The sequence below is a fragment of the Paenibacillus sp. J22P277 genome (genome assembly GCF_059383675.1).
This window is the reverse complement of sequence record NZ_JBXENS010000001.1, coordinates 630097-1031283: the sequence shown is the minus strand read 5'-3', so window position 1 is coordinate 1031283 and position 401187 is coordinate 630097. Positions and strand designations below refer to the sequence as shown.

The following is a 401187-nucleotide window of genomic DNA, read 5'->3' as shown; positions in this document are numbered from 1 at the left end:
GCGCTGAAAGCATCTAAGCGTGAAGCCCCCCTCAAGATGAGATTTCCCAGTATGTAAGACCCCTTGAAGACGACGAGGTTGATAGGTTCGAGGTGGAAGCGCGGCAACGTGTGGAGCTGACGAATACTAATCGGTCGAGGGCTTATCCAAGCACATTCGGCATGCAGCTAAGCAAGAGACCTTCGCAAAGGTTCGTATCCAGTTTTCAGGGTGGAATTATATTTGTAAAGAGTAGAGCATTGGTTCATGAACCAGTGCTCTACTCTTTTTTATGCATATGCGGATGTATATTCAAAATTATGAAGTTAAAAAATCGAAATATTAAAGATTGGTAGGAAGCGATAGCATGAGCATAAAGATGCGAGTTCAATTAGGTCGTTTGACCTGTATTTATGCTGCGGCTAGTACTTCAGCATATATTTAGCAGTTTTTAGGGAAAATTGATGAAACATTCGTTGATAAAATCTTAATAATCAAGTAGAATCAAGCACGGTAATATATCTGAAAATTTGTCTTATTATGACTAGTTTAATAATTTAAATCGTTTTACGAGATATTAAAATATGTTTGCTAGTATATGGGCATTTTTTACAGATGCTTTCATATAATTATAACTTAACTTTTAGGAGGTAAGACATGTATTTTCGTAAGGTTGCCAGAATCGCCATTTCATTATCGCTTGGAATCGTAGTAGCTTTCTCTTCCTTGTTCGGCAGCCCTACCTTTGCATCTCCAATGTCGGGGATAAGCACGGATCCGGTGGATGCGCATTCAAATTCGGTCGTGCAGGATGTATCGGCAGCTCAATTCGAGAGGCTGACCCCAAGCGAAAGCAACATTTCGTTCGCTTTATCGGAAAAAAACCATGGCTTAACGGTAGAAGCGAAATACAAAGACGGTTCCACAAAAGACGTGACGTCGCAAGGCGTCTGGACGTCGCTGAATCCTGAGATCGCCGCGGTGGAACGCGGCATCATTACGGCCAAATCTGCTGGTTCGACGGAAGTTCGTTTGAACCTTGGCGATGCCGTCGTCAATGTGCCCGTCACGGTTACCTCCGCGACTGGCGCACCGGCAGCGGCGGAACCGACGGAACCGACGCTCGTTACGTTCCTCCTCTCCACGTTGAACGTATTCGTGGAAGCGGATACGAACTATCCGGTTCATCTGCAAGGGACGTTCTCGGACGGGGCAACGAGGGATATCACGGCTGATGCCACTTGGAGCACGGACGACCTTGAAGTCGCGACCGTGTCGCATGGCATGATCAAGGGCGTCAAAGCCGGCGCATCGACATTCATCAAAGTGAAATACGGCGATCTGCCGACGCTGTCGATCGCGGTAACCGTTCAGAAGGAACCGATTCCGCTCCAATCATTCGGCCTCCTGCTTTCGGAAGACGTATTGAAGATCATGGAGACCGATGCCCCGCACAAGATTTACGCAGATCTGGAATATCCCGATCAGGATCGGTACGAAGTGACGAATCTGGGCAAATGGTATTCAAGTGACGAATCAATCGCCACCGTCGACCAGAACGGCGTCATTACGCCGGTCGGCAAAGGCATGACGTATATTTATTTTGAGTATAAGTATACGGCTCCGAGCGGCAAAGAAGGCGAGGATGACTACGATGACGGTCTGCTCGTCACGAGCATTCAAGTCTTCGTCGGCGGCCCGTTCAAGCTGGAGCGCTTTACGCCGGACATGATGGAGCAGTTGGAACTCGACGCCCCACTCACGCTCTCCCCGAGGAGCTATCAGGAAATTACGATCATGGGCGTCTACTCCGAGGATCCTAGGTCCGGCCAGAATTATAACGCCGACGACGTTACGGGCGATATCGAATGGACAGTCGGGGATAAATCCATCGCGACGATCAACGATGCGGGCCGCATCTTCGCAGGCGCAAAGGAAGGCACGACGACCATTACCGGCCATTATTTATCGCTTGAGCCCTTCACGTTCGAAGTGACGGTGACGAAGGAAGCGGCTGCAAGCGCGATTCTGAATTTGGTGGCAGAGCCGACCTTCGTGGAAATAACGGACGGGAAACCCGTCCAGGCACCGGCCATTAAAGCCATTTACAATGACGGCACGGTCAAAGACGTCACCTCCGAAATCGCCAATGCGGATTGGCTCGCGTCCGATGCATCGGTTGCCTACCGGAGCGACAACGGCACCGTCGTCGCGGAATCCGCGGGCTCGGCCGTTATCGGTGCGGTCTACAACGATGAAATCGCCATTATCCCGGTTATCGTGAAGCAAGCGGCTCCGAAGACGGCTGCCTCCATCGCCGTTACTCCGGGTTCGCTGAACTTGCAAATCGGAAAGCGTGAATCGCTGACGGTCGAAGCGGTGATGGAAGGCGGAGAGAAGGCGGATAAAACGCTGGCCGCGTCGTATCGCTCGGCCAACCCTCAGGTAGTCTCCGTCAACCGGAAAGGCGAGATCGTCGCAGTCGGAAAAGGAACGGCAGCCATCGAGGTCTCGTACGGCGGACAGCTGCAAACGGTAACGATCGAGGTGGGCGCAGCCGAAGGCATGCCGACCGAACAGCCGGAAACGCCGAAGCAGATCACGGACGTAACCGTAAGCGAGCCGCAAATTACGCTTGACGTGACGGCTGGTCCTCGCGCGGTATCCGTGCAGGTTGCCTATAATGACGGCACGAGCGCGGATGTGACGGCGCAGGGCAAGTGGTCGACGCAGGATGCCGGCGTGGTTACGGTCAAGGATGGCGTTTTGACGCCGGTAGCCCCAGGTTCGACCCGCGTGCATCTGGTGCTGGACGGCGCTGTCGTCGCCGTACGGGTAACGGTTAAGGAAGGCGACTACTCCTCCAACGTCAGAGTGGCGGACGAAGGCGCGGCAGCGGAACCGACGGTCGATGCGCTGCTGTTGTCGACGACGAAGATTATCGTGGCAAAAGACGCTCAATACCCGGTCCAACTCCTTGCCGTCAAGAGCGATGGCACAACGGAGGACGTGAGCGATCAGGCGCAATGGTCGGTCTACGATACGGAAATTGCCGACGTCGTGAAGGACAACGGCGCGGTCAGCATCCTCGGGAAATCGACCGGAAATGAGAATCCGGAAGGCGGATATCAGAAATTCGGCAGAACGACGCTCTCCGTCGCTTACGGCGATTTTACGCCGACGATCGTGAACGTCTCGGTAACCGAGAAGCCGGATGAGCCCGACGTGCTCGACATCGGCTTCCGGACATCCGAATATGAGTGGTACTTCGACGGAGCATCGTTCAGGTTCTACAAAGGGCAAAACCCGTACGAGCTGAAGCCGTTCGCTTTGGATACGACGGGCGAAACCTTCCCTACGGAAGGAGGAACGTGGACGTTCTCGCAACCAGGCGTCGTTGAGGTCAATGCGGACAGCGCCTTCGAAGCCTTAGGAACCGGCGAAACCGATGCCGTGTTCACCTATGAGCGTTTCGGCATTGCATACACGCGCACGCTGCATTTCGAGGTCGTAGACTTGCAAGGCATCGAAGCCGATGCGGATCAAGAGGACGATGCCTATCCGATCGACGTTCATCCGCAGGGCTCATCGCTTGTCGCTTTGAATGAAACGTATAAGGATAAAGACGGCCAATCGCATACCGATCCCCTATCCGGGTTCGTCAATTGGCAGATCGATGATCCTGATCTCGTCGCCGTGTACGACGAGCAGCCTTATGTTCGCTTTGTAGCCGGGACGAAGGAAGGCACGACGCGGGTGACCGGCGAGTACTTCGGCCATACGATCTCCTTCGACGTGACCGTGACCAATAATCCGATCAAGCCGAAAATGATGACGCTCGTCGCGGATCCGACGTATTACGTATTCGATGACGCCGACGATCAGCCGGTCGTTCCGGTCATCAAAGCGATCTATAGCGACGCAACCGTTCAAACGCTGAACAATACGGAGCTTGAATGGTTCAGCGGCGATCCGACGATCGCGGATCTTACGGAAGACGGCAAAATTACGCGGACGAACCGCAAAGGCGGAACGAACGTCATCGGTCAATATAAAGGAGTGCCGGTTAGGGTACCGGTCATCGCGACCTATTCGGATGCGACTCCGGTGGCTACCGATTTGAACATTACGCCGAATCTGACGTCCTTGACGGCCGGCAGCACGCAGCAATTAACGGCAACGGCGACCATGAGCGATCTGAGCAAACCTGACGTGACGGATCTCGCGATGTTCGAATCGAAGAATCCGGACGTTGCGACCGTAAGCGAGGAAGGTCTCGTTACGGCCGTCAAACCAGGTACGGCAAAATTGCGCGTCTACTACTGGGGCTTTAACGAATACCTGACTGTTACGGTTACGCAAGCCAGCCCGGGCGGCGGTTCGGGACCGATCGTAACGCCGCCGGCGCCTCCGGTAACGGATCCGGATCAGGATACGCCGCCAGTCATCACGCCGTCGCCGGACACGCCGGTGCTGGATGCTTCCGTGGACAGGGCAACGGTGAAAGCGAACCTCGCCAAAGCTTTGGCGGATACGACGCCGGTGACTTTCAGCGACGTTCCGGCAAACTCCTGGAGCGCTTCCGCCATTGCTCTGGCGGCGAAGGCCGGATTCGTGAAAGGCTATGCGGACGGTTCATTTCTGCCGAAGAAGAACGTGACGCGCGCGGAATTTGCCTCAATGCTCGCGAAAGCGCTGGGCCTGAGCAATGCGGCACAGGTAGCATTCACGGACGTGAAAGACGATCATTGGGCGCATGGCGCGATCAGCGCGCTAGAATCGCTGGGCTTCATTAACGGCTACGGCGACGGAAGCTTCAAGCCGAACCAATCCATCACGCGTGCGGAGATGATCACGATTCTGGCCCGAGTCATCGATTTCGGCAAAGCCGCAGGCGTCAGTCCGTTTACGGACGCGAACGGACACTGGGCAGCTCCGGCGATCGCAGCCTTGACGGAAGCGGGCGTCGTGAAGGGCAAAGGAGCGAATAGCTTCGCGCCGAACGCGAACGCGACGCGCGAAGAGGCGGTTGTCCTCATTTTGCGGGCGCTGGAAGCGAGCTTGGATTTGGAGCTTGTCGAATAACCGAGCGGTTACGCCGTATTTGTTCCCGCTCATAAGCGGAAGCAGCCGAGTTTGACGGACTTATTTTGACTCAGAGCCGTCAAGTCAGACTGCGGGGCGAGAGTGCGGCAATTGCAATCGAATAGGCATGCTCGCGCAAGCCCGATTTTTCGGAAGAATCCCCTGACGGTAGACAGCGCCGAAAGAGTTCATGGTATGATGGACTCAGCGCTGCCATCCGCAGGGGATTTTTTCATAGTGTCTATTGAGAGAGGAAGAATCGGGAGGGATAACCTATGACACGAATAAAAGAGTTGAGCGATGGCGACGATTTTGTCGGTTTTTATTTGATTAAGGAAAGCGAAGTCAAGCAGACGAACACGACGCCGCCGAAGGAATTCATGAACCTGACGCTGTCCGACGCAAGCGGACAAGTGCCCGCGAAGCTATGGGATGCAGCCGAGAATGACAAGGAAAACTTCAAAGCGCTGACGCTCGTGAAGGTGCAGGGGATCGTCCAGCTGTACCGCGAGAAATTGCAGGTCAAGATCAACCGCATCCGCAAAACGACGGAGGCGGACGGCGTAACGCTTACCGACTTCGTTCGCGCGGCGCCGGTCGAACCGGAGACGCTCGTTGCTCGCATCCAAGAGGCGAAGGATAGCATCGCGGACGCGGAAATTCGCGCGATCGTGGCGTATTGCCTCAATAAGACGGGCGATCGGCTGATCCATTCGCCGGCAGCGAAATCGCATCATCACGCTTATTATGCCGGGCTTGCATACCATATCGCGCGAATGCTGGAATTGGGGGCATTTATTTGCGCGCAGCGGCCGTTCCTGAATGCGGACCTAGTCAAAGCTGGCATTATCCTGCACGACATCGCGAAGCCGGAGGAAATGGTGTCCGAGCTCGGGATCGTTTCGGATTACAGTCATACGGGGAAATTAATCGGCCATATCTCGCTCGCATCCCTTTGGATCGCGGAAGCAGCGATGCATATCGGCATCGCGACGGACTCGGAGCGCGTCATGGCGCTGCAGCATCTGGTGCTGTCGCATCATAATTTGGGCGAATGGGGCAGCCCCGTTCAGCCGCAGATAGCGGAGGCGGTCGCGCTTCATTATATCGATTCCCTGGACGCGAAGCTGCAGATGATCGAGGACGCGCTGGACACGACGGCGGAGCACGATGAATGGACGGCGCCGGTCCGGGGGTTGGAGAACAAGGCGTTTTATCGATTGAAGCTGTGATCGGGTAAGCACCCGGACATGCCGTTGCCCTCGATACGATTAAAGGGTAAAATGGATTCCGACGAAAGGGGAGTATGGCATGATACGATTCGGCATCATCGGAACGAACTGGATTACGGACGAATTTATCGAGGCGGCGCGGGAAACGAAAGCGTTCGCGCTGGCTGCCGTGTATTCGCGGACCTCGGAGCGGGCGGAAGCTTTTGCGTCCAAGCACGGCATCCCGCTGACCTTTACGGATATCGGGGAGATGGCGGCAAGCAGCGAGGTTGACGCGGTCTATATCGCTTCGCCGACGTCGCTCCATGCGGAGCAGGCGATAATCTGCATGAACGCGGGCAAGCATGTGCTGTGCGAGAAGCCGGCCGCATCGAACTCGCGCGAGCTGGAAGCCGTGATCAAAACGGCGCGCGAGCGGGGCGTCGTCTTCATGGAAGCGATGAAGAGCTCGTTTATGCCGGGCTTCGAGGCGATTCGGGAGCTGCTGCCGTCGCTTGGACCGATCCGCCGTTATACGGCAAGCTACTGCCAATATTCCTCGCGTTACGACAAGTACAAGGCCGGCGAGGTGTTGAACGCGTTCAAGCCGGAGTTCTCCAATGGCGCGCTTATGGATCTCGGCGTATACTGCCTCTATCCGCTTATTCTGCTGTTCGGCAAGCCGGAGCGCATTGCCGCCAGCGGTACGATGCTAGCGTCGGGCGTAGATGGCCAAGGCAGCATTGTCGCGGGCTACAAGGAGATGGAGGCGACGATAACCTACTCCAAAATTTCCAATTCCGCGCTGCCCGCGGAAATTCAAGGCGAAGACGGGACGATGACGATCGACGCCATCAATTTGCCGCGTAAGCTGACGATTCGTTACCGCGACGGACGCGTGGAAGAAGTCGACGCGCCGGAACAAGGTCTCGTCATGAGCTACGAGACGCGGGCATTCATTGCGGCAATCGAAGACGGAGCAAGGGAGTCGTCGATCAATACGCTCGCCAATTCGCTGGCCGTCATGAACGTGCTGGATGAAGCGAGAAGGCAGCAGGGACTTGTATTCCCGGCAGACCGCTAATTCGGCGTTCGGTCAGGACTTGAGCCTATAACTGGCGAGGCTTAAATGAAAAGGGTTTGAAAGACACAAAACGCTGCAGCTGCGCGGAATCGATTCCGTGCGGCTGCAGCGTTTTTGCTTACGATGAATTTAAACGCGGAACGTAAGACCTTTAGCGTAAGTTAGCGAGACGCGTTATGCAGGTGCACCATGTGCGGCGAACGCTATTCGGGCGTTGGCTGGGAGCTGAGGCGAGAATTACTGCGTGCGTTTGTAATGCGCCGGCGTGCCTCCGGCGAATTTCTTGAACATGCGGTAGAAATGCGGCAGGCTCTCGAAGCCGCAAGAGGCGGCGATTTCCGCGACGGTGCGGTCGGACTCGCCCAGCAGCTCCTTGGCACGCATGATGCGTTTGGCGATCATGTATTCGGTGACGCCCAGGCCGGTGTACTGCTTGAACATCCGAGAGAAGTACGAAGGGCTGACGGAGGCGTGGGAAGCCAGCGACGTTAAGCTGATCGTGTCGGCCAAGCGGCTGTCGATTTCATTCAGCGCGTTCTGGAGCCAGACCGGCCGGGAATCGTTATGCGATTGGCGCATCACGCCAGGGTTGATCTTGCGGTTCATGTGCAGCAGGATGGTTTGCAGCAGAAGCAGAATGGCTTGCCGGAATCCCGGTTGTTTGGCCGCGATCTCCCCTTGCATGTCGTCGAAAATCCCTTCCAGCCGCGAGCGTTCCGCCGGGAGAAGCTCCAGCCTGTAGCTGCGGCTCGATCTGGCCGTATCGAAGCATTGCAGGAAGGAGAAGGAATCCATGCCGATCGCGGATGCCTGCACGTACTGGCCGCTGAAGAACACGACCGAGGACGTGATGGGCGCGTCGGAATGCGGGAGCGTCTTATGGATGGTATTGCCGGGAATGAGATAGAGGTCGCCCGCCTGCATTTCGTAGAACGATTGGTTGATGAAGAAAGAACCGGCGCCGCTATGGACGTATATGATCTCGTGCCAGTCGTGCAAATGGTCGGGGAGCTCCGCCTGGAGGTGCTTCGTGTTGCGCAGCGCGAGCTCGATCGGAAGCGCGGCGTCGGATGAAAATTGCTTGCGCATGGGATTCATCCGATTCACCTCCTTTATTCACTGGTAAGCGCTTAAATCTGTACAAGAAAAGGTATACTTTCAGCGATTATGGCAATTTAGATTCTGTTTCTTACGATCTATAATGAAACTATAACGGACAGCGATTCGAATGTCCATATGTTGAACAAAGGAATGGTGAACAGGGTGGGTCATATCATCAGTACCGGCGCGGACGCGCTTTATATGGATGAACGCGATCATGTAGTGACGGCGCTTCGGGAAATCATGGCAGGCGAAACGATCAAATACCGGAATGCGGCGGGCATTCAAGACGTCACCGTATCGAACGATATTCCATTCGGCCATAAAGTCGCGGTCGCGGCGGTCGAGACCGGCGCGGATGTGCGCAAATACGGCGAGGTCATCGGACGCGCCGTGACGCCGATCGCGGTCGGGCAGCATGTGCATGTGCATAATATCGAAGGCATCCGCGGACGCGGGGACCTCGGCGCGAAGGAGACGAACTAATATGGAACGTACATTCAAGGGCTATGAACGGCCGAACGGCGATATCGGAATCCGCAATCATTTGCTTATCATTCCGACGGTCATCTGTTCCAATCAAGTGTGCAGCCGCATCATGCAGATGGTGCCTGGCGCCGTGGCGATTCCCCATCAACATGGCTGCAGCCAGATCGGCTCGGACAAAGACCGGACGTTCGACATGCTGGCGGGCACCGGGAAGAACCCGAACGTTGGCGCGGTCCTCATCATCAGTCTCGGATGCGAAGTCGTGGATCCTATCGCGCTGGCGGAAGATATCCGGTCGACGGGCAAACCGGTCGAAGTGTTCGACATCCAATCCGTCGGCGGCTCGGTGAAAGCGATCTCGCATGGCGCTGAGCTGGCAAAACGATTAATGGCGGATCTCGCGAAGCAGGAAAAGGTGCCGGTACCGTTGAATAAATTGAAGGTTGCCGTTAAATGCGGCGGCTCGGACGCGACTTCCGGCTTGGCTTCGAACCCGGCGCTCGGCGCGGCCGCGGATTCGCTGATCGCGGAAGGCGGCTCTATCGTCATCGGCGAAACGACGGAAATCATCGGTGCCGAGCATCTGCTGGCGGAGCGCTGCGTAACCGCGGAAATTTCCGATAAGCTCTACTACATCGTCGACCGTTTCGAGAAAGAAGTCGAGCGGATGGGTGCGGATATGCGCGGCGGCAATCCAAGCCCAGGCAACATCGCGGGCGGCTTGTCCACCATCGAAGAGAAATCGCTGGGCTGCATCAGCAAATGCGGAAAAGCGCCGATCCAAGGCGTGATTGAATACGCGGAGCGCATTCCGGATCATGGGTTGTACTTCATGGATTCGCCGGGCAACGACATCGAATGCGTATCCGGCATGGCGGCCGGCGGCGCGCATATCGTCTGCTTCACGACGGGTCGGGGTACGCCGACGGGCGCGGCGGTGGTGCCGGTCATCAAAATCACGGGCAACAAAATGATGTTCGAGCGCATGGAAGACAATATGGATATCGACGTCAGCGATATGTTGGAGGGCAGTGCCAGTCTGGAACAGGCCGGCGAGCGGATCTGGCAGGAAATCGTCGAAGTCGCGGAAGGCAAATGGACGAAGGCGGAAGTGCTGGGACATACGGAATTCAGCATTAACCGAATTGGTCCAAGCTTGTAAAAGATGTCGGAGGTGCTACCCTGCATGGGCGCGGTGAAGAGCGATTGGCTAGACCTGGACTATCGTCCGGCCTTGCCGCAAAATAAAGAAATGGGCATCGGCATCATCGGTGCAGGCGAAATCGTGGAGGCGTGCCATCTGCCGGCTTACGAGATGGGCGGCCTGCGCGTCGTCGGCATTTATGATCTTAATCGGGAACGCGCGGAGCAACTGGCCGCGAAATTCGGCATTGCCAAGGTATATCGGGACATGGATGAGCTGCTGTCGGATCCCGCGGTGCGCATCGTGGACCTGGCCGTGCCGGCGAAGGTACAGCCGGGCATCGCGGAGCGCGCGGCTGCGGCCGGCAAGCATATTCTCTGCCAGAAGCCGCTCGCGGAGTCGTATTCCGAAGCGGTGCGCATCGCAAATGCTTGCGCGAAGCATGGCATCAAGGGCGCGGTGAACCAACAAATGCGCTGGTCGCCGAGCATTCGGGCCAGCCATACGATCATTCAGCGGGGCTGGCTGGGCGAGTTGCTGCAGGCGACGATTCAAGTGAACGTGATGCAGGATTTTGCCAACTGGGGCTGGCTGCGGACGATGCCGACGCTGGAATTCATGTACCACAGCATTCATTATATCGATGCGATTCGGTTCCTGTTCGGCACGCCGGAATATATCTATGCGGATGGGGCGAAGTTTCCGGGGCAGCGAACGATCGGCGAGACGCGCACGCTATTGCACATCAAGTTTCCCGGCGAAGCGCGCGGCTTGATCCACGATAACCACAATCACATCGCGGGCGAGGATGACTGGTACGCGACTTATCGTTTCGAAGGAACGAAAGGCATCATCAAAGGCACGAACGGCTCGCTGTACAATTATCCGGTCGGCCGCGAGGATACGCTGAGCTTTCATACGAAGGCAATTCACGAGGATTATTGGTTCCAGCCGCGGCTGCACGGCAAATGGTTCCCGCATGCGTTCATGGGCACGATGGGCGAGCTGATGCGGGCCATCGAAGAAGACCGCGAGCCGGAGAACAGCGTGGCGGATAACCTCAAGACCATGCAGATGGTGTTCGGCGCCTACTTGTCGATGAAAGAAAATCGGCCGGTTACGCTGGAGGAGATCGCGAACCAATCATAGTTCAATTCGTTGGGAATAGGGAGCGCGCTGCGCTTCCTTTTTTTGTTGGGACGGAAGAATGCATTCCCGGTCACGTTATAGGCGAGGCATGGCTTTCGTGGCTTATGCTCATAGCCTGGCTTACTATGGTGCATGCTAAAGTTTGGAAACGGAATTGAAACATTTTCATAACAAGGCTCGTTTAGAGGGTGTAGCTTTGCATTCAAGACATACTGGAGATGAACTCGATGAACAAGAAACCATCCGTCAAACTGCTTGCGTTTACGGCGCTGTTGGCTGGCGCCATGATGCTGTCCGCTTGCTCCAATGGCAATAACAATGCGACGAACGATTCCAACTCCGCACCGCAAAACAATGCGACGCCACCGGCGGATTCGACGAATACCGGGAATAATCAAACGGATCCCGGTAATTCCGGCGATGCTGCGGATAACGGCGGCAGCAATGCGAATGGTAATGCTTCGAATGAACCGGCCGACAATACCGGTAACACCGGCACGGGCAATACGTCGTCGCCTTCGAACTCGGACAGTCAAACCGCCAGTGATATCAAGGCGATGCTGACGCTGGCCAAGGAAGGCGAAGTCAAGGGAATCCCATTTGCGGCGGACAAAGGCCTAATCGACGATGTCGAGAAGGATTGGGGCAAAGCCGACAAAACGGACTTTGCCGGCAAAGGTATCTATTCGACCTATGCGAAGAAAAACGCTGTCATCGGCGCCAATAAGGGCAGTCAAATCTTCGATGTCCGGTCCAACGCGCCCGAGCTGCAAAAGCTGACCTTGAAGCAAATCGAAGCCGCGCTGGGCAAGGCGACGAAGGTGACGAAGAACGGCAGCGACACCGTCTACACCTATGAAGCGAGCAAAACCTTTGAGCTGCGCTTCATCATCTCGGCCGATACGGGCAAAGTGGATCATATCTCGGTGTACGCGCCTGCGGATGCCGTGAACAATATGGCCGGATAAGCAGCAAGTTTAGGGTACCGCTTGACCTTGTACAAGAAGCTGCGGCGTTTACATTTATTTCTAGTCATGGTGAAGCTGATTTTCGAATACGAACCGAAAGCATCGGGAGATTTCTTCGTCCATTTGGGCGGGGGGTCTCCTTTTTCGCGTGGCAGGTTATGTCTATCGGACTAGTCCGCAGTTTCCAGTATTTAGCTGGACTGCTATACTGAAAGGGTGATTACGCGTTGATGATCGAGTTAGAAAAACACGACGAGTATCGGCTTGCCGTCAGGTTCTCGTATGATTCGGGGATCGTGGAGACGATCCGCGCCATCTCGGGACGAAGCTGGAATCCGGAGCTGCGCGTGTGGTTGATTCCGTATACCGTGCGCGCCATGGAGGAGCTGAAGGAACGATTTCAGCGAGCGGATGTCGAGATCGAGGCGAGTCTATGGGAGGAGTGCCAGACGCTGCGAGAATGGGCGTGTGCGGAGCCGAAGGTAAGGGATGGCGTGCCGCTTAGATGGACGGTCGATTATGAGCATCGCCTTCGGCAAGCATTGGCGGTCAAGGGGTACAGCCTGAGGACGATCAAGGCGTACTGCAGTCAGGTATCGTGTTACTACCGTTACCTTGCCGAACATCGTCTGCAGGAAGGCGATCAGGCGGTACAGTCGTATACGCTGTATATGTTGGAACGGAGCTGCTCCCATTCGCATATCAATCAGGCGATCAGCGCGATCAAGTTTTATACGGGGCGTGTGCTTGGCGATTCGGCGGGAACGCCATACGTTAGCCGGACACACCCGCACCACCTAACCGCATGGCGGCCGGACCCTTCGGGTCCTTAAGGTGGTGGGGAGTCGTGAATGCAAGGAACGTTACATGCCTTCGTGAAATGAGAAGTTTTAACAAGCCTTCTCAGATCATCATTGCGTTTGGCAGTGATTATTTCTTTACAGATTTTATAAATAACAAGACCAAAGTGACCTTTCAAGTCGTGTTCCCATACTCTTATCAACGTCCAGTTTAGATCTTTGTAATAAAGAGTAACTTCTTCATCTCTTGCAATGTTTCTAGTGATTTTCTTGTTCCAGTAGTCTGTGTTTTTAACGGGAAGTTTAAAATGATTGTCGCAACCATGCCAAAAGCAAGAATCAATAAAGATCACGATTCTATACTTTTTAATTGCGATGTCTGGTTTTCCATAAAGAGTCAATACATTCTTACGGAATCTAAAACCGTTTCTCCAAAGAATTTTCGATACCGATTGTTCTAGTTTTGTATTCCTTCCCCGTACTCGGCTCATCATCTTACTTCGTTGTTCCGAGAATAAATTATCATTCAATAATATCCCTCCAAATATTTTATTGAGAACATACGTTCTGTCGATTATATCACGAACGAATATTTAAGCTATTAGTGGAATTGATAGTAACTCAGAAAAGTCACGAATGTCAGATAACACCGTATTCACGCTGCACCGCTATTGCTCCTTTGGTCCGGCCGAGCAATAAGAAGCAGGTTCAATAGGAGTATTTTAGTAGTAAGGAGCAGTTCAGCCGGATTACCTTGCACTGTCTAACCGCGTCGCGGCCTTTCCCTTCGGTCACTGACGACAGTGAGGTTCGTGAACACAAAAATGCTAGATGAAATAGTGAGCGATTTTAATCCATAATGATCGGAGGCTCTTCAATGAGTGTAGATTGGTACAATGCTATAGCCTTGCGAAACGGCGGTTACAGATCCAATGCTATTTTCACAATAGAAGGTGTGTCTCCAGAGCAGATTTTTGAAGAAGAACTCGTAAGCATGTTACCTAAGTTTGAATCGGTACTTGACGCGGGCTGCGGTCACGGTGACTTCACGTTAAAGATGTCTAAATACACAAAGTCGTTAATCGGTTTTGATAATTCATCGGAAATGATTAAGCTTGCAAAGCAGCTTCGGGTAGAGAGTCATCAAGTAAACATTGTATTTATTGAAGCCAGTACAAAAACAGAATTACCCTTTACCGATGACCAATTTGATTTAATCTATGATCGGCGAGGCCCGACTTCAATCATCAATCATCCCTGGATTTTAAAATCAGGAGGTACTATTTTTGGCATACATTCAGGTGCATTAGAGGTAGTGAAGGAAAGATTGCATCAGAATCATTTTATTAATATTGAAATTAGGGAATTCAACAAATCGAAATACATATTTGAAGATGCAAAAGAGTTTACCAAGTTTTTATCGGGGGTACCTGGTAACCCGGATTACTCAAAACCAGAATATGCCGAGGAGCTTAACTTGAAGATTAATCAACAAACAGTCGATGGAAGAATTGAATTAAAGGAATACAAGTATATATGGAAGGCTAATAAACCATAAGGGGACTTCAAGGAGTCAGCTACTTCATCTGATACCGTATTCCCGCTGCGGGTTATTCGGCCGGATACAGCCCTCCACCTAATCACAGCACGGGAGCCCTTCGGGCATAAGGTGGAGGGGATGTCGTGAATACAAGAGCGTTAGGTGAAATTAACGAAATAGTAATCATGAATTAATAGAAGCATCATAATTATATGAATAATAAAACGTAGATTCTTGAAGTTATTAATAAGAACTCTAATTGGAGTGAATTATGAGCGTATCTTCGGAATGTAGATCAGGCGATGGAATATATGTTATTGAAGGTTTTGTCTCCAAGGTGGTTTTTACGAATGAAGAACTTATGGATACTGAAAACTCATTGGAAATGGATACTGGAGATAAAGTGATTTATTTAGATTGGTTTAATAAAAACATTGGAGAAAATTTATTTACAGTTATCAGATATAGAGATAAGAATGGTAATGACTTAGAGGCTCTAGAAACCTTTTTTGTAACGGAAGAAGTATGGAATGGGCTAGTTGAATGTAACTCAGGAATTCAGCGACATCCCCGTGAGCCTAAGCCTTAGATCCGCCCACTACGGTTTCAAATGACCTTCAGTTTACTTTATTTGGATAGGGAACCCTCAATTATCTCTCAAGCAATCATTTTTAATAGGCCAAATTCTTTACTTATGGTTAGACAGTATGTAGAGCGTGGAGATGTCGTTTGGAATTTTCCAGGCGGAGGAATCGAAGATGGAGAAAGTCCAGAACAAGCTTGTGTAAGGGAAGTAGCAGAAGAGACCGGCTTTCAAATTAAGATTATCGAGCTCTTATGTAAAAAAAAAGAAAAATATACATACCGTGCTGAAATCATCGGCGGAACGTTGAAAACTGAATTTAATGAACCATATAACGAGGACATAATTGATGTTCAATGGATTAATATGAGAGATGCTAACTACTTTGATAAAGTAACGAGCCCAGTAAGAGATGAATTTATAAGAAGATTCGAAGGAGTCCCAGATATCAGCTAACACGATATTCATGCTTTGGGGCATTCAGTCCTCGGTCCGGCCAAAGATATTCGGGAAAGCGGGAGCAGTTGGACAATTACTGCGAGCCTATGTCTGACGACCTGGTAGCTACGGCTCACTTAAGGCTCTCGGGTTCGTGTATCCAACAACATTATGTGAATACATATCAAAAACTTATTCACCTATCAATCAGAAAGAGGGATATTACTATGATGTTACAAGAGTTATTTAAAGATAAACCAACAGAGGCATGGAAACAAAGAATGATAGAATTCGAAGATGATCTTTTTACACCTGAACGATTAAATCTAAGTGATAAGGCCATTGATAATTACTTAAATCAATTGATGTCTATACAAGGAATCAAGGAGCAAGAGAAAATAATTAATCTTGTAGAAGAAATAGTACTCTCCTTCAATCATTTGAATGAAGAAAACGACTATTTCATTGAAACGATGGAACGAGAGGAATTGGCTGAATTCATAGAAAAAGCAGCTAAACTAGCTGGATTAGAAGTAGAAGAAGGTCAAGATATAACAGAAGCGTGGAGAGAGTGGTAACATTTTTTTCGCATAAAGCAATTTCGGTTCTTGATTACAAGCACGTTAGGCGAAACGCGAAAATACTAAAGGAACGTGTATATGATCATTCATTTGAACCAGACGAAAGCGAATCTTAAAAAAGTTATCGAATTTAGTTGGCTTCGTGAGATAAAGCGATCTTAATTAAGCGCTCACCCGTGAAAGAATATAAACAACTAGAAGTGCTTTATTAGGCTTACGATTGCGTTGGAGTTGGAACAAAACCTTGCAGCAAGCGTATAAGGAACCGTGTTACTTGAAACGCTGGTTATTCGCCGCATGTGCATATCAGCAACGCCTACTATGAATCGGAAGGGATGCCCGAACATGCAAAGAGTCGATGTCACGTATTGTTTGATTGCCGATTCCTCAAAGACGAAGGTGTTGATGGTTAAGAACGTCGACAATGACAGCTGGTCGCTTCCGGGCGGAGCGGTGGAGCAGGATGAAACATTGGAGCAAGCAGCCGTGCGCGAAGTAAAGGAAGAGACCGGGCTGGAGGTTGAACTTTTCGGAATCGTGGCTGTCAACGAATGCAAGTTTCAGAAATCGGGCAACCATGCGCTGTTTATCGTTTTCCGGGCAGAAATTATCGGCGGCGTAGAAACAATCGCGCGGCCGAACGAAATCGCGGCAATCGCCTGGATGGATTTGCATGAGGCTGAGGGGCATATGCCATTTTATCAAGACGGTTTTCGGCAGCTTATCGATGGAAATGAAATCGCGTATGTAAACGAAGGCACGAAGTAAGCGAACCGATTTCAACCCACTATCCCAGCAAGACCAAGGAGCCATCATGATATTATCCCTAAAGCGCTTAATCGCCTATTGGCTGGATTTTGTCTTCCTCGCCGTCGTGCTTGTCGGCGTGCAGTTGCTGCTCTATACCGTAACGTCCGGTTTTCCGTTCGATTACTTCGACAAGGGCTTTGAAATCGAGAGCTGGGTCGTGCTGTCGATGTCGCTGCCGGTATGGGCGTATTTTATCTACTTCGAGAAGGCAAGACGGCAAACGCTCGGCAAACGATTACTGAAATTGGCGATCGTCGATGAACGGAAACCAACGCTGAGTTTCGTCCAAGCGTTAGGCAGAACCTTCGTCCGCTTATTGCCGTGGGAGTTAACGCATCTCATTATATTGGTGCCGGATCCGTGGTGGGATGTCGAGGAGCCCTCCAATCAGGCATTGATTTTCATCCCGAATCTGTTGATCCTCGCGTACATCGTGGTCCTGTTTGCCAATAAAGGCCATAGGGGGATTCACGATTACGTTGCCAGGACGAAAGTGAAGGAACTTTAGGTGCTCGGAGGATCTCATAGCCGTCCTAACGATCAGAGAGGTGAAAGGCATACATTGACTACCAACATGAAATCGCTAATTCGGCAATACTCGTTACTCGTGGTGGCGGGAACCATCATTGCGTCGGGATTGGCAACGGTCATTATTTCAACTGCAAAAGATCATTCCATCAACGAACGCGTTTATTTGAATTCGGAAACTGTAACGGAAATCGACCTTAAGCACGAACAGCAAGCACGATACCGTTCCAATCGCTCCGAATACTTCCTTGAGTTATACAACGAACAGCCGAAAAGGCGAGTCTTTCTCCAGCTTTCAGGTAAACCGGGCTGACCGTTATACGATCGACGTGGGTACGCAATCGCAGCCGTATTCTCCGGCCAAGTTGACATTGGCTGCCGATTTCAGCAAGGAGCTCCTGGCATCATTCAAGACGTTCGGCATATTTACCCTCACCGCCGTTCCCTTTGCCTTGGCAGGATTCATCTTGTATCGGAGAGAAGACAAGAAGCGGAGCTCAAGGTTCGCGCAGAACTAATAATCCCCTATCATAATGGAGAGAATTCCGTCGATTCGGTTCAAGCCGCCTTGGAAAACCGCATCGGGTTGTTTCCGAACCATCGTTCGCGGGATGGAGCGCAAGGCGGCGATGTCTCGCAGCACGGTTTCCTCCGAAAGGCTCGTTTAACGAAAATCGCACTTACAAGGAGAAATGAGCTTGGTTATCTTGGTACCGACAACAAGAGAAAACTGGCAGGCTGCTTTGCGCCTGCACGTACATGCGCAGCAAGTCGATTACGTGCCTTCGGTCGCGGTATCGCTGGCCAAGGTGACCATTCGTCCGGACGGCGATGCCTATGCATACGCGCCGTTCTGCGTTTATGCCTTCGACCAAACGTTGGTCGGATTCGTCATGGTGACGGCGGATGAGACAACCTCCTGGTCCTATTGGCTGAACGGGTTCATGATCGACGCCGCGCAGCAGGGCAAAGGTTACGGATTGGCGACCATGAATGCGGTGATCGGTTATATACGTGCCCGATATCCGCAAAGCGAATGCTTGAACTTGACGGTAAAACCGGAAAATGCGGCTGCCCGAAAGCTCTACGAAAAATGCGGCTTCAAGCAAACGGGAGAGGTGCACGAGGGCGAGCTTGTTTATCGGCTGGTCTTGCGGCCGGGCTCAAGCAGCTCCCAGTAAATCATGTCCGCCTCTGTTCCGATCTGCTTCATGCCCAACTTAAGACTAGGGGATATCGGTGTAATAAAGATGCTTAAGAAAGCAGGTGACGCAGTGAGCGGCGTACATGCCGGAATACTCGGTCTTTGCGTTGGGGATGCGCTTGGCGTCCCGGCGGAGTTCCGATCCAGAGAAACGCTGAGCGGTTCGCCGATCATGGAGATGATCGGTTACGGTTCGCACAACCAACCTCCGGGAACTTGGTCTGACGATAGTTCGCTTACGTTTTGTCTGATGGACAGCATGAATAAGTGCCAAGGGATCGATCTCTATCACCTTGCGGATGCGTTCACGGGCTGGCTTCTGCGAAATGAATGGACACCTCATGGGAGCGTGTTCGATGTCGGGATGGCGACCGCGGCCGCCATCGAGAAATTGCACGAGGAAATGATCCGTCCGGATCTGGCCGGCGGGCAGGATGAGTTCAGCAATGGCAACGGATCCTTGATGCGCATATTGCCGCTTGCCTATTATTTGCGGGCGAAGCCGCTCGAAGAGCGGATGACGGCGATTGCCCGGGTATCCTCCGTCACGCACCGTCACCCGGTGTCGATTGTGGCATGCTTCATCTACGTTGAGATTGCAATCCTCCTGCAGCAAGGAATCGCATTGGAGGAAAGTATCGCAAGGACCAAGGACGCGATCGCGGCGCTACCGTTCGAGGACGTGCATAAGGCACGATTCAGCCGGATCTTCGCGGCTGATTTCGCTCGTCTAAACGAACAAGACATTCAATCCTCGGGCTACGTGGTACATACGTTGGAAGCGAGCCTGTGGTGCTTGCTCACGACGAGCAGCTACGCCGAGGCCGTTCTGATAGCGGTCAATCTCGGCGAAGATACGGACACCACCGGCGCGGTAACGGGGGGCTTGGCAGGCTTGATGTATGGAGTTGACGGCATTCCCGGCAAATGGATCGATCTATTGGCAAGGAAGCGGGATATTCTCGCACTGTGTGACCGATTTGAAGCACTGATCGCGCGTTGAACTGAAAAAGGGCAGCGCGGCCGCTGCCCTTGGATTCCGATTAGCGTTTCCGCTGCAATAACAAATAGCCGCTAATGGTGGATGTTTTTTTGCTGAAGACGATTTTAAACCCGATATCGTTATCCAACAAGCAGGCTAACGCGGCGCTAAGCAGCGTACCGGCCGTTAAATGAGACGTGCAAGGTCTGGAACTGCCGATCACGCGCGAGGCCGTGATCCTGCGGGCGGAACCGGAGACAAGCGGATTTCTGGACCAACTGATCAAGACGAGATCCGTTTGTTGAACAGCTTTTGTACGAGCCATTCGTATCACCTCGTTTCTATCAGACTTCTCTATAATAGATGAAGAATCGATAGAGAGTGTGCGTGCGAAATCCATGAAACAAGCTGCTGCCGAAAAAAAATATTAGCCAAGCCCGGGCTGTGAATACCGTTCGTGATACCGCCAATGCGCGATAAGGAGGAGGTTTCTCTTTCGGCATTCCGGCGTTTTTTTTAATGCTGGTTCAATTGGAATGGTATATACTACCATATATATTGTTTTTATGGTTGGCGGCAGGAGGCCGAAAAGAATGCCATTTGTCGCTATCCAATATGCGAAAGTTCGGAGGTTATGGGGATGGGCGATCTGGCCTCCAACGCATTGGGCGCGATCGAGCTGCTGGCGGCAACGCATGGGAAACCGGGACGGGAAGTCAGAGACAATCCCTCGTTGACGGAGGAATTGGAGGAGTGGTTGGCGGATCATTCCGGGAAAGGCGATCACTTGCTGGCCAAAGCGATCGAGGTGATCGGGAAAATCAAGCACGGCTCCGAATTGCAAGAACTCTGGGAAGAAACCGAGGATTACGGGAATTGGCTCGGCGTGGTGGAAGATCTGGAACGCAGGCTGCGGTCGTAAACCACAATTCGGATCCGGGTCAGGGGCGTTGGAATCCAGCCTGAGGCCGCTCAGCGTATCTTTAATTGATGACGGGTCGATTTCGTGAAATCGGAAATATTTGGTCATGCTAAGAATGACTTTGCGCATGCGCCGCCTATGCAAAGAACGAGGTATAATAGGGATGAGATCATGAAGGGAGTGAGACCATGATTATTCGGGAAACGGAACAAGCGTTCATCATGACCCATCAGCATGAGCATGCGCGGTTGTCGGGCGATATCGCCAAACGATTCCATGCGCATTTGTTCATGGACGAGACCCGGATCGCGGAAGCGCTGCATGCCGTGTACGAGCATGATCGCGGGTGGATCGCGATGGACGATACGCCGATTTGGAATGACGGGCACTCCGCTCCGTTTACGTTCATGGATTATCCGCTGCTGCCCAAGCTCTTATGCTATCGGCAGGGCATCGACGAAGTGGAAGAAGGGCACGATTATGCGGCCTTGTTATGCAGCCTCCATTATTCGACGTTCGAGGTTATCCAGACCTCCCGGCAAGCGGAAGTCGTACGATTTCATGACCATGAGACAGCCAGACAGGATCGGATCCGGGCAAGGCTGGCTCCGCTGGACGAGGATGTGATCCAGCGCCAGCTGCGCATATTGAAGCTTTGCGACGGCTTGTCGCTCTACGTGTGCCTGAACGAGCCCGGAGCCGCGAAGGAGAACGAGCATCCGTGGTATAAGGACGGGTTCGACATTACGTTGGTCCCGGGCGAACGCTATAGCGCGAACTGGCTGAACGAGCATGAAATTCGCGTCGTGCCGTCTTTGTTCGAGCAAGCTTTTACGGCTACGCTCGCTCAGAAGCAGGTACCGAAAGCGCGCATTCAGCGCGTAGGTCTCCATGCGGCCTATCAGGAGACGGAGTGGACGGAGCAACAGGTGACTTTCACGGCAATTTAGAACGAAGGAGCGACTGCATGGAACTCGCATTCGGCGATTATCTGATCTCGGACCGCAAGGAAAAGCTCGATCGCACCGTCATCCTGGACTACCTGGCCAGAAGCTACTGGGCGAACGAGCGGGCTCCGGAACGGATCTTGAGCTCGATCGAAGCCTCGGTGTGCTACGGCGTCTATCATCGGGATCATCAGGTAGGATTCGCCCGCATCGTGACGGACGGCGCGACGATGTTCTACCTGTGCGACGTGTTCGTGCTGGAGGCGCATCAAGGCAGCGGACTGGGGAAGAAGCTGATCGAAACGATCGTGCACGCCCCGGAGTATGAATGGATGACAGGGATACTGGGCACGAAGGATGCGCATGGCCTCTACGAGAAATACGGCTTCGAGTCGATTCCCGGACGGTTCATGCGGCGCATGGCACAGGCAGTACCATCAGAAAACAGAGGTGATCGCAATGAACGCTAAACAACTGGCGGCCGAAGAAGCCGTCACCCATATCGAAGACGGCATGATCGTCGGACTCGGAACCGGCTCGACGTCGTACTTCGCCATCCTCGGGTTGGCGGCGCGGATGAAGGAAGGGCTTCGCATCCAAGCGGTGGCCAGCTCGCAGGGCTCCGAGGATCTGGCGAAGCAGCTTGGCATTCCGATCCTGCCGTTCTCCGATGTCGAAGCCATCGACGTGACGATCGACGGCGCCGACGAGGTGGACGAAGGCTTCAATCTGATCAAAGGCGGGGGCGGGGCGCTGCTGCGGGAGAAGATCCTGGCGGCGAATAGCCGGAAATTCATCGTCATCGTGGACGACTCGAAGCTGGTTCGCCGGCTGGGCGCGTTTTCGCTGCCCGTGGAGATCATCCCCTTTGCGTACGAGCTGACGATGCGGAATTTGGCGGCGCTAGACTGCAAGCCGACGCTTCGCAGCTCCGAAGGGAAGACTTTCGTGACGGATAACGGCAACTACATCGCCGATTGCGCGTTCGGCGTAATCGAAAACCCGGCGGAGTTGAGCAGCCGATTGAAATCGATTCCCGGCGTCGTGGAGCACGGCTTGTTCGTGAAGATGACCGAAACCGTCATCGTCGGCAGCGGCGAGGGCACGATCGCCTACCTGTAAGCGAACGGATTATGGATTCCCGAAAGGAAGCGGCGGCCATGGACCCGAACAGCGAGCAGATGCGTTTATTCTCGACCAGATCGTCATGAAGCCGCAAATCGCGATATTGGATCTTGGCTGCGGTCACGGGTACGATTTGTTCCAGCTCTCTCGTTCGGCGGATGCCGACAGCCGGTTAATGGGCTCATAGCGAGTATATCTATATATACATCCCAGAAGCAGAGCCGCGCATGAGCGGCTTTCTTCATCTGCTTAGGCGGGAAACCGCTTGCATGGCGTCGGCTCGAAACGGAGAGGGGGCGGTGCAGCGATGGATCAGCGTATCCAGACGTTGCTGGAAGGCGCGGTGCGACTGCTGCGGGAAGAACTATCCGCCGGTTTGACCGGTATCTATGCGCACGGATCGTTGGCGATGGGATGTTTCAACCCGACGCGCAGCGACATCGATCTGCTGGCCGTCGTCCGCGAACCGAGCGCGCGGCATACATACAGACGAATTGCGGAGAAGCTGCTCCGGCTGGAGGAAGAACAGCCTGTCGGAGCGGGCATCGAGCTGAGCATCGTGCTGCAAACGTATGCGGCGGCATTCGTGCATCCGACTCCGTTCGAGTTCCACTACTCCGCGCAGCACCGGAGCCGGTACAAGGAAGATTCGGATTACGTATGCGGCGGGACGGAGGATCCTGATCTGGCCGCTCATTTCGCCGTGACGTATAGCCGAGGAATCGCGCTCTGGGGCCAGCCGGTTCGGGAATTGTTCCGGCCGATCGACGGGCGGTATTTCCGCGAATCGGTACTGTCGGACGTAAGGGAGGCGGCAGCCGGCATTACGCGCAATCCCGTCTATTACGTGCTGAATTTATGCCGGACGCTGCAGTACGTGCGGGAATCGGCGATCTCCTCCAAGCGCGAAGGCGGCGAGTGGGCTGCGTCCCTCGTGCCCCGGGATTTCCGCGATCTCATCGATAGCAGCCTGGCGGTCTATCGCGGCGAGCGCGCGGAGTTGGCGATCGACGAGGAGGGGCTCCTTTCCTTTGCGGCATACATGCTAAGGGAGATCGGCCGGAAAACGACCATCAATGAGGAGTTGAACGAATGAAGGCCTATGAATGGGATGAGCGGATCGCCTATCTGCGCAATACGCGCTGGTTATTCTACAACGACGATTACCTGGAGTTTCTGGTTCGCGGCGTCTGGAAGATCGACAAGCCCGTCAAGCTGGTCGATTACGGCTGCGGCTACGGCTATCTTGGGCTGAAGCTGCTGCCGATGCTGCCGGAAGGCTCGAGCTACACGGGCATCGATAAGGGCATGCGGCTGCTCGGCGAAGCGAGAGAGCTGTTCTCGCGTCTGCCTTATCCGTCCGCGTTCATCGAAGGGGATATCGAAGCGATCGAGGTGGAGCGCGCATACGACATCGCCCTGAGCCATGCCTTTCTGCTCCACATGACCGAACCGGAGCGGATCCTCCGGAAGATGATGAACAGCGTCGTGAATGGCGGACGCGTTATTTGCTTCGAGCCGCACTGGATCGGCTGCATGGCTAACTTTGCGTTGGAAGGCGCCGAGCAGTCTGCCATCATCCCGCTGGGCGTGCTGCAGAAGCTGTATGAGACCGATGCGGCGCGAACCGGCAAGGACGGCAACATCGGGATGCGGCTGCCGATCCTGATGAGTCAAATGGGAATGAAGCAGGTTGGCTGCAGAGTAAGCGACCGGGTGAATTTTCTCGATCAGCATATGGATCCCGAAGGCAAAGAAGCGCTTTACTTCGCGTTGCGGGAAGGCGGCTTCGCTCAAGAGCCGGCTGATCTTGTCGAGATGATCGCGCGATTAAGGCAGCGGGGGCTGGATGAGGAAGAGGCTGCCGAGCAAGCGGAAGCGGAGCGCCGCCTGGCGGAAATCTTCACGTCGTCGTCCTGGCTGACGGGCGCCGACAATATGATGATCTCATTCGGAATCGTGGAGGTTTGACGGATATGGACGAAATCATTGCCTATTACAACGCATTCGACGAGTGGGGCAGGCTTGACCGCGAACCGCTGGAATACCAAGTCAATCTCCATCATATCGTAAATAACCTTCCGGAACGGGGCCGAGTGTTGGATAACGGGGCCGGACCGGGCAAATACGCGATGGCGCTCGCCAAGCTCGGCTATCGGGTGACGCTGACCGACTTGACGCCGAGACTCGTGGAGGTCGCGCGGCAGAAAGCCCATGAGCTGGCGCTGTCGCAGCAATTCGACGGCTTTTACCCGGCCGATGCCCGGGATCTAAGCCGATTCCCCGACGCGCATTTCGATGCTTCGCTGATGCTGGGGCCGCTCTATCATCTGCAGGAGGAAGCGTGCCGAGAGCGTGCCGTCTCCGAATTGTTTCGCGTGACGAAGCCGGGCGGCCTCGTATTCGTCGCCTTCATGTCGCGAACGCGGTTTCTGGCGACGTCCCTCAAGTTCCCGGAAGCGTGGAAACCGAATCACACGGCGGAGGGCATCCGCGGGTTTCTGGAGACGGGCGCCTTCAACCACGCCGATGCCGGACGGTTCACCGGAGCCTATTATTTCGACATTGACGCGATCAAGCCGTTCATGGAAGCGCACGGCTTCCGCACCGAGAAATTGATCGGCTCGGGCAGCATTGCGGGGGCGCTGGATCCGGAGCAATGGGCGTATTGGCGGCAGCGGGGCGACGAGGAATACGACGCGATCATGCAGCTGGTCCTGAAGGAGTCCGAGAATCCGTATATACTCGGCCATTCGTCCCATCTCTTGTATATCGGACGGAAAGCGTAGCACTCAGCGTCCGCGGGAAACGCGGGAAACATGGGCAGAAGCCATCGAACTCATCATCGAGTCGATGGCTTTTTTGGCGTGCTGTCATCAGGCCAGGATCAATTATGCCATGATTACGGTGAAGGCATTCATGTATTTGCGTCCGACCGACCAAGCAGAACGAAGCGCGGTTTATCGGCGCTCGACTGGGATGACGAGGGACAGGCGAGTAACTATCATTCGACGGCATTCGGCGCAATCCGGGTGTCCTGCCGTTCCCATAATCGCCGGGCGATCGCGATTTCATCCCGATTCCAGCAAAACCGGCTAATTTGAACATCCTCGCCGGTACAGGCACTTCTAGGCCTGCGCCTACATAGAATGAAGAACAGTCTCGAAAAGTCGGGGAGGCCGTGAATCCTGCCCGGCCATTACATCTTGGGGGTGGCCGTATTATGCCTGGATTTTTTGCCGCAGTCGCGCTGTTCATTAAACAATTGTCGCTTCTTGTCTCCTATGTCAAAAACAATGCTTTTCCCCAGCCGCTGCAAGAAGAAGAGGAGCTCCGGCACCTGCAGTTAATGGCTGAGGGGAATCAACACTCGCGGAATTTGCTGATCGAGCATAACTTGAGATTGGTCGCGCATATCGTCAAAAAATTCGACAATACGGGCGAAGGACTCGAAGACCTGATTTCCATCGGGACAATCGGACTGATCAAGGCGATCGAGAGCTTCCAGACGGGAAAAGGGACGAAGCTCGCGACGTTCGCGGCGCGCTGCATCGAGAACGAAATTCTGATGCATCTCCGGTCGCTCAAGAAAACGCGCAAGGACGTATCTCTGCACGATCCGATCGGAACGGACAAAGAAGGCAACGAAATCACGCTTATCGATATCCTGGGGACGGAAGCCGACGAGGTCGCGGATCGGGTGCAGCTGAAAATTGAGAAGAGCAAAATCTATAAAAATTTAGATATATTGGATGAACGCGAAAAGGAAGTCGTGGTCGGCCGGTTCGGCCTCATCACCGGCGGGGAAGAGCGGACGCAGCGGGAGATCGCGAAGGAGCTCGGCATCTCGCGTTCGTACGTTTCACGGATCGAGAAGCGGGCGCTGATGAAGCTATATCATGAGTTTTATAAGGTGAAGAAATAAGAGATTGTTGAATGTACTAAAAAAGTCGGCGATGCCGGCTTTTTTTGCATAGTTCTGTCATTAAAGCAAAACGATCATATCCTGCTGAAACAAAAAGGATTATAAACTCAATAAAATGTTCCTGTGTCGAGAGGGCATTGAATGCAAAAATTGAATTTCGCGTATCGAATACGGCATTCGAAGAAACACCCCATTCTGGAACCACTCTTCCATTTCCTTCAAAGATGATTGAAAATCTTCACCTATTCCGTCACCGAGTAATGTAGTCAAATACCTGAAGAATTGTTCCTTTTTCCGAATTCGGCCTCGTTTCCGCGAAAAAATAAAGCGGTTACAATGATTTCAGATGGTCGCGACATCAAGATTCACTGATAGAAGGGGGTCAGTATGAAGGGGCTTTTCAATTTGATAGTGCTTTGTTTTGTCTTCTCCGGGACCGGGATCCTAAGCTCATGCGCGGCCGATAATGCGGTATCCGCGGTACAGGCTACCGAGCTGACCGATGAGCTCGTTATCCTTAATTACTATGATTGGACGGACGAGAAGCCCTACATGGATCAAGTAATAAACGCTTTCGAGAAGAAATATCCGACGATTAAAGTTAAGACCAGCTACGTACCAGGCAACGATTATATCCAAAAAATGCTGGTGAATTTATCAACTGGCGAGAATATGGATGTTTTCGCGACGCAAAGCACCTCCAATCTAGCGGAATATACGTCCAAACAGGTGCTAGAACCGTTGGACGACGTCGCGAAATCGCCGGAACTGTCCGGTATAGCGGAATCGATTGGACAGCTTCGATCCGGCGACCATATTTATGGCCTTCCGTATCGAACAAGCAAATGGGTGCTGTACTACAACAAGGATTTGTTTGATCAAGCAGGTGTTGCCTATCCGGATGGAACGTGGACATGGGAACACTACGCAGAAATCGCAAAGAAGCTGACAAGCGGCAACGGGGAGAATAAGATTTACGGCTCCATGAGTTACCAATCCGACAACACGTGGTGGAGGGTGTTGGCAAACATCGAAGGGGCAAATAACCCCCTTCATTCCGAAGAGCTTCCGACATTCAAACGGATTTTGGAGTATTATTACGACTTAACCTATGAAGCCGGTGCCCAGCAGCCGTTCATCGAGTTGGTCGGTAATGCGGGTGCCGACTATACAGCACGCTTCCTTCAAGGGAGCGCCGCGATGATGTGGAACGGGGACTGGGCCGTTCAAATGCTGAATGAGGGGATTCGGCAGAAAGACATGCAGCTCCGTTACGATATTGCGCCGCTGCCATATTGGAATGGTTCGGAGCAGGCTACGACAGGCTCGTTTGCCGTTGTCCTGGTGAACAATCAGACGACCAAAATGGCCGCAGCCAAGCTGCTTGCGGAATTCATCGCTTCCGAAGAAGCAGCGAAAATCATTGCGGGCAGCGGACTTTTGACACCGTGGAGCACCGACGCCGTGAAGCAAGCCTACCTGTCTAAAGTGACTATGCCCGAACATGCGGGCGTTTTTTCGAACAATATCAAGGTCATGAGTCAAGTGCCAATGGATCCGCTGTACAATCAAGCGAGCAATATCTTAAAAGATGAAGCTTCCTTGTACTTGCTGCAGAAGCAATCGCTCGAGAAAACCATGACAAACGTAGAGATTCGCAACAAGAAAGAAATCAAGTAACGGATACGTGACGACTTCATTCGCAAACCTCCCATATCTTCTCCAGCAAGAACCTTATAACTCATACGGCATAACAGATTGAAAGCGAATACATCAGGGGCAGCTGTCGCAATCGAATCTGATAAAAAATAATCGAATTTCTGAAATACCATAGATAATTGAGGAGGAATCCCTGAACATGTTGAAAAAAACCTTCGCTGTCGTTATGTGCGTGCTGATCGTGTGCGCCATAGCGCCTGCCGCTTTCGCAACGAACTATTATTATCCTTCCTACCCTGGGCCGGCCAAAGCTCAGCCGCCGGCAGGACGCGAATATTTCCCGACTGACATCTCTAAGCTGCCAAGCTCGGATGGATTGCCCGATCTGTTCAAATTCTTGGATACGTCCAAAGGTACGAACGGGTATGTGACGACTCCGGTCGAGTGGGATCAGCGCCGCGCGGAGCTCTCGGATTTGCTGCAATATTATTATTACGGCAAGAAGATGGATACAGCGAAAGAGGACGTCACTTTTAGCGGCAACCTGGGCACGAGCAATGCATCATTGACGGTTACCGTTCAAAATCCAGCGAATGGGAAATCCGGCAGCTACAATGTCACCGGCATTTACGTTCCGACTTATAAAGAAGGCGTAGCGGATGCCGACCTGAAGAACGGCGAGACGAACATCGCGCCTCCGTATCCATTCGTCATCGGCGTGGGCGGCGGCGTATCCGCCAACATGCGTAATACCTTCTTGCGTCACGGGTATGCCGTGATGAACAATCCAACCGGGACGATCTTTAGCGATAACGCGAGCCGAACCGGCGTATATACAACGCTGTATCCATTCAATCGGGATACGTATGAAGGGGATTCGGCTGCATTAATGGCGTGGGCGTGGGGCATTTCCCGTACCATCGATGCACTTGAGAACGGTGCGTATAAAGGCTTGATCGACCCGTCGCGCTCGGTCGTCACCGGTGTATCCCGTAACGGCAAAGCGGCTGCGCTGGCCGGCGCGTTCGATCAGCGCATCAGTATTGTCGTGCCGGTGGATCCCGGGCAGGGCGGCATCGCCTCCATGCGCTATACGTCCGAAGGCCGGATCTACAATTACAACGTGCCGAATAGCGCGAATGGGGCGCCTAATGCCTCCTCCAGCAATTCCAATATGAACCGCAGTTACTTCCGCAACGAGAAGCCGACTAATACGATGTCTCCCGGCGGCGATCATTGGCTCGACACCAAGGCCGAGGAGTTCCGCTTTGAGCTGGACAAGCTGCCGTTCGACTCGCATGCGCTCGCGGCCTTGGTCGCTCCGCGTCCGCTCCTGACTTTCACGGGCGAGGGCTTCGACTGGCTGAGTTCTCCATCGAACATACTCGCGACCGTCGCCGCCAAAGAAGTTTACGAGTTCCTCGGTAAGGGCGACAACATCGGCGTCTTCGTCCATGACGGTGCGCATGCCTTCCAGGATCGTGACCATGCCTACATGCTGGCGATGATGGACCGCGAATTCCATGGCGGCAAATATGGCGACCCGCTTAAGGTCGAAGGACCGGATACGCTCGGCGTAACCGTCAACCCGCCGATTCGTCCCGCAGCAACATACAGCGGCGTCTGGGAAATGTCCGCTTATCCGTTCGAGGTAGATAGCTCCTACATGCAATGGTCCCGTCCGAACAAATATACGCTTTACAGCACCAACGAGATGGTGACAGCGGGTTATCCCGCCACGATCAAGGCGTATTCCAATGCGCCGCAAGTGATGTTGAACACCGGCGAGGGTGTTTATACCGCCGATGTCGTCGGGGGAGTCGCTACCTTTAACCTCAATGCCGAGAAGACTGTACCGGGCAGGTACACGTTATCCTCAATCGGCAAGGCCAAGGATACCCAGACGGTCTATCTCCAAAGCTACGATCTGACGGGCATTCTTCGCACCAGCATTACGGGTGACGATACCGGCGATCAGCGCTGGGTCTTCGGCTTCACGAGCAAGGTCGACCAGCAAGCGATGAAGATATTCGCCAACGACGTAGCGGTGCCGACCAGCGTGAATGAATCGGAGGAGCCCGGTTGGATTCTATCGTACGGCGCTTCCATCAACACCGGTTATACAAGCGCCGACGCCGACAACAGCAACAAGCATGCATTCTTCCAGGAAAATGTGCCAGGTTTCCCGGTCAGCTACGCAGCGGGCTCAAACAGGGTTGTGCGGCTGGAGGACGTCAAGCTCGAATCGCTGCCCGGGTTCGATTTTCAATTCTCGTATGACTTGAACAAGGCGAAGGCGATCTTCCCGCCATCCTGGCCGTCCACCAACATCAAGATCGGTCCGAGTCCGAACTGGCCGCTGTATCCGAACAAGAACACTGACACTGGCAACAGGCCTGAATCGCTGCCTTGGCCGACGACCAAGCTCGGCGAGGTGAGCTTCAATCCGAAGAACGCGGTAATCACTCCGGATACCAAGAGCGTGACCTTCGGCTTCGCGAATCCGATGGATCCACAGAACTTCGGATTCGGCACGAATTTCGCCGAAGATTATACCCTCGACTGGAGCGAGAACAATACGATCGTCACGATCGGCTTCGATAAGCCGGTAACAGCGGACAGCCAATTCATCTTTGCCCGGCTGCAGGACGCGGCGGGTAATGTCAATGTACGCCCTTATGTTTTCGATCTCGCACCGAAGGCCGCCACTGGCATCACGATTACGCCACCTACCAAGGTGGATTACAAGGTTGGCGAGCACCTCGACTTGACCGGTCTTGTGGTAACCGCCAGCTTCGAAGACGGAACATCCAAGCCGGTAAGCGATTATGAGCTCGACGTGAAGGACGGCGCGCTGGTGCAGAAGAGCGGCACCATCACGGCAACAGTCAGCTACGCCGGATTTACCGAGAAGTTCGCTCTCAAGGCCACGCTGCCGGACAGCATCGTCTACACGGTCAATGTGCCGGCGAACGTCATCGTCAACAGCAAAGATAAGGAAACGCCGGTTAAATTCACGCTTGACGCGCAGAATTATGCCGGACTGCAAGGCTTCAACGCCACGGTTAAATACGACGCGGATCTGACGTTCGTCGGCGCAGTCGGCAAGTCCGGCATATCGGTCGTCGACGCGAAGAACGACACGAGCAAGAAGGAAATTCACCTCGCCGTTGCCAAGCTCGGTTCTCCGATCGCCGCAGGCGAGAATCTGCTCAACCTGCTCGATCTGAATTTCACGGTTCCCGTAGGCTATGTCGGCGACGTGAGCGCTGAAGTGACCATCGACTTTGCGAGCAACGGCAAGAACGAAATGGCCGTGACCCCGCTCAATAACAAAGCAACGGTCGCGGTAGGTTCCTATATGGTTTTGACCTACGATATCAACAATGATAAGGTCGTCGATTGGAACGACTTCTATGCCATAGCAGGCTATTATGGCGCATCGAGCCTCGACAGCAACTGGCGCGAAAACGCGTATCGCGGCGATTACAGCGGGGACGGCAAGATTGGCATTGATGATCTGCTGCTCTTCATTCAGGTACTGAACGATAACAACATCGGTTTCTAAAAGTAAGACCCGTCAACTCTATGAAGGACAGATCGTGCGAGGCGTCGGAAGCACTCTGCTTCTGACGTCTCTGGCACGCTTGGGAGGAAAATGCCATGAGCGTTTTGGGGAAATTGCGCCATGTTTTATTGATTTCATCTTCGCTGGTCCTCCTGCTTGGCATCTTCGCCCTGCCGGTGCGCGCTGCCATCCCCGTGAGTGCGGAGAATTCCGCCATCCCGGTGAATGTGGAGTCAGCCCTGAATGAAATCACGATCATCATTTCGCTTGCAGAGAAGGAGAAGTATGCCGGCGTGGAGATGTCCGTCGAACTTTCGGACGGCTTGACGTATCTCAGCCATGAGATGGATGCGGGCTTTACGGGCTTGTATCAATACAACGGCACCCGGCATCTGATCGGCGGCATGACGACCGAAGGGAAGAATGCTTTCTCCGGCAAGGTCGAAGTTTGTGTGTTGAAAGTCCGCTATACGGGCAATGAGAGCGAGACTATCTCGATCACCCCGGCAGTGACCCGCTATGACAGCGCGGGCAAGCCGGTGTCCACGCCGAAGAAAGTGCAGACCGTCCAGATCTCCCGCCCGGTCGGCGAATCGGGCGGAGACGCCTCTATCGGTTCGAGTACTGGCACCGGGCGTCCAATTATCCTCGACCAGGACAACCCGGACCTGGAAGTATCGATCGACGCGGATGATCTGACCGCTTCTTCTACCAGCTTCACGGACATCGGCGGACATTGGGCAGAAGGCTACATCCGTTCGTTAGAAGCGCAGAAATACGTAACCGGTGTCGGCAACGGCAGGTTCAACCCCAATGCGGTCCTCACCCGCGCGCAATACGTGCAAATGCTCTACAACGCGTTCGGTGGCGGTGCTCAGCTGGGCGGCAGCTTGGCGTTCAATGACGCCGTGCCGGGCCAATGGTATAGCAATGCCATCGCTTGGGCGCAGGTCAACGACATCGTCGGTGGCTACAATGACAAACGGTTTGGTCCGAACGATCCGATTAAGCGGCAGGATATCATGGTCATTACGGAGCGATTGGCGACCGCGAACAACATTTACCTGAAGACAGGTAAACAGATCATCACGTTCTCGGACGATCGTTTGATCTCCGGCTATGCAAGAGAAGCAGTGTATGCCATGCAGGACGCGACCATTGTGGCCGGCAAGGCAAATAATATGTTTGATCCACTCGGCAACGCCACTCGCGCCGAAGCGGCGAAGATGCTCTACTTGATTCTACACAAAGCAGACAAGATTGATCCGGCATACGAAATTCGTACTTAATGATGCCCTAACAATCCCCGGCCACTAATGGCCGGGGATGTATTGGTTTGGATAGAGGTGCTTATACAGAAATCAACGACGTGGAACCGACAGGGATTAATGCTCATTTAACTCATCATCTCCTATGCTACAATGATAAACATAGTATGCTAGGATCCGAATACCCATTAGGGGGTGCTCTAAGTTTGTCGGCGTTGCGAAGATATTGGGAGTCGCGCACGTTCAAGAAAAAAATGATTCTGACGTTCATGCCGCTTGTGCTTTTTCCAATGCTGTTCCTGACTGTGTTATCCAGTTGGATCTATAGCAATCAAATGAGAAAGAGCATGGAGAGCAACGTGAATAACACGGTCCAGTTGGTCAATAACCATTTGGACACGTACCTGGACGAGCTTACCCGGCTGTCCGTTCTGCCCTACTACAACAGCGCGATTTTGAACATCATGCAGGAAACGGGAACCATCAGCGATACGGATTTTAAACAGATTCAAAGCCTGCTGACCCAAGCGATCCGTAATCCTCGTGAAGATTTGCAAAGCGTTTCCATTTACCGAAGAGACGGGCAGGTGTTCTCCAGCTCTATCTACAACGCGGACATCAACTACGCGTATGATTTTAAGAACTCACCTTGGTATAAGAAAGCGATCGCGGCGAACGGCAAAGTCGTCTTCACCGGTAAAATAAACGATACGCGAATTGCGAACCGGCCGGAACCGGCTTTCTCGGTCGTCCGCGCGATCAAAATTTACAATGGGCCGATACTCGGGGTTATTATCATCGATGTGAATTTCACAGGACTTGAAAGCGTCTTCAAGCGCGTGGAACTGGGCGAGGATTCGAACATTATCGTATTGGACGACCGGCAGCAGATCATTTACAGCAAGAACGACCGGTACGTTCACCTGCAGCCGAGATTGACCGCCTTGACCGACCAAGTGCAAGACATAAAGGCCGGCACCGAATCCTTGATCGTCAATCATATTGATTCGGCCAATACAGGGTGGAAAATCGTGGGGATCGTCTCCGAAGCCGAGATGAACAAAGGGACGGCGATTCTTTACAAATCGATCCTTACGGTATCGGCCATTCTATTTCTCGTTATCGTCATCGTATCCGTACTGTTCTCCGACACGATCACGAAACCGTTGAAAGCGCTTCGATCTTTAATGGGGAAAGTGGAGAAGGGCGACTTCAACGTCTCCTATCAAGCGCTGAACGGCAACCTGGAGATGAGCCTGGTCGGACGGGCGTTCAATAAAATGAACCAGAAAATCGATGAGCTGATCAATCAGGTGCTGGAAATCCGCTTCAAGCAAAAGGAGGCGGAGCTGAACACGCTCAAGCTGCAAATCCGGCCGCATTTTCTGTTCAACAACCTGGAGGCGATTCGGGCGTTGGCGGAAATGGGGGATCGCAAGGGGATCGTGGAGATCACTTCGGCACTCGGGGGCATGCTGCGATACAGTCTGAACAAACAAGACTCGAAAGTCGAGCTTCGCGACGAGATCCGGCAGATTCAGAATTATTTGCGCATCGAGCAGATCCGCTCGGGAGACGCGCTGGTCGTCGAATACGACCTCGACGAGGCGCTCCTTACGTGCATGACGATCCCGATTCTGCTTCAGCCAGTCGTCGAGAACTGCATCCATCACGGCTTCGACCAGTCGATTGGGCCGAAGATGATCCGGATTGCGGTTCAACCGTATGAGGACGGGATCCGGATCACGGTAGCGGATAGCGGTACGGGTATGGCACCGGGCGAGCTGTCCAAGCTGCTTGCTTATTTGGCGGATGAGACGAACGAACTGACGTTCAGTACCTCCGGAATCGGACTGAAAAACCTGCATGCCCGGATTCAATTGGAGTACGGGACGCTGTATGGATTAACGCTGTTAAGCGGGGACGGGGCGGGTATGACGGTTCAAATCCGAATTCCGCGCATGGAACTGCGCACTAATAGCCGATAGAAAGGGGAGCTAAATGCATGCTGCGCTTATTGATTGTTGATGACGAATGGCTGATTCGAAAAGGCATCGTGCGTATGGTGGAGCGATTAAGCGCTGAGTGGACGATCGAAGAAGCGGCGAACGGAGTAGAAGCGATCGATCGGATTAAGCAAGGGGCGTTCGATTTGATCTTTTGCGATATCAAGATGCCCGGACGGGACGGTATCGATACGTTGGATGAGCTGACGCGGTTGGGATACCGAATTCCGGTTGTCTTCCTGACCGGGTACGACGAATTCGCACTGATGCAAAGTGCGCTGCGCCTGAGGGCGTACGATTATTTGCTGAAGCCGGTTCACGATAACGATATCCTTGCCGTGTTCGCGAATTTCAAGAAGGATTTTCTGAGCATCACCATGCGTTCCGACGCGCAGCATGCCAAGCTTCAGCAATTCGAATTCCACTTGCTGAACGCGCTGGAAGCCTTCGACGCCGAACGGGTTGCCGGCTCAATCGCTGAGGGTCAGGTACTGTTAGGCGGGCGTATGACCATGTCGGAGTACGTGGATGAGATTCGCCGCATCGCAAACCACTTCTTCAGCAAACACCGGATCCACGGGTTCGATAAGGATTTGCGCTTAACCTCGAACGACGTGAGTAATTTATCTGCCGTCCAGCATGCGATCCGCATCCGGTTCACGCATATCAAAGGTGTGGAAGCGAAGGAAAGCAGCGACAATAAAATCATTCGATTGGTGAAAGACTATATCAAGAAGCATTTGCAGCATCCGCTCACGCTCGCGGAAGTAGCGGACTACGTGCATTTCAATCCTACTTATTTCAGTGAATATTTTAAGGAGAAGAGCGGCGAAACCTTCATTCAGTACGTGACCCGGATGAAGATTGAACAAGCCAAAACCATGCTGGCAGATCCTACCCTCAAGATCACGTACGTATCCGAATATTTGGGTTACAAGGACCCGAGGTCCTTCAGCAAAATGTTCAAAATCTTCCTTGGCATGACACCGACTGAATACCGTAACCTACAGACTTGACCCGCCAAACGAATAATTGAACGCAGCCTTCCGGACGGGACCCGAGGGCTGTTTGTTGTCTTGCGGCCGTAGGTGAATTGCCGAAGAATAGTTCCCTTTTCCGAAAGTTAAATCGTTTTCAAAGACTCGGGCCATCGCTAAAATGAAGCGTAGATGGTCGCGACATCGAATCTATCGACGGGGGTTTACCAGCATGAAACGAAATAAATATTTGCTGCTAGGCGCACTTGTTACCGTTTTCAGCACCGGCTTATTGACCGCTTGTTCATCGAACGACGCGGATCCCGGTCAAGCTTCTAACACGAATTCCGCAGACGCGAATACTAACGCCGAAACCAACGCCAACACCAACACGAAGACCGGTGCGGACTCCGATAAGCCCGTCACGCTCAATTTCTTTGACTGGACTGACGAGCAGCCTTACATGGATCAAATATTAAGCGCTTTCCAGCAGAAATATCCAAACATTAAAGTCAATGCCAGTTACGTGCCGAGCAGCGACTACATCCAGAAAATTCTCGTAAATCTATCGACAGGCGGCGGCGACATGGACGTATTCGCCACGCAATCCACCTCCAATCTTGCGGAATACGTATCCAAACAAGTGCTCGAGCCGCTGGATGATATCACAGGCTCGCCGGATCTTGCCGGTATCAGCGATCCGATCGGGCAGCTTAAATACGACGACCATATCTTTGGTCTTCCGTACCGGACCAGCAAATGGGTGCTCTATTACAACAAAGATCTGTTCGATAAAGCCGGAATCACCTATCCGGATGGCTCCTGGACATGGAATCAATATGAAGACGCTGCCAAAAAGCTGACGAGCGGGAGTGGTCAAAACAAGACATACGGCTCCATGAGCTATCAATCCGACAATACCTGGTGGCGTGTACTGGCTAATATCGAGGGTGCGAATAATCCGCTGAACTCCGAGGAGCTGCCGAAATTCAAGCAGGTGATGGAGTACTACTATAATCTGACCTACACGGATGGAGCACAGCAACCGTTCGGAGAACTCGTCGGCAACGCGGGTGCCGATTACGCGGGACGATTCCTGCAGGGAACCACTGCCATGATGTGGAACGGTGACTGGGCTGTCCAGCAACTGAACGACGCCATTCAGCAGAAAGGCGTGAAGCTGAACTACGACATCGCTCCGCTTCCGCACTGGCAGGATTCGGAACCGGCCACGACGGGCTCCTTTGCCGTCGTCATGGTAAACAAGGAAACGGACAACATGGATGCTTCGAAGAAGCTTGCAACCTTCATCGCTTCCGAGGAAGCGGCCAAAATCATTGCAGGAAACGGGCTGCTGACGCCATGGAGCTCCGATGCCGTGAAGCAGGCATTCCTCACTAAAGTGACGACGCCGGAACATGCAGGCATCTTCTCCGACAATACCAAGGTGGTGAGCCAAGTGCCGATGGATGCGCTTTACAATCAAGGCATGAACATTATGAAGGAAGAGTCTTCCCTTTATCTACTGAAGAAACAGTCGCTCGATAAGACGATGCAGAATATCCAGGATCGCATCAAGAAAGAAGTCAAGTGATAAGCTAAATTGCTGCGCAGGCTCCCTGCCCGGCCGCGGGCGGGGAGCTTTACTAAGCCGCATCCATACGGGGAAGAGAGGGAAAACATGCTCCGCTTCAAACAATACAGTATTGCGTACTTGTTCCTGGCGCCGAGTCTGATCGGTTTGCTCGTGTTTATCTTATATCCGATACTCGATTCGCTCTATTTGAGCTTTACGAAGTGGGACGGACTTACGCCGATTAAGTTCATTGGATTGGATAACTATCGGGATTTGCTGACGGACGAGACGTTCGGCATTTCATTGCGAAATAATATCTATTACACGGCCGTCACCGTACCGCTTACCATTGTGCTTTCGATTCTGCTCGCGCTTGTAATGAATGTTAAAGTGCGGGGGATTAAAGCGTTCCGCGTCCTCTATTTCTTTCCGAATATTACGGCTTCCATCGCCGTCGGCATTATTTGGGCCGCGATGTTCACGCAGTATGGGCCGATTAATACGATTTTGCGTTTCTTCGGTGTCAGCGATCCGCCGATTTGGCTGGCTTCAACCTCTTTGGCGCTGCCAGCGGTTATGATGGTCAGCATCTGGAAAAGCGTTGGATACAGTGCCGTCATTCTGTTCGCCGGGCTGCAGGGCGTGCCCCGTCAACTGTATGAAGCAGCCGAGCTCGACGGAGCGAACCGGTTTAAACAATTCCTGCATGTGACGCTCCCAGGTTTGTCGCCGGTTATTTTCTTCAGCACGGTGACAGGGATTATCGGCTCGTTCCAGGTCTTCGATACGGTCATGGCGATGACGCAAGGCGGCCCGGGAAGATCGACGAACGTGCTCGTCTACTACATTTACAACACGGCCTTCCAGAACTATCGCTTCGGAGCGGCCTCGGCAATGTCCTACGTCTTGTTCGTGATTATACTGATCCTGACGCTGATTCAGCTGAGAGTCCAAAAGCGTTGGGTCACCTACTAGAGAAAGGAGCGCCATATTGTGGAGCTGATAGCGAGCAATAATTCCAAGACGGCCGGCCTTGGCAGGAAACAGGTTCTCAAGAACACGTGGACGTATATCTTGCTTCTGCTTGTATGCATCGTTACCGTGCTGCCCTTTGTATGGATGCTGTCGGGCTCGCTTAAAAATCAGGCGACGATCTTCCAGCATTCCATGCAGCTCATTCCCGCGAAGGCGTTATGGTCGAACTATGGCGACGTGTGGAAAAAAATCCCTTTTGGGACGTTCTATTGGAACACAATCAAAATATCGGTCCTATCAACAGCCGGATCGCTCATCTCCGCATCGCTTGCGGCGTATGCCTTCGCAAAGCTGAAATTTCCGGGGAGCAACAAATTGTTTATGCTCTATCTGGCGACGATGATGATTCCAGGACAGGCAATTATGATTCCGCAATTCCGAATCATGAATAATCTGCACCTTGTGAATACGCACTGGGCATTAATCCTCCTCCATTTATTCAGCCCGTACGGCGTGTTTCTGCTGCGGCAATTTTTCATTCAGCTGCCGCATGACTTGAATGAGTCCGCCCGCATCGACGGCTGCTCGGAATTAGGGATCTTCTTCCGGATCGTGCTGCCTCTGGCCAAGCCGGCGCTCGTGACGCTCGGTATATTCAGCCTTCTCGGTTCATGGAATGATTTTCTCCAGCCCTTGATTTACTTGAGCAAAGAAAAGCTGTACACGATTCAAATGGGAATCCGCTATTTTCAGCAGGTGAACGGGACGGATTATCCGCTGATTTTGGCCGCAACGACCATGTCCCTTGTACCGATCATCCTTGTCTATTTGTTCGCCCAGCGGTACTTCATCGAAGGAATCGCCGTGACCGGCACCAAAGGCTAAGCGCAGAAAAGGAGAAGCTAATCCGTGAATCAGAAAATATTGTTTAACGACGGCTGGGACTTTGCCAAAAGCGGGCTGGATGCCGCGAATTGGGCCGGATTGACGTTCGAACCGGTGGATCTCCCCCATGATTGGCTCATCTATGACGCGTCGAACCTGTACGAGAACGGCATCGGATGGTACCGCAAGCGGTATGAGCGCGTGAATGACGCGAACAGGGTCCTGTTAAGCTTCGACGGCGTTTATATGGATTCTACGCTCTACGTGAACGGTCAATGGATTGGGGAATGGAAATACGGATATTCCTCGTTCGAGCATGATATCACGGACGCGCTCGTGGAGGGTGGTAACGAAATTCTGCTGAAGGTCGTGCACCAAAGCCCGAACAGCCGGTGGTACTCGGGCGCCGGCATCTATCGAAACGTCTGGCTGAAGACAAGAGCGCGCAATCATATCGCGACGGACGGCGTCTATATTGCCATGAGACGTGCAGGAGATCATTGGCTGGTCGAGGTCGAGACCGAATTGAATCTGTTCGAAGACGCACGGCTCACCCATACGATTCTGTACAAAGACGAAGCGATAGCTGCTGTCACTGGGCTTATTGCAGCGGAACGGGAACCGATCGTTCATGATCGTCAGACGCTGCAGGTTGCCGATCCGCTGTTATGGAGTACGGCTGAGCCGCATCTGTACCGACTCGTAACCGAGCTTCAACTGGTCGCGTCTGAGAACCAAGACGAGAACATTGAGCCGGCGGTCATCGAGGCCGTCGAACAACGAATCGGGTTCCGGGAGATTGCGCGAACCCCCGATCAAGGGTTCCGCTTAAACGGCCGGCGCATGAAGTTGAACGGCGTCTGCGAGCATCACGATCTCGGGGCATTGGGGGCGGCGTTCAACAAGGAAGCGCTGCGCCGACGGTTTGGGATCCTGAAGGACATGGGCGTCAATGCGATCCGCACGGCCCACAACATGCCGGCGCCGGAACTGATGGATTTGGCGGACGAGATGGGCTTCCTCGTTGTCTCGGAAGCCTTCGACATGTGGGAGCGGCCGAAGACCCGCTACGATTACGCGCGTTTCTTCCGGGACTGGGCGCGGCTCGATGTACGGAGCTGGGTCAGACGGGACCGTAATCGTCCGAGCCTGCTGATGTGGAGCATCGGGAACGAGATCTATGATACCCATGCCGATGAGAAAGGGCAGGCGCTCACGCGCATGCTGATGGACGAAGTACGCAAGCACGATCCGCTGGGCAACGCCTGCGTGACGATCGGCTCGAATTACATGCCGTGGGAGAACGCGCAGCGCTGCGCGGAAATCGTGAAGGTCGTCGGCTATAATTACGCCGAGAAGTATTACGCTGCTCATCATGCGGCGCATCCGGATTGGATCATCTACGGCAGCGAGACCGCCTCCGTCGTCCAAAGTCGGGGCATCTACCATTTTCCGTTCGACAAATCCATCCTGGCGGACGACGACGAGCAGTGCTCCGCGCTCGGCAACAGTGCGACGAGCTGGGGGGCTAAGTCGGCGGAAGCCTGCATTCTCGCGGAGCGCGATATGCCGTTCTCGCTTGGCCAATTCATCTGGACCGGGTTTGATTATATCGGCGAACCGACGCCGTACCATACGAAGAATTCGTACTTCGGCCAGATCGACACGGCCACGTTCAAGAAGGATTCCTATTTTGTCTACCAAGCAGCTTGGACGGATTACAAGACGAGTCCGATGGTTCATATATTCCCGTACTGGGATTTCAATCCGGGCCAGATGGTCGACGTTCGGGTATGCTCGAATGCGCCGAAGATCGAATTGTTCTGCAATGGCGTCTCGAAGGGAACCTTCGATATCGATCATGCGCATGGCACGCAGCTGGTCGGCTGGTGGAAGCTTCCGTACGAAGCAGGGGAATTAAAGGCGATCGCCTATGACGAGGACGGCCATGTTATTGCAAGTGAGGTGAAGCAATCCTTTGGAGATGCGAAGGCGATTCGGCTGCAGGCGGACAAGGATACGCTTCGCGCCGATGGCACGGACTTGATCTTCGTGGAGATCGGCATGTCGGACGAAGCCGGCCATTCGGTCGAGAATGCCAACAACCGCGTGCTCGTCGAGGTGACGGGAGCTGGCCGCCTGCTCGGTCTCGATAATGGAGACAGCACCGATTACGACCCCTACAAGGGTGTAAGCCGGCGGTTATTCAGCGGCAAACTTATGGCGATCATTGGGGCAACGAAGGTTCCGGGAAAACTTCGGATCGACGTTTCCTCTGAAGGTATGGAAGACCGATCGGCGGAATTCGAGTCGCTTCCGGCCGATGCGGAAGCCTTGCAGGGAATCGCGGCGACCGCGAGCAACCGTGCACTTCCAGGCGTTATGGGCAGCCTGCGGGAAATTCCTCTGCGAAAGATGGAGCTCCTCTGCACGAACGGACAGATGTTCGATGCCACAAGAAGAGAGATGACGGTGCGCGCGAAGCTGTACCCTGCGGATACGTCGTATCCGGACGTAGAGTGGCGAGTCGTGAACGAGACCGGCATTACGTCCAACATCGCCACGGTCGAAGCGAATGGACTCGAAGCGAAGATTACCGCGCTTGGCGACGGGGAATTCCGTGTTCGCTGCATGAGCAAGAACGGCACGGACAAGACGAAGCTCATCTCCCAGTTGGAATTTACGGCGGTCGGACTCGGCACGGCGTATAAAGATCCGTACGGGTTCGTCTCCGCAGGGCTGTACGATTACAGCAAAGGCGAAGTCGGGAACGGCAATGAAAGAGGCGTAGCAACCAGCAGGGACGGCGAGACACAAGTGGGCTTCCGCGATCTCGACTTTGGCTCGTACGGCTCGGACAGCATCACCATTCCGATCTTCGCCCTAAGCAGCGAGCCATACGAGATGCAGATATGGGAAGGCATGCCCGGCGAAGCAAACAGCGAGCTGCTCGCGGATGTGATCTACCAGAAGGAATCCAAATGGAATGTGTACCAGGAAGAGACGTATACACTGTCCAAACGGCTTCGCGGCATCGCGTCGATTTGTTTCGTTCTCCGGAAGAAGGTGCATATTAAAGGGTTTACGTTCGAAGCTCGGAACAGAGTCTTCGGGCGCATCGGCGCCGCGGAATGCGACCGCATATACGGGGATTTGTTCACGATCGCGGAGCATGGCGTGGAAGGAATCGGGAACAATGTATCCCTGGTCTTCGACGAGATGGATTTTACGTCCGATGGGGCATCGAAGCTCGTCATCCTGGGCCATTCGCCGATCGCCAGCAATTCGATCCATGTCCGGTTCCAGGGCCAGGACGGCGAAAGCGTGCAGCTGATCGAATTCACGCGGTCCGCCGGCTATGAAGAACGCGTCTTCGAGCTGACGCCCGTCGCCGGGAAACAAGACGTCACCTTCGTGTTCTTGCCGGGCAGCCAATTCGATTTTGGCTGGTTCCAATTTGTGAAATAAGGCGAAGCAGCATTCTAATAAAAAGTAGGCGAGACTGAATATGAAAATGGTGTTCCGCTGGTTTGGAGAAGGCAACGATACCGTGACGTTGAAGCAAATCAGACAGATTCCCGGGGTGGAGGGGATCGTCTGGGCGCTGCACGACGTTCCGGCGGGCGATGAATGGCCAATGGATAAGATTCTGGAGATCACGCAAGCCGCCAATCGAGCCGGTTTGCATACGAAGGTCGTTGAAAGTGTCAACATACACGAAGCTATCAAGCTGGGGTTGCCGAGTCGCGACCGCTATATCGACAATTACAAAAAGACGATTGCCAAATTGGCGCAGGTCGGCGTAAAGGTCATCTGCTATAATTTCATGCCGGTATTCGATTGGGTGCGCACCGATCTTCACAAAGAAATGGAAGATGGGTCCACGGCTTTGTTCTATGAGCATCAGAAGGTGGATATTATGAATCCCTTGGAACAAGCGGAATGCATTAACGCGAATAAAAGCTTCACGATGCCGGGCTGGGAGCCGGAGCGAATGGCGCGCTTGACCGAACTTTTCGAAGCCTATCGAGGCATCACGGAAGAGCAGCTGTGGTCGAACGCCGGCTATTTTCTGAATGAGATCATTCCATTCGCTGCCCGGCACGACATTGTCATGGCCATACATCCGGACGACCCACCGTGGCCGATCTTCGGATTGCCGCGATTAATGACGAATCAAGCGAACATTCGGCGCTACCTCGGGCTCGTGGACAGTCCCTATAACGGGCTTACGATGTGCAGCGGATCGCTCGGGGCTAACCCGGCTAACGACATCGTCTCCATCGTGAACGAGTTCGCGGACCGGATCCCGTTCGCGCATATCCGGAACGTGCGCGTGTACGAGAACGGCGATTTTATCGAAACTTCGCATCGTACGAGCGACGGAACCGTGGATATCACCGGCATCGTCGGCGCTTTGGAGCGGACCGGCTTTGCGGGCTTCTGCCGTCCGGATCACGGGAGGCATATCTGGGACGAACAATGCAGACCTGGATACGGACTGTATGATCGCGCGCTTGGCATTATGTACTTATGGGGACTATGGGACGCTTCTCGGCGAAGAGAAAGGAAGGTCGAATCGTAATGCCGGATCTTGCACGATTTCCATCATTGAACGGCAAAATCGCCGTGATTACCGGCGGGGCGGGCGTATTATGCCGCGTCATGGCCATCGAGCTCGCCAGACAAGGCGCGCGGATCGCGATTTTGAACCGATCCCTCGATAAAGGGCAGGAGGTCGCGGATGCGATCTTGCAAGCCGGCGGAGAAGCAGTCGCTTTATCTTGCGACGTAACCGTTGAAGCGAGCGTCCGGCATGCCGCCGATGCGATCCTGGAGCTGCTGGGCCCGTGCGACATGCTGATCAACGGTGCCGGCGGGAACCATCCGAGCGCGAATACGACCAACGAGACGTTCCGGCTAGAGGATCTGTCCGCGCCGAACGTTCAATCCTTCTTCGATCTGAGCGTCGCGGGCTTTCGGGACGTGCTTGACCTGAACTTCGTCGGCACGCTGATTCCGACTCAACTCTTCGCCAAGCAGATGCTCAGCAGGCAAGGCGCGACGATCATTAATATCTCCTCCATGAGCGCGCCGTCCCCAATGACGAAAGTGCCGGCTTACAGCGCCGCCAAAGCGGCGATCGATAACTTCACGAAGTGGCTCGCGGTGCATTTGGCCGATAGCGGCATTCGCGTGAATGCGATTGCGCCGGGCTTCTTTCTGACCGCACAGAACAAAAAGCTGTTACTGAACGAGGACGGCACGCTTACCGAACGCTCCGGCAAAATCATCAGCCACACGCCGATGCGTCGCTTCGGCAAGCCGGAGGACCTGCTTGGCACGCTATTATGGCTGGCCGACGATACGCTGTCTGGATTCGTCACCGGTTCAACAATTCCCGTGGATGGGGGATTTATGGCTTATTCTGGCGTTTGAGTAATCGCTTCATCCGATTCCCAAGGAGGATACCCGCATGATAAAAGTTGCGATGATCGACACAGGATCGATTTCGAACGCACATATCGAAGCATACTTCATGTTCGGCAGTTGCTGCGAAGTCGTGCCCGTCGCCAGTATTTTCGTGGAGAAAGCGCAGCAGCAATTCGTGAATCACGGATTGCGTTATACCGCGCTGCTGCATGGAGATGTCGACTTGGTGTCCGTCTGCATGCCGCCTTCGGCTCACGCGGTCGTCCATCATGGAGAAAAGCAGCAGCTGATTTTCCAAGGCGTCAAAGCCAGGGTATCCACGCCGTGGAAGGTTACCGCCTCGTTTGCGCATTCGAATGGTTTTCCGTACGCCAACGATACGTTGATCGAAGAGATTCGGCAGTATTACGATTCGATTCCGGATGTCGTTAATGAAGGTCACGCTGGACAGATCGGTAATATGCTCATGGCGATCGAGTCGGTCTCGCCAGTCCAGATCGACGGCGAACAGGGAAGCTCGCGATGGAATTGATCATCGGCATCTATAAGGCGGACAGCCTCGGCCAGAACGTGACATTCCCTATCGGACCGGAAGCTCCCTTCTACACGAGCGGCGGGATGCAGCGAAACGCGATGCATTTCTACGAGCAGAAAGTGTCCGTTGACCATTTCGATAACAATACGATAGCGATCGGCAGCGATTACGCGAACCAAGAGCATTCCTTGAATGGGGGGTCCCGGCAATGACGACGGTTCAAGATGTCTTGAACAAGCTGACGGAGCCGGTCGGTCGGCTCGAACAAACGGTGGACGGGCTGGAATCCGGCGATCCGTCCTTAGTGGTGACGGGGATCGTGACCGCGTTCATGGCGACGCAGGAGGTGATCGAACAAGCGCTTGCTGTCGGTGCGAATCTGATTATTGCGCATGAGGGGACATTCTACAGTCACCGCGACAGAGGCGAATCCCTACGACATGATCCTGTTTACCGGCGCAAACGAGCGCTTATCGAGGAGTCCGGTATCGCGATCTACCGGTTTCACGATGGTTTGCATCGCTACCAGCCTGACGGCATTATGACAGGATTGCTTCAGGAATTGGGCTGGACCACCGATGTGATCGAACATCGTCCGACCGCGGCCATTGTCGCGATTCCGGCGATGACGGTACTTGAAGTCGCCGAATGGGCGAAACGCAAGCTGGACATTCCCTATGTGCGCGTTGTCGGGGACATATCCATGCCTTGCGCCCGTATTGGATTGTTGGCGGGGTACAGAGGAGGAGGCGACTTGTCCATCCCACTGTTCGAGCAAGCGAACGTGGACTTGGTCATTGCCGGCGAGGGACCGGAATGGGAAACGCCGGAATATGTGCGGGATGCCGTGCATCAGCGCAGACGGAAGGCTTTGATTATGCTCGGCCATGCCCAGAGCGAAGAACCCGGCATGAAGGGTTTGACTAAACGGATCGAAACCGGGTTTCCCGAGACTCCGGTTCGTTTTATTTCCGGAAAGCATGCCTTTCGATTGGTTTGATGTTTCGCGTTGATGATAACTAACAAGGTTTCAGGAGGAATTAGGAATGAGTACATCCGCATTATTTCATAACAAGAACGCTTATCGGGCCTGGCTCGGTTATCACCGAATAGCCCCGGGGGAGCGATATGATCAGTACAGGTTATACAGCCGCATCGTCCTAACGGAACAAGACGAAACGATTGGCACGGCAGCAGCCGAACTGTCCCGAGGGATCGAGGGACTCCTTGGCATCTCTGCCTCGCTGTCGGCCAATAGTGAAGGAGGTGCCTGCATCGTACTCGGAACCTTCGGTCGAAACCCGATGATCGATCAAATCTACCCCGTAGGCGCGCGTGCAGCGGTATGTGCGGAAGGGTATGTTATCAAAACGGACATGACCTTGCGTTGCATTGCAATAGGTGCATCTTCCTCAGCGGGCCTCATATACGGCGTATTCCACTTGCTTCGGCTCCTAAGCGCCGGCATCGATATCGACGCGTTGAATATCGCGGAGAATCCGGTAAACCGGCTGCGGATGATTAATCAATGGGACAATATGGACGGAAGCGTGGAACGGGGATATGCCGGACGGTCGATTTTTTTCGCGGACAACCGGATTACCGCGGATACGGAACGAGTTCGGGATTATGCGAGATTGCTCGCTTCATCCGGTATCAATGCCATTTCCATTAACAACGTGAACGTTCATCAAGTTGAGTCCATGCTGGTGACTGCGAAATTCCTGCCTGATGTTGCGAAGTTGGCCGGCATATTCCGTGCGTACGGCATCCGATTGTTTCTGAGCGTCAATTATGCCAGCCCACTTGAAATCGGCGGACTGCCTACGGCCGATCCGCTCGATGCCGCCGTTCGCGAATGGTGGCGCGCCCAAGCAGCCGAGGTATATACGGCGATTCCCGATTTCGGCGGTTTCCTGGTCAAAGCGGATTCGGAGAATCGGCCAGGACCTTTTACATACGGCCGCGATCACGCGGACGGGTCAAATATGCTGGCCGAAGCGCTCAAGCCATATGGCGGCGTCGTGATCTGGCGTTGTTTCGTATATAACTGCAAGCAGGATTGGCGCGATCGCAAAACGGACCGGGCGCGGGCGGCCTATGATCATTTCAAGCCCCTCGACGGAAAATTCATGGACAACGTCATTCTGCAGGTGAAGAACGGGCCGATCGACTTTCAAGTGCGGGAGCCAGTATCTCCATTGCTTGGCGCGATGGAAGCGACGAACCAGATGATCGAGTTCCAGATTACGCAGGAATATACCGGCCAGCAGCGGCATGTCTGCTATCTTGTTCCGCAGTGGAAGGAAGTCCTCGACTTCGATACGTTGATCAAGGGCGAAGGCTCCAGTATCAAACGCATCGTCGACGGCTCTTTTCACGGTAACCCGCAAAGCGGCTTCGCCGCCGTCTCCAATATCGGCAATGACGAAAATTGGACAGGGCATCTGCTGGCGCAAGCGAACTTGTACGGGTACGGTCGGCTGGCCTGGAATCCGGAGCTGTCCGCCGAAACAATCGCCGAAGAATGGATACGCTTGACTTTCGGCGGTGATGAACGGCTTGTTCATACGGTCCGGGATATCTTGATGGATTCATTGGGTATCTACGAGTCCTACACGGCACCGCTCGGGATAGGTTTCATGGTCAATCCCGATCATCATTACGGGCCTAATGTGGACGGGTACGAGTATTCAATGTGGGGCACCTATCATTTCGCCGATTGCCATGGCATCGGCGTGGATCGGACGAATGCATCCGGCACGGGCTACGCCGCCCAGTATGCCGGCGCGAATTTCGAGCGGTACGAGTCGTCGGCGAGCTGTCCGGACGAGCTGCTGCTATTCTTCCATCACGTCCCATATACGCATCGTCTTCAATCCGGCAAGACAGTCATTCAATCGATTTACGACACGCATTTCGAAGGCGCGGAACGGGCCGAGAGCTTGAAAGCGTCTTGGGACCTCCTCGAGGGCAGTATGGAACAGGAGCTGCATCGGCAGGTAAGGGACCGTCTCGCGGAGCAGGCCGAGCATGCGAAGGAGTGGCGCGACCGGATCAATACCTATTTCTTCCGTAAAAGCGGTATCGCCGATCAAGCAAGAAGACGCATCTATTAACTTGTATCACTTTGGGAAGAAGTGCCGAAAAGTCGTTCTAAAATATTTCACCCATTCCTTGCTGTTTTGCTGCACGTGTTGTGTTACAACGCGCCTGTTTTTGTGCATTCTTTCAGCATCGGGCACGAAGAACAGATTCGGGGGTTAGACTTGTACTGGTGGGAGCCTTCATGGTATGTGGTCGAATACGTTAATTCGTGTTTCTGCGGGTAAATTTAGGCGTTACAATTTAGTATCATATTTAAATCGCCATTTTGCAATTGTTGCAAAGTCGTTAGCAGTCAATCATGAACTCCTACGGTTAATTAAGGGTATGGATTTAATTTGAAAGACGATTTATCTTTCATAAAGTAGGCTAAGTCCTTGATATTCAAGGGCTTCTTCGCTTTGGAGCATAAGTTTGCCACTGTAATTTTGAAGCATAAGCATACCTAGACTCCGAACTTATGGGTTAAGTAACACAAGTCTAAACCCAGATGGAAGACATAAAGGTTTCCCATCACGGCAGCAAGACATCGACCTTCGTCGAATTGAGTTGCCGATTCAAACACTTCCGTTTCAACATCGGGTTGTGTTCACAATGTCAAAAAATTCGACAATACGGGCGAAGGACTCGAGGACCTGATTTCCATCGGAACGATCGGGCTGATCAAGGCCATCGAGAGCTTCCAAACGGGAAAAGGCACGAAGCTCGCGACGTTCGCGGCGCGCTGCATCGAGAACGAAATTCTGATGCATCTCCGGTCGCTCAAGAAAACGCGAAAGGACGTATCGCTGCACGATCCGATCGGAACGGACAAAGAAGGCAACGAAATTACGCTCATCGATATCCTCGGGACGGAAGCCGACGAGGTCGCGGACCGGGTTCAATTGAAGATTGAAAAGAGTAAAATCTATAAAAATTTAGATATATTGGATGATCGCGAGAAGGAAGTCGTGGTCGGTCGGTTCGGCCTTATCACCGGCGGGGAAGAACGGACGCAGCGTGAGATCGCGAAGGAGCTCGGCATCAGCCGCTCGTACGTGTCGCGGATCGAGAAGCGGGCGCTGATGAAGCTGTATCATGAGTTTTATAAGGTGAAGAAATGAACGTCAGAAGTGGTTCTTCCAAAGGATCAACAATTTTTATGTTAAAAGGGACAAATTAAGCCTACAGGGGACTCGCAATAGAGCGATGTCTCCTTTTTTCGGTACCGATTGTTTACGCGTTTTTTAGCAAGCGGCCGATTCCATATGCAATCTCGGAATAGAAATTCTCGCACATTGTTCGCCTATACTGAAGCGCGCCTTTAACGGCGGACAGGATCGTAATCGCCAATGCGCGCGTATCGATTGCGGGATCCGTCATTTTCACGGCTACGATTTCATTGAGGATCGAAAGTTCCAATTGACAGATCGCTTGGATTTTCTGCTTCAGCGCTTCCGGCAGCTGTCCGTAGTCAGCCTGCAAGGAAGATACCGGGCAAATATCCTGCTCCGCGTACCGCTCGGTTTGCAGGTAACAAAAGAGATCAGCTTTTCCTCTGCCGCTTCGGCGATCGTTTAATAAACGCCATAAATTCGTTCAGCCGTTGGTAAAGCTATCGGTTACGGCAAGACCAAGGTCTTCCTTCTTTTCGAAATGATAGTGAATGCCGGCTTTCGAAACTCCGAAATGTTTAGAGATATCGTCGCCAAACGAGTGTCCGGGTTTAATAGATTATATTAACGGATTTTTAATGTTAGAAATATTGACATAGAAATAGTGAGTAGCTATACTCAAGTAGTTGCATTTGAACTTACCGGCCGGTTAGTCAGTAACAGAACAAAAGGATTCCACACCAAGAAGGAGCCTACAAGAAGATGAGTAATCAAAGCAAAGCAGATGTGATGTACCGGAATCTCAACAAAGACAATACGTACTTATTTCTTAGCGATGTAAATTCAATCTTGGTAAGCGGCGAGGATACGAACGGAGAGTTTTGCGTCGTGCATTGTTCCGTTAAGAAAGATGATGGGCCTCCGCTGCATGTGCATGAGAAAGAAGATGAATCTTTTTATGTTCTGGATGGAGAAATCGAGATGACGCTCGGTAAGGAGACGATTTCGGTCAAAGCCGGCGAATACGTGTTCGCGCCTCGCGGCATTTCGCACACGTTCAAGGTGAAATCAGACAAAGCCAAGTTTCTGGTTACCGCCTATCCTGCGGGATTCGATTCTTTCGTGAAGGAACTAGGCGTTCCTTATGTGGAAGGGATGGAGGCTCATGTAGAGCCGCCTACTCCCGAAGCCATGCAGAATCTGCTGGCAGTTTCCAAAAAGTATCATATTACTTATCCCGGTCTTTAACCTAGAGCAAATATCCCAACTAAGGTTGCCTGGCGGTCATGACCGTGAATGAAAAATGGACTCGGTTAAACGGGCCAATTAACCAATAAGCCATGCTGTAATTGAATCAGTGAAGGAGCTCCAGGGTGGATATCGTAACGATCGTTTTGCAAGGTCTTTTAAGCTTAGTTTTTCTGTTGGCGGGATTCAGTAAAATCTCGGGTTCGAAAATGCAAATCGACGCGTTTAATCATTATAGATTGCCTCAATGGTTCCGTGTAGTTACGGGACTTATCCAATTGGTGGGAGTAGTGGCACTGGCAATCGGATTCTGGGAACCTAGCTGGACTGCGGCAGGAGTTTTGTTGTTAGGCGTTACGATGCTTGGCGGCATCCTCACGCACGTTCGCGTGAAAGATACGGTTCAACAAACGCTTCCCGCTATCGTATTAGCAGTACTCCTTGTCATTCTTTTCTTCATTTAATTGCCCGATTTAACCGCTTTTCCCGGTTTCTAACGAGCAACTATTCTCAGGAGAGGTACCTCTCTCCATAAGGTAGTCTTTTCTGTTACTTCTACTGGTTTAACGCGGGTCACGATTTCACATCAAGAAGGAGCCTACGCAACGATGAGTAATCAAAGCATAGCAGGTATGATGTACCGGAATATCAACAAAGACAATACGTACCTATTTCTTAGCGACGTAAATTCCATCTTGGTGAGCGGCGAGGATACGAATGGAGAGTTTTGCGTCGTGCATTGTTCCGTCAAGAAAGATGATGGGCCTCCGCTGCATTTGCATGAAAAGGAAGATGAATCTTTTTACGTTCTGGATGGAGAAATCGAGATGACGCTCGGTAAGGAGACGATTTCGGTGAAAGCCGGCGAATACGTGTTCGCGCCTCGCGGCATTCCGCACACGTTCAAGGTGAAATCAGACAAAGCCAAGTTTCTGGTTACCGCCTATCCTGCGGGATTCGATTCGTTCGTCAAGGAGCTAGGCGTTCCTTATGTGGAAGGCATGGAGGCTCATGTAGAGCCGCCTACTCCCGAAGCCATGCAGCATCTGCTAGCAGTTTCCAAAAAGTATCATATTACTTATCCGGGTCTTTAGTTGTTAGAGCAAATGTCCTGAATCAAGGCAGCCTGACGGCCAATACCCCGTGAATATAAAATGTACTCGGCCTGTTAAGCGATTTGTTCCTTTATGGGACTGTCAGCCACAGGCCGATGATCTTCAGCCTTGGGGATGAATCGGTAGATCGGTAACAATTAGAACGCGAGAAATCTTAACATATCATACAGCAACATGCTAGTGTACGAGAGTGAAGGCTATATCGATGTTCCTGGAGGGAAAGTTTGGTATATCCGAATGGGATCGGGAAGCAAGACGCCTCTTGTCGTCCTTCATGGAGGACCAGGAATCACGCATGATTCGTTAACGGTTCTTCAGGCTCTGGCCGATGAAAGGCCTGTTATTTTTTATGATCAGCTCGGCTCGGCTCGGGGAATTCAGATCGCCCCACCGATCCTTCCTTGTGGAATACAGAGCGGTTTGTAGATGAGTTAGACTGCCTATTGACTGAACTTCGTTTAAACGAGTTTCATCTCCTAGGACATTCGTGGGGAACCATGCTTGCCGCAGCCTATATACTGGACCGACAGCCAACCGGCATTCGCAGCGTCATTTTTTCGAGCCCGTGCCTTAGTGCTGAACGATGGAAAAAGGATGCTGACGTCCTTCTGTCAAGGATGTCTGAAGACGACCAGAGGATCATTGCTAATAGCGAGGCACAAGGCACAACCGATTCGGATGAATATAAGAAAGCGATAAACGAATATTACAAAAGACATCTCATTCGTATGGAACCGATACCATCCATTGTTACGGAGAGTCTGGCAAAAGGGAATACAGATGTTTATATGACCATGTGGGGACCTTCTGAATTCAGCCCGACTGGCAATTTGAAGACGTTTGATTGCACGCCTCACCTTCATAGGATCAACATTCCTTCAATTTTCGTATGCGGACGACATGACGAAGCTACGCCGGAATCGACGCGGTATTATCAATCTCTGGCACCCAACTCCGCTTTGCATATTTTCGAGAACAGCTCGCATAGCAGCTATTTAGAAGAGACAGATGAATATATAGCTGTAATAAGAAGGTTTCTAGCGGATAAATAGGTTGAAACGCCAGAATGAATGAAAGAAAATCATATTATAAGCGAGGACTAACCATGACCGCAATTCCTGAGAAGATCAAGCAAAACATGATTAATATAATGGAACAATTGGCCAATGTCTGCCCACGTATCGTTCTGGAACGGACGCCGCAGGCAATCCGAATCGAGTCTGACCTCTCTCATCCTTTGTACAACCGCGTCATTGCTTATCAAGCGGCGATGTCCGAAAACGCCTTGGACGATATTGGGAAGTTGGCGGATTATTATCGTGGAACCAAGGTCCCGTTCAGTTGGCTGACCTGGTCCCATGACGACGGCGTCGCCGATTTGACGCAGGCGCTGGAGGCGGTCGGGCTTGAAAAGGTCGAAGATATGTCCGGCATGTCGCTTTCGCTGAGCGATTGGACGTACAATGCACCCGCGATTCCAGGCTTCGTCATCGAACCGATCCAAGTTCCATCAGAAATGAAATGGTTCCAGGATATCGTACCGCCTGTATTTGAATTGACAGGAGAGGCAGGCGATGTCTTCGTGCAGATCTGTGAAGCTGCCGCTTTCGGCGAGAACGCCGTATTCCGGCATTATGTTGGCTTCTTGGACGGCGAGCCCGCCGGAGCAGTGACTGCTTTCCACGACGGGGAGACGATCGGGATTTACAACGTGGCCACGCTGGAAACCTATCGGCGTAGAGGCCTCGGAAGCGCATTGACGGCGCATGCCGTACGTGAAGGACAAGCTGCCGGCGGAAGGCTTGCCGTTCTGCAGGCGAGCAAGATGGCACAAGGTGTGTATCAGTCGATCGGTTTTAGCGACGATATCACGATCAGTGTCTACTTGGGGTAACATATTTCGGCGAGTCTCACGGCCCATAACCGAAACGTAACTCGGTCTGTTAAGCCATTTGTTCCTCGGTGGAACTAGTGGCCACAGTCCGGTGATTTTCAGTATCGGCTTCCATGAAAGACGAATACAAAGCCCTTCCAAGTCATGCCCATTCACTAATTGCGATCGTTGATACCGAACAACGCACAACTATGAACAACAGACGCAAGAGGCTACTTCATTGCATCCGATGATACGAATGGTCAAACCCTACGCGATACTAAGTACGCTGCTTTTGCTTTATTCCGTCTTATACGTGTCGCCTGCTTCGGCTGAAAATAAGGTTGCATCCGTCATGCCGACCGTAATGATCGAGGAAAACAACAGCACAGTAGGGGCTGTCGTTCATTTCTCGTCCAAAGGTTTGGAACCGAACGCGCCGGTCAAGCTGCAGTGGGAAACCGAGCAGGGCAGTTATGACACTCAAGGTATTTATAGCTTAATCGGCCCGTCCTACAAGCTTGAAGGGCATACGATGACGATGGGCACGACCGACAGTACGGGCAGCTGGAACGGAAGCTTTGCCGTGCCGAAAGGCTTCGGAGGCGACCATACGATTTACGTGCGCCAGAACAACAAAAAAGTTGCCCAAACGAACGTGTTCGTTGCTCCGACCTTCCGTTTGTTCCCGGAGTCCGGACCTGTCGGCTCGGAAATTACGGTACAGGCTGAGGGCATCAGCTACGCGACCATGGAGAGCAACTGGCAGTTGTCCTACGACAACAAGATGACGGGACTCATCTCCGCCGTGTCCACGAACGGGAGCGCGACCGCGAAGATACGAGCCGCTGGTCCCGCCGGCAAGCATTCGATCACCATCTGGCATGGTTATTTAGGTATGCCGTATATCAACTATACGGAAGCTCCGAATTCCTATCTGCCGGTGCCCAGCTTTACGTATACCGTTACGGATGAAGCGCCGATCGTCCGTAACGAAGTCGAAGCGCAGCCGATAGCCGCCGGGGGCGGCGTGCATATGCCGTCGCTAACGAACAAAGTAGGCGTCAAGGCGGCATTGAGCCGATCCATCGGCCATGTCGGGGATTCGGCGACGTTGAAGGCGAGCGGATTGCCCGCAGGCAAACAAGCGGATGTGGTCTGGCATACCATGGAGGGCAGCCGGATTACGGGATTGGGCTTCGCGGAGAAGACGAGATCGCTCGGAACGGCTCGCACGGATGGCAGCGGCAGTTTGAGCTATGCCTTTCCGATCCCGGACGATCTAGGAGGCGTGCCGCATCGGATCGAACTGAAGGTCGGAGGCCTTGCGTATGCGGAGGTATATCTGGCGATTGCGCCATCAATCACCAAAATCACGCCATCTTCCGGACCGGCAGGGACCGAGATGACCATCCAAATCAAAGGCGTCGGTTGGACGGAATACGACAACGCGTACTACCTGGACTACGATAATGCCTATCTGGGGTACATGTGCGGGTTCAACAGCCAGGGGACGGTAACGTTTACGGTTACGGCTACCGGCGAGCCCGGTTACCATATCCTCGATCTCTATCCGGGCATTTACCGGGGCAAGCAAGCCGATCCGGACGTATACCTCGCACCGCAGTTGACCTACGGCGCAGATCATCCGGGTTCGGCGATACCCGCTATTCGAATGGGCTTCACGCTTACCGAGTAGAGGTTGGTTATGCGGGAAGACGAATACGCGTACGTTGAGGGGAGAGTAAACGCGTTCCGGGATCAAGTTCTGGCCGTTCGAGATCATCATGGCCAGAATTTGGGCTGATTCATCACGTAGAGTGTAAAACAAAAAAGACTGCAAATGGCAGCCCTTACTTTGTTTGCTCTTACATTGTGTACTCTTGCTAGTTTTTTAAAAGACGATTGATTCCATACATGATATCGGGAATAAAATTGTCGCGCATTGCGCGGTTGTACTGCAGTGCTCCCTTGATTGCAGACAAGATTGTGATCGCCAAGGCGCGCGTATTAATGGCAGGATCAACGATTCCTTCAGCAACAATATCATCGATAATCGAAAGTTCTAATTCACCTATCTCTTGCAGTTTTTGTCTCATCGATTCCGGAAGCAGTTCAAAATCAGACTGTAAGGAAGAGGTCGGACATATGTCATACTCTGCAAACTGTCTGGATTGGGTAACGCAATAGTGAGTTAATTTCTCTTCAATCGACTGAGATGAAAGTTGAATAACAGACTTAAAGTCGACCAACCCTCGATAAAGTTGATCTATTACGGCAAGGCCTAGATCTTCCTTTTTCCCGAAATGATAGTGAATGCTTGCTTTTGTAAGGCTGAAATGTTTTGAAATCTCGTCAAAAGTAAAGTTCGCGTATCCTTTTTTTCGAATCAGCGATGCTGCCAGATCTATGATTTGCGTTTTTCTGTTTTCCATGTAGCAATTATTGCCTACTGGTATACAAGAGTCAAGTGCTATCTATATGAAATGTATCCAAAGAATCCCGTTAGAAATGAACTGAAAGAGGGAATATGCATGACTACATCTGATTTTCAAGCCTCCATGGGTGCACTGGCTACGCACGAGGTCGATATTGATGGTATCCGACAAGTGTATCATATTGCGGGGGAAGGACCGGTTTGTCTCGTTCATGCAGGAGGCCCTGGTTTTCATTGGGGCTACATGCGCATGCCGCTGTTGGAAAAATCCATGACCGTTATCTATTTGGAGCCCGTAGGCACAGGGAATTCCGATAACCTTCCTGACGGAGATTACAACATGTCGAAGTACGCCTACTTCGCACATAAAGTAGCCGAGCACGTAGGAGCGCATCAGCCATTTTTCCTGGGTCACTCGCATGGAGGTTTTGTAGGTCTTCAATTTGCACTTGATTATCCGGATGAACTCGGCGGACTTATCCTCTACAGCTCGGCTCCTTGCATGAATCAAGAACTTGGCATGGAGCAGGTTCAACAACTCGAGATTTTCACGCAGCGTTGGCCGGATCTTCCTGAAGCTCAGGATGCGAAGCAGTCATGGATGGATATGATTACGGGCAAAGCGACGGATAGAGAAGCGATCTTAAAAGTTTTAAGGCGCTTGATGCCTGCATTCTTCGGTAACTTTTGGAAACTTCCCGAAGGATTCAACGCGTGGCAGGAGGGATTGAATTTCTCCGTCGATCCGAATCGCAAGCCGTATATGTGGGATGTTCGCGCTGTCTTGGATACCATTCAAACCAACACCTTGATCCTCGTAGGCGAGTACGATTTTAACTGCGGACCGCGGTGGGCCGAGGAGATGGATGAGAAAATCCCGGCTTCGCAGCTCGTGATGTTCGAACAAGGCGGGCATATGAATCATGTGGAGACGCCCCAAGCGTTTGTAAAAGCAGTGAATGATTTTGTTTCCCAAACCTTAAAATAACGACTAAGTTACTCATGATTATAAAATGCGCTCTTTACATTAATAAATGAACCGCGCCCCTTTTAGTGAACATTTGAAACTTTAGTAGTTGAACAATGTCAATGACAAGGGGCGCGATACAACTTTTTAATGGTTGGAAGGGGATATGTCATGGTTACAATTCGAATAGCATCACATGCCGATACCGAGCAAATTAGAGAAGTTGCCTTCGAGACTTGGACATCGGCTTATCGAGAAAGCCTTTCAACGGATTTTATTAGTCAATATCTCAATAAGGCGTTTTCGATTTCGAATATACGCCAGATCATCGACGGCGATACGGACTTAGGGAAGTCATCGTTTCTAGTGGCTGAAAACTCTAACCGTATAGTAGGTTATGCGCAATTAATCCAACTAAGTAAAGCTGAATATGAACTATATAGAATTTATATAAAACCGGAATCGCAAAAACAAGGAATCGGTACAACGTTTTTAAGTGAATTTTTTGGAATGATGCAATCGGGGAATACTTTAACCGTTATTGTCAAAAAGGATAATGAAATAGGAAGAGCATTCTATGCAAAGAATGGCTTTAAGGAAATTGAAGAGCGTACGTTAACGCTTGAAGGTAAGCAAATGGCCGTTATAAAATACGAATTAATAATAAAATGATTACGTAATCCGCCATTCAAAAGTTTGCCTTCAATCATCGCGGTCTTGATCGAGAGGAGGAGAGCGAAAATGATTAATAAAAAGAAAGCCATCTTGGAGAACATGATCCAAACGTTTGAACGTTTGGGCAGCAACAGTCCTTACGCGAAATTTTCTCGTGACGAAAACTGCGCAAGAATCGAAAGTGAGTTGCCGTTAACGATTTTCAATCGCGTATTCGATTATAAAGCGCCTAATGACGATAAGATCGATGCAACCAGACAGGTGAAATCCATTATCGATTCCTATCGCGAACGTGGCGTGAAATGCGTCTGGCATACATATTCCCATATGCAGGACGAACTCCTTAACGAAACATTGAAATCCCGCGGATTCCTATCGGGCGGTACCATGTCCGGCATGGCGGTTGATCTGGAAGAGAAAGCGATTAACCAATCTCATGTGCCGGGATTGAGAATCGCGATCGTTCACACGGATGAAGAGCTCGAGATGTTCAAACGGGTGTTCGTGGCGGAATACGGGCTCCCGGACGAATTGGCCAGTGCATTTACCGAAGCTTTTGCATATGATCCGGAAGGACGGATGCGGTATTTTCTGGCTTATTTGAACGACGCGCCGGTAGGAACGGCCATGACGTTCAGCACAGGCGAAGTGACAGGCATATACACGGTCGCGACATCGAAGGAATTCCGTGCAAGAGGTATCGGCGGCGCACTTGTAGGTCATGCTTTGCACGACATGCAGGCTGCGGGAGCAAAGTTAGCCATTTTACAGGCTAGTTCCATGGAACAGACCATTTACCGCAAACATGGATTTGAAGAAGAGCTGACGATTAACTTATTCGTTTGACATAACATGAAGGATTGCGATCATTACGCACTGAAGCTTGAGGAATCAGCTTTTTTTATGTTGCAGTAACGAGGAAATTTTTGGATTGAGGATCACATCAAGTCGACTTGCAAAAGCCCCCTGGTCTGCCTGCATATTTCTGTTTTATTGGGGGAAATTAACGCCAATCCCCGATATAGGAGGCCTACAAATGGCAAAAAATTCGTTAGTCGTACCTCAAGCATCGCACGCGCTTGATCAGCTCAAATTTGAAATTGCTCAAGAGCTTGGCATTCAGCTTTCTCCTGATGGCTATAACGGAAATTTAACAACCTATAATGCCGGCAAGATAGGTGGTTCGATTACTCGCAGATTGGTTCAAATTGCTGAACAAAGCCTCGGTGGAGCACAAAGCTTTCGATAAGACGTAAAAACAGGACAGCTATAGCCGTCCTGTTTTTTGCGTCCCGTGGCACATCCTTCACGACTGGCGGCGGAAGAATCGATAACCCGATAAATTCCCCATAGATCCTCGCAACTACAGCATTCGGAATGCTGGCTCCCGGATTATGATAAAATGGCAATAGGGAACAAAACGAATAATGAGATGCGCACTAGCTGACAGCTCATTTGAGAGGGGACATATGCGATGAAATTAAAAGTCGTACTCGTTGGAACGAAAGGCTGGGCCGATGCTCATGCCAAGGCGTATCAAGCAAGCGACAGCATCGAACTTGTCGGGATTTGCGGGCATTCGAATACGGAAAGATTGAAAGCGCTTGCCGACCGTTATGAAATTGCTGCCCGATCATTGGATTTGGCAGCATTGCTGCAGGAGACGAGTCCCGATATCGTAGACATTGTCAGCAGCGCCGACGCACGCCTGGAGCTGATAAAGGTGGCCGTCCGGTTTCCAAGCGTAAAGCTGATCAATATCGAGAAGCCGCTGGCGTTAACCCCGTCGGAAGCCTATGAAATCGAGGTGCTTTGCAACGCAAACGGCAAGCTGGCGTTGGTCAATCATCAACATAAATATTTGCCGGCTTGGCGTAAGGCACAGCAATTGCTGCGCGCAGGCGCGATCGGCGAGATCGAGTTTATTCGTGCTTCCACCAAGGTCAACATCATGGAGCAAGGCTCGCACCTGATTGATATGGTTATGTATTTTAACGACTTTAGTCCCATCCGATGGGTGATGGGGCAGGCCGGTCCGTACGAGGGCAAGGATAACTCTTCGATCGTAGCGCCGGACGAGGCGATGGCTTCGATTTTATTTTCCAACGGCGTAAGGGCTACCGTTGAATGCGGCGCTTTCGCACGATCGCTCAAAGGCGAAACGAATCCGTTTTATCATATCGGAGTCGATTTGTACGGCTCAGAAGGACATCTGAAGATCGCGCTCAATCAAACATTGGAAAGGAGAAATTACATAACGGGCGAGCATACGATCGAAAAGTCGAGCTGGGATGATCATCACTTGAATGCTTTGATCGATTATATCAATTCCTTTCCCGAATACTTGGCGAATCCGCAGGCCGGTCACATCTGCGACTTGGCCCATGCGATGTTATCATACCAAGTCATTATGGCAATCTATCATACTGCTGAATACGGTGGCAAGGTTGAATTGCCGCATCGGTTCGAGGACAGTATTATCGAGCAATTCGCCGTCAAGGCAAACCGGTGAAAACCTTGCTCATTTCTGCTAGGAGCCCCATTCATGACTTTGAGAAGCTAATTTTTTCGAAGAATGGCTTTTTCGTTGCTATCGTCATGTATTCCTTTGAATCCGCGTTTTGCGCGGATTTTTTGTTTCAGTAAGCATTTCATGGGTGTTTACCTAGACTAGGGTCACTTCTCTTTTTGATAAAATCGTCTTACTTTCGCACGATTGCCGCAATCGGCCATTGAACACCAGCGGCGGCTCCGGTTCCGGCTCGTATCGAAGAATAACCATCCGCAAGGGTCTCCCTCACATTGTTTGACTCGCTCCAGCTCGTTTTTGGAAACGAGTAATTCTAAAGCAGATTGGATAATCGGGGGAAACATAATGTCCAAGTTTTTCTCGGAATGCTTGAACTTCAAAGCGTAATGATCTTTTTCATAAATGACTTGCAAATTTTGATAGAAGTGCCTCACAGATTCATTGAAACGTTCAAGGTCTGGCTGGTGGGGCGATAATTTCTTTGAAACGGACTTGAAAATTCGATACATGACTTCCCGCATTTCGATTGCCTGCCTTAGAACATCTCCCGCTTCAGACGGCTTCTCTTCAGCATGCAAAAGAAGAGCTTTTGCTTGTTGTCCGGTAAGGACCTCCGCATGGATACACCAGTCTACCAATTTGGCGTAACTCGTAAACCAATCCCGCCGTTTCTCGGCACTTTCCCGCCAACTGACGGTATTGATGAAATCCATACACAAACGTTCTCCGACCATCATATAAGGGTTCGTTTCCAACATGATCAAAACTCCTTTGCTATAACCATCATAATGTATATTGACAGTTAAAAACAACTCGGTTAATCTATAACCACCAAGTGTTATTTTGGTGGTTATCAAAAAATCAGGAGGTACTGAGATGGACAATCCGATGTTGGTAGCTGTTAAAACATTGTTAAAGGAAACATTTGATGGACCCGAAGAAAACGCAAGCTGGTACACGGAAGCAAGGCCTGGTAGCGGTTTATTCGGAACGCTTGAAAAATTATCGGCAGAAGATGCTTCGATACCTGCCAATGGCACGACAATTGCCGCTCAAACGGATCATATCCGTTATTACTTATGGGCTGCTAATTCCGACTTAAATGGAGAAGAGCCTAAAAAGGACTGGAAAGCATCATGGAACATTACAAACGTTGATAAAAACGCATGGGTACGATTTAATGACGAACTTCAACAAAAATACATAACACTGCTTAATAAGATAGATTCACTTGACTCCTTAGATGAACAGACATTGACGGGTCTGTTGGGAGCGATAGCTCACTCCGCCTACCATCTCGGTTCGATACGTCAGATGATCAAAGCGATCAAAGTCCCAAGCCAAACCAAGCCTTAAAAAAAAGCTATCGAACGGAGATCTATGGAAACGTTGAACATTCGCCAGATTCAACCATATGAAATTACGGAATTTTCCTCAATTGGTAATCAAACCGATGAAGCAGAACAGATACAGAGCTATTTGGAAAGAATGATTGGACTCGGATCGATACGTCTAGAGTGGTGTTATGTCATGGAAGAAGACGGTCACGCGTGCGGACGCATCGCCTTCTGGACGATGCCAAAAGTAGGGAAACCGTTAGCGATGGTTTTGTTGGAGATACCGTGGGATCAAGAGAATTATATCTCTCTGGGAACTGCGTTATTGGAGAGAACCATACCGATTATGAAGACGTATGGCGCAATTAATATCGAGCATATGTTGGATACTCCTCCCGTTTACCCTCAGTTTCAAAGACATGCCGAGAAACGGATCAATTTTCTTTCTCACTTGGGATTTCGTGAAATTCGGGAAACCACGCGCTTTGAAAGGAATGCAGACCAAATAACCACTGTTGATCACGCCAACTCGTTATCGTTCCTTGCGTTGTCTGAAGTTGGAGAAGATGCTTTTGTCGAGGCCATCATGAAAGTTTCCTTGCTAACGCTTGATCAACGAATCAATGATGAGCGCAATGAATTGGGAGCAAGACAGCATGCTGTTCAGTTGTTTGAAGAGCTGAAAGAGATGGAGTATGAACCGGAGTGGTGGCAGCTTGCGTACAATACGGACGGACAGCTCGTGGGCTTTGTTATGCCAGCCAAAGCCCCTGCTTTCTCGACGATTGCCTATATCGGCGTCGTTCCAGAGCAGCGTGGGAGAGGCTATATCGATCCTCTTCTGAATCAAGGTACTTCCATCTTACTTGCGGCGGGTGAAACTTTGATTCGCGCAGATACGGATGTCAGCAATTTCCCGATGGCCCAAGCATTCTTACGGTCCGGGTACACACAGGTTTCAACACGTAAAGAGTTCAAGTTGAAGCTTTGGAAATGATACATATATCTGCAAATGTTTATATTAATAAGCTGACGACACGATATTGACGAGGTTGCTGACGACCAGCGGAAGCGAGAAGCCGTAACATGAATGCTGCCGAACTAAACGGTTTTTATTTTGTGAACCGACCGCTCATTCTTTGTGAGTGTTTGGTAGAACACTATGGGCAACTAGGAATAGGATAGGCTATTCAATTCAAGGTACTGGCAGAAGTGCGGAGACGAAGCAGCATAATAGCAGCCTATGGGCAAGTGGATATATGCAAACAGGCGACACCAGGCTACCGACAAAATACGGTAGCCTGTTCAACTCCTAAGGGAGAACGTGAGTTTAAAAACGAACCCACGAAACTAACCTATCTTAATTCGGATACTGAATAAAGGAATTCTATCCCTTGTCGGCTTCGGCTCGTTCGGGTTCACGGGAAGTACTGTTAAGGAAAATCACTTCGGCTGTCTCTCTAACACTTCGGTACTCTTACCGGAGAAATACGGGACCATTAAAGCGCAGACAAGCGCTAACAACATTAAACCAATAAACGTTCCTCCATGAATCTCCTTTACCGATAAGGCCAATATTAGCAATAGTATTTTGGAAGCATTCAAGAAGCCTTCTCGCCATAAAAAAATATGAGCTTGTTGAATTACGGTTTGCTTCGTAATCATTCTGAATTGTCTCGTGTTCCAAATCGTCCCGAAATAAAACATACCGATGGTCGTTAAAATGTTTGAAATGATAAGCAGGGGTGCCTTTGGTAACAACGGCAGAAGAATACCCACCGAAACAAAAATCATGCCGATGGCGAGCCAAGTCGCTTCACGGACCTTCAAACGCTTATACAAGAACATAGCCCCCATGGCGAAGCAGGCATTCAGTACATTCAATATTGCAATAACCAATTTGTCTTCTGATACGGTAAACGTAAACACTAACGAAAACAAAACCTGAAACTGCAGAAATATGCCTGTTGCTATAAAGGACGGAACCATCCAACGCAGACTGCTGCTGGAGAACACCAGCCGAAATTGAATGCCGCGGAATAGTCGCTCCGATTGCCCGGCGAGGGTAATGGAAGGAATATAAAATGAAACGGTCAGTAAGAGCGCGACAAACAACATTAATAGCAGAAACGAGCCAGAGTAACCAATCCACTTGATAATCAGAGCAAAGGCGATCGGATTAATGATGGAGACGAGCTGGTTAATAATATTGGCTAGCGAGAAATAGTGCTCGAAATCCTTCCCTTTCCCATACATGCTCAATGTAATGTTCTGCGTTACGGCATACAATCCCCACATGATACCGATTGGAATGGCGATAATCGCGATCCATAGAAGCCTGTTATCCAGTTCCAGTACCGATAAAAGCAGGAAAACGATTGCTCCGCAGAGCGCATTTATTCGAATCAATACACGGGTCGAGAAGTTGGTTAGCAATTTGTAACCACCCGCAAATCCAAATGTCCACGCGATAAACATGATTAGATTGAACCATACCACCTCGGAGATACTGTTGTACTTTTCCCAAATAAATAAATTGACGAATATACCAATGTAGTTGAATATAACTACTGATACAGCATTCATGAGCAGTAACCGTTTCATTTGACTGCTTATAAGCATTTCTTTTAGCCGCCTTCTAGAAGTTTGAGCCGGACTTACCTCAGCACTTGGGTGTTAACCCTTTACAGCCCCGTTGAAAATGCCGCCCACCATATTCCGCTGAAACAAGATGAAAAACAAAATGGAAGGAATCATGATAATTGCTATTCCGGCAAATACAAGGGTATCGTTCGATCCCTCATTGGCGGTTAGCATCGTGATGCCTACTTGTACCGTGCGCATTTCCGTCTTGGTAGTAACGAGCAACGGCCATAAGTACGTGTTCCACACGCCGACAAACGATGACAAGCCGAGCGAAATTATAATGGGCAAAGAAACGGGGATACAGATTCTGGAATAGAACCGGAAGTCGCCGCAGCCATCCAGAAACGCGGCTTCCCGCAACGTGTTGGACACCGTTTTGAAGTATTGGCGAAACATGAATACCTGCGTGGCGGATACGAAGAACACAATCATAATGCCAAGGTAGCTATTTAACAGATGCAGCTTGCTGACGGTAATGAAGTTAGAGATCAGCAAGGATTCCGACGGCGTCATCATCGTGCCAAGAATAAAGAAAAATAGAAAATTGCTTCCGGGAAACTTTAAAAAGGCAAAGGCATAGGCAGCCAAGCTGGATAGGATGAGTCGTACTACCGTAACGACAAGCGCGATGAACAATGAATTCCACATGAAGCGCAAAATCTGGGTTTCGAACAAAACGGTGCGGAAATTGTCCCAATAGGCAAAGCTTTGCGGCAGGATCGAAGGTGGGATCGTGCTGAACTCGCTTTCGGTTTTGAATCCGGCCATGATGGCGTAAAATATGGGAAATATGACAATCAAACCGAGCAGCAGTTTGAGGACAGCTGTCATGTACGGTTTAAAATTTCGACTGTACGTCATTCGTACACCACCCCTTTTTTCTCATACAGAAAGTTGATCAACAGGAAGATAAACGTGAGGATGAAGGCGCAAATGCTTGCCGTGCTTGCGAGCGAGTAATTAACGCTTCGGAACCCGGATGTGTAAATATAATAGATCAGCGTCGACGTAGCCCCAAGCGGACCGCCTTTCGTTAAGATCATAACAGGGGCGACCATCGTTAACCCGACGATGATCTGAATGCATAAAACAAAGAATAAGGTTGGCGATATCAGAGGAAGCGTAATACGGAACGTTTTCGTCCAATAGCCGGCTCCGTCCATTTCGGCCGATTCCAATATATCCTGCGGAACATTGCGCACCGCGGCCAGCATGAGCAGGAAGTCGAAGCCCATATGGGTCCAGACCATCGGGATGACAAGCGAAGGGAGCGCCCACGTCTGGTCGTTCAGCCAATTGATATCGGTTGTATTCTGAAACAAGCCAAGCAGGTTAAGCAAGTAATTCAAAAGCCCTGTGCGATCAAAAAAATGTTCGAAGATTAAACAACTCACCGCCATGGAAACTCCCATCGGAATGGAATACAACAGCTGATTGGTTCTGGAAAAGAGACTCTTTGGAGCAGCAATTAATGCAAGCAGCAATGGACAGATAATGGCAAACGGAACATACATAGCCGTAAATTTCAATGTAACGAGCAGCGCGTTTACGAATTCCTGCCTGCCGAACAGGTTCATATAATTATCCAATCCGACGAACCTGATTATTTTGCCTTGTGCATTGACGCTGGATAAGCTGTAGATGAAGGTGCGCAAGAATGGAAAGTAATCGAATACGAGGATAAACGGGATGATTGGCAGGACGAACAAATAGGCCTTCAACATATCTTTTCTGCGCTTGCTCTTGCTGGTTACCGTGTGAGGCAACGATGGAATACGACTGCTAATTGGTGAAGACACAAATTTGGCCATGAGACGAGAACCCTCCGAACATTTTTAATAGGCGGTCATAGGCCAACCAAATTTGGACCGCTCCAAAAATAACCTGCAGCCTTCCAATATTCAACGAATTTGACATTAAAACCAATTATGAACCATTAAACAAACCAGCCTGACAACACTAAGCTATATTACATTACACTAAAAAAAGTTGTCAATTGGACGGACGAGATTTAACATGGAGATAATGCTCAGCTAACAGTTCGCATGAGACGGCAGTATATATTGTAAATAGTTATGAATAGCTGGATATTGGATTGGAGGCTTTTATGGGTGTCACGATTATGGATATAGCCATGGAGGCTGGCGTGTCCAAAAGCACGGTTTCATTGGTCATTAACGGGAGCAATCTAGTCAAGCTGGAAACGAGATACAAGGTACTGCAAGCCATCCATAAACTGGGCTATGTACCTAATATGGTTGCGCGGGCACTGACTACTAGCAAAAAAGGGACATTCGGGTTGATCTTCGTAACCTCCGGAGAGGAAAACTTGTCCTACGGATTCGATGCGATTCCCGAAACACTGCTTTTCGACGTCAGCTACGGCATCAATGAAGGATTGAAAAATACGGATTACACGTTACTTACAGAACGTTTCTCCATGCGCGACAAGCTGCCGAACATTGTCAAGAACAAACGTGTAGACGGTGTATTTATCATTGGGGGCTTGTTCGACAGTCAATTTATCGAGAGTCTCCGAAAGGAAGACATCTACGTCGTCATTATCGGCCGCACCTATGAGGGAGTCGATTCCGTTTCCGTCAATGCGTACCAGGTTGGTTATCTTGCCGCCAAGCATTTGCTGGAGAAGGGACACGACAATATTGCGTTTGTAAACGGACCCCGAGATAACGTGAATTCCCTGGAAAAACTGGCGGGCTTTACCGCAGCCTTCAACGAGGAGGGCCATCCGGAAGAGAAAAAAATGCATGTTATCCATTCTGCGTATACCGGCAAGGGCGGCTTCGAAGCGATGAGCGAGTTGTGGGAGAAGGGAATCCGGCCGAATGCGGCTTTTGGCGGAAGCGATGGGATCACGATGGGTATTATTCGATATTTGTACAAGCAAGGCGTGCGAATACCTGAAGATATTTCCGTTATGGGTTACGAAGAATCGATCATTACCGCGCATTCGCCATTGGCGTTGACCATCATCGACGGACATAAGAGACAGCTGGGCGAAGTGGCATGCCTTGCGATGCTGAATCGTATGCATAATAAGAATGCCCAAGAGGTTTCTTTAAAGCTTGAACCCACATTAATGGCGCGTAATTCGGTAAGGGATTTAAATATTCACCGCCAGATGTAAGTTTTTGGCGGTGAAATTCATAATTTGTTTACTTCCAGTTAATCCAAATCGGTTTATTCTAAGCAAGCAATAATGATAAGTTGAATAAGAGCGAACGGGAATAACCATTTTTTTCGGGAAAATTTAAACCGTTCCAAAAACTAAAAAAGATTTAGGTAGGAGGTCTGACCTTGCGTTTGGCAACCATGACAAGCTTGTTTAGGGAACGAATAGAAGAAGACAAGCACATCGGATATGAGGAGTCCATCCAAAGATGCAAGAATGCCGGTTTTTCCGTACTGGACCTCAACATGTGCGCGATGATTCACAATAAAACCGAATTGAACGGTCCGGATTGGGAAGTCGCGCTTTACCGAATGAAAGAAGCAGCCGAGAAGGCCGACGTGGAATTTTGCCAGTCGCATCCGCCCTACTTGCCTGGGAAACCCTACCTTGCCGGTTCGGAAGAGGAAGCCTTCTTTAACGAGATTACCCGCCGTTCTTTAATCGCGAGCAGCGTTCTGGGCGTGAAGGCGGCCGTCTTTCATCCCTTAACGGAAATGGGCTTGGATGAGCATGGCATGGAAGCCAACCTCCGGCTGAATCATCGATTTTATGATCCCATTATGGAGCAAGCCGCGAAGTTGAATGTCGATTTGGCATTTGAAAACATGTTCGACGCCAATCATCGGCGTTTCGGAACGACAGCCGAAGAGTTGATCGAATTGGCGGACTCCTACAACGATCCTCGCGTCGGCGTATGTTGGGATATCGGACATGCTAACAGAGTCTATTCAAGTCAGCTTCGCCCGATTCGATTGTTAGGCAAGCGGATTATCGCGTTGCATGTCGATGACAACCAGGGTCTGGCGGATGATCATTTCCTTCCTTTCCTTGGGAATATCGACTGGAAATCCATTATGCCGCTCTGGAACGAAATTGGGTACAAGGGCGATTTCGTCTACGAGATTAAGATGAATAACGGTATGCCGGACCAATTGAAGGATGTTACGGCTGGCTACTCTTATCAGGTCGGACAATATTTACTTTCGCTGGCGAACTGATTGAGAGAAATTTTATAGTTGAGAGCTAAACAGAAAACAAATAGGAGTGGAGATCGAATCATGTATAACAAGTTGAAAATTTCATTCATGTCAATTCTATGCTTTTCCGTTATTACGGCATGCTCTGCAAACCAGGAACAAGAAGCTGCGCCGGCGCAGGGACAAGAATCTACGGCGGGGTCGGATGCGCTGTCCCAAGAAAGCTTGCTGCCGAGCGCTCCTGTTAAGGTTGTTTTTTGGCACTCCATGACGGGTGCGGCCGCGGAGAATATTGACAGTACGGCCAAAGCCTACAATGAAACGATCGGCAAGGAGAAGGGCATCACGATTACGCCGGTTTTTCAGGGTACCTATGACGAAGCATCGACCAAGCTGGCGGCTGTTCTTCGATCGGGTTCGCAGGAAGAATTACCGGATATTATGCAGCTCAGCTCTAAAGGGATTTTCGATGTGAAGGATTCAAAATATATCGTTCCTGTCCAGCGCTTTATCGATCAGGATAAGTCCGGATTGAACGCAAGCGATTTGAACCCGAATGCGGTGCAATACGCCATGTACAATGACAAGATGCTCGGATTGCCGTTCTCGAATTCGTCCATCATGTTGTACTACAACAAGGACCAGTTCCGCAGCGCAGGACTCGATCCGGAGAATCCGCCGAAAACATTGGCGGACCTGGCAAAAACGGTAGAGGCGCTTACCGTGAAGAAAGGCGACAAGATCGAGCGTTACGGGATTAGCGCACAACTGCGTTTCTTCTTGCTCGGGACGTGGATTCCGATGCAGGGCGAGAATAAATATATCTTTGATAAGGAAGAAGGGCGGACCGGTACGCCGACCGCAATGACGATGACGAGCGACGGCACGTTGAAAACATTGTTGACCGAATGGCAGAAGGTGCTCGCAACCGGAGGGGCAGAATTTACGGATCCGGCGCCTACGGAAGGGTTTCAGTCCGGGTTGTATTCCATGATTCCGGCGTCTACGGCATCGATGGGCGGATTTAAGAAGAATATTATCGACGCAGGCAAGTTTGACCTGGGGGTTGCAGAATTGCCGCGCGTTAACTCGACGAGCACAAGCGGTACCGGTATCGGCGGCTCTGCCGTATATCTTTTTGACCGGGCCAATAAAGATAGCTTGCTGGGAGCATGGGATTACTTGAAATACCTGGCAACCCCGGAGGTGTCCGCGAAATGGTTTATGAACACAGGCTATTATCCGATGAATACCAAAGCGATGGAGCTGACTGAAACGAAGGACTTTTTGGAGAAAAATCCGCAGTTTAATATCATCAAGACGATTAGCAACAATTCGAAAGATTACAAGAAATATTTGGAGCCGTGGATTCCATCCTTCACGGACGTCGATCACATCGTACAGGATGAAATTATCCGGTTCAGTGAAGGCAGTCAAGATATAGACAAGACGATTGAAAATATTGACTCCAAATCGAAACAGATGCTTGACGACTGGCTTCAAGCGAATCCGCAGTAGCTGGTTGAGAATGTCCGGCACAGAATGGGAGTCGAGCGTAATGCACAACGGGCAATTGACTTTTTTCGGCGGGGTAGGTGAGTCGGGAGGCGTACAGGTTCTTTACGGAAAAGGCGAACAGGCTGTTTTCTTCGATTTCGGCGTCGAGCACGGCAGCCTGCTGTTCCCCAAACAGCTGACGCTGTACGAACCTGTAGGAGCAACGCCCGGCCGCGAGCTGCGGCAGTTCTTGCTTGGCGGAATGACCGCCCCGTTGCTTGAGCTGTATGACCCGAAGCATATCAAGCAACTGGATATGGCTAAGGTACGCCGTTCTTGGGGCGACAGCGATTTTCCTCATTACGAGGGGATTAGTTTGTTTATCGGACATATGCATACGGATCATATGGCCGTTCTTCCTTATGCCAACCCGGATATTCCCGTCTATATGAATCACGACGCTCATTCCCTGTACCGGGGAATGGTTGCGGGGGGCCATTCTCCGGATACTGCGGCACGTATTACGGCGTGCGACGATTTGAGCGTTGTCGATTTCGGCGAATTCACGATGCAGATCGTCGAGATGGACCATAATGCTACCGGGGCGGCGGGTATTATTATAGACGGCGGCGACCACAAAATCGCTTATACGGGAGATTGGCGGAATCAAGGCAAGCATCCGGAGCGGATCGACCGGTTCATCGAGCTTTGCCGTGATAAGCGGATCGACCTGTTAATTACGGAAGGAACGCGTCTTACAGCGGACCAGTCTGCCGTGCTCTCCAACCAAATGACGGAAGTCGAGCTGTTATCCCGGTATGCCGATATCGTGGATGGAGCGGGAGGACTCGTTTACCTGCAAATGTCGCCGCGGGATCTGGAGCGAATGGCCGACATGATTGCCATTGCGGCAGAGAAAGGGCGAACAGTCGTCATGGAGGCTTCCCATGCCGTCATCTGGCATAGGGCAAATCGGGAGTGCCTGCGCATTTTGGAAGGGCACCCCGCGCTTGGCTCGGATATTCTAATCGTCGACGCGACAGTAACGGACAGGATGCAGGTGCCATACAAGACGATTTCCTTGGAGGAAATGGCCGAGCGGAAAAACCAATATGTCTACTTTTACAAATTTCCCGATCTTGCCCATATGATTGAACTGGAAACGCTTGGCGATTTGCAGGGGCGTTCGCATTTCATTCAATCCGATTATAGCGTTAAACTCGATCATGCGGATGTGGCGAAATATTTGAAAGCTTTCGCGATTACCGGCCATTCGTTGTGCAACGGCGGGCACGCGCATCCCGAAGCCATCGCCGATATGATCGAGCGTATAGCTCCTAAAGCGGTTATCACACTGCACAGCCGCCATCCAAGGTCGCAAAATGCGAGAGGAATTAACGCGTATTTTCCGCAAAAGGGAGAGACGGCGGAGGTGGCTTCGATCCTTGCTTCCGCCCTCAGCGCAAGGAAATAAAGATATCTATGGGAGAGGAAAGACGATGACCTCGATTACTTTCGTCAGGCACGGCATTACCGATCACAATATGGAGAAGAGAGCACAGGGCCATACGCAAAATCCGCTGAATGAAACGGGGAGAGCGCAAGCGGCGTTAGTTGCCGAACGGCTCTCCGAAGAGCAGTGGGACGTCTTCATCTCAAGCGATTTAAAAAGAGCCCGAGAAACGGCGGAAATTATTTCTGCTGCAATCGGCAAGCCGGTCGACTTCTTCGATGTGCGGCTGCGCGAAATGGATAGAGGGAAAATCGCCGACACGATTGAAGAGGAACGGGTTGCGCGATGGGGAGAGAACTGGAACGAGCTCGATATGGGCCAGGAAACCCATGAGGCCATGCGTGCGCGCGGAATCGACTTCGTTCGGGATATAGCTTCGCGGTATGCCGGCCGGAGGGTGCTTGTCGTCACGCACGGTTATTTCCTTGGACAAACCCTAAAGGAATTAATGAAGGACGAATCAACCGGTAACGAATTGCGCAATGCGTCCGTCACGACGATCAGTAGTAACGGCGAGAAGTCGGAGTATTTGCTTTATGATTGTGTCAGACACTTGTCTGAGCATTAATACCGAAACCCGATTAAAGGAAGGGTGAAGTGATACCCGGCTCTTGTTGCATACGGGGAAGCAAACATTCGGCTTCGTTTTTCGAGTTATCCTAATATAGAGGAGAGTATTAGTATGATAACAAAATTGCGAATGAAAATGGCAGTGGTTGTCCTATTTTGCATGGGTTTGCTGATGTTAAATGAAACCTCGTTTGCAGCTGCTCCTGCTGAAGCTGGCGTTTATTTTATCAACCTTGGCGAAAAGGGAAATGCCACCCTCATAAAAACAATCAGCGGTACTACGGCAAGCTATGGGTTGGTTGACACGGGAACGAGCGGAGATTACGCAACTTATGTACAGCCCTACTTAACCTCCGTACTTGGATCGACAAAATTGTCTTTTATAGCCTTCTCGCATGTACATGCAGACCATGCAGGCGGTGCCGAAGCTGCGATCGCTAGTTTTGCGGATGCAAACACGACACTTTATATAAAGGACGTAGCAGATTCCGCTTCGACGTATTCCGGTGAATCTAGTATCGGCACTAGAGCGAATACGATCATAGCTGCAGCGAAAGCTAAAAACATGGCTATCGGTAAAATAAAGCCATATGAAGCCTTCGACAATGATGTTGGATCCCTATCGGAGCTTAGAGGTTTATCCGCTGACAAATTCAAGGCGAAAATCGAGAGGTTTACTAAAAACGCACAAGGCAGTTATGTATCCGTTGGCGTATATGATACGGTCACGTTCGGTAAATTTACAATGACGTGGTTCAATGGAAACAATTGGAATCACGAGTCTGTAATCGAGCAGTTGTCAAATAAATGGGATGAGAACTTGAACGCAGCAACGTTGTTGTTAAAGTGCACGACAAGTACTGGAACAAATTTTCGAACCTACTTGGGCGCTGACGTAGGGGAGAACAGCAATCAAAATTATTCTTACGAAGTCGGGGAAAAAATACAAGAAGTCGTAGGAAATGTAAGCGTTTATCAGGTTGCGCATCATGGTTTCTATTATAGTCTCATGCCGGACTCGATCGCCGGCACCATCAATCCTAAGTATGCGATCGTTACGAACAGCTATAATGACATCGTGAATACTTATTATGATAACCATAGTATAACGAACCCGACTTCTGCCGATTTGTCGGATGCCACCAGCACGCTGAAGGAAACTTTGAATAGTACAGCTCTGCAAAAAATGTACTTTTTAAGCGGAAAAGGCGGCGGAACGGATAATAGGATCATTGATGACTTGAAAGCAAATAATTATGCCCTGCTTAATTGGACCGGATCAACAATCAAATCGGGAAATGTAAATGTTGAATTTGGCGGTACGGATCTCACGATAACCCAACCATAGCGTATCGTACAGCTAGCGCATTATAGCCGGATGATTATTGACCATCCCCCGCTTGAGGAGAACGACTCTTTCGCTGCAGGCGAATAACGGCGTATGGCAAAAAGGCATGGGACTGCCCTTCGAGGTTCTCATGCCTTTCTGTTCGTTCAGCTCCTTCTGACATCCTATCGGAAAGCGATAGGGCTGAAGGGTTTACTTTAACATTTTGTTGAATTATATGAATTATCCGTATGGATACCCGCATGTACGGCGGTCTGAGAGGATAGGGGGTCTAGCCGACCCCTCCTGCTCAATTCACCGCAAGTAGAAGAAGGAGCTAGAGAATATGAAGAGACGTTTTCGGCAGTATCTTTCTTGTCTATTGGCACTATTAAGTATTTTTACGTTGCTGCAACCGACGTCCGCATGGGCTGAGGAACCCGATAACGGATCGACTGCACAGACGATATGGCTTTCCGAGATATTCCCTAACGACATTGCTCGTAATGCCACGTACACGGGACTTAGTGGCGCAACCATCGATAGCATGGATTATATCGAGATTTACAACGCTTCGGACTCCGAGTTGGATTTCGGGGCGAACTACAACCTTGTTTATACCGATTTGGATACAGCTAGTACAGTAGACAAGATCCTCGCTTTCAATGAAACCGAGTTGAAAATTCCGCCCAAAACGCCTGCCGTGTTCTGGGTGCGGCGCGTTGATCTGGAGAATAAAGGGAAGACGATGCCCGACGAGGCTGCTTTCCGCGCAAGCACGGGGGTTCCGGATGGGGTGCCCGTCTTTTCCGTTAATAATCAGACGGCTCTAAAAAATTCAACCGCCAGGTTGGCTATCGTTGCGAAAAGCAATAATGCAACGGTGTCCGCCTTTACCTACGTCACAGATGACGCGGGCACGACGGAGGGCTCGAGCGTCCATCTCCGTGCCATGGAGGGACAACCTAACTGTGTTGCCATTGCCACGCAGGCTCCCGCATCAGCCGGCCGGGTGAGCGATGAGCAAATGACGGTCCAGCCCAAGCCGAATGTCACGCCGGGAACCGTCGGCCGTACGAGCGAAAGCGCGGCAACCGTGACGTTTACTTCTCACGTTTCCGGTACCTATTACTACGAGGTCGTCGCTGACGGCGCCCCCGCCCCGACAATCGATACTTCCGGCAGCGGTACGGCCATCGAAGCAAATTCCGAGGCGACGATAGCGCTGACGACGCTTACCGATAGCAGTGCCAAGGCTATCTATATTGTTCTGAAGGACTCGTCGAATACGGTCAGTGAGCCGCTGAAGATGGACATTGATGCCTACACGGCGGCTGGAAGCCCGGTGCTCTTCCTGACGGAGATTATGCCCAATGACATTGCGCGCAACAATGACTATACAGGACTCAGCGGCGCGACCATCGACAGCGAGGACTACATCGAGATCTACAACGCATCGGACTTTGATGTGGACTTCGGAGCAAACTACGACCTGGTCTATACCGATTTGGATACGGCGAACGTTGTGGACAAGGCGTTTACTTATAATGAAACCGAGTTGACTATTCCGGCAAATTCGCCGGCTGTATTCTGGGTTCGGCGCGTCGATCTGGAGAACAAAGGGAAAACGATGCCCGACGAGGCTGCTTTCCGTGCAAGCAACGGGATTCCGGATGGCGTGCCCGTCTTTTCGGTCAAGAATCAGACGGCGCTAAGAAATACGAAGGCTAAATTAGCCATCGTTGCGAAAAGCAATAACGCAGCGGTATCTTCCTACACTTACGTTTCGGCCGATGCAGGCGCGACGGAAGGTTCCAGCGTTCATCTTCAGGCGGCGGAGGGACAGGCCGAAGCCCTTTCCATCGCTACGCAGGACCCTCCCACCGCTGGTCGGGTAACCGATGATCAGAAGACGGTCAAATCAGATCCCGGAGTTACTCCCGTGCTGACGCCGCTTTTTGAACCTGGTCAATACGACACGATCCAGGAGGGAAAGGATCTCAGCATTCCTTATGGTTATGAGGATTCGACCGGCGTCAAGAGTTTTGTGATCTATTACCGTACGAATGAATCGAGCCCTTGGAGTTCGCTGGCGGGTAACTCGTTTAATATACGGACACCGGGAAGATTCTACGTTGAAATCGGCGCCGACCGTTATCTGAATAGCGATTACATCGAATATTATCTGGAAGCCAAGAACACGTTCCGCTCGGCGGTTACGCCTGTTCACAGAGTCGCCGTAATCAGCAACGACGATTTTTCGGGCTTGCGTTCGAACCTGTCCGAGGGTGAAACGGTCTCGGGCACCGTCGATGTCGTGGGAAGAGCAGGCGACGATGCTGCCGTAGGCATCAGTATCGACGGCACGCCAGTGGACAGTACCCGCAGACTCGAGCAGGGCGCTTATTTTGCCCTGGACATCAGCGGGCTGGACGGCCCCAAAGACGCGATTACCGCAAACGGTAAGCTGGTACAGGTATTCTCGCGCTGGTATGACATTTTGCCCTCCCGCGCGATTATGATAGACAACAATCTCTTTGCGTTTAATCAAAACGGTGACGCAGACGTGACCATCCGCGTCAACGCAGGTACTGAAATTGACGCATTGGATAGTACTCCAGGCACGCCTACCGATAACTTCAATGTAACGAATTTCTCCTTGGTGCTGCCCAACGGTACGGTTGTACATCCGGACGGCCCGGTCAAGACATCGGATCTCGTAACGCTGAACAGCAGCAAGCGTTATGTCGAGCTGCATTTCACCGTTCCAAGCGGATCCATGAATGCAAACGGAACAGTCTGGGATACCAAGTCGGTTTCGGACGGAAATCATACCATCACCATCAATTCCGGCAACGACAGCCAAGACATTCAAGTGCAGGTGGACAACACGGCGCCCGTGATCAGTGCCAATGTTCCGGAGCAAATTGCCGGTGCCTATACGTTTGTACCTCAGTATGCGGATGCTTCGGACGTCATGACGGATTCACTGACGCTTGAACTGGATGGGGCGTCACTGAGCGGAACAAGCTTTAACGGCTCTGCACTCGCCCCAGGGACCCACACGCTGAAAGCTTCCGTGCAGGACGCTTCGGGGAATATCGGAACGAAAACGTGGACCTTCTCGTCCAGTAAAAATTATCCTGCATTTGCCGATATATCCTCGTCGGACGTGGATGCCGATTCGGCAACGCTGACGGCTGCCCTGAGCGGCGGAGACGGCGCGGAAGTTTCCTTCCACGAGGCGCAAGCGCTGACCGTGGGCAACGGGATAACCGTTTATCAGGGCCAAGGCGACGGTACGGCCAACGCCGAGTCCGGTACCCTCGGCGAGGTTACCAGCGACAACGGAAAACTTCCCTATCAGATGTACGCCTTCGACGTGCAGGATGCAGATACCTCGCTTCGTGTCTCTCTTGAAGCCAGCACGGATTATGGCAAGGACGTACGGCTCTATGTGCGCAGCCGCGCAGCCGATCAGTGGATTCCGCTAACTTCAACTTATGAGGATGGTAAGGTCACTGCGGTATTCGCGACCGGCGACTATATCGCGGACGGAAAAGTCTATGTGCTCGCCCAAGGAAGAGGCGGCGAGATGCTGCCGACCACTCGCGCTGATCATGCCAGTACGGTTGCCAACAATTATGTTTGGGATGGCACTGCCGAGCCGGATCAGTACGATTTCTCTATCGCCTGGGAGTCCGATACGCAGTATTACTCGGAGAGCTACCCTGCGAACTTTGCCATTCTCAATACCTATATTGCCGACAATAAGGATCGCGTGGACACTCGTTATGTCGTGCACACCGGCGATGTCGTGGATGACATCGACGAGATCTATCAATGGGAGCGTGCCGATGAATATATGAAAATACTCGAGGATGCCAAATTGCCGTACGGCGTCCTTGCAGGTAACCATGACATTGCCAACCATAACGCCAAGTATCTGAATTACAAGACGTATTTCGGGGCCGACCGCTTCAAGGACAGCACCGTCTACGGGGGGACCTACAACAATAATCTCGGCCACTATGATCTCGTCACTGCCGGTGGTCAAGACCTGATCTTCGTGTATATGAGTTATGATTTCGATCAAGGTGCCGCTGCCTGGATGAACAAGGTACTGGCGGAATACCCGGACCGTATCGCCGTTCTGGCCTTCCACAATTACTTGGGTGCGACCGCGGATTTGGACGATGCCGGTGTCTACTGGCAAAATCAGGTGGTCGCCAAGAACCCCAACGTGAAGCTGATCGTGGGCGGACATTATCACGGAGCCTCCATCAACGTCACGGCGTTCGATGACAATGGAGACGGAGACAAAGAGCGCGCGGTCTATCAGATTCTCACGGATTACCAGACCGGAGAACAGGGCGGGAACGCCTACTTCAAGACCCTTTATTTTGATCTTGCGAACGGTAAGATCTACATGAATTCCTATTCTCCGAAGTTGAATGACTATAATTACTTCGATACGCCAAAATTGAGCTCGTATGGCGTTGGCGCGAAAGCATACGCCGAGGATATATACGAGCTTAGCCTGGATTTTGACACGGCACCGAAAAAGCTGACGGTGAGCGCCATGGACGCCGTCCTGTTCGACAACGCTGCCCTCGGTACGACGGCAGCCGTTAACGCCTCGGCTTCCGTCGCACTGGACAACCTTGCTTCAGGAACAAAGCATACCTGGTTTGCCGTAGCGGCCAACTCCGCTGGGAATGCTTACAGCGGGCTTGATTCCTTTACCACGACAACGGAAGAAGGCGAATCCGATACGACGGCGCCGACACTGACTGCCGGAAACGTGAGTCGTACCAGCGACGGTGCCGCAACGGTAAAGTTTACTTCCAATGAAGCCGGGACCTATTACGACGAAGTCGTGAGCGATGGAGCCGCCGCGCCGACCATCGACACGACAGGTAACGGTACAGCCTACCAAGCCAATTCGGAGGTAGCGATTTCGCTCGCCAACCTTGCTGCAGGCGCGAACGATATCTACATCGTGGCGAAGGACGCGGCAGGCAACAAGAGCCTTGTTCTGAAGCTCGACATCCCGGCCTACTCTTCTCCATCCGGCGGTAATAACGGCGGCTCGGGAGGCAACACCAATACCACTCCGTCCCAAGCCGTGGAGATCAGTACGTCCGGAAATACGGATACGATCAGCTACACGTTGTCCGGTTCCACCGATAACTCCGGCAAGGTAAGCGGCAGCGTCGATAACAATGCGGCTTCCGCGCTGGTAGATGGCGCCAAAGCGGCAGAGCAAGCAGGCAGAAAGGCCAACGTAAAGCTCAAGCTGAAACCGACTACGGCCACTTTGGCGGAAATTACAATACCGAAGGGTTCGTTCAGCAAGCTTGCCACCGACACGGCGGCCGAACTGACGGTAGATGCCGGAATCGGAATCGTGACGTTCGACGCAACCGCGGTAGATGCGATAAACTCGGCATCTTCCAGCGGGGATATCAAAATCAGCGTTGCCAAAGCGGACACTTCGGGTATGCCAGAGGGCACGAAAGCCCAAATCGGCAGCAGGCCGGTTTATGATTTCACGGTCACCTCGGGCGCAGCGGCGATCTCCAACTTCGGAGGCGGGAAAGCATACATCAGTCTGCCGTATACCCTCTCGCCTAGCGAGGACCACAACGCCGTTGTCGTCTTCTACATCAGCGACAGCGGTGAGCTGCAGACCGTTCTTGGCAAATACAATCCAAAAACCGGCATGGCGGAATTTACGACCACGCACTTCTTGAAATATGTCATTGGCTACAACAAAGTGAACTTCAGCGACGTGGCAGAGACAGCTTGGTACCACGACGCTGTAACCTTCACTGCAGCTCGCGGAATCACCACCGGCATAGGCAATGGCAGCTACGGCCCTGGCGCGACGCTGACGAGAGGCCAGTTCCTTGTCATGCTGATGCGCGCTTACGGGATCGCTGCCGAAGAGAAGTCCACAGATAACTTCTCCGATGCGGGCAACACGTACTACACGAATTACCTGGCGGCGGCCAAGCGTCTGGGCATCACAACCGGCGTGGGCGACAATCGGTTTGCGCCTGACAGCCAGATCACCCGGCAGGATATGTTCACGCTGCTCTACCGTGCGCTCGATATGCTGCGCGAATTGCCCGTGACAACCGGCAGCACGACCACAAGCGATTTCGTCGATGCTGGACAAGTCTCGAATTACGCCAAGACTGCGATGAGCACGCTGATCAAAGTCGGGGTCATTTCAGGAAGCGGCGGAAAGCTTAACCCGACAGGTACCGCTACCCGCGCCGAAATGGCTCAGGTACTGTACAACTTGTTATCGGTCTAGAAAAGAATCTAACCCATCACGTAAACCACACCAAAAAGAACATTACTTAAACGGTCTTAGTCCTGAATGCCAGGGATTGAGGCCGTTTAGTTTTGTCTACATTGAAAACCACATAAAAGTCAAATCGCCCCACACGGTGCATCCTTACGCGTCTGTCTAGAGAGGGGCACCAACATGACGAAGAGAGATCCCCGGGTGCGGTCGTTCTGACGCCGCGCGATAACCTCGTTCTTTATTTAGTTAACTTCAAGTAACTAGATATAATATTTTTCACTTCTTCTCATGTCATGTTGAATTCTCTATAATCGAAATTGTCAAATAATCGGAGATCGCCGACGAATGGTTGGGCTCGGGAAAGAAGACGTCGACATTCGCATGGAAGCAGAAGGGATGATACGAATGAAATATCGTAAACTTGGCAAGAACGGCCCTGAACTGTCCGTTATCGGGTTCGGGTCCTGGGCAATCGGGGGAGGCGGCTGGGCCAGCGCTTGGGGCGACCAGGACGATGAACTTTCGGTGGAAAGCGTGCGCGTCGCGTTGGATAGCGGGATCAACTTCTATGATACGGCGGCCGTTTACGGGCTTGGTCATTCCGAGGAAGTCATCGGGAAAGCGTTAAAGGGCGACCGCGACAAAGTCGTGCTGGCGACCAAATGCGGCCTCGTTTGGGACGAGAACAAAACCGTCTCCAAGAACGGTACCTACGACTCCATCCTCCGCGAAGCAGAGGCATCGCTGCGACGCCTTGGAACCGACTATATCGATTTATACCAGATGCACTGGCCGGATACGGATACGAACGCGCCAGCCGAAGAAACCATGCGCGCGATGGACAGGCTGGTGCAAGACGGCAAGGTGCGTTACGTAGGGGTGAGCAATTATACGGTTCCTTTATTGGAAGCATCGCTTGCCGTGAGGCATGTAGATGCGCTGCAGCCGCCTTATTCCATCCTGAGGCCGGCTGTCGAAAAAGAGATTTTGCCCTTCTGCCTGAAGGAAGGAATCGGTGTCGTGGCCTACAGCCCGCTGACTTCGGGACTGCTGTCCGGCAATTATACGTACGACACCAAATTCTCGAATGACGATTGGCGTTCCCGCAACGCCGCGCATTCGGGGGAAGGACTAAGGAAAAACGTAGACCGCGTCGAGAAGTTGAAACTCATCGCGAGCCGGTACGGCATGACCATGCCGCAGCTTGCCATCGCATACGATCTCGCTCATCCGGCCTTGACCAGCGCCATTGTAGGCGTTCGCAAGCCAAGCCATATCTTGAGCGTTCTGTCCGCCGTCGATGCGTCGTTGGATGAAGCAACCCTCGCGGAAATCCGCAAAATAGCCCTTGAATAAGAAAGCGGGTGCTTTCGATTCGATAATGATGCACATCATTCGTGACGTTCGCACGTTTATTTCGATCCCCGGAGCGAGAAAGCTGCTCGCGATTCTATTTTTCTACGGGCTTGGAACAGGCATCTTGGCACCGATGAACGCCGTATATCTTGACGAGAGCATCGGGCTTTCCAAAGAACAAATCGTTGCCGTCTTCGCCGTATCGCTGTTCTGCAACGTAGTCATTACGATTACGGTCGGCTGGATCAGCGACCGTCTGAAGAACAAGAAGCGGCTCCCGCTGCTGGCCGCAATTCTTTGCATGATCGGGCTGTTCATTTACATGAATGCTTCCGGTTTTCGGAGCGCGCTCCTCGGAATGACGATCGCCGTGGCGCCGTCCGGATTGATCATGGGCCAGTTGTTCGGCATGGCCAGAAATCATTTTTCCCGTCGCGCCGGCGACATTGTGGAGATGGCCCAGCTATGGCTCCGCGCCTCTTTCAGCGTAGGATTTTTTATGGGACTGCTGCTTGGCGCGAACATCTTCCTCCTCGCGACGTTTAACGGCGTATTGTGGGGAAACATGGCGGGCTATGCCTGTCTGGCGGTTCTGCTGCTGTCGTATGAAGAAACGACGGACGTGCCGGGAGCGAAGCCGCCGTCGAATGGAGAACCGTTCTCCCTTGTTATGCTGGTTGCGCTGCTGCTGCTCTCTTGCGCCGATGCCGTACGAGGATTATATTTGCAGCTCGTCGTGTTGAAGCTGTTCGGTAAACCTGAGATCATGTCGTACATTTGGAGCACCCAGGCGGTATTCGAGCTGCTATTCATGACGCTGGGCGGATATTGGGCGGCACGGTACGGCAGCAAGAAGATTATGTTCCTTGCGGGGTGTTTCGCGCTCGCCGCTTATTTAACGTATACGAGAAGTTCCTCGCTTCTCGTCTTCTTTGCCGTGCAGCCGTTGTACTCGTTTTTTGTATCGATCCTGTACGGCGTAGCGATGGGCTACGTGCAGCGGATGTTTTTGAGCCGGACGGGCTTCGGGGCAAGCTTGTACGTGTTCATATCGCAGACGGCTTCGTTAATCGGATATTTCTTGCCGTTGTTCATTCACGGGATAACGCCCAACATATTCTTCATCCCCAGTGCTTTGGTTGCGCTATCCTTAGTGATTATTGGCGCGGTGCTGTACCGGGAAAGAGGAGCGAGCAGCAGGCGTTCGATGGATGCTGCCGGTTAGCGCTCCGGTAGCGCGAGGCTCGACGGAATTTCCGCGCGGATCCAGGTTCAAGCAAGATTGCGTTTCTAATCGTATAGGAGGAATTTGTCATGCGATATCGGAATTTGGGGACCAGCGGGTTGGAAGTTTCGGTGCTGGGGTTGGGTACGAATGCATTCGGCGGGCGCGCGGATAAAGATACCTCGATTCGAGTGCTGCACCATGCGGTTGACAACGGGATTACGTTCATCGATACCGCGAATATTTATACCGGCACAAAGTCGGAAGAGATCATCGGCGAAGCGTTCGAGGGACGGCGTCAAGACGTGCTCCTTGCGACCAAAGTGGGCATAAAGCTCGGAGAAGGTCCGAACACCAGAGGCGCCTCGCGCCAGCATATTCTAAAGGAAGTCGAAGGAAGCTTGCAGCGTTTACGGACGGATTACATCGATCTGTACCAGATCCACGTTTTTGATCCGAAGACGCCGCTTGACGAAACGCTCCGTGCGTTGGACGATCTCGTAACATCGGGAAAAGTGAGGTACGTGGGGGCTTCGAATTATGCCGCTTGGCAGCTGATGAAATCCCTCGCCATTAGCGAAAGTCAACGTCTGATCAAATATGCGTCCGTTCAACCCGGTTACTCGCTGGCCGATCGCGGCGTCGAAAGGGAGTTGATTCCGTTTTGCGTAGATCAGGGAATCGGACTCATTCCTTATTTCCCGCTGGCTGGAGGAATTCTAACCGGCAAATATTCGGGCGGTTCCGTGCCAAGCGGATCGCAGTTGGACAAGAACCCTAATTTTGCGCGCAGATTGGTTTCCGCCCGCGTTCAGTTGGGTGAACGGGTAACGAAAATCGCCGCGGAGCTTGGAACTTCGGCTACGGCGCTCTCGCTGGCTTGGTTGATGCACCAGCCGGCGGTAAGCACGGTCATCGCCGGAGCGACTCGCGAAACGCAGATTGACGAGAATCTGAAGGCAGTACACCTCGAGCTTGACGATGACGTGCTGAAATCGCTTGATGAAGTAAGCAAGGATTTTATCTACTCGCCTCCATTTTGAAGCTGATTGCATAGCTCAAGACCTCCGAATAGAGCGTGCTATATCGTTACTGGCCGCATAGATCCAGGAGCAGAGGAAGGGTACGCCCGCATTAGGGAAGGGGCAATTTCAGCCCGCAGGAGACACGCGATAAAGCGATGTCTCCTTTTATTTGCACTTTATCTATAGCGGAAGCACGAGCCGATCGGCAGTAGGTTACATCCGTTATCCATTTTTGTTTGGCGCGGTTGCATGAAAGTCGCGATTCAGCACGTGATTAGGCGTTGTATTGACAATCGCACAGTATTTCGATAGGATTTAGAATAAAACTGACTGACTAATCAATCGGGTTTAAGGAGTGGGGCTAACTGAACAAAGAGCAGGATCCTAAGACGAACAGCGAGCGAAGAAGAAACTTCTTGGAGATCGCGCTGCGGCTCTTCGCAAAGCATGGTTACCATTCGACCAAGATTTCCGACATCGTTGCCGAAGCAGGCGTGGCGCAAGGAACATTTTATTGGCACTTTAAAAGCAAAGAAGCCATCGCGCTCGAGATCGTAGCGGACGGACGCAGTCAACTGCTGGATGTTATCGCGCAAGGCTACCGCCAAGAGACGGGCACTGTTGCGGATATGGTTCAGGCATCGGAGGCGCTGCTGGCCCGGCTGTTTCGATTTGCCGCAGCCCATCGTTATTTCATGGAGCTGCTGCTTCAAGGAGCGGCCGGCACGGAACCGCCGATTCGATTGGCGATCGGAGAAACCCGCGCTGCCTTGGAGAATGCCTTTCATCAGAACATCCAACGCGCGGTTGAGCTCGGCATGCTGCCTTCCAGTATCGATACCGAGATGCGCGCCGCGTTGCTCACGAGCCTGATCGAGGGCGTCATCTCGCGGTGGCTGCTCGACGTCGGCATGCCGAACAACGGCATGGCTTCGAAGACGGCCGAACGGTTGGCGTACGAAACCGTTCAATTCGAGTTCTTCGGACTGCTTGGCATCTAAAAAACGGTACTTAGGGATGGTTAAACGTAACTTTGGGCAATGTATACAAAAATATAGAGGAGAGAAATTCCAATGCTGCATCAATCCAAAAAAACACGGTTTCTTGTTCTATCCGCCGTCTTGCTTCTCGTACTGGCAATAGCAGGGTGCGGCTCCAAGTCCAATGATTCGCAGGAGCCGTCGAATTCTTCGCCGACCAACCAGTCCGGTAGCACGGCGCCGGCTGACGAGACCAAGAATTTGCTGGACCAGATCAAGGCTTCGGGCGTGATGAAGGTCGGTCTGATGGGCACTTACGCGCCTTATAACTTCTTGAACGACAAGAAAGAAATCGACGGTTTCGACGCCGACATTGCCAAAGACGTCGCTAAGCGTCTAGGCGTTAAAGCGGAGTTCGCCCCGCAAGAGTTTTCCGGCTTGATCCCGAGTCTGCAGGCAAGCAAGATCGATGCGATCATCAGCCAAGTCACGATCACGGACGACCGCAAGAAACAGATCGACTTTACGCAGCCCTACATCACCAATGAAGTCAAAATCATCGTTCGCCAAGCGAACGGCGACATTACGAAGCTGGATGATTTCAAAGGCAAAAATATCGGCGTCGGCCTCGGCACGAATGACGAGACTTATCTGCGCAACGAAGTGCTTCCGAAAGTGGGTAAATTCACGATTAAGACCTACGACGACGTGATCACCTCCTTGCAGGATCTGAACGCCGGCCGTATCGATGCCACGATCAACAATCTTTACGCGCTAAAGCCGATCGTGGACAAAAACGGCTTCAAAATCAAAGCCGTCGGGACGGCGATCAAGTCCGACCAAGCCGGCATTGCCGTTCGCAAAAACAACCCTGAATTTTTGGCCGCGCTGGATAAGGCGCTCGCGGATATGCAGGCTGACGGCACGTACAATACCATTTTCAAAAAATGGTTCGGCGAGGAGCCGCCGGCGAAGTAACCGGCGGAGCGGGCAGGGGCCGTGGCGATGACGCCAATGCCTTTGCGCGACGATACAAGCGAAAATAAAGGGGAACTTCATTCATATGAATCTGGTAGGGGACAACCTCTTCTTCTTGTTGAAAGGCGCCTACTACACCTTGCTGATCACGGTCATCTCGATGTGCTTCGGGCTTATGATCGGCATCGTGGTCGCGGTAGCCCGGCTGAAGGGGAATCGACCGATCCGTTGGTTGGCGCGTTGTTATGTTTCCGTTATCCGGGGAACGCCTGCTTTGGTGCAAATATTAGTGGTGTATTACGGTCTGGTGGACTACGGAATCACCCTTGGACCGCTGACCGCAGCTTGCGCGGCACTTAGCGTGAATGTCGGCGCTTACCTGTCCGAGACATTCCGGGGCGCGATACTTGCCGTCCCTAAAGGGCAGACCGAGGCGGCCTATGCATCCGGCATGTCATCCTGGCAGACGCTGCGGCGAATCATCTTTCCTCAAGCCGCGCGCGTGGCGATCGCGCCGATCGGCAACACCTTTATCGGCATGCTGAAAGAAACCGCGCTTGTCTCCGTGATTACGGTAACGGAATTGGTGCGCTCCGCCCAGCTGTTGATTGCCCAGTATTTTGTCAATATGCCCTTTTATTTGGGAATCGGGGCCATGTATTGGGTCATGAGCACCGTGTTTTCATGGATACTCGGGACGATCGAGAAGCGGTTGTCCAGAGCTTACTAAGATCGAGGTGTAAACCGTAACATGATACAAACGTCGGGACTATCTAAATCCTTTCATGATTTGAACGTATTGAAAGGCATCGACCTGCGGATCGCTGCACAGGAGATCGTCGTATTGCTTGGACCGAGCGGCTCAGGCAAAAGCACGTTGCTTCGTTGTCTGAACGGGTTGGAGGAGCCGAGCGGCGGATCTCTCGAAGTGAACGGCATCCGCGTGGATGCGGATATGCCGGCAAGCAAGAAGCGGGCAAGCTTTCGGGAAATTCGTCGGGACACCGGAATGGTGTTTCAGCAGTTCAATCTGTATCCGCACAAAACCGTGCTTGGCAACGTCATCGAATCCTTGCTCATCGTCAAGAAGCTGCCGCGATCCGAGGCAGAAAGCATCGGCATGCGGCTGCTGGAACGAGTCGGCTTGGCGGATAAGCGGGATCAATATCCTTCCCGGTTGTCCGGCGGCCAGCAGCAGCGCGTCGCCATCGCGCGCGCGCTGGCGACGGAGCCGTCCGTGATGTTATTCGACGAGCCGACCTCCGCGCTTGATCCGGAGCTGGTCGGCGAAGTTCTGGCGGTCATGCGCGAGTTGGCAAGGGAAGGGATGACGATGGCGGTCGTGACGCACGAGATGAAGTTCGCCCGCCAAGTTGCGAACCGGGTCCTCTTCATGGACGGCGGCATTATCGTCGAGGAGCAGGCTCCGGAGGCGTTTTTCCAACATCCGCAAACGGAGAGAGCCCGGAAATTCTTGAATCAGTTGAATGAACGTTGATCGTTCCGACATGAAGGATCCTTAATTATCTTACAAGAGAAAGTAGGTTAAACACACATGAAGGTTATGACTACGTGGAACGGTAAACGATTGTTCACGTCCGTCGGGGCGTCCGGCTATCCGGTCGAAATGGATGCGACGCCTGCCTACGGCGGCGACGGCAAGGGCGCTACTCCGATGGAGCTGGTGCTGGCCGGCTTGGCTGGCTGCATCGGCATCGATGTCACGATGATTTTGGATCAATTTCTCGGCTCGATCCGGAGCATCGAAATCGAGGCTGACGGCACTCGGAAGGAAACAACGCCGTCGGGCTTCACTGCCATCGAGCTGATCTTTCGCGTGGACGGCGACATCCCGGATTATCGGGTGTGGAAGGCGATTGAAATGGGGAAAGAAAAGTATTGCGCGGTGTCGGATTCATTGAGCGCCGAGATTCGGTTCAAGCTCATCCTCAACGGGGTTGAAACACCGAAACCCTAAGCGCGGGAACGAATGGGCGGGAAATGGAAGAGGCTTAAGAAATGCGTATCGATATGACGTCGATACGCATTTTTTGCATTCACGTCGACGTAGTCCCGCGCCACATGCCGGAACATAGCATGTATGTCGCTTAAGGAATTGCTTCATGATCAGCGACTTCAAATTGCGAAATCCCTTACGCCATGAGAATCGGAACGGCAAGCGTTACGATTAATCCGCCACATTCGTTTGGCTGCAAGGTTAGGGATTCATCCGCGTTAAAGAATAGGCGAAGCCGCAGCAGTACGTTCGCGAGTCCAATATGCTCCTCCTTCGGGGAAGCAGACGCATCGTCATCGTCAAGCCGCTCTTGGAAGCTTGACCATCCGTTCAGGCTCCATACCGATTCCGTTGTCCGAAACCTGAAAGCGGAGAATGCCTTCGACCGACCGATTGCACCTCACCTTGATCGTAATGAGTTGGCCAGCGAGCTAAGTCCGCGATTACGCTGGATGGAAAAATGGCTAGTTTTTCATCCGATAGTAAATGGATCACTTCCGATCAAGCACGAGAGGACAACAAGGCTCTGCCTAATGCCCCCTGTTTTTAGCAGGAACCGGGATTGAGAAAATGAGCGACGCGATTGAACTTTCGGATGTAAGCGTTCATTCACTGGGCAAAGATTTTAAATTTACCGGGTATCCATTGTTTAAAGATGATAACATGACGATTCTCGCTCATGGCAATCAACGCTTGGAACCGCGCTAGTATCGGGTTCAAGAGCGTGCCGGGTTCTGCCGATGCAGCATACGGATTGACGAAAGCAGGTTTGAGCTAGCGGTGGCAAATGTTGCTGTAAGTGAAACAACACCTAATCAAGGAGCCTTTTTTAGAGGCTCCTTTTTGATGCGTCCGCTTTCTCCTCATTATGTTTTCACGGCATGGACAGGATGTCTTTTCTACTGACTTATGGCTTAATAGGGAGGAGAACATCCTGGGAGGGAGATGCAACTTGAACGTATTCGGTTTTTGGCGACGATCGATTTTTATCCGGCTCGTCCTTACCTTCTTGATTATCATGGTGCCGCTGTTCGGCATCGGCATCAGCATGTACAGGTGGGGCGTAACCGCCATCAAACGGGAAATGCTCCACACGCGAGCAGCGCAAATGTCGTATTACCTGGATAAGCTCGAGAAAGAGATTCAAGGACTCAAGCTGGTGCAGTCCGGCACGCTTTACAACGATGATATCAATCTGCTGGCTAATAACGTACCGTTCATGGACAATTACGAGCGCGGCTATTATTTAAACAAGCTGCAGCAGCGGCTGAGCGCGATCAGGAACGGCAGCAATTTCATTCAAAATGTAATCGCTATCATCCCGTCTATAAAGCGGACGATTCCCGCGGAAGGAAGCATCGGGGAGCTGCAGGATGCGGATCTGAACCGGATGGCCTACTTCGACAACACGACGCCCTCGCAGTTGATCTATACCCACGAACAATTGCTGCTTAACGCTTATTTCCCTCCGAACTACAACAAGAAGAGCCCGCAGCCCTTATATGCCGTGCTGATCAAGCTTTCGCTGCCTCGGCTCAAGGAGTCGCTGCAGCAATTCAACGCGAACGCGAACAGCGGCTCGTTCCTGATGGACGCGCGCAAGCAGCTGCTGATATCGGACAATCCGGCATCGCCGACGCAAGACCGCATCCGCGCACTGGCAGGCCGCTCCGACGGCAGCGGCAGCGGCTCGATCAAGACGAACGGAGAGCGGGTGCTCTATATTTACGACACTTCGGCCTATTTGGGCTTGACCTTGGTCAGCTACGTTCCGGAAAGCTCGCTGTTCGCAGGCTTGGGCAAATACGAATTATTGTTCTGGCTGCTGTCCATCGCCGTGTTCTTGATCATCATCCTGTTCTCGCTGACGATTCTCCGCTTTATTCGCATTCCGCTTTACACGCTGATCAGAGGCTTCAAACGGCTGGAGAACGGAGACATGGATTTCTCGATCGGGCACCGCATGGAAGACGAGTTCGGTTTTCTGTATGACCGGTTTAATTCGATGCTCGGGCGGCTGCGATCGCTGATCGACCAGAACTATAAGCAGACCATCATGGTGCAGCGCGCGGAACTGAAGCAGCTGCAGGCTCAGATTAATCCGCATTTTCTCTACAACAGCTTCTTTATTCTGTATACGATGACCAAACGGGGCGAATACGAGGAGCTCATGAAATTCCAACTCCAGCTCGGCGAGTATTTCCAATTCGTCACGCGGAACGCATCGGATGAAGTCACGCTGGAACAGGAGGTCACGCACGCGCGAACGTATTGCGACATCCAGTCCAGGCGATTCTTCAACCGAATACGGATCGCGTTCGACGAACTGCCGCCGGACTATGCGAACGTCATCGTGCCGCGTTTAATTCTTCAGCCTATTATTGAGAACGCTTTCGAGCATGGGCTGGAGCATCTGGAAGAGAACGGCCTGCTGTGCGTTCGTTTCCTTCCGGAGCAGGGGGCGCTGCTCATCGAAGTCGCGAACAACGGAGCGCCGATGACGGAAGAGCAGCTCTGCAAGCTGGCGTCCGATCTCGAATCGGACGGGCAGGCGGAAGCGACGGGCCTGATCAACATCCATCGGCGGATCAGGCTGCTGCTTGGCAGCGGAAGCGGGCTTCGGATCGCAAGCGGCGCGTTCGGCGTCACGGTCACCATAAGGCTGGAGATGCCTGTCGACACTAGTACATTGAGCAAGGGGGATCCCGATGTATACGCTATTGATCGTCGATGACGAACCGATTATCGCAGAAGGATTGTACGAAGAATTCAAAGACGGCGGCGAATGGGAAATGGACGTGCATCGCGTCTATTCCGGAAAGGGGGCGCTCGAGCTGCTCTGCCGGATGAAGATCGATATCATCATTTCCGACATCCGCATGCCGGGCTTGGATGGCATCGGCTTGTTGAACCGCGTAAAGAGCAGCTGGCCGTCGTGCCGCGTGATCTTCTTGACGGGGTATAAAGAATTCGATTACGCCCACCGCGCGATGGAATACGGCGTCGTCCGGTATATTCTGAAGACGGAAGGCTATGGCAAGGTCAGGGAGGCGGTTGAGCAAACAATAGCGGAGATGGAGCGGTCGCTTCGCTCCGAGGCGCTGGTCGCCGAGGCGGAAGAGCGGCTTCAAGCGTGGAATGAGATGGCGATGCAGGACCTGCTGGCAGCCGCGCTGCGCGGAGAGATGGAAGCCGGCCCCGGCATGACGGAACAATTGGCCGGGATGGGCTTGCCGCTTCATCCCGCGAAGCCGGTCTGGCTGGCTGTCAGCCGATTCGACGCGCCTTTCCCTTCGGTTCCGTCCGGGTATATGGCCAGGAAGGCAGCGGTCGAGACGCTCCGCCTCATTGCCGAACAATATTTCGAGCCGCTCGTGGCCAGCATCATGACCGCCTCCTCCGGTTCCAATCTAATGGTATGGCTCATGCAGGCGAAACAGGCGGCGGGCTGCGAGCCTGAGCGGTCCGAACTTAAGCAGGAGCGAGCCGGACTGTTCATTCGCGAAACGCTGGAAACGATTCAACGGGCAGCTAAGGAGACGATCGGGCGCACGGTTTCATTCGCGGTCAGCACGGAGGCTGTCGCCTGGGAGCGGATTGCAGAAGCGAATCAATCGCTCGCGCATCTCCTGGATCATCGCTGGTGCGAAGGCACGGAGATGCTGCGCACCGACAAGCAAGAGGATCGTTCCCAGGATATCGTGGCCAAGGTCAAAGCCTATGTCGAGGCGCATCTGCACGAAGACATCTCGCTGGTCAGGCTCGCGGATCTCGTGCACTTCAATCCGACGTACCTGTCAAGGTTCTTCAAGCAGCAAACGGGACTTAACTTGTCCGAATTCATCCAGAACGTCCGGTTGGAGCGGGCCAAGCAGCAGCTCGCCGGTTCCGAAACCCGCATCAACGACATCGCGGCTTCGCTCGGGTACGGCTCCGCTTCGAATTTCGCCCGTTCCTTCAAGAAGCTGACGGGACTTGCGCCGCAAGAATTCCGGGATGCCCATTACAGGTAAACAAATGAATTCCCTGTAAAGAAATGATGGTATGAAAGCGCTTCATACCTTTTTATAATGGAAACACAGTGGCCGCTGTAAATAATGACCAAAAAGGGGAGCGCGCATGAATAAGAAAGTATCGCCCGCTAAACTACTCCATATTCCTGTTCTGACGGCAGCCGTTCTGGCGCTTTCGGCCTGCGGCGGCAACGCGGCATCGAACAACGAAAGCAATACATCCGCGCAAGTCAACCAACCGGCGAACAATAATTCGGGAGCAGCAAACACCCCGAAGACGGATGACGCGACCGGCATCTACAATCCTCCCATTACGGTCACTTCGGTCATGGGCTTAAGCGATCAGGTGCAGAAAGCCGTCGCCATCCAATCGGACGTGGTCACCAACAATATATGGACCCGCAGCTACGAGAAGGATTTGGGCATTAAGGTCAACTATCTGTGGACGGTACCGGGGGCGCAGATGGAGCAAAAGATGAACGTGGCCATATCCGCCAACGATTTGCCGGACATTATCCCTGCCAACGCGCGCCAATTCAAGATGCTGGTCGACAGCGGCGTGGCCATGGACATTACGAAGCTGTTCGATCAATCCGCCTCCGATTTCACGAAGCAAATGATGGATGCCGACAAGCATATCGGCCTGGATCAGGCAACCGTGGACGGCAAACTAATGGGTCTCCCGGCGTTGAACGGGGCGATCGACGGTGCGTCGATGCTTTGGATTCGAGCCGATTGGTTGAAAAATCTCGGCCTCGAGCCGCCGAAGACGATGGACGACGTTATGAAGATCGCGGAGGCGTTCACGAAGAATGATCCGGATCAAAACGGCGCGAACGATACGTTCGGTCTCGGGCTTCTGAAGGACCTGCTTGGGGGATTCGCCACGCTCGACGGCTTCTTCGAAAGCTATCACGGCTATGCGAACGGGTGGATCGATGACGGAACGGGCAATTTGGTCTTCGGCGGCGTACAGCCGCAAATCAAGACCGCGCTCGGCAAGTTGGCGGAGATGTACAAGAACGGCTACATCGACCAGGAATTCTCGGTCAAGGACTCCGCGAAGGTCGCGGAATCGGTAACGGCCGGCAAGGTGGGCATGATGTTTGGCCAGCATTTTCTCCCGTTCTACCCGCTGCAGGACGCAAAGAACAAGGATCCGAACGCGGATTGGCAGGCATTCCCGATCGTCTCCGCGGACGGCGCCGCCGCCAAGCCGATGATCAACGGCTCCGCGGGCACGTTCTACGTCGTCAACAAAAACATGAAAAATCCGGAAGCGGCGATCAAGCTGTACAACTATTTTTATGATAAAGATCCGGCGCTCAGCCCGAACTTCGATCCTGCCTATCACGGCAAGAACGGCGAGCAGGATACGAAGCCGGATCAGAACTTCTCGTTGGCTACGATGACGTCGTTCTACCCGCAGCAGAACCTCTTCATCCATCAGAGCGTGAACAAGTTCTTCAAGGATAATGACCAGTCGGTAAAGGACAATTACTGGGTGAAGGACAACGTGGATCAGATCGAGCAGTACAAAGCCGGCGACAACAAGCTGTGGAGCGCCTACGCTTGGTCGGGTCCCGACAACAGCGCATTCAACGTCATCGATTATTACAACACGAACAATCTGTTCATGCAGAACGGCTACATCAAGGCCGATACGGAATCGGCCACGCAAAAGGGAGCGACGCTCAACCAGATGCGCGACGAGACGTTCACGAAGATCATCATGGGCAAAGCTCCGGTCGACGAGTTCGACGCCTACGTGACCAAATGGAAAAAGCTCGGCGGGGACGACATTACCAAAGAAGTCAACGCGGCCAAGTAAGACAGCGCGACACGGCAAGCAAACGATAAGGCGGCTGGTTGAAGGGATAGGCGCATGCGTCCGTCAACCGGCCATTATCAGATAGGAGTGTAAAAGGGATGGCGATTAGACAATCCGCGGCCCGCGCAGACGACGACACCAAACGTACGCGCGCCGCAGCGAAATTCAGGCAACAGCTTCCGATGCACCTCATGCTGCTCCCGTGCATCGTGCTGGTCGCGGTCTTCAGCTACTACCCGATGGCGGGCATACTGATCGCGTTTCAAAACTACAATCCGACGAAAGGGTTCTGGGATTCCAAATTCGTCGGCTTCGACAACTTCGATTACGTCTATGCGATGCCGGAGACGATGCAGGTGCTCTGGAACACGATCTTCATCGCGCTGCTCAAAATCGTATTTGGGCTGCTTGTCCCGGTCGTATTCGCGATCTTGCTCGATATGATTCGCCGCAGCTTCGTGAAGCGCTCCATTCAGACGCTGATCTATATCCCGCACTTCTTGTCTTGGGTCATTCTGTCGGGGATATTGGTCGATATTTTGTCTCCGACCGATGGCATCATCAACTTCATGCTGAAGGGCATCGGACTCGAGCCTGTCTTCTTCCTGGCGAACGAGAAATTGTTCCCGTATATTCTGGTCGTCAGCGACGTCTGGAAGGAATTCGGCTACGGGACGATCATTTATTTGGCGGCGATCACGTCGATTAACAGCACGCTCTACGAAGCGGCCGTCATGGACGGCGCAAGCCGATTCCGCCAAGTGCTGCACGTAACGATTCCGGGCATCATGCCGATCGTCGTGCTGATGGCGACGCTCAGTCTCGGCAACGTGCTGAACGCCGGCTTCGAGCAGGTGTTCAACCTGTACAGCCCCGTCGTTTACAAGAGCGGCGATATTCTGGACACCTTCGTCTACCGGATCGGCTTACTAAACAGCCAGTACGGCGTGGCCACCGCGGTCGGGCTTTTCAAATCGGTCGTGTCGTTCGCCTTCATCGTCACGGGCTACAAGCTTGCCTCTAAATTCGCAGGTTACCGCATATTCTGACAAAGGGGCGAATCAAATGCATCACCGGACATTCGGCGGAAAGATATTCGAAAGCGCCAACTATGTCTTCCTTGTCGCCTGCGCGCTGATTTGCATTTTCCCGATCATCCACGTGCTCGCCGTATCCTTCAGCGGCAGTACCGCGGCTGCGGCCGGGCAGGTTACGCTTTGGCCGATCGACATCAATCTGAGCTCCTACAAATACGCGCTCAACAGTCCGCAGTTTCTCGACTCGTTCCTCGTGACGCTGAAACGCGTCGTGCTCGGCCTCGCGGTCAATATGCTGCTGACCGTCTTCGCGGCCTATCCGCTGTCGAAGGAACGGGGGGAGCTTTACGGGCGGAACGTTTATTCGTGGTACCTGTTCGTCACGATCATATTCAGCGGCGGACTGATTCCTTGGTACATGACGATCAAACAGCTCGGCCTGATGGACTCGGTATGGGCGCTGATCCTGCCGGGAGCGGTTCCCGTATTCAACGTTCTCATCCTATTGAACTTCTTCCGCCAGCTTCCGAAGGAAATCGGCGAATCGGCCTTCATGGACGGCGCGGGCCACTGGACGATTCTAACCCGCATTTACTTGCCGCTCTCGAAGCCCGCGCTCGCAACGCTCGTGCTGTTCACCTGCGTGAGCCATTGGAACTCCTGGTTCGACGGGCTTATTCTGATGAGCTCGCCGCATCACTATCCGCTGCAATCTTATTTGCAGACGATTATCGTCAATCGCGACATGTCGCTGTTCACGACCGCCACGCCGGAAGAGCTCAAGATGCTGTCCCAGGTATCCGACCGGACGCTCAAGTCGGCGCAGATCTTCATTGCCGCCGCTCCGATTCTGGCGGTGTATCCCTTCCTGCAGAAGTATTTCATGAAGGGCATCGTCATGGGCAGCGTGAAAGGATGATGCTATTTGGACTATTCCGATCTACCGCAAAACGATTTCAGGAGGGTTTCGATTGGAGCATGCACAAGCTTATGATGTAGCCGCTTACGTATGGCCGGCCTATACGGGCGAAGAGCCGAGAACTCGTATGTTCTGGCCTGAAGGCATCGGGGAATGGCAGTCGGTGAAGAACGCCGTGAAGAAGTTTCCGGAGCATGATTGGCCGAGGAAGCCGCTCTGGGGCTATGTGAACGAAGCGGATCCGTACGTGATGGAAATGCAAATCGACGCCGCGGCAGACCATGGAGTCAACGTGTTCATCTACGATTGGTATTGGTACGACAAGCGGCCGTTCCTCGAGCAATGCTTGAATAACGGCTACTTGAAAGCGCGAAACAACGACAGGGTGAAGTTCTACTTAATGTGGGCGAATCACGACGTTAACCATACCTGGGATATAAGGCTTTCCCATATGCAGGACACGATTATCTGGGAGGCGTCGGTCGATCGACCCGAATTCGAACGGATCGCGAACCGGTTGATCACCGAATACTTCAAGCATCCGTCGTACTACACGATCGACGGAAAGCCGGTATTCATAATTTACGATTTGGCAAATTTAATGAAGGGCTTGGGAGGAGCCGAAGCCACGAAGGATGCATTCCGCTGGTTCCGGGAGCGAGCTGTCGAGGAAGGGCTTCCGGGTCTTCATTTGCAATTGACCTTGTGGAGCGAGAGGAGCTTCAATCTAAGCGGCGTCGACAGCGGCAAAAGGGCAACGACGAGCGAAGTTGTCGCGCTGCTTGGCTTCGACAGCCTGTCTCACTATCAATACGTGCATTTTGCCAATATCGACAGAGATTACGAGGACATTATGATGGATGTCGTTCGGGAATGGCAGCGCATCGACCAAACGTACGACATTCCGTATTTCCCGCATGTGTCGATCGGCTGGGACAACAATCCGCGGTTCCGGGAGTTCAGGCCAGGCATCATGAGGAATAATACGCCGGCCAACGTGCAGAAGGCGTTCCAGTTAGCTAAGGAGTATGCCGACAAGCACCCGGGCCAGCCGCCGCTGATCACGGTCAATAGCTGGAACGAATGGACGGAGACGAGTTACCTGCAGCCGGATGACTTGCATGGGTACGGCTATCTCGAGGCCGTGAAGCAGACCTTTCGCAAGTAACGCGCAGCCGCAAGCCGAGAAACCGGCGATCCGATAAACAGCTTACAGGGGACTCGCTATGGAGCGATGTCTCCTTTTTTTGTACTTTATCGTTATTGTGGCGGAAAAAACGGCACCGCAATCGAAGCGAAATTATAAGAAAGTACTGTGGCAAGTGGCATGCGCCCGAGCACCAGCGCGATAAAGGCAACGACTAGCGGGATAAGGACAGATCCAGCAGAACGAACAACCGCAGCATTAATTTTAGAGTGCATTGCTTACTTGAAAAATATAAAATAAATTCATTTATGTACGTTCTATTATTTTGTAATTGGTGTTTTATCTAATTAACTTATAAACTGCATTCATGCGGTAATTGCTTACTAGGAGAGGCTTTTGCTAAACATGACATGTTAGATCGGATTGGAGGAAACCAGGACAATAGTAGGCGGTACTTAAGGCGAATCCCTGAATCCGCCGGCGGTGAAAACAGATAACAAGGCCGGCCTATCGTACAAGAAGATTGGCAGAACGCTTCTGCTGACGCCTATATGATTGAGGTGTCCGCGGCTGGCGTGAATTGGACGCAAATCTACTCTACGGTGAGCGGCGACGGCGGAATCGACAATATTCTCTTCAACGGAGTCATGGGGGAAATAGATGATGAACATTTTGTTGCTAGTACACTTAATCGCGGTTTGCGCCTGGGTAGGCGGTGGGATTTACGAGCGTTTCTTCGTCTTGAAAGCAGTCGATCATGCAAAGGGAACTAACTATGAAGCCCTCATGGTACAAATCATGCTTAAAGCAGTGCCTTACTTTAAAGTTGTAACCGCCTTGCTCATCCTGTCCGGCCTTGCCATGACATTAATTATGGCTCAAGGATCTTTCGGTTGGTTCGTTCATTGGAGCTGGCTATCTCTTAAAACGTATATTATGATCGCGATCATGGTGTTTGGGTACGCCTTTATTAATCCGCCTCTAAACAAAGTCGCCGCGCAAATCAAATTGGCCATTGAGAAGGATCAAATAGTAACGGATGAAACGCGCGCTGCGGTCCGACGAACCGGGGTCTTGCTGGACATCGCTCACCTTGGCGTAATCGTCAATTTGATTCTAGGCGTTACGAAGATCTTTTGATCCACGACGTGTCGCTATAAACTGCATTCATGCGGTAACTTTCGAAATACAGGCAGACATTCCAACGCTATCGTTTTAGCCTTTCAGGAAGGCCATTACACGACTAGAGAGGGTACGAATTCATGAGCAAAATAATCATTATCCACGATAAACCTAAAGATACTGAAAGATTCGAGAAACATTACTTTGATGTTCATATTCCGCTTGCTAAAAAACTCCCGAAGGTGACCGGGGTATCCTTGCATCGCGTCGTTGGCGCCCAGCATACGGAAAATGAGCCGTACCTGGTCGTCGAGGTTGAATTTATGAACAACGAGGACCTTCAAGCAGCGATGGTAAGCCCGGAAGGACAAGCGGTATCCCAAGATGTCACGAATTTTATTCCTTTTCTGAATCGTCGTCCCACTATCCTTATTTTGGAGTGAAAAAGAATTCCGCATGCTTGTAATTTCGGGTGTCCAAACCGGACTTAGTGCTACAGCATTAACTCGGCAGATTAGTCCCGACAGCATGAAGGATGTAAGCCGTTATCCATCGCGATGGCGGCTTTTTACGTTCCCCCGGGACTATACCATACCTTCTTGAAACCAGAAACCTTGAGCAATCAAGGTTTTTCGTATTTGAGAGCAACGGGCGGAGCCAAGCCCAGCAGGTTCGATTCAACAGAAATGTGCGCTCTGACTATCTCGGCGACGGTGATTCATACATAGATTACTATAATAGAGGGGGTGTCAGCATGACGAAAGTCGGCGTTGTCATGCCGGTTTATTATCAAAATGAAGCTTATATCCGATTGGCGATCCATACGATGCGCAATCAAGTTTATCGAAGCTTTACCTTCCTGATTGTCATCGACGGAGCGCCCGAGCTGCTGCCGCTTATTCAGGCGTGCACCGCCGGAGATGAACGGGTAACGATCGTTTCCTATCCGGTCAACCAAGGCGTCGCGTTTGCGCTTAATTACGGATTCGAGATCTTGATGGACCAAGGTTACGATTACTTGACATGGGTATCGACGGACAACGTCTATTACCCGCAGTTTTTGGGCACGTTAGTGAACGCGATGGACCGGACGGGGCCCGATGTCGGCATCGTGTACAGCAGCTTTAATCAAATCTTCGAAAACGGCGAGCCCGCGCATACGCCGGAGTTTCTCCGCACGCTGCACAGCTGGCAGAATCGTCCGAAGGAGGCACTGCTCGATGGCTGCATCATCGGCCCTTCCTTTATTCACCGTGCGGAGTATTGCCGTCTCGTGGACGGATATCGCTTCAAATACATTCAAGACTATGATTATTGGCTGCGGATGACCGATAATTGCGACATTAAGTACGTGCCTGTCGAGCTGATGGATTATCGGATTAATTCCCCATACAGCTTGTCTACGCACATCGCGAACGATATCTCGAAGCACCGTTTGTGCTGGAACGAGGTTCACCGGGCCCATTACGAAACGCGCCAGAGGCGAAGCATACCGCTTTTGTTCAGCGCATTGTTCGTCGTGAGACCGGGCGAAGTGGCGAATGCTCATACCGCGATCGGTAACATCATCGACCAGTACGAAACCAACTGCGAGCTGATCATCGTCAGCCTGACCACGCAGAACGAAATCGAAGAGATCATGGAAGCGTTCCACGACCCGCGCGTGCGAATCTTGTATTATGTTAATCATTCGATCAACTACGCCTTGCACAAGGCACTTAGGAGAGCCAAGGCGGAGTGGTGCATCATCTTCGACAGCGCGCATGCGCCGGCGGATGCGACATTCATTCGTGCCATGAAAGAATCGAACCTCTTGGATGCGGGATCGACGTCATCCGTCTTCAATTACAATGGGGAAATCACGACATCGGGAACGATTGCACATCTGTATCAAACCATGACCGTTCGCGCAAGGATGCAGGCGTTTATACAAGCTTCGTTATAGGCTGCCTCGAGATCAAGCAAGCGATAGGCAAGACCGCGGCCGTCATTGGAAACCGCATGGTTACATTTCTTGCTAACGATTTCCCGTCTTCCGTTATAGCAAAAGCAAACAAGGTTGCCGCAATCGGACATCCTTGTTTGACGTTTGTGGGTAAATATAAAGATTTGGGGGGGAGTTGGGCATTCGCATCAAGTACCGCCCAGCAGAATAAACTTCAAAAAGATGAGAAATGTCTCAACGATAAAATCAACCGAACCTACTAATCATGGTGTTCAGCCTTAATAAAGGAGGGCATGCACCTATGGGAAGATTGCGGGGTTCCCCGGGGCCGCCCGGCCAACAGGGGCCGAGAGGCCCGCGAGGTCCAAGAGGTCCGCAAGGACCGATGGGCCCGCAAGGCGGCGTTAGTCATCCGTGTCCAACGGGACCTCAGGGCGTAACTGGTCCAACTGGAACCATTGGAGCGACCGGAACCACGGGGGCGACTGGCGCAACGGGAGAGATCGGAGTTACAGGTGCAACCGGGGTGACCGGAGCAACGGGCGTAACGGGAGCCACAGGCGCAACCGGAGGCGCAACTGGTGTAACCGGAGCAACGGGCGTAACGGGAGTAACAGGTGCCACTGGTGTAACCGGAGCAACGGGCGCAACGGGAGCCACAGGCGCAACCGGAGGCGCAACTGGTGTAACCGGCGCAACGGGAGTAACAGGCGCAACTGGTGTAACCGGAGCAACAGGCGTAACGGGAGTAACAGGTGCAACGGGAGCCACAGGCGCAACGGGAGCCACAGGCGCAACTGGGGAAACCGGAGCAACTGGTGTAACAGGAGTCACAGGTGCCACCGGCGCGACAGGCGCAACGGGAGTAACAGGAGTAACAGGAGTAACAGGAGTAACAGGAGTAACAGGCGCGACAGGCGCAACGGGAGCCACAGGCGCAACGGGAGCCACAGGCGCAACGGGAGCCACAGGCGCAACTGGGGAAACCGGAGCCAAAGGAGCAACGGGAGCCACAGGCGCAACGGGAGCCACAGGAGCAACGGGAGCCACAGGCGCAACTGGGGAAACCGGAGCAACGGGAGCAACGGGAGCAACGGGAGCCACAGGCGCAACTGGGGAAACCGGAGCAACTGGTGTAACCGGAGTAACAGGTGCCACCGGCGCGACAGGAGCAACTGGGGAAACAGGCGCAAAGGGAGCCACAGGCGCAACTGGGGAAACCGGAGCAACGGGAGCAACGGGAGCCACAGGTGCGACAGGCACAACGGGAGCCACCGGCGCAACTGGTGTAACCGGAGCAACAGGTGCCACCGGCGCGACAGGAGCAACTGGGGAAACAGGCGCAACGGGAGCCACAGGAGCAACTGGGGAAACCGGAGCAACAGGTGCCACCGGCGCGACAGGAGCAACTGGGGAAACAGGCGCAACGGGAGCCACAGGCGCTACTGGGGAAACCGGAGCAACGGGAGCAACGGGAGCAACGGGAGCCACAGGCGCAACTGGGGAAACCGGAGCAACGGGAGCAACGGGAGCCACAGGTGCGACAGGCACAACGGGAGCCACCGGCGCAACTGGTGTAACCGGAGCCACAGGTGCCACCGGCGCGACAGGAGCAACTGGGGAAACAGGCGCAACGGGAGCCACAGGCGCAACTGGGGAAACCGGAGCAACGGGAGCCACAGGTGCGACAGGCGCAACGGGAGCCACAGGCTCAACTGGGGAAACCGGAGCAACGGGAGCAACGGGAGCCACAGGCGCAACTGGGGAAACCGGAGCAACTGGTGTAACAGGAGTCACAGGTGCCACCGGCGCGACAGGCGCAACAGGCGCAACGGGAGCCACAGGCTCAACTGGGGAAACCGGAGCAACTGGTGTAACTGGCGCGACCGGAAGCGTATTAGGTTTTGCGGATTTTTTTGCCTTGATGCCGCCAGATAATGCGGCAACGGTAGCCCCGGGTACAGACGTCAGTTTTCCGCAAGATGGACCTACTAGCGGGGGCGCGATCGTTCGCACCGGTCCCAGTACATTTAACCTGACTGCGATCGGGACTTATATGGTCTTGTTTCAGGTGAGCGTTGACGAAGCGGGTCAACTGATATTGACGATAAATGGTGTGGATTTAGCCTATACGGTGGTAGGGCGAGCAACAGGTACTTCGCAAATCGTAGGAATGGCTCTCGTTCAAACAACTGTCCTCAATTCCATCCTCACCTTGCGAAATCCAACCGGCAATTCAACTGCATTAACGATTACTCCTGTTGCAGGAGGAACAAGGCCTGTCTCCGCGCATTTTGTGATCACGCGACTTGCATAAGCAATTGAATCAAACAACTTCTTGTCCTTTTTGAAAGACAAGAAGTTGTATTGTTGTGCGCTGATGTACAGTCACAGATATTTTTTTTCTTCTAACGGTGCTGTAGGAAATCTGCTCAGCTTGTCGACGCTTGAATTATGCGGACTTTCCATTTATGCGTATCTCCACTTCGCCTCAGCGATCCCCGCTCCCATGCCTCAACGGGGCGAGGTCGTTCGTTCCTTTCTTCGTGTTATGCTCGAACGCCGTGATCGAACTTCGCACGCAAGCGGTTGGCATCTTCCCTAGGCGGAAACCCAAACATGCGGACATATTCTCGGCTAAACTGTGATGCGCTTTCATAGCCGAGGCGGAAAGCCACGTCTGCGGCATCCGCGGACTCGGATAATAAGAGATGCCGTGCTTCCTGCAAGCGCAGCCGTTTTTGATACTGGAGGGGGCTCATAGCGGTCACTTCTTTGAAGTGTCGGTGGAACGTAGACACGCTCATCCTTGCAGTCTCTGCAAGCTCCTCGATTCGTAACGATTTATCGAAATTGGCGATAATGAGTTCGATGGCATCCCTGATTCGATAAGTACTGCTTCCTTCCATTGCCATTTGTGCCAACGCGGCGCCGTATTGCCCTTGCAGCAGCTTGTATAGGATTTCCTTGGTGTAGATGGGGGCCAAGTACGGTATGTCGCGGGGCTGTTCCAGCAATCGGACCAACCGCAATAAAGCATCCAGGAGCTCGTATTCGATCTGGCCGACGTACATCGCGCGGGCAACGTTTTCATGCCGGTCGATTTGTATGTCTGCGTCGTTCAACACCGCTAAAATTTGATTTTGAGTCATTTCCAACCTCAAACTCAAATACGGAGCATCGGAGGAAGCGAGGACAATTTGGCCGACTACCGGTAAATCCATGGTTGAAATCAGATAATCGGAAGGACCATATTCGAATCGCTCCTGCGCCAAAAAGATCTCTTTCGAGCCTTGGGCAATAAAACAGAAGGCCGGTTTGTAAACGCTGTGTACCGGCTCGGTTGTGTTAGAACGGCGAATCATAAACAAAGAAGGGATTATGGTTTCAGAAGCGCCCTCCTGAACAGAATGCTTTTCGATTCGTTTGGCGAGTTCATCCCGCAGCCGTTCATTTGAACTAGTCATCAGATTCCTCCACCTCGATTCTATTTTCGTTTCATTATAAGGCAACATTCGTTCATGCGTAAGTTGCCAGCGAGAGAATAAGGCAAGGATTTGCAACAAACGGGATAACGGCCTGCTGTTCAATTGCCGCATAATATAAATGGAATTAAGGTGCAACAATAGCAATCCTACGGAACAATAAGCAGGAAATCCATGTGCATGGGGCTTAGCGTAAATCTATTAGCAAATCACATTAAAAAAATGGAGGATTCTATATGCAAAAAGTTACTTTGAACAATGGTGTGGAAATGCCCGTACTCGGTTTTGGCGTTTTTCAGATTTCGAATCAAAATGAATGTGAACAAAGCGTTTATGACGCTATTATGGCAGGCTATCGGTCGATTGATACCGCGGCTTCGTATTTAAATGAAGAAGCAGTAGGAAGGGGGATAAAACGCAGTGGCGTGCCTAGAGAGGAATTATTCATCACTACGAAACTCTGGGTTCAGGATACCGGTTATGAGCGCACGAGAAAAGCCTTTGAAAAATCCCTAAAAAGATTGCAATTGGATTATTTGGACTTGTATTTAATTCATCAACCCTATGGAGATGTGCATGGTTCTTGGCGCGCGATGGAGGAATTAAATCGTGAAGGCAAGATCCGTGCGATTGGTGTAAGCAACTTTCATGAGGATCGTCTGATCGATTTGATTATTCATAATGAAATCGTTCCTGCCGTAAACCAGGTCGAAACGCACCCTTTCAACCAACAAATTGAAAATGCGAATTTCATGAAAGAGAATAAGGTTCAAATCGAATCCTGGGCGCCATTCGCCGAAGGGAAAAATAATTTGTTCCAGAATGAGATCTTGGTAGCCATAGCGGAGAAGGTGAATAAATCCGTTGCTCAGGTGGTCTTGCGTTGGCTGGCTCAAAGAGAAGTCGTCGTGATTCCCAAATCCGTTCGCAAAGAAAGAATCATCGAAAACTTCAATATCTTTGATTTTGAATTGAGCCAAGCGGATATGGAGTCCATTGCGGCCTTAGATACGAAACAGAGTTTGTTCTTTTCGCATCGCGACCCTGAAATGGTGAAATGGCTCGGTAACCGTAAACTGGATATCTAATTCTGTGGCTAATCATCAATAGAAAGCAGGTTGTAAGCTTGAAAAATGAGCAGTTAAGTCATAGCACAATCTTTCCATTGGGACAAAAAGTAGAACAATACTTTACTGGAGATGCCTACTTGCAAATGGTGTTTACCGATCCGACGCCGCTCAATACCGCCATCGGGAATGTAACCTTTGCTCCAGGAGCTCGCAATAATTGGCACTCTCATCATGCCGGGCAAGTGTTATTAGTTACCGGCGGTGAGGGATGGTATCAAGAAGAAGGAAAACCGGCCCAATTACTTAAACTAGGTGATGTGGTAAATATCCCGGCCAAGGTAAAACATTGGCATGGTGCGACGAAGAGTAGTTGGTTTGTGCATCTGGCACTGACTCCAGGGCAGACGGACTGGTTAGAACCCGTAACCGATGAAGAATATCTCAATCTGTAGTGAATGAAATCACAGCGCGGAATTGGCATCCATGATTCGGTTGAATGCAGTTAGCCAGGAGGTCATTATGAGAACGCTTAACGGTATCGGCTATTCCCGGGACGAGCTGTTATGCTCGAGTCAATCTATCAGAAGCGTTGTCGAAGAGGCGGTAGTCGATGGAGAAAAGATCATACGTATTCATACTGCATGGCAGTTGGAGAACGGCTCGATCTTGCTCTACGAATATTCGTCCAGAAACCATCCCACAAGCAGTTTTTGCTTATATGATTCTCTAGATGAATATAACGAACTATGTGCTGATCTCTATTGGGTTATGATGAATGGCGTGTATAAGTATTAATGCCAAAGGAGCGAATTACTTGATGGAATACGTAAAACTCGGAAATACCGGCTTGGACGTATCGCGGCTTTGTCTTGGCTGTATGGGCTTTGGCGATGCAGCACGCTGGACTCATCCATGGGTACAAAACGAGGAGCAAAGTCGTCAGGTTATTAAGAAGGCACTCGATCTTGGGATTAATTTTTTCGATACGGCAAACGTGTATTCGGCAGGAACCAGCGAGGAATATGTTGGACGCGCCCTGAAGGAATACGCGAATCGGGATGAAGTTGTCATCGCGACGAAGGTGCATTTCCGCATGCACGAAGGACCGAACGGAGCCGGGCTTTCCCGCAAGGCGATCATGAGCGAGATCGATAAGAGCTTGAAGCGGCTGGAGACCGATTACGTGGATTTGTATCAAATTCACCGCTGGGATTATCATACGCCGATCGAAGAAACGATGGAGGCGCTTCATGATGTCGTGCGTGCGGGAAAGGCCAGATATATCGGCGCTTCCGCCATGTTTGCATGGCAGTTCCAAAAGGCGCTGCATATTGCCGAGAGGCACGGATGGACGCGATTCGTGTCGATGCAAAATCACTATAACCTCATCTATCGGGAGGAGGAGCGCGAAATGATGCCGCTCTGCAAGTCGGAAGGCATCGGCGTTATTCCCTATAGCCCGCTTGCATCCGGCCGCTTGACGCGCGAGTGGGCGGAGACGACGAACCGTTCGGAAACCGATCAAGTGCAGAAGTCGAAATACGATGCATTTGCGGAGGCGGATCGAGCGATCGTGGAGCAGGTTGCGGCGATTGCGGAACAACGCGGTGTCTCTCGCGTGCAAGTCGCGCTTGCTTGGATGCTGCAGAAAGCGCCCGTTACCGCGCCGATTATCGGTGCCACGAAAGAATCCCATCTCGAGAGCGCGGTCACCGCACTCGATGTCAAGCTAACCCCAGAAGAGATGGCGTCACTGGAGAAGCCTTATGTGCCCCATGCCGTTGTAGGTGCGATTTAATAATCCTCCTCGGGTAAGTGCATTGAAGAAATGATGGGCAACGTACAGATGCAAGTAACAAAAAGAGGCTGGGATCGTTCCAATGGGAACATCCTCAAGCCTCTTTATTATGTCAATGCCAAAGCAGTCTGCTTAAGTTTAATAATGAACTCGGAATGTTCGGCTGTATCGGGCGCATCTTTCATCGACACGACCGTCAATGCGGCTAGGATCTACGCCGTGCAGCGCGCGGTACCGCTAATGGACGCATCGGCCAACGTGATTTCGCCCGGTGTCGTGGAGACGGATTCCGTGCGGTTCTACGCCAAGGGTACCTTCGATACCTTTAAAGCGAACGTGATCGGCCGCACGCCGCTCGGACGCCTGACGCAGCCGGAAGACGTAGCCCATGTCGCGCTGTTCCTGGGATGAACCGATTACTGTTACGACGGTAGTCGGTTTTTTTGTTATTCATTGACGTCGGTTTGTGTTCAGATCGTCAAGAAATTCGACAACACGGGCGAAGGACTCGAGGACCCGGCTTTCATCGGAACGATGGAAAAATAAACTAGGCGTTTGTGCTCAATTATTGTCTAATTAACAATCATCAAACAAAACTGAACTATGCTATTACTGCATTCAAATAAATCGAAAGAAGTGTGAGTAAAGTTGAAAAAAAAGTTGCTTATATCTACTATGATTGCACTAACAATGTTGTTTTGTCTGGCTTACGGTGCATGGGCCGCGTCTAATCCGCAACTTAGCGACAGCTTGGAACAAGCGAAACAGGATAATCACGGACAGTCGAAGAAAATAACCTCTTTGGGATTTTCGTCTAACGTAAGAGCCTCCGACACCTTTTCCTTTCAGACATCTTCTACGATCGATCTATTGAATATTACGAGCGACAGCGTTCCTCCTTATATTTCTATCCATGACGGAAGGGATGATATAGATCTGTCTAATGCTAAAATCAGTGTACTGAAAGGCATAGATGGAATCGCCTATTCGATAACGAATTTGCCTGCGGTCGATCACGCCAAATCCTACACGTTGCAAATTCGTCATTCTTCGATAACTTTAAAAAAGGCCGCTTTCAAGCCGAAAAGTTCTTCCAACACGGAGCTTAGGGTGCTGAATAACGCCATTCACCTATCAAGCATCGACAACGCACATCGTACGATTTATATGATCCCTCAGTATCATGTTGAACAATTGCTTGCCGAAATTGACTCAACGGACAATTCGATTCAACATTATTCGGTTACGGATCGTTCGGGTACCGAAAAAAGGTTATCTGATGAGATCGTGAATAATGATCGATTAACTGTAGTTGCTGAAGATGGAACATCCAAACCGTTCACGATCCAACTAACAACTTTAAAAGCAAACCTGCAGCAATATACGGAAGGTCAAACGCAAGATATAATATTAGAATATTCGATTAATAAAACCACTCCGGAAAGAAAATATTTATACGGAACGTTAACCTTTCATTTGCCGGATGGAATAACGGCTTCCTCTACGGATACGTTCGATTTAATCGGCCGTGGCTTCGTGCAATTAAACGATACTGCTATCGCTTCTGCAAAAGACTATAACCATTCGGGAAGAAACTGGGTTAGAGATATAAATTCAAATGAAGATTTGCGAACAAAAGTGGCCATAACGGACGGTGGAAAAACGGTTTCTATAAAGAATACGGATTTTAGCGCATACAATGGCGTTGATGTTACGCTTGTTTTGAAAAACAAAACAATTCCAAAACGAGGCGGAACGTTCAGTGCAACTTTTAGCGGCAAGGCTTACTCGGGAACACCTCGCGAAGCGGATTATAAGGAATCAGGAACGGCAAACTTCAATGTAACTTCTAATGGAACGCATTTAGTCAGAAAAGCTGCCGATGTCTCCTATAACACCCCGACAACTGTTGTACTGGAAGCTGATTCCATGAAGAAACAAGCAAGCGTTTATGCAAGTTTAGACAGAGGTTTAACTTGGGTGAATACAGGAGCAGAATTAAAATCGCAACAAGCGATCCTTTCGAACCTATTACCGGAGACCAACTATTACTTTAAGCTAGCGACATCCGATGGAAGTTCAAACATGGTGAGCTATTATTCAGGTAAATATGACGTAACGAATTTTGGTGCTGTTGCTGACGCAAAAGTATTGGCCAGCGCGGGTGACATTATTAATTATACCGGATCCGATAATTCTGCTGCCATCAATGCAGCCATTGTTGCAGCAAGCAAAAACGGCGGCGGAACGGTTTACTTCAAAGGAGACTCGAATTTTGCCTCTAACAGCATTCATTTAAGAAGCAACGTCTATTTATATTTTGACAAGAACGCTCAACTTATCGCCTTGGACCATATCGACGCAAGAGAAGCTCCTTTAAATTATCCTTTCGCATTGGGGCAGGATGACGGTCATGGCTATTGGGAAGACGCTCTTTTGTGGGGCGTTCGCGTAGAGAATATCAAAATTATCGGGAATTCGGCCAAAATTTACGGAAATATGAATTTATATACGGGTTATAGCGATCCTTATGTTGCCGGTAGCGGAACCAAAACCATGTCGTTCAAACTATCTAAAAATATCGAGATTGGCGGAACGGATGAGGATCATGTTTTAACCATTGAACAAGGCGGCTGGTTTTCTATACTAACGACTGGCTGCGATAACATTAGGGTTCAAAATATAGTATTGCCTAACTCCACTTCCGGTCGTCAAAGAGACACGTTCAACTTTATGCAAGATAACGACGCATCCGCTTATAACATTACAACTTTGAAATCCAGTAATGACGTGGCAAAATTAGGAAGCGATTTTTCTTTAGGATTCATTAGACACGTTTCCAATAACGATATTGAAAAAATCGTGGCCGGTGATATCGCAGGCGGAAATGTGTTTCAGTTAGGCTCGGAAACCGTTGGAGACATTGAAAATATAACTGCGAAAAATTTAACGTTAACAACGAATGCGAATAAAACCGGCGTGGCCATCTGGGTTAACGACGGGTCAAACGTAAGCAACGTAACCTTGTCGGATTTGCATTTAGAAAACACCTCCGGCGGCATTGCTTTCGGCGTGTCTCCTCGTTTTGAAGGCGCCGGGCTTGACGAAGACGGAAGTCTTCAAACGGCAAGGCTGCCGCTTGGAATAAGAAGACCCGGTTCGATTTCAAATGTAACGGTGGATGGGGCCGTTTTATCCAAGAACGCCGGAGGAGACGGAGCGTTCCCGATCGTGATTCAAGGCTATAAACGTTTTCCAAGCACCGGAGCCGCGGGCCAAGTCGACGTTGGTTCGGTCGGAACGATCGTGGATGGAGAGACGTATCCCGTTCGCAACATCACGATTAAAAACCTTGAGCTGACGGCGTCCTTTAATCCTGCCAAACCTGCTTCCAAGCCCGTTCTATCCAACACGACGGCAGTGATAGCCGAAGCCAAGAATGGGGGGAACTATCGAACATCGTCCTATGCGAATGCGAGTTCATTCCCTGCATATGGCATACTCATGAAATATGTCGATCATGTCACGATTCAAGACAGTTCTATAAAATACGAAGACAATTTAAGAAATGACCGATTTGCGATTGTCGTTGATAATGGAACGGACGTTAATTTAAGCAACCTAACGATACTACAAGGCGGGTTAATCGGCAGTGCGGTGCAAGTTAGAGGCATTTCAAGTTACCATTTTAACAATCTAGCGATTAAAGCGTTCAATAAAACCTATCTAACACAAACGGCAACCGTGCTTCCTGATGCAAATGGCAGTACCGATTTCGATAGTTCCGTGCAGGCAAATTTATCGCAATCCTACGTTTCCCCAGGCATCGTCTCTGACGCAGCTGTAGATATTGCGTATACAAGCACGCATATTAATGCCATTTCAGGCCATGCGATCGACATTAAAGCCGGAACTACGGTTGCGAATGTTTTGGACGAGTTAATATCCTTGAATGGCGTCCAAACGATTTCGGTTGTCGATGGTGGCGGTAACGCGGTTGCTCCAACCGAAGTTATTACAACAGATCATCGTCTTAACGTGATTTCGGCCGATGGAACCAATACGGTTGTCTTAGCATTCTCGATCGATGGTGCCGTTACCTCTGGCACAGACGACCGTGTATCACTGCATGAAGCCGCTTAAGCGCAATCGTTGGAAAACAATCCCTTGGACGGCTCGGGTTGTTTAGGAGGCCGCTGAAAAGGCCACTAAAAGGAGCAAGCTCTCGAATGTTGAGGAGCTTGCTCCTTCTTTGTTGTATACGGAATGGTATACGGGAGAGTGGGTGAAGGGATGATTCAACGAACATGCTGCGTTAGCGCTTCAGGAAACATTCATGTCCGTGATGCTTGGAATATAAAGGGGGGGCTGAGTGTGGAGACAAGAACGTCAAAAAAGCCGCATGAATGCGGCTTTTTCGCGGAGATTTACTGTATCACCAACTAAGATGCCTCTTAGCGCCCAACGTGTCGGTAATATCGATCGTCAGATGGCGGATGCTCAACCGATCGCGCTTGTAAGCATGGCCTTGATCGTCAACGAATTTGGCGAGCGGGACGCTGGATTTGCCCGAGGTCATCATCGCTGCTTCATAGGTGTACTTGCCGTCAATGATAAGCTTTGCATTGTACCATATAAATCCGGTTTCGTTTTGGACAATCACATGGTTGTTCGTCAGGGCAATGTCGGCAATCGGAATCGAGCTTTTCGGAGCCGGGACGCATCCGGTCATTAACAAGACGAGAACAACGACCAGCAAACATGAGGCAACATTACGCCTTATTGGTTTTCTTAGGCAATTCGGCACGTTCGTGAGCATCATCAACGTTCCTCTCCATTGGATTCAACAGACAGGCCGAGGTCAAAAAACAGATTGGGCGCGCCGGGGTGGCCGCGATGGACTTCAACCGCAATTTCATTGGTCCCCTTCACAAGCTTGTTTAAATGGGCCTTGAGATCAATTCTCCGATAGAAGGTAAATTCATTCGGAAACGCAAGCGAGGATTCGGTCAGGATCCCGGTAACAATGGCGTCCCGGGATACTTCCTGTCCGTTCAGATATACGACGTAACCGTCTTCGAAGGCGATATTCAAATCTAAATTAGACAGTTCCTGCGGATCGCCATTAAATTCAAACGACTTGCGGAAATAATAGGTCGGGGACGGCACGACCTCTAATTTGGTTTGAAGATAGGCCTTCAGTTCCTTGTTATTCGTAAATCCCAAAGGAGCCCTGCCGGTTTTCCAGTCGGAATCCTCGTAATCCGGACTGCGCCAATCGTCAGCAGGCAGAGGAACCGGTTCCGTGTGGGTGGTTTCAATAATCGGTCCTTCTCCCACTAAGTCTACCCCTTCCGGTATGGTGGATTTGATCGAATCGTCACCGGCGTGATAATGCCATAAAGATTGAATGCCCACGAGCGGAATTTCCTTTTTTTCCTTTAATGTGGCAAGGTCCCACGAAGCCAGGTTATCCGCGTCCAGTTCCAGTTGATCCACGATCTGTCCCTGCTCGTTTTCCGCTTTGATGGTCAACGCATTTTCATTCGCTTCCATTACCGTAATAACGGGCGTTTCCTTCATCTTGGCCAAGCCCCATTTGTCCCAGTCCTCGTATCCGGAGGGCTGATAATCGGAAGGCTCCTGGGAAACGCCTACATGCAGTACGTAGACGGTATCGCGGACGAATACCGCGTTAATACCGGCCGTCCTGAGCGCCTTCCACACCTCGGGAAGTTTCGGATCTTCGCTTAGCCAGGCAAGGGCGAAGGTTTGTTTACTTCCGCTCATCGTCTTGCGGATCCATTCCAACTGCTTGTCTCCCGCATCGCTTAACCGGCCTGCGTTCAGGAAGAAGAGCTTGGCGTTTCCTTGCTTAATCGCGTAAACGGATTTCCCGTAACCCGGAAGCGACTCGGTAGGCACGTGGGGATACGCTTGGTCGAAGTCCTGTTCCGTCGCAGAACCGTCATAGACGGGGTAGAGCTGGAACGATCGCGCTTCCGGATGATCCTGCAGCAGCTGGTTGGAGGCAGCGAAATACGAGATGTCCCGGAATTGCTTGATCCATCCCCCGATGTCCCCGTCCTGCTGGTTGAAATATCCAAACCGAAACGACGTGGAGGATGCGGCGGATGACTTGTATCCCTCCATGGGTACCCTTGTCCAATAGAAGGAACAAAACAGAATGCCAATTAACACGAGCAGCGATAAAGAAAGCTTATATTTGTATAAGGCTGCCATAAGCTTAACCCTCTCCTCCCGGTAACGTGTTCGGCAAGGAAGGCCACCACAAGATGGTGTGGTAGACGGTCGGCCAGAGAATGATCAGATTGACAATAAAGGCAACCGCAAATCCGATCGTCCAAGGCTTCAGCTTGACCTCGATCCGCCCGAGCGTCCAGTGGAGTATCGCCCATGTGCCCAACCAGACGACCAGTCCCGCCGTTTCTTTGCCGGTATAAGGACCGATGGCCCACCAAGAGGGGATCCAAGAACCCCAATTCAGCAAGATCGGATTAGCCTGAAGCGGGTTGTAATAGCTCCACAAGTGAGAGAGCGTTGTCGCTGCAATACCGAGCCATACGGAAAGCAGGATAGCGGCGATTTCGCCCGTTTTTCGTTGTTTTGTTTCTTTCACCTTTTGTTCTCTCCCTATCATGTTGAAAATCATGCCATTTTCAGTTTCGTCAAGCCGAGCCCGCATACAAGTCCGATCAGTAAACAGATCCAGAACAGCGTGATCAGTAAAGCAATGATTCCGCTAATTGCCGAGCCCGGTTCGAGCTGATGGCGAAACCGGCGCAATAAGAAGGCCGCCGCGATTCCCAAGGGGAGCGGGTACAGCGAGACGAATTCTTTATATTCCATGACGATTAAATGGACTTCGGGGCTGCGGTACATCAGCCACTGCTGGGGACCATCCGGTCCTCGGTAAGCGATGTAAAGCCAATTGCCGAAGATGATCGTAACCAGAACCAGGATGTTCGTGAGCCAGAGTACCCATTCCAGTGTGACCGCTGCTCCTTTCTTGCCCCGCAGCATGGGATAGGTCAAATGAAGCACTTGGCAACTCATGATCACGGTGATGGTTGCGCCTAATCCGTGCAGAACCGCCTCCAGCTTATGATTGCTGAATCCAATGACATTAAACAACGGGATCGATAAAAAAAGCAGCGCGGCTACGCTCGCTTGCGTAACCGCAAAATCTCTTGCATTGAATATTGATTTCATCGACAGTCCATCTCTTTCGTAAGGGATTATGATGTCGATAATTGTAAAGAAGAAGTATCAGAGGAATGTTAATGCCAGTTAAGGAAATTGCAAACGCTATCGAAACGAGTCACTTTTTATGGCCGGGCGAGGCGACGTCGATGCTTAAAATTAGCTTAATACAAAGTTAATTTTATCTTAATTTTTCAAAGGATAGATTGCGAGTATAATGGCTAGGGCAGTTGGCAGCAGGTTATTAGGTATATTTTGGGAATTCCGCAATTCTTTACATGGCACGAAGAGAAAGAGAGATACGTGCTGGCAGATCTATTGGCGTGTCGATATCGGCGGAGTAAGGAGGGCGATTTTGTTAGTTTGGATTGATTAGGGAGGATGCCGTACTGGGGGGTTCCAAGGCCGACTGCTAATGAAAGAGAATGGGGAGATGACATGAAGGTGAAGTTGAAAGCCAAATGGAAAGGTTTAACATTGGCTGTGTTTGTATGTACGATTCTGTTCTCCATCGGGATTTTAAACGTCTCGGCTGAAAGCACGATCATTAAGGGGCCGTATTTGCTGTACACGGGATCAAACAGCGCGATGAGCGTCCTTTGGCAGACGAGCGATAGCCAACCGAATACGATCAAGTGGGGGACCGACACCACATATGCGTTAGGTGAAAAGTCCGTCGAAACATACGGTACCGACAACCAGCATAAGATCGACCTCACCGAATTGCAGCCGGCTACCAAGTATTACTACGAGGTAGATGGCCAGGCCGGTTCGTTCGTCACCGCGCCTGCGGCTGACGCTACTTCCGTGAAATTGCTTTCCTACGGCGACAGTCGTACCCAACCGGCTTACCAGGAGAAGGTTGCCGCCTTGGCACGGGAGGCTTATACCGCCGACCCATCCTACCAGACGCTTCTCCTGAACAGCGGGGATATTGCTTCGAGCGACTCCGAGAGCAACTGGACCGCTCAATACTTCATGAATGATAAGACCGCTTATCCGGCGTTGAGTGCTCTCCAGGCCGAGGTTCCGATGATGGGGGCAAGAGGCAACCATGAGGGCGTAGGTTCGGTCTACGAGAAGTACTTCCCTTATCCATACGTGGATAACTTCTACTGGTCGTTCGATTACGGTCCGGTCCATGTCTCGGTACTGGACGAGTATGCGGACTTTAAGCCCGGATCGGCGCAGTATAACTGGCTGATCAACGACCTTGCGACCACGACCAAGCCGTGGAAAATCGTCATGGGTCATCAACCGGCTTGGGGTGCCGGTACGCATGAGAACAATACGGACCTCCAAGAATATATCCATCCTATCCTGAAGCAGTTCGGGGTACCGTTGTATCTGAACGGACACAACCATAACTATGCCCGTGCCGAGGTCGACGGCATCGAGTACCTCACCTCCGGCGGCGGCGGCGCTCCGACGTATCAAGTGGACCCGACTTGGCCGAACATCGTCAAGGCCGATGCGTCGTATTTCTTAACCGAGTTCGATGTGAACGGGGATACGATGAACGTGACCTCCCGTCGGATCGACGGCACGGATATCGAGACCATAACGGTTCACAATACGCAGGTTCAATTGGACATTTCCAAATTAACCATGACGGCGGACAAAGATACGTTGCAAACGGCTACTCCCGAAAGCAACATTAAGCTCGGTCTGGCCGCTGTCGACAGCAAAGACGCCACTGTGGATCTTACTGGTGCCCTCGTGAAATATTACACGGACAAGCCGGACAGACTGTCCATTGCGGCAGACGGAACCGTGTCGCTCAAGAACAAACCTGTATTTAACGAATCCGCTCAGGTTTGGGCCGAGATCTATGACGGCAGCAAGTTGGTTAAGAGTAACAAAGTGACTGTCAATATCCATAATCCGGATGGGCTGGCACAAGCAACACTAACAACGGATCGCGGTTCGTTGTCGAGCAGCGCTTCGGCCAAGCTTAGCTTATCGGGGAAAGACAATGTGGAAGCCGCTATGGACCTTTCTTCGGCTACCGTCAGCTATAAGACAAGCTTGGAAAATATCTTGTCCATTTCCGCTGACGGCACTGTAACTGTGAAAAATACGCCGGTTCGTACGACCGCCGTAACCATTCAGGCAGCAGTTACCGTCGAAGGAATAACAGTCGATAGTAATACGGTATCCATCATTGTCGGCCCTTCATCGGGCGATGATGACCAAGTACTCGTAGCGCCAATCAAAGGCCAATACGACGATACGGAAGAACTTGCGGATGGAACGTTGGATTTGGAAAGTTCCGATCTGGAAATCGTAACGGAAGATTCCAACCAACAGATCTTGCTCCGATTTGCTGAACTGGCTATTCCCAAAGGGGCGAAGATTCTTGACGCCTATATCCAGTTCTCCGTTGACGAGCCCGATAAGAACACAGATCCGTTTGACGTGAATATTTATGCGGAGGACGTTGCAAATTCACAATTGCAAGATCCGCCGAACGTCTCGTCGCGGGTGAAGACGAAGGATTCCGTAAACTGGAAGGATATTCCTAAGTGGACGGTAGAGCATGAAGCCGGTCCAGACCAGCAAACGCCTAACGTTGCATCCTTGGTCCAGGACATCGTAAATAAGGATGAATGGGTCGAAGGGAATACATTGGGCTTCATTCTGACCGGTCAAGGCACGAGAACTGCCGAGTCCTTTGAAGGCGCAGGCGACAATGCAGACCAAATTCCACAACTTCATGTCATCTACACAGTTGCCGATACGACGGATCCGGATGACGGCGGCAACGGCGATGGCAACGGCAACGACAACGGCAATGGCAATGGTGGTTATATCCCGCCTGTGACCGACGGCAATACAACGCCTCCGGACAATGGCAGCGGCACGCCGACCGACCCGGGCACGCCTGTCATCCCTGCCAACCCGTTCACAGACGTCGATTCGCATTACGATTGGGCGAAAGACGCTATTTCGGTGCTGGCCGACAAAGGCATCATCAACGGCACCTCAGCCACGTCTTTCGAGCCTAGCAAGCAAATCACGCGAGCTGACTTCATGGAAATGCTCGTCCGCATGCTGGACCTGAAGGCGGATGTCACGTCCAACTTCAGCGACGTGAAGGCGAACGACTACTACTATCAAGCGCTTGGTATCGTCAAGGCGCTCGGCATCGCGAACGGCTTGGGCGACAACAAGTTCAATCCTCGCGATTTCATCTCGCGTCAGGACATGATGGTTCTTATGAGCCGGGCAATGGACGTCACCGGCAAGCTGGACCTAAGCGGCACGACGGCAGACTTGAAAGGCTTCAAAGACACGGCGAAGGTTGCGCCTTATGCAGTCAAAGCCGTGGAAGAATTGGTCAATGCCGGTATCGTGAAAGGCAGCAGCTCGTTGCTGAACCCGACGGGTCAAGCGACGAGAGCGGAAACCGCGCAAATGATCTATACTCTCTATCTGATGTTGCAGGAGAAAGGCAGCCTTTAAGACATCTGGGGCAGCGGGGCGTGTCACACGCCCTGCATATCTCCGAAACGGGCTGTCAAAAAGATAAGCTATTCTCCATCGTAGGATGGATGGTTTACCTCAAACATAGGTAATTAAAAATGGCGGCGTTAGGGAATGAATCCTTTCACCGCCATTTCTTTATTCCTGCGGCATGGTTGCTTTCAATCGTGCTACATCTCAGTTTTTACGAGAAAACAACATAAACTTTATGTTCGCCATACATACCTTTCATATAATTAATTGGTTAATAATCAATTCAGTCTGGTTTCCGTACTGCCAAGAGGTCAAGGGTCGGAGTGTTCCTTTCGGCCACGGCATAACTTACAGAAGAAAAGAGTGCATCGTATGCATTGGCAAGGAATCAAAAAACTAGCGGCATTGATCCTGGTCCTCGTCTTATTACTTTGCGGAGTGACCCCCGCGTTTGCTCACGACATGTATCTAGGAAGCTCCAAATGGGCCTTTGGCAAGGATCGTATTCTGTCTACAATCGAGCTCGACCCCGAGTTATTCCAGCAAATAAAAGGGATCAAGGAACTTGGATTTGACCTGGACCATCTGACTGATGACCAGCTCCATGAAATGACAACCAAGGTCATCCAACCCTATATCAACGAGAAGCTATCGGTTTCCATCAATGACCGGTCATATCCAGAAAAGGTGGTTAAAATTGAGCGGGAAGGTACAACGTGGATAATATGGCTGAAAGTAAGTGATCTGGATTTTAATTGGCAAGAAAACAAGGTGAAAATTGCTTATCATCTATTATTTGAAGAAACCAATAATCAACATGCGAATATTGGCTATATTTATTATACCGATGCCGATGACGATTCGGTGCAAGCGGTCTTCGATAAGACTCCGCCGGATTTGCAAAACATATTCGATTCCAACAATACTGTATGGGATTTCTCTGATAAAACCGCGGCAATTGTGTCTGATATCGCCACTTATGTAGGACTCGGCATCATACATTTCCTAACCGGGTATGATCACATCGCGTTCTTGATTGCTTTAATCGTGATCGGTTTATCCACAAGGGAAACCATAAAAATCATCGCGACATTTACTGTGGCGCACAGCATTACTTTGCTGCTGGCGGCCATGCATGTTGTCAATCTGAACCCGAAGTATGTCGGAAGCGTCATTGCGCTTTCCATCTGTTATATTGCGGCGGAAAACCTGTTGTCAAAACAGGTCAATTATCGATTGCTGTTCACCTTTATGTTCGGCCTGGTTCATGGATTCGGTTTTGCCAGTGTCCTTCAGGAATATGTCGCAAACAAATCGAATCTTGTTCGCTCGGTGGTCTCGTTTAATGTCGGCGTAGAAGTTGGACAACTGTTGATCTTATTAGTCACGCTGCCTCTGCTTTACTTGATAAGGAAAAAGTTCTCTCTCAGAAGAGTAACCATCGTAACATCCGCGGCCATTTTTATTGTTGGTTTCGTCTGGTTCGTCGATCGGCTATTCAATTTGCAACTGGTCCCATTCTAAGCAAGCAGGAAGCGAGAAATCCATGAAGAAGAATCGCGCAACTTATTTCTTTGCAATTATCATGATGATAGGCATGGTCTTCATTATGATTTCTGGTACCTGCATGGCTCAAAGCAGTTCCGCCGTTGACGAAACGGAATACCGCACTAGAGCGAACGAACTCGTTGCCGCTAAAAATTATGAGCAGGCGGCAACGGTTTTGGAGGAACTGTTGGCCAAGAATCCGGACCTGAATGATGAAATCGTGTACAAGCAGTTAACTCATATCTACGACGATTACCTATTTGATTTCGATAAGGCATTGAGCTTTTATACGATGTATCTCAACCGTTTCCCGAATGGTACATTTTCCAAAGACTTTCGAGACAGAATAGCATATCTCGAGGAGAGACGTTCTGAATGGCAAGCATTGCGGGATTTTAGAGGCGTTCAGTCAGAAGAAGACAATATGACCATTCAAGATAGGCTGGCGAAAGTCGAAACCATTCTTTCGAAGAATGAAGACGCATCGATAGCGCCCGAAATGCATATCTACTTGGCTAACGAATATTTTGAAGCTGCCGAATATCAAGCCGCAAGCGAGCATGCGGAAAGCTATATAGCCAGCTTTGGCAAGGCAACCATGACAAATACAGACCAAGCGTTGGCCCTGCGGTTATATGCTGACATTCTCGTGAAGCAACATCATTTTGGCAAGGCTATTCGGGCCTTGGATCAGGCAATAGCATTGGCAAGTCCGGGAGAAAACTTTAATTATGCCGTGAAAAAAAGCGAAATCATAAACCATAGGAACATGATGGTTGGCTTTATCTGTTGTCTTATCTATTATTTAGCCGTAGTCGTTTTGCTTTTTCCGGCCAAATTTTGGAGATCCTTCAATGTGGGCAATTACTTCGATCGACTTGCCAAGCCTATTTTCCTTCTTGCCCTGGTTTCACTTGGCCCTGTTTTAATCCTGAAGATCATGCAAGAGCCGGAAGCGGACCCGCGGTTTTTCTTTTGGCTGTCGGGCTTATCGGTCCTCTCCATTATCCTAATCAAGCTTCTTGCTCCGCTGTCACGAAAAACCGGCAGATTGGTTTTCATATCGATGAGTGGTTTGCATATGGCCGCCGCTTTGTTCATGGCATATTACCTGACTGTGTACAGCGGGAGAAAAATCATCATGAATACTGCAATAGAGGCAGATGTAGATCCCTTGAGTTCCGCATTCATCCTCTTACTATGGAGTTCAGCTATTGCAACTTTATTCATCTATATGATTAATAGTTTTGTCTATTCAAAAGCAAAAGGAAATGATTGATCTTTTAAAATCTTGGGAGGGTTCATGGAAATGATGTCTGCATTCATCTCGTTCTTCAGATTAGGCGTAGAACATATTTTAACGGGTTATGACCATTTGTTATTTATTTTCTCGCTGTTGATTGCAAGGCAAACGATTAAACAATACGCGTCGGTTATCACGGCATTTACCATCGCGCACTGTATAACGTTGACCTTGACCGTGCTCGACATTATTGACGTGCCGTCGAGTATCGTCGAACCGGCGATCGCCCTTAGCATCTGTTATGTCGCGATTGAAAATATTTTCAAAAAAGACGTGAGAAAACGCTGGATGATTACGTTTGTATTTGGTTTAATTCACGGCATGGGGTTCGCCGATTTATTAAAGGGCATGAATCTTGCAAAAAACGATCTGGCTTTAAATATTTTTAGTTTCAATCTGGGAATAGAGGTCGCCCAGCTAGGGATTCTCGCGATATTGCTGCCTATTCTCTTCTTTATTCATAAATGGAAGTATTCCGTGAGAGTCGTCAATCTCTGTTCGGCGATCGCGTTTGTATTGGGCGGTTTGTGGTTAACCGAACGAATATTCTTTTAAGAGTCCCGGACGTAGGCAGATCCGTGACGAAGGTAGCGAATCTACAGAAGCAAACACTTCCACAATGATTGCTGCTGCATTCACTTGATCCGTACCAGTTTTTTTCATTTTTCCGTCTGGACGTCGGGTGAATAATAATCGACTGACGATCGTGCAGCATGCGCCTGATCCCGCTATCGTTTCCATGAAAAGCAGAAGCACCGCGTAATTCGCGGTGCTTCTGCGCGTTATTTTTCTGGGTTCAAATAGCCTCTCGTATACTGAACGCTGCCGTCGAGTCCAATCTTTACGCCCTTCACGTACGGCTTGCTGAGCAGCGATCGCGCGTCTCTAATTTTCAATCGTCAAGACCAACACAATGATGATCATGACGATGGCGATCAGGTTGATCCCCCGGAGCATCCACGTCGATTTTTTCCAAATCGTCAACAGCGATGCAACAATGAAAATCAACGTTACTACATTCCATGTCCAAATAGCGTTCATGTAATCAGCCTCCAAAGTACAGACACTTATTTAGACAACGAGTTAGTATTCAACCGTTCGATTAAATTTTGAATCCGCGTACGGGTAAACGGGCTATAAATAGTTTCAATAACTTATGCTGACCCGTTATGTGATAAGATTCTTCTTGTAGGCGGAACGATTCGAATCTATTCCTTACGTTCAACGAACACTAAACTATAGCCGCGTGGCCACCGGACACAATCTTTCTTTCTGCTAACCATCCGTTTATGGGCACTGATTTGTGTGCAACGGCATGGCTTTTCGTGTCATGTTTACCGGAATGTGAAGTTTCTCAGATTGTAGAGAAATCCTCGTTTATCCATAAACGATGGATTTCTTTTTTGCATTTTTTATGGCTGCGCTTGAAAACGCACGGTTCGTCGGCAAGCGTGCATCGACAAAGAGAAAGTATGAAACGGAGGCGATTTGAAAATGATATGGTAAGGTTTTGTCCGTCTGCATCGATGATAAAGGAGGGAATTGTGCGTAGGATGAATCTGGAGAATTTGTATTCATTCTTAACGGTCGCGTTTGAAGGAAGCATAAGTAAAGCATCCAAAAAATTACATATCACGCAACCGACCTTGAGCATAAGGCTTCGCAAATTGGAAACAGAACTTGGATTTACGCTTCTGGATCGCAACTGGAGCGGCATACGATTGACCGACGAAGGACAGTACTTCGCGTACGTCGCCACTCAGTGCGTGCAGGACCTTAACACGGCGGTGTCCTATTTTAATCAAATCTCGCAAACAACAGGATCGGAAATCAGCCAAATACTAAGCGAAAAGCGGTTGATAATCGGCACTGAAGAAATGCTCGTACCGTTTCTTATCGAGCGAGTCATACCTGAAATTCGCCGCCATTTCCCTGAATTGAATTGTCACTATATATCAAGGCCCTTGCAGCCGATGCTGGATTTACTTGGAAACGGAGGGATGGATGTCGCCATATTCATCTGGCAGGAGGAAGGACCGCCCGTACGCTCTTACCCGTTGGCGATGGACCGATTGGCATTGTTTTACGATGCTGCGCATTACGGCGAAATAGAGAAAGATTTTAGCAATGCCGTCCTGTTCAAGGACGTGCCGTTCGTATTATGCGAGCGTTATGCGATGAAGATTTACGACAAGCTAAAATTGGCATGGCAAGCCATGTTCGGACAAATTCCCGAGCGGTTTCACCTCGCGAATGAAATGTCGACGTTGATGGGAATGCTCGCCAGCGGTCAAGGCTATTCGATCATGCCCGCCTTAAGCGGCATCCTGCTGCCGCATCAATATCCCCGACTGCGCATGGTTCCACTCGCGGAAACAATCGAGATCCCGATTCATATCGCCTTTTCCGATTCCGATGCATACGCAACCGTCATTGACTATCTGAAACAGATTTTACTCGACGATCGCAAGTTCCAGATGCCCGGTAACATTTAAACCCTCAAATAGGAGTGATCGAAATGAAGCATGTGATGCAAGGCAGATATACGGTCGAAATGGATAAATCCTTTGTTGTTTTCATCATCGGCATGCGAATCAACCGTTACTTGGCCGTTCACAAGTGGATACCGGTATCCAAAGCCATGCGCGCGATGATCATAGAGTTGACGCAAAATCCCGAAACCGGATTTTTATCCGCGGAGCTGTCCAGGAACGGGAGAATCTTGACCGTCATTCAGTATTGGAGAAGCTACGATCAGCTCGAGAAATACGCGCGCGGAGAACTGCACTTAAAGACTTGGGATTCGTATAACAAAACCATCAGCGCAAACGGGGCGGTAGGCATTTTCCATGAAACCTACAGGGTTGAGCTTGGAGATTTCGAGTGCGTGTATAACAATATGCCCAAGTTCGGATTGGGCAAGGCAGGGAATCATATTCCGGTATCCAGAAATATGCAAACCTCGAGAAGTCGATTGGGCAAAGCGCGTGGTTCCGCCGATTCAGAAAAATGAGTGTTTCCCCGTCTTCGCCGTCACCCTCCACATTTTGCCCAATCCCTCGATGTAATCGCTATGAACGAACAAGCTCTCCCGCAACGCGCACCGTGCCTCCAAGCATACCGAAGCGGTTTATAAATAATCTTATATGCATCCTATGATTTCGTAATTTGTTGAATAGGAGAGAAAACCTTACAATAAATTCATGTGAAAATTCTGTTAATTTATAATTCTACATAATTGCGATAAAAAATCTTGGGCGATGAGCGGCCAACTCGACTTCCTCGTCGCCGTAGCGAGGGCAATCATTCGCTCGAGCATCGCGAAAGCTGATTCCGACAGAACTCGGTAATCGGCTTTATTTATCTCTTATGCCTGCAATCGAAACAGAATTCTATGGCTTACCCGTCTTGATATGTACATTCCGGTATTGGAGTGATTCATATAAATAAGCTGTCGGAGGTAGGTTCATGTCATTTCGAAAAGCTGCTAGACGCATTATCTCATCATTCCTCGTCGTTGCTCTAATTGGTTCGCTCTTCAGCAGCTTGGTTCATGCTTCCTCGGATATCGGAATAGGCATTGAACCGCCAAATCCGACCCAACAGGAACACAATGTACTGTCGGCGCAGTTCGACACGCTTACGCCAAGCGAGAGCAAAGTAACGCTCGCCTTAGGCGAAGGCACGCATGACGTAACCGTCGAAGCGAAGTACAAAGACGGTTCGATCAAGGATGTCACGACGCAAGGGGCATGGACATCCTCCGACCCGGCAGTCGCCGTGGTGGCGGATGGCAAGATTACGGCTGTCGCGGTCGGGACCGCGCAGGTTCTGCTGAATCTTAAAGACGCCGTCGTGAAAATCGCGGTTCAGGTCACGGCTGCTCCGGAAGCCGAAACGCCGGAAGAAGCGGGGGCGGACAAGCCCACGTTCGTTGCTTTTTTCCTAACGACGTTGAACTTGGCCGTAGAAACGGACACTATCTATCCGGTCAAATTGAGAGGGACTTACTCGGACGGCCAAACGATCGATATTACGGATGACGCCGTGTGGACTTCGGAAGATCCCACGGTGGCGACAGTCCAGAAAGGTATCATAAAAGGGCTGAAGACGGGCGCGGCGACTTCGATCAAGGTGAAATACGGCGATCTGCCCACGTTATCGATTTCGGTCATGGTGCAGAAGGATCGCATTATTAATGACATGACCGAGGGCCTGCGATTGACGAGCAACCTGCTTAAGCTCCTCGTGACGGATGCACCGTATAAGCTGTATGCGGATCTGTCCTTTACCGACAAGGATCTGTTCGATATCACGGCATTCGGCCGCTGGTATTCGTCGGACGAGAAGGTTGCGAGGGTGGACGCGAACGGCGTCGTTACGCCCGTAGGCAAGGGGAAAGCTTATATCTATTTCGAATACAAAGTGACCGCTCCGGTCGGAACGCCAGGGGAAGAGGGGTACGATGACGGGCTGGGCATCGATGCGGCGCTTGTCTTTGTCGGCGGTCCAATCAAGCTGGTACGCACGGATTATCAAGGGTTTACGGTGCCGCTGGATGATCCGGTCGTCCTGCATTCGCGTTCCTACCAAGAGACAAGCATTCAGGGGGTCTATGACGAGGGCCTCAGAGGCGAAAATACCGTGGATGAGATCACGAGCGACATCGAATGGACGGTTGAAGACAAGTCCATCGCCACGATTGCGAATTACGGGCGCATCTACGCGGGTTCTAAGGAAGGCACGACTACGATCAGGGGCACGTATTTGGATTATAAAATCGAATTCAAAGTCACGGTATCGGATGCCGTGAAGGCTCCGCTGCTCAATCTGGTAGCCGAGCCGGACCACTACACCATTACTGACGGCAAGCCGGTCGGATTGCCGGCGATCAAGGCGATCTACAGCGACGGTCTGGTGGAGGATATTACGGATCAGCTAAGCGAATCCGATTGGGCGATTTCGGACCCGACTGTCGCGAATCTGTCGGGTAATGGCGAAGTCGTCGCGGAGTCGGTAGGCTCTGCGATTCTGAGAGGCACTTATTACGGTTGGCCGGTCTATATTCCCGTTATCGTCAAGCAAGCCGATCAACGAAAGTCGGCTGCGTTAGACGTGGCGACCGCTGCGCTCGATCTCCAAGCCGGAGCAGAGCATCAGCTTCAAGTAGAGGCCACGCTCGACGATCAAACGAAACTCGATAAGACGCAGGTGTCTTCATACACGTCGAAGGATCCGCAGGTTGCTGTTGTTTCCGATCATGGCGTCGTGCGGGCAGTCAGTGCGGGTACGACGACGATCGACGTTGGATATGGAGGACAGTCGACGTCCGTTACGGTGAATGTCGCCGGCACGCAAGCATCGGTGCTTCCTGAAGCGCCCGCGTCAATCACGAGCTTGAAGGTCAGCGAACCGGACGTCATGCTGGAAGCGGGAAGCGGCGCGCATGCGGTTACCGTGCAAGCCGGCTATCAAGACGGAACGACGGCCGACGTGACGACGAAAGGCGCTTGGACGACGAAGGACGCGAGCGTTGTTCAGGTGGACGACGGCGTGCTTACGCCAGTCGGGCCGGGTTCAACTTCCGTGCAGCTGGCGTTGGATGGCGCGATTGTTATCGTACGCGTTGCCGTGCGGGACGGAGACGTGTCATCCAATGTTCGTATCCCGGATCAAAGCGCGGAAGCAGCTGATCCGACGACTGTCGCGCTGCTGGTGTCCACGACGAACGTCAGAATCGAGAAGGGCGAGTTGTTCCCTGTTCAACTGCTGGCCGTCAAGAGCGACGGTACGACAGCGGATGTCAGTACTGAAGCCGCATGGTCATCCTACGATCCGACGATCGCGGATGTGGCGGAAGACGATGGCAAGATGAATATCGTCGGCGTTTCCACGGGTACCGACTATACGGAAATTCCGAAGCGCGGGAAAACCACCGTTTCGATCGCCTATGGCAATTTTCCAACGCTTCAACTGAATGTATCGGTAACGGAGAAGCGGGATGAACTTGATCTTGTCGCAACGCAATTCATCGATCCTCAATCCGAAGGATCAGGCATTTATGCTTCGGGAGACACGATCAGACTGTACGACGGTCAGCCGTACTTGCTGGAACCGGTTGCCATGGATTCGGAAGGCGGAGCCGTTCAAGATTTGGGCGGCGCGTGGAGCTTTGATAAGCCCAATGTAGCGAAGGCGAATCCGGACGGGTCATTGGAAGGCATCGCGTCCGGGGATGTGACGGCTACGTACACCTATGTCCATTACGGGATTACGTATCAAGCAACATTGCAGCTGCAAGTGGTTGATTTGCAGCGAATCGAGGCTGACGCGGCATTCGTGGCGGAGGGCCATTACAAGGTGGAAATCAATCCTCAACTATCCTCATTCATTCAACTGGAGGAAGTCTATCTTGACGAGCTGTCCAACGAACATAAAGAGGACCTCGACCGTTTCATCCAATGGACGGTCGGCGACGATAGCATCCTGGGCTTATTGTATGATTACAACGTGCCTAACGATGTGAGATTCATAGCGGGCACGACAGAGGGCACGACGACTGTAGCGGGCGAGTACAACGGAAAGACGATTCAATTCGACGTTACCGTTACGAAAAATCCGATCCAACCGAAATTGTTGAAGCTGAGCGCGGATCCAACCTACTTCATATTGAATAAAAAAGAAGACGAAGGCACTCCGGTCATCAAAGGTATCTATAGCGATGGTACCGTTACCGCGATGAATAATGAAGATCTGCAATGGCAAGTCGGTAACCCGCTTATTGCCGATTTCAACGAGGAGGGCAAGCTGCACGGGACGTATTACAAAGGCGGAACGGTCTTGAATGCCATCTATCAAGGCGAGGCGGAGCGAATTCCTGTTATCGTGACGTATTCCGATGCGCCGCCGCTAACGACTTCGCTCGATATTACGCCTCTACTAACGGCCTTGCAGGTAGGCCAGGAGAAGCAATTAACGGCGACGCAAACGCTTAGCGACTCCACGACCGAAGACGTTACGCAATATGCTTATTTCCAATCGAAAAATCCGGAAGTAGCCACGGTTACGAAGGATGGGAAAGTGACGGGGATCAAACCCGGCACGGCCAAAATAACCGTATTCTATAACGGATTTACGGAGCGATTGAATGTCGAGGTAGCGGCTGGCGGCTCTTCCGGTCCGATTACGGCGGATCCTGGCCCTGCACCGGCCCCGGAACCAGAACCAACGCCAACGCCAACGCCGGAACCATCGCCGGCTCATCCCGTTGTGAGTAAAGCAGTGGATGCTGTCGCAGTGAAGGCGAAGCTGGAGCAGGCACTGGCGGATCCCGCTGCGGTAAGCTACGGCGACGTATCTCCTTCCTCATGGAGTTCCGATGCAATCAAGCTGGCGACCAAGATCGGATTCGTGAAAGGGTACGAGGACGGCTCCTTCCATCCGAAGGCATCCATCACCCGCGCGGAGTTCGCATCGATGCTTGCTAATGCCTTAGGACTTCAAGCAGACGCAGATACTGCAACGTTTGCCGATGTGGAGAAGCATTGGGCGTTAAAATCGATCCAGGCTTTGAAATCCTATGGTTTCATTAATGGCTACGGAGATGGCACGTTTAGGCCAAACCAACCGATTACGCGGGCTGAGATCGTTACGATTCTCGCGAAAGTCATTGATTTTGGCCAAGCCGCCGGGGCAAGCTCTTTCAAAGATGTGGACAACCATTGGGCGGTTAAGAATATCGAGGCTGTTGCCGAGGCCGGCGTCGTGAAAGGCAGGAACGATCATACATTCGCGCCAAATGAGCAAGCCTCTCGTGAAGAATCGGTTACGCTGATTTTGCGCGCACTTTCCGTTAGTCTCGGACTTCATCTCGAAGCGTAAGCAGCGGATTCAGCTTTCTGACAGAGGGATATGGAGCTTTTCGCGTATGCTAGCCAGCTGGGCGTGACCGATGCACCGTTCTACGTAAACTTGAACATAAAATAATAAGCAAGAAATGGCCGAGCCAACAATAACGTAACCTTCGATGTCACTCATCGAAGGTTTTTTTTCGTCGCTAAGGCTGTCGCCAATTAATTTTCGCGTAGGTTACATAGCAGTTCGGGAGCGTTTCCGGAGGAGCTGGCTAAAAAACGCAGCCGAGGAGTGGTTGAACGCAACTGTGGGCAATTTATACAAAAATACAGAGGAGAGAAATCCAAATGCTGCATCCATCCCAAAAAACGCGGTTTCTTGTTATGTCCGCCGCCTTGCTTCTCGTACTGGCAATGACGGGCTGCGGGTCCAAATCCAATGATTCGCAGGAGCCGTCGAATTCTTCACCGACCAACCAATCCGGCGGCACGGCGCCGGCTGACGGGAGCAAGGATCTACTGAGCCAGATCAAGGCTTCGGGCGTGCTTAAGGTCGGTCTGATGGGAACTTACGCGCCTTATAATTTCTTGAACGACAAGAAAGAAATCGACGGTTTCGACGCCGACATTGCCAAAGACGTCGCGAAGCGCCTGGGCGTTAAAGCGGAGTTCGCCCCGCAAGAGTTTTCCGGCTTGATCCCGAGCCTGCAGGCAAGCAAGATCGATGCGATCATCAGCCAGGTGACGATCACGGACGAACGCAAGAAGCAGATCGACTTTACGCAGCCCTACATCACCAACGAAGTTAAAATCATCGTTCGCCAAGCGAATGACGACATTACGAAGCTGGATGATTTCAAAGGCAAAAATATCGGCGTCGGCCTCGGCACGAACGACGAGACGTACCTGCGCACCGAAGTGCTTCCGAAGGTGGGTAAATTCACGATTAAAACCTACGATGACGTGATCACCTCCTTGCAGGATCTGAACGCCGGCCGCATCGATGCCACGATCAACAACCTATACGCGCTAAAGCCGATCGTGGACAAAAACGGGTTCAAAATCAAAGCCGTCGGGACGGCGATCAAGTCCGACCAAGCCGGCATTGCCGTTCGCAAGGACAACCCGGAATTGTTGGCCGCGCTGGATAAGGCGCTCGCGGACATGCAGGCTGACGGCACGTACAACACCATTTTCAAGAAATGGTTCGGCGAGGAGCCGCCGGCGAAGTAACCGGGGGAGCGGGCAGGGGCCGTGGCGGTGACGCGCCATGGCAGCTCCGCGACTAGACAGCGAAAACAAAGGGGAACTTCAATCATATGAATCTGGTAGGGGACAACCTCTTCTTCTTGTTGAAAGGCGCCTGCTACACCTTGCTGATCACGGTCATCTCGATGTGCTTCGGGCTTATGATCGGCATCGTGGTCGCGGTAGCCCGGCTGAAGGGGAATCGCCCGATCCGTTGGTTGGCGCGCGGTTATGTTTCCGTTATCCGGGGAACGCCTGCTTTGGTGCAAATATTAGTGGTGTATTACGGGCTGGTGGACTACGGAATCACTCTCGGACCGCTGACCGCGGCTTGCGCGGCACTCAGCGTGAATGTCGGCGCTTACCTGTCCGAGACATTCCGGGGGGCGATACTTGCCGTCCCGAGGGGGCAGACCGAAGCGGCCTATGCATCCGGCATGTCGTCCTGGCAGACGCTGCGGCGAATCATCTTCCCGCAAGCCGCGCGCGTGGCGATCGCGCCGATCGGCAACACCTTTGTCGGCATGCTGAAAGAAACCGCGCTTGTCTCCGTGATCACGGTAACGGAATTGGTGCGCTCCGCGCAGCTGTTGATTGCCCAGTATTTCGTCAATATGCCCTTTTAATTGGGAATCGGGGCCATGTATTGGGTCATGAGCACCGTGTTTTCATGGCTGCTCGGGACGATCGAGAAGCGGTTGTCCAGAGCTTACTAAGATCGAGGTGTAAACCGTAACATGATACAAACGTCGGGACTATCTAAATCCTTTCATGATTTGAACGTATTGAAAGGCATCGACCTGCGGATCGCTGCACAGGAGATCGTCGTATTGCTTGGACCGAGCGGCTCAGGCAAAAGCACGTTGCTTCGTTGTCTGAACGGGTTGGAGGAGCCGAGCGGCGGATCGCTCGAAGTGAACGGCATCCGCGTGGATGCGGATATGCCGGCAAGCAAGAAGCGGGCAAGCTTTCGGGAAATTCGCCGGGACACCGGAATGGTGTTTCAGCAGTTCAATCTGTATCCGCACAAAACCGTGCTTGGCAACGTCATCGAATCCTTGCTCATCGTCAAGAAGCTGCCGCGATCCGAGGCAGAAAGCATCGGCATGCGGCTGCTGGAACGAGTCGGCTTGGCGGATAAGCGGGATCAATATCCTTCCCGGTTGTCCGGCGGCCAGCAGCAGCGCGTCGCCATCGCGCGCGCGCTGGCGACGGAGCCGTCCGTGATGTTATTCGACGAGCCGACCTCCGCGCTTGATCCGGAGCTGGTCGGCGAGGTGCTGGCCGTCATGCGCGAGCTGGCAAGGGAAGGGATGACGATGGCGATCGTGACGCACGAGATGAAGTTCGCCCGCCAAGTTGCGAACCGGGTCCTCTTCATGGACGGCGGCATCATCGTCGAGGAGCAGGCTCCGGAGGCGTTTTTCCAACATCCGCAAACGGAGAGAGCCCGGAAATTCTTGAATCAGTTGAATGAACGCTGATCGTTCTGGTCAGAAGGAACTGAATTATCTACCAACAGAAAGTGGGTCAACTCGCATGAAAGTAATGACGACGTGGAAAGGCAAACGATTGTTCACGTCCGTCGGCGCGTCCGGTTTTCCGGTCGAGATGGATGCGACGCCCGCCTACGGCGGCGACGGCAAGGGCGCTACCCCGATGGAGCTGGTGCTGGCCGGCTTGGCTGGCTGCATCGGCATCGATGTCACGATGATATTGGATCAATTCCTCGGCTCGATCCGGAGCATCGACATCGAGGCCGACGGCACGCGGAAGGAAACGACGCCGTCCGGCTTCACCGCCATCGAGCTGCTCTTTCGCGTGGAGGGCGACATCCCGGATTATCGGATATGGAAGGCGATTGAGATGGGGAAAGAGAAGTACTGCGCGGTGTCGGATTCCTTGAGCGCCGAGATTCGGTTCAAGCTCATCCTCAATGGGGTTGAAACACCGAAAGGCTAAGCGGCGCAACGAAAGGAATGGAAGAAGCTTGAAAAATGCGTATCGATATGCCATCGATACGCATTTTTTTTGCATTCGCCTCAACTTAGTCTCGGAATGTTCCGCCGTTTATGGAAGCCGGCCAATGCCGGCTTTTTTTGATGTTCAGGCTTGGAGACGATTGAAAATCGCAATAAAAAGATTTTTTATGGATGACGCGCTGCAGGTTAAATAATTTTATGCCTGGGATTGGCGCGGAAAGGCGGCCGATGACGTATGAGCTGCTGGATTCCGCGATGCCCGAATCGATCTTGCTGCTTGAAAGTAAAAATAAATTTATGAATGACATGAACGTTTGTTATTTATTTAATGAAAGAAATTAGACGCGGATGAAGCCAGGCGATATGAGGCTGTCATGGAAACTGGGCTGGAATCGCGGGATATTTTGATGATTGGCATGAAATGCGCTTATGGATTGCTTCTGTATTCATAACATGGTTTATGAAAACGAAAGTACTATCGTGAAGCGATCAAAACGAAGGGAACATCAACTTGAAACCGCGATAATCGCTCTTGTTAAGAGCGAAGTGCAAGGATTTCTTTTGATACATATAACTAAGCATGTGAGGTAAAGACAGGTGCCGCTTGAAAGTTTAAAAAATGAAACTTATTGACGCTATGAAAATTGGGGCTATATAATCCTCTCAGTAATTAGGCGCTTTTTGTCAGTTTTAATCACATAAACCTGACGCATGAGCCGCAAGCCTTCGGATGCGCTGGGCCCGGAACGCGATACGTTGCGCAACGCGCCGTTACCGACCGACGAGAAAGCCATTTGCACGCTGATTCTTCTCGGTACGATTGAATTCTATAGCGAAGGAAGTGACGAGGCTTGACCAAGAAAAACAGAAAAATGACGGCATCATTAATCGCCGCAATGCTGGCATTCGGTTTAGTATCGCCGGCGCTAGCCATGCAATCTCACGATCGAACGCACGATCCGCTTAGGAAAAGCCAGATGAAGCAGGTAGAAGTTGAACGCAACCAAGAGGAATCCATTGACCCGGATATGAACGCTGAGCCGCAAGAACCGCCGATATCCGTCGGGCAGCCCGAATATGCCGGCTTGCTGCCCGCGTTGCCGGAGTATGCCCCGGACCAAGTCATCGTGAAATACAAGTCGGAAGCCTCCTCGCGCGTCAATTCGGTATCTGCGCAAATTACAGGCTCGAGTCCGTTGCCGGTTCCGAATGCGGAGCTGCTGCAGCTCGGGGAGAATGCCGACGTACATAACGTTATCGAAGAATTGTTGAAGGATCCGAACGTGCTCTACGCAGAACCGAATTACATGGTGCCTAACGCGCTCGGCCCTCAGACTTCCCGGCGCATGGATGAATCGGCACAAGCGTCGACATCGGCAGCCATCTCTTCCGATTCGGCCGATACGGCGGACGGCAGGGTACCGCAGTTCCCGAACGATCCGCTCTTTAACGAGCAGTGGGGCTTGCACAATACCGGCCAGGCCTTGAAGGATGGCACGGTTCCCGGCGGTACGCCGGATATGGACATGGATTTGCCGGAAGCTTGGGGCATCACCAAGGGCAGCGGGAATGTAACGATCGCAATCATTGGCGGCGGCGCGAAGATTGATGTCTCGGACTTGGATGGGCAGATCTGGGAGAATAAGGGCGAAATTCCGGACAACGGAGTAGACGACGACGGCAACGGACTTATAGATGACCTCAACGGTTGGGACTTCGCGAACGGGGATCATTCCTTGTTCGATACGAGCGACAGCTATTCGGACGCATACGGTACGGTAGCGGCCGGCCAAATCGCAGCGAAGTGGAATAACGATGAAGGCATTGCCGGCGTCGCGCCTGACGTTAAAGTAATGCCGCTCAAGGTGATGACGAAAAAAGGCGGCCGGTATACGGATATCGTGGAAGCGATTCATTACGCGGAAGAAAACCGCGTTAAGATCGCGATGTTCAGCTTTGTCTACACGTACAAAAGCAGATACGTCGAAGAGGCGATCAATGCTTCTCGAATGTTGTTCGTGGCTCCGTCAGGGGATCGTATCAACAATAACATACTGAACATTGACGTGAATCCTGTCTATCCGGCTTCCTATGCGAGCCCCAATCTATTAACGGTCTCCGGTGCCAACATACTAGGCAATCCATCGGACCTTGCGGCGATCGGCAAGGAATCCATCGATGTCTCGGCGCCTTCGGAATTGATCGCATCTACGAATCTAGGCATCGACTTCGGATATGCAGCCCAAATCGATAACCCCGGCAAGTACAAAGCGTTCTTCAGCAGCATCGGATTCGAGGAGATTCCCGACGATCAGCCTGAATACGCAACGCAGCGGCAGGATATGTTTAATCTCTCGATGGACTATTTGAAAGAGGGTATGAAAGACGAAAACGGCGATGCCATACCGACAGTGCTGCTCGTTAATGACAGCGTGCGCGATAATGGCGGCGGAGGCGTTAGCGGCAGCGATTCAGGCATCGGTATTCCCGGTGAATCACCGGATCAGCAAATCTATGAACAGCTGCTTACGAACGCGAACTATGCCTATGACACCTTCACGACGGAGAGCATGACGGCTGATGGACCTTCGCTCAGTAAATTGCAGGGGTACGACATCGTGATTTGGTTTACCGGTGCGGCAGGCGACCGCGACAGCGATGTTCTCGTTAACGCAAAGGATCAAGCCAACTTGACCGCCTATTTAAACGGCCATGGACATTTGCTGCTTACGGGGCAGAACTCGCTGGATGCCATTGCGGATTCCAACTTCGCCATAGACGTTCTGGGTGTTCAAATTGCCGGCGAAGGCGGTTGGATATCCAAAGGTTGGGGCGTTCCAGGCACGATTTTCGATGGTCAGACGTATAGACTGCCGGACGTTTCATTATATATCGACACCATCGTAAGCAGTAAACCGGAAATGACGACGATTAACCTGAAAAACAGCAGCGGTGACTATGCGTACGCACAGGGGACTATATTTGCCGCGGCTTATGCGGCCGGCGTGGCGGGACTCGTTCAAAGCGTCTACCCGGACATGAGCGCGTTGGACGTGAAGCAGCGCATCATGACGAGCGGCAAGACCATGCCGCGTACCAATTATTCATTCTCGGCGACCGGGAAGTTCATTAGCGCCTACCGTGCCCTTTGGAACAAGGACATTCCGGGCATGAGCTTGATCGATCCCTCTATCTCGAACAAGCTGGATAGCAAGCAAGATCCGAATCACGTATATGCCATCGAGCTGCACGCCGGCGAAGAAGTGACGCTGTCACTTACAGGGGATGCAGGCACGGATTTCGATCTCGTCTTGTACGATCCTTCGGCAACGACCGTAGCCGGCAAGGAAGGCGCCGTCGCCTATTCCGAGAAGCCGGGCACATCCGCCGAATCGATCACGTACCGTGCAGCGCAATCGGGCACTTATTATATCAATGTCTTCGCCGTTGCAGGCGCAGGGCAATACACGCTGAACGTGGATAATGGCAATTCATCCGTTGTGCTCGAGGACAGCGACCCATCCCTGACTTACGAGGGCGATTGGCAGACGGTAACCGGAGCGGATTACTCGAACGGCTCCATCAAACAGCTGACCGGACAGGGTTCCGTCAAATTCGGCTTCAGGGGCAATTTGTTTGAATGGATTGGCGCGACAAACGAAAATCAAGGAAACGCAGAGGTTTACATCGATGGCATTCAAGCGGGTTTTGTGAATTTATATAGCAAGCAGCCGAAATTTAGGCAGTCCTTATTTAGACAAGTACTCGCGAATGGCCATCACGCCGTTGAGATTCGGACGATCAGTTATGGAGAAGAAAAATTCTGGGCGTTTAACGTGGATGCCTTCAAGGTATCCAGCTTCCTATCGCCGACGGCTAAATCTTCCACGCAAGCCGGTCCATGGGTCATTCAATACGACGCGAAATACGCCGACGGTTCGCAGCTCTATACGACGACGCCGGGCAGCTACTCGGAATATCCTTTCCATGGCACGAAAGTGACGCTGTGGTCTTCGCGGGGCAACAACCGCGGTAAAGTGAACGTGATGATCGACGGCCGTTCCGTAACGCCAGCGCCGATCGATCTGTACAGCGAGAAGCCGCAGGATCAGGTGCCTGTCTTCACCTCCGGCGATCTATCGGACGGACAGCACACGATCAGGATCATGCACGCAGGCGATGCGAATCCGAAGTCCAGCAACCGTATGGTCACGATCGAAGGTTTGGAAATCGAAAATTTAAAATAGCGGCAACAGCCTTATATTATGATCCGAAATGAGGTAACTGAACGTGAAACGATCACCGCTTAAAAAACCGCTTTCGATCGCAACGGTCTCGTTGTTGGCCGGAAGTCTCGCATTTCCGAATCTTCCCGTCGCGAATGCCGTTCATGGAGAGAAATCATTCATTACGCAAGCGAGCATCCAGGAGGCTGGCCGTTTATTGAACGAGGCTGGCCCGGAAGCAAGAAGTTCCGCTTCGGCTCCCGGCGCAGCTTACGTGGCCGATAGCATCAATACGGCTTCAAGGAACGAGATTCGCGTCATTATTCAGCTGAGCGGCGAACCGATTGCCGTCGGGCAATATGCGGCCCGGCTTGGCTACAAGGCGTTGGCGGCGGAATCTACGGAGGCGGCCGTGCAATCCGAGCAGGACAAGTTCGTGCGCGGCGCGCAGTCGAATCGGATTCCGATGAAGATCGAACGAAAGTTCAACACGGTACTGAACGGGATGGAGGTCACGGTTCGCGCCGACCAGATCCCGATGCTGGCCAAGCTGCCGGGCGTGAAATCCATACATCCGAACGTGATCTATTATCCGGCCGACCTGCCCGAAAGCTATCAAACGGCGACAGGATCTACGGCTATCGATACGGTCCCGCTGAAGCAGATCGGCGTTCTGGATGCTTGGGAACGCGGATTGACGGGCAAGAACTTGAAGGTCGGCGTTATCGATACGGGGATCGACTACTTGCATCCCGACCTCGCGGGCAATTACGTCGAAGGCGGCTACGATGCGATCAATCAGGACGACGATCCCTATGAGGACCTACCGACGGATATTTCCGAAGGGTCGTACCACGGCACTCATGTATCCGGTACGATAGCGGGTACGGCATCTAACCCGAACGCCAATCTCGTGCAGAAGGGCGTTGCTTATCAAGCTAGCTTATATGCCTATAAAGTGCTGGGGCCGGATGGTGGTACTTCCGCCCAAGTCATCGATGGAATCGAGCATGCCGTAGAGGATAAGATGGACGTGATTAACCTTTCGCTGGGAAGCGACCTGGAGAAGGATCCGGCTTCCCCCGACGCCATTGCGGTGAACAACGCCGTTCTTGCCGGCGTGGTCGCGGTGGTGGCCAATGGCAACGCTGGCACGGGACAGCAGTACTACTATTCCATGGGTTCGCCGGCCTCAGCTCAATTGGCGATATCCGTAGGCGCGGTTACGAGCGACGGCGTTCGCGTATCGGGCGGCGTACGCAGCGAAGTCGGCTCGATGACGAAAGATGCGCGCTTAAGCTTGATGGCTTGGAAGACGGAAGAAGAGAACTTCAACGAAATGTTCGGCACGGGTCCGATTCAAGGCGTGTACGCCGGACTCGGCGATAAATACAGTTATTCGGATTTGGGTCTTGCCGATGATGCGGTAGCCGGTAAAGTCGTTTTCGTTTCACGAGGCATCTATTCCTTCGACGAGAAAGTGAAGGAAGCAGCCAAACGCGGCGCGAAGGCCGTCATCGTCTTCAACGGCGATGCGATTCAAAATGCGCAACAGCTATTCGAGCCTAATCTAGCAGACGATATCCCCGGTCGAAACGGTCCGATAGGTCCGATCGCTTTCTTGGGAGATACGTATGATTATGTGCCGACCTTCGACATGCCCGGTCAGATGGGGCGCGCGCTGGCTCGCGAATTGCGCGACAATCCCGGTCAAACCTTTCGGTTTACGATGCAGCAAGACTTCGGATTTTCGGATCTGGCCGGAGATCGGATGGCGGATTTCAGCTCCCGCGGTCCGAACTCCGACGGCGATTACGGAATCAAGCCGGATCTGACGGCTCCGGGCGTTCAAATCTTCTCGACCGTGCCCGGTTATGGCGCGAACTATGATAAAGCTTACTCGAAGTTGAGCGGCACGAGCATGGCGACGCCGCATGTCGCAGGCCTCGCATTGCTTATCAAACAAGCGCATCCGGATTGGACGCCGACGGACATTCGCGCGGCGCTTGCCAATACCGCGGAGACGCTTTCGAATGAAGAGGGTACGCAATACGATGTCTACTCGCAGGGCGCGGGACGCGTCAACGTAATCAGGGCGATCGATACGCGTGCCGTTATTGAATCGCTCGATAGCATGACGATCTACGACAATCAGATGAACGCGACCGAAATTCCAAGCGAAGCGAGCAACGTGAGCTTCGGCATGCTGCAGCCTGGCGCGGAGGCGGTGAAGAAGCCGCTCGGCGTCAAGAATTTATCCGATTCATCCGTTACCTATAATGCCAAGATCGTTATGCATCCAACGGTTACTTCCGACCCGCATGACCCCATACCGACGCCGGATCCTGGCGCGATCGCGGTCAAACTGGAAGGGCTTTCGGGTAATCGCGTCCAAATCGGCGCAGCCGACAGCTTGGCATTCAATCTTAGCGCAGCGGCAAGCTCGAAAGCGAAAGCCGGCGTGTACGAGGGCGAGGTTCTGCTGGAAAGCGCCGGCCGACCTTCTCTGCGCTTGCCGTTCGTCATTCACGTCGGCAAAGAATCGGAAGACAACGATTTCATGATCCAGGATTTTGCGATCAGCAGTACGCAGGTGTCCAAGGATGCGCCGATCGATATTACGGCTTCCTTGCCGTCAGGCAAAGTGAATCATCTATTAGCGGCAATATACGATATGAATAACCGATTTTTAGGTATTCTGGCCGAATCTTTCGACATGGACGAAGAGACGGATGCATTAAATCCGCTTCCGTCGGATTTTTTCCTTTCCGGATTCTCGGGTTCTTATAATGAAGGCATTTTCTTGGATACAGGCAATAATGCGATCCGCCAGCTTCCGGAAGGCCGATACAAGGTCGTCCTGATCGGGTCCGTCTATAACAAGGACTTGGAGCTAGTCGATCAGAGCGCGGCCTTCAAGACATTCTACATGAGCGAAGAACCTGGCGCGGGAACGCCGGACCCGGGATCGGGAACGGGAACGGGGCCATATCCGAACTTGCCGGGACCGGTCCATCCGGCCTATAACGAGGAAGTTGCTTCGTCAGTCATGGAGAGCGGACAGGCAACCATCGAGCTTGACGCTCAAACGAGTTTGAAAAATTCGCAATTGTCCGTATTCGTTAAGGATGAAGATCTGCAAGCTGCGCTGCAAGTGGCGAAGTCGTCCGTTGCGCTGCTAATCGGATCGGCTTCCGACGAAGCGAATGCCGCTCAATTGACGCTTCGCGAGGATCAAGTCGGAAAATTAAAAGAAGCGGCTCTGACGGGCGCGATTGTCTTCGCGTGGAATGAGGCGGCAATTGCCTTGCCGTTATCGGCAATCGGACAAGCCGCAGCCGGCTCGGATCTCGTCTTGACGATTAAGCAGGACGATGAAGGCAAAGCCGAGTTTGAGAAGCAAGCGAAAGGCGCGGACGTTCTTGGAACGCCGTATGTCTTCGAAGCGAGCGCAGTAAGCAGCGGCGTGTCAACGCCGTTGAAACTGAAAGCGGACGAAGCGGCGGCAAGCTCGTTCCTCGTCGAAGGAGGAATCGACGCAAGTCATGCCGGCGCGCTGTATCTGGAGAACGGCATAGTCAATCCGGTTCCTGCGAGGATGACGACAACGGCTGGCGGCGCATCCCTCGTGACGATTCGTCGTCCGGGCTTTTCTGCTTATGCTGCCGCCATCGGACAAGTGGCGTTTACGGATATCGACAAGTCCTGGGCGAAGGATCAAATTCAATCGCTTGCGGCGAAATTCCTGGTGAATGGTACGTCTGCGAGTACGTTCTCCCCAAAAGCGAACGTTACGCGCGCGCAGTTCGCGTCCATGCTCGTTCGTGCGCTTGGTTTATCGGCGCAAACGGCGGCGGCTCCATTTGCCGACGCGAAGAGCGGTGACTGGTTCGCTTCCGACGTGGCGACGGCATATGCGGCCGGGCTTGTTATGGGCGAGAATGGCGTATTCAAACCGAATGCAATCATAACGCGCCAAGATCTGAGCGTCATGCTGGCAAGGTCATTGAAGCTCGCCGGCTTGCAGACGCCGACTTCAAGCGATTCGCATGCCTATGCCGACGCCGCGAAGTTTGGCGCATATGCGAAGGAAAGCATTCGAATCGTCACCGATGCAGGTCTGATGAAGGGCGTTGAAACGAAGGGGAGCTATTACTTCCATCCATCCGATCCGACTACGCGCGAAGCGGCCGCGAAAGTCATCCATGACCTGCTTCAAGCTTCGAATCGTATTCAATAGTCGGTTCGTTCGGCAGACTTCTTGACATGCGAAAGCCCCCTATTAGGGGGCTTTCCGTCGTAGCAGGCCAGCCAGTCTACTCTGGCTGGCCGTTTTTATGCTCGCTTTACGTACTGCGCATTGGAGATAGCCGGGAGAACGCGGGCATGCCTTGGGCCTATCAGAATTCCTGCGCGGTCGGACGCAGAACGATTTCGTTGACATCGACTTCCACCGGCTGTTCGATGGCATAGGCGATGGCCCGCGCCACCGCGCTGGCCGGAATGGCGGTTTTGTAGAGATCCATCACGGAGTTCGTCGACGTGCCGGTGGTGTTGAACTTCAGGTCGCTTTCTACGCCTCCGGGTTCAATAGACGTGACCCGGACCTTGTCTCCGACTTCATGGCGCAGGCCTTCGGAAATCGCGCGCACCGCGAATTTCGTGCCTGAATAGACGGTGCCTCCCGGGGAAAATCCTTTTATCCCCGCAACGGAGACAGACTTGAACTGCACCTTATCGACCACATCGAGCGCTTAGGCGCCGGCCTTGCCGCCGGCCTTCGTGATCTGCGCAACCACTTCATCGAGCTTGTCCTTCCGGCGCGCGGCCACCGCCACGATCGCTCCCTTGGATGCGAGCAGGCGCGCGGCTTCCGCTCCGATACCGGTGCCGCCGCCCGTAATCAGCACGACCTTGTTTTCGATGCCGTCGGTCGTGATATATCTCCTCCGTGAATGTAGTGGACACCGCCCCATCGAAGCCTCGGGAAGCCGATGTACATCCTGAACCGCGATTCTAAAGACTTGCGCAATAAGACGGCCAAATGGATGTCCGATAAAGCTAGGTTACTCAGGGAGTGCCGGGATTATTAGTTGCGCGAGGCATTCCATCATGAATAGTGGCTATACGACCAATGTCAACTTGCGATGTTGATCCGTAGATCCTGTCCGATCTGCATCAAGGCGGTTGAAGTTGTTTACATTATGGTTTGTCGGATGCGGGCTGCGTTTCTAGACCACTCAAGGAGGAGTTCAAATCAATGAAGAGCGCTAATCAATGTATAGGAGCCATGTTAGGTGCAGCGATCCTGATCTGCGGAACGACAGGATGCGCGCAATCGACTAACCGGAATGCCGCGAATAACGAGGTTCAAAAAAGCGCTGCCTACTCGGATTCAAAACCGATTATAAAGGCGGCGGCAACGACCACGGGCCAGGAACGTTTAACCTTCGTGCTCGTGCATGGTTCTTGGGCGGACGCGAGCTATTGGAACAATACCGCTGCGGCATTGAGAAAAGCAGGCCATACGGTATACGTGCCGGAATATGCCGGCCACGGTAAATTGTATAATCCTTCCGTGAAGCACGAAGCGATCGTGAAGTCCGTTACGGACTACATGACGTCCAAAAAATTGAAAAATGTCGTCCTTGTCGGGCACAGCTTCGGAGGCACCGTCATTCAGAAAGTTGCTGAGCAGGTACCGGATCGGATCACCCGCTTGGTCTTTTTCGATGCTTTCGTGCCGCTTGACGGGCAGAGCGTGAGCGACCAATTCCCGCCGGAGCTGCAAAAGGTGTTCGGGCAATTAGCCGAAACATCCGGAAATGGCACCATTAAGCTGCCGTTCTCGTCGTTCAGGGAAGGCTTTGTCAATACGGCAAGTTATGCGCTTGCCCAAACCATCTATAAAAGCGCAAAACCCGAACCGGCCGCTCCGCTTGTGCAGAAGCTCGACCTTAAGAAATTTTATAGCTTGAATATCCCTAAGAGTTATCTCTTTCTAACTTCGGATACGGTTACGCCGCAAGGGGAGCGTTATGGGTTCCATCCTGCCCAATCCGGCCATTTGGGGCAATTTCGGCTGATTGTCGGGGAAGGCGATCATATGACGACGGCGTATGCGCAGCCGGATTACTTAGCCAGAAAACTATTCGAGGCAGGCAGAAAATAATCGCTTTAGGAGGCATGACCATGACAATACGCATTCTAATGGTACTTACAAGCTCAGACCGAATGATCGATACCGAGCAAACAGGGTTATGGCTGTCAGAATTCGCCGAGCCCTTCGCCGCCTTTTCAAAACAAGGCTACGAGGTCACGATCGCAAGCATATTGGGCGGACAAGTGCCGGTCGATCCTCGAAGCTTGAAGGGTGCGCCCCAGAAGGTGCTCGATGCAGCCGTCCATTTACAACATACCGTCAAACTCGACAGTGTTGACGCTAGCGAATCTTATGACGCGGTGTTTATCCCTGGCGGACATGGGTGCATGTTCGACATGCCCGATCACGAGCTGCTTCAATCCATCCTTCGCGCCTTTTATGAGTCGGGAAGAGTGGTGGCCGCCGTATGTCACGGGCCGGCGGCCCTCGTGGGGGCGACACTTTCGGATGGCACGCCGCTGGTCCGCGGGAAGACGATCGCAACGTTTACCGATGAGGAGGAGCGGGAGACCACGCTGGATCGATATATGCCGTTCCTGTTGGAGAACAAGCTTCGCCAGTTAGGCGCCAACATTGTATTAACGCCCAACTGGACGAGCAACGTTCAAGTCGACGGTCATCTCATCACGGGTCAAAATCCGCAATCGGCCCAACGCGCGGCTGAAGAAGTCATTCGCAAACTAGCGCTAATGAGAGAGGATAAAAATGGCATCGCCGTTATGTGACAAAGTTACGGTTCCGAATCCCATGATGTGATAAGATCGGCGCATGAGACCAAGAATGGCCGAGATACAGCCGACCGTTCTTGGTTAGTTGGCTTTCCGCGTAAGGTCATGCATCTTCATAAAAGGCAGAGGGGACAGTCGGAAGATTGCTTTCCCGGCAGGGATAACCGATAGTCATGGGGGGATGAAGATGAGGATCGAATGGTTGGAGGCATTTCTGCAAACGGCCGAGACCCGTAGCCTTACGAAGGCTAGCGAACGCCTGCATATCAGCCAGCCTGCGCTGAGCAAGCAAATCCGGAATCTGGAGACGGATTTGGGGGCCCCGCTATTATTGCGTTCGTCCAGAGGCGTCACGCTAACGCCGGCCGGGCGAATGCTGCTGGATAGCAGCAAAACGATCACAAACGAAATAAACGCGCTTCGCCGGGAGATTGCATCGATTCAGGACGAAGTTAAGGCGGATTTCGCGATCGGTTCCTGGCCGAGCGTGGCAACGCTCTTTCTGCCCAACCGGCTTGCGGGCAATCAACAGGGCCAATCTTTAGAAATAAACATACGCGTGTATTATAGTTTTCACGACTTGCTGAAAAACGTGGAGCACGGTACGCTCGATGCTGCGCTATTCGATGACAGGGGAGTGAAGCATTCATTCTACGCTTCGCCTCTTTTTACGGAGGAGTTCTTGTTGTTCGTTAACGTCGATCACGCTCTATTCGGATGCAAAAAAGGGGTATCGTTCGAAGAGATCAAGAATGAAGCCTTTTTGATGCTGCCTGAAGGCTGCGATGCAAGGGAACTGGTCCAAGACGAGTTTTCCGCAAGAGGCGAGAAGTTAAAGCTGACCACGGAAGTCGAGTTGGGACAAAGCATCATGGAATTGATACAAGCCAACGAAGGAATATCCATTCTGCCTGCCATGTTTGTTCATCAGATGAAGGATCCCGTGAAGGCGATACCGATTTTGAATTTTGGGTTGACCCGTCAAATCTCGATCATTGCGCGCGAAGAGGCTGTCAGCAGACAGTTGGCAGACTTCATCATTAATCAGTAAACTGACGAGTCGTCTCCGGCGATCCAACGGATGAAGGATCATTCATAAAAAAACGAATGGCTTACCGTGAATTTGTTTATGCATAGGACGTGTTATAAAAGCAAAAAATACGCCGTGTGATAGGGCTGCGCATGGCATCAGTCGTTCACAAGACGAATCATACCGGATATTTATTTGAAAATTAGGGGGCATTCAAGTGATCACGCAGCTGTCAGCAGCCCAAAAAATTATGAAGGGCTGGAAAATGCACCACAACAGCTCGATTGAACTCGTGGCTAAACTGCCCGATTCCGGCGACAATTGGCGTCCGTGGGAAGGCGGTTGGACTACGCTGGAGCTGGTGCATCATCTCGCCTGGACGCCCGAGTTCTTTTTCGCCCAGATCGAGAAGCGCGACATGAACATCCCGCCGGTTCCTTCGACGCTGCCGGAAGCGCGCGAGCTGGTCAAACGTCTCACCGAGGTCACGGAGCAGAAACTGGCGTCCTACTCCGATTCCGACCTTCAACAAATTGCCACGATCGACATCAACGGCGTCGACGTCACGGAGCCGGTCGAAGAAATGTGCCATCGCCTGGTCGCGCACGAAGCTCATCACAAAGGGCAGCTTTTCGTCTATGCTCGCGAGCTTGGCGTGACCGATATCCCGTTCTACGTGGACTTGAACGTCAAATAAGAATCAAGAAATGGCTTATCCAGCAACGACAACGAAACCTTCGATGCATGCATCGAAGGTTTTTATCGCTGCTTAGGTTGTCGCCAACTAGTTTAAAAATGTTTGTTCGCCTGGATGAAGTTCTTGTTCGGGAGGAGGGGATCCGTTCGCGAATTCGCCAGGCTCGAGGTTCGCGGATTCATTGGCATATGAGGGTCGAACCTGCTCTTGAACACATGCCATCACATAATCCGCAACCTCGGTGAACCCTTTTTGGGCGATAATCCAATGCGAACGATTTGGGAATGCCGCAAAATCCGTCGATGCGCCGGATGTTTGATCATAGAGCCCGAAATTTTTCCTCACCATCGCGGCCGGCACGATATGGTCTTCCTCGCCTGCCACGATGAGCAGCGGCCCCCGATTGCCGTTCTTGAAGTTGACGGTAAGCTGGCTCTCGGCATGGAAAGCGGCAAGCGCGCTTTGAAAAAAGATTTTGGTTGTTTCGGGGACCGAGTAAGCGAACGCTTGTTTTTGCTCTTCTAAAGGCATGTTGTTTACGAAAGCGTATTGGAATTGCTCGAACGTCAAGGCAACGGTCTTTTTCCAAGGCTTGAACAGGATGGATGCCACCGATTTTCTTGCCGTTTTGTATCCCCCGGCGTTAATGCCTTTAGGTGCGGCAGGATCAATCGCGATTCCGGCCAAGCCTAGGTTGCGATCCATTAGGATCTGCGTGATTAAACCTCCGAACGAATGCCCGATCAGGATGGGCTTCTCGGGCAATGCTTCGATCAGCTTCGCGTGATGGGCAACGATGTCTTCCAGACCGAGCTTTCCGAGCTCCTCGGCAGGGTGATTTCGAAGCTCCTCGATGCTGCGATCATGGTGAGGCCAGGCGGGAGCGATCGACGCATATCCTGCTTGCAGAAAATAGTCCCTCATCGGCGACCAGCTATCCGGAGTCATAAAAGCGCCATGGATAAAGACAATAAGCGGCTTCTTCGATTGATTCGCAACGATACTCATGCTTGTATCCTCCTTCTGCATGCACGCTTTACTTGCAGCATGTCCTTTCCAACATCAAAGCAGATGGCTAAGAAAATAAAGGTAGGCGTAGCATGTGCAAAATTTGCTTCTTTTATTTGCGAGGATGGTTGTCGCGCTTTGGAACGACGGCTTTTTTTGCGTTGCGAAAATCTCATAAACGGACAGATGATAGTCGCATAAATTTATTTATCATATATAAGCAATTTTGTAATTTGTTTCAGGCAACGAACGGGCATAGAATTACGGTTGATAGTCGCTCCATTCCAGATTGCGAGGAGGTTATCGCGTTTCGACCAAGGATGGGCTTCTTTTTTGTTCCAGTCGTCGCACGTCGTTTAATCATGCGTCATGTTCATAAGATCATTCATCGTTCGGGGGAGAGGTAAAGTTGAAAAGAAATTTGCTTCGCGGTTCCGTTCTTACCATGTCCGCCCTGCTGCTAGCCTTCGGGGCAGTACCCGCTTCCTATGCGGAAACCGGCAATAGTTCCTCTTCCGCTGGAGCATCATCGCCGCAGCAATCCAGGAAGAGCGAGTGGCCGACCGGCGAATCGCCCGCAAGCCGCGCCATCCAATTGCCGCCGAAAGCAGAAGTGCCGAAGGGAAGGAGCAAAACCGATCAAGCCTCCTCGGGAACGGGAACAGAACCGCCCGCGGAAAGATTGATCGCGGATCGTCAAATTATCGTGAAATACAAGCCGGGCGTGAATCGAGAGTCCCTTCGGAGCAAGATGGCGTTAACGCTGAAGGCCAACCTCCCCCTGATCGGCGCGGACGTGGTCGAAGCCGGCAAGGATACAGACCTCGACCGAATTATGGGCGAGCTTAAAAATGATCCGAATGTTCTCTACGCGGAGCCGAATTATAAATTGTTCCCGAACGCGGAGCCGGACGATGCGCTCTTCGGTCAGCAGTGGGGGTTGGACAATACCGGCCAAGCCGTAGGCTCCCCTTTCCCGCAACCGGGCGCGGTTGACGTTGACATCGATGCGCCGGAAGCTTGGATGCTTACGCAGGGCGACCGCAATCTCGTGGTGGCCGTCATCGATAAGGGCGTTGATATTGCCCACCCCGATTTGGCTCGAAATATTTGGACCAACCCGAATGAAATCGCGGATAACGGCATAGACGACGATCAGAACGGCTATATCGACGACGTGCACGGCTGGGATTTCTACAATAAAGACGACACCGTTTACGACGAGCAAGACGGCGACGAGCATGGCACGCACGTTTCCGGAACGCTAGCGGCGTCTATGAACAATGGAATAGGCGTGGCGGGCGTTGCTCCAAATGTACAGATTATGCCGTTAAAGTTTATCGGCCCGGAATACGGAGACACGGCCGATGCCATTCAAGCGATTGAATACGCCGCTCGGATGGGCGTAAAGATCTCTAACAACAGCTGGAGCGGCGGCGCTTACAGCCAAGCATTAAAAGACGCCATTGACGGCTCCGGCATGTTATTCGTTGCTTCGGCGGGCAACGACGGTTCTAATAACGACGAACATCCGGTTTATCCGGCGGCTTTTGACAGTCCCAATATTTTGACCGTTGCATCCGTCGATAACGCGGGTTATCTGTCGGGATTCTCGAATTACGGCAAGGAAAGCGTCGATATTGCAGCGCCGGGCTCCGACATTCTAAGTACGGTTCCGGTTAAAGATCTGGGCTATGCAGCCGAGATTAACAACGGTACCTATAAGGCGATTTTCAATGGATTCGGTTATGAGAATATTCCGGATCTTGCCGAACGCCAGGATGCCTTCGATCGGGCGATGCATTATTTCGAGGATAGCAATAACCCGAAGCCGTCCATTCTTCTCGTGGAAGACGACCAGGCGGATACGGGCGTCAGCTTCTTGGCCGACTATCAGACTCTGCTGGACAATGCCGGCTATGATTACGAGACTGTCGTGGTCAACACGGATCAGCCGGGCCCCGACCTGGCAACGCTGCAAAAGTATGATAGCGTCGTATGGTTTACGGGCTATGCCATGGGCTCCAACGAGAAGGTGCTGACAGATAGCGATCAGGCGAATATAGCGGCGTACCTGAACGGCGGCGGAAACTGGCTGCTCTCCGGACAAGATGCGATTTGGAAGCTGGAGGACAGCCCGCTCGTCCGCGATATGCTTCATATCGAATGGATAGGCGAAGGCGCGAATCCAATCGCGAACGGCGTACCGGGAACCATTTACGAGGATCGTTCGTATACGCTCGCCCCTGTCGATTTCATGGACCATATCACGTCGACCGACCCCGCGATCACGACGGTCGATATGCATTTCGTGCAGCAATACGGGTATATGAGCGGCACTTCCCAAGCGGCTCCGCATGTTGCTGGCGCTGCCGCGCTCGTGCTTTCGCAAGACCCGACGCTTGGCCCGATCGCCGTCAAACAGCGATTAATGAATAGCGGAACGCCTCTAAATACGTTAACGGGTTCCGTTGCGAGCGGCAGACTGTTGAATGCGTACAATGCGCTGTCCGACGACGAGCTTCCGGGAACGTCGTTCGTATCGGGGCAAGTAACCAATAATCTCGATAAGGATACGGATAAAGATGACGTATATGCCGTAGAGCTGCATAAAGGCGAGGATTTCGGCGTTTCGTTAACGGGTGCCGAAGGTACGGACTTCGATCTCTATCTATACTCGCCTGAAGCGGAGACGGTAAAGAGCAACGAGGGTCTGCTGGCGTTCTCCGAGAACAAGGGCACTTCGAATGAATCCTTGACGTTCGCGGTTCCGGAGACGGGCACTTATTATGTGGATGTATTCGCATTCGGCGGCAAAGGAGCCTACACGCTAAACGTGCAGTCCGGCAATGGCCCCGGCAGATATGAAGAGAATCATAAGGCGCTGCAATTCACGGGCGATTGGAGCGCGGATTCGAATTCCGCATTCTCCGGTCAATCCGAGAAACAGATCGATGCAAAGGGAGCAAGCGCAGAGCTTGCCTTTGTCGGCAGCCAAGTGGAGTGGAAGGGTTCGAAGAACGCCCAGCAGGGAATTGCGGACGTCTATATTGACGGATTGCTTGCAGCCTCTCCGTCGCTCTACAGCGAGAAGGATCTCCATCAGCAATCTCTATTCAAGAAATCGCTTCCTTACGGCCGACATGTGATAACGATCAAATGGACAGGCATTCGGGACGCGGCGTCCAAGAAGTCCAATACGACGTTTATCAATGTCGATTCGATCATCGTCACGCAGTGGGTGCAGGACGGTCATGCCGCCATTACGTATCATGGCATGTGGACAACTGTCGCCAGCACGAAGTATGCGGGAGGAACGGCCAGAAATACGAATGCAACGGGCAACTATGCCGAGATCGCGTTCTTCGGAACGAATGTCGTGCTGCTGTCTCAGACGGCGCCTAATCGAGGAAAAGCCAACCTTTATATCGATGGGCAGCTCGTTACTTCGTCGCCGATCGATATGTACGGCGATGCGAATCGTTACCAAGTGCCGGTATTCGTTTCTTCCACGCTGAATCCGGGCGAGCACAAGTTGAAAATCGTCAACCTCGGCGAGAAGAACGCGAAATCAAAAGGCACTTATATTTCGATTGATGCGCTGGTCGTTACGAAATAAGGGAGAAAAGGGGAAGCCATCTTGAAATCAACAGGGTTTAAGACATCGGCAGCCGCGCTGGCCGCTTCTGTTCTGTTATCCACGGTTTGGGCGAGCGGGGCGTTTGCGGAGGCGCGGGGTTCCGCCGTGCCGGGCATGCTCGATCCGCTCAAAATACATGCTGCCATCGAAGCGTACCAAGACCGGCAGCAGCCGTCTGCGTCTTCATCTTCATCCGCAGTATATGTTTCGCCGAGCATCAACACGGATTCTTCCGATACCATTCGAGTGATCGTGCAGCTGAATAAGCAGCCCGGAGCGCTGGGGAAATTCGCGGCCAAGCAGGGCGATCGCGCCGCGGCCGCGGAATTCACGGAGCAAGCCGTACAAGCGCAGCAAGCAGGGTTCCTAAGCGCTGCCGCCGCAAAAGGCATCCGTCTGAACGTGAATTACAAATACGATACGGTGCTCAACGGAATGGAAATCTCCATCCCGGCCAATCAAATCCCGCAATTGGCGGGGATAGCGGGCGTGAAGTCCGTGTATCCCAATGCGACGTATTATCCGCTCAGCACGAGCGATGCGTCTCCGCTCGATGTCGTCCGTTCGAACTATGATAGCGTCCCGCTTAAACAAATCGGCGTTACCGATGCTTGGGAGCAAGGCATAACCGGCAAAGGACCGGACGGCGAGCACCCGCTTAAGGTCGGCGTCATCGATACGGGCGTCGATTACAAGCATCCGGATCTGGTCGGTGCGTACAAGGGCGGGTACGATTCGTTCAATCAAGACGATGATCCTTATGAAGATCCCCCTCGTCACGACGAGGATTACGAGTTCGAAGGCACGTATCACGGCACGCACGTAGCGGGCACGATCGTCGGGCGCGCAGCGAATGCGGATTCGGAGATGGTTCAGAAAGGCGTCGCCTACGACGCGGATTTGTACGCCTATAAAGTGCTTGGCTGGGACCGCGCATCGAATAACGTCTACGGCTCCTCCGCGCAAATCATCGACGGCATCGAGCATGCGGTAGACGACGGCATGGACGTCATCAATTTGTCGTTGGGCTCGGATAACGAGAAGGATCCGGATTCGCCGGACGCCATTGCGATCAACAATGCCGTGCTGGCCGATGTTACGGCCGTAGTCGCCAATGGGAATGCGGCCCTTGACGGCCACTATTACTATTCCATGGGCTCTCCCGCGGGTGCGCAGCTGGCAATTTCGGTTGCCGCGGCTTCAAGCACGAGCACCCATTATGAAGCAACCGCGAAGAGCTCGTTCTCTTCCTCGCTTACCTACCCGCTTAGTCTCATGGGGTGGAAAACGAACCAGGAAGATTTCCGGACACTGCTCGGCACGGGCGAGGTGAACGCCGTTTACGCAGCTTTAGGCAAGGAAACGGACTATGACAAGCTCGATGTCAAAGGGAAAATCGTCTTCGTCTCTCGCGGCGACAACACGTTCGTCGATAAAATCGCCAATGCCCGAGCGCACGGAGCCAAAGCGATTATTATCTTTAACGGCATCGATAAAACGGTGAACAAGGTAACGGTTCCGGATCTGACCGATCACATCGACCAGCGCGACGGCTTTATCGGTCCGGATGCTTTTCAGGGGGACAATTTGAATTTCATTCCGACCTTCGATATGTCCGGCAAAGAAGGGCGGGCCTTGGCCAGACAGCTTCTGGCCAATCCGAACGCGCCGCTTACCTTCACTTTCGGGAGCGAATACAAGCAATCCGTCGCAGCCGGCGACCATATCGCGGGATTCAGCTCCCGCGGTCCGAATGCGGATGGAAACTTCGGCATCAAGCCCGACTTAAGCGCGCCCGGCGTGAATATTCTCTCGACTTGGCCGGCTTACGGTAAACAACATCCGGAAGCCAGCTATAAGGAAGCCTACAACCGCATCAGCGGAACGAGCATGGCCACGCCGCATGTTGCGGGACTCGCGCTTCTGATGAAACAGAAGCACCCGAGCTGGAGCCCGGAGGATATCCGCGCGGCACTTGCCAACACGGCGGAAACGATAAAGGATGAAAAAGACACGCTGTACGACGTCTATTCGCAAGGCGCGGGAAGAGTGAACGTGATGAGCGCGCTGGCAACGCCGGCGCTCTTGCAATCGCTGGACCCCATTACGATTTACGATAATGAGATGAAGCCGATCGTTATGCAAAGCCTGGCCGGCAGCGTAAGCTTCGGCATGGTGGACCCGGCGTCGAACGCCGGCGTGTCCAAGCCGCTGCAGCTCAAAAATACGTCTGGCCAGCCGGTGACGTATCAGGCTAAAATCGTGATACATCCAAGCGTAACTTCGGATCCGAGCCATCCGATCCCGACGCCGGACGCGGGAAATATCGCGATGAGTCTCACGGATAATAAGCAACAACCCTTGACTCAACTCACCGTTTCCGCAAACGCGGCAGTTCCGTTTGAGCTGAACGCGGTTCCCAAGGCCAATGCGCCGCACGGGGTTTACGAGGGAGAAGTGCTTCTGCAAAGCAGCGGTTTGCCGTCCCTGCACCTGCCGTTCGTCATTCATATCGGCGAAGATTCCGATCAGAACGATTTCGGCGTAAAAAACGTCACGATATCCGCGCCGAAGCTGACTGACGACAACCCGTCGATCGACGTATCGGCAGACGTTACCGCCGAGGGAATGAACTATTATGAGCTGGAAGTGGTCGGCCTTGACGGCGAATCCTTAGGGGTTGTTGCCGAAATGTACGATTACGACGCGGAGACCCATCTCTACAAGACGCTGCCCGCGGGCAAAATCACCTTTACCGACGTGGATGGCAGCGTCCTGGACGGCCAGTTGAACGAGGATGGCACGCATGCGGCTAAGGCTTTGCCGAATGGATTGTACAAAGTGAGCGTCAATGCCGCGCATTTGAGCGATGATCGATGGTCCGTCGATGCGCTTTACTCCGGATATAAAGCCTTTTATATAGAGGTAGGACCGGATTCGGGCGGAGGAACGCCGGATTTGCCCGATGCGCCAATCGGAGAAACGCCCGGGGGGACTGCAGGCCCGGCTCCGGTAGACGATTCCGCTCAGCAAGCGGTACTCCCTGAACCTGCGAGCGCAATGATCGAGCAGGGAGAAACTCCTATCGGCATTCATGCCGATATCGCCGACCAACAAGGCAAACCTGCTATCGCCGTGATTACGGATCAAGATTTGCGGCAAGCGATGATGCAAGCGAAGAAGGAATCGACTGCAATCGTCATTATGGCGTCGACGACGGACGGCAGCGGGCTGCAGCTGCAGCTTACCGAGGAACAGGTGACAGAGCTCCAGCAAGCCGTAACAGGCAGCTCGATTGTCTTCTCTTGGAACGATGGCGCCGAATCGCTGCCGATTTCCATGCTGAAGGAGCTGCCGCCCGGAAGCGGCCTTTCGCTGACGATGACCAAAACCGCGGACGGCAGCAAGTTCACGGACGCCGTTGGAGGGGCGACCTTAATCGGAAGCCCGTATGCGTTCGAAGCTGCAAGCGTCAGTAATGGCGTATCAACGACTCTCAAGCTGCCGGCCGCGCAGTCGATCAAAAGCTCGTTCCTCGTGGACCGGCAGATTGCGGCAGGCACGGCAGGCGCGCTATGCGAAAAAGACGGACAAGTAAGCGCGGCGCCGGCTCGCTTCACGGCTGCCAAAGACGGCGCAACGCTGGTGACGATTACGCGTGCGGGCTTCTCGACCTATGCGGCGGCCCTTCGCCAAGTGACCTTCAACGATACCCGGAACTCTTGGGCGCAAAATCAAATTCAGACCCTGGCGAATGCCTTTATGCTAAACGGAACGTCACTGCATGCCTTCTCGCCCAAAAACCATGTCACGCGCGCGCAATTCGCGTCGATGCTCGTGCGTGCGCTCGGCCTGCCGAAGGGTTCGTCTTCCGCTTCGTTCGAAGACGTGCCTAGCCAGGCTTGGTATGCGCAGGATATCGAAGCCGCGTATTCGGCGGGTCTGATAACCGGCAGCGAAGGACGATTCAGGCCTAATGCCGACATTACGCGACAAGATCTGGCCGTTGTTCTGGGACGGGCGAGCGAGCTTCTCCATCTGACGCTGCCGGATAACGCGTCCGATAAGTCCTACGCCGACCATGCGCAAATCGCATCTTACGCGAAGGCAAGCGTTCAGCAAGCCGAAGTGCTCGGTCTTATGAACGGCAGTCTCGAGCAGGGAAGCAGCTACTTCCACCCGACGGAAGCAACAACGCGCGAAGCTGCGGCTAAAGTGTTGTTTGACCTGCTCAAGCAGTCGAAATTGATCTAAATCGCCGCTTCGGCAAGAGGTTTCGTTATTGTGTCCAATAATAAAGCAAAAACCACATCGTTCAGGATGTGGTTTTTGCTGCTCGCCGCAAGCGCTGCGCGATTGCTACCTTTTAGCGATGAGTACCGGTTTAGAGCAGGATGGCGACGTCTTTTTCCAGCTGCGTCGGCTTCTCGGCGGAACCGAACCGTCTCAGCACGTTGCCATTGCGGTCGACAAGAAATTTGGTGAAGTTCCATTTGATCGATTTCGAGCCGAGCACGCCGGGGGCAGCTTGCTTCAGGTATTGAAACAAGGGATGGGCGTTGTCGCCGTTTACTTCGGTTTTCTCGAACAGCGGGAAAGAGACGCCGTAGTTGATCTCGCAAAAGCTATGGATGTCATCGTTCGCGCGTTTCTCGCCGTTGCCGAACTGGTTCGTAGGGAATCCCAAAATCTCCAAGCCTTCTTTCTGGTACTTGGCGTTCAGCGCCTGAAGCTCTTTGTATTGGGGCGTGAACATGCAATTGCTGGCCGTATTGACGATCAGCAATACTTTGCCTTGGTACTCGCGAAGCGATTTGGATTCGCCTTTGACGGTCGTGACTTCAAAATCGTAAATAGACATGGTGGATCATCTTCTCCATTTATATGGTTTAAAATTAAGTTTTGCACTATATATCTCACAGCTATGAGTATACATGCGGATTGTGATTTGGTCAATTATATTTTACACAATATAGTATGGTGAAATTTTACCGACAATGGATAATCCGTCAGCGATCGATCGTCGGTTAGTGTATTTTATTCAGTTCTACAGATAAAGGAACTGAGAATCGAAGAGACACTTCTGCGATCAGTGCCTCTTTTCTTAAGATGAATGCAGGTCGCGTCTCATTAAAAGGATAAATTTCATAATAGCCATATCGAAATTTCCTTATTTGTCTTGGAGCTGTCACTACGGATAAAATGCATGAAATGATCCTTGCAAATTCATGATGAAGGAGAGTCCATGCCATGAACTACGAACATTATTTCCGGGCGAACAGGGAGAAGCATCTCGCCGAGCTGAAGGAGGTGCTCGCCATCCCGAGCGTTTCCTGCCTATCCGAACATTCGCCCGACATGGTGCGGGCAGCCGAATGGCTCGCGAACAAGATGACCGAGGCAGGTCTCGAACATGTGCGCCTTCACCGGACGAACGGGCATCCGATCGTTACGGCGGACTACCTGCACGCGCCAGGGAAGCCGACGGTGCTCGTATACGGGCATTACGACGTGCAGCCGGCTGATCCGCTAGATCTGTGGATAACCCCGCCATTCGAGCCGGACATTCGGGACGGCAAACTATACGCGCGCGGGGCGACGGACGACAAGGGACAATTATTCCTTCATATCAAAGCGATCGAAGCGATGTTAAAGCAAGAGGGGGAGCTGCCGGTCAACATCAAGCTATGCATAGAGGGCGAAGAGGAGATTACGAGTCCGAGCTTGCTTCATTTTCTCGAGACGAACCGAGAGCTGCTGGCGGCCGATGTTGCGGTCGTCTCGGATACGCCGTTTCTGGACAGGGGCAAGCCGTCCATCACGACCGGTCTTCGCGGCATCTGTTCGCTGGAGGTGACCGTGAATACGGCAAATACCGATCTGCACTCCGGTCTCTACGGTGGCGGGGTTCCGAACGCGCTGCATGCGCTTGTGTCGCTGCTGGCCACCCTTCACGACGAGCGCGGCAAAGTGGCGGTCGAGGGTTTCTATGACGGCGTGCCGGACATCTCGCCGCTGATGAAGTCGGAATTCGCGAAGCTGAACCACGACGAGGAGCAGCTGCGGAAGAGCCTGGGGCTGGATGCCTTGTACGGCGAGGAGGGCTTCTCATTCGTGGAGCGGATCGGAGCAAGGCCGACGCTTGAGCTTAACGGCGTGTACGGCGGCTTCCAGGGCGAGGGCATGAAGACGGTCATCCCGAGAGAAGCGCGTGCCAAGATCACATGCCGCCTCGTCGGCGATCAAGACCCCCAAAACATGCTCGACAACATCACGCGTCATCTGAAGCGGCATATTCGGCCTGGCGCGAAGCTTTCCGTTCAGAACGGGGTGAAGATACGCGCGTACGACATCGATCCTTCCGAGCGAATGCTCCAATTGGCGGCGGACGCCTACGAGGAAGTTTATGGCGCGCGTGCCCTGTTCACGAAAGACGGCGGCGGTATCCCGATCGTAGAGGCGTTCGCCCGCGTGTTGGGAGCGCCGGTCGTCCTGATGGGCTTCGGCTTGCCGGATGAGAAATTGCATGCGCCGAATGAGCATTTCAACCTGGAGAACTTCGATAAAGGGCTCCTGACGATCGTTTCGTTTTTGAAAAAGCTATAAAGCCGGCGAATGCCGACAAGAAATTTCGAATGCCCCTGTCCTGCGCAGGGGCATATTTTAATAGGGTTTTAGTAGCGCGGAGACGGGAGCGCGTATGCCGCTTCGGGAGATGCGTATTCATAGAACACGGGGAGCTTGAGCCGATCAGGCTCTTTTTTGTGGACAATACGTAAAGAAAAGATTTTATGGATGAAAGCTTATTCCATAAATTTTTTTATTCAAATCGCGAGCGGGCGATGACTTGGAAACTCGCGGATTCGACGTTTTTCGATGGTGCTAGATTGCATGCGAAAAGAAAGAATTTTTATGGACGTAGCGGTAAATCATCAATTAATTTATGGAATCGACGTCCGGCGACAACGGGGGTAGTCATGACAAGCAGGGAGCTGTCTCTTCTAATGATTGATGGAGCCCGACCGCGATTCTATGGAGGAACCTCAATGACGAAGCGGATTCGCAGCGTTCCGTCTCGTGGATTTGTATCCGAAGTCCTATGAACCACGGCGATGCTATCCATAAATAATATTATGCAAGAACGATAGTTTCAAAATAAAAATGATAGAAGATAGAGAGTGACTTGAAGATCGGAAAGCAAGCGACGTATCATTTTGCAGCCCACTGAAAAGGTGAAAATTTAAGAAAAATTTAGCATGCAAATACGAAAAAACATATCTTTGCATGTCAGAAATCTCGCGATCGCCGTTAAAAGTTTAAAAAAATAAACATATTGACGCTATGAAAATCAGAGATTTATAATCCTCTCAGAAATCAGGCAGACATTGTTAGATTTGGTGACATGAGCCTGAGATCGCGGCCGGCGCGCCTTCGCTCGGATGGCAGGGGGCGGAACGCGATTCGCGAAGCACCGCCGTTACATACCAACGATATCCGAGGTGGTGCTTTGACGTCATGATTCGGCTTATCCATCGCTAGACCCATTTCCCGCGAGAGACGGCATGCGATCCCGGGTGATTGCGCACCAAAGACCTCGCAATCATCGCATCGTCGAGGCGTCTCTCCACTGCAACATCGAACTAAATTGGCGAAGGAAGTGACAAGGCTTGAACAGGAAAACGAAAAAAACCGCATCGGCTATTTTCTCCTTATTGCTGGCATTCGGCGTCGTTACGCCCGCATTGGCCAAGCAAGCCCCGCAGCAGGATCCGCTAAGAAAGAGCCAATGGATCACCGAGCATGCGGTACAACAACCCGCTTCTAATGATTCGAAGCCATCCGCCGAAGCGCAAGCGCAGGCTTACGCAGCGCTACCGCCGCTGGCAGGCGCGCTTCCCGAGTACGCGCCTGGCCGCGTCATCGTGAAGTATCGTTCGGCAGAGGCATCCGTCCAGGCAGAATCGCTGTCCGCGCAAATTGCAAGCGTCAGCCCCTTGTCCGTATCGAATGCGGAGCTGCTGAAGCTGGCTGACGGCGCCGATGTCTATAGCGTCATTCAAGAGCTGCTGAAGGATCCGAACGTACTGTACGCGGAGCCGGATTATAAGGTATCTTCCGCGGCCGTTCCGCTTTTCAAACCGGCAGATGCTGCCGCATCAGGCTCTGCATCTGCAGCGGGATACGCCGCCGCGCCGGTCTCCGCAGCGGGAGACGCAGCAGCGCTTGCCGCCGCGTCCGCGCAGGCGAGCGGTTCCCCGGCATTGCCGAACGATCCCTTGTTCGGCGAGCAGTGGGGGCTGCACAACACCGGACAAGCCCTCAATGACGGCACGGTCCATGCCGCCGTACCCGATATGGACATGGACCTGCCGGAAGCTTGGGAGATTACCCAGGGCAGCAGGGACGTCACCGTCGCGGTCATCGGCAACGGCACCAATACCGAAATTCCCGATCTGATCGGTCAAATCTGGACCAACGGCAAGGAAACGCCGGGCAACGGCATCGATGACGACGGCGACGGACTGATCGACGACGTGAACGGCTGGGACTTCGCGCACGACGACAATTCGGTGTTCGACACGAGCGACGGCTTCAATGACACGTACGGCACGACGGTCGCCGGTGAAATTGCCGCTGCAATGAACAATAACGAGGGCATCGCCGGCGTCGCGCCGAACGTGAAGGTCATGCCGCTCAAGGTCATCTCGCCTGACGGCGGCTACTTCACGGATATCGTGGACGCCATTCATTATGCCGAGGCGCATGGAGCGAAGATCGCCACGCTCGGCATGGCGTACGGCTACAAGAGCAGGCTGGTCGAAGACGCCATCAATGCCTCCCCTATGTTGTTCGTGGCCCCGGCCGGCGACAGCAACGGCAGACAGATCTTGAATACGGACGTGACGCCGATTTATCCGGCTGCCTATTCCAGTCCGAACATCCTGTCGGTGACCGGCGTTGGCGCTTCGGGCGTTCCGTCCTTGCTTGCCGCAATCGGCCAAACCTCCGTCGATGTCTCGGCGCCGTCCGAGTTGATCCTCTCGACGACGGCCGGCATCGATGCGGGCTATGCCGCCCAGATCGATAACGGTACCTATAAAGCCTACTATCACGGTATCGGCTTCGAGGAAATTCCGGAGAACGACCCGCAGTATGTCGGTCAACGCCAGGATATGTTCGATCGCGCCATGAACTACCTCAAGCCGGAAGGCGTCGACGCGCCGAAGATTCTGCTCGTGAACGACAGCGAACGCGGCGGCGGCGACGGCGGCGGCGGAATCGGAATTCCCGGCCTCGATTGGGACAACAACAATCCTTCGACCGTCTATCCGGCGCTGCTGCAGCAAGCAGGCTATGCCTACGATACGTTCACGACGCAGGACGAGGGCGCGGACGGTCCGCCGCTTGAGATGCTGCAACAATATGACGTCGTTATCTGGTTCACGGGAGGAACAGCCATTACCGGAACGACTCCCTTGATCACCGCTCAAGATCAAGCCGATTTGACCGACTATCTGAACGGCGGCGGACATCTCATGCTGACCGGACAGGACGCCATCGACCAAATCGCGACATCCCCGTTCGTGCAGGACGTATTGGGCTTGACGCTTGCCGCGGAAGGCGGGTGGCTGGCCAAAACTTGGGGCGCTCCCGGCACGATCTACGAGGGACAGACCTATCGATTGATGGACATCTCGCTGTTTGCCGATATCGTCATCAGCAACAAGCCGGAGATGACCACCGTCAACCTGAAGAACAGCTTCGGCAAATATTCGTATGTTCAAGGCACGCTTTATGCCGCCGCGTATGCCGCCGGAGTAGCCGGTCTAGTGCAAAGCCAGTATCCGGACATGAGCGCGCTCGACGTGAAGCAGCGCATCATGACAAGCGGCAAGACGATTGGATACGGCGGCAAAACAAGCACGGCGAGCGGCAAGCTCATCAGCGCGTACCGCGCGCTCTGGAACAAGGATATTCCGGGCATGACGCTGATCGATCCGTCCATCGGCGGCAAGCTTGATCATGCGAACGATCCGAACCATGTTTATTCCGTCGAATTAAGCGCCGGCGAGGAAGCGACCTTCACGCTGACGGGGGATGCGGGCACGGATTTCGATCTTATCCTGTACGATGCTTCCGCGACGACGGTCGCGAGCAACGAGGGAGCGGTCGCGTATTCCGAGAAGCCGGGTACGTCCGCCGAATCGATCACCTACCGCGCGCCCAAGAAAGGCACGTACTACATTAATATTTATGCCGTCAATGGCGCCGGCAGCTATAAGCTGAACGTCGACTACGGCAATGCGTCGACCTTGCTGGAGGACGACGATTCGTCGCTGACCTACGAGGGCGATTGGAAGACGGTAACGGATGCCTCTTATTCGGGCGGCACCATGAAGCAGCTAACCGGCAAAGGCTCCGTCAAGTTCGGCTTCCGCGGCAATCTGTTCGAATGGATCGGTATGAAGGATGACATGCAAGGCGGCTCCGAGATCTGGATCGACGGCTTGCAGGCGGGCACTCCCAATCTGAAGAGCGAGACGTCGCAGACGAAGCAGTCCTTGTTCAAAATGGTGCTTCAGAACGGTCATCATGACGTTGAAATCCGTTCCGCAAGCCGGGATGGCGGGGATAACCCGGTCCTGTCAATCAACGTGGACGCGTTCGTGTTCTCCAGCTTGCTATCGCCGACGGCCAAATCCGCGAATTACACCGGTCCGTGGGCGATCAAATACGGCAAGCAATATCCGGACGGCTCCGAGACCTACACGACGACGGCCGGCAGCGCCGCCGAGTTCAGCTTCGCGGGCACGAAGGTTACGCTCTGGTCGACGACGAACAGCAACCGCGGCATGGTGAACATCTATATCGACGGCCGTTCCGTAACGCCGACGCCGGTCGATCTATACAGCGACACGCTCCGCTATCAGGTGCCGGTCTTCACGTCGGGCGAGCTCGCCGCCGGCCTGCACAAGATCAAGATCGTGCATGCGGGCGCTGCAAATCCGAAGTCGAAGGGCAGCATCGTCACCATAGACGGTTTGGATGTTCTGAATTTGAGCTAACTCCGAGAGGCTATTAATCTGATCCGAAATGGGGAACCCGAACGTGAATCGATCACTTCTCAAGAAATCATTGTCGCTCGCGACGGTCTCGCTGCTGGCCGGGAGTCTCGCCGTCCCTAACCTGCCCGCAGCGCACGCCGCTCCGCTGAATAAAACCTTCGTCACCAAGGAAAGCCTGCAGGCGGTAACCCGCCTGCTGCAAGCGGCCAGGCCGGAAGCGGCAAGCAGCGCGGTTCCGGGCGAACCATACGTGGCCGAAGACATCAACACCCGATCGGCGGGCGAAATCAACGTCATCGTTCAATTCAGCGGCCAACCTGCGGCAGTGGGGCGGTACGCGGGCAAGCTTGGCTTCAAGAAGCTTGCGGCGGAATCGACCGAAGCGGCCGTGAAGTCCGAGCAGGATGCCTTCGTCCGCAGCGCGCAGACGAGCAGCGTTCCCTTCAAGATCGACCGCCGCTTCGACACCGTCCTGAACGGGATGGAGATCACGATCCGCGCGGACCAAATCCCGCAGCTGGCGAAGCTGCCGGGCGTGAAGTCCATTCATAAGAACATTCATTACTATCCGGCCGAGCTGCCGGACAGCTATCAAGCCGCTGCCGCAGGATCGTCCGCGATCGATACGGTGCCGCTTGAGCAGATCGGCGTCACGAAGGCATGGGAGCGGGGCATTACGGGCAAGGGCTTGAAGGTCGGCGTCATCGATACGGGCATCGACTACCTGCATCCCGATCTTGCGGGGAATTACGAAGAAGGCGGCTACGACGCCGTCAACCAGGACGATGACCCGTACGAGGATTTGCCGACGAAAGGCTACGAAGGCTCTCATCACGGCACGCACGTATCGGGCACGATCGCCGGGACGGCTTCGAACACGACGGCCGAGCATGTGCAGAAGGGCGTCGCTTATGATGCCAAGCTGTTCGCCTACAAGGTGCTGGGGCCGGAAGGCGGCACGTCCGCCATGGTCATCGACGGGATCGAACATGCCGTCGAAGACAAGATGGACGTCATTAACCTCTCCCTGGGCAGCGACCTGGAGAAGGATCCGAATTCGCCCGACGCCATCGCGGTTAACAATGCCGTGCTGGCAGGCGTCGTAGCTGTCGTCGCGAACGGCAACGCAGGGGCGGGAGACCAATATTATTATTCCATGGGCTCGCCGGCGGCGGCGCAGCTGGCCATATCCGTCGGCGCGGCCACGAGCGACAGCATCCGCGTAGGGGGAGGCGTGCGCAGCGAAGCCGGCTCCCTGGCGGACGAAGCGCATATGGAGTTGATGAGCTGGACGACGGACAAGGAGAACTTTAACGAGATGTTCGGCGACGGCCCGATCGAGGGCGTCTACGTCGGTCTCGGGTCGAATGACGAGTATAAGGACTTGGGACTCGACTCGGCGGACCTGTCGAACAAGATCGTATTCATCTCCCGGGGGATTCTCACGTTCGACGAGAAAGTGAGAAATGCCGCCAAGCACGGCGCGAAGGCCGCCGTCATCTTCAACGGCGACTCCGTCGACCCGCAGATCGCCGTCCCCGACCTGTCGGAGGACATACCGTCCCGCAACGGACCGATCGGACCGATCGCATTCCTCGGCGACAGTTACGACTATATCCCGACGTTCGACATGGCGGGAACGACCGGGCGCGCGCTGGCTCGCGAGCTGAAGGCGCACCCGAACGAAACGCTGCAGTTCACGATGAAGAACGATTTCAAGCAGGTACCCTTGGCGGGCGACCGCATGGCGGACTTCAGCTCGCGTGGCCCGAACTCGGACGGCAACTACGGCATCAAGCCGGACCTGAGCGCGCCAGGCGTGCAGATCTTCTCCACGGTGCCGGCCTACGGTGCGGCTAATCCGGACGCGAGCTACGACAAGGCTTATGCCAAGATGAGCGGCACGAGCATGGCGACGCCGCATGTGGCCGGACTCGCCTTGCTGATCAAGCAGGCGCATCCGACATGGACGCCGACCGATATTCGCGCGGCGCTGGCGAATACGGCGAAAGAGCTCGTCGACGAGAACGGCACGCCGTACGACGTGTATTCGCAAGGCGCGGGGCGCGTTGACGTCATGAACGCGATCGACACGCGCGCCATCATCGAATCGCTGGACGACATTACGATTTACGACGATAAAATGGAACCGACGGTCATTCCGAGCGAAGCGAGCAGCGTCAGCTTCGGCATGCTGAAGCCCGGCGCCGATGCGGAGAGCAAGCCGCTGCGCGTCAAGAATCTATCGAACGCGTCCGTCGCTTACGACGCCAAGGTGGTCATGCATCCGTCGGTAACGTCCGATCCGAATGATCCGATTCCGACGCCGGACACCGGCGCGATCACGGCGAAGCTGAACGGTCTTGCAGGCAATCGAATCACGGTCGGCGCGAACGGCGTCTTCGAATTCAACCTGTCCGCGGCTGTCGGCGCGCAGGCGAAGGATGGCGTGTACGAGGGCGAAGTATTGCTCCAGGGCAATGGGCTTCCTTCCCTGCACCTGCCGTTCGTCATTCACGTCGGCAAATCGTCCGAGGACAACGACTTCCCGATCCAGAACATCGCGCTCAGCAATACGATCGTGTCCAAGGATGCGCCGATCGACATAACCGCGTCGCTGGCGCCGCTTCCGAAGGGCAAAATCAATCACATGTACGCGGCGATCTACGATATGAACGACGAGCCGATCGGCGTCTTGGCCGAATATTTCGACCTCGACGAAGACACGGAGCTGCTGAAGCCGCTCCCGTCCGACTTCGTCGTACCGGAATTCGACGGTTCGTATAATGTCGGCGTCTTCCTGAATGACGGCAACCTTTATAACGAGCAGCTTCCGGAGGGACGTTACAAGATCGTTCTCATCGGCTCGCTATACGATGAGAATTACGAGGTCGTCGATCAAAGCGCTGCGTTCAGAACGTTCTACGTGAGCGGAGAAACGGGCAGCACGCCGCCGCCGACGGATCCGGGCTCGTATCCGAGCTTCCCGATCACGCCAAACGACGCGGCGTACAATAAAGATGTCGCCGCTTCCGTCATCGAGAAAGGACAAACGGGCATCGCAATCGAGGCGCAATCGAGCCTGGATGGCACGCAATTGTCCGTGTCCGTGAAGGACGCTGACCTTGCAGCGGCGCTGAAAGACGCGAAGCCGCCCGTTGCGCTGACGATCGGATCGGCTTCCAAGGATGCTTCGTCCGCGAAGCTCGCGATCACGGCCGCGCAGGCGAAACAGCTGAAGGACGCGGCGCTTGCGGGCACCATCGTCTTCGCTTGGAACGACGCTTCCGTTTCCCTGCCGCTATCGGCATTGAGCTCGGTTGCCGAAGGCGCGGACATTGTCATCGCAATCAAGCAGGATGACGACAGCAAGTCGGAGTTCGCGAAACAACTGAAGGACGCTTCTATTCTCGGAACGCCTTACGTCTTCGAGGTAAATAGCGTGAAAGGCACGGATTACGAGCCGCTTGCGTTGAAAGCCGGCGAAGCCGCGGCAAGATCGTTCCTGATCGACAAAGGCGTCGATACGAGCGGAGCGGGCGCGCTCTACCTCGACGGCGGCAAGGTATATCCGGTGCCGGCTAACATCACGAAAACCAGCGACGGATCGTCCATCGTGACCGTGCGCAGACCTGGCTTCTCGACGTACGCGGCGGCAACGAGACATGTCTCGTTTACCGATATCGACAAGTCCTGGGCACGCGCGGATATCCAATCGCTCGCGGACAAGTTCCTGCTGAACGGCACGTCCGAGCATGTCTTCTCGCCGAAATCGAACGTGACCCGCGCGCAATTCGCGTCCATGCTCGTCCGGACGCTGGGCTTGCGGGCGCAAACGGTTGCTGCTCCGTTCGGCGACGTCGCGAACGGCGATTGGTTCGCCTCCGACGTGGCAACGGCCTATGCAGCCGGACTCGTCACGGGCGCGGACGGCCTGTTCAAGCCGAACGCCGCCATTACCCGCCAAGATCTGACGGTCATGCTGGCGAGAGCGGTCAAGCTCATCGGCCTGCAGGCGCCTGCCGCGAGCGGACCGAGCGCTTATGCCGATGCCGCGAAGTTCAGCGGCTACGCGAAAGCGAGCATTCAACTCGTCACCGACGCCGGACTGATGAAGGGCGTCGAATCGAAAGACGGCTTCTACTTCCAGCCGGCCGATGCGACGACGCGCGAAGCCGCGGCCAAAGTATTGCACGACCTGCTTCAAACCGCTGGGCGCATTCAAGAGTAGGATCAACGCGACGAAAGGCCGCCCGAGCATGTCTCGGCGGCCTTTTTCGTGCGTTCTGATTATTCGATGCGAATCCTTTCATCAGCGAGGGGGAGTCCGATGGCATGGATCCTCCGTCATCTATTCGCTTGCATCGCATTCGCGAATAGTCCAAGAAAAGAGCAAGCGCCTCGAAAATCGAGAGCTTGCTCCTTTGTATTGGACGGATAGCCATCGGCAAGGTTGAGACGGTCTTGGCTTAATTAGCCGCAGGAGCCGCCGCCGCCACCGCCGCCGCATGGGTTTCGTCCTAGCACATAGTACGCAACCGCAAGGAACGCGGCAAGCGTGGAATAGTAATGATCATTGATCGTAATCCCGTAGTAGTTTCCATTGGCCTGTTGGATGGCCCAGTCGGTGATGGTAGCCCAGTTATTCTCGATCGCGGCCGGCGTTTCTCCGATCGGAGCATTCGTACCATACAGCAGATTATTATAAATGACATTGCGAATGACTTGGAAGCGCGCAGCCTCCGCCAAGGCGCCGATTATGCGGACCATGTTGTGGCCGACGGTATTGCGCGATTGAGCGTTCCGATTAAGATAATCGTGCATGTCCGAGAGATTCCAGACGGTATTCCACAGCTGATCATTCGTGTATTCATTGGCCGCACGCGCCTCGGGCGAACCTTCGGGCATTGTTGCATAATTGCCGTTCCAGGGAAGATAGGTTACCTGATTGGCAGTGAGCCCAAGATCATTTCTGGCATGGTAGGCAAGCGTCTGATCATTGTAGAAGTAGTAATCGCCCTGCGGTGTCCAGTAGCCGAACGCGTAGAGCGTGTCCGCCCACAAGTAGACCGTGACCAGGTAGTTCGGAAATCCTGCCACGTTGTAGCCATTGAAGATCTGCACCTCGATGATCCGGTGCGTAGTCGTGGTTAATTGCACGCCGTTCTGCAGCGTTCTGCCTAAGGCAGCATTCCTGATTTGCTGGATAACGCTCGCATATCTGGCAGCGTTCGTTTCCCGTTGCCAGTTAGAGTCGCCGTTCAGACCACTTACGTCCCATTTAATGATTCGTTTATCTCCTGCTTGCGCATTCGCGACCGATGGTTTCCAAACGCTCAGCAGCGGCCATAACAGCAGCGCGACCGAAAACCAGATTCCAATCTTGCGATATATAGTTGGCATTTATTAATTCCTTCCTGTACCTGGCATTGTGAATTTAATTCGGCGTATACCTTTTGTATCCGTGAATCGAGCTTTCCCGCGGCTTTTGCACCTGATCCGAATACAAGCCTGCAAATGAATGCGCACATTGAGCAACGCGCCCGAATGCGCCGTACCACCACCTCCTTTACTGGTCTCCTCCAAACGGGGGAAAATCGCTCGAAGGATCAGCAAGTCTCGGCTATATGCAATGCCTCTTCGCCGATTGCCGGCGCAGGAGCGGGCTTCGCAGCCTCAAGTGAAATCCATCACATACGGCTCTGCAGAATCTCGAAGTCTTGCCGTTGCGAATGGGTATTGCCATTGTAGGTTGTGGAAATGCAGAAAACAAATAACAAAATAACCGGTGAAAGATAATTGATTTTATGGATCCAGTGGAATATTTTTCACTAGTTCCTATGATCTAGGACATATGGCGGTAGTTGCGGCGGCGGTTACTGACTTTCGCCGCAAGGGACAGGAGATATAAAAAAGATTATAAATTCAATTATATTAAGTCTATTATTTTATAATTGGCGGTTTAATTGATTTCCTAATAAACTATGTTCATGCGGTTGTTGCTTACTAGGAAAGGCTTTCCGCAATTCATGACATGGTAGGTTGGATGATTGTTTTCTGTTGCGAGTCGCAAATTAATATCGATTGGAGGAAACCACGGCATAACCCCCATCGCACCAAGTGGCTCGTATTCGTTCGAGCGATTCGGCTGCTCGTTTACGGGAATTCCAACGGGGTACGATTGCTAGATAAACACAAAGAAACGACAGCCGGTTAAAGGCTGTCGTTTCTTTATGCGCCGATATAGTCCGGGATACGCGGGCAGTTGATCTCCATCCGAACGCCTCGGATCCATATAGGCCGTCGTAGCTAATGAACATAACGACGGAAATTTTTCGTCCGGCGTACGAGCCTGCAGTGCCGCATATAGCGGTGCGTGCTTTTTTTCTGCGTATGACGGCTCCAATTCTTGCTGCGGATGCAGACATAATGCCGTTTGGAGACGGAATAAACGCGATAACCTCGGCGAACGCAGCGCGAGAGCCATCTGGCATCCGTGCCGGATTTCCGGTTAGCGGGGAATTTGACCCTGCGCCACACCGACTTGCGAAATACCAGCGTGCCGCCTTTGACCTTGCGCTTGTATTTTCGTTCGCCGCCTCTGCGGAATACCATCAACGCCCGCTTGGCTTTGAAATAAAGGTAAGCGGTATGCTTGCCGACGATGGATGATTTCCCGCGCTTGATCGCGCGAGCCGCCTCTCGCAGAAACCTTGGGCCGTAGTAATCGTCGTCGTCGAACTTGGCGATGAAGCCGTTGTCCGCTTTGTTGATCGCGTAATTCAGGCATTTGCCGAGCCTGTATTTCTGCGGCAGCTGGTACACGGTGATTTCGCCAGTCGGGTATTGACTGGCCCGTTCCTTATAGACCGCAATGTCCATGTTGTTGTTGTTCAGGACGATGATCATCTTTTTGTTTCTCCAGAGCTGGCGATCGTAATTTTCGAACACGTTATCGATGCAGGAGGACCTCATCGTGCACGCGATCACGGTAATCATCTAATCCTCATCTCCTTTCGAGGCAGGTCGAAGCTTGGCCGCGTGCCCTCGGTTCCTTGGGTCGTTGTCTGCCATAGGCATTCACACTATGATATGAGCGGACTTCCCGGCGGGGCACGGCGCTGATTGCCAAGACCAAGTAATCGTGCCGGGGCATGATGTGATAACCTGACATGAGAATCACATTATCAAAAAAAATATCTGACTATTAATCAAATAATTAATGTAACTAAACCTGACTTATAAACTATTTTTCATAAATATATTTATATGATCCATAAAATAATAAATGGATTGACGCTTTTTAATTGAAAAATATATAATTCTATCGAAATTTGGAAGAATATATTGTGTTATATTATCTGACGCGATAGGGGATCTGCTTGTCGTTATTTTTCGTTTATCGGAGCACGATTAGCAACCAGGGCATCATCCAAGGTACGGAGGTGGTTGGATTACAAATAAAAGACGAAGCGGGCTCTCGGAGATTCGGGGGAATCTAGTGATTGCTCATTCCCGCATCTCTCACTCGCGCGATATGGATTCACGACAGCCTATGCTGTCATACAACACGCATTGAAGGAGCGAAGGATTTGAAAAGAATAGCAGCGATACGATCTATCGCGATGTTGCTGTCCGCGTCTATGGCGATGGGCCTCTTCCCTATTATGCTGCATGCGGACACGGCACCGCACGCGACCGCGCAATCCGCGGGACCGATTACGCAAGGCCAAGTTCCGCGCCTTAGCTTGCCGGAGATGCCCGCGAGCCAGCGGATTATCGTCAAATACAAGGCTGGCGCCGACCGCGCCAGCGTCCGCGCGGCATCCGCGGAAGTCCGAATCGATCCGCTCTCTAAGTTCGGCATGGAGGTGCTTGACCTGGCGCCCGGCGAGAATGTCGCCAGCGTAGTCGCAAGCCTTAACGCGAATCCGGACGTGCTCTACGCCGAACCGGACGTAAAGATTCGCAAGCACGTCTCCTTGAAGCCGAGGCCAAGCGACGCTTCGCCGGGCGCGAACGCCGCCGATCCGGCAAGCGGCCCGAGCGCAGAGCCGCCTGCGGCGCCGCTTTCGTCCGCGGCTCCGGGGCCGGCGTCGCAAGCGAAGTCGCCCGCAACGCCAGCTCTGCCGAAGGAAGCGCCGGAGGCGGCCCTCTCGGCCGTTATCCCGTCTTATCCGAACGATCCGCTATTCCCCCCCCAATGGGCCTTGCACGACGATGGTCAGCTCATTGACGGTTCGTACGGCGGTTATAACGTCGACATCGACGCTCCGGAAGCATGGAGCATCACGAAAGGAACGCCCGATACGGTCGTCGCGATCCTGGATACGGGCGTGGACGTCGAGCATCCCGACCTCGCCGCCAACATCTGGACCAACCCCGGCGAGATTCCCGGCAACGGCGTCGACGACGACGGCAACGGCTTTGTCGACGACGTGCGGGGCTGGAACTTCTACGGCAACGACAACGCGCCGTATAACATCTACGACGACGATTTCTACGGCACGCAAATCGCCGGATTGATCGCGGCCTCCGGCGATAACGGCACCGGCATTTCCGGCGCGGCGCCAGGCGTGAAGATCATGCCGCTCAAAGTGATGGGACTGGACGGCGGTTACGTCTCGGACGCTTTGCACGCGATCGATTACGCCGAACGCATGGGCGCGAAAATCTCGAACATCAGCTGGTCGACGGAATCGTACAGCCATGCGCTCAAGGATGCGATCGACGCCTCGGACATGCTCTTCGTCGCGAGCGCGGGCGAAGAACAAGTAAACATCAACAAGGACGATTTTCCCGAATATCCGGCGGCCTATGACAGCGACAACGTGTTGTCGGTCGCCGGTCTCAACATGCAAGGCGGCTTCGATAACGCCTACGGCTTCAAATCCGTCGATCTTGCCGCGCCGAGCGCCAAAGTGATGACGACCATTCCTACGCGCAATCCAGGCGTCGGGGCCGAGATCGATACCGGCTCCTACAAAGCGATCTACAATCAAATGGGCTTCGAGGCCATGTGGACCGGAGACGCTTCGTTAATCGAGAACCACAGGGACGGGTTCAATCGGGCGCTGAATTATCTAGGCAAGGAGGACGGAAGTCCGTCGACCATCCTGTTGGTCGACGATGAAGATGTTCCCGAGCAAAGCCAGTACAGCGTGCTTGGGAAGTACAAAAGCCATTTGGACGCGGCTGGCGCCGCATACGATATCGTCAAGGTCCCTCAAGGCGCCGACGGCCCTTCGCTCGACATGATGAACTCCTATGACATGGTGATTTGGTTTACCGGCTACTTCGGTTTCGGTTCTTCGCAGGATGGGCGGCCGGCGACCGCGCTGCGTAATTTGGACCAAGCCAATTTAACGTCGTACTTGCAGGGCGGCGGCCGTCTGATGCTGTCCGGAGACGGAGCGCTGATCAATATCGAAAATAGCGATTTCGTAAGGAATGTGCTGCATTTGGATTTCGTGCGCTACGACTTTTACCGCGGCGACTGGGACATCAGCCGCTGGCGTGCTGCCGAAGGAGAGGCCGGCACGATCTACGAAGGCCAGCGCTACGATATTTCGGCCGTTGCCTTCGCGGATTACAAGTCCAATGACGAAACCGTGACGCATGTGAATTTGTCGGTTGCGATGGACGATTACGATTATGATTACGGCGCGTACTTGGCTCCAGCGTATGCATCCGGGGTCGCCGCGCTCGTGCTCAGCCAGGATAAGTCGCTCGACGCGAAGTCGGTCAAGGAGCGGCTGATCTTATCCGGCAAGCATCTCGACACGCTGTGGTCTCAAGACGACGAGGATTACATGAACAACGGCCGCATGGTCGACGCGCTGCGGGCGGTCAGCGACGACGACGCTCCCGGCAAGCAACTGATGCCGCTGCAGACGGATTCGCTCGATCAGGCTTCCGGCGATCTGCAGGACATCTATTACGTGCACCTGAACGCAGGCGATAAGCTGGATCTCTCGCTTGCGGGGCAAGCCGGGTCCAACTTTATGCTGGCGCTCTATAACCCCGAGCTGAAGTCGATCACCGATTGGGACGCGCAAGACAAAGTGCTTGGAACGGCCATGGCGAGCGGCGGCACGCCGGCAACGATTGCCTATCAAGCCGACAAGACCGGCGATTATTACGTGGCCGTCCTCTTCGTAGGCAGCTCCGGTGCCTACACGCTCGGCATGAACGCCGATCGCGCGCATACGACGGGGACGTACGAGGACGCCGATAGCGCATTCGCGTTCGACGGTCCGTGGACCGAGCATGCGGATGCCGGCTACTCCGGCGGCACGATCAAAACCCTCGACGCAGCGGGCCGCGCGAAGTTCGCGTTCACCGGCAGCAAGATCGAACTGACGGCGCTCAAGGACGATACGATGGGCATCGCGGACGTCTACGTGGACGGCGTCAAGGCGGCTTCGCCTTCCTTGTTCAGCCAGACGCCGCAAACCAAGCAGACGGTGTTCCAACAATCGCTGCAGTACGGCTACCATACGATCGAAGTGGCATGGACGGGCAAAGCGGATCCGGCGGCGAAGCGGACGGTGCATGCCATTAACGTCGACACGATTGTCGTCGGCGACGGAGACACGTTCACGAACGTCGCGGAAGAGTCGGATACCGCATTTAACTTTAAAGGTGCGTGGTCGCTGCAGACGAATGCGAATTATTCCGGCGGACATGCGCAGGCCGCGAGCAGCTCCGGCGCCTACGCGGAATTTTCGTTCTCGGGCACGAACGCGGTGCTGAAAGCCGCGACGACGCCAAGCAGCGGCAAAGTGACGGTGATCGTCGACGACGAGCTCGAATCGGCGAAGACGATCGATCTGTACAGCGAGGTATCGCGTTACCAGGTATCGGTCTTCGATACGGGGGAATTGGCATTTGGTCCGCACACGCTTCGAATCGTGAATGCGCATGCGAAGAACGACAAGTCCGGCGGCTACGCAACGAACATCGATGCCGTCGTCTATATGAAGCCGACCGGCGAAAGTTTGAAAGTCTATCAGGACATGAGTCCGTTCGTGAAGTATACGGGCGTCTGGACGCTCCATTTGTCCCCTAAGAATTCCGGCGGCAGCGCGAAATATTCCGATGCCGCAGGCAATTCCGCGAAGCTTGACTTCCAGGGCACGAAGGTCGCGTTGTTGTCCCAGACCGGCCCGAATCGGGGCATGGTCGATATTTATATCGACGGCCAGCTCGTCAACGCGCATCCGATCGATCTGTACAGCGCGACGTTCAAAACCAAGGTGAACGTGTTCGAATCCTCGGCATTGCCAAGCGGAAGCCACGAGGTGAAGGTCGTGAACGCAGGGGAGAAGAACGAGCAATCCTCCGGGCAAGTGATTGCGATCGACGCTTTCTACGTCTTTAAGTAGATAGGTGCCGCGATAGGCCGACTGCGGTCCTGCTCTTGAACTTGTCTATCATTTATGCAGAAATGGGGAACTGAAACTTGAAAAACGCACTCTTGAAAAAAATGGCCCTCTTCACTGCCGCCGCCGCGCTGCTGTCGAACGTGCCTTCGCCTGTCATGGCCGAAGGCCGCGACGCGGCCGCCAACGTGAAGAGCACGCTGCCGACTATCGATTATAACCAGCTGAAGGAGACGCTCGCCCAGGCGAAATCGTCTAACCTATCGACGCCGATCCTATCCCCGAACCTCAATACCAAATCAACCGGCAATGTAAATGTCATCGTCCGGTTCAGCGAGGATCCGGTCGCGGTCGGACGCTATGCGGCGCAATCGCGCCGGCAAGCTTTCTCCGCGCAGACGGCCGTTCAAGCCATCCAGCAGGAACAAGCGAGCTTCGTCAGCGCATCGAAAGCGAAAGGCGTCTCGCTGAAGGTGAACCGCAAGTTCAACATGGTGCTGAACGGGATGGAAATCACGGTGCGCGCGGACCAGCTGCCGACGCTGGCGAAGCTTCCGGGCGTCGTCGGCATTAGCGAAAACTTGACGTATTATCCGCTTGCCGCCGACGGCGGCACGGCCGTCGCGGCCGGTCCGACGTTCGAGGAAGCGCCGCTCAAGCAAATCGGCGTCGACAAAGCGTGGGCGGAAGGCTATACGGGCAAAGGCATGAAGGTGGCCGTCTTGGATACGGGCGTCGATTACTACCATCCGGATTTGAACATCGCGGGCGGCTACGATACGTTCCATCAGGACGATGACCCGTACGAAGAGCCGCCGCTTACGCCGGCGCAAGATCCGTTAGGTCTCGGTTTCGAAGGCACGCAGCATGGCACGCACGTCTCGGGGACGATCGCGGGACGAGCGCGCAACGGAGGGGCGGCGCAGGTACAGAAGGGCGTCGCTTACGAAGCGGATCTGTACGTATACAAGGTTCTCGGCCGAATGGATAACGGGGCGGTAGCCGGATCCTCGGCAACGATTATCGACGGCCTCGAGCGCGCGGTCGAAGCCGGCGTAGACGTCATTAACATGTCGCTCGGCGCGGACTCGGACAAGAATCCCAATTCGGCGGATTCGATCGCCGTCAACAATGCGGTGCTTGCCGGCGTCACCGTCGTCGTCGCGAACGGCAACGCCGCGACGCAAGGTCCTTATTATTATTCGATGGGCACGCCGGCTGCGGCGCAGCTCGCCTTCTCCGTCGGCGCGGCTACGAGCCCGAGCGAGATTCCGATCTACAGCGCGAACGTCGCGCATCAAATCCCGGGTGAAGCACCGTCGGCAGCAAAGCCGCTGAAACTTGCCGAATGGAAAACGGGCGATGAAAACTTCGAAGCCAAATTCGGCCACGATCCGATCGATGCCGTGTACGTCGGCCTTGGCAAGGATGCCGATTACAAGAACGTGAACGTGACGGGCAAGATCGCGTTCGTGTCGCGCGGCGACATCACGTTCGTCGAGAAGATCGCCAACGCGAAGAAACACGGCGCGCTCGCCATCATCATGTTCAACGGCAACGCGAAAACCGTCGGCGGCGTGACGGTTCCCGATCTGACCGAGGACCAGGCCGGACGCAACGGCTTGATCGGCCTTGATTCGGGCCCGGGCGCGGATAACATTCCGACGTTCGACATGTCCGGCGTCGAAGGCCGGGCGATCGCGCGGCAGTTGGCGGGCGCCGGCGGCAACGCGCTCAGCTTCACCTTCGAAACCATTAATAAACAGAAAAACGAAGGCGATCAAATGGCGGATTTCAGCTCGCGCGGACCGAACTCGGACGGCAATTACAGCATTAAGCCGGATCTTGTCGCACCGGGCGTCAATATCTATTCCACTTATCCCATGTACGGCAAGTTCAACCCGGGTGCGGATTACAGCCAGGCTTATATACGCGAATCGGGCACGAGCATGGCGACGCCTCACGTCGCGGGACTCGCGCTGCTCGTGAAGGAAGCGCACCGGGATTGGAGTCCGCTCGATATCCGTGCCGCGCTGGACAACACGTCGGAAAGCATTCGCGACGATTCGGGAACGCGCTATGACGCGTACTCCCAAGGCGCGGGGCGGGCGAACGTGGCAAACGCGATCGCGACGCCTGCGCTGCTGAAATCGATGGATCCCATTACGATCTTCGACAGAGTCACGAACGTGACCCATATGGCGAGCGAGGCGGGCAGCGTCAGCTTCGGCATGGTCGACGCCGGCTCGCAGGCGGTATCGAAGCCGCTGGAGCTCGAGAACAAATCGGACGAAGCGCTGACTTATAAGGCACGCGTGGAGATGCACCCGCAGGTCACGTCGGATCCCGATCCGCTTCGTGCCGTGCCGACGCCGGACGTATCCAAAGTCAATATGACGTTGGAAGGGGTAAGCGAAGCCGGTACGCTGACGGTCGCTCCCGACGGCAAGGCTGACTTCTCGCTGAATGCTGAAGCGAAGGCAGATGCCGCGGATGGCGTCTATGAAGGGGAAGTGGTGCTGGAAAGCGAAGGCGTGCCGACGCTCCACCTGCCGTTTGTCATTCACGTCGGCGAAGAATCCGACCCGACGGAATGGGGCGTGTCGGACATGCAGACATCGGATGCGATCGTCGCGCCCGACCATGCGATCGATGTAACGGCAAAGCTGAACGCGAAGGATATACAGCAAGTGCTCCTCGTTGCCCTGCCGTTTAACCCGACCGGCGTGGAATGCCTCGTGTCCGCTATGTACGATCAAGAGCTGTCGACGATCCCGACAGGACCGCTGAAGTTCGAGCAGATCGACGGCAGCTGTTTGGGTTTCCCCGAGACCGACGACGAAGGCAATTATAATCTCGAGCAGTTGGATGGCATGTACGAGCTTGCGATTATTGCGCAGCATGTCGATAGATTAACCGGCGAGGTCGATAACGAGAACGCGCACATCGCGTATTCGACCGTGAAGTTTATGAAATCGAATGTCGACGAGCCGGGCGATGACGAGCCGGGCACCGATGATCCGGGTACCGATGATCCGGGAACCGACAATCCGGGAACCGATAATCCGGGCACCGGCGGTCCGGGCGGAGGTCTGGGCGGTTCGACTGGCGGCAACGGCGGCGACGCGCCTCCGGCAAGCGTCATTGCGCCGACGGTCGTTGAAGCAGGCCAAACGGCGATAGCCGCAAAGGCGGATACCGCGCTTCAAGGCGATCGCCTTATCGCGACCGTGACGGAAGATGCGCTGCAGCAGGCGCTTGCGGGAGCAAAGGAATCTCCTGCGGCTATTACGCTGAGCGCGGCGGACAAGACCGCGGCGGCTGCCGAGCTTCAACTGACACCGGCTCAGGTCGGCCTGCTTCGCAAAGCACCGGCTCATAGCTCGATCGTCTTTACTTGGAACGACACGTCCTCCGTCGCCTTCCCGCTGTCGGCGCTCGCAGGCGCGTCCGAAGGCGAGGCATTGACGATTCGCCTCTCGAAGAATGCCGACGCCAAGGCGGCGTTCCAAGCCGCATATCCGGAAGCCGACCTTCTCGGGGACGCTTACGCGTTCGAGGCGGAATTCGTACTGAATGGCAAGTCGACGCCGGTATCGTTCAAGCCGGAGCAGTCGTTCAAGCGTTCCTTCGCGATCGCGCAGGGCACGGCGTCAGGCGTCTTGTATGAAGAAGACGGCCGCGTCAGCCCGACAGCCGCGACGTTCACAACCGCGGGCGGCACGACGATCGCGACGATCGATCGTCCGGGCTTGTCGACCTACATGGCGGCCAAACGCCATGTCGCGTTTAGCGATATCGGCAAGTCTTGGGCGAAAGAAGACATTCAATCGTTGGCCGACATGTTCCTGCTTAACGGCACGACGGCAGGCAAATTCCAGCCGAAGGCAAACGTTACCCGCGCGCAATTCGCGTCCATGCTCGTCCGCGGGCTCGGCCTGCAGCAGACAACGGAGCCGGCTCCGTTCGGCGACGTGCGCCCGATGGACTGGTATGCGCAGGACGTTGCCGCCGCGTATGCGGCAGGCCTCGTCGAAGGCGCGAACGGTAAATTCAATCCGAACGCCTCGATCAGCCGTCAAGATCTGACGGTCATGCTGGCCAGGGCGGCCGAGCTCCTCGAGCTGAAGAAGCCGACCGGCACGCATAAGGCTTACGCGGATGCGGCGCTGATCAGCGCGTACGCGCAAACCAGCGTGCAGACCGCAAGCGACCTCGGCCTGATGGAGGGATATGCGACGAAGGACGGCATCGCGTTCGATCCGCGCGGCGCGACAAGCCGCGAAGCGGTGGCGAAGGTGCTTCACGGCTTGCTGGCAGCCGCCGGTTTGATTCACTAATCGTTCGGAACGGCGCGAAAGCATGGGGAGTGAGGGGAGGCCGCGCGTCGGCTTCCCTTGCTCGCCTCCATGGCGCAATATTATCTGTGAAAGAAGGAGCCCAAAACGTTGAAAAGACATAGAAGCAAACAAACGCTAACCGCGGCACTTTCATTGGCGATGGCGTTCGGCTTGACGATGACGAGCTTCGCGGCGGATGCAGGAGCGGCGGACGGTCCGGAACCGGCCAAGCAAACAACCGCAAGTCAACCGAGAAAAAGCCAGTGGCCAGCGGCCGTTTCGGCGTCCGATGCTGGGGACGACTTGGCGGCGGACGCAGCATCGGAGCCGCAGCCGGGGTATTCGCTTTCGGTGACCGAGCAGGATAAGTTTCTCGCAAGCCTCCGGAAACAGCAGGGCGCAACAACGGCGGATCAGGAACGAAGCCGTATTATCGTAAAATTCAAACAAGGTGCGGGCGGTGCGGAATATCGCTTGGCGTCCGCGGCGATCGCGACCGCCGAAGCGCTTCCGGGCACGGACCTGACGGTGCTGGAGACGAAGACCGACGATGCCGGCAGCGTGTTAACCGAGCTGAAGAACGATCCGAACGTGGAATACGCGGAGCCGGACGTCAAGGTACGGATGGCTTCCGTGCCGAACGATCCGTTGTTTCCCGATCAATGGGGACTTCACAACGTGGGCCAGATCATCGACGGGCCGGTGAAAGGCTTGCCTGGCTTTGACATCAACGCGCTGAAAGCTTGGGATATCAGCAAGGGCGGCAGCGATATCGTCGTCGCGGTGCTGGATACGGGCGTGGATATCTCCCATCCCGACCTGAAGGCCAACATTTGGCGGAATGCAGGGGAAATTCCGGACAACGGCATCGACGATGACGGGGACGGGTTCGCGGACGACGTGAACGGTTGGGATTTTTACAATAACGACGGAACCGTCTTCGATGCGAAGCAAGGCGATTTTCACGGCACGGCCGTGGCCGGCGTGATCGCCGCATCGGCGAATAACGGCATCGGGATTACCGGCGTGGCGCCGAACGTGAAAGTGCTGCCGCTGAAGGTGCTCGGCCCGGACGGGACCGGCTATGCGTCCGATGTCATTCGCGCGATTCAATATGCGGATCGCGCAGGGGCCCGCATTGCCAACCTGAGCTGGACGACGGATACGTACAGCAGGGCGCTCAAGGATGCGATCGAAGCGTCCCCGATGCTCTTCGCCGTCTCCGCCGGCAATGAGGTGAAGGACGATAACACGTTTAGCATGCCGAAGAACCTGGACGTATCCCCGGAATACCCGGCATCGTACGGCAACCCGAATCTCGTGAGCGTCGCTTCCGTAGGCGCGGACGGTTCTTTCGCCTACTTCAGCAATTACGGTCCGAAGACGGTCGACTTGGCTGCCCCGGGCCTCGCGGTGCTCAGTACGGCTCCGACCCGGAATATCGGACTCGGGGCGCAGATCGATAACGGAACGTTCAAGGCGGTTTATAACGTCTTTGGATTCGAGAATCTGCCGTCGAACGAACAGCGGCGAGAGGCTTTCGACGACGCCATGGGATATCTGAGCGGCGCCGGAGAGAAGCCTTCCGTGCTGCTCGTGCAGGACGACATGCATGACATCGGCAATCCGGATGCGCTCTCCGTCTATGCCGATCTGCTGGATGATGCCGGATACGCGTACGACGTGAAGACGGTGCCGGCGGGATCCAGCGGCCCGGGGCTCGACATTTTGAGCGGCTACGATGTCGTCATCTGGTTTACGGGCTTCGGCAGTTCCTCCTTCACGCTGATCGATGCCGATACCATGACCGCTTATTTAAACGGCGGCGGTCGCTTGCTGTTGACAGGTCCGGGCTCCTTGTACCAATTCGCGGATATGCCGTTCATGCGCGATACGCTGCATCTGGATTTCGTTCGTTTCGAGAATCCCGACAACGAAAGCTGGACCTCCGCATCCGGCATTGCCGGCACGATCTATGACGGCGTGAAGTATGATCTGACGGATCAAGGCATCTATAGCGATGTCGAAACGAACGACCCGGCTATCGCTCGGATCAATCTTGAGATTCCGGTAGAGGATTATGGAAAAAGCTACGGCACGTCTATCTCCGCTCCGTTTGCTGCGGGGGTCGCCGCGATGCTGCTCGGCCAAGATCCATCTCAAGACGCCGCAACGATCAAGGCGCGTCTCGCGCTCAGCGGCAAACCGCTCGACTCGTTGAACGGCAAGACAGCGAACGGCAAAATGCTCGATGCCTTCGGCGCGTTGTCCGACGACGAGCTGCCGGGCAAGCCGATTAAAGACGGGAAGCTGACAGGCGCAATGGATATAGGCGAGAATCCGGACGACGTTTATTTCGTGCCTATGCAGGAAGGCGATAAGCTGTCGTTAACGCTGAACGGCAGCGAAGGGTCGGACTTCGACCTGTACGTGTATGATTCTTCCGCGAAAACGGTTCAATCCAGCGCGGGGATGGTCGCCCATTCCGAGACGGAGGGCAGCTCGGCAGAAACCATTGACTACCAGGCTTCGGTGACCGGCTACTATTACGTGGACGTACACGCATTTGCCGGTTCGGGGACATACGGTCTAAGCGCTTCCCTGGACCGCGCGGCGACGCACGGCGAAGGTACGTATGAGGATAACGATCCAGCATTGAACTATATCGGCAACTGGACGCCGGCATCCGATGCAGGTTATTCGAAAGGCACGCTCAAACGTCTGGATGCCGAAGGCAGTATGAGCTTTGCGTTTGGCGGCGGCGAAGTTGCGTGGCTCGGCTTGAAAGACGCGGATCAAGGCATCGCGGACGTCTATGTCGACGGAGTGAAAGTTGCTTCGCCTTCCTTGTACAATAAGTGGAAACAACTGAACCAAGTGATCTGGAAGCAAAACGTGCCGAAAGGCGCGCATACGTTGACAATCAAGTGGACGGGCAATAAGGATCCGTTATCGCGAGGCACATCCATCAACGTCGACGCCATCCAAGTGGCGGCACCGTCCGAAGGGTATACGGTTCAGCTTCAGGAGAACGATTTGAATTTCATCTACAAGGGCATATGGGAGAGGCTTTCAGGCACGCAGTTCTCGAACGGTCACGCGATGGGGACGAACGCCGATGGCTCCGAAGCCGTGCTGTCCTTCACCGGAACGCGAGCCGTGCTGTTGTCAAACCTTATGATCGGGCTAAGTTCGAAATTCGTCATAACCGTCGACGATCGTCCCGAGTCGGAGGTTCAAGTCGATTTAAGCGGAGATAAAAATAATAATGATACCTATCAGGTCCCCGTTTTCGATACGGGCAAGCTGCCGAACGGGAAACATACCATACGGATCATTTATGTCAATGAGGTTGCCTCCATTGGGCAAAGTAAGTCCGTCGTCGATGCGCTGATCGTGACGAAGGCGACCAAGGAAGAAGCGGCCAATACCAATACGACATCCATTGAAGACACGAACTTTGCCGTCAAATTCAATGGCGCGTGGAGTTTGAATCTGTCGCCCCGCAACAGCGGCAAAAGCGCGAAGTACGCCAACCAAAAGGGGAGCTCGGCGGAAGTAACGGTACGAGGCGCCCAAATCATCGTAATGGGGACCAAAGGGCCGGATCGGGGGAAAGCGGATATTTACGTCGACGGCAAGCTGGTGACGCCGGATCATATCGATCTGTACAGTCCGTCCTACAAATTCCAGTCTCGCTTGTTCGAAATGCCGAATTTGAACGATAAGCAGCATACGATCCGAATCGTTAACGTTGGCGAGAAAAACCCGAAATCTACGGGCTACTACATTTCCTTCGACGCGTTGAAGGTCATCGGCGATCAATTTGAAATCGATTAACGGTGAGCGCCTATAGTTGAAGCTATCTAACCTTGACCTTGGATGGCCCCGTGCCGTTCAAGGTTTTTAGTTATGGCCGGAGATCTATTGTCTATCGGCCTGTGCTATCGGTTAAATAAATAAATTTATACTAAACTCTTTATTTCGTAATTTGTTGAGTATGTGAGAATACCTTACACTTAAAAGCGAATTAACTCAGTTACGCAGGCGGGATAGTCGGTTTCATGCGTGAAACCGAAGCTTTATCTCGAACTTTCCATGACGAGTAGAAGGAGCAGCTATGGTCGATTTTGAATGGTACAGAAGCTTTATCGCCATTTATAAACACAATTCGGTTACCGAAGCCGCGAGGACCCGGATTATGACCCAGCCGGCGATGAGCCAGCACCTCGCTTCCTTGGAAGCCGAAGTAGGCGAACCGTTGTTCACTCGAACCGCGCGGAAGTTGGTTCCGACCGAACGCGGCAAGCAGCTGTTTTCTCATTTGGCGCCTCATATCGAGTCGCTGGAGGAAAAGACGATGGGTTTGAAATTGCATTTTTCTCCGACGATGGAGATGATCAGAATCGGTTCAACGCATGAGTTGTTCACGGAGAAAGTTAGTTCGTATTTGTCGCGAATGGATTGGAATACGATTACCTACTTTGGCGATGCCGACCGTTTGCTGGAGCTTCTGAAAGAGGATCGCGTAGACATCATTTTAACGACCAAAAAATTTTTGACGCCCGGCATCGAATATGTCCGGCTTATGGATGAACACTTTGTCGTCGTGGCGCCGCACGATACGATCGTGCCCGAATGCAAGACCTTCAAGGAAATGGAGCTTTGGCTTTCGGGGCAGCGCTGGATAAGCTACGGACTCGAGCTTCCCATTATTCGCCGTTACTGGAGAGTGTTCTTCAAGACGAGGCCGACGATCAATCCGGTCCATGTCATTCCCAGCCTGCATTTGATTTTGAGGGCGATCGCGGAGGGAGCGGGGGTGAGCTTGCTCCCGACCTACATGCTGAAGCATCACGAAGCGGCGGAACCCGGATGGCGGGTCGTGTTCGAACAGATGCATGTTCGCAATGAATTATTGATCGGTTTCAAATCCAAGCATAAACACGTACTCGTCATCAATCAATTCATAAAGAGCATCAGCGAATCGCAAATTGAAGAGGTCAACTAATAAGAAAGGAAAGAGTTCAGGTCCTTCTAGGAGGCTCGGCCTTCTATGTGGAGGTATGGCTTGCGGACGAAATGGAAAACAGAAAATCGGAAATCATAAGTTTCGCGAAATCGCTCATTCAACGGAAGGGCTATGCCGCCTTTAGTTACGACGATGTTTCCAAGCATTTCGGCATCACGAAAGCGAGCATTCATTATCATTTCGAAAAAAAGGAAGATCTGGGTCTCGCCGTGCTGGATCGGCTCTATGTGAGGCTCGCTGAATTTTCTGCGAACATCGCGACTTCCCGGGAGCCGTTAAGCATGAAGTTGGACCGGTTTTGCAGGTTGCAATCCGGGACATTCGCGGAGGATGAGATTTGCCCAATATCGGCGTTGCAGACGGATTTCGAACTGCTGCCGGAACGAATGCAGGAAAAAATTCAAGCGATCAGCCGTCTGGAGTTGACGGTCATGCAGGACTTGATCGCCGATGAAGCATCCGGCCGGGAGGTTGAAACGCGAGCGATTGCGTTGGTCGTATTGGCGGCCATCAAGGGCTCGCTTCAATATCGGCGCGTCGTCCGCGAGGATTTGCTTACCGAAGTACTGAGCGGCATTTGTCATGCATTTCAAAATCGATAGTCTCGTTCGATCTCGCCCTCGTGCGGCACGAAAATGAAATGGGTTATCAAAATAAGCCCCGGCGCCAGTGGAGTATTCAGTCCGATTGGCGTCGGAGCTTTTTTTAGATGCGATTAACCGGAATCCGTTCATCCATCCGGCAAAACCACGGCAGGCGGGAAAGCGGTGCATCTATGCGCGATTCGGCCGGACCCTCGACGATGCTGCCGTCGTCCCCGGCCCAGCGTCCCTCGGGAAAACGCACGATTCGCGACGTCATCCCTTTCTCCAGGACCGGCGCGACCAAGATCCGGTCGCCCAGCATGAATTGGTCTTGGATCCTCGCATAACCGCGATGCGGATACGAGAATTCCATGCTTCGCAGGATGGGCTGGCCGTCTTCCGCCGATTGGCGCGCGAGCGCCGCGATGTCCGGCCCGAGCGCCGTTCGTAGCCGAACGGCATCCAGGCACCACGCGAGTTCCTCGTCCCGCAGCACGCGCCAAGGCGCCATGGAGAACTGCATGACGGGGAACAAGGCCGAGCATTGCACATACCGAATGAACAGCTCGCCGTCAAAATGAAAGTCGGGCGAGTTAATGTCCCCGTCCATCCCTCCGCCGATCATGTCCGGACAATTATATGCGTAACCGAGCAGCCCTTGGGCGACGGCATTCGGGATGAGTCCGGCCAACCCGTGCCGATCCCAGGAATGATGCTTGTCCCGCTGCCGTTGGATAAGCGGCTGGTTCCCGAGCTTCCAGCACATGCGAAGCTCGCTGAGCGGGTAGCCGATGCCGAGGCGGGCGTACGCTTCGCAATCCTCCATGACGTTCATCGGCCGGCTCCATGCGACCGGCCGCAGGACGTCTTGCGCATCGGGCAGTATCGGCTCGCCCGCATCCAGCTTGAAGCCGTCTACGCCGTATCGCTCGACGAGCCGGTCCAATTGCCGTCTGAACCATGCAGCCCCCGGCGCTTGCGTATAATCGACCACGGCGCTGTAGCCGTTCCACCAGCGTCGAATGAGCGGGCTGCCGTCGATGCTTTTCATCAGAAGATCGTTCGCGAGCAGCTGCTTGTAGGCCGTGCAGTCGGCGCTGACGTAGGGGCACACCCAGAGCATGACTTTGAATCCCATCCCGTGGAGCATATCGACCATCGCCTTCGGATCGGGAAACCGGAACTTGTCGAAGTCCCACATCCCGTAATCGCGCATCCAGTTATCGTCAATGATCAGAATGCCGGGCGGCAGGCCGTTCTCGAGAATGGATGCCGCGTAGCGAATGATTTTCTCCTGCGTCGGTTCGTAGAACATCTCCACCCACGTGCAATACTGCGGAGCCAGAAAGGCCAACGGATCGGGCATGAGGCGGGATGGCGGGAAATGGGCATTGCATGCATGAAGGTAGGCGCCGCGAAGCGATCCATGGCCTTCCTCGACCGTTACGCGTCCGTCCGCGCGCGAGATCGTGAGTCCCCGGTCGTCGAAGTCGAACGCGAAAGGTTCTTCGCTCCAGACATAGCGCCCGTGATTGGACAGCAACAACGGCGACGCCTGATTGTCGTCCGTCGACCTGAGGTCTCGGGCATAAGGCACCTCTCCGTACGGCATGCAGCTCCCGTCGTTGATGACGCCGCCCCACCAATATTCTCCGGGTAGTTTCTTCAATTCGATCGCATCCATGTCGCAGCGCTCCTTGTCCATCCTGGTCATGAGGGGAAGCATCCCCGTCTGGTTCCCATTATGCAGCGTCGTCCGGTTCCTGCAAAGACGATCTTAAGTATGGGGCCGCAATCTTTATAATGGGGCATCAGACTGCGCGCTCCGAGCGGAGTGCCGCCCCCCGTGCTTCGCCCCTGTTGTTTTCACCGCCGGCGCCCCCGTGCTTCGCTCCGCTCACGCCCCGTCATTTGCACCGCCTACGCCCCGTCATTTGCACCGCCTACGCCCCGTCATTTGCACCACCTACGCCCCGTCTTTGCTCCGCTTACGCCTTGTAGTGTGCTCCGCTCACGACCGCACAGCTTGCCTTTATTAAAATGTTGGCGCTTTTCTTAAATTCTCGGCATCGCGGGCCGTTACTCCGTGTGACAGAATGAGAGTGAATCCAAAGCCGAGGAGGAGAATGATGGGAAGAAGAAAAGCAGGCGCGATGCTGTGCGCGGCGGCGCTGTCCGCGTTCGCGTGGTTCAGCGGAGGCGCGGGACCGGGCGGAGGCGAGGCGCATGCCGCGATCGGGCCGATCACGGTGAATCTGACGGAATCGTCGGAAGCGTTCAAAAATCCGATCATGGGCTTCCGTCCGTCCCGCTACATCAATGAGAGCGCGTTTTCGGACCGGGAGTACGCGGACATTTACAAGCAATACATCAAGTACACGGATCTCGAGACGGACGCGTCGGATTCGGTGCAGAAGATCAAGGATTGGAGCAATACCGCATGGTCCGGCATCGAGAACAAGAACATCAAGGTCGTGCCGCGCGTCGTCATCGTGTATCCGGGAACCGGCGAGTTTTGGCCGAACGGCGTGACGCATGGAGATCCGGTGAACCAGTGGTTGTCGGAAACGCTCAAATCCCGTCTCGTCGCGTTCATCGGCAAGCTCGGGCAAGCCTGGGACAACGATCCCCGCGTGGCGTTCGTCGAGCTCGGCCTATACGGGAATTGGGGCGAAACCCATATCTACCCGAACAAATTCGCCGACGGGACGGACCGCATTCCGCTCGGCTTCCAGACCGCGCTGGGCGACGCGTACACGGCGGCGTTCCACAACAAAAAAGTGCTCGTGCGCTACCCCGAGACGTTCACCTCCTACGACTTCGGCATTCAATGGGATTCGTTCGCCTTGCCTGACGATGCCGCGGGCGGCAACGGGGAGATCGCCCGCGATACGTGGCGGACGCAGATCAACAGCGGCGAGGTCGCGTACGATTGGGGCGATCAGTCCAATCTCGGCGGCAGCCCGGACGGCACGCTCGGCAATGTCTCGCATACGAACTACGTCATCGATTGGATCATGAACACCCATACGTCCAGCTTGGGCTGGATATCGGATTACAACGCGGGCAACGCTTCCGTCGAAGCGGGAGCGACCGCGATGCAGAAAATGCTCGGCTACCGCTTCGTGCTGAACCAGGCTACGTTCACCGGCAATGTGACGCCCGGAGGAACGATGAACGTCTCGTTCCAAGTCGTCAACAAAGGCTCGTCGCCGTTCTACTACAATTGGCCCGTCGAGGCGAGCTTGCTGAAGAGCGACGGAAGCGTCGCGTGGAAGGGCTTATTCCAGGCTGATGTCCGGAATTGGCTGCCCGGCACGAATTGGAACAGCGCGACTCGCGCGTACAACCAAGCGCCGGCAACCAACACGGTGAACGGTGCGTTCACGATCCCGGCGAGCGTGCCGAACGGCACGTATACGCTGGCGCTGTCCGTTCTCGATCCGGCGGGCTGGAAGCCGAGCGTCCGGTTCGCCAATACGAATTATTACGCGGGCGGCCGTACGCCGATCGGCAAAGTAGGCATCGGCACGGATCCGGCCAATCAGAACCTGGGAACGTTCGCCAGCTTGAAGTCGGACAACACGCTGGGCTACAGCCTGCAAAGCGGCGCTTACGACGGCGGAACGGGCGGAGGAGGCAGCGATACGCAAGCCCCGACGGCGCCTTCGAATCTGGCGTCGACCGGGAAAACGGCTAGCAGCGTCAGCTTGAGCTGGACCGCGTCGACGGACAATGTCGCCGTCGCCGGGTACGATATTTATCGGGGCGGAAGTTATGCGGGTTCCTCCGCGGGAACCTCCTATACGGACACGGGACTGCAAGCGCAGACGGCGTATACGTATACCGTGAAAGCCAAGGACGGGGCAGGCAACGCATCCTCCGCCAGCAATTCGGTGACCGTGACGACGTCGGCAGCCGGAGGCGGGGGCACCTCCGTCGCGTATGAAGCGGAGTCCGCCGCGAATACGCTTGCGGGCGGAGCCGCGACGGCCGCATGCAGCGCATGCTCCGGGGGCTCGAAAGTCGGGTTCGTCGGCAACAACGGCGGCACGTTGCAGTTCAATGGCATTAACGCACCGGCCGCTGGCACGTATACGCTGACGATCTCCTACTTGAACGGAGACGCGGCGAGATCGGCGCAGCTCAGCGTCAACGGCGGGGCGGCCGCCAGCGTGAGCTTTCCGAATACGGGCGGCTGGAACACGGTGGGGACGGTGCAAACTTCCGTGCAGCTCGCCGCCGGAAACAATACGATCAAATGGTCGAATGCGAACGCTTGGGCGCCGGACTTCGACCGGATCCAGTTGAATACCGGCAGCGGCGGCGGGGCGGACACGCAGGCGCCGACCGTGCCGGCGAACCTCGCCGTGACGTCCGCGACGACGAACAGCCTGGCGCTCGGCTGGAGCGCCTCTTCCGATAACGCGGGCGTAACGGGGTATGACGTTTACCGGAACGGCAGCTATGCGGGAACGACCGCGGCAACGAGCTATACCGACACCGGACTCGCTTCCGGTACGACGTACAGCTACGCGGTGAGAGCCAAAGACGCGGCGGGCAACGTGTCGGCGGCCAGCGGCGCGGCATCCGGTACGACGAACGCATCCGGAGGCGGCACGTCGCTGCTGCTGGACAATTTCGATAATGCGCCGGCTTGGCCGAGCAGCAACGATCTGGGCAAATGGACGGGCGCCAACGGATTCGTGAACGGTGCCGGCGTCATCGAGAACGGCGCAGTCAAGCTGCAGTACAACAATAATGGCTGGCTGGGCAGCGACGTCACGCAGAGCATCGCCGGGTACGGCAAGCTGATCGTGCGAATTAAAGGTGCTGTTGGGGGCGAAGAAAGCCAGTTTCACCTGATTCTTGGCGGCGTAGAGAAGACGCTCGGGGCATTCAGCGGGAATACGGTCACGACGGCTTACAAGGATATCGCGATCGATTTGGCCGCGAACGGCGTCAATCAAGCCGCGCCGGGACAATTGCAAATGTCGTTCTGGCACGGCAGCGCCGGGACGGTGTGGATCGACGAGCTCCGGTTCGAATAACAGCTCCGGTTCCAATTACAGCCATCGCCGAAGAGGCTCCCCCTCCGGTTTAACCGTCAAGGGGGAGCCTTTTAACGATTCCTGCGCCCGTATTCGCAAGCGTGTGCGCACCTCCCTTTGATTTAGGTCCGGAGGTTCATTTATTCGGGAAGCCGTGGTATCTTGAAATTGTCTATCGGCAATCGGGGGAGGCATACCTGGAATGAAGAGAAAAAAACGTATACTCGCGCTGGCCGCGATGCTCGCAATCGCCGCGCTGAACTCGGCCTGCAAGGGAGAGTCGGCCGAAGACCTCTCCGCGGACGGGGACTCCGCAGGCGCGCCGCAGCCTTATGTCACGTTAAGAATGATCATGCCGGGCGACGAATCCGCGCGCATGCGGGAATTCGCCGATAACGAACTGAACGCGCGATTGAAGCGGGAATTGAACATGAAGCTGGAGATGACGTATATTCCTTGGTCGGATTATCAATCCAAGCTCGAGCTCGCGCTGTCTACCGGCGAGAATTACGACTTATTCTGGTACGGCACGCCGTTCGTGTCGGATTACAAGGCAAACGGCTACATACAGCCCCTTGACGCGCTCCTTCGAACGTACGGGAAGGACTTGACGGCGAACATCCCGGCGGATAACTTCAAGCTGGACGAAATGGACGGGAAGCTGTGGGCCATTCCTTCCCAGGCGTTTACCTCGGCAGGGAAGTTCACGTCCGTCATGGTGCGCCAGGATATGCTGGAGTCTGTCGGGATGAAGTCTATCCGAACGATCGCGGATTTGGAAGCGTTTTACTCCAAGGTGCGCGCGAAGGATCCGAGCTACTACGGCTATTTGGAAACCGACCGCGGCCAAGACGTCCTGTGGCGCGAACTGTCGGATCAACCGTTCACCTTCCTGGATGAGAATCAGATGTTCGCCGTGAACGAAAACACCGGCGAGCTCGTGAATTACTTGGCATCCGATCTGTACAAGGAGACGGTGCGAGTCCGGAAACGTTGGGTGGACATGGGGCTGATCGACAAGCGCCTGATCGGCAATCTGGCCGCGAATATCGATCAGGAAGACGCGGGCAAGCTGCTGTTCCGGGTCGGTGCCGTATCCCGGGCGATGGAAAATTTGCAAACGGTGCAGAAAGCGGACGCGAGCGCCAAGCTGCGGGAGTATTACTTGTCCCCGGAGAAGCCGAAGTACATCGTGGCGCCTTCCAACGAAGCGTACATGATTCCGGCGAAAGCGCTTCATCCGGAGCGCGCCATGCAGTTCATGAATTGGATCTTGCAGAGCAAGGAGCATTACAAATTCATCATTTACGGCGTGGAAGGCAAGGATTACCGCATCGAGAACGGCAAAATCAAGCTGCTGACCAACGACCAATTCATGTACGAGTGGATGTGGCGGAACAAGAATTATTTCCTCGCGACGACCAGCGTCGATGATTCCGTCGTGCAGGATATGCTGCATAACGACGATAACGCGAAGATTTCCCGGCTGTTCGGCTTCCATTTCAACCCGGAAGCGGTGAAGAAAGAGTACGCGAAGGTACTCGCGGTGTACAACGAGAAGTTCGTGCCGATCAATATGGGCATCGTCACCTACGACAAACATTTTAACGGCGCGATGGACGCGCTTCAGAAAGCCGGCTACGACAGCGTATGGGACGAGCTTCAGCGACAATACGCGGCTTTCCGGGCAGGCCAGTCCGTCCCCGCCGACCGGGAGGCGTCCAGGTGAAGTCCAGCATATTCACGAATATGGTGATCGCCCTGCTGCTGCTGCTGACGCCGATCATCGCGCTGTACGCGTACTCGAACCATACGAGCTCCAGCGTGCTGACGGGTGAGCTCGTGAAGGCGAAGCGCACGCAGGTCGAGACGTTCGTCGGACAACTCGGCCAAATGTTCGCCCAATTCGACTCCTTTCAAAAAATGCTGTATGAAAGCACGGAGGTCCGAAATCTGGCGTATCCGGACTTGCTTGGCGATGATTTGCTCCATTTTCGCACGCTCAAAACCGTGTCCGAAGAGATCAATCGGCTCGCGGGCTACGGGGGGCGGAAGGGAATCGTCGCGGTCGTCTATCCGAAGACGGGGATGATCATCAAGAGCAATTCGAGCCTTGGCGCCATGCCGGCCGCGCTTCCGGACAAAGACGGGTTTTGGAGCTATCAGGCGAATCCGAAAGGCGACGCCTACTTTATCGAGACGATCTCCAGTCCGGCCAAAAACGCCAAGGACGAAGAGGCGGATCTGACGGTCGTGGCGAAGGTGGACGAAGGAGAGATCAAAAGCGATCTGTCCGAGATGAAGGGCAACGGCTTGGAGGATCCCTTTCTGTACAAACCGGGCTATTCGCCGATCTACAACTATACGGCGAATCAGGCTTTGATCCACGAGATGCTTCCGGAGTTAAACCCGGACCGCAGCGCGGGAAGCTTCGAGCCGCTGCTTATCCGCACAAGCGGCGGCGACTATCAGACGCACATGGAAATGATCCCGTCGCTCGGCTGGTATCTGGTGGATTACGTGCCCATCGGCACCATCATGGCGCCGATCAACCGGAACCAGACGATGTTCTATGCGATCAGCGGCATGATGCTGTTCATGGCCTGCATGCTCGGGTTCATCCTGTACCGGAGCATCCGCATACCGTTCCGCAAATTGATGCAGGGGATGAATTTCATCGAGAAAGGCATCTACACGAGCCGGATGAAAGACCCTCCGAGAGGGGAATTCCGTTACTTGTACCACCGCTTCAACTCCATGGCCGCGAGAATCGAAGAGCTGATCGAGGACGTGCTGAAGGAACAGATCCGGACGAAGGAAGCGAACGTCAAGCAGCTGCAATCGCAAATCAACCCGCATTTCCTGTACAACACGCTGGCTTATATCAAGAGCATGGTGGAGCTGGAGGAAAAGGAAGCCGCCGTGTCGATGACGATGAACGTAAGCAAGTATTACCGCTATACGACCAAGCTCAGCCGCAGCCTGGCGACCGTTCGGGAAGAGCTGGAGCTGGTCGTGAATTATTTGGATATCCACTGCATGTTGACGGACGATTTCGAGTACGAAATCGACATCGACCCGGCCATGCTGAACATGAACATTCCCCGCTTGTCGCTGCAGCCGCTCGTCGAGAACGTGATCGTGCATGCGTTCAGGAAGCCGGCGCGGTACGGTTCCGTCCGCATCCGGGGAACGTTGGAGGAATCCGGGGTCGCGCGGCTCTCGGTCGAAGACAACGGACCGGGCATCGCGCCGGCGCAATTGGATGCGCTGCAGGCGAAGATCCGCAATGCGCTGATCGATCAGATCGATTCCGGCTTGCAGAATGTTCACCAGCGGCTGATGCTGCTGTTCGGCAGAGGCTCCGGGTTATCCCTCCGCTTATCCGAATGGGGCGGCTTGCACGCGGAATTGACGTGGCAAGCGCAATACGACGAATTGCAAGCATGAAGAGGAGGCACGGCGCGTGTACGAGATTTTGATCGTGGACGATCATACGCATTTGGTGGACAGCTTGGCGAACGCGCTGCCTTGGGAGCAGATGGGCATCACTGCCGTGCATAAGGCGTATTCCGGGGAAGAAGCGCTGGAATTGCTGCATTATTACGGTATCGACTTGATCGTGACGGACATCCAAATGACGGGGATCAGCGGGCTCGAGCTGGTATCCGTCGTGAAGGAAAAATGGGCCAAGATCAAATCGGTCATTCTGACGGGGCACGACGAATTCCAGTACGCGCAAGAAGCGATTCGCCAAGGCATCTGCAATTATTTGCTGAAGCCCGTCTCGAACGAGGAGCTCGAAAGGACGATACGCGCGTTGATCGGCGAACTGCAGCGGGAAGGGGAAGCGCTGGTCAATCAGCAAAAGCTGGCGTACTTGTTCCGGGACAGCTTGCCGAAGCTCCGGGAGTCGTTGCTGCGGGAGCTGCTTGCGGGCAAGAGGCCGCCTCTGTCCCAGCTGCGCGAGAAGCTGAGGCTGTACGAGCTGGCGTTCGACGAAACGAATCCGTTTCTGATGCTGTGCATGCGCATCGAAGAAGATTTTGCCGGAACGGACCTCTACAGCGTATCGCTGCTGGAATATGCCCTCACGAACATCGCGGACGAGATGTTCTCGCCGCGTTATCATAACTGGCATTGCAAGGACGATTACGACTACATGGTTTTCCTGATCCGTCCGAAGCAGCCGTCCGAATGCGCCGACAAGGAATGGATGGAGGAAGCGGAAAGACTGGCCCGGCTCGTGCAGCATCAGATCAAACGGTTCCTGAAAATCAAGGTTTCGCTTGTCATGAGCAATTGGAGCGCGTTCCCGGGCGAGGTGCCTGCCGTCTATCATAATTCGCTTTCTTTATTCACGGATTTTATCGGCTTCCAGACGGAGAGCTTCTTTCACGACCTGCAGGAGCGAAGCGTGGAGGAGGTCCGCCCGTTATCCGAGTTGTACGCCAGTCCTTCGTTCATGCAGCTGCTGGAGGTCGAGCAATGGGGTGCCGCGGAAGCGAAGATGAAGCGCGTATTCGAGGAGCTGGAGCGGCGGGAGAACAAGGCGCGGGAGCATGTCTTCGAAGCGTACGTCACGATCATGCAGGCCTTCTCCTACTACGTGCACAAGAAGGGAAAGCGGTTCTACGACATCTACGGCCGCGAAGCCGAGAAAATGCTGAAGCTCGATGCCGGCTGGAGCATCGAGCCTTTGCGGGAATGGTCGTTTCGGAGCTTGCGGCAATTGGAATCCTACAGCGGCAGCTTGTCCAACCGGTTCCGCAACGATCTGATCAACCGCGTTATCCGTTACGTCAACGACGAAGTCAAGGACGTGACGCTGCAGTCGGCGGCGGACCATGTTCATCTGCACCCGGTCTACGTCTCTAATCTGTTCAAGACCGAGACGGGGGACAACTTCTCGAACTACGTCCTGCGCGTAAGGATGGACTTGGCGCTGCGGCTGTTGAAACAAACGGACTGTAAAATCAATCGAATCGCGCAGGAGGTAGGTTACCAGAAGCCGCAATACTTTATCAAGCTGTTCAAAACCCACTACGGCATGACGCCGCAGGAATATAAAAACGGTCTGCCGTGACCCGGGCTCAACTCCTGCCGGCTGCGGCCAACGAAGTACGGAAATTCCGCATATCCACGACCTCGCCTTGGCGCAACCGGGACGCTTCGGCCGCGAAAGCCATCAAATGGCTTTCGAGCGAAGCTTCCGCCGATGTCAACGAACCGGCGAAACGTTCTTCGCGCAAATCGGACAGAAACTGGCGCAGGACGCCCGCATCTCCCCCGTGGTGTCCGCTGTCGCCGCCAGGCGTACGGTACAGGGTGCGTTTGGCGCCGGCGAATTCGAACAGATCGATCTCTTCCTTCAGCAAGTCTCCGCGAATTTCCCCTTTCGTTCCCATGATCTGCACGATGCGATTGATGTCGCGCGTGAATCCGCACATGCTGAACATCGCCGTCGCGCCGCTTGCGAACTCGAGATTAACCACTTGATGGTCGACGACGTCGTTGTCCGTCCGGTATACGCATTTGCCGTAAGGCCCTGTCAGGATGGCGTTCATCCGATTCTGCAGCGTCGGCGGATCGGCGATGAGCGCCGCGAAGGGGTTGGCTTCCGCATCCTGCGAATAAAATCGCCGGGCGGAATACGGACAAGCCGCTTCCGCCGCGCATCCGTCCGTGCACCGATCGGTCGCGCCTTCAGGCGCGTTATCCGGCCGAAAATGGCTTAACGAGCCGAAGGAGCTGACGCGTACGCAATCCGAGTCCACGAGCCAGCGGATCAGATCCATGTCGTGGCAGGACTTGGCCAATATCATCGGACTGGACTGCTCGGCATTCCTCCAATTTCCCCTGACGAAGCTGTGAGCGTAATGCAGGTAACCGACATTCTCGTTATGCTGGACCGACACGACCTCCCCGATGACGCCTTCCGAGATGAGCGTCTTGATCCGCTGCCAGAACGGAATATAGCGGGATACATGGCAGATCGTCAGCAAGCGGCCCGATCGGCTCGCCTCCTCGGTCATCGCGATGCATTCCGAGGGATCGTTCGACATCGGCTTCTCGAGCAATACATGATACCCCTTCCGCAGCGCAGCCATTGTCGGCTCGAAGTGCATCCGGTCCTGCGTGCAGATGAGCAGCGCATCGCAGATGCGGGGGCGGTCAAGCAGCTGTTCCCATGTCGTGAAGACGCGTTCGCCGGGCAAGCCGAACCGGTCGGCAAATGCGTTTCTTCGCTGTTCGTTCGGTTCGGCGACGGCCACGATCTCCGCCTCGTCCGGGAATCGGTCGAAGTACGGCGCGTAGCTTATCAACCCTCTTGCCCCTGCGCCGATAACGGCAAGCGACGGTTTTCTTGTCATGATACGACCTCCTCATACATACGTAAGCTTGCGTATTTATCGGATTGCATGCTTCAAAAATCATTATGGATGTTAACCTGCACGCTTGAAAAGCCCATCTTAATTATGGGGTTTCAATCTTAAGAATGAGGCATTTCGCCCCTGCAATCGCGTGTCTTATGATGAATGCACAGGGGATACCTTGTGAGACAAGGCCGGGAAAAATGCGCGCAATTTTTTCGGAGGCCATTGTCGTCTCATTATAAAACGAGGGGGAAATAGAGTGGCATTTCGCAAAAAAGCTTGGCTTACCGGGGTGGGCCTGACCGTCGCCGCGGCATTGGCGCTGACGGGCTGCGGCAGCAACGATTCGAACAACGGCAACGCGGCAAGCACGACGGAAAACGATGCGGGCGGCAATACGTCCAGCGCGACGAAAGAAAACGTGACCCTGACGTATTCGATTTGGGATCAGCTGCAACAGCCGGCCATGGAAGCGATCGCGAAAGAATTCACCGCCGAAAATCCGAACGTCAAAGTCAAAGTCGAAGTCATTCCTTGGAACGATTATTGGACGAAGATGTCCGCGGCGGCTCCGGCCGGCACGTTGCCGGACGTGTTCTGGATGCACAGCGGTCAATTCGTGAAGTACGCGTCCGGCAAATTCCTCGAGCCGATCACCGACAAGGTGCAAGCCGGGGAAATCAATCTGAACGACTATGCGGCGAATCTGGGTTCCATCTATCAGCTTGACGGCCAAAACTATGCGATTCCGAAAGACTTCGATACGATCGGCCTTGCCTACAACACGGAGCTGTTCGACCAAGCGGGCGTTCCGTACCCGGACGATACATGGGATTACGCGAAGCTGGCGCAAGTGGCCAAGCAGCTGAGCCAACCGGATAAGGGCATCTACGGCTTCGCGGCCAAGATGGATACCCAAGGGGGCTACTGGAACGACATGCTCGCGAACGGCGGCTCGATCATTTCCGCCGACGGCACGAAATCCGGTTACGACGACCCGGCCTCCATCGAAGCGCTGCAAGCGAGGTACCAAATGATTCTCGATAAAGCTTCTCCGAGCCATCAGCAAATGACGGACACGGATTCCACCGAGATGTTCAAGTCCGGCAAACTCGCGATGATCTTCGAAGGCGACTGGAGAACGACGGACATCGACGCCAGCGATATCATCAAAGGCAAATGGAATTGGGCTCCGCTGCCGAAAGGCAAAGCGAAGCGCGGCGACATCATCAACGGTCTCGGCAACGTCATGTCGGCGTCCGGCAAGCATAAGGACGAGGCCTGGCAATTCCTGAAATTCCTCGGTTCCAAGCGCGCGGCCGAAATCACGGCGGAGATGGGAGCGGCAATCCCGGCCTTCAAAGACACGCAAGCGGCATGGGTCCAATCGAAGCCGCAGCTGAACCTGCAGGTATTCATCGACCAAGCCGCCGACGCGACGCCGTATCCGGCAGGCACGAAGGCGTACCCGGTCTGGTTCCCGAAAGAATCGGAAATCATGGCGCAGGCATGGGGCGGTAAAATCTCCATCGAAGAAGGCGCCAAGCAAGTGGCGGCCATGATGAATCAAGCGATCGCGGAGAACAAGTAAGAACGCCGCGACGGTCATTGGAAGGTCGAAGGCATTCCGAAGCCGGAGTGCCTTCGATGATGAATAAGGGAGGTAGGCCATGAATTCGAGAAGCAGGTACGTATGGGCATATTTCATGATTGCACCTACCTTGCTCGGAACGCTCTTATTCTGGAGCTGGCCGGCGGTCTATTCGATCTATCTGAGCTTTCTGAAATCCGAGAATTTCGGGATGGTCAACCATTGGGTCGGCTTGGCAAACTATGAAAAGCTGTTCAAGGACAAAGAGTTTTGGAAAAATCTCGGAAACACGCTGTATTACATGGTCTTGTACGTGCCGCTCACGCTCGTGTTCTCCACGTTCTTCGCCGTGCTGCTCAATGCGAAAATCCGCGGTTTATCCGCTTACCGCGTCATCTTCTTCTTGCCGCAGGTGACGATGCCCGCGGCGGCGGCCATGGTTTGGGTCGTGCTGTTCGCCCGCGACTACGGCTTCATTAACTATCTGCTCGGCACGCACGTGGCCTGGATTTCGGATACGAGGTTCGCGATGTTCGCGCTCGTGATCGTGGGCGTATGGGGCGCGATCGGCCTGAACATGCTGCTCATACTGGCCGGCTTGCAAGGGATACCGAAAGCGCTGTACGAAGCGGCCTCGATCGATGGAGCCGTCCGGTTCCGCAAGTTCCGCTACATCACCCTGCCGCTCTTGACGCCGACATTGTTTTTCACGACCATCGTGCTCATGATCGGCGCCACGCAGGTTTTCGATTCGATTTATTTGCTGATCGGCAAGACGAACGTCGCGCTGCCCGAGGTGCGTTCGCTCGTGTACGCCTATTACCAAAATTCCTTCGTCTACTACGATCAGAATTACGGCGCGGCAATCGTTGACATGCTGCTCGTGATCAATTTAATTCTGACGGGCCTGCAGTTCGCGTTTCAGAAAAAATGGGTGACCTACGACTGAGGGGGAAGAGCATGGAGCATCGCCGCCAAGCCGTCGACCGCAACTACAATTGGATCGTCCACGTGGTGCTGATCGCGGCATCCATCGTCATGATCATCCCCTTCGGCTGGATGATTCTGACTTCGTTCAAAACCGTAACCGAAGCGACGCAAATTCCGGTCAAAATCTTTCCGTCCCATCCGGATTTCGGCAGCTATGCGAAAGCGTTCGAGAAAACGGACTTTAAGCATTACTACTTGAACACCGCGTTCACGGCCTTGATGAAGACGGTATTCCCCGTCCTGTTCAGCTCGATGGCCGCTTACGCGTTCGCGAGAATCCGCTTCCCGGGCAGAACGCTGCTGTTTTTCATCATCATTTCCGTCATGATGGTGCCGAATCCGGTCTTCTATACGCCGCAATACTTGCTCATGAGCAAATGGGGCTTGGTCAATTCGGTCACCGCCCTGTGGATTTGCGCGCTCGTCAGTCCGTTCGCCACGTTCATGCTGCGGCAATTTTTCCTCGGCATCTCCAAAGAGCTGGAGGAAGCCGCGATATTGGACGGATGCAATCCGTTTCAGACGTTCCGGTATATCATGCTGCCCCTGGTGAAATCCGCTCTGGTCGCGATCGTCATCATCCAGCTGCTGTGGTCCTGGAACGAATTGCAGTGGCCGCTGATCATCAACAGCTCGCCCGATAAGCTCACGTTGTCTTCCGGGCTTGCCACGCTCGTGTCGATGTTCAGCACGAATTACCCGATCTTGATGGCGGGGGCGTTAATGGCCGTCATTCCGATGATCGTCCTGTTCTTTATCTTTCAGAAAAAGTTCATCGAAGGCGTGGCGTTCAGCGCGCATAAAGGATGATCGCACGCTTCATTGCCCGGTTCATTTCACTGGCATCAAGACGCTAAGCCCATCTGTTCCGCCGGCTTGGCGTTTTTTTTAAACGAAAATTAAAGCGGTTACAAGACAACGAACGAGGAGGATATCCATGTATCCATTGGCGTCATATCCCATTAGAAAGGCTTCATTTCGCGTTTTCCTCATGCTGTGCGTGCTGGCGAGCGCGTTTTATGCGAATCCCGCCGGCAGCGCGTACGCGAGTTCCGAGCCGGTACGCGTACCGGCCGTTCCGTATCCGAGCCCAGCGGCGGATGCCGCGCTGGCCAAGCATGACCTGACTCCCGCGCAGAGCCCGCTCGACAATCCGCTGAAAGGCTTCGCGCCCTTCTATCCGTGGGAAACGGAAACTTCGTTCCCTCATAGTCTGGAATGGTACTATGTTCCGCTGAAAGCGGTGATGACCGGCCCTGACTCCTATTCGTTCGATACGGGCTTGGAGCCGGCATTGAACGCGATTGCGGCCAGAGGCAATCAGGCAGCGATCCGGGTATATCTCGAATATCCGGGCAAAGAGGATGCCATACCCGATTTCATTCATCAAAGCGGCGTTGAAATGCGGCACAACGAGTCCTACGACCAGGACGAACCGGATTACGACGATCCGTTGATGGTGGCGTATCTGACCAACTTCATCAAAGCGTTCGGCGCGGCGTACGACGGAGATCCGCGCATCGGATTCATTCATATGGGCCTCGTCGGCTTATGGGGCGAGTGGCATACGTATCCCTATGATACGGATACCAGCCAGGACAGCTATCCGAATTACATGCCGAATGCGGAAACGATCAACGCGATATTCGATGCGTACGATACCGCCTTCGACGCGACGAAGCTTGAAGTCCGCTATCCCGGCTTGCCTAACGCGGGCGATTACGACATCGGCTACCATGACGACTCGTTCGGCTACAAGGAAGGCGATCCGCCGCAAAGCGTGACGCAGCCGGAAAGCATGGGCGGCGCCTATTATTCGTTCATGACCCGGATGCTGGATGCCGGCTCGGAGAACAAATGGATCACGCAGCCGGTCGGCGGGGAAGTGCGTCCGGAGATTCAGGGCAGCTTCTTCAGCGGCGGTGCCAATGTCGACGATGCCATGGACGATATCGAGCTGACGCATGCGACGTGGATGATCAACCAAGGCGGCATCAGCAACTATCATGCCGACGATGCGGCCGTTGCCGCCGGCGTGCGCAAGATGGGCTACGACCTGAACGTGAAGAGCGCCTACTATAATAACATCGCGCAGGGCGAGCCGCTCAAGGTCGGCGTTACCATTCAGAATAACGGCGTCGCTCCCTTCGCATATCCATGGCAGGTAGAGCTCGGCGTGAAGAACGCCTCGGGCAAGCTCTTGAAGCAATGGGATACCGCATGGGACATGACGAAGGTGATGCCTTCGCAGATCCGGACGTATCCGGAGTGGAACGTTCCCGGCGATCCGAAGTACGTCCCTTTCGGCGAGCCTTATTATTTCGACGCGACGATCGCCGCGCCGGAGCTGAACGACGGCTACTACTATGTCGTGATGAAGGTCGTTAATCCGCTGGAGGCCGTCAGCAGTAAGGCCAAGCAGGTCGGTTTCGCGAATACGAACCAGGACGCGGAAGGCTGGCTCAATCTGGGGCCGGTGCTAATCGGGGATTGCGCTTCGCCGTGTTCGCCGCCGCCGGATTCTCCGCCTCCCCCGCCGAAGCGCTTGCTCGTGGACGATTACGACGGGACGCCGGCGTGGTCCGGCAGCACGACGAATGATCTGAATCAATGGACCGGCTCAACCAATTTCGCCAATGGCAATGGCGCAGGCGTTGTCCAAGACGGTGCGTTGACACTGCAGGTCCAGAATATGTCGCGGATGGAAACGAACATCGGACGAAATCTATCCGATACGAGCAAACTGGTGCTGCGGGTGAAAGGGGCCGCCGGCGGCGAAGAGAGTCAGATCAGCTTGACGATCGGCGGCGTAACGAAAACGATCGGCCAATTCAGCGGAGACACGATCACGACCGGCTATAAAGACATCGTGATCGATCTGCCTGCCCAGGGCGTGGATCTGTCGCAGACGATCTGGAGCCTCGCGATCGCGCAAGCAGTCTGGGGAACGACAGGAACGATCGTTATCGATGAGATCTACTTCACGGACAAGGTCGAATCCGATCCGGATACGGGCACGCCGCCTGTCGCTGAACCGGAGACGCCGGGACTCGTCGAGGACTTCGAATCCTATGCCGACGATGCCGCTCTTGGCCAAGCCTGGACGGAAGCATGGTCCGACAAACCGGGATCGGTGTCAAGAACGCTCGGCCAAGCAAGCGGAAGCAAAGGGTTAAAGCTTTCGACCGCCATCGCCGATGCGGAATGGGCGAACATCCTTCACCCCATCCCGTCGGGCAAGCGAGACTGGTCCCGCTTCGACGGACTAAGCTTCTGGGTGGACAATACGACGAGCGACAATAAGGATTTCGGCTTGAACGTAGCGCTGGAAACGCCCGCAGCCAATGGTGAGTTCGGCTTGAAAGAAGGCGGGTCGGCCTTCACGCTCGCCGCCGACGGAAGCTGGCGCCCTGCGGCGTTTAGCGGAAGCTCGCTTGCTGTTCCCGCAGGCTTCCGAGGCGTCGTGAGAATACCGTGGGATCAATTCGTGCAATCCGCATGGCAGTGCGGCGGCGTACAGGCCGAATGCGCGGCCGTGCTGGATCCGAGCGAGGTCGACGGGCTTCAGCTCGGTTATCCGCCGTCGGGGTATGCGCATAACGTCGTCACGATCGACGACATCCTGCTCTACCGGGCGGATAAAATACTGGACGATTTCGAATCGTACGCGGACGATGCCGCGCTGCAGAGCGTCTGGCGAATCGATTGGGAGTCCGGCGAACCGTCTGCGCTTCGAACGCTCGACCGGGCGAACGTTGCGCAGGGCAATCAAGCCATGACGTTCTCGGTATCCCCTCCTCCGGGCAAGCCCGCATCCGACTGGGTGAATATCAAACGCGCGGCATTCACCGGGACAGACTCGGATTGGTCCGATTTCGACGGGCTTGCGTTCTGGGTCAACAACGTTTCGGCAAGCAGCAAAACCATGGATTTGAACGTGGCGATCGTTACGGATGCCGCGAAAGGCGAGTTCTCGCTAAAAGCGGGCGCAGTCGTGCAATTCTACGATGCCGCCGGAGGCTGGAAGGCAACCGCGCTCGGCGGAGGTTCCCTGTCGATCGCCGCAGGCTACAAAGGGATGGTCAGAATTCCTTGGAGCGCGCTCGCCCAATCGGACTGGCAGGGCTGCGATGCTTGCGACGCCCCATTCGACAAGAGCAAGGTGCTTCAAATTCAGTTCGGCTTCGGTCCTAAGAATCAAGCGGACAATGTTCTCGGTATTGACCAGCTTGGACTATATGCCTTAGCCGGCAGGACGAGCGGATCCGGTGGAGGACCGACGGACGATCCGGCCGAACATCCGAGTCCGCCGGCATGGGCAACGGCAACTGGAACGCATGCGCTGGCCTATCGGCCCGCCCCGGTGGATAATCCGCTCAAGGGCCTGCTTCCTTTCTACGATGCCGCCGAGGAAGCTTACTTCGCGGACGGCGACGATTGGCGGGACCGGCCTGCTCAGCTGCCGTACAGCATGGAGTTTTTCTATCTGCCGCTCACTAAGCTGATGAACAATCTGGACGACTTCGATTGGACCGAACTGGACAAACGGCTCTCGGCGGTAGCCGCGAGAGGCAATCAGGCCGTATTCCGGGTGTATCTGGACTACCCGAACAAGCCTTCGGGCATCCCGCGATTTCTGATCGACGAAGGGCTGAAGACGTACGATTACGAAGAATACGATAACGGCAAGACGGCTGCGAGCGTAGCGCCGGATTATAATGACGAGCGACTGCTGGGCGCCTTGGATAATTTTATCGGCGCGCTCGGTTCGCGTTACGACGGCGACCCGCGCATCGGCTCCATCATGATCGGATTGATCGGGTTCTGGGGTGAATGGCACACGTATCCCTATGACGGAAATTTGAAGTCGCCTAACCTGATGCCGACCGACGCCAACCTGAAGCGGGTGCTGACCGATATGGACGATGCCTTCGACAAAACGCAGCTCGTGCTGCGCTATCCGATGGACAACGGCACGCTTCAAACCAAAAACTTCGATGTCGGCTATCATGACGATTCCTTCGCTTTCCAGACGCTCCCGCCGAGCTTGGGCGGTCAAAGCTGGCATTTCTGGGGGAGAGTGAAAGACGCGGGAGCTACTGAATTTTGGAAGCAGAACAGCATGGGCGGAGAGATGAGACCGGAAATTCAAGTGAAGATGTGGAACAACGATCCGCCCAAATACGATGAACCGTCGTCTCCGATCGAAGGCGCGCAAGGCGAGGATTACTACACGAGCCTCGATCTGACCCATGCCTCCTGGCTGATCGCGCAGGGCGTATTCCAAACTCCGTTGGCTCCCGAGCCGTTGGCGAGAGCAACCGAAGGTTCGCGAAGCATGGGCTATGAATATTACGTGCCAGCCGCCTACGTCGACGCTGGCGATGGACAGCTGAAGGTAGGCGTGGAGCTGGAGAACAATGGCGTCGCGCCGTTCTACGCCGATTGGAAGGTCGAGCTGGCTGCCCGATCGGATAACGGCATCGTGAAGATATGGGAGCCGGGTTGGGATCTGAAAGGGATTCTGCCGAATACGAACGGATTCGACGGTAATCGGTTGTTCGAATCGACCGATAATCCGGAATTAAGCAACGGAAGCTATCAAATTCTCATGCGCTATGTGAATCCGCTGGAAGACATCAATGCCGATGCCAAGCGGTTCCATTTCGCGAATGCCGAGCAGGCAAGCAGCGGATGGCTGAATCTGGGCAGCGTAGACGTATCGGGCAGTACGGCTCAAGCTCCGGTAAGGGTTACGGGCTTAACGGCGAATACGCCGGACCGGCTGCAATTGGCTCCGGGTGCGGCGACCCGGATCGATGTCGCCGTAGCTCCTGCGGAAGCCGGCAACAAGAGAGTCGTATGGACTTCGGCAGATGCTAAAATCGCCTATGTATCCTCCGCAGGCGAGGTCACGGCTGTAGGCGCCGGCCAAACCGATATCACGGCGAAGACCTCGGACGGCAATATCGAGAAGTCCTTCCATATCACCGTATCGTCCGAGTCCAACCCGAACCCGTCCAGTGGCGGCGGCACGACAACGTCGCAAGAACCGTCGCTGGAATCGACGGCTAGCGGAGTCAAGCTGGGCCAAGACGCGGTCAAGACCGTTCGAACGACGAACGGGGAGGGCGTAACCGGGACGGTGGCATCCATTGATTCGCAGAAGCTTAGGGAGGCCTTCCAAGCGATTCCGAATGCACCGGCCATGAATTCAGTGACGATCGCACTCCGTAACGACGGCGGCAGCGTGAAAGTGAACATACCGTCGGCTGCGTTCGCCGATGTCGCGAACCGGCAGCCGGGCATGTTCGTCATCATTCAGACCGATTTCGGCAGCTACAAAGTTCCGGTCAACGCATTGGGGTTGGACGCGTTAGCGAAGAAGCTTGGCGCGGGCTCGGATGAGATGACGATCAGCATCGCGGTCGAGCGGGTTGCAGGCAGCGCGGCAGATCAAATCGCGGCGCAGGCGAGCCGTGACGGATTGACCTTGCTAAGCCCTTCGCTCGATTACAGCATCCATGCGCTGGCTAACGAACAGTCGATCGAGATCACCGATTTCGGCAGCGCCTATGTCGAACGATCGATGATCCTCTCCGGCCCCGTGGATCCGGCGAAAACGACCGCACTCCTATTCGATCCGGACACGTCGACGTTCCGTTTCGTTCCGGCCGCGTTTCAAGCTGACGGCGGCCATACGGAAGCCGTGATCAAGCGGAACGGGAATAGTATCTATGCCGTGGCATCGAGCAGCGAGACGTTCGCCGACGTTCATGGCCATTGGGCCGAGCCGGGCATCAGACTGCTGGCCTCCAAGCGAATCGTAAACGGGGATGAGCTTCACCGCTTCTCGCCGAACCAACCGATCACGCGCGCGGAGTTCGCGGCATTGCTCGTTCGTTCTCTCGGCTTGCAATTGCATTCATCGACTACGGCTGCCGCTTTCAGCGACGTAGCCGAGGGAGACTGGTTCGCTGACGCGATAAATGAAGCGGTTCACGCGGGAATCGTGAAAGGCTACGAGGATGGTTCGTTCAAACCGGATGCACGCATGACTCGCGAACAAATGGCAGTGATGCTGTCCGCGGCCCTGAAGTACGCGAGCCAGTCCGTCCGAGTTAAGGATAGTGAAGACGATCCGCTTGGGAAATACGCGGATAACGGAACCGTCGCGTCGTGGGCAAAAGCTTCGCTGACCGAAATGGTTGCCGCTCAAATCATCCGGGGAAAATCGGAGACGACGATCGCCCCCGCGGCAGACGCAAGCCGGGCCGAGGCAGCCGTCATGATTACGCGGTTGCTGCAGTTCATGCATTTTATAAATTAAAATCGCCTGCCGCAATCAAAGCCCGACCTTAACCGGTCGGGCTTTTTGATTGCCATTGGAAATAATTGATGGAAATACATGACCGTTTTATCTCATGAATATTGCTGTTTTTATTAAATTGCTACGGAAATAAATTAAAACACGACATAAAGTCAACAAATTATTAACTTCAACGTGATCTTCGACATACGCTTCGCCGCTACACTTGTACTAAGCGAGGAGGGAACACAACATGGAACAGACCAAGGAAACGAGTTTGCCGCGAAAACCGATCGTCGCGAAGAAGCGCGCCTCCAAGTTCGCCCGGAAACAAGCTTGGACCGGATTCGCCTACGCGGTTCCGGCATTGCTGCTGCTCCTGGTTTTCCGCTTTTGGCCGATGGCATTCGGCGCTTGGATCAGCTTATGGAAATGGGGCTTTGTACCGGAGAAGTTCATCGGGTTCGGGAATTTCGCCAAAATCTTCGAAGAAGGACTGCTGTACAAGGATGCGTTGCTGGGCTGGCAATTCGGTCCGATCGCCAACAGCTTGATGGTCACGGTGTATTATGCGATCGGAACCATCCCGATTTCGATTTTTCTGTCGTTTTTGTTAGCCTATTTTCTCTTTCAAAAAATAAAGGGCAAGGGCATTCTGCGAACGGTCTTCTTCATTCCGTACATTACTTCGCAAGTGGCGGCCGGCCTTGTCTTCAAGTGGATCTTCCATACGAACGTCGGCGTCGCCAACGCGGCGCTGAAGACCGTCGGGCTGCAGCCGCAAGACTGGTTATCCGATCCGGATCCCCTGTTCATGCATATCGCGGCCGCATTCGGCGGGACGTGGCCTTCCTCGATCCCGACCGCGCTTGCCGGTCCGTCTTACGCGCTGATCGTCATCATGCTCTTCACCATCTGGTCGAGCATCGGGTTCAACATCGTGATCTTCCTTGCGGGCATGGGCAGCGTATCGCCCGAATTGTACGAGGCTGCCAGAATCGACGGAGCCGGTACGGTAAGGATCATGCGCCATGTCACGTGGCCGTTGTTGTCGCCGATGGTGTTCCTGCTCTCCATCATATCGGTCATCGGATCCTTCGAATCGTTTAACGCGTTTTATATCATCAGCGGCGGAGAAGGCGGCCCGCTCGGCACGACGATGTCGCTGCCGCTGTATATATTCAGAACGTTTTACGTATACGGCCAGGTCGGTTACGCGTCGGCGATCTCGATGTTCTTGTTCGTGATCATTCTGCTGCTGACATGGGTGCAGTACAAGTACGGCGAGAAACGGGTTCACTACCTACGATAAAGGAGGATGCCGCGATGAATGCGGAACGTTTCAACTTCTCTCAGCTTAGCTCCCGCTTCTTGTGGGGGATCGTCACCGTCATCGTCCTGCTGTTGGCTGCGCTGATGCTGTTTCCGTTCTTGTGGATGATCTTGACTTCCTTCAAAACGGCGGACGAAATCAATCTGATGCCGCCGGACTTTTTCCCTCGTGCGTGGATGTTCAAAAATTACGCGGAGGCTTGGATGAAGCCGGAGTCGACGTTCGCCCGGTATTTCTGGAACACGATCGTGGTCGCCGGACTCGGAACGGCGCTGCAGCTGATCATCTGCGTTCCGATCGCGTACGCCATCTCGCACTTCACGTTCAAAGGCAAAGGAGTCGTCTTCATGCTCGTCGTGGCGACCATGATGATTCCGTACGATATTACGCTGGTCCCTAATTTCGTGACGCTTCGCCACATTCCGTTCGCGGGCGGCAACGATTGGGCGGGCGCGGGCGGGAAGGGCTTCTACGATAGCTATATGGGCATCATGCTGCCTTACTTGGCGGACGCGTTCTCCATCTTCCTGTTGAGACAAGCCTTCCTATCCGTGCCCAAGGACTACTGGGAGGCGTCGCAGGTGGACGGCATGTCCAGCTTCCGCTACCTGTATGCCGTCTTGATCCCGTTGTCCGCCTCGAGTCTCGTGACCGCCGGATTGCTCGGCTTCATCGGCAAGTGGAACGCCGTATCCTGGCCGCTCATCATTACCTCTACGGAAGCGATTCGTCCGCTGCAAGTGGGGCTGCTCTACTTCGTCAGCGAGAACGGATCAAGGTACCACGAACTCATGGCAGCCGCGTCATTTACCGTGCTGCCGATCGTGCTGCTGTATTTCGCGGCGCAGCGCTGGTTTCATTCCGGGATCGCCGCCTCGGGCATTAAAGGTTAACACGACAAGGAGACGACATCATTGGAATGGATGAAAGATATTCGGGTGCTGGTTTTCGATTTGGACGGCACGTTATATCAGGACGAGAACTTCATAAGACCCTATTTAACTTACTTGTTTCAAGACGGCGGCGACGAATCGGCCGTGTCGAAGTGGCAGCGGGAAACGGAACGGATCTTGAAAGGCGAGCATCCCGTCAAAATCGGGCATTTCTTCAGCAAAGCCCATAAATCCGGCGTTCGGCACAAAGACGGACAACTGATCGCGCTCTATGATTGGGAAGGAACGACCGTGGAGCAGCCCGCCGGGAGCCTCCGGCATTCCGAGGGCGATATGCACTACATCGGAGACTCGTGGGGCGTTCTGGCCGCCATCGCGGAGCTTGTCGGCATTCCGCCTGCGATACGCTCGCAAGCTTTCCTGAACGTGCGCCGCGATATGATCGACAATCTGAACTCCATCACGCCGCACGAGGGAGTGAATGCCGCGATTCGCGGACTGAAGTCGATCCGGCACAAATTGCTCATGACCAATTCCCCCGAGGAGGCGGCAGTCGGTTTCGTTGCCAAGCTGGGGCTGGAGAACGCGTTCGATACGGTCGTCTACGGCGGGAACAAGCCCGAAGGATTAATCATGTACCTGCAGCGTTACATGAGGGACAACGGGATCATGCCCCATCAAATCGCGTCGATCGGCGACAACGCTTGGAACGAACTGTATCCGATCAAGCGGATGGGCGGACGCACCGTTTTGGTTTCCCGCTATGAAACCCATGACGAGGAAGTCTGGGATCTGCGAATTCGCACGTTGGACGAACTGGCCGCTTTCCTGCTGAAATTCGAAAGCTGACCCTGAACAATCATGCACGATGGAGGAGGATTTACGTTGGCAACGGAAGATCAATTATCGTTTTACAGCGGCTTGCATACGATCGGCGGCGTACAAATCGTTTACGGGCACGAGAACACGGGACTCGTATTCGATCTTGGACTCGCCATGCGGGGAATGCTGGGTGAGCACATCAAGACGAAGGCGCCGGAAGGCGCGCGTCATTACCTGCTGACCCGTTCGGCTCCGCCGCTGTTGAATCTCTACCCGCCGGAAGCCACCGAAGGGTTGACGCTCCCGCAGCTGCAGGAAGTCTGGAAGCGCGCGGAGCTTCCCCAATACGACAACCTGCGCGTCTTCGTCAGCCATATCCATCAGGACCATATGGCGCTGCTGCCGTACGTTGCCGAAGGAACGCCGATTTATATGAGCCGAGACGCTTATGCCGTCTATCGGGCGGTCGTCGCTTCGGGCGAATACGGCGATACCAAGGGAACGATCATCGCGCTCGACGATCTGCAAGAGATCGCGCTTGACGACGATGGCAAGGTGCGGTTGAAGATCATCGAGGTCGATCACGATTCGCCGGGCTGTTCCGGCTTTATTCTGACCGCTGCTTCCGGCGCGAAGATCGGCTTTACCGCGGACTGGCGCCGTCACGGCCGGCATGCGTACCGGATGGATCGCTTCATCGAGCTGTGCCGCGGCGAAGCGGTCGACGTGCTGATCACCGAGGGGACGCGTTTCCGGATGGACACGCTGTATCGCAAACCCATGGATCGGCTCGAAACGGATGTCGCTCTACGCTGCCGCGAAGTGATGGAGCAAGCCGAGGGGCTCGTGTACGTCAATATCTTGGCAAGAAACGTCGAGCGCTTCGCCGATCTTATCCTCGCCGCGAAGGATGCGGGCAGGACGCTCGCGATGGACGAAAGCACGGCCGCGTTCTGGTACGAGGCGAATCGCGTCGGCATCGCGGCGCTGAAAGGGCATCCGGCATTGACCTGCGCCGAAGACGTGATCCGCGTATTGCCTACCTTAAACTCGCCGACGATCGAAGCGGGTCTGACGCTGCCGTATTCATCCGTCTCGCTGCCCGGCATCGTCGCGGATAAACAACGATACTGCTTGTACCTGCCGTATTACCAGCTGCCGGTCATGGCCGAGCTGGAGTGCGCGGGCGATCGATCGCACGGTTCCCATTATGTCCATGCCGACGGCAATCCGCTCGTGCCGAACGATGAGATGCTGCATCGCTGGCTGACCGAATTCGGCGTTCAGTACCATTACTGCGCGACGGGCGGACATGCTGCCCCGCAAGAGATCAGCGAGCTGACGGAACGGATTCGGCCGAAGGTCGTCATACCGCTGCACAGCATGAACCCGACGTTGTTCGATAGCAAAGGCATCCCCCGTTTTTACCCGGTTTACGGAGAAACGGTTCAAATAGATCAACTTATCGGCCAAAACTAGGAGGTATGGAAATCATGTTGTTCAACAAAAGGTTTCGCACGGTTTTCGCGATGGTAACGGTCATGTTCGCACTGTCGGTCATCTTGGCCGCATGCGGAGCGAGTAATACGAATTCGAACAATTCCGGCAATACGAACGCGGGCGGCGCATCGACCTCCGATACCTCCTCGACGCCTTCCGATACCGCCGCTGAGCCGACGGACAAGCCTGCCGGCATCGACATCGAACTGGGCAAGGACGGCCCGGTGAAAATCGATTTCTGGCATATTCAAGCAACGGAATACGGCGAAGCGGTCAAAGATATCGTCGCGCAATTCAACAAAGCGTACGAAGGCAAAATCGTCGTGAACGAAGTGTTCCAAGGCTCTTACACGGAATTGAACCAAAAGCTGCGCGCGGCGCTTCAAGGCGGCGGTCTTCCGGCGGTGGCGATGGCCAACGAGAGCGATATCCTGCAGTATATGAAAGCCGACCAAATCGTTCAACTGGACGATTACATCAACGATCCGACCTACGGCTTGAAGCCGGAGGAAGTGAGCGACATTCTGCCCGCGATTCTCGATCGTCAGCGCGCCATCTATGACGGCAAGACGATGAGCTGGCCGCACGGCAATAGCTCGACCGGCATCTATTACAACAAAGACGTGCTGAAAAAAGCCGGCTACGATGCACCCGCCAAAACGTGGAAAGAGTTTGAACAGCAAGCGCTCGATATCTATAAGAAAACGGGCGTTCCGGCGCTCGTCATCGGCAACGGCACGGGCTACGGCTCGCATGCCTTTAACTTCATGACGGAATTGTCGTCTTACGGCATCGATCCCATTGCACCGGATCTGTCCGGCGTGAACTTCGATAATCCGCAAGCGGCCGAATTGCTCGGGATTTACAAGAACCTGCTCGATCAAAAAGCAATCGTGGTCGGTGAAGACACGGAGCAAGAATTCACGAACGGCCGTGCGGCGATGGAGATCGGAACGACGGCGCGTACCACCTCGAAGCTCAATTTGATCAAGGATAAATTCCAATGGGGCATCACGCTGTTCCCGCAAGGCGATGCCGGCAAGCCGACCACGAACATCGGCGGAGGCAACCAAGTCCTGTTCAAAACCACGCCGGAGCAACAATTGGCCGGATGGCTGTTCTTGAAATACTTTGCCGGCAAAGAAGGACAAGCCATCTACGGCGCGAAAACGGGGTATTTCCCCGCAACGCTGTCCTCCCAAGACGTCGACGTATTGAAACAAGACTACACGGCCAACCCGCAGAAGGCGCAAGCGTTCAAAGAAGTGTTCCCATTCGGTAAAGCGCCGGTTGCCACGGCGGCGAGCAACGTGATCCAAGACGCGGTGAATACCGCGATCATGAACGTCTACTCGAACAAAGCGTCCGTTGCGGATGCCTTGAAAAGCCTCCAGGCGGAAGCCACGAAGCTTTTGGCGGAGAACAAGTAATATTCAATCCCCGGGGAATACGGATTCGCTTCGTATGCCTTGGGGATTTCCCCCTTGCCATCCACTTTTACGAAGGGAATGCGTCCATGAGTTCAGCAAAGAGAAGGAACGAAATCTTGCAGGAAGTCCTTCGTGAAGGCGCCATCCTCGTGGAAGATTTGGTAGACCGCTATCAGTTGTCCGTGGAGACGATCCGTCGGGATTTGCGCATCCTTCACGATAAAGGGCTGCTGCGGCGAAATTACGGCGGAGCCGAGAAGAAGGAACAAATGACGTGGGAGATGCCCTATACGGAGCGGATCAATTATCACGTCGAGCAGAAAAAAGCGATTTCCAAAGAAGTGATCAACCTGCTGGAAAACGGCGACAGCGTATTTCTGGACGGCAACACGACCGGGTTGACCCTTTCCCGGTTGATTCCCGACCATAAGGAGCTGATTATCGTCACCAACTCCATCATGGTCGCGTTTAATTTAAGTCAGAAGAAGACCCGTTCGGAAGTGTACATCGTCGGCGGCAAGGTAGGAGACAACGGCTTGACGTCCGGACTTAAGCTGCAGCAAGAGCTGAAGCAGTACCGGTTCGACAAGGGCTTGTTTTCCTGCGCGGGCATTACGCCGCAAGGCCTGTATTTCTCCAAGATGGAACCGCAAAGCACCGCCGTTACCCTGAGTGATCAATCGCATCAGCTTATCCTGATGGCGGATTCCTCCAAGATGAATCAAACCGCCTTCCTGTTCGGCATGGAGACCAAGCGGGTTCACGTCCTGGTGACCGATGAAGGGATCCCGATCCCGATCTTGGAGAAGCTTCGGGACATGATTCCGAGGGTGATCGTCGCCAAGCTGGACGAACAGCCGCCGGATTAACGGGATCGGGCCGCAGCCGCAATTTATTCCACGGATGCGACCGTCACGGTCGCACGGAGAGGACGACATGATGAAAAAAACGAAATTGCTGGTGTTTTGCCTGGATGCGCTTTGCGCCATGGACATGGAATACATGAAAACGATGCCGAACTTCAAGCTGCTGTTCGAGCAGGGCTCCTGGGTCGACCATATGCATTCGATCTACCCTTCCGTTACTTACCCTTGCCATTGCTCCATTATTACGGGCAACTATGTCGAGAAGCACGGCATTCCCCACAATGAAATCGTCCAAGCAGGCGAGCAGCACGCGCCTTGGTACAATATGAGAAAAGACGTCCAATCCAAAACGATGCTGGATTATGCCAAGGAAAACGGGTATACGACCTGTTCCATCACGTGGCCGGTATCGGGCGGGGCGGATTACGACCTGAACATGCCGATGATCGTGCCGATCGGGTACAGAGGCCCTAACCCGCTGCAATTCTTCGAAAGTACCGCCACGCCGGAGCTGCTGGACCGTTACTACGATAAATACAGCCATCATCTGATCGGTCAGAACCGCAGCTTGGATCAATACACGATGAGCTTGGCCTTGGATATCATTAAAGATTACAATCAGCCGGACGTCATGCTCGTGAAGATGTGCGATTTGGACAGCGTGCGTCATCAGTACGGCGTGATGAACGAACACGTCATGGAGCAGCTGCGCAAGCACGACGCGGAATTCGGGTTGCTGCTGGATCAAGTCAGACAATACGGCGACTTGGAGCAGACGAATATCGTCGTGCTGGGCGATCATGGCCAAACGGATATCGATCATGTGTTGAACTTTAATATCCTGCTCAAGCAAGCCGGATTTTTAACCGTCGATCCGGATAATCGGCTGGTCGATTACGATGCCTACTGCCATTCCGTGGGCATGTCCGCCTGGATCAGTCTGAAGGATCCTTCCGATGCGCGCATGAAGCAAAAGGTGTACGACTTCCTGTTATCCGTGAAAGAGGATCCGAAATACGGGCTCGGTCATGTGTTTACGAAGGAAGAGGTCCGCGAGCAATATAAGCTTACGGGTCCGTTCGAATTCGTCATCGAAGGCAGCGCCGCGATTTCCTTCGGCAACCTCCTGGCCGGCGAGGACGTATTCTCGGAGACGAGCGTCGGCGATTACAAGACGGCTTTAGCAAGCCACGGCGGATTGCCGTACAAAGAGCAGCATACGGCGTTTATCGCCTGCGGCCCGAGCGTGAAGCAAGGCGCCGTCATCGAACAGGCAAGCCTGGTCGATATGGCGCCGACCATGGCCGCCATGCTGAATTTCAAGATGCAGGACATAGACGGCAGCGTGCTGGACGAGATGCTCAAATAAGCTAACGCAGAGGAGAGGAAACATATGAAGCTCGTTCCTTCGGCGGCCACATCGATTATGAATCTCGACAAAATCGCGTCGTCTTCCGCATTTATCCAAGCCTTCGAATTGTCCGTGGATTTTTCAATGGATGCGGTGGACGAGGAGCATCTGCGCAAGCTGAACGCGCTTCGCCTGGAGCGGGAGATCGCCTACACGGTGCATGCTCCCTTCCGCGACGTCAATATCGCGTCCTTGAACAATACGGTATTCGAGCTGCCCGGACGGATATGCTGCGCGCGATGGACGTCGCGGCGGCGATCGGCGCATCGCTGATCGTGGTGCATCCCGGTATCACCGGCTTTTTCCCCGAAACGCACTATCCCGAGATGAAACGGCGGGAATTAAGCGTGTTTCGCGAAATGGGCGCGTTCGGCGCGATCCATGGGATACGAGTCGTCGTGGAAAACTTGCCCAAAATGAACGTGCACTTCGAAGATACGTGGACGTTAGACGGGATCATACGGGTACATGACGATTGGGAGTCGGACGCGAAGGGCGTGTGCTTGGATATCGGACATGCGCATCATGCGGGGTTGAACGCGGCGGAAGCCGTGAAGCGGCTCGGGACCCGCATCAAGCATCTTCACGTGCACGACAATCACGCCGGACTGATCGACGAGCACCTTCCGATCGGCGATGGCACGATCGCATGGGACGATTTCCTGCAAGCGTTGGAGGAAATCGGATACGAAGGCTATGCCGTGTTTGAGTTCGGTCCCGAGGACCGCCAGCGCGAAGCGGTGCAGATGCTGGAAGGTTGGAATAAACGTTCTCTTCAGATGCGATGAACGATCCGAAGAACCCCGCCGTTATTAACGGCGGGGTTTATTTTCGCTAGCGCAAGCGTGCTGGAATAGGCGGCATGAAAATGTGAAATTGCGGGAAGCGTAGGGGGTGTATTTCCGCATATCAAATGACGAGGAGCGTTGTTGGGATGAAGACGCAATTGGTTTTGCTTGCCGTCGCCGCAATGGTCGCTTGCAGCGGCTTTGGAAATGCCGCGCAAGCCATCGCCCCCGTGACACCATACCAGGGGTCGAACATAGGCGGCCAAAATCAGCCCAATCCGGGCGAAATTCCGCCAGGGTTACAAGCGGCGCGGAATCCGGCCTATAAAGCGGGCAGCCAAGCCATGATCGCAGCCGACCACATGCCGGGTATGAAGGGCGCCATGGCTACGATCGTTGGCGCTTTCGATACGACGGCGTATTCCGTGTCATTTACGCCGACAACCGGCGGGAAACCGGTAAAAAATCATAAATGGGTGATCCGCGAAGAGATCCGACATGCGGGCCACGAGCCGATCAAACCCGGAACGCGGGTTACGCTGCTGGCAAACCACATGCCCGGGATGGCGGGCGCAGCCGCCACCGTCGATTCGGTCCGGCACGGTACGGTTTACATGGTTGATTTCACGCCGACGACCGTCGGAGCGCCCGTGAAAAATCATAAATGGTTAACGGATGCCGAGCTTTCGGCGAAATGAAGGCTGCCAACAGGCGCACGCGCTAATTCAACTTCCGCGTCAGGCGGCCGGATGCGGTCTTGAAGCCGATGTTGATGCGGTCCCATCCGTTTACCGAGACGATCAAGAAGCTCAGGTCCGAGATTTCTTGTTCGGATAAATGCTCGTGAACCTGCGCGTACGCCTCGTCGGAAATGCCCTCGTCCGGCAGCTCGGTCAGGAGCTCGCTCCATGTCAGGGCCGCTCGCTCCCGCGGCGTAAACAAATCCGATTCCCGCCATTTCGAAACGTGCTGGATCCGAAGCTCGCTCTCGCCGCGGACAGCCGCTTGCTTGACATGCAGGTCCAAGCAAAATTCGCACGCGTTCATTTGCGAGATTCGGATGGACACGAGATCGATGAGGCTTACTTCGATGGTGCTGTCGAACAATTCGTTGGTAAACGCCAAAAAGGATTTGAATAGTTTAGGCGATTGCTGAGCGAAATTCACGCGCTGTGTCATATTGTTGCCTCGCTTTGCTGGGGGATTTCGATCCCTGTCTCGGAAATTCCGTCTACTGCCCGGAAATAGAACGATGCTGCGATTTATTCTGTGACATTCAATCCGGAACTTATGCAAGCCATGCGAAAATCGGCATTTGATTGCTCTCCGCCCGCGCAACGGGTAATATCTTAGGAGCGGAAAGCATGAGAGCGGCGGGTACCATCCGAAGCCGTTCTTCATCAAAAGGAGCGAACGTCATGAATAAGTTACCTGCACGATATGCCGCGGTACCTCCGGAGCAACTAAAGCGCGCCGCGGCCGCGCTGGCCGAACGGTCGGGCATGCCGGAAGCCAAGAGCCGGTTTTTGGCGGAGCTGCTCGTCCGCAACGATCTGCGCGGCGTCTTCAGCCACGGATCGAGACAGGCGGCCACCTACGCGCGCATCATGCGCGACGGGCTGATCAATCCCGATCCCGAGGTGAAGGTGATCAGCGAGACGCCGGCTACGCTGCTGGTCGACGGCGACGGAGGCTTGGGCTATTTTCCCGCTTACCGGGCAGCCGAGCTGCTGGTCGAGAAATGCCGGGCTTGCGGAATCGCCGCCGCGGTTACCCGCAATCACGGACATATCGGGGCGGCGGGCATCTATTCCCGCGTGCTTGCCGAACATGATCTGATCGGGTACGTGACCTCCGGCCACCAGCTGGACTTGGACGCGGAGCAATCCATCATGCAGGCGGCGGGCGGTTCCCCGATGTCGTTTGCCGTCCCGGCAGGCGATGCGCCCGCCATGGTATTGGATTTCGGCGCCATGCACGACCTGTACGAGGATTCTCCCCACCGGGCGGACGTGATCCGTCAGACTCCGGGCTTGGTCTTCCGCAGCATGGGACTCGGCTTCATGTGCCAGGCGCTGGGAGGATTCCTGGCCGGGGTGCCGGTGGAACGCGAGCGGGCGGCGCGCGCGTACGAAGGCGCCAACCAGGGATCGCTGATCATCGCGCTGGACGCTGCCAAATTCGGTTCCTTGGACGCGTTCAAGCACGAGATGGACCGGTATATGCAGCTCGCGGCGGAGATGCAGCCGCTTCCCGGCTTTGACCGGGCCGTCCTGCCGGGCGTCCTGGAGGCGGAGCGCGAACGGGCATGGAGTGCCGACGGCATACCGGTGGGCGAGGAACACCGGAGCGTGCTGGAGCAGGCCGCGCGGGAATTCGGCCTCGAGCTGCCTTTTTGATTCGCTTGCAGGCAGTTTTGCCGCAGTGATGCGATTTCTCGAAGCGACCGCTTCCCGGCTATATGCCGGGGAGCGGTTTTTTCTTCGGCGGCAAGCGCGGATAACGGCGTCGGCTGCCGGAGCTTAACAATAACTTGTCATCCCTTTAACGCGAGGCAAACGATGAACGCGTAAAATGGGAAATGCAATTTATTCCTTTCTTGGGTGGAGGCATCGCGTGAGAAGCTTCAAAGCCGTCGGCCGATTGATTCAGGACCGGATCCTGATGTTGAAAATTCAGCTGTTCATTACCGTGTTGATTCTGGTGCCGATCGCGATTCTGGGAACGGTTTATTACCGGGAAGCCAAGGGCATGGTGATCAAGGATTTCGGCGAGTCCAACCGGCAGGCGTTGGATCAATTCGCCGCCTCCGTGGAGCTGGTCGTCAATAATATCATCGATATTTCCAAGCAGTCGTACAAGGACAGCCGCCTGAACCAGATTATGGCCAGCGCCGACGCGGACGAACAATACGCGGACTGGGACTATATCAATCAGAAGATCAACCAGATCAAAGCCTCCAATCGCTATGTCCATTCCGTTTATTTGTACCTCGCCAAGAACGATAAAGTGATCTCGACCGAGTACGGGATATCCGACGCGGCCAACTTTCCCGACCTGGACTTTATGAACTGGTACGAAAACGACAGCCGCACGCTGATCGTGTCGGATACGCATCCCGTCAAATTCTGGAACAACAGCCCGCGGACGCTGGACGTATTCTCGGTGTACGCCCATCTGCCGCTCGACAGGGCGAACAATTACAACGGCGCGCTGATTATCAATATCGACCAATCCTTGGTCTACCGGGAGCTGCATGCCCAAATTCAGAACGGCGGAGAGACGCCTTTCCTCGTGCTCAACAGCAAGAAGGAAGTCATCGTTTCCGGGCTCAAGGAGGACTTGTATACGGATATCCGTACCCGGCCGAGTTTTCAGAACGCATTCGCCGGCGCGAGCGGCAGCTTCGTGTCGAACGTCGGGGACAAGGAGCAGCTCGTCGTGTACAACACCGCGGAAAACCGGGGCTGGACTTACGTGGCCATGTATCCGTTCGGCGGCATCACCGGCAGCATACATATGATCCGCAATATTATTCTGCTGATGAGCTTCGTCCTGCTCGCCTTCAGCCTCATCGTCTCCTTGCTGTTCACGATGCGCGCGGTGAAGCCGGTGGACGAGCTGCGCAAGCATATCCGCGCAAGGACGCGCCGCATCCCCGGCAAGGGCAACGAGCTCGGCGTGATTCGCGACGCGGTGCTGGATATACTGGACAATCACGAGCAGCTGGAGGAGAAGCTGGAGCTGACGGTTCCCGTGTTCCGGGAGAAGATTCTGAACAATCTCATCTGGGGCGTATACACCGGCTGGGAGGAAATCGAGGATAACCTGAAGCTATTCGCGCTGGACATTCCCCGGCGGAATCTGACGCTGATGCTGCTCGAGCTGGACGTGGACGAGGGGACCGGCGGCTACAAGGCGCGCAATGACAGCATTTTGCTCTATTCCGTGCTGGATGCGGTTACGGAATATTTCGGCTCCAGACAGGGCATCGCAAGCTTCAGTCTGGTCAACCACAGCAATCAGCTCGTCGTGGCGCTGGAGAGCCCTTCGGCGGGAGCGGGCGAGCTGCTGGCGAAGATCAGAGAATTGCAGCAGCAGCTGCTTCACCGCCTGCAGGTATCCTTTACCGCGATCGTAAGCGACGAGCCTACGGATCTGCTGCATATCGCCAGGAACTACCGGGAAGTGCGGGAGCTGCTCAAATACAAAATTTTATACGGCCGGACGGACATCATGCTGACGAGCGACATCCGCAGCGGCGACAAGACGGCGTACAATTATCCCTACGATAAAGAGGAGCTGCTCAAAAACAACATTCGCGCCTGCAATAAGGACGACGCGCTCGCGTTGTTCATGGAGATGCTGGGCGGAATCAGCAAGGACCGGCGCTATCAGAACATGTACCAGTTCGTGTTCCATCTGAACAGTACGCTCATGGCATTGATCAACGAGCTCGGCTTGTCCGTCGACGAGATCTACGGCGAGGAATACAGCATCGACCGGCTCAGCAGCCTGAACGGCAAGGAGCGGGTGGAAATCTTCTTCGGCGGCTTGATTCAAACGATCATCGACGTGATCGAAGCCAACAAGACGACCCGGGCCAGCAAGTATTTTCAACGCATCGCCGGTTATATCAAGGACCACTACATGCAGGACATTACGCTCGAGTCGGTAAGCGAGCAGGTGAATTTGAGTCCGACGTACATCAATCAAATCCTTAAAGCGCATACGGGCAGCACGTTCGTCCAGCTCCTCAACAATACGAGAATCGAGCAGGCCTGCTCCATGCTGCAGGAGGAGGATCTCAAGATCAAGGACATCGCGCAATGGGTCGGCTTCAGCAGCTCGAAGTATTTCATCAAGATCTTCAAGGAGATCAAGGGAATCACCCCCGGCAAATACGTCAAAGGCTATCATATCGATTGGATCGAAAATCCTTGAGCAATCAAGGATTTTTCTGTTGCTGGAACGTCCGGTGGCACGTTGTTTGCGATTGTGGGACGCGGATTACGAGAATTTGGTACGCAGTGTCAGATATTCCGATTTACGTTCGGACCGCGCGGTGGCTACGATAGACGGGGTCGGACAACGAAGCGGAAAGGAGGATAGAATCCGATAATGAACACGATCGCCGCACCAAGCAGGAAACGTTCGATCGGCACGGTCCGCAGGAAGGCAGCGACATGGATTTGGAAATACCGGTATTTGCACGCGCTGGCCCTGCCCTGCATGCTATATTTTCTGATCTTCAAGTATCTGCCGATGTATGGCATCGTCATTGCCTTCAAGGATTACAAGGGCATGGGCGGCTTCGAGGGCATCGTCCATAGCGATTGGGCGGGGATGAAAAATTTCAATCTGTTTTTCCACTCCATCTACTTCTGGCGGCTGCTGCGCAATACGCTGGTGCTCAGCCTGTATCTGCTGATCTTTGCTTTCCCCGCCCCGATTATTCTGGCCTTGCTGATTAACGAAGCGCGGGGGCTATGGTTCAAGAAAGCGGTTCAGAGCATCAGCTATATGCCGCACTTCCTGTCATGGGTCGTGTGCGCGGGACTGGTGCTGCAGCTGCTCACGCCGACCGGCGGGCCTGTCAATGCGTTAATGGAGCTGATGGGCAAAGAGCCGGTGGCCTTCACGAGCGATCCGGAATATTTCCGTCTCATCCTGGTGCTGACGAATATCTGGAAGGAAGTCGGCTGGGGAACGATCATCTATTTGGCGGCCATGGCAAGCATCGATCCGGAGCTCTATGAGGCGGCAGCCATGGACGGGGCGCGAAAATGGCACAAGATGATTTATATTACGCTGCCAGGCATAAAGGAAATCGTGGCGATCATGCTGATTCTCGGCATGGGCGACATTCTGGACGGCCATTTCGAGCAAGTTTTCAATCTTTACAGCCCGGCGGTCTATGACGTTGCGGACAACTTTGATACCTATGTCTATCGACAAGGGTTGGTAGAGGCGAAGTTTGCGTATTCGGCCGCGGTGGGCTTATTCAAATCGGTGGTGGCGCTGGCGTTGGTCGTGCTGGCCAATCGGGCTGCCAAGCGGCTCGGCTCCGATGGCTTATGGTAGTCGTCCAAGCTGGCGGCTAGCCGACTTTGCCGCAAGGCTTCAGTGTACAGGAGGCGTGTCTTGAAGCAGACGTTAGGTGAGAAACTGTTCGACGCGTGCAACACGATCATGCTGATACTCGTGTGCCTCGTCATGCTTTACCCGGTGTTGTTCGTATTCGGGCGTTCGGTGATGACCGATCTGGACAGGGCGGCTCATCCGTTCGCCATCTGGCCGACGGTATGGGATATTTCCGGCTACAAATATGTCTTTTCATCCGGTTCTTATATCGTAAATGCCTACGCGATCACGATTTTGCGGACGCTCGCAGGAACGTTTTGCAACATGCTGTTCACGGCGGCGCTGGCGTTCGTGCTGTCCAACCGGGACTATCCGCTGCGGGGTGCGTTCACCATGCTCATTGCCTTTACGATGTGGTTCGGCGGCGGCCTGATTCCGCTGTTCCTGCTGGTTAAGTCCCTGGGGCTGTACAACCACTTCGCCGTGCTCATTCTGCCCGGTCTGATCAGCGCATGGAACATGTTGATCCTGCGTAATTTCTTCATGCAGATTCCCCAAGGCGTCATCGAATCGGCCAAAATGGACGGCGCGAGCGAGCTGGTGATCTTCCTGCGAATCATCCTTCCCTTGTCGACCGCCGCGCTCGCGACCATTTCGCTGTTCTACGCGGTAGGCCATTGGAATTCGTGGTTCGATGCCATGATCTACATCAATGACCGCGGCTTATGGCCCGTTCAGGTGTTTCTGAGGGAAATCATTCACAATACGAATTTAAACGATATGATCCGGTCGGATGCCGTGGTGGAAGTCAATCCGCCGGCGCAGTCCGTCATCATGGCGACCATCGTCGTGACGACGCTGCCGATCTTGTGCGTGTACCCGTTTTTGCAGCGCTACTTCGTCAAAGGAATCACCGTAGGCTCGATCAAGGGCTGAATGGATTGCGGCAGATTGCCATGATCCGGCCGGTATCGCCCGCGGGCAGCATCAATACAATCGGTTTGGGAGTGGGAGAGAACATATGAACACGAAATTGCCAAAGAAGACCGGGTTGATAACGCTGGTATTGACTTCCATGGTGGCCGTGGCCGTGCTGGGAGGCTGCAGCAGCAGCAGCGGAGCCGAAGAAGCCGATACGGCGAGCGCGTCGAATGCGCCGCAGGACGCCAACGCCGCTCCGGCCGAGCAGCCCGTGCAAACCGAACCGCTGAAAATCGTCAGAAGAAGCTTGGGCACCCGCGAGAACGGCACCGACAACCAGAAGGTGCTGGACATCATCGAGAAGCAATCCGGCATCAAGCTGGAAGCGGAGGTCATTCCGCGGGATGTCTATCCGGACAAGATCAATCTGCTGCTGGCCTCGGGAGAGAAATTCGATTTCATTGAAGGACAGCTGGTCAGCTGGACGGCGCTGAAGGATAAAGGCTCGCTCATGCCGCTGAACGACCTGATCGACCAATACGGGCCCAATATCCAGAAATACATGAAGGACGCTTTGGAGGTTATGAAGGACAAGGACGGCGTCATCTGGGGCATTCCGAGACGAGAGTCTTTCCCGACCGGCTACGCGCCGACGATCCGGAAGGACTGGCTCGATGCGCTGGGCATGGAAATGCCGCACACGATGGCCGAATTCGAAGCCTACATGGATGCCGTGAAGAAAACCGATCTGAACAAAAACGGCAAGCAGGACGAAATTCCGCTGCTGCACTCCTGGAACCTGAACGGACTCATCCAGATCTTCCAGCCCTACTTCATGGGAGACGAATCCACCCGATACCTGAAAGGCGACGAAGTCATTCCGGCCGTCAGCGCCCCGGGCTACAAGGAGATGCTGACCACGTTCCGGAATTGGTACGCCAAGGGGTACATCCTGAAGGACTTCGCGACCATCAACACCAACCAGATCACGGATCTCGTGCTGGCCGACAGAGTCGGCGCCTATTCGGGCTGGTTCAATTCCATGGTCGGCAATCAGATCAAGCTGAACGAGAAGAATCCGAACGTGGCGTACGATCCGCTGCCGCCGCTCGAGGATGCGCCGGCGACGGGAACGCCGGCATGGGGAAGCAATCCGAAATATTCCTCCACGCTGCTCATTCCGAGCACGAGCAAGAACGCGGCCTTCTTGATCAAATATTTGGATTGGACCTTGGCTTCGCCGGAGAATGTCATGCTGACCTGGAACGGCGTCGAGGGCGAGAACTGGGAGTGGGTGGACAAGAGCAAAAATACGTTCACGCTGCTGGAAAACGCCTCGGAACGCTATGCCGGCTATTACAACCTGGCGGACTTCTTCGATCCGGCGATCTGGCCGACCTACGTGCCGGCGGATTACGACAAGCCCGGCAAGATCGAGTACAAGATGAGAGACATTTACAAGGATTACAAGTTCGTCGAGCCCTTCGATGCCGCCATTCCGTTCACGCTGACGGGTACGCCGGCGGAGAATCTGACCGGCGACGGCGCTACGAAGATCGCCGAATCGCAAATTCAGTACATCATCGGAGCGATCGACGAGGCCGGCTGGGACAAGGCCGTCGCGGACTACATGAAGATTGAAGGCGACATATTGACGGAAGTATGGACCAAGCAGTATCAGGAATTCAAGGGCATCCAATAGAACCTTTACACCATGAGACCGACAGGCGAATAACGAACCTTATTCGATGGAGGAATGGTCAAAAATGAAAAAAACATTGGCGGTGCTGCTCATGTTGTGCTTCATGTTCGAGGGAATGCCTTCCGCATACGCGGCTTCGGCCGCGATTCATAACGATACGCAGTGGGTGGATACCGACGGCAATCCGATCAAGGCCCAAGGCGGCGGCATGATTAAAGCCGGCGGCGTGTATCATTGGTTCGGACCGGATTTCGGGAGCGCGGGAGATTATCGTTTCTATGCCATCAACCACTATACCTCGACGGATCTGCGGTCGTGGACCAAGCAAAGCGGCGGACGGATTACGCCGGGCATGCCGAGTATTCCGTTCCAATCCGGCGATTGGGTGGGACGTCCGTACGTCATGTGGAACGCGGCGACGAGCAAATACGTGATGGTGCTGGAATGGGGCGGCCACGAGACGGGGGTGCGCAACCAATACGCCTTTCTGACGGCGACGGACCTGTCGGCCGGCAATGCCTGGACCTATCAGAGCGCCAGCTTGATCAAGAAGCTGCCGGACGCGTCGGGCACGCTCTACAGCCTGGGCGATCTGGGCGCCTATCAGGACGGAACGAGCGCTTATCTGATGTATACCTTCGATAAAGGACAAGCCAACGGGGGGCAGGCGATCCTGAAGCTGTCGAGCGATTTCCTGACGCCTCTTGCGCCGACGGCGGGGAATTACAGCGAATTTTCCGGCGGCACCTGGGATAACGGCGATGTTCGCGAAGCGGCCTCCGTCTTCAAGCGAGGCGGCAAGTACTACTACTTCACCTCCAATACCCGGGGCTGGAAGTCCAGCGACACGGCGTATCGGACCGCGGACAGCATGGCCGGGCCTTGGTCGGCGCGCAAGGCGGTGGCGACGTCTCCCGCTTCGTCCGATTCGTTCAACACGCAGCATGATTTCGTGCTGGAGGTACAGGGAACGCAGGGAACCGCGTACGTCTACTGCGGCGATCGCTGGAGCAATTATTCCGGCGGCGATATGAGCAAGGGCGTATACGCCTGGTACCCGCTCAGCTTCGCGGCCGACGGCTCGCCAACGATCAACGGTTATGCCAACTGGAACGTCGATGCGGCGCAAGGAACCTGGGCGGCGGCCGGCGGTCTGTTAAACCCGGGCTTCGAGTCGGATTGGAGCAATTGGACGTACGCGGGCAATATTAGCATCGCCACGGACCCGGCGGAAGTGCATGCCGGTTCCAAGGCGGCCAAGTCCTGGAGCAATAGCGCGTATACGACGCTGCTGGAGAACGCCTCCGCTTCCGGGCTGAGCGCGGGGACGTACACGGCCAAGGTATGGCATCGGAGCGGCAACAGCTTCGCATCCAAAAAGCTGCAGGTCTACGTGAACGGCGCTTTGAGCAAAGAGTTGAATTTGCCGACTACGACGACTTGGACGGAGTATAGTATCGGCGGTATCGGCGTACCGGAGGGAGCTTCGGTCAAGCTGGCTGTCTCGGCCAGCGGCAATGCAGGCGCCTGGGCGCAATACGATGATTTCTCATTGTTCAGAAATTAACCGCGCATCGGGATGCGGCGATGAACGCCGCGCATATATGCGAACGGCTAGGAGGCGATTCCATGACCTATAATTGCATCGCGCTCGATATCGACGGCACGCTGCTTAACCCCCGGGGGGAGCTGGCCCATGCTACCCGCGAAGCGCTGCATCAAGCCTCGGAGCACGGCTGCCTCGTGATCTTGGCTTCCGGCCGGCCGGTGGATCAGCTGCTTCCGGTCATGAAGGAGCTCGGCCTGAGCACGCCGATGGTCTGCGCCAACGGCGCTCAGAACTGGCTTGCGCCGGGGAAGCTCTTAAGCGAACGTAGTCTGGATGCGCCTTGGGTCCGCCGGCTGCGGATGGCGGCGGAGGAGCATGGCGTCCTGCACTGGGGCCATGCCAGGGAGGGAAGCTATTACAGCAACGCCGGGGTTCCGTTTCCGGAGCCGGAGGAAGCGGCTTGGTTCTCGTTCGCGGTCGAGTCCCGGGACCATGCGATCATGGCGCGCATCCGGCAGAGCGTGCAGGAATGGCAGGATCAGGTGGAGGTCAGCCGGGCTAATCCATACCAATGCGAGATCAACGCCAGAGGCGTGAGCAAAGCGTCGGGCGTCGCGGAGCTGGCCGGACAATGGGGCATTCCCATGGAGAAGGTCATTGCGGCGGGGGATGGCATGAATGACGCAGCGATGATTCAGGCTGTCGGTCTTGGAATTGCCATGGGCAATGCCGAGGACGAACTGAAGCGCCTGGCCAAGCTGATCGGACCGACCAACGAGGAAGACGGGGTAGCCTGGATTGTGCAGCGGTATTTACTGCAAGACCACCATAAGGAGGAGTTGGCGAGATGAACATTTCCACATCCATTCATATGTTCGACACGGAATACCCGATCGGAGAGGCGATTCGCAGATGCAAGGCGGCAGGCTTCGAGGCGCTGGATTTCAATTATACCGATTATGTGCCCCGCCTGCTCGGCATGTCCTGGACGGAGGAAGAACGTTGGGCGCAGGAGATCCGCGAGGCGGCAGAGACGCATGGCGCGGCGTTCACGCAAACGCACGGGCCTATTCACGGCGCAGCCTTCGACAGCATGCAGCTGGGGCTTGATCTCGATTCCTATCTGGCTTATTCGGAGCGGGCGCTGCGTACGGCCGCGATATTGGGTGCGCCATGGGTCGTCCTGCATCCCGGCAATAGGACGCTTGTTGGCGCGGAGTCGTATACGAAGCAATTGGAATTTAACCGCAGCGTTTACTTGCGTCTGTTGCCTGTCATGGAAGAGACGGGCGTCGGCGTGGCGCTCGAAAACATGTTCGACCGTCCAAGAGGCGGCGGCCGGCCGCTGCGCAGCTATTGCGCCGCGCCCGAGGAATTGGCCGAGCTGGTCGGCAGTCTGAATCATCCGCTGTTCGGCGCCTGCTGGGATACGGGGCATGCGCATATGCAAGGCTTGCGCCAAGGCGATTCGATTCGCGTGCTGGGCGCACTGCTGAAAACAATCCATGTGCAGGACAATCATGGATTGACCGACGCGCATCTGCTTCCGCACCAAGGCACGGTTCAGTGGGACGATGTAATGGCGGGGCTGGCCGATGCCGGCTACCAAGGCGATTTCACTTACGAAATACATGGCTTCTTCCGTCCCGTGCCGCTGGCGCTGATGGACGAGGCCTTGAAGTTCGCGGTATCGACGGGCAAGCAGCTGACCGGCGCATTCCCGCGCGAGTCGGCGGAGGACGGGCTGCTGATCGGATAGAGAGAACGGCCGGCGGATCGAGGGCAGCATCGCGGCCGCACCTCGATACGCTATGGCATGAGACGCCGAAAGGCAGCGGCATCACGGCATAATCGTCAGCTTCGAAAGCCTATGATCGCCAATCGCGGCGGCGGTCATAGGCTTTCATCGTTATATAGGATCCCGCGTCCAGCCATGAGCGCCGAATTATTGTGGTAAAAACATCCAATGCAAAAAAGACCAAAACAAACCGGCCCGCATTCGCGTCTAACCATTATCTCGGTTGGAAAGGGTGTCCAAGGAATGCAACAAAGCACAATTAAATACGCAACGGTCGCCTTGCTGGCCCTGACGATCGCGACGGTCCAAGCCAAGAACGCGCACGCGGCGAGCGAACAGCCGCCTACGATGCTGCTGGACGGTCGCCCGCTGGCATTTTCCGCGCCGCCCGTCGTCGAGAACGGCGTCAGCTACGTGCCTTTGCGTCCGGTCTTCGAAGCGGAAGGGGCTCAAGTAAAATGGGACGAGCGCACGCAATCGGTTACGGCGATGAAGGACGGCGCGGTCATCACGTATCGGATGGGCGAAAGCGTCGCTTATAAAAACCAGGAGAAGCTGACGCTTCCGGTGCCGGGGAAATTGATCGACGGGTTCTCCATGGTACCGCTGCGGTTCGTAAGCGAGATGCTGGGCAATGTCGTCCAATGGCATGCATACGCCCGCTCGATCAGCATATCGTCCGCCCATACGTTCGGGACGGAGATTACATACGGCGTTAACCTGAGAACCGAACCGAGCTCCGACGTGGATGCATCCCTCGTCCGGATGCTCGCGAAAGGCGAGCGGATCCACGTGATCCGCGCCGTCGACGCGAATTGGCTCGAGGTGCAGACGGAGGACGGGAAGATCGGGTTTATGTCGGCGAAGCCCAAGTATTCGAATTATACGAGCCCGGACTTGGCCATGAAGCAAGCGGATGCGCTGATCGCGTTCGGCTCGTCGTTTATCGGCACGCATTACGAATTCGGCGCGGATTCCGATCAGACCGATGCCTTCGATTGTTCGTCGTTCGTCAAGCGCGTATTCGGCGAAGTGCTCGGGATCGATCTTCCCCGCGTCTCTTACGATCAAGCGAAGGAAGGCCGGGAAGTCAAGCTCGAAGACCTGCGCAAAGGGGATTTGCTGTTCTTCGGCGCGCGCGGTCTCGATATCGGACACGTCGGCATTTATGCCGGAGACGGCAAAATCCTGCACACGTATTCGGACAAGCTCGGGGTCCATATCGAAGCTTTCGACGGGCAGTGGAAGGATAGATTCGTGACGGCCAGACGGGTATTCTGAGCTCGGCGGTCCTATTAAGCCCTATCCGGCGGGAATGTCGAATCGGAAGAAAAGAAGCGATAAAATAGTCAGCAAAACAAACCCTCATTCTCGCTCGGCTGCAGCGGCAATGAGGGTTCGTTTTTTGCGGGCATGTTGGTGCGCGATGAAGCTTCGACTAACGTTCTCCGGCCATATAGTCGCGGAGGACCGAGGTGATCAGTCGATGATCCTGATCCCCCGGTAAGCCCGAGACGGCAATCGCCCCGATAACGCCGGCGCCGCGCACGCGGATCGGGAACGCGCCGTTATAGGGGGCATATCGGGCGGGGTCGAGAAAATAACGCTCGGCGATCGTGCGGCCCGAGGCGCTTAGTTCGACTTCCAGATAATACGAGCTGCGACCGAAGCGTTCGACGATGCGGGTTTTCCGGGCGGCCCAATCGTCATTGTCGGCCGAAGTGCCGGAGCAGGCATAATGAAACAGCTGCTGCCGGCCTCGGTTGATATCGATCGTGACCGCCTTGCCGTCCGCTTGGACCCGCTCGATGATCGCCATCCCGATTTGCAGCGCGGTTTCATTGGAGAAGGAGGCGAATTGCAGCTCCTCTTCCTCCCGCAGCAATTCCGCCAACAATCGTTCTTCCTTCGTCATGCGCTGAACCTCCGTCATAAGGGAATGCGAAGCTCCGATGCGATGCCGGAGATGTATTCCGCGGCCTGCCGGTACGCTTCGTTGGTCGAGAGATGCTCGATGATGAGCGTCGTATCGGGATGAAGCTTGTTCAGCTCCGTGAGAAAGGCGCGGTAATCCAGATTGCCCAGTCCGGGCCGAACCTCGTCCAGATGCACGGTCAAGCTGCCCCGCAGCAGAATATCCTTGGCGTGGCAATTGCGAATATACGGCCCGAGTTTGGCGAAAAAATCGCGAATCAGATCGCCGTTGCGATAGTACGTCCGGGGGCTGCTGATAATATTCACCGGATCGAAATGCACGCCGAAGCCTTTGCGGTCGATCGCCCGTACGAGCGACAGGTAGGAATCCGCGGAATCCGGGAACACCCAAGGCATCATCTCCAGCGCGAATACGGTACGCTCGGGCTTGACGGCGTCAATGATCTCGCGGGTCGTCTCGACGATCAGGGCGAACGTGTCGTCGCTGAAATTGTCGGGATCGGGACCGTCCCATTGTTCGCCGCGGGAACCGGCGATATTGACGCAGCACTGCGCGCCGATCCGCTCGGCCAGCTCCAGCCGTTTGACGCAGTAGGCGACCGCCTTCCGCCTGGTGTCCTCGTCCCGGCTGATCGGGTTGCTCCAGGCGCCGACCTCGGAGATGAGAATATCGTGGCGCCGCGCCATGGCCAGATAATCGTCGAGCTCGCCGATGTCCGCGTCTCCGTCAATCGGGCAAGTCGTCGCGCGAAAGCCAGCTTCCGCGAGGGCTTTCGCCCAGTTTTCCGGGTCTTTCCGTTCGAGAAATACTTGTCCGCCAAGACGCACCTGAATCCCATCCTTCGCAATAGGGTTGCCGTACCGAAAATGAGTGCTTCGGGTTAAGCATATCATAAACGCGCGTTTATTCAAGAGTCCGAATCACTGAAATAGTCGCATGCCCGCATAAAAGATTGACAACATTTCATGGCCATGTGTATGATAAATTCGTAAACACGCGTTTATGAAAGAGGATGGGTACCATGAAAAAATCAGAGATCAACAGCACGGAGATCGCCAGGCTTGCCGGGGTATCCAGAAGCACGGTAAGCAGGGTAATCAACAATTATACCAACGTTCCTGCCGAAACGCGTGAAAAGGTTATGAAGGTGATCGAAGCGCATAACTATTTTCCTAATGTATCCGCTCAGGTTCTTGCGGGGAAGCGCGCCCGTACGATCGGCCTCTTTCTCTTCGGGCAGGGGAGAGTATCCGCAGACGTGCTGACGAATATGCTGATCGTCAGCGTGATCGAACATGCTTCCGAACACGGATATTACGTCCTGACGCACATCATCCGCGATGCCAAGGATACGGAAGTGGTCAAAAGCGTCATGGAAATCTTCTATCAGCGGCGGATCGACGGCGGCATCTTCATCGGCGCGGCGAATCGCGAGCCGTTCATCGAGGAATTGATCGCCGAAGGCTTCGTGGTCGGCGTCGTGGACCAGGAGCTTCCGGAGCAGCCCGAGCCCAACCGGATCGTTTCCAATTTCAACAATGATTCGGGCATGAAGCAGGCCGTGGCGTATCTGGCAGGGCTTGGCCATACCGGTATCGGAGTCATCAACGGCGATATGAACCGCCTGTCCGGAAAGACCAAATACGAAGGCTTCATGACGGCAATGCGCATGTGCGGCTTGCAGGTGAATCCGGATTGGGTGCTGGACGGCGATTTTCACGAGACGAGCGGTTACAATGCCGTTCAAACCCTCCTTCGCAGCGGGGTTAACCTGCCTACGGCGATCGTAGCGGCGAACGACAGCGTCGCGTTCGGCGCCATTCGGGCGCTCAAAGAACATGGGCTGCGCGTGCCGGAGGACCTATCGGTCATCGGATTCGACGATCATGCGATGAGCGAGAAGCATCACCCGGCCCTGACGACGATCCGCGTCGATCTTGGCGACATGTTGAAACGCATGACCGCCTTGCTGATCTCGACCATCGAACAGAAGACGTTGACGGTCAAGGAAATCACGCTGGATTGCAGTCTGGTCGTGAGGGACTCCTGCCGAAGAATCTGATTCTTCGCGCAGGAAATCAAGGAACAACCGAAGGGATGGGGAAGTTGGAATGAATATATTTATAACGGGCGCCAATCGCGGATTGGGCTTCGAAATCGCCGCCGAAGCGCTCGAGCGCGGGCATGCCGTCATCGCGGGCGTGCGCAATCCCTATGCGAAGGACGAGCGGTTGGCCGCGCTCGCGAGCAAATACGACAAGCGGATAGCGCTCGCCGCTCTGGACGTGACGGACGAAGCGGGAATCGCGGAACTCGCCGCTCGGCTGGGGCGCGAAGGAAAGACGCTCGGCGCGATCGTGAACAACGCGGCCATACTCGCGGCCCGCAACACCCCGATCGAAGCGCTTGACATGGACGACGTCATCCGTTCGTTCGATATCAATCTATTCGGACCGATGCGGGTGGCGAAGCATTTCCTGCCGCTGCTTACGGAGCCGGCTGCCGCGCTGATCAATATTTCCTCGGAAGCGGGCAGCATCACGCACGCTTATCCGGGCGACTATCCCTACGCGATCACGAAGACGGCGCTGAATATGTTCTCCCGGCAGCTCCTCGCTTACGTCAAGGAGCGCGGCATTCAGGTGCTCAGCGTTCATCCCGGCTGGATGAAGACGGATATGGGCGGAGAGAACGCGCCGACCGATCCGCGAGCGAGCGCGAAGGGCATCCTCGACTTGATCGAGCGTAAAGCGATTCCAGAAACGAAGTTCAATTTCGTCGATTACCGGGGTCAAGAAATGCCGATCTAATGCTGCGGCTATAACTCGCGAATCCGGATATTCCGCCATCGGCAAGCCGCATTCGCCGCCCAGCGCGCTTCGCCCATGCCGGGATCGTTATCATGGATTTCGAAGGCGATATGTCCTTTGGGGCCGAGCAAATCCCGGACCGCCGCGGGGTTATACAAGGGATGCCTGAGGGCAGCCGTGTCGATCTCGGAAATTTTCCCGTCGTTGATATGGACGGTGATTCGCGGAGAAGCGCCTTCGACGCGAATCCGGAAGGCGTTCCAATCGTCCCACTTCCATAGCGAGAGGAATTGCTCGCCGGTTGCCGCGTCGTCAAGAAGCGCGGGCTTGTCGGGGGTCATCGGCTCGATGGCGGTCGAAGGATCCTCCAATCTCAGCCCTACGGGACGGCCGTGCTCGTCGTACGCGGCGTCGAGGGTGAAATTGATGCCGTGGAAGCCTCCGATTCCGTTGCCGTATATCCCGCCGATATTGCCCGAACGGCGGTGATCCAGCAAAATCTGGAAGCCTTGGGAGCCGAGCGAGGAGGAGCGCACGAGGACCCCGGTATCCGCCGGCCAGTCCGGACGAGCCTCGAAGAGCAGCTCGAAATCGCCGTATACCCCGTCGCTGAGGAGATAACCGCCGTAACCGCAGCCGGGCGGATCCTGCCGTCCCGTGATGGCGCCATGCTCAACCGTCCATTTGCCCGTCGTCCGCATGGCGCGCCGGTAATGCTCGTCGTCCGGGTCCGGTACGGGTTCGCCCGGGGCGCGGGAAACGGGCAGGCGAGGGACGGAATGCCAGCCCGCGAGCGAATGTCCGTCAAAGATGGGGATGAAATCGGCCTTGTCGTTGTTCATGCCTATTGCCTCCTCAGGTACGGCGTGATGCTGGGAGCCGGGTCGGCGTGCGGCGCAAAAGCCGTTTGCGGGAAGACGCGAGGAGAGCGCCGGCCCCAGCTCAGCCGAGAAGCGGTTGCCGTTTTTTGTATTATAGCATAAACACGCGTTCACACAATGATGTTTTTGGTGGCTCATAAACTATTTTTGGAAAAGCTTAGAAATAAACGATTGACAGCGTTTTTGCAAGTTGTGTATTATGAGTCCGTAGACACGCGTTTACGAACACGAGGCATAAACGCTGCCGAACGCGACAGTCATTGCCGGGCAAACGCGATGCAACAATCTGTTTTACCGCCATTTATTTGCGTTTAGACATGGAAATTCGCATGATTGCGGTCCGGCAATCGGGGGATGCGTGCGGAAACGATGACGCTCTTTTTTTAACATCTTCATAAACGCGTGTTCAGGGTATTTTTCGTTTTTTTCGGCCAATTTAAACGCGTGTTCACACGGTTTGACGCGTATTTCCGAGAGGGGTGATGCCGCATGTAGTCGGCGGCGAATGCTTTGTGCAGAGTACGGATCAGTTCAGTTTTCGAACCCGTCTTGCGGGACCGGTTATCGGTTCTACCGCGGGCGAGAGTAAGCTGTAACAACGTAGCAACGATCATAAGGAGGAGTTGTGCGTGAAGAAGATAAAATCCGGTAGAGTTCTGCCGCATGTTATGGCGGGCTTGCTTATGGTTTTTGTCCTTTCAGCTTGTGAAACCGCTTCCACCGGATCCGATGATGGCAACGCCAAGGAAAATGCCGTTAATACGGGCAATGCCTCGGAGCCGACGGATGCCGACGGAAAGTATCAAGAACCGATCACGATGTCATGGGCCGTTCAAACCGCGGCAGCCTCCAAGCTCCTTGACAAAGACACCTGGGAAGATAATCGCTGGAGCCGTTTGATTAAAGATAAGCTCAATATCGATCTCAAGGTGGCCTTCTCTGCCGACAGCAGCACCGACGCCTACAAGAATAAGCTGAATGCCATCATTGCCTCGGGCGATCTGCCGGACGTATTCAAAACGCAGGACGCGAACGTATTCCTGCAGCTGGCGCAGAACGGCCAACTGGCCGATCTCACCGACGTCTTCGACAAATACGCGTCCGATTCGCTCAAGGCCTACAAGGAAAGATTCGCCGATTCGTTCGCGGGCGCAACGGTAGACGGCAAGCTTTACGCCATCCCGCGCATGAACGACAACTTTCACGAGGCGCCGTTCCTGTGGATACGCGAGGATTGGCTGAAAAATACCGGTTCCCAGCCGCCCAAGACCGTCGAAGAGATGGTCGCGCTCGCGGAGAAGTTCGCGACCGGCGATCCGGACGGCAACGGCATCGACGGCGACACGTACGGCCTTGCCCTGAACAAGGATCTCATCCGGCAAAATCACGGCAGCATCCTCGGCTTGGTCTCCGCGTTCGGCGTTCCGGGCCGCGACGAGAGCATGTTCTACCGCGACGGGAACGGCAAGATGACGTTTGCTTGGATCCAGCCGGACATGAAAGAAGCGCTAGCGGTGCTGGCCGATATGTATAAAAAAGGCTTGATCAACAAGGAATTTACGTCCAAGAACGAATCGGCGCTCGTCGAGGACATCACGAGCGGCAAGATCGGGATGGCGTACGGCAGCAACTGGGGCACGTGGTATCCGTACAACAACGTGTACAAGAAGGATGGCGTTATCGTCCGTCCGTACGCCATTCCCACGGAAGCTGGCCATGATTACAAGATCGGCATCGAGAGCAACGCGGTCGGTCAGATGACGATGGTCAGCGCGGAGTACAAACATCCCGAAGCCGCCATCAAGATCCTCGATTTGTACGATCAGACCGTCAATTATTCGACGAAGGAAGACTATCTCAAATACTGGGCGGATGAGCAATACAGACTTTCGCCGCTCTTTATCGACCAGCCGGGCGAAGTATACGCGGCCGATCTCCTGAAGGCCTTCGACAAAGGCTCTTCCGACGGTCTCGCTCCCGCCGCGAAGCCCTTGTACGATTATATCGCCGGCTTCGAGGACGGATCGCTTGCGAAGGACGACAATGCATTCGGCACCTGGGGGCAAATGTCCAAATCGGGATCGCTGCCGATCGTGCTGAACAAGTACATGCCGGATAACGCGATCGTCCAGAGCATCCTGGGCATTCAACGACCCGAAACCTGGCTGACGAACGTAGCTTCGCTGGATACGCTCACGATCACGGCCTTCACCGACATCATAACCGGCGCCAAGCCCGTCGATTATTTCGACAGCTTCGTGCAGCAATGGCTGAAAGCGGGCGGTCAGCAGACGCTCGACGAACTCGATACCATGTATCCGGCGAAATAACGCCTAAACATGGCCCGCGGCAGGAGCGTCCGCCGCGGGCTGCCGGAAGCGGCGGGATTGTCCAATTCGGTTAGAGGCGGTGGAGAACCGGTGTTTGCGAGTCTGAAACGAAAAGATAAGCTGGCTAGAGAGCTTCCTTTGTATTTCATGCTGCTTCCCGCGGTGGTTCTGGTGGCTATTTACAGCTATGGTTCCATGGCGGGCGTCGTAATCGCGTTCCAGAAGTTCATTCCGGCCAAAGGGCTGTTCGGGCATCAGCAGTGGGTCGGGTTCAAAAATTTCGCGACGTTGTTTTCCATGCCGAACATCGGCACGGTGATTCGGAATACGGTCGTCATCGCTTTGAGCAAGATGGTCGCGGGCGTCATTGTTCCGGTCGCGTTCGCGCTGCTGCTCAACGAGGTCAGAAGTCTGCTGACGAAGCGCATTTTTCAGACAGTGGTCTATTTGCCGCATTTCTTGTCTTGGGTCATCTTATCCGGCATTCTGATCAATCTGTTGTCGCCGAGCGAAGGGTTCGTCAATATCCTGCTCGCCAAGCTGGGGATCGAACCGATCTTCTTCCTTGGCAATCCGGACGCGTTCCCGGCCACGATGGTCGCGAGCGATATTTGGAAGAGCTTCGGGTTCGGATCGGTCATCTATCTGGCGGCCTTGACGGGGATCGACCCGGCGCTGTACGAAGCGGCGGTGATCGACGGCGCCAACCGCTGGCGCCAGACATGGCACATCACGCTGCCGGGCATCTCGTCCATCGTCGTGCTGATGAGCGTGCTCGGACTGGCCAATATTTTGAACGGCGGTTTCGACCAGATCTATAACATGTACAGCCCCGTGGTGTATTCCAGCGGCGACATCTTGGATACCTTCGTGTTCCGGCTGGGCATCGAGCAGGCGCAATACTCGCTTTCCACGGCCGCCGGCCTGTTCAAATCAGGGGTATCGATGATATTTATCGTGGCGTCGTATTACTTGGCCGACAAGTTTACCGGATATAAAGTCTTCTAGCGGAGGACGGGACAATGAGAATAAAGGCTTCCATGCCACGTAAGATCTTTCTTGTGTGCAATATGGCTTTCCTGCTGATCGTTGCCTTACTATGCCTGGCGCCGTTCATTAATTTGCTGGCGGTATCGTTCTCCGACAAAACCGCGGTGGCCGCGGGGGAGGTTACTTTTTTTCCGGTCGGCTTTACGACGATCTCTTATCAATTCATCACGAATACGTCGAAGTTTTTCATGTCGCTCGTGGTCTCGCTCCATCGAACGGCGATCGGCGTGCCGATCAATCTGCTGCTCATCATCCTGACGGCGTATCCGCTGTCCAAATCGAGATCGGATTTCCGGGCCCGCAGCCTGTTCTCCTGGTTCTTCGTCGTGACCATCCTGTTCAACGCCGGCTTGATTCCGACGTATATGGTGGTGAAATCCACCGGGTTGATCGATTCCGTCTGGTCGCTCGTATTGCCCGGCGCGCTTCCCGTGTTCAGCATGCTGGTCGTCATGAACTATATGCGCAGCCTGCCGAAGGAGCTGCTGGAGGCGGCGCACATGGACGGCGCGGGTCATCTGCAGACGCTGGTCCGGGTCGTGCTGCCGGTCTCGGCGCCGACGATCGCGACCGTCACGCTGTTCGCGTTCGTCGACCATTGGAACAGCTGGTTCGACGGGATGATTTACATGAACCAGATCCAGCATTATCCGCTGCAGACGTATTTGCAGACCGTTGTCGTGAATCCGGAGGAATTCATTCGCAACAACACCGACCTCAGCGGCAATTTGTCCAAATATTTGTCCATGGTCAGCGCACGCACGACGGGCGCGGCGCAAATGTTTTTGGCCATGATTCCGATTCTGTGCATCTATCCGTTCCTGCAGAAGTATTTCACGACCGGACTCGTCATGGGCAGCGTCAAGGAATGATACGGGGAGGAGCCATAACGTGAACATATTCATTACCGGAGGCACCGGCTTTATCGGGTCGTACGTCGTCAAGGAGCTGCTGTCGCATGGCCATTCGCTCACGCTCCTTGCCAGGAACGCCAATAAGGTCCCGGGTTTTGCGGGCCGCGAGCGCATCCGTTTCGTGACCGGAACGATGGCCGATTCGGATGCGATCGCGGCAGGGCTCGAGGGACAGGACGCATGCGTCCACGTCGCGCTTTCGTGGCTCGACGGGACGGCGGTCGAGAACGCCGTCAACGAAACGCTCCCCTCGATCCGCCTGTTCCAGGCGGCGGCGGAAGCGGGAGTCCGCAAGATCGTGTATACATCGTCCATCGCGAGCTTCGGCTCGGCGCCGAATGACGATCGGGGCTATATCAAGCCGTCGTCGTACTATGGCGCCACCAAGGCGGCAACGGAAGCTTATCTTATGGCCATCGCCCAGCAATTTCGCCTGCAGGCGAATATCGTGCGGCCGGGCTATACGTTCGGCAATCCCTGCGTTGAGGGCGGTCCGCTCTATCCCGACCTGAAGCTTGTCCGTATGGTACGGAGCGCCCTGGCCAACGAACCGATGTCCTTCGTCAAGCATGACGGCACGCAATTCATCTGGGCGGGCGATCTTGCGAAGGTATACGCGGCACTGCTTCATTCCGACGAGCTGAACCGCGGCTATTATACCGCCGTCAGCACCGAGTTTCGTACTTGGGCCGAGATCGCGCAAATGGCGGTCGACCTCATGGGCTCCGAGAGCCGGATACTGCTCGAGGACAAAGGCCGTCCCGATCCCGGGGCCATGCCCATCGACGTCTCGCAGATCAAACAAACGTTCGGATTCGCCTTCAAGGCAGACGCGTACATGAAGGCGCATCTTCAACATTTGGGCACACTGGAGAAGTAAGGAAATTTATTCTATACGAACGAGACAAGGAAGGTGCTTATATGGAAAACAATATCAGCTTCGACGGGTTTATTCAGATCGCGCTCGTCGTGAAAGACATCCAAAAGACGGCCGAGACATGGGCCGAATTTTTCAATATCCCCGTGCCCGAGATTCAAAATCATGCGCCGGCAAATAACCCGGAATTGACTTATCGCGGACAACCCGCGTATTACGGGCTCAAGTTCGCCGTTATCAAGGCCGGCAATTTCGTCATTGAACTGCACGAACCGGACGAGCACGACAGCACGTTCCGCGAGTTTCTGGACAAGCACGGCAACGGCGTGCATCATCTGGGTTTCCAAGTCGGGGACAAGCGCGATGCGGTCATCGGCGAGCTGGAAGAGATGGGCTATGCGATGCGCACGATCGGCTTCTACCCGGGCAGCAGCTGGACGATCGTTGACAGCGAGGACGATTTGGGCGTTAATTTGAATATCAAGCCGCGGGCTTAACCCGCGGTCATCCAAGAATAGCGGCGAGAGAATCGAAACTTAAGGAGACTAGACGATGAATACACTATCGGAACCACGCAAAGAAACAGGCAGGAACGTGATCAGCATCCTGGAAACGATCGACGTGCGCAGCGGCGAGCGCAATGTCTTGAAGGTATTCGATTACTTGATCGAGGCGCCGAATTGGACCGGCGACGGCCGGCGTCTCGTCTATAACAGCCTGGGGTACCTGTACGCGTACGACATCGCGACGGGGGAAAGCACGGTCATCGAATCGGGCTACGCCGTGCAATGCAACAACGACCATGTGCTGTCGCCCGACAACGCGCGGGTCGCGGTCAGCCATCATACCTACGAGGACGGACAGTCCCGCATTTATACGTTCCCGCTGGCGGGCGGCGAACCGCTGCTCGTCACGCCGATGGCTCCGAGCTACCTGCACGGCTGGTCGCCGGACGGAAGCACGCTGGCGTATTGCGCGGAGCGCAACGGGGAGTACGATATCTATACGATTCCCGTCGATGGCGGCATCGAAACGCAGCTGACGAACGTGCCCGGGCTTAATGACGGTCCCGAATATTCGCCGGACGGCAAACACATCTGGTTCAATTCGGTGCGTTCCGGCTTGATGCAGGTGTGGCGCATGAACGCCGACGGCAGCGAACAAGTCCAAATGACGTTCGACGAGAGCAACAGCTGGTTCCCGCACGTATCCCCGGACGGACAATCGATCGCCTACATTACGTATGGCAAGGACGATGTCGCTCCCGGAGACCATCCCGCGAACAAGCAGGTCGAAATTCGCTTCATGTCGAGCGCCGGCGGCGAGTTCCGCACGCTCGTCGAGCTGTTCGGCGGACAGGGCACCTTGAACGTCAATTCCTGGTCGCCCGACAGCGGCCGACTGGCTTTCGTCAGCTACAGGGTGAAAGAATAGAGAATGGCCGGACAGTACGGTCGGCACGAGGGAGTCGAGAGTGAGTTTGCGCGGTCAGCCTATTAATGAAGCAATGACTTGCGGCTGGTCACGAGATCGTATTGCGGGACGTAACCCCGTAAACGGGGAGATTCCTAATAAATCATTACGCAAATTCGAGGAGGTACGCGCATGGAAAACACGATCCTTCAAACAACCTTGGTTTGCCAGATCGCGATGATCGTTCGGGACGTGGAGAAAGCTACCGCACGCTTCGCCGAGCTGCTCGGCGTTCCCGCCCCGGCCGTCATCATGGCGAACGAAGACGGCAGCGATACGGTGACGTACATGGGACAGCCGACGAAAGGCAGAGTCAGATTGTCCTTCTTTCATATGGAGAATCTCGTCGTCGAATTCATCGAGCCTACGGAAGACCCGACCACCTGGAAGGAATTTCTCGACACCAAAGGTCCCGGCGTGCATCACATCGCCTTCAAGGCGAAGAACCGCATGCTCGAAACGGCCGCGAAGCTGGAGGCCTTCGGATATCCCCTCATTCAGAACGGCGATAAATACGCCTATGTGGAAAGCACGGGCGATCTGGGCGTCATTCTTGAACTCCTCGACGTGGATTAACCCAACGAACGGCAAAGGGCCGGGAAGCACCTGCTATCAGGTGTTCCCGGCCCTTGTTGTTTTGGTTTGCGTCAAGTTTTCGCGGCTTAAGCGAAAACTTCCAGTTCGAATAGCGAGTAACCGTATTGCGTATTGCGCTGCGTGCCGGTCACTTTCACGTAACGGGCTTCGGTCGGCGCGATGAAGATATTGTCGATGCCGCCGTCGCCGGTCGCCGTGGCGTAGACCTTCGTCCACGTCTCGCCGTCCGTCGACACCTCGATCGCATATTCCTTAGCGGAGGCATTTTCCCAGTTCAGCAGCACGCGGCTTACCGTGGAGACCGAGCCAAGGTCGACGCTGATCCATTGCGGATCGGTGAACGCCGATTCCCAGCGTGTGCTCTTGTCGCCGTCCACGGCGCGGTCGCCCCCCTGCAGCGGATTCTCGGACGTGGCCGTCGGCTTGTTCAGCGCCAGGTTCGTCGACGGCAATACCGGCTGCACGACGATGTCGCCCTTATAGCCGACTGCCTGCACCGTCACTTGATACGGCTTGGCCTCGGTGAACAAAGCCGCGTTCAGCGTTAGCTTGCCTGCGGTTACCGCGTACTGGTCGGCGCGAATCGCAGCGCCGTTCAGCTCGACCGCGTTGATCGCGCCGCGCCACGCTTGGTCGTCCGCGAACGTCAGCTCGATCGGCTTGCCGAGGACGTTATCCGCGTCGTCCGCCTGCAGCGCCGGTCCGGCGAGCGGCGCTTTGTCGCCCGCGTACACCTCGAGCTCCCAGAGGGAGAAGCCGTAAGGCGTGCCGCGCGTGATGCCGTTCATTTTGACGTAACGGGCGCTGACGGGATCGAACGAGAGGTCGTCGATGCCGCCGTTGCCGTTCTCGGTCGCGTACACCGTCGTCCACGTCTCGCCGTCGAGGGAAACGTCGATCGTGTACGCTTTGCCGTACGCGTTCTCCCAGTTCAGGACGACGCGGTTGATCGTCTTGGCGGCGCCGAGGTCGACGCTCATCCATTGATTGTCCGCGAAGGCCGACTCCCAACGGCGGTCGAATCTGCCGTCGACCGCGTCGGCGCTCGAACGGTGGTAGTCCGGCGAAGAGGCCGTCGGCCGGTTAAATGCCAGGTTGAGCGGGTTCGGATTCGTCTGATCCGGGTTGTGTCCCGGGTCTTGTCCCGGATTCTGCCCCGGATTCTGGTTCGGGTCGTTTTTGGCCGCGACCGTTTGCTGCACGACCGCGTCCGCGTAATCCTTCGCTTCGACCGTGATCGCATACGCGCCGGCTTTGGCGAACAAGCCCGCGTTCAGCGCGAGTTTGCCTTCGGTTACCGCGTACTGGCCCGCGCCGATCGCGATGCCGTCGAGCTTGACGGCGTTGATCGCGTCTCTCCATGCCGCGTCGTCGTCGAACGTGACGACGATCGGCTGGCCGACGACCGCGTCCGTCGTATCGGCGTTCAGCTCCGGCGCGCTCGGCAAGCCGTCGGCGTCGCCGTACACTTCCAATTCATAGAGCGAGAAGCCGTAGTTCGTCGTGCGTTCCGTGCCGTTCACTTTCACGTAGCGCGCGCTGACCGGCAGGAAACCGATATCGATCGTGCCGGGTTTGCCGTTCGTCGTGGCATAGACGGTTTTCCATGCTTTGCCGTCGGCGGACACGTCGACCGTGTAGCTCTTGCCGGCGGCGTTCTCCCAGTTCAGCAGCACGCGGCTGATGACGTTCTCCGCACCCAGGTCGACCGCGATGAATTGCGGGTCGCTGAAGTCGGATTCCCAGCGGGTGTTCTTGTTGCCGTCTACCGCGTATTTGCCCGGCTGCTTCGCGCCGTCCGACGTCGTCGCCGGCTTGCGGAGAGCGAGGTTGACGTTCGAGCCCGTGACGATCGTTTGCTTGACGGCGGTATTCGCGAAGCCTTTCGATTCGACCGTGATGTCGTAGCTGCCGGCTTTCGGGAACAGCGAGCCGTCGAGCGCGATGCGGCCCGGCGATACTTGAACCTTGCCGGCTTCCGCCGGCGTGCCGTTAACGTTCACGGCCGTGATCGCCGTCCGCCAATCCGCGACATCGTCGAAGCCGATGACGATCGGCTGTCCGGCGCGGTTCATGGTGGCGTCCGCGGTCAATTCCGGCGCGTCAAGCGCGCCGGCCGGCGTGCCGTACACCTCGAGCTCCCAGAGGGAGTAGCCGTAGTTCGTCGTCCGCGATGTGCCGTTTACCTTGACGTAACGGGCGTTCTCGGCCGCGAACGTAATGTCGTCGATACCTTCGTGGCCGCGCGTCGTGCTATAGACGGTCTTCCATTTATTGCCGTCCGTGGACACTTGAACCGTGTAATCCTTACCCGCGGCGTTTTCCCAATTCAGGCGGACGCGGCTGACTTTATACTCGGACTTCAGGTTGACCGTGATGAACTGCGGGTCGCTGAACGCGGACTCCCAGCGCGTGTCGGCTTTGCCGTCGACCGCGAAGGCGCCGGCCTTGTTCGCGTTGCCGGACGTCGCCGCCGGCTTGTTCAGTGCTAGGTTCGCGGTGCTGTTCGTCGTGACGATCTGCTTGATCGTCGCGTCCGGATAACCGGCCGCTTGCACGGTAATGTCGTAGCCGGCTTCGATCGGGAACGCGGACGCGTCAAGCGCGATTTTGCCCGCTTGCACGCGATAGTTCGAAGCGTCGACGCTTACGCCGTTCACCTTCACGGCGCCGATGGCTTGCCGCCATGCCGCGTTGTCGGCGAACGTCAATTCGACCGGCTGGCCGACGATGTTTTGCGTCGTATCGGCCGTCAGGCGAGGCGGGATCGCTTGATCCAGATCCGTCGCTTTCGTCGGATCGACCTTGACCAGCGACTTGGCGCCTACAGTGGCGGAGCCGGTCACGCCGGCGGCGTTATGGAACGTCACGGCGATCGGCGCGTTCGTCGGATTCCAGATCATCGCCGTGTAAGCCGCGCCTTTCTTGTAGACCGTGGCGCCGGACCAGCCGGTTGCCCAGATGTCCGTCGTGCGCTGGCCGAGCGTCGCCATGTTGTGCACGAACCAGTACGTGTCGAAAATCTCGTTCTTCTGCGTGCCTTCGACGGTGAATTTGTCCAGCACCGCCTGCGGGTCGCTCAGCGACTCGATCGGCCAGACGATGTGCTGCCACGCGTCCTCCGGACCTTCGTTGTCCGCGACCATGCCGTCGTACAGGCCGGCGGCTTTCTGCGGATCGAAGCCGTAGCTCGTCAAATATTCGCCGGTCGGCAGCCAGTGGATGCCGTAAACGTTGACCGGATCGCCGCTGAAGAACGTGCCGAAGTTATACGCGCTGCCGTAAACTTGGCCTGTCGACTTGTGGTCGAACGCCGGCAGCCAGTTGTCGCCGTCGTAGTTGAACCAGTACTGCTCGACGGCCTTCAGCTCGGTCGTGAAGCCGTAGATGGCGATGTCGCGGTAATCATTGTTGCCGGACAGCAGCCCCCACATGTACTCGCCGACCCAGCCGAACAGCGATTCGCCCGCGGCTTCCTGGTTGTTGCCGTTGTTGTTGTCCCCGTATCCGCCGGCCCACGAATGGCCTTCGTACGGATCGAAGTTGCGCAGGAACGGATACTGCGGGTCGTTCTTCGACGGGTTGGCGTAATCCCGCACGAGCTGCTCGACCATGCCGCCGTAGTTGTCCTTGAAGTCCTGGTCGTAGGTCGCCAGGATCGCGGAAGCGAACACGTAGTAGCCGTACGTGAAGTGGTGGTCCGTCAGGCCGGTGTTGGCGCCGAACTCGCTCGATTTGTAGTACATCGTGCCCCACGTCGGGTCATAATACATGAAATAGTCCGGTTCGCCCTTCGTGTACGTGTACCAATCGGTCAGGATCGTGCGCAGGCGGCCGAGGAACATGTTCTTGTAGGCGTCGTCGCCGATCTGATCCGCGATCAGCACGCCCATGGCGAGCGGATGCAGCACCTTGCCCTGCCAGTACGCGTCGCCGGACATGACGTTCTTCGACGTCGATTCGTCGAGGTAGGCGAGCTGCTCCAGCAGCGCGTCGCGCGAATACGTCGGGTCGCCCGGTTCCGTGAACTGCGGCACGATGCCGTAGAACCGGTCCGTCGTCGTGAAGTCGTTGCCTTCATGCAGCTTCAGCGTACCCCGGATCGACGGATACGACAGCGCCGTCAGCGGCGATGCGGTTTGCTTCCATTGATGCGGCAGCAGCGCCATCAACGTCGTGTGCGCGAGATCCGTCCGCTTCAGGTCGATCGTCGCTTCGAACTTGGTCGTCACTTCGGACGTCGCTTCGTCGAAGCCCGGCGTGACCGTCGTCTTCGCGACGAACGCGTAACCGTGTTGATAGAAATAGTTCAGGTCGCTTGCCGCCGGCATCGCGGCCAGGGACAGGTAATGCGCCCCCCCGCCGAGGCGGATCTTGACCTTGTTGCCGACTTTGATGAACGTGGAGCCTTCCGGCGCGAAGACGCCGTAGTGGCGCACGACGGTCTTCTGCTCCGGCGAGCCGTCGACGTTGGTGACGGTGAAGCCGATGTGGTCCGTCGTCAGCGAGGCGCCGTCGGCCGCGAGCACGGGTTTGCCGTCGTCGCCGAAGAACGTCGTGGCGACCGGGAAGTACAGGTTCGGCGTCGTCGGATCGCTGAACTCCGAATACAGGTACGGCGAGCCTTTGACGAGGGTCGTTTCCATCTTCTTCGTGTCGTTGTCGCTGAACACGACGGTCGCGGACCAGTCGCTGTAGCCGGAGACGACGTTCTTGGCGCGCGAGGCGCCGATGTTGCCGGCCGAGAGGAAGAAGTCCGGCGCGCCGTCCGCGGCTTGCGAATTGCCGTCCTTGTTGACCCAGCCCGCGCCCGGGTTCAGGATGCCGAGGCCTTGCGAGGTGTATTTGGACTTGAGCGGAAGCGTTACGAGGCTGTCGCTCAGGTTCTTGATCAGCACGGATTGCCACCAGTCGTTGGAGGCGATCGGAGCCGCTACGTCGGCCGTCTTGTTGACCGGCGGACGCGGCTGCGGCATCGAGATGTCGCTCGTCAGGTAGCTGCCTTCGCCGACGTCCACGACGGACGCGGTCGGCAGCGCCGGAATATCATAGACCGGCTTCGTGTCGCCCGGCACATAGTCGTACACGTTGAAGTCATACAAGGAGTAGCCGTAGCTCGTCGTCCGGCTGATGCCTGTCATCCGCACGTAGCGTCCGCTGGCGTAGATCGGCGTGTCCATCCAGCCTTCGTGGCCGTTCATCTCGCGATATACCGTCGTCCAATGCTCGGCATCGTCGGATACCTGCAGGTCGTATACCCGGCCTGCCGCGTTTTCCCAGTTCAGGCGCACGCGGCCGATCTCGCGGACGCTGCCGAGGTCGACGTAGAGCGATTCGTCGCTGGTATCGTGGGAGGACCAACGCGTCTTCGGATCTCCGTCAACGGCGTATTCCGGGAGCAGGAGCGGTTTATCTTTATCCGGTACTTGGTAAGAGGAGGCGACGACCGGTTTGTTCAAGGCGACATCCGGGCCAAGCACGACCGGCTGCGGATTGCTGCCGCCGGTGCCGTATACCTCGAATTCATGCAGCGAGACGCCGTAATTGCCGGAGCGCTGCAGCGACAGCATGCGGATATAGCGGCCGGAACCCGTCAACGCGATCGTGTCCACGCCTCCGTCGCCGGCGGCATCGCTGTAAATGTCCCTCCACTCCGACTCATCGTCGGAGACTTGAATCTTGTACGATTTGGAGTAGGCGTTCTCCCAACGGAGAATGACCTTGTCGATGGTCGCGGGGGCGCCGAGGTCGACGTAGATCCATTGCTGGCCGGCGCTGAACGCGCTGCCCCAGCGAGAGTCCAAGTCTCCGTCCACCGCCTTGTCGGGCGACAGGCCGCCTTCCATCGACGAAGCATAAGCTGCGCCTTCATAGGATAGCAGATGAGACGAGCTTGCGGCCTGCGCGGCAGGCTGCATGTTCAACGAGCCAATCAGCATAGCGGCAGTGATGGAGAGCGAAGTGAGCGGCATACGTGACTTGGTAATGCGTTTAGCAAGTGAACCCATACTTATTTTTCCTCCTCTGAAAGTACCCCTAAGGGCTTGAATCGAGACGCGCCGTCGGCGCGTATGAAACTTTCATCCTCATTTCGGGGACCTCCCGTTTCACAGCGTCATTATATTCTGTCGATTTAACGAGAACAATGGGCGTTATTGCCTAGTAATGGAAGACGCAACGGGTCCTTATGGCTATACTTGGAAAACGGTTCGAGGCTGGTTCTAGTGCATTCGGTTAGTATTACAAGCGCGATAGGGAACGTCCGATCCCGATGTTTGGCGCGAATGGAAGGGGATTCTCGGCGTGAACGTCGGCTTTATAGGCGGATAGGTACTTTGGCCTGCTAGAGGCGGGTCCCGCGTCGATAGGGAGCAGGCGGACCGAGCAAGACTTAAGAAAGACTTTAGGAAAATTTTTCGGTGATCGCTTCAATCTATGGGCATGCGTTTCATGTTTTCCGTATTTTGGAATAAAATAAACGGGCGAATCCGATATAGACGAACAAAGCGGCTGCACGTATGGCAGCCGCTTTGTTCTATAATGGTAAGCCTTTACATGGAGGATGCTGGCGCTTGACTCTGATTTATAACTACGCAATACTTATTGGATGGAAAACAGGAAATCGCAAATCATCAAATTGGCCATAACGTTAATTCAACGGAAAGGCTACTCCGCCTTCAGCTATGACGACATCTCAAAACATTTCGGAGTTACGAAAGCAAGCATCCACTATCATTTCGAAAAGAAGGCAGACCTTGGCCTTGCCGTAGCAGAGCAGCTTTACCACAGGCTGAACGAATTCATGGCGTTTATTCAGCGCTCGCCTAAATCGGCGGAGGAGAAGCTGGTCGCGTTTGTATGCCTGCAAAACGAGCGGTACGCGGAGCAGGATATTTGTCCGGTATCTTCCTTGCAAGCCGATTACGTACAGCTGCCGGAAGCGCTGAAACAGAAAATTCAGGCGATTTGTCAATTGGAGCTTTCGATCATCGATGAAATCGTAGCCGAGAAAACGACGGATCCCGCAACCGATACGCGCGCATTGGCGATCACGATCCTGTCCGCCGTCAAAGGCGCGCTGCAATATAGACGGACGATGTGCGAGAATTTTTATTCCGAAGTTTCGTACGGAATCGCCCGTTTGCTAAAAAACGCATAGTCGCGCCGTTGCGCGCATCGACGAATGGGCTGCCTATTGGCAGCCTGTTTTTTCGTGCCAAATTGCCTACGGCGCGGATGAATCGCGGTTGACATTTCGAGAATTTTGTCGATTTATGTCATGTAATATAACACGAATTTCCTGTTTATGTATAGAATTTTTCGTATAAGTTTAAAAATATAAATTTCTTGACGTTTCCAATGGCGGAAATATATAATTTCCTCAGATTCATGCGAATTGTGTCACAATATCTGACGTTGATTATCCAAAGACAGAAGAGGTGGTCGCATTACGATAATCCAATCATATCGAAAGTCCTAATCCCCTTTTAACAGAATAGAAGCGGGGTTTTATTCTGTTGTCCGCTATTTACCTACTAGTAAGTTTGATTCGCGCCGCTAGACTCGTCGGGTGACGCGGCGCACGATGGAAGAGTTCCGTCACGTAGAATTCCAATTGCGACAGAAGGAGCGAAACGCTTGAAAAGTAGAGTGGCAAGACATGCTTTCACGATGTTGCTTTCCGGGTCATTGGCTATCGGCCTGCTTCCCCATGCGATGTCCGCCGAAGCGGAGACGGGCGATCCGGCAGGAGCGTCGATACGGGCGAGCGAAGCATTCGGGAATTGGCCTCCCCTTGCATCGTCGGCGGGAAATCGAGTTATCGTGAAATACAAGGACGGCGCGAATGCGTCCCGGATCCACGCGGAGAACGGCGTATCGGCGTCGTGGTTCCTGTCGCAATCGAACACGGAAGTCATGGAAGTGGCTTCGAAAGCGGATGCGGCGAGCGTTGTCGCCAAATTGAAGGAGGATCCGTCCGTGCTCTTCGCCGAACCGGACATGAAGATCAAACGGCATGCGCCTCTCGTTCCCAAGCCGGACGCCTCTCAACCCGCCGGACCGGCCAAGGCGCCCGGACCCGGTCAAAGCGGCGTCCTGGCGGGAGCGACGCCGACGAAGGCTGCGGCGGGATCGGCCGCGTCCATGGCTTCCGCTTCCATCCCGAACGACCCGGAGTTCGTGAACCAATGGGGCTTACATAACGAAGGACAGGGAATCGACGGCGCATACGGAACGCCGATATTCGGAACGTGGGATGTCGACATCGACGCGCCCGAGGCTTGGAACATCACGAAAGGAACGTCCGATACGGTCGTGGCGGTTTTGGATACGGGGATCGATATCGAGCATCCCGATTTGAAGGACAGCATCTGGACGAACGCGGGGGAAGTTCCCGGCAACGGCATCGACGACGACGGGAACGGTTTCGTCGACGACGTTCACGGATGGAACTTTTATGGAAACGACAATTCGCCGTACAGCGTCTACGACGACGATTTTTACGGCACGCAGGCAGCAGGCATATTGGCGGCGTCCAACGATAACGGCGTCGGAATTTCCGGCGTCGCGCCCGGCGTCAAGATCATGCCGATGAAGGTGATGGGCTTGGACGGCGGTTATGTATCGGATGCCTTGCTGGCCATCGATTACGCCGAACGCATGGGTGCCAGAATCGCCAATATCAGCTGGTCGATCGAAGGGTACAGCCAGGCGCTAAAGGAAGCGATCGACGATTCCTCCATGCTGTTCGTCGCCAGCGCCGGCGAGGAAGAAGTCAACATCAATAAGGACAACTTTCCGGAGTACCCGGCGTCCTACGACAGCGACAATATTCTGTCCGTTGCCGGCGGCGACATGGACGGAAGCTGGTATGGCGTCTTCGGACAAAAGACGGTGGATATCGCGGCGCCTGCCTCGAAAGTGCTCACGACGGTACCGACGAGAAATCCGGGTGTCGGCGCGCAGATCGACAACGGCACCTACAAAGCGATCTACAATGAAGTTGGCTTCGAAGGGATGGGTATCGGCGACCCTTCGGCGAATCATCAGGACGCTTTCGATAAAGCGCTCGCGTATTTGGGGAAACCGGACGGCAGCGCCTCGTCCGTGCTGCTGGTAGCGGACGAAGAGCTTACGAACCGCAGCGGGTATAGCTCTTTGCCGAGTTATCAAGCGATGCTCGATGCCGCGGGCGTCTCGTACGATCTCGCCAACGTGCAAATCGGGGAAGACGGTCCGTCACCGGAGACATTGAACCAGTACGATATCGTCATCTGGTTCTCGGGCTATGCCTTCGGCGCCATGCCGAACGGGGACGCGACGACGGTTCTGCGGAATGCGGACCAGGCGAATTTGACGTCGTATCTGAATGACGGCGGACATTTGATGTTATTGGGCAATGGCATGCTTGCCAATATCGAGCGCAGCGCCTTCGTGACCCAAATGCTGCACCTGGACTTTATCCGCTATGATTTTGATCGCGGTTCTGGCGACATCAGCGAATGGACTGCTGCCGACGGTCAGACCGGAACGATCTACGACGGACAGCAGTATGCCATCTCGGGCATCGCGTTTGCGGACTATCAGTCCAATGACGACGCCATAACAACGACCAACCTGGCCGTTCCGATGCCGGATTACAATTATGCTTTCGACACCTATTTGGCTCCGCCGTTCGCTTCGGGCGTAGCCGCGCTCATCCTTAGTCAGGACCCGTCCATGAAGGCCGAGGCTGTCAAGGAACGTATCATTCTCGCCGGCAAACACCTCGACAAGATGAAAATCTCCGACAACGACAACAACGAGATCGAGGTGAACAACGGCAAATTCGTCGATGCGTTCAGGTCGGTCAGCGACGACGACGCGCCGGGCAAACCGCTGAAAGCCCTTCAGACGGATGCGCTCGATATCATGGACGATCATCAGGACTTCTACTATATCCATCTGAACGCCGGCGATAAGGTGAACCTGTCGCTGACGGGGGAAGCCGGCGCGAATTTCGCGATGTCGCTCTATAATCCAGCCCTGAAATCCTGGACCGACTGGGACGCGAACGACAAGATACTCGCATCTGCGATGTCGGGAAGCGCCCCGGGCGCAATCGCTTATCAAGCCCAGGAGACCGGCTACTATTACGTGGGCGTCTTCATTACCGGCACTTCGGGCGCATACACGCTCGCCGCGGGATTGGAAGCGAGCAATACGGTCGGCACTTACGAGGATAAGGACGCGGCCCTCGGCTTCGACGGCCCGTGGACCGAGAAATCGGATGCCGCCTATTCCGGCGGAACGATCAAGACCATCGATGCCTCGGGCAACGCGAAATTCGCTTTCACCGGAAGCCAAATCGAGCTGCTGGCCCTAAAGGACGACACGATGGGCATCGCGGACGTCTACGTCGACGGGGTCAAAAAGGCTTCGCCTTCCATGTATGGCGAGACGGCGCAAGCCCGGCAATCGGTCTTCAAGCAATCGCTGCCGTACGGCTATCATACGATTCAAGTGAACTGGACCGGCAAATCCGATCCTGCGGCGAAACGGACGGTCCATGCGGTGAACATCGACGCGTTCCTTGTCGGCGACGGCGGCGACAGCTATACGACCGTCGCGGAGGAGAACGATTCCGCCTTCAACTATGAGGGCATCTGGGCTTGGCAGTCGGATGCCAAGTACTCGGGCGGTCATGCGGAAGTGACGGACAGCGCGGGCGCGTACGCCGAATTTTCGTTCACGGGCACGGCAGTGGCCTTGAAGGCGGCCAAGACGCCGATGAGCGGCAAAGTCACGATCATGATCGACGATCTGCCCGAGACGGCGAAGACGATCGACTTATACAGTCCGTCTGCGCAATACCAGGTTTCCGTATTCGAGTCCGGCGCGCTGGCAAGCGGCCGCCACGTGCTTCGGATCGTGAACGTGCATGCGAAGAACGAGAAGTCCGGCGGCTATAGCAGCAACGTCGATGCCGTCGTCGTGACGAAGCCGGCTGCGGAAGCGATCACGAAGGTCTATCAGGATACGAACGCTTTCGTGAAGTTCAACGGCGTCTGGACGCTTCACCTGTCCAATAAAAATTCCGGCAGCAGCGCGAAATATTCCGACGCGGCCGGCAATTCCGCGCAGCTTTCCTTCCAGGGCACGAAGGTCAAGCTGCTTGCTCAAACCGGCGCGAACAGAGGCAAGGCCGACATTTATATCGACGGCGATCTCGCGACCCCGGAACCGGTAGATTTGTACAGCGAGCAGTTCCGCTATCAGGTTCCCGTGTTCGAATCGGACGCCCTGCCGTTCGGCACCCATATCGTGAAAATCGTGAATGCGGGAGACAAAAACGCTGCTTCTTCCGGCCGCATTATCGCGATCGATGCTTTCATCGTAACGAAATAAACCCGAGAACCGCAGGCATCGCCGGCGGCATCCCGGAAGCACTCATTATTATTCATGCGGAAATGGGGAACAGAAACTTGAAAAACGTACTCATGAAAAAGTCGGCCGCGTTTGCAGCCGCCTTGGCGCTGCTGTTCAATATGCCGGCGCACAGCATGGCCGCGGACAATGGCGCAGCCAACGGTCCGGGCGCGATTTCCGTGCCCGATTACAAGCAGCTCCAAGAGCTGATCGCGAAAGCAGCCGGAGCCGATAAGGCGCCGGCGACGATCGTATCGCCGGCGATTAATACGAAGTCGACCGCGAACGTGAACGTGATCGTGCAGATGAGCGCAGAACCGGTGGCCGCGGGGAAATACGCCGCCACGCTGCGGAAACAGTCCTTCTCCGCGCAATCGGCGCAGCAAGCCGTCCATGCGGAGCAGTCCGCCTTCATTGCCGCGTCGAAAGCGAAAGGCGTGGCGCTGAAGGTCAACCGCCAATTCGACACGGTATTGAACGGAATGGAAGTCACCGTGCGCGCGGATCAGATCCCGTCGCTGGCGAAGCTTCCCGGCGTAGTCAGCATTCAGGAGAATCTGACCTACTACCCGCTCGCCGACAGCGCGGCGAATGCGGCCGGCGCGGGAGAGCCGTATTATGACGACGGCCCGCTCAAACAGATCGGCGTCGACAAGGCATGGGCCAAGGGTTTGACGGGGAAAGGCATGAAGGTCGCCGTCCTCGATACGGGCGTGGATTACGTGCATCCGGACTTATCGGGTGCCATGAAAGGCGGCTACGATGTCGTTCACGACGATCCCGATCCTTACGAGGAACCGCCGCTCGCCCCGGCGCAAGATCCGCTCGGCATCGGCTTCGAAGGCACCCAGCATGGCACGCATGTATCGGGTACGATCGTCGGACGCGCTGCGAACGCGTCGGCCGCGCAGGCGCAGAAGGGCGTCGCTTATGAAGCCGATCTGTATGTATACAAGGTACTCGGCAGATTGGACAACGGCCAGGTTTCCGGCACGTCGGCGATGATTATCGACGGCATCGAGCGCGCGGTCGAGGCCGGCGTGGACGTGATCAACATGTCGCTCGGCGCGGATCTGGACAAGAACCCGAACACGCTGGACTCGATCGCGGTCAACAATGCCGTGTTAGACGGCGTCACGGTCGTCGTCGCAAACGGCAACGCGGCCATGGACGGGCCTTATTACTACTCGATGGGTTCGCCCGCGGGCGCGCAGCTTGCCTTCTCCGTCGCCGCGGCTACGAGTCCGAGCGCGCTTCCGGTTTATCACGCGACCGTAGCCCATCAGTTGACGGGCGGCGCTTTATCCGAACCGGAAGCGTTAAACCTCGGCATGTGGAAGACAGGCCAGGAAAATTTCGGCGAGCTGTTCGGCACGGCTCCGATCGACGCGGTGTATGTCGGCTTGGGCAAGGACGCCGATTACGCCGATGTGGACGCGACGGGCAAGATCGCGTTCATCTCGCGCGGAGAGACCAACTTCGTCGACAAAATCGCGATTGCCAAAGCGCATGGCGCGCTGGCCGTCGTTATGTTCAACGGCATCAATAAAACGGTAAACGGCATGTCGGTGCCGGATCTGTCCCCGAACATTCCGGGCAGAAACGGCCCGATCGGCTCGGGGATCGGCACGGGCCCCGGCGAAAACAACATCCCGACCATCGACATGGCGGGCGTCGAAGGTCGCGCGATCGCTCAACAGCTGGTCGACGCGCCGGGCAAAACCCTTCGCTTCACGTTCGGCGAATTTGCCAAATTAACGAGCGCGGGCGATACGATTGCCGATTTCAGCTCGCGGGGTCCGAATTCGGACGGCAATTACGGCATTAAGCCGGATCTCGCCGCTCCCGGCGTCAATGTGTATTCGACTTGGCCGGCCTATGGAAAATTGACTTCCAATCCCGACTACAGCAAAGCGTACAACGTCGAGAGCGGAACGAGCATGGCGACGCCTCACGTTGCGGGACTGGCGCTGCTCGTGAAGCAGGCGCACCCGGAATGGACGCCGCAGGATATCCGTGCCGCGCTGGACAATACGTCGGATCTGATCGCCGATCCGTACGGCACGCTGTACGACGTGTATTCCCAAGGCACGGGACGGGCAAATCTGGCGCATGCGCTCGACACGCCGGCCTTGCTGAAGGCAATGAACGACATCACGATCTACGACATGGCGATGAATCCGACGACCATGCCGAGCGAGGCGGGCAGCGTGAGCTTCGGCAAGATCGAAGCCGGAGCGGCCGCGGTCGCGGAGCCGCTGGAATTGGAAAACAAGTCGAACGCGGCGCATACGTATACGGCCAGCGTGGAGCTGCACCCGAAGGTCACTTCGGATCCGGACCCGTTCCTTGCGATTCCGACGCCGGACGTTTCCGATATCACGATGACGCTGGGCGATCTTGGCGCCGGGAATACGATTACGGTAGCGCCTAACGGCGACTATGACTTCACGTTGAGCGCGCAAGCGAAAACGGGAACGGCCGATGGCGTCTATGAAGGCGACGTCGTGCTGAAAAGCGACGGGCTGCCTACGCTCCATTTGCCGTTCGTTATCCATGTGGGCGAAGAGGATGCCAATAACGATTGGGGCTTGCAGGACATGAAAGCGTCGGACGTCAAGTTCTCGCTGAACGATCCGCTCCAGGTTACCGCGAAGCTGAACGCGGACGACATTCAACAGATTCTGCTGATCGCCACGAACGAATCGGACGAATGTTTGGTTTCCACGATGTACGCCGACGATTTGACGACGATTCAACCGGGACTGCTCACGTTCGATCAAATCGACGGCACCTGCTTGAACGCGAACGACGTGCGGGTGGACGACGAGGGCAATTATTTGGTTCGCCAGTTAAACAGCGGCGTCACGTACGAGCTTTTGATGATCGCGGAGCATGTGGATAAGGTCACCGGACTGCCGGACCAAGAACATGCGCAACTCGCGTATACGACCGTCTCGTACGAAGGAAACGGCACGCCGGGCGACGGCGACCCGGATCCGGGTAATCCAGATCCAGGAAATCCGGATCCAGGTAATCCGGATCCGGGTAATCCAGATCCAGGTACCCCAGCAGGTCCAGGCCCAGGTACAGGTACAGGCGGCGGCAGCGAAACGCCTCCGGCAGCAGCCGATGCCATCACGCCGACTGTCATCGAGCAAGGCCAAACTAGCGTGAACGCGGCTGCTTCCGCGACGCTGCAAGGGACGCAATTGCTCGCGACGGTCACGGACGCCGAGCTTCAGAAGGCGCTCGATTCCGCCAAGCAGTCCCCGGCGGCCATTATTCTGAACGTCGCGGAGAAGGACTCGGCATCGGCGCAATTGCAGCTTACGCCGGCGCAAGTCGATATGCTGCGCAAAGCGCCGACCGGCAGCTCCGTTGTATTCTCGTGGAACGACGCGTCCTCCGTGGCTTTCCCGCTGTCGGCCTTGACCGGCTTGACGGACGGTGCCGGACTTACGATCAACGTCATGAAGGATACGGACGCCAAGTCTACGTTCCAAGCGGCGTATCCGGAAGCCGAACTTCTGGGCGAAGCGTATTCCTTCGAGGCGTACGCGCTGTTCGAAGGCAAGACGACGCCGGTAGCGTTCACGCCGGCGCAATCGTTCAAACGCTCCTTCCTGATCGCGAAAGGCGTGGATACGGCGTCGGCCGGCGCCCTGTACGAAGAAGAAGGAAGCGTCAGTCCGGTAGCCGCGACATTCAAGGCGGCGGCTGACGGATCGACGATCGTCACGATCGACCGTCCGGGCTTGTCGACCTATGCGGCAGCGAAGCGCCATGTCGCGTTTACCGATATCGGTGCGTCATGGGCGAAGGATCAAATCCAAACCTTGGCCGATACGTTCCTGCTGAACGGCACGAAGGCCGGGAAGTTCGAACCGAAGGCGAACGTAACCCGCGCGCAATTCGCCTCCATGCTGGTTCGCGGGATCGGTCTGACGAAGACGACGACGCCGGCTCCGTTCGGCGACGTATCGGCGAAAGACTGGTTCGCGCAGGACGTGGCGGCTGCTTATGCGGCCGGCCTGATCGAAGGCGCGAACGGCAAATTCAACCCGAACGCCGAGATCAGCCGTCAGGACTTGACGGTGATGCTGGCGAGAGCGGCGGAGCTGCTCGGTCTCTCGAAGCCCGCGGGCTCGAATAAGGCTTACGCGGATGCGGCGCAAATCAGCCCGTATGCGCAGGACAGCGTTCGGACCGTCACCGACCTCGGTCTCATGGAGGGCTATGAGGCGCAGGGGGGCCTTCGCTTCGACCCGCGCGGCGCGACCAGCCGCGAAGCCGTGGCCAAGGTGCTCCACAGCTTGCTCCAAGCCGCCGCTCTAATCCAATAATTCGTTTCGCTTCTTTGAATGCATCGGGGGTTGCCGAAAGCAAGCCGTTCGGCGCCCCGAGGCTTCAAGGGCACTCACGGCGGGAGAACACTATCAGTGACAAAAGGAGCCAAAACCTTGAAAAGAAACGTGCTTAGACATGCGCTTACGACGGTGCTTTCGATATCGGTCGCGTTCGGGCCTTCCGTTCCGGGTTGGACGGCGCACGCCGATCCGGCGGCGCAGACGAATCCGCACCAAGAACGAAAAAGCCATTGGCCCGCGGAAGCGGACGATCCCGGCCTTGTATCCGGGCCGGCCGACGCGGACGCCTCGCAGACGCCCGATCGGACGCTTCCGACCACCGAGCAGGACAAGTTTCTGGCAGGCTACGGGAAGCTGGGGATAGCGCCGGCAGAGAGCAGCCGGATTATCGTGAAGTACAAGCAGGGTGCCAATCGTACGTCATTGCGCGCGCAAGCCTCGATCGCGGATACCTGGGAGGTGCCGGGATCGGACCTGGCGGTGCTGGCAACGTCGGCTTCCGACGCGAACGGCGTCCTCGACGAGTTGAAGCAGGATCCGAACGTCCTGTACGCCGAGCCGGACGTCAAGGTTCATTTCGCTTCCGTGCCGAACGACCCGTTGTTCCCGGAACAATGGGGGCTTCGCAACGTAGGCCAAGTGATCGACGGACCCGTGAAAGGTCTTCCCGGCTTCGACATCAATGCGCTAAACGCATGGGACATCAGCAAGGGCAGCGGCAGCACCGTCGTCGCGGTCCTGGATACCGGCGTGGACATTGACCATCCCGATCTGCAGAGCAGCATCTGGACGAACGCGGGCGAAATTCCGGATAACAGCAAGGACGACGATAACGACGGGTTCGCGGACGACGTCCATGGCTGGGATTTCTACAACCGGGACGGCACCGTCTTCGACGCCGGCCAAGGCGACTATCACGGGACCGAAGTAGCGGGCATTATCGCGGCTTCGGCGAATAACGGCATCGGGATTTCCGGCGTCGCGCCGGGCGTAAAAGTGTTGCCTTTGAAGGTGCTGGGACCCGATGGCTCGGGTTATGTATCGGACGTCATTCAGGCGATCCAGTATGCGGAGCGCGCCGGGGCCCGAATTGCCAACCTGAGCTGGACGACCGATACGTACAGCCGGGCGCTGAAGGATGCGATCGACGCCTCGCCGATGCTTTTCACCGTCGCCGCGGGCAATGAGCCCAAAGCGGATTTTTCCGTGAAGGAACCGAAAAACCTGGATGTAACCCCGGTGTATCCGGCATCTTACGGCAGCAAGAACATCATCAGCATCGCGGCGCTCGGCGCCGACGGATTATTGGGCTGGTTCAGCAACTACGGCCCGCGCACCGTTGATATCGCGGCTCCCGGCGTGGCGGTGCTAAGCACGGAGCCGTCCCGGAATATCGGGCTTGGCGCGCAGATCGACGACGGCAATTTCAAGGCGATCTACAACGTGTTCGGCTTCGAATCGATGCCCGCTCCGGATCAAAGGCAGCAGGCGTTCGATCAGGCGATGCGGTATTTGGCCGCATCCGACGCGGCGAAGCCGTCCGTCCTGCTCGTGCAGGACGACGAGCATGATGGCGGCGCCGCTCCGGACGTGCTGGAGGTCTATACCGATTTGCTCGATGCTTCGGGTTATTCGTACGATGTGGAGACGGTGCCGCTCGGCGCCGACGGCCCTGATCTGGAGACGCTGAACAAGTACGACGAGGTCGTTTGGTTCACGGGCTTGGGCAGCGGCGCCTTCACCACGGCGTTGAAACCGGCGGACCAGGATAACCTGACGGCGTATTTGAACGGAGGCAAGCGCCTGCTGCTTACGGGCGAAGGCTCGCTCTACAAGCTGGCGGGTTCCCCGTTCATGCGCGACACGCTGCGTTTGGATTTCGTTCGTTTCGAAGAACCCGATTACGAATCCTGGACGTACGCCCTGGGCAAGCCGGGTACCGTTTTTGACGGCGCCCAATACAATCTGACGGATCAATTGAATTTCAGCGACGTCGAAACCAACGATCCGGCCATCGCGAAGATCAATCTGGAAATTCCCGTCGACGATTACGGCCGGAATTCCGGCACGTCGATGGCCGCGCCTTACGCGGCCGGCGCCGCGGCATTGATCCTGAGCGAGGACCCGTCGGAGACGGCGGAAGCGGTCAAGGACCGGATCAAGCTTGGCGGGAAACCGGTGGATGCCTTGAAGAACAAGACGTCCGGCGGCAGCATGATCGATGCTTTCAAGGTGCTGTCCGACGACGAATTGCCGGGCAAACCGTTTGCCGGGGAAAGCCAGAACGGCACGCTGGACGAAGCGGCGGATCCGGATGACGTCTATTACGTTCGCCTGTTCGCGGGCGACAAGCTGACGCTTTCGCTTACGGGCAGCCCGGATACGGATTTCGATCTCTATCTGTACGGCCCTTCCGCCACGACGATCGAAGCCAGCGGCGGCATGGCCGCATACTCCGAGAACGAGGGAACCTCGACGGAATCCATTGTTTATCAAGCCGAAGAGACGGGCAATTACGCCATCGATGTTCGCGCGTTCGCGGGGGCGGGCACGTACGGCCTTCGCGTATCCCATGATCAATCGGTGCACCCGGAAGGCAGCTACGAGGACTCCGATGCCGCGCTGGCGTTCACCGGACCGTGGGCGAAGGTGGCCGATGAATTTTATTCGAACGGAACGGCGCGGCGTCTGAACGCCGAAGGCGGAGTCAGCTTCTCGTTCAGCGGCAGCGAGATTGCCTGGATCGGTTACAAGGACAGCAATCTGGGCATCGCCGACGTGTATATCGACGGCGTCAAGGTCGCTTCCCCTTCTTTGTACAGCGGATGGACGCAGCCCAAGCAGGTCATCTATAAGCAAACTTTGCCGAGCGGATCCCATTCCATGGAGATCAAATGGACCGGGAATCAGGATCCGTCATCGCGAGGCAACGGCATCGACGTCGATGCGCTTCGCGTTGCGAATCCATCGGAGCCCTACACCGTCAAGCTCGAAGAAAACGACGCGAATTTCAAGTACACGGGCACCTGGGCGCCGAGCGCGAATTCCGGCTACTCGAACGGGCATGCGATGAGGACGATCACCGAGGGAGACACCGCCGTTCTGTCGTTCACGGGGACGAGGGCGGTATTGCTTTCCACGCAGGGAGTCGCCGGAACCATGGTGGTCACGACGGATGATCGGGCGGAGACGGAGAAGGTCGTAAACTTGCGCAAGTACGACGATACGACGACGAACCAAGCGCAGGTGTACGATACGGGAGAGCTGCCTGACGGCAAGCATTATCTGCGCATCGTCAATATCAGCCAGCCGGAAGGCATCACCTATCTGCCGATTACCGTCGACGGACTTATCGTGACGAAGGCGGCGAAGGATGACGCGGGCACGACGACCACTACGAATTTCGAAGACACGAATCCGGAGGTCGCGTTCAACGGCGTCTGGACGACGAATCTGTCCACGAAAAACTACGGCAGAAGCGCGAAATACTCGAACCGGGCGGGGAACTCCGTGGAGCTTTCCTTCCGAGGCTCCCAAGTCATCGTGCTCGGCACCAAGGGGCCGAACCGAGGCAAAGCGGAGATCTATATCGACGGCAAGCTGGCCACGCCAAGCCCTGTCGATTACTACAGCCCGACCTATCAATACAAGTCGCGCGTGTTCGAGTCGGCTCCGCTCAGCGACGATATCCATACGATCAAGATCGTGAATATCGCGCAGAAAAATGCGAAATCGACCGACTTCTTCGTTTCGTTCGACGTCTTCCAAGTGTTGAGCGATCGGTTCGACATCGACTAGCCGGCGCAAGGAATGCCCGAAACCGGGCGACTTCACTCGAACCCGGAAGTTTTCATTTCGCCGGCGGCATTGAAGCAAGTCTCTATTGCATGGAAGCGAAGCCTGTTGAGCAGCCTCAACAGGCTTTCTTTTTTTGTTGCGCTTTATCGAAGGTTGTTAATGCTGGCCTTGCGCAGCCGCCGACCCAAGGCTGCTCCGAACATGGAGCAGCCTATTCGCCGGCGTCGGCGCGTGCGCGTTGCTACGGCAATGGGCATTTCGTGGAAATGGTATTACATATTGTTGATTCTCTGGATGTGCGGGTGACGGCGCAGCGCCTACAATGAATATGATAAGCGCTTACATCGGCGCGGAGGCGTATCGAGCGCCATACTAAATCGAGAGAGAATCGAGGCTGGACGATGAAAATGAGGGGCATGAACCACCGTACCGCGATCGCAGGATTGCTATCCCTGCTGCTGATTGCGCCGAGCTTCGCGTACGCTGCGGGAGCGGAAGCAGCCGGGCAAGAGGTCAACGTTGCGCAGACGCCGGCGGTTGCCGTGGCGCCGGTAGCGGGGCTGCAGGACGGGCAGCGAAGCGACTTTATGATGGGGGCCGACGTGTCCGAGCTCTATGAGATCGAGAAGGCGGGCAAGAAGTACTACGACACGGACGGCTCGGAAATGAGCGCCCTGCAGGTGCTCAAGAACCATGGCGTGAACTATATCCGCCTTCGGCTCTGGAACGATCCGACGGATGCGTTCGGACAGCCGATCGGCGGCGGCAACAGTGATCTGGCCAGCGATATCGCCATTGCGAAGCAGGCGAAGGCGCTGGGCATGCGCGTTCTGCTCGATTTTCATTACAGCGACTTCTGGGCGGACCCCGGCAAACAGAACAAGCCGAAAGCTTGGATGAACGACAGCGGGGCGGAATTGGAGCAGGATGTCTACGCGTTCACGCTCGACTCGCTTGCGAAAATGAAGCAAGAAGGCGTTCAGCCGGATATGGTGCAAATCGGCAATGAAATCAACGGCGGCCTGCTGTGGCCCGACGGCAATTCCGCCGACAAGGCGGCACCGCTGCTGCAGAAGGCTTCCGCGGCCGTGCGGGCGGTCGATCCCGCGATCAGCATCATGATCCATATCGCGGGCAGCTCCGGCGGCACCGCGGATACGTTCACTTGGAATCTCGATAAATGGACGACCGGCGCCACGGCGGTGGACTTCGACGTGATCGGTATTTCCTACTATCCGTTCTGGCATGGCACGATGGAGCAGGATGCGCAAATCCTGAATACGCTCGCCGGCCGGTACGATAAACCGGTCGTCGTTGCGGAAACCGCGTATGCCTGGACGCTGCAGCCGGGAGACGAGACGATCAATAATTTTGATCAGTCCAGTGCCTATACAGCGGGCTACGCGCCGACGCCGCAAGGCCAAGCGGCGGCCATGCGCGACATCATCGGCAATCTGGCGAACGTGCCGAACGATCAGGGACTCGGGCTGTTCTACTGGGGGGCGGATTGGCTTCCGGGAACCGATACGGGCTGGATCGCCGGACAAGGCAGCGGTTGGGAGAATCAGGCGCTGTTCGATTTCTCCGGCAAAGCGCTGCCGTCTATCGACGTCTTCCGGCAGGTGAGGAATGCGGCTTCGGTGCCGGACGCCGTGCTCGTGAAGGCGGATCCCGTCACGGTCAAGATGGAAGCCGGAGGGACGTTGACGCTTCCTTCCGAAGTGAAGGGGCAGTACGGCGACGGGAAATACAGGTCGGTTACCGTAACGGCATGGGATACTTTGGCCGTCGACCGGATGGAGCCCGGCGTGTACAAGGCCTTCGGGACGATCGGCGATAACCCGGCTGCGGCCTCCGCCATCGTGACGGTTCATGGCTCGCAGCCGGCCAATTTGCTGGTCAATCCGGGCCTGGAGAGCGGTTCGGCCGGCTGGGACGTCACGAATTCTGGCGTCGCTGCGCCGCAGGGCGCCGGTTCGACGCCGCGCACGGGCAGCTCGGCCATTCATTATTGGAGCGATGCCGCATTCGACAACGCAGTCGTATCCCAGTCGCTGGATGTCGCGAACGCAGTCTATACGTTCTCCGCATGGATCGACGGGGATGCGCTCGGAGGAGCGGCTGTTCCATTTTTGTACGCGACAGGCTATGATGCCGCGGACCCTTCCGCAGTGGTAAAGGCGAACGCGACGCCTGCGGGTTGGAACAATTTCAGAATGTACAGCGTTCAAGTTCCGGTCACGTCGGGACATGTCGAGCTCGGCGTCAACATCAACGGCGATGCGGGAGCTTGGGGAGATATCGACGATCTGTATTTCGGTCTCCCGACCACGACGGATACGGCCACGATGGCCGAACCCGCCAGCGCTGCTGTTAACGGGAGTCCGCTCGAACCGGATACCCTGCTGCCGACAGGAACCCAAGTCGAACTGAGCAGCGGTACGGACGGAGCCGCGCTCTATTACACGGTGGACGGCAGCGAGCCCGGCTATGCCAGCAACTCCAGCACGACGCTGGTGTACGCGGGTCCCGTCACGATCAAGAAGAACACGGTGCTGAGAACGATGGCGGCAAGTCCCGGTTACGCGAACAGCGAGGTGGAGTCGCTGAATCTGCGCGTCGACGATACCGCGGCGGCCGCGCTCGTGCCGGACGGCGGCTTCGAACGGGATGGAGAACTGGGGGCGTGGACCTTGACCGGCGTTGCGGCAGGCAACAGCGATAATTCTGCCTTCGGACCGCTGCATGAAGCGGGGGAGGGTAAGGTATACGCCGGCGACGGCTATTTCAGCTATTGGTCCGCAGAGGCGTATTCTTTCATGCTGCAGCAGCAAGTAAGCGGTCTGGAGAACGGGTACTACACGCTGGCTGCGCAGTCTGCCGGCAAGAGCAACCTCATGATCGGCACCGACGGAAGAGCGGCCGGGGACCCGAAAGTCGCGTCATTGATGCTGTCGGCGGCAACGGCGGACGGGTCGACGTCCAAGCCGGTGATCAATCAAGGCCAGACCGCCGATTGGCAAAATATCTGGGGAACGGTCAGCATACCGGAGATCAAGGTGACGGACGGCAAGGCGACCATTACGCTGACGGCATCGGGCAGTGCCGATTATTGGGGGTATCTCGATCATGTGACCCTTGTGAGAACCGGCAGCCTTCCGGGTCAAGGGACTGGCACGGGGCCGGGAACGTCGGTGCCGGTACAGCCTGCCGTACCGAATGCGGTGGTAGCACAAGGCAAGGTGACGATTGTTCCGAATGTGGACGCAAACGGCACGGCGGACTACGAGCTTCGCTCGGCGGACATTGCCGCAGCGGGGGATTCGGCACCGATTAAAGGCAAGATCACGGTCAACGTCGAGCCTTCGTCGGAAGCGAAAGCAGTGAAGCTCGCGTTCCCGGTTCAGGCGCTGCGGGCGAGCGGGGACAACGAAATTCAGAGCATCCGGGTGCAAACCGGCCTCGCGGGCGTGACGCTTCGGACGTCCTTGCTTGAACATGCAGAGGCCGACGCCGATAAGCTTCAGCTTACCGTGACCTTGGTCGATCCGAATACGCATCCAGACGACATCACAGCAAGGCTGGATGGGAGCCCGGTTTACGATTTCTCGCTGAGTATCGACGGGACGCCGGTCGACGCTTTCAAAGGCCGGGAGGTTCAACTAGCGCTGAATCCGGATCCGAAGGCGCCGGACGGAGAGTTGAACAAGGTCATCATCGTCAACGTCAACGACGAAGGCGGACTGGATACCTTGACGAATGGCAAGTTCAACCCCGCTGCCGGGAAAATCGAAGGGTATCCCGTGCGTGTCGGCAAATTCGCCGCGCTCTACAACCCCGTGACGTTCGGCGATCTTCGGACGGTGCCTTGGGCTAGGGAAGCCGTGGAGGCATTGGCCGCGCGCGATGCCGTGAATGGCATGACGAAGGACGAGTTCGTCCCGAATGCGGACATTACGCGCGCGCAATTCCTGACGCTGCTGATGCGGACATTCGGATTGTCGAGCGCAGGACAGGACGGCAAGTCGCCTTTCACCGATATGCTGCCGGGACAATGGTACTCGGATGCGATCGCGTCCGCAGGGCAGCTTGGCATCGTGACGGGCAAGACCGACGGCAGCTTCGGCGTGAACGATCCCCTGACCAGGCAGGATATGGCGGTCATCGTCTACAATGCGTCCAAGAAGCTGCCGCAGGGCTTGATTTCGACCAAGGCTGCGGTTCGATTCGCGGATCGATCGGCGATCGCCTCCTATGCGGCAGATGCCGTTGCGGCACTGCGGCAGGCGGGATTGATTGAAGGCATTTCTTCCGGCCGCTTCGCTCCTGCGGCGCATGCGACGAGAGCTCAAGCGGCGGTTATGCTGTACCGGCTCTATCAATTGCAGTAGCTCCAAACAGTCCGCAGCGATGCGGCTTTTTGGCATCGCTTTGCGGCGGCGTTCAACTTTGAATATCGAATTACGCCTCTTCCCGCAGCCCTTCCGGACCGTACTGTCGCACGGCACGGCGATCGAGCGGAATGACAATGAAACTATGCGGCAAGTTCCGAAGGATCGGTTGTATAATAGATCGCAAGGTACCGTGCATCGAGCGATCGGCAATAAACAATAGGCGGGGACGGCATGAGAAAGTCATATTCGTTTAAGCGGTATATTCCGTATTCCTATAAAATGATGATTCCGTATCTGATTTTGGTGCTGCTCACGGACGCGGTCATCGGGTATCTGTCTTACTCCATGCTGATTCAATCCCGGACAGAGATCGCAAAGTCCAATATCCAGACCGCGATGGGGCAGACGCGCAACAATTTCAAATACCAGATGGACGAGATCCGGCGAATCTCGGATACGCTCTTTTACAGCGTTCCCTTCCAGCGGGCGCTGCAGAAGAAGGGCGATTCCTATGCCGTCTACTTGACGATGATCGACGAGATCGTCCCTCAGCTGCGGGCGCCTTTGCAGCTGTTCGCCAATCCGATTCGCCTGATCCTCTATACGACCAACGGCGATCTGTACGAGGTGCAGGGAAACGACTTGTCCCAGCCGATCAAGGGAAGCGATTATTACATTCTGTCGTGGCTGACCGTCAAGGACAGCGATTGGCTTCGGTCCATCCAATCGAACGACCGTTGGATGCAGGTGGAGACCGACGGCGGGCTCGGCAACCTTTCGCATCTGCATCGGCTCGTCTCGTTCGGCGACTATCAGACCGCGGTCGGCTATTTGCGCATTACGGCCCGGATCGACGATTTGCTGGGCAATATCGATACGGTGCCGGTCAAGAACGGCAATATTTTGCGCCTGATCGATCAATCGACGTCGGCGGTTCTCTACCAGCGGGGAACCCCGTCGCGGGAGCCCGTCAAGCGCAATTACCTGACGCTGAGAATGGCGATTCCGAATACGAATTACGCGATCGAGACGCTCGTGCCCAACGATTATTTGCGCAAAGACGCGAAGCGGCTGCAAAATATCATCTTCACCGTGTGCTCGATCAGCTTTATCGTGATGACCTGCATCGGATTCGTCGTGGCAAGGCTGTCCGGCCGCAAAATGAGAAAGATCGTCACGATCCTGCGTTCGTTCCAGAACGGCAGCTTCGAGAAACGGCTGCAGTTCGGCGGCAACGACGAGTTCGTGCATATCGCGAACGCCTTCAACAAGATGGCCGGCAATATTCAGGAGCTGATTGACAGCGTTTACGTCCAGGGCATTCAGCGCAAGCAGGCCGAACTGGAAGCGCTGCAGGCGCAGATCAATCCGCACTTTCTGTACAATACGCTCTCGACCATCAGCAGCTTGGCCAATCTCGGCGAAACCCGCCAAGTGACCGAGATGGTGCGCGGCTTGTCCAGCTTCTACAGGCTGTCGCTGAACGAAGGGCTGGTCTACATTCCGTTGGAGAAGGAATTGCAGCAGGTCGAGACCTATCTGGATATTCAGCGGGTCAAGTACGCCGAGGCTTTCACCGTGTATAAGGACATCGAGCCGGATATTCTGAGCGTCGAGGTCATTAAGCTGATCCTGCAGCCGTTCGTCGAGAATGTCTTCAAGCATGCCTGGTTCGGCGAGACGATCGCGATCCGTATCACGGGTAAGCGGCTGGGCGGCGACCGCATTGAATTGAAGGTCATCGACAACGGAATCGGCATGAGACCCAGGCAAGTCGACGCGATGCTGAAGGGGCCGATCCAAAGCGGCGGCTATGGGCTCATCAACGTAGACGAGCGGATCAAGCTTCGTTATGGCGAGCAGTACGGCATCCAATTTGCCAGCATCTACGGTGCCGGAACGACCGTGCGCATCGTCCTGCCGATCGTAACAGCGCGTCCGGAAGCTGAAAATACTCGCATTTATTCATAAAAGGGGGCATTGCGATGACCATCAACATGCTGCTCGTAGATGACGAGAAGGTCGACCTGGAATGGCTGCGGCGAAGAATCGTGAACAGCGGTCGGCCGATCAACATCGTGGGAACGGCGAATAGCGGATTTGCCGCGCTCGGCATGATCGAACAGCAATCGATCCATGTGATCCTCTCCGATATTCGCATGCCGATCATGTCGGGGATCGAGTTCGCCCGCAAGGCGAAGGCGATCCAGCCGCAGATCAAGATCGTCTTCATCAGCGGACACGAGGATTTCGGCTATGCCAAGGAAGCGATTCAGTTGAACGCCTGCGGCTATTTGCTGAAGCCCGTCGACGATCAAGAGTTATATCGTTTGCTGGAAGAGCTGTGCCTGAATGTCGCGAAGGAACAGGAACAGACGCGCTCATTATCGGAAACGCTTTCGCTGGCTTCCCAAGAGCTGCTGCTTCGCTGGCTGAACGGCGGTCCGGCGGAGCGGCTCGACCCGCATTTGGAATCGCTGCTGTCGCCGTTCCTGCAGAATAGCTCCGCCGCGGCGCTGATCGAAATCGACGATCTCGAATGGAAAGCGCGCGATTTGCCGGATGATGCGCGCCGCCGGGCGACGAAAGGGATGACGCTCCGCATTCGCGATTTCGTGGAGCTTCACGGGCTGGGGACGCTGATCGAAAGCGCTGCGAGCGCCCGGCTCGTCTTGCTGACCGCCGGGACCGAGGAGCGGATCGCCGGCTTGCTGGAGGAGATGATCGGCGAGATCGGCCGGGCGTTTCCGTTCACGGTCACGATCGGCTGCGGCAAATTCGCGCCCGACTGGAGACGGCTGCCCGAATCGTACGCGCAAGCGCAAGGGGCCCTCAGCGTCAAATGGCTGATCGGCAAGAACAGGCTGATCCGGGACGCCGCGCGGCGGCGGATCAGCGCGCCAACCGTCCCGGATATCGACGAAACGGTGGCGACGATGCTGCAGGCGGTGCTGTCCTACGATCTGGTCGTGATCGACGACTGCCTGCTGCGGATGTTCGGACCGGAAACGCAGCTGACGCGCAAGGACGATGTCTACAACCTGATCATCCGCGTGACGTCCAAGCTGCATGCCGATCTTCAGCAGTTGAACGAGAACCTCTACGAACTGCTCGCGTGGGAGTCGCATCAACCGGTCGTCCTGTTCCAATTCGAGACGGTGGGCGACATCCTGTCCTGGCTGAGGAGGCGGTTCTTCGAGCTGTCCGAGCTGTTGTTCGCGAAGCGAAAACGGCAGAACCGCAAGCTGATCGACGAGATCATGCGGTTCGTGGAAGAGCGGGTAGAGCAGAAGATGACGCTCAAAGAAGCGGCAGCTCATTTCGATTTTACGCCGAATTATATGGGCTACCTGTTCAAGGAAGAGACGGGCATGCATTTCAGCGAGTTTCTGATCGAGGGCAGAATGAAGCGGGTATGCCAGCTGCTGACCGACCCGACGCTCAAAATCTACGAAGTCGCCGACCGGGTAGGATATAAGAACATCATTTATTTCAACCGGCAGTTCAAGCAATCCACAGGCATGACGCCGGGCGAATACCGGAAGAAGCATAATATTTAACTTCCTATAAGCCCGGGCTAAAAAGTCCCGGGCTTGTTTTATGGTTTGCCCCTGCCCCGGGATTCTAAGATTTAAGAACTTGGTAAAAAAGTGACCGAAGGTCGGAATGGAGTCGGAAAAACGAAGTCTATGCTTCCGAAGCAGGCGAATGCCGCATTCCCTGTCACCGACAGTGAACGCAAACCAATCGCCTCGAGTGTTCGCACTTATACATTCAAAGAAATCAGAACTACAACAGCGATTGGAGACCCATACCGACCGCAGGTCATGCCCTTTTTACCGCGTTTTTTAACATCGTAGAATAAGTACTATTTTTAGTTGCTCGCCTGAATGTGACCCGCCCGCCGGATTGCTTATAATCGAAGCAAGAGACATCAAGGAGGGAAACACATGAATCGAAGCGGCTTCTGGGGCGACGTGGCGCGCTATCGGACCTTGCTGCTCATGCTGCTGCCGGGCGTCCTGTTTTTTCTGCTGTTCGCCTATATTCCGATGACCGGCATCGTGTTGGCGTTCAAGCAGTTTAATTACGACGGCGGCATCTTCGGCAGTCCATGGAACGGCCTGGACAACTTCAAGTTCTTCTTCGATTCCGGGGACGCCTGGACCGTCACGCGCAATACGGTGCTGTACAATGCGGCTTTCATTCTGGTCAACAATCTGCTGCAAATCATCATCGCCATCCTGCTCTTCGAGGTGGCAAGCAAGTGGTTCCGCAAAATTTTCCAAACCATGCTCTTCCTGCCCTACTTCATCTCGTGGGTCGTCGTCGGCGCTATCGCCTACAACCTGTTCAACTTCGATTACGGCACGATCAACGTCTTCGTGAAAGCGCTCGGCTTCGAGCCGATCGATATTTATAACACGGCGGCCTACTGGCCGGTGCTGCTCGTGATCGTGTCGGCCTGGAAAGCCGTCGGTTACGGATCGATTATGTACCTGGCCGCCATCACGGGCATCGATACGGAGATGTACGAAGCCGCCCAGATCGACGGCGCGAATATATTCCAGCGGATCCTGAAGATCACGATTCCGAATCTGTACCCGACGCTGATCATTCTCATTCTGCTGGCGGTGGGCAATATTTTCCGGGGGGATTTCGGCATGTTCTACAACATGGTCGGGAACAACGGCATCCTGTTCTCGTCGACCGACGTCATCGATACGTTCGTCTTCCGCTCGCTCACCGCGTCGAACGACATCGGGATGTCGGCAGCCGCCGGCTTCTACCAATCCGTGCTCGGCTTCGCGACGATTCTGCTCGCCAATTACGCGGTCCGCAAATACGACAAAGACCGCGCATTGTTTTAGGGAAGGGGTTAGAACTTGAGCGCACAACTATCTCATACGCCGGGCGCGGCTCAGACGACTCGGGCTGCTTTAAAGGGCAGGGGCGACCAACTGCTGCTCGCGGTCATCGGTTATACGGTTCTTGCGGTCGTTTCCCTATTCTGCCTGCTGCCGTTCATTCTGGTGTTATCGTCGTCGCTTACGGAGGAAAGCAGCATCATCGCCAAAGGCTTCCAGCTCTTCCCGACCGCGTTCTCGGCGGAGGCGTACAGCCTACTGTTCCGTTATCCGGAGCAGATGCTTCGGGCTTACGGGGTTACGATCGGCGTGACGGTCATCGGTACGGCGGCCGGGTTGTTCCTGACCGCGATGACGGCATATGTGCTTTCGCGCAAGGACTTCAAGTGGCGCAACCGGTTCTCGTTCTTCTTCTTTTTCACGACGCTGTTCAGCGGCGGGCTCGTTCCCTGGTACCTGCTGATCGTGAATTACCTCGATCTCAAGGATACGTTCATCGTATTGTTGCTGCCGATGCTGCTGAACGTTTTCTATATCATCGTCATGAAGTCATTCATGAGCAGCATTCCTGAAGCGATTACCGAATCCGCGAAAATCGACGGCGCAGGCGATTTCTTCATCTTCATCCGGCTGATCGTGCCATTGTCGAAGCCGGCGCTTGCTACCATCGGATTGTTTATCGCGCTCGCTTATTGGAACGACTGGTACAACGCGCTGCTGTTCGTCTCCAATGATCATTTGATGCCGCTGCAGTATTATTTGTACAAAATGCTCGGCAACATGGACGGCATGCGCAAAGCGCTGATCAGCTCCGGCGCGGTCGTCTCGATCGATATTCCGACGGAAAGCCTTAAGATGGCGATGACGGTCGTCGCGATCGGCCCGATTCTGCTGGCGTATCCGTTTATTCAGCGGTATTTCGTGCAAGGCCTCACGATCGGCGCCGTCAAAGGATGATCTCAGGGCAACCTGGTTATCATTATACAAATCTTCCACAGGGGGAATACAAGACATGCATTCGAAACGAAAACCCAAATCCGCTTTCCTGCTGCTTGCGATCGTATGCGTCATGACTTTGCTGCTCGGTGCTTGCGGCAACGGCAATAACGGTAACAACGGCAACGACGCGGCCAACGCGCCGGCAAGCGATGCCCCGGCGGACGACGCGAACGCGAAGCCGGCGAACGAACCGGCCAACGAGCCGGCGAATAAGCCTGCAGACGACACGTCCGGCAAGCCCGACACGTCGAAGGAAGTCAAGTTGAAGATGATACTGATCGGCGGCCAGCCGGTCGATTATAAGCCGGTGTTCGACGAGCTGAACAAGAAGCTGAAGGAAAAGATCAACGCGACGGTAGAGGCGGAATTTCTGGACTGGGCGGAATGGAACCAGAAGTACCCGCTCAAATTCGCGGCCGACGAAGATTTCGATTTGGCCTATACGGCGAACTGGGCGTACTACAACGACCAAGCGCTGAAGGGCGGCTTCCTGGAGCTGACGGACGACATGCTTCAGACCTATGCGCCGCAGACATGGGCGGCCATGCCGAAGGTCGCTTGGGATCAAGCGAAAATCAACGGAAAGCTGTACATGATTCCGAACAACAATATCGAGATCACGGATAAAGTCGTGCTGTACCGCGAAGATCTTCGCACCAAATACGATCTGCCTGAAATCAACAGTCTGGAATCGTATTCGAACTACTTGAAAGCGGTTGCGAAAAACGAGAAGGGCATCGCCGCTTACGGCGCCAAACCGGCCGACGGCTGGAAATTCCACGAGCTGGATCAAGCGACGCTGGAGCAGGAGAACGATTGGCATGTCAATGACAGAAGGCTGCCGCTCGCGTACGATCTGGACGATCCGACAGGCAAAGTGTTCGACGTGTACGATACCCCGGAATTCAAGCAGCTTGCTGCGTATTACAAGGATCTGGCGGATAATGGCGCTTGGTCGAGAAACATCGTCAGCAACAAGAACGATGTCTGGCAGGACATGAAGGCAGGCAAGGTATCATCCTACGCGCAAAACCTGGGAACGGTTGCCGCGAACCTGGCCGAGGCGCGCCGCGATACGCCGGACATTCAGTTCGCGATCGCCGATCTCACGCCGGACAAGAAGAAGCTGGCGGCCATCTCGACGCAGAACGGCATGGCCATCCATTCCAGTTCCAAAAATCCGGAACGCGCCTTGATGCTCGTCGATTTGCTGCAGAACGACAAAGAACTTCATGATCTGACGATGTACGGCCTATCCGGGACGCACTACGAGCCGCAGGGCGACGATAAGTACACGGCAGGACCGAGTGCCGCCAACTTTACGGGCTTCTCGAATTGGGGTTGGAATTCGCTGCTCAACCGCAAGGACGCGTCCTACCCGAAGGAAGCGGACGACATTTTCAACGCCTGGCAGCCGAAAATATTCCACTTCCCGCTGGAAACGTTCGTATTCGACGACTCCAAGGTGAAGTCGGAAGTGTCGAACATCGGCAACGTCATGGTTCGCTATGCGATTCCGCTGGAATACGGCATCATCAAGGACCTGGACAAAGGCCAAGCCGATCTGATCAAGCAATTGAAGGCGGCCGGCATCGATAAGGTGCAGCAGGAAATGCAGACCCAAATCGACCAATTCCTCGCCGCTCATTAACGATTAACCGCAGGGAGGGGACCAACGTCCCCTCTTTTCTCTGAACGCGGCAATTCAATCCTGGGAGATGATTCGTGATGACCACCAAGTTTCCGCCGATTAGCGCCAAGCTGCCGGTATTCATGCACGGCGCGGATTACAATCCGGACCAATGGCTGCACGATCCGAAGATATTCGAAGAAGACATTCGCTTGATGAAGCTGGCCGGCTGCAACGTCATGGCCGTCGGCATTTTCGCGTGGGCGAAGCTGGAACCCGAGGAAGGCGTGTTCGATTTCGGCTGGTTGGATCATGTGCTGGATACGTTTGCCGAGAACGGCATCTTCGCCTGGCTGGCGACGCCGAGCGGCGCGCGGCCGACCTGGATGTCGCAAGCGTATCCGGAGGTACTGCGCGTCGGCGCGAATCGCGTGCGGAACCTGCACGGGCTGCGGCACAATCATTGTTATTCGTCTCCGGTTTACCGCGAGAAGACGGCGATCATGAACGCCAGGCTTGCCGAGCGGTACGGGAATCATTCCGCTGTCGTCGGTTGGCATATTTCGAACGAATTCGGCGGGGAATGCCATTGCGAGTACTGCCAGGAAGCGTTCCGCGGCTGGCTGAAGGACAAATACGGCACGCTGGACGCGCTGAACCTGGCGTGGTGGACGACGTTCTGGAGCCATGCCTATACCGCTTGGTCGCAGGTCGAGTCGCCCGCGCCTCACGGCGAAACGATGGTGCACGGCCAGAATCTAGATTGGAGACGTTTCGTTTCCGATCGGACGCTGGACTTCTACAAGCATGAAATCGCGCCGCTCAAAGCCGTCAATCCGGAGTTGCCCTGCACGACGAATATGATGGACCTGTTCGACGGGCTGGACTACCGGAAGTTCGCCGCCGCATTGGACGTCATCTCCTGGGATGCTTATCCGACCTGGCACGAAGCGAAATCGGACGGCCATGTCGCGTCCTGGTTCGCCTTCAATCACGACTTGTTCCGTTCCTTGAAGAAGAGGCCGTTCATGCTGATGGAGAGCACGCCGAGCCTGACGAACTGGCAGGCGGTCAGCAAGTTGAAGCGGCCGGGCATGCACCGTCTGTCCTCGCTGCAGGCGGTCGCGCACGGGTCCGATACGGTCCAATATTTCCAATGGCGCAAAAGCCGCGGGTCCAGCGAGAAATTCCATGGCGCGGTCGTCGATCATGTCGGCCATGAGCATACCCGGGTATTTGGCGACGTGGCAGAGCTAGGCAGGACGCTGGCCGGCCTCCCGGAGCTGATCGGCACGCCCGTTCCGGCCGAGACCGCGATCCTGTTCGATTGGGATAACCGCTGGGCAGTCAACGACGCACAGGGACCGCGCAACTCCGGCCTTCATTACGAACGGACCGTGATGCAGCATTACCGGGCCTTATGGGAAATGGGCGTTCCCGCGGATATCGTGGGGTCGGACGATGACTTCGGCGGATATAAGCTGCTTCTGCTGCCGATGGCGTATTTACTGCGGGAGGAGACGGGGGAGAAGATCGAGCGCTTCGTCCGGAACGGCGGAACCGTGGCTATCACGTATTGGTCCGGTGTGGTGGACGAGCACGACCTCTGTCATCCGGGAGGCTTCCCTGGTCCGCTGCGCGAGACGGTCGGCATCTGGGCGGAAGAGATCGACGGTCTTTACGATGACGACCGGAACGCGCTTGTCATGCAGGACGGGAATGCGCTTGGATTCGGGGGCGCTTACGAGGTGGGGGAGCTCTGCGAGCTGATTCATGCCGAAACGGCCGAGGTGCTTGCGGTATACGGGAACGACTTCTACGCGGGCCGGCCGGCATTGACGGTCAATGCGCTGGGACGGGGAAAGGCGTATTATCAGGCTGCGAGGGTGAGCGACCCCGCCTTCTATGCGGCTTTCTACGGCAAGCTTGTCGCAGAAACAGGCGTAAGGCGGACGATCGACGCCGCGCTGCCGGAAGGCGTAACGGCGCAGCTGCGCCGCGACGGCGAGCGCGATTACGTGTTCCTGCTGAACTTCTCGGGCGCAGCGGCCGCGCTGGAGCTGGACGATCGGCGTTACGAAGACGCCGAAACAGGAGAAGCGGTCTCTTCGAAGCTGGAACTGCCGGTCAACGGCGTGCGCATCCTGCGGCGGGAGACCACGTGAATCCGGTAGTACGGCCAGCGAACAGAAAGTACGGTCAGTGATCAGACTAGGCTTTCGACAGCCGGCCAGACCGGTAGAATGAAGACCTGCCGAAGGTACTCGGCTCGAGGCTTCCGGCGATGTCCCGACACATGGCAAAAGCCGTCCCTTGCCGGGACGGCTTTCTTCATTAGAAATGCTTATTCGATTATTGCTGGGAAGCCAGATGCTCGGCGAGACGGTCCCACGTTTCGGTGATGCCTTGCTCCATCCCCATTTCGATGACCTTTCTGAGCGCTTCCTCGGATTCGTAGCGCGAGCGGCTGACCAGTTTCGTCGCGCCGTCCTGCTCCACGAACGTCATCGTGACATGCGAGGAAGGCATGTTTTCGACCTTGCTGCCTTCGGCATCCGAGAAGTAGTCGACATAAACGATTTTCGCCGCTTCGACAATATCCTCGTAAACCGCTTTGCCCCACGATTCCATTCCGAAGAAGTCGCCTTGGTTCGGGTCCATGCATTTCATGCAATAGTGCCAAACGCCGCCCGGACGGAAATCGACCGTGCATGCCGTCAGGTCCCAACCGCGCGGTCCCCACCAGCGCTTCAGATGCTCCGCGTCGGAGAATGCTTGGAAGACCAGCTTGCTCGGCGCTTGGAACACGCGCTCCAGAATAAGTTCTTGTCCTTCTACGGTTGCCGTCATTTGATTCGCCATTATAATTCCTCCTAAATGAATGGGATGGGCGCAGCCCGTTAACCGAAGCGGTATCATGGTGTTTTGCCTGCCGATTTTTGTCATCGGCCGTGCTTTCAATAAGAATATATTCAATTAGGAATATTCCTGTCAAGGAATATTTAGGCGTTTTCCTTTTCTTCATAATGATGTTGGCAGCGAACGGCGATTTGCTCGATTTATTCTCGGGTTGCCTAACGGAAGCATGTCCGGAGGCGGGTTGTTGATTTGTCGAACGATTAGGGATTGACAGTAAACGTCAATCGTTGTAATCTCTTCATGTAATCGATTACGTAAACGGTTACACAACATGTTTAGAGGTGAATGAGGTTTGTCCAAAGCAACAATCAAACAAGTCGCGGCCGAGGCCGACGTATCGACGGCCACCGTGTCCCGCGTGTTGAACGACAACGGCTACGTCAGTCCGGAAGTGAAAGAGCGCGTCTTCGCCGCCATTGCCAAGCTGAATTACCAGCCCAGCGCGATCGCCCGAAGCTTGAAGCAGGATAAGACGTTCATGATCGGCATCATCGCGCCGGATATTTCCAATCCGTACTTCATGGGCATATCCAGGGGTATCGAGGACGTCGTAGGGCCGGAAGGGTTTCAACTGCTCTTCTGCAGCTCCGACGAGGCGCCGGAGAAGGAAACGAGACTGCTGCAGCTGCTGCACGAGAAGCGCGTCGACGCGATCGTGCTGGCGACCTCAGGCGGCAGTGCGGCGACCATCAACGCCCTGATCGGCAACGGGCAGCGGATCGTCTTGATCGACAGGCGGCTGGAAGCGGGCGGCGAGACGCCGGCGCTGGATTTGGTGGCGGAGGACAACGCGAGCTGCGCGTACGATCTGACGCGGGCGCTGCTGGACGACGGTCATGTCCGTATCGGCATCGTGAACGGCTTGACCCGGGTCAGCACGGGGCGCGAACGGTTGGAAGGCGTGCTTCGGGCTTTGAAGGAGCGCGGCGCGGAAGATAAGCTGCTGCTGTACAGCGGGGATTTCTCCACGGACGGCGGCGTCGGGGCCGTTCAGCGGTTCTTGCGGGAGAAGGAGCGGCCGACGGCCATCGTGTCCCTGAACAACCGGATGAGCCACGGCGTGCTGCTCGAGCTGGTGCGGAGCGGTCTGCGGATTCCCGGCGACATGGCGGTCGCGTCCTTCGGCGAAGTGGAGGCGGGCCAACTCTTGAAGGAGCCGGGGCTCTATTACGTGGATCAGGCGCCTTACGAGATGGGACTCCGGGCCGGCGAGATTTTGCTGCGCCGCATCCGCGGGGAGAACGGGGCGCTTGAACCGGCAAACGAGATTTTCCGCCATGAAATCAAGCAAATGCGTTGACGGCAATTCATGCATATCTCGAAGGCAATTCAACTCGGAACGAAAGAAGGAATGAACATGGACATCCATATTGGGAATCGGCTGCAGGGCGGCCTGCCGGCAATCGGCATCCGGCCGATCATCGACGGCCGCCGCGGCGGCATCCGCGAGTCGCTCGAAGACGTGACGATGGAGATGGCGCGCGGCGCCGCCGCGTTCCTGTCGGAGAATCTGAGACACGGCAACGGCCTGCCCGTCGAATGCATCATTGCCGATACCTGCATCGGCGGCGTGGCGGAAGCGGCGCGAGCGGAGGAGAAATTCGCGCGGGCGGGGGTGGGCCTGACCATCTCGGTCACGCCGTCCTGGTGCTATCCGACCGAAACGATGGACGCCCATCCGACGCGGCCGAAGGCAATCTGGGGCTTTAACGGAACGGAGCGTCCGGGCGCGGTGTATCTGGCCGCGGTGCTGGGCGCGCATAACCAGAAGGGACTCCCGGCCTTTTCGATCTACGGCCGCGACGTCCAGGATATCGGGGATACGACGATCGCGCCGGACGTGCAGGCGAAGCTGCTGCAGTTTGCCAAGGCCGGGCTTGCCGTCGCGACGATGCAGGGCAAGTCTTACCTGTCGATGGGCTCGGTATCCATGGGCATCGCCGGCTGCATCGTCGACGAGACGTTCTTCCAGCGTTTCCTCGGCATTCGCAACGAATACGTGGACATGACGGAATTCGTGCGCCGCATGGAGCTCGGCATCTACGACCATGCCGAATACGAGCGCGCCTTGGCTTGGACGAAGGCGAACTGCAGGCCGGGCGCCGAGGTCAATCCGGAGCATCTGCGGCGGACGGCCGAGCAGCAGGCGGGCGACTGGGAAACCGTCGTGAAAATGGCGCTGATCGCGCGCGACCTGATGATCGGCAATCCGAAGCTGGACGACATCGGCTACGGCGAGGAAGCGCTCGGACACAACGCAATCGCCGCCGGGTTCCAAGGCCAGCGCGCGTGGACGGACTATTTCCCGAACGGCGACTTCATGGAAGCGATGCTGACGTCTTCCTTCGATTGGAACGGCATCCGCGAGCCGTTCATGCTGGCGACGGAGAACGATACGCTGAATGGCATCACGATGCTGTTCGGCCACCTGTTGACCGATGCGGCGCAGATCTTCGCGGACGTGCGCACGTATTGGAGCCCGGATGCGGTGAAGCGGGTAACGGGGCATCAGCTGGAAGGCAGGGCGGCGGGCGGCATCATTCATCTGATCAATTCCGGGCCGGCGGCGCTCGACGGCACGGGCCGTCAGACGATCGGCGGCCAGCCGGCGATGAAGCCGTTCTGGGGTATCACCGAGCAGGACGTGGAAGCCTGCCTGGAGGCGACCCGGTGGAGCCCGGCGGTCGATTTCTTCCGCGGCGGCGGCTTCTCGACGGACTTCACGACGCGCGCGGGCATGCCGGTCACGATGGCGCGGATCAACCTGGTCGCGGGTCTCGGGCCCGTCCTGCAGCTGGCGGAAGGCTACACGGTCGAGCTGCCGGACGACGTGCACGACAAGCTCGACCAGCGCAGCAACCCGACCTGGCCGACGACCTGGTTCGTGCCGAACCTGACGGGAGAGGGATTGTTCAAGGACGTGTACGCCGTCATGAACAATTGGGGCTCCAACCATGCGGCGGTCAGCTATGGCCATATCGGCGGCGAGCTTCTGACGCTGGCGTCCATGCTGCGCATTCCCGTCAGCATGCATAACGTCGCGGAGGAGCGCGTGTTCCGTCCGAGCATTTGGAGCGCGTTCGGCGGCATGGACCCGGTCGGCGCGGATTTCCGGGCGTGCCAAGCGCTGGGACCGCTGTACCGGTAGCAGCAAGGCAGCACGCAGCACGAACAGGGCACGGCAGTTTGTCCGCCGAGAGGCCGCGCCGAGCAGGACGATCATTCGCAGGAATCCATTCATTCGGAAAGCGAAGGTGTTATCGATGATCGAGACGAAGGAACAGGTTAAGGCCGGCCGCGGCCAACGCACGTATTCCGGAGACGCCAGGGAAGCGCTCTTCCCGCTGGGGGGCATCGGCACGGGCAACATTTCGCTCGGCAGCCGAGGCGAGCTGCGGGATTGGGAGATTTTCAACCATCCGGCCAAAGGCACGTACATGCCCAACACGTTTTTCGCGATTCGCGTCGAGCAGGAGGGCGGGCAGCCGGTCGCCAAGGTACTGGAGTCCAAACTGCTGCCGCCGCACGCGTTGTCGCACGGTTATCACCCGCTCACGGGCGCGGGTCTTCCGCGCTTCGACGAGTCCGAGCTGATCGGCACGTACCCGATGGCGCGCGTCGTCTTCCGCGACGCCGAGCTTCCGGTACAGGTGGAGTTGGAGGCGTTCACGCCGATGATGCCCCTCGATCCCGAGAATTCGGGCATTCCGGGCGCCTCCTTGACATACCGCGTCACGAACACCGGCGATCGTCCCGCGGAGGTCGTCATCGCGGGCTCGCTCATCAACCCTGTCGGCGGCTTGAAGTACGACAAGTTCGGCAATTTGCATCACGCGATGCCCTGCGGGCAGAACGTAAACGCGTTCCGGCAGGATGCGGACATCTCGGGCTTGTATTTCTCCTCCGAGAAATGGGCGCCGGGCGATCTGAATTTCGGCAATCTGTCGCTCCTGACCACGGCGTCCCGCCTGACCGTGAAGCGGGCTTGGCTGCGCGGCGCATGGTACGACTTCCTGCAAGAGTTCTGGGACGATTTCGTCGCCGATGGCCGGCTGACCGATCTCGGGTACGAAACCCCGTCGGAGGAGCATCGAACCGACACGGGATCCCTCGGCATCGTCGAGACGCTCCAGCCGGGCGAGACCAAATCGTTCCCGTTCGTGCTGTCCTGGTACTTTCCGAACCGGCTCAACGGCTGGTCCGACCATATCAAGGATGCCCGACCGGGGCACGAGACGATCCGCAATCATTATGCGACGCGGTTCGCGGATTCATGGGAGGCGGGCGCGTATCTGCTGCGCGGCCTGGAGGGGCTTCGCGAGCGGACGTCCGCGTTCCGGGACGCGCTGTTCGGCTCGTCGCTGCCGGCCGAAGTCATCGACGCCATGGCCGGCAACATGCCCGTGCTGCGGAGCACGACCTGCTTCTGGCTCGAGAACGGCAAATTCCTTGGCTACGAAGGCACGTTCGACGACGGAGGCTCCTGCGACGGGAGCTGCACGCATGTATGGAACTACGAGCAGACGCTGGCTTTCCTGTACCCGACGCTCGAGAGGACCATGCGCCGCGTCGAGTTCCTGGAGGAAGTCGACGCCTCCGGCAAGATGGCTTTCCGGGCGATGCGGATGTTCGGCTGCGAATGGCGGTGGGGCGAGAGTGCCGGGCCGGCCGCCGCGGACGGCCAGCTTGGTTCGGTCATGCGCGTATTCCGGGAGTGGAAGCTGTCCGGCGACGGGGATTTCCTGCGGGAGCTATGGCCGAACGTGAAGCTTGCGCTGGACTTCGCCCTTCCGCATTGGGATCTCGACGGCGACGGTGTCATGGAGGGCGAGCAGCATAACACGTACGACATCGAATTTTACGGGCCGAATCCGCTGACCGGCTTCATGCTGCTCGGGGCGTTGAAAGCCGGCGAAGCGATGGCTCTGGGCCTCGGCGACGCGGAAGCAGCCGAGCGATACGGCAGCGCTTGGCCGCGCAGCTCCAAACGGCTCGGAGAGCTGACCTGGAACGGGGAATATTTCGTACAGGTGCTGGATGACGTTAACGCCTACAAATATCAGCATGGCATCGGCTGCTTGTCCGATCAGCTGCTCGGCCAGCAGCTGGCGCATCTGTACGGGCTCGGCCATCTGATGGAAGAAGACCGGCTGAAAAGCGCGATCATGGCCGTTTTCCGTCACAACTACAAGTCCGATCTCAATGATCATGTAAACTGCCAGCGGGTCTATGCGCTGCACGACGAGCAAGGACTCGTGCTCTGCTCCTGGCCGAACGGCGGACGGCCGAAACTCCCGTTCGTCTACTCCGACGAGGTCTGGACCGGCATCGAATACCAGGTGGCGACGAATCTCATCTACGAGGGCTTCGTCGACGAGGGCCTGACGATCGTGAAGGCGGTCCGCGACAGGCAGGACGGCTACCGGCGCAATCCGTGGAACGAGGTGGAATGCGGCCATCACTACGCCAGATCGATGTCGAGCTGGGGGCTCTTGATCGCGATGACGGGCTTCCGGTTCGATATGGCGGCGGGCAGCATGTCGTTCGAACCCGTTCAGCCCGCGGACGATTATCGGACGTTCTGGAGCACGGGCCGCGGCTGGGGCGTCTACCGCCAGGCCAAAGATCCCGCCACCGGCGAATGGAGCTTCGGCGTGGACGTGCTCGGCGGAGATATGAGCGGCGTAGTCGTTCACGCTTGCGGTCAGACGATTCGGCTGTAAGCGCTTCGGAGCATACCGCCGGAGCCGCAGCCTCAAGGCAGGGAAGTTCGCGCACGCAAGCCATGCGCCTCCCGGGAATTCGCTTGGACCGTTTCGCGGCCATTCGCCCGGAACGGTCTTTTCTACGTTGCGGCCGGGCGCGCTGCGTTCGGCTTTTCCTTCTATATGATGGCGCGGCATTGCGAAGACACAATCACATCGGCATGGACAAGCTCCGCCCGGGCTTCGTATAATCACGGGTGAGAACAATAATCCGATTTTGGGAGGAATACCAAGTTGAGAGGCATCGTCAATCCCATCGTACCCGGCTTTTATGCCGATCCCGAAGCGAGAACCTATGAAGGCCGCCATTGGATCTACGCGACCCGATCTATCACGGAGTATACGAAACAAATGAACTTGGATGCCTTCAGTTCCGCCGATCTCGTCAGCTGGGAGAAGCACGAGAGCATCATCGCGATGGAAGATTTCCCTTGGATTTGGCGGGCCGTGTGGGCGCCGACGATCATCGAGAGCAAAGGCCGTTACTACCTCGTGTTCGCGTCCAACGACATTCAGAACGACGAGGCGGTCGGCGGGCTGGAAATCGCGGTGTCCGATACGCCGGAAGGCCCTTTCCGCGGTTATTCGGGCAAGCCGCTGATCGATCGCTTCATACATGGCGCCCAGCCGATCGACGCGCATCTGTTCAAGGACGACGACGGGACGATCTATTTGTATTACGGCGGCTGGAGCCATTGCAACGTCGCCAAGATGAACGAGGACATGACGGGTTTCGTTCCGTTCGAGAACGGCGATCTGCATCGCAGCATAACGCCGGCGGGCTACGTGGAAGGACCGTGCATGGTCAAGAAAGACGGCTTATACTACTTCATGTGGTCCAAGGGCGGCTGGACGAACGGCACCTACAGCGTCGATTACGGCGTTAGCGACAGCCCGCTCGGCCCGTTCGCGCCGAAGGGAACGGTACTGCAGCGCCAAGAACCGATCGCGGAAGGCCCGGGACATCACGGCTACCTGCATTTGCCGGAGAGCGACGAATGGCTGATCGTCTATCACCGCCGCATCATCGGCGACACGGATCCCGGCAGCCGCGTGCTGTGCATCGACCGGATGGACATCGATGGCGGCGCGATCGCGCCGGTGACGATGACGAACGCCTGGTAGATCGCGATTTTTCCGTAGACGGCTGCGGGGGATTCCGTGCTTTTTATAAAATCGGTTTCTTCTATAAGAAGTCGTCTTATTTAGCTGGTTTTTCTTTTTTGGAACTGCTTTTTTCTTCAGACCCGATTTTTCTTCTTCAGACCTGCATTTTCGACAAAAGGCCTGCTTCGCGATACGAAGCAGGCCTTTTGTCGCTACGGGCGGCGCGACCGACCGTCAATGCCGGTCGGATCGCGCCGCGTCTTGTTAGTTGTCGCTGAATCGTGGCGAATGGCCGGATGTCCGGACAGTCCCATGCTGCCCGTACGGAGCTAGATCGTGCGGGTCAGCTTCCGGAACTGCAGCGCGGTCATTCCTTCCCACCGTTTGAAGATCCGGCTGAAATAATGAAAGTCCTCGTAGCCGACCTCGGCGGATATCCGTTCGATCGTATGATCGGTTTCGCGGAGCAGCCGTTTGGCTTCCTGATGGCGCACGGATTGGACGAACTTGTTCGGCCCGACGCCCATCAGGGCTTTGAACTGCCGGCTCATGTAATCCTCGTGCACGAGCAGGAATTTGGCCATCTCCGCGCTCGACCATCTGCGGCTGTAATGACGCCGGATTTCATCCGCGAGCGCGAAGAGCGGCTGTTCGTATTTGGGGTGCGGTCGTCTCGCGGATTCGCTGCCCGGCCGGACGAGCAGGGTGAAGAGCTGGAGCAGCATGGCCTTGCAGGCCGCGTCGTAACCCGGCAGCCGTTCCTGCCATTCCTGGATGACGCCCTCGAGCAGGGAGACGATCCGCGCCGAGACGTTGGGATAATGAACCTTCGCGAGCAGCGGCTTATCGAGCGAATAGGGGACGGCGCTGAAGGCCGACGGGTTGATCTGGCTCTCGTCGACGATGATGTCGTGACTGGCGGAAGCCCCGTCGAAAAAGTCAAAATGAATCCCGAGCAGCTCCGCGTGCGGCTCCGACCGGATGACGACGGCATGCGGCGTCCAAGGAGGAAGCACGAGCAGCGTCCCCGCTCTTGCCGAATGCCTTTCGTTCCCGATCGTGGCCAGGATCTCCCCGTGTTTGACGAAAAGCAGCTCGAAATCGTAGATCCGCCGCTTCCAATGAAAGGTCGGCGTCCGGAGATGATGCCGGGCCCAATGAACGACGGGCGATAGATCGCGCAACGCGCAGGGTCTTGGAACGGCAAAAGGGGAAGCTTCCAAACGGATCACCACCGTACGTTAGAATTACGGAAAAGTCCAAAAAACGGTCATTTTAATGTAAATCCAAGGCGGTTAGCAGAATGGTACCATGTAAGCGCATTCCTTTACAAGCGCAGGAAGGGCGAGACGGCCCATGAACGGGCGGCTCTTGCAAGGAACCGAGTCAAGCCAATCCGAGGAGGCGGTCTCATGATTATCGATTTAAACGGAAAAACGGCGATCATTACCGGGGCGGGAAGAGGTATCGGGCGGCAAATCGCGCTGACGTTGGCGCGGGAAGGCGTCAAGACGGCCTTGCTGGACGTCCGGCAGGAGATGCTGGACGAGGCGGGCGAGCTGTTCGCGGAGCAGGGATTTACAAGCGCGCAATATTTATGCGACGTTCGGGACGCCAATCGCGTAACAGAGGTTGTACGGGAGGTGCAGAGCCTCTTCGGCCGAATCGATATTCTGGTCAACAATGCCGGCGTCGCGAGCGGCGGCGTCGTGGAATCGCTGGGCGAAGAGATCTGGGACCTCAATATGGACATCAATCTGAAGGGCACGTTCCTCATGTGCAAGGCAGTGGCTCCGATCATGAAAGCGCAGAACGGGGGACGCATCCTGAACGCCGCTTCCTTCGCCGCGATCGTGCCCGCTTACGGAAGCGCCGCCTACGCCTCGTCCAAGGCCGCGGTCAAGCAGTTCACCCGCGTGCTGGCGGGGGAGCTGGGACCGTGGAACGTTACCGTCAACTGCTACTCGCCCGGCATGATCCTGACGGAAATGAATCATTTCGCGGACTTGAGCGATGAGCGGCAAAACCGCCTGCTGGATACGCTGACGCTTCGCCGCTGGGGCAGCAAGGACGATGTCGCGAACCTGATTTGCTTTCTGGCCTCGGACCTTGCTTCGTATATCACCGGCACGATGGTCGACGTCAGCGGCGGCAAGCTCGCGACCCAAATCCCGGGCATGGCCTACGAAGCGGCGCGGAAGGACGTGAATTTCCGGTGACGGACATCCTCGGCGTATCCGGCAAGACGATGCTCGTGACTGGCGGCGCGCAAGGAATCGGCCGGGCCATCGCGGAGCGGTTCGCGCAGCACGGCGCGCGGATCGTGATCGCGGATGTGGACGAAGGAGGCGCCGATTTGGCGCGGCAGCTCGCGGAGGCCGGAGGCGAGGCGCATTTCATGCGCTGCGACGTATCCGACTTTCGGCAGATCGAGGCAATGGCGGCGGAAGTGCGGGCGAAGCTTGGCGGCGTGCACGTCCTGGTCAACAATGCGGGCATCTTCCCCCGGGCCGATCTGATGGGCACGGACGAAGCGTTCTGGGAGCGGATCATGGGCATTAACTTGAAAAGCGCTTATATGACGTGCCAGGCGTTCGTGCCGCGGATGATCGAGCAGGGAGGCGGCAGCATCGTCAACATCGGTTCGACGCATGCCAGAAGCGGTGATCCGGCCGCCATGGCGTACGCGGTATCCAAGGGCGGTCTCGTGACCTTGACCCGGAATTTGGCCAAGGGGTTCGCGAAGCACGGCATTCGCGTCAATTGCGTCCAGCCCGGCTGGGTTGCCTCGGAGGGCGAGACGGCCAGGCTTCGCGCGACCGGCGTCGACCCCGACAAAATGTTCGCCGAAGTATCCGCGCGATTGCCGATGGGACGCATCCAGACGGGCGGGGACATTGCGGACAGCGTGCTGTTCATGGCGTCGTCGCTGAGCAGCCAAGTGACCGGCCAAGTGCTTACGGTAGACGGCGGAACGGGCCTGCGATGAGGGTGATCTTCTCATTGACAGAACGAGCGGGCCGGGACTATACTTCTCATTGTACGATCGTTCAACGAAAGCTGGAGGTTACTTGAATGGCGCAACTCACACGAAAAGAACAAGCAACGGCTACGAGAGAGAAGCTACTGGAAACCGCTAAAAACCTTTTCGCTGAGATGGGCTATCACGGCACTCCGGTTCGTGCGATCACAAGGCAAATCCAGAAAGGCGATGGCATTCTCTACCACTATTTTCCGGGCGGGAAGCAAGAGATCATGTCTGTCCTGCTGCGGGAAAGTTTTGAGCATCGCGTGTACGAAATCAAGCAGTTGACGAATGAAACGATCGAACATCTTCCGTTGCGCGAGGCGCTGCTGGCCATCATGGGCAAGATCAACGAGCTGTTTTTGGATGACCTCGATTTGATGCGCATCCTGTTCCGCGAGAACGACTTGCTGGATTTGGAAGAAGCGAAGCAGTTGTCCGTCATGATGTCGGAGCGCGTGGAGTCGATCGCGGATTTCCTGAGGCGCAGGCACGCCAAGGGCGAGATTCGCGCGATGAACTTCACGCTGGCGGCCCGGCAATTGATGTCGATGTGGATGCAGTTCACGTACAGCGCCATTATCGGCATCGCGGTCGTTTCCGAGCCCGATGTCGCCGCGTATCTGGAAGAAATGGTCGATTTCACGCTAAGTCTTTGGCAGGCGTGACGAAATGAAGGAAGGCTGCAACATCATCGGAAAATCCTTGATCGATGGATTTGTGCAAGGATGCAGGATGAGCGATAAGGAAAGCATGAATTTCACTTCGGCTTTGCCTGTATTTTAGGGAAGAAACCGCGTCGCCGCCTGCAAGGGCGGCGTCGGCCGTTTCTTCTTATTTGTTGCATTCGCCGCAGCCGGACGTTCGTCCGGGTCATTCGTCGTTATTTCGAAGCGTTCCGGCAAGCAGTCAGCCGGCGGAGGCTTCACATCAATGGCATGAAGGTGATGAAAAGGATGTTTTGGTCAAAATTGTTAAGTCGGCGTTTTTTGCTGTTTACGCTGTTGTTGTTGATTAAGGGAAGCCTGGTCATGTACGTGGTATTCGACATCGGGTTTTCTTGGGAAACGCTGGTAACGGAGCTTCCGTTCATCTGGATCGTTTTCTGCTGTATCGAGCTGATTGCGCGCAAGCGCAAGGTCGTGTATTATCTCGTTTCGAATTTATTGATTACGCTGCTCTACTTCACGGTCGTCATTTATTACAAATATTACGGGGTCATCGTCACGTACCACGCGCTTCACCAGGCCGATAAAGTAACGAAGGTCGGCGAGAGCACGTATTCGCTGCTCGATCCGTACTACCTGCTCTTCTTTATCGACATCGTCGTATTGGGCGTCGTCCACTTCTGGCCGAAGAAGAAAACCGGTTACGCCTCTTCGTACGACCCGGGCTCGGTGCACAAACGGCTGCTTCCGCGCCGCAGAGCCTCGCTCTACGCGATGATCGTCGCTTCGCTCGCTTTGTGCGTGTTCAACGTTTGGCCGAACCGGGCAAGCATGAACGAGAACAAGCAGGCCGAGGACATGGGGATTCTCAATTACGAGGTCTACACGCTGCTCTCCGATTCGACGGAGAAGCAGGAAGTCGTGGACATGTCCGATATCACGCAATCCAAGATCGACGAGCTGAAAGGCTTCCAAACGCCGGCCGCTCCGAAGCTGTTCGGCGCCGCCAAAGGCAAGAATTTGATCATTCTGCAGATGGAATCGTTCCAGGATTTCCTCATCGGATTGAAGATCGACGGGCAGGAAGTCACGCCGAATTTGAACAAGCTGATGAACGAAACGTTCCATTACGACCGTTTCTACACGATGGCCGGCCAAGGTACGACATCCGACGCCGAGTACGTCGTGAATACGTCGCTCTACGTGCCGCATCACGAAGCCGCGACGGACAAATACGTCGAGAAGGCGCTGCCGAGCCTGCCGAAGCTGCTGCACGCGAACGGCTACGACACGGCGACGTTCCATACGAACGAGGTCCATTTCTGGAACCGCAACGAGCTTTACGCCTCGATCGGCTGGGATAAGTATTACGATCAGCATTTTTACGGGGACGATGACCATATCGCATTCGGCGCTTCGGACGAAATTCTATACGCGAAGACGATTCCGGAGCTTCAGCGGATGGATCAAGCGGACAAACCGTTCTATGCCCAAGTCATCTCCATGAGCGCGCATCATCCGTACAAAATTCCGGAATCGAAATACAAAATGACGCTGCCGGAAAACATGGAAGGCACGCTGGTAGGCAATTACATCCATGCGCAGAATTACGCGGACTACGCGCTGGGCGCCTTCATTCAAGGCTTGAAGGACACGGGACTCTGGGATGACAGCATCGTCGTTATGTATGGTGACCATCAAGGATTGCCGATATACTCGCTGAGCGGCGACGAGAAAGACATGCTGAAGAATATGCTGGGCCACGATTACGGCTATCCCGACATGTTCCGCATTCCGCTCATTCTGAGCGTGCCCGGCGTGACGTATCCGTCCGTGCAGCACGACGTGGGCGGCCAGATCGACATTCTGCCGACCGTGGCGAATCTGCTCGGCGTATCGACTGCCAATCAGATTCACTTCGGCCAGGACTTGTTCAACGAGAGCTCCAACTTGCTGCCGATGCGGCATTTCCTTCCGACCGGGTCGTTCATCACGGACGAGAGCGTGTTCGTGCCCGGCAAGGGCTTCGAGGACGGAACGAACTTCCCGCTTCCGGGAGAGACGTCAACGACGCCGGCAACGGATTCTCAGTATGAACGGGCATTGAATCTGCTGAATTTGGCGGACAGCTACGTGTCGCATCTGCCGCTGAAAGAAGGCACCGCGGTTTCCGCGACGCCGTAATCATTTGCCGAACCTATCCGTTCCGCGACAACCAGAACCGGCAGCTTGCATCGACCATGAAATGCAGCCATCGATAAACGGAGGGATCGCATATGCGGTACAGCGCAATACCGGGAACGGATTTGAACGCGGCAGTCATCGTCATGGGAACAGCCGGCTTCGGCGGGACCATGGCGGAAGAGGACGCTTTTCGATTATTCGACTTGTACGTGGAACAGGGCGGCAATTTCTTCGACACGGCAATCGTCTACGACGACTGGCTGAGCCAAGGCAGAAGCTTGACGGAAATTCGGTTGGGCAAATGGCTGAAGGAACGCGGCATTCGCGAGAAGCTCGTGCTCGCGACCAAAGGCGGTCATCCCGAGCTGAGCGCGATGCATATCGGAAGGCTCGGCAGGGACGACCTCATCGCGGACGTGGACCGGAGCCTGCGCCAGCTGCAGATGGACTACATCGACCTCTACTGGCTTCACCGCGACGATCCGGCCGCCCCGGTGGAAGGCATCATGGATACGCTGGACGAGCTGATCAAGTCCGGCAAGATCCGCGGCATCGGCTGTTCCAACTGGACGGTCGAACGGATCAAGCAAGCGCGGGCTTACGCCGAAGGTAACGGCCTCGCGCCGTTTGCGGCGAGCCAGCCGCTCTGGAATCTCGCATCGCTGAACCCCGGGTCCTTGGGGGACAAGACGCTCGTCGCGATGAGCGAGGCGGACAAGCATTACTTCGAGGAAACCGGGATGGCCGTTATTCCGTTCTCGTCGCAGGCGAACGGCTTCTTCGGCGGACGCTACGCGCGCGGGCGGGAAGCGGGGCGCGAAGGCAGCGCATCGGCGGTCGAACGGCATTATTTCAACGACATCAGCTTTGCCCGGCTAGACCGCGTGCAGGAGCTGGCCGCGGAGCTCGGCGCCACCGGTTCGGCGATCGCGCTGGCCTACCTCACGTCCCAGCCGTTCCCGGTATTCCCGATCATCGGGGCATCGAAGCCGGCCTACGTCATCGACAGCTGCGCGGCGGGCGATTTGGCGCTGACGCCGCAGCAGGTGCATTATTTGGAAACAGGCGAGTAATACGAAGAGTCTGCCGACCTTTACCGGGTCCGGCAGGCTTTTTTGCAGGCTCGCATAACGACGGCATGCCCGAGGATGCCGCCGACGGAGCAATCTAGTATAATCAGGGTATCGCAAGCACGGAAAGGAGTGGCGGCATGAGCGGCTACGCAGAACAGAAGAACGGCGTATTTCCATCGGTATGCTCGCTGGATTGTCCCGACCAGTGCGGCCTGCTGGTCCATAAGCAGGACGGCGTCATCGTCAAGATCGAAGGGGATCCCTCGCACCCGGTCACGCAGGGAGCGATTTGCAATAAAGTCCGCAACATGACCGCGAGAATCTACGACGAGAAGCGGTTGAAGCATCCGCTTCGCCGGATCGGTCCGAAGGGAAGCGGACAATTCGAGCCCGTCAGCTGGGAGGAAGCGATCGGGACGATCACGTCCCGCTGGAAGTCGCTGATCGCGGAAGAAGGTCCGGAGTCGATTTTGCCGTACAGCTTTTACGGCAACATGGGCCGGGTCAATACGGAAGGGATGGGCCGCCGGTTCTTCAACCGGATGAACGCGAGCGAGCTGATCTATTCCATCTGCGAAGCGGCAGGCACCGTCGGGTACGGCTTCACGATGGGCGGCAGCTACGGGACGGATCCGGAGGATACCGTCCATGCGAAGCTGATCGTCATGTGGGGCGTCAACGCGGTCAGCACGAACATGCACCAGGTCGCGATCGCGGAGAAAGCGCGCAAGAACGGCGCGACGATCGTCGTCATCGACGTGCACCGCAACCGCACCGCCAAGTGGGGCGATTGGTTTATTCCGGTGCTTCCGGGAACGGACGCGGCGCTCGCCCTCGGCTTGATGCATGTGTTGTTTGCCGAGGAGCTGGTAGACGAAGCGTTCATGGAGCAGTATACGGTCGGCAGCGTGGAGCTGCGCGAGCATGTGAAATCCTACACGCCGGCGCACGTCTCCGCGATCACGGGCGTGCCCGAGTCGGATATCGTGAAGCTGGCCCGCATGTACGGCGGCGTCGACGGGTCCGCGTTTATCCGGATCGGCAACGGACCGCAGCATCACGACAACGGCGGCATGACGACCCGGGCGATCGCCTGCCTGCCGGCTTTGACCGGACAATGGCTGAAGAAGGGAGGCGGGGCGATCAAAGGCAACGGCGGCCATCTGGCGCTCAACCAGCGGGCGCTGGCGAGGCCGGACCTAAAGCCGAGAGAACTGAAGCGCCCGCGCAAGATCAACATGAATCTGCTCGGCATCGCGCTGCACGAGCAGGAGAAGCCGATCCGGTCGCTGTACGTCTATAACGCCAATCCCGCCGTGGTTGCGCCGAATGCGGACAAGGTAAGGGAGGGGCTGGCCCGCGAGGATCTGTTCACCGTCGTCCACGAGCTCTTCATGACGGAGACGGCCAAGTACGCCGACATCGTCCTCCCGGCTACCTCGACTTTCGAGAACACGGACGTCTATTCGTCCTACTGGCACCACTACGTGCAGATTCAACAACCGGTCATCCCGCGCTACGGCGAAAGCAAATCCAATACCGAGGTGTTCCGCCTGCTCGCGGAGGCGATGGGCTACGAGGACGAGGCGCTGCGGGACAGCGACTTGGATATGATCGATCACGCATTGAACAATCCGAACAACCCGAACCTGGAAGGCATTACCGCCGGCCTGCTGCAGGAGAAGCAGTTCGCCAAAGCGAACGTGCAGCCGCTGCTGCCGGGACGACTGCGGACGCCGAGCGGACGCATCGAGCTGTATTCCGTCGCGATGGAACGCCAGGGCTTCCCGCCGATGCCGACTTATACGCCGCTCGCCGATGACGGACCGTATCCGTTTCTCTTCATACCGACGGTCAACCACAGCTTCCTGAATTCCACCTTCGCGCATAACGAGAAGCATATGGCGATGGAGAAGATGCCGAAGCTGCACATGAACGCCGCCGATGCGGAAGGGCTTGGCATCCGGAACGGCGACGCGGTGAAAGTGTGGAACGGCCGCGGCGAATGCGAGCTGACGGCCGCCGTCGGGGAGGACGTGCTGCCCGGCGTCGTCGTCAGCCAAGGCTTGTGGGCGGACGGCGCGGATCGCAAGGCCGTCGTAAACGCGCTCACGCCCGACCGCGTCGCGGACATGGGACAAGGAGCGACCTTCTTCTCGGGACGCGTCGCCGTCGAGCGGGCGGTGTAGGGGCCGGCGGCGCAATATCTTGCAGGCTCGGTTATTTACTTTATTTTAGTAAGCTGCTTGACATAAATAACTGTAACTCATATAATTACAGTAACAGAGAAAAGGGACGGCTAGCAGGCAGCCTTGCGAATCGTCCCCTTTTCCACCCTATACTGTAACTGATACACTTACAGTTAAGGAGCTTCCAAAAATCCGCAGACAGGTGGTGCTGACGATGGGCTTTGCGATTAGTGATTGGGTACAAGGCAGAACGAAAGACGGGGAACTTATTCAAGGATTCATAACGTCGCTGAACGAAAGGCAGAACATTGCGACGGTTTATGTCGTTCAATCGGATCACGATGCCGCCGTAGGCACTACGGTCGCCGTGTTGAGCAATTGGCTCAAGGAACAGCCGACGCTTCAGGTGCTGGATTACGAAGAGCCGATCATGGACTTCATCGAGCTTGCGCTGGCGACGCGCGATTCGGAGTGGTTCGCGGAGCTGACGGAGCGTCTGCACGCGATCGCGGAGAAGCAGGAACAGAATGCGGACGGCAGCGCGCCGATCCTGCACGGCCGCAACCGCCTCGGCCAAATCTATTGATCATAGAAGAGGCGTTCATATAAGAAAAGGCCGGGACGGAGGGTCCCGGTCTTTTCGGCGTTCGCTTGTCTTGGTAAAATGGTAGCAGACGTTCCATTTTGCCATCGTACCGGGAGGCTTCCGACATGAGTTTGCGCGTTTTGATGAACGGCCGGCTTTTGCGCTTGGAACATGTGACGACGGATCGTCAGCAGGGCCGCGCCGGCATGCTGACGGTCCGCCACCGGCATCCCGTGTTTCATCTGATGTACGTCACGGACGGCGAAGGCCGCTTTCTCGTGAACGAACGCATGACCCGGGCGGTGCCGGGATTATTGTATATCGTCAATCCGGATGAATGGCATCAGTTCCACGGGGACGAACGGACCCCGCTGCATAATCTCGAATGCACCTTTCTCGTCCGCGACGAGGAGGAGCGACCCGTCTGCGCCAATTTTTTCGATTGGTTCGAGGAGAAGCGCGGCGTTCCGGTGCCGCGGATGCTTCGGGCGCAGCCTATCGCCGTCCCTGCGCAGCTCCGTCCGTGGCTGCTGGAGGGCTTCAACCGGCTGCTGGATCCCGCCAACCGCTTCCTCACGGCGGAGCATCGATCCCTCATGGCGATGGACCTGCTGCTGCGCGCGGAGGAGCTGCTGTGGCAATTGATCGCCGCGGACGGCGTCGTGCCGGGCAGGCTCGGCGTCGCCGAGGAGATCGACACGCTGAAGCGGCATATGACCGCCCGCCTCGGCGAGCCCGTCCGATTGGAGGAGCTGGCCGAGCTCGTCCACTGGTCGCCGAATTATTTGTGCCGCGCGTTCAAGGCGCACGCCGGCATGGCGCCGATGACGTACTTGCAGCGGCTGCGGATGGCGGAAGCGGAGAAGCTGCTGCTGTACACGGATTACCCCGTGTTTACGATCGCGGCCATGCTCGGCTACGAGGATCCGTCGTATTTCGCGCGTCTATTCCGCAGGCATCACGGGCGCGCGCCCGTCGAATACCGAAGAGGATAAGATCGTCCGCATCGAAGCGAATTTTGTACCTTCAACGGTGGCCGGCCTGCTGGTAGCATAGATGGCAGGAAGACCAATCGAAGCGTTCAAAAACGGAGGCATGCGGATATGCGGTTATCGCTGGAGCAAATCATATCGTATCAAACGGAAGGGTATCTCATCGTACCGGACGTGCTGGACGGCAAGGACCTGCAGCCGGTCATCGACGAGCTGGAGCGGGAGATCGACGGCCGCGCGCGGAGGCTGTTTGCGGAAGGAAAGCTGAAAGCGCTTTACGAGGCGGAGCCGTTCGAACGTCGTTATGCTTGTCTGTACGGGGAGTGCCCGGAGATCGGCAAGGGGCTGGACATCCAGTCCTATCTGGGCGAAGCGATGTTCAGTCTGCTCGGGCACGGCAAGCTGCTGGACGTCGTGGAATGCCTGCTTGGGAGCGAGCTCAGCTGCAACCCGATCCAGCATGTGCGGGCGAAGGTGCCGTCGAAGCTCGCCGCGGATGAACCGGATTATTTTCAAAACGTGCCTTGGCATCAAGACTGCGCGGTGACGTCGCCGGATTCCGAGGCTTCGGAGATCATCACGTTCTGGATGCCGCTCGTGGACGCGACGGCGGAGACGGGCTGCATGGAAGTCATGCCGCGCGTATTCAAGCAGGGCTACATCAACCACAGGGCAGAGGGCGGCACGACGATCGACCCCGACAAGCTGCCGGACGCGAAGCCGGTGCTCGCGGAATGTCCGAAGGGCGGTCTCGTCATCATGAACAAATACACGCCGCACAGGGGCATCGGCAACCGCTCGGATATCGTGCGCTGGTCCATTGATCTGCGCTATCACAAGACGGGGGCGCCGTCGGGCCGTTCGTTTCAGCCTTCCTTCCCCGTGCGCAGCGCGTCGGAGCCGGACGGCGTGCTGCGGGATGCCGAGGAATGGCGGCGACTCTGGCAGGCGGTCAAGGATGAGAAGGGCCGCAAGATGCATCGCGTCTAAGCGGATTGCGAACCCGGGACCCGTCTCTCGTCAGACGGGTCTTTTGGCTTTGCGGTAAGCCAGCGGCGCCATCCCCTTGCGTTCGCGGAAGATCTTGGCGAAGGTCTTGTACGAACCGAACCCGACCTCGAGCGCGACCTCGACGACGCTGTAGTCGGTCGAGACGAGCAGGGAGCTCGCATGCCGAAGCCGCAGATCCTGCAGGAAATGAACGAACGTCTGCCCGGTCTTCTCCTTGATCACCTCGCTGATGCGCGAGGCGCTCATGCCGAACCGGTCCGATAGCTGCGTCAGCGTAACGTCTTCCTGGTAATTGCGGTGAATATGATGAATGATGGGCCAGACGGACGCGCCCGGCTTCGAGGAGGACGCGATCGCCGCATCGGCCGGCTGATGCTTCCGCCGCTCGCGGTCGAAGCAGACGAGCAGCTCCTTCAGCCGGGCCTGCAGCAGCGTAAGCCGCCAGGGAGCGTTCCCTTCGTACTCGCGCATCATGTCGTCGATGAGGAAGCGCGTGCGTTCCGCGATGGCGCCGGTAAACGCCGTATACGGCGGAAGCGGGCTTGGCTCGATCAGCTCCGCCAGCCCGTCGCCGTGACCGCCGGCGTCCATCAGGAGATCCATGCTGAACATGCAGTTGTACAAGAGCAGCGTGCTGCCCGGTTCCGTGAACAGCTCGTGCACTTGATACGGCTGCACGAACGTGAACGTGCCCGGGACCATCTCGTGCCGGACGTTGTTGACGACCTCGGAGCCCCGGCCTTCGATGACGTACGACAGCTCCAGAAAGTCGTGGCGATGCGCCCGGAAGCCGCGCTGCAGCGCATGAATGCCGATATGGAAAGGGAACGCCGAGTCGACGTTCGGATACGTTTTCAAATAATCCGGAAAATGGGTCATGGCAATTGCGATCCTCCGAAGAAATGGGACGTTTATCGAAATATGAGACAAGCTTTTTCCTACAGACTACTTTATCATAGAATCGAACACTAGCGTTATCAGGCAGGCAAGGTATCCGGGGAGGAACTAGGCGATGGCAATTCGGATCGGCATTATCGGCGCCGGCAATATTGGAAGCGTTCACGCTTCGCAGTTCTCGCAGCTGCGCGACGTTTGCGAAATAACGGCAATCACGGATCTTTATTTGCCTTTGGCGGAGCAGCGGGCGGTCGAATACGGCATTCCGGCCGTGCTGGAATCGCCGGAGGCGCTCATTCAAAGCCCGAACGTGGACGTGGTCATCATCGGCGTGCCGAACCAGTACCACGCGGAGCTGGCCGTTCGGGCGATCGAAGCCGGCAAGCACGTGCTGCTGGAGAAGCCGATGGGCATCAACGCGGCGGCGGCCAAGGAGATTTTGAAAGCAAGCGAGGCAACCGACAAGGTCGTCATGATCGGACATCAGATGCGCTGGGAGTCCGTGCCGATGCAGATCAAGGAACAGATCGACCGCGGCGAGCTCGGCAGGATCTATACGGCCAAGACCGGCTGGTACCGCCGCAAGGGCATCCCGGGCTGGGGCACGTGGTTCACGCGCATGGATCAATCCGGCGGCGGCCCGCTGATCGACATCGGCGTGCATATGCTCGACCTGGCGCTGTATCTCATGGGCAATCCGAAGCCGGTGTCGGTCTATGGCGCGGCGTACGCGGAATTCGGACCGAAGCGCAAGGGCATCGGCACCTGGGGCAAGCCGAATTGGAACGGCGTCTACGACGTCGAGGATCTGGCGACCGCGCTCATCAAGATGGAAGACGGCAGCTCGCTTACGCTCGAAGTCAGCTGGGCGGTTCATATGGATACGGACAACACGCCGTTCGTGCACCTGATGGGCACCGAGGGCGGCGCGAGCTACCGCGGCGCGACCGGGAAGCTGCTGACGGAGAAGTTCGACAAGCCTTTGGAAACGCAGCTTTCCCGGCCGGAGAACGACGAGCACGAGCGGCTGCGCTTGAGCCGGCATTTCCTCGACTGCATCATTACGGGCAAGCAGCCGATCACGTCGGCGCTGACGGGCTTTACGAACAATCTGGTGCTGGACGCGATCTACGAATCGTCGCGGACGGGCCACGAAGTGAAACTCGACTGGAATCTGTAAGGCGCGGTTCATCGCGCGCACCCCGAATCTAGTAAAACTATGGAGGCTGACAGCATATGTTAAAAGGACTTTCCCGCGCCGGACTCGGCGATATCGGCAGCGACGAGCGCTTCATCGCGCTTGCCGGCGAATACGGCTTTCAAACCGTCGACATCGACGCGAAAGGCTTGATCGACCGCAACGGCCTCGAAGGCGCTCGCAAGCTGCTTACGGACAACGGCGTGACGATCGGCTCCATCGGCTTGTCCGCGGAGTGGCGGCATTCGGAGGACACTTTCCGCGCCGGCCTCGCGAAGCTGGCGGAAGAAGCCGCGGCCGCGGCGTCGCTCGGCGTTCGCAATTGCTGCACGTACGTGCTGCCCGCGACGGATTACAAGGCGGCGCATTTCGCCGTGATCGCGACGCGCCGGCTGCGCACCTGCGCGCAAATTCTCGGCGCTTACGGCATCCGCCTCGGCCTCGAATTCGTCGGCCCGCATCATCTGCGGACCGCTTGGGCGAATCCGTTCCTGTGGACGGTGGAAGAAACGCTGGATTGGATCGCTGCCATCGGCGAGCCGAACGTCGGCCTGCTGTTCGACTCCTATCACTGGTACACGAACGGCCTCGGTCTCTCCGCCATCGAAGCGTTGACGCCGGATCAGATCGTGCACGTGCATATCAACGACGCGCCGGACGTGCCCGTGGAAGAAGCCCGCGATAACGGCAGATTGTACCCGGGCGAAGGCGTCATCGATCTGGGCGGCTTCCTGAAGGCGCTGAACGCGATCGGCTACAAAGGCTCCGTCACGCAGGAGATCCTGTCGGCGGAAGCGCCGGCGGACACTGCGGAAGGCTTGCTGGCCCGTTCGAGAGCCGGTTTCGATAAAGTCTACCTTGCAGCCGGCTTGGCTTAAGCTGGCAGTAAGCGAAAGCGTCCCGATCGGACCGGCGATTGCCGGTCCGATCGGGACTTTTTTTGCGCGCCGGCGCATGAGCGGCGCCGTCCGCCCGTTCAAATTTTACCCGCGGCTATGCTACAATAAGTCTATCAAACCGTTGGTAGAGAACAGGAGACGAACATGGACATTATCGAAGCGATTCGCACTAGAAGAAGCATCGGCAAAGTAACGCAGGAGCCGGTCGCGAAAGAAACGATCGAGCAAATACTGGACGCGGCCGTCTGGGCGCCGAATCATCGGCTGACCGAGCCTTGGCGGTTCTTCGTGCTGAGCGGCGAAGGCCGCGGCAAGCTGGGCGAAGCACTGGCGGCGATCGCGGTGGCGCAGGCGGGCGCAGGCTTGGATGCGGAGGCGCTGCAAGCCAAAGCCGAGGACGCCAAGAAGAAAGCGCTGCGCGCGCCGGTCGTCATCGCCGTCGCCGTCGTTCCGGCGGAACGCAAGGACGTCATCGAGCTGGAAGAATACGGCGCCGTCAACGCGGCGATTCAAAATATGCTGCTGACGATCCATGCGCTCGGCTTGGGGGCGGTGTGGAGGAGCGGAGAGCCCTGCTATCACCCGCTCATGAACGAAGCGTTCGGCCTGCGTCCGCAGGACAAGATGCTGGGCTTTATTTATTTGGGCGTTCCCGACATGGCGCCGCCCCAGGCGAAACGGTCGTCGGCGGCAAGCAAGACGACGTGGGTCGAAGCCTAAGCAGGTGACGGTTAATAAGCAAAGGGTTATCGCTAAGGCAAATAGGTAAGCGGAGAGGCAACAAGGTAAGCGGAAAGCGTAAGAGAAAAGGCAAATGAAAAAGGGCGAGCGCGTCCCCTCGAGGGAACGCGCTCGCCTTTTTATTGTCCCGCTATGCCGAGCATGGAAGCTGCCGGCTTATCGAACCTCGATCGCGATTTCATCCGGGCGGTATACGCCGAGCAGCTTGCCGCCGGTGTCCGCGGCGAACATGACCGTCCGTTCCTGCGGAAGCGAGAACGCGTAGCGCACGCCCGTCTTCGGGTCGCGGACCTCGATCGCGGCATCGCAGGCGAATTCCGAGACGAAGACGTAGAGCGAGCCGGCCGCGAACGTCAGCTTGCGCCCGTATACGCCGGGCAGTTCGCCCCCGTGCAGCCATTCCAGCTCGGCCTCGACGCCTGCTTGCTCAATGGCCTCCCCGTACACCGCCAGCAGCGGCTCCAGACGTTCGTTCAGCTCGATCGGCAGCGGGCAGTACAGCAAGCTTCCCGCGCCGAGGTTCAGTGCCGTCAGCTTCGCCGGGCCGCCTTCCGCCGAAGCCGCCAGGCCTTTGTTGCTGTCCGCGATACGCGTTCCGCCGAACGAGACCGGCAGGAATTTGCCGTTCAGCTCCAGCAGCTCTTCGCGGAGCAGGTTGCCGACGGCGCCGAGTCCGAGCGCGTCCGCCTTCGGCTGAACCGGCCGCCAGTATTCGTCCAAGCCGAGCGGCCCGGTGAACAGCAGCGTGCCGCCGTGCGTCTCGACATGGGATACGAGCTTCTCCAGCGCCGCTCCGCTGAAGTTGTGCGCGCTCGGCACGAGGATCAGCTTCGGCTTTGCCGCGGCGAGCGACCCCAGCTGATATTCGCCTACCCCGAAAGCATGGACGTTCATCGCATACGACAGCGTGCGGATGGCGCGGGTCGTCGCGTCGTACGCCAGGTTGCGGTTGGAGAAGTCGTTGGAGTACGGATAGACGACGGCCACCTCTTCGAGTTGGCGATCCTTGAACAGATCGCGGATGCCCGCCATGAAGGCGCCGAAATCATAGGAGACCGCCGCCTCCGGTTTCTCCGTGCCGTCCGCGCGCAGCGCGCCGATATTGGATTCGTTGACATTGTTCATGTAGAAATTGATGTTCCAGATCCACTGCACGGCGCCGGCGCCGCCGGTGGAGAACGAATAGGCGTATTTGCGCTCGAGAATGTTGCGCAGCTCTTCTTCGCTTCGTTTCGCGCGTCCGTCCGGCGTTTCCACGTACATGATGCCCGTCTCCTGGATCAGGTTCGGTTTGTCCGGCGCCTTGGCGAAGATGCCGTCCCACACGAGATTGTCCATCAGCCACCACGAGTGCACGGTCGTATAATCGACGGCTTCCGCGTAGAAGAACGGGGAAGGACGCTGCTTGCCGAGGCCTTCGTCCTGGCCGACCGTCACGAGCTGCTTCGGCTGGATGGAACGGATCGTCTCGATCAATTGGGACGCCCAGCGGTTGTGCATGTCCATCGTGAACAGCGTGTAATCGAGCCACTGGCCGCCGCGTTTGGCGACGTTCTCCGTCGTGCCGAAATTGATGTCGTCCGGCTCCGGGAGCACGACGGCATCGAACGACGGCAGCTCGGCGGGCGTCATGTTCCAGCGCTCCTGCAGCAGCCCGATCTCGCCGTGGCGCTCGCGCAGCCACGCCAGGTAAGCGGCTTTCTCGAACGGATCCCGGGCGGAACGCGGTCCCTTGAAAATCCGTTTCGGATCGAACATGGACGGCTCGTTGATGAGATCCCAGTGCACGTGCTTCGAATTCCTATGGCGCGTTACGATGGCCGCGATGAACCGCTTCTGCGCTTCCACGCTGCGCGGGTCGAGGTAAGGGTTGACGCCTTCCCAGGCTTCCGGCGTAAAGGCGAAGAAATTGAACGTCACTTCCATGTCGTACCGCTTCGCGGTCAGGAACAGGGCGTCGATCGCGCGAAGCACCTCCTCGTACGGGTGGCCGTCGACGAACATGACGCTGCGCCATGCCGTCCAGACGCCGGTCCGGATGGAGTTGATGCCGGCGCGCTTCATTTGCGCCATGTCGCGGTCCCAGACGGCCGCGTTCGGCAGAAACAGGAATTTGCGGGCCACGTCGCTCGTCATGTAGGTCATGCCGACGATCGGCAGCGGCCGTCCGTTCTTGATGAAATAATCGCGGTCGCACGAGATCATCTCGCCGGATTCCAGCAGCGCTTGATCCATGCCCCAGAAGCCTTGGCGCAGGAGACGGCGTTCGCCGGTCGGGGACACGGCTTCGCACTCGACGGCATAGAAGCCCGTTTCCGCGTCCAAAGGCGTAACAATACGCTGGATGACGAGCTCGCGGCCGATCTCGAGCACGGCTTCCGTACGCCAAACCTCGGTGAAATTCCCGCCGTCGTAATCATACGACGGCACGGGCTCGCCGACTTCGCTGTTATTCGCCTTCAGGATGCGAAGCTTGAACGACCAAGCCGCGGTGCTGGAGCTGACGCGTTCCGTACGCGTCTGAAGCACTTGCTGGCCTTGCAACATCAGAACGGGACGCTCCCCCCGTTCATAGGAGCCGTAGTTCGGCTTCAGCCACAGCTCCGTGACGCCGGCCGCCGCGAACTCGGCCCAGCGCGCCAGCGCCTCCGCGCCGCTGCCGGACCAGAACGGGGAACCCAACCGCTGGTTCACGAAAATCATCCGACTGCCGGCGAACGGTCCTTTCGTATGCTCGAGCAGTACGGCGGGGGCGGAGCGTTCGCGCTCCAGGCCGTCTCCGCTGATGCCTTTCAAGAGCGGATAGAGATGCGCGTCGATCGGGCCGGCGGAACCGAGCTCGCCCGGACGGTCGTCCGTGCGGGTCACGTGCAGCACGAGCCCGAACGTCGGCTCGATCGCGAAGAGCGGCTCGCTGCCTGCGAAGAGCGGAATCTCCCGATGATGCGCGAGCTTGGCGATGCCTTCCGTCGTCACGGGCAGCGCCTCGTGAATATGGAGCTGCTGGTGGTATGCGGTTTGGTCCGGTTCCGGCGTCCAGCTGCCGTCCGTGCCGTTGACCGGCGTTTTGAACGGCGCGCCGCCGGCGGCGATCAGACCTTTGCCTTCGGAAGCATGCGCGAGGATGGCCGGCCAAGCGGATTTCGGGAAGTAAGCTCCGTGCAAATGCACGTACACGGCCGCGTCGCGCAGCGCGTCTTCCAGCTCGGATGCCGTTACGACCCGGAAGCTTTCGCGCAAGCGCGCGATCGATGCCGCATCCGGACGTTCGCCCGCGTAAGGGAAGCTTTCGTCGTAAAACAGAATGTGAGGATTGCCCATTTCTTCTTCACTGCCTCTCGTCGGTAAGTATTGTCCGGGATTTGTTAGGTTTGTTAGGTAAAAGATGCTTTGTCCGGGCCCACTTTAGAGGTAAAATAGACAAAAGTCAACGGAGAAGATAACGACTTCCCGCTCACGGAACGGAGGCGCCTGCAATGGCTCGGAAAATATCGATGCAGCATATCGCCGACAGGCTCGGCGTGTCCAAATACACGGTGTCGCAAGCGCTTGCCGGCAAGCCCGGCGTCAGCGAAGCGACGCGCCTCGAGGTGACGGCGCTCGCGGAAGCGCTCGGGTACGATCTTCGGGCGTCGGGCAGAAGGGGAGGACAGCCGCAGTTCTTAACGGAGCCTCGGCCCATGCCGGAAATACGGTTGATACAGGACATCCGGTCTACTCCGGAGATACGGCCCAAATCCGAACAGCAGTCCATGCCCGAGCCGCAGCACTTGCTTCAGACGGACACCAACCCCGTACCGCCGGAACGGCCAATCTCGCCCCGAGAAGACGGTCCGCTGCTCTTCATCGGCCTCGACGAGCGCCACGCGAAGGAACCGAACTTCTGGAAACGGGTCGTCGAGGGGCTGGAGGCGGGCTGCAGGCAGCGGGGGCTGACGCCGAGGTTCTTCACGTTCGGCCAATCGGCTTATGCTTTCGACGAGCTCCCGGAGCTGCTCGGCATTAGCGGATCCGAGCGGCGCGCGTTGGGATTTATCATCGCCGGCAGTTGCCCGCTCGGCACGCTGCTGCAGCTGGCGCGCTTCGGCCTGCCGATGGTGCTGGCGGACCATGAAGCGCCGCTGACCGGCGCGGACGCCGTGCTGAACGCCAATGCGGAAGCGGGCCGCATGGCCTGCCATCATTTGCTGTCCCAAGGCTGCGCGGCGCTCGTGTTCATGGGCAGGGACAGCTTTGCGGTCAGTTTTCGGGAACGCTGGTGGGGCTGCAGGCTGGCGTTGGACGAAGCGAAGGAGACGCGGCGCGTGCCGCCCCGCGCCGCAAGCGCGCCGACCGGCAACGCAAGCACGCCTGGCCGCGCCGATAGCGCGCAGAGCCTTGCTGCAAGCGCGCCTAACCTCGCCTTCAACGCGACGAATGCAGCAGGCGAAGAAGGCTCCGCCGATCCCGGCAACCGCGGGGAGTTCCTTCCCCAATTGAAGAAATGGACCATCCCGTACGGCGGCGCGCAATGGCGGACATGGCAGGCGGTGCTCGAACGGCGCTTGGACGCCGCCGCAGCCGAAGGCAGCCTGCCGGAAGGCTTTATTTGCGCCAATGACGACATCGCGCTCTGCCTGCTGCAGCTGCTCGCGGAGAAGGGGCTAGGCGGGAGCGGCATCCGCGTCGTCGGCATCGACAATACGGCGCCTGGCATGGAAGCTTCCGTACCGCTTACGACCGTGGATCTGGCGAAGGAACGGCTCGGCATTCGGGCCGTGGAAGCCTTCGTCCGCAAGCTGACCCAGCCCGGTTCCCTGCCGGAGAAGATCATCCTCTCCGCGCGGCTGGTCGTCCGGAATTCCGGCTGAGGCGCGGGAATATGGGCCGGATATGTCGCCGCTCCGCAAGCGCCCGCATAGGATAACCCAGAAGCCTATCCCGGCCGAGAGGAGTTTCTTCGAATGCCCTTTGAACGCGATTTGCGCGGCATCTTCATGCTGCTGGCGTTGGTGCTTTACGTGCTGCTGGTCGTTTTGTTGGTGGTTGCGCTGTTTTGAGCCCTTGGAACGTCCGGGCTTTCCGCCTCATAACCTTCGTTTCCGATGCGCGGGAACGAGGGTTATGAGGCGTTTCCGGTCGGACTTTCCCTTGCCGCGAACCCTGCCAATTCTGGCATAAAGAAACCTTGGATGACGCATACTCCTTTAAAGACCATCAAGAGGAGGGTACCACTATCGCAACCAAGAGCGCGGGACAAAACAAATACAAAAAGATGTCGATGTCGCCCAAAGAATATCAAAACTTCGCCAAAACGCGGGAGCCTTCGAGATCGATCCTGGCCAACTGCGTGCGCGCTTTTCTGATCGGCGGCTTGATCTGCATCGTGGGACAAGCCATATCCGAGGTGTTCGTGTACGGCCTCCACATGTCGCGGACGGCGGCGGGCAACCCGACCGTGGCCGTGCTGATCCTGATTTCGGTCATCCTGACCTGCCTCGGCGTTTACGACAAAATCGCCCAGTGGGCCGGCGCGGGTTCGGCCGTTCCCGTCACCGGCTTCGCCAACTCCATGTGCTCGGCGGCGCTCGAGCACCGCGCCGAAGGGCTCGTGCTGGGCGTCGGCGCCAACATGTTCAAGCTGGCCGGCTCGGTCATCGTATTCGGCGTCGTCGCCGCGTTTTTCGTCGGGCTGGTCTATCTGATTTTCGGAATCGAGGGACACTGACGATGCTGCGCGGAAAACAAACATGGTGGTTCGATCAACGTCCCGTCATCATCGGCGAAGCGACGGTCGTCGGTCCCGACGAGGGGGAAGGTCCGCTCGCCGCCGATTTCGACCTCGTCCATCCGGAGCTCGACATGCAGCAGAAGAGCTGGGAGAAGGCGGAGCGCCTCTTGCTGGAGCAGGCGTCCCAGATGGCGCTCGACAAAGCCAAAGTCAACAAGCAGCAGCTGCAGTTTTACGTCGGCGGCGATCTGATGAACCAAATCATCAGCAACAGCTTCGCGGCCCGTACGATCGGCGCTCCCTATCTCGGCGTGTTCGGCGCCTGCTCCACCTCGATGGAGTCGCTTGCGCTCGCCTCGCTGATCGTCAATTCCGGCTCCGGCCAATACGTGCTCGCGGGCACCTGCAGCCATAACTGCACGGCGGAGAAGCAGTTCCGGTATCCGACGGAATACGGCGCGCAGAAGCCGCCGACCGCGCAGTATACCGTAACGGGCGCGGGAGCGGTCGTCATCGCGCCGGAGGGCGAGGGGCCGGTCGTCGAATGCGCGACGATCGGCAAAATCGTCGATCTCGGCATCACGGACCCGTTCAACATGGGCGCCGCGATGGCCCCGGCGGCCGTGGATACGCTGACGGCGCATTTCAACGACACGGGCAGGCAGCCGAAGGACTACGATCTCATCGTGACGGGCGATCTGGCCACCGTCGGCCACGGCATCGCCAAGGATCTGTTCGCCAGGGACGGCATTCCGATGGAGGATACGGTGTTCGGCGACTGCGGGCTGATGGTGTACGACGTGCAGAACCAGAAGGTGCAGGCGGGCGGAAGCGGCTGCGGCTGCTCCGCCGTCGTGACGTACGGGCATCTGCTGAAGCGGCTGAAGAAAGGCGAGCTGAAGCGCATTCTCGTCTGCGCGACCGGGGCGCTCCTGTCGCCCTTGTCCTACCAGCAGGGGGAGACGATTCCCTGTATCGCGCATGCCGTTGCGATCGAAAGTCCCATGCACAACTAACCATACGAAAGGAGCAGGGCAGCATGATTTATTTGTGGGCATTCATCGTCGGCGGCGGCATTTGCCTGATCGGACAGCTGATGTTCGACGTCGCGAAACTGACGCCGGCGCATACGATGGCGACGCTTGTAGTGGCGGGCGCGATCGTGGACGGCATCGGCTGGTACGATCCGCTCATCAAGTTCGCGGGCGCAGGCGCGACGGTGCCGATCACGAGCTTCGGCAACGCGCTGGTGCACGGCGCGATCACGGAGCTCAACCGGGACGGGTGGATCGGGATCATCACCGGGATCTTCGACATCACGAGCGCGGGCATATCCGCGGCGATCATTTTCTCCTTCCTGGCGGCGCTCGCCGTCAGGCCGAAGGGGTAACGGCAGCATTTACCAGCGAAATTGGAGGTTCCCTGTGGGAATCTCCAATTTTTTTTGGCGGTTCTGCGCTATACGGGACTCTGTATTTTCTGTAAAATAATAGGACTAGAAACTGCACTCATTATCTAGCACTTTTCCGGGAGGAATGTTCATGGATACACGTACCGCGGAATACCGTTTAAGCAATGAAATCCGCCGCAATCTGGAGAGCTGCATCCTGGGAAAACAAGCCGAAATCGAGCGGCTGCTCACCGCGCTGCTGGCCGGCGGCCACGTTCTGATCGAAGACGTTCCGGGCACGGGGAAAACGCAGCTCGTCAAAGCGCTCGCGCGCACGATCGGCGGCCAATTCCGCCGGATTCAATGCAACCCCGATCTTCTGCCGTCGGATATAACGGGGGTAGCCATCTACCATCCGAAGAACGAAACCTTCATGTTCCGTCCGGGTCCCGTCATGGCGAACCTGGTGCTCGTGGACGAGATCAACCGCGCGACGACCAAGACGCAATCCGCGCTGCTCGAAGCGATGGAAGAACGCCATATCACGGTCGACGGCGATACGTACAGCCTGCCGGTGCCGTTCACGCTGATCGCCACGCAGAATCCGATCGAATTCGACGGCACGTACACGCTGCCCGAGGCGCAGCTGGACCGTTTCATGATGAAACTCTCGCTCGGGTATCCCGATGCGGCGACCGAGCGCCAAATGATCGTATCGCCTCACGCCACGTCGCCGGCGGAGCTGCTCGAGCCCGTCGCCACCGCCTCGCAGGTCGCGCAGATGATGGAGGACGTAAAACGGGTGCACCTCGACGCCGCCGTCGCCGACTATATCATCCGCATCATCCGCGGCACGCGGGAGCATAGCGGCGTGCAGCTGGGCGCGAGCCCGCGGGCGGCGATCTCGCTCACGGCGGCCGCCAGGGCGAACGCGTACCTGCAGGAACGCGATTACGTCATACCCGACGACATCAAGCTGCTTGCCTCGTCCGTTCTGGCGCATCGGATCATTCTGCATACGGAATCCCGAATGAACGGCTTGACCACGGAGGATGTCGTGCAGGCGGTCGTCGGCGAGACGAGCGTACCTGTCCGAATGGAGCGTTAACGTTTATGTTGACGGCGAAAGCAACGATACTCAGGTGGCGGCTGATCGGGTTTCTTTATATAGCCTCATTGTTGTTCGTGCTGTTTCAAGGCGGGAAAACGTCGCTGATGCTGTTCTGCATCTTCAACGTGCTGCTCATATACCTGGTGTTCGGCCGTTGGAGCGGGATCGCGCAAGTCGCCGGAGAGCGCAGGCTGAACTACGGCGGGAATGCGCCGACGGAGCAGGCGCTCGTGGCGGGCTCGCGGCTGGAAGTGAATATCGACGTGCAGATTCCCGGCTTCTGGCCGATTCCGTACGTGCTCGTCCGCGACCGCCTGGTCGCCCAGAACGGCAGCTCCGTCCCGTTCGAGGCTTCGTTCGTGCCCAACTACCGCCGGGCGGGAAATATTAATTATATGACGCCTCCCCTGGAGCGGGGCGTGTACCATTTCGAATCGACGGAATGCTCCACGCGCGATATATTCGGGTTGTTCGAGCATTCGGGGACGTTCCAGTCGTCGGTGCCGTTCAGCGTCTATCCGCGCACTGCGGCCATTCGCGACTGGCGGCAGATGAAGCGCGGCTCGAAAGGGCCGTTCTCCACGTCCGTTTCGCGCTTGTCCTCGAAAGAAACGACGCAAATCAACGGCGTCCGCGAATATATATACGGCGACCGGCTTTCCCGCATCCACTGGAACGCGACGGCCAAGACCGGCCAATGGAAGTCCAAGGAGTTCGAACGCGAGTCCCTGCCGCGCATGATCGTCATGCTGGACCGGTATTCCGGCGCTTACGGCCGGAACGAGCAATTCGAGCTCGCCGTATCCGCCGCGGCTTCCCTGCTGGAATTCGGCTTTAGGCGCTCGACGGCGGTCGGGCTGATCTCGGTCGGGGCCAAGCATGAGGGCTACGCGCCGAATGCGTCGGCCGACCAGCGCGAGCTGATGCTGAAGCACCTCGTGCGCGTGCAGGCGGACGGGGATCAGCCGCTGTACCGCGCGATCCGGCAGTCCGGAGCCATCGCCGGAGCGGGTTCCTTCGTCATCATCGTCAGCCCGCAGGAGGGCGAGGAGACGATCCGCGCCATGGAATGGCTGAACCGCACCGGCGTCGTGCCGGTGCTCATTCATTTGAAACGGCCCGAGGACCCTCGCGGCAGCAAGGTCAGCGATATCCGTTCGGGCGAATGGCTGCGGCTGCTGCGCAGAAGCGGCTTTACCGTCTATACGATCGGCAAGCTTCAGGAACTGCCCGAAGCGCTGGAAGGAGGCCGAGCATGACAGCATTCCGACATATGGCCCTTCGCTGGCTTTCCGCGGACGTGTACCGCAAAATCTCCGCCTGCTTCGCGGCGCTCATGATCTATCAATGGATCCGCTGCCTCGGCGATTACTGGTGGAGCGAGACGTTCACGATCGTAAACGGCGTCTTGCTCGCGGCAGCCTTGGCAAACCTGCTCATTCCGTCCAAGGGGCTGTCGATCGGGCTTCAGCTGATCGCCCTTGCCGGATTGAACGTCGCGTTCACCGATTTTCAGTGGCTTCCGTTCGAAGGCAGCCGCCGGAATATCATGGATTGGTTCCATTGGATCGGCTATCAATTCGGGGAGCTGAACCCGTTTCTCTGGATCAGCCTCGGCGTGTTGGCCGCCTTTCATATACTCGTTCTTCTTCGGTACAAGCGAATCTTTATTTTGCTGCTTGCCGGCGTTGCGGTACTGTCGCTGACGGTCGCGGACTCGATTTTCACGCCGATCTATTTGTGGGAAGAGATCGCTTGGATCGTATTCATCGGCCTGGGCTGGCTGGTCGCCAGCCATTTCGCGGGCTTCAAGGAACGCCACCCGGACAATTGGGCGCAGATGGTCGAATATCCGCTCAGCCTGTTTCTGCCGATCCTGCTCATCCTGACGCTCGTCATGGCCGCGGGGCTGTTCGTTCCCACGGTGAAGCCGGTGCTGACCGATCCGTATACGGCATGGAAGGAATCGCGCGGCGAGACCGTGCCTTCGTTCGTCGGCGATAAGGCCATCACGGTGGCGACCACCAAGAACAACGCCGATACCCGGTCAGGCTACAGCCGCAACGACAGCGTCCTCGGCGGCGGCTTCACGTTCGACTACACGCCCGTCATGACGGTGACGACCAACTACCGCAGCTATTGGCGCGGCGAGACGAGGGCGCTCTACAACGGCACCGGCTGGCTGGAATCGCCGGAAGAAAAGGCCGAAGCGGCTCAGGCCGGCGTCGCTCCGGGCAAGGGGCTTCCGGCGAACGGCATTCCGAAGACCACGGCGACGGAGGTCGTCGACCAGACGGTCGAGATGGTCCGCAAGGACAAGTACCCCGTGCTGTTCGGAGCGGGGCCGATCACGAAGGTGACGAAGATCAACGACAGCGCGGATGCGTTTCCGGCGATGAGCTGGCTGCCCGACTCTTGGGAACTGCGGCTGGCCAAGGGGGCATCGGTTCGTTATCCCAAGACATATACCGTGCAATCGAACGTGCCCGTTCTGGACGAGAACGCGCTTCGCAGCGGAGCGGCGGCCGAACCGGCGGGCGGCATCGGCAGCATCTACCTGGAGCTGCCCAAGGGGCTGCCGGATCGCGTCGCCGAACTTGCGCAGCAGCTGACCCAGGATGCGGCAACCCCTTACGATAAGGTGCGGGCATTGATCAGCTATTTGCAATTGAACTACAACTATACGAACACGCCGGATTTGAGCAAGAAATCAAGCAAGGACTTCGTCGATGCGTTCTTGTTCGAGATCCGGGAAGGCTATTGCGATTATTTCTCCACGAGCCTTGCGGTCATGTCGCGCTCGCTCGGGATTCCGGCCAGATGGGTGAAGGGATATTCCTCCGGCAGCCTGCCGGGCAATCCGAGCCTCCAGCAGATGCAAGGCATTCCCGACGCGGTCAACGCGAATCCGGACGGCGCCGGCACGTATACCGTACGCAACGCGGACGCGCATTCCTGGGTCGAGATTTATTTCAACGGCTACGGCTGGCTGCCGTTCGAGGCAACGCCCGGCTTCAGCTATCCGTACGCGCTGCCTAAGGACGAACCGGAAGCCCCCGCGCAGGTCGATCCCGCGGACGACGTCAGCACGCCGGTCGAACCGGTGCAGGAAGACGGCGGCTTCGAAGTGAAGCCGTGGATGTTCTGGGCGGCTGCGGGCGCGCTGGCGCTGGCGCTCGCCGTCTACTCGTACCGCGCGTTCCCGGCGGTGCTTCGCCGCTATCGCGGCGGCTCGGACACGATTAACGCCCGGATCGTAAGCGAGACGAACCGGCTGATCAAGCATTGCCGCAGGAAGGGGCTGGACGTGCAGGGCAACGAAACGGTCAGGGAGACCATGAGCCGCTGGTCGGTTCGTCTAACGTCCCTGCAGTCGCAATTCAGCATCGTGCAGCATGCTTTCGAGCAGGCGATGTACAGCAGCAAGTCGATGTCCCAGGAGGAAGCGGACCGGGTATCGGCGACGATGAAACAAATCCGCGAGCATTTGGGCTGATGGGAGTCATGGAGCCGGCTAAGGTGCGTATGCATCCGCGCCGGCTTTTTTGCGACATCGGGAGGACGTGGCGTTTCCTGACCGCGCTCGGTGCGGCTTTTCGGGCGCCTGCGTGTTTTTGCAACAAATTCGCAAGTTATGGTATAGTTTGCGTGATAGCCATGACAGGGGAGTCGAAATTATGTTCGAACGGCTGTTGCCGCAAATGCGCGTCAATACCATCTACGATATCAATCTGCATGCCCTCAAAGAGCAGGGCGTCTCAGGAATCATTACCGATCTCGATAATACGCTTGTCGGCGCAAGAGTGCCGCTCGCGACGCCGCAGCTGGTCAAATGGCTCGACGACGTGCGCGATCTCGGCTTCAAGGTCGTCATCGTATCGAACAATAACGAAACGCGCGTGTCCAAATTCGCGAAGCCGCTCCGAATTCCTTACGTGCATGCCGCGCGCAAGCCGGCGAACGCCGCTTTCGTGCGGGCGCTGAAGGAACTCGGCCTGCCCGCCGAGCGGACGGCCGTCATCGGGGACCAGATGATGACCGACGTGCTGGGCGGTAGAAGGATGGGGCTGTTCACGATTCTGGTCAGACCGATCGCGCCGGATGACGAGGGCATCATGACCCGGTTCAACCGGTTGCTCGAGAAGGTCGCCCTGTCCCGTCTGCGGAAGAAAGGGCTCTGGCCCGAGGAGGAACGGAATTCATGATCAAACAGCAAGAAGAAGGCGCGGCGTCGTGCGCGGGATGCGGCATCAAGCTGCAAACCGAAACGGCGGAGAAGCTGGGCTATATCCCGGCTTCGGCGCTGGCCAAGGAACCTGCGATCTGCCAGCGGTGTTTCCGAATCAAGAACTATAATGAAGCGGCATCGGTCGCGGTCGATAACGACGATTTCCTGCGGCTGCTCGGCAGCATCGCCGGGACGAACAGCCTGGTCGTCCACATCGTCGATCTGTTCGATTTCGAAGGCAGCCTGATTTCCGGCCTGCAGCGGTTCGTCGGCAACAATCCCGTGCTGCTCGTCGTAAACAAGATCGATCTGTTGCCGAAGGGCATCAACCCGAACCGGCTGCTCAATTGGGTGCAGAAGCAGACGAAGGCGGAGGGGCTGAAGGTCGTCGATATCGCGCTCTGCTCCGCCAAGCGCAATATCGGCTTCGAACGGGTGATCGAGGCGATCGGCCGCCACCGCGGCGACCGCGACGTCTACGTCGTGGGCGCGACGAATGTCGGCAAATCGACGCTGATCAACCGGTTGATCCGCGATTACAGCGACATGGAGCGCGAGCTGACGACCTCGCGTTATCCCGGCACGACGCTCGATGCGGTGCATATCCCGCTCGACGACGGCAGGGACATCATCGATACGCCGGGGATCGTTTACCGGCACCGCATGACGGAGATCGTGGAGCGCGACGTGCTCGGCGCCCTGCTCCCGGACAAGCCGATCAAGCAGCTCGTGTACCAGTTGAACGCGGGACAAACGCTGTTTTTCGGGGCGCTGGCGAGGTTCGACTTCATCGAAGGCAACCGCCAATCGTTCTCGATATACGTCTCCAACGCGCTGCAGGTGCACCGGACGAAGCTGGAGCGCGCGGACGAGCTGTTCGCGGACCACAAGGGGGAACTGCTGGCGCCGCCTTCGCGGGAGCAGCTTGAAGCAATGCCGCCGTGGACGCGTCACCGCCTTACGATCCGCCGGGGCGTCGACACCGATATCTTCGTCTCCGGTCTCGGCTGGATACACGTGAACGGCGAGGACGGCGCGATCGTGGACATTCATGCGCCGAAGGGGATCCGGGTGCTGACCCGCGACGCGCTGATTTAATCGCCGATTCATCACGCTTGTGGGGAGAGTGAAGTGGGGAATGGGCAATACGGTGGACAGTCATACGGTCCTCTACGGCGTCATCGGGGATCCGATCCGGCATTCCAAATCGCCGGTCATGATGAACCGCGCCTTTAGGGAATGCGGCATCAACGGCATTTATACGGCTTTTCATATCACGGACGACCGCCTGGGCGATTTCGTCGCGGGCGTGAGAGCCATGGGCATCCGCGGCGTGAACGTGACGATTCCGCATAAGCTCGCGATCATGCCGTTATTGGACGAGATTCACGAGAGCGCGCAGGCCATCGGCGCGGTGAATACGATCGTGAACGACGGCGGACGTTTGACGGGCTACAATACGGATGGCATCGGCTACGTCCGATCCTTGAAGGAAGAAGCGCGCTCCGATCTGACGGGGGCCCGCGTGCTCATCGTCGGCGCCGGCGGCGCGACGCGCGGTATCCTGTACGCGCTTGCCCGGGAAGGCGCCGCGTCCGTGACGATCGCGAACCGGACCGTGGCCCGGGCGGAGGAGCTTGCGGATGCGTTCCGCGGCCTCGTGCCGGACATTCGCGCGATCGGCCGGGACGAGCTTCGCGCCGCGTGCGCGGACAGCGACATCGTCATCAATACGACATCGCTCGGCATGTACCCGAACGTGGACGCCTCGCCGCTGGGCGGCGAATGGCTCCGGCCGGGAAGCATCGCCAGCGACCTTATCTATAATCCGCTGACGACCCGGTTCCTGGAGGAAGCGAAGGAACGGGGATGCCTCGTCCACGGCGGGCTCGGGATGTTTATTTACCAAGGCGCTTACGCCTTCGAATACTGGACGGGGCAGCCCGCTCCCGCGGCAGCCATGCGCGAAACGGTGCTGGCGGCGCTGCAGTCCCCAAGTTAATTTGACGAGAGAAGGAACATGACCTATGTTAACAGGCAAGCAGAAGAGCCATTTGCGTTCGCTGGCGCATCATTTGAACCCGATTTTTCAGGTGGGCAAGGCCGGCATGAACGATAATTTGATCCGCCATATCGAGGAAGCGATCGAGATGCGCGAGCTCATCAAGGTGAACGTGCTCAACAACAGCTCGGAAGATCCGAAGGAAGTCGGCGAATGGGTGGCCGCGGAGTCCGGCTCCGAGCTCGTCCAAGTCATCGGCAAGACGATCGTGCTCTACAAGGAATCGAAGGATCACAAGACGATCGAGCTGCCATAACCGGGGCTCGTCAGGCAGGAATCGAAAGGGGGTGCGGACAGTTGATTAAAGTTGGATTCATGGGCGGGACGTTCGATCCGATCCATTACGGACATTTGCTTGCCGCCGAAACCGCGAGAGAGGCATGCGGCCTGGACGAGATATGGTTCTTCCCCTCGGGGCATCCGCCGCTGAAGGACCGCGGACCGCAGGCCGACGGCGAGTCGAGGCTGGAAATGGTGTACCGGGCGATCGATTTTCAGCCGCATTTCCGCGCGATGGACGTCGAATTGGAACGGGAAGGAACCAGCTTTACCATCGATACGATCAAGGAGCTGAACGGGATTTATCCCGGACGGACCTTCAGCATCATCATCGGCACGGACCGCGTCAACGATCTGCCGAAGTGGCACGAGATCGAGGCGCTGGCGGAGATGGTATCGTTCATCGGCGTCACTCGCGCCGGAGAGGCGTTTCGATTGGAGCAGCTTCCGGCCTTTATTACGGACAAGCTGTCCGTGGTCGAGATGCCGCTCATCGATATCTCGTCGACGGCAATCCGGGAACGGGTTGCGGAAGGACGCTCGATCCGGTTCATGGTCCCGGAGAAGGTGCATTCGTTCATACGGAGGAACGGACTCTATGAATCGCAATGAGATGATGGCGGCCGTCAAGGCCGAAATGCCGGACCGGCGCTGGACGCACACGCTTGGCGTCATGGAGACGTCGATCATCCTCGCCGAGCGTTTTGGCGGCGACCCCGAACGGGCCGAGCGGGCGGCGATTCTCCACGACGTGGCGAAGTATTGGCCGACGGCGCGGATGGAGACGATGATCAAGGAGCACGGCTTGCCGGAGGAGCTCCTGCGTTACGATAAAGAATTGTGGCATGCGCCGGTCGGCGCGTTCGTCGCCGACCGGGATTACGGCGTGTCCGATCCCGAGATTCTGGATGCGATCCGCTATCATACGTCCGGCCGCGAGCGCATGACGTTGATGGACAAGATCGTCTGCCTGGCGGACTACATGGAGCCGGGGCGGGATTTTCCGGGCGTGAAGCACATTCGGGAGCTGGCCGGGCATAGCTTGAATAAAGCGCTGTTGGCTGGCTTCGATTCGACGATTATGTATTTGCTGCAGCAGGGCAGGCGGATTTTCCCGCTGACCATTGCCGCGCGGAATGATTTGATTTTACACCTACAGGAGGCTGGAGAATGACAATTAGCTCGGAAAGGCTGCTGCAAGCGGTAGTCGCGGCGGCGGAAGAAAAGAAAGCCCATAACATCGTGGCGCTCGATCTGAAGAACATCTCGCTTGTGGCGGATTATTTCGTGATCTGCCACGGCAATTCGGACGTGCAGGTACAGTCCATCGCGACCGAAATCCGCAAGCAGGCGGAAGCGAGCGGCGTGCGCGTGCGCGGCATCGAAGGCGCGGACAGCGGCAGATGGGTACTCGTCGACATCGGCGACGTCGTCGTGCATGTGTTCCATCGGGAAGAACGCGAATATTACAGCATCGAACGGCTCTGGTCGGATGCGAAGGTCGTGGAGTTCGCATGAACCTCATAGCAGGGACAACCATGAATTTGAGGGTGGCGCGCGAAGTGTCGCCCTATGGTTATTTTATGACCGACGGCGAATCGGAAGTGCTGATGCACTACACCGAGCTTGTCGGGAAAAGACCGGTCATCGGCAATTCGTACGAAGTCTTCCTGTTTTACGATTCCGAGGACCGGATCGCGGCGACGATGAAGAAGCCGCTCATTCAGCTCGGGGAAGTCGCCCGTCTGGCGGTCGCGGACATTCATCCGCGCATCGGCGCGTTTCTGGAGATGGGCCTTGGGCGGCAGCTGCTGCTTCCGCTGTCGGAGCAGCCGGAATTGAAGGAGCTGCGGCCAAAGCGCGGCGACGAAGTGCATGTCATACTCGCGCACGACAAGATCGGCCGTCTCGTGGCGAAGGTCGCGTTCGAGGAGGAGCTTGCGGAGCTCGCGTTCCATGCGCCTTCCTCGTGGCATAATACTTGGGTAGAAGGATGGGTCACGAAAACGCTCAAGATCGGGTCGTTCGTCATGATCGACGGCGGCGTGCTCGGCTTCGGCGCGTACGGCTTCATCCCCGCGGACGACCGGACGCGGCTGCTGCGGCTCGGCGAGCGCGTGAAAGCGCGCGTGACGTTCGTCCGGGAAGACGGTCGCGTGAACCTGTCCATGCAGCAGCGCAAAGAGGTCGGACGGCTGGAGGATTCGGACCGGATCCTGAGCTTCATGAAGGAACGGCCGAACGGCGCGATGCCGTACTCGGACGAGACGCAGGCGGACATCATCAAGCTGAAGTTCGGCATCAGCAAAAGCGCGTTCAAGCGGGCGCTCGGCAAGCTGATGCGCGACGGCCTCATCCAGCAGGACGGCAGCTGGACGAAGCTGACGGAGAAGGGCGAGGCGGCGGACGGCGGGACCGCCGATTCGGCGGATCGGACGGCGGCTGAAGAAGGCGCCGCAAGCGCATCGGCTTCAACCGCTCGCGTATCGGCGGGCCGTCCGCGCGCTTCCGAATCGGCCGTCAAGCCGGATTCGAAGGAATAGGCGGCGCGATGGAAGCTTATACGCAATTTGCCGCCGTATACGACCGCTTGATGGCGGACATGCCTTATCCGCGGTGGCTCGCGTTCGCGGAAGCCTGCTGGCAGCGGTACGGGAAACCGTCGACCGTCGTCGACCTTGGCTGCGGCACGGGCAGCATCGCCATTCCTTTGGCGCGCAGCGGCTATGCGGTGTACGGCATCGACCTTTCGTCCGACATGCTGGCGGTCGGGCGCAGCAAGCAAGACGAAGCCGCGGGCAGCGTAGCGGTGACGTGGCTGCAGCAGGACATGACCGAATGGGAGCTTGGAGAACCGGCGGACAGCGTCCTTTCGTTCTGCGACTGCATCAACTATTTGACGGAAGACGACGACGTGCTCGCCGCGTTCGCGGCGACTTATCGAGGGCTGAAGCCCGGCGGGCTGTTCCTGTTCGACGCGCATGCGCCGCGGACGCTTCGCCGCTATGCGGAGGAGCAGCCGTTCGTGCTGGACGAGCCCGATATCGCGTATATCTGGACGAGCGAGCTTGACGAGGACCGGATGGAAATCGAGCATCATCTGACGATTTTCGCCGACGCTTCGGGGGGCCGCGGCGGGCCGTTCACGCGGATCGAGGAAATGCACGTGCAGCGCGCCTACGATGCCGAATGGATCCGGGAAGCCTTGCTGGCTACGGGCTTCTCCCGGGTGGACCTGTTCGGGGATTTCGAGCTGGAGCCGGCGGATGAGGGCACGGAGCGCCTGTTTTTCGCCGCCGTTAAGTGATGCTTGTCCAATATTGCGCGGCTGGGCGTTCCTGCCTTGACACGGGCGGCACGGCTTCATTATAATCGAACTAACCATTTTCAACATGGATAAGGCATTGAAGAGGAGCAGTAACTTCGAAAGCGTATGGTCAAGAGAGCCGGCGGGTGGTGCGAGCCGGACCAGCGTGAAGCGAACTCGCCTTGGAGCCGCATGCCGACTGATCTTGCGATCAGCGTTAAACATGCCGATTCGCCCGCGTTAAGGGTATAGAGTGAGCGGGGGTAAAGCATACCGTCCGTTAACTAGGGTGGTACCACGGGAGCGTAATCCTCTCGTCCCTAGCGTATATCGCTGGGGGCGGGAGGTTTTTTATTGCGGTCTGCGCGCTTGCGCAGGATAGTGAATAGGGAGGCTAATGGATCATGACACAAGAACGCCAGGAACAGCAGGGGTATAACCCGCTCGTCATCGAGCCGAAATGGCAGCGGCATTGGGACGCGAACAAGACGTTCAGAACGACGGAAGACGCGGGCAAACCGAAATTTTACGCGCTCGACATGTTTCCGTACCCGTCCGGGGCGGGACTTCACGTCGGCCACCCGGAAGGCTATACGGCCACGGACATCGTGTCGCGCTACAAGAGAATGCGCGGCTATAACGTCCTTCACCCGATGGGCTGGGACGCGTTCGGTCTGCCGGCCGAGCAGCACGCGCTCGATACGGGCGAGCATCCGCGGGAGATCACGGTCAAGAACATCAACAATTTCCGCCGCCAGATCAAATCGCTCGGCTTCTCCTACGATTGGGACCGCGAGTTCAGCACGACGGATCCGGATTATTACAAATGGACGCAGTGGATATTCATCCAATTGTTCAATAAAGGGCTGGCGTACGTCGCGGAAGTGCCGGTCAACTGGTGTCCCGCGCTCGGGACGGTACTGGCGAACGAAGAGGTCATCAACGGCCTGAGCGAGCGGGGCAACCATCCCGTCATCCGCAAGCCGATGCGGCAATGGGTGCTGCGCATTACCGAGTACGCGGAGCGTCTGCTCGAGGATCTGGAAGAGCTCGACTGGACGGAGAGCATCAAGGACATGCAGCGCAACTGGATCGGCAAATCCAAGGGAGCGGAAGTCACCTTCGCGATCGACGGCCATGACGCCTCGCTCGTCGTGTTCACGACCCGTCCGGACACGCTGTTCGGCGCCACGTACTGCGTGCTTGCGCCCGAGCATGAGCTCGTTGCGGCGATTACGACGGCGGAGCAGCAAGCCGCGGTGAAGGACTACCAGGAGACGGCCGCCCGCAAGAGCGACCTGGAGCGCACGGACCTGAACAAAGACAAATCCGGCGTCTTCACGGGCGCTTACGCGATCAATCCGATCAACGGCGTCCGCGTGCCGATCTGGATCGCCGATTACGTGCTCGCCGGTTACGGGACGGGCGCCATCATGGCGGTACCGGGCCATGACGAGCGCGACTGGGAGTTCGCGAAGCAGTTCGATCTGCCGATCCTGGAAGTCGTGCAGGGCGGGGACGTTAGCGAGGCTGCCTTCGCCGGCGAAGGACCGCATGTCAATTCCGGTTTCTTGGACGGCTTGGGCACGGAAGAAGCGATCGCGAAAGCAATCGCGTGGCTCGAAGCGGAAGGCAAGGGCCAAGGCAAAGTGACGTACCGTCTCCGCGACTGGTTGTTCAGCCGTCAGCGGTATTGGGGCGAGCCGATTCCGATTCTCCATCTGGAGGACGGCACGATGAAGCCGGTGCCGGACGATCAGCTGCCGCTGCTCCTGCCGGACGTCGATCAGATCAAGCCGTCGGGTACGGGCGAATCGCCGCTGGCCAACGTGACGGAATGGGTGGAAACGGTCGATCCGGAGACGGGCAAACGCGCGCGCCGCGAGACGAACACGATGCCGCAATGGGCGGGCAGCTGCTGGTATTACCTGCGGTTTATCGATCCGCACAACGATCAGGAGCTTTGCTCCAAGGAAAAGCAGAAGGAATGGCTGCCGGTCGATCTCTACATCGGGGGCGCGGAGCATGCGGTGCTTCACTTGCTGTATGCGCGTTTCTGGCATAAGGTCCTCTACGATATCGGCGTCGTCGATACGAAGGAACCGTTCCACAAGCTCGTCAACCAAGGCATGATTCTCGGCATGAACAACGAGAAGATGAGCAAATCCCGCGGCAACGTCATCAACCCGGACGATATCGTGAACGAGTACGGCGCGGACACGCTGCGCATGTACGAGATGTTCATGGGTCCGTTGGAAGCGACGAAGCCATGGAACACCAACGGCGTCGAAGGCATGTACCGCTTCCTCGGCCGGGTATGGCGCCTGTTTATCGGCGAGAACGGCGAGCTGAGCGAGAAAATCGGCGGCAAGGCCGCGGATGCGTTCAAGCGCACGTGGCACCGCACCGTGAAGAAAGTGACGGACGACTACGAGAATCTGCGCTTCAACACGGCGATCAGCCAGCTGATGATTTTCGTGAACGAGGCATACAAAGCCGAGACGCTGCCGCGCGAAGCGGTGGAGCATTTCGTGCAAATGCTCTCGCCGCTGGCGCCGCACATCGCCGAGGAGCTGTGGTCGAAGCTGGGCCGTGCCGACACGCTGACGTACGCGGCTTGGCCGACGTACGAAGAAGCTTGGACGGTGGACCAGGAGGTCGAGATCGTCGTGCAGGTGAACGGCAAGATCGTCGAGCGCCTCTCGATCGCGGCCGACATGGACGAAGCGGAGATGGAACGCGTCGCGAAGGCATCGGATAAAGTATCCGATGCGATCGCGGGCAAGACGGTGCGCAAGCTGATCGTCGTGAAGGGCAAGCTGGTCAACATCGTCGTCGGATAAGCCGGCAAGCGAACGGTCATCGAAAAAAGAGGTGAACGACCTCTTAACGCAAAGCATGCGTTAAGGGCCGTTCACCTCTTTGCCGTACAAGGTTTCGGAGACGCGCTCCAGATCCTCGTGATATTTGGCGTGCGTCGTGCGAATGACGCGGTTAAACACGCCGTCGAGCTCGCGGTTCAGCAAAGCAAGCGCCTGCGCCGTGATGCCGCCCGGCACGACGACCCTGGCCTGCAGCTGTTCCGGCGACATGCCGCCGGAGGTCAGCAGCTGGCCCGTTCCGTGCAGCATCTCGCTGGCGATCAGCCTGGCCTGCTCGCGCGGAATGCCGGTCTCCTCGGCGGCCGCGTCGATGAACCGCTGCAGCAGGCAGGCCATGATGGCGGGGCCGACGCTGGACAGATCCGAGACGATGCGCGTATGGGATTCATCGATATGGAGCGGTTCGCTTATATAGGAGAGCAGGCCGTTCAGCCTGGCGATATCGGCGTCGGTCATGCGGCTGCCGTACATGCAGAGCGAGGCGCCGCTGCACATGTAATTGGTGATGCTCGGAATGACTTTGGCGATTTTGCAAGGCAGCTCCTCTTCCAGCTGATCGAGCAGGACGGGACTCGTGATGGAGACGACGAGCTGATTCGGCTGCACGGCATCGCGAATGCCGTCGAGGACCGTCTTGTATTCGAGCGGCTTGACGCAGAGGAAGACCACGTCCTGGTCGGTCACGGCATCGCGGTTCAACGGGACCGCCTGCAGGCCGAGGTGACGGTCGGCTAAGCGGACGGCTTTCGCGAACGTTCGATTGCTGGCCGTTATTTGCGATGGCTTGAGTGCTCCCGATCCGATAAACGCATCTATAAGCAGGCTGCCCATGCTCCCAATCCCGATAAACCCGACATTCATTGCAATCCCTCCCGTGCGCCTTTTTTGCATCAGCGCGGCTTCAACAGCTCAAAACTTGCAATCATGCAGCCTTATCGGCCTCGCTCCGCAGGCGTCGGCCCGTTCCAACTAAAGCTCTTGTACGGGCGGCTGCGACCGTACCGGTGATGCCTCTTACTACACTATGCCGGCGGGCAAGGCCAACATGACCATTTTTCTGGAAAATGATCGCAAGACGACGAAAAGGGGGAAATACGATGTTAAAGCGGTTGATTCATCGCAAGCGCTGGAGCGGGATGCAGCTGATTGCCGGTCTGTGCATCGCCGTCTCCATCGCGTTGATCGCGGCAGCGCTCCTGCAGAAGGGTTCGGATGACCAGCCGCATTGGACGGCGATGAACGCGCAGGTGGACCATGCGCTGGATGCGATCGAACAAGGAAAGGCGGACGGGCAGGCGCAGGCGGGAGAAAAGGAAGCCGCCGCGACGGATGCCGCAGCCGCCCAGTCGGACGGAGCCGCGCAGAAGCCGGCTGCCGGAGCGAAGGATGCGCCGGCTGCCGGTGCGGCAACCAACGGCGAGGCGGAAGGCGCATCGACTGCCGCGGATGCGACAGCGACAAAAGGCGCAGCGGCAGAAACGGAAGGAGAGCCTCCTCCCACGCCGGCAATCGGAGAAAGCGCGGCAGATGATCCGGACACGGCTTCGTCATCTTCCGCGGACGGGAAAATCGACGTCAATCACGCGACGTCCGCGGAGCTTGACGCGCTTCCGGGCATCGGGGCCGCGAAAGCGGAAGCCATCGTCGCGGACCGCGAGCGCAACGGGCCGTTCCGCAGTGCCGACGACCTGCTTCGCGTCAAGGGAATTGGTCCGAAACTACTAGATACGATGAAGTCTCTCATTGTTCTCGGGCCTTGATTATGCGACAATGGCAGAGATAGGGTCTCCATGGCGGCCCTTCCATTCAGGCGAGGAGGAAATATCAAATGTCCGAACAACGCAAGCTTTCGATTGAAACGCTATCCGTCCACGGAGGCCAGGAGATTGACCCGACGACCCTTTCCCGCGCAGTGCCGATCTATCAAACGACTTCCTACGGCTTCCGCGACACGGACCATGCGGCGAACCTGTTTGCATTGAAGGAATTCGGCAACATTTATACCCGCATCATGAATCCGACCAGCGACGTGTTCGAGAAGCGGATCGCCGCGCTTGAAGGCGCGCCGGCCGCGCTTGCCGTCGCTTCCGGACAAGCTGCCATTACATATTCGATCCTGAACATCGCCGAGGCCGGAGACGAGATCGTATCCGCTACGAGCCTATACGGCGGGACCTACAACCTGTTCGCCAACACGCTGCCGAAGCTCGGCATCCGCGTCAATTTCGTCGATCCGTCGAATCCGGCCAATTTCGAAAGCGCGATCACGGACAATACGAAAGCGCTGTACGCGGAAACGATCGGCAATCCGAGAGGCGATGTCATCGATATCGAAGCGGTGGCGGAGATTGCCCGCCGGCACGGCATTCCGCTGATCATCGACAATACGTTCCCGAGCCCTTACCTGTGCCGTCCGATCGAACACGGCGCGGACATCGTCGTGCATTCCGCGACGAAGTTCATCGGCGGGCACGGCACGTCCATCGGCGGCGTGGTCGTCGACAGCGGCCGATTCGATTGGCGTGCGAGCGGCAAATTCAAAGGCCTGACGGAGCCGGATCCAAGCTACCACGGCGTCGTTTACACGGAAGCGGTCGGTCCGGTGGCGTACATTATCAAAATGCGCGTGCAGCTCCTTCGCGATATGGGCGCTGCGCTTGCGCCGTTCAATTCGTTCCTGCTGCTGCAGGGCTTGGAAACGCTGCATCTGCGGATGGAGCGCCACAGCTCGAACGCGCAGGCCGTCGCGCGGTTCCTGGAACGGCACGAAGCGGTCGAGTGGGTCAATTATCCAGGGCTGCCGAGCCACCCGTCGTACGACCTCGCGCGGAAATATTTGCCGAAGGGGCAGGGAGCGATCCTGACGTTCGGCATCAAAGGCGGCATCGAGGCCGGCAAGAAACTCATTAACGCCGTCGAGCTGTTCTCGCATTTGGCGAACGTCGGCGATTCCAAATCGTTGATCATCCATCCGGCCAGCACGACGCACCAGCAGCTGGAGGAGAACGACCAGCTGGCCGCGGGCGTCATGCCGGGCATGATTCGCCTGTCCGTCGGCACGGAAGGCATCGACGATATTTTGCACGATTTAACGCAAGCGATAGCGGCAAGCCAGCAGTAACCGCAAGCGCGGGGGGAAGGAAGTCTCGTTAGACATGGCACAGGACGTACAAGACAACTCGAGAAAAGATTGGGATACGTATTTCATGGACATCGCGTATATGGTCTCGACCCGCTCGCGCTGTCCGAGGCGACATGTGGGCACCGTGCTCGTGCAGGGCAAGAAGCTGCTCGGCACCGCCTATAACGGCGCGCCGATGGGCGTGGCGGACTGCTCCGAGGACGGCTGCATGATCGTGGAGGAGTACGAATTGCAGATCGAGGGCGGCGAGGAACGGATGATCAAGAAGCAGCGCTGCATCCGGACCATTCACGCGGAGCAGAATTTGCTGCTGTTCACGGACCGGATCGACCGCGAAGGCTCCACGGTATACGTGACGGACCAGCCCTGCTGGACGTGCGCGAACATGCTCGCCAACAGCGGCGTGATGGAAATCGTGTATCATCGCGCTTATTCGAAGGACAGCGATAAAGTGATCGCGCTGATGCGCGTGAAGGGAATCGCGTTTCGCCATTTGTCCGCCTACGAGCCGCCGGCTCAAGCGGGCATGACCGTCATCTCGTAATCGTGCATTCAGGAGGAAGAACCTCCGGTTGCGCCCGGGAAGCAATGCTCTGCCATAATCGGCAGGGCAGGGCTTCCCGCGGCGCGCCGGAGGTTTTTTCGTTTGCGGCATGCGAAACCGGTCGAAGGCATGCAGAACGGCCGTAACAAGATTGGCGCCGTCTCCGCAAGGATGGACGACGGCGATTGACGAAAGGAGGCGGCCCGCACGATGAATGCAAGGCCACTGGTTTGGTTCACGGTTTGCTGGGTGCTGGGGAGCTCCGCCGCCGCATCCATGCCTCCGCGCGGCATGGCGCTCGCCGGTGCCGCGCTGCTTGCCGCGCTAGCGGGATTGGTCCTGCTGCGGCGCAGCTCATGGCCGCTTGCCGCCGCTTGCTTGGCGGCATTCGGGCTGGCGGCGGGGCATCGGGCCTGGGCCGATGCCCGCAATACCACCGCGCTGCCGGCGCAATACGCGGCTGCGCTCGGGGCTTCGCCGGCGGATGCCGCCGAGTATCCGGCGGCGCTGACCGGAGTTATCGTGTCACCGCCGGAGATCGACGGCGACCGGGTGCAATTTCGCGTGGCGGGCAGCAGTCTGAAGCTGCAGGATGCCGGTACTGACGCGGACGTGAAGCTTGACGGCGAGCGGTTGCTCGTGCAGGTGAAGCTCGCGAAGGAACAGGAGCTGACGAACGCGGCTGCCTGGCATCGCGGGCAGGAGGTTGCCGTTGCCGGAGCGCTGTCGGTCCCGTCCGCTCGGACGAATTTCGGCGGCTTCGATTACCGCGCGTACCTGCACGGCCAGCGCATTCACTGGCTGCTTGGCGCCGACGGCGCTGCTGCCGTACGGACGAGCGCGGGCCCGCGCTGGAGCACGGCGGCGCTGCTGCGCCCGATGGACGATCTGCGCGCCGCGCTCGGCAAGCGGATGGATGCGCTGTATCCCGGCGTCCAATCCGGCTACATGAAAGGCCTCGTCCTCGGCATAAGCGACGATCTCGATCCGGAAGTATTCCGTCGGTTTTCGCAGCTGGGATTGACGCATATTCTGGCCATATCCGGCCTGCACGTCGCCGTATTCCTCTATGTGCTCGGCGGCCTGCTGCGGCTCCTGCGCATGACGCGGGAGCGCATGCTGCTCATCATGATCGCGGCGGTGCCGTTCTATGTCTTCCTGGCCGGCGCCTCGCCGTCGGTGGTGCGCTCCGGCATCATGGCGATGCTCGGCCTGGCGGCGGCGCGCCTGCACAAACTCAAGGACGGGCTGCATCTGCTGGCCGCGGCCGCCCTTCTCATGCTTGTATGGGATCCGTACATGCTGGGAAACGTCGGGTTTCAATTGTCGTTTCTCGTGACGGCAGGCCTGATGCTCGGCTCGCAGCCGATCCGCGGCCTGCTCCCCCGCGGCAGGAAATGGTGGACGACCGCGCTGTTCGATCTGCTCTCGGTCACGCTTGTCGCACAAGCCGTATCGCTGCCGCTGACGGTCTATTATTTTAATCAGCTGCATGTGCTGTCGATCGCGGCGAACCTTGTGCTCGTGCCGTTCATCAGCTTCATCGTCATGCCGCTCGGAGGGGCTTCGCTCCTGCTGGAATGGCTGTGGCATCCCGCTGGCGCGCTTGCCGCGCAGGTGGCCGGCGTCGGCAACGAGCTGACCTTCGGCTTCGTCCTGAAGCTGAGCAGCCTGAATCGCTTCCGGCTGATCTGGGCGACGCCGCCGCTTTGGTGGGTGGCCGCATGCTATGCGGTCCTGGCGGCTTTGTTCAACGCGCTGAACCGCCTGCAGGCCGCCAGACGGGACGCGGAGGAAGCCGAGAGCAAGAACGCGGAGCCGGCGCCGCGGCCGGACACGGTCCCAAGCGGTCCCGCGCCGTTTCGGGATTCCGCATCGGAGGACGACGCGACGCAGCCGCTGCCCCGATCGCCCTCGCCGCACGGGGACGAAGGCAAGGCCGTTCATCCGGCTTCCTCGCTTGCCCTCGGCTTCGGCGGTGGCAATGGTGACGCCGTATGGTCGGCTTCGTTCATCGAGCTTCCGGCAGCCTCGTCCGGCGCCAGGAGGAACAACCGACTGCTTGCCGGCTTTGCCGCGCTAAGCTTGGCGGCGCTGCTGGTCGGCGCTTATTTTCCGGACGCGTTCGACCGGAACGGATATATCGATTTTCTCGATGTCGGCCAAGGCGACTCGATCTTTATCCGGACGCCCGAAGGCAAGCATATTCTGATCGACGGAGGCGGCGCCGTCGTATTCGGGAGCCGGGAAGCTTGGCGGCAGCGCAAGGATCCCTACGAGGTCGGACGCAAGGTTGTCGTGCCGCTCCTGCAGCAGCGCGGCGTGCATCGCCTCGACCTGCTCGTGCTCTCGCATCTGGACAGCGACCATATCAAGGGTCTAATCGCCGTGATGGAGAGCATTCCCGTTCGCGCGGTGCTGTGGAACGGATCGGTCAAGGACTCGGCGGACGCCGTAAGCTTGTTGAGGGAAGCGGTCGACGCCGGCATTCCGTTATATCGCGCGGAAGGCGGCCGGAGCTGGACCGTCGATCGGCATGCCGCGGTTACGGTCATCGGCACGCCGCCGGTGCTGATTCACGAGGGGGAAGCAGGCACCGTCCCCGAGGCCGACGAGCAGAACGGGGAGAGCGTCCCGCTGCTCCTCGATCTGTACGGGCGTCAATTTCTGTTCACCGGCGATGCCGATGTCGCGGAGGAACGCAGCCTGCTTGGCCAATTGAGCGGCGCAGCCGGCAAAGCTGCCGCTGCTTCGCCGCCGCCTCCATCGTCGTCGTCGTTGCCAGCCATCGATGTCATGAAAATATCGCATCATGGCAGCAAAACCTCGACGTCGGATGAATGGCTCGCGTATTGGAAGCCCGCCGAGGCGGTCATTTCCGTAGGGCGGAACAATACGTACGGGCACCCGCACCCGACCGTCGTGGCTCGGCTGCAGCAGGCGGGAATCCCGATGGCCAGAACGGACTTGAACGGGGAAGTGCAGTTCAAGGTCGGGCCCGATCATCGTTTAAGCCAGCGATCAATCTATCCCGCGCGGAAATGACGGATACGGCTCGCGGCGCAATATCGATATCGAGTTACCGAACAAAGTCTTGACGCTGCCTTTCCCTTGCTGCTGTAACTCGTATCGTGTGTGCAACTTGTATTCCTCATGAATCCAAAAAAGCCTGGCATGCCGCAACGAACACGGCATCCCAGGCTTTTGAGCGTGCAGCAAGCAATCGGCATAGAGGGCTTACGCGGCTTGCCGCCCTAACATCGCCTTCGAGATCTTTCACCCGCATCCGCAGGCAAGCGGCTTCCGGTTTCTTCGCATAGCCCCTCGTTTACTCCTCGGATTCGTAGACCTCCAAGGTGAGCCGATTGGAGGCGGACGTTCCCCGGAGCTCGAAGTCGGTTCGGAACTCGAAGCTCGCGAAGGCTTGATTGACGAGCGTATCGTTGGGCTGTTCCTTGTCGATCCGGACCTTGAACGCGACGTCGACGCTCGCGCCGGGCTCGAGCGCGCCCAGCCGGAGCCCGTTCTCGAGGTTCGGATTCGCCGCCGGCGTTCCGTTCACCGTCACGCTTCCGGCCACGAGCGATACGCCCGCGGGCAGCGGATCCCTCAAGCTGACGTCGTGGGCCGTCAGCCGCGTCGGATTGGAAATCCTGACGTTGAACTCCACGAACCCTTTGACTTCCGCCGCGGCGCTCGAAGCGCTCTTCTCGACGAGGAGACCGACGACGAGCAGTTCCCGGGACGCAAACTGAGGATCGGTCTCGTTCGAGACGGCTTCCGCGCGATTGACGATTGCGGACCCCAGGACGGCATCCTCCGGAATGACATAAAACTCGAACAAGGTAAAGGCCGCTTCCGGCAGCAATTCAGCGGTGATGACGCTGATTGATGTCAGCGGATCGGTCAACCGCACGCGATGCAGCGGGATGTTTCCGGTATTCGCCACGGTCAGCGTCACGGGAACGCGCTGTCCCGGCAGGCCGAGCGAAGGGAAATCCTTGGTTAAGCCGAGCCGCGGTCCCGGCAGCACCGTGACCGAGCTTTCCGCGGACGTCACGGCCGTTTCGGTGGAGGAGACGAAGACTTCGTTCGTAATCAGCGAATTGACCGGCGCGTTGGCGGCGACCGGTACAAATGACGTCAATCTGATCGTCGTGCCGGATGCGAGCGAAGTGACGTTTTCGCTCAAACGGATGAGCGGGTCCTCGATGAACAGATTCGTCAGCGTGTCGTTGGACGTGTTCGTGATGTCCGTCACGAACGTGATGGCCGTGCCCGGCTGCACGGAAGGCGACAGCGCGGTTTTGGTCACCAGGATGGAATAACCGGCCACGATTTCGATAAACGTGATCGCTTGCTGCGGCGGCGTTTGGTCGGAAGTCGCGGTCGCGATATTGATGATTCGCGATCCGGCGATCGCGTCGGCAGGGACGCGATACACGGCGGTGATCTCGAGCGTCGACTGCGGCTGAATGACGGAGATCGTCTCGTTCAGATTGACGAGCGGATCGACAAGCACGATGCCGGTCAGCGGCGTATTGCCGGTGTTCGTCAATTCCAGCGTGTAGATCAGCATGTCGCCGGGACTGACGGTGACGTTGTCCTGCAATTTTCTGAGCGTCAACGCGGGAGCCGCCGTCACCAGGACGCCCGCATCGGCGGAGACGGGAAGCGTCTGGTCGGAGAAGACGGTCGCCGTATTGACGATGGTCGAGCCCGCCGGCGAAAGCGGCGGAATCGTATAGTTGACCACGACCGTTTTCGATGTTCCGGGCGGGAGCGTCGGCACGATCTCGAACCAGCCGAACAGCGGATCCGACACGATGACGTTCGTTAACACGACCGCGGACGTATTGGTCACGACGATCGTGAACGCGATGACCGTGCCGGGCGGGCCTTGAACCGGATCGGCGAATTTGGCGATCGCGATCGTGGCGGCGGCGCCTACGCTGATGAATGCGGTAGCTTCAACCGGAACCGGCGTCTGGTCGGATGCGGCCGTGGCCGTGTTCGCGATGATGGTTCCGACCGGCAGGGCGGGTACGATGAACGGCACGACGAAGCTTTGGCTTGCTCCGGGCGCGAGAGACGGGAAGACGGTCGCGAATCCGAGCTGCGGATCGTTAACGGCAATATTCGTCAGCGTCGCGTTGCCCGTGTTCGTGATGGTCAGGGTGTAGTCCACCGATTCGCCGGGAAGGGCGGACGTGACATCCGCCGTCTTCGAGAGGGCCAGGCTCGGCACGGTCAGAATGCTTACCGTGGCGGAGGAGCTGATGTTGAAGCCGGCGACCGTCGCGGTCGCGACATTGGTGAATGCCGAGCCCGCCGGGGTACCGGCAGGGATGACGAAGGGGATGAGCAGCGAGATGCTTTCGCCGGCGTCCAGCGATGCGATCGTTTGATCGACCCCGATGATCGGATCGGTCACGTGAATATTGAACAGCGTAATGACGGTATTGTTCGTGACGATGATCGTATATTCCACGGTTTCGCCGGGTGAAGCGACTTGCGGCTCTACCAGCTTTTGAATGCTTGCCGAATCGGTTGGAAGCGGCGTTACGAGCACTTCGGCGTTTGCGTCGAACGTCGGGGTCTCCAAGGAACCGGCCGATGCCGTATTGACGAGGATCGAGCCGGGGACGGCGTCGTCCGGCACCGTGAACGGAAGGATGAACGTGGCGTTTCCTCCCTGCGCCAGCGAAGGAATCAGCGCGTCCAGCGGCGGATTATCATCCGTTACGACAACATTATGAAGCGTCGAATTGCCGATATTCGTAACCACGACGGTGTAAATGACCATCTCGCCCGGGTATGCGACGGTGACGTTGGCGGTCTTCGTAATGGAAATGCCGGGAATGGCAAGCACGATCACCTGCGCTTCGGCGGATACCGGGGGGGTCTGGTCGGATGACGCGGTGACGACATTCGTGAAGACCGTTCCGGCGGGAGTATCCGCCGGCACGATGAATTCAAGGGTAAAGGTTTTCGTTTCACCCGGAAGCAGCGTCGGAAAGCTGTCGACGATGCCGAGGAATTCGTCCACGAGCACGACGTTCGTCAAGGCGATCGCCGAGGTGTTGGTCAGGCCGACCGAGAACACGACCGTCTGACCCGGCACCGCGCCGGGATCGTCGACCGTCTTGGTGAGCGTAATGGACGGCGCGCCGACGACCGTCAAGGCCGCCGAGGCGAGGACCGGAGCAGGCGTCTGGTCGGATGCCGCAGCCGCCGTGTTGGTGAGAATCGTTCCGGGCGGGACGGCCGGCACGGTAAAGGGAACGTTGAATACGGTCACCGCGCCGATGTTAAGCGAAGGCACGAATTCCTGAATGCCGAGAACGCTGTCCACCAGCACCACGTCGGTCAGCACGACATTGCCCGCGTTGGCGATCGTCAGCGTGTAGGTGACCGAGTCTCCGGGATTCGCGATCGCGGGCGTTACGGTCTTGGTCAGGGTCAACCTCGGCACCGCGGCGACCGTCACCTGCGCCGAGGCGGTTCTGACCGGCGTCTGGTCCGAGACGACGCTGACGATATTGGCGATCACGGTTCCGGCGGCCGTACCGAGCGGAACCGTGAACGGAATTTCGAACGCGACCACGGCATTGGCGGGCAGCGAGCCGATGGACTGCTGCAGGCCGATCGTCGGATCGGAGATCACGACGTTCGTGATCGGCGCGTTCGACGTGTTGGTCACGGTCACCGTGTAGATGACGGTATCGCCCGGAGCCGCAAGCGCGGGAGAGACGATCTTCTGGATGGACACCGAGAATACCGGCGACACGATAATCTCGCTGGACGCCTCAGCGGGCGGCGTTTGATCCGTGATGACGAAGGCGGTGTTGAAGAACTTCGTTCCGGCAGGCGTGCCGAGCGGTACCGTGAAGAACGCCTCCGATGCGCTCTGTGCGCCGATCGGAAGCAAGTCGATCGTCGTGGAGAACGCGAGCGCGGGATCGCTCACGACGACATGCGTCAAAGGCACGTTGCCCGTGTTCGTGACGACGATATCGTAAATGACGGTATCGCCCGGCGCGACGGCGGGACGCCGCGGCGTCTTCGTGATCGAGATCGAAGGCGAGGGCAAGACGGTAACTTGAACGGTGGAGGTTTGCGTACCGAGCGAGGATTGCAGGACGGCCGTATTCGTGATCACCGTTCCGGCAGGGGTGCCCGCGGGCACGGTGTACGAGCCCGTAAAGACGGACGAAGCCTGCGGGTTCAATTGGACGATCAATTGGTCCAAGCCGAGCAGCGTATCCGTCAAGTGCAGATTGAACACCGGCGTTATCAAGGAATCGTTCGATACGGTGACGGTATATTCGATCGTTTCGCCGGGCAGCGCCGTCGCGCGGTCGGCGGTTTTGGACAGCGAGACGGAAGGCGTCTCCGTGATGAGGACCGACGCTTGGGCGGATACGGGAACAGGCAGGTTCGACGCATCGAGAATCGCGGTATTGACGAGCGTGCTCCCGATGACCGCATTGCCGGGAACCGTATATGGAAACGTCGCGATGGTGCCGCTCACGAACGTCGGAAAGAACAGATTGAGCCCGAGCGTCGCGTCGGTGAGGGTTACGTTTTGCAGTACCGCCTGACCGGGATTCACGACGGTGAACGTATAGTTGATCGTATCGCCGGGAGCCGCCGACATCCGGTCCGCGGTTTTGATCAAGCTGACATCGAGAAAGCCCTCGATCGTGATCGTGACGGAACTGGACTGCTGCGGCGTCTGATTGCTTTGGACGAATGCCGTGTTCTGATAACTGGTGCCCGGGTCGCCGTTTTCGACCTGCGAATTGATGGTGAAATCAATTTCCTGGCCCGAGGCGAGCGAGGGTATCGTTTGATTGAACCCCAGCAGCGGATCGCTGATCTGGACGTTGGTCAGCACGCCGCCTCCGCTGTTGATCACTTGGATCACGTAGGTGAGCGGCGTTCCGACCGTGCCGGAGAACGAGGTGCCGCCGTTCACCGTCTTGCGGATGGTCAACGACGGCGTGCAGGCGACCTCCGGCAGGCAGCCGATGAACGGAATGGTGTGGGCTTCCAGCGTACCCGTCGTATTGACGAACGATTGGGCGACCATCGTGCCGTCGATGTTGCCGAAGCCGACGGCGCTCCATACGGCAAACGGAGCCAGCACCGAACCCTTGATGGACAGGTTGAGGTTGAAAGCCGTCGTCGCCTGGAAGAAATTCCAGAGAATAACAGCGCCATTGCTTGGCGCGGGCTGTCCGCCGTTGATGAAAATGGTGTAGTTGCCGAAGCCGACGCCGGTGCCGGATATGTTGACGAGCACGGTCGAGCCCGGAGGCGTGACGATGTTGATTCCGTTGACCGATCCCAGAGAAAAGCCGGAGCCGGCTATGTTATTGCCGTTGATCGAGAAAATATTGAGCGTCGGACTGCTGCCCGTCAGCGTGACGCCACCAAAGGCGACGTTTACCGATCCCGTGGGCGCCAATGCGCCCCAAGCGGCGGAGGCGCATGTCAAATACTGCCCGGCAGCGGCAAAATCGAGCGGCGTTCCTCGTTGCGGCTGCGGAAGTACGCCGTTGTTGTTCGTCATGGTGTAATTCACGATCGTTCCGCCGGGGCTGATCACGCTGTTTCCGCTAAAGTTCGTTCCGCCGATGATGTCCATGTTGCCGCCTACGATCAGATCGGCCCGCGTCGTGGATACGTTAAGCGCGCTTCCGATCCCGTAGCTGCGGTACGTTGCGTTGCCTCCTACCGCGACTCGTCCTCCGGCATCCACGAAAGACTGCGTATGATTGCCGAGCACGAAGACGTTGAAATCATTTGCTGCGCCGAGATTCGCACAAGCCATCGTTCACTCCCCATTCCGAATTGTTCCGCCCAAAATGGCCGCTGTTGTTTACTTATTCGACTGGATTTGCATTCATGACCGATACTTCGTTGACCCTTCCCGCCGACTGCCGTCCGGCCCGAATATTTCCGTGCCAATCATGGATAATGCTTCCCGCGCTGGAAAAGACTAAGCGCAACGGCTTCCTCCACTATCCAGAAGAGAGGCGAAGAAGATATGGCAGACAACAAGAAAGAACCGCCGCAGCAGCCGCGCGACGAATCGCGCAGGAAATTTCTGAAGTACTCGGGAACCGCGATCGGCGGCGTCGTCGTGGGCGGAGTCATCGGCGGCCTTATCGGAGCGAACGGCAAGAACGGCAAGACGGAGGAAACGCCTCCGGCGCAGCCCGATACGGGCAAGCCGGCCCAAACGGCCGAACGGGACTTCAACCAAGCGTTGATGTTCTTCAATCAGGACCAGTTCCTGGCGGCGGAAGCGGCAGCCGAGCGGATCTACCCCAAGGACGATTCGGGGCCTGGCGCGAAGGAGCTTGGCGTGGCGTTCTTCATCGATCATCAGATGGCGAGCTCCTACGGTTTGAACGGACGCGAATATATGTCTCCGCCGTTTTACAAATCGGAGGCGACGCAGGGCTATCAGCTTTCGTTCAAACGCCGGGAGCTCATCGCGCTCGGCTTGGACGCGCTGAATGCGTACAGCAACGACAAGCTGCAGAAGGCTTTCCCCGATCTGGCGCCGGAGGACCAGGACAAGGTGCTGGGCGATTTCGAGAAGGATGCGGTCAATTTGAAGGGCGTGCCGGCGTCGACGTTCTTCTCGTATTTTCTGAACCTCACGATCGAAGGCGTGTATGCGGATCCGTTGTACGGCGGGAACAAAAACATGGGCGGCTGGCGCATGCGCAATTTCCCGGGAAATCAGATGAGCTATACCAACGACATCGAGAAGGACGAATTCGTCAAGATGGAGCCGCTCAGCTTAAGCGACCATCTGGAAATCGGCTAAGAAAGGGCAAAGGAGCGAACTGACATGGCAACGAAGCTTCCCAAAGTACCGATCGTCATCGTCGGCATGGGCTGGGTAGGCGGCATCATCGCCGCGGAATTGACGAAAGCCGGCCATTCCGTGGTCGGGCTGGAGCGGGGCAAAAGCCGCAACACGCAGGATTACTTTCACGTGCACGACGAGCTGCGGTATGCTTCCCGCTACGAATTGATGCAGGACCTTTCGAAAGAAACCGTTACCTTCCGGAATTCGGAAAAGCAGCGGGCTTTGCCGATGCGAAGCTATGGCTCGTTTCTTCTCGGCGACGGGCTTGGCGGCGCGGGCGTGCACTGGAACGGGCAATACTACCGGTTCCTGCCGTACGATTTCGAGATCAGAAGCAAAACCATCGAGCGCTACGGCGCCAAAAAAATTCCCGAAGGCATGGCGATTCGCGACTGGGGCATCACGTACGATCAGCTTGAGCCGTATTACGTGAAATTCGAGCAGATGGCCGGCATCGGCGGCGAACCGACTCCCCAACCCAATGTCGGGAAAATGTCCAAGCCGTTTCCCGTCGGACCCATGAAGAAGACCCCCGCCATGAAGCTGTTCGAGGATTCGGCCAAGAAGCTCGGCTACCATCCTTACGTCATTCCGTCCGCGAACTTGACCGAGCTGTACAAGAACCCGGACGGCATCGAACGGGCCGCCTGCCAATACTGCGGCTACTGCGAGCGCTTCGGCTGCGAGTACGGGGCGAAGTCCGACCCTGTCGTGACCGTGCTGCCGGTTGCCCAGAAGTCGGGCAAGCTCGATCTGCGCACGCATTCCAACGTGACCGAGATTCTTCACGACGGCAAGAAAGCGACGGGCGTCCGCTACGTGAACACGCCGACGGGCGAGGAGTACATTCAACCGGCGGATATCGTTATCCTCTCGAGCTACCTGTTCTCCAATGTTCGGCTGCTGCTGATGTCCAAGCTCGGCAAGCCGTACGATCCCAAGACGGATACCGGAGCGGTGGGACGCAATTACGCCTACCAGGTGAACGGCGCCAGCACGAACGTCATGTACGAGGACCGCGAATTCAATATGGCGATGGGGGCTGGGGCGCTCGGAAGCAGCCTCGACGACTACAACGGGGACAATTTCGACCATGCCGATCTGAAATTCCTCCACGGCGCGAACATTCGCTTCACGCAGACGGGACTGCGGCCGATCCAGTCCCAGCCCGCTCCGATGGGGACGGCCAAATGGGGAGCCGAATTCAAGAAACAGACGCTGCATTACGCCAACCGCGTGCTTACCGTCGCCGCGCAGGGCTCCAGCATGCCTTACCGGCACCACTATCTGGACCTGGACCCGGAATACAAGGACGCGCTCGGACAGCCGCTTATCCGCCTGACGTTCGATTTCGAGGATCAGGATCGCGAGCTGGTTACCTACATCGCCGGCAAAACGAAGGAAATCGCCGACGGCATGGGCGGGACGAAGACGGAGATCCACGATTCCATCAAGCAGTACAACATCGTCCCGTACCAGTCCACCCATAACACGGGCGGCACGATCATGGGCAGCGATCCCAAGACCTCGGTCGTCAATAACTACCTGCAAATGTGGGATGCGGAGAACGTGTTCATCTGCGGAGCTTCGGCCTTCTCGCATAACAGCGGGTTCAATCCGACGGCGACCGTCGGGGCGCTCGCCTATCGGACGGCCGAAGGCATCGCCAAGTATATCGCCAAACCGGGTTCGCTGGTATGAGCGCCGGGGAAAGCGGCAAGCTGTCGGCGGACCATGATCTCGTCTTGCATCTGACGGAGCTGCGCAAGCGGCTCATCATCGCGTCGATCTGGTTCGTCCTGTCGCTCGCCGCCGGTCTGTACGTCTCTCCGCGCCTGCTGCATTTCGTGAAGACGCATCTCGGATCCGTGCGCGTGGAGTGGAGCGTATTCGCGTTGTCCGACGGGATCGCCGTCTACATGAAATGCGCGCTTATGGTAGGCCTGCTGCTTTCGCTGCCGGTGTTTATCTACCAATTATGGGCGTTCGCGAGGCCGGGCATGACGGACGCGGAAGCCAAGAGCACGCTGCTCTACGTGCCGCTGTCGTTCGCCTTGTTCGTGTCGGGGGTACTGTTCGGGTATACCGTGGCGCTGCCGATGATGATCTCGTTCATGATCAAGCTCAACCGCTCCATCGGGGCGAACGAGGTGTACGGCATCCAGCATTACGTCTCGTTTCTCGTCAGCTTCCTGCTGCCGATGGGAATCGCGTTCGAGATGCCCTTGGTCATGCTGCTGCTCACCCGCATCGGCCTGTTGTCGCCGGGGAAGCTGAAGCAGGTGCGCAAATACGCGTACGTGGGCCTAGCCGTCCTCGGCTCGCTCATATCGCCGCCGGACTTCGTATCGCATCTGTCGGTGACGCTGCCGCTGATCCTGTTGTTCGAGATCAGCGCTTTCGTCAGCATGCGGTATTTCAGAAGAAGAGAAAAACAAGGGCTGAAACCGATCTTGCAATGACCGCGCTAAAATTTGATCGGAAAGGAGGTTTTTTCCATGTTCAACAATGTCGGCATTTCCGGCTTGATCATCATCCTGGCCATCGCGCTGATCGTGTTCGGCCCGGCCAAATTGCCCCAGCTCGGCCGCGCGTTCGGCGATACGCTTCGTGAATTCCGCAACTCCACGAAGGGCATCATAATCGACGACGCACCCGAAGAGAAGCAGCCCGTCCAGGAATTGGAACAAGCCAAATAAGGAGTGTTGAAGATGACCAACAGATGGAGAACCGCCGCGCTCGCGGCAGTGCTGCTGTGCGCGGCCGCGTTGGCCGCAAGCGGCTGCGGCAAGTCGGACAACGCGAACAACGGAGCGAATAACGGCGGCGCGAATACGGGGACGAACAACGGAGCCAATACGGGGGCAAGCTCCGGCGGCGGCAACCAGGCGATTACCGTCAAAGCGACCAACTTCAAATTCGACCAGACCGAGATCCACGTTAAGCAGGGAGATAAAGTGACGATCACGTTGGTGGACGAAGCCGGCATGCACGGCTTCACGATTCCGGACTTCGGCGTCGACATCAAGGAGAACAACGGCACCGCGACCTTTACCGCCGACAAGACGGGCGAGCATCCGTATAATTGCTCGATCGTCTGCGGTTCGGGCCATGCGAACATGGTCGGCAAATTAATCGTCGACTGAGCCTTGGCATGCGAAAGGCCCTTTTCCGCCGCGGGCGAAAAAGGGCCTTCTTGCCGTTCGTTCAACACAGCTCCTTGATCTGTTTGGCCAGATCCATGCGCTGCTGCTTTAGCTGCCAGATCAGATCCCGGATAGCGGACTCTTCCTCCGAGTTGCCGCTCTGCCGCATCAGCGTGAACAGCTCCATCATTTTGTAATTGATGGTATTGAACTGCAGCCACAGCTGTTCTTTCGTCCATTCGCGGATCTTATCGTCGTAGGCGGATTCCTGCCGGCAGAGCGCCTCCGCGATCTCCGTCTGCCAAGCCGTATCCCCGAGCGCCGCCGCAAAGTTGTACAAGTCCAGCTGATCGTCCACCCATTGCCTGCTCCACTGCTCTTTCGTCAGCATCATCGTGAGACCCTCCCGCCTAATATGATCCTTCGTTATTATCGAAGTCCGCATCCGGCAATCCTCGCAGTCGGTTGACCTGTTAATAAGATAACCGCTTCCGGAGCGTTTGACACAACCGGCGTCAGATGGTAATGTTTGAGGCAATTAGGGAGGAGGAGCCTTGCATATGGGGAAGATCGTATCCGTTCATGCTTTCGATCCGGATCAGGCCGCGGCGATCCAAGCGGCGCTTCCGGACTTTTCGTTTGTATCGGTCGTCGGGCTGGGCGAGGAGGAGGCGCGGGCGCAGTTGAAGTCCGCCGAAATCATCCTCGGGTGGAACCGGGACGTCAAGAAGACGCTGTTCGCGGACGGGATCGCGTTGAAATGGCTGCAAAATTTGGGGGCCGGCGTCGATCATCTTCCGCTTGAACGGGTGAAAGAACTCGGCATCGTCGTGACGAACGCCTCGGGCGTGCACCCGTTTCAAATATCCGAGTCGATCTTCGCCATGCTCCTGTCCCTTACCCGGGGCGTTCACCGCGCGATTCGCAGTCAGCTCGCGGGCAAGTGGCAGCCTTCGCCCAAGCTCGGAGAAGCGCACGGCAAGACGATCGCGATCCTCGGCGCGGGCGCGATCGGACTGGAAACGGCGAAGATCGCCAAAGCGTTCGGCATGAAGGTGCTCGGGATTCGCAGGTCGGGGGAGCCCGCCGAGCATGTCGACGAGATGTACGGCATCGACCGGCTGGACGACGTGCTGGCGAAGAGCGATTATATCGTCAACTGTCTGCCGCATACGAGCGAGACGCGGGCTTTGATCGGCAAAGCCCAGTTCGAAGCGATGAAGCCGACGGCCTACTATATCAATATCGGAAGAGGCGCCACGACGGACACGGCCGCCTTGATCGACGCGCTCCGGAACGGCGGCATCGCCGGCGCCGGACTCGACGTGTTCGAGCAGGAGCCGTTGCCGGAAGACCATCCGCTGTGGGGGCTGGACAACGTCATTCTGACGCCTCACGAATCCGGCAATACCGGCCATTATACGGAGCGCGCTTTGGAAATCGTGCTCGATAACTTGGTCCATTACCGCGAGCATGGCGCTCCCGGCAGGAACATCGTCGATTTGAACGCCCAGTATTAACGCCGCATGAGGGACCGAACTAGGACCGTACCGCTTGCTGGAAATTCTCTGGCAGGGTGTACGGTCCTTTTGTTTTCTGCTATTCTTTTGATGTACTGCGTATTTTCTTTCCGGGGTTCGGGTTACCCAAAATTTTCTTAAAAAATTTGTTCATATACGATGCAACATAAGGCGGGCCATCCGCGTCTGTAATGTTGCAAGAGGGGGGATCCTCCGTGGTAGAGCCAGGCCTGATCAAAGCCGCGCAAGCCGGCGATGGCGAAGCTCTTATTACACTGTTGCGCCAGATCGAGAATCATGTTTACCGCACGGCCTATTATATCGTCAATAACGAGCAGGACGCGATGGATGCCGCCCAAGAAGCGCTTATCCGCATTTATACCAAGATCGGCACTTACGAGGAGAAGGCTCAATTCAAGACGTGGGTCCAGCGGATCGTCACGAATATTTGCATCGATAAGTTCCGGCGCAACAAGCCGACCGTATCCATCGACGAGCATGACTTGGTCTTCCAGGACCAGCATTCCGTCGAGGAAGAAGTGATGTCCGCTTATACTTCGCAGGATATCCGCAAGGCGATCGACAAGCTTCCCGAGCACCACAGGGCGGTCGTCGTGCTTCGGTACCTGCAGGACTTCTCGTACAACGAGATCGCGGATTCGCTCGATTTGCCGCTCAATACCGTCAAATCATACTTATTCCGGGCCAGGCAGCAACTTCAAACATACCTGCATGACTACCAGAGAGGAGGTGTCCGAGGATGAATTGTCAAGAGGTGATGGACTATATGCAAAGACAGCTTGACGGAGACCTGGATGAACGGGAAACCGAAATCTTGATGAATCATACGCGGCATTGCTCCGACTGCGCGGCTATGTTCGAGCGGTTGAAGCTGCTCTCTTCAGGATTGGAAAGCTTGCCGAGAGTCGCGCCGAGCTACAGCTTGGTGGACGCGATATTGCCGAAGCTGGCGGAGATTCAAGCAGCGGCCGAAGCGTCGCTCGAACAGCCGCGCATCGTCGTTGCCGGCGAAGGGACGAACCCTCCGCGGCGGGTGCAGAAGCCGGGCGGCAATTGGCGGCGGTGGCTGCCGCTGTCCGCGATCGGCGGAACGGTGGCCGCGGGCGTGATTATCGGCATGTTCTTCTTGAGCAACAATAGCATGCATTCGCTGCGTGACGGCAACGACAGCGGTATGGCGGCCGATACGGGTTCCGCCGACTCGTCTGTGATGGACGCAGCCAGGACGAATTCGGGAGACAGCGCGGATTCCTCTTCCGATGCCAGCGCCGCGAAGGAGAACAACAGCTCGGCCGCGCACGACGAGGGAGCGGCGAACAATAAGGCCTCCGTGCAGCAGAACATGACGCTGAAGACGGAGGTAAACCGCAGCGTCGATCCGAACGGCGAAGCGATGCCTCCGATAACGTCCGGCGGACAGGACGGCGATGCGGCCGCAGGCGACCAGGCGAACTCTCCGAACTACGCGACCTCCGATTCCGGCGGTTCCGACGGCGGCAACGCCCCGGCGTCCGATAGCTCCGACGGATCCAGTTCCGCGGACGGCGGGCAAACGGGCGGCGCGGGCAATGCGCCGGCGGATGCCGGCCAGGAGAACGTCCCGGGACCGGGCAACGAGCAGAAGATCGGCAGCCTCGCGCCGCAGGTCATGGCTTCGCCGATCTCGCCGGATAAACTGTATCAGGCGTTTATCGTGGACGGCGATACGGTGAGCGTCTATACCGTCAGCGACAGCGAATTGAAATACACGAGCGCGACCAAACGCACGGGGATTGCCGATTTGAAGTGGTCGGACGACAGCAAACAGCTCACGTATACGGCCGTGGATGCGGACGGGACGAAGAAATCGTTCGTCGTCGATCCGATCGCGGGGACGGAACAGGTACAATCTAGCAATTAATGACATTGCCCATGCACACATGACGTGATATTCGCGTATGTTGAAGAGAAGGAACAGTCATGGGACGATCGAGAAAGCCTTGACGTCGTATGACCATTCGCAGCCGGTACCATGGACCGCCGCTGTCGAATGTTTATATAGATGTTCGGGGACAAGGGGATGAGGCGCAGGTGCCGCATCCCTTTGTTGCGTTTTCGGCGGAATGGCGCTATCGTAAGATTGTCGGTTTTGAGGGGGGAACAGCGGATGGAGCTGAAGGATGCCGCGAAGGAATGGAAGGCGGGACAGTTCAGGCCCGTATACGTGCTGTACGGGAAGGACCGTTACCGGATGCGCCAATTCGTCGAGGCGCTGACGGACAAGCTGCTGCCGGAGGACGAACGGGAGCTTGGCATCGTGAAATACGACACGTCCGAGACGCCGATCGAGGAGGCGGTGGCGGAAGCCGATACGATGCCGTTCTTCGCTTCGCGCAAACTCGTGCTGATTCGGGACGTGTCCGTGCTTGCGGCCGCCCAGGGCAAAGAGGGCAAGCTGGAGCATGGCACCGATTCGCTGATCGCGTACTTGAAGCAGCCCTGCGAGAGCAGCGTGATCGTGTTTCAGGTCATGGCGGAGAAATTGGACGAACGGCGCAAAGTCGTCAAGCTCCTGAAAGAGCAGGACGCGATGATCGCTTTTCAGGAGCTGCAGGAGAACGAGCTGCTGCAATGGACGATAAAGCGCGCCGAAGAGCAGGGGCGGAAAATGGGACGCGAGGCCGCGCAGCTGCTGCTCGCGCGCACGGGTACGAACATGCAGCAGCTGGCGCACGAAGTCGACAAGCTCTGCCTGCACGCCGGCAGCGGCGGCGAGATCGCGAGCGGGGACGTCGAGACGCTGATCGCGTCGACGGTCGAGGAGGACGTTTTCGCGTTGATCGATGCGATGGCGTCGCTGAATGTCGAGAAGGCGCTCAAGCTGTACGCCGAGCTCCTGCTGCGCCGGGAAGAGCCGATCAAGATCGCGGCGTTGATCGCGCGTCAGTTCCGGATCATGCTGCAGGTGAAGGAGCTGGAGCAGCATAATTATTCGCAGCAGCAGATGGCCGGCCAGATCGGCCTGCATCCGTATGCCGTCAAGCTGGCGGCCGAGAAAGCGAAGCGCTTCACCGCCCAGACGCTCGGACGCCATCTGAGCAAGCTGGCGGACCTGGATTTCGGGATGAAGACGGGACGCGTGGACAAAACGCTCGGCCTGGAACTGTTTCTGCTGTCGCTTGCCGTATAGCTCGCGTGTCTTGTCTGTATCGGATAGCCGGAGATGCGCAATAAAAAAGTCCTGCTCTTTCGCCGAGGCGAAAAGGCAGGACTTTTATCGTTGGTTTAGGCTTGAGCGCTAAGTGCGTTCAGCTTTTTAGCCAGACGCGACTTTTTGCGGGCAGCTGCATTTTTATGGATCAGGCCTTTCGTTGCGGCTTTATCCAGCTTTTTCGTAGCGGTGATCAAAGCTGCTTTGGCAGCTTCCACATCCGTCGCGACGACAGCGAGATCGGCAGCTTTAACGGCCGTGCGGAGCGCGGATTTCTGAGAAGCGTTCAGCGCGCGACGTTTCTCGATCGTTTTCACGCGTTTTACTGCGGATTTAATGTTTGGCATTGCATTCACCTCCTGTAAAAAGGGAAAACCCTTTGTAACAAACACAACTTGACACAGTGTACCATGGGCAGGGTCAAAATGCAATAGCGTTTGCCGCTCGTTATCCGCATCCGCGCCTGCGTGTGACCGCATAATTCATGTCCGGCTTCCGCACACTAAAGCCATTCGACCATGGAAGGAGCGCCCTTATTACATGACAGACCTGGACCTGGAACGATTTAACGTCGGAATCGACTTGGCGCTGGAAGCGAAGGAAATGGCGGAGTCCGCCGGAAACGGTCCGATTCCCGGCGTCTTGTCCGACGTCTCGGACGAAGACGGCATCAAGATTACCCGCCTGGACGTGACGACCGAGGAGGGCTCGCGCGTCATGGGGAAAGTGATGGGTCATTACGTCACTTTCGAGGTGCCCGAGCTGCGCAAGCAGGATACCGGCCTGCAGGATCGCGTCGCGACCAAGCTGGCGCAGGAATTCGCCGCCTTTCTCGAGCGGGTCGGCATCGGCAAGACGGCGAACGTATTGATCGTCGGCCTCGGCAACTGGAACGTGACCCCGGATGCGCTCGGACCGATCGTCGTGGAGAACGCGCTCGTGACCCGGCATTTTTTCGAACTGATGCCGAACGAAGTCGCTCCCGGCTATCGGAACGTTAGCGCGATCGCGCCGGGCGTGCTCGGCATTACGGGCATCGAATCGAGCGATATCGTGCAGGGCATCGTCGACCGCTCGAAGCCCGACGTGATCATCGCGATCGACGCCCTCGCATCGAAGGCGCTGGAACGGGTCAACACGACGATCCAGATCGCGGACACGGGCATCCACCCCGGATCCGGCATCGGCAATAAACGCCGCGGCTTGACGAAAGACATCCTCGGCGTGCCCGTTATCGCCATCGGCGTTCCGACGGTGTTGTACGCATCCACGATCGTCAGCAACAGCATCGATCTCATGCGGGATCATCTCAAGAAGCACGCGGGCCAGACGGCGGACGGCTTCATGGGACTGCTGGACTCGATCGACGAGAACGAACGGCTCCAGCTGGTGCGCGAGGCGCTCGGGCCGCTCGGCCACGATTTGCTCGTCACGCCGAAGGAAATCGATCAATTCATCGAAGACATCGCGAACATCGTCGCGAGCGGCTTGAACGCGGCGCTTCACGAAGCCGTCGATAAGAGCAACGTAGCCGCCTATACGCATTGACGGCGAGGATTTCAAGCCTGCGTCAGTCCCTTCGGCCCCGGGCCGAGGGGGCTTTTTGCGTCGCTTGCCGAAACGGGCGATTCTATCAATCTAGCGGTCTAGCAAGCGAATCTAGCGCTCTACTAAACTTTCGGTTCTAGCAAACGGCCTGTCTTCATAAGATGGAATCAGGCCTGAAATCGGGCGAAGATCTCGAAAATGGAACTGGGAGGAACAACAATGAAACGAATCATAATGACGCTGAACATCGGCAGAAGCAGCCTGCGGCTCAGGCAACTGCTCATTGCCGGCCGCACCTTCGCCTTGCTGTCATTAGGATCGATGGTCCTTGTCCTCGTCGTCGGAATCGGCGTGATCGTGCAGCAGCGCGCCTCGACATCGCCGGTCGCGTCCATGAAAGGCTTCGCTGCTTCGGTTTCAAGCGGTTTGTTCGCGGATATGCTGGCAATGGAGATGCCCGGAACGGCCAAGGCGGACGTGGAGCCTTCCATCTCCGGCCATCAGATCGGCAGTTTTCTCGTGCGGCTGCTGACGGATATCAATCCCGACGATCCCAAGAGCTTGCTCGCCAGCCAATACCCCGGACTCGACGGAGAGAAGACGACGCTGCTGCAAGGCGGCTCCGGCACGGACGCGTCGGTCGGTCCGGAAGACCATGAGACCGTCACGGGCAGCGACGACGGTAACGGCGGCATCATCGGCGAGGGTACGGACGCGCCTGACGGGCTGAACGACGCCGACAGGCCGGATCATGATCCCGGCGATGTCGGAACCGTCGATGACGGGGAAGCGGCGGGTACGCCCGGGGACGCATCCGGCGACGCGCCGGTTCCGGCGGATCCGTCCAAGCCGACGACCGGCGGGCGGAACGTGGTGTTCATCTATCATTCCCATGCGCGGGAGTCATGGTTTCCGGAGGTCAAGAGCAAGAAGACGGCGGAATCCTCGACCCGGAACATTACGCTGCTCGGGACGCGCCTGGCCAATCAATTGGATAAATTGGGCGTCGGATCGCTGCATTCCGCGACGGATTACCCGACCGCGGTTAAAAATTACAATTGGCTCCTATCCTATAAATATTCGAAGCAGTCGGTGCTGACGGCGATGGCGGACAACAAGGATTTGAAATTCTTCTTCGATATTCACCGCGATTCGCAGCATCGCAAGGAGACGACGGCGACCATCGGCGGCCAGGACTACGCGCAGGTATTCTTCATCATCGGCCACGGCAACCCGGACTGGAAGAAGAACGAAGCGTTCGCAAGCGAGATTCACGACGAGCTCGAGCGGAAGTATCCCGGCCTCTCGCGCGGCATTTGGGGCAAGACGACGGCCAACGGAAACGGCGAATACAACCAATCGCTCGCGGCGGACAGCGTGCTGATCGAGATTGGCGGCGTCGACAACACGCTCGCGGAATCGTACCGCACGGTCGACGCGCTGGCGAAGGTGATCGCCGACCTTTACTGGAAGGACGAGAAAGTATCGGCGCCGGGAGCAACGACAAAATCATAGCAAAGCCCATAACCGCAGGCGGAAACCGAACAGGGGATGAATCGATTCGGTCCGCCAATATAAGGAGGAACTGCCCATGCGTCGTCACACATTGAAAACGGCTTTCGTCGGAGGAGCGGTCGCGCTGATCGTCCTGTTCGGCATCGATACCGCGACGAGCGGGATCGAACGCATCTACGGCCCGGTGGAGGACAATGCGTCAACGATGCAACTGCAGCAGCCGATCGATCGCCTGCCCGAAAATGTTTACGCGTCTTCTGCGGGGCAGATGACCGTAGAGGACGCGCAGCATGGCCGCACGGAAGACGACATCCGGCGCGAGTACGAGCGTAAGCTGCAGGAGGAGCTGGCCAAACGGCTGCCGGGATTACCCGATATGCAGAGCCAATCGACGGTCAATCAGGTCGCGGACGGCACGGCCGGCGCGCTGCAATCCATCTCGTCGAAGGGAATTCGCATGGTCGTCTCGTTTTTCGAGAAGGTAACGGATTGATGGTGCTTGCCCGAACTGGTATAATACAATGATGATCAGTAATTAGGTACCTCTGGGGGTTAAGCATGGACGTACGCGAAAGACAGAAACGAATCAGGAACTTCTCCATCATTGCCCATATCGATCATGGGAAATCGACGCTGGCCGACCGGATCCTTGAATTTACCGGCGCATTGTCCTCCCGGGAGATGCAGGAGCAGGTGCTCGACCAGATGGATTTGGAACGCGAACGCGGCATTACGATAAAGCTGCAAGCGGTACGTCTCGGTTACAAGGCCGATAACGGCGAGGAATATATTTTGAATCTTATCGATACGCCGGGACACGTCGACTTTACATACGAGGTATCCCGCAGCCTCGCGGCTTGCGAGGGCGCGCTGCTCGTCGTCGATGCGGCGCAGGGCATCGAAGCGCAGACGCTCGCGAACGTATACCTGGCGCTCGACAATAATCTCGAGATCATCCCGGTGCTGAACAAAATCGATCTGCCGAGCGCGGAGCCGGAGCGCGTGAAGCAGGAGATCGAGGACGTTATCGGTCTCGACGCCAGCGAAGCGGTGCATGCTTCCGCGAAAGCGGGCATCGGCATCAAGGAAATCCTGGAGCAGGTCGTGACGAAGGTGCCGGCGCCGACCGGCGATCCGGACCAGCCGCTCAAGGCGCTGATCTTCGACTCGCACTACGACCCGTACAAAGGCGTTATCGTCTACGTGCGCGTCATGGACGGCAGCATCAAAGCCGGCAAGAAGATTCGCTTCATGGCCACCGCGGCGGAATTCGAAGTCATCGAAGTCGGCGCCTTCATGCCGCGCATGGGCATCGTGGACGAGCTTGCCGTCGGCGACGTCGGCTTCGTCGTAGCGGGCATCAAGAACGTGAAGGACACGCGCGTCGGGGATACGATCACGGACGCGAAAAAGCCGGCGACCGAAGCGCTGCCGGGCTATCGCAAGATCAATCCGATGGTCTTCTGCGGCTTGTACCCGATCGAGACGCAGGATTACAACGATCTGCGCGACGCGCTGGAGAAGCTGGAGTTGAACGACGCGTCGCTTCGCTACGAAGCGGAATCGTCGACGGCGCTCGGCTTCGGCTATCGCTGCGGCTTTCTCGGCCTGCTGCACATGGAGATCATCCAGGAGCGGATCGAGCGCGAATTCAACATTCCGCTCATCACGACCGCGCCGAGCGTTATCTACCGCGTGACGCTGACCAACGGCGACGTGATCGAGATCGACAACCCGTCCAACTATCCGGAGGTCGGCAAGATCGAATACGTCGAAGAGCCGTTCGTGAAGGCGGCCATCATCGTGCCGAACGACTACGTCGGCGCCATCATGGAGCTTTGCCAGAACAAGCGCGGCGAGTTCGTCAACATGGAATACCTGGACACGAACCGCGTCACGATCACGTACGACATGCCGCTGTCGGAGATCGTGTACGATTTCTTCGATCAGCTGAAATCCAGCACGAAGGGCTACGCGTCCTTCGACTATGAAGTATCCGGCTACCGTCAATCGAAGCTGGTCAAGATGGACATCATGCTCAATAACGAGCAGGTCGACGCCTTGTCCGTCATCGTTCACCGCGACCGCGCCTACAACCGCGGACGGATCATTTGCGAGAAGCTCAAGGACCTGATCCCGCGCCAGATGTTCGAGGTTCCCATTCAGGCTTCCATCGGCAACAAGGTTATCTCGCGCGAGACGGTCAAAGCGATGCGCAAAAACGTCCTTGCCAAATGCTACGGCGGCGACATCAGCCGGAAACGGAAGCTGCTCGACAAGCAAAAGGAAGGCAAGAAGCGGATGAAGCAGGTCGGCAGCGTCGAGGTGCCGCAGGAAGCGTTCATGGCGGTTCTGAAAATCGACGAGGATTAAAACCCGCTATGCGTTATAGGATAGGCCTGCGGCCGGCAAGGGATTACGCTCGCTGTTGCACCCGGATTTCTTGAACGATTCGTATAAGATTGAAATACGGCTGCAAAGGCGACCACTTCGTTGCTCCATCTCCTTGCCGGCTTTTCGGCCGCCTAAACGCAGCAGTTTTAAGGGAGCATCCTCGCTCCCTTTTCTTTATTTGGGCGGCATATTAGAGGCAGTGCATGTCTATTGCCCCCGCTGATTTTGAAATTCTAGCAAGACCCTGGAGGTCATACGCAATGTTAACTCACGCGCCGAGGGCGCTTTATATTCATATCCCTTTCTGCACGAACAAGTGCCATTACTGCGACTTTACGTCTTACGTCTTGAAGGGTCAGCCGGTGGATGCTTATCTGGACGCGTTGGAGCGGGAGATGGTCATGACCGCCGAGGCGCTGCCGCCGGAGGAGATCCGGACGGTGTTCGTCGGCGGCGGAACGCCGACGGTGCTGACGCCGCCGCAGATGGAGCGGTTCCTGTCTTCGGTGAAGCGGCATTTCCCCATCCATCCCGACGCCGAGTTTACGATGGAAGCCAATCCGGGCACGACGGATCTCGACAAGCTGCAGGCGATGCGCGCGGGCGGCGTCAACCGGATCAGCTTCGGCGTGCAATCGTTCGATAACGGGCTGCTGGAGCGCATCGGACGCATTCATAACGTCGACGACGTGTACCGAAGCATCGAGAACGCGCGAACGGCCGGCGTCCATAACCTGTCCATCGATCTGATGTTCGGGTTGCCGGGCCAGTCGGTCGAGCAGCTTTCGGACAGCGTCGCCAAAGCGCTCGCGCTGGACTTGCCGCATTACTCGCTTTACGGACTGAAGGTCGAGGAGAATACGCTGTTTCATGCGCTATACGAGCGCAACGAGCTGCCGCTGCCTCCGGAAGAGGACGAGCTGGCCATGTACATGCTGCTGATCGACCGGCTGACGGGCGCGGGATACAGCCACTACGAGATCAGCAATTTCGCCAAGCCCGGATTCGAAAGCAGGCACAACATCACTTATTGGCGCAACGAACCGTACTACGGTCTTGGCGCGGGCGCGCACGGATATGCGCGGGGCGAGCGCCACGTCAACATCAAGGGCATTCAGCCGTATCTGGACGCCGCGGCGGCGCGTCTGCCGCGCCTGGAGACGAACGCCGTCTCGGAAGAAGAGGCGATGGAAGATTTCATGATGGTCGGCCTTCGCATGCTGCGGGGCGTGAGCGGGGACGATTTTGCCCGCCAGTTCCCGGGCAGGACGATCGAGGACGTATTCGGCGAGCCGCTGGAACGGCTGCTGAAGCTGGGTTTGATCGAGGTCGCGGACGCGGTCGGCGGCTACCGTTTGTCCCGGAAGGGCATCCCCTTGGGCAACGAAGTATTCGGCGCGTTCATAAGCTGATCCGCCAGTGTTCCGCAGGACAAATAGGTCTTGTGTAGAAATGCACGTTGTTGTATATTTATTCGTATTGAAAGTTGGGAAATCACGAATTCGAGCGGGTGGAGGGCGAGCGCGATGGAAGCGGTATGCAGAAAAGCGACCGAGAACGATATCGATACGTTGGCGGATTTGATAGCCGGTTACGCTGAGAAAGGAATTATGCTGCCGCGATCGCGCGAAGCGCTGAAACGCCAGATCGATTCGTTCGTCGTCGCCGAAGTCGAGAACGCGGTCGTCGGCTGCGGCTCGTTGACGAGACTCGGGACCGATCTCGTGGAGATCCGCTCGCTCGGCATCTCGGACGGCTATAAGGGGCTCGGCATCGGCAGCAAGCTGGTCGATCAGCTGATCGTCGAAGCCAAAGAGCAGCATGTTCCGAAAGTCATGGCGTTGACGTACGAAGTGCAGTTCTTCGAGAAGAACGGGTTCACTGTCGTCAACAAGGAAATTTTCCCCGAGAAGGTGTGGACGGACTGCGTCAACTGTCCCAAGCAGCATGCCTGCGACGAGATCGCGGTGTTGAAGACGCTGAACTGAGCGGACGTTTCAGCGCGCGCGATACGGTTTATGGAATGAAATGCACGCCGTTTTCCTGGAATAGGCGGCGTATTCCAAGCAGCGGGGCAGCACTGAAATAGGCGCGCCGAAAATGCCGAACCGACTTGACAATAGCCAAGGGGGTTTGGTATTTTTGTAGTAATGATTAGCACTCAACGCTATCGAGTGCTAACGAAGGCGGAAGGAACGGCTTTAACGGTTCGCCCCGAAACGGAGCGGATTCGATCTTATGAATATGGAGGGACTGCGATGCTATCTGATCGGCAGCGAATGATTTTGAATGTCATCATCGACGATTATATCCGCTCGGCGGAGCCAATCGGTTCACGCAGCATTTCGAAACGAAGCGACGTCGGCTTTAGTCCGGCGACGATCCGCAACGAAATGGCTGATTTGGAGGAGCTCGGCTTCTTGGAACAACCCCATACTTCGGCGGGTCGGATTCCTTCGATCAAAGGCTACCGGTATTACGTCGACCATCTCGTCAAGCTTGGCGAAGTCAATGAACAGGATTTACTGTTCGTCCGCTCGTTTTTTACCGAGAAAATGAATCAAATGGAACAAATCATCCAGCATGCCGCGATGATTCTGTCGAACATGACGAATTATACGAGCATCGTGCTCGGACCGGAGACGTTCACGACGTCCCTCAAGCATTTTCAGCTGGTGCCGCTGAGCGAGGACACGGCCGTGGCGATCATCGTCACGAATACCGGGCACGTCGAGAACCGGACCATCTCCATCCCGCAGGAAATGAGCATGGAAGAGATGCAGCAGGCGGTGAACATTTTGAATGCCAAGCTGATCGGCGTTCCGCTTGTTCGCCTCAAATCGAAATTGTACTCGGAGGTCGGCCAGGAGCTTGGCCGCTACGCGGATCAATTCGAACGGCTGCTCGGCATCCTGGATCAGACGCTCGCGAGCGACAACGATCACCGCGTCTTCATGAGCGGAACGACGAACATGCTCACGCAGCCGGAATTCAAGGATGTCGACAAAGTGAAGACGCTTCTTGATCTGTTGGAAGAAACGCCCACGATCATGCAGATGTTCAGCGCGCTTCCAAGCGGCATTCAGGTCCGGATCGGGACCGAGAATACGCATGAAGCCATCAACAACTGCAGCCTTATTACGGCGACGTATTCCGTCGAGGGCAAGTCGCTGGGCACGATCGGCATACTTGGACCGACGCGGATGGATTACGGGAAAGTCATCAGCCTGCTGGATATTTTGTCGAAGGACATGGCCGTGCTGCTTGGCCGCTGGTACAAGTGATGCTCATTATTTTCAGGAGGTGTCAAATCGCGTGTCTGTGAATGAACAGCATACAGATGAGGAACATAAGCAAGAGATGGACGGCGCTTCTAACGAGGAACAGGAAACGGTAACCGAGGAGCCTGCCCTTGAAGTCGACGTTCCGGAAGGCACGGATGAGGACGGCCGCTACGCCGGGCTGTTGAAACTCGCCGACGAGAATCAACAGCGCTACCTGCGCGCCCAGGCGGACTTCGATAACTTCCGCCGCCGCACGATGAAGGAGAAGGACGAGCTTGCGCAGTACGCTTCCTTGAAGCTGATCGGCCAGCTGCTGCCCGTCGTCGACAACTTCGGCCGCGCGATCGAAGCCGCGAAAGCCGGCGGCGACGTAGAATCGTTCTCCAAAGGCGTGGATATGATCTTCCGCCAATTCGAGGGCGTTCTGGAAGCCGAAGGCTTGAAGCCGATGGAGGCCGTCGGCCAGCCGTTCAACCCCGATTTCCACCAGGCGATCATGACGGTGGAGTCCGATGAGCACGAAGAGGGCATCGTCGTCGAAGAAATTCAAAAAGGTTTCATGCTGAAGGATAAAGTGCTGCGTCCCGCCATGGTGAAAGTCAGCGGTTAACGTTTGGCTGCCTATATTCATTTCCAGATCAGAAGGAGGATTTCTACTTATGAGTAAAGTAATCGGTATCGACCTTGGAACAACCAACTCTTGCGTAGCGGTAATGGAGGGCGGCGAAGCCGTCGTCATCCCGAATCCGGAGGGCAACCGCACGACGCCTTCGGTCGTCGGCTTCAAGAAAGACGGCGAGCGCATCGTCGGCGAATCGGCGAAACGCCAAGCCATCACGAACCCGGACCGCACGATCATCTCGATCAAGCGCCATATGGGCACGAACCACAAGGAAGTCATCGACGGCAAGGACTACTCGCCGCAAGAAATTTCCGCGATCATCCTGCAGAAGCTGAAATCCGACGCCGAAGCGTACCTGGGCCAAACGGTCACGCAAGCCGTTATCACGGTTCCGGCTTACTTCAATGACAGCCAGCGTCAAGCGACGAAGGATGCCGGTAAAATCGCCGGTCTCGAAGTTCTCCGTATCGTCAACGAGCCTACGGCTGCGGCGCTGGCTTACGGCCTGGAGAAATCCGAAGACCAAACGATCCTCGTCTATGACCTTGGCGGCGGTACGTTCGACGTATCGATCCTCGAGCTCGGCGACGGCTTCTTCGAAGTTAAAGCGACGAGCGGCGACAACCGTCTCGGCGGCGACGACTTCGACCAAGTGATCATCGACTACCTCGTGTCGGAATTCAAGAAAGAACAAGGCGTCGATCTTTCCAAGGACAAAGCGGCCGTTCAACGGTTGAAGGACGCGGCCGAGAAAGCGAAGAAGGAACTGTCCGGCGTATTGACGTCGACGATCTCCCTTCCGTTCATCACGATGGCTGACGGCGTGCCTCAGCATTTGGAACTTAGCCTGACCCGCGCCAAATTCGAAGAGCTGTCCGCGCCGCTCGTCGAACGTACGCTCGGCCCGACGCGCCAAGCGCTCAGCGACTCCGGCATTTCCCCGAGCGAGATCGACAAGGTCGTGCTGGTCGGCGGTTCCACGCGAATCCCTGCCGTACAAGAAGCGGTCAAGAAGCTGATCGGCAAAGATCCGCATAAAGGCGTGAACCCGGACGAAGTCGTCGCCCTCGGCGCGGCCGTTCAAGCGGGCGTATTGACGGGCGACGTCAAGGACGTCGTATTGCTCGACGTTACGCCGTTGTCCCTCGGCATCGAAACGGCGGGCGGCGTGTTCACCAAGATGATCGACCGCAACACGACGATCCCGACGAGCAAATCGCAAGTGTACTCGACGTACGCGGACAATCAGCCGAGCGTAGAGATCCACGTGCTGCAAGGCGAGCGTCAAATGGCCGCCGGCAACAAAACGCTGGGCCGCTTCACGCTGGGCGATATCCCGCTGGCGCCGCGCGGCGTACCGCAAATCGAGGTCACCTTCGACATCGACGCGAACGGCATCGTCAACGTCTCCGCCCTCGATAAAGGCACGGGCAAGAGCCAAAAAATCACGATTACGTCCTCCGGCGGCTTGTCGGATGAAGAAATCGATCGTATGATGAAAGATGCCGAGCTGAACGCGGAAGAAGACCGCAAGCGCCGCGAGCTGGTCGAAGCGAAGAACAGCGCGGATCAACTGGTCTACTCCGTGGACAAAACGATCAAGGACCTCGGCGACAAAGTCGATGCCTCCGAGATCGACAAAGCGAACGCGGCGAAAGAAAAAGTAACCGCGGCCCTCGCGACCGACGACGTGGAGCAAATCAATACGGCCGCGCAGGAGCTGACGGAAATCATCCAACAGCTGTCCGTGAAGCTGTATGAGCAGGCGCAAGCGGCCAGCGAAGGCGCAGGTCCCGAAGCGGGCGGCGCGCAAGGCGGCAAAGACAACGTAGTCGATGCCGACTACGAGGTTGTCGACGACAAGAAATAAGCTCTGCAACGATATGCATGCGGTTGGTTTTGCGTAAACGGTGCGCCGTCCTTGAAAATTCGGACGGCGCAGCCGTTTTTCGACCTTATAGGATGTAATGGATTAACGCATCGTCATAGCTATAAGGTTCAGGGAAGAAACTTGCTGCGCCATGCAAGACGGCGGCAGCCCGTTTCTTCTTATCCGTTTGCAGTCGGAGAGAGAAACCAGCGTAAATAGGAGACGGGGTGACGGATTTTGGCCAATAAGCGGGATTATTACGAGGTGCTCGGCGTTGGGAAAAGCGCGGACGAGGACGAGATCAAGAAGGCGTACCGGAAGATGGCGCGCCAATACCATCCGGACGTGAACAAGGAAGCGGACGCGGAAGCCAAGTTCAAGGAAGTCAAGGAAGCCTATGACGTCCTGAGCGACGGCGGCAAACGCGCGACCTACGACCAATACGGGCATGTCGACCCGAACCAAGGTTTCGGCGGCGGCGGCGGCGGAGCGGACTTCGGCGGCGGCTTCGGCGATATCTTCGATATGTTCTTCGGCGGAGGCGGCGGCCGGCGCGATCCGAACGCGCCGCAGCGCGGCAACGATTTGCAGTATACGATGACGATCGAGTTCAAGGAAGCCGTATTCGGCAAAGAAACCGAGATCACGATCCCCCGCACGGAAAATTGCGATACCTGTTCCGGGTCCGGCGCCAAACCGGGCACGAAGCCGGAAACGTGTACCGTCTGCCGAGGCAGCGGTCAGCAGGAAGTCGTTCAGAATACGCCGTTCGGCCGCATGGTCAATCGCCGCGCGTGCTCGAATTGCAGCGGCACCGGCAAAATCATCAAAGAAAAATGCACGACCTGCCACGGCGCGGGCAAAGTGAAAAAGAACCGCAAGATCAACGTGAAAATTCCTGCGGGCGTCGACGAAGGCGCTCAAATTCGCCTGACCGGCGAAGGCGAGGGCGGGTCGAAGGGCGGACCGTCCGGCGATCTGTACATTGTCATTCGCGTCAAGCCGCATGATTTCTTCGAACGGGAGAACGACGATATTTACTGCGAAGTGCCGCTAACGTTCGCGCAGGCGGCGCTCGGAGACGAGATCGAGATTCCGACGCTCAGCGAGAAGGTCAAGCTGAAGATTCCCGCCGGCACGCAGACGGGCACGTTCTTCCGCTTGAAGGGCAAAGGCGTTCCCCGCCTGCGCGGATACGGTCAAGGCGACCAGCACGTCAAGGTAACGGTCGTGACGCCGACGAACATGAGCGAGGAACAGAAGGAAATGATGCGCCAATTTTCGGGCGTCGGCAGCGGCGGCGAAGTGCAGCAAGAGCACCACGAGACGATTTTCGAGAAGATGAAGAAAGCGTTCCGCGGCGACTGATCCCAAGTCGCGTGGCACCGTTGGGGGCATAAGATCGCGCCCGTTGGTCCATGCTAACCTTCGTGTTTATTCCATTCCAAACGCGAAGGAGCATGATCATGAGCGAAAATAACCTTGAGAAGCAAAATTTCGCCGAACTGCCGATCGGCAAAAACGAAGACGTGGAGTTTTCGGAGGAACAGGCGGACGACGCCGACAAAGTCGCGATGAAACGCGCGGAAGAAGCGGACGCGAGAGCGCAGGCGCACGCTTCGCAGCAAGCGCAGCGTTTGCTGTGAGCACGAGGCTTTCGTGACGACGATTCACGCGATTTTCGAGGACGGGGAACGCGCCAGGGAAGCGCGGCAAAAGCTCCGGTTCCTGCGCGTCGACGGGATCGACGAAGGCGCGGACGGCGCGTCGTGGACCGCGACGGTCGGCGACGAGCTGGTGGAGCGCGCGATCCATCTCGTCCGCCAAACCGGCGGAACGATAGAACTGTAATGACAGGCAAAGCCGGATGTTTCGGTTCCCTTGCGGACCGGATCGTCCGGCCTTTTTTGCGTGTAGCGCGCTTAGGCGCCGAGACCGTCGTCCGGCCGCGGCACGACAGGCCGAATGCCGTCGAAATCCTGACAGGGCCGCGGCGCGTGGCGATTTTGTGCAGATGCGGCTTCTGGTGTAGAATAGACGTCATAGGTTTGCAAGTCGAAATCATAGACGACGATACAGGGGGACCTCGAACGTGAAATGGCATGAATTGACGATCAACACGACGGAAGAAGCGATTGAAATGATCTCCAACTTCCTGCATGAAATGGATGCGGACGGCGTATCCATCGAAGAATCCGGCACGCTAAACAAACCGCGGGACACCTCGCTCGGCCAATGGTATGAGCATCCGCTGAACGACATTCCGGAAGGCCAAGCGGTGATCAAAGGGTATTTCTCCGAGCTGGGCACCGAAGTCGACGCGCTGATCTCGGAGCTGACGCCGAGAATCGAGGAGCTGCGCGAGTTCGACATCGATCCGGGCGATTATACGATCGTGAAAGCGCTCGTCGATGAAGAAGACTGGGCCAACGCCTGGAAGCAATACTTCAAGCCGATCCGCGTCACGGACCGCCTGACGATCAAGCCGACATGGGAAGACTACGCGGCTTCGCCGGGCGAGCGCATTATCGAGCTGGATCCGGGCATGGCGTTCGGAACCGGGACGCATCCGACGACCGCGCTCTGCCTGCGCACGCTGGAGTCGGTCATCAAGGGCGACGAGGAAGTCATCGACGTCGGCACGGGCTCGGGCATCCTGGCCATCGGGGCGATGCTGCTCGGCGCGCGCCGCGTGCTGGCGCTCGATCTCGATCCGATCGCGGTGACGTCGGCCGCGGAGAACAGCCGGCTGAACAATCTCCAGGGCGATATCCAAGTGCATTTGAGCGATCTGCTCGGCGTGCTGAAGAACCAGGAAGACGGCGGGGCAACGGTGCCGCTGAACGTCGCGGTTCCCGTCGATCTGGTCGTGGCCAATATTCTGGCGGAGATCATTCTGCTGTTTCTCGACGACGTATACGCGGCGTTGAAGCCCGGCGGCACCTACATCGCCTCCGGCATTTTCAAGAACAAGGAAGACGCGGTGGAAGCCGGTCTTGAGGCGGCGGGCTTCGCGATCGTGGACCGCCAGCGCGACCAGGATTGGATCGCGTTCGTGGCGAAAAAGCCGGAATAGCGTAAAATTAGGAGGCTGAAGCGTGTCGGACCTGTTATGGTATCCGCTTAAGGATATCCCGTTCATCTTTCTCGTGATCATGCTTGCTTTTACGGTGCACGAATTCGCGCATGCCTACGCCGCATACAAATTCGGCGACCGGACGGCTTACGACGCCGGCCGGGTGACGCTGAACCCGCGCGTGCACGTCGACGTGCTCGGCATGGTGCTTATCCTGATCGCCGGCTTCGGCTGGGCAAGGCCGGTGCCGGTCAACCGGGGGCGCTTCAAGCATCCCCGGTTGATGGGAATCGTCGTGTCGGCGGTCGGGCCGATCAGCAATTTGATCCTGGCCGCGATCGGCGTGCTGGCGGTGCACGTGCTGAACCAGGCCGGACTGCTGGATGCGGGCTCCATCGGCGTACATAGGGCGATCGTCCATTTTCTGTATTATCTCATCACGATTAATATCATGCTCTTCATCTTTAACCTTATCCCGGTTCCGCCGCTCGACGGGTATCGCATCATTCAAGATCTCGTGCCGGTGAACGTCCGGATTCGCATGGATCAAAACGCGCACTGGGGGATATTCGTCTTTCTGCTGATCGTGTTTGTTCCTGCCCTTCGCGCGGAAACGCTGGATCCGTTATTCGCCTATTCCGGGGATATCGTCTCCTGGCTCATCAGCGCATGCGAATTGGTATTCGACAGAGTCGATTGGGCGCAATTCTTCTACGATTCCTCGCGATAGCCCCATGTAGAACTGCTGGAAAAATGCCACGACAGCTGGCGCGGCATGGCTAAAACGTGTATGATGTAGGTTGGAGTTTTCACGCGGAAGGCCGAAACGGCGGCCTGCGACTTGACGGGAAAGGTTCAATGACATGCAGCGATATTTCGTAACGCCGGAACAGATCGAAGGAAGCAGAATCGCGCTATCGGGCGACGATGCTCATCACATAATGCGCGTCATGCGCATGGAGCAAGGCGACGTCATCATCGTCAGCGACGGGATTTCGCGCGTGGCCGAAGCCAGGATCGCGGCGCTCTCGCCGGGCAAAGTGGAAGCGGAAGCCGAGGAGTGGCTGCCCATCGGCGGCGAGCCGCTGTGGTCGGTGACGGTCGCGCAAAGCCTGCCGAAAGGCGACAAGATGGAACTGGTCATCCAGAAGGGAACCGAAATCGGAGCTGCGGCTTTCCTGCCCTTCGAGTCCCAGCGGATGATCGTGCAATACGACGGGAAGAAAGAAGCCAAACGGCTCGAGCGTTGGGGCAAAATCGCCAAGGAAGCCGCCGAGCAGGCGCATCGGAGCATCATTCCGGACATCGAAGCCGTCGCATCGTGGAAGCAGCTGCTTGCGCGGATTTCCGCGTTTGACCTGGCGTTGTTTTGCTACGAGAAGGAGAGCGGCGGCAAGGGCTTGAGGGAAGCCGTGGCGACTCATCGCCATAGCGGCGGCTGGGGCGGCGAAGCACGGCGCCTGCTGCTCGTCGTCGGTCCGGAAGGCGGCTTCACCGAGCGCGAAGCCGAAGAAGCAGAAGAGGCCGGCGCCATCGTCGTCGGCTTGGGCAAGCGAATCTTGCGCACGGAAACCGCTGCGATGGTTGGACTCGCCTGCCTCATGTACGAATCAGGAGAAATGGGAGGCGTTTAACGACATGCCGTCGGTTGCTTTTTATACATTGGGATGCAAGGTGAATTTCTACGACACGGAAGCGGTCTGGCAGCTGTTCAAGAACGAAGGCTACGAACAGGTCGACTTCGAGACCACGACCGCGGACGTATACTTGATCAATACGTGCACGGTGACGAACACGGGAGACAAGAAGAGCCGGCAGATCATTCGCCGCGCCATTCGCCGCAATCCCGACGCGATCATCGCGGTGACGGGCTGCTATGCCCAGACGTCGCCGGCCGAGATCCTCGCGATCGAAGGCGTCGATCTCGTCATCGGCACGCAGGACCGGGACAAGTTGATGGGCTACATCGAAGAGCTGCAAAACGAGCGCAAGCCCGTGAACGCCGTTCGCAACATCATGAAAACGCGCGAGTTCGAGGAACTCGACGTGCCGGATTTCGCGGAACGCACGCGCGCGTTCCTGAAGATTCAGGAAGGCTGCAACAACTTCTGCACTTTCTGCATCATTCCGTGGTCGCGCGGATTGTCCCGCAGCCGCGATCCGCGGAGCGTGCTGGACCAAGCGCGCCAGCTCGTGGCCGCAGGGTATAAAGAAATCGTCCTGACAGGTATTCATACGGGCGGATACGGCGACGATATGGAGAACTACCGCTTGACGGACCTGCTTTGGGACCTGGATGCCATCGAAGGCTTGGAGCGCATTCGGATCAGCTCGATCGAAGCGAGCCAAATCGACGAACGGATGATCGACGTGCTGAACCGTTCGGAAAAAATGTGCCGTCATCTGCATATTCCGCTGCAGGCGGGCGACAACGACGTCCTCAAGCGGATGCGCCGCAAATACACGGTGGAGCAGTTCGCGGAGAAAATCCGCCTGCTGCACGAAGCAATGCCGGGCGTGGCGATCACCACGGACGTCATCGTCGGCTTCCCGGGCGAGACGGAAGAGATGTACCGGAACGGCTTCGAATTCATGGAGAAGCTCGGCTTTGCCGAGATGCACGTCTTCCCGTATTCCAAGCGGACGGGTACGCCCGCCGCGCGGATGGATGACCAGGTGGACGAAGAAGCGAAGAACGAGCGCGTCCACCAGCTGATCGACTTATCCGAGCGGATGCAGCTCAAGTACGCCGAGAAGTACGTCGGCGAAGTGCTGGACGTCATTCCGGAGCGCGCGTTTAACGGAACGTCCGGGGAAGCCCGGGTCATGGGCTACTCCGACAACTATATTCAAGTGGCGTTCGACGGCGCCGAGTCGCTGATCGGCCAACTGTGCCGCGTGAAGATCACGCAAGCGGGCGTCAACGAATGCCAGGGCCAGCTGGTCCGCGTGCTGGAAGAGCATGCGCCGGCAGCGGAGCGTCCGGAATCGGCGTCCCGCGCAGAGGAAGCCAAACGCAAGCCCCTGCCCCAAGCGATGCAGGCATGATGCGATAATAAGAACGCTGCAAGGATTCTGAAGCCGCCCTGCTGACATGGCTGCGAAAGAATCCTTGCTCTACATAACCGAGCCGATTTCGAATGGGCGGAGGGGAGACACAGATGAAGGAAATTTCAGCAGGCGGCGTCGTTTTCCGCCGGGTTAACGGCGAACTGCAAGTACAGCTGATTCAAGATCGTTACGGCAAAATATCGCTGCCCAAAGGCAAAATGGAACCGGGAGAGACCGTGGAGCAAACGGCCCTGCGCGAAATTTCGGAAGAGACCGGAATTCAAGGCGCGATCGTTTCCCCGATCGACCAGATCAAATATCGGTACAGCCATGACGCCAAAGGGATCATCGATAAGGAAGTCCATTATTATCTCGTCGAAGCCATCGGCGGCAAGCTGCAGGCGCAGGTGGAAGAAATCCGCGGCGTGGAGTGGTTCGAACCCGCGGAGGCTTGGCGCAGGCAGAAGCAATCCGGGTACAACAATAACGACCGGATTCTGGGAGGCGCGCTGCGCCTCCTGGGACTGACGTTCATGGACGAGGACTGAGCGCTCCGTCAGTCGGGTTTGAGCGCGCGGAGGCGAGGATGGTAACACAGCGGCAGGGCTAGCAAGGAACATAACACGTTGAACAACGTTTGCGCGTGGGCGACTTGCGCGGCGGGCGAAGCGGCCAACCAGGCCGCGGCCATGCCAAGCTCATGCGTGAACGGGGCAAACAGCGCGGCGCCGCCGACGTTGAGCAGCACATGCGACCAGGCGACGAATTGTCCCGAACGCGTCCCGCCGATCGCGGCAATGACCGCCGTCACGCAGGTGCCGACGTTCGCGCCGAGCACGACGGCAACGCCGACTTCGACCGGCATGACGCCGGATTCCGCCAGCCCCATCACGATGCCGATGACGGCCGCGCCGCTGTGAATGACGGCGGTCAGCACGGCGCCGGCGGCCAAGCCCCAGAAGACGCTGGAGTCGGCGCGGCTTAAGAAAGCGCCGAAGAAAGCCGTCGATTGTACGGCGGGCGCGATCGATTGCATCATGCGAATGCCGACGAGCAGCAGGGCGAAGCCGCCGATTACGACGGCTCCGGTCCTAAGCGGGGCGAGCAGGCGGCCAATTCGGCGGCCGGCCCGGCTTCCTCGGCCGAGTTCCATTTCGCCGAAGAGCGCGGTCAGCAGCCATATTGCGGCCGAGCATCCGAGCAGCGGCAGGCCGTACTTGCCGAGGTTCAAGCCGAGCAGTTCCGTCGTCAGGCAGGTGCCGATATTGGTGCCGAGCACGATGCCGAGCGTCCGCGGAAACGTCAGCAGGCCGGCATTCACCATCCCGATCGACATGACCGTAACGGCTGTGCTGCTCTGCAGGACAGCCGTTGCTGCGGTTCCGGCGAGCAAGCCGTGCAGCGGCGTGGACGTGAACCGCTGGAGGATGCGATGAAGGTTGCGGCCGACGGAACGATGCAGGGCGAGTTCCATCGTCCGCATGCCGGACAGAAACAAGGCGAAGCCGCCGAACATCGGCAGCATGATCGCGAAGAACATGGTCGGTTTATCTCCTTTGCATAGTGCAGGGATATAGAGAAACGGTTATGCGGGTAACGATACATATGCGAACGGCAAGACGGGCATGACAAGCATTTCAGCAGCGAAAGAGGCGTAGAGACGATGGAACGCGCGAAAGCGGTATTGAAGAAGGAACGCAAAAAAAGAACGGAATCCGGCCATCCCTGGATTTTTGCCGGCGAAATCGACCGCATGGAGGGCGAAGGCGGTCCCGGCGGTCTGGTGGACGTCGTAAATCACCAGGGCCGATACCTGGCAACGGGCTATTGGAATCCGGCATCCCAGATTACGATTCGGGTCATCGGCCATCAGCCGGTGGAGGCGATGGACGAAGCCTTTTTCGCCGAGCGCCTGCTGCAATGCAAGCAGCACCGCATCCGGTTCGTGAACGGCAGCGATTGCCGGCTCGTATATGGCGAAGCGGATTTTCTGCCTGGGCTTATCGTCGACCGGTTCGGCGAAGTGCTCGTCGTCCAGCTGCTGACGCTCGGCATGGAGGCGCGCAGGGAGGCGCTCGTCGCGGCGCTGGTTGCCGTGTTCGAGCCGAAGGGCATCTATGAACGAAGCGACGTTTCCGTGCGCGCATTGGAAGGTTTGGAGGAACGCACGGGCATCCTTTACGGAGAATGTCCGCGGATCGTGGAAATCGTGGAAAACGGCTTGAAACTCGAGGTCGATATCGTGGAAGGCCAGAAGACGGGCTACTTTTTCGATCAGCGCGAGAACCGCGCGTCGATCGCCCCGCTTATGACGGGCTGGGGAGGACGAAGCGGAATTCGCCTTGCGGAGCAGCCGTTCGACGAGAATGCCGCCGAAGCCGACGATACCGGCACGATTGCCGAACTGAAGGAACCTCGGCTCGTCCCGGTCAACGCCAACGGCAAGGTCGTGACGTTCCCGTACTGGGACGGTGCGACCGTGCTGGAATGCTTCGCCCATACGGGCAGCTTCACGCTCCATGCCTGCAAGTACGGCGCCAAGAAAGTGACGTGCCTGGACGTCTCCGCCCATGCCGTCGAGACGGCGCAGCGCAACGTCGCGCGCAACGGATTTACCGACCGCGTCGAATTCGTGGTCGCGGATGCCTTCGAGTATTTGCGCGGACAAGTGAAGGGCATCGAAGAACGGATGGAGCGCGGCAAGGCTGCCGTCGCCAATGCCAACGCCAAAGGGCCGAAGCTCGATACGTCGAAGCCGCTAAGCGGCGAGGCGGGCCGCAAATGGGATGTCGTCATTCTGGATCCGCCGGCGTTCGCCAAGTCCAAGCATGCCATCGAAGGCGCGGTCAGAGGCTACAAGGACATCAACCTGCACGGCATGAAGCTGGTTAACGAAGGCGGCTATCTCGTGACGGCCAGCTGTTCGTACCATATGCGGCCTGAGCTGTTCCTGGAGACGATCCAGGCGGCGGCGGTCGATGCCGGCAAGACGCTGCGGCTGATCGAATGGCGGGCGGCGGGCAAGGATCATCCGCAGATTCTCGGCGTGAACGAAGGGCATTATTTGAAATTCGGCATTTTCGAGGTGCGCGGCAAATAGAGCTGCGGGACTCCGGCAGCCTGGCGGCCGGGATAGGTAATTTGCGGCTGAGGGCGGTTCTTCGGAACCGCTCTTTTTTGCGCTTGTACGGGTGGGAAAAGGGCAGCCATGCGGGAGGAGAAGGATTTACCTGTGGCGGCATCGAACAAACATTCGCGTTTTCGGGTGAACAGATCGCATCCGGTATGCTAGAATAGAAGAATCGAGTAGAAGAATCGAACGTAAGAACCCAATAGAAGAATCGAATACGCGAAAAGAAGAGGTGGGCGCATGGCGCTTCGTTTTGTTATCGGCCGCTCGGGGGCGGGGAAAACCCATCATTGCCTGTCGGCCATCACGAACCGGATCCTGGAGCAGCCGGACGGCGCTCCGCTGATCATGCTGGTGCCGGAGCAGGCGACCTTCCAGACGGAATACGCGCTGCTCGGCAGGCCGGAATCGCCGCTGAAAGGAACGATCCGGGCGCAGGCGCTCAGCTTCCGGCGGCTTTCCTTCCGGGTCATGCAGGAGACCGGGGGAACGGCGCTGACGCCGATCAGCGAGAACGGCAAAAACATGCTGCTGTACAAAATCGTCTCCCGCTTGAACAAGGAGCTGCAATTGTTTCAGGGCAGCGAAAGCCAGCACGGGTTCATCGAACGGCTGGGCGAGCTGATGACGGAGTGGAAGCGGTACGGGATCGACGCCGAGGCGCTGCGGGCGTTCGGGGAACATTACATAGCCAGTACGCGGAGCTCGCTGCTCGGGCGGAAGCTCGGCGATCTGCAGCTCATTTCGAACCGGCTCGAGCAAGAGCTTGCCGGCCTATACATAGACGCGGAGGATTATTTGGCTTGGTTGGTGAAAGGGTTCCATGAGGCGCCTTCCATGCGCGATTGCGAGATTTGGGTCGACGGCTTCCACGGCTTCACCCCGAAGGAACTCGAAGCGCTCGAAGCGCTTATGAAGCATGCCAAGAACATGACCGTGACCCTTTGCTTGGACAAGCATTACGGAAACGGGGAGATGCCGCATGAGCTGGACCTGTTCCGGCCGACGGCCGAGACCTTCTTGAAGCTTCGCGATCTCGCGGCGAACAACGGCATGGATATCGAGGAGCCCCTCCTTCTGGGGGGAACTCCCTATCGGTTCCTGGACAGTCCAATGATTGCCCACGTCGAACGGCAATACGGCCATGCCGGACGGAAGCCGCTGCGGTTGTCGGCCGGCGAGCTCGCGGAAGGCGCGATCTCGCTGCACGCGGCTTCCGGCAGAAGGGCGGAAGTAGAAGCCGCCGCCCGTGACATCGTGCGCAGGGTCCGGGACGAGGGCTTGCGTTACCGCGATTTGGCCGTCATGGTCCGCAACGCGCCGGATTACAACGATTACATCAAGGCGATCTTCGCGGATTACGGCATTCCGTTCTTCCTGGACCAGAAGAACGCCGCGCTGCATCACCCGCTCGTCGAGTTTATCCGTTCCGCGCTCGAGATCGCATCATTCGGCTGGCGGTTCGAGGCGGTGTTCCGCTGCATCAAGACGGAGCTGCTCATTCCGGACGACGGCAGCGTCACGAGGGAAACGTTCGACTTGCTGGAGAATTACGCGCTGGCAACGGGCATGAACGGCAACAAGTGGCTGTCGCTCAGTCAATGGAAACCGCTTATGCGCGATACGCTGGACGGCGATCCCGTGCAGGCGGGCGAACGGGAGCTCCGCGAATTCGAAGCGATCATGGACGCGCGCGAAGCCGTTGTCCCCGTACTGAAGAAATTCATCCGCGAGCTGAAGAAGGCGGCGGACGTCCGGGGCATGTGCGAGGCGGTGTACCGGCTGCTGATGGCGGTCGACGCTCCCGATAGGCTGGAACGATGGAGCCGCAAGGAGAGTGCCGCGGGCAATGCGCTGCGGGCGCGGGAACATCGCCAGTTATGGGAAGGCGTCATGGATTTGCTGGACCAGCTGACGGAGATGACCGGTTCGGAGGCCGTCCCGATCGAGTTGTTCGCGGGCATGGCGGAGACGGGCCTCGAGAGCCTGAAGCTGGCGTCGGTGCCCCCTTCGCTCGATCAAGTGCTGATCGGCAGCATGGACCGGACGCGCTCGGGCAATATTCACGTCTGCTATCTGCTCGGCGCCAGCGACGGCGTCATGCCGCAGCGGATGCAGGAGGACGGCGTGCTGACGGAGCAGGAGCGCGAAACGATGGAAAGCGGCGGTCTCGTCATGGCGCCGGGCGTCCGCAGGAAGCTGCTCGACGAGCGGTTCATGATCTACAACGCGCTCACCACGCCGAGCCGGCATCTCTGGATCAGTTGGCCGCTTGCGGACGAAGAAGGCAAGAGTCTGCTGCCTTCCGAGGTTATCCGGCACGTAAAGGGGCTGTTTCCGGGCCTCGAGGAAGCGGGAGCCGCCGTCGAACCTGCATCGGGCATGCCGGAAGCGGAGCAGCAGTCGTTCATGGCGCATCCCGAGCGGACGCTGTCCTATCTGATTACGCAGCTGCGGGCATGGCGGCACGGAACGGCGATCTCTCCCATCTGGTGGGAGACCTACAATTGGTACGCGGTCAGGCCGGACTGGCAGCACAAGCTGGGGCGCCTGGTCGGTTCGCTGCAATATTCGAACGAGGAGCCTTCGCTTTCCCGCGAGACGGCGGACATGCTTTACGGTAAGCTGCTGCGGGGCAGCGTCTCCCGGATGGAACGGTTCGTCTCCTGTCCGTTCCAGCATTTCGCCATACACGGGCTGCGGCTGCGCGAACGGGCGCAGTACAAGCTGGCCGCGCCGGACATCGGACAGCTCTTCCACGCCGCGCTCAGCCGCCTGACGGAAACGCTCGGCGACCGGTGGGGCTCGCTGAGCGCGGAGGAGCTGCGCGAGCATTGCTCGGCGATCGTCGGCGAGCTGGCGACGCGGCTGCAGTCGCAAATCCTTTTCAGCAGCAGCCGCCATCAATACGTGGCGCGCAAGCTGACGGATATCGTCGGCCAAGCGGCCGTCATTCTCGGCGAGCATGCGCGACGGGCGGCGTTCCGACCGGTGGGGCTGGAGATCGGCTTCGGACCGGACGGTCCGCTGCCGCCCGTGACGATTCCGCTCGCGGATGGCAGAACGCTTGAGATGGCCGGCAGGATCGACCGCGTCGACGCGGCGCAGACGACGGACGGGCTGCTGCTGCGCGTCATCGACTACAAGTCGAGCGCCAAGCAGCTTCGCCTCGAGGAAGTGGCGTACGGCATGGCGCTTCAGATGCTGACGTATCTGGACGTGCTGCTGACGCATGCGCCGGAGTGGTTGGGGCAGCCGGCGAAAGCGGCCGGCGCGCTGTATTTCCACGTGCACAATCCGATGCTCTCTTCGTCGAACGGCTTGCCGCCGGCGAAAGCGCGGGCGGAAATGCTGAAGCGGTTCAAGCTGAAGGGCCTCGTGCTGGCCGACGAAGAAACGGTCAAATTGATGGACAATGCGCTGACGACGGGCTATTCCGATCTGCTGCCGCTCGCGCTTAAGCGGGACGGCGGGTTCTACAGCAGCTCGTCCGTCGTATCGGACGGCCAATGGGACACGCTGCGCCGATCCGTGCGCGGCACCTTGCGCCGCATCGGCGACCGGATCGCCGGAGGAGACGTGTCGATCTCGCCTTACAGGCTGGGCGGCAAGACGCCGTGCCAATTTTGCGATTACAAGCCGGTCTGCCAGTTCGACCCCCTCATCGAAGGCAACGAATACAACAAGCTGCAGAAGACGGGCAAAGACGAGGTGTGGCAGCTGCTAGCTTCCGCGGAAGACGATGCGGCAGACGACGCGGAACCCGCGGATCGCGCGAGCGCTGCGGAACGTTCAGGAGAGGAGGAGGAAGCATGACGGCAACGAACGAGCATCGGGTACCGCCCAAGCCGGCCGGGAGCACATGGACGGACGACCAATGGCGGGCCATCGTGACGGAAGGAAGCAACATTCTCGTAGCCGCCGCGGCGGGCTCCGGCAAAACGGCCGTTCTCGTCGAACGGATCATTCGCAAGATCGCGAACGATACGGACGTCGACCGGCTGCTAGTCGCTACGTTCACGAAAGCGGCGGCCGCGGAAATGAAAGAGCGCATCCGGATCGCGCTGGAGAAGGAGCTGGACAAGAAGCCGGACTCCGATCATCTGCGCAGGCAGCTCGCGCTCATGGGGAGGGCGTCGATCACGACGCTTCATTCCTTCTGCCTGGACGTTATCCGCCGGTATTATTCGTTGATCGGCCTTGATCCGGGGTTTCGGATCGCCAACGAGACGGAAGCGGAGCTGCTCCGCATGGACGTGCTGGACGCGTTGTTCGAAGAGCGGTACGCCGGTCCGGACAACGAAGACGAGCACGGTCGTGGAGCAGATGCGGCTTTCCTGGCGCTGGCCGACCGTTTCGGAGGCGAGCGGGGAGACGAGCCGCTCTATGCGCTCGTGCTCAAACTGTACGATTTCGCCCAGAGCCATCCTTGGCCGAAAGCATGGCTGCGGCAAACGGCCGCGTCGTTCCGCGTGCGGGATGCCGCGGAGCTCGGACGCACCGAATGGGTCAGCAGTTTGGGGGATGCCGTGGCGTTGACGCTTCAGGGCGCGGAGAGCCTGCTGGAACTGGCGCTCGACGTCGCGCGCATGCCTGCGGGACCGGATGCGTACGGCGAGACGCTCCAGGATGATCTGGCGCTCGTCCGAACCTTGATCTCCAAGGTGGCTAGCTTGCCATGGGAAGCGTGGCACGAGGGGTTCTCGGCGGCAAGCTTCGGCAAGCTGAAGAGCCAGCGCGGCGACGCGTGCGACAAAGGGCTGCAGGAGAGGGCGAAGGAGCTGCGCGAGCGGGCGAAGGACATGATCGGCGGCTTGAACGACGAGCTGTTCGTGAGGACGCCGGATGAATTCGTCGCGGAGCTGCGGGAATCGGCCCCGTACATGGCGACGCTGGCGGAGCTCGTGGAGCAGTTCGGCGACCGGTTCGAGAGGGCCAAGCTCGAGAAGGGCTTGATCGATTTCGGCGACATGGAGCATTACTGCCTGCGCATTTTGCGGGACGGCACGTCCACGCCGGAACGGATGGTGCCGTCGCCCGCGGCGCTGGAATACCAGCAGCAGTTTCAGGAGGTCTTGCTCGACGAATACCAGGACACGAACATGGTCCAGGAAGCGATCGTCTCGCTCATCAGCCGTTCCGGCAGAGGAAACCGGTTCATGGTCGGCGACGTGAAGCAGAGCATCTACCGGTTCCGTTTGGCCGAGCCGGGACTGTTTCTGCGCAAATACAAATCGTACCGTTCGGCGTCGGGGATGACGGAGCAAGCGGCCGACTTTGCCGCCGAAGCCGCTGCCGCGTCGGAACGGCGACTCGGAGATGCCGGGGAAGCGGGTACGCTGGAAGCCGAATGGTTCGGAGATGCCGGGGAAGCAAGTACGCCGGAAGCCGAGCGACTCAGAGAAACGGGTCAACTACGGGCGTCGGAGGCGACAAGCGTTGAAGCAGCGACAGCCGCCGGAGAAGCAGCTTCCGCCGGGATGGAGTTGATAGCCGCCTCCGAGCTGGAGTACGGCGTGCGCATCGATTTGGCGCGCAATTTCCGCAGCCGGCAGGAGGTCGTGGACGGCGTCAACGAAGTGTTCAGGGCCATCATGCGCGAGAAAGCAGCGGAGATGGACTACGATGCGCGCGCCGAGCTCGTATGCGGCGCTTCTTACCCGGCCGCGGACGACGGCGGATCGCCGAGGCGGTATGCCGTGGAGTTTGCCGTGCTCGACCGCGGGAAAGGCGACGACGGGGAAGAGCGGAGCGAATCCGCCGACGACCCGACGTTCGCCGAGGGCGGAGATTCGCCGGCGGACAGCGCGGAGGAGCTGCAGACCGTGCAGTTGGAAGCACGCTGGATCGCGGGCCAGATCCTTCGTCTGAAGGGCGCTGCCGCGGCCGACGGATTGGCCGAGGAGCCGTTCCTCGTATACGACGGCAAGAAAGGCCGCAAGCGGCCGCTCGCATGGCGGGATATCGTCATCCTGCTGCGGGCGGACAAGCAATGGGCGCCGGTCATCATCGAAGAGCTGCAGCAGCAGGGCATACCGGCATACGCGGAATTGAGCACCGGGTATTTCGAGGCGACCGAAGTCGAGACGATGCTCTCGCTGCTGCGCGTCATCGATAATCCGTATCAGGACATTCCGCTTGCGGGCGCGCTGCGCTCGCCGATCGTCGGCTTGTCCGGGGAGGAGCTGGCCTTGATCCGCATCGCCGGAGGACGGGTGCCGTATTTTGAAGCGGCTCGAATAGCCTCGGGCAATCTCTCGGTTTCGGGAGACACGAGAGCCAAGCTGAACCGGTTCCTCGATTCGCTCGAAGCATGGCGCAACGAGGCTCGGCAGGGCTCGCTGGCGGACCTGCTGTGGCGCATTTACCGCGAGACGGGGTATTACGACCTGGTCGGCGGCATGACCGGGGGCTTGCAGCGGCAGGCCAATCTGCGCGCGCTGCACGACCGCACGCGTCAATACGAGGCGACCACGCTGCGCGGGTTATTCCGCTTTCTCCGGTTCATCGACCGGATGCGGGAGAGCGGCGGCGATCTCGGAACCGCCAGGGCGCTGGGCGAGCAGGAGGACGTCGTGCGCATCATGTCCATTCATAAGAGCAAAGGGCTGGAATTCCCGGTCGTGTTCGCGGCCGGCCTCGGCAAGTCGTTCAACCGGAGGGACCTGCACAGTCCCTTCCTCATGCATAAGCAGCTCGGCTTCGGTCCGCGCTTCGTCGATACGGAGCTGCGGGTCGCCTATCCGACGCTGCCGTACCTCGCGATCCGTCAGCGCCTCGGCATGGAATCGCTGGCGGAAGAGATGCGGATTCTATACGTCGCCTTGACCCGGCCGAAGGAAAAAATGTTCCTCGTCGGCACGGTCGGCGATGCCGCCAAGCAGCTGCAGCGCTGGCAGTCCGCGCTCGATGCGCACGGACGGCTCCCGGATTTCCGGATCGCGGGCGCCGGCCGCTTCCTCGACTGGCTCGGCCCGCTCGCGATGGGCGCGGGGATTCCCGTCTCCGTCGAAAGCGGGGTTCAAGCGGAGCTTGCGCCGGACGAAAACGCGACGATAACGGGCGAGACGCCGCCAGCGCCGTCGGGGAGCGGAATGGAGGACGGCACCGAGGGCGCCGTCATCGCGCAAACCGAGAATGGCGAGCACCGCACGGAGCCCGAGCGATCCAATGACGCGATGATGCCCATAATGACGGCGGACGAAGGCAACGTCGTTCCTTTCGGAAATTGGCGGACCGCGGTCGTCCCTGCATCCGTGCTAGGCATGGAAGCGGCGGCCGGCTCGGAAACGGACGAGGCCGCAAGGGCCGCCTTCATGGATCGCATGACCGCCGTGCAGCAGCTGGCGTTGATCGAGGATGGAGGGGATCCTGCCGCGGCGGCCGAAATCGACCGGCGGCTCAGCTGGCGGTATCCGTTCGCCGAAGCGGCGCTGACCGCCGCCAAAACGTCAGTGACGGAAATGAAGCGGCTCCATGCGGAAATCGGCCAGGATGAAGACGCGTTCATGCTGCCGGAGGCGGCAGGCGAGGATGGTTCGTCAGGCGTGACGGATGGTCTTGTTGCGCAGGCGCAGGAAGACTGGTCTGATTCCAGCCTGGACCAAGCCGTGGATCGGGTTATTGGAGTCGTTCCGGCAGATATGGAGACTGGAGCGACGCTTGAACAGGTGAGCTTTGATTTCGGCGATCTCGAGCCGTTAGAACCGAGCGACGCGAAGCAGCGGGTCAGCGAACAGCGCGATGCGCGGGAATCCGTTCAGGACGAGCCTCATAAAGATCAAGCTGCCCCCGCCCGCGTCCCGAACGGCGGGGAGTATACGTTCCGCCTGCGGCGCCCGCGGTTCTTGGAAGAAGCCGCGCTTACGCCCGCGGAACGGGGAACGGTTAGCCATCTCGTGATGCAGCATATTCCGTTGGACGGGGAGGGCGACGTGACGGAGGAGACGGTAACCCGCACAATCTCCGGCCTGGTGGAGCGGAGGATGCTCACTAGGCAGCAGGCAGATGCCGTGGACGTTGCGGGAACGGCTTCCTTTTTCGCGCAAGAGATCGGCCGAAGGCTGCTCGCGGCCCCCTGGATCCGGCGTGAAACGCCGTTCAGCTGCACGCTTCCGGCCGGACGCGTCTATCCGGCTCTTTCATCCGGCGTAGGCGCCGAACCGATCCTGATCCAAGGGGTCATCGACTGTTTGTTCGAGGATGAACGCGGACTGGTGCTGCTGGATTACAAGACGGACCGCGTCCGCATGGGACGGTGGAAAGAGGCGGCCGAGCGCCACCGTTTCCAATTGTCGCTGTACGCGGAGGCGATCGCGTCGATCATCGGACGGAAAGTCGACGAGTGTTACGTGTATTTCCTGGACGGCGGCAAAGCCGTCAAATTGTTTTAGACCAAAGGACGGGGGAACGAATAATGCGCATATTGCATACGGCCGACTGGCATTTCGGGCGTTCGCTCGAAGGCCGGAGCAGAATCGAGGAACAAGCGGCTTTCGTCGACGAGCTCGCCGCGCTGGTGCGGGACGAAGGCATCGACCTCGTGCTGCTCGCCGGCGACGTGTACGATTCCGTCAATCCGCCCGCCGCGGCGGAGGGACTGTTCTATGAAGCCGTTGCGAGACTCGCCGACGGCGGCCGGCGGACGATCGCCGTCATCGCGGGCAACCATGATCATCCCGACCGGGTGTCCGCTTCCGCGCCGCTTGCCGCGCGCAGCGGCATACGACTGGTCGGCATGCCGACGGACCGGCCGCTCGTCGTCGACGTGCCGCGGACGGGCGAGCAGGCGGTCATCGCCGCGCTGCCGTATCCGTCGGAGTCGCGCCTGCGCGAGCTGCTGAGCGAAGCGACGGACGAAGGGCAGCTGCGCAGCGCTTATTCGGAACGCGTCGGCCGGCTGATGCAGCAGCTCGGCACGGCTTTCCGCGGCGATACGGTCAATTTGGCCATGAGCCATATTTACGTGCTGGGCGGCTTGGAGACGGACTCGGAACGGCCGATTCAGATCGGCGGCGCGTATACGGTGGACCCGTCCGCGCTGCGAATCGGGGCGCAGTACGTGGCGCTCGGCCATCTGCATCGTCCGCAGCGCGTGGCCGGCGACGAGACGATGCGCTACAGCGGATCGCCGCTGGCGTACAGCTTTTCGGAGGCGGATTACGCGAAGGCCGTGACGGTCTTCGACGCCGCTCCCGGCGAGCCCGTCGTTCCGCGGCAAATCCTCTTGAATTCCGGCCGGCCGTTGGTCAGCTGGAACGCCAAGGGCGGCATCGCCGAAGTGACCGCCTGGCTGGAAGAAGGACGCGACGCAAGGGCATGGATCGATCTCAGCATCCATATGACGGAGGCGATGACGCTGCAGCATATCCAGCAGCTTCGCCGACAGCATGAAGGTCTTGTACATATCCGGCCTATATATCCGGAAACGGCGGAAACGATCGAACTGGATGCCCGCTCGCGGGAGCGGATGCCGGCCGAAGAACTGTTTCGCCGGTTCTTCTCGCGGCAGACCGGGGGCGGCGAGCCGGACGCGGAGACGGTTCGATTGTTCCTGGAGCTGATCGCGGAAGACGACGACGAAGCGCCGGCTCCGTCCGAAAGCAAAGACGGCGGCGGATCGTACGCGGGAGGTGAAAGCGCATGAAACCGATATTGCTTCGATTGAGCGGTCTGCAAAGCTACCGCGAAGCCCAGGAGGTCGATTTCGAGCGGCTGTGCGAAGCGGGCGTATTCGGGATTTTCGGTCCGACGGGCAGCGGCAAGTCCAGCATCCTGGACGCCGTGACGCTTGCGCTGTACGGCAAAGTCGAACGCGCGGCGGGCGGCACGCAGGGGATCATGAACCAAGCGGAGAGAACGCTCGCCGTCGCCTTCACCTTCGATCTCGCGGGGGCCGGCGAGCGGAAACGCTACCGCGTGGAGCGGCAGTTCAAGCGCGGCGGCGACGTGTCCGTCAGCAATACGCTGAGCCGCTTCGTGGAAGTGACGGAAGCCGGCGACGTCGTGATCGCGGACAAGCTGGCCGACGTCACGCGCTGCGTGGAAACGCACATCGGCCTGAACATGCAGGACTTCACGCGGGCGGTCGTGCTCCCGCAAGGGAAGTTCGCCGAGTTTCTGTCGCTGACCGGCAAGGACCGCCGCTCGATGCTGCAGCGGCTGTTCCATTTGGAACGGTTCGGCGACGGGTTGGCGCTGAAGCTCAGCCAGCGCATGAAAGCGGCGGAAGCCGCGCTCCAGGAGGCGGCGGCCGAGCAGCTTGGCCTCGGCGACGCTTCGGCCGCCGCGGTGGATGCGGCGGCGGCCCGCTACCGCGAAGCGGCCGCGGCTTCCGCGAACGCGCGGGCCGCGCTCGCGGAAGCGGAGCGGCTGCACGCGGAGCGCGTGCACGTGCGCGAGCGCTTGCTGGCGCTGCGCGAGAAGGAAGCGCTGCACGCGAAGCTGCAGGCGGACGCTCCGCGCGTCGCGGAGCTGGAGCGCGAGCTGCAGCGCCTCGCGGCGGCGGAGCGGCTGCTGCCGGCGCTCGCCGCCGCCGGCGCGGCCGAAGCGGCGCTGCGCGCTGCCGCTTCGCGCCGCGAGGCCGCCGTGCAGGCGCATGCCGCACGGCTGGAGGCGGCCACGGCCGCAGCCGCCGCGTGGACGGCGGCTGCGGCCGAAGCCGCGGCCGGCGAGCCGCGCCTGGCGCTGCGGCTCGACCAGCTTGCGGGCGCGCAGCGCCTCGAGCGCGAAGCCGCCGAGCTTGCGGCAGACGCCGCGGCCGTCGAGCATCGCGCCGGCGAAGCCGCGGAGCGGCAGCGCGCCTACGGCGAGCAGGCGGCCAAGGCGCAGGAAATGCTCGGCCGCGCGGCCGCCAAGCAGGCGGAGCTGCGCGGCGAGCTGAAAAAGGTAGAGCTGACCTCCTTGGACCGGGAACGTCGGGGCAAGCTGACCAAAAGGCTGCAGCAGTTCAATCAGCTTTCCGCGCAAGCGGAAGCCGCGCACGCGGAGCTGGCCGCGGCTTCGGAACGCCGCGAGCAAGCCAAGCTTGCGCACGGCGCGATTCGAACGGAGCATACGGAGGCTTATGCGGCGTTAAAGGGCCAAGCCGAACAATTGCTTCCGGTCCGCAGCCTGCTCGCTTATTTGACGGAGAAGCTGCATCCGCTGGCAGCGGCGCTTCCGAAGTGGTCGGAACGCGCCCGCCGCGATCAGCGCGAGCAGCAGCGCATGGAATTGGCCGCCGCGCTGGCCGCGGACCTTCGGGACGGAGAACCCTGCCCCGTCTGTGGTTCCTCCGATCATCATGGCCGCCATGCCTCGCTGAACGAGCCTGCGGAATCGGCGGATTCGCTGCTGCAGGCTTGGGAGGAGTTAAGCGTCCGGTACCGGCAGCTTCAGCTCGAGCTGTCTCCGCTGCAGGCGAGAGCGGAAGCGGCCGCGGAACGGCTGCTGGAGACGGTACAGGCCGTAAGCCGCGACGAATCTTCCGATGCGAAGGACGCCGCGCCTTGGCCGGAGGCCGAGCTTCTCCTCGGGGAAGCCGCGGCGGCGGCCGAATCCGCACTGGCAAGCCGGACCCAAGACCTTGATCCGTTGGAACCGACCGCTTCCGGGCAGCATGCGGAGGCGCTGGAGCACTATCGGCGAGCGCTCGATCTCGTGCAAGAGCTGACGGCCGTCAATGCCCGGCAGCTTGCCGCCGGCGAGAAGGCAGCCGCGTCGGCCCGCATCCGCTATGCGGAGACGGAACGCAGGATGGAACAAGGCGCATCGGCGTTCGCGACCCAAGAAGCGCTGGCCGGCCGCGCGCAGGGGCAGTACGATCAATGCCGGGCCGCGCTCGATCGCGAACTTGCCGAATGGCAGTCGCAGATCGGCGGAGGACTCCGTCCGCAGGAAGCGGAGGAAGCGCTGCAGGCTCTCGATGACCGGGAAGCGGCGGCTGACGAGCTGCGTACCCGTTTGGAACGAAGCGTTACGTATATCGAGGAGACGGCGCGCACGCAGCAGGAGAGCGGCAGACTTGCCCAAGAAGCGCAGCTGGAAGCCGTTCAGCTTGCGGCCACGCTCGCCGGGCAGCGGCAGCAGCTCGCGGAGAAGCGGGAGCAGGCGGCCGCGATTACGGGCGGCCAGTCGGCCTTTCGGCTTCTGGAAGCCGCGGAGCAGGAGTTGGCCGAGCTCCGCGCGAGGACCGCTCAGCTTACGCAGCGTCACGAAGCCGCGCAGCAGGCGCTGCAGCAGGCGTCCGAGCAGCGGACGGGCGCGGCGGAGGCGGAACGCGCCGCGGCGGACCGGCACAAGGAAACCGCCGGGGAATGGGAAGCGGCGCTGGCGCGTTCGCCGTTCGGCAGCGCGGACGAAGCGACCGCGCTGCAGCCGATGCTGGGCCAGCAGGTCGCGATCGCGGACATCGTTGCCCGGCACCGGGAGGAAGAACAGCAGCTGTCGGCGCAGGTCGGCCTGCTGCGCGATCAGCTCGGCGGCCGTACGCTGACCGAGGAAGAGTGGGAAGCGTCCGCCGACGCGCTTCGGCGGCACCGGGCGGAGAACGACTTATGCCTTCAATCCGCCGCGAAGGCGGAGCGGGATTTGGAGTCGCTCAAAAGCAAGCAGGAACGCTGGAACGCGCTGGAGGCGAAGCGGGCGGAGATGGATCGGCTGACGGGCAGGCTGAAGTCGCTGCAGACCGTTTTCCGCGGCAACGCGTTCGTGGAATACGTCGCGGAGGAACAGCTGATCCAGGTGTGCAGGGCCGCGTCGGAGCGGCTCGGGTTTCTTACCAAGCGCCGTTATGCGCTGGAGGTCGACGCCGGGGGCGGCTTCGTCATCCGCGACGATGCGGGCGGCGGCATCCGGCGTCCGGTCTCGACGTTGTCCGGCGGGGAGACGTTCCTTGCTTCGCTGGCGCTTGCTTTGGCGCTTTCGGGGCAAATCCAGCTCAGGGGCAAGTATCCGCTGCAATTCTTCTTCCTCGACGAAGGCTTCGGCACGTTGGATCCCGAGCTGCTGGATACCGTGATCACCGCGCTCGAGAAGCTGCATAACGAGACGCTGGCGGTCGGCGTCATCAGCCACGTACCGGAGCTGAGAGCAAGGCTGCCGCGCAGGCTGATCGTGACGCCGTCCGAGCCCTTCGGCAAAGGAAGCTCGGTCGAGCTCGAGACGATGTGACGGATCTGTTAACGTTGCGCCGGCCCGGTTGCTTTCCGGACGGGAATTCGCTAACGTAGGGAAGAGAATGCCAGGCGGGACGGGCTGCGGCCGGGAACCGTCGGCGGAACTTTCGTGTAGGGGGCAGTCCAGTGGAAGAGCAGCAGACCAAACGGCCGATTTTTACGCCGATCGTACTTATTTTGCTGACCGTCAGTTTAATCGGCAATGTGTTCTTATACTCCAAAATGCTTCAAAACGAGCAATCGGATAAAGCGGATCGCGGGGCGAGCGTGCTGCAATCGGGAAATGACGCCAAAGCCTTTTTCGACTTGGCCGTCGCGCAAACCGGCGAGCTGATCGCCAAACCGGACCTTGCTTCCCGCATGCTGGCGAAGAGCAAGCTGATCGCCGCTTACCGGCAGGCGACCGCCGCAGAAGATTTCGTCCGGGCGGCGGAAGACGCAAACGGCAAGCCGTTTTCGGCAGCCAAGCGCAGCGCGACCGAATTCATGGATCAGACGCTGGCGTCGCTTCAGGCGATCGGCAATCACGACGGACCGCTAACGGACGGGGAACAAGCCTATATGGACGAGCTGCTTCAAGTGTTCAAGGCTTGCCAGCAGGAGCTGTCCGCCTTCCGGCACGACACGATCAACCATGAGCAGTCGCTGGCGATTCTGGTGGACGGCGGATGGCCGCCCATGGCGGGCAAGCTGCTCGCGCATATGAACGAACCGGACGAGCTGACGTTCGATCCTTCCAAGTAACGACAAGACAGGCCGCGTTTCTCTCTCCAGGAGGGAACGCGGCCTGTTTGGTTTTGGTTAAGCGTGAATACTCGTTCGTGCCTTAACCGATTCCTTCAAGAGCAGCCTTGCGGCGCTTCGGCCGCTCGAGAACGCGCGCTCGGCCAGTTCGCCTTTGCCTTCGCAGCCGTCCCCGCAGAAGTAAAACGGCATGCTTTCGATCCGGATGGGCAGCAGCTTGTTGCTTGCCACGTTTTTGACGCTTTGCACCATCGCCTTCTTGGATACGCGCTTGACGGCGACGGCCTCCCGCCAGCCCGGATAATGCCGGTCGAACAAGGCTTCCATTCGTTCCGTCCGTTCGTCCAGATAAGCTTTGCGGTCGGTCCCGCCGCCGTTTTGCTCGTCGCTCAGATAAGCGATCCCTTGAAGCAGCTGTCCGCCGTCCGGCACGAGCGTGTGGTCGGTAGCGGACACGTCGGAGATGAACAGTTTATGGTTCATGTCGCTGATATAGCTGAACGGGCGGGCAACGACATGCGTCAGGCCGACGTCGTACACCATGACCTCCGTCGCCGAATTATGCTCGTACGGAGCGAGAAACGGTTCCCACGCCGTTCCGCGAAGCAGCTTGACGGTCTGCTGCACGGGCATCGCGAAGACGACCCGGTCGAACGCTTCCTCGCGCGCTTTCGTTTTCAGCACGAATTTGCCGCGATCGTACGCGATAGCGTCAACGCCTTCCTGCAGGGCGATCGTCCAGCGACCGGACGAGTCGATCTTTTCGCGCAATTGGCCGGTGATGACCGCCCAGCTGCCCAGTACGTAATTGACGGGGCGCTGCGACAGGAACAGGTTGTGGTAATAATCGCTGATGACCGGACCCGGCACGCGCCGAGCGTCTTCGGGCGTAATGAAGAAGTTGCTGCATACGAGATGCTCCCACAGCTCTTTGACGTCCTCGCCCGCCCCCGATTCGGCCAAATAATCGCCGAGCGTCGCGTAGTGCTTGATTTGGTGGATATTCGCGATGATCGCCGTAATCTCCCCGACGAAACGGACCTTCTGCATCGCCGACAAAATGTCCGTTTTCATCAGATTCACGAAATCGAGCGGGGCCGGCGTGATCTGCTCGCCTTTCTCGTACATCACCTTGCGTTTGTCGACCTGCTTGCTGCCGAAACGCAATCGAAGCTCCCGTTCCATGACGGACAACGTATGCCGATCCAAGCCGTAGATCGCATGCGCGCCGTAATTCAGCGTAAACCCTGCTTTCTCGTAGGTGAAAGCCCGTCCGCCCAGCTGCGGGCTGCGTTCGAACAGAACGCCTTCGATGTCCGGCTGCTCCGACAGGTAAGCGGCCGCCGTCAGCCCGGCCAGCCCGCCTCCGATAATCGCCACTTTCATGCAGATTCGCCTCCCAAACTCAAAAATCCTCGCAGACAAGCTGCCGCGCCGAAGCTGCGCATGAACGCCCGCCTCCGCGTCCCGGAGCGCAGTAAAGCGCTCTGACGCCTTCATTATACGCGCCGATTTTTGGCCGATCCATCTCGATTCTGACTGATAGTCCCATCGAATCGGCATCGGTCGCACAGGGATAAACGCCCATTTTGCGCGTCCATAGGCGCCATTTGCCCACGGGCGAATATCATGGTAGCAGAATGAAGGAGGTCATGTTGAGAATGGAGAAAAAAGTGACTACTTCCCCGGTGGGCAAGTCGTCCAAAGGAATGGCGGCTTCCCCGTCCGGGAAGAAATCGACGGGTACGATCGTTCCCCCGCCGTCCAAGACGCCAACGGGGCCGAAGCCGACGTCGCCCGGCGAACCGGCAAAACCGCATACGCATCATCACGTCCATAAGCATGATATGAAGCATTGGTGCCATGCGCACATGCACCGTTACGTCCTCGCCCACACGCATGACGGCTGGTGCTGCGACGGATTCATCGAGCATATCGACGATGAGGTCGTCTGCATCGCCGTGCCGAATTACGGAGGGGCGGACCGCGCGTTTTTCCCGGGCCCGTTCTACCCGCCGCTTTATCCGTATCCGTATTTCCCGCGCCGCCGCTTTTACCGGCAGGTTTTCCCCTTAACGGCGCTGCTCGGCCTGTCTCTGCTGCCGTTTTATTGAGCCTTGGCGGCCTGTCTAGCCGTACCGCCGTGACGAACCAGCGTACCCGACGGGACGCTGGTTTTCGCCATTGGACTTGCCTTCCATTTTTCGCTATGATGGGAAAGGAGATAGACGATTATTAGGCGCGGGGAAGGAGCTTTGAAGCATGGACTGTATTTTTTGCAAGATCATCGAGGGCAGCATTCCATCCGCTAAAGTGTTTGAGAATGACCGCATCGTCGCGTTTCGCGACATTCAGCCTGCGGCGCCTGTACATATTCTGATTATTCCGAAGAAACACATTCCGACGATGAACGACGTAACGGCGGAAGACGACGCGCTGATGGCCGAGCTGTTCGCGGCCGCCCGTCAGATCGCGCGGGAGCTCGGCATAGCGGAATCCGGTTACCGGCTGATCAACAACGTGAACGCCGACGGCGGACAAGTCGTCTACCATCTGCATATTCACCTGCTTGGCGGCGCTAAATTGCACGGTCTGAACGGGGCGTAAAAAATAGCCTGTCCGTTCAAGTTGACACTGCCTTTCTTTATCCACTATAATTAAATTTGATGAACCGTGTTAACTTTCTTGGACGGTCTGATTCGGAGGGAGGGAAAACTGGTGTCTGAAACAAAAGTTCGCAAAAACGAGACGATCGATGCTGCACTCCGCCGCTTCAAACGTACCATCGCAAAGGATGGCGTATTGGCCGAGGTGAAGAAACGCAAGCATTATGAGAAGCCTAGTGTGAAGCGTAAGTTGAAGTCCGAGGCTGCGCGCAAGAGAAAGTTTTAGGAGGATCCTTCCACAATGAACCTTAGCGAACGATTGAACGACGATATGAAGCAGGCGATGAAGAGTCAGGAGAAGTTCAAGCTCACCACGATTCGGATGATCCGTTCGTCCGTCAAGAATCAGGAGATCGAGCTTAAACGTCCGCTTGAAGATTCCGAAGTGCTTGATATCTTAAGTCGTGAGATCAAACAACGTAAAGATTCCCTCCAAGAATTTGAGAAAGCCGGCCGCGATGATCTTGCGAAAGATGTCGCAGCAGAAATTGAAATTATTAGTGTATACCTGCCTCAGCAGCTGACCGAAGAAGAGATCAAGATGATTGTTCAGCAGACCATCCAGGAGACCGGTGCTTCTTCGAAAGCCGAGATGGGGAAAGTCATGAGCGCACTTTTACCAAAAGTTAAAGGGCGAGCTGATGGTAAACTAGTAAACACATTTGTGCAGCAATTTCTGCAATAACATAGGCTGACAGCCAAACACTCCTCCATGCGGGGAGTGTTTTTTCGTTTTTCCCGTCGAGGGAAAGCTATTGACACGGCATCCGCGCCTGGGCGACAATTAGGGCTAACCTAGAGAAACGAGGCTTCCACGCTCATGCTGCGTAATTGGAAAGAAATCTTGCTTTTGGCCATTCCTTCCTTGGTTTCCTTTGCAAGCGCTACCGTCGTCGGGACGATCAATCTGATCATCGTCGGCCAGCTCGGCTCGCTCATCATCGCCATCGTCGGGGTTTCAAACATCATCATGTACAACGCGTTCGCGCTCTTCTCGGGTATCGGCCATACCGTGAATTATTTGGTCGCGCAAAACTACGGCGCCGGCGATATGAAGCGAGGCATTCAACGGACGTACATCGCCATGTACATGTGTCTCCTATTCGCCCTGTTGATCGCGTTGGTCGGACTGGTTGGCGCCGATGACGTGCTGCGGTGGACCGGCGGGTCGAAAAATCTCGTGGAAACGGGGAGCTTCTATCTGGAGCTTCGCTTCTACGCCATGTCGTTCGGCATCATCAATTTTGCCTTCCACGGGTTTCTCCGCGGCATCGGCGCGACCAAGATGTCCATGATCGTCTCGCTGATGGCGAATGTTCCGATTCTGCTGCTCACGTATTTGTTGACGTACGGCAAGCTCGGACTGCCGGAGCTCGGGTTAAAGGGCGCGGGGATCGCCATACTAATTGGGGAAAGCGCCCAAACCCTCATCTGCGCGTTCATTTTCTTCGTCATCCTCAACAAGAAGTTCCAAACCCGCAAATACATGACGATCGCCTTCAAATGGGTGGAGATGAAGCTGATCATGCTGGAGAGCGGCAAGCTGGGCATGCAGGAATTTTCGCTCAGCCTGTCGATGTACATCTTTACCGCGTTCGTCGCGCGATTGGGCGATCAAGCGCTGGCGGCCAACGAAGTCGCGCTCAGCATCATGTCCTTCGGCTTCATGCCGGCCTTCGCTTTCGGATCGACCGCGACCATCCTGGTCGGCCAATTCGTGGGCAAAGGCACGCCGCTGCTGGGACGAAGGGTCGGCACGGATACGGCGATCCTCGGCTCCGCCTTCCTCTTCGTGCTCGGAACGCTGGAATTTATTTTCGCGCATGAGATCACCCGTTTGTATACGAACGATCCCGAGGTATACGAGCTTGCCGCGTACCTCATCCAAGCATCCGCGTATCTGCAGATTTTCGACGGGCTGTTGAATTTCTATGCCGGCGGCTTGCGCGGGATCGGCGATACGACGTTCCTGCTGCGGATTTCGTTCGTCGTCAGCTGGTTTCTGTTCGTGCCGCTCGCGTACTTGTTCATCTTCGTCTTCCATTGGGGGAGCATGGGCGCGTGGATCGCGTTGTATTCGTTCCTGATGGTGTTCGGCCTCTCCATCATGATTCGGTTTTACAGGACGGATTGGACCGCGGTTCGGCTGAAAGAAGCCGCTCACGCCTAATTGAAACGTTCCGTGGTCGTTTCCGTACTAGAGGAATAGTTACGCCGCTTGTAATACGCGCAGAGGAGGGGCTATTGTGCGGCATATCCATCAGTTGACAGTCAAATGGCTGCTGCCCGTCGTCGTCTTGTTCAGCTTCATCCTGACGGGTGCGGCCGTTTCGGCGGAAGGAACGGCAGCCGACTCGTCGGCGGGCTCGACCGTGTACGTGATCGATGCGGACAGATCGGTGGAGTCCGGGTTGTACCAGCACTTGAAACGGGCTTATAAGGAAGCCGAAGACGCGAAAGCGAGCCGGGTGCTGCTCGTCCTGAATACGCTTGGCGGACGGGTCGACAGCGCGCTGAATATCGGCGAGCTGATCCGCGGCAGCAAGGTGCCGACCACCGCTTTCGTGGAGGGCAAGGCTGTATCGGCCGGGACGTACATCGCGCTGAACGCCCAGCAGATCGTCATGCAGCCGGGCAGCACGATCGGCGCAGCCGCGGTCGTGGACGGGAGCGGGACGCTCATCGACAACCCCAAGACGATTTCCTTCTGGACGGAGGAGATGAAGTCGGCGGCATTGTTGAACGATCGCGATCCCGACATTGCGGCAGCCATGGTCAACCCGTCTCTCGTCGTCGAATTGACGGAGCTCGGGCGGACGAAAGAGAAGGGCGACGTGCTGACGTTGTCGGCGCAAGACGCCGTGAAAGCCGGCTATGCGGAGTACACGGCGGCGACCGTGGAGGACGCGCTGGACGGCTTGAAGCTGAATCAGCCTAATATCGTCACGTACGAACCGAGCGCGCTCGAGAGAATCGGACAGTTTCTGACCCATCCCGCCGTCATGACGATCCTGCTGATCGTCGGCATCGCGGGCATCGGCATCGAATTCATGATTCCGGGGTTCGGAGCGCCGGGCATCACCGGGATGGTCGCTTTCATTCTTTATTTCTTCGGGCATTACGTATCCGGGTTCGCCGGGTTCGAAGACGTCGCGCTGTTTATCGCCGGGATCCTGCTTCTCGTGTCGGAGTTTTTCATTCCGAGCTTCGGCATCCTCGGCATTCTAGGCGCAGCCTCGTTAATATCGGGGGTCCTGCTGGCGGCGCCGAATCCGAAATCCGCGCTGCTCTCGCTCGCGGCGGCCGTCGTCGTCGCGGCAGTCATCGTCTTCTTCGTCGCGAAACGTTTCGCGCACAAAGGAGTCTGGAACAAGTTCATTCTCCGCGATCAATTGACGAACGAGGAAGGGTACCGCTCTTCTTCGAACAAAGCGGACTATCTCGGCAGGATCGGGGTCGCGGTTACGCCGCTGCGGCCGGCTGGAACGGCGCGGTTCGGCGACGAACGCGTCGATGTCGTGACGTTGGGCGAGTTCATTGCGCCGAACGCGGGCGTGATGGTGATTAAAGTCGAAGGCACCCGCGTCGTCGTAAGACCGAAAAGCGAAAACGAATAAAGTTTTGGAGGGGTTCCATTGACGTTAGATCCGACAGTAACGGTCATTATTATCGTCGTGCTCGCGATTATCGCCATTTCCGTATTTTTAAGCTTTTTCCCGATCATGCTCTGGATATCCGCGCTTGCATCGGGCGTGCGGGTCGGCATTATCACGCTGGTCGCCATGCGCTTGCGCCGGGTCGTGCCAAGCCGAATCGTGAATCCGCTCATCAAGGCGACCAAAGCCGGATTGGGCTTGACGATCAATCAGCTGGAAAGCCATTTTCTCGCGGGCGGCAACGTTGACCGCGTCGTCAACTCGTTGATCGCGGCGCAGCGCGCCAACATCGAGCTGGAATTCGAACGGGCCGCCGCAATCGATTTGGCCGGCCGGGACGTGCTGCAAGCCGTCCAAATGAGCGTTAACCCGCGCGTCATCGAGACGCCGATCGTCGCCGCCGTGGCGAAGAACGGGATCGAAGTGAAAGTCAAGGCCCGCGTCACCGTGCGCGCCAATATCGACCGTCTCGTCGGCGGCGCCGGCGAAGAAACGATTATTGCCCGCGTCGGCGAAGGGATCGTCACGACGGTCGGTTCGTCGGAGTCGCATAAGGACGTGCTCGAAAATCCCGACCTTATCTCCCGCACGGTGCTTGGCAAGGGGCTCGACGCGGGAACCGCGTTCGAGATCCTGTCCATCGATATCGCGGACGTGGACGTAGGCAAGAACATCGGCGCGCACCTGCAAACGGAGCAAGCCGAGGCCGATAAGCGGATCGCGCAAGCGAAGGCGGAAGAACGCCGCGCCATGGCCGTCGCCCAGGAGCAGGAGATGAAAGCCCGCGTCATCGAGATGCGCGCGCTCGTCGTGGAGGCGGAATCCCAGGTGCCTCTTGCCATGGCCGAAGCACTGAAACAGGGCAAGATCGGCGTATTGGATTACATGAACTTCAAGAACATCGAGGCGGATACGAGCATGCGGAATTCCATCGGCAAAGGCGACGGCACCGGCACCGAGAAGGAAGAACGGTAATGTTCATCGCCCGCAGGACGAATAAGTTACGGCGGGAGGCGCGCGCATGGAAGAGCTTCTGAAGCTGTTATTTTCCAATATCTATATCGTGATTATCGTCGTCGGTTTCCTGCTCACGCTGCTGAACAAGGCGCGCGGAAAGCAAAATCCCGGCGGCAACAAAATGCCGCCCTTCGGCGGCGGCGGAACGATCGGACGTCAGTCGGCCAGACCGCTGACCGAACGGCCAGCGCAGCCCGAGCGCCCGCGGCAGCGCGAGACGGGGCAGCCGGTGCAGGAGCGGCCGGCGGCGACCCGAATGCAGTCTTCTGCACCCGAGGCGGAACGTCCGCTGCGCGGTTCGCTTTACGCGCCGGAGCCGGCCTCCGGCGAAGGCGTCAGTTCGGAGTTCGCGGAATCAAGACTGCCCGGACGTTCGATGGAGACGGTCGTCCCGCAGGCGAAGGGCCGAACGCTTGCCGCTCCTTCGTCCTCGAGCGGCGAAGGCGATGCGTTCCGCGTGCCGCAGGGCAACGAGCTGCGGCAGGCATTCATCATGGCCGAAGTGCTGGGTCCGCCCAGATCCAAGCGGCCCTTGAATCGAAAGTAAGCGCACGGACTAACCGCATATTATTCAAGCATCTGCTCCCCCGGGGGCGGATGCTTTTTTATTTGCCGATTCTCGCCCATGCGGCGCGCCGCTTTTCTCATATTTCCGGCCGCTTCCGCATAATTTGGTACAGTACGGGAAGGGGGCCTCTGCCTGGATGCGCCGCATAAACCGCAAACTTCGAAAAATGGCTGCCGATTTGCTCGATCTGCCGCAGGATGTCGTCATGGATTTGCCCCGTCTCACGATGATCGGCGACCGGCAGTTGTACATTGAAAACCATCGCGGCGTCCTGCATTTCTCCAGCGACAAGCTGCGCCTCGCCCTAAGCAAAGGGGAACTCGAGGTTACGGGAAGCGATCTGGTCATACGTACCATTTGGACCGAGGAAGTGTTCGTCGAGGGCGTCATCAAAAATATCGAGGTGCGAGAATAAGGGGGCTTAAATAGCATGGATGCGACATGGATGCAATGGCTGCGGGGATTCGTCACCGTCGCCGTACGCGGTCAAGCGATCGAGAGGCTCGTGAACGAAGCGCTTGCGGATGGGCTGCAGCTGTGGTCCATTCGCCGTACGAAGGAAGGAGAAATGCAGGGACAAGTCGTCGTGAACGACTTTTTTCGTCTTCGGCCGATTTTGAAACGGACAGGCTGCCGGGTGCATGTCCAGGACAGGACGGGCTTGCCGTTCTGGCTGCAGCGGATGCGCAAGCGCGTTTTTTTTGCGGCGGGGCTCGTCCTGTTTTTCATCGGGATGTACCTGCTCTCGTCGTTGGTATGGTCGATCGACGTGGAGGGCAACAGCAAGCTGTCCGAGGAGCAGATCCTGCAGGCAGCGAAGGCGGAGGGGCTGTACCCCTTCCAATGGTCGTTCCGGCTCCAGGACTCGTCCGACTTGTCGCGGCATCTCGCACAGAAGCTCCCCGGAGCGGCATGGATCGGCGTCGAGAAGCGCGGCACGCACATTACGATCCGAGTCGTGGAATCTTCCACGCCGGATGCCAAGCCGCTCATGAGTCCGCGTCATCTGGTCGCCTCGACGGACGCGGTCGTCACGAAGGTCATGGCGGAATCCGGGCGCCCGGTCGTGAAGACCAACATGCGCGTCAAACAGGGCGACATCCTCATCTCCGGCTTGTTGGGCGACGAGACCTCCGGTAAGGCTGTCGTGGCCAAAGGCGTGGTGAAAGGCCTTGTATGGCACGAGTACGATATCGTGTCGCCGCTCACGCGGACGACGAAGGTGTATACGGGCAATAAAAAAACGATCTGGTACGGCGTTGCGGGCGGACGGGCCCTGCAGGTGAGCGGCTTCGGCAAGATTCCGTTCGACATGTACGAGCGGGTGATGCAGGAGGAGAAGGCCGCCTGGCGGACCTTGAAGCTGCCTTTCGGGCGCTTGAAGGAAACGATCATGGAGGTCAAGATGCAGCAGACGACGGTCGGCGTGGAAGAGGCCAAAGCGGAAGGCTTGCAGCAGGCGCGGGCCGACCTGATCGCCAAAGTCGGACCCGACGCGCAGATCCTCGCGGAAAACATTTTGCATGAAAAGACGGACAATGGTAAAGTTTATATGAAAGTGTTTTTCGAGGTGGATCAGTCGATCGTGAAAGAGAGACCGCTAGTTCAAATGCAAGGGGACTGAGTATTTTTGCCGAATGAATTCAAGGTTGTCAAAATTCCACTTGCTAACGCGGCGGAAGGGCTGGCTTTGTTTGGCCCGCAGGATAAATACCTACGGCTTGTGCAGCAGCAGGCGTCATCCGACATCATGTCGCGCGACGCGGAAATCGCCATCTCCGGACCGGCGGACGAAGTAGAATCGCTGGAACAGCTCTATACGGTGCTGCAGCAGCTGGTGCGAGGCGGATACACGCCTTCGGAACGGGATATCGCGTATGCGCTGGAGTTGTCCAAAACGATGCAAGCCGATCAGCTGCTCGATTTGTTCAAGGCGGAAATTACGACGACGTTTCGCGGAAAACCGATTCGGGTAAAAACGATCGGCCAACGCCACTATGTCAAAACGATCAAAAAAATGGACATCGTCTTCGGCATCGGCCCTGCCGGGACGGGCAAAACGTATCTGGCCGTCGTGCTCGCGGTCGCGGCTTTGAAGGAAGGTTCCGTGAAACGGATCGTTCTTACGCGGCCTGCGGTGGAGGCGGGCGAGAGCTTGGGCTTCCTGCCCGGGGATTTGCAAGAAAAGGTCGATCCGTACCTGCGGCCGCTCTATGACGCGCTGCACGACGTGCTCGGCCCAGACCAGACAACCAAGGCGTTCGAACGCGGGCTTATCGAAGTCGCGCCGCTGGCATACATGCGCGGACGGACGCTGGAGGATTCTTTCATCATTTTGGACGAAGCGCAGAACACGACGCCGGAGCAGATGAAAATGTTCCTGACACGACTCGGCTTCGGCTCCAAAATGGTCATCACGGGCGACGTTACCCAAATCGATCTGCCGAGGGGCAAGCGCTCCGGTCTGATCGAGGCGCAGCGTATCCTGCAGAACATTCCGGAAATCGGCTTTATCATATTCACCGAACAAGACGTCGTGAGGCATTCGCTGGTGCAGAAAATCATTACCGCTTACAATTTCGACGCGGAAAGCCGGGGAGAGTAAGGTCCCTGCGGTCGTCTTCTAAAAAAAGCAGTTACAGCAAAGCGAGAACGCGCGCGCTTTGCTGATTTATTTTGCAGTCACCTTTCGCTTCAGGGAGCCTAGCGCTACCCTGGGGTCCCCCTTCAACAAGGGGGATTTAGGGGGTTGTGAACGTGTTTTTAAGGGTTGTGAAGATTTTTTAATCATCGCACTTACCCTCAAACGGTTGTAAAATTGCACCGGCTGGTTCTATGATAGAATGATAACCACAAGCGTCCAGGGACGGAAGTCCGCGGCCGTATAGAGAGGGTCCAAGGGACGCAGGTCCCTGGAGGTCCCGCGCGAAGTTCGGGGGATTAGGGGGATGCATGTTTTAGGAGGATAGCAACGTGATGAATCAGCAGACCGGTCAGGAGGAAGCGAAGACATTCGGTTGGAGTGAATGGAGGAACAGCGGTGCCGTTCGCTGGCTGCTGCTGCTTCTGTTCGTTCTGCTTTTTTATTTTAGCCTGGCGCCGCATGTTCTTCCCAAGACGTACAACATAGAGCTTAACAAAGCAAGCGATCGCGACATCGAGGCGCCGATGGAAATCAAGGACGAGAAAGCGACCCTTCAGGCGCAGGAGGACGCGGCCGAACGCGTCGAGCCGATGTACTCCATTGTCGCGCTTCGCAGCGAGACGCTTCTAGAGCAGGTTTTCGCTCGCATGGAGCAGCTGAATCAGGACGACCAAGTGACGCTCGAGAACAAAGTGGCGATCTACCGCAGCGAAATTCCGCAAATGTATATCGACTACGTGGATCAGTTTGTTCGGCTGAACAAAGGGAACGGCACGTATAACGACTCGCTGCTCGAGGAAATGTCCACGGTCGTGAAGGAGCAGGCGTACCGCATACCGGAGGAAACCTTTTACAAGATGCCGCAATTGACGGCCGCCCAACTTAGCGATATGCAGACCGTCGCCGTGCAGATCGTGCACAAGCTGATGGGCGACTCGCTCCGCGAAGCGGAGACGGCCCGGACGAAGGTGGCGGAGCTCGTGAACGCCAGCTCGCTGAGCGAACGCAAGTCGCGTGAAATCGTGCAGGAACTGGCGCGCTACGCGATCATGCCGAACAAGTTCCTCGACAAGCAAGCGACGAACGACGCCCGGGTAGCTGCGAAGGAGAACACCCCGCAAGTGGTCATTAAGCAAGGAGATGTGATCGTCCATAAGGGCGAACAGATCACCAAGGAAACGTACGAGCGCCTGTCCTCGTTCGGACTGCTGCAAACCAAGAAAAACTACTGGCCGCAGTTGGGGCTGTTCTTGTTCTCGGCTTTGTTCCTGATCGTCATCTACGGCTATTTGGAGAAGGCATCGAACTTGAGCGGCGGCACGCGGACCGGATACAGCAACGCGCAGATTTTCATGCTGCTGCTGATCTACCTGCTTAATCTTCTGGCGATGCATATCGTCGAGCTGACGCAGACGCAGACGATGCCGTACGTCGGGTATCTGGCTCCGACGGCAATGGGCGCGATGCTGATCGTCATGCTCCTGGACGTGCAGCTGGCGGTCGTGAGCTCATTTGTTTTTGCCATAATGGGGAGTATTATATTTAATACGGGCTCTGATCAAATCTTCGATTTCAACTACGGGTTCACGACGGCGGTCGTGTCGTTCGCGGCGATCTTTGCCATTCACCGGGCGAGCCAGCGGTCCACGATCCTGAAGGCTGGCATCATGGCCAGCTTATTCGGCTCGGCGTCCGTCCTGGCGATTTTGCTCCTCGGGGATATTCCGCCGAAAACCGATCTGGTCATGACGGTTGCCTTCGCTTTCGCGAGCGGGCTGTTGACGGCGATTCTCGTCGTTGGCCTTATGCCGTTCTTCGAGGTCACCTTCGGCATTCTTTCGGCGCTGAAGCTGGTGGAGCTGTCCAACCCGAATCATCCGCTGCTGCGCAAGCTGCTGACGGAAACGCCGGGCACGTATCATCACAGCGTCATGGTGGGCAACCTGTCCGAAGCGGCGGCGGAAGCGATCGGCGCGAACGGCCTGTTGTGCCGCGTCGGTTCCTACTATCATGACATCGGCAAAACGAAGCGGCCGGGCTATTTCATCGAGAATCAGACGAACTTCGAGAACCCGCATGACTCCATCGATCCCAAGCTGAGCAAATCCATCATCATCGCGCATGCGCGCGACGGCGTGGAGATGCTGAAGAACCACAAGCTGCCGAAGCCGATCCGGGATATCGCGGAACAGCATCACGGCACGACGTTCTTGAAGTTCTTCTACCATAAGGCAACCAAGCTGGCGGAGGAAGCGGGCGTCGAGCCGGACTTCACGGAAGAGGATTTCCGCTACCCCGGCCCGAAAGCGCAATCGAAGGAAGCCGCGGTCGTGGGCATTGCCGACAGCGTCGAGGCCGCGGTGCGCAGCATGCGCAGCCCGACGATGGAACAGGTGGAATCCATGATTCACAAGATCATCAAAGGCCGTTTGGAAGACGATCAGTTCAATGAATGCGACCTGACGCTGAAAGAGCTCGAGAAAATCGCGCAGACGCTGAAGGAAACCATTATCGGGATCTTCCATTCGCGCATCGAATATCCGGAAGACGTAAAATCAAAGGAGCGGCTGGCATGAGTTTGCAGTTGGACTGGAGCAACGATCAAGATAAAGTGGACATTTCCGAGGCGTTCGTCGGGGTGCTGGAGAACCTGCTGCGGTTGGCCGGCGAAGCGGAAGGCTTGACGGAAGGGGAAGTGACGCTTTCGTTCGTCGACGATGAGGAAATTCACCAATTGAACAAAGACTACCGCGGTATCGACCGTCCGACGGACGTGCTGTCGTTCGCGATGCAGGAAGAAACCGACGAAGAGCTGGGCATCATCTACGAAGTGGAAGACGAGAGCGATCCGATTCCCTACGACGGCATGCTTGGCGATATCGTCATTTCCGCGGAACGCGCGAAGCAGCAAAGCGAGGAATACGGACATTCGCTGGAGCGGGAGCTCGGCTTCCTGTTCGTGCACGGCTTCCTTCATCTGATCGGTTACGACCATCAGGATGAAGAGAGCGAGGCCGTCATGACGAAGAAACAGGAAGCCGTGCTTCTGCAAGCAGGTTTGACCCGTTAATGAAACGGTTTCTGCGCAGCGTCGCCTATGCTTGGAGCGGCTTTCGCAGCGCCGTCGGCACGCAGGCGAACATGAGGATTCATGTTTCCTTTGTCGTCGCGGTCAATGCGGCGGGCCTGCTGTTCGGCTTATCCGGCATGGAATGGGCGGCGATCATTATCGTGCAGGGCATGGTCCTTGCCGCGGAGCTGCTCAATACGGCCGTCGAACATGTCGTCGACCTGGTCAGCCCGCAGAAGCATCCGCTCGCGAAAGCGGCGAAGGACACGGCGGCCGCGGCGGTGTTGTTTGCCGCCGCGACGGCGGTTGCCGTCGGGCTGATCGTATTCGGGCCGCATCTGCTGCCCTGAGAGAAGGAGAATCTTTACATGACCGAAGTAACGAAACAACCGCTGCCCGAACCCTATCGGCAGTTAATGGAACAAGCCATCGAAGCGAAGAAGAAAGCCTATGTGCCGTATTCGCACTTTCAAGTCGGCGCCGCGCTGCTGGATGCGGAGGGCGGCGTTCATCACGGCTGCAACGTGGAAAACGCGGCGTACAGCCCGACGAACTGCGCGGAACGAACCGCCTTGTTCCGGGCGATCGCGGACGGCCGCGGCGCGCGCAGCTTCAAGGCGATCGCGGTCGTGGGCGACACGGATTCGCCGATTACGCCTTGCGGCGTATGCCGGCAGGTGCTCGTGGAGCTCTGCTCGCTCGACATGCCGGTTATCATGGGCAATATGAAAGGCGATTGGCAAATTCTCACGGTCGAAGAGCTGCTGCCAGGCGCTTTCTCGTCCAAACAGCTTCACCAAGCTTAATTTACGCGTAATGCCTGGAAGGGGCCATTAGACCACCTATGACAACGACAAATACCGGATCAAAAGGATCCAAAGAAAAATTCCGCTCGGGGTTCGTGGCGATCGTCGGTCGGCCGAACGTCGGCAAATCGACGCTCATCAACGAAGTCATCGGCCAGAAGATCGCGATCATGTCGGACAAGCCGCAGACGACGCGCAACAAGATCCACGGCGTTTATTCGACGGACAATTCCCAGATCGTATTTCTCGATACGCCCGGCATCCACAAACCGACCTCGAAACTGGGCGATTTCATGGTGAAATCCGCGATCAGCACGCTGGGGGAAGTGGACGCGGCGTTGTTTCTCATCGATGCTTCCGAAGGCCTCGGCGGCGGCGACCGCTTCATCATCGAAGCGCTCAAGAAGATCACGACGCCGGTATTCCTCATTATGAATAAAATCGACAAGATCGAGCCGGAGGCGCTGCTGCCGCTCATCGTGCAATATAAAGAGCTTTACGATTTCGCGGAGATCATTCCGGTGTCCGCATTGAAGGGCAACAACGTCGATACGCTTCTTCGGGTGCTCGGCGGTTACCTGCCGGAAGGTCCGCAATATTATCCGGCCGATCAGGTGACGGACCATCCGGAGCAATTCGTATGCGCGGAGCTCGTCCGCGAGAAGATCCTGCATTTGACCCGCGAGGAGGTACCGCACTCCATTGCCGTGGCCATCGAGGATATGAAGGTGCAGGATAACGGCGTGGTCTATATCGGCGCCGTCATTTACGTCGAGCGCGACTCGCAGAAAGGTATCGTCATCGGCAAGCAAGGCTCGCTGCTGAAGCAGGTCGGCAAAGAGGCGCGGCGCGATATCGAGACGCTGCTCGGTTCGCGCGTTTTTTTGGAGCTTTGGGTCAAGGTGAAGAAAGACTGGCGCAACCAGGAACGGGTACTCAAGGATCTCGGCTTCCGCAACGATTGATAAGTTCCAGCCCGATCCGAAAATGACAATAATTTGGCGGCATAAGCTTCTTCCCTTCATCGCATCCTAATCCGTGAGCAACATTTCTGAGCGCGGAAAGGATGAATACGAATGCGAAATTTTTCGTGGAAGTATTTTACGCTGACCGGGGATGTGGAGGCTTTCATGCTTTACAGGGAGATGGAAGAGCGCGCGGCGGCGGATGCCGTTCCCCAAGAGGAAGAAGGGGAGGCGCCGGCCGAACGCGAAGGCGCTTCATAGCGGATCGTCGTCCGCGGGAGTTTGGGGGAGAGGCTCATGCAGTACAGGGTCGAGGGAATCGTGATTCGAAGCACGGATTACGGGGAAGGCAATAAAATCGTGACGCTGTTGACGAATACGCACGGCAAGATCGGCGTCATCGTCCGCGGCGCCAAAAAAATCAAAAGCCGCTACGGTTCCTTGTCGCAGTTATTCACGCACGGGGAGTATCTGTTTTTCCGAAACAGCGGGCTTGGCACGTTGACGCATGGTGAGATTATCGAATCTCACCATGTTTTGCGTGAACAGCTTGATTTGACGGCCTATTCTTCCTATGCCGCGGAGTTGGTAGACCGCGCGCTTCAGGAAGAAGACGCGGGCGCTTTTATGTACGAGCAGCTGAAGGCTTGCCTGAATGCCTTTGCCGAAGGCAAGGACGTGATGGTCACCATTCAACTGTTCGAGATGAAGGTGCTGCAGGCTGCCGGCTACGGACCGGATTTCCGGGCATGCGTGTCCTGCGGCAACGAAACGGGTCCCATGGCGTTGAGCGCCCGAAACGGCGGGATTCTGTGCATTCGATGCGCGTACAAGGATCCCCAGGCGCTCCCGCTTGGCGATGGCGCGCTCAAGCTGCTTCGGTTATACCAGCAGATGGATCTCAGGCGGCTTGGCAATATCGCGATCAAGGACGAGACGAAGCAACAGTTGAAACAAGCCATGCGTCTATTGATGGACACGCATGTCGCGTTGCCGATGAAATCCCGCGCTTTTCTGGATCAAATGGACAAATACTCCATATGAGCCGATCCGGGAGCTTGATTGTTTGGCTAGGTTTGACACGAGGACCCGGAATTGATAAGATAGGTTATTATGTGAATAAGCGATGATGGAGAAAGTAATCGGTAATTGTCCGATGCAAGCGAGCCGGGGGCGGTGAAAGCCCGGACGGACCTACGCGATGAAAGGCGCTCCGGAGTTTGAGAGCAAGGCTTAAAAGCGGGTTTTCGCCGCAGTCGCCGCGACTGACGAATGCGAAAACCAAGTAGGGTGGAACCGCGGAAGCTCAAGCTTTCGTCCCTATGTCTGACAACCAGACGTAGCGACGGGAGCTTTTTTTGGCGTTCATGCGCGCTCGTTATTGGAACGATGGGGGTTTAATTTCATTAAAGGAGAGAAGAAGAACATGAATTTTCAAAACATGATTTTGACGCTTCAGCAGTTCTGGGCGGAACAAAATTGCATTCTCGTTCAGCCGTACGACACGGAGAAAGGCGCAGGCACGATGAATCCGATGACCTTTTTGCGTTCGATCGGACCCGAGCCTTGGAATGTCGCGTACGTGGAGCCGTCGAGGCGTCCCGCGGACGGACGTTACGGGGAGAACCCGAACCGTCTCTACCAGCATCATCAGTTTCAAGTCATCCTGAAGCCGTCGCCGGACAATATCCAGGAGCTGTACCTGGAGAGCTTGAAGCGTCTGGGCATTGATCCGCTTCATCATGATATTCGTTTCGTCGAGGACAACTGGGAATCGCCCACGCTGGGAGCCTGGGGGCTTGGCTGGGAAGTTTGGCTGAACGGCATGGAAATCACGCAATTCACGTATTTCCAGCAGGTCGGGGGCATCGACGCCAATCCCGTCGCCGTGGAAATTACATACGGCATGGAACGGCTTGCTTCCTATATCCAAGAGAAAGAGAACGTGTTCGATCTGGAGTGGGTCGACGGCGTGACTTATGGCGACGTCTTCCTGCAGCCGGAGTATGAGCATTCCAAATACACCTTCGAAACGTCCGACGCGGCGATGCTGTTCTCGCTGTTCAACATGTACGAGGAAGAAGCGAAGAAAACGATGGAGCATAAGCTCGTATTCCCGGCTTACGACTACGTGCTGAAATGCTCCCATACATTCAACCTGCTGGATGCGCGCGGCGCGATCAGCGTGACGGAACGCACCGGGTATATCATGCGCGTGCGCAATTTGGCAAGGGCATGCGCGGCAACGTATCTGGAGGAGCGCGAACGTCTCGGCTTCCCGCTGCTCAAGAAAGGAGTGAACGTCAATGGCTAAGGATATGCTGCTCGAGATCGGACTCGAGGAGGTGCCGGCCCGTTTCGTGCGCGGCGCCATGAATCAGTTGAAAGAGAAAACCGCCAAATGGCTGGAAAGCGGCCGGATCGCGCACGGCGAAATCGAAGCGTACGCGACGCCTCGCCGTCTCACGGTATTGGTTCGCGCCGTCGAAGAGAAGCAAGCGGACGTGAACGAGGAAGTCAAAGGCCCGTCCCGCAAAATCGCGCTCGGCGACAACGGGGAATGGAGCAAGGCCGCGCTGGGCTTTGCCCGCAGCCAAGGCGTCGAGCCCGGCGACTTCTTCTTCAAAGAAGTCGGCGGCGTGGAATATATTTACGCCAACAAGAGCAGCGTCGGCACGGCGACGAGCGAAGTCCTTCCGGAAGGACTTGCGTCCATCATCACCTCGATGTCTTTCCCGAAAAACATGCGTTGGGGCAATTACGACCTGCGCTTCGTCCGCCCGATCAAATGGCTGGTGGCTTTGTTCGGCGAGGAGATCGTTCCGCTTGAAATCACGGCGGTCCAAAGCGGCAGAACGGCGCGCGGCCACCGCTTCCTGGGCGGCGAGACCGACATCGCCGCGCCTCGCGATTACGTGGCGCGCCTGAAGGAACAGCATGTTATCGCCGACGTGGCCGAGCGCGAAGCGCTGATCGTCGAGCAGATCAACGCGCTGTCCGCCGACAAGGGCTGGCATATCGCGATCAAGGAAGACCTGCTCGAGGAAGTCGTGTTCCTCGTCGAATATCCGAACGTGTTGTTTGGTACCTTCGACGAATCGTTCCTGCGCATTCCGCAGGAAGTGCTGATCACGTCGATGCGGGAGCATCAGCGGTATTTCCCGGTCCTGGACGGCAACGGCAAACTGCTGCCATTCTTCGTCACGGTCCGCAACGGTGACCGCACCTCCATCGAGAACGTCGCCAGAGGCAACGAGAAAGTATTGCGCGCGCGATTGTCCGACGCGAAATTTTTCTACGGCGAAGATCAGAAGCTTGCGATCGGAGACGCGCTGGCCAAGCTGGAGTCGATCGTCTATCATGAAGAACTCGGCACGGTAGCGGATAAGGTCCGCCGTATCGTGGCGACGGCGGGCAAATTGACGACCGCGCTCGAATTGAATGCGCAAACCTCCGAGGATGCCGCGCGCACGGCGGCGATCTGCAAGTTCGATCTCGTGACGCAGATGGTCTACGAGTTCCCCGAGCTGCAGGGCATCATGGGCGAAGATTACGCGCGCAAGGCCGGCGAGCGGGAAGCGGTCGCCCAAGCGATCAACGAACACTACCAGCCGCGGTTTGCGGGCGACCGCGCGCCGGCTTCGATCATCGGCGCCGTCGTCAGCCTCGCGGATAAGATCGACACGATCGTCGGCTGTTTCTCCATCGGAATCATTCCGACCGGCTCGCAGGATCCTTACGCGCTACGCCGCCAAGCCGCGGGCATCGTGCAAATCGTCCTCGCGCATGGCTTGAAGCTGCCGCTCGGCACGTTGTTCGACCTGTCGCTCGACGTGCACGCCGCGCGCGGCATGAAACGCGAAGCGGCCGAAATACGCAAGGACCTGTACGAGTTCTTCTCGCTTCGCGTGAAGAACGTGCTCACGGAACAAAGCGTTCGCTATGACGTCGTCGACGCCGTTATGGCCGTCGGATATCAAGATTTGCGCGTTGCGGTCGACCGCGCCGCGGCGGTTACGGCAGCGGCCGCAGGCGACCGGCGCGAGGAATTCAAGACGGTCGTGGACGCGCTCAACCGCGTGTGCAACCTTGCGTCGAAAGCCGCGTCTAATGAGGTGAATCCAAGCTTGTTCTCGGATGAGACCGAAGGCGCGCTCTATCGCGCATGGACTTCCGTGCGCGAGGATATCGCCGGGCACGTCGAGCGCGGCGAAGCGGCGGCGGCGATCGTCAAGCTGGCGGGTCTGAAGGATCCGATCAATGCGTACTTCGATCATGTCATGGTCATGGCGGAAGACGAGGCCTTGCGCGCGAACCGTCTGGCGACATTGGCCTCGATCGCGGGCAGCGTAATGCAAGTCGCGGACTTCTCGAAATTGGTTTGGTAAGCGCGTTGCGAAGCAAAGCGCAACCGTGATCTTGAGACCTTGCAGCGTAATTCTTGAAGGAGGGGATTGAAATGGCAGTCGATTCACAGCCTGACGTCATTATTTACGTCGTTTCCGATTCCGCCGGGGATACCGGCGAGCTTGTCGTAAGGGCGGCGGTAGCCCAATTTCACCCCATTCACGCGGATATCCGCCGCGTTCCGTTCGTGCATGACGAATCGGCGTTGGAACGCTTCGTCCGGCTGGCGAAGGAACATGACGCCATCATGCTCTATACGCTGGTGCTGCCGGGGCTTCGGGAGCGGATGATCGAATTGGCGGAGAAGCACGACGTGACCGCGATCGATCTGCTCGGCTCGCTGCTGAACAGCCTGGAGATGAAGACGGACCGCAAGCCCCGCCAGGAGCCGGGATTGAACCATGTGCTGGACGAGAATTATTTCCGCAAGGTGGAGGCCGTCGAATTTGCCGTCAAGTACGATGACATGCGGGACACGACCGGCATACTCAAAGCGGATATCGTGCTCGTCGGCGTATCGCGGACGTCCAAAACGCCGCTTTCCATGTATCTGGCGCATAAGCAGTTCAAGGTCGCGAACGTTCCGCTCATCCCGGAGGTCGGCCCGCCGCCCGAGTTGTTTCAGATTCCCAAGGAGAAGGTCGTCGGCTTGACGATCGACGTTCATTATTTGAACGGCATCCGCAAGGAACGGCTCAAGGCGCTCGGGCTGCCGGACAGCGCGTCGTATGCGAAGGCGGACCGGATCGAATTCGAGCTGCAGTACGCGAAGTCCATCACGGACAAGATCGGTTGTCTCGTGATCGACGTTTCCCACAAAGCGGTGGAAGAAACCGCAAGTCTCATCATGGAGTACGTCGAAACCGTTTGAAGGCGTGGGGAAAGCAGGATTTTTTAGTTATTTGCCGTATATAATAGTACGGAAGTTACATGAAGATGCGGTGGTGCAAATTTGACGGCAATGCCAACAATTGTAGTCGATGCCGACGCTTGTCCGGTGAAGCGGGAAATTGTCGAGGTTGCTCGAACGCACGGCGTGCCGGTTCTGATGGTAGCTTCGCATGATCATCGGCTGCAGGCGGAGACGGGCGCCGCGATCATGCAGGTCGACCGCAGCGATCAATCGGTCGACCTGTATATCGCGAATCATATCAAGCGCGGAGATATCGTCGTGACGCAGGATTTCGGGCTGGCGACGATCGTCTTGGCCAAAGGCGCGATCGCGCTGTCGCCGCGCGGTCAGCAGTACGATGACAGCAACATTGACTACTTGATGGAGCGCAGGCACGAACTGGCGAAACGGCGCCGGGCAGGCGGAAGAACGAAGGGTCCCAAAGCGATGTCGGACGAGGATCGGACCTGTTTTCAGCAAAAGCTGACAAAAGTTTTGGAATCTCGGCAGGAGAATGCTGAACCGTAGCGAATAGTATTACTTGTCATTTAGGATGAAGGTGAAGGGGTATGGCATACGGGAAAATACCGGATTCCGTCATTGAAGCGGTGCTCAAGCATCACGATATCGTCGAAACGGTAGGAAAGTACGTTCACCTCTCGAAAAACGGGAAATACATGAAAGGGCTTTGCCCGTTTCATTCAGAGAAGACGCCTTCCTTTACCGTCACGCCGGAGAAAGGCATCTTCTATTGCTACGGATGCGGCAAAGGCGGGAACGCCATCAAGTTCATCGAGGAAATCGAAGAATATTCGTTTCCGGAAGCCGTGCGCGCCATGGCGGAAGAAGCCGGCATCCCGATAACGTGGTCCGGATCGACGGAAGGGCAGAGCAATGAAGGTAACGGGGAGCGCGACAAGCTGGTTCAAGCGCATGAGCTGGCGGCCAAACTGTATCATTATCTTCTGATGAACACGACGCACGGACAACCCGCGCTGCAGTATTTGCGCGGAAGGGGCGTGACGGACAAGCAAATCGACCAATTCCTGATCGGCTACGCGCCTCCCGAATGGGATACGCTCGCGCGCTTCCTGGAGAAGCGGGAGTTCGATTCCGCATTAATGGAGAAGGGCGGCCTGTTGATCGGGAAGCAGGACAAGAGCGGGTACATCGACCGGTTTCGCGACAGGGTCATGTTCCCGATCTGGAACCGCGACGGCAAAGTGATCGCGATGGCAGGCCGAATGCTCGGGGAGGGACAGCCGAAGTATTTGAATTCTCCGGAGACGATGCTGTTTAACAAAAGCCGGAATTTGTATAACTTTCATCATGCCAGGGTCGCGCTTCGCAAGAGCAGGCGCGTGGTGTTGTTCGAAGGCTATATGGATGTCGTCAAAGCATGGAGCGCTGGCGTGATTAACGGCGTGGCTTCCATGGGAACGTCTTTGACGGAGGAGCACGCGGCGGTTCTGCAGCGGAATGCGGACGAGGCGATCCTGTGCTACGACGGCGACAATGCCGGACAAGCGGCGGCGCTCAAAACCATACCGATACTGGAGAAAGCCGGCTTGCGGGTTCAAGTGGCGATGCTGCCGAAAGGCATGGATCCGGACGAGTTTATCGAACAGAACGGCGCTCATGCGTTCATTCGGGAAATTATCGAACACCCGGTTTCCGCAACAAAATTTAAATTACTATATGCTAAGAAAAACCATATACTCCTAGAAGAAGAGGGACAGAAAAATTACTTGCTTGAAGCCGTACGCATCATTGCCGTGCTGGATTCGCCGACAGAGCGGGAATTTTATTTGAAGGAGCTGTCCCGCGAGTTCGATATGTCCTTGGATTCGTTGAAGCAGGACTGTTTTAACGAACGGCAGCAGCTTCAAAAAATGAAACCGCAAAGGGATAATAACGACAATTCGTGGAATAATGGTAGGAATGAAAACCGTGAAAACCGCCGTGCGTCCTCTGCGCCGCCCGTGTTGCCCGCCTATCAGGTGGCCGAGCGCAAGCTCCTTGCGCAAATGCTGCAAAGCGCGGATATCGCGAACACGGTGCACCAGAAGCTCGGGGAAGCTTTTCATGTGGAGGATCACGCAGCGCTTGCTGCTTACTTATACGCTTATTACGCGCAAGGCCATGATCCGGATGTTAGCCGATTTATTGCGTCGCTTCAGGATGACCGCCTTGAACGGGCGGCCGCTTCCATACTCATGATGGACGACGACATGCCGTTCGACGAGCAGCTGCTCGTCGATTATGTCAACGAAATCAGCAAGGTGCCTAAGCTTCGAGAGATTGAACAGATAAAAGAAGCGATGATAAAGGCGGAGCGGTCCGGCGACAACCTGAAAGCGGCACAACTTGGAATTGAAATGTACAAACTGCAAGCGAGATTATAGCCCTAGAGAGACAGCTTAAAGGTCGGTAGGATGATCGTTTCTAGGGAGGAGGGAGTCGGAATATGGCGAATGATCAACATACTGAATTGGATACCGAACAAAAGCTGGAGCTCGTCAAAGAACAGCTGATCGAACACGGGAAGAAGAGATCCTCCTTAACCTACAAAGAAATCATGGAGAAGCTTTCACCGTTTGATCAGGATCCGGAACAAATCGACGAATTCTTCGAGCAGCTTGACGATATCGGCATTGAAGTAGTGAACGAGAACGACGAGGATCTTCCGATTGGCAACAGGGACGATCAGGAGCGCGAACAAGACGACTTCAACTTCGACGATGACTTGGCGCTCCCGCCCGGCATCAAAATAAACGATCCGGTTCGGATGTACCTGAAGGAAATCGGCCGGGTGCCGTTGTTGTCGGCAGACGACGAAGTGGAGCTGGCTAAGCGGATCGAGCATGGCGACGAAGAAGCCAAGCGCAGGCTGGCCGAAGCGAATCTCCGGCTCGTCGTCAGCATTGCCAAGCGTTACGTGGGCCGCGGCATGCTGTTCTTGGACTTGATTCAAGAGGGCAATATGGGTCTGATCAAAGCCGTCGAGAAGTTCGACCATACGAAGGGCTATAAGTTCAGCACGTATGCGACATGGTGGATCAGACAAGCGATCACCCGCGCGATCGCGGACCAAGCGCGCACGATTCGGATCCCGGTCCACATGGTCGAAACGATCAACAAGCTCGTACGTGTATCCCGTCAACTGCTTCAGGAGCTGGGTCGCGAGCCGAGCCCGGAAGAAATTGCGGCCGAGATGGATCTGAGTACCGAGAAGGTTCGGGAAATCATGAAGATTGCGCAGGAGCCAGTATCGCTCGAAACGCCGATCGGGGAAGAAGACGACTCGCATTTGGGCGATTTTATCGAAGATCAGGAGGCGCTCGCGCCGGCGGATGCCGCCGCGTACGAGCTCTTGAAGGAACAGCTGGAGGACGTGCTCGATACGCTCACGGAGCGTGAAGAAAACGTGCTTCGTCTTCGGTTCGGGCTAGATGACGGCCGTACGCGCACGCTGGAGGAAGTCGGTAAAGTGTTCGGCGTCACCCGGGAGCGGATTCGTCAAATCGAGGCGAAAGCGCTGCGCAAGCTGCGTCATCCGTCCCGCAGCAAACGGCTCAAAGATTTTCTTGAATAACCATCTGGACCTTACTGCGTTAAGCAGCAAGGTCTTTTTTGGAAGTGCGGAGCATTGCCGATTCTTCTTACTTACGCCATCATGACGCCTGGAGAGAGGGACCACAAGCCGACATGGATCAGGAACGCCGGAAAACGATTGTCAAAGAAATCGAGCATTGGCAGCGCTCGAAGCTGCTGCCCGAGCAATATTGCGACTTCCTGCTGAATCTGTATTTGGACGAAAGGGAGACCCGGGCTCCGTCTTCGTTTACGGGACGAGCGGCGATTGTAGTCAAAGGAGCTTCGGCGAAGCAATGGCTCCTTACATTTGGAATTTTTTCCTTGATTTGTTTTGTTGTTCTTTATTTTAACGTTTTTCATCCGCTATTGCAAATTGCGCTGTCGATGACGGGCGTATATGCCCTGCTGCTTATAGGTCAAAAGTATCGGAATAAAAATGAATCCGTAGGCCTAGGTTTTATCGGCGCCGGCATGCTCCTCATGCTGGGTTCGGGACTGTATATGCTGCAGCTGCACGAATTGGAAGCGTGGGGGTGGAAATCTGGCCTGCTGTCGTTCTGCGCGCTCACCTGGGTCGCGTTCGGCATCGGAGCTAGAATTCCGCTGTTGCATCTATGCGGATGGATGGCTTCCTTCCTCGTCTATGCATGGCTGCTGGCGAACAATACGGAATCGCCGGCATGGTACGAGATCCAGCTTTACTGGCTGCCGGTATCGTTCGTATTCGGCTGGTGCAGCTGGTTCGTCCAGCGGTGGACGAAGCCGGCGGCTTCGATCCTGTTCATCGCCGGCGCGTTGGCTTGGTTCATGCCCGAGCTGTACGCGGCGTTGTTCGCGTACAGCATGAGCGGCATCCAGCTGGCGTTGATCGTAAAAATTATCGCGGGGGGCGCACTGCTCTTCTCGCTTCGAAAACAATGGATTGCGTGGGTTGCTTAGACATGATAAAGCTTTCAAAACGATTACAGACGATCGCGGATCGGGTAACGGCAGGCTCGCGCGCGGCGGATATCGGTTCCGACCATGCGCTGCTGCCGGTATACCTGCTGCAAGCCGGCAAATGCCCGTCGGCAATCGCCGGAGAACTGAACATTGGACCGCTTCAGGCTGCCAGGAAACAGATTGCCGAGGCGGGACTGACGAAGGCCATCGCGGCCAGGCAAGGAAACGGACTGGCCGTGCTGGAGCCGGGCGAGGCGGATACCGTCACGATCGCGGGCATGGGCGGAAGCCTGATGGCGGAGATCCTGGAGACGGGACGCCAAGCGGGCAAGCTGAAAGGCGTCAGGGAATTGGTGCTGCAGCCGAACGTCGGCGAGGAGATCGTCCGCAGATGGCTGGCGGAGCAGGGGTACGTGCTGCAAAGCGAATCGCTGCTCGAAGAGGACGGAAAGCTCTACGAGGTGCTCCATGCGCTGCGGGAGTCCGACAGTCCCGTGGACGTGACGAACGAGCGGCTGTACGATCCGTCCTTCTTGCCCGTCCAACTGGGCGAATCCGAGAAGCGGGATTGGCTGTACCGCATGGGGCCTTACCTGCTTAGGCAGCGGGAAGAATTGCTGCACGGCAAATGGCGTCATGAATACGCCAAGCTGGAGCGAATCTGCGCGCAGCTGGCGCAATCCGAGCTCCCGGAATCGCGGGAGAAAGAAGCGCAGCTGCGCAAGGAAATGAACGCCATCGAGGAGGTGCTGTCATGTTTGCGAACGGCCAAACCGTCGTCCAGCTCCTAGAGCAGCTGGCGCCGAAGCATATCGCCATGGAAAACGACAAGATCGGCCTTCAGCTCGGCACGCTTCAGAAGGAAGTGACCAACGTGCTCGTCGCGCTGGACGTCACGCCCGAGGTAGTGGACGAAGCGATCGCCGCCGGCGCGGAATTGATCGTGGCGCATCATGCGATCATTTACCGGCCGCTCGCGAAGCTCGATACGTCGACGCCAGCCGGCAAGCTGTACGAGAAGCTGATCAAGCACGATATTGCCGTCTATATCGCGCACACCAATCTCGACGTGGCCGACGGCGGGATCAACGATTGGATGGCGGACATGCTCGGCTTGCCGGCGGAAGGACGCGCTTCGCTGGAGGACGTGCATACGGACAAGCTGCTCAAGCTCGTCGTATTCGTTCCGGAGACGCATCACGAGCAGGTGCTGCAGGCGGTCTGGAATGCCGGGGCCGGTCAAATCGGCGGCTACAGCCACTGCAGCTTCAATATCGAGGGCACGGGGACGTTCAAGCCGGGCGATGGAGCGAATCCGTTCATCGGCGAGACGGGACGCTTGGAGCGCGTCAAGGAAGTCAGGGTCGAGACGATCGTGCCTCACAGCGCTCACCGCAAAGTCGTGCAGGCGATGCTGAAGGCGCATCCCTACGAGGAAGTGGCGTACGACCTCTATCCCGTCGAGCTGAAGGGCCGCGTCTTCGGCCTGGGCCGCGTCGGCAAGCTGCCGCAGCCGGTTACGCTGGGCGAGCTCGCGGCCAGAGCAAAGGCTGCCTTCGACGTGCCGATGCTGCGCCTGGTCGGCGACCCGGAGCGGCCGGTACGCAAGGTAGCCGTGCTCGGCGGTTCCGGCTCGCGGTACATCCGGCATGCGTCCTTTGCCGGAGCCGACGTGCTCGTCACGGGCGATATCGATTACCACACGGCCCATGACGCGTTGGCCGCGGGTCTCGCGATCATCGATCCCGGCCATAATATCGAGAAACTCATGAAGCCGCGCCTCGCCGAATGGCTTCGCCAAGAGCTGATTCAGCGCAAGTACGCGACGGAAACGATTGCCTCGCAAATCGATACGGAACCCTTCCAATTTCTATAGGGGACGGAGAGCAACATGCTTTGGAACCGGCCTATTTTCTGTCCGAATGCAGAAAAGGCAACCCAATCGGCTTTTCCGCCTTGAGGTTTGGCCCGGTTCTTAGTATACTGTTGATTACACGGAAAGTTTGACAGACAATCGCTGGCGGCCTTGTTGCCGCGAGAGGAAAGTCCGGGCTCCGTAGGGCAAAGATGCTGGATAACGTCCAGTCGGCGCGAGCCGAAGGATAGTGCCACAGAAATGGACCGCCGATGGCCGTGCTTAGGCGCGGCACAGGCAAGGGTGGAACCGTGGTGTAAGAGACCACGAGGACCGTTGGTGACAACGGTGCTGGTAAACCCCATCTGGAGCAAGACCGAGAGAACGAAGCAGCTTCGCGCTGCACCCCTGCCCGGGGCTCGTTCGGGTTGGTCGCTTGAGCTGCTCAGCAATGAACGGCCTAGATAGATGATTGTCGCTTCATAAGTGGGAGGGTAGTTCCCGTCATACCACGCGAGGCACAGAACCCGGCTTACGGCAAGCTTTCCAAATGCTCAAATAACCCGCAAGGCTTTATGCCTTGCGGGTTATTTCGCGTTTATGCGGGATTCCGGCTTGAGCTAGCTGTATTTGCGCGCGATCCGCTCGAGGCGGCGCTCGACCTGCTGCGGAAACTGCTGCAGGGACACGTTGGATTGGCGGGCGGCCAACAGCGCGCGGTCGATGTCGATCTGGCCGTAACCGAAATACTTGTCTTTGCCTTTGTCGCCGAGATCCTTGGCCGATTTGCGTATGATGTCCATCACCTCGTCATTGGTAAGTCCGGGATTAATGGAGCGTATGAGCCCGGCTAGCGCAGCGACATGCGGGCTGGCCATCGACGTGCCGGACAGCGCGGCGTACTGGCTGCCGGGATAGGTGCTTGCGATTGTCATGCCGGGCGCGGCGACGTCGATGTAATCGCCGTAATTGGAGAACGGCGAGCGCGTGCCGTCCGCGTTGGTGGAGGCGACCGCAAGCACCTCCGGATAAGCGGCGGGATAACCCGGCCGATTCGTGTTGTCGTTGCCGCTGGCCGCGACGAGGACGACGTCCTTGTCATGGGCGTATTTGATGGCATCGTGCAGGAATTGGGCTTCGGCGTAGTTGCCGAGGCTCATATTGATCACTTTGATGCCGTGGTCGGCTGCCCAGATGATGCCTTCGGCAACGGAATAGGTCGATCCGGCGCCGGAGGCATCGAGCACCTTGATCGGTACGATTTTGTTGTACCAGGTCAGGCCCGCCACGCCTTCGCCGTTATTCACGGAGGCCGCGATGATGCCGGATACGTGCGTTCCATGGCCGACGTCGTCGTCGGGCGGGGCGGTCTCGTCGACCAAGTTGGTGCCTTTGTCGATTTTGCCGATCAAATCGGGATGATCCGCCTGCACGCCCGTATCCAGCACGCCGATCCGCACTTGATCGCTGCCCTTGGACACGCTCCAGCCCTTCTCCGCTTCGATGACCGGCAGGTTCCACTGGTATTGCGCGTACAGCGCGTCGTTCGGCGTGAGCGCGGCATCCGGATCGGCTGCCATGCCGACGCCGGGGAGGTCGTTGGTCATATAGAGATAGTGGGGTTCGACGTAGGCGACGTTCCAGTTGCTTTTGAAATACCGCATCATGTCGTCGGCTTCCATGGCACGCGAACGGAATACGTACGTATAACCGAGCTTTCTCGCGGAGGTGGCCTTGATGTCCTCCTGAATCCGGGCCATCTCGTCGGCGGACGGATGCTGCTTGAACCGAACGACGACTTCGTTGATATGGTAATGGCTGGCGTTGCCGTTATCTTCGCCGCTGTCGACCGTGATATCGGTCGTGGAATTCGGTTTGACCGATTCGATCTTGTACTTGCCTTCGGCCGGATATGGCACGAGGCGGAGGTTGCGGCGCTGATGGCCTTCGACCTTCATGACGATGTCCTGCAGCAGCACGCCGACGATGCCGTCGCCTTGATGCTGCCGGTCCGCTTCTCCGATGACCATGTATCGGTGGCCGTTCGCATGCAGCGCGGGGGACGCGTAATTTTTGCCGGCCATGACCTGCCTTTTGGCCTCGCCGATCAATCCGTCCAGCTTGGCCGAATTCGGCTTGTCGCCTTCTGCGATGCTGCCGTCCTGATGATGCCACCACACGAACACCATCTGCTTGTGCATTTTCATCATATGCCGGAGATGCTGCTTGTTCATCGGCATAGCCGCTTCGTGCCGAATCAGCTTCTGGAAATTGCGCGCGCATTCCGTCGTGCAGAGCAGCGCGGTCGCATCCGTGTCGGATTTCACCGTGGCGAGCTTCATTTGGCGTTCTTTGTGCGCGGACATCGTGCTTAGCTGCGCGTTCTTCTGCGGGGCTTTGGCCGGTCCGCTGAACCATGGGGTAAGCGGAATAAGAAAAGCGAGCGCGGCGAATACGGCAAACCAACCGATCCATTTACGTCGAGTCATATCGTCTAATCCTCCCTGAATGGCGCTGCAAGATGCGAAAGTCATGAAACCCAGCCATCTCTTCTTGGCTTTAGGGTGACGTGCGCCGGGCGAAAATATACGGCGGGCCGGATCAAGACGGAGTACCATCTATTCCAATTTTGTGGTACGATGTTGATGATTTAAGTACTGTTTGCGATGATGAAAGGGGATCTACCAATCATGCCTTCGACTAACGTCAAAGCGATTAGCGAATCTACACGAGAAAAATTAAAACTTGCCATCAGCCAACTGGAATCGTTTCTGAACGAAAACGCCGTACCCCAGCTCATTGCTGAAGACCAAGGAAACGACTCAGAGCTTTTCTATAAAGGATTGCTGTCCGATCTTCGTCATATGCTCGTGTTCTCCGAAGTGGCGTACGAGAAGCTTGGCGTTGCGCTAAGACGGCCTAATTTCGATACCGACTTCGCGGAGAGAGCGCTTTACGAAGTGTACCACCAATGCGTCAACGCGTTTTTCTATCCGAAGAACGAATGCTATTCCGAAGACGGCCGTTACGCGTACACGGGACAAGATGCCATCCGTTTCCGCAAGAAACCGGTTCGCGCTGGACGCGACATCGTCTTGTCCGTCTCCAAAGTGTTCGAGGAGCTTCGGGACGACCTGTCCTATTACGAAAGTGATTACATGACGCAGCGCCGCATGCAAGGGCAAAAATAAGGCAGACATAACTCACCCCCGGTACGGGCAACTTGATACCGGGGGTGATTTTTATGCCGAATGGCGTAAGCTGCAGCGTCGCGAACTGCTCCTTCTGGAAAGAGGGCAATGCGTGCGGCGCCGACACAATTCAGGTCGATATCGACCGCCATGCCGAGGTTGAATTCGGGTCCGAGTTTGCAGACGAAGGATTTGGCCACATGCATCAAGACAAAGCCGAGAACAGTGCGTCCACATGCTGCCATACCTTTAAAGCAAAGGAGTGAGGCCGAATGGAACGCGAAGGCGAACAGGATACACGGGAAAAATCGGAACACCGCTCTCATGACGATTCGGCGGCGAATCCGCTGTACCATCCCGACATGAAAGCTTATCATGAGGAATCGGCGGCCGAGATTGCCGTTCCGCCCGCATCGATGCGGGATTATTACCCGGACCAAACCAGCAACAAGCTGACGAACGATGCCGTTCGCAAGACGAAGTCCGCCGGCGTCGCGACAGGCTGGGCGGCCTTGATTTTGGCCGTGATGTCTTGGATCGTTTGGCCAATCATACTGGGCGCAACCGCGGTAGTGGTCGGCTTCATCGCATACTGGCAGGGCGCTCGCGGTTTCGGTATTACGTCGATCGTGCTCGGCATGATCGCGGTCGTGGCTTATCTGGTCCTCGTACCTCTTTATTATGCGGTAACTTGATGGTCGAGCCGGCGAACAATGCTTCGCCGGCTTTTCTTATCGGCTTCGACATGGGTCTAACGACTCACTGGCATAAAAGCGCGGCAAGTTGTAAAATAGTGTTAAACCTTGTCGAAACAAAGCGGAAAATGATGGAGGCGAACATACGAGATGAGCATTGATCCACGAATAATGAAATCGCTGCTTCAGCTTCAATTTCTGCCGAGCTTGGACTTGAACGGGAACGACAACGTATTGTCCGCGACATCCGGCACGGACGGCTCGTCGATGTTCGACTCGCTGCTCCAGCAATACATGGCCGGCGGATCGGGCAACGATCCCGCGACGGATGATCCGTCCGCGTATTCCGGCTTGCTGTCGTTCGGCGGCATGAACGCGCTTGCCCCTATGCTGGGCGCGATCGATGCCCAACCGGCGGATAGCGGCAGCGGTTCGGCCGACTACGAAGGGCTCATTCAACGGGCTGCCGCCAAATACGGCATCGATCCGACGCTGATCAAAGCCGTCATACATACGGAATCTTCCTATAACCCCAGCGCGGAATCCTCGGCCGGCGCCAAAGGGCTGATGCAGCTGATGGACGGAACCGCCCGCAGTCTCGGCGTGACGGATTCGTTCGATCCGCAGCAGAACATCGAGGGCGGGACCAAATTCCTTTCCTACCTGCTGGGCAAATACGGCGGCAACGAACAGGCCGCCTTGGCGGCTTACAACGCCGGTCCCGGCCGCGTAGACCGCGCCGGCATTCAGACGAACGGCGATTTTCAGGCGCTGATGGACCGGTTGCCGGAAGAGACGCAGCAATACGTTTCGAAAGTGCTGAACGCGCAAACCGGGTATTTGACATAGAGCAATGCGCAGGGTAATCGGAGATCGCGGAACAGGCTGAAACGGCAGCATCATATGCCGGCTTCGGTGCTCTTCCGTTGATCTCTTTTTCGTTTCTATGCGATACTAATAGGAAACGCGAACGCGAAAGGAAACACGAACATGCATTACTTCGATCACTGCGCTTCGACGCCGCCGCATGAAG

General features: G+C 56.3%; 296 protein-coding genes, 1 rRNA gene, 1 other RNA gene, 4 pseudogenes and 1 other annotated feature (1 of these 303 only partly in view). Of the genes and pseudogenes, 263 read left to right on the top strand and 39 right to left on the bottom strand.

Going from position 1 to position 401187, the window contains the following annotated elements:
• The 4 genes from AC50YL_RS04825 to AC50YL_RS04810 form a co-directional block, all read left to right on the top strand.
• Window positions 1-150 (top strand): 23S ribosomal RNA (locus AC50YL_RS04825); the annotation flags it as partial.
• A gap of 486 nt (window positions 151-636) precedes the next feature.
• Window positions 637-5064 (top strand): S-layer homology domain-containing protein, encoded by a 4428-nt coding sequence (locus tag AC50YL_RS04820; RefSeq protein WP_494829739.1) that lies wholly within the window; start codon window positions 637-639, stop codon window positions 5062-5064.
• Window positions 5065-5339: 275 nt separating this feature from the next.
• On the top strand, window positions 5340-6296 hold the full coding sequence (locus AC50YL_RS04815; RefSeq protein ID WP_494829737.1) for a 3'-5' exoribonuclease YhaM family protein: 957 nt from the start codon (window positions 5340-5342) through the stop codon (window positions 6294-6296).
• A 79-nt stretch (window positions 6297-6375) separates the two neighbouring features.
• The gene (locus tag AC50YL_RS04810; RefSeq protein ID WP_494829735.1) at window positions 6376-7359 is read left to right on the top strand and encodes a Gfo/Idh/MocA family protein; all 984 of its coding nucleotides are present in this window, start codon (window positions 6376-6378) and stop codon (window positions 7357-7359) included.
• 237 nt (window positions 7360-7596) lie between these two features.
• Here AC50YL_RS04810 and AC50YL_RS04805 read toward each other — a convergent pair whose 3' ends face one another.
• A complete protein-coding gene (locus AC50YL_RS04805) occupies window positions 7597-8457 on the bottom strand; it encodes a helix-turn-helix domain-containing protein (protein WP_494829733.1) in 861 nt (286 codons plus the stop codon).
• A 165-nt stretch (window positions 8458-8622) separates the two neighbouring features.
• On the opposite strand from AC50YL_RS04805, the gene AC50YL_RS04800 reads away from it, so the two are divergent.
• The 5 genes from AC50YL_RS04800 (at window position 8623) to AC50YL_RS04780 (ending at window position 13043) form a co-directional block, all read left to right on the top strand.
• Entirely contained in the window at window positions 8623-8946 is a 324-nt protein-coding gene (locus AC50YL_RS04800) for a UxaA family hydrolase (RefSeq protein WP_494829731.1), read from the top strand.
• Window position 8947: 1 nt separating this feature from the next.
• On the top strand, window positions 8948-10111 hold the full coding sequence (locus AC50YL_RS04795; RefSeq protein WP_494829729.1) for a UxaA family hydrolase: 1164 nt from the start codon (window positions 8948-8950) through the stop codon (window positions 10109-10111).
• Window positions 10112-10135: 24 nt separating this feature from the next.
• Window positions 10136-11242 carry a Gfo/Idh/MocA family protein gene (locus tag AC50YL_RS04790; protein ID WP_494829727.1) on the top strand — a complete coding sequence of 369 codons (1107 nt, stop codon included), beginning with the start codon at window positions 10136-10138 and terminating at the stop codon, window positions 11240-11242.
• A 227-nt stretch (window positions 11243-11469) separates the two neighbouring features.
• The gene (locus AC50YL_RS04785; RefSeq protein WP_494829725.1) at window positions 11470-12210 is read left to right on the top strand and encodes a YjgB family protein; all 741 of its coding nucleotides are present in this window, start codon (window positions 11470-11472) and stop codon (window positions 12208-12210) included.
• A 230-nt stretch (window positions 12211-12440) separates the two neighbouring features.
• Window positions 12441-13043 (top strand): phage integrase N-terminal SAM-like domain-containing protein, encoded by a 603-nt coding sequence (locus AC50YL_RS04780; RefSeq protein WP_494829723.1) that lies wholly within the window; start codon window positions 12441-12443, stop codon window positions 13041-13043.
• On the opposite strand, the gene AC50YL_RS04775 is transcribed toward AC50YL_RS04780, so the two are convergent.
• A complete protein-coding gene (locus tag AC50YL_RS04775) occupies window positions 13040-13540 on the bottom strand; it encodes a very short patch repair endonuclease (protein ID WP_494829721.1) in 501 nt (166 codons plus the stop codon). The two genes, AC50YL_RS04780 and AC50YL_RS04775, sit on opposite strands and share 4 nt — an antisense overlap.
• Before the next feature lie 347 nt (window positions 13541-13887).
• Between AC50YL_RS04775 and AC50YL_RS04770 the strand changes: the two genes are divergently transcribed.
• From AC50YL_RS04770 to AC50YL_RS04730, 9 genes are all read left to right on the top strand, one after another.
• Entirely contained in the window at window positions 13888-14568 is a 681-nt protein-coding gene (locus AC50YL_RS04770; RefSeq protein ID WP_494829719.1) for a class I SAM-dependent methyltransferase, read from the top strand.
• Window positions 14569-14821: 253 nt separating this feature from the next.
• Window positions 14822-15139, top strand: a complete 318-nt coding sequence (locus AC50YL_RS04765) for a hypothetical protein (protein ID WP_494829717.1) — start codon at window positions 14822-14824, stop codon at window positions 15137-15139.
• Window positions 15140-15160: 21 nt separating this feature from the next.
• Window positions 15161-15589: an NUDIX hydrolase gene (locus AC50YL_RS04760; protein WP_494829715.1), complete on the top strand. Its 429-nt coding sequence runs from the start codon at window positions 15161-15163 to the stop codon at window positions 15587-15589.
• Between the two features lie 209 nt (window positions 15590-15798).
• Window positions 15799-16149 (top strand): hypothetical protein, encoded by a 351-nt coding sequence (locus AC50YL_RS04755; RefSeq protein WP_494829714.1) that lies wholly within the window; start codon window positions 15799-15801, stop codon window positions 16147-16149.
• Between the two features lie 348 nt (window positions 16150-16497).
• A complete protein-coding gene (locus AC50YL_RS04750) occupies window positions 16498-16920 on the top strand; it encodes an NUDIX hydrolase (RefSeq protein ID WP_494829804.1) in 423 nt (140 codons plus the stop codon).
• A gap of 46 nt (window positions 16921-16966) precedes the next feature.
• The gene (locus AC50YL_RS04745; protein ID WP_494829712.1) at window positions 16967-17470 is read left to right on the top strand and encodes an RDD family protein; all 504 of its coding nucleotides are present in this window, start codon (window positions 16967-16969) and stop codon (window positions 17468-17470) included.
• A 54-nt stretch (window positions 17471-17524) separates the two neighbouring features.
• A complete protein-coding gene (locus AC50YL_RS04740; protein WP_494829710.1) occupies window positions 17525-17803 on the top strand; it encodes a hypothetical protein in 279 nt (92 codons plus the stop codon).
• Between the two features lie 385 nt (window positions 17804-18188).
• Complete coding sequence (locus tag AC50YL_RS04735; RefSeq protein WP_494829708.1) at window positions 18189-18671, top strand: GNAT family N-acetyltransferase; 483 nt, start codon at window positions 18189-18191, stop codon at window positions 18669-18671.
• 93 nt (window positions 18672-18764) lie between these two features.
• Window positions 18765-19697: an ADP-ribosylglycohydrolase family protein gene (locus AC50YL_RS04730; RefSeq protein WP_494829706.1), complete on the top strand. Its 933-nt coding sequence runs from the start codon at window positions 18765-18767 to the stop codon at window positions 19695-19697.
• A gap of 40 nt (window positions 19698-19737) precedes the next feature.
• Here the strand turns inward: AC50YL_RS04730 and AC50YL_RS04725 are convergent, their stop codons facing one another.
• Window positions 19738-20001, bottom strand: coding sequence for a hypothetical protein (locus AC50YL_RS04725; RefSeq protein ID WP_494829704.1), 264 nt, complete (start codon window positions 19999-20001; stop codon window positions 19738-19740).
• A 315-nt stretch (window positions 20002-20316) separates the two neighbouring features.
• On the opposite strand from AC50YL_RS04725, the gene AC50YL_RS04720 reads away from it, so the two are divergent.
• From AC50YL_RS04720 to AC50YL_RS04600, 25 genes and pseudogenes are all read left to right on the top strand, one after another.
• Window positions 20317-20598, top strand: coding sequence for a DUF4259 domain-containing protein (locus AC50YL_RS04720; RefSeq protein ID WP_494829702.1), 282 nt, complete (start codon window positions 20317-20319; stop codon window positions 20596-20598).
• A 188-nt stretch (window positions 20599-20786) separates the two neighbouring features.
• Entirely contained in the window at window positions 20787-21548 is a 762-nt protein-coding gene (locus tag AC50YL_RS04715; protein WP_494829700.1) for a DUF3891 family protein, read from the top strand.
• 17 nt (window positions 21549-21565) lie between these two features.
• Window positions 21566-22015 (top strand): GNAT family N-acetyltransferase, encoded by a 450-nt coding sequence (locus AC50YL_RS04710; protein WP_494829699.1) that lies wholly within the window; start codon window positions 21566-21568, stop codon window positions 22013-22015.
• On the top strand, window positions 22005-22667 hold the full coding sequence (rpiA, locus tag AC50YL_RS04705; protein WP_494829697.1) for a ribose-5-phosphate isomerase RpiA: 663 nt from the start codon (window positions 22005-22007) through the stop codon (window positions 22665-22667). Before AC50YL_RS04710 ends, rpiA begins: the two co-directional genes overlap by 11 nt.
• A gap of 310 nt (window positions 22668-22977) precedes the next feature.
• The gene (locus AC50YL_RS04700; protein WP_494829695.1) at window positions 22978-23766 is read left to right on the top strand and encodes an aminoglycoside adenylyltransferase domain-containing protein; all 789 of its coding nucleotides are present in this window, start codon (window positions 22978-22980) and stop codon (window positions 23764-23766) included.
• Window positions 23763-24641: a class I SAM-dependent methyltransferase gene (locus AC50YL_RS04695; protein ID WP_494829693.1), complete on the top strand. Its 879-nt coding sequence runs from the start codon at window positions 23763-23765 to the stop codon at window positions 24639-24641. Before AC50YL_RS04700 ends, AC50YL_RS04695 begins: the two co-directional genes overlap by 4 nt.
• 5 nt (window positions 24642-24646) lie before the next feature.
• Window positions 24647-25459, top strand: coding sequence for a class I SAM-dependent methyltransferase (locus tag AC50YL_RS04690; RefSeq protein ID WP_494829691.1), 813 nt, complete (start codon window positions 24647-24649; stop codon window positions 25457-25459).
• 434 nt (window positions 25460-25893) lie between these two features.
• Window positions 25894-26595, top strand: coding sequence for an RNA polymerase sporulation sigma factor SigK (gene sigK / locus AC50YL_RS04685; protein ID WP_161747249.1), 702 nt, complete (start codon window positions 25894-25896; stop codon window positions 26593-26595).
• Between the two features lie 387 nt (window positions 26596-26982).
• Window positions 26983-28275, top strand: coding sequence for an ABC transporter substrate-binding protein (locus tag AC50YL_RS04680; RefSeq protein ID WP_494829689.1), 1293 nt, complete (start codon window positions 26983-26985; stop codon window positions 28273-28275).
• A gap of 178 nt (window positions 28276-28453) precedes the next feature.
• The gene (locus tag AC50YL_RS04675; RefSeq protein ID WP_494829687.1) at window positions 28454-31822 is read left to right on the top strand and encodes a glucuronyl esterase domain-containing protein; all 3369 of its coding nucleotides are present in this window, start codon (window positions 28454-28456) and stop codon (window positions 31820-31822) included.
• 95 nt (window positions 31823-31917) lie between these two features.
• A complete protein-coding gene (locus AC50YL_RS04670; RefSeq protein WP_494829685.1) occupies window positions 31918-33111 on the top strand; it encodes an S-layer homology domain-containing protein in 1194 nt (397 codons plus the stop codon).
• Window positions 33112-33425: 314 nt separating this feature from the next.
• Window positions 33426-35078 (top strand): cache domain-containing sensor histidine kinase, encoded by a 1653-nt coding sequence (locus AC50YL_RS04665; protein WP_494829683.1) that lies wholly within the window; start codon window positions 33426-33428, stop codon window positions 35076-35078.
• 17 nt (window positions 35079-35095) lie between these two features.
• Complete coding sequence (locus AC50YL_RS04660) at window positions 35096-36112, top strand: response regulator transcription factor (RefSeq protein WP_494829681.1); 1017 nt, start codon at window positions 35096-35098, stop codon at window positions 36110-36112.
• Window positions 36113-36305: 193 nt separating this feature from the next.
• Window positions 36306-37667, top strand: a complete 1362-nt coding sequence (locus tag AC50YL_RS04655) for an ABC transporter substrate-binding protein (RefSeq protein ID WP_494829679.1) — start codon at window positions 36306-36308, stop codon at window positions 37665-37667.
• A gap of 87 nt (window positions 37668-37754) precedes the next feature.
• Window positions 37755-38624 carry a carbohydrate ABC transporter permease gene (locus AC50YL_RS04650; RefSeq protein WP_494829677.1) on the top strand — a complete coding sequence of 290 codons (870 nt, stop codon included), beginning with the start codon at window positions 37755-37757 and terminating at the stop codon, window positions 38622-38624.
• An 18-nt stretch (window positions 38625-38642) separates the two neighbouring features.
• Window positions 38643-39509: a carbohydrate ABC transporter permease gene (locus tag AC50YL_RS04645; protein ID WP_494829675.1), complete on the top strand. Its 867-nt coding sequence runs from the start codon at window positions 38643-38645 to the stop codon at window positions 39507-39509.
• A 24-nt stretch (window positions 39510-39533) separates the two neighbouring features.
• On the top strand, window positions 39534-42977 hold the full coding sequence (locus AC50YL_RS04640) for a glycoside hydrolase family 2 TIM barrel-domain containing protein (protein ID WP_494829673.1): 3444 nt from the start codon (window positions 39534-39536) through the stop codon (window positions 42975-42977).
• Window positions 42978-43017: 40 nt separating this feature from the next.
• The gene (gene uxuA / locus AC50YL_RS04635; RefSeq protein WP_494829671.1) at window positions 43018-44094 is read left to right on the top strand and encodes a mannonate dehydratase; all 1077 of its coding nucleotides are present in this window, start codon (window positions 43018-43020) and stop codon (window positions 44092-44094) included.
• The gene (locus AC50YL_RS04630; RefSeq protein ID WP_494829669.1) at window positions 44094-44948 is read left to right on the top strand and encodes an SDR family oxidoreductase; all 855 of its coding nucleotides are present in this window, start codon (window positions 44094-44096) and stop codon (window positions 44946-44948) included. The genes uxuA and AC50YL_RS04630 overlap by 1 nt, the downstream gene beginning before the upstream one ends.
• A gap of 37 nt (window positions 44949-44985) precedes the next feature.
• Window positions 44986-45474 carry a hypothetical protein gene (locus AC50YL_RS04625; protein WP_494829668.1) on the top strand — a complete coding sequence of 163 codons (489 nt, stop codon included), beginning with the start codon at window positions 44986-44988 and terminating at the stop codon, window positions 45472-45474.
• Window positions 45465-45689, top strand: coding sequence for a hypothetical protein (locus tag AC50YL_RS04620; RefSeq protein ID WP_494829666.1), 225 nt, complete (start codon window positions 45465-45467; stop codon window positions 45687-45689). Before AC50YL_RS04625 ends, AC50YL_RS04620 begins: the two co-directional genes overlap by 10 nt.
• Window positions 45686-46477 (top strand): Nif3-like dinuclear metal center hexameric protein, encoded by a 792-nt coding sequence (locus AC50YL_RS04615; RefSeq protein WP_494829664.1) that lies wholly within the window; start codon window positions 45686-45688, stop codon window positions 46475-46477. The genes AC50YL_RS04620 and AC50YL_RS04615 overlap by 4 nt, the downstream gene beginning before the upstream one ends.
• 46 nt (window positions 46478-46523) lie before the next feature.
• Entirely contained in the window at window positions 46524-48596 is a 2073-nt protein-coding gene (locus tag AC50YL_RS04610) for an alpha-glucuronidase family glycosyl hydrolase (protein ID WP_494829662.1), read from the top strand.
• A 576-nt stretch (window positions 48597-49172) separates the two neighbouring features.
• Window positions 49173-49685, top strand: a pseudogene (gene sigK, locus AC50YL_RS04605) (RNA polymerase sporulation sigma factor SigK); the annotation flags it as partial.
• Between the two features lie 298 nt (window positions 49686-49983).
• Window positions 49984-50142: a hypothetical protein gene (locus AC50YL_RS04600; protein ID WP_494829660.1), complete on the top strand. Its 159-nt coding sequence runs from the start codon at window positions 49984-49986 to the stop codon at window positions 50140-50142.
• An 18-nt stretch (window positions 50143-50160) separates the two neighbouring features.
• Here AC50YL_RS04600 and AC50YL_RS04595 read toward each other — a convergent pair whose 3' ends face one another.
• The gene (locus AC50YL_RS04595) at window positions 50161-50262 is read right to left on the bottom strand and encodes a hypothetical protein (protein ID WP_494829802.1); all 102 of its coding nucleotides are present in this window, start codon (window positions 50260-50262) and stop codon (window positions 50161-50163) included.
• A gap of 176 nt (window positions 50263-50438) precedes the next feature.
• Here AC50YL_RS04595 and AC50YL_RS04590 point away from each other — a divergent pair, with 176 nt between their 5' ends.
• The 6 genes and pseudogenes from AC50YL_RS04590 (at window position 50439) to AC50YL_RS04565 (ending at window position 55611) form a co-directional block, all read left to right on the top strand.
• On the top strand, window positions 50439-50924 hold the full coding sequence (locus AC50YL_RS04590; RefSeq protein ID WP_494829658.1) for a quercetin 2,3-dioxygenase: 486 nt from the start codon (window positions 50439-50441) through the stop codon (window positions 50922-50924).
• 125 nt (window positions 50925-51049) lie between these two features.
• Complete coding sequence (locus tag AC50YL_RS04585; protein ID WP_494829657.1) at window positions 51050-51388, top strand: DoxX family protein; 339 nt, start codon at window positions 51050-51052, stop codon at window positions 51386-51388.
• A 144-nt stretch (window positions 51389-51532) separates the two neighbouring features.
• The gene (locus AC50YL_RS04580; RefSeq protein WP_494829656.1) at window positions 51533-52018 is read left to right on the top strand and encodes a quercetin 2,3-dioxygenase; all 486 of its coding nucleotides are present in this window, start codon (window positions 51533-51535) and stop codon (window positions 52016-52018) included.
• A 201-nt stretch (window positions 52019-52219) separates the two neighbouring features.
• Window positions 52220-53091, top strand: a pseudogene (locus AC50YL_RS04575) (proline iminopeptidase-family hydrolase).
• Window positions 53092-53144: 53 nt separating this feature from the next.
• The gene (locus AC50YL_RS04570) at window positions 53145-53933 is read left to right on the top strand and encodes a GNAT family N-acetyltransferase (RefSeq protein WP_494829654.1); all 789 of its coding nucleotides are present in this window, start codon (window positions 53145-53147) and stop codon (window positions 53931-53933) included.
• A 334-nt stretch (window positions 53934-54267) separates the two neighbouring features.
• The gene (locus AC50YL_RS04565; protein WP_494829653.1) at window positions 54268-55611 is read left to right on the top strand and encodes a hypothetical protein; all 1344 of its coding nucleotides are present in this window, start codon (window positions 54268-54270) and stop codon (window positions 55609-55611) included.
• Window positions 55612-55798: 187 nt separating this feature from the next.
• Here AC50YL_RS04565 and AC50YL_RS04560 read toward each other — a convergent pair whose 3' ends face one another.
• Window positions 55799-56347: a TetR/AcrR family transcriptional regulator gene (locus AC50YL_RS04560; protein ID WP_494829652.1), complete on the bottom strand. Its 549-nt coding sequence runs from the start codon at window positions 56345-56347 to the stop codon at window positions 55799-55801.
• 99 nt (window positions 56348-56446) lie between these two features.
• Between AC50YL_RS04560 and AC50YL_RS04555 the strand changes: the two genes are divergently transcribed.
• The 5 genes from AC50YL_RS04555 (at window position 56447) to AC50YL_RS04535 (ending at window position 60503) form a co-directional block, all read left to right on the top strand.
• Window positions 56447-57337, top strand: coding sequence for an alpha/beta fold hydrolase (locus AC50YL_RS04555; protein ID WP_494829651.1), 891 nt, complete (start codon window positions 56447-56449; stop codon window positions 57335-57337).
• Between the two features lie 150 nt (window positions 57338-57487).
• On the top strand, window positions 57488-57988 hold the full coding sequence (locus AC50YL_RS04550; RefSeq protein WP_494829649.1) for a GNAT family N-acetyltransferase: 501 nt from the start codon (window positions 57488-57490) through the stop codon (window positions 57986-57988).
• A gap of 69 nt (window positions 57989-58057) precedes the next feature.
• On the top strand, window positions 58058-58837 hold the full coding sequence (locus tag AC50YL_RS04545; protein WP_494829648.1) for a GNAT family N-acetyltransferase: 780 nt from the start codon (window positions 58058-58060) through the stop codon (window positions 58835-58837).
• A 190-nt stretch (window positions 58838-59027) separates the two neighbouring features.
• Complete coding sequence (locus AC50YL_RS04540; protein WP_494829647.1) at window positions 59028-59240, top strand: alpha/beta-type small acid-soluble spore protein; 213 nt, start codon at window positions 59028-59030, stop codon at window positions 59238-59240.
• 225 nt (window positions 59241-59465) lie between these two features.
• A complete protein-coding gene (locus AC50YL_RS04535; protein WP_494829645.1) occupies window positions 59466-60503 on the top strand; it encodes a Gfo/Idh/MocA family protein in 1038 nt (345 codons plus the stop codon).
• A gap of 164 nt (window positions 60504-60667) precedes the next feature.
• Here the strand turns inward: AC50YL_RS04535 and AC50YL_RS04530 are convergent, their stop codons facing one another.
• A complete protein-coding gene (locus AC50YL_RS04530) occupies window positions 60668-61279 on the bottom strand; it encodes a CGNR zinc finger domain-containing protein (RefSeq protein ID WP_494829643.1) in 612 nt (203 codons plus the stop codon).
• 118 nt (window positions 61280-61397) lie between these two features.
• Here AC50YL_RS04530 and AC50YL_RS04525 point away from each other — a divergent pair, with 118 nt between their 5' ends.
• Both AC50YL_RS04525 and AC50YL_RS04520 read left to right on the top strand, forming a co-directional pair.
• Entirely contained in the window at window positions 61398-61877 is a 480-nt protein-coding gene (locus tag AC50YL_RS04525; protein ID WP_494829641.1) for a hypothetical protein, read from the top strand.
• A gap of 33 nt (window positions 61878-61910) precedes the next feature.
• Window positions 61911-62855: a GNAT family N-acetyltransferase gene (locus tag AC50YL_RS04520; RefSeq protein ID WP_494829639.1), complete on the top strand. Its 945-nt coding sequence runs from the start codon at window positions 61911-61913 to the stop codon at window positions 62853-62855.
• Between the two features lie 446 nt (window positions 62856-63301).
• On the opposite strand, the gene AC50YL_RS04515 is transcribed toward AC50YL_RS04520, so the two are convergent.
• The 3 genes from AC50YL_RS04515 to AC50YL_RS04505 are packed head-to-tail and all read right to left on the bottom strand — an operon-like array spanning window position 63302 to window position 66315.
• Window positions 63302-64480 (bottom strand): MFS transporter, encoded by a 1179-nt coding sequence (locus AC50YL_RS04515; protein WP_494829637.1) that lies wholly within the window; start codon window positions 64478-64480, stop codon window positions 63302-63304.
• 54 nt (window positions 64481-64534) lie between these two features.
• Window positions 64535-65365 carry a carbohydrate ABC transporter permease gene (locus AC50YL_RS04510; RefSeq protein WP_494829635.1) on the bottom strand — a complete coding sequence of 277 codons (831 nt, stop codon included), beginning with the start codon at window positions 65363-65365 and terminating at the stop codon, window positions 64535-64537.
• Window positions 65362-66315, bottom strand: coding sequence for a carbohydrate ABC transporter permease (locus tag AC50YL_RS04505; protein WP_494829633.1), 954 nt, complete (start codon window positions 66313-66315; stop codon window positions 65362-65364). The genes AC50YL_RS04510 and AC50YL_RS04505 overlap by 4 nt, the downstream gene beginning before the upstream one ends.
• Window positions 66316-66611: 296 nt before the next feature.
• Here AC50YL_RS04505 and AC50YL_RS04500 point away from each other — a divergent pair, with 296 nt between their 5' ends.
• From AC50YL_RS04500 to AC50YL_RS04385, 24 genes are all read left to right on the top strand, one after another.
• Window positions 66612-67652 (top strand): LacI family DNA-binding transcriptional regulator, encoded by a 1041-nt coding sequence (locus tag AC50YL_RS04500; protein WP_494829631.1) that lies wholly within the window; start codon window positions 66612-66614, stop codon window positions 67650-67652.
• 170 nt (window positions 67653-67822) lie between these two features.
• Window positions 67823-68695, top strand: a complete 873-nt coding sequence (locus tag AC50YL_RS04495; protein ID WP_494829629.1) for a sugar phosphate isomerase/epimerase family protein — start codon at window positions 67823-67825, stop codon at window positions 68693-68695.
• Window positions 68696-68755: 60 nt separating this feature from the next.
• Complete coding sequence (locus tag AC50YL_RS04490; protein ID WP_494829627.1) at window positions 68756-70192, top strand: ABC transporter substrate-binding protein; 1437 nt, start codon at window positions 68756-68758, stop codon at window positions 70190-70192.
• A gap of 40 nt (window positions 70193-70232) precedes the next feature.
• Window positions 70233-71645, top strand: coding sequence for an MBL fold metallo-hydrolase (locus tag AC50YL_RS04485; protein WP_494829625.1), 1413 nt, complete (start codon window positions 70233-70235; stop codon window positions 71643-71645).
• 25 nt (window positions 71646-71670) lie between these two features.
• The gene (locus AC50YL_RS04480; RefSeq protein ID WP_494829624.1) at window positions 71671-72252 is read left to right on the top strand and encodes a histidine phosphatase family protein; all 582 of its coding nucleotides are present in this window, start codon (window positions 71671-71673) and stop codon (window positions 72250-72252) included.
• Window positions 72253-72366: 114 nt separating this feature from the next.
• Entirely contained in the window at window positions 72367-73602 is a 1236-nt protein-coding gene (locus tag AC50YL_RS04475; RefSeq protein ID WP_494829623.1) for an MBL fold metallo-hydrolase, read from the top strand.
• A gap of 325 nt (window positions 73603-73927) precedes the next feature.
• Complete coding sequence (locus AC50YL_RS04470) at window positions 73928-79906, top strand: S-layer homology domain-containing protein (RefSeq protein WP_494829621.1); 5979 nt, start codon at window positions 73928-73930, stop codon at window positions 79904-79906.
• 399 nt (window positions 79907-80305) lie between these two features.
• Complete coding sequence (locus tag AC50YL_RS04465) at window positions 80306-81256, top strand: aldo/keto reductase (RefSeq protein WP_494829620.1); 951 nt, start codon at window positions 80306-80308, stop codon at window positions 81254-81256.
• A gap of 25 nt (window positions 81257-81281) precedes the next feature.
• Window positions 81282-82481 (top strand): MFS transporter, encoded by a 1200-nt coding sequence (locus AC50YL_RS04460; protein WP_494829619.1) that lies wholly within the window; start codon window positions 81282-81284, stop codon window positions 82479-82481.
• A gap of 89 nt (window positions 82482-82570) precedes the next feature.
• The gene (locus AC50YL_RS04455) at window positions 82571-83524 is read left to right on the top strand and encodes an aldo/keto reductase (RefSeq protein WP_494829618.1); all 954 of its coding nucleotides are present in this window, start codon (window positions 82571-82573) and stop codon (window positions 83522-83524) included.
• 347 nt (window positions 83525-83871) lie between these two features.
• Entirely contained in the window at window positions 83872-84507 is a 636-nt protein-coding gene (locus tag AC50YL_RS04450; RefSeq protein ID WP_494829800.1) for a TetR/AcrR family transcriptional regulator, read from the top strand.
• Window positions 84508-84579: 72 nt separating this feature from the next.
• The gene (locus AC50YL_RS04445; protein WP_494829616.1) at window positions 84580-85464 is read left to right on the top strand and encodes a transporter substrate-binding domain-containing protein; all 885 of its coding nucleotides are present in this window, start codon (window positions 84580-84582) and stop codon (window positions 85462-85464) included.
• Between the two features lie 85 nt (window positions 85465-85549).
• Window positions 85550-86194 carry an amino acid ABC transporter permease gene (locus tag AC50YL_RS04440; RefSeq protein ID WP_494829615.1) on the top strand — a complete coding sequence of 215 codons (645 nt, stop codon included), beginning with the start codon at window positions 85550-85552 and terminating at the stop codon, window positions 86192-86194.
• Window positions 86195-86215: 21 nt separating this feature from the next.
• Entirely contained in the window at window positions 86216-86962 is a 747-nt protein-coding gene (locus tag AC50YL_RS04435; protein ID WP_494829613.1) for an amino acid ABC transporter ATP-binding protein, read from the top strand.
• Between the two features lie 57 nt (window positions 86963-87019).
• Window positions 87020-87442: an OsmC family protein gene (locus tag AC50YL_RS04430; protein ID WP_494829611.1), complete on the top strand. Its 423-nt coding sequence runs from the start codon at window positions 87020-87022 to the stop codon at window positions 87440-87442.
• Window positions 87443-88433: 991 nt separating this feature from the next.
• Window positions 88434-90215 carry a sensor histidine kinase gene (locus AC50YL_RS04425; RefSeq protein ID WP_494829609.1) on the top strand — a complete coding sequence of 594 codons (1782 nt, stop codon included), beginning with the start codon at window positions 88434-88436 and terminating at the stop codon, window positions 90213-90215.
• Window positions 90190-91494 (top strand): response regulator transcription factor, encoded by a 1305-nt coding sequence (locus tag AC50YL_RS04420; protein WP_494829607.1) that lies wholly within the window; start codon window positions 90190-90192, stop codon window positions 91492-91494. The genes AC50YL_RS04425 and AC50YL_RS04420 overlap by 26 nt, the downstream gene beginning before the upstream one ends.
• A gap of 106 nt (window positions 91495-91600) precedes the next feature.
• The gene (locus tag AC50YL_RS04415; protein WP_494829605.1) at window positions 91601-93325 is read left to right on the top strand and encodes an extracellular solute-binding protein; all 1725 of its coding nucleotides are present in this window, start codon (window positions 91601-91603) and stop codon (window positions 93323-93325) included.
• A 98-nt stretch (window positions 93326-93423) separates the two neighbouring features.
• Window positions 93424-94374 (top strand): ABC transporter permease, encoded by a 951-nt coding sequence (locus tag AC50YL_RS04410; RefSeq protein ID WP_494829603.1) that lies wholly within the window; start codon window positions 93424-93426, stop codon window positions 94372-94374.
• 16 nt (window positions 94375-94390) lie between these two features.
• Window positions 94391-95281 carry a carbohydrate ABC transporter permease gene (locus tag AC50YL_RS04405; protein ID WP_494829601.1) on the top strand — a complete coding sequence of 297 codons (891 nt, stop codon included), beginning with the start codon at window positions 94391-94393 and terminating at the stop codon, window positions 95279-95281.
• A 52-nt stretch (window positions 95282-95333) separates the two neighbouring features.
• A complete protein-coding gene (locus AC50YL_RS04400; RefSeq protein WP_494829599.1) occupies window positions 95334-96449 on the top strand; it encodes a glycosyltransferase WbsX family protein in 1116 nt (371 codons plus the stop codon).
• Window positions 96450-97088: 639 nt separating this feature from the next.
• On the top strand, window positions 97089-97568 hold the full coding sequence (locus tag AC50YL_RS04395) for a hypothetical protein (protein WP_494829597.1): 480 nt from the start codon (window positions 97089-97091) through the stop codon (window positions 97566-97568).
• 122 nt (window positions 97569-97690) lie between these two features.
• Complete coding sequence (locus AC50YL_RS04390; RefSeq protein WP_494829596.1) at window positions 97691-97993, top strand: EthD family reductase; 303 nt, start codon at window positions 97691-97693, stop codon at window positions 97991-97993.
• Between the two features lie 311 nt (window positions 97994-98304).
• Window positions 98305-99495 carry a glycosyltransferase gene (locus tag AC50YL_RS04385; RefSeq protein WP_494829595.1) on the top strand — a complete coding sequence of 397 codons (1191 nt, stop codon included), beginning with the start codon at window positions 98305-98307 and terminating at the stop codon, window positions 99493-99495.
• A gap of 2549 nt (window positions 99496-102044) precedes the next feature.
• On the opposite strand, the gene AC50YL_RS04380 is transcribed toward AC50YL_RS04385, so the two are convergent.
• A complete protein-coding gene (locus AC50YL_RS04380; RefSeq protein ID WP_494829594.1) occupies window positions 102045-102962 on the bottom strand; it encodes an AraC family transcriptional regulator in 918 nt (305 codons plus the stop codon).
• A 254-nt stretch (window positions 102963-103216) separates the two neighbouring features.
• Here AC50YL_RS04380 and AC50YL_RS04375 point away from each other — a divergent pair, with 254 nt between their 5' ends.
• The 5 genes from AC50YL_RS04375 to AC50YL_RS04355 all read left to right on the top strand — a co-directional run bounded on the left by AC50YL_RS04375 (window position 103217) and on the right by AC50YL_RS04355 (window position 109991).
• Window positions 103217-104068 carry an aldo/keto reductase gene (locus AC50YL_RS04375; RefSeq protein WP_494829592.1) on the top strand — a complete coding sequence of 284 codons (852 nt, stop codon included), beginning with the start codon at window positions 103217-103219 and terminating at the stop codon, window positions 104066-104068.
• Window positions 104069-104106: 38 nt separating this feature from the next.
• The gene (locus tag AC50YL_RS04370; RefSeq protein WP_494829591.1) at window positions 104107-104502 is read left to right on the top strand and encodes a cupin domain-containing protein; all 396 of its coding nucleotides are present in this window, start codon (window positions 104107-104109) and stop codon (window positions 104500-104502) included.
• Between the two features lie 365 nt (window positions 104503-104867).
• Window positions 104868-105848, top strand: coding sequence for an aldo/keto reductase (locus AC50YL_RS04365; protein WP_494829590.1), 981 nt, complete (start codon window positions 104868-104870; stop codon window positions 105846-105848).
• A 219-nt stretch (window positions 105849-106067) separates the two neighbouring features.
• Window positions 106068-106259, top strand: coding sequence for an SDR family oxidoreductase (locus AC50YL_RS04360; RefSeq protein ID WP_494829589.1), 192 nt, complete (start codon window positions 106068-106070; stop codon window positions 106257-106259).
• A 237-nt stretch (window positions 106260-106496) separates the two neighbouring features.
• Window positions 106497-109991, top strand: a complete 3495-nt coding sequence (locus AC50YL_RS04355; protein ID WP_494829587.1) for a hypothetical protein — start codon at window positions 106497-106499, stop codon at window positions 109989-109991.
• A 292-nt stretch (window positions 109992-110283) separates the two neighbouring features.
• Here AC50YL_RS04355 and AC50YL_RS04350 read toward each other — a convergent pair whose 3' ends face one another.
• The 4 genes from AC50YL_RS04350 to AC50YL_RS04335 form a co-directional block, all read right to left on the bottom strand.
• Window positions 110284-110670: a hypothetical protein gene (locus tag AC50YL_RS04350; RefSeq protein ID WP_494829585.1), complete on the bottom strand. Its 387-nt coding sequence runs from the start codon at window positions 110668-110670 to the stop codon at window positions 110284-110286.
• Window positions 110670-111773, bottom strand: coding sequence for a hypothetical protein (locus AC50YL_RS04345; RefSeq protein ID WP_494829583.1), 1104 nt, complete (start codon window positions 111771-111773; stop codon window positions 110670-110672). The genes AC50YL_RS04350 and AC50YL_RS04345 overlap by 1 nt, the downstream gene beginning before the upstream one ends.
• 322 nt (window positions 111774-112095) lie before the next feature.
• Entirely contained in the window at window positions 112096-112488 is a 393-nt protein-coding gene (locus tag AC50YL_RS04340; protein ID WP_494829581.1) for a hypothetical protein, read from the bottom strand.
• A 29-nt stretch (window positions 112489-112517) separates the two neighbouring features.
• Complete coding sequence (locus tag AC50YL_RS04335) at window positions 112518-113081, bottom strand: hypothetical protein (RefSeq protein ID WP_494829580.1); 564 nt, start codon at window positions 113079-113081, stop codon at window positions 112518-112520.
• Window positions 113082-113510: 429 nt separating this feature from the next.
• Here AC50YL_RS04335 and AC50YL_RS04330 point away from each other — a divergent pair, with 429 nt between their 5' ends.
• From AC50YL_RS04330 to AC50YL_RS04315, 4 genes are all read left to right on the top strand, one after another.
• Window positions 113511-116537, top strand: coding sequence for an S-layer homology domain-containing protein (locus tag AC50YL_RS04330; protein ID WP_494829578.1), 3027 nt, complete (start codon window positions 113511-113513; stop codon window positions 116535-116537).
• A 366-nt stretch (window positions 116538-116903) separates the two neighbouring features.
• Window positions 116904-118055, top strand: coding sequence for a HupE/UreJ family protein (locus AC50YL_RS04325; RefSeq protein ID WP_494829576.1), 1152 nt, complete (start codon window positions 116904-116906; stop codon window positions 118053-118055).
• A 22-nt stretch (window positions 118056-118077) separates the two neighbouring features.
• A complete protein-coding gene (locus AC50YL_RS04320; RefSeq protein ID WP_494829574.1) occupies window positions 118078-119358 on the top strand; it encodes a tetratricopeptide repeat protein in 1281 nt (426 codons plus the stop codon).
• Between the two features lie 30 nt (window positions 119359-119388).
• Window positions 119389-119937, top strand: a complete 549-nt coding sequence (locus AC50YL_RS04315; RefSeq protein WP_494829572.1) for a HupE/UreJ family protein — start codon at window positions 119389-119391, stop codon at window positions 119935-119937.
• Between the two features lie 330 nt (window positions 119938-120267).
• Here the strand turns inward: AC50YL_RS04315 and AC50YL_RS04310 are convergent, their stop codons facing one another.
• Complete coding sequence (locus AC50YL_RS04310; protein ID WP_494829570.1) at window positions 120268-120423, bottom strand: hypothetical protein; 156 nt, start codon at window positions 120421-120423, stop codon at window positions 120268-120270.
• Between the two features lie 512 nt (window positions 120424-120935).
• On the opposite strand from AC50YL_RS04310, the gene AC50YL_RS04305 reads away from it, so the two are divergent.
• The 9 genes and pseudogenes from AC50YL_RS04305 to AC50YL_RS04265 all read left to right on the top strand — a co-directional run bounded on the left by AC50YL_RS04305 (window position 120936) and on the right by AC50YL_RS04265 (window position 138931).
• Window positions 120936-121877, top strand: coding sequence for a LysR family transcriptional regulator (locus tag AC50YL_RS04305; RefSeq protein ID WP_494829568.1), 942 nt, complete (start codon window positions 120936-120938; stop codon window positions 121875-121877).
• Between the two features lie 23 nt (window positions 121878-121900).
• Window positions 121901-122395, top strand: a complete 495-nt coding sequence (locus AC50YL_RS04300; protein ID WP_494829799.1) for a DUF4188 domain-containing protein — start codon at window positions 121901-121903, stop codon at window positions 122393-122395.
• Between the two features lie 455 nt (window positions 122396-122850).
• Complete coding sequence (locus AC50YL_RS04295; protein ID WP_494829566.1) at window positions 122851-127263, top strand: S-layer homology domain-containing protein; 4413 nt, start codon at window positions 122851-122853, stop codon at window positions 127261-127263.
• A gap of 320 nt (window positions 127264-127583) precedes the next feature.
• Window positions 127584-128468, top strand: coding sequence for a transporter substrate-binding domain-containing protein (locus AC50YL_RS04290; protein WP_494829564.1), 885 nt, complete (start codon window positions 127584-127586; stop codon window positions 128466-128468).
• An 86-nt stretch (window positions 128469-128554) separates the two neighbouring features.
• Window positions 128555-129199, top strand: a pseudogene (locus tag AC50YL_RS04285) (amino acid ABC transporter permease).
• A 21-nt stretch (window positions 129200-129220) separates the two neighbouring features.
• Window positions 129221-129967, top strand: a complete 747-nt coding sequence (locus tag AC50YL_RS04280) for an amino acid ABC transporter ATP-binding protein (protein WP_494829562.1) — start codon at window positions 129221-129223, stop codon at window positions 129965-129967.
• 55 nt (window positions 129968-130022) lie between these two features.
• Window positions 130023-130445 (top strand): OsmC family protein, encoded by a 423-nt coding sequence (locus tag AC50YL_RS04275; protein WP_494829560.1) that lies wholly within the window; start codon window positions 130023-130025, stop codon window positions 130443-130445.
• 997 nt (window positions 130446-131442) lie between these two features.
• The gene (locus AC50YL_RS04270; RefSeq protein ID WP_494829558.1) at window positions 131443-134712 is read left to right on the top strand and encodes a S8 family serine peptidase; all 3270 of its coding nucleotides are present in this window, start codon (window positions 131443-131445) and stop codon (window positions 134710-134712) included.
• A gap of 196 nt (window positions 134713-134908) precedes the next feature.
• The gene (locus tag AC50YL_RS04265) at window positions 134909-138931 is read left to right on the top strand and encodes a S8 family serine peptidase (protein WP_494829556.1); all 4023 of its coding nucleotides are present in this window, start codon (window positions 134909-134911) and stop codon (window positions 138929-138931) included.
• Window positions 138932-139091: 160 nt separating this feature from the next.
• Here AC50YL_RS04265 and AC50YL_RS04260 read toward each other — a convergent pair whose 3' ends face one another.
• Window positions 139092-139424, bottom strand: a complete 333-nt coding sequence (locus tag AC50YL_RS04260; RefSeq protein WP_494829554.1) for an SDR family oxidoreductase — start codon at window positions 139422-139424, stop codon at window positions 139092-139094.
• A 21-nt stretch (window positions 139425-139445) separates the two neighbouring features.
• Window positions 139446-139667 (bottom strand): SDR family NAD(P)-dependent oxidoreductase, encoded by a 222-nt coding sequence (locus AC50YL_RS04255; protein WP_494829552.1) that lies wholly within the window; start codon window positions 139665-139667, stop codon window positions 139446-139448.
• 233 nt (window positions 139668-139900) lie between these two features.
• Here AC50YL_RS04255 and AC50YL_RS04250 point away from each other — a divergent pair, with 233 nt between their 5' ends.
• From AC50YL_RS04250 to AC50YL_RS04235, 4 genes are all read left to right on the top strand, one after another.
• Window positions 139901-140863 carry an alpha/beta hydrolase gene (locus tag AC50YL_RS04250; protein ID WP_494829550.1) on the top strand — a complete coding sequence of 321 codons (963 nt, stop codon included), beginning with the start codon at window positions 139901-139903 and terminating at the stop codon, window positions 140861-140863.
• A 20-nt stretch (window positions 140864-140883) separates the two neighbouring features.
• Window positions 140884-141579: a type 1 glutamine amidotransferase domain-containing protein gene (locus AC50YL_RS04245; RefSeq protein WP_494829548.1), complete on the top strand. Its 696-nt coding sequence runs from the start codon at window positions 140884-140886 to the stop codon at window positions 141577-141579.
• Window positions 141580-141769: 190 nt separating this feature from the next.
• The gene (locus AC50YL_RS04240) at window positions 141770-142633 is read left to right on the top strand and encodes a LysR family transcriptional regulator (protein WP_494829546.1); all 864 of its coding nucleotides are present in this window, start codon (window positions 141770-141772) and stop codon (window positions 142631-142633) included.
• 196 nt (window positions 142634-142829) lie between these two features.
• Complete coding sequence (locus AC50YL_RS04235) at window positions 142830-143309, top strand: DinB family protein (protein WP_494829545.1); 480 nt, start codon at window positions 142830-142832, stop codon at window positions 143307-143309.
• A gap of 87 nt (window positions 143310-143396) precedes the next feature.
• Here AC50YL_RS04235 and AC50YL_RS04230 read toward each other — a convergent pair whose 3' ends face one another.
• Complete coding sequence (locus AC50YL_RS04230) at window positions 143397-144317, bottom strand: alpha/beta hydrolase (protein ID WP_494829543.1); 921 nt, start codon at window positions 144315-144317, stop codon at window positions 143397-143399.
• A 409-nt stretch (window positions 144318-144726) separates the two neighbouring features.
• Between AC50YL_RS04230 and AC50YL_RS04225 the strand changes: the two genes are divergently transcribed.
• Together AC50YL_RS04225 and AC50YL_RS04220 are read left to right on the top strand one after the other, a co-directional pair.
• On the top strand, window positions 144727-147936 hold the full coding sequence (locus tag AC50YL_RS04225) for a S8 family serine peptidase (protein WP_494829541.1): 3210 nt from the start codon (window positions 144727-144729) through the stop codon (window positions 147934-147936).
• A 21-nt stretch (window positions 147937-147957) separates the two neighbouring features.
• Window positions 147958-152211: a S8 family serine peptidase gene (locus AC50YL_RS04220; RefSeq protein WP_494829539.1), complete on the top strand. Its 4254-nt coding sequence runs from the start codon at window positions 147958-147960 to the stop codon at window positions 152209-152211.
• Window positions 152212-152341: 130 nt separating this feature from the next.
• Here AC50YL_RS04220 and AC50YL_RS04215 read toward each other — a convergent pair whose 3' ends face one another.
• On the bottom strand, window positions 152342-152818 hold the full coding sequence (locus AC50YL_RS04215; protein ID WP_494829537.1) for a glutathione peroxidase: 477 nt from the start codon (window positions 152816-152818) through the stop codon (window positions 152342-152344).
• 389 nt (window positions 152819-153207) lie between these two features.
• Here AC50YL_RS04215 and AC50YL_RS04210 point away from each other — a divergent pair, with 389 nt between their 5' ends.
• From AC50YL_RS04210 to AC50YL_RS04200, 3 genes are all read left to right on the top strand, one after another.
• Window positions 153208-154563: a dipeptidase gene (locus AC50YL_RS04210; RefSeq protein WP_494829535.1), complete on the top strand. Its 1356-nt coding sequence runs from the start codon at window positions 153208-153210 to the stop codon at window positions 154561-154563.
• A gap of 1061 nt (window positions 154564-155624) precedes the next feature.
• The gene (locus tag AC50YL_RS04205; RefSeq protein ID WP_494829533.1) at window positions 155625-159023 is read left to right on the top strand and encodes a S8 family serine peptidase; all 3399 of its coding nucleotides are present in this window, start codon (window positions 155625-155627) and stop codon (window positions 159021-159023) included.
• Window positions 159024-159066: 43 nt separating this feature from the next.
• Complete coding sequence (locus tag AC50YL_RS04200; RefSeq protein WP_494829531.1) at window positions 159067-163254, top strand: S8 family serine peptidase; 4188 nt, start codon at window positions 159067-159069, stop codon at window positions 163252-163254.
• 242 nt (window positions 163255-163496) lie between these two features.
• On the opposite strand, the gene AC50YL_RS04195 is transcribed toward AC50YL_RS04200, so the two are convergent.
• Both AC50YL_RS04195 and AC50YL_RS04190 read right to left on the bottom strand, forming a co-directional pair.
• Entirely contained in the window at window positions 163497-164426 is a 930-nt protein-coding gene (locus tag AC50YL_RS04195) for a ribosome-inactivating family protein (RefSeq protein ID WP_494829529.1), read from the bottom strand.
• 906 nt (window positions 164427-165332) lie between these two features.
• Complete coding sequence (locus tag AC50YL_RS04190) at window positions 165333-166022, bottom strand: glycosyltransferase family 2 protein (protein WP_494829527.1); 690 nt, start codon at window positions 166020-166022, stop codon at window positions 165333-165335.
• A 593-nt stretch (window positions 166023-166615) separates the two neighbouring features.
• Between AC50YL_RS04190 and AC50YL_RS04185 the strand changes: the two genes are divergently transcribed.
• The 5 genes from AC50YL_RS04185 (at window position 166616) to AC50YL_RS04165 (ending at window position 180381) form a co-directional block, all read left to right on the top strand.
• Window positions 166616-170410 (top strand): S8 family serine peptidase, encoded by a 3795-nt coding sequence (locus tag AC50YL_RS04185; RefSeq protein ID WP_494829525.1) that lies wholly within the window; start codon window positions 166616-166618, stop codon window positions 170408-170410.
• Window positions 170411-170487: 77 nt separating this feature from the next.
• Entirely contained in the window at window positions 170488-174747 is a 4260-nt protein-coding gene (locus tag AC50YL_RS04180; RefSeq protein ID WP_494829524.1) for a S8 family serine peptidase, read from the top strand.
• Between the two features lie 108 nt (window positions 174748-174855).
• Entirely contained in the window at window positions 174856-178587 is a 3732-nt protein-coding gene (locus tag AC50YL_RS04175; protein ID WP_494829522.1) for a S8 family serine peptidase, read from the top strand.
• Window positions 178588-178867: 280 nt separating this feature from the next.
• Entirely contained in the window at window positions 178868-179758 is an 891-nt protein-coding gene (locus AC50YL_RS04170) for a LysR family transcriptional regulator (RefSeq protein ID WP_494829520.1), read from the top strand.
• 47 nt (window positions 179759-179805) lie between these two features.
• Window positions 179806-180381, top strand: coding sequence for a TetR/AcrR family transcriptional regulator (locus tag AC50YL_RS04165; RefSeq protein ID WP_494829518.1), 576 nt, complete (start codon window positions 179806-179808; stop codon window positions 180379-180381).
• A gap of 103 nt (window positions 180382-180484) precedes the next feature.
• Here AC50YL_RS04165 and AC50YL_RS04160 read toward each other — a convergent pair whose 3' ends face one another.
• Window positions 180485-182077: a glycoside hydrolase family 31 protein gene (locus AC50YL_RS04160; RefSeq protein ID WP_494829516.1), complete on the bottom strand. Its 1593-nt coding sequence runs from the start codon at window positions 182075-182077 to the stop codon at window positions 180485-180487.
• A gap of 415 nt (window positions 182078-182492) precedes the next feature.
• Here AC50YL_RS04160 and AC50YL_RS04155 point away from each other — a divergent pair, with 415 nt between their 5' ends.
• The 4 genes from AC50YL_RS04155 to AC50YL_RS04140 all read left to right on the top strand — a co-directional run bounded on the left by AC50YL_RS04155 (window position 182493) and on the right by AC50YL_RS04140 (window position 190500).
• A complete protein-coding gene (locus AC50YL_RS04155; protein ID WP_494829514.1) occupies window positions 182493-185414 on the top strand; it encodes a DUF4832 domain-containing protein in 2922 nt (973 codons plus the stop codon).
• 202 nt (window positions 185415-185616) lie between these two features.
• The gene (locus AC50YL_RS04150; protein WP_494829512.1) at window positions 185617-187143 is read left to right on the top strand and encodes an extracellular solute-binding protein; all 1527 of its coding nucleotides are present in this window, start codon (window positions 185617-185619) and stop codon (window positions 187141-187143) included.
• Window positions 187140-188864, top strand: a complete 1725-nt coding sequence (locus AC50YL_RS04145; RefSeq protein WP_494829510.1) for a sensor histidine kinase — start codon at window positions 187140-187142, stop codon at window positions 188862-188864. Before AC50YL_RS04150 ends, AC50YL_RS04145 begins: the two co-directional genes overlap by 4 nt.
• A 16-nt stretch (window positions 188865-188880) precedes the next feature.
• The gene (locus AC50YL_RS04140) at window positions 188881-190500 is read left to right on the top strand and encodes a response regulator transcription factor (protein WP_494829508.1); all 1620 of its coding nucleotides are present in this window, start codon (window positions 188881-188883) and stop codon (window positions 190498-190500) included.
• A 7-nt stretch (window positions 190501-190507) separates the two neighbouring features.
• On the opposite strand, the gene AC50YL_RS04135 is transcribed toward AC50YL_RS04140, so the two are convergent.
• On the bottom strand, window positions 190508-191788 hold the full coding sequence (locus AC50YL_RS04135) for a Gfo/Idh/MocA family protein (RefSeq protein WP_494829506.1): 1281 nt from the start codon (window positions 191786-191788) through the stop codon (window positions 190508-190510).
• Window positions 191789-192050: 262 nt separating this feature from the next.
• Here AC50YL_RS04135 and AC50YL_RS04130 point away from each other — a divergent pair, with 262 nt between their 5' ends.
• From AC50YL_RS04130 to AC50YL_RS04065, 14 genes are all read left to right on the top strand, one after another.
• The gene (locus AC50YL_RS04130; RefSeq protein ID WP_494829504.1) at window positions 192051-193382 is read left to right on the top strand and encodes an ABC transporter substrate-binding protein; all 1332 of its coding nucleotides are present in this window, start codon (window positions 192051-192053) and stop codon (window positions 193380-193382) included.
• A 79-nt stretch (window positions 193383-193461) separates the two neighbouring features.
• Entirely contained in the window at window positions 193462-194331 is an 870-nt protein-coding gene (locus tag AC50YL_RS04125) for a carbohydrate ABC transporter permease (RefSeq protein ID WP_494829502.1), read from the top strand.
• 11 nt (window positions 194332-194342) lie between these two features.
• A complete protein-coding gene (locus tag AC50YL_RS04120) occupies window positions 194343-195182 on the top strand; it encodes a carbohydrate ABC transporter permease (RefSeq protein ID WP_494829500.1) in 840 nt (279 codons plus the stop codon).
• Window positions 195183-195309: 127 nt separating this feature from the next.
• Window positions 195310-201702 (top strand): S-layer homology domain-containing protein, encoded by a 6393-nt coding sequence (locus AC50YL_RS04115; RefSeq protein ID WP_494829498.1) that lies wholly within the window; start codon window positions 195310-195312, stop codon window positions 201700-201702.
• A 232-nt stretch (window positions 201703-201934) separates the two neighbouring features.
• Window positions 201935-202993, top strand: a complete 1059-nt coding sequence (locus AC50YL_RS04110; RefSeq protein ID WP_494829496.1) for a carbohydrate ABC transporter permease — start codon at window positions 201935-201937, stop codon at window positions 202991-202993.
• A 14-nt stretch (window positions 202994-203007) separates the two neighbouring features.
• Complete coding sequence (locus tag AC50YL_RS04105; protein ID WP_494829495.1) at window positions 203008-203907, top strand: carbohydrate ABC transporter permease; 900 nt, start codon at window positions 203008-203010, stop codon at window positions 203905-203907.
• Window positions 203908-203937: 30 nt separating this feature from the next.
• Window positions 203938-204756, top strand: a complete 819-nt coding sequence (locus tag AC50YL_RS04100; RefSeq protein WP_494829798.1) for an HAD family hydrolase — start codon at window positions 203938-203940, stop codon at window positions 204754-204756.
• A 36-nt stretch (window positions 204757-204792) separates the two neighbouring features.
• Window positions 204793-206208, top strand: coding sequence for an MBL fold metallo-hydrolase (locus AC50YL_RS04095; RefSeq protein ID WP_494829493.1), 1416 nt, complete (start codon window positions 204793-204795; stop codon window positions 206206-206208).
• A gap of 14 nt (window positions 206209-206222) precedes the next feature.
• Entirely contained in the window at window positions 206223-207659 is a 1437-nt protein-coding gene (locus AC50YL_RS04090; protein WP_494829492.1) for an ABC transporter substrate-binding protein, read from the top strand.
• Window positions 207660-207745: 86 nt separating this feature from the next.
• Window positions 207746-208528 (top strand): DeoR/GlpR family DNA-binding transcription regulator, encoded by a 783-nt coding sequence (locus AC50YL_RS04085; RefSeq protein ID WP_494829491.1) that lies wholly within the window; start codon window positions 207746-207748, stop codon window positions 208526-208528.
• Window positions 208529-208595: 67 nt separating this feature from the next.
• On the top strand, window positions 208596-209894 hold the full coding sequence (locus AC50YL_RS04080) for an alkaline phosphatase family protein (protein ID WP_494829490.1): 1299 nt from the start codon (window positions 208596-208598) through the stop codon (window positions 209892-209894).
• Window positions 209895-209918: 24 nt separating this feature from the next.
• Window positions 209919-210209 (top strand): hypothetical protein, encoded by a 291-nt coding sequence (locus tag AC50YL_RS04075; protein WP_494829488.1) that lies wholly within the window; start codon window positions 209919-209921, stop codon window positions 210207-210209.
• Window positions 210176-210724, top strand: a complete 549-nt coding sequence (locus AC50YL_RS04070; RefSeq protein WP_494829487.1) for a sugar phosphate isomerase/epimerase family protein — start codon at window positions 210176-210178, stop codon at window positions 210722-210724. The genes AC50YL_RS04075 and AC50YL_RS04070 overlap by 34 nt, the downstream gene beginning before the upstream one ends.
• Window positions 210725-210870: 146 nt before the next feature.
• Window positions 210871-211422 (top strand): YdhK family protein, encoded by a 552-nt coding sequence (locus AC50YL_RS04065; RefSeq protein ID WP_494829486.1) that lies wholly within the window; start codon window positions 210871-210873, stop codon window positions 211420-211422.
• Window positions 211423-211444: 22 nt separating this feature from the next.
• Here AC50YL_RS04065 and AC50YL_RS04060 read toward each other — a convergent pair whose 3' ends face one another.
• Entirely contained in the window at window positions 211445-211903 is a 459-nt protein-coding gene (locus AC50YL_RS04060) for a carboxymuconolactone decarboxylase family protein (RefSeq protein WP_494829484.1), read from the bottom strand.
• A gap of 239 nt (window positions 211904-212142) precedes the next feature.
• Here AC50YL_RS04060 and AC50YL_RS04055 point away from each other — a divergent pair, with 239 nt between their 5' ends.
• The 9 genes from AC50YL_RS04055 (at window position 212143) to AC50YL_RS04015 (ending at window position 224059) form a co-directional block, all read left to right on the top strand.
• A complete protein-coding gene (locus tag AC50YL_RS04055) occupies window positions 212143-213123 on the top strand; it encodes an Ldh family oxidoreductase (RefSeq protein ID WP_494829482.1) in 981 nt (326 codons plus the stop codon).
• Between the two features lie 217 nt (window positions 213124-213340).
• Window positions 213341-215668, top strand: coding sequence for an AraC family transcriptional regulator (locus AC50YL_RS04050; protein ID WP_494829481.1), 2328 nt, complete (start codon window positions 213341-213343; stop codon window positions 215666-215668).
• Window positions 215669-215845: 177 nt separating this feature from the next.
• Window positions 215846-216808, top strand: a complete 963-nt coding sequence (locus tag AC50YL_RS04045) for an ABC transporter permease (protein ID WP_494829480.1) — start codon at window positions 215846-215848, stop codon at window positions 216806-216808.
• A 60-nt stretch (window positions 216809-216868) separates the two neighbouring features.
• Window positions 216869-217744: a carbohydrate ABC transporter permease gene (locus AC50YL_RS04040; RefSeq protein WP_494829479.1), complete on the top strand. Its 876-nt coding sequence runs from the start codon at window positions 216869-216871 to the stop codon at window positions 217742-217744.
• Between the two features lie 85 nt (window positions 217745-217829).
• Window positions 217830-219431: a type 2 periplasmic-binding domain-containing protein gene (locus AC50YL_RS04035; protein WP_494829477.1), complete on the top strand. Its 1602-nt coding sequence runs from the start codon at window positions 217830-217832 to the stop codon at window positions 219429-219431.
• A gap of 64 nt (window positions 219432-219495) precedes the next feature.
• A complete protein-coding gene (locus AC50YL_RS04030; RefSeq protein WP_494829476.1) occupies window positions 219496-220998 on the top strand; it encodes a hypothetical protein in 1503 nt (500 codons plus the stop codon).
• Window positions 220999-221060: 62 nt separating this feature from the next.
• Window positions 221061-221831: a Cof-type HAD-IIB family hydrolase gene (locus AC50YL_RS04025; RefSeq protein WP_494829475.1), complete on the top strand. Its 771-nt coding sequence runs from the start codon at window positions 221061-221063 to the stop codon at window positions 221829-221831.
• Window positions 221828-222739 carry a sugar phosphate isomerase/epimerase family protein gene (locus tag AC50YL_RS04020; protein WP_494829474.1) on the top strand — a complete coding sequence of 304 codons (912 nt, stop codon included), beginning with the start codon at window positions 221828-221830 and terminating at the stop codon, window positions 222737-222739. Before AC50YL_RS04025 ends, AC50YL_RS04020 begins: the two co-directional genes overlap by 4 nt.
• A gap of 282 nt (window positions 222740-223021) precedes the next feature.
• Complete coding sequence (locus tag AC50YL_RS04015) at window positions 223022-224059, top strand: stalk domain-containing protein (protein WP_494829473.1); 1038 nt, start codon at window positions 223022-223024, stop codon at window positions 224057-224059.
• Window positions 224060-224216: 157 nt separating this feature from the next.
• Here AC50YL_RS04015 and AC50YL_RS04010 read toward each other — a convergent pair whose 3' ends face one another.
• Both AC50YL_RS04010 and AC50YL_RS04005 read right to left on the bottom strand, forming a co-directional pair.
• A complete protein-coding gene (locus AC50YL_RS04010) occupies window positions 224217-224693 on the bottom strand; it encodes a heme-degrading domain-containing protein (protein WP_494829472.1) in 477 nt (158 codons plus the stop codon).
• Between the two features lie 14 nt (window positions 224694-224707).
• Window positions 224708-225541, bottom strand: a complete 834-nt coding sequence (locus AC50YL_RS04005) for a sugar phosphate isomerase/epimerase family protein (protein WP_494829470.1) — start codon at window positions 225539-225541, stop codon at window positions 224708-224710.
• 194 nt (window positions 225542-225735) lie between these two features.
• On the opposite strand from AC50YL_RS04005, the gene AC50YL_RS04000 reads away from it, so the two are divergent.
• Both AC50YL_RS04000 and AC50YL_RS03995 read left to right on the top strand, forming a co-directional pair.
• The gene (locus tag AC50YL_RS04000) at window positions 225736-226776 is read left to right on the top strand and encodes a LacI family DNA-binding transcriptional regulator (RefSeq protein WP_494829468.1); all 1041 of its coding nucleotides are present in this window, start codon (window positions 225736-225738) and stop codon (window positions 226774-226776) included.
• Window positions 226777-226825: 49 nt separating this feature from the next.
• Window positions 226826-227524 carry an SDR family oxidoreductase gene (locus AC50YL_RS03995; RefSeq protein WP_494829466.1) on the top strand — a complete coding sequence of 233 codons (699 nt, stop codon included), beginning with the start codon at window positions 226826-226828 and terminating at the stop codon, window positions 227522-227524.
• Between the two features lie 8 nt (window positions 227525-227532).
• Here the strand turns inward: AC50YL_RS03995 and AC50YL_RS03990 are convergent, their stop codons facing one another.
• Window positions 227533-228366: a 3-keto-disaccharide hydrolase gene (locus AC50YL_RS03990; protein WP_494829465.1), complete on the bottom strand. Its 834-nt coding sequence runs from the start codon at window positions 228364-228366 to the stop codon at window positions 227533-227535.
• Window positions 228367-229034: 668 nt separating this feature from the next.
• Here AC50YL_RS03990 and AC50YL_RS03985 point away from each other — a divergent pair.
• From AC50YL_RS03985 to AC50YL_RS03955, 7 genes are all read left to right on the top strand, one after another.
• A complete protein-coding gene (locus tag AC50YL_RS03985) occupies window positions 229035-230735 on the top strand; it encodes an extracellular solute-binding protein (RefSeq protein ID WP_494829463.1) in 1701 nt (566 codons plus the stop codon).
• A 147-nt stretch (window positions 230736-230882) separates the two neighbouring features.
• On the top strand, window positions 230883-231743 hold the full coding sequence (locus tag AC50YL_RS03980; protein WP_494829797.1) for an ABC transporter permease: 861 nt from the start codon (window positions 230883-230885) through the stop codon (window positions 231741-231743).
• Window positions 231744-231775: 32 nt separating this feature from the next.
• On the top strand, window positions 231776-232657 hold the full coding sequence (locus AC50YL_RS03975; RefSeq protein ID WP_494829461.1) for a carbohydrate ABC transporter permease: 882 nt from the start codon (window positions 231776-231778) through the stop codon (window positions 232655-232657).
• A 19-nt stretch (window positions 232658-232676) separates the two neighbouring features.
• Entirely contained in the window at window positions 232677-233579 is a 903-nt protein-coding gene (locus AC50YL_RS03970; RefSeq protein ID WP_494829459.1) for an NAD-dependent epimerase/dehydratase family protein, read from the top strand.
• A gap of 41 nt (window positions 233580-233620) precedes the next feature.
• Window positions 233621-234073, top strand: coding sequence for a VOC family protein (locus AC50YL_RS03965; RefSeq protein WP_494829457.1), 453 nt, complete (start codon window positions 233621-233623; stop codon window positions 234071-234073).
• A 55-nt stretch (window positions 234074-234128) separates the two neighbouring features.
• Complete coding sequence (locus AC50YL_RS03960; protein ID WP_494829456.1) at window positions 234129-235010, top strand: TolB family protein; 882 nt, start codon at window positions 234129-234131, stop codon at window positions 235008-235010.
• A 171-nt stretch (window positions 235011-235181) separates the two neighbouring features.
• Window positions 235182-235625: a VOC family protein gene (locus AC50YL_RS03955; RefSeq protein WP_494829454.1), complete on the top strand. Its 444-nt coding sequence runs from the start codon at window positions 235182-235184 to the stop codon at window positions 235623-235625.
• 86 nt (window positions 235626-235711) lie between these two features.
• Here AC50YL_RS03955 and AC50YL_RS03950 read toward each other — a convergent pair whose 3' ends face one another.
• Window positions 235712-241654 (bottom strand): discoidin domain-containing protein, encoded by a 5943-nt coding sequence (locus AC50YL_RS03950; RefSeq protein WP_494829453.1) that lies wholly within the window; start codon window positions 241652-241654, stop codon window positions 235712-235714.
• 599 nt (window positions 241655-242253) lie between these two features.
• Between AC50YL_RS03950 and AC50YL_RS03945 the strand changes: the two are divergent.
• From AC50YL_RS03945 to AC50YL_RS03885, 13 genes and pseudogenes are all read left to right on the top strand, one after another.
• Window positions 242254-242400, top strand: a pseudogene (locus tag AC50YL_RS03945) (TetR/AcrR family transcriptional regulator); the annotation flags it as partial.
• 48 nt (window positions 242401-242448) lie between these two features.
• Window positions 242449-242805 (top strand): hypothetical protein, encoded by a 357-nt coding sequence (locus AC50YL_RS03940; RefSeq protein ID WP_494829806.1) that lies wholly within the window; start codon window positions 242449-242451, stop codon window positions 242803-242805.
• 479 nt (window positions 242806-243284) lie between these two features.
• Complete coding sequence (locus AC50YL_RS03935; protein WP_494829452.1) at window positions 243285-247034, top strand: S8 family serine peptidase; 3750 nt, start codon at window positions 243285-243287, stop codon at window positions 247032-247034.
• Between the two features lie 77 nt (window positions 247035-247111).
• The gene (locus AC50YL_RS03930) at window positions 247112-251401 is read left to right on the top strand and encodes a S8 family serine peptidase (RefSeq protein ID WP_494829451.1); all 4290 of its coding nucleotides are present in this window, start codon (window positions 247112-247114) and stop codon (window positions 251399-251401) included.
• Window positions 251402-251518: 117 nt separating this feature from the next.
• Window positions 251519-255223: a S8 family serine peptidase gene (locus tag AC50YL_RS03925; RefSeq protein ID WP_494829449.1), complete on the top strand. Its 3705-nt coding sequence runs from the start codon at window positions 251519-251521 to the stop codon at window positions 255221-255223.
• A gap of 89 nt (window positions 255224-255312) precedes the next feature.
• Window positions 255313-255549 carry a hypothetical protein gene (locus AC50YL_RS03920; protein ID WP_494829447.1) on the top strand — a complete coding sequence of 79 codons (237 nt, stop codon included), beginning with the start codon at window positions 255313-255315 and terminating at the stop codon, window positions 255547-255549.
• A 75-nt stretch (window positions 255550-255624) separates the two neighbouring features.
• Complete coding sequence (locus tag AC50YL_RS03915; protein ID WP_494829446.1) at window positions 255625-259614, top strand: glycosyl hydrolase 53 family protein; 3990 nt, start codon at window positions 255625-255627, stop codon at window positions 259612-259614.
• Window positions 259615-259848: 234 nt separating this feature from the next.
• Window positions 259849-261588 (top strand): sensor histidine kinase, encoded by a 1740-nt coding sequence (locus AC50YL_RS03910; protein ID WP_494829444.1) that lies wholly within the window; start codon window positions 259849-259851, stop codon window positions 261586-261588.
• A 14-nt stretch (window positions 261589-261602) separates the two neighbouring features.
• Complete coding sequence (locus tag AC50YL_RS03905; RefSeq protein WP_494829442.1) at window positions 261603-263177, top strand: response regulator; 1575 nt, start codon at window positions 261603-261605, stop codon at window positions 263175-263177.
• A gap of 390 nt (window positions 263178-263567) precedes the next feature.
• The gene (locus AC50YL_RS03900; protein WP_494829441.1) at window positions 263568-264488 is read left to right on the top strand and encodes an ABC transporter permease; all 921 of its coding nucleotides are present in this window, start codon (window positions 263568-263570) and stop codon (window positions 264486-264488) included.
• Window positions 264489-264578: 90 nt separating this feature from the next.
• Complete coding sequence (locus tag AC50YL_RS03895) at window positions 264579-265442, top strand: carbohydrate ABC transporter permease (protein WP_494829796.1); 864 nt, start codon at window positions 264579-264581, stop codon at window positions 265440-265442.
• A gap of 55 nt (window positions 265443-265497) precedes the next feature.
• Complete coding sequence (locus tag AC50YL_RS03890; protein ID WP_494829439.1) at window positions 265498-267135, top strand: ABC transporter substrate-binding protein; 1638 nt, start codon at window positions 265498-265500, stop codon at window positions 267133-267135.
• A gap of 77 nt (window positions 267136-267212) precedes the next feature.
• The gene (locus AC50YL_RS03885; protein WP_494829438.1) at window positions 267213-269279 is read left to right on the top strand and encodes a beta-galactosidase; all 2067 of its coding nucleotides are present in this window, start codon (window positions 267213-267215) and stop codon (window positions 269277-269279) included.
• A 187-nt stretch (window positions 269280-269466) separates the two neighbouring features.
• Here the strand turns inward: AC50YL_RS03885 and AC50YL_RS03880 are convergent, their stop codons facing one another.
• Complete coding sequence (locus tag AC50YL_RS03880) at window positions 269467-269979, bottom strand: SRPBCC domain-containing protein (protein ID WP_494829794.1); 513 nt, start codon at window positions 269977-269979, stop codon at window positions 269467-269469.
• 346 nt (window positions 269980-270325) lie between these two features.
• Between AC50YL_RS03880 and AC50YL_RS03875 the strand changes: the two genes are divergently transcribed.
• The 4 genes from AC50YL_RS03875 to AC50YL_RS03860 all read left to right on the top strand — a co-directional run bounded on the left by AC50YL_RS03875 (window position 270326) and on the right by AC50YL_RS03860 (window position 276923).
• Window positions 270326-271333, top strand: coding sequence for a LacI family DNA-binding transcriptional regulator (locus AC50YL_RS03875; protein WP_494829436.1), 1008 nt, complete (start codon window positions 270326-270328; stop codon window positions 271331-271333).
• A gap of 57 nt (window positions 271334-271390) precedes the next feature.
• Complete coding sequence (locus AC50YL_RS03870; RefSeq protein WP_494829434.1) at window positions 271391-273181, top strand: L-fucose isomerase; 1791 nt, start codon at window positions 271391-271393, stop codon at window positions 273179-273181.
• 115 nt (window positions 273182-273296) lie between these two features.
• Window positions 273297-275756 carry a GH116 family glycosyl-hydrolase gene (locus AC50YL_RS03865; RefSeq protein ID WP_494829433.1) on the top strand — a complete coding sequence of 820 codons (2460 nt, stop codon included), beginning with the start codon at window positions 273297-273299 and terminating at the stop codon, window positions 275754-275756.
• Window positions 275757-276032: 276 nt separating this feature from the next.
• Complete coding sequence (locus AC50YL_RS03860) at window positions 276033-276923, top strand: glycoside hydrolase family 43 protein (protein ID WP_494829431.1); 891 nt, start codon at window positions 276033-276035, stop codon at window positions 276921-276923.
• Between the two features lie 311 nt (window positions 276924-277234).
• Here AC50YL_RS03860 and AC50YL_RS03855 read toward each other — a convergent pair whose 3' ends face one another.
• Entirely contained in the window at window positions 277235-278089 is an 855-nt protein-coding gene (locus tag AC50YL_RS03855) for a helix-turn-helix transcriptional regulator (RefSeq protein WP_494829429.1), read from the bottom strand.
• 228 nt (window positions 278090-278317) lie between these two features.
• Here AC50YL_RS03855 and AC50YL_RS03850 point away from each other — a divergent pair, with 228 nt between their 5' ends.
• From AC50YL_RS03850 to AC50YL_RS03810, 9 genes are all read left to right on the top strand, one after another.
• A complete protein-coding gene (locus AC50YL_RS03850; RefSeq protein WP_494829427.1) occupies window positions 278318-279124 on the top strand; it encodes an SDR family NAD(P)-dependent oxidoreductase in 807 nt (268 codons plus the stop codon).
• Entirely contained in the window at window positions 279121-279894 is a 774-nt protein-coding gene (locus tag AC50YL_RS03845) for an SDR family NAD(P)-dependent oxidoreductase (RefSeq protein WP_494829425.1), read from the top strand. The genes AC50YL_RS03850 and AC50YL_RS03845 overlap by 4 nt, the downstream gene beginning before the upstream one ends.
• Before the next feature lie 86 nt (window positions 279895-279980).
• A complete protein-coding gene (locus tag AC50YL_RS03840; protein ID WP_494829423.1) occupies window positions 279981-280598 on the top strand; it encodes a TetR/AcrR family transcriptional regulator in 618 nt (205 codons plus the stop codon).
• Window positions 280599-280868: 270 nt separating this feature from the next.
• Window positions 280869-282782: an LTA synthase family protein gene (locus AC50YL_RS03835; protein WP_494829421.1), complete on the top strand. Its 1914-nt coding sequence runs from the start codon at window positions 280869-280871 to the stop codon at window positions 282780-282782.
• A gap of 92 nt (window positions 282783-282874) precedes the next feature.
• On the top strand, window positions 282875-283855 hold the full coding sequence (locus AC50YL_RS03830) for an aldo/keto reductase (RefSeq protein WP_494829419.1): 981 nt from the start codon (window positions 282875-282877) through the stop codon (window positions 283853-283855).
• 137 nt (window positions 283856-283992) lie between these two features.
• Window positions 283993-286044 carry a molybdopterin-containing oxidoreductase family protein gene (locus tag AC50YL_RS03825; RefSeq protein ID WP_494829417.1) on the top strand — a complete coding sequence of 684 codons (2052 nt, stop codon included), beginning with the start codon at window positions 283993-283995 and terminating at the stop codon, window positions 286042-286044.
• 214 nt (window positions 286045-286258) lie between these two features.
• Entirely contained in the window at window positions 286259-286630 is a 372-nt protein-coding gene (locus AC50YL_RS03820; protein ID WP_494829415.1) for a hypothetical protein, read from the top strand.
• A gap of 125 nt (window positions 286631-286755) precedes the next feature.
• Window positions 286756-287625 (top strand): helix-turn-helix transcriptional regulator, encoded by an 870-nt coding sequence (locus tag AC50YL_RS03815; RefSeq protein WP_494829413.1) that lies wholly within the window; start codon window positions 286756-286758, stop codon window positions 287623-287625.
• Between the two features lie 108 nt (window positions 287626-287733).
• A complete protein-coding gene (locus AC50YL_RS03810) occupies window positions 287734-288612 on the top strand; it encodes a phytanoyl-CoA dioxygenase family protein (RefSeq protein ID WP_494829411.1) in 879 nt (292 codons plus the stop codon).
• Between the two features lie 30 nt (window positions 288613-288642).
• Here AC50YL_RS03810 and AC50YL_RS03805 read toward each other — a convergent pair whose 3' ends face one another.
• Window positions 288643-289512: a helix-turn-helix domain-containing protein gene (locus tag AC50YL_RS03805; RefSeq protein WP_494829409.1), complete on the bottom strand. Its 870-nt coding sequence runs from the start codon at window positions 289510-289512 to the stop codon at window positions 288643-288645.
• Window positions 289513-289645: 133 nt separating this feature from the next.
• On the opposite strand from AC50YL_RS03805, the gene AC50YL_RS03800 reads away from it, so the two are divergent.
• From AC50YL_RS03800 to AC50YL_RS03790, 3 genes are all read left to right on the top strand, one after another.
• The gene (locus AC50YL_RS03800) at window positions 289646-290710 is read left to right on the top strand and encodes a Gfo/Idh/MocA family protein (RefSeq protein ID WP_494829408.1); all 1065 of its coding nucleotides are present in this window, start codon (window positions 289646-289648) and stop codon (window positions 290708-290710) included.
• Window positions 290711-290766: 56 nt separating this feature from the next.
• Window positions 290767-291606: a sugar phosphate isomerase/epimerase family protein gene (locus tag AC50YL_RS03795; protein ID WP_494829407.1), complete on the top strand. Its 840-nt coding sequence runs from the start codon at window positions 290767-290769 to the stop codon at window positions 291604-291606.
• 165 nt (window positions 291607-291771) lie between these two features.
• On the top strand, window positions 291772-292347 hold the full coding sequence (locus tag AC50YL_RS03790; RefSeq protein WP_494829405.1) for a nitroreductase family protein: 576 nt from the start codon (window positions 291772-291774) through the stop codon (window positions 292345-292347).
• A gap of 177 nt (window positions 292348-292524) precedes the next feature.
• On the opposite strand, the gene AC50YL_RS03785 is transcribed toward AC50YL_RS03790, so the two are convergent.
• Window positions 292525-295689, bottom strand: a complete 3165-nt coding sequence (locus tag AC50YL_RS03785) for a beta-galactosidase (RefSeq protein WP_494829403.1) — start codon at window positions 295687-295689, stop codon at window positions 292525-292527.
• 155 nt (window positions 295690-295844) lie between these two features.
• Here AC50YL_RS03785 and AC50YL_RS03780 point away from each other — a divergent pair, with 155 nt between their 5' ends.
• The 17 genes from AC50YL_RS03780 to leuS all read left to right on the top strand — a co-directional run bounded on the left by AC50YL_RS03780 (window position 295845) and on the right by leuS (window position 313298).
• Window positions 295845-297218, top strand: a complete 1374-nt coding sequence (locus AC50YL_RS03780; protein WP_494829401.1) for a LacI family DNA-binding transcriptional regulator — start codon at window positions 295845-295847, stop codon at window positions 297216-297218.
• A 404-nt stretch (window positions 297219-297622) separates the two neighbouring features.
• Entirely contained in the window at window positions 297623-298075 is a 453-nt protein-coding gene (gene spoVAC, locus AC50YL_RS03775; RefSeq protein WP_494829793.1) for a stage V sporulation protein AC, read from the top strand.
• Window positions 298076-298077: 2 nt separating this feature from the next.
• Complete coding sequence (gene spoVAD / locus AC50YL_RS03770; RefSeq protein ID WP_494829399.1) at window positions 298078-299094, top strand: stage V sporulation protein AD; 1017 nt, start codon at window positions 298078-298080, stop codon at window positions 299092-299094.
• 23 nt (window positions 299095-299117) lie between these two features.
• A complete protein-coding gene (spoVAE, locus tag AC50YL_RS03765) occupies window positions 299118-299468 on the top strand; it encodes a stage V sporulation protein AE (RefSeq protein ID WP_161741176.1) in 351 nt (116 codons plus the stop codon).
• 151 nt (window positions 299469-299619) lie between these two features.
• Window positions 299620-300576 (top strand): AAA family ATPase, encoded by a 957-nt coding sequence (locus AC50YL_RS03760; RefSeq protein ID WP_494829398.1) that lies wholly within the window; start codon window positions 299620-299622, stop codon window positions 300574-300576.
• 5 nt (window positions 300577-300581) lie between these two features.
• The gene (locus AC50YL_RS03755) at window positions 300582-301838 is read left to right on the top strand and encodes a DUF58 domain-containing protein (protein WP_494829397.1); all 1257 of its coding nucleotides are present in this window, start codon (window positions 300582-300584) and stop codon (window positions 301836-301838) included.
• Window positions 301835-304075, top strand: coding sequence for a transglutaminase TgpA family protein (locus AC50YL_RS03750; RefSeq protein WP_494829396.1), 2241 nt, complete (start codon window positions 301835-301837; stop codon window positions 304073-304075). Before AC50YL_RS03755 ends, AC50YL_RS03750 begins: the two co-directional genes overlap by 4 nt.
• Before the next feature lie 181 nt (window positions 304076-304256).
• Complete coding sequence (locus AC50YL_RS03745; protein ID WP_494829395.1) at window positions 304257-304784, top strand: YqeG family HAD IIIA-type phosphatase; 528 nt, start codon at window positions 304257-304259, stop codon at window positions 304782-304784.
• Window positions 304781-305905 (top strand): ribosome biogenesis GTPase YqeH, encoded by a 1125-nt coding sequence (yqeH, locus tag AC50YL_RS03740; protein WP_494829393.1) that lies wholly within the window; start codon window positions 304781-304783, stop codon window positions 305903-305905. The genes AC50YL_RS03745 and yqeH overlap by 4 nt, the downstream gene beginning before the upstream one ends.
• Window positions 305906-305945: 40 nt before the next feature.
• Entirely contained in the window at window positions 305946-306809 is an 864-nt protein-coding gene (gene aroE / locus AC50YL_RS03735) for a shikimate dehydrogenase (protein WP_494829391.1), read from the top strand.
• A gap of 25 nt (window positions 306810-306834) precedes the next feature.
• Complete coding sequence (yhbY, locus tag AC50YL_RS03730; protein WP_494829389.1) at window positions 306835-307125, top strand: ribosome assembly RNA-binding protein YhbY; 291 nt, start codon at window positions 306835-306837, stop codon at window positions 307123-307125.
• Between the two features lie 44 nt (window positions 307126-307169).
• Complete coding sequence (gene nadD / locus AC50YL_RS03725) at window positions 307170-307760, top strand: nicotinate-nucleotide adenylyltransferase (protein WP_494829792.1); 591 nt, start codon at window positions 307170-307172, stop codon at window positions 307758-307760.
• Window positions 307747-308322, top strand: coding sequence for a bis(5'-nucleosyl)-tetraphosphatase (symmetrical) YqeK (gene yqeK, locus AC50YL_RS03720; RefSeq protein WP_494829387.1), 576 nt, complete (start codon window positions 307747-307749; stop codon window positions 308320-308322). The genes nadD and yqeK overlap by 14 nt, the downstream gene beginning before the upstream one ends.
• The gene (gene rsfS, locus AC50YL_RS03715; protein WP_494829386.1) at window positions 308319-308666 is read left to right on the top strand and encodes a ribosome silencing factor; all 348 of its coding nucleotides are present in this window, start codon (window positions 308319-308321) and stop codon (window positions 308664-308666) included. The genes yqeK and rsfS overlap by 4 nt, the downstream gene beginning before the upstream one ends.
• Entirely contained in the window at window positions 308663-309691 is a 1029-nt protein-coding gene (locus AC50YL_RS03710; protein WP_494829384.1) for a CvfB family protein, read from the top strand. Before rsfS ends, AC50YL_RS03710 begins: the two co-directional genes overlap by 4 nt.
• Before the next feature lie 8 nt (window positions 309692-309699).
• Window positions 309700-310455 (top strand): class I SAM-dependent DNA methyltransferase, encoded by a 756-nt coding sequence (locus AC50YL_RS03705; RefSeq protein WP_494829382.1) that lies wholly within the window; start codon window positions 309700-309702, stop codon window positions 310453-310455.
• Between the two features lie 88 nt (window positions 310456-310543).
• Window positions 310544-310780: a binding site (T-box leader), on the top strand.
• Between the two features lie 79 nt (window positions 310781-310859).
• Window positions 310860-313298: a leucine--tRNA ligase gene (gene leuS, locus AC50YL_RS03700; protein WP_494829380.1), complete on the top strand. Its 2439-nt coding sequence runs from the start codon at window positions 310860-310862 to the stop codon at window positions 313296-313298.
• Window positions 313299-313358: 60 nt separating this feature from the next.
• On the opposite strand, the gene comER is transcribed toward leuS, so the two are convergent.
• Window positions 313359-314198 carry a late competence protein ComER gene (comER, locus tag AC50YL_RS03695; RefSeq protein ID WP_494829378.1) on the bottom strand — a complete coding sequence of 280 codons (840 nt, stop codon included), beginning with the start codon at window positions 314196-314198 and terminating at the stop codon, window positions 313359-313361.
• Between the two features lie 236 nt (window positions 314199-314434).
• On the opposite strand from comER, the gene AC50YL_RS03690 reads away from it, so the two are divergent.
• The 4 genes from AC50YL_RS03690 (at window position 314435) to AC50YL_RS03675 (ending at window position 320068) form a co-directional block, all read left to right on the top strand.
• Window positions 314435-315097: a ComEA family DNA-binding protein gene (locus AC50YL_RS03690; RefSeq protein WP_494829376.1), complete on the top strand. Its 663-nt coding sequence runs from the start codon at window positions 314435-314437 to the stop codon at window positions 315095-315097.
• A gap of 68 nt (window positions 315098-315165) precedes the next feature.
• Window positions 315166-316458, top strand: a complete 1293-nt coding sequence (locus tag AC50YL_RS03685; RefSeq protein WP_494829374.1) for a homocysteine synthase — start codon at window positions 315166-315168, stop codon at window positions 316456-316458.
• Between the two features lie 34 nt (window positions 316459-316492).
• Window positions 316493-317023: a deoxycytidylate deaminase gene (locus tag AC50YL_RS03680; RefSeq protein ID WP_494829372.1), complete on the top strand. Its 531-nt coding sequence runs from the start codon at window positions 316493-316495 to the stop codon at window positions 317021-317023.
• Between the two features lie 210 nt (window positions 317024-317233).
• Window positions 317234-320068 (top strand): ComEC/Rec2 family competence protein, encoded by a 2835-nt coding sequence (locus AC50YL_RS03675; protein ID WP_494829371.1) that lies wholly within the window; start codon window positions 317234-317236, stop codon window positions 320066-320068.
• A gap of 283 nt (window positions 320069-320351) precedes the next feature.
• Here AC50YL_RS03675 and AC50YL_RS03670 read toward each other — a convergent pair whose 3' ends face one another.
• Window positions 320352-325862, bottom strand: coding sequence for a DUF7507 domain-containing protein (locus tag AC50YL_RS03670; protein WP_494829369.1), 5511 nt, complete (start codon window positions 325860-325862; stop codon window positions 320352-320354).
• Window positions 325863-326078: 216 nt separating this feature from the next.
• Between AC50YL_RS03670 and AC50YL_RS03665 the strand changes: the two genes are divergently transcribed.
• From AC50YL_RS03665 to AC50YL_RS03645, 5 genes are read left to right on the top strand one after another with little or no spacing between them, the layout of a single operon-like run.
• A complete protein-coding gene (locus AC50YL_RS03665; RefSeq protein WP_494829367.1) occupies window positions 326079-326870 on the top strand; it encodes a gluconate 2-dehydrogenase subunit 3 family protein in 792 nt (263 codons plus the stop codon).
• Between the two features lie 24 nt (window positions 326871-326894).
• The gene (locus AC50YL_RS03660) at window positions 326895-328616 is read left to right on the top strand and encodes a GMC family oxidoreductase (protein WP_494829365.1); all 1722 of its coding nucleotides are present in this window, start codon (window positions 326895-326897) and stop codon (window positions 328614-328616) included.
• Window positions 328613-329377, top strand: a complete 765-nt coding sequence (tatC, locus tag AC50YL_RS03655) for a twin-arginine translocase subunit TatC (protein WP_494829363.1) — start codon at window positions 328613-328615, stop codon at window positions 329375-329377. Before AC50YL_RS03660 ends, tatC begins: the two co-directional genes overlap by 4 nt.
• 36 nt (window positions 329378-329413) lie before the next feature.
• The gene (locus AC50YL_RS03650) at window positions 329414-329614 is read left to right on the top strand and encodes a twin-arginine translocase TatA/TatE family subunit (protein ID WP_161741132.1); all 201 of its coding nucleotides are present in this window, start codon (window positions 329414-329416) and stop codon (window positions 329612-329614) included.
• 12 nt (window positions 329615-329626) lie between these two features.
• Window positions 329627-330061 carry a cupredoxin domain-containing protein gene (locus tag AC50YL_RS03645; protein ID WP_494829361.1) on the top strand — a complete coding sequence of 145 codons (435 nt, stop codon included), beginning with the start codon at window positions 329627-329629 and terminating at the stop codon, window positions 330059-330061.
• Between the two features lie 61 nt (window positions 330062-330122).
• Here the strand turns inward: AC50YL_RS03645 and AC50YL_RS03640 are convergent, their stop codons facing one another.
• The gene (locus AC50YL_RS03640; RefSeq protein ID WP_494829359.1) at window positions 330123-330455 is read right to left on the bottom strand and encodes a hypothetical protein; all 333 of its coding nucleotides are present in this window, start codon (window positions 330453-330455) and stop codon (window positions 330123-330125) included.
• A 166-nt stretch (window positions 330456-330621) separates the two neighbouring features.
• Between AC50YL_RS03640 and AC50YL_RS03635 the strand changes: the two genes are divergently transcribed.
• From AC50YL_RS03635 to holA, 4 genes are all read left to right on the top strand, one after another.
• Complete coding sequence (locus tag AC50YL_RS03635; protein WP_494829358.1) at window positions 330622-331581, top strand: D-2-hydroxyacid dehydrogenase; 960 nt, start codon at window positions 330622-330624, stop codon at window positions 331579-331581.
• Window positions 331582-331796: 215 nt separating this feature from the next.
• Window positions 331797-332345 carry an RNA polymerase sigma factor gene (locus AC50YL_RS03630; protein ID WP_494829357.1) on the top strand — a complete coding sequence of 183 codons (549 nt, stop codon included), beginning with the start codon at window positions 331797-331799 and terminating at the stop codon, window positions 332343-332345.
• Window positions 332342-333502 carry an anti-sigma factor family protein gene (locus AC50YL_RS03625; protein ID WP_494829356.1) on the top strand — a complete coding sequence of 387 codons (1161 nt, stop codon included), beginning with the start codon at window positions 332342-332344 and terminating at the stop codon, window positions 333500-333502. Before AC50YL_RS03630 ends, AC50YL_RS03625 begins: the two co-directional genes overlap by 4 nt.
• 246 nt (window positions 333503-333748) lie before the next feature.
• The gene (gene holA, locus AC50YL_RS03620; RefSeq protein WP_494829355.1) at window positions 333749-334771 is read left to right on the top strand and encodes a DNA polymerase III subunit delta; all 1023 of its coding nucleotides are present in this window, start codon (window positions 333749-333751) and stop codon (window positions 334769-334771) included.
• 95 nt (window positions 334772-334866) lie between these two features.
• Here holA and rpsT read toward each other — a convergent pair whose 3' ends face one another.
• The gene (rpsT, locus tag AC50YL_RS03615) at window positions 334867-335139 is read right to left on the bottom strand and encodes a 30S ribosomal protein S20 (RefSeq protein WP_161741118.1); all 273 of its coding nucleotides are present in this window, start codon (window positions 335137-335139) and stop codon (window positions 334867-334869) included.
• Between the two features lie 193 nt (window positions 335140-335332).
• On the opposite strand from rpsT, the gene gpr reads away from it, so the two are divergent.
• From gpr to AC50YL_RS03530, 17 genes are all read left to right on the top strand, one after another.
• Window positions 335333-336340, top strand: coding sequence for a GPR endopeptidase (gpr, locus tag AC50YL_RS03610; RefSeq protein ID WP_494829354.1), 1008 nt, complete (start codon window positions 335333-335335; stop codon window positions 336338-336340).
• A gap of 219 nt (window positions 336341-336559) precedes the next feature.
• Complete coding sequence (gene spoIIP, locus AC50YL_RS03605; RefSeq protein ID WP_494829353.1) at window positions 336560-337855, top strand: stage II sporulation protein P; 1296 nt, start codon at window positions 336560-336562, stop codon at window positions 337853-337855.
• Between the two features lie 76 nt (window positions 337856-337931).
• A complete protein-coding gene (locus tag AC50YL_RS03600; protein WP_494829352.1) occupies window positions 337932-338348 on the top strand; it encodes a DUF3679 domain-containing protein in 417 nt (138 codons plus the stop codon).
• A gap of 65 nt (window positions 338349-338413) precedes the next feature.
• A complete protein-coding gene (gene lepA / locus AC50YL_RS03595) occupies window positions 338414-340228 on the top strand; it encodes a translation elongation factor 4 (RefSeq protein ID WP_494829351.1) in 1815 nt (604 codons plus the stop codon).
• A 281-nt stretch (window positions 340229-340509) separates the two neighbouring features.
• Window positions 340510-341661, top strand: a complete 1152-nt coding sequence (gene hemW / locus AC50YL_RS03590; RefSeq protein ID WP_494829349.1) for a radical SAM family heme chaperone HemW — start codon at window positions 340510-340512, stop codon at window positions 341659-341661.
• 114 nt (window positions 341662-341775) lie between these two features.
• Complete coding sequence (locus AC50YL_RS03585; protein ID WP_494829347.1) at window positions 341776-342237, top strand: N-acetyltransferase; 462 nt, start codon at window positions 341776-341778, stop codon at window positions 342235-342237.
• A 270-nt stretch (window positions 342238-342507) separates the two neighbouring features.
• On the top strand, window positions 342508-343533 hold the full coding sequence (gene hrcA / locus AC50YL_RS03580; RefSeq protein ID WP_494829346.1) for a heat-inducible transcriptional repressor HrcA: 1026 nt from the start codon (window positions 342508-342510) through the stop codon (window positions 343531-343533).
• A 37-nt stretch (window positions 343534-343570) separates the two neighbouring features.
• A complete protein-coding gene (grpE, locus tag AC50YL_RS03575; protein WP_494829790.1) occupies window positions 343571-344143 on the top strand; it encodes a nucleotide exchange factor GrpE in 573 nt (190 codons plus the stop codon).
• A gap of 49 nt (window positions 344144-344192) precedes the next feature.
• Window positions 344193-346025 (top strand): molecular chaperone DnaK, encoded by a 1833-nt coding sequence (dnaK, locus tag AC50YL_RS03570; protein ID WP_494829344.1) that lies wholly within the window; start codon window positions 344193-344195, stop codon window positions 346023-346025.
• A gap of 237 nt (window positions 346026-346262) precedes the next feature.
• Window positions 346263-347393 carry a molecular chaperone DnaJ gene (gene dnaJ, locus AC50YL_RS03565; RefSeq protein WP_494829342.1) on the top strand — a complete coding sequence of 377 codons (1131 nt, stop codon included), beginning with the start codon at window positions 346263-346265 and terminating at the stop codon, window positions 347391-347393.
• A 98-nt stretch (window positions 347394-347491) separates the two neighbouring features.
• Entirely contained in the window at window positions 347492-347671 is a 180-nt protein-coding gene (locus tag AC50YL_RS03560) for a YfhD family protein (protein WP_494829340.1), read from the top strand.
• Window positions 347672-347684: 13 nt separating this feature from the next.
• Entirely contained in the window at window positions 347685-347876 is a 192-nt protein-coding gene (locus AC50YL_RS03555; protein ID WP_494829338.1) for a hypothetical protein, read from the top strand.
• Between the two features lie 241 nt (window positions 347877-348117).
• Window positions 348118-349101 carry a 50S ribosomal protein L11 methyltransferase gene (gene prmA / locus AC50YL_RS03550; protein WP_494829337.1) on the top strand — a complete coding sequence of 328 codons (984 nt, stop codon included), beginning with the start codon at window positions 348118-348120 and terminating at the stop codon, window positions 349099-349101.
• Window positions 349102-349123: 22 nt separating this feature from the next.
• Window positions 349124-349831, top strand: a complete 708-nt coding sequence (locus AC50YL_RS03545; protein ID WP_494829336.1) for a site-2 protease family protein — start codon at window positions 349124-349126, stop codon at window positions 349829-349831.
• Between the two features lie 133 nt (window positions 349832-349964).
• Window positions 349965-350735 (top strand): RsmE family RNA methyltransferase, encoded by a 771-nt coding sequence (locus tag AC50YL_RS03540; RefSeq protein ID WP_494829334.1) that lies wholly within the window; start codon window positions 349965-349967, stop codon window positions 350733-350735.
• A gap of 4 nt (window positions 350736-350739) precedes the next feature.
• Window positions 350740-352149 carry a tRNA (N(6)-L-threonylcarbamoyladenosine(37)-C(2))-methylthiotransferase MtaB gene (gene mtaB / locus AC50YL_RS03535; RefSeq protein ID WP_494829333.1) on the top strand — a complete coding sequence of 470 codons (1410 nt, stop codon included), beginning with the start codon at window positions 350740-350742 and terminating at the stop codon, window positions 352147-352149.
• Window positions 352150-352262: 113 nt separating this feature from the next.
• Window positions 352263-352700 (top strand): NUDIX hydrolase, encoded by a 438-nt coding sequence (locus tag AC50YL_RS03530; RefSeq protein ID WP_494829332.1) that lies wholly within the window; start codon window positions 352263-352265, stop codon window positions 352698-352700.
• Window positions 352701-352708: 8 nt separating this feature from the next.
• On the opposite strand, the gene AC50YL_RS03525 is transcribed toward AC50YL_RS03530, so the two are convergent.
• On the bottom strand, window positions 352709-353692 hold the full coding sequence (locus tag AC50YL_RS03525; protein ID WP_494829331.1) for a Na/Pi cotransporter family protein: 984 nt from the start codon (window positions 353690-353692) through the stop codon (window positions 352709-352711).
• Between the two features lie 123 nt (window positions 353693-353815).
• Here AC50YL_RS03525 and AC50YL_RS03520 point away from each other — a divergent pair, with 123 nt between their 5' ends.
• From AC50YL_RS03520 to AC50YL_RS03495, 6 genes are all read left to right on the top strand, one after another.
• Window positions 353816-355252, top strand: a complete 1437-nt coding sequence (locus AC50YL_RS03520) for a class I SAM-dependent rRNA methyltransferase (protein WP_494829329.1) — start codon at window positions 353816-353818, stop codon at window positions 355250-355252.
• Between the two features lie 270 nt (window positions 355253-355522).
• A complete protein-coding gene (gene addB / locus AC50YL_RS03515; protein ID WP_494829327.1) occupies window positions 355523-359098 on the top strand; it encodes a helicase-exonuclease AddAB subunit AddB in 3576 nt (1191 codons plus the stop codon).
• Window positions 359095-363675 carry a UvrD-helicase domain-containing protein gene (locus AC50YL_RS03510; protein WP_494829325.1) on the top strand — a complete coding sequence of 1527 codons (4581 nt, stop codon included), beginning with the start codon at window positions 359095-359097 and terminating at the stop codon, window positions 363673-363675. The genes addB and AC50YL_RS03510 overlap by 4 nt, the downstream gene beginning before the upstream one ends.
• A 23-nt stretch (window positions 363676-363698) precedes the next feature.
• Window positions 363699-364928 (top strand): exonuclease SbcCD subunit D, encoded by a 1230-nt coding sequence (locus AC50YL_RS03505; protein ID WP_494829323.1) that lies wholly within the window; start codon window positions 363699-363701, stop codon window positions 364926-364928.
• Window positions 364925-368434, top strand: a complete 3510-nt coding sequence (locus AC50YL_RS03500) for an AAA family ATPase (protein WP_494829321.1) — start codon at window positions 364925-364927, stop codon at window positions 368432-368434. Before AC50YL_RS03505 ends, AC50YL_RS03500 begins: the two co-directional genes overlap by 4 nt.
• 131 nt (window positions 368435-368565) lie before the next feature.
• Window positions 368566-369183: a hypothetical protein gene (locus AC50YL_RS03495; RefSeq protein ID WP_494829319.1), complete on the top strand. Its 618-nt coding sequence runs from the start codon at window positions 368566-368568 to the stop codon at window positions 369181-369183.
• Between the two features lie 57 nt (window positions 369184-369240).
• Here AC50YL_RS03495 and AC50YL_RS03490 read toward each other — a convergent pair whose 3' ends face one another.
• Window positions 369241-370569, bottom strand: coding sequence for an FAD-dependent oxidoreductase (locus AC50YL_RS03490; protein WP_494829318.1), 1329 nt, complete (start codon window positions 370567-370569; stop codon window positions 369241-369243).
• A 275-nt stretch (window positions 370570-370844) separates the two neighbouring features.
• On the opposite strand from AC50YL_RS03490, the gene AC50YL_RS03485 reads away from it, so the two are divergent.
• The 28 genes from AC50YL_RS03485 (at window position 370845) to rnpB (ending at window position 396818) form a co-directional block, all read left to right on the top strand.
• On the top strand, window positions 370845-371297 hold the full coding sequence (locus AC50YL_RS03485) for a hypothetical protein (RefSeq protein WP_494829316.1): 453 nt from the start codon (window positions 370845-370847) through the stop codon (window positions 371295-371297).
• 148 nt (window positions 371298-371445) lie between these two features.
• The gene (locus AC50YL_RS03480; RefSeq protein ID WP_161741070.1) at window positions 371446-371790 is read left to right on the top strand and encodes a histidine triad nucleotide-binding protein; all 345 of its coding nucleotides are present in this window, start codon (window positions 371446-371448) and stop codon (window positions 371788-371790) included.
• Between the two features lie 111 nt (window positions 371791-371901).
• The gene (gene rpsU, locus AC50YL_RS03475) at window positions 371902-372075 is read left to right on the top strand and encodes a 30S ribosomal protein S21 (protein WP_090573672.1); all 174 of its coding nucleotides are present in this window, start codon (window positions 371902-371904) and stop codon (window positions 372073-372075) included.
• 15 nt (window positions 372076-372090) lie between these two features.
• Complete coding sequence (locus tag AC50YL_RS03470; RefSeq protein WP_494829313.1) at window positions 372091-372534, top strand: GatB/YqeY domain-containing protein; 444 nt, start codon at window positions 372091-372093, stop codon at window positions 372532-372534.
• Window positions 372535-372669: 135 nt separating this feature from the next.
• On the top strand, window positions 372670-374019 hold the full coding sequence (locus tag AC50YL_RS03465; protein WP_494829312.1) for an MATE family efflux transporter: 1350 nt from the start codon (window positions 372670-372672) through the stop codon (window positions 374017-374019).
• A gap of 76 nt (window positions 374020-374095) precedes the next feature.
• A complete protein-coding gene (locus tag AC50YL_RS03460) occupies window positions 374096-375466 on the top strand; it encodes an NfeD family protein (protein ID WP_494829311.1) in 1371 nt (456 codons plus the stop codon).
• A gap of 18 nt (window positions 375467-375484) precedes the next feature.
• Entirely contained in the window at window positions 375485-376480 is a 996-nt protein-coding gene (gene floA, locus AC50YL_RS03455) for a flotillin-like protein FloA (RefSeq protein WP_494829310.1), read from the top strand.
• A gap of 46 nt (window positions 376481-376526) precedes the next feature.
• Window positions 376527-377069: a hypothetical protein gene (locus tag AC50YL_RS03450; RefSeq protein WP_494829309.1), complete on the top strand. Its 543-nt coding sequence runs from the start codon at window positions 376527-376529 to the stop codon at window positions 377067-377069.
• A 157-nt stretch (window positions 377070-377226) separates the two neighbouring features.
• Window positions 377227-377505, top strand: coding sequence for a sporulation protein YqfC (gene yqfC, locus AC50YL_RS03445; RefSeq protein WP_161741057.1), 279 nt, complete (start codon window positions 377227-377229; stop codon window positions 377503-377505).
• 15 nt (window positions 377506-377520) lie between these two features.
• On the top strand, window positions 377521-378714 hold the full coding sequence (gene yqfD, locus AC50YL_RS03440; protein WP_494829308.1) for a sporulation protein YqfD: 1194 nt from the start codon (window positions 377521-377523) through the stop codon (window positions 378712-378714).
• Window positions 378715-378720: 6 nt separating this feature from the next.
• Window positions 378721-379695: a PhoH family protein gene (locus AC50YL_RS03435; protein ID WP_494829307.1), complete on the top strand. Its 975-nt coding sequence runs from the start codon at window positions 378721-378723 to the stop codon at window positions 379693-379695.
• Window positions 379696-380066: 371 nt separating this feature from the next.
• A complete protein-coding gene (locus tag AC50YL_RS03430) occupies window positions 380067-382310 on the top strand; it encodes an HD family phosphohydrolase (RefSeq protein ID WP_494829788.1) in 2244 nt (747 codons plus the stop codon).
• Window positions 382307-382804: an rRNA maturation RNase YbeY gene (gene ybeY / locus AC50YL_RS03425; protein WP_494829306.1), complete on the top strand. Its 498-nt coding sequence runs from the start codon at window positions 382307-382309 to the stop codon at window positions 382802-382804. Before AC50YL_RS03430 ends, ybeY begins: the two co-directional genes overlap by 4 nt.
• The gene (locus tag AC50YL_RS03420; protein WP_494829304.1) at window positions 382804-383154 is read left to right on the top strand and encodes a diacylglycerol kinase; all 351 of its coding nucleotides are present in this window, start codon (window positions 382804-382806) and stop codon (window positions 383152-383154) included. The genes ybeY and AC50YL_RS03420 overlap by 1 nt, the downstream gene beginning before the upstream one ends.
• 18 nt (window positions 383155-383172) lie before the next feature.
• Window positions 383173-383610 (top strand): cytidine deaminase, encoded by a 438-nt coding sequence (gene cdd, locus AC50YL_RS03415; protein ID WP_494829302.1) that lies wholly within the window; start codon window positions 383173-383175, stop codon window positions 383608-383610.
• Window positions 383611-383648: 38 nt separating this feature from the next.
• Window positions 383649-384575, top strand: coding sequence for a GTPase Era (era, locus tag AC50YL_RS03410; RefSeq protein WP_494829300.1), 927 nt, complete (start codon window positions 383649-383651; stop codon window positions 384573-384575).
• Between the two features lie 111 nt (window positions 384576-384686).
• On the top strand, window positions 384687-384836 hold the full coding sequence (locus tag AC50YL_RS03405; protein WP_494829299.1) for a YqzL family protein: 150 nt from the start codon (window positions 384687-384689) through the stop codon (window positions 384834-384836).
• A 36-nt stretch (window positions 384837-384872) separates the two neighbouring features.
• A complete protein-coding gene (recO, locus tag AC50YL_RS03400) occupies window positions 384873-385619 on the top strand; it encodes a DNA repair protein RecO (RefSeq protein ID WP_494829297.1) in 747 nt (248 codons plus the stop codon).
• 382 nt (window positions 385620-386001) lie between these two features.
• Window positions 386002-386889: a glycine--tRNA ligase subunit alpha gene (gene glyQ, locus AC50YL_RS03395; RefSeq protein WP_494829295.1), complete on the top strand. Its 888-nt coding sequence runs from the start codon at window positions 386002-386004 to the stop codon at window positions 386887-386889.
• The gene (gene glyS, locus AC50YL_RS03390) at window positions 386882-388963 is read left to right on the top strand and encodes a glycine--tRNA ligase subunit beta (RefSeq protein WP_494829293.1); all 2082 of its coding nucleotides are present in this window, start codon (window positions 386882-386884) and stop codon (window positions 388961-388963) included. Before glyQ ends, glyS begins: the two co-directional genes overlap by 8 nt.
• A gap of 71 nt (window positions 388964-389034) precedes the next feature.
• Entirely contained in the window at window positions 389035-389853 is an 819-nt protein-coding gene (locus AC50YL_RS03385; protein ID WP_494829291.1) for a pyruvate, water dikinase regulatory protein, read from the top strand.
• A 90-nt stretch (window positions 389854-389943) separates the two neighbouring features.
• Window positions 389944-390402 (top strand): YaiI/YqxD family protein, encoded by a 459-nt coding sequence (locus AC50YL_RS03380; protein ID WP_494829289.1) that lies wholly within the window; start codon window positions 389944-389946, stop codon window positions 390400-390402.
• A 41-nt stretch (window positions 390403-390443) separates the two neighbouring features.
• Window positions 390444-392279, top strand: coding sequence for a DNA primase (gene dnaG, locus AC50YL_RS03375; RefSeq protein WP_494829287.1), 1836 nt, complete (start codon window positions 390444-390446; stop codon window positions 392277-392279).
• 62 nt (window positions 392280-392341) lie between these two features.
• Complete coding sequence (gene rpoD / locus AC50YL_RS03370; protein ID WP_161741028.1) at window positions 392342-393469, top strand: RNA polymerase sigma factor RpoD; 1128 nt, start codon at window positions 392342-392344, stop codon at window positions 393467-393469.
• Between the two features lie 113 nt (window positions 393470-393582).
• The gene (locus AC50YL_RS03365; protein WP_494829285.1) at window positions 393583-394410 is read left to right on the top strand and encodes a hypothetical protein; all 828 of its coding nucleotides are present in this window, start codon (window positions 393583-393585) and stop codon (window positions 394408-394410) included.
• Between the two features lie 2 nt (window positions 394411-394412).
• Window positions 394413-395204 (top strand): tRNA (adenine(22)-N(1))-methyltransferase, encoded by a 792-nt coding sequence (locus AC50YL_RS03360; RefSeq protein ID WP_494829284.1) that lies wholly within the window; start codon window positions 394413-394415, stop codon window positions 395202-395204.
• On the top strand, window positions 395168-396289 hold the full coding sequence (locus AC50YL_RS03355) for a Nif3-like dinuclear metal center hexameric protein (protein ID WP_494829282.1): 1122 nt from the start codon (window positions 395168-395170) through the stop codon (window positions 396287-396289). The genes AC50YL_RS03360 and AC50YL_RS03355 overlap by 37 nt, the downstream gene beginning before the upstream one ends.
• A 122-nt stretch (window positions 396290-396411) precedes the next feature.
• An RNA gene (rnpB, locus tag AC50YL_RS03350) (RNase P RNA component class A) lies at window positions 396412-396818 on the top strand.
• 70 nt (window positions 396819-396888) lie between these two features.
• Here the strand turns inward: rnpB and AC50YL_RS03345 are convergent.
• Window positions 396889-398757 (bottom strand): S8 family peptidase, encoded by a 1869-nt coding sequence (locus AC50YL_RS03345; RefSeq protein WP_494829280.1) that lies wholly within the window; start codon window positions 398755-398757, stop codon window positions 396889-396891.
• A 201-nt stretch (window positions 398758-398958) separates the two neighbouring features.
• Here AC50YL_RS03345 and AC50YL_RS03340 point away from each other — a divergent pair, with 201 nt between their 5' ends.
• The 5 genes from AC50YL_RS03340 to AC50YL_RS03320 form a co-directional block, all read left to right on the top strand.
• The gene (locus AC50YL_RS03340) at window positions 398959-399459 is read left to right on the top strand and encodes a YpuI family protein (RefSeq protein ID WP_494829279.1); all 501 of its coding nucleotides are present in this window, start codon (window positions 398959-398961) and stop codon (window positions 399457-399459) included.
• A 53-nt stretch (window positions 399460-399512) separates the two neighbouring features.
• Window positions 399513-399725, top strand: a complete 213-nt coding sequence (locus tag AC50YL_RS03335) for a DUF1540 domain-containing protein (protein WP_494829278.1) — start codon at window positions 399513-399515, stop codon at window positions 399723-399725.
• 6 nt (window positions 399726-399731) lie between these two features.
• Window positions 399732-400154: a hypothetical protein gene (locus AC50YL_RS03330; RefSeq protein ID WP_494829276.1), complete on the top strand. Its 423-nt coding sequence runs from the start codon at window positions 399732-399734 to the stop codon at window positions 400152-400154.
• A 150-nt stretch (window positions 400155-400304) separates the two neighbouring features.
• Window positions 400305-401003, top strand: a complete 699-nt coding sequence (locus tag AC50YL_RS03325; protein WP_494829274.1) for a lytic transglycosylase domain-containing protein — start codon at window positions 400305-400307, stop codon at window positions 401001-401003.
• A gap of 141 nt (window positions 401004-401144) precedes the next feature.
• Window positions 401145-401187: the 5' portion of a cysteine desulfurase family protein gene (locus tag AC50YL_RS03320; RefSeq protein WP_494829272.1), read on the top strand. Its footprint extends 1127 nt past the window's final position; the window shows 43 of its 1170 coding nt (coding positions 1-43); the start codon lies at window positions 401145-401147; the stop codon falls past the right edge of the window.

Coding starts and splice junctions, on each gene's coding strand:
- AC50YL_RS04820 (WP_494829739.1), top strand. CDS start 637: ATGTATTTTCGTAAGGTTGCCAGAATCGCCATTTCATTATCGCTTGGA.
- AC50YL_RS04815 (WP_494829737.1), top strand. CDS start 5,340: ATGACACGAATAAAAGAGTTGAGCGATGGCGACGATTTTGTCGGTTTT.
- AC50YL_RS04810 (WP_494829735.1), top strand. CDS start 6,376: ATGATACGATTCGGCATCATCGGAACGAACTGGATTACGGACGAATTT.
- AC50YL_RS04805 (WP_494829733.1), bottom strand. CDS start 8,457: ATGAATCCCATGCGCAAGCAATTTTCATCCGACGCCGCGCTTCCGATC.
- AC50YL_RS04795 (WP_494829729.1), top strand. CDS start 8,948: ATGGAACGTACATTCAAGGGCTATGAACGGCCGAACGGCGATATCGGA.
- AC50YL_RS04790 (WP_494829727.1), top strand. CDS start 10,136: ATGGGCGCGGTGAAGAGCGATTGGCTAGACCTGGACTATCGTCCGGCC.
- AC50YL_RS04785 (WP_494829725.1), top strand. CDS start 11,470: ATGAACAAGAAACCATCCGTCAAACTGCTTGCGTTTACGGCGCTGTTG.
- AC50YL_RS04780 (WP_494829723.1), top strand. CDS start 12,441: ATGATCGAGTTAGAAAAACACGACGAGTATCGGCTTGCCGTCAGGTTC.
- AC50YL_RS04770 (WP_494829719.1), top strand. CDS start 13,888: ATGAGTGTAGATTGGTACAATGCTATAGCCTTGCGAAACGGCGGTTAC.
- AC50YL_RS04765 (WP_494829717.1), top strand. CDS start 14,822: ATGAGCGTATCTTCGGAATGTAGATCAGGCGATGGAATATATGTTATT.
- AC50YL_RS04760 (WP_494829715.1), top strand. CDS start 15,161: ATGACCTTCAGTTTACTTTATTTGGATAGGGAACCCTCAATTATCTCT.
- AC50YL_RS04755 (WP_494829714.1), top strand. CDS start 15,799: ATGATGTTACAAGAGTTATTTAAAGATAAACCAACAGAGGCATGGAAA.
- AC50YL_RS04750 (WP_494829804.1), top strand. CDS start 16,498: ATGCAAAGAGTCGATGTCACGTATTGTTTGATTGCCGATTCCTCAAAG.
- AC50YL_RS04745 (WP_494829712.1), top strand. CDS start 16,967: ATGATATTATCCCTAAAGCGCTTAATCGCCTATTGGCTGGATTTTGTC.
- AC50YL_RS04725 (WP_494829704.1), bottom strand. CDS start 20,001: ATGGCTCGTACAAAAGCTGTTCAACAAACGGATCTCGTCTTGATCAGT.
- AC50YL_RS04720 (WP_494829702.1), top strand. CDS start 20,317: ATGGGCGATCTGGCCTCCAACGCATTGGGCGCGATCGAGCTGCTGGCG.
- AC50YL_RS04715 (WP_494829700.1), top strand. CDS start 20,787: ATGATTATTCGGGAAACGGAACAAGCGTTCATCATGACCCATCAGCAT.
- AC50YL_RS04710 (WP_494829699.1), top strand. CDS start 21,566: ATGGAACTCGCATTCGGCGATTATCTGATCTCGGACCGCAAGGAAAAG.
- rpiA (WP_494829697.1), top strand. CDS start 22,005: ATGAACGCTAAACAACTGGCGGCCGAAGAAGCCGTCACCCATATCGAA.
- AC50YL_RS04700 (WP_494829695.1), top strand. CDS start 22,978: ATGGATCAGCGTATCCAGACGTTGCTGGAAGGCGCGGTGCGACTGCTG.
- AC50YL_RS04695 (WP_494829693.1), top strand. CDS start 23,763: ATGAAGGCCTATGAATGGGATGAGCGGATCGCCTATCTGCGCAATACG.
- AC50YL_RS04690 (WP_494829691.1), top strand. CDS start 24,647: ATGGACGAAATCATTGCCTATTACAACGCATTCGACGAGTGGGGCAGG.
- sigK (WP_161747249.1), top strand. CDS start 25,894: ATGCCTGGATTTTTTGCCGCAGTCGCGCTGTTCATTAAACAATTGTCG.
- AC50YL_RS04680 (WP_494829689.1), top strand. CDS start 26,983: ATGAAGGGGCTTTTCAATTTGATAGTGCTTTGTTTTGTCTTCTCCGGG.
- AC50YL_RS04675 (WP_494829687.1), top strand. CDS start 28,454: ATGTTGAAAAAAACCTTCGCTGTCGTTATGTGCGTGCTGATCGTGTGC.
- AC50YL_RS04670 (WP_494829685.1), top strand. CDS start 31,918: ATGAGCGTTTTGGGGAAATTGCGCCATGTTTTATTGATTTCATCTTCG.
- AC50YL_RS04665 (WP_494829683.1), top strand. CDS start 33,426: ATGAGAAAGAGCATGGAGAGCAACGTGAATAACACGGTCCAGTTGGTC.
- AC50YL_RS04660 (WP_494829681.1), top strand. CDS start 35,096: ATGCTGCGCTTATTGATTGTTGATGACGAATGGCTGATTCGAAAAGGC.
- AC50YL_RS04655 (WP_494829679.1), top strand. CDS start 36,306: ATGAAACGAAATAAATATTTGCTGCTAGGCGCACTTGTTACCGTTTTC.
- AC50YL_RS04650 (WP_494829677.1), top strand. CDS start 37,755: ATGCTCCGCTTCAAACAATACAGTATTGCGTACTTGTTCCTGGCGCCG.
- uxuA (WP_494829671.1), top strand. CDS start 43,018: ATGAAAATGGTGTTCCGCTGGTTTGGAGAAGGCAACGATACCGTGACG.
- AC50YL_RS04630 (WP_494829669.1), top strand. CDS start 44,094: ATGCCGGATCTTGCACGATTTCCATCATTGAACGGCAAAATCGCCGTG.
- AC50YL_RS04625 (WP_494829668.1), top strand. CDS start 44,986: ATGATAAAAGTTGCGATGATCGACACAGGATCGATTTCGAACGCACAT.
- AC50YL_RS04620 (WP_494829666.1), top strand. CDS start 45,465: ATGGAATTGATCATCGGCATCTATAAGGCGGACAGCCTCGGCCAGAAC.
- AC50YL_RS04615 (WP_494829664.1), top strand. CDS start 45,686: ATGACGACGGTTCAAGATGTCTTGAACAAGCTGACGGAGCCGGTCGGT.
- AC50YL_RS04610 (WP_494829662.1), top strand. CDS start 46,524: ATGAGTACATCCGCATTATTTCATAACAAGAACGCTTATCGGGCCTGG.
- AC50YL_RS04590 (WP_494829658.1), top strand. CDS start 50,439: ATGAGTAATCAAAGCAAAGCAGATGTGATGTACCGGAATCTCAACAAA.
- AC50YL_RS04580 (WP_494829656.1), top strand. CDS start 51,533: ATGAGTAATCAAAGCATAGCAGGTATGATGTACCGGAATATCAACAAA.
- AC50YL_RS04570 (WP_494829654.1), top strand. CDS start 53,145: ATGACCGCAATTCCTGAGAAGATCAAGCAAAACATGATTAATATAATG.
- AC50YL_RS04565 (WP_494829653.1), top strand. CDS start 54,268: ATGCCGACCGTAATGATCGAGGAAAACAACAGCACAGTAGGGGCTGTC.
- AC50YL_RS04560 (WP_494829652.1), bottom strand. CDS start 56,347: ATGGAAAACAGAAAAACGCAAATCATAGATCTGGCAGCATCGCTGATT.
- AC50YL_RS04555 (WP_494829651.1), top strand. CDS start 56,447: ATGACTACATCTGATTTTCAAGCCTCCATGGGTGCACTGGCTACGCAC.
- AC50YL_RS04550 (WP_494829649.1), top strand. CDS start 57,488: ATGGTTACAATTCGAATAGCATCACATGCCGATACCGAGCAAATTAGA.
- AC50YL_RS04545 (WP_494829648.1), top strand. CDS start 58,058: ATGATTAATAAAAAGAAAGCCATCTTGGAGAACATGATCCAAACGTTT.
- AC50YL_RS04540 (WP_494829647.1), top strand. CDS start 59,028: ATGGCAAAAAATTCGTTAGTCGTACCTCAAGCATCGCACGCGCTTGAT.
- AC50YL_RS04535 (WP_494829645.1), top strand. CDS start 59,466: ATGAAATTAAAAGTCGTACTCGTTGGAACGAAAGGCTGGGCCGATGCT.
- AC50YL_RS04530 (WP_494829643.1), bottom strand. CDS start 61,279: ATGTTGGAAACGAACCCTTATATGATGGTCGGAGAACGTTTGTGTATG.
- AC50YL_RS04525 (WP_494829641.1), top strand. CDS start 61,398: ATGGACAATCCGATGTTGGTAGCTGTTAAAACATTGTTAAAGGAAACA.
- AC50YL_RS04515 (WP_494829637.1), bottom strand. CDS start 64,480: ATGCTTATAAGCAGTCAAATGAAACGGTTACTGCTCATGAATGCTGTA.
- AC50YL_RS04510 (WP_494829635.1), bottom strand. CDS start 65,365: ATGACGTACAGTCGAAATTTTAAACCGTACATGACAGCTGTCCTCAAA.
- AC50YL_RS04505 (WP_494829633.1), bottom strand. CDS start 66,315: ATGGCCAAATTTGTGTCTTCACCAATTAGCAGTCGTATTCCATCGTTG.
- AC50YL_RS04500 (WP_494829631.1), top strand. CDS start 66,612: ATGGGTGTCACGATTATGGATATAGCCATGGAGGCTGGCGTGTCCAAA.
- AC50YL_RS04490 (WP_494829627.1), top strand. CDS start 68,756: ATGTATAACAAGTTGAAAATTTCATTCATGTCAATTCTATGCTTTTCC.
- AC50YL_RS04485 (WP_494829625.1), top strand. CDS start 70,233: ATGCACAACGGGCAATTGACTTTTTTCGGCGGGGTAGGTGAGTCGGGA.
- AC50YL_RS04480 (WP_494829624.1), top strand. CDS start 71,671: ATGACCTCGATTACTTTCGTCAGGCACGGCATTACCGATCACAATATG.
- AC50YL_RS04475 (WP_494829623.1), top strand. CDS start 72,367: ATGATAACAAAATTGCGAATGAAAATGGCAGTGGTTGTCCTATTTTGC.
- AC50YL_RS04470 (WP_494829621.1), top strand. CDS start 73,928: ATGAAGAGACGTTTTCGGCAGTATCTTTCTTGTCTATTGGCACTATTA.
- AC50YL_RS04465 (WP_494829620.1), top strand. CDS start 80,306: ATGAAATATCGTAAACTTGGCAAGAACGGCCCTGAACTGTCCGTTATC.
- AC50YL_RS04460 (WP_494829619.1), top strand. CDS start 81,282: ATGATGCACATCATTCGTGACGTTCGCACGTTTATTTCGATCCCCGGA.
- AC50YL_RS04455 (WP_494829618.1), top strand. CDS start 82,571: ATGCGATATCGGAATTTGGGGACCAGCGGGTTGGAAGTTTCGGTGCTG.
- AC50YL_RS04445 (WP_494829616.1), top strand. CDS start 84,580: ATGCTGCATCAATCCAAAAAAACACGGTTTCTTGTTCTATCCGCCGTC.
- AC50YL_RS04440 (WP_494829615.1), top strand. CDS start 85,550: ATGAATCTGGTAGGGGACAACCTCTTCTTCTTGTTGAAAGGCGCCTAC.
- AC50YL_RS04435 (WP_494829613.1), top strand. CDS start 86,216: ATGATACAAACGTCGGGACTATCTAAATCCTTTCATGATTTGAACGTA.
- AC50YL_RS04430 (WP_494829611.1), top strand. CDS start 87,020: ATGAAGGTTATGACTACGTGGAACGGTAAACGATTGTTCACGTCCGTC.
- AC50YL_RS04420 (WP_494829607.1), top strand. CDS start 90,190: ATGTATACGCTATTGATCGTCGATGACGAACCGATTATCGCAGAAGGA.
- AC50YL_RS04415 (WP_494829605.1), top strand. CDS start 91,601: ATGAATAAGAAAGTATCGCCCGCTAAACTACTCCATATTCCTGTTCTG.
- AC50YL_RS04410 (WP_494829603.1), top strand. CDS start 93,424: ATGGCGATTAGACAATCCGCGGCCCGCGCAGACGACGACACCAAACGT.
- AC50YL_RS04405 (WP_494829601.1), top strand. CDS start 94,391: ATGCATCACCGGACATTCGGCGGAAAGATATTCGAAAGCGCCAACTAT.
- AC50YL_RS04395 (WP_494829597.1), top strand. CDS start 97,089: ATGATGAACATTTTGTTGCTAGTACACTTAATCGCGGTTTGCGCCTGG.
- AC50YL_RS04390 (WP_494829596.1), top strand. CDS start 97,691: ATGAGCAAAATAATCATTATCCACGATAAACCTAAAGATACTGAAAGA.
- AC50YL_RS04385 (WP_494829595.1), top strand. CDS start 98,305: ATGACGAAAGTCGGCGTTGTCATGCCGGTTTATTATCAAAATGAAGCT.
- AC50YL_RS04380 (WP_494829594.1), bottom strand. CDS start 102,962: ATGACTAGTTCAAATGAACGGCTGCGGGATGAACTCGCCAAACGAATC.
- AC50YL_RS04375 (WP_494829592.1), top strand. CDS start 103,217: ATGCAAAAAGTTACTTTGAACAATGGTGTGGAAATGCCCGTACTCGGT.
- AC50YL_RS04365 (WP_494829590.1), top strand. CDS start 104,868: ATGGAATACGTAAAACTCGGAAATACCGGCTTGGACGTATCGCGGCTT.
- AC50YL_RS04350 (WP_494829585.1), bottom strand. CDS start 110,670: ATGATGCTCACGAACGTGCCGAATTGCCTAAGAAAACCAATAAGGCGT.
- AC50YL_RS04335 (WP_494829580.1), bottom strand. CDS start 113,081: ATGAAATCAATATTCAATGCAAGAGATTTTGCGGTTACGCAAGCGAGC.
- AC50YL_RS04330 (WP_494829578.1), top strand. CDS start 113,511: ATGAAGGTGAAGTTGAAAGCCAAATGGAAAGGTTTAACATTGGCTGTG.
- AC50YL_RS04325 (WP_494829576.1), top strand. CDS start 116,904: ATGCATTGGCAAGGAATCAAAAAACTAGCGGCATTGATCCTGGTCCTC.
- AC50YL_RS04320 (WP_494829574.1), top strand. CDS start 118,078: ATGAAGAAGAATCGCGCAACTTATTTCTTTGCAATTATCATGATGATA.
- AC50YL_RS04315 (WP_494829572.1), top strand. CDS start 119,389: ATGATGTCTGCATTCATCTCGTTCTTCAGATTAGGCGTAGAACATATT.
- AC50YL_RS04310 (WP_494829570.1), bottom strand. CDS start 120,423: ATGAACGCTATTTGGACATGGAATGTAGTAACGTTGATTTTCATTGTT.
- AC50YL_RS04305 (WP_494829568.1), top strand. CDS start 120,936: ATGAATCTGGAGAATTTGTATTCATTCTTAACGGTCGCGTTTGAAGGA.
- AC50YL_RS04300 (WP_494829799.1), top strand. CDS start 121,901: ATGAAGCATGTGATGCAAGGCAGATATACGGTCGAAATGGATAAATCC.
- AC50YL_RS04295 (WP_494829566.1), top strand. CDS start 122,851: ATGTCATTTCGAAAAGCTGCTAGACGCATTATCTCATCATTCCTCGTC.
- AC50YL_RS04290 (WP_494829564.1), top strand. CDS start 127,584: ATGCTGCATCCATCCCAAAAAACGCGGTTTCTTGTTATGTCCGCCGCC.
- AC50YL_RS04280 (WP_494829562.1), top strand. CDS start 129,221: ATGATACAAACGTCGGGACTATCTAAATCCTTTCATGATTTGAACGTA.
- AC50YL_RS04275 (WP_494829560.1), top strand. CDS start 130,023: ATGAAAGTAATGACGACGTGGAAAGGCAAACGATTGTTCACGTCCGTC.
- AC50YL_RS04270 (WP_494829558.1), top strand. CDS start 131,443: ATGAAGCAGGTAGAAGTTGAACGCAACCAAGAGGAATCCATTGACCCG.
- AC50YL_RS04255 (WP_494829552.1), bottom strand. CDS start 139,667: ATGGGGCGGTGTCCACTACATTCACGGAGGAGATATATCACGACCGAC.
- AC50YL_RS04245 (WP_494829548.1), top strand. CDS start 140,884: ATGACAATACGCATTCTAATGGTACTTACAAGCTCAGACCGAATGATC.
- AC50YL_RS04240 (WP_494829546.1), top strand. CDS start 141,770: ATGAGGATCGAATGGTTGGAGGCATTTCTGCAAACGGCCGAGACCCGT.
- AC50YL_RS04230 (WP_494829543.1), bottom strand. CDS start 144,317: ATGAGTATCGTTGCGAATCAATCGAAGAAGCCGCTTATTGTCTTTATC.
- AC50YL_RS04215 (WP_494829537.1), bottom strand. CDS start 152,818: ATGTCTATTTACGATTTTGAAGTCACGACCGTCAAAGGCGAATCCAAA.
- AC50YL_RS04210 (WP_494829535.1), top strand. CDS start 153,208: ATGAACTACGAACATTATTTCCGGGCGAACAGGGAGAAGCATCTCGCC.
- AC50YL_RS04195 (WP_494829529.1), bottom strand. CDS start 164,426: ATGCCAACTATATATCGCAAGATTGGAATCTGGTTTTCGGTCGCGCTG.
- AC50YL_RS04190 (WP_494829527.1), bottom strand. CDS start 166,022: ATGATTACCGTGATCGCGTGCACGATGAGGTCCTCCTGCATCGATAAC.
- AC50YL_RS04170 (WP_494829520.1), top strand. CDS start 178,868: ATGGTCGATTTTGAATGGTACAGAAGCTTTATCGCCATTTATAAACAC.
- AC50YL_RS04160 (WP_494829516.1), bottom strand. CDS start 182,077: ATGACCAGGATGGACAAGGAGCGCTGCGACATGGATGCGATCGAATTG.
- AC50YL_RS04155 (WP_494829514.1), top strand. CDS start 182,493: ATGGGAAGAAGAAAAGCAGGCGCGATGCTGTGCGCGGCGGCGCTGTCC.
- AC50YL_RS04150 (WP_494829512.1), top strand. CDS start 185,617: ATGAAGAGAAAAAAACGTATACTCGCGCTGGCCGCGATGCTCGCAATC.
- AC50YL_RS04135 (WP_494829506.1), bottom strand. CDS start 191,788: ATGACAAGAAAACCGTCGCTTGCCGTTATCGGCGCAGGGGCAAGAGGG.
- AC50YL_RS04125 (WP_494829502.1), top strand. CDS start 193,462: ATGAATTCGAGAAGCAGGTACGTATGGGCATATTTCATGATTGCACCT.
- AC50YL_RS04120 (WP_494829500.1), top strand. CDS start 194,343: ATGGAGCATCGCCGCCAAGCCGTCGACCGCAACTACAATTGGATCGTC.
- AC50YL_RS04115 (WP_494829498.1), top strand. CDS start 195,310: ATGTATCCATTGGCGTCATATCCCATTAGAAAGGCTTCATTTCGCGTT.
- AC50YL_RS04110 (WP_494829496.1), top strand. CDS start 201,935: ATGGAACAGACCAAGGAAACGAGTTTGCCGCGAAAACCGATCGTCGCG.
- AC50YL_RS04105 (WP_494829495.1), top strand. CDS start 203,008: ATGAATGCGGAACGTTTCAACTTCTCTCAGCTTAGCTCCCGCTTCTTG.
- AC50YL_RS04100 (WP_494829798.1), top strand. CDS start 203,938: ATGAAAGATATTCGGGTGCTGGTTTTCGATTTGGACGGCACGTTATAT.
- AC50YL_RS04090 (WP_494829492.1), top strand. CDS start 206,223: ATGTTGTTCAACAAAAGGTTTCGCACGGTTTTCGCGATGGTAACGGTC.
- AC50YL_RS04085 (WP_494829491.1), top strand. CDS start 207,746: ATGAGTTCAGCAAAGAGAAGGAACGAAATCTTGCAGGAAGTCCTTCGT.
- AC50YL_RS04080 (WP_494829490.1), top strand. CDS start 208,596: ATGATGAAAAAAACGAAATTGCTGGTGTTTTGCCTGGATGCGCTTTGC.
- AC50YL_RS04075 (WP_494829488.1), top strand. CDS start 209,919: ATGAAGCTCGTTCCTTCGGCGGCCACATCGATTATGAATCTCGACAAA.
- AC50YL_RS04070 (WP_494829487.1), top strand. CDS start 210,176: ATGGACGTCGCGGCGGCGATCGGCGCATCGCTGATCGTGGTGCATCCC.
- AC50YL_RS04065 (WP_494829486.1), top strand. CDS start 210,871: ATGAAGACGCAATTGGTTTTGCTTGCCGTCGCCGCAATGGTCGCTTGC.
- AC50YL_RS04060 (WP_494829484.1), bottom strand. CDS start 211,903: ATGACACAGCGCGTGAATTTCGCTCAGCAATCGCCTAAACTATTCAAA.
- AC50YL_RS04055 (WP_494829482.1), top strand. CDS start 212,143: ATGAATAAGTTACCTGCACGATATGCCGCGGTACCTCCGGAGCAACTA.
- AC50YL_RS04045 (WP_494829480.1), top strand. CDS start 215,846: ATGAACACGATCGCCGCACCAAGCAGGAAACGTTCGATCGGCACGGTC.
- AC50YL_RS04035 (WP_494829477.1), top strand. CDS start 217,830: ATGAACACGAAATTGCCAAAGAAGACCGGGTTGATAACGCTGGTATTG.
- AC50YL_RS04030 (WP_494829476.1), top strand. CDS start 219,496: ATGAAAAAAACATTGGCGGTGCTGCTCATGTTGTGCTTCATGTTCGAG.
- AC50YL_RS04025 (WP_494829475.1), top strand. CDS start 221,061: ATGACCTATAATTGCATCGCGCTCGATATCGACGGCACGCTGCTTAAC.
- AC50YL_RS04020 (WP_494829474.1), top strand. CDS start 221,828: ATGAACATTTCCACATCCATTCATATGTTCGACACGGAATACCCGATC.
- AC50YL_RS04015 (WP_494829473.1), top strand. CDS start 223,022: ATGCAACAAAGCACAATTAAATACGCAACGGTCGCCTTGCTGGCCCTG.
- AC50YL_RS04010 (WP_494829472.1), bottom strand. CDS start 224,693: ATGACGAAGGAAGAACGATTGTTGGCGGAATTGCTGCGGGAGGAAGAG.
- AC50YL_RS04000 (WP_494829468.1), top strand. CDS start 225,736: ATGAAAAAATCAGAGATCAACAGCACGGAGATCGCCAGGCTTGCCGGG.
- AC50YL_RS03995 (WP_494829466.1), top strand. CDS start 226,826: ATGAATATATTTATAACGGGCGCCAATCGCGGATTGGGCTTCGAAATC.
- AC50YL_RS03990 (WP_494829465.1), bottom strand. CDS start 228,366: ATGAACAACGACAAGGCCGATTTCATCCCCATCTTTGACGGACATTCG.
- AC50YL_RS03980 (WP_494829797.1), top strand. CDS start 230,883: ATGCTGCTTCCCGCGGTGGTTCTGGTGGCTATTTACAGCTATGGTTCC.
- AC50YL_RS03975 (WP_494829461.1), top strand. CDS start 231,776: ATGCCACGTAAGATCTTTCTTGTGTGCAATATGGCTTTCCTGCTGATC.
- AC50YL_RS03965 (WP_494829457.1), top strand. CDS start 233,621: ATGGAAAACAATATCAGCTTCGACGGGTTTATTCAGATCGCGCTCGTC.
- AC50YL_RS03960 (WP_494829456.1), top strand. CDS start 234,129: ATGAATACACTATCGGAACCACGCAAAGAAACAGGCAGGAACGTGATC.
- AC50YL_RS03955 (WP_494829454.1), top strand. CDS start 235,182: ATGGAAAACACGATCCTTCAAACAACCTTGGTTTGCCAGATCGCGATG.
- AC50YL_RS03950 (WP_494829453.1), bottom strand. CDS start 241,654: ATGGGTTCACTTGCTAAACGCATTACCAAGTCACGTATGCCGCTCACT.
- AC50YL_RS03940 (WP_494829806.1), top strand. CDS start 242,449: ATGGCGTTTATTCAGCGCTCGCCTAAATCGGCGGAGGAGAAGCTGGTC.
- AC50YL_RS03920 (WP_494829447.1), top strand. CDS start 255,313: ATGGAAGCGAAGCCTGTTGAGCAGCCTCAACAGGCTTTCTTTTTTTGT.
- AC50YL_RS03915 (WP_494829446.1), top strand. CDS start 255,625: ATGAAAATGAGGGGCATGAACCACCGTACCGCGATCGCAGGATTGCTA.
- AC50YL_RS03910 (WP_494829444.1), top strand. CDS start 259,849: ATGAGAAAGTCATATTCGTTTAAGCGGTATATTCCGTATTCCTATAAA.
- AC50YL_RS03905 (WP_494829442.1), top strand. CDS start 261,603: ATGACCATCAACATGCTGCTCGTAGATGACGAGAAGGTCGACCTGGAA.
- AC50YL_RS03900 (WP_494829441.1), top strand. CDS start 263,568: ATGAATCGAAGCGGCTTCTGGGGCGACGTGGCGCGCTATCGGACCTTG.
- AC50YL_RS03890 (WP_494829439.1), top strand. CDS start 265,498: ATGCATTCGAAACGAAAACCCAAATCCGCTTTCCTGCTGCTTGCGATC.
- AC50YL_RS03885 (WP_494829438.1), top strand. CDS start 267,213: ATGACCACCAAGTTTCCGCCGATTAGCGCCAAGCTGCCGGTATTCATG.
- AC50YL_RS03870 (WP_494829434.1), top strand. CDS start 271,391: ATGGACATCCATATTGGGAATCGGCTGCAGGGCGGCCTGCCGGCAATC.
- AC50YL_RS03865 (WP_494829433.1), top strand. CDS start 273,297: ATGATCGAGACGAAGGAACAGGTTAAGGCCGGCCGCGGCCAACGCACG.
- AC50YL_RS03850 (WP_494829427.1), top strand. CDS start 278,318: ATGATTATCGATTTAAACGGAAAAACGGCGATCATTACCGGGGCGGGA.
- AC50YL_RS03840 (WP_494829423.1), top strand. CDS start 279,981: ATGGCGCAACTCACACGAAAAGAACAAGCAACGGCTACGAGAGAGAAG.
- AC50YL_RS03835 (WP_494829421.1), top strand. CDS start 280,869: ATGAAGGTGATGAAAAGGATGTTTTGGTCAAAATTGTTAAGTCGGCGT.
- AC50YL_RS03830 (WP_494829419.1), top strand. CDS start 282,875: ATGCGGTACAGCGCAATACCGGGAACGGATTTGAACGCGGCAGTCATC.
- AC50YL_RS03825 (WP_494829417.1), top strand. CDS start 283,993: ATGAGCGGCTACGCAGAACAGAAGAACGGCGTATTTCCATCGGTATGC.
- AC50YL_RS03820 (WP_494829415.1), top strand. CDS start 286,259: ATGGGCTTTGCGATTAGTGATTGGGTACAAGGCAGAACGAAAGACGGG.
- AC50YL_RS03815 (WP_494829413.1), top strand. CDS start 286,756: ATGAGTTTGCGCGTTTTGATGAACGGCCGGCTTTTGCGCTTGGAACAT.
- AC50YL_RS03810 (WP_494829411.1), top strand. CDS start 287,734: ATGCGGTTATCGCTGGAGCAAATCATATCGTATCAAACGGAAGGGTAT.
- AC50YL_RS03805 (WP_494829409.1), bottom strand. CDS start 289,512: ATGACCCATTTTCCGGATTATTTGAAAACGTATCCGAACGTCGACTCG.
- AC50YL_RS03800 (WP_494829408.1), top strand. CDS start 289,646: ATGGCAATTCGGATCGGCATTATCGGCGCCGGCAATATTGGAAGCGTT.
- AC50YL_RS03795 (WP_494829407.1), top strand. CDS start 290,767: ATGTTAAAAGGACTTTCCCGCGCCGGACTCGGCGATATCGGCAGCGAC.
- AC50YL_RS03790 (WP_494829405.1), top strand. CDS start 291,772: ATGGACATTATCGAAGCGATTCGCACTAGAAGAAGCATCGGCAAAGTA.
- AC50YL_RS03785 (WP_494829403.1), bottom strand. CDS start 295,689: ATGGGCAATCCTCACATTCTGTTTTACGACGAAAGCTTCCCTTACGCG.
- AC50YL_RS03780 (WP_494829401.1), top strand. CDS start 295,845: ATGGCTCGGAAAATATCGATGCAGCATATCGCCGACAGGCTCGGCGTG.
- spoVAC (WP_494829793.1), top strand. CDS start 297,623: ATGTCGATGTCGCCCAAAGAATATCAAAACTTCGCCAAAACGCGGGAG.
- spoVAD (WP_494829399.1), top strand. CDS start 298,078: ATGCTGCGCGGAAAACAAACATGGTGGTTCGATCAACGTCCCGTCATC.
- spoVAE (WP_161741176.1), top strand. CDS start 299,118: ATGATTTATTTGTGGGCATTCATCGTCGGCGGCGGCATTTGCCTGATC.
- AC50YL_RS03760 (WP_494829398.1), top strand. CDS start 299,620: ATGGATACACGTACCGCGGAATACCGTTTAAGCAATGAAATCCGCCGC.
- AC50YL_RS03755 (WP_494829397.1), top strand. CDS start 300,582: ATGTTGACGGCGAAAGCAACGATACTCAGGTGGCGGCTGATCGGGTTT.
- AC50YL_RS03750 (WP_494829396.1), top strand. CDS start 301,835: ATGACAGCATTCCGACATATGGCCCTTCGCTGGCTTTCCGCGGACGTG.
- AC50YL_RS03745 (WP_494829395.1), top strand. CDS start 304,257: ATGTTCGAACGGCTGTTGCCGCAAATGCGCGTCAATACCATCTACGAT.
- yqeH (WP_494829393.1), top strand. CDS start 304,781: ATGATCAAACAGCAAGAAGAAGGCGCGGCGTCGTGCGCGGGATGCGGC.
- aroE (WP_494829391.1), top strand. CDS start 305,946: ATGGGCAATACGGTGGACAGTCATACGGTCCTCTACGGCGTCATCGGG.
- yhbY (WP_494829389.1), top strand. CDS start 306,835: ATGTTAACAGGCAAGCAGAAGAGCCATTTGCGTTCGCTGGCGCATCAT.
- yqeK (WP_494829387.1), top strand. CDS start 307,747: ATGAATCGCAATGAGATGATGGCGGCCGTCAAGGCCGAAATGCCGGAC.
- rsfS (WP_494829386.1), top strand. CDS start 308,319: ATGACAATTAGCTCGGAAAGGCTGCTGCAAGCGGTAGTCGCGGCGGCG.
- AC50YL_RS03710 (WP_494829384.1), top strand. CDS start 308,663: ATGAACCTCATAGCAGGGACAACCATGAATTTGAGGGTGGCGCGCGAA.
- AC50YL_RS03705 (WP_494829382.1), top strand. CDS start 309,700: ATGGAAGCTTATACGCAATTTGCCGCCGTATACGACCGCTTGATGGCG.
- leuS (WP_494829380.1), top strand. CDS start 310,860: ATGACACAAGAACGCCAGGAACAGCAGGGGTATAACCCGCTCGTCATC.
- comER (WP_494829378.1), bottom strand. CDS start 314,198: ATGAATGTCGGGTTTATCGGGATTGGGAGCATGGGCAGCCTGCTTATA.
- AC50YL_RS03690 (WP_494829376.1), top strand. CDS start 314,435: ATGTTAAAGCGGTTGATTCATCGCAAGCGCTGGAGCGGGATGCAGCTG.
- AC50YL_RS03685 (WP_494829374.1), top strand. CDS start 315,166: ATGTCCGAACAACGCAAGCTTTCGATTGAAACGCTATCCGTCCACGGA.
- AC50YL_RS03680 (WP_494829372.1), top strand. CDS start 316,493: ATGGCACAGGACGTACAAGACAACTCGAGAAAAGATTGGGATACGTAT.
- AC50YL_RS03675 (WP_494829371.1), top strand. CDS start 317,234: ATGAATGCAAGGCCACTGGTTTGGTTCACGGTTTGCTGGGTGCTGGGG.
- AC50YL_RS03670 (WP_494829369.1), bottom strand. CDS start 325,862: ATGGCTTGTGCGAATCTCGGCGCAGCAAATGATTTCAACGTCTTCGTG.
- AC50YL_RS03665 (WP_494829367.1), top strand. CDS start 326,079: ATGGCAGACAACAAGAAAGAACCGCCGCAGCAGCCGCGCGACGAATCG.
- AC50YL_RS03660 (WP_494829365.1), top strand. CDS start 326,895: ATGGCAACGAAGCTTCCCAAAGTACCGATCGTCATCGTCGGCATGGGC.
- tatC (WP_494829363.1), top strand. CDS start 328,613: ATGAGCGCCGGGGAAAGCGGCAAGCTGTCGGCGGACCATGATCTCGTC.
- AC50YL_RS03650 (WP_161741132.1), top strand. CDS start 329,414: ATGTTCAACAATGTCGGCATTTCCGGCTTGATCATCATCCTGGCCATC.
- AC50YL_RS03645 (WP_494829361.1), top strand. CDS start 329,627: ATGACCAACAGATGGAGAACCGCCGCGCTCGCGGCAGTGCTGCTGTGC.
- AC50YL_RS03640 (WP_494829359.1), bottom strand. CDS start 330,455: ATGATGCTGACGAAAGAGCAGTGGAGCAGGCAATGGGTGGACGATCAG.
- AC50YL_RS03635 (WP_494829358.1), top strand. CDS start 330,622: ATGGGGAAGATCGTATCCGTTCATGCTTTCGATCCGGATCAGGCCGCG.
- AC50YL_RS03625 (WP_494829356.1), top strand. CDS start 332,342: ATGAATTGTCAAGAGGTGATGGACTATATGCAAAGACAGCTTGACGGA.
- holA (WP_494829355.1), top strand. CDS start 333,749: ATGGAGCTGAAGGATGCCGCGAAGGAATGGAAGGCGGGACAGTTCAGG.
- rpsT (WP_161741118.1), bottom strand. CDS start 335,139: ATGCCAAACATTAAATCCGCAGTAAAACGCGTGAAAACGATCGAGAAA.
- gpr (WP_494829354.1), top strand. CDS start 335,333: ATGACAGACCTGGACCTGGAACGATTTAACGTCGGAATCGACTTGGCG.
- spoIIP (WP_494829353.1), top strand. CDS start 336,560: ATGAAACGAATCATAATGACGCTGAACATCGGCAGAAGCAGCCTGCGG.
- AC50YL_RS03600 (WP_494829352.1), top strand. CDS start 337,932: ATGCGTCGTCACACATTGAAAACGGCTTTCGTCGGAGGAGCGGTCGCG.
- lepA (WP_494829351.1), top strand. CDS start 338,414: ATGGACGTACGCGAAAGACAGAAACGAATCAGGAACTTCTCCATCATT.
- hemW (WP_494829349.1), top strand. CDS start 340,510: ATGTTAACTCACGCGCCGAGGGCGCTTTATATTCATATCCCTTTCTGC.
- AC50YL_RS03585 (WP_494829347.1), top strand. CDS start 341,776: ATGGAAGCGGTATGCAGAAAAGCGACCGAGAACGATATCGATACGTTG.
- hrcA (WP_494829346.1), top strand. CDS start 342,508: ATGCTATCTGATCGGCAGCGAATGATTTTGAATGTCATCATCGACGAT.
- dnaK (WP_494829344.1), top strand. CDS start 344,193: ATGAGTAAAGTAATCGGTATCGACCTTGGAACAACCAACTCTTGCGTA.
- AC50YL_RS03560 (WP_494829340.1), top strand. CDS start 347,492: ATGAGCGAAAATAACCTTGAGAAGCAAAATTTCGCCGAACTGCCGATC.
- AC50YL_RS03540 (WP_494829334.1), top strand. CDS start 349,965: ATGCAGCGATATTTCGTAACGCCGGAACAGATCGAAGGAAGCAGAATC.
- mtaB (WP_494829333.1), top strand. CDS start 350,740: ATGCCGTCGGTTGCTTTTTATACATTGGGATGCAAGGTGAATTTCTAC.
- AC50YL_RS03530 (WP_494829332.1), top strand. CDS start 352,263: ATGAAGGAAATTTCAGCAGGCGGCGTCGTTTTCCGCCGGGTTAACGGC.
- AC50YL_RS03525 (WP_494829331.1), bottom strand. CDS start 353,692: ATGTTCTTCGCGATCATGCTGCCGATGTTCGGCGGCTTCGCCTTGTTT.
- AC50YL_RS03520 (WP_494829329.1), top strand. CDS start 353,816: ATGGAACGCGCGAAAGCGGTATTGAAGAAGGAACGCAAAAAAAGAACG.
- addB (WP_494829327.1), top strand. CDS start 355,523: ATGGCGCTTCGTTTTGTTATCGGCCGCTCGGGGGCGGGGAAAACCCAT.
- AC50YL_RS03510 (WP_494829325.1), top strand. CDS start 359,095: ATGACGGCAACGAACGAGCATCGGGTACCGCCCAAGCCGGCCGGGAGC.
- AC50YL_RS03505 (WP_494829323.1), top strand. CDS start 363,699: ATGCGCATATTGCATACGGCCGACTGGCATTTCGGGCGTTCGCTCGAA.
- AC50YL_RS03500 (WP_494829321.1), top strand. CDS start 364,925: ATGAAACCGATATTGCTTCGATTGAGCGGTCTGCAAAGCTACCGCGAA.
- AC50YL_RS03490 (WP_494829318.1), bottom strand. CDS start 370,569: ATGAAAGTGGCGATTATCGGAGGCGGGCTGGCCGGGCTGACGGCGGCC.
- AC50YL_RS03485 (WP_494829316.1), top strand. CDS start 370,845: ATGGAGAAAAAAGTGACTACTTCCCCGGTGGGCAAGTCGTCCAAAGGA.
- AC50YL_RS03480 (WP_161741070.1), top strand. CDS start 371,446: ATGGACTGTATTTTTTGCAAGATCATCGAGGGCAGCATTCCATCCGCT.
- AC50YL_RS03470 (WP_494829313.1), top strand. CDS start 372,091: ATGAACCTTAGCGAACGATTGAACGACGATATGAAGCAGGCGATGAAG.
- AC50YL_RS03465 (WP_494829312.1), top strand. CDS start 372,670: ATGCTGCGTAATTGGAAAGAAATCTTGCTTTTGGCCATTCCTTCCTTG.
- AC50YL_RS03450 (WP_494829309.1), top strand. CDS start 376,527: ATGGAAGAGCTTCTGAAGCTGTTATTTTCCAATATCTATATCGTGATT.
- yqfC (WP_161741057.1), top strand. CDS start 377,227: ATGCGCCGCATAAACCGCAAACTTCGAAAAATGGCTGCCGATTTGCTC.
- yqfD (WP_494829308.1), top strand. CDS start 377,521: ATGGATGCGACATGGATGCAATGGCTGCGGGGATTCGTCACCGTCGCC.
- AC50YL_RS03430 (WP_494829788.1), top strand. CDS start 380,067: ATGAATCAGCAGACCGGTCAGGAGGAAGCGAAGACATTCGGTTGGAGT.
- ybeY (WP_494829306.1), top strand. CDS start 382,307: ATGAGTTTGCAGTTGGACTGGAGCAACGATCAAGATAAAGTGGACATT.
- AC50YL_RS03420 (WP_494829304.1), top strand. CDS start 382,804: ATGAAACGGTTTCTGCGCAGCGTCGCCTATGCTTGGAGCGGCTTTCGC.
- cdd (WP_494829302.1), top strand. CDS start 383,173: ATGACCGAAGTAACGAAACAACCGCTGCCCGAACCCTATCGGCAGTTA.
- era (WP_494829300.1), top strand. CDS start 383,649: ATGACAACGACAAATACCGGATCAAAAGGATCCAAAGAAAAATTCCGC.
- AC50YL_RS03405 (WP_494829299.1), top strand. CDS start 384,687: ATGCGAAATTTTTCGTGGAAGTATTTTACGCTGACCGGGGATGTGGAG.
- recO (WP_494829297.1), top strand. CDS start 384,873: ATGCAGTACAGGGTCGAGGGAATCGTGATTCGAAGCACGGATTACGGG.
- glyQ (WP_494829295.1), top strand. CDS start 386,002: ATGAATTTTCAAAACATGATTTTGACGCTTCAGCAGTTCTGGGCGGAA.
- glyS (WP_494829293.1), top strand. CDS start 386,882: ATGGCTAAGGATATGCTGCTCGAGATCGGACTCGAGGAGGTGCCGGCC.
- AC50YL_RS03385 (WP_494829291.1), top strand. CDS start 389,035: ATGGCAGTCGATTCACAGCCTGACGTCATTATTTACGTCGTTTCCGAT.
- AC50YL_RS03380 (WP_494829289.1), top strand. CDS start 389,944: ATGCCAACAATTGTAGTCGATGCCGACGCTTGTCCGGTGAAGCGGGAA.
- dnaG (WP_494829287.1), top strand. CDS start 390,444: ATGGCATACGGGAAAATACCGGATTCCGTCATTGAAGCGGTGCTCAAG.
- rpoD (WP_161741028.1), top strand. CDS start 392,342: ATGGCGAATGATCAACATACTGAATTGGATACCGAACAAAAGCTGGAG.
- AC50YL_RS03365 (WP_494829285.1), top strand. CDS start 393,583: ATGGATCAGGAACGCCGGAAAACGATTGTCAAAGAAATCGAGCATTGG.
- AC50YL_RS03360 (WP_494829284.1), top strand. CDS start 394,413: ATGATAAAGCTTTCAAAACGATTACAGACGATCGCGGATCGGGTAACG.
- AC50YL_RS03355 (WP_494829282.1), top strand. CDS start 395,168: ATGTTTGCGAACGGCCAAACCGTCGTCCAGCTCCTAGAGCAGCTGGCG.
- AC50YL_RS03345 (WP_494829280.1), bottom strand. CDS start 398,757: ATGACTCGACGTAAATGGATCGGTTGGTTTGCCGTATTCGCCGCGCTC.
- AC50YL_RS03340 (WP_494829279.1), top strand. CDS start 398,959: ATGCCTTCGACTAACGTCAAAGCGATTAGCGAATCTACACGAGAAAAA.
- AC50YL_RS03335 (WP_494829278.1), top strand. CDS start 399,513: ATGCCGAATGGCGTAAGCTGCAGCGTCGCGAACTGCTCCTTCTGGAAA.
- AC50YL_RS03330 (WP_494829276.1), top strand. CDS start 399,732: ATGGAACGCGAAGGCGAACAGGATACACGGGAAAAATCGGAACACCGC.
- AC50YL_RS03325 (WP_494829274.1), top strand. CDS start 400,305: ATGAGCATTGATCCACGAATAATGAAATCGCTGCTTCAGCTTCAATTT.